The organism is Dechloromonas agitata is5 (assembly GCF_000519045.1).
Classification (GTDB): domain Bacteria; phylum Pseudomonadota; class Gammaproteobacteria; order Burkholderiales; family Rhodocyclaceae; genus Azonexus; species Azonexus agitatus.
Genome location: NZ_KI912532.1, coordinates 957,922 through 1,414,544, shown reverse-complemented (window position 1 = coordinate 1,414,544; position 456,623 = coordinate 957,922). Strand labels below are relative to the sequence as shown.

437 protein-coding genes, 2 tRNA genes, 3 other RNA genes, 4 pseudogenes and 4 riboswitches (2 of these 450 only partly in view) are annotated in these 456,623 nt (G+C 64.0%); of the genes and pseudogenes, 205 read left to right on the top strand and 241 right to left on the bottom strand.

Annotation, left to right across the window (positions count from 1 at the left end):
• A protein-coding gene (locus K420_RS0106980; protein WP_232422743.1) for a cytochrome c crosses the window boundary here: on the bottom strand, positions 1–148 show its 5' portion. The gene continues 179 nt to the left of window position 1, outside the view; the window shows 148 of its 327 coding nt (coding positions 1–148); the start codon lies at positions 146–148; its stop codon lies beyond the left edge, outside the window.
• An 11-nt stretch (positions 149–159) separates the two neighbouring features.
• Positions 160–1,173: an MBL fold metallo-hydrolase gene (locus K420_RS0106975; protein ID WP_027457442.1), complete on the bottom strand. Its 1,014-nt coding sequence runs from the start codon at positions 1,171–1,173 to the stop codon at positions 160–162.
• A gap of 125 nt (positions 1,174–1,298) precedes the next feature.
• Between K420_RS0106975 and K420_RS0106970 the strand changes: the two genes are divergently transcribed.
• On the top strand, positions 1,299–1,907 hold the full coding sequence (locus tag K420_RS0106970; RefSeq protein WP_084019586.1) for a c-type cytochrome: 609 nt from the start codon (positions 1,299–1,301) through the stop codon (positions 1,905–1,907).
• A 13-nt stretch (positions 1,908–1,920) separates the two neighbouring features.
• Here the strand turns inward: K420_RS0106970 and K420_RS0106965 are convergent, their stop codons facing one another.
• The 3 genes from K420_RS0106965 to K420_RS0106955 form a co-directional block, all read right to left on the bottom strand.
• Positions 1,921–4,674, bottom strand: a complete 2,754-nt coding sequence (locus K420_RS0106965) for a PAS domain S-box protein (RefSeq protein WP_157275039.1) — start codon at positions 4,672–4,674, stop codon at positions 1,921–1,923.
• Between the two features lie 346 nt (positions 4,675–5,020).
• Entirely contained in the window at positions 5,021–6,298 is a 1,278-nt protein-coding gene (locus K420_RS0106960; protein ID WP_084019585.1) for an NAD(P)/FAD-dependent oxidoreductase, read from the bottom strand.
• Positions 6,299–6,308: 10 nt separating this feature from the next.
• Positions 6,309–6,614 (bottom strand): c-type cytochrome, encoded by a 306-nt coding sequence (locus K420_RS0106955; RefSeq protein ID WP_027457438.1) that lies wholly within the window; start codon positions 6,612–6,614, stop codon positions 6,309–6,311.
• 192 nt (positions 6,615–6,806) lie between these two features.
• Between K420_RS0106955 and K420_RS0106950 the strand changes: the two genes are divergently transcribed.
• The 9 genes from K420_RS0106950 to K420_RS0106910 all read left to right on the top strand — a co-directional run bounded on the left by K420_RS0106950 (position 6,807) and on the right by K420_RS0106910 (position 14,323).
• Positions 6,807–7,142, top strand: a complete 336-nt coding sequence (locus K420_RS0106950) for an ArsR/SmtB family transcription factor (protein ID WP_027457437.1) — start codon at positions 6,807–6,809, stop codon at positions 7,140–7,142.
• 25 nt (positions 7,143–7,167) lie between these two features.
• Positions 7,168–8,514, top strand: a complete 1,347-nt coding sequence (gene soxC, locus K420_RS0106945; RefSeq protein WP_027457436.1) for a sulfite dehydrogenase — start codon at positions 7,168–7,170, stop codon at positions 8,512–8,514.
• Entirely contained in the window at positions 8,498–9,544 is a 1,047-nt protein-coding gene (locus tag K420_RS0106940) for a c-type cytochrome (RefSeq protein ID WP_027457435.1), read from the top strand. Before soxC ends, K420_RS0106940 begins: the two co-directional genes overlap by 17 nt.
• A gap of 25 nt (positions 9,545–9,569) precedes the next feature.
• The gene (gene soxY / locus K420_RS0106935; protein ID WP_027457434.1) at positions 9,570–10,037 is read left to right on the top strand and encodes a thiosulfate oxidation carrier protein SoxY; all 468 of its coding nucleotides are present in this window, start codon (positions 9,570–9,572) and stop codon (positions 10,035–10,037) included.
• Between the two features lie 27 nt (positions 10,038–10,064).
• Positions 10,065–10,376, top strand: a complete 312-nt coding sequence (gene soxZ, locus K420_RS0106930) for a thiosulfate oxidation carrier complex protein SoxZ (RefSeq protein ID WP_027457433.1) — start codon at positions 10,065–10,067, stop codon at positions 10,374–10,376.
• Positions 10,377–10,451: 75 nt separating this feature from the next.
• Positions 10,452–11,267, top strand: a complete 816-nt coding sequence (gene soxA / locus K420_RS0106925) for a sulfur oxidation c-type cytochrome SoxA (protein WP_027457432.1) — start codon at positions 10,452–10,454, stop codon at positions 11,265–11,267.
• 13 nt (positions 11,268–11,280) lie between these two features.
• On the top strand, positions 11,281–11,928 hold the full coding sequence (soxX, locus tag K420_RS0106920) for a sulfur oxidation c-type cytochrome SoxX (RefSeq protein WP_027457431.1): 648 nt from the start codon (positions 11,281–11,283) through the stop codon (positions 11,926–11,928).
• A 56-nt stretch (positions 11,929–11,984) separates the two neighbouring features.
• Positions 11,985–13,706, top strand: a complete 1,722-nt coding sequence (gene soxB, locus K420_RS0106915; RefSeq protein WP_027457430.1) for a thiosulfohydrolase SoxB — start codon at positions 11,985–11,987, stop codon at positions 13,704–13,706.
• Between the two features lie 2 nt (positions 13,707–13,708).
• On the top strand, positions 13,709–14,323 hold the full coding sequence (locus K420_RS0106910; protein ID WP_027457429.1) for a rhodanese-like domain-containing protein: 615 nt from the start codon (positions 13,709–13,711) through the stop codon (positions 14,321–14,323).
• 102 nt (positions 14,324–14,425) lie between these two features.
• On the opposite strand, the gene K420_RS18375 is transcribed toward K420_RS0106910, so the two are convergent.
• Positions 14,426–14,605: a hypothetical protein gene (locus K420_RS18375; RefSeq protein ID WP_035854577.1), complete on the bottom strand. Its 180-nt coding sequence runs from the start codon at positions 14,603–14,605 to the stop codon at positions 14,426–14,428.
• 267 nt (positions 14,606–14,872) lie between these two features.
• Between K420_RS18375 and K420_RS21040 the strand changes: the two genes are divergently transcribed.
• Both K420_RS21040 and K420_RS18370 read left to right on the top strand, forming a co-directional pair.
• Positions 14,873–15,982 (top strand): methyl-accepting chemotaxis protein, encoded by a 1,110-nt coding sequence (locus tag K420_RS21040; protein ID WP_027457428.1) that lies wholly within the window; start codon positions 14,873–14,875, stop codon positions 15,980–15,982.
• Positions 15,979–18,189: a putative bifunctional diguanylate cyclase/phosphodiesterase gene (locus tag K420_RS18370; RefSeq protein ID WP_232422742.1), complete on the top strand. Its 2,211-nt coding sequence runs from the start codon at positions 15,979–15,981 to the stop codon at positions 18,187–18,189. Before K420_RS21040 ends, K420_RS18370 begins: the two co-directional genes overlap by 4 nt.
• A 28-nt stretch (positions 18,190–18,217) precedes the next feature.
• Here the strand turns inward: K420_RS18370 and K420_RS19665 are convergent, their stop codons facing one another.
• Positions 18,218–20,815, bottom strand: a complete 2,598-nt coding sequence (locus K420_RS19665) for a PAS domain S-box protein (RefSeq protein ID WP_051452999.1) — start codon at positions 20,813–20,815, stop codon at positions 18,218–18,220.
• Positions 20,816–21,126: 311 nt separating this feature from the next.
• Here K420_RS19665 and K420_RS0106885 point away from each other — a divergent pair, with 311 nt between their 5' ends.
• From K420_RS0106885 to K420_RS0106875, 3 genes are read left to right on the top strand one after another with little or no spacing between them, the layout of a single operon-like run.
• The gene (locus K420_RS0106885; protein ID WP_027457427.1) at positions 21,127–21,570 is read left to right on the top strand and encodes a FecR family protein; all 444 of its coding nucleotides are present in this window, start codon (positions 21,127–21,129) and stop codon (positions 21,568–21,570) included.
• Between the two features lie 2 nt (positions 21,571–21,572).
• Entirely contained in the window at positions 21,573–22,211 is a 639-nt protein-coding gene (locus K420_RS0106880; RefSeq protein WP_051452998.1) for an OmpA family protein, read from the top strand.
• Between the two features lie 19 nt (positions 22,212–22,230).
• A complete protein-coding gene (locus K420_RS0106875; protein ID WP_027457425.1) occupies positions 22,231–24,237 on the top strand; it encodes a CHASE2 domain-containing protein in 2,007 nt (668 codons plus the stop codon).
• Between the two features lie 20 nt (positions 24,238–24,257).
• Here the strand turns inward: K420_RS0106875 and K420_RS0106870 are convergent, their stop codons facing one another.
• Genes K420_RS0106870 through K420_RS0106850 form a run of 5 tightly spaced genes read right to left on the bottom strand, consistent with a single transcriptional unit; the run spans position 24,258 to position 26,836 of the window.
• The gene (locus K420_RS0106870) at positions 24,258–24,638 is read right to left on the bottom strand and encodes a diacylglycerol kinase (RefSeq protein ID WP_027457424.1); all 381 of its coding nucleotides are present in this window, start codon (positions 24,636–24,638) and stop codon (positions 24,258–24,260) included.
• Positions 24,638–25,168, bottom strand: coding sequence for a phosphatase PAP2 family protein (locus K420_RS19660; protein ID WP_157275038.1), 531 nt, complete (start codon positions 25,166–25,168; stop codon positions 24,638–24,640). Before K420_RS19660 ends, K420_RS0106870 begins: the two co-directional genes overlap by 1 nt.
• Positions 25,155–26,114 (bottom strand): TerC family protein, encoded by a 960-nt coding sequence (locus tag K420_RS0106860; protein ID WP_027457423.1) that lies wholly within the window; start codon positions 26,112–26,114, stop codon positions 25,155–25,157. The genes K420_RS19660 and K420_RS0106860 overlap by 14 nt, the downstream gene beginning before the upstream one ends.
• Before the next feature lie 25 nt (positions 26,115–26,139).
• Complete coding sequence (locus K420_RS0106855) at positions 26,140–26,625, bottom strand: TerB family tellurite resistance protein (RefSeq protein WP_157275037.1); 486 nt, start codon at positions 26,623–26,625, stop codon at positions 26,140–26,142.
• Between the two features lie 10 nt (positions 26,626–26,635).
• The gene (locus tag K420_RS0106850; protein ID WP_157275036.1) at positions 26,636–26,836 is read right to left on the bottom strand and encodes a hypothetical protein; all 201 of its coding nucleotides are present in this window, start codon (positions 26,834–26,836) and stop codon (positions 26,636–26,638) included.
• Between the two features lie 123 nt (positions 26,837–26,959).
• On the opposite strand from K420_RS0106850, the gene K420_RS0106845 reads away from it, so the two are divergent.
• From K420_RS0106845 to K420_RS0106820, 6 genes are all read left to right on the top strand, one after another.
• Complete coding sequence (locus tag K420_RS0106845) at positions 26,960–27,862, top strand: LysR family transcriptional regulator (protein ID WP_027457420.1); 903 nt, start codon at positions 26,960–26,962, stop codon at positions 27,860–27,862.
• A gap of 218 nt (positions 27,863–28,080) precedes the next feature.
• Entirely contained in the window at positions 28,081–28,554 is a 474-nt protein-coding gene (locus K420_RS0106840) for a hypothetical protein (protein WP_035854574.1), read from the top strand.
• Positions 28,551–29,888: a GAF domain-containing protein gene (locus K420_RS0106835; RefSeq protein ID WP_027457418.1), complete on the top strand. Its 1,338-nt coding sequence runs from the start codon at positions 28,551–28,553 to the stop codon at positions 29,886–29,888. Before K420_RS0106840 ends, K420_RS0106835 begins: the two co-directional genes overlap by 4 nt.
• Positions 29,889–30,022: 134 nt before the next feature.
• Positions 30,023–30,985 carry a thiamine pyrophosphate-dependent dehydrogenase E1 component subunit alpha gene (locus K420_RS0106830; RefSeq protein ID WP_027457417.1) on the top strand — a complete coding sequence of 321 codons (963 nt, stop codon included), beginning with the start codon at positions 30,023–30,025 and terminating at the stop codon, positions 30,983–30,985.
• A 7-nt stretch (positions 30,986–30,992) separates the two neighbouring features.
• Entirely contained in the window at positions 30,993–32,006 is a 1,014-nt protein-coding gene (locus K420_RS18355) for an alpha-ketoacid dehydrogenase subunit beta (protein WP_051453270.1), read from the top strand.
• The gene (locus K420_RS0106820) at positions 31,988–32,539 is read left to right on the top strand and encodes a c-type cytochrome (RefSeq protein ID WP_027457416.1); all 552 of its coding nucleotides are present in this window, start codon (positions 31,988–31,990) and stop codon (positions 32,537–32,539) included. Before K420_RS18355 ends, K420_RS0106820 begins: the two co-directional genes overlap by 19 nt.
• Before the next feature lie 483 nt (positions 32,540–33,022).
• On the opposite strand, the gene ccoG is transcribed toward K420_RS0106820, so the two are convergent.
• Positions 33,023–34,429 carry a cytochrome c oxidase accessory protein CcoG gene (gene ccoG / locus K420_RS0106815; RefSeq protein ID WP_027457415.1) on the bottom strand — a complete coding sequence of 469 codons (1,407 nt, stop codon included), beginning with the start codon at positions 34,427–34,429 and terminating at the stop codon, positions 33,023–33,025.
• A gap of 127 nt (positions 34,430–34,556) precedes the next feature.
• Here ccoG and K420_RS18350 point away from each other — a divergent pair, with 127 nt between their 5' ends.
• The gene (locus tag K420_RS18350; protein WP_051452996.1) at positions 34,557–35,018 is read left to right on the top strand and encodes an RrF2 family transcriptional regulator; all 462 of its coding nucleotides are present in this window, start codon (positions 34,557–34,559) and stop codon (positions 35,016–35,018) included.
• Positions 35,019–35,042: 24 nt separating this feature from the next.
• Here K420_RS18350 and K420_RS0106805 read toward each other — a convergent pair whose 3' ends face one another.
• The 3 genes from K420_RS0106805 to mltA all read right to left on the bottom strand — a co-directional run bounded on the left by K420_RS0106805 (position 35,043) and on the right by mltA (position 38,966).
• Positions 35,043–35,837, bottom strand: coding sequence for a metallophosphoesterase (locus K420_RS0106805; RefSeq protein ID WP_027457414.1), 795 nt, complete (start codon positions 35,835–35,837; stop codon positions 35,043–35,045).
• Positions 35,838–36,381: 544 nt separating this feature from the next.
• Positions 36,382–37,584, bottom strand: coding sequence for an ammonium transporter (locus tag K420_RS0106795; protein ID WP_027457413.1), 1,203 nt, complete (start codon positions 37,582–37,584; stop codon positions 36,382–36,384).
• Positions 37,585–37,742: 158 nt separating this feature from the next.
• Positions 37,743–38,966: a murein transglycosylase A gene (mltA, locus tag K420_RS0106790; RefSeq protein WP_027457412.1), complete on the bottom strand. Its 1,224-nt coding sequence runs from the start codon at positions 38,964–38,966 to the stop codon at positions 37,743–37,745.
• 45 nt (positions 38,967–39,011) lie between these two features.
• Between mltA and K420_RS0106785 the strand changes: the two genes are divergently transcribed.
• Together K420_RS0106785 and K420_RS0106780 are read left to right on the top strand one after the other, a co-directional pair.
• Positions 39,012–39,902 carry an ATP-binding protein gene (locus tag K420_RS0106785; protein ID WP_027457411.1) on the top strand — a complete coding sequence of 297 codons (891 nt, stop codon included), beginning with the start codon at positions 39,012–39,014 and terminating at the stop codon, positions 39,900–39,902.
• Positions 39,899–40,843 (top strand): Nudix family hydrolase, encoded by a 945-nt coding sequence (locus K420_RS0106780; protein WP_027457410.1) that lies wholly within the window; start codon positions 39,899–39,901, stop codon positions 40,841–40,843. Before K420_RS0106785 ends, K420_RS0106780 begins: the two co-directional genes overlap by 4 nt.
• A 9-nt stretch (positions 40,844–40,852) precedes the next feature.
• On the opposite strand, the gene K420_RS0106775 is transcribed toward K420_RS0106780, so the two are convergent.
• From K420_RS0106775 to K420_RS0106755, 5 genes are all read right to left on the bottom strand, one after another.
• Entirely contained in the window at positions 40,853–41,062 is a 210-nt protein-coding gene (locus K420_RS0106775) for a DNA gyrase inhibitor YacG (protein ID WP_027457409.1), read from the bottom strand.
• Positions 41,062–41,820: a cell division protein ZapD gene (gene zapD, locus K420_RS0106770; protein ID WP_027457408.1), complete on the bottom strand. Its 759-nt coding sequence runs from the start codon at positions 41,818–41,820 to the stop codon at positions 41,062–41,064. Before zapD ends, K420_RS0106775 begins: the two co-directional genes overlap by 1 nt.
• Before the next feature lie 61 nt (positions 41,821–41,881).
• Positions 41,882–42,505 carry a dephospho-CoA kinase gene (gene coaE, locus K420_RS0106765; protein WP_027457407.1) on the bottom strand — a complete coding sequence of 208 codons (624 nt, stop codon included), beginning with the start codon at positions 42,503–42,505 and terminating at the stop codon, positions 41,882–41,884.
• A complete protein-coding gene (locus K420_RS0106760) occupies positions 42,502–43,287 on the bottom strand; it encodes an SPOR domain-containing protein (RefSeq protein ID WP_027457406.1) in 786 nt (261 codons plus the stop codon). Before K420_RS0106760 ends, coaE begins: the two co-directional genes overlap by 4 nt.
• A gap of 4 nt (positions 43,288–43,291) precedes the next feature.
• Complete coding sequence (locus K420_RS0106755; RefSeq protein WP_027457405.1) at positions 43,292–44,656, bottom strand: TrpB-like pyridoxal phosphate-dependent enzyme; 1,365 nt, start codon at positions 44,654–44,656, stop codon at positions 43,292–43,294.
• 107 nt (positions 44,657–44,763) lie between these two features.
• Here K420_RS0106755 and K420_RS0106750 point away from each other — a divergent pair, with 107 nt between their 5' ends.
• The 3 genes from K420_RS0106750 to K420_RS18345 are packed head-to-tail and all read left to right on the top strand — an operon-like array spanning position 44,764 to position 48,157.
• Complete coding sequence (locus K420_RS0106750) at positions 44,764–45,321, top strand: DOMON-like domain-containing protein (RefSeq protein WP_027457404.1); 558 nt, start codon at positions 44,764–44,766, stop codon at positions 45,319–45,321.
• Entirely contained in the window at positions 45,318–46,535 is a 1,218-nt protein-coding gene (locus K420_RS0106745; protein WP_027457403.1) for an exo-beta-N-acetylmuramidase NamZ family protein, read from the top strand. The genes K420_RS0106750 and K420_RS0106745 overlap by 4 nt, the downstream gene beginning before the upstream one ends.
• A gap of 53 nt (positions 46,536–46,588) precedes the next feature.
• On the top strand, positions 46,589–48,157 hold the full coding sequence (locus tag K420_RS18345) for an ATP-binding protein (protein WP_232422741.1): 1,569 nt from the start codon (positions 46,589–46,591) through the stop codon (positions 48,155–48,157).
• 11 nt (positions 48,158–48,168) lie between these two features.
• Here K420_RS18345 and K420_RS0106735 read toward each other — a convergent pair whose 3' ends face one another.
• From K420_RS0106735 to ftsY, 4 genes are all read right to left on the bottom strand, one after another.
• A complete protein-coding gene (locus K420_RS0106735; RefSeq protein WP_027457402.1) occupies positions 48,169–49,758 on the bottom strand; it encodes an NAD(P)-binding protein in 1,590 nt (529 codons plus the stop codon).
• On the bottom strand, positions 49,751–50,650 hold the full coding sequence (gene ftsX / locus K420_RS0106730) for a permease-like cell division protein FtsX (protein ID WP_027457401.1): 900 nt from the start codon (positions 50,648–50,650) through the stop codon (positions 49,751–49,753). The genes K420_RS0106735 and ftsX overlap by 8 nt, the downstream gene beginning before the upstream one ends.
• A complete protein-coding gene (locus K420_RS0106725; RefSeq protein ID WP_027457400.1) occupies positions 50,650–51,300 on the bottom strand; it encodes a cell division ATP-binding protein FtsE in 651 nt (216 codons plus the stop codon). The genes ftsX and K420_RS0106725 overlap by 1 nt, the downstream gene beginning before the upstream one ends.
• Positions 51,301–51,407: 107 nt before the next feature.
• The gene (gene ftsY / locus K420_RS0106720; RefSeq protein WP_027457399.1) at positions 51,408–52,397 is read right to left on the bottom strand and encodes a signal recognition particle-docking protein FtsY; all 990 of its coding nucleotides are present in this window, start codon (positions 52,395–52,397) and stop codon (positions 51,408–51,410) included.
• A 109-nt stretch (positions 52,398–52,506) separates the two neighbouring features.
• On the opposite strand from ftsY, the gene K420_RS0106715 reads away from it, so the two are divergent.
• The 5 genes from K420_RS0106715 to K420_RS0106695 are packed head-to-tail and all read left to right on the top strand — an operon-like array spanning position 52,507 to position 56,471.
• On the top strand, positions 52,507–53,865 hold the full coding sequence (locus K420_RS0106715) for a M16 family metallopeptidase (RefSeq protein ID WP_027457398.1): 1,359 nt from the start codon (positions 52,507–52,509) through the stop codon (positions 53,863–53,865).
• 11 nt (positions 53,866–53,876) lie between these two features.
• Entirely contained in the window at positions 53,877–55,166 is a 1,290-nt protein-coding gene (locus tag K420_RS0106710; RefSeq protein ID WP_088177867.1) for a M16 family metallopeptidase, read from the top strand.
• Positions 55,163–55,705, top strand: a complete 543-nt coding sequence (gene rsmD / locus K420_RS0106705; protein WP_027457396.1) for a 16S rRNA (guanine(966)-N(2))-methyltransferase RsmD — start codon at positions 55,163–55,165, stop codon at positions 55,703–55,705. The genes K420_RS0106710 and rsmD overlap by 4 nt, the downstream gene beginning before the upstream one ends.
• A gap of 5 nt (positions 55,706–55,710) precedes the next feature.
• Positions 55,711–56,196 carry a pantetheine-phosphate adenylyltransferase gene (gene coaD / locus K420_RS0106700; protein ID WP_027457395.1) on the top strand — a complete coding sequence of 162 codons (486 nt, stop codon included), beginning with the start codon at positions 55,711–55,713 and terminating at the stop codon, positions 56,194–56,196.
• A 17-nt stretch (positions 56,197–56,213) separates the two neighbouring features.
• A complete protein-coding gene (locus K420_RS0106695) occupies positions 56,214–56,471 on the top strand; it encodes a YfhL family 4Fe-4S dicluster ferredoxin (protein WP_027457394.1) in 258 nt (85 codons plus the stop codon).
• Between the two features lie 70 nt (positions 56,472–56,541).
• On the opposite strand, the gene K420_RS0106690 is transcribed toward K420_RS0106695, so the two are convergent.
• Together K420_RS0106690 and mutM are read right to left on the bottom strand one after the other, a co-directional pair.
• Positions 56,542–58,491 carry a dynamin family protein gene (locus K420_RS0106690; RefSeq protein ID WP_027457393.1) on the bottom strand — a complete coding sequence of 650 codons (1,950 nt, stop codon included), beginning with the start codon at positions 58,489–58,491 and terminating at the stop codon, positions 56,542–56,544.
• Between the two features lie 67 nt (positions 58,492–58,558).
• Positions 58,559–59,392 (bottom strand): bifunctional DNA-formamidopyrimidine glycosylase/DNA-(apurinic or apyrimidinic site) lyase, encoded by an 834-nt coding sequence (gene mutM / locus K420_RS0106685; RefSeq protein ID WP_027457392.1) that lies wholly within the window; start codon positions 59,390–59,392, stop codon positions 58,559–58,561.
• 99 nt (positions 59,393–59,491) lie between these two features.
• On the opposite strand from mutM, the gene K420_RS0106680 reads away from it, so the two are divergent.
• The 8 genes from K420_RS0106680 (at position 59,492) to ychF (ending at position 66,242) form a co-directional block, all read left to right on the top strand.
• Positions 59,492–61,207, top strand: coding sequence for a tetratricopeptide repeat protein (locus tag K420_RS0106680; RefSeq protein ID WP_051452995.1), 1,716 nt, complete (start codon positions 59,492–59,494; stop codon positions 61,205–61,207).
• The gene (lolB, locus tag K420_RS18340) at positions 61,204–61,782 is read left to right on the top strand and encodes a lipoprotein insertase outer membrane protein LolB (protein ID WP_051452994.1); all 579 of its coding nucleotides are present in this window, start codon (positions 61,204–61,206) and stop codon (positions 61,780–61,782) included. The genes K420_RS0106680 and lolB overlap by 4 nt, the downstream gene beginning before the upstream one ends.
• A complete protein-coding gene (gene ispE / locus K420_RS0106670) occupies positions 61,764–62,627 on the top strand; it encodes a 4-(cytidine 5'-diphospho)-2-C-methyl-D-erythritol kinase (RefSeq protein WP_051452993.1) in 864 nt (287 codons plus the stop codon). The genes lolB and ispE overlap by 19 nt, the downstream gene beginning before the upstream one ends.
• A gap of 75 nt (positions 62,628–62,702) precedes the next feature.
• Positions 62,703–62,779 (top strand) — tRNA-Gln (locus K420_RS0106665).
• Between the two features lie 90 nt (positions 62,780–62,869).
• The gene (locus tag K420_RS0106660; RefSeq protein WP_027457389.1) at positions 62,870–63,820 is read left to right on the top strand and encodes a ribose-phosphate pyrophosphokinase; all 951 of its coding nucleotides are present in this window, start codon (positions 62,870–62,872) and stop codon (positions 63,818–63,820) included.
• Positions 63,821–63,876: 56 nt separating this feature from the next.
• A complete protein-coding gene (locus K420_RS0106655; protein ID WP_027457388.1) occupies positions 63,877–64,479 on the top strand; it encodes a 50S ribosomal protein L25/general stress protein Ctc in 603 nt (200 codons plus the stop codon).
• Positions 64,480–64,548: 69 nt separating this feature from the next.
• Positions 64,549–65,127, top strand: coding sequence for an aminoacyl-tRNA hydrolase (gene pth, locus K420_RS0106650; protein WP_027457387.1), 579 nt, complete (start codon positions 64,549–64,551; stop codon positions 65,125–65,127).
• Between the two features lie 23 nt (positions 65,128–65,150).
• On the top strand, positions 65,151–66,242 hold the full coding sequence (gene ychF / locus K420_RS0106645; protein WP_027457386.1) for a redox-regulated ATPase YchF: 1,092 nt from the start codon (positions 65,151–65,153) through the stop codon (positions 66,240–66,242).
• A 13-nt stretch (positions 66,243–66,255) separates the two neighbouring features.
• Here the strand turns inward: ychF and K420_RS0106640 are convergent, their stop codons facing one another.
• Positions 66,256–67,755 carry a polyamine aminopropyltransferase gene (locus K420_RS0106640; protein ID WP_027457385.1) on the bottom strand — a complete coding sequence of 500 codons (1,500 nt, stop codon included), beginning with the start codon at positions 67,753–67,755 and terminating at the stop codon, positions 66,256–66,258.
• A gap of 83 nt (positions 67,756–67,838) precedes the next feature.
• Here K420_RS0106640 and K420_RS0106635 point away from each other — a divergent pair, with 83 nt between their 5' ends.
• From K420_RS0106635 to K420_RS0106605, 7 genes are all read left to right on the top strand, one after another.
• Positions 67,839–68,399: a YceI family protein gene (locus K420_RS0106635; RefSeq protein WP_027457384.1), complete on the top strand. Its 561-nt coding sequence runs from the start codon at positions 67,839–67,841 to the stop codon at positions 68,397–68,399.
• A gap of 87 nt (positions 68,400–68,486) precedes the next feature.
• Positions 68,487–69,596 (top strand): bifunctional 3,4-dihydroxy-2-butanone-4-phosphate synthase/GTP cyclohydrolase II, encoded by a 1,110-nt coding sequence (gene ribBA / locus K420_RS0106630; protein ID WP_027457383.1) that lies wholly within the window; start codon positions 68,487–68,489, stop codon positions 69,594–69,596.
• Between the two features lie 3 nt (positions 69,597–69,599).
• Positions 69,600–70,073: a 6,7-dimethyl-8-ribityllumazine synthase gene (gene ribH, locus K420_RS0106625; RefSeq protein ID WP_027457382.1), complete on the top strand. Its 474-nt coding sequence runs from the start codon at positions 69,600–69,602 to the stop codon at positions 70,071–70,073.
• Positions 70,070–70,561 carry a transcription antitermination factor NusB gene (gene nusB, locus K420_RS0106620; RefSeq protein ID WP_084019583.1) on the top strand — a complete coding sequence of 164 codons (492 nt, stop codon included), beginning with the start codon at positions 70,070–70,072 and terminating at the stop codon, positions 70,559–70,561. Before ribH ends, nusB begins: the two co-directional genes overlap by 4 nt.
• Before the next feature lie 4 nt (positions 70,562–70,565).
• Positions 70,566–71,549 carry a thiamine-phosphate kinase gene (gene thiL / locus K420_RS0106615; protein WP_027457380.1) on the top strand — a complete coding sequence of 328 codons (984 nt, stop codon included), beginning with the start codon at positions 70,566–70,568 and terminating at the stop codon, positions 71,547–71,549.
• On the top strand, positions 71,539–72,024 hold the full coding sequence (locus tag K420_RS0106610) for a phosphatidylglycerophosphatase A family protein (RefSeq protein WP_198293813.1): 486 nt from the start codon (positions 71,539–71,541) through the stop codon (positions 72,022–72,024). Before thiL ends, K420_RS0106610 begins: the two co-directional genes overlap by 11 nt.
• A 55-nt stretch (positions 72,025–72,079) precedes the next feature.
• Positions 72,080–72,358: a type II toxin-antitoxin system HicA family toxin gene (locus K420_RS0106605; RefSeq protein WP_027457378.1), complete on the top strand. Its 279-nt coding sequence runs from the start codon at positions 72,080–72,082 to the stop codon at positions 72,356–72,358.
• Positions 72,359–72,377: 19 nt separating this feature from the next.
• Here the strand turns inward: K420_RS0106605 and galE are convergent, their stop codons facing one another.
• Positions 72,378–73,415: a UDP-glucose 4-epimerase GalE gene (galE, locus tag K420_RS0106600; protein ID WP_408605864.1), complete on the bottom strand. Its 1,038-nt coding sequence runs from the start codon at positions 73,413–73,415 to the stop codon at positions 72,378–72,380.
• 303 nt (positions 73,416–73,718) lie between these two features.
• Here galE and K420_RS0106595 point away from each other — a divergent pair, with 303 nt between their 5' ends.
• Together K420_RS0106595 and K420_RS18335 are read left to right on the top strand one after the other, a co-directional pair.
• Positions 73,719–74,666 (top strand): sensor domain-containing diguanylate cyclase, encoded by a 948-nt coding sequence (locus K420_RS0106595; protein ID WP_027457376.1) that lies wholly within the window; start codon positions 73,719–73,721, stop codon positions 74,664–74,666.
• Positions 74,667–74,674: 8 nt separating this feature from the next.
• Positions 74,675–75,670, top strand: a complete 996-nt coding sequence (locus K420_RS18335) for a GGDEF domain-containing protein (protein ID WP_051452992.1) — start codon at positions 74,675–74,677, stop codon at positions 75,668–75,670.
• A 111-nt stretch (positions 75,671–75,781) separates the two neighbouring features.
• Here the strand turns inward: K420_RS18335 and K420_RS0106585 are convergent.
• Positions 75,782–75,858: transfer RNA gene (locus K420_RS0106585), tRNA-Arg, on the bottom strand.
• Between the two features lie 80 nt (positions 75,859–75,938).
• Positions 75,939–76,439, bottom strand: a complete 501-nt coding sequence (locus tag K420_RS0106580) for a C40 family peptidase (protein WP_027457375.1) — start codon at positions 76,437–76,439, stop codon at positions 75,939–75,941.
• A 63-nt stretch (positions 76,440–76,502) separates the two neighbouring features.
• Between K420_RS0106580 and K420_RS0106575 the strand changes: the two genes are divergently transcribed.
• The gene (locus tag K420_RS0106575; protein WP_027457374.1) at positions 76,503–77,957 is read left to right on the top strand and encodes an NAD-dependent succinate-semialdehyde dehydrogenase; all 1,455 of its coding nucleotides are present in this window, start codon (positions 76,503–76,505) and stop codon (positions 77,955–77,957) included.
• A complete protein-coding gene (locus tag K420_RS20430) occupies positions 77,954–78,124 on the top strand; it encodes a hypothetical protein (protein WP_157275035.1) in 171 nt (56 codons plus the stop codon). The genes K420_RS0106575 and K420_RS20430 overlap by 4 nt, the downstream gene beginning before the upstream one ends.
• A 17-nt stretch (positions 78,125–78,141) precedes the next feature.
• Here the strand turns inward: K420_RS20430 and K420_RS19655 are convergent, their stop codons facing one another.
• From K420_RS19655 to glnL, 12 genes are all read right to left on the bottom strand, one after another.
• A complete protein-coding gene (locus K420_RS19655; protein ID WP_051452991.1) occupies positions 78,142–80,178 on the bottom strand; it encodes a diguanylate cyclase in 2,037 nt (678 codons plus the stop codon).
• 39 nt (positions 80,179–80,217) lie between these two features.
• Complete coding sequence (locus K420_RS20425; protein ID WP_157275034.1) at positions 80,218–80,361, bottom strand: hypothetical protein; 144 nt, start codon at positions 80,359–80,361, stop codon at positions 80,218–80,220.
• Complete coding sequence (locus K420_RS0106555; protein WP_157275033.1) at positions 80,361–82,289, bottom strand: DUF4178 domain-containing protein; 1,929 nt, start codon at positions 82,287–82,289, stop codon at positions 80,361–80,363. The genes K420_RS20425 and K420_RS0106555 overlap by 1 nt, the downstream gene beginning before the upstream one ends.
• A gap of 10 nt (positions 82,290–82,299) precedes the next feature.
• A complete protein-coding gene (locus tag K420_RS0106550) occupies positions 82,300–83,334 on the bottom strand; it encodes an SPFH domain-containing protein (RefSeq protein ID WP_027457372.1) in 1,035 nt (344 codons plus the stop codon).
• Between the two features lie 18 nt (positions 83,335–83,352).
• On the bottom strand, positions 83,353–83,754 hold the full coding sequence (locus K420_RS0106545) for a DUF350 domain-containing protein (RefSeq protein ID WP_027457371.1): 402 nt from the start codon (positions 83,752–83,754) through the stop codon (positions 83,353–83,355).
• Between the two features lie 57 nt (positions 83,755–83,811).
• A complete protein-coding gene (locus tag K420_RS18325) occupies positions 83,812–85,497 on the bottom strand; it encodes a putative bifunctional diguanylate cyclase/phosphodiesterase (protein ID WP_157275032.1) in 1,686 nt (561 codons plus the stop codon).
• On the bottom strand, positions 85,478–86,779 hold the full coding sequence (locus K420_RS0106535; protein ID WP_027457370.1) for an HD-GYP domain-containing protein: 1,302 nt from the start codon (positions 86,777–86,779) through the stop codon (positions 85,478–85,480). The genes K420_RS18325 and K420_RS0106535 overlap by 20 nt, the downstream gene beginning before the upstream one ends.
• A gap of 295 nt (positions 86,780–87,074) precedes the next feature.
• Entirely contained in the window at positions 87,075–87,875 is an 801-nt protein-coding gene (locus K420_RS18320) for a peptidylprolyl isomerase (RefSeq protein WP_051452989.1), read from the bottom strand.
• 202 nt (positions 87,876–88,077) lie between these two features.
• Positions 88,078–88,791, bottom strand: a complete 714-nt coding sequence (locus tag K420_RS0106525) for a type III pantothenate kinase (protein WP_027457369.1) — start codon at positions 88,789–88,791, stop codon at positions 88,078–88,080.
• Positions 88,788–89,600, bottom strand: a complete 813-nt coding sequence (locus tag K420_RS0106520) for a biotin--[acetyl-CoA-carboxylase] ligase (RefSeq protein WP_035854569.1) — start codon at positions 89,598–89,600, stop codon at positions 88,788–88,790. Before K420_RS0106520 ends, K420_RS0106525 begins: the two co-directional genes overlap by 4 nt.
• Before the next feature lie 10 nt (positions 89,601–89,610).
• Positions 89,611–91,023: a nitrogen regulation protein NR(I) gene (ntrC, locus tag K420_RS0106515; RefSeq protein WP_027457367.1), complete on the bottom strand. Its 1,413-nt coding sequence runs from the start codon at positions 91,021–91,023 to the stop codon at positions 89,611–89,613.
• A gap of 49 nt (positions 91,024–91,072) precedes the next feature.
• Positions 91,073–92,134: a nitrogen regulation protein NR(II) gene (gene glnL / locus K420_RS0106510; RefSeq protein WP_027457366.1), complete on the bottom strand. Its 1,062-nt coding sequence runs from the start codon at positions 92,132–92,134 to the stop codon at positions 91,073–91,075.
• A gap of 100 nt (positions 92,135–92,234) precedes the next feature.
• Between glnL and K420_RS0106505 the strand changes: the two genes are divergently transcribed.
• On the top strand, positions 92,235–93,326 hold the full coding sequence (locus K420_RS0106505; protein ID WP_027457365.1) for an efflux RND transporter periplasmic adaptor subunit: 1,092 nt from the start codon (positions 92,235–92,237) through the stop codon (positions 93,324–93,326).
• Positions 93,327–93,329: 3 nt separating this feature from the next.
• Positions 93,330–96,473: an efflux RND transporter permease subunit gene (locus K420_RS0106500; RefSeq protein ID WP_027457364.1), complete on the top strand. Its 3,144-nt coding sequence runs from the start codon at positions 93,330–93,332 to the stop codon at positions 96,471–96,473.
• A 78-nt stretch (positions 96,474–96,551) separates the two neighbouring features.
• On the opposite strand, the gene K420_RS0106495 is transcribed toward K420_RS0106500, so the two are convergent.
• The 4 genes from K420_RS0106495 to K420_RS0106475 form a co-directional block, all read right to left on the bottom strand.
• Complete coding sequence (locus K420_RS0106495) at positions 96,552–97,010, bottom strand: DUF4124 domain-containing protein (RefSeq protein WP_027457363.1); 459 nt, start codon at positions 97,008–97,010, stop codon at positions 96,552–96,554.
• 521 nt (positions 97,011–97,531) lie between these two features.
• Positions 97,532–98,050, bottom strand: coding sequence for a helix-turn-helix transcriptional regulator (locus K420_RS20420; RefSeq protein ID WP_157275031.1), 519 nt, complete (start codon positions 98,048–98,050; stop codon positions 97,532–97,534).
• 61 nt (positions 98,051–98,111) lie between these two features.
• Entirely contained in the window at positions 98,112–98,375 is a 264-nt protein-coding gene (locus K420_RS0106480) for a hypothetical protein (RefSeq protein WP_027457362.1), read from the bottom strand.
• Entirely contained in the window at positions 98,368–98,646 is a 279-nt protein-coding gene (locus K420_RS0106475) for a hypothetical protein (protein WP_027457361.1), read from the bottom strand. Before K420_RS0106475 ends, K420_RS0106480 begins: the two co-directional genes overlap by 8 nt.
• Positions 98,647–98,878: 232 nt before the next feature.
• Here K420_RS0106475 and K420_RS0106470 point away from each other — a divergent pair, with 232 nt between their 5' ends.
• Together K420_RS0106470 and K420_RS0106465 are read left to right on the top strand one after the other, a co-directional pair.
• Positions 98,879–99,097: a hypothetical protein gene (locus K420_RS0106470; protein WP_027457360.1), complete on the top strand. Its 219-nt coding sequence runs from the start codon at positions 98,879–98,881 to the stop codon at positions 99,095–99,097.
• Positions 99,094–99,459, top strand: coding sequence for a hypothetical protein (locus K420_RS0106465; RefSeq protein ID WP_027457359.1), 366 nt, complete (start codon positions 99,094–99,096; stop codon positions 99,457–99,459). Before K420_RS0106470 ends, K420_RS0106465 begins: the two co-directional genes overlap by 4 nt.
• 370 nt (positions 99,460–99,829) lie before the next feature.
• Here the strand turns inward: K420_RS0106465 and K420_RS18310 are convergent, their stop codons facing one another.
• The 15 genes and pseudogenes from K420_RS18310 to K420_RS0106400 form a co-directional block, all read right to left on the bottom strand.
• Positions 99,830–100,426 (bottom strand): hypothetical protein, encoded by a 597-nt coding sequence (locus tag K420_RS18310; protein ID WP_051452986.1) that lies wholly within the window; start codon positions 100,424–100,426, stop codon positions 99,830–99,832.
• Positions 100,423–101,193 carry a DUF2213 domain-containing protein gene (locus K420_RS18305; protein ID WP_051452985.1) on the bottom strand — a complete coding sequence of 257 codons (771 nt, stop codon included), beginning with the start codon at positions 101,191–101,193 and terminating at the stop codon, positions 100,423–100,425. Before K420_RS18305 ends, K420_RS18310 begins: the two co-directional genes overlap by 4 nt.
• A gap of 98 nt (positions 101,194–101,291) precedes the next feature.
• Complete coding sequence (locus K420_RS18300) at positions 101,292–102,269, bottom strand: phage head morphogenesis protein (RefSeq protein ID WP_051452984.1); 978 nt, start codon at positions 102,267–102,269, stop codon at positions 101,292–101,294.
• Entirely contained in the window at positions 102,269–102,958 is a 690-nt protein-coding gene (locus tag K420_RS0106445) for a phage baseplate protein (RefSeq protein WP_157275030.1), read from the bottom strand. Before K420_RS0106445 ends, K420_RS18300 begins: the two co-directional genes overlap by 1 nt.
• A gap of 5 nt (positions 102,959–102,963) precedes the next feature.
• Entirely contained in the window at positions 102,964–103,623 is a 660-nt protein-coding gene (locus K420_RS0106440; RefSeq protein WP_027457357.1) for a hypothetical protein, read from the bottom strand.
• Entirely contained in the window at positions 103,620–104,099 is a 480-nt protein-coding gene (locus K420_RS0106435) for a hypothetical protein (protein ID WP_027457356.1), read from the bottom strand. The genes K420_RS0106440 and K420_RS0106435 overlap by 4 nt, the downstream gene beginning before the upstream one ends.
• Positions 104,096–105,496, bottom strand: a complete 1,401-nt coding sequence (gene dnaB, locus K420_RS0106430) for a replicative DNA helicase (RefSeq protein WP_027457355.1) — start codon at positions 105,494–105,496, stop codon at positions 104,096–104,098. Before dnaB ends, K420_RS0106435 begins: the two co-directional genes overlap by 4 nt.
• Positions 105,493–105,819 carry a hypothetical protein gene (locus K420_RS20845; RefSeq protein WP_232422740.1) on the bottom strand — a complete coding sequence of 109 codons (327 nt, stop codon included), beginning with the start codon at positions 105,817–105,819 and terminating at the stop codon, positions 105,493–105,495. Before K420_RS20845 ends, dnaB begins: the two co-directional genes overlap by 4 nt.
• A 261-nt stretch (positions 105,820–106,080) precedes the next feature.
• A pseudogene (locus tag K420_RS21150) lies at positions 106,081–106,269 on the bottom strand (helix-turn-helix domain-containing protein); the annotation flags it as partial.
• Position 106,270: 1 nt separating this feature from the next.
• Positions 106,271–106,420: a hypothetical protein gene (locus tag K420_RS20415; protein WP_157275028.1), complete on the bottom strand. Its 150-nt coding sequence runs from the start codon at positions 106,418–106,420 to the stop codon at positions 106,271–106,273.
• A 12-nt stretch (positions 106,421–106,432) separates the two neighbouring features.
• Positions 106,433–106,597 (bottom strand): helix-turn-helix domain-containing protein, encoded by a 165-nt coding sequence (locus K420_RS20060; protein ID WP_198293811.1) that lies wholly within the window; start codon positions 106,595–106,597, stop codon positions 106,433–106,435.
• A 251-nt stretch (positions 106,598–106,848) separates the two neighbouring features.
• Positions 106,849–107,535, bottom strand: a complete 687-nt coding sequence (locus tag K420_RS19645) for a hypothetical protein (protein ID WP_157275026.1) — start codon at positions 107,533–107,535, stop codon at positions 106,849–106,851.
• Positions 107,536–107,636: 101 nt separating this feature from the next.
• Positions 107,637–108,905 carry a tyrosine-type recombinase/integrase gene (locus tag K420_RS0106410; RefSeq protein ID WP_027457353.1) on the bottom strand — a complete coding sequence of 423 codons (1,269 nt, stop codon included), beginning with the start codon at positions 108,903–108,905 and terminating at the stop codon, positions 107,637–107,639.
• 235 nt (positions 108,906–109,140) lie between these two features.
• Positions 109,141–110,556 carry a type I glutamate--ammonia ligase gene (gene glnA, locus K420_RS0106405; protein WP_027457352.1) on the bottom strand — a complete coding sequence of 472 codons (1,416 nt, stop codon included), beginning with the start codon at positions 110,554–110,556 and terminating at the stop codon, positions 109,141–109,143.
• Positions 110,557–110,744: 188 nt separating this feature from the next.
• Positions 110,745–111,914 (bottom strand): cation diffusion facilitator family transporter, encoded by a 1,170-nt coding sequence (locus K420_RS0106400; RefSeq protein WP_027457351.1) that lies wholly within the window; start codon positions 111,912–111,914, stop codon positions 110,745–110,747.
• A 47-nt stretch (positions 111,915–111,961) separates the two neighbouring features.
• On the opposite strand from K420_RS0106400, the gene K420_RS0106395 reads away from it, so the two are divergent.
• The 11 genes from K420_RS0106395 (at position 111,962) to clsB (ending at position 128,124) form a co-directional block, all read left to right on the top strand.
• On the top strand, positions 111,962–112,414 hold the full coding sequence (locus tag K420_RS0106395; protein ID WP_027457350.1) for a rhodanese-like domain-containing protein: 453 nt from the start codon (positions 111,962–111,964) through the stop codon (positions 112,412–112,414).
• Positions 112,415–112,454: 40 nt separating this feature from the next.
• The gene (gene nadA, locus K420_RS0106390) at positions 112,455–113,552 is read left to right on the top strand and encodes a quinolinate synthase NadA (RefSeq protein ID WP_027457349.1); all 1,098 of its coding nucleotides are present in this window, start codon (positions 112,455–112,457) and stop codon (positions 113,550–113,552) included.
• 113 nt (positions 113,553–113,665) lie between these two features.
• A complete protein-coding gene (locus K420_RS0106385; protein WP_198293810.1) occupies positions 113,666–116,455 on the top strand; it encodes a bifunctional glycoside hydrolase 114/ polysaccharide deacetylase family protein in 2,790 nt (929 codons plus the stop codon).
• Positions 116,415–120,236: a tetratricopeptide repeat protein gene (locus K420_RS0106380; protein WP_027457347.1), complete on the top strand. Its 3,822-nt coding sequence runs from the start codon at positions 116,415–116,417 to the stop codon at positions 120,234–120,236. The genes K420_RS0106385 and K420_RS0106380 overlap by 41 nt, the downstream gene beginning before the upstream one ends.
• Before the next feature lie 27 nt (positions 120,237–120,263).
• Positions 120,264–120,818 (top strand): hypothetical protein, encoded by a 555-nt coding sequence (locus K420_RS0106375; RefSeq protein ID WP_027457346.1) that lies wholly within the window; start codon positions 120,264–120,266, stop codon positions 120,816–120,818.
• Positions 120,819–120,830: 12 nt separating this feature from the next.
• Positions 120,831–122,237: a PelD GGDEF domain-containing protein gene (locus K420_RS18290; protein WP_198293809.1), complete on the top strand. Its 1,407-nt coding sequence runs from the start codon at positions 120,831–120,833 to the stop codon at positions 122,235–122,237.
• The gene (locus tag K420_RS0106365) at positions 122,230–123,225 is read left to right on the top strand and encodes a tetratricopeptide repeat protein (RefSeq protein WP_027457345.1); all 996 of its coding nucleotides are present in this window, start codon (positions 122,230–122,232) and stop codon (positions 123,223–123,225) included. The genes K420_RS18290 and K420_RS0106365 overlap by 8 nt, the downstream gene beginning before the upstream one ends.
• Entirely contained in the window at positions 123,222–124,754 is a 1,533-nt protein-coding gene (pelF, locus tag K420_RS0106360; RefSeq protein ID WP_027457344.1) for a GT4 family glycosyltransferase PelF, read from the top strand. The genes K420_RS0106365 and pelF overlap by 4 nt, the downstream gene beginning before the upstream one ends.
• Positions 124,754–126,127 (top strand): exopolysaccharide Pel transporter PelG, encoded by a 1,374-nt coding sequence (pelG, locus tag K420_RS0106355; RefSeq protein ID WP_027457343.1) that lies wholly within the window; start codon positions 124,754–124,756, stop codon positions 126,125–126,127. The genes pelF and pelG overlap by 1 nt, the downstream gene beginning before the upstream one ends.
• A 58-nt stretch (positions 126,128–126,185) precedes the next feature.
• Positions 126,186–126,944 carry an endonuclease/exonuclease/phosphatase family protein gene (locus tag K420_RS0106350; protein WP_027457342.1) on the top strand — a complete coding sequence of 253 codons (759 nt, stop codon included), beginning with the start codon at positions 126,186–126,188 and terminating at the stop codon, positions 126,942–126,944.
• Positions 126,934–128,124, top strand: coding sequence for a cardiolipin synthase ClsB (gene clsB, locus K420_RS0106345; protein ID WP_027457341.1), 1,191 nt, complete (start codon positions 126,934–126,936; stop codon positions 128,122–128,124). The genes K420_RS0106350 and clsB overlap by 11 nt, the downstream gene beginning before the upstream one ends.
• A 35-nt stretch (positions 128,125–128,159) precedes the next feature.
• On the opposite strand, the gene gluQRS is transcribed toward clsB, so the two are convergent.
• Positions 128,160–129,077: a tRNA glutamyl-Q(34) synthetase GluQRS gene (gene gluQRS, locus K420_RS0106340; protein WP_027457340.1), complete on the bottom strand. Its 918-nt coding sequence runs from the start codon at positions 129,075–129,077 to the stop codon at positions 128,160–128,162.
• A gap of 21 nt (positions 129,078–129,098) precedes the next feature.
• Positions 129,099–129,845, bottom strand: a complete 747-nt coding sequence (gene modA / locus K420_RS0106335; RefSeq protein ID WP_027457339.1) for a molybdate ABC transporter substrate-binding protein — start codon at positions 129,843–129,845, stop codon at positions 129,099–129,101.
• Positions 129,846–129,993: 148 nt separating this feature from the next.
• Here modA and K420_RS0106330 point away from each other — a divergent pair, with 148 nt between their 5' ends.
• Positions 129,994–131,790: a sensor histidine kinase gene (locus K420_RS0106330; RefSeq protein WP_051452980.1), complete on the top strand. Its 1,797-nt coding sequence runs from the start codon at positions 129,994–129,996 to the stop codon at positions 131,788–131,790.
• A complete protein-coding gene (locus K420_RS0106325; RefSeq protein ID WP_027457337.1) occupies positions 131,774–132,406 on the top strand; it encodes a response regulator transcription factor in 633 nt (210 codons plus the stop codon). The genes K420_RS0106330 and K420_RS0106325 overlap by 17 nt, the downstream gene beginning before the upstream one ends.
• An 11-nt stretch (positions 132,407–132,417) precedes the next feature.
• Here the strand turns inward: K420_RS0106325 and K420_RS0106320 are convergent, their stop codons facing one another.
• The 5 genes from K420_RS0106320 to K420_RS18285 all read right to left on the bottom strand — a co-directional run bounded on the left by K420_RS0106320 (position 132,418) and on the right by K420_RS18285 (position 138,753).
• The gene (locus K420_RS0106320; protein WP_027457336.1) at positions 132,418–135,504 is read right to left on the bottom strand and encodes a molybdopterin dinucleotide binding domain-containing protein; all 3,087 of its coding nucleotides are present in this window, start codon (positions 135,502–135,504) and stop codon (positions 132,418–132,420) included.
• Between the two features lie 11 nt (positions 135,505–135,515).
• Complete coding sequence (nrfD, locus tag K420_RS0106315) at positions 135,516–136,586, bottom strand: NrfD/PsrC family molybdoenzyme membrane anchor subunit (RefSeq protein WP_232422739.1); 1,071 nt, start codon at positions 136,584–136,586, stop codon at positions 135,516–135,518.
• Positions 136,587–136,588: 2 nt separating this feature from the next.
• The gene (gene dsrO / locus K420_RS0106310) at positions 136,589–137,314 is read right to left on the bottom strand and encodes a sulfate reduction electron transfer complex DsrMKJOP subunit DsrO (protein WP_027457334.1); all 726 of its coding nucleotides are present in this window, start codon (positions 137,312–137,314) and stop codon (positions 136,589–136,591) included.
• A gap of 181 nt (positions 137,315–137,495) precedes the next feature.
• Positions 137,496–138,257: a sulfite exporter TauE/SafE family protein gene (locus K420_RS0106305; protein ID WP_027457333.1), complete on the bottom strand. Its 762-nt coding sequence runs from the start codon at positions 138,255–138,257 to the stop codon at positions 137,496–137,498.
• Positions 138,247–138,753, bottom strand: a complete 507-nt coding sequence (locus K420_RS18285; RefSeq protein WP_084019575.1) for a response regulator transcription factor — start codon at positions 138,751–138,753, stop codon at positions 138,247–138,249. Before K420_RS18285 ends, K420_RS0106305 begins: the two co-directional genes overlap by 11 nt.
• A gap of 130 nt (positions 138,754–138,883) precedes the next feature.
• Here K420_RS18285 and K420_RS0106295 point away from each other — a divergent pair, with 130 nt between their 5' ends.
• Entirely contained in the window at positions 138,884–139,690 is an 807-nt protein-coding gene (locus tag K420_RS0106295; protein ID WP_027457332.1) for an AraC family transcriptional regulator, read from the top strand.
• Between the two features lie 103 nt (positions 139,691–139,793).
• On the opposite strand, the gene K420_RS0106290 is transcribed toward K420_RS0106295, so the two are convergent.
• A complete protein-coding gene (locus K420_RS0106290) occupies positions 139,794–140,480 on the bottom strand; it encodes a PepSY-associated TM helix domain-containing protein (protein ID WP_027457331.1) in 687 nt (228 codons plus the stop codon).
• A 120-nt stretch (positions 140,481–140,600) separates the two neighbouring features.
• On the bottom strand, positions 140,601–142,730 hold the full coding sequence (locus K420_RS0106285; protein WP_027457330.1) for a TonB-dependent receptor: 2,130 nt from the start codon (positions 142,728–142,730) through the stop codon (positions 140,601–140,603).
• A 352-nt stretch (positions 142,731–143,082) separates the two neighbouring features.
• Between K420_RS0106285 and rpoH the strand changes: the two genes are divergently transcribed.
• The gene (gene rpoH, locus K420_RS0106280) at positions 143,083–143,943 is read left to right on the top strand and encodes an RNA polymerase sigma factor RpoH (protein WP_027457329.1); all 861 of its coding nucleotides are present in this window, start codon (positions 143,083–143,085) and stop codon (positions 143,941–143,943) included.
• A gap of 74 nt (positions 143,944–144,017) precedes the next feature.
• Here rpoH and napH read toward each other — a convergent pair whose 3' ends face one another.
• The 9 genes from napH to K420_RS0106235 form a co-directional block, all read right to left on the bottom strand.
• Entirely contained in the window at positions 144,018–144,923 is a 906-nt protein-coding gene (gene napH, locus K420_RS18280; protein ID WP_088177832.1) for a quinol dehydrogenase ferredoxin subunit NapH, read from the bottom strand.
• Complete coding sequence (gene napG, locus K420_RS0106270) at positions 144,920–145,792, bottom strand: ferredoxin-type protein NapG (RefSeq protein ID WP_027457328.1); 873 nt, start codon at positions 145,790–145,792, stop codon at positions 144,920–144,922. Before napG ends, napH begins: the two co-directional genes overlap by 4 nt.
• Before the next feature lie 195 nt (positions 145,793–145,987).
• Positions 145,988–146,770 carry a TatD family hydrolase gene (locus K420_RS0106265; protein ID WP_027457327.1) on the bottom strand — a complete coding sequence of 261 codons (783 nt, stop codon included), beginning with the start codon at positions 146,768–146,770 and terminating at the stop codon, positions 145,988–145,990.
• Positions 146,764–148,017, bottom strand: a complete 1,254-nt coding sequence (locus K420_RS0106260) for a D-amino acid dehydrogenase (protein ID WP_027457326.1) — start codon at positions 148,015–148,017, stop codon at positions 146,764–146,766. The genes K420_RS0106265 and K420_RS0106260 overlap by 7 nt, the downstream gene beginning before the upstream one ends.
• A complete protein-coding gene (locus K420_RS0106255) occupies positions 148,014–150,167 on the bottom strand; it encodes a RelA/SpoT family protein (protein ID WP_027457325.1) in 2,154 nt (717 codons plus the stop codon). Before K420_RS0106255 ends, K420_RS0106260 begins: the two co-directional genes overlap by 4 nt.
• Before the next feature lie 21 nt (positions 150,168–150,188).
• Complete coding sequence (rpoZ, locus tag K420_RS0106250; RefSeq protein ID WP_027457324.1) at positions 150,189–150,395, bottom strand: DNA-directed RNA polymerase subunit omega; 207 nt, start codon at positions 150,393–150,395, stop codon at positions 150,189–150,191.
• A 15-nt stretch (positions 150,396–150,410) separates the two neighbouring features.
• Entirely contained in the window at positions 150,411–151,019 is a 609-nt protein-coding gene (gmk, locus tag K420_RS0106245; RefSeq protein ID WP_027457323.1) for a guanylate kinase, read from the bottom strand.
• A gap of 39 nt (positions 151,020–151,058) precedes the next feature.
• Positions 151,059–153,644 (bottom strand): response regulator, encoded by a 2,586-nt coding sequence (locus tag K420_RS19640; RefSeq protein WP_051452978.1) that lies wholly within the window; start codon positions 153,642–153,644, stop codon positions 151,059–151,061.
• A 10-nt stretch (positions 153,645–153,654) separates the two neighbouring features.
• Positions 153,655–154,521, bottom strand: coding sequence for a YicC/YloC family endoribonuclease (locus K420_RS0106235; protein ID WP_027457322.1), 867 nt, complete (start codon positions 154,519–154,521; stop codon positions 153,655–153,657).
• Positions 154,522–154,598: 77 nt separating this feature from the next.
• Here K420_RS0106235 and K420_RS0106230 point away from each other — a divergent pair, with 77 nt between their 5' ends.
• The 5 genes from K420_RS0106230 to hemW are packed head-to-tail and all read left to right on the top strand — an operon-like array spanning position 154,599 to position 159,019.
• Positions 154,599–155,546: a serine/threonine protein kinase gene (locus K420_RS0106230; RefSeq protein ID WP_027457321.1), complete on the top strand. Its 948-nt coding sequence runs from the start codon at positions 154,599–154,601 to the stop codon at positions 155,544–155,546.
• On the top strand, positions 155,543–156,460 hold the full coding sequence (locus tag K420_RS0106225) for a PP2C family protein-serine/threonine phosphatase (RefSeq protein WP_027457320.1): 918 nt from the start codon (positions 155,543–155,545) through the stop codon (positions 156,458–156,460). The genes K420_RS0106230 and K420_RS0106225 overlap by 4 nt, the downstream gene beginning before the upstream one ends.
• A gap of 8 nt (positions 156,461–156,468) precedes the next feature.
• Positions 156,469–157,185 carry a ribonuclease PH gene (rph, locus tag K420_RS0106220; RefSeq protein WP_027457319.1) on the top strand — a complete coding sequence of 239 codons (717 nt, stop codon included), beginning with the start codon at positions 156,469–156,471 and terminating at the stop codon, positions 157,183–157,185.
• Positions 157,179–157,769 (top strand): RdgB/HAM1 family non-canonical purine NTP pyrophosphatase, encoded by a 591-nt coding sequence (gene rdgB, locus K420_RS0106215; RefSeq protein WP_035855425.1) that lies wholly within the window; start codon positions 157,179–157,181, stop codon positions 157,767–157,769. Before rph ends, rdgB begins: the two co-directional genes overlap by 7 nt.
• A gap of 47 nt (positions 157,770–157,816) precedes the next feature.
• Positions 157,817–159,019, top strand: coding sequence for a radical SAM family heme chaperone HemW (gene hemW, locus K420_RS0106210; RefSeq protein WP_232422825.1), 1,203 nt, complete (start codon positions 157,817–157,819; stop codon positions 159,017–159,019).
• A 10-nt stretch (positions 159,020–159,029) separates the two neighbouring features.
• Here hemW and K420_RS0106205 read toward each other — a convergent pair whose 3' ends face one another.
• Positions 159,030–159,437, bottom strand: a complete 408-nt coding sequence (locus K420_RS0106205; protein WP_027457316.1) for a YidB family protein — start codon at positions 159,435–159,437, stop codon at positions 159,030–159,032.
• Positions 159,438–159,506: 69 nt separating this feature from the next.
• Positions 159,507–160,172 carry an OmpA family protein gene (locus K420_RS0106200; protein ID WP_027457315.1) on the bottom strand — a complete coding sequence of 222 codons (666 nt, stop codon included), beginning with the start codon at positions 160,170–160,172 and terminating at the stop codon, positions 159,507–159,509.
• A 155-nt stretch (positions 160,173–160,327) separates the two neighbouring features.
• Between K420_RS0106200 and K420_RS18270 the strand changes: the two genes are divergently transcribed.
• Positions 160,328–160,741, top strand: coding sequence for a hypothetical protein (locus K420_RS18270; RefSeq protein WP_051452977.1), 414 nt, complete (start codon positions 160,328–160,330; stop codon positions 160,739–160,741).
• Here K420_RS18270 and K420_RS0106190 read toward each other — a convergent pair.
• The 3 genes from K420_RS0106190 to K420_RS19635 all read right to left on the bottom strand — a co-directional run bounded on the left by K420_RS0106190 (position 160,717) and on the right by K420_RS19635 (position 162,548).
• Complete coding sequence (locus K420_RS0106190; RefSeq protein ID WP_027457314.1) at positions 160,717–161,100, bottom strand: YchJ family protein; 384 nt, start codon at positions 161,098–161,100, stop codon at positions 160,717–160,719. The genes K420_RS18270 and K420_RS0106190 overlap by 25 nt on opposite strands.
• A complete protein-coding gene (locus K420_RS0106185; protein ID WP_027457313.1) occupies positions 161,097–162,059 on the bottom strand; it encodes a recombination-associated protein RdgC in 963 nt (320 codons plus the stop codon). Before K420_RS0106185 ends, K420_RS0106190 begins: the two co-directional genes overlap by 4 nt.
• A 66-nt stretch (positions 162,060–162,125) precedes the next feature.
• Positions 162,126–162,548, bottom strand: coding sequence for a bacteriohemerythrin (locus K420_RS19635; RefSeq protein ID WP_051452976.1), 423 nt, complete (start codon positions 162,546–162,548; stop codon positions 162,126–162,128).
• Between the two features lie 85 nt (positions 162,549–162,633).
• Here K420_RS19635 and K420_RS19630 point away from each other — a divergent pair, with 85 nt between their 5' ends.
• Positions 162,634–165,363 (top strand): EAL domain-containing protein, encoded by a 2,730-nt coding sequence (locus K420_RS19630; RefSeq protein WP_051452975.1) that lies wholly within the window; start codon positions 162,634–162,636, stop codon positions 165,361–165,363.
• On the opposite strand, the gene trmB is transcribed toward K420_RS19630, so the two are convergent.
• The 9 genes from trmB to K420_RS0106130 all read right to left on the bottom strand — a co-directional run bounded on the left by trmB (position 165,350) and on the right by K420_RS0106130 (position 173,149).
• Positions 165,350–166,144: a tRNA (guanosine(46)-N7)-methyltransferase TrmB gene (gene trmB / locus K420_RS0106170; RefSeq protein WP_027457312.1), complete on the bottom strand. Its 795-nt coding sequence runs from the start codon at positions 166,142–166,144 to the stop codon at positions 165,350–165,352. The two genes, K420_RS19630 and trmB, sit on opposite strands and share 14 nt — an antisense overlap.
• Entirely contained in the window at positions 166,141–166,923 is a 783-nt protein-coding gene (locus K420_RS0106165) for a thiazole synthase (RefSeq protein ID WP_027457311.1), read from the bottom strand. The genes trmB and K420_RS0106165 overlap by 4 nt, the downstream gene beginning before the upstream one ends.
• A 95-nt stretch (positions 166,924–167,018) precedes the next feature.
• Positions 167,019–167,222 carry a sulfur carrier protein ThiS gene (gene thiS / locus K420_RS0106160; RefSeq protein ID WP_027457310.1) on the bottom strand — a complete coding sequence of 68 codons (204 nt, stop codon included), beginning with the start codon at positions 167,220–167,222 and terminating at the stop codon, positions 167,019–167,021.
• Positions 167,223–167,226: 4 nt separating this feature from the next.
• Positions 167,227–167,991: an SDR family oxidoreductase gene (locus K420_RS0106155; RefSeq protein ID WP_027457309.1), complete on the bottom strand. Its 765-nt coding sequence runs from the start codon at positions 167,989–167,991 to the stop codon at positions 167,227–167,229.
• A gap of 6 nt (positions 167,992–167,997) precedes the next feature.
• Positions 167,998–168,642 carry a thiol:disulfide interchange protein DsbA/DsbL gene (locus tag K420_RS0106150; RefSeq protein ID WP_027457308.1) on the bottom strand — a complete coding sequence of 215 codons (645 nt, stop codon included), beginning with the start codon at positions 168,640–168,642 and terminating at the stop codon, positions 167,998–168,000.
• A gap of 9 nt (positions 168,643–168,651) precedes the next feature.
• A complete protein-coding gene (locus K420_RS0106145; protein WP_232422738.1) occupies positions 168,652–169,266 on the bottom strand; it encodes an SPOR domain-containing protein in 615 nt (204 codons plus the stop codon).
• A gap of 21 nt (positions 169,267–169,287) precedes the next feature.
• Complete coding sequence (gene argS, locus K420_RS0106140) at positions 169,288–171,051, bottom strand: arginine--tRNA ligase (RefSeq protein ID WP_027457306.1); 1,764 nt, start codon at positions 171,049–171,051, stop codon at positions 169,288–169,290.
• Positions 171,052–171,103: 52 nt separating this feature from the next.
• Positions 171,104–171,604: a DNA-deoxyinosine glycosylase gene (locus K420_RS0106135; protein ID WP_027457305.1), complete on the bottom strand. Its 501-nt coding sequence runs from the start codon at positions 171,602–171,604 to the stop codon at positions 171,104–171,106.
• Positions 171,605–171,616: 12 nt separating this feature from the next.
• Entirely contained in the window at positions 171,617–173,149 is a 1,533-nt protein-coding gene (locus K420_RS0106130) for a GGDEF domain-containing protein (RefSeq protein WP_027457304.1), read from the bottom strand.
• A gap of 176 nt (positions 173,150–173,325) precedes the next feature.
• On the opposite strand from K420_RS0106130, the gene ubiB reads away from it, so the two are divergent.
• From ubiB to K420_RS18255, 3 genes are all read left to right on the top strand, one after another.
• Positions 173,326–174,843, top strand: a complete 1,518-nt coding sequence (gene ubiB, locus K420_RS0106125) for a ubiquinone biosynthesis regulatory protein kinase UbiB (RefSeq protein WP_027457303.1) — start codon at positions 173,326–173,328, stop codon at positions 174,841–174,843.
• Between the two features lie 6 nt (positions 174,844–174,849).
• Positions 174,850–178,125, top strand: coding sequence for a DEAD/DEAH box helicase (locus K420_RS0106120; protein WP_027457302.1), 3,276 nt, complete (start codon positions 174,850–174,852; stop codon positions 178,123–178,125).
• A 79-nt stretch (positions 178,126–178,204) separates the two neighbouring features.
• Positions 178,205–178,645 carry a DUF302 domain-containing protein gene (locus K420_RS18255; RefSeq protein ID WP_035854565.1) on the top strand — a complete coding sequence of 147 codons (441 nt, stop codon included), beginning with the start codon at positions 178,205–178,207 and terminating at the stop codon, positions 178,643–178,645.
• A 16-nt stretch (positions 178,646–178,661) separates the two neighbouring features.
• Here K420_RS18255 and K420_RS18250 read toward each other — a convergent pair whose 3' ends face one another.
• The 3 genes from K420_RS18250 to K420_RS0106100 all read right to left on the bottom strand — a co-directional run bounded on the left by K420_RS18250 (position 178,662) and on the right by K420_RS0106100 (position 182,928).
• Positions 178,662–181,217, bottom strand: coding sequence for a PAS domain S-box protein (locus K420_RS18250; RefSeq protein WP_051452974.1), 2,556 nt, complete (start codon positions 181,215–181,217; stop codon positions 178,662–178,664).
• Positions 181,214–182,356 (bottom strand): FIST signal transduction protein, encoded by a 1,143-nt coding sequence (locus tag K420_RS0106105; protein ID WP_027457301.1) that lies wholly within the window; start codon positions 182,354–182,356, stop codon positions 181,214–181,216. The genes K420_RS18250 and K420_RS0106105 overlap by 4 nt, the downstream gene beginning before the upstream one ends.
• Positions 182,357–182,424: 68 nt before the next feature.
• A complete protein-coding gene (locus K420_RS0106100) occupies positions 182,425–182,928 on the bottom strand; it encodes a CinA family protein (RefSeq protein ID WP_027457300.1) in 504 nt (167 codons plus the stop codon).
• A gap of 261 nt (positions 182,929–183,189) precedes the next feature.
• Here K420_RS0106100 and K420_RS0106095 point away from each other — a divergent pair, with 261 nt between their 5' ends.
• On the top strand, positions 183,190–183,633 hold the full coding sequence (locus K420_RS0106095) for a c-type cytochrome (RefSeq protein WP_027457299.1): 444 nt from the start codon (positions 183,190–183,192) through the stop codon (positions 183,631–183,633).
• An 81-nt stretch (positions 183,634–183,714) separates the two neighbouring features.
• On the opposite strand, the gene K420_RS0106090 is transcribed toward K420_RS0106095, so the two are convergent.
• The 5 genes from K420_RS0106090 to K420_RS0106070 all read right to left on the bottom strand — a co-directional run bounded on the left by K420_RS0106090 (position 183,715) and on the right by K420_RS0106070 (position 189,102).
• Positions 183,715–185,706 (bottom strand): UvrD-helicase domain-containing protein, encoded by a 1,992-nt coding sequence (locus K420_RS0106090; protein WP_027457298.1) that lies wholly within the window; start codon positions 185,704–185,706, stop codon positions 183,715–183,717.
• Positions 185,707–185,816: 110 nt separating this feature from the next.
• Positions 185,817–186,137, bottom strand: a complete 321-nt coding sequence (locus K420_RS0106085; protein WP_027457297.1) for a hypothetical protein — start codon at positions 186,135–186,137, stop codon at positions 185,817–185,819.
• 45 nt (positions 186,138–186,182) lie between these two features.
• On the bottom strand, positions 186,183–186,869 hold the full coding sequence (locus K420_RS0106080; protein WP_027457296.1) for a DUF4197 domain-containing protein: 687 nt from the start codon (positions 186,867–186,869) through the stop codon (positions 186,183–186,185).
• 18 nt (positions 186,870–186,887) lie between these two features.
• A complete protein-coding gene (locus K420_RS0106075) occupies positions 186,888–188,024 on the bottom strand; it encodes a PilT/PilU family type 4a pilus ATPase (protein ID WP_027457295.1) in 1,137 nt (378 codons plus the stop codon).
• Between the two features lie 34 nt (positions 188,025–188,058).
• Positions 188,059–189,102 carry a type IV pilus twitching motility protein PilT gene (locus K420_RS0106070; protein ID WP_027457294.1) on the bottom strand — a complete coding sequence of 348 codons (1,044 nt, stop codon included), beginning with the start codon at positions 189,100–189,102 and terminating at the stop codon, positions 188,059–188,061.
• 57 nt (positions 189,103–189,159) lie between these two features.
• Here K420_RS0106070 and K420_RS0106065 point away from each other — a divergent pair, with 57 nt between their 5' ends.
• From K420_RS0106065 to K420_RS0106050, 4 genes are read left to right on the top strand one after another with little or no spacing between them, the layout of a single operon-like run.
• Positions 189,160–189,849, top strand: coding sequence for a YggS family pyridoxal phosphate-dependent enzyme (locus tag K420_RS0106065; protein WP_027457293.1), 690 nt, complete (start codon positions 189,160–189,162; stop codon positions 189,847–189,849).
• A complete protein-coding gene (gene proC, locus K420_RS0106060; protein WP_027457292.1) occupies positions 189,846–190,658 on the top strand; it encodes a pyrroline-5-carboxylate reductase in 813 nt (270 codons plus the stop codon). Before K420_RS0106065 ends, proC begins: the two co-directional genes overlap by 4 nt.
• On the top strand, positions 190,658–191,191 hold the full coding sequence (locus K420_RS0106055; protein WP_027457291.1) for a YggT family protein: 534 nt from the start codon (positions 190,658–190,660) through the stop codon (positions 191,189–191,191). The genes proC and K420_RS0106055 overlap by 1 nt, the downstream gene beginning before the upstream one ends.
• Positions 191,188–191,478, top strand: a complete 291-nt coding sequence (locus K420_RS0106050; protein WP_027457290.1) for a DUF167 domain-containing protein — start codon at positions 191,188–191,190, stop codon at positions 191,476–191,478. The genes K420_RS0106055 and K420_RS0106050 overlap by 4 nt, the downstream gene beginning before the upstream one ends.
• Positions 191,479–191,530: 52 nt before the next feature.
• On the opposite strand, the gene K420_RS0106045 is transcribed toward K420_RS0106050, so the two are convergent.
• From K420_RS0106045 to K420_RS0106020, 6 genes are all read right to left on the bottom strand, one after another.
• On the bottom strand, positions 191,531–191,812 hold the full coding sequence (locus K420_RS0106045) for a ComEA family DNA-binding protein (RefSeq protein ID WP_035854563.1): 282 nt from the start codon (positions 191,810–191,812) through the stop codon (positions 191,531–191,533).
• Positions 191,813–191,926: 114 nt separating this feature from the next.
• Positions 191,927–193,183: a dihydroorotase gene (locus tag K420_RS0106040; protein WP_027457288.1), complete on the bottom strand. Its 1,257-nt coding sequence runs from the start codon at positions 193,181–193,183 to the stop codon at positions 191,927–191,929.
• A gap of 2 nt (positions 193,184–193,185) precedes the next feature.
• Positions 193,186–194,145 (bottom strand): aspartate carbamoyltransferase catalytic subunit, encoded by a 960-nt coding sequence (locus tag K420_RS0106035; protein WP_027457287.1) that lies wholly within the window; start codon positions 194,143–194,145, stop codon positions 193,186–193,188.
• On the bottom strand, positions 194,138–194,647 hold the full coding sequence (gene pyrR / locus K420_RS0106030) for a bifunctional pyr operon transcriptional regulator/uracil phosphoribosyltransferase PyrR (protein ID WP_027457286.1): 510 nt from the start codon (positions 194,645–194,647) through the stop codon (positions 194,138–194,140). The genes K420_RS0106035 and pyrR overlap by 8 nt, the downstream gene beginning before the upstream one ends.
• A complete protein-coding gene (gene ruvX, locus K420_RS0106025; RefSeq protein ID WP_027457285.1) occupies positions 194,619–195,071 on the bottom strand; it encodes a Holliday junction resolvase RuvX in 453 nt (150 codons plus the stop codon). Before ruvX ends, pyrR begins: the two co-directional genes overlap by 29 nt.
• Positions 195,064–195,624: a YqgE/AlgH family protein gene (locus K420_RS0106020; RefSeq protein WP_027457284.1), complete on the bottom strand. Its 561-nt coding sequence runs from the start codon at positions 195,622–195,624 to the stop codon at positions 195,064–195,066. The genes ruvX and K420_RS0106020 overlap by 8 nt, the downstream gene beginning before the upstream one ends.
• Positions 195,625–195,662: 38 nt before the next feature.
• On the opposite strand from K420_RS0106020, the gene K420_RS0106015 reads away from it, so the two are divergent.
• A complete protein-coding gene (locus K420_RS0106015) occupies positions 195,663–197,075 on the top strand; it encodes a cryptochrome/photolyase family protein (protein ID WP_027457283.1) in 1,413 nt (470 codons plus the stop codon).
• Positions 197,076–197,129: 54 nt separating this feature from the next.
• Here the strand turns inward: K420_RS0106015 and K420_RS0106010 are convergent, their stop codons facing one another.
• The 5 genes from K420_RS0106010 to K420_RS0105990 are packed head-to-tail and all read right to left on the bottom strand — an operon-like array spanning position 197,130 to position 206,222.
• Positions 197,130–202,778 (bottom strand): hybrid sensor histidine kinase/response regulator, encoded by a 5,649-nt coding sequence (locus K420_RS0106010; protein WP_027457282.1) that lies wholly within the window; start codon positions 202,776–202,778, stop codon positions 197,130–197,132.
• 18 nt (positions 202,779–202,796) lie between these two features.
• Positions 202,797–204,911, bottom strand: a complete 2,115-nt coding sequence (locus K420_RS0106005; protein WP_027457281.1) for a methyl-accepting chemotaxis protein — start codon at positions 204,909–204,911, stop codon at positions 202,797–202,799.
• Between the two features lie 37 nt (positions 204,912–204,948).
• Positions 204,949–205,461 (bottom strand): chemotaxis protein CheW, encoded by a 513-nt coding sequence (locus K420_RS0106000; RefSeq protein ID WP_027457280.1) that lies wholly within the window; start codon positions 205,459–205,461, stop codon positions 204,949–204,951.
• A 3-nt stretch (positions 205,462–205,464) separates the two neighbouring features.
• Positions 205,465–205,830 carry a response regulator transcription factor gene (locus tag K420_RS0105995; protein ID WP_027457279.1) on the bottom strand — a complete coding sequence of 122 codons (366 nt, stop codon included), beginning with the start codon at positions 205,828–205,830 and terminating at the stop codon, positions 205,465–205,467.
• A 17-nt stretch (positions 205,831–205,847) separates the two neighbouring features.
• Positions 205,848–206,222: a response regulator gene (locus K420_RS0105990; protein ID WP_051452973.1), complete on the bottom strand. Its 375-nt coding sequence runs from the start codon at positions 206,220–206,222 to the stop codon at positions 205,848–205,850.
• Positions 206,223–206,451: 229 nt separating this feature from the next.
• On the opposite strand from K420_RS0105990, the gene thiD reads away from it, so the two are divergent.
• The 4 genes from thiD to sugE are packed head-to-tail and all read left to right on the top strand — an operon-like array spanning position 206,452 to position 209,549.
• A complete protein-coding gene (gene thiD, locus K420_RS0105985) occupies positions 206,452–207,312 on the top strand; it encodes a bifunctional hydroxymethylpyrimidine kinase/phosphomethylpyrimidine kinase (protein WP_027457277.1) in 861 nt (286 codons plus the stop codon).
• Positions 207,299–207,928 carry a thiamine phosphate synthase gene (gene thiE / locus K420_RS0105980; RefSeq protein WP_027457276.1) on the top strand — a complete coding sequence of 210 codons (630 nt, stop codon included), beginning with the start codon at positions 207,299–207,301 and terminating at the stop codon, positions 207,926–207,928. Before thiD ends, thiE begins: the two co-directional genes overlap by 14 nt.
• A 2-nt stretch (positions 207,929–207,930) precedes the next feature.
• Positions 207,931–209,214 (top strand): glutamate-1-semialdehyde 2,1-aminomutase, encoded by a 1,284-nt coding sequence (gene hemL / locus K420_RS0105975; RefSeq protein WP_027457275.1) that lies wholly within the window; start codon positions 207,931–207,933, stop codon positions 209,212–209,214.
• Positions 209,211–209,549: a quaternary ammonium compound efflux SMR transporter SugE gene (gene sugE, locus K420_RS0105970; protein WP_088177831.1), complete on the top strand. Its 339-nt coding sequence runs from the start codon at positions 209,211–209,213 to the stop codon at positions 209,547–209,549. The genes hemL and sugE overlap by 4 nt, the downstream gene beginning before the upstream one ends.
• Here the strand turns inward: sugE and mgtE are convergent.
• From mgtE to thiC, 11 genes are all read right to left on the bottom strand, one after another.
• The gene (gene mgtE / locus K420_RS0105965; RefSeq protein WP_027457273.1) at positions 209,541–210,983 is read right to left on the bottom strand and encodes a magnesium transporter; all 1,443 of its coding nucleotides are present in this window, start codon (positions 210,981–210,983) and stop codon (positions 209,541–209,543) included. The two genes, sugE and mgtE, sit on opposite strands and share 9 nt — an antisense overlap.
• A 94-nt stretch (positions 210,984–211,077) precedes the next feature.
• Positions 211,078–211,773, bottom strand: a complete 696-nt coding sequence (gene mtgA, locus K420_RS0105960; protein ID WP_027457272.1) for a monofunctional biosynthetic peptidoglycan transglycosylase — start codon at positions 211,771–211,773, stop codon at positions 211,078–211,080.
• Positions 211,770–212,594 (bottom strand): shikimate dehydrogenase, encoded by an 825-nt coding sequence (gene aroE / locus K420_RS0105955; RefSeq protein ID WP_027457271.1) that lies wholly within the window; start codon positions 212,592–212,594, stop codon positions 211,770–211,772. Before aroE ends, mtgA begins: the two co-directional genes overlap by 4 nt.
• Positions 212,595–212,655: 61 nt before the next feature.
• On the bottom strand, positions 212,656–213,549 hold the full coding sequence (locus K420_RS0105950) for a TonB family protein (protein ID WP_198293807.1): 894 nt from the start codon (positions 213,547–213,549) through the stop codon (positions 212,656–212,658).
• A complete protein-coding gene (locus tag K420_RS0105945) occupies positions 213,546–215,447 on the bottom strand; it encodes a ribonuclease catalytic domain-containing protein (protein ID WP_027457269.1) in 1,902 nt (633 codons plus the stop codon). The genes K420_RS0105950 and K420_RS0105945 overlap by 4 nt, the downstream gene beginning before the upstream one ends.
• Before the next feature lie 7 nt (positions 215,448–215,454).
• A complete protein-coding gene (locus K420_RS0105940; protein WP_198293806.1) occupies positions 215,455–216,024 on the bottom strand; it encodes a YqiA/YcfP family alpha/beta fold hydrolase in 570 nt (189 codons plus the stop codon).
• Positions 216,009–216,833 (bottom strand): undecaprenyl-diphosphate phosphatase, encoded by an 825-nt coding sequence (locus K420_RS0105935; protein ID WP_027457267.1) that lies wholly within the window; start codon positions 216,831–216,833, stop codon positions 216,009–216,011. The genes K420_RS0105940 and K420_RS0105935 overlap by 16 nt, the downstream gene beginning before the upstream one ends.
• 33 nt (positions 216,834–216,866) lie before the next feature.
• Positions 216,867–217,106, bottom strand: coding sequence for a hypothetical protein (locus K420_RS20055; protein ID WP_084019574.1), 240 nt, complete (start codon positions 217,104–217,106; stop codon positions 216,867–216,869).
• Between the two features lies 1 nt (position 217,107).
• Positions 217,108–217,569 carry an RES family NAD+ phosphorylase gene (locus K420_RS0105930; protein ID WP_027457266.1) on the bottom strand — a complete coding sequence of 154 codons (462 nt, stop codon included), beginning with the start codon at positions 217,567–217,569 and terminating at the stop codon, positions 217,108–217,110.
• Complete coding sequence (locus K420_RS19625; RefSeq protein WP_051452972.1) at positions 217,569–218,072, bottom strand: antitoxin Xre/MbcA/ParS toxin-binding domain-containing protein; 504 nt, start codon at positions 218,070–218,072, stop codon at positions 217,569–217,571. The genes K420_RS0105930 and K420_RS19625 overlap by 1 nt, the downstream gene beginning before the upstream one ends.
• Positions 218,073–218,243: 171 nt before the next feature.
• A complete protein-coding gene (gene thiC, locus K420_RS0105920; RefSeq protein WP_027457265.1) occupies positions 218,244–220,160 on the bottom strand; it encodes a phosphomethylpyrimidine synthase ThiC in 1,917 nt (638 codons plus the stop codon).
• A gap of 54 nt (positions 220,161–220,214) precedes the next feature.
• A riboswitch (TPP riboswitch) is annotated at positions 220,215–220,311 on the bottom strand.
• 120 nt (positions 220,312–220,431) lie between these two features.
• Between thiC and K420_RS0105915 the strand changes: the two genes are divergently transcribed.
• From K420_RS0105915 to K420_RS0105895, 5 genes are read left to right on the top strand one after another with little or no spacing between them, the layout of a single operon-like run.
• The gene (locus tag K420_RS0105915) at positions 220,432–221,871 is read left to right on the top strand and encodes a carbonic anhydrase (RefSeq protein WP_027457264.1); all 1,440 of its coding nucleotides are present in this window, start codon (positions 220,432–220,434) and stop codon (positions 221,869–221,871) included.
• 53 nt (positions 221,872–221,924) lie between these two features.
• Positions 221,925–222,572: a TetR/AcrR family transcriptional regulator gene (locus K420_RS0105910; RefSeq protein WP_027457263.1), complete on the top strand. Its 648-nt coding sequence runs from the start codon at positions 221,925–221,927 to the stop codon at positions 222,570–222,572.
• Positions 222,573–222,632: 60 nt separating this feature from the next.
• Positions 222,633–223,286, top strand: a complete 654-nt coding sequence (locus tag K420_RS0105905; protein ID WP_027457262.1) for a protein-L-isoaspartate O-methyltransferase family protein — start codon at positions 222,633–222,635, stop codon at positions 223,284–223,286.
• The gene (locus tag K420_RS0105900) at positions 223,286–223,609 is read left to right on the top strand and encodes a rhodanese-like domain-containing protein (RefSeq protein ID WP_027457261.1); all 324 of its coding nucleotides are present in this window, start codon (positions 223,286–223,288) and stop codon (positions 223,607–223,609) included. Before K420_RS0105905 ends, K420_RS0105900 begins: the two co-directional genes overlap by 1 nt.
• 7 nt (positions 223,610–223,616) lie before the next feature.
• Entirely contained in the window at positions 223,617–224,942 is a 1,326-nt protein-coding gene (locus K420_RS0105895) for a TolC family outer membrane protein (protein WP_027457260.1), read from the top strand.
• Here K420_RS0105895 and waaA read toward each other — a convergent pair.
• Both waaA and waaC read right to left on the bottom strand, forming a co-directional pair.
• Entirely contained in the window at positions 224,908–226,170 is a 1,263-nt protein-coding gene (gene waaA, locus K420_RS0105890) for a lipid IV(A) 3-deoxy-D-manno-octulosonic acid transferase (RefSeq protein ID WP_198293887.1), read from the bottom strand. The two genes, K420_RS0105895 and waaA, sit on opposite strands and share 35 nt — an antisense overlap.
• Entirely contained in the window at positions 226,167–227,105 is a 939-nt protein-coding gene (gene waaC / locus K420_RS0105885; RefSeq protein WP_232422737.1) for a lipopolysaccharide heptosyltransferase I, read from the bottom strand. The genes waaA and waaC overlap by 4 nt, the downstream gene beginning before the upstream one ends.
• Positions 227,106–227,159: 54 nt before the next feature.
• Between waaC and K420_RS0105880 the strand changes: the two genes are divergently transcribed.
• Genes K420_RS0105880 through K420_RS0105865 form a run of 4 tightly spaced genes read left to right on the top strand, consistent with a single transcriptional unit; the run spans position 227,160 to position 231,635 of the window.
• Positions 227,160–227,930: a glycosyltransferase family 2 protein gene (locus K420_RS0105880; protein ID WP_027457257.1), complete on the top strand. Its 771-nt coding sequence runs from the start codon at positions 227,160–227,162 to the stop codon at positions 227,928–227,930.
• A 33-nt stretch (positions 227,931–227,963) separates the two neighbouring features.
• Entirely contained in the window at positions 227,964–228,971 is a 1,008-nt protein-coding gene (locus tag K420_RS0105875) for an NAD-dependent epimerase (protein ID WP_027457256.1), read from the top strand.
• A gap of 9 nt (positions 228,972–228,980) precedes the next feature.
• Positions 228,981–230,804, top strand: coding sequence for a glutamine--fructose-6-phosphate transaminase (isomerizing) (gene glmS / locus K420_RS0105870; protein ID WP_027457255.1), 1,824 nt, complete (start codon positions 228,981–228,983; stop codon positions 230,802–230,804).
• Positions 230,805–231,635: a symmetrical bis(5'-nucleosyl)-tetraphosphatase gene (locus K420_RS0105865; RefSeq protein WP_027457254.1), complete on the top strand. Its 831-nt coding sequence runs from the start codon at positions 230,805–230,807 to the stop codon at positions 231,633–231,635.
• 190 nt (positions 231,636–231,825) lie between these two features.
• Here the strand turns inward: K420_RS0105865 and K420_RS20840 are convergent.
• From K420_RS20840 to K420_RS0105820, 9 genes and pseudogenes are all read right to left on the bottom strand, one after another.
• Positions 231,826–232,143 (bottom strand): annotated as a pseudogene (locus K420_RS20840) (lysophospholipid acyltransferase family protein); the annotation flags it as partial.
• A gap of 203 nt (positions 232,144–232,346) precedes the next feature.
• The gene (locus tag K420_RS0105855) at positions 232,347–233,108 is read right to left on the bottom strand and encodes a GNAT family N-acetyltransferase (RefSeq protein WP_035854561.1); all 762 of its coding nucleotides are present in this window, start codon (positions 233,106–233,108) and stop codon (positions 232,347–232,349) included.
• Positions 233,109–233,199: 91 nt separating this feature from the next.
• Complete coding sequence (locus tag K420_RS0105850) at positions 233,200–234,132, bottom strand: carbohydrate kinase family protein (RefSeq protein WP_027457251.1); 933 nt, start codon at positions 234,130–234,132, stop codon at positions 233,200–233,202.
• A 6-nt stretch (positions 234,133–234,138) separates the two neighbouring features.
• A complete protein-coding gene (locus K420_RS0105845) occupies positions 234,139–235,296 on the bottom strand; it encodes a DUF3426 domain-containing protein (protein ID WP_027457250.1) in 1,158 nt (385 codons plus the stop codon).
• Positions 235,272–236,162 carry a 50S ribosomal protein L11 methyltransferase gene (gene prmA, locus K420_RS0105840; RefSeq protein WP_027457249.1) on the bottom strand — a complete coding sequence of 297 codons (891 nt, stop codon included), beginning with the start codon at positions 236,160–236,162 and terminating at the stop codon, positions 235,272–235,274. Before prmA ends, K420_RS0105845 begins: the two co-directional genes overlap by 25 nt.
• 3 nt (positions 236,163–236,165) lie before the next feature.
• A complete protein-coding gene (gene accC / locus K420_RS0105835) occupies positions 236,166–237,524 on the bottom strand; it encodes an acetyl-CoA carboxylase biotin carboxylase subunit (RefSeq protein WP_027457248.1) in 1,359 nt (452 codons plus the stop codon).
• Positions 237,525–237,534: 10 nt separating this feature from the next.
• Entirely contained in the window at positions 237,535–237,993 is a 459-nt protein-coding gene (gene accB, locus K420_RS0105830) for an acetyl-CoA carboxylase biotin carboxyl carrier protein (RefSeq protein WP_027457247.1), read from the bottom strand.
• A gap of 55 nt (positions 237,994–238,048) precedes the next feature.
• On the bottom strand, positions 238,049–238,528 hold the full coding sequence (aroQ, locus tag K420_RS0105825; RefSeq protein ID WP_027457246.1) for a type II 3-dehydroquinate dehydratase: 480 nt from the start codon (positions 238,526–238,528) through the stop codon (positions 238,049–238,051).
• A gap of 39 nt (positions 238,529–238,567) precedes the next feature.
• Positions 238,568–239,158: a hypothetical protein gene (locus K420_RS0105820; RefSeq protein ID WP_027457245.1), complete on the bottom strand. Its 591-nt coding sequence runs from the start codon at positions 239,156–239,158 to the stop codon at positions 238,568–238,570.
• Between the two features lie 50 nt (positions 239,159–239,208).
• Between K420_RS0105820 and mpl the strand changes: the two genes are divergently transcribed.
• Positions 239,209–240,555, top strand: a complete 1,347-nt coding sequence (gene mpl, locus K420_RS0105815) for a UDP-N-acetylmuramate:L-alanyl-gamma-D-glutamyl-meso-diaminopimelate ligase (RefSeq protein ID WP_027457244.1) — start codon at positions 239,209–239,211, stop codon at positions 240,553–240,555.
• Positions 240,556–240,637: 82 nt separating this feature from the next.
• On the opposite strand, the gene K420_RS0105810 is transcribed toward mpl, so the two are convergent.
• The 5 genes from K420_RS0105810 to nikR all read right to left on the bottom strand — a co-directional run bounded on the left by K420_RS0105810 (position 240,638) and on the right by nikR (position 247,906).
• A complete protein-coding gene (locus tag K420_RS0105810) occupies positions 240,638–242,914 on the bottom strand; it encodes an NADP-dependent malic enzyme (protein WP_027457243.1) in 2,277 nt (758 codons plus the stop codon).
• Between the two features lie 159 nt (positions 242,915–243,073).
• Complete coding sequence (locus tag K420_RS0105805; RefSeq protein ID WP_027457242.1) at positions 243,074–245,143, bottom strand: TonB-dependent receptor; 2,070 nt, start codon at positions 245,141–245,143, stop codon at positions 243,074–243,076.
• A gap of 40 nt (positions 245,144–245,183) precedes the next feature.
• On the bottom strand, positions 245,184–245,993 hold the full coding sequence (locus K420_RS0105800) for a HoxN/HupN/NixA family nickel/cobalt transporter (protein ID WP_027457241.1): 810 nt from the start codon (positions 245,991–245,993) through the stop codon (positions 245,184–245,186).
• Positions 245,994–246,108: 115 nt separating this feature from the next.
• Entirely contained in the window at positions 246,109–247,467 is a 1,359-nt protein-coding gene (locus tag K420_RS0105795) for a PAS domain-containing sensor histidine kinase (RefSeq protein ID WP_027457240.1), read from the bottom strand.
• The gene (nikR, locus tag K420_RS0105790; protein ID WP_027457239.1) at positions 247,442–247,906 is read right to left on the bottom strand and encodes a nickel-responsive transcriptional regulator NikR; all 465 of its coding nucleotides are present in this window, start codon (positions 247,904–247,906) and stop codon (positions 247,442–247,444) included. Before nikR ends, K420_RS0105795 begins: the two co-directional genes overlap by 26 nt.
• Positions 247,907–247,997: 91 nt before the next feature.
• Between nikR and K420_RS0105785 the strand changes: the two genes are divergently transcribed.
• From K420_RS0105785 to K420_RS0105775, 3 genes are read left to right on the top strand one after another with little or no spacing between them, the layout of a single operon-like run.
• A complete protein-coding gene (locus K420_RS0105785; protein ID WP_027457238.1) occupies positions 247,998–248,324 on the top strand; it encodes a metal-sulfur cluster assembly factor in 327 nt (108 codons plus the stop codon).
• A 3-nt stretch (positions 248,325–248,327) separates the two neighbouring features.
• Complete coding sequence (locus tag K420_RS0105780) at positions 248,328–249,395, top strand: hypothetical protein (protein WP_027457237.1); 1,068 nt, start codon at positions 248,328–248,330, stop codon at positions 249,393–249,395.
• Positions 249,392–249,787 carry a hemerythrin domain-containing protein gene (locus tag K420_RS0105775; RefSeq protein ID WP_027457236.1) on the top strand — a complete coding sequence of 132 codons (396 nt, stop codon included), beginning with the start codon at positions 249,392–249,394 and terminating at the stop codon, positions 249,785–249,787. Before K420_RS0105780 ends, K420_RS0105775 begins: the two co-directional genes overlap by 4 nt.
• A gap of 24 nt (positions 249,788–249,811) precedes the next feature.
• On the opposite strand, the gene K420_RS0105770 is transcribed toward K420_RS0105775, so the two are convergent.
• Both K420_RS0105770 and K420_RS0105765 read right to left on the bottom strand, forming a co-directional pair.
• Positions 249,812–250,150 carry a hypothetical protein gene (locus tag K420_RS0105770; RefSeq protein ID WP_027457235.1) on the bottom strand — a complete coding sequence of 113 codons (339 nt, stop codon included), beginning with the start codon at positions 250,148–250,150 and terminating at the stop codon, positions 249,812–249,814.
• Positions 250,147–250,926: a DnaJ domain-containing protein gene (locus tag K420_RS0105765; RefSeq protein ID WP_027457234.1), complete on the bottom strand. Its 780-nt coding sequence runs from the start codon at positions 250,924–250,926 to the stop codon at positions 250,147–250,149. The genes K420_RS0105770 and K420_RS0105765 overlap by 4 nt, the downstream gene beginning before the upstream one ends.
• Before the next feature lie 121 nt (positions 250,927–251,047).
• Between K420_RS0105765 and K420_RS0105760 the strand changes: the two genes are divergently transcribed.
• From K420_RS0105760 to K420_RS19620, 4 genes are read left to right on the top strand one after another with little or no spacing between them, the layout of a single operon-like run.
• Entirely contained in the window at positions 251,048–251,707 is a 660-nt protein-coding gene (locus K420_RS0105760) for a cobalamin B12-binding domain-containing protein (RefSeq protein ID WP_051452971.1), read from the top strand.
• A complete protein-coding gene (locus K420_RS0105755) occupies positions 251,704–252,717 on the top strand; it encodes a uroporphyrinogen decarboxylase family protein (RefSeq protein WP_027457232.1) in 1,014 nt (337 codons plus the stop codon). The genes K420_RS0105760 and K420_RS0105755 overlap by 4 nt, the downstream gene beginning before the upstream one ends.
• Before the next feature lie 5 nt (positions 252,718–252,722).
• Positions 252,723–254,318, top strand: coding sequence for an ASKHA domain-containing protein (locus K420_RS0105750; protein ID WP_035854556.1), 1,596 nt, complete (start codon positions 252,723–252,725; stop codon positions 254,316–254,318).
• 3 nt (positions 254,319–254,321) lie between these two features.
• Positions 254,322–255,803: an HD-GYP domain-containing protein gene (locus tag K420_RS19620; RefSeq protein ID WP_051452970.1), complete on the top strand. Its 1,482-nt coding sequence runs from the start codon at positions 254,322–254,324 to the stop codon at positions 255,801–255,803.
• Between the two features lie 16 nt (positions 255,804–255,819).
• Here the strand turns inward: K420_RS19620 and K420_RS0105740 are convergent, their stop codons facing one another.
• From K420_RS0105740 to K420_RS0105725, 4 genes are read right to left on the bottom strand one after another with little or no spacing between them, the layout of a single operon-like run.
• Positions 255,820–257,238 (bottom strand): nickel-dependent hydrogenase large subunit, encoded by a 1,419-nt coding sequence (locus K420_RS0105740; protein WP_027457230.1) that lies wholly within the window; start codon positions 257,236–257,238, stop codon positions 255,820–255,822.
• On the bottom strand, positions 257,235–258,236 hold the full coding sequence (locus tag K420_RS0105735; RefSeq protein ID WP_027457229.1) for an NADH-quinone oxidoreductase subunit B family protein: 1,002 nt from the start codon (positions 258,234–258,236) through the stop codon (positions 257,235–257,237). The genes K420_RS0105740 and K420_RS0105735 overlap by 4 nt, the downstream gene beginning before the upstream one ends.
• Positions 258,233–259,708, bottom strand: a complete 1,476-nt coding sequence (locus K420_RS0105730; RefSeq protein WP_198293805.1) for a sigma-54-dependent transcriptional regulator — start codon at positions 259,706–259,708, stop codon at positions 258,233–258,235. Before K420_RS0105730 ends, K420_RS0105735 begins: the two co-directional genes overlap by 4 nt.
• Complete coding sequence (locus K420_RS0105725; protein ID WP_035854554.1) at positions 259,705–261,381, bottom strand: hydrogenase maturation protein; 1,677 nt, start codon at positions 261,379–261,381, stop codon at positions 259,705–259,707. The genes K420_RS0105730 and K420_RS0105725 overlap by 4 nt, the downstream gene beginning before the upstream one ends.
• Positions 261,382–261,549: 168 nt before the next feature.
• Between K420_RS0105725 and K420_RS20410 the strand changes: the two genes are divergently transcribed.
• Entirely contained in the window at positions 261,550–261,756 is a 207-nt protein-coding gene (locus K420_RS20410; RefSeq protein WP_157275024.1) for a hypothetical protein, read from the top strand.
• A gap of 4 nt (positions 261,757–261,760) precedes the next feature.
• Here the strand turns inward: K420_RS20410 and hypE are convergent, their stop codons facing one another.
• The 11 genes from hypE to hypF all read right to left on the bottom strand — a co-directional run bounded on the left by hypE (position 261,761) and on the right by hypF (position 273,338).
• Complete coding sequence (hypE, locus tag K420_RS0105715) at positions 261,761–262,813, bottom strand: hydrogenase expression/formation protein HypE (RefSeq protein ID WP_027457225.1); 1,053 nt, start codon at positions 262,811–262,813, stop codon at positions 261,761–261,763.
• 134 nt (positions 262,814–262,947) lie between these two features.
• A complete protein-coding gene (gene hypD / locus K420_RS0105710) occupies positions 262,948–264,075 on the bottom strand; it encodes a hydrogenase formation protein HypD (RefSeq protein ID WP_027457224.1) in 1,128 nt (375 codons plus the stop codon).
• Positions 264,075–264,320, bottom strand: coding sequence for a HypC/HybG/HupF family hydrogenase formation chaperone (locus tag K420_RS0105705; RefSeq protein ID WP_027457223.1), 246 nt, complete (start codon positions 264,318–264,320; stop codon positions 264,075–264,077). Before K420_RS0105705 ends, hypD begins: the two co-directional genes overlap by 1 nt.
• A 25-nt stretch (positions 264,321–264,345) precedes the next feature.
• Complete coding sequence (gene hybE, locus K420_RS19615) at positions 264,346–264,903, bottom strand: [NiFe]-hydrogenase assembly chaperone HybE (protein ID WP_051452969.1); 558 nt, start codon at positions 264,901–264,903, stop codon at positions 264,346–264,348.
• Positions 264,896–265,186, bottom strand: a complete 291-nt coding sequence (locus K420_RS0105695) for a HypC/HybG/HupF family hydrogenase formation chaperone (RefSeq protein WP_027457222.1) — start codon at positions 265,184–265,186, stop codon at positions 264,896–264,898. The genes hybE and K420_RS0105695 overlap by 8 nt, the downstream gene beginning before the upstream one ends.
• Entirely contained in the window at positions 265,186–265,665 is a 480-nt protein-coding gene (locus K420_RS0105690; protein ID WP_027457221.1) for a HyaD/HybD family hydrogenase maturation endopeptidase, read from the bottom strand. Before K420_RS0105690 ends, K420_RS0105695 begins: the two co-directional genes overlap by 1 nt.
• 67 nt (positions 265,666–265,732) lie before the next feature.
• Positions 265,733–267,445: a nickel-dependent hydrogenase large subunit gene (locus K420_RS0105685; RefSeq protein WP_027457220.1), complete on the bottom strand. Its 1,713-nt coding sequence runs from the start codon at positions 267,443–267,445 to the stop codon at positions 265,733–265,735.
• 21 nt (positions 267,446–267,466) lie between these two features.
• Complete coding sequence (hybB, locus tag K420_RS0105680; RefSeq protein WP_027457219.1) at positions 267,467–268,627, bottom strand: Ni/Fe-hydrogenase cytochrome b subunit; 1,161 nt, start codon at positions 268,625–268,627, stop codon at positions 267,467–267,469.
• Positions 268,624–269,649, bottom strand: coding sequence for a hydrogenase 2 operon protein HybA (hybA, locus tag K420_RS0105675; RefSeq protein WP_027457218.1), 1,026 nt, complete (start codon positions 269,647–269,649; stop codon positions 268,624–268,626). Before hybA ends, hybB begins: the two co-directional genes overlap by 4 nt.
• 1 nt (position 269,650) lies before the next feature.
• Entirely contained in the window at positions 269,651–270,823 is a 1,173-nt protein-coding gene (locus K420_RS0105670) for a hydrogenase small subunit (RefSeq protein ID WP_084019572.1), read from the bottom strand.
• A gap of 223 nt (positions 270,824–271,046) precedes the next feature.
• The gene (gene hypF / locus K420_RS0105665) at positions 271,047–273,338 is read right to left on the bottom strand and encodes a carbamoyltransferase HypF (protein ID WP_035855358.1); all 2,292 of its coding nucleotides are present in this window, start codon (positions 273,336–273,338) and stop codon (positions 271,047–271,049) included.
• 264 nt (positions 273,339–273,602) lie between these two features.
• Here hypF and K420_RS0105660 point away from each other — a divergent pair, with 264 nt between their 5' ends.
• The 8 genes from K420_RS0105660 to K420_RS0105625 all read left to right on the top strand — a co-directional run bounded on the left by K420_RS0105660 (position 273,603) and on the right by K420_RS0105625 (position 285,943).
• Complete coding sequence (locus K420_RS0105660; RefSeq protein WP_027457215.1) at positions 273,603–274,868, top strand: MFS transporter; 1,266 nt, start codon at positions 273,603–273,605, stop codon at positions 274,866–274,868.
• Positions 274,869–274,890: 22 nt separating this feature from the next.
• A complete protein-coding gene (locus K420_RS0105655) occupies positions 274,891–276,543 on the top strand; it encodes an MFS transporter (RefSeq protein ID WP_027457214.1) in 1,653 nt (550 codons plus the stop codon).
• A 65-nt stretch (positions 276,544–276,608) separates the two neighbouring features.
• Positions 276,609–280,361 (top strand): nitrate reductase subunit alpha, encoded by a 3,753-nt coding sequence (locus K420_RS0105650; RefSeq protein WP_027457213.1) that lies wholly within the window; start codon positions 276,609–276,611, stop codon positions 280,359–280,361.
• A gap of 33 nt (positions 280,362–280,394) precedes the next feature.
• Complete coding sequence (gene narH / locus K420_RS0105645; protein WP_027457212.1) at positions 280,395–281,948, top strand: nitrate reductase subunit beta; 1,554 nt, start codon at positions 280,395–280,397, stop codon at positions 281,946–281,948.
• 10 nt (positions 281,949–281,958) lie between these two features.
• The gene (gene narJ, locus K420_RS0105640) at positions 281,959–282,513 is read left to right on the top strand and encodes a nitrate reductase molybdenum cofactor assembly chaperone (RefSeq protein WP_027457211.1); all 555 of its coding nucleotides are present in this window, start codon (positions 281,959–281,961) and stop codon (positions 282,511–282,513) included.
• 13 nt (positions 282,514–282,526) lie between these two features.
• Positions 282,527–283,216 carry a respiratory nitrate reductase subunit gamma gene (narI, locus tag K420_RS0105635; protein WP_027457210.1) on the top strand — a complete coding sequence of 230 codons (690 nt, stop codon included), beginning with the start codon at positions 282,527–282,529 and terminating at the stop codon, positions 283,214–283,216.
• An 86-nt stretch (positions 283,217–283,302) separates the two neighbouring features.
• The gene (locus K420_RS0105630; protein ID WP_084019571.1) at positions 283,303–285,249 is read left to right on the top strand and encodes a histidine kinase; all 1,947 of its coding nucleotides are present in this window, start codon (positions 283,303–283,305) and stop codon (positions 285,247–285,249) included.
• A 28-nt stretch (positions 285,250–285,277) separates the two neighbouring features.
• Complete coding sequence (locus K420_RS0105625; RefSeq protein ID WP_027457208.1) at positions 285,278–285,943, top strand: response regulator; 666 nt, start codon at positions 285,278–285,280, stop codon at positions 285,941–285,943.
• Between the two features lie 98 nt (positions 285,944–286,041).
• On the opposite strand, the gene hypB is transcribed toward K420_RS0105625, so the two are convergent.
• Genes hypB through K420_RS0105610 form a run of 3 tightly spaced genes read right to left on the bottom strand, consistent with a single transcriptional unit; the run spans position 286,042 to position 288,372 of the window.
• Positions 286,042–287,115 (bottom strand): hydrogenase nickel incorporation protein HypB, encoded by a 1,074-nt coding sequence (gene hypB / locus K420_RS0105620; protein WP_027457207.1) that lies wholly within the window; start codon positions 287,113–287,115, stop codon positions 286,042–286,044.
• An 11-nt stretch (positions 287,116–287,126) separates the two neighbouring features.
• A complete protein-coding gene (gene hypA / locus K420_RS0105615) occupies positions 287,127–287,468 on the bottom strand; it encodes a hydrogenase maturation nickel metallochaperone HypA (protein WP_027457206.1) in 342 nt (113 codons plus the stop codon).
• Complete coding sequence (locus K420_RS0105610) at positions 287,461–288,372, bottom strand: hypothetical protein (protein ID WP_027457205.1); 912 nt, start codon at positions 288,370–288,372, stop codon at positions 287,461–287,463. Before K420_RS0105610 ends, hypA begins: the two co-directional genes overlap by 8 nt.
• 390 nt (positions 288,373–288,762) lie before the next feature.
• Here K420_RS0105610 and K420_RS20045 point away from each other — a divergent pair, with 390 nt between their 5' ends.
• Complete coding sequence (locus K420_RS20045) at positions 288,763–293,769, top strand: EAL domain-containing protein (RefSeq protein ID WP_157275023.1); 5,007 nt, start codon at positions 288,763–288,765, stop codon at positions 293,767–293,769.
• Here K420_RS20045 and K420_RS0105595 read toward each other — a convergent pair.
• Entirely contained in the window at positions 293,751–294,656 is a 906-nt protein-coding gene (locus tag K420_RS0105595; protein ID WP_027457203.1) for a hydrogen peroxide-inducible genes activator, read from the bottom strand. The genes K420_RS20045 and K420_RS0105595 overlap by 19 nt on opposite strands.
• A 155-nt stretch (positions 294,657–294,811) precedes the next feature.
• Between K420_RS0105595 and K420_RS18225 the strand changes: the two are divergent.
• From K420_RS18225 to napF, 11 genes and pseudogenes are all read left to right on the top strand, one after another.
• Positions 294,812–295,825, top strand: a pseudogene (locus K420_RS18225) (cytochrome-c peroxidase).
• A gap of 130 nt (positions 295,826–295,955) precedes the next feature.
• Positions 295,956–296,570: a cytochrome c biogenesis heme-transporting ATPase CcmA gene (gene ccmA / locus K420_RS0105585; RefSeq protein WP_027457202.1), complete on the top strand. Its 615-nt coding sequence runs from the start codon at positions 295,956–295,958 to the stop codon at positions 296,568–296,570.
• A gap of 7 nt (positions 296,571–296,577) precedes the next feature.
• A complete protein-coding gene (ccmB, locus tag K420_RS0105580; protein WP_027457201.1) occupies positions 296,578–297,246 on the top strand; it encodes a heme exporter protein CcmB in 669 nt (222 codons plus the stop codon).
• The gene (ccmC, locus tag K420_RS0105575) at positions 297,243–297,989 is read left to right on the top strand and encodes a heme ABC transporter permease CcmC (protein WP_027457200.1); all 747 of its coding nucleotides are present in this window, start codon (positions 297,243–297,245) and stop codon (positions 297,987–297,989) included. Before ccmB ends, ccmC begins: the two co-directional genes overlap by 4 nt.
• Positions 297,986–298,174, top strand: coding sequence for a heme exporter protein CcmD (gene ccmD / locus K420_RS0105570; protein WP_035854550.1), 189 nt, complete (start codon positions 297,986–297,988; stop codon positions 298,172–298,174). The genes ccmC and ccmD overlap by 4 nt, the downstream gene beginning before the upstream one ends.
• Complete coding sequence (gene ccmE / locus K420_RS0105565; RefSeq protein ID WP_027457198.1) at positions 298,171–298,656, top strand: cytochrome c maturation protein CcmE; 486 nt, start codon at positions 298,171–298,173, stop codon at positions 298,654–298,656. The genes ccmD and ccmE overlap by 4 nt, the downstream gene beginning before the upstream one ends.
• 2 nt (positions 298,657–298,658) lie before the next feature.
• Entirely contained in the window at positions 298,659–300,647 is a 1,989-nt protein-coding gene (locus K420_RS0105560) for a heme lyase CcmF/NrfE family subunit (protein WP_027457197.1), read from the top strand.
• The gene (locus K420_RS0105555; protein ID WP_027457196.1) at positions 300,644–301,228 is read left to right on the top strand and encodes a DsbE family thiol:disulfide interchange protein; all 585 of its coding nucleotides are present in this window, start codon (positions 300,644–300,646) and stop codon (positions 301,226–301,228) included. Before K420_RS0105560 ends, K420_RS0105555 begins: the two co-directional genes overlap by 4 nt.
• Complete coding sequence (locus K420_RS0105550) at positions 301,225–301,707, top strand: cytochrome c-type biogenesis protein (RefSeq protein WP_027457195.1); 483 nt, start codon at positions 301,225–301,227, stop codon at positions 301,705–301,707. Before K420_RS0105555 ends, K420_RS0105550 begins: the two co-directional genes overlap by 4 nt.
• Positions 301,704–302,543, top strand: coding sequence for a c-type cytochrome biogenesis protein CcmI (gene ccmI / locus K420_RS0105545; protein WP_027457194.1), 840 nt, complete (start codon positions 301,704–301,706; stop codon positions 302,541–302,543). The genes K420_RS0105550 and ccmI overlap by 4 nt, the downstream gene beginning before the upstream one ends.
• A gap of 10 nt (positions 302,544–302,553) precedes the next feature.
• On the top strand, positions 302,554–303,045 hold the full coding sequence (gene napF / locus K420_RS0105540; protein WP_027457193.1) for a ferredoxin-type protein NapF: 492 nt from the start codon (positions 302,554–302,556) through the stop codon (positions 303,043–303,045).
• On the opposite strand, the gene K420_RS0105535 is transcribed toward napF, so the two are convergent.
• Positions 303,023–303,286, bottom strand: a complete 264-nt coding sequence (locus K420_RS0105535) for a hypothetical protein (RefSeq protein WP_027457192.1) — start codon at positions 303,284–303,286, stop codon at positions 303,023–303,025. The genes napF and K420_RS0105535 overlap by 23 nt on opposite strands.
• Before the next feature lie 29 nt (positions 303,287–303,315).
• Here K420_RS0105535 and K420_RS0105530 point away from each other — a divergent pair, with 29 nt between their 5' ends.
• Entirely contained in the window at positions 303,316–304,851 is a 1,536-nt protein-coding gene (locus K420_RS0105530) for a hypothetical protein (protein WP_157275021.1), read from the top strand.
• A gap of 62 nt (positions 304,852–304,913) precedes the next feature.
• Here K420_RS0105530 and accC (K420_RS0105525) read toward each other — a convergent pair whose 3' ends face one another.
• Genes accC (K420_RS0105525) through scpA form a run of 4 tightly spaced genes read right to left on the bottom strand, consistent with a single transcriptional unit; the run spans position 304,914 to position 311,668 of the window.
• Entirely contained in the window at positions 304,914–306,917 is a 2,004-nt protein-coding gene (accC, locus tag K420_RS0105525; RefSeq protein WP_027457190.1) for an acetyl-CoA carboxylase biotin carboxylase subunit, read from the bottom strand.
• Positions 306,918–306,938: 21 nt separating this feature from the next.
• Positions 306,939–308,474, bottom strand: coding sequence for an acyl-CoA carboxylase subunit beta (locus K420_RS0105520; protein ID WP_027457189.1), 1,536 nt, complete (start codon positions 308,472–308,474; stop codon positions 306,939–306,941).
• 23 nt (positions 308,475–308,497) lie between these two features.
• A complete protein-coding gene (gene meaB / locus K420_RS0105515) occupies positions 308,498–309,511 on the bottom strand; it encodes a methylmalonyl Co-A mutase-associated GTPase MeaB (protein ID WP_051452968.1) in 1,014 nt (337 codons plus the stop codon).
• 6 nt (positions 309,512–309,517) lie between these two features.
• The gene (scpA, locus tag K420_RS0105510) at positions 309,518–311,668 is read right to left on the bottom strand and encodes a methylmalonyl-CoA mutase (protein ID WP_027457187.1); all 2,151 of its coding nucleotides are present in this window, start codon (positions 311,666–311,668) and stop codon (positions 309,518–309,520) included.
• Positions 311,669–311,806: 138 nt separating this feature from the next.
• Between scpA and K420_RS0105505 the strand changes: the two genes are divergently transcribed.
• Entirely contained in the window at positions 311,807–312,499 is a 693-nt protein-coding gene (locus K420_RS0105505; protein ID WP_408605861.1) for a GntR family transcriptional regulator, read from the top strand.
• 6 nt (positions 312,500–312,505) lie between these two features.
• Here K420_RS0105505 and K420_RS0105500 read toward each other — a convergent pair whose 3' ends face one another.
• From K420_RS0105500 to K420_RS0105485, 4 genes are all read right to left on the bottom strand, one after another.
• The gene (locus tag K420_RS0105500) at positions 312,506–313,792 is read right to left on the bottom strand and encodes a methyl-accepting chemotaxis protein (protein WP_027457185.1); all 1,287 of its coding nucleotides are present in this window, start codon (positions 313,790–313,792) and stop codon (positions 312,506–312,508) included.
• Positions 313,767–314,285 (bottom strand): PAS domain-containing protein, encoded by a 519-nt coding sequence (locus K420_RS0105495; RefSeq protein ID WP_027457184.1) that lies wholly within the window; start codon positions 314,283–314,285, stop codon positions 313,767–313,769. Before K420_RS0105495 ends, K420_RS0105500 begins: the two co-directional genes overlap by 26 nt.
• A gap of 170 nt (positions 314,286–314,455) precedes the next feature.
• Positions 314,456–316,120, bottom strand: coding sequence for a cation acetate symporter (locus tag K420_RS0105490; RefSeq protein ID WP_027457183.1), 1,665 nt, complete (start codon positions 316,118–316,120; stop codon positions 314,456–314,458).
• Positions 316,120–316,440, bottom strand: coding sequence for a DUF485 domain-containing protein (locus tag K420_RS0105485; RefSeq protein ID WP_198293804.1), 321 nt, complete (start codon positions 316,438–316,440; stop codon positions 316,120–316,122). Before K420_RS0105485 ends, K420_RS0105490 begins: the two co-directional genes overlap by 1 nt.
• Positions 316,441–316,658: 218 nt before the next feature.
• Between K420_RS0105485 and K420_RS0105480 the strand changes: the two genes are divergently transcribed.
• The gene (locus K420_RS0105480; RefSeq protein ID WP_027457181.1) at positions 316,659–317,435 is read left to right on the top strand and encodes an enoyl-CoA hydratase/isomerase family protein; all 777 of its coding nucleotides are present in this window, start codon (positions 316,659–316,661) and stop codon (positions 317,433–317,435) included.
• Here the strand turns inward: K420_RS0105480 and K420_RS0105475 are convergent, their stop codons facing one another.
• From K420_RS0105475 to K420_RS0105460, 5 genes are all read right to left on the bottom strand, one after another.
• Positions 317,436–318,242, bottom strand: coding sequence for a sulfite exporter TauE/SafE family protein (locus K420_RS0105475; protein ID WP_027457180.1), 807 nt, complete (start codon positions 318,240–318,242; stop codon positions 317,436–317,438).
• A 4-nt stretch (positions 318,243–318,246) separates the two neighbouring features.
• On the bottom strand, positions 318,247–318,705 hold the full coding sequence (locus K420_RS0105470) for an EVE domain-containing protein (protein ID WP_232422736.1): 459 nt from the start codon (positions 318,703–318,705) through the stop codon (positions 318,247–318,249).
• Between the two features lie 71 nt (positions 318,706–318,776).
• Positions 318,777–318,957: non-coding RNA, 6S RNA (ssrS, locus tag K420_RS20040), on the bottom strand.
• Between the two features lie 32 nt (positions 318,958–318,989).
• The gene (locus K420_RS0105465) at positions 318,990–319,325 is read right to left on the bottom strand and encodes a cell division protein ZapA (protein ID WP_027457178.1); all 336 of its coding nucleotides are present in this window, start codon (positions 319,323–319,325) and stop codon (positions 318,990–318,992) included.
• 1 nt (position 319,326) lies between these two features.
• Positions 319,327–319,524: a hypothetical protein gene (locus K420_RS0105460; RefSeq protein ID WP_027457177.1), complete on the bottom strand. Its 198-nt coding sequence runs from the start codon at positions 319,522–319,524 to the stop codon at positions 319,327–319,329.
• A gap of 115 nt (positions 319,525–319,639) precedes the next feature.
• Positions 319,640–319,847: riboswitch (cobalamin riboswitch) on the top strand.
• A gap of 104 nt (positions 319,848–319,951) precedes the next feature.
• Between K420_RS0105460 and K420_RS0105455 the strand changes: the two genes are divergently transcribed.
• The 21 genes from K420_RS0105455 (at position 319,952) to K420_RS0105355 (ending at position 340,229) form a co-directional block, all read left to right on the top strand.
• Positions 319,952–322,111, top strand: a complete 2,160-nt coding sequence (locus K420_RS0105455) for a TonB-dependent receptor (RefSeq protein ID WP_027457176.1) — start codon at positions 319,952–319,954, stop codon at positions 322,109–322,111.
• 41 nt (positions 322,112–322,152) lie between these two features.
• A riboswitch (cobalamin riboswitch) is annotated at positions 322,153–322,360 on the top strand.
• A 91-nt stretch (positions 322,361–322,451) separates the two neighbouring features.
• A complete protein-coding gene (locus K420_RS0105450) occupies positions 322,452–324,419 on the top strand; it encodes a TonB-dependent receptor (RefSeq protein ID WP_027457175.1) in 1,968 nt (655 codons plus the stop codon).
• Positions 324,420–325,397, top strand: coding sequence for a FecCD family ABC transporter permease (locus tag K420_RS0105445; RefSeq protein ID WP_027457174.1), 978 nt, complete (start codon positions 324,420–324,422; stop codon positions 325,395–325,397). It begins immediately after the preceding gene.
• The gene (locus K420_RS0105440; protein ID WP_027457173.1) at positions 325,394–326,167 is read left to right on the top strand and encodes an ABC transporter ATP-binding protein; all 774 of its coding nucleotides are present in this window, start codon (positions 325,394–325,396) and stop codon (positions 326,165–326,167) included. The genes K420_RS0105445 and K420_RS0105440 overlap by 4 nt, the downstream gene beginning before the upstream one ends.
• A gap of 3 nt (positions 326,168–326,170) precedes the next feature.
• Entirely contained in the window at positions 326,171–326,761 is a 591-nt protein-coding gene (gene cobO, locus K420_RS0105435; RefSeq protein ID WP_027457172.1) for a cob(I)yrinic acid a,c-diamide adenosyltransferase, read from the top strand.
• Between the two features lie 26 nt (positions 326,762–326,787).
• Positions 326,788–326,991, top strand: a riboswitch (cobalamin riboswitch).
• 127 nt (positions 326,992–327,118) lie between these two features.
• Positions 327,119–327,796 (top strand): energy-coupling factor ABC transporter permease, encoded by a 678-nt coding sequence (locus K420_RS0105430; RefSeq protein ID WP_027457171.1) that lies wholly within the window; start codon positions 327,119–327,121, stop codon positions 327,794–327,796.
• On the top strand, positions 327,793–328,146 hold the full coding sequence (locus K420_RS0105425) for an energy-coupling factor ABC transporter substrate-binding protein (protein WP_027457170.1): 354 nt from the start codon (positions 327,793–327,795) through the stop codon (positions 328,144–328,146). The genes K420_RS0105430 and K420_RS0105425 overlap by 4 nt, the downstream gene beginning before the upstream one ends.
• Positions 328,136–328,867, top strand: coding sequence for a cobalt ECF transporter T component CbiQ (cbiQ, locus tag K420_RS0105420; RefSeq protein ID WP_027457169.1), 732 nt, complete (start codon positions 328,136–328,138; stop codon positions 328,865–328,867). Before K420_RS0105425 ends, cbiQ begins: the two co-directional genes overlap by 11 nt.
• A complete protein-coding gene (locus tag K420_RS0105415) occupies positions 328,864–329,697 on the top strand; it encodes an energy-coupling factor ABC transporter ATP-binding protein (protein WP_027457168.1) in 834 nt (277 codons plus the stop codon). The genes cbiQ and K420_RS0105415 overlap by 4 nt, the downstream gene beginning before the upstream one ends.
• Before the next feature lie 3 nt (positions 329,698–329,700).
• The gene (gene cobM, locus K420_RS0105410) at positions 329,701–330,519 is read left to right on the top strand and encodes a precorrin-4 C(11)-methyltransferase (protein WP_027457167.1); all 819 of its coding nucleotides are present in this window, start codon (positions 329,701–329,703) and stop codon (positions 330,517–330,519) included.
• Positions 330,512–331,438 carry a sirohydrochlorin chelatase gene (locus tag K420_RS18220; RefSeq protein ID WP_035854545.1) on the top strand — a complete coding sequence of 309 codons (927 nt, stop codon included), beginning with the start codon at positions 330,512–330,514 and terminating at the stop codon, positions 331,436–331,438. Before cobM ends, K420_RS18220 begins: the two co-directional genes overlap by 8 nt.
• Positions 331,439–331,453: 15 nt before the next feature.
• Positions 331,454–332,140 carry a precorrin-8X methylmutase gene (locus K420_RS0105400; protein WP_198293803.1) on the top strand — a complete coding sequence of 229 codons (687 nt, stop codon included), beginning with the start codon at positions 331,454–331,456 and terminating at the stop codon, positions 332,138–332,140.
• Positions 332,137–333,300 carry a cobalt-precorrin-5B (C(1))-methyltransferase gene (locus K420_RS0105395; protein WP_027457165.1) on the top strand — a complete coding sequence of 388 codons (1,164 nt, stop codon included), beginning with the start codon at positions 332,137–332,139 and terminating at the stop codon, positions 333,298–333,300. Before K420_RS0105400 ends, K420_RS0105395 begins: the two co-directional genes overlap by 4 nt.
• 50 nt (positions 333,301–333,350) lie before the next feature.
• Positions 333,351–334,643: a bifunctional cobalt-precorrin-7 (C(5))-methyltransferase/cobalt-precorrin-6B (C(15))-methyltransferase gene (locus K420_RS0105390; protein ID WP_027457164.1), complete on the top strand. Its 1,293-nt coding sequence runs from the start codon at positions 333,351–333,353 to the stop codon at positions 334,641–334,643.
• Positions 334,640–335,446 (top strand): precorrin-2 C(20)-methyltransferase, encoded by an 807-nt coding sequence (cobI, locus tag K420_RS0105385; RefSeq protein WP_027457163.1) that lies wholly within the window; start codon positions 334,640–334,642, stop codon positions 335,444–335,446. Before K420_RS0105390 ends, cobI begins: the two co-directional genes overlap by 4 nt.
• A 45-nt stretch (positions 335,447–335,491) precedes the next feature.
• A complete protein-coding gene (locus K420_RS0105380; protein WP_027457162.1) occupies positions 335,492–336,223 on the top strand; it encodes a cobalamin biosynthesis central domain-containing protein in 732 nt (243 codons plus the stop codon).
• Positions 336,220–336,615, top strand: a complete 396-nt coding sequence (locus K420_RS0105375; RefSeq protein WP_027457161.1) for a cobalamin biosynthesis protein — start codon at positions 336,220–336,222, stop codon at positions 336,613–336,615. The genes K420_RS0105380 and K420_RS0105375 overlap by 4 nt, the downstream gene beginning before the upstream one ends.
• Positions 336,612–337,607: a precorrin-3B C(17)-methyltransferase gene (gene cobJ, locus K420_RS18215; RefSeq protein ID WP_084019569.1), complete on the top strand. Its 996-nt coding sequence runs from the start codon at positions 336,612–336,614 to the stop codon at positions 337,605–337,607. The genes K420_RS0105375 and cobJ overlap by 4 nt, the downstream gene beginning before the upstream one ends.
• Before the next feature lie 62 nt (positions 337,608–337,669).
• Entirely contained in the window at positions 337,670–338,947 is a 1,278-nt protein-coding gene (locus tag K420_RS0105365) for a cobyrinate a,c-diamide synthase (protein WP_035854542.1), read from the top strand.
• Positions 338,948–339,050: 103 nt separating this feature from the next.
• Positions 339,051–339,914 carry a Tim44 domain-containing protein gene (locus tag K420_RS0105360; RefSeq protein WP_027457159.1) on the top strand — a complete coding sequence of 288 codons (864 nt, stop codon included), beginning with the start codon at positions 339,051–339,053 and terminating at the stop codon, positions 339,912–339,914.
• 96 nt (positions 339,915–340,010) lie between these two features.
• Entirely contained in the window at positions 340,011–340,229 is a 219-nt protein-coding gene (locus K420_RS0105355; RefSeq protein WP_027457158.1) for a hypothetical protein, read from the top strand.
• Between the two features lie 33 nt (positions 340,230–340,262).
• On the opposite strand, the gene K420_RS0105350 is transcribed toward K420_RS0105355, so the two are convergent.
• The 20 genes from K420_RS0105350 to K420_RS0105255 all read right to left on the bottom strand — a co-directional run bounded on the left by K420_RS0105350 (position 340,263) and on the right by K420_RS0105255 (position 356,446).
• Positions 340,263–341,366 carry a YeeE/YedE family protein gene (locus K420_RS0105350; protein ID WP_027457157.1) on the bottom strand — a complete coding sequence of 368 codons (1,104 nt, stop codon included), beginning with the start codon at positions 341,364–341,366 and terminating at the stop codon, positions 340,263–340,265.
• A gap of 2 nt (positions 341,367–341,368) precedes the next feature.
• Complete coding sequence (queC, locus tag K420_RS0105345; protein ID WP_027457156.1) at positions 341,369–342,046, bottom strand: 7-cyano-7-deazaguanine synthase QueC; 678 nt, start codon at positions 342,044–342,046, stop codon at positions 341,369–341,371.
• A gap of 86 nt (positions 342,047–342,132) precedes the next feature.
• On the bottom strand, positions 342,133–344,334 hold the full coding sequence (locus tag K420_RS18210) for a putative bifunctional diguanylate cyclase/phosphodiesterase (protein WP_084019568.1): 2,202 nt from the start codon (positions 344,332–344,334) through the stop codon (positions 342,133–342,135).
• A gap of 164 nt (positions 344,335–344,498) precedes the next feature.
• On the bottom strand, positions 344,499–344,861 hold the full coding sequence (locus K420_RS0105335) for a PilZ domain-containing protein (RefSeq protein WP_027457155.1): 363 nt from the start codon (positions 344,859–344,861) through the stop codon (positions 344,499–344,501).
• A gap of 13 nt (positions 344,862–344,874) precedes the next feature.
• Entirely contained in the window at positions 344,875–345,513 is a 639-nt protein-coding gene (queE, locus tag K420_RS0105330) for a 7-carboxy-7-deazaguanine synthase QueE (RefSeq protein WP_027457154.1), read from the bottom strand.
• On the bottom strand, positions 345,514–346,260 hold the full coding sequence (gene ybgF / locus K420_RS0105325; protein ID WP_027457153.1) for a tol-pal system protein YbgF: 747 nt from the start codon (positions 346,258–346,260) through the stop codon (positions 345,514–345,516).
• Positions 346,261–346,263: 3 nt separating this feature from the next.
• Positions 346,264–346,806, bottom strand: coding sequence for a peptidoglycan-associated lipoprotein Pal (pal, locus tag K420_RS0105320; protein WP_027457152.1), 543 nt, complete (start codon positions 346,804–346,806; stop codon positions 346,264–346,266).
• 19 nt (positions 346,807–346,825) lie between these two features.
• A complete protein-coding gene (tolB, locus tag K420_RS0105315; protein ID WP_198293802.1) occupies positions 346,826–348,106 on the bottom strand; it encodes a Tol-Pal system beta propeller repeat protein TolB in 1,281 nt (426 codons plus the stop codon).
• A 21-nt stretch (positions 348,107–348,127) separates the two neighbouring features.
• On the bottom strand, positions 348,128–348,931 hold the full coding sequence (locus tag K420_RS0105310; protein WP_027457150.1) for an energy transducer TonB: 804 nt from the start codon (positions 348,929–348,931) through the stop codon (positions 348,128–348,130).
• A gap of 3 nt (positions 348,932–348,934) precedes the next feature.
• Complete coding sequence (locus K420_RS0105305) at positions 348,935–349,336, bottom strand: ExbD/TolR family protein (protein WP_027457149.1); 402 nt, start codon at positions 349,334–349,336, stop codon at positions 348,935–348,937.
• A 6-nt stretch (positions 349,337–349,342) separates the two neighbouring features.
• Entirely contained in the window at positions 349,343–350,020 is a 678-nt protein-coding gene (gene tolQ / locus K420_RS0105300; protein WP_027457148.1) for a protein TolQ, read from the bottom strand.
• A complete protein-coding gene (ybgC, locus tag K420_RS0105295; RefSeq protein WP_027457147.1) occupies positions 350,017–350,439 on the bottom strand; it encodes a tol-pal system-associated acyl-CoA thioesterase in 423 nt (140 codons plus the stop codon). The genes tolQ and ybgC overlap by 4 nt, the downstream gene beginning before the upstream one ends.
• Positions 350,440–350,538: 99 nt before the next feature.
• Positions 350,539–351,597: a Holliday junction branch migration DNA helicase RuvB gene (ruvB, locus tag K420_RS0105290; RefSeq protein ID WP_027457146.1), complete on the bottom strand. Its 1,059-nt coding sequence runs from the start codon at positions 351,595–351,597 to the stop codon at positions 350,539–350,541.
• A complete protein-coding gene (locus K420_RS0105285; RefSeq protein WP_027457145.1) occupies positions 351,594–352,649 on the bottom strand; it encodes an AI-2E family transporter in 1,056 nt (351 codons plus the stop codon). Before K420_RS0105285 ends, ruvB begins: the two co-directional genes overlap by 4 nt.
• Complete coding sequence (gene ruvA, locus K420_RS0105280; RefSeq protein WP_027457144.1) at positions 352,649–353,227, bottom strand: Holliday junction branch migration protein RuvA; 579 nt, start codon at positions 353,225–353,227, stop codon at positions 352,649–352,651. The genes K420_RS0105285 and ruvA overlap by 1 nt, the downstream gene beginning before the upstream one ends.
• A 33-nt stretch (positions 353,228–353,260) precedes the next feature.
• Positions 353,261–353,794: a crossover junction endodeoxyribonuclease RuvC gene (gene ruvC / locus K420_RS0105275; protein ID WP_027457143.1), complete on the bottom strand. Its 534-nt coding sequence runs from the start codon at positions 353,792–353,794 to the stop codon at positions 353,261–353,263.
• Positions 353,791–354,645 carry a DMT family transporter gene (locus K420_RS0105270; protein WP_027457142.1) on the bottom strand — a complete coding sequence of 285 codons (855 nt, stop codon included), beginning with the start codon at positions 354,643–354,645 and terminating at the stop codon, positions 353,791–353,793. The genes ruvC and K420_RS0105270 overlap by 4 nt, the downstream gene beginning before the upstream one ends.
• Positions 354,646–354,648: 3 nt before the next feature.
• Complete coding sequence (locus K420_RS0105265; protein WP_027457141.1) at positions 354,649–355,155, bottom strand: 3'-5' exonuclease; 507 nt, start codon at positions 355,153–355,155, stop codon at positions 354,649–354,651.
• Between the two features lie 16 nt (positions 355,156–355,171).
• Positions 355,172–355,645 carry a hypothetical protein gene (locus K420_RS0105260; RefSeq protein WP_051452966.1) on the bottom strand — a complete coding sequence of 158 codons (474 nt, stop codon included), beginning with the start codon at positions 355,643–355,645 and terminating at the stop codon, positions 355,172–355,174.
• A 75-nt stretch (positions 355,646–355,720) separates the two neighbouring features.
• Complete coding sequence (locus tag K420_RS0105255) at positions 355,721–356,446, bottom strand: YebC/PmpR family DNA-binding transcriptional regulator (protein ID WP_027457139.1); 726 nt, start codon at positions 356,444–356,446, stop codon at positions 355,721–355,723.
• A 147-nt stretch (positions 356,447–356,593) separates the two neighbouring features.
• Here K420_RS0105255 and K420_RS0105250 point away from each other — a divergent pair, with 147 nt between their 5' ends.
• From K420_RS0105250 to K420_RS0105235, 5 genes are all read left to right on the top strand, one after another.
• A complete protein-coding gene (locus tag K420_RS0105250) occupies positions 356,594–358,207 on the top strand; it encodes a helicase HerA-like domain-containing protein (protein ID WP_027457138.1) in 1,614 nt (537 codons plus the stop codon).
• A 29-nt stretch (positions 358,208–358,236) separates the two neighbouring features.
• On the top strand, positions 358,237–358,467 hold the full coding sequence (locus K420_RS20035; RefSeq protein WP_084019567.1) for a hypothetical protein: 231 nt from the start codon (positions 358,237–358,239) through the stop codon (positions 358,465–358,467).
• Between the two features lie 45 nt (positions 358,468–358,512).
• Positions 358,513–359,394: a LysR substrate-binding domain-containing protein gene (locus tag K420_RS0105245; protein ID WP_027457137.1), complete on the top strand. Its 882-nt coding sequence runs from the start codon at positions 358,513–358,515 to the stop codon at positions 359,392–359,394.
• A 221-nt stretch (positions 359,395–359,615) separates the two neighbouring features.
• Entirely contained in the window at positions 359,616–360,533 is a 918-nt protein-coding gene (locus K420_RS0105240; protein WP_027457136.1) for a branched-chain amino acid transaminase, read from the top strand.
• 52 nt (positions 360,534–360,585) lie between these two features.
• Positions 360,586–360,816, top strand: a complete 231-nt coding sequence (locus K420_RS0105235) for a hypothetical protein (protein WP_027457135.1) — start codon at positions 360,586–360,588, stop codon at positions 360,814–360,816.
• Here the strand turns inward: K420_RS0105235 and K420_RS0105230 are convergent.
• Positions 360,813–361,697: a LysR family transcriptional regulator gene (locus tag K420_RS0105230; protein ID WP_027457134.1), complete on the bottom strand. Its 885-nt coding sequence runs from the start codon at positions 361,695–361,697 to the stop codon at positions 360,813–360,815. The two genes, K420_RS0105235 and K420_RS0105230, sit on opposite strands and share 4 nt — an antisense overlap.
• Before the next feature lie 98 nt (positions 361,698–361,795).
• Here K420_RS0105230 and K420_RS0105225 point away from each other — a divergent pair, with 98 nt between their 5' ends.
• From K420_RS0105225 to ptsP, 5 genes are read left to right on the top strand one after another with little or no spacing between them, the layout of a single operon-like run.
• A complete protein-coding gene (locus K420_RS0105225) occupies positions 361,796–362,995 on the top strand; it encodes an MFS transporter (protein ID WP_232422735.1) in 1,200 nt (399 codons plus the stop codon).
• Between the two features lie 5 nt (positions 362,996–363,000).
• On the top strand, positions 363,001–363,882 hold the full coding sequence (locus K420_RS0105220; RefSeq protein WP_027457132.1) for a DMT family transporter: 882 nt from the start codon (positions 363,001–363,003) through the stop codon (positions 363,880–363,882).
• A 22-nt stretch (positions 363,883–363,904) separates the two neighbouring features.
• Positions 363,905–364,294, top strand: a complete 390-nt coding sequence (locus tag K420_RS0105215) for a PTS sugar transporter subunit IIA (protein ID WP_027457131.1) — start codon at positions 363,905–363,907, stop codon at positions 364,292–364,294.
• A 3-nt stretch (positions 364,295–364,297) separates the two neighbouring features.
• The gene (locus K420_RS0105210) at positions 364,298–364,567 is read left to right on the top strand and encodes an HPr family phosphocarrier protein (RefSeq protein WP_027457130.1); all 270 of its coding nucleotides are present in this window, start codon (positions 364,298–364,300) and stop codon (positions 364,565–364,567) included.
• Between the two features lie 5 nt (positions 364,568–364,572).
• Positions 364,573–366,315 carry a phosphoenolpyruvate--protein phosphotransferase gene (ptsP, locus tag K420_RS0105205; RefSeq protein ID WP_027457129.1) on the top strand — a complete coding sequence of 581 codons (1,743 nt, stop codon included), beginning with the start codon at positions 364,573–364,575 and terminating at the stop codon, positions 366,313–366,315.
• A 92-nt stretch (positions 366,316–366,407) separates the two neighbouring features.
• Here ptsP and K420_RS18205 read toward each other — a convergent pair whose 3' ends face one another.
• Positions 366,408–366,887 (bottom strand): tetratricopeptide repeat protein, encoded by a 480-nt coding sequence (locus tag K420_RS18205; protein ID WP_198293801.1) that lies wholly within the window; start codon positions 366,885–366,887, stop codon positions 366,408–366,410.
• 236 nt (positions 366,888–367,123) lie between these two features.
• Between K420_RS18205 and K420_RS0105195 the strand changes: the two genes are divergently transcribed.
• Entirely contained in the window at positions 367,124–369,436 is a 2,313-nt protein-coding gene (locus K420_RS0105195) for a TonB-dependent receptor plug domain-containing protein (protein ID WP_027457128.1), read from the top strand.
• A 115-nt stretch (positions 369,437–369,551) separates the two neighbouring features.
• On the opposite strand, the gene K420_RS0105190 is transcribed toward K420_RS0105195, so the two are convergent.
• From K420_RS0105190 to K420_RS0105180, 3 genes are all read right to left on the bottom strand, one after another.
• The gene (locus K420_RS0105190) at positions 369,552–370,013 is read right to left on the bottom strand and encodes a TlpA family protein disulfide reductase (RefSeq protein WP_027457127.1); all 462 of its coding nucleotides are present in this window, start codon (positions 370,011–370,013) and stop codon (positions 369,552–369,554) included.
• Positions 370,010–371,170, bottom strand: coding sequence for a sialidase family protein (locus K420_RS0105185; RefSeq protein WP_088177829.1), 1,161 nt, complete (start codon positions 371,168–371,170; stop codon positions 370,010–370,012). Before K420_RS0105185 ends, K420_RS0105190 begins: the two co-directional genes overlap by 4 nt.
• Positions 371,171–371,279: 109 nt before the next feature.
• Complete coding sequence (locus tag K420_RS0105180) at positions 371,280–371,972, bottom strand: TonB-dependent receptor domain-containing protein (protein ID WP_027457125.1); 693 nt, start codon at positions 371,970–371,972, stop codon at positions 371,280–371,282.
• Positions 371,973–371,975: 3 nt separating this feature from the next.
• Here K420_RS0105180 and K420_RS0105175 point away from each other — a divergent pair, with 3 nt between their 5' ends.
• The gene (locus tag K420_RS0105175) at positions 371,976–373,526 is read left to right on the top strand and encodes a transposase (protein WP_027456290.1); all 1,551 of its coding nucleotides are present in this window, start codon (positions 371,976–371,978) and stop codon (positions 373,524–373,526) included.
• A 9-nt stretch (positions 373,527–373,535) separates the two neighbouring features.
• On the opposite strand, the gene K420_RS18200 is transcribed toward K420_RS0105175, so the two are convergent.
• The 4 genes from K420_RS18200 to K420_RS0105155 are packed head-to-tail and all read right to left on the bottom strand — an operon-like array spanning position 373,536 to position 377,248.
• On the bottom strand, positions 373,536–375,341 hold the full coding sequence (locus tag K420_RS18200; protein WP_051452963.1) for a TonB-dependent receptor: 1,806 nt from the start codon (positions 375,339–375,341) through the stop codon (positions 373,536–373,538).
• A gap of 48 nt (positions 375,342–375,389) precedes the next feature.
• The gene (locus tag K420_RS0105165; protein ID WP_027457124.1) at positions 375,390–375,800 is read right to left on the bottom strand and encodes an ExbD/TolR family protein; all 411 of its coding nucleotides are present in this window, start codon (positions 375,798–375,800) and stop codon (positions 375,390–375,392) included.
• 2 nt (positions 375,801–375,802) lie between these two features.
• Positions 375,803–376,537: a MotA/TolQ/ExbB proton channel family protein gene (locus K420_RS21035; protein WP_027457123.1), complete on the bottom strand. Its 735-nt coding sequence runs from the start codon at positions 376,535–376,537 to the stop codon at positions 375,803–375,805.
• A gap of 18 nt (positions 376,538–376,555) precedes the next feature.
• Positions 376,556–377,248, bottom strand: coding sequence for an energy transducer TonB (locus K420_RS0105155; protein WP_051452962.1), 693 nt, complete (start codon positions 377,246–377,248; stop codon positions 376,556–376,558).
• Between the two features lie 121 nt (positions 377,249–377,369).
• Between K420_RS0105155 and K420_RS21030 the strand changes: the two genes are divergently transcribed.
• Complete coding sequence (locus K420_RS21030; protein ID WP_269746422.1) at positions 377,370–378,056, top strand: energy transducer TonB; 687 nt, start codon at positions 377,370–377,372, stop codon at positions 378,054–378,056.
• Positions 378,057–378,073: 17 nt separating this feature from the next.
• Here the strand turns inward: K420_RS21030 and ssrA (K420_RS20030) are convergent.
• Positions 378,074–378,390: a transfer-messenger RNA gene (gene ssrA, locus K420_RS20030) on the bottom strand.
• 20 nt (positions 378,391–378,410) lie between these two features.
• Between ssrA (K420_RS20030) and ssrA (K420_RS20025) the strand changes: the two genes are divergently transcribed.
• The 3 genes from ssrA (K420_RS20025) (at position 378,411) to acuI (ending at position 380,875) form a co-directional block, all read left to right on the top strand.
• Positions 378,411–378,799: a transfer-messenger RNA gene (gene ssrA / locus K420_RS20025) on the top strand.
• 403 nt (positions 378,800–379,202) lie between these two features.
• The gene (gene acuR / locus K420_RS0105145) at positions 379,203–379,841 is read left to right on the top strand and encodes an acrylate utilization transcriptional regulator AcuR (protein ID WP_027457120.1); all 639 of its coding nucleotides are present in this window, start codon (positions 379,203–379,205) and stop codon (positions 379,839–379,841) included.
• A gap of 50 nt (positions 379,842–379,891) precedes the next feature.
• The gene (gene acuI / locus K420_RS0105140; protein WP_027457119.1) at positions 379,892–380,875 is read left to right on the top strand and encodes an acrylyl-CoA reductase (NADPH); all 984 of its coding nucleotides are present in this window, start codon (positions 379,892–379,894) and stop codon (positions 380,873–380,875) included.
• Positions 380,876–381,295: 420 nt separating this feature from the next.
• Here the strand turns inward: acuI and K420_RS20405 are convergent, their stop codons facing one another.
• The 9 genes from K420_RS20405 to K420_RS0105100 form a co-directional block, all read right to left on the bottom strand.
• Positions 381,296–381,613, bottom strand: a complete 318-nt coding sequence (locus K420_RS20405) for a hypothetical protein (RefSeq protein ID WP_157275017.1) — start codon at positions 381,611–381,613, stop codon at positions 381,296–381,298.
• Positions 381,614–382,148: 535 nt separating this feature from the next.
• Complete coding sequence (locus tag K420_RS18195; RefSeq protein WP_198293800.1) at positions 382,149–382,427, bottom strand: hypothetical protein; 279 nt, start codon at positions 382,425–382,427, stop codon at positions 382,149–382,151.
• A gap of 569 nt (positions 382,428–382,996) precedes the next feature.
• Complete coding sequence (locus K420_RS0105130; protein ID WP_027457118.1) at positions 382,997–385,096, bottom strand: AAA family ATPase; 2,100 nt, start codon at positions 385,094–385,096, stop codon at positions 382,997–382,999.
• Positions 385,089–385,535, bottom strand: coding sequence for a DUF6262 family protein (locus K420_RS0105125; RefSeq protein ID WP_027457117.1), 447 nt, complete (start codon positions 385,533–385,535; stop codon positions 385,089–385,091). The genes K420_RS0105130 and K420_RS0105125 overlap by 8 nt, the downstream gene beginning before the upstream one ends.
• The gene (locus tag K420_RS0105120; protein ID WP_157275015.1) at positions 385,532–385,966 is read right to left on the bottom strand and encodes a hypothetical protein; all 435 of its coding nucleotides are present in this window, start codon (positions 385,964–385,966) and stop codon (positions 385,532–385,534) included. The genes K420_RS0105125 and K420_RS0105120 overlap by 4 nt, the downstream gene beginning before the upstream one ends.
• A 206-nt stretch (positions 385,967–386,172) precedes the next feature.
• Entirely contained in the window at positions 386,173–389,661 is a 3,489-nt protein-coding gene (locus K420_RS0105115; RefSeq protein ID WP_198293799.1) for a site-specific integrase, read from the bottom strand.
• A complete protein-coding gene (locus K420_RS0105110; RefSeq protein ID WP_027457114.1) occupies positions 389,658–391,184 on the bottom strand; it encodes a tyrosine-type recombinase/integrase in 1,527 nt (508 codons plus the stop codon). The genes K420_RS0105115 and K420_RS0105110 overlap by 4 nt, the downstream gene beginning before the upstream one ends.
• Positions 391,185–391,381: 197 nt before the next feature.
• Entirely contained in the window at positions 391,382–391,906 is a 525-nt protein-coding gene (locus tag K420_RS0105105) for a hypothetical protein (RefSeq protein WP_027457113.1), read from the bottom strand.
• 9 nt (positions 391,907–391,915) lie between these two features.
• Positions 391,916–392,509 carry a riboflavin synthase gene (locus K420_RS0105100; protein ID WP_027457112.1) on the bottom strand — a complete coding sequence of 198 codons (594 nt, stop codon included), beginning with the start codon at positions 392,507–392,509 and terminating at the stop codon, positions 391,916–391,918.
• Between the two features lie 128 nt (positions 392,510–392,637).
• On the opposite strand from K420_RS0105100, the gene K420_RS0105095 reads away from it, so the two are divergent.
• The 5 genes and pseudogenes from K420_RS0105095 to K420_RS0105080 all read left to right on the top strand — a co-directional run bounded on the left by K420_RS0105095 (position 392,638) and on the right by K420_RS0105080 (position 398,704).
• Entirely contained in the window at positions 392,638–393,777 is a 1,140-nt protein-coding gene (locus K420_RS0105095) for an ABC transporter substrate-binding protein (RefSeq protein ID WP_027457111.1), read from the top strand.
• Between the two features lie 78 nt (positions 393,778–393,855).
• Positions 393,856–394,998, top strand: coding sequence for an ABC transporter substrate-binding protein (locus K420_RS0105090; protein ID WP_408605859.1), 1,143 nt, complete (start codon positions 393,856–393,858; stop codon positions 394,996–394,998).
• A gap of 95 nt (positions 394,999–395,093) precedes the next feature.
• Positions 395,094–396,128: pseudogene (locus K420_RS20820) on the top strand (branched-chain amino acid ABC transporter permease); the annotation flags it as partial.
• A 72-nt stretch (positions 396,129–396,200) separates the two neighbouring features.
• On the top strand, positions 396,201–397,949 hold the full coding sequence (locus tag K420_RS20815; protein WP_232422821.1) for a branched-chain amino acid ABC transporter ATP-binding protein/permease: 1,749 nt from the start codon (positions 396,201–396,203) through the stop codon (positions 397,947–397,949).
• Positions 397,949–398,704 (top strand): ABC transporter ATP-binding protein, encoded by a 756-nt coding sequence (locus K420_RS0105080; RefSeq protein ID WP_027457108.1) that lies wholly within the window; start codon positions 397,949–397,951, stop codon positions 398,702–398,704. The genes K420_RS20815 and K420_RS0105080 overlap by 1 nt, the downstream gene beginning before the upstream one ends.
• A gap of 102 nt (positions 398,705–398,806) precedes the next feature.
• Here the strand turns inward: K420_RS0105080 and K420_RS0105075 are convergent, their stop codons facing one another.
• Positions 398,807–400,519 (bottom strand): response regulator, encoded by a 1,713-nt coding sequence (locus K420_RS0105075; protein ID WP_027457107.1) that lies wholly within the window; start codon positions 400,517–400,519, stop codon positions 398,807–398,809.
• Positions 400,520–400,648: 129 nt separating this feature from the next.
• Between K420_RS0105075 and mnmG the strand changes: the two genes are divergently transcribed.
• The 13 genes from mnmG to K420_RS0105010 all read left to right on the top strand — a co-directional run bounded on the left by mnmG (position 400,649) and on the right by K420_RS0105010 (position 411,770).
• Positions 400,649–402,535 (top strand): tRNA uridine-5-carboxymethylaminomethyl(34) synthesis enzyme MnmG, encoded by a 1,887-nt coding sequence (gene mnmG, locus K420_RS0105070; RefSeq protein WP_027457106.1) that lies wholly within the window; start codon positions 400,649–400,651, stop codon positions 402,533–402,535.
• Positions 402,532–403,149 carry a 16S rRNA (guanine(527)-N(7))-methyltransferase RsmG gene (gene rsmG / locus K420_RS0105065; RefSeq protein WP_027457105.1) on the top strand — a complete coding sequence of 206 codons (618 nt, stop codon included), beginning with the start codon at positions 402,532–402,534 and terminating at the stop codon, positions 403,147–403,149. Before mnmG ends, rsmG begins: the two co-directional genes overlap by 4 nt.
• Positions 403,146–403,907 (top strand): ParA family protein, encoded by a 762-nt coding sequence (locus K420_RS0105060; RefSeq protein WP_027457104.1) that lies wholly within the window; start codon positions 403,146–403,148, stop codon positions 403,905–403,907. Before rsmG ends, K420_RS0105060 begins: the two co-directional genes overlap by 4 nt.
• Positions 403,904–404,755: a ParB/RepB/Spo0J family partition protein gene (locus K420_RS0105055; RefSeq protein ID WP_027457103.1), complete on the top strand. Its 852-nt coding sequence runs from the start codon at positions 403,904–403,906 to the stop codon at positions 404,753–404,755. Before K420_RS0105060 ends, K420_RS0105055 begins: the two co-directional genes overlap by 4 nt.
• A gap of 119 nt (positions 404,756–404,874) precedes the next feature.
• Positions 404,875–405,216, top strand: coding sequence for an ATP synthase subunit I (locus K420_RS20020; RefSeq protein WP_157275009.1), 342 nt, complete (start codon positions 404,875–404,877; stop codon positions 405,214–405,216).
• A gap of 2 nt (positions 405,217–405,218) precedes the next feature.
• The gene (atpB, locus tag K420_RS0105045) at positions 405,219–406,085 is read left to right on the top strand and encodes a F0F1 ATP synthase subunit A (RefSeq protein ID WP_027457101.1); all 867 of its coding nucleotides are present in this window, start codon (positions 405,219–405,221) and stop codon (positions 406,083–406,085) included.
• 67 nt (positions 406,086–406,152) lie between these two features.
• Positions 406,153–406,401 carry a F0F1 ATP synthase subunit C gene (atpE, locus tag K420_RS0105040; RefSeq protein WP_027457100.1) on the top strand — a complete coding sequence of 83 codons (249 nt, stop codon included), beginning with the start codon at positions 406,153–406,155 and terminating at the stop codon, positions 406,399–406,401.
• Between the two features lie 41 nt (positions 406,402–406,442).
• Positions 406,443–406,913, top strand: a complete 471-nt coding sequence (locus K420_RS0105035) for a F0F1 ATP synthase subunit B (protein ID WP_027457099.1) — start codon at positions 406,443–406,445, stop codon at positions 406,911–406,913.
• Between the two features lie 5 nt (positions 406,914–406,918).
• Positions 406,919–407,452 carry a F0F1 ATP synthase subunit delta gene (locus tag K420_RS0105030; RefSeq protein ID WP_027457098.1) on the top strand — a complete coding sequence of 178 codons (534 nt, stop codon included), beginning with the start codon at positions 406,919–406,921 and terminating at the stop codon, positions 407,450–407,452.
• Between the two features lie 9 nt (positions 407,453–407,461).
• Positions 407,462–409,000, top strand: a complete 1,539-nt coding sequence (gene atpA, locus K420_RS0105025) for a F0F1 ATP synthase subunit alpha (protein WP_027457097.1) — start codon at positions 407,462–407,464, stop codon at positions 408,998–409,000.
• 15 nt (positions 409,001–409,015) lie between these two features.
• Positions 409,016–409,879 (top strand): F0F1 ATP synthase subunit gamma, encoded by an 864-nt coding sequence (atpG, locus tag K420_RS0105020; RefSeq protein ID WP_027457096.1) that lies wholly within the window; start codon positions 409,016–409,018, stop codon positions 409,877–409,879.
• Between the two features lie 36 nt (positions 409,880–409,915).
• Positions 409,916–411,319 (top strand): F0F1 ATP synthase subunit beta, encoded by a 1,404-nt coding sequence (gene atpD, locus K420_RS0105015; RefSeq protein WP_027457095.1) that lies wholly within the window; start codon positions 409,916–409,918, stop codon positions 411,317–411,319.
• Between the two features lie 25 nt (positions 411,320–411,344).
• The gene (locus tag K420_RS0105010; protein ID WP_027457094.1) at positions 411,345–411,770 is read left to right on the top strand and encodes a F0F1 ATP synthase subunit epsilon; all 426 of its coding nucleotides are present in this window, start codon (positions 411,345–411,347) and stop codon (positions 411,768–411,770) included.
• Positions 411,771–411,857: 87 nt separating this feature from the next.
• Here K420_RS0105010 and K420_RS0105005 read toward each other — a convergent pair whose 3' ends face one another.
• The 6 genes from K420_RS0105005 to K420_RS0104980 form a co-directional block, all read right to left on the bottom strand.
• Positions 411,858–412,433, bottom strand: a complete 576-nt coding sequence (locus K420_RS0105005; RefSeq protein ID WP_051452960.1) for a ubiquinone biosynthesis accessory factor UbiJ — start codon at positions 412,431–412,433, stop codon at positions 411,858–411,860.
• 11 nt (positions 412,434–412,444) lie between these two features.
• Positions 412,445–413,182 (bottom strand): bifunctional demethylmenaquinone methyltransferase/2-methoxy-6-polyprenyl-1,4-benzoquinol methylase UbiE, encoded by a 738-nt coding sequence (gene ubiE / locus K420_RS0105000; protein ID WP_027457092.1) that lies wholly within the window; start codon positions 413,180–413,182, stop codon positions 412,445–412,447.
• A 4-nt stretch (positions 413,183–413,186) separates the two neighbouring features.
• Positions 413,187–413,609 carry a gamma-butyrobetaine hydroxylase-like domain-containing protein gene (locus K420_RS0104995; protein ID WP_027457091.1) on the bottom strand — a complete coding sequence of 141 codons (423 nt, stop codon included), beginning with the start codon at positions 413,607–413,609 and terminating at the stop codon, positions 413,187–413,189.
• Between the two features lie 63 nt (positions 413,610–413,672).
• Positions 413,673–415,280: a hypothetical protein gene (locus tag K420_RS0104990; RefSeq protein ID WP_157275007.1), complete on the bottom strand. Its 1,608-nt coding sequence runs from the start codon at positions 415,278–415,280 to the stop codon at positions 413,673–413,675.
• 18 nt (positions 415,281–415,298) lie between these two features.
• The gene (locus K420_RS0104985) at positions 415,299–415,724 is read right to left on the bottom strand and encodes an HIT family protein (RefSeq protein WP_027457089.1); all 426 of its coding nucleotides are present in this window, start codon (positions 415,722–415,724) and stop codon (positions 415,299–415,301) included.
• Between the two features lie 115 nt (positions 415,725–415,839).
• On the bottom strand, positions 415,840–419,715 hold the full coding sequence (locus K420_RS0104980) for a DUF3683 domain-containing protein (protein WP_027457088.1): 3,876 nt from the start codon (positions 419,713–419,715) through the stop codon (positions 415,840–415,842).
• A gap of 171 nt (positions 419,716–419,886) precedes the next feature.
• On the opposite strand from K420_RS0104980, the gene K420_RS0104975 reads away from it, so the two are divergent.
• Entirely contained in the window at positions 419,887–420,813 is a 927-nt protein-coding gene (locus tag K420_RS0104975; protein WP_027457087.1) for a bestrophin family protein, read from the top strand.
• Positions 420,814–420,837: 24 nt separating this feature from the next.
• On the opposite strand, the gene K420_RS0104970 is transcribed toward K420_RS0104975, so the two are convergent.
• Complete coding sequence (locus K420_RS0104970; RefSeq protein ID WP_027457086.1) at positions 420,838–421,263, bottom strand: YqaA family protein; 426 nt, start codon at positions 421,261–421,263, stop codon at positions 420,838–420,840.
• Between the two features lie 38 nt (positions 421,264–421,301).
• Here K420_RS0104970 and ilvA point away from each other — a divergent pair, with 38 nt between their 5' ends.
• Entirely contained in the window at positions 421,302–422,834 is a 1,533-nt protein-coding gene (ilvA, locus tag K420_RS0104965) for a threonine ammonia-lyase, biosynthetic (RefSeq protein WP_027457085.1), read from the top strand.
• Between the two features lie 286 nt (positions 422,835–423,120).
• On the opposite strand, the gene K420_RS0104955 is transcribed toward ilvA, so the two are convergent.
• From K420_RS0104955 to K420_RS0104945, 3 genes are read right to left on the bottom strand one after another with little or no spacing between them, the layout of a single operon-like run.
• Positions 423,121–423,447 (bottom strand): AzlD domain-containing protein, encoded by a 327-nt coding sequence (locus K420_RS0104955; RefSeq protein ID WP_027457083.1) that lies wholly within the window; start codon positions 423,445–423,447, stop codon positions 423,121–423,123.
• Positions 423,444–424,139 carry an AzlC family ABC transporter permease gene (locus tag K420_RS0104950; protein ID WP_051452959.1) on the bottom strand — a complete coding sequence of 232 codons (696 nt, stop codon included), beginning with the start codon at positions 424,137–424,139 and terminating at the stop codon, positions 423,444–423,446. Before K420_RS0104950 ends, K420_RS0104955 begins: the two co-directional genes overlap by 4 nt.
• 4 nt (positions 424,140–424,143) lie before the next feature.
• A complete protein-coding gene (locus tag K420_RS0104945) occupies positions 424,144–424,467 on the bottom strand; it encodes a YnfA family protein (RefSeq protein WP_027457081.1) in 324 nt (107 codons plus the stop codon).
• A gap of 31 nt (positions 424,468–424,498) precedes the next feature.
• Between K420_RS0104945 and K420_RS0104940 the strand changes: the two genes are divergently transcribed.
• Positions 424,499–427,471 carry a class I SAM-dependent DNA methyltransferase gene (locus tag K420_RS0104940; protein ID WP_232422734.1) on the top strand — a complete coding sequence of 991 codons (2,973 nt, stop codon included), beginning with the start codon at positions 424,499–424,501 and terminating at the stop codon, positions 427,469–427,471.
• Between the two features lie 200 nt (positions 427,472–427,671).
• The gene (locus K420_RS19610; RefSeq protein ID WP_051452958.1) at positions 427,672–429,546 is read left to right on the top strand and encodes a WSC domain-containing protein; all 1,875 of its coding nucleotides are present in this window, start codon (positions 427,672–427,674) and stop codon (positions 429,544–429,546) included.
• 210 nt (positions 429,547–429,756) lie between these two features.
• Here K420_RS19610 and K420_RS0104930 read toward each other — a convergent pair whose 3' ends face one another.
• From K420_RS0104930 to K420_RS0104915, 4 genes are all read right to left on the bottom strand, one after another.
• Positions 429,757–430,761 (bottom strand): Fic family protein, encoded by a 1,005-nt coding sequence (locus tag K420_RS0104930; RefSeq protein ID WP_198293798.1) that lies wholly within the window; start codon positions 430,759–430,761, stop codon positions 429,757–429,759.
• Between the two features lie 313 nt (positions 430,762–431,074).
• Positions 431,075–431,518, bottom strand: a complete 444-nt coding sequence (locus K420_RS0104925; RefSeq protein ID WP_027457078.1) for a nucleoside deaminase — start codon at positions 431,516–431,518, stop codon at positions 431,075–431,077.
• Positions 431,519–431,568: 50 nt separating this feature from the next.
• On the bottom strand, positions 431,569–431,793 hold the full coding sequence (locus tag K420_RS0104920) for a hypothetical protein (protein WP_027457077.1): 225 nt from the start codon (positions 431,791–431,793) through the stop codon (positions 431,569–431,571).
• An 87-nt stretch (positions 431,794–431,880) separates the two neighbouring features.
• On the bottom strand, positions 431,881–432,954 hold the full coding sequence (locus K420_RS0104915) for a carboxysome shell carbonic anhydrase domain-containg protein (RefSeq protein ID WP_027457076.1): 1,074 nt from the start codon (positions 432,952–432,954) through the stop codon (positions 431,881–431,883).
• Positions 432,955–433,145: 191 nt separating this feature from the next.
• Between K420_RS0104915 and K420_RS0104910 the strand changes: the two genes are divergently transcribed.
• Genes K420_RS0104910 through K420_RS0104890 form a run of 5 tightly spaced genes read left to right on the top strand, consistent with a single transcriptional unit; the run spans position 433,146 to position 437,320 of the window.
• Positions 433,146–434,138, top strand: a complete 993-nt coding sequence (locus K420_RS0104910) for a sulfate ABC transporter substrate-binding protein (RefSeq protein WP_027457075.1) — start codon at positions 433,146–433,148, stop codon at positions 434,136–434,138.
• An 8-nt stretch (positions 434,139–434,146) separates the two neighbouring features.
• On the top strand, positions 434,147–434,959 hold the full coding sequence (locus K420_RS18185) for an EAL domain-containing protein (protein WP_051452957.1): 813 nt from the start codon (positions 434,147–434,149) through the stop codon (positions 434,957–434,959).
• Complete coding sequence (cysK, locus tag K420_RS0104900) at positions 434,956–435,888, top strand: cysteine synthase A (protein WP_027457074.1); 933 nt, start codon at positions 434,956–434,958, stop codon at positions 435,886–435,888. Before K420_RS18185 ends, cysK begins: the two co-directional genes overlap by 4 nt.
• On the top strand, positions 435,885–437,015 hold the full coding sequence (locus K420_RS0104895; protein ID WP_027457073.1) for a MalY/PatB family protein: 1,131 nt from the start codon (positions 435,885–435,887) through the stop codon (positions 437,013–437,015). The genes cysK and K420_RS0104895 overlap by 4 nt, the downstream gene beginning before the upstream one ends.
• 8 nt (positions 437,016–437,023) lie before the next feature.
• Positions 437,024–437,320 carry a hypothetical protein gene (locus K420_RS0104890; protein ID WP_157275005.1) on the top strand — a complete coding sequence of 99 codons (297 nt, stop codon included), beginning with the start codon at positions 437,024–437,026 and terminating at the stop codon, positions 437,318–437,320.
• A gap of 6 nt (positions 437,321–437,326) precedes the next feature.
• On the opposite strand, the gene K420_RS0104885 is transcribed toward K420_RS0104890, so the two are convergent.
• Positions 437,327–437,902 carry a 5-formyltetrahydrofolate cyclo-ligase gene (locus tag K420_RS0104885; protein WP_027457071.1) on the bottom strand — a complete coding sequence of 192 codons (576 nt, stop codon included), beginning with the start codon at positions 437,900–437,902 and terminating at the stop codon, positions 437,327–437,329.
• Positions 437,903–437,916: 14 nt separating this feature from the next.
• Between K420_RS0104885 and K420_RS0104880 the strand changes: the two genes are divergently transcribed.
• The 4 genes from K420_RS0104880 (at position 437,917) to K420_RS0104865 (ending at position 444,338) form a co-directional block, all read left to right on the top strand.
• Positions 437,917–439,842, top strand: a complete 1,926-nt coding sequence (locus K420_RS0104880) for a lytic transglycosylase domain-containing protein (protein ID WP_027457070.1) — start codon at positions 437,917–437,919, stop codon at positions 439,840–439,842.
• 6 nt (positions 439,843–439,848) lie between these two features.
• Positions 439,849–441,915: a DUF1631 family protein gene (locus K420_RS0104875; protein ID WP_027457069.1), complete on the top strand. Its 2,067-nt coding sequence runs from the start codon at positions 439,849–439,851 to the stop codon at positions 441,913–441,915.
• A 204-nt stretch (positions 441,916–442,119) separates the two neighbouring features.
• Positions 442,120–443,082: a complex I NDUFA9 subunit family protein gene (locus tag K420_RS0104870; protein WP_027457068.1), complete on the top strand. Its 963-nt coding sequence runs from the start codon at positions 442,120–442,122 to the stop codon at positions 443,080–443,082.
• A 17-nt stretch (positions 443,083–443,099) separates the two neighbouring features.
• Complete coding sequence (locus K420_RS0104865; RefSeq protein WP_027457067.1) at positions 443,100–444,338, top strand: multifunctional CCA addition/repair protein; 1,239 nt, start codon at positions 443,100–443,102, stop codon at positions 444,336–444,338.
• Here the strand turns inward: K420_RS0104865 and K420_RS0104860 are convergent.
• Complete coding sequence (locus tag K420_RS0104860; RefSeq protein ID WP_027457066.1) at positions 444,303–444,500, bottom strand: DUF2905 domain-containing protein; 198 nt, start codon at positions 444,498–444,500, stop codon at positions 444,303–444,305. The genes K420_RS0104865 and K420_RS0104860 overlap by 36 nt on opposite strands.
• A gap of 52 nt (positions 444,501–444,552) precedes the next feature.
• Between K420_RS0104860 and K420_RS0104855 the strand changes: the two genes are divergently transcribed.
• Complete coding sequence (locus K420_RS0104855) at positions 444,553–445,359, top strand: alpha/beta hydrolase (RefSeq protein WP_027457065.1); 807 nt, start codon at positions 444,553–444,555, stop codon at positions 445,357–445,359.
• On the opposite strand, the gene K420_RS0104850 is transcribed toward K420_RS0104855, so the two are convergent.
• The gene (locus K420_RS0104850; protein WP_232422733.1) at positions 445,349–445,567 is read right to left on the bottom strand and encodes a YjfB family protein; all 219 of its coding nucleotides are present in this window, start codon (positions 445,565–445,567) and stop codon (positions 445,349–445,351) included. The two genes, K420_RS0104855 and K420_RS0104850, sit on opposite strands and share 11 nt — an antisense overlap.
• Before the next feature lie 36 nt (positions 445,568–445,603).
• Here K420_RS0104850 and K420_RS0104845 point away from each other — a divergent pair, with 36 nt between their 5' ends.
• The gene (locus K420_RS0104845) at positions 445,604–446,575 is read left to right on the top strand and encodes a hypothetical protein (protein WP_027457063.1); all 972 of its coding nucleotides are present in this window, start codon (positions 445,604–445,606) and stop codon (positions 446,573–446,575) included.
• 15 nt (positions 446,576–446,590) lie between these two features.
• Here the strand turns inward: K420_RS0104845 and K420_RS0104840 are convergent, their stop codons facing one another.
• A complete protein-coding gene (locus tag K420_RS0104840; protein ID WP_027457062.1) occupies positions 446,591–447,751 on the bottom strand; it encodes a class I SAM-dependent methyltransferase in 1,161 nt (386 codons plus the stop codon).
• 222 nt (positions 447,752–447,973) lie between these two features.
• Here K420_RS0104840 and ttcA point away from each other — a divergent pair, with 222 nt between their 5' ends.
• Positions 447,974–448,837, top strand: coding sequence for a tRNA 2-thiocytidine(32) synthetase TtcA (gene ttcA, locus K420_RS0104835; protein WP_027457061.1), 864 nt, complete (start codon positions 447,974–447,976; stop codon positions 448,835–448,837).
• 71 nt (positions 448,838–448,908) lie between these two features.
• Positions 448,909–449,802, top strand: coding sequence for an adenylate/guanylate cyclase domain-containing protein (locus tag K420_RS0104830; protein WP_027457060.1), 894 nt, complete (start codon positions 448,909–448,911; stop codon positions 449,800–449,802).
• 48 nt (positions 449,803–449,850) lie between these two features.
• Here K420_RS0104830 and K420_RS0104825 read toward each other — a convergent pair whose 3' ends face one another.
• From K420_RS0104825 to recA, 8 genes are read right to left on the bottom strand one after another with little or no spacing between them, the layout of a single operon-like run.
• On the bottom strand, positions 449,851–450,111 hold the full coding sequence (locus K420_RS0104825; RefSeq protein ID WP_027457059.1) for a PsiF family protein: 261 nt from the start codon (positions 450,109–450,111) through the stop codon (positions 449,851–449,853).
• A gap of 45 nt (positions 450,112–450,156) precedes the next feature.
• Positions 450,157–451,092 (bottom strand): HPr(Ser) kinase/phosphatase, encoded by a 936-nt coding sequence (gene hprK, locus K420_RS0104820; protein ID WP_027457058.1) that lies wholly within the window; start codon positions 451,090–451,092, stop codon positions 450,157–450,159.
• Between the two features lie 9 nt (positions 451,093–451,101).
• On the bottom strand, positions 451,102–451,548 hold the full coding sequence (ptsN, locus tag K420_RS18180; protein ID WP_035854533.1) for a PTS IIA-like nitrogen regulatory protein PtsN: 447 nt from the start codon (positions 451,546–451,548) through the stop codon (positions 451,102–451,104).
• 52 nt (positions 451,549–451,600) lie between these two features.
• Positions 451,601–451,924 (bottom strand): ribosome hibernation-promoting factor, HPF/YfiA family, encoded by a 324-nt coding sequence (gene hpf / locus K420_RS0104810; protein WP_027457057.1) that lies wholly within the window; start codon positions 451,922–451,924, stop codon positions 451,601–451,603.
• 15 nt (positions 451,925–451,939) lie between these two features.
• Positions 451,940–453,397 carry an RNA polymerase factor sigma-54 gene (locus K420_RS0104805; protein WP_027457056.1) on the bottom strand — a complete coding sequence of 486 codons (1,458 nt, stop codon included), beginning with the start codon at positions 453,395–453,397 and terminating at the stop codon, positions 451,940–451,942.
• Positions 453,398–453,420: 23 nt separating this feature from the next.
• Complete coding sequence (lptB, locus tag K420_RS0104800) at positions 453,421–454,155, bottom strand: LPS export ABC transporter ATP-binding protein (protein ID WP_035854532.1); 735 nt, start codon at positions 454,153–454,155, stop codon at positions 453,421–453,423.
• A complete protein-coding gene (gene recX, locus K420_RS0104795) occupies positions 454,152–454,583 on the bottom strand; it encodes a recombination regulator RecX (RefSeq protein WP_027457054.1) in 432 nt (143 codons plus the stop codon). The genes lptB and recX overlap by 4 nt, the downstream gene beginning before the upstream one ends.
• 5 nt (positions 454,584–454,588) lie before the next feature.
• Positions 454,589–455,614 carry a recombinase RecA gene (recA, locus tag K420_RS0104790; protein WP_027457053.1) on the bottom strand — a complete coding sequence of 342 codons (1,026 nt, stop codon included), beginning with the start codon at positions 455,612–455,614 and terminating at the stop codon, positions 454,589–454,591.
• Positions 455,615–455,795: 181 nt separating this feature from the next.
• On the opposite strand from recA, the gene K420_RS0104785 reads away from it, so the two are divergent.
• Positions 455,796–455,993: a hypothetical protein gene (locus K420_RS0104785; protein WP_027457052.1), complete on the top strand. Its 198-nt coding sequence runs from the start codon at positions 455,796–455,798 to the stop codon at positions 455,991–455,993.
• Positions 455,990–456,623: the 5' portion of an RluA family pseudouridine synthase gene (locus tag K420_RS0104780; protein WP_051452956.1), read on the top strand. The gene runs 20 nt beyond the window's last position; the window shows 634 of its 654 coding nt (coding positions 1–634); its start codon is at positions 455,990–455,992; its stop codon lies off the right edge, out of view. The genes K420_RS0104785 and K420_RS0104780 overlap by 4 nt, the downstream gene beginning before the upstream one ends.

Sequence of the window (456,623 nt, the reverse complement as noted above, 5' to 3'; positions counted from 1 at the left end):
TCCGGGCATGACAGGCAACACACGCCTTCTGATGCAGTTCGGGCGCTGCCTGAAGGTCGACATGCCCCCACGGCGCCTCGGCCCGGACCAGGGACGCAAGCAGGAAGAGCGGCACAATGCGGAAAATCTTCATGGCTAACCTTTGCATGATCCGGTGATTCAGAAGCCGGCGGCCTCGGCCTCCAGGTAGGCCAGGCTGACGTACTTGCCAATATTCGTTTCGAAACCCTTGGTCTCCCTGGCCCGCGAGGCAACCCGCGGATCGCGGAGCACCAGCGCCTTGGCCTCTTCCAGCGGCAGACCATCCTTGATCGCCTGTTCACAGGGACGGTAGATGCCCTCGAACAGTTCCCGGTTCCACTGCAGCACACCGCCCCCCGGCTCGCCGTGGCCGGGCAGCCAGATGCGGCTGGCCGTGCGCTGTTCGAGCTGGGTATAAGCCGCCAGGGTGCCGAGATAGGAGCCGTCGTCCATGTTGGCAATACGCCGGTCCATCGCCACGTCGCCAACACAGGTCAGCTTGTCCTCGACCACCTCGACGCACAGATCGTACGGCGTATGCGCCTTGCCGAAATGGTGCAGGCGCAGGGTCACGTCGGCGAAGCGGAGGATGGCGCCATCCTCCAGCGGCAAACGCGGAGGGACGACGCGGGTGCCCATCGTCGCCTGGTTGGTCCATTGCTCGAGCAGGGTCTGCCACAGCCGGCCCTGCACCCCCGCGATTTCGCGGATGGTACCGGGATGCGCGTAGATCGGCAGGTCGGCGCCATAGGCATCGACGAAGGCGTGATTACCGAGCCAGTGATCGCCGTGGTAATGCGTATTGATGATCGCCACCACCGGCTTCTGCCACTGCTTCCTGATCTGGCGGATGGCCATTTCGCCGATCTGCACCGAGGCGCCGGAATCGACGACGACGAGGCCCTGGGCCGTATCGATGAAGGTCAGGTTGCACATCATTCCCTGGTTTTCCGGGGTCGGGAAGCCGTCCGGCGAAAAAATCATCCAGACGTGCGGCGAAACCTGGCGCAAGGGATGGTCGCGCACGGCCGGGCCGCGCACAAAATCGTCCACCTCCCGGGCAAAGGCGGCGACGGCCTGCCAGGGCGCGAACTCGACGGCGCTTAGGGCGCCCAGCGCAGCGGCAGCACGGAAAAACTGTCGGCGATGCATCGTTGTCTCCTCGCTCGGCGAAAGCACCCGACGCGATGGCCAGGCGGTTTCTTTATCGTTTGAAAGGTCAGTGTAAGCGAATTATTATTTTATGATACAGATCAATGAAAACGAGGGGAAACCACTTGAAACGCACACTTCGCCATCTTCTGAGCATCGGCCTGCTTGGCCTCTCCCTGTCGGCCGGCAGCCAGGCGGCCGACCAGGCCCGCGCCGAGGAAATCGTCGGCGGTCGCTGCTTTCTCTGCCACGGCCTGAAGGGCGAATCCGCCAGCGCCGTCTTTCCGCGCCTGGCCGGCCAGCACGCCGAGTACATCGCCAAGCAGCTGGCCGATTTCAAGTCCGGCAAGCGAGCCAGCGAAACCATGAAACCGCAGGTCGAAGACCTGACACCGGCTGAAATGAAAGCCCTCGGCCAGTTCTTCGAAGCCAAGGTGGTCGGCCCGCGCAAGGCGCGCGATGCCGAACTGCTCTCCGTCGGCAAGTACATCTTCGAGCGGGGCAACCAGTTCAGCGGCCTGGCCGCCTGTGCCTCCTGCCATGGACCGAAGGGACTGGGCACGCCGCAGTTGCCGCGCCTGGCCGGCCAGCACCCGCGCTACATCGAGGACCAGCTCAAGCAGTTCAACAAGCGCGAGCGGACCAACGACAATGCGGTGATGCACACCATCGCCTCGAAGCTGACCGAACTGGAAACGCACGCCGTCGCCGAGTACATCGCGACGCTCGACTGAGCCAGTCCGGCAACTAGCCGGCGGGTCTGGCGGCCTGTACGGCGGCCAGCAACAGCTGCCGGGCCGTTTCGAAATCGTAGCCAGCCATCGCCTCGCTGAAGGCAAGACCGTTCGGGCCGAGGATGGCGGACAGGGCGCCGGGGTCGCGTTCCCACGCGGCTTTCGCCTCCAGATCCCCCACTTCCAGCTGGGCCAGCAGGCCGTCGAGATCGATGGCCGGCTGGTCGCTCGCCATCGGGAGTACAGTTGCCGGCGGCTGGCGGCTTTCGCGTGACAGCAACGGCACGGTAAACCAGAAAACGCTGCCCTGCCCCTCCACCGACGAGAAGCCGATCGTGCCGGCCATCCGTTCGGCGAGACGCTTGCAGAGCTGCAGGCCGAGCCCGGTGCCGCCGAAGCGCCGGGTGGACGAAGCGTCGATCTGGTTGAACAACTGGAAGAGACTGCCGTGCCGGTCGGCGGGAATACCGATCCCCTGGTCCTCGACTGCGAAGCGCAGCATGGGCGGCACCGTCTCGGCGATGTCCACGCGCACGGTGATGCAGCCGCGCTCCGAGAACTTGACCGCATTGCCGAGCAAATGGCCAAGCACCTGCGCCAGGCGCACCGGATCGCCCCGCACGATGCCGGGGACGCCGGCTGCCACCGCGTGCTGCAGGATCAACCCCTTGCTGACGGCGATTGCCCGATGCGCCTGCTCGACCTGGCGGAGCAGGCTGGCCAGCTCGAAATCGACCGTTTCGATGGCCAACTGGTCAGCCTCCAGGCGGGAATAATCGAGGATATCGTTGATCATCCCGAGCAGCGTATCGGTCGACGCCCGCAGCTTGTCGAGGCGTTCCTTGCCGCGCGGCGTCTCGACATCGCGGGCAAGCAACGCGGCAAAACCGGCAATGTGGTTGAGGGGCGTGCGCAGTTCATGGCTCATGCTGCTCAGGAAAGCGCTTTTGGCGCGATTGGCACTCTCCGCCCGGTCACGCGCCTCGGCCAGCTCATGGGTACGTTCGAGGACGAGCTCTTCGAGTTGCAGACGGTGCCGCTCCAGCTCCGCCTCGGCCCGCTTGCGTTCGGTCACATCGACGACGAGGCCGAGCACGGCCGGCTGCCCGTCGTATTCCAGAGTACTGCCGAAGACCTCGACCTCGATGCGCCCGCCATCCTTGCGCAAGCCGGTGAACCCGTAGCTGATCCGGGCGATCTCGCCACTCAGGCGGCGACGCAGGTTCTCGGCGACCAGCGCCCGGCTTTCCGGCGCGACCAGATCACCAACCCGGGTGCTGGCGATGCACTCCTCGGCGCTGGCATAGCCGAACATGCGCGCCATTTGCGGGTTGATGTACAACCACTCGCCCCCGCGGATCATGTAAACGCCGACCAGCGACTGCTCGACCAGGGCCGTGAACTTGCGCTCGGCCTCGCGCAGCGCCGCCTCGTTCCGCTTGCGGCCGGTGATATCGCGGATGAAGGCGACAACCTGGCCGCCCCCCTGTGGCTGAAAGGTAGCGCTGGCCTCGATCGGCCACAGCGAGCCATCCTTGCGCCGATGCACATCCTCGAACTGCAGGTGACCGGTTTCGATAATCTGCTGCTGCCGCTGCGCCGCCTCGGCGGCGCTGGCCTCGGCAAGCAGTGCCGAGACATGCATGCCGATCAACTCGTCGACCGGATAGCCCGACATTCGGGCGTAGGTTTCATTGGCATCCAGCAGATAGCCCTCGCGGCTCACCTTCCAGAAGCCGTCGAGCGAGGTCGTCAGGATGCTGCGCAGGCACGCATCGTTGTCGCGCAACGAAGCCTCGCGCGCCTCGATGCCCTCGATCAGGGAATTGAAGCCTGCGATGAACTGGCCGATTTCGTCCGGGCGGCCAACCGGCAGCGGCACCAGGGGCTGCCCCGGTTGGCGCATCGCAGCCAGATGGTGCAGGCTGCTTTCCAGTGGTCGGAACTGACGACGCAGGAACCACCAGGCGAGCACTGCGGCGAGCAGGCTAAGCAAGGCGGTCGCCCCCAGCAGGTGCTGCTTCATCGCCGTGATCGGCGCGAAGGCCTCGCGTGTCGGCGTCGTCACGCTGATGATCCAGCCTGCCGAGCGGATGACACGGTCGGCGACCAGCACTTCCTCGCCAAGCGGATTGACCAGTACGGCAGTCCCCTCGTAGCCCGCCAGGAAGCGGTCGATCAGCGGATTAACCCCCGGCCCGGGCAGCTTTTCCATGACCCGGCGCTTGTCGGTGGCCATGATGATCTGCCGCTCATCCCGATCAATGAGCAGGAAACCGCCGGATTTACCGAACGGCGTCGTCATCGCCTCAGTCATGAAATTGCGCAGGCCGAGTTCGATCTCGCCGACGATAATGCCGAGCACACCCCCATGCTCGTCGCGGATTGGCGCCGCCATCGAGAACGAGGGGGCATCAAAGCGATCGCCGAGATAGGCCTTGCCGATCGTGGCATGGCCCCGGCCGATGGCCTGCTCGATCAGCACGGCATCGCGCAGGTAGGTGCCGGCCCGTGCGTGGCCGACCGGGTAGCTGGCCACCGCCAGCGCGTCCGCGTTGTAAACCACCAGGCCGCCATTGAACAACGCATGCAACAACGGGCGCGCCTCGATATGAGCCTGCATCGCCGTCTCGCCACCCCGCATCGCCTGATCGGCGCCGAGCGCGACCCGCTCCAGCGCATCGAGACGGCTGGCGACGGCGTACTCCATCTCCTTGGCGAGCAGCGTCGCCAGGGAATATTGCTGGTCGCTCAACAGGCGCGTCATGTCCCGCTCGAGAAGGCGGCCGACGAGCAAGGCCAGCGTCCAGCTGCCGACCAGGAAAATGCCGACCGTGATGAGCGTGATACGCGTCTTCAGCGAATGGCTGTCGATCAGAATACGTGTCCCCTCCCGTCATGAAGCCCTCGGAACGAACCCCGGGCTCACGAATGACGTGTCTGTTTATCGCCAAAACCCACATGCCAATATACACCCATATATGACAAAACGTACACGAATCAACAATAACAACATAAGTTTTTAAAGCATCATTCCCTCCCTCCACCTCAAGCGCCCGCCCATAGAAAAAGCCGCCCACAGGCGGCTTTTTGCATACCGTTCAACCCGGCGTTCAGGCGAGCATGTCGGCCCAGATATTCTTGGCCCAGCCGAGGGCTGCCTTGCCTTCCAGTTCGTTGCGCGCCACCGACACGCCGCCGGCGCCCTTGACCGGTTGCACGGTCTTGGTCGCAGCGTCGTACTGGTGCACCGAGGCGACGTGAATGGCGTTCTTGCCATCGACAAAGCTGTAGCAGGTGTTCATCACCACCGGCTCCGGGTTCGGCGCCTGGCCGGAGAGCAGGTTGAGGATGGCGGCGGCAGCCAGCTTGCCGTGCTGGTTGGCCATGTGGCCGGACTTGGGCATGGTCGGCGCCGGGAAGATGGCGTCGCCCAACACATGGATGCCCGGCGTGCTGGTCGATTCCATGCTCTGCCAGTTGATGTCCACCCAGCGGTTGTTGACCAGCTTGATGCCCGATTTGTGCGCGATGTCACCGGCGCGGTGCGGCGGGATGACGTTGAGCACATCAGCCTTGAACTTGTCGAATTCCAGCACCGCGGTATTGGTCGCCACCTCGACGTCCTTGACCTCGCTGTTGTTGCGGTACTCGATGATGCCCTTGTAGAGGTCGCTCCAGGCCTTGGTGAACAGCCCCTTCTTGGACATCACGTCCTCGTTGGCGTCGAGGATGATGACCTTGGACTTCGGCTTGCTCTGCTTGAAATAGTTGGCGACCAGGCAGGCGCGCTCGTACGGTCCGGGCGGGCAGCGGTACGGAGCCTTGGGGATGGAGATGGCATAGACGCCGCCATCCTTCATGGCCTCCAGCTGCTGGCGCAGGGCAACGGTCTGCGGGCCGGCCTTCCAGGCGTGCAGGATCTTGTTCTGGGCCTCGGCACTCTTCAGGCCGGGGATTTCGTCCCACATGAAATCGACACCCGGCGACAGCACCAGGCGGTCGTAGCTCAGCGCGCTGCCGCCCTTGAGCGACACGGTCTTCTTGGCGGCATCGACGGCGACCACGTCGTCCTGGATGACGCGCACGCCCCACTTGCTGCGCAGACCTTCGTAACTGATGGTGATGTCTTCCATCACCTTGGTGCCACCGATCACCAGGTTGGAGATCGGGCAGGAGATGAAGGTGGGATTGCGTTCGATCAGCGTCACTTGCACGCCGCCCTCGCTCCACATGCGCAGGTACTTGGCCACCGTCGCGCCACCGTAGCCGCCGCCAACCACCACGACATGGCCACTGGCCTTGCCGCCGCCAGCACAGCCGTAGAGGGAAGCCATCGCGCCGGCTGCTGCGCCGGCTTTCAGGAAATCACGTCTTTTCATCAGCATCATGGCGGTCTCCTTATTTCTGGCCGGCAAAGTAGGTGGCGATCAGGTCGAGCTGCGCCTCGGTATAGCCCTTGGCAATCTGATGCATGATCGACGCGGGCTTGTCGCCGCTCTTGTAGTCGGCCAGCTTCTGCAGGATCTTGGCCTTTTCCATGCCGGCCAGCGCATCCATGCCGGAGCCCTTGACGGCATGGCCGTTGGTGCCATGACAGTTGGCGCAGGTGGCCGCGAGGTTGCGGCCGAGGTTGGGATCAGCGGCATGCGCGGCGCTGGCAGTCGCCAGCAGGCAGGCTGTGGCGAGGGGTACGAACAATTTCATCGGGACATCTCCTTCCTCATCATGATGTTGTTTGTCATATAGCCAATTCGGCGTTATCAGCTGCAATCCGCATCCTACAAAGGTTCTAGGCACTTAGACCAGAGGGATGCTGCAACGCAACAATATTAGTAGTTGACTATATAAGTACGCAGTTATACATTGAATATTGATTGAAATCAAAAATAGAACAGCATGGACGAGACAACAAGGGTTTTCGAACAGGTTGCACAGTACTTCGGATTGCTGGCTGATCCGACACGGCTGCGTATTCTCTCCTGTTTGTGTGCCGAAGAGCGCCCCGTCCACGAAGTCGTGGAAAAGATTGGCCTGACGCAAGCCAACATCTCACGACACCTGAACATCCTGTACCGCGCTGGCGTAGTTGACCGGCGCCGGGAGGGAAGTTCAGTGATGTACAAGGTTATCGATCCGAATTTCGTCGACATCTGCCGAACGGTCAGCGTCACGGTCGCCAGCCGTGATCTGGGGGACGAGTTGGGTGTCACGGAAACCGATCGCAATCGTTGAAGCCTACAACAGAGGGATGTAACACATGGGTGATTTTTCGAATCAACCGGGACGTTTGCGGCCCGCGCCGGAAAACTTCCTGTCGCATGAACAGGTCAAGGCCGTTGGCGCGGGGCGACGCGACTTCCTGCGCAAGAGTTTCCTGGCCGCTGGCGCGGCCATGGCGGCACCGCTCGCCGCCCGCGCCAGCGAGGGGGACCCGGATATCCTGAACCTGCCGAGCTGGACGACCACGCTCGGCCAGCCGGTCGCGGTCAATCCGTACGGCATGCCGTCGAAATACGAAAGCCAGCTGGTGCGCCGCGAATCGCCCGGCCTGACCCGCGTCGGCGGCGCTTCGGTGTCCTTCTGCCCGCTGCAGGGCCTGTTCGGCATCATCACGCCGTCCGGCCTGCATTTCGAGCGCCACCACCAGGGCTGGCAGGATGTCGACCCGGCCCGCCATCGCCTGATGATCAATGGTTCCGACCCGGCCTTCCTGAAAAAGCCGAAGGTCTACACCATGGACGAGCTGATGCGCCTGCCCTCCGTGTCGCGCATCCACTTCATCGAGTGCGGTGCCAACACCGGCCTCGAATGGGGCAACGTCGCGGTGCCGACCGTGCAATACACGCACGGCATGCTGTCCTGCTCGGAATTCACCGGCGTGCCGCTCAAGCTGCTGCTGGAAGATTGCGGCGTCGATTACAAGAAGGCCCGCTACGTGCTGGCCGAAGGGGCCGATGGTTCCTCGATGACGCGCACCATCCCGATGGAAATGGTCGAATCCGGCGAAGTGTTCGTCGCCTATGGCCAGAACGGCGAAATGCTGCGCCCGGAAAACGGCTACCCGCTGCGCCTCGTCGTGCCGGGCGTGCAGGGCGTGTCGTGGGTCAAGTGGCTGCGCCGCATCGAAGTCGGCGACAAACCCTGGGCGACCAAGGACGAGGCCGTGCATTACATCGACCTCATGCCGGATGGCCTGCATCGCCAATACACCTCGATCCAGGAGTGCAAGTCGGTCATCACCACCCCCTCCGGGGGCCAGACCCTGCTCACCCCGGGCTTCTACAACGTTTCCGGCCTGGCCTGGTCGGGGCGCGGCCGGATCAAGCAGGTCGACGTTTCCTTCGACGGCGGCATCAACTGGCAGACCGCCCGGATTGAAGGGCCGGTGCAGAACAAGGCGCTGACCCGCTTCAACATCGGTTGGGTGTGGGACGGCAAGCCGGCCATCCTGCAGTCGCGCGCCATCGACGAGACCGGTTACGTGCAGCCGACCTACGGCCAGTTGCGCAAGGTGCGCGGCACCAAGTCGATCTATCACAACAACGCGATCCAGTCCTGGAAGGTCGTCGAAAGCGGGGAGGTCACCAATGTCCAGGTTCTCTAAATCGGTTCTCGTCCTGGCCCTGGCGGCTGCCTCCAGCACGGCCTTCGCCTTCGACAACTACAAGGGCATCGGCCGCGATGCCAAGCCGGCCGAAGTGGCGGCCTGGGATATCGACGTCCGCCCCGACTTCAAGGGCCTGCCCAAGGGCTCGGGCAACGTCGAGCGCGGCCAGGAACTGTTCGAGGAAAAGTGCGCCTCCTGCCACGGCTCCTTCGGCGAGTCGAACGAAGTGTTCACGCCGCTGATCGGCGGCACGACCGCCGAGGACATCAAGAACGGGCGCGTCGGCGGTTTCGTCAAGGGCGATATCCCGCAGCGCACGACCTTCACCAAGGTGGCCACCATCTCGACGGTCTGGGACTACATCTACCGCGCCATGCCGTGGACCGCCCCGAAATCGCTGAAGCCGGACGACGTTTACGCCATCCTCGCCTACTTCCTCAACCTCGCCGAGATCGTGCCCGGCGACTTCACGCTGTCCGACAGGAACATCGCCGAAGTCCAGGCCAAGATGCCCAACCGCAACGGCATGACGACCGACCACGGCATGTGGCCGGGCGCCCCGGCCAAAAAGGGGGGTATCGGCAACGGCGGCATTCCGGACGTGAAGAACGTCGCCTGCATGAAGAACTGCAAGCCGGAAGCGCTGATCGGTTCCACCCTGCCCGAGTACGCCCGTACCGCCCACGGCGAACTGGCCGACCAGAACCGCAGCTTCGGCCCGGTGCGCGGCACCCGCACGCTCGGCCCGGAAGCGGCCAAGAAGGCCGCCGATGCGAGCACACTGGACCTGGCGACGAAGAGCGGCTGCATGGCCTGCCATGGCATGAAGAACAAGATCGTCGGCCCGGGCTACAACGAGATCGTCGCCCGCTATCAGGGCCAGCCCGATGCGGAAGCCCGCCTCGTCGCCAAGGTCAAGGCCGGCGGTCAGGGCACCTGGGGTTCGGTCCCGATGCCGCCCAACGCACACGTCAAGGACGAAGACGTCGTCACGCTCGTGAAGTGGATCCTGAACGGTTCCAAGTAATACCCATTTCAACAGAGGAGAAGTCATGAACAATCAACGTCGCACCGTACTCAAATCCGGCTCCGGCGCCGCCCTGCTCGGCATGCTGGCCGCCGCCGGCCTCATCATCCCGGGCATGGCCCTGGCCGACTGGAACAAGGCCGCCTTCGACGCCAAGAGCATGGCCGATGCGCTGAAGGCACTCGGCGCAGCCTCGCCGGCTGATAGCAAGGACGTTCAGGTCACCGGCCCGGATATCGCCGAAAACGGCGCCGTCGTGCCGGTTGGCGTGGCCTCCAGCCTGCCCAACGTCAGCATGGTGGCCATCCTGATCGAAAAGAACCCGAACGCCCTGGCCGCCTCCTTCGTGCTGCCGGAAGGCACCGAAGCCAACGTCCAGACCCGCGTCAAGATGGGCCAGACCTCGAACATCTACGCCCTGGTCAAGTCGGGCGACAAGTTCTTCATGGCGACCAAGGAAATCAAGGTCACCCTGGGCGGCTGCGGCGGCTAATCGAAACGAATTCAAGGAGATAGAAACATGGGCAATCCGATGAAAATCCGCGCCGCCAACAAGGACGGCGTGACCGAAGTGAAGGTGCTGGTCAGCCACGAAATGGAAACCGGCCAGCGCAAGGATGCCGCCGGCGCCATCGTGCCGGCCTGGTTCATCACCGAACTGGTCGCCAAGCACGGCGACAAGACCGTGCTGAGCTGCGAATTCGGGCCGTCCGTGTCCAAGAACCCCTACCTCGCCTTCAAGTTCAAGGGCGGCGCCAAGGGTGAAAAGGTCACGGTCAGCTGGAAGGACAACAAGGGCGACAGCCGTACCGACGAAGCCACCATCGGCTAAATCGTTCTGCTTTACGGCAGCGAGGCGGCACAGACCGCCGCTGCCGGTCAAAACTTCCCCTGGAGGAGTATCCGTATGGTTCAACGCATGTTGAAAACCGTGGTCGGTGTCGCCCTGGCTGGTGCATTCGGTGGCATGGCCATCGCGCAGGACAGCAAGGTCGCCGACGAACTGGCCAAGTACCGCGAGGCGCTGGCCGATGGCAATCCGGCCGATTTGCTCGAAGTGAAGGGCGAAAGCCTGTGGTCCGAGAAGCGCGGCCCGAAGAACGCCTCGCTCGAACAATGCGACCTGGGCCTCGGCCCCGGCAAGCTGGAAGGCGCTTATGCCAGCCTGCCCAAGTATTTCAAGGACACCAACAAGGTGATGGACGTCGAGTCCCGCCTGGTGCATTGCATGGTCACGCTGCAGGGCTTTACGCCGGCCGAAGCGACCAGGCAGTGGTATTCCAAACCGGGCAAGGAATCCGACATCGAAGCCCTGGTCACCTTCATTGGTGCCAAGTCGAACGGCATGAAGATCAACGTGCCGGCGACCCACCCGGAAGAGGCCAAGATGGCCAAGATGGGCGAGTACATCTTCTACCGCCGTTCGGGCCCGCAGGATTTTTCCTGCTCGATCTGCCACGGCCAGGAAGGCAAGCGCATCCGCCTGCAGGAACTCGGCAACCTGACGACCCAGCAAGGCGCCGGCTTCGCGATGAAGACCTGGCCGTCCTACCGCGTCTCGCAAGGCGCCGTGTGGACCATGCAGCGCCGCCTGATCGACTGCATGCGCCAGGCCCGCTGGCCCGAGCCGAACTATCTGGCCGATTCGATCATCGCGCTGGAAACCTACCTGCAAAAGAATGCCACCGGCACCGTGATGGAAACGCCGGGCATCAAGCGCTAAAGGGGAGATCAACATGAAACTGAAACTTGCCCTTTTCGGCGCCCTGAGTCTCGCCCTGGCCGCACCGGCCCTCGCCCAGAAAGCCGTCGAGGTACCGGGCGGCAAGTACGCCAAGGAAGCCGAGCAGATGTTCCGCGGTTCCTTCCGCGCCGACAATCCGAGCTACTGGATGACGCGCCTGGAGCAGGACGAAACGATGAAGACCTGCCAGCAGTACCGCGACAACCCGCCGCGCAAGATCGGCGAGAAGCTGGAAAAACTGAATGCCGCCACCATCCGCTACCCGGTGGACGGCAAGCTGATCGGCGACTGGAAGGAAGGCGAGAAGCTCGCCGCAGTCGGTACCGGCGGCCACATCGGCTTCATCCAGCCGGACCCGCCGGGCCGCGTGCGCGGCGGCAACTGCTACGCCTGCCACGAGCTGGCCAAGAAGGAAGTCGCCTACGGCACCATCGGCCCCAGCCTGCACCATTTCGGCAAGCTGCGCGGCAATTCGGACGACATCGTCAAGTACGCCTACGACAAGATCTACAACTCCAACGCCTTCTCGGCCTGCACCAACATGCCGCGCTTCGGCCTGCACAACTGGCTGACCCCGGAGCAGATCACCCACATCGTGGCCTTCCTGATCGATCCGGAATCGCCGGTCAATAAAGATTAACTTGCGTGATTAACCCGGCGCGGGCAACCCGCCGGGTCTTTTTTGAAGGACAAGCAATGAGCATGAATCGCCGCGAATTCCTCCAGGTCATGGCCGTCGCCGCTGCCGGCGGCATGAGCCTGCACAGCGACCTGGCGCTGGCCGAGAAGGGCGCCGCCAAACTCTACGACCTGCCGAAGTTCGGCAATGTCAGCCTGCTGCACATCACCGACTGCCACGCCCAACTGCTGCCCATCTACTTCCGCGAACCGAACGTCAACCTCGGTTTCGGCGACCAGTTCGGCAAGGTGCCGCACCTCGTCGGCGATCACCTGCTCAAGCATTTCGGCTTCAAGCCGAACACCATCGAGGCGCACGCCTACACCTATCTGAATTTTGAAAAAGCCGCCCAGACCTACGGCAAGGTCGGCGGTTTCGCCCACCTCGCCACCCTGGTCAAGCGCATGAAGGCGACCCGCCCGGGCGCCCTGCTGCTCGATGGCGGCGACACCTGGCAAGGCTCCGGCACGGCGCTCTGGACCAACGCCCAGGACATGGTCGACGCGTGCAAGGCGCTCGGCGTCAATGTCATGACCCTGCACTGGGAATCGACCTACGGCGAGGCCCGGGTCAAGGAAATCGAGGAAAAGGACTTCGCCGGCCACATCGACATCGTCGCCCAGAACGTCAAGACTGCCGACTTCGGCGATGCCGTCTTCAAGCCCTTCGTGATGAAGAACATGAACGGCGTGCCGGTCGCCATCATCGGCCAGGCCTTCCCCTACACGCCGATTGCCAATCCGCGCTGGCAGACCCCGAACTGGAGCTTCGGCATCCAGGAAGAGAACATGCAGAAGACGGTCGATGAGGCCCGCGCCGCCGGCGCCCAGGTCGTCGTCGTGCTGTCGCACAACGGCATGGACGTCGACCTCAAGATGGCGTCGCGCGTGCGCGGCATCGACGCCATCCTCGGCGGCCACACCCATGACGGCATGCCGGCCCCGGTCGTCGTCAAGAACGGCGGCGGCCAGACCCTGGTCACCAATGCCGGCTCGAACGGCAAGTACCTCGGCGTGCTCGATTTCGACGTCAAGAACGGCAAGATCGCCGACTTCCGCTACAAGCTGCTGCCCGTCTTCGCCAACCTGCTGCCCGCCGACCGCGACATGCAGGCCCTGATCGACAAGGTGCGCGCGCCCTACCTGTCGAAATTGAACGAGAAGCTGGCCATCTCGGAAGGCACGCTGTATCGCCGCGGCAACTTCAACGGCACCTTCGACCAGGTCATCCTCGATGCGCTGATGAAAGTGAAGGATGCCGAAATCGCCTTCTCGCCCGGCTTCCGCTGGGGCACCTCGCTGCTCCCGGGGCAGCCCATCCTGATGGAGCACGTGCTCGACCAAACGGCAATCACCTACCCGTGGACGACGGTGACCAATATGAGCGGCGAGATGATCAAGACCGTGCTCGAAGACGTCTGCGACAACCTGTTCAACCCGGACCCCTACTACCAGCAAGGCGGCGACATGGTGCGCGTCGGCGGCCTGCAATGGACCTGCGACCCGACCGCCAAAATGGGCCAGCGCATCCAGAACATGATGCTCAAGGGTCAGCCGATCGACCCGGCCAAGACCTACAAGGTGGCCGGCTGGGCGCCGGTTTCCGAAGAGGCGAAAAATGCCGGCGAGCCGATCTGGGATGTCGTCGCCACTTACCTGCGCGACATCAAGACCGTCAAGCCGGTCAAACTCAATTTGCCGACGCTGAAGGGCGCCGCCAACAATCCGGGGATTGCCTGACCATGAACACGCTACTCAAGAACCTGCTGGTCGCCGCCTGCATCGCCACGGCCGGCGGCGCCTGGGCAGCCGACTGGGCGCCGGGCACTGCGACCTGGGAGCAACTGCCTGAGATCAAGCGCACCAAGCTTGGTCTCTACCTGACGCCGCAGCAGGCCTACGACATGAAGAAGGCCAACCCGAAGGGCGTGGCGCTGTTCGACGTGCGCACCCGGGCCGAAGCCATGTATGTCGGCTGGCCCAGCGACGCCGACGCGCTGGTACCCTTCGTCGAACACCCCGAACTGATGACCGAGTGGGACGACAAGCGGCACATGTACAAGCTGGAGCCGAACCAGGACTTCGTGCCTGAGCTGGAACGCCGCCTGAAGGACATGGGCCTTGGCAAGGACGCCCCCATCATCCTGATCTGCCGCTCCGGCGACCGCAGTTCCAAGGCCGCCGACCGCCTGCAGATGGCGGGTTACAGCAAGGTCTACAGCGTCACCGAAGGAGTCGAGGGCGACACCGCCAAGGATGGCGCCAAAGCCGGGCAGCGCGTCGTCAACGGCTGGAAGAATGCCAACCTGCCGTGGACCTACAAACTCGACAAGGCGCGCATGTACTTCCCGAAATAAGCGCCCCAGCGGTTCGCTACCTGAACATACGAAACCCCGGCCAGACCGGGGTTTCTGCTTATTGCCGGCTCCCGCCCTACCGCGCCGCGTGTGCGGTGACGCTCAATCCTGCTCGACCAGCACCCGGGCCGGCATGTGGGCCAGCCATTCCGAAAAAGGAATTTCCCGCACTTCCGGCACCCGGCGCTCCACCGTCTTGCGGCGATCACGCCAGCCTTCCGGCGGCCCCAATTCCCGTTCCCGCCGATCGTATCCCGAGCGCTTGTCGTTCTTGCCGTGCATTTTGCTTTCCTGCCACCTGTTCCATCCGTACGGCTACAGCGTACCGAAGCCTGGAAATGGCCTCAGTGAAATAAATCACGGCCGGGAAAAACGGGACGGGCGGTTCACCGTCGAGCGTGAATTCCGTCACGCCAGCGGGGTTATTTTCCCAATAATTCCAAAGACATAGATAAAAACAGCGGGCCAGGGATTTTGATTCGCATCAAAACGCGACAGCCAATTCCCGAGTAAATTACTCAACTTTACCGGGTCACCGCAGGAGGCATCATGTTTGGCAACAAGGCAAAACGCGCACTGGCAGCAGCGCAGGCGGAGAACGCCCAGCTCAAGGCAAGAGCCGATATCCTGCAGGGCGAACTCGCCACCACCCAGGCACGTCTCGCCCAACTGGAGACCCAGGCACAGCAAAGCGCCATGCGCCAGATGCTGCTCGATGGCGTGGTCGGCAACCTGCCCCGCTTCGGTGAATCGCTCTCCGGCTTCCGCCTGTCCTTTTCCGGATTGTCCGAACAACTGAGCGACGACGCGGCGATGGTGCATACCGCGGCCAGCGAGTCGGATGCCAACCGCGCCGCCTTCGAGAAGATCGCGGGCAACCTGCATGCGATGTTCGAGCGGATCAGCGTCGCCGGCAACAGCGTCGAAGGCTTGTCGCGCAGCGCCGGGGAAATCGGTGGCATCGTGCAGCTCATCAAGGAAATTGCGGAACAGACCAATCTGCTGGCGCTCAATGCGGCCATCGAAGCCGCCCGCGCCGGCGAGGCGGGCCGCGGCTTCGCGGTGGTGGCGGACGAGGTCCGCAAGCTGGCGGAGCGCACGGCGAAGGCGACAACGGAAATCAGCGCCCTGGTCGGCCGCATTCAGGAAGAAACCGGCCACGCCAAATCGATCATGGATATCGGGGCCGGCGATGCAGCCAGCCACAGTGCGGAAAGCGAAGGCGCGATGCGCAGCATGCAGCACCTGCTGACCCTGTCGCAGCAGATGCAACAGAGCATTTCCTCCTCCGCCCGCCTGGCCAATGCCGAACTGGCGAACATCGAGGAGCTGACCCTCAAGCTCGAAGTCTACAAGGTGTTGCTCGGCCTCTCCGACCTGCAACCGAACGATCTGCCGGACGAAACCCAGTGCCGCCTGGGCCGCTGGTACTACGTCGGCGAAGGCAAGACCGAATACTCCGGCCTGCCTGGCTTCCGGGAAATGGAAGTCCCCCACCGGGCGGTCCACGACCAAGCCCGGCGCGCCGTCGAACGCTACCGCAGTAACGACTTCACCGGAGCCCTGGAAGCCCTGACCCGGATGGAAGAGGCCAACCTGACGGTGATGGCGGGCATGGAACGCATCCTGACGGCGGGCACCGAACGGGGCGGCCGATGAGCTGCACAGCCCACCGGCCGGCCGCTGCGAGCGAGGTCGATGGCATCGCCGCCGAAATGGGCATCGATGCGGACGAGATCGAAGCCCGCAAGGCTTTCCTCGAACTCGGCGAAGCCGATGCCGAGCAGCTGAGGGCCATCCGCAGCCAGCTGGCCGCCGCCCAGAACGGTTTTGCCGACGGCTTCTACGAGTACCTGCGCCGGCTGCCCGAACTGGCCGCGCTGCTGCCCGACGAGGCAACCGTCAGCCGGCTGAAGGAGGCGCACGGGCGCTATTTCGCCAGCCTGACCGCCGGCGATTACGGCGCCGCCTATGTCGCCGGCCGGCTGCGCGTCGGCATGACGCATGCCCGCATCGGGCTGACGCCGAAATGGTATGTCGGTGCCTTCCGCAAGTATCTTTCCGACATGCTGCAGGCAACCTGGACCGCGGCGGAGGGCGATTTCGACACCTTCCGCCCGGCCTTCGATGCGCTGCTCAAGGTCGTCATGCTCGACCTCGGCCTGACCCTCGACACCTACATCCATGCCGACAAGCGGGCCATCGCGCTGCGCGACCGGGCCATCGAATCGAGCGTCAATGGCGTCTTCATCGCCGCCGCAACGCCCCCCAGCTACCCGCTGACCTATGTCAACGCCGCCTTCGCCCGCATCCTCGGCCGACCGCGCGAAGCCATCCTCGGCCAGCCCTGCCTGTGCACCGGCGACGACGACGGTTTCGACATCATCCGCACCGCCATCGCGGAGGGCCGGGACGGCTACACGACGCTCGCCCGGCCGCGGCCCGACGGTTCGCAGCAGTGGCTCGAACTCTTCCTCGCCCCGGTGCATGGCGAATCCGGCACCCTCACCTGCTACGTCGGGGTCATCAACGACGTCACGGCCCGCAAGGCGGCCGAAGCCCAGCTCGCCTACCTCGCCCACCACGACGCGCTGACCGGGCTGCCCAACCGCGTGCGCTTCGACCGCCGCCTGCGCGAAGTCTTCGCGCGCAGCGAAACGGGCCGGGGCTTCGCCCTGTGCTTCATCGACCTCGACCGTTTCAAGCTGATCAACGACAGTCTGGGCCATGGCGCGGGCGATGCCGTCCTCGTCGACGTGGCGCGCCGCCTTCGCGGCGTCTGCCGCAGCGAGGACACGCTGGCCCGCCTGGCCGGCGACGAATTCGTCCTCCTCCTCGAAGGCACGGCGGACGCCACCGCCGCTACCAGCGCCGCGACGCGGGTGCTCGATGCGCTGTCGCCGCCGGTCGCTTTCGGTGGGCGCGAAATCGATGTCGGCGCCAGCCTGGGGCTGGCCCTATACCCCGCCGACGGCAACGACATCGAATCCCTGCTGCGCAACGCCGATGCCGCGATGTATGCCGCCAAGGCAGCCGGGCGCAACACCTTCCGTTTCTACGACGAAGCGATGAACCGGCGCGCCATGCAGCGCCTGGCCCTGGAGAGCGACCTGCGCCGGGCGCTCGGGCGCAATCAGCTCGAACTGTTCTACCAGCCGCAGATCCGCGCCGCCGACAACGGCCTGGCCGGTGCCGAGGCGCTGCTCCGCTGGCGCCATCCGGAGCGCGGGCTCGTGTCGCCGGTCGAATTCATCCCGGTCGCCGAGGAACTCGGCATCATCGCCGAGCTGGGCGACTGGGCCCTGCAGGAAGCCACCCGCCAGATGGTGGTGTGGCGCCAGCACGGTTTGCCGGTGCCGCGCGTCGCGGTGAACCTGTCGCCCCGCCAGTTCGACGACCCCGACCTGGCCGATCGCATCGAGGGCATCATCACCGCCGCCGGCGCCGACAAGGCCTGGCTGGAGCTGGAAATCACCGAATCCGCCGCCATGCAGCAGCCGGAGCGGGCCATCCAGATCTTGCGCCAGTTGCGCCAACGGGGCCTGCACGTCGCGATGGACGATTTCGGCACCGGCCATTCCTCGCTCGCCATGTTGTGCACCCTGCCCTTGAACGTTCTCAAGCTGGACCGCAGCTTCGTCCAGCACTTGCCGGACTCCGAAACCGATGCCGCCGTAGCCGGCGCCGTCGTCTCGCTGGCCCGCCAGCTACGCCTGGCGGTCGTCGCCGAAGGCGTCGAAACACCCGGCCAGCAACAATTTTTGGCCGATCTGGGGTGCGACCTGCTGCAGGGCTACCTGTACGCCCGACCGCTGCCGGCCGGGGAATTCGAGGCCTGGGTCCGGCAAAGGGAAATCGCTGCGTAAGAGTAAGAAAACGGTTGCGGCCAGCCGGTCAGGCCGGTCCGCTGCCCAGCCAGCTCAGCAGCCGCTGATACAGGAAATCCGGATCGACCGGCTTGGCGATGAAGTCGTTCATGCCCGCCGCGAGACAGCGTGCCCTGTCCTCGGCGAAAGCATTCGCCGTCATCGCCAGGATCGGCGTCGCTGAATACCCGCGGAGTTGCCGGATCTGGCGGGTGGCTTCGAGGCCGTCGAGATCCGGCATCTGCATGTCCATCAGGATCAGGTCATAAGCATGGGCGCTTGCCCGGTCGATTGCCTCCCGGCCATCCGCCGCGACATCGACGCGGAGTCCGACATCTTCCAGCAGGGTCTGGGCAATCTCCCGATTGACCGGTTCATCCTCGGCGAGCAGCACACGCTTGCCGGCATGCTGGCGCAGGATTGCCCGGTCAGCCGCCTCGTCGGCCGCCACGGCGGGGGCTTCGGGCACGTGCTCGGTCTGGGCGAGAACAGCGGTAAACCAGAAAGTGCTCCCCTGGCCCTCGACGCTGCTCACACCGACCTGACCGTTCATCAGCTCGGCAATCTTTTTGGTGATCGCCAGTCCCAGGCCGGTCCCGCCGTAGCGGCGCGTCGTCGAGTTATCGGCCTGTTCGAAGGTCGCGAACAGCTTGGGCAGGATGCCGGGCGCAATGCCGACCCCGGTGTCCTCCACTTCGAAGCGCAGGGTCACGCCGTCCCGGCTTCGCGCCTCTTCGCGGACGCGCAGGGTGATCCGCCCGCGTTCGGTGAACTTCAGGGCATTGCCGGCATAGTTGAGCAGGGCTTGCTGGAGCCGGGTTGCATCGCCCAGGAGAGAGCGGGCGCCCACACTGTTTTCGGTGTGAATGGCAATCCCTTTGGCCCGGGCGCTGGGCGCCAGCATGGCGGCCGTACTTTCCAGCAAGGCGCCGACGTTAACGGGAACCGCCTCCAGGGTGAATTTGCCGGCTTCGATCTTGGACAGATCGAGGATGGCGTTGATGATTTCAAGCAAATGCCGGCCAGCCGCTTCAATCCGGTCCAGCTTGCCGGCCTGCGCTGGCGTCAGACCCGAACGGCGCAGGAGATGCGTCATGCCGTTGATGGCATGGAGCGGCGTCCGGATTTCATGGCTCATGTTGGCCAGGAAGGCGCTCTTCGCGATGTTCGCCGTTTCGGCCGCCTCCTTGGCCTGGCGCAACTCCTGCGTCCGGACATCGACCAGGTGCTCGAGGTGCCGGCGATGCTGCGCCAACTCCTCCTGGGTGGCCTTGATGGCGGAAATATCGGTGTGCGTGCCGCACATGCGCAGCGGTTTGCCATCCGCGTCGCGCTCCATCACGCTGGCCTGGTCGAGAATCCAGACCAGGCTGCCATCCTTGCGCAACATGCGGTATTCGAGTCGGTGCATGTTGGACTGGCCAGCCAGCACCGCGGCAATCGAATCCCAGGCTCGCGCCCGGTCCTCGGGGACAATGAAGTCGGTCCACTGTTGCGTCGTGTGCTGGATTTCCTCATGGCTATAGCCCAGCATGGTGGCCCATCGCTCGTTGCGATCAACCGTGCCCGCCGCGATATCCCAGTCCCAGAAGCCGAGTTCCGAACCTTCGAGCACGAAACGCAATTGCTTTTCGCTGTTTTCCAGCGCCCGCGAGGCCATGTGTTGCTGCGTGGTGTCGCTACCGATGCCGAGAACCCCGATCAGCCGGCCATTTTCGTCGTGCATCGGGATCTTGGTGGTTTTCAGCATCTCGCGATGGCCGTCGATGGCGAAGGTGATTTCTTCCTCATTGACCGATGGCGCGCGCTTTTCCATGGCGACGCGATCGTTTTCCCGGAAGAAATCAGCCAGGGCCGGGCTGACGAAGTCATAGTCGGTCTTGCCGACGATCTCGCGCTCGCTCGCCCCGAAATACTGCTCGAATCGCGGATTGCAGGCCAGATAGACGCCCTTCGGATCCTTCAGCCAGACCAGATCGGGAAGCGTGTCGATCAAGGTGCGCAGCATGGAGCGCTCGCGCATGGCTGCCTCCTGCGCCGCTCGCAAGGCCTGCTGCTGTTCGAGGCGCTGCTCCTGATCGCGAAAGATCAGGCAAAGCAGCATGGTCGCTGGCGGGTAGCACAACAGGAGAACCCACCACGCCTGTTCGATGAAGGGATAGCCCGCCCGGTCGGGTAGCTGGCTGAATGCGGCCAGCTGCATCAACTGGACAACTACGCCCAAGGCCAGATAGTGCTGTGCAGAGGGCGTCGTTTCTCGCCGCGACCACCACGCACGGGCCAACACCCCCAACAAGGCGGCGGCCAGGGCGACCATGACCCCGACCGTCGCCCCGATGCCGCCCAGTTGGTAACGATAGATCGCCGCCATCCCCGCCGCCAGTGCCGCAGCGCCCCCACCTCCGACGACGCCCGCGACCGAGAGCACGATGGATCGACCGTCAAAAATGACTCCGGGCGCAAAGGTCACCGGGTTCAGCATGCCGAGCAGGGCCACGCCGCCAAACAACAGGCCCAGCAAGACCTGGCGATTCAGCGCATCGTGTCGAAAACGCTTGAGGACAATCAACCCGGCCGCCACCAGGGCGACCAGGAACGCGATGTTGTTGATCAGGTTGATCAGCATGCGATCGAATTCAGCAACGAAGCCCCCTCACAACACGGGGTCGATATCTGTCGATTTGCCAGGCAGCCTGGCGGAGGGGACGCACGATACAACATCGGAAATTCTCTGGGTTTGAATCACTGTTTGAACGGGTGACGCATGATGGTACAGCCGGCCTTGCCGGTCTGCATGGGATCGATACTACCCGAATCGCCGCCATCGCATTCCGCTGTCGCCCTCCGACGGGGGAGGATGAACGGCATGTCGGACTAGGGCGAGTCTGCTAAAGTGAGTTGTACCGCTTGCACCACTGTGGAGAGGAGTAGGCTGCCATGAAAACCGTCGCGCGTTGGCTCTTCATCGGCCTGATGCCCTGGACCTCGGCCCTGGCCGAGCCGTCTGAAACGATCGGGCATATTCAAACACTGCAAGGAGACGCTTACGTCCAGCGCGCCGGCGTTGATCAGCCGGCAGCAGTCGGCACCGAGCTGCGCCAGAACGACCGGATCCGTACCGGCAAGCCCGCTGCCGTTGGCATCGTCCTCACCGACGACACGACCATTTCGCTGGGCTCGAACAGCGAACTGGCGCTCAATGACTACGCCTTCGAACCGAAACAAGGCCGGTTCGCGCTGGTCCTCAGGATGGTGAAGGGCACCTTCTCCTACATCACCGGCCAGATCGGCAAACTCGCCCCGGAGTCAGCCCGCGTGCAAACGCCGGATGCCACCATCGCAGTACGCGGCACGAAACTGCTGGTCGAGATCAAGGAGTAGCCATGGCGCAACATGACCCCACCCGGCTGGCCGGGATCTTCCGCAGCACGCTGCAGCGTACCGCCTGGCTGGCCGCCTGGCCGCTGCTGCTGGCGGCCTGCGGCGGGCAATCCATCATCCTGGTTGCCGACCCGAGCGGCCATGTCGGCCAGGCCGAGGTTGCCACGGCCGCCGGCATGCAGCGCCTGGAAAAATCCGGCGACATGACGCAGACCCGCGGTGCAAGCAAGCCGCCCTCAGCCGTCACAACCGCCGACCCACGCTCCATCGCGACGACCTTTGCCGAGGCGCTGGCCATCGAACCGCCCCCGCCGCTCGTCTTCACGCTGATGTTCGAAAGCGGCACGACCCAGCTGACCGCCGCCTCGCTCGACCAGGTCGCGGAAATCGTCGCCGCCAGCCAGAAGCGCCCGGCGATCCGCATCCGGATCAGCGGCCATACCGATGCGACCGGCTCGGACAAGATCAACGATGCGCTGTCCCTGGAGCGTGCCACGCAAGTCCGCAACCTGCTGGAGCAAAAGGGCATCCCGGCCCGGTTGATGTCGGTCACTTCGCACGGCAAGGGCAACCCGGCCATCCCGACGCCCGACGGCGTGGCCGAACCGCGTAACCGGCGCGTCGTGGTCATCGTGCACTAGGCTCACGCGGCACCCGGCCATGGCGGACAGCCCGATTCTCCCTGCCGCCCCCGATCGCTGGATGGAGGGCAAATGGGCCATCCTGCTCACGGGCTTGGCGCTGACGGCACTGGTCACGCTGATCTCGCTGTTTCAGCCGAACTTCCTGCACAAGGCCGATCTCTTCGTCTACGACCAGTTGCTGGCCAGTCGGGCCGTTCCTGCGCAATCGGCCGATCCGGTACTGGTCGCCATCGACGAGGCCAGCCTGGCAGCCTACGGTCAATGGCCGTGGCCGCGCTACCGGCTGGCCATGCTGGTCGAACGCCTGCACGCCCAAGGCGCCCGGGTGATCGCGCTGGATTTCCTGATGCCGGAACCCGATCGCACCTCGCCCGAGGTGATCCTGCGGGAACGACTGCGGGACCAGGTCGATGCGCCCACGTTGCCGGCCACCGGCAACGCGGACAGCAATTCGCAGCGCCTTGCCGCAGCCCTGGCCAAAGGGCCGAGCATCCTCGGCTATTTCCTCCATTTCACCGACCGTCCGACGGGCGACCAGCCGCCCAATCCTCCCACCCCGCCGGACGGCCTGGTGGTTACCCGCCTGGCCGGTTATCCCGAGCTGCCGGCGATGCCGAGCGCCCCCCTGCGCAGCCTGCCGCAACTGACCGGCGCCGCCCGCGGGGAGGGATTCACCAATGCCCCGGAAGACCTCGATGGCACGCTGCGGCGGGTGCCGCTCCTGCTGACGGTGGACGGCAAGGACTATCCCTCGCTGGCCTTCGCCGCACTGCTCGCCGCCTCGCCCGACCGGCACATCCAGTTGGCCAGGGAAGATAGCGAAAACATCCTGCGCTGGGCCGGTCGAAACATTCCGCTCGACGCCAGCGGCCACCTGCTGCTCGACTATCGCCGGCCGCCACCCGCGGCAATCTCCGCCCTGGCCGTACTGCAGGATCAGCTACCCGCCGACCGCCTGCGCAATCGCATCGTGCTGCTCGGCGCCCAGGCCACCGGGCTCGGCGACCTGCATCGCACCCCGCTCGGCAAGCCGCTCAGCGGCCTGGCCATCCACGCCACGCTGATCGACAACATCCTGGCCGACACCTTTGTCCGGCGCCCCGGCTGGGCACGCGGCGCCGAACTGGCGCTGACGCTGCTCACCGGCCTCCTCGCCACCGTGCTCCTCAGCCGCACCGGCTTTCTCGTTTCATCGCTGCTCGTCACCGGAGGCACGCTCGCCTGCTATGCGGCCAGCCAGGCCCTGATGAGCAGCCGGGGCATCCATCTTTCCCCCCTGCTCCCGATGCTGACCCTGGTGCTGTCGGGCAGCGTGCTCAGCCTGTTGAAGTACGGCATCACGGCCCGCAAGCTGCGCCTGCGCACCCGCGACCTGCTCGACGCCCAGGACGACATCATCATCAGCATGTCCGTGCTGGCCGAAGCGCGCGACAAGGAAACCGGCGGCCATATCCGCCGCACCCGGCGCTATGTCGAAATCCTCGCCAATCAACTGGCCCGCACGCCCCGCTATGCCCACCTGAGCCGCTTCGATATCGAACTGCTGGCCAAATCGGCCCCTCTGCACGACATCGGCAAGATTGGCATCCCCGATGCCATCCTGCAGAAACCCGGCAAGCTGACCGACGCCGAATACGCGATCATGCAGTCGCACACCCTGATCGGCGCCGCCGCCCTGAGCCGCATCGTCAGCGACAGCGGTCATCCGGAAAAACAGACCTTCCTCGACTACGCCCGCCAAATGACCGAATCCCATCACGAACACTGGAACGGCCAGGGCTACCCCCACCACCTGCAGGGCGATGCCATTCCCCTCGCCGGCCGCCTGATGGCACTGGCCGATGTCTACGACGCCCTGATCAGCCGCCGCGTGTACAAAAAACCCTACACCCACGCCGAGGTCTGCCAGTTCATCACCGAAAAATCCGGCAGCCAGTTCGATCCGGACATCGTGGCCGCGTTCATGGCAAGGAACGACGAGTTCTGGCGGGTTGCCGAGGCTTTCGCCGATCCGGTCGAGTAAACCCAAAAGCCGCCCGGCGGTCAGGTGTACAGGTAACGCCCCAACTCGACGCCGATGACGACCATCCAGGCGAACAGGGTGATCCCGACCGCTGCCGCGGCCATGTCCTTGATGATCTTGATCTTCTCGTTGTGGCGCTCCTCGACGAAGTCGCACAGCGCCTCGATCGCGCTGTTGACGATCTCGGCGAACACCACCAGGGCGGTGACCACCAGGATGAGCAGGAAATCCACCCAGGCGCGCAGCATGAAGGCCCCGACCAGTACGCTGGCGGACAGCACGAGCTTGTAGGTCACCGACCAGTCATAAAGGACGGCATAACGCAGCCCTGAAAACACCGTCCTGATCTTGTGCCAGGGGTGATAGCCCGGTTCGCCGATGCCCAGGAACTTGTGGCGCATCACCCCCTCCGCCATACGGGCAGACGACCGAGCAGCCCGACCCAGAGGAGGCCGCCGAAGATGCCGAAGAGCACGTCGCTCGGGAAGTGCACCTGCAGGTAGAGCCTTGAGAAACCGACGGCCGTCACCACCAGCAATCCGGCGAGCACCGGCCCCACCCGCCGCACGCTGCCGCTCGCCACCAGCCAGGCGGCGACGAAGGCGGTGACCTGCATGGCGTGGGCACTGGGAAAACTGGCATCCGCCGGCATGGCAACCAGGCTCGGGAAGAGATCGGGCCGCTCCCGGTCGACGGTCCACTTGAGGAGGTGGGCGATGCCAGCCGCCCCGAGAACGGCGGCCGGGAGAAACAGACTCATGCGCCGGTGACGGCTCCCGTTGCCCCACCCGCCGATGGCCAGCGCCAGCGGCAACAGCACGAGCAGCGAACCCAGCCAGGTGACGAAACCCATCCCGGCAGTCAGCGCCGGGTGGCGCCAGTCGTTGAGCCAGACGAGGAGCGCGCCGTCCATCAACTCAAACGCGTTCACGTTCCTGCTTTTCCTTGCGCAGCGACAGGCCGATCGAGATGCCGATGAAGGTCGCCACGACAGCCAGCGAGAAGCCGACGGGAATCTTGTAGAGGTCGATCAGCATCATCTTCAGGCCGATGAAGACGAGCACCGCCGCCAGACCGTACTTGAGCAGCGAGAAGCGGCTGGCCATGTCGGCGAGCAGAAAGTACATGGCACGCAGGCCGAGGATGGCGAAGACGTTCGAGGTCAGGACGATGAAGGGGTCGCTGGTGATCGCGAAAATGGCCGGAATCGAATCGACGGCGAAGATCAGGTCGGAGATTTCCACCAGGACCAGGGCGAAGAAAAGCGGCGTGGCATGGCGCACACCATCCTGCATGACGAAGAAGCGCTCGCCACGCAGGCTGTCGGTAACCTTCATGTGACCGCGCAACCATCTGAGGACCGGGTTGTTCGCGAGGTCCGGCTTGGCATCGGCGAACCACCACATCTTGATGCCGGTGACCAGCAGGAAGGCGCCGAAAAGGTAGAGGATCCAGTGGAACTGGGTGATCAGCCAGGCGCCAGCGAAGATCATGATCGTCCGCATGACGATGGCGCCAAGCACACCGAACACCAGGACCCGTTTCTGCAGTTCGAGCGGTATGCCGAAGAAGGAGAACAGCATCAGCCAGACGAAGACGTTGTCGACCGCCAGCGATTTCTCGATCAGGTATCCGGTGACGAACTCCAGCGACTTCTGATTGGCGATCGCGCGCCCGGCGCTGCCTTCCAGATACCACCAGAGGGCGGCCGCAAACAGCAGGGAGACCATGACCCAGACGACCGACCAGGTCGCCGCCTCGCGGAAAGACACGCGATGCTCCTTGCCGCCGCCGACGACAAACAGGTCGATGGCCAACATCACCAGGACCACCGTCGCGAAGGCCCCCCACAGTTCCGGACTGCCGATACTCTCCATGTCATCCTCCCCTGATACCTGTCACTCAACCGGTCCGCAGGTCGCCACCAGGCGTTCGCCTGCCGCCTTCGCGCCGGGGCTGCCAGTGTTCGATCGTACTGCAGATCAGGTTTCGCTCGGCCACGCTCAGATGGCCATCGCTGTCGATCACCGCCAGCATGTGCCGCAGCAGTTTCTTGCGCACCGTCCGGTCCGATACTTCATCCAGCATGCCGCCCAATGCCTTGGCGGTGATCTGGTAGCCGTCACCGTTCACCGGCAACTGGCCGGCCACATCGCTGCAGAAATCGGCAAGCACTTCGCCAAAGGCCGAGCGGGCGATGCCCAGATCGGCGAGGATACCTTGCCGGTCAAGGGTGTCGATTTCGCGCTCGTCGAGCCGGCCATCGGCCAGCAAGGCGAGCACCACCAGCCTGGCCTGGGCGCGCGGGCTGTTGGTCGCGTAGGCGCGCAGGGGGTGCCGGAAGCCGAAGACCGCAGGCAGGGATTCGCGGGTTTGCAGGCGCATCATGTCGTTCTCCTCAGGCTGCACGGCGGAAGCCGGGTTGCCCATCCCCGGAAGGCAGCGGGCGGGTTGGTACGACCGGAACCGCAGCCCCCGTCATCATCTCGTGGGCCTGGGCGTAAGCCTGAACCATGCCCAGTTGTTCGCGGCGGGCCAGCTCGCGGACCCAGCCCGGATCGGCATCGCAAAATGCTTCGCAGTCACTGATGGTGATCATGGTCTTCTCCTCGGTCAGGGCACCGCGGGAATCCGCAGCGCACGGACGCACTGTAGGTGTTCAAAACAAACCAATAAACAGAACATTTGCGATAATGAATTTCCAATTTATGGAACAATAAAAATGAAACCCGACGACCTGAACTATCGGCATCTCCTGTATTTCTGGGCCGTGGCCAAGGAAGGCAGCATCACGCGCGCGGCGGAACGGCTTGGCCTGTCGGTGCAAACCATCAGCACCCAGCTCGGCCTGCTCGAGCGTCAACTCGGCCAGGCCCTGTTCGCCCCGCAGGGAAGATCGCTGATCCTGACCGAAGCCGGGCGCACCGCGCTGGGCTATGCGGAGCAGATTTTCCAGATCGGCGGCAAGCTCCGCGAGGCCCTGGCCGAAGGTACGCACACCCGGCCCCGCTTTGCGGTTGGCGTCACCGATGCGGTGCCCAAGCTGATCTCGTTCCGCTTGCTGGAAAGCCTGCTACGGCCTCCGCACAAGTTCCGCCTGGCGTGCATCGAGGGCGATTTCGAACACCTGCTCGGGGAACTGGCGCTCAACCGTCTCGATCTCGTCGTCGCTGACCGTTCCGCACCGCAACGAGCCAACCTGAAGCTCGACTCCCACTTGCTGGGCAACGTCGGCATCGCGCTTTTCGGGAGCGCCGATCTGTGCGCACGTTACGGGCCGGCATTTCCGAGGCAGCTCGACGGCGCCCCCCTGCTCCTCCCGGCACGCAGCGACCCCTTGCGCGGCGCCATCGATGCCTGGTTCGAAGCCCACGACATCCGGCCCGAAATCGTCGGGGAATTCAGCGACAGCGCCCTGCTCAAAACCTTCGGGCGCGCCGGCCTCGGACTCTTCCCGGCGCCGGCCGCCATGCACGCCGACATCCTGGCGCAGTTCCAGGCCCATCCACTCGGCGCGCTGCATGGGGTCGGCGAGAGCTGGTATGCCATCTCCACCCATAAGCGCCTCCCCCACCCCGCAATCGCCATCATCCAGGATGCGGGAGGCGAACGCCTCGTCGGATGATTGGCACGCGAAAGTGATCTGCCGGCCAAGGCCGCGTAGCGCAAACCGAAAACTGCCCCCGGTACGCCTTGGGCGTTCCTGAACTATCGATGGCCGATTGGCTCAAATGCGGTAACAGGCGACAAGCCGTCAGGCCATGCCATTCGCCCGCCTCCCCCTGCCCGCACCCGGCATAGGACATTGCGATATCATCTGCGGCCCGATCAGGAAACCCGCTCATGCTCGATCACGACATCGTTGCCTTCATCCAGTCCGGCGTCAGCATCACGCTGGCTGCTTGCGCACCGGGGCGGTTGCCGAGCATGAGCCGCGGTTTTGCCTGCAAGCCGGTCGATGGTGAGGCCATCGGGATCATCCTGCCCCGTACGCAGGCCGCCGAAGCGCTCGACAACATTCGCCTGACCGGGCGTGTCGCGGTGGCATTCACTCAGCCGACCACCAACCGGACCACCCAGCTCAAGGGCACCGATGCCCGCATCACCACCTTCGACCCGGCCGACGAGCCTCTCATCCGCAAACACATCGAGGAGTTCGTGCCCGAGGTCGTTGCACTGGGTACACCGGAGGAGTTGGTCCACGCCCTGCTCTCCTACCAGCCTGAGGATCTGGTGATGGTCGTATTCACGCCAAGCAGCGGCTTCGACCAGACGCCGGGACCGAAGGCGGGCCAACCCTTGCCAGCCACGCTATGACGCCCCGCCTCGATACCCTGCGCGACTGCCTGGAAGGCGTCATTCCCGGCCACATCGTCACCTGCGATCCGGCGGGAGTGCCCAATGTCGCTTTCCTGTCGCAGGCGGAGTATGTCGATAACGAGCACCTTGCGCTTTCCTACCAGTTCTTCAACACCACCCGGCGCAACGTGCTGGCGGGCTCGCCGGTTCGCCTGCTACTGACCAGCCATCTGACGGCCCGGCAGTACCGCCTCTCGTTGCAATACCTGCGTACCGAAACGGCCGGCCCGCTGTTCGAGCGGATGAAGGCCAAGCTCGCCGGCATTGCGGCGCATAGCGGAATGACCGGCATCTTTCGCCTGCTCGGCGCCGACATCTACCGTGTGCTGGATATCGTGCCGGTTCCGGGCGGTTGCATCAGCCCGCCCCCACCGGCCGTCAACTGCCTGAATGCCCTGCGCCGCTCCACCGAACGCCTGAGCGGCTGCGCCAACCTCGAGTGCCTGCTCGAAAAGGCCGTGGACTGCCTGGAGAAAGAATTCGGCTTCAGCCATCTCATGCTGCTGATGCACGACGAGGCGCGCGGCTGCCTGTTCACGCTCGCCAGTCGCGGCTACGCGCAATCGGGCATCGGCTCGGAGATTCCGGTCGGCTCCGGCCTGATCGGTATCTGCGCCCGCGAACGCTCGCCGATCCGTATCGGCTTCATGACCAGCGAGTACGCCTACGGCCGCACCGTGCGTGACGGGCTGGCTGCCGAGGGGCAACTCGACGCGCTGGAAACCGCCATCCCGTTGCCCGGCCTGCCCAATGCCGCCAGCCAGATGGCGATCCCCATCGTCGCTGGCGACCGGCTGCTCGGCGTGATCTACGTCGAAAGCCTGGCCGACCTGCATTTCGACTACGACGAGGAAGATGCGCTGGTCGTCTTCGCCGCCCAGCTTGGCCTGGCCATGCAGCACCACCAGATGACGGACGATGCGCCGGACGAAACGCCAGTCGCCGAACGCCCCGCCATGCCGCCCGAGGGTGCTCCGCTGACCGTGCGTTACTTTGCCGCCAACGACAGCATCTTTGTCGACGACGACTACCTGATCAAGGGTGTGGCCGGCGCCATTCTCTGGGCGCTGCTCAACGACTTCACCCAACGCGGCCGGACCACCTTCACCAACAAGGGCCTGCGGGTCGATTCCCGCATCCGCCTGCCCGGCGCCAGCGACAACCTGGAAGCCCGCCTCGTGCTGCTGCAACGCCGGCTGGCCGAGCGCAATGCCGGCATCGCCATCGGCAAGACCGGGCGCGGTCGTTTCACGCTCACCGTCGAGCGCCCCTTGACGCTGGTCGAAAGCTGATTTTTCCGGCCCGGCAGCGGTCTTTCTTAAATCTTCATTCAGCATTTCTTAAATGATTCGTAAGCGGGCGCCGCGCCCCTTGTCCGCCATTTTTGGCCGCCTAGACTTCCGTCATCCCCATGACAGGAGTCGCCATGAACGAATTCCCAACCGCCGCCGATCCGCTCCGGCTGTATGAACAGCTGCTGCTGATCCGCGCTTACGAAAACGCCATCGTCCAGGGCAGCACCGACGGGCGCATTCCCGGCACCTGCACCTCGGTCGGCCAGGAAGCCGCCGCGGTCGGCGCCATCAACGCCCTCACTGCCGACGATCTGATCCTGACCAACCACCGCAGCGCCGGCCATCTGCTGGCACGCGGCGCCGACCCCGGTCGCCTGCTGGCTGAAGTGATGGGTCGGCGCGACGGCTACTGCAAGGGCCGGAGCGGATCGCTGCACATTTCCGTCAAGGAACTCGGGGTCGTGCTGACCACCACCATCGTCGGTGGCGAACTCTCGCTCGCCCCCGGCGTCGCCCTGGCCCAGACGATGCAGGGACGGCCCGGCATCGTCGCCTGCTTCTTTGGCGATGGTGCCGCCTGCGAAGGCAGCTTCCATGAATCGCTCAATCTTGCCGCCCTGTGGAACCTGCCGGTGCTCTACATCTGCGAGAACAATCAGTGGCAGGCCTTCGTCCATCGCCGCGAAGCGATGAGCCGCGAACACGTCTCCGACTGGGGGGCCGGCTACGGTATTCCGGTACAAACCGTCGATGGCAACGATGTTTTCGCCGTACTCGAAGCCACCCGCAACGCTGCCACACAGGTGCGCGACACCCGCCGACCGGTGCTGCTCGAAGTGCTGACCTACCGCACACGCGGCCATTTCGAGCCAGACGATCAGGGCTACGTCGACAAGGCAGAACTCGCCGCCTGGCTGGCCCGCGACCCGATCGCCCTCTGCCGCGATCGCCTGATCGGCGCCGGACAGCTCTCCCTGACCGCCGACGCCGAGCTGATTGCCCGGGTCGATGCCCGCATTGCCACCGCGGTGGCCTTTGCCAGCGCCTCTCCCTTCCCATCCATCGAGGAACTCACCCTCGATGTTTACGCCTGAGGCCGCCATGCCCACACTCCCCCTGAACGACGCCATCGGCCTGGCCCTGGCCGAGGAAATGCGCCGCGATAACAAGGTCATCGCCTTCGGCGAAGGTATTGCCACCAAGCGCCATGAACTCGTCACCGAATTCGGTGCCCTGCGCGTCCGCAACACGCCACTGGCCGAGGGCATCATCGCCGGCACGGCAGTCGGTGCCGCCGCGGGCGGCCTGCGCCCGGTCGCCGACCTGCTCTTTGCGCCCTTCCTCTGCTACGCCATGGACGAGCTGGTCAACAGCGCCGGCAAGCTACGCTACATGTCGGGCGGCCAATTCAGCTTCCCGCTGGTCGCGCTGGCCATGACCGGTGCCGGCTGGGGCGTTGGTGCCCAGCACAACCACAACGTCGAGGCCTGGTTCGTGCATAGCCCCGGCCTCAAGGTCGTCATGCCAAGCAACCCGGCCGACGCCCGCGCACTGCTCAAGGCAGCCATCCGCGACGACAACCCGGTCGTCTTCCTGCTCGACATCGGCCTGCTCTACCAACCCGGCGAGGTGCCCACCGACGCCGTGCCGATACCCCTCGGCCAGGCATCCACCGTTCGTGCCGGTACGGATGTCAGTCTCATTTCCTACGGCAAGACCGTGCATCACTGCGCGCAGGCCGCCGAAAGCCTGGCGGCCGAGGGCATCGCTGCCGAAGTCATCGACTTGCGCAGCCTGAAGCCACTCGATGAAGCCGCCATCCTCGCCACCGCCCGCAAGACGGGGCGGGTCGTCGTCGTCCATGAAGCCAACCGCCTATGCGGCGTCGGTGCAGAAATCGCCGCACTGATCGCCGAGCAGGCCTTTGCCTGCCTCAAGACGCCCGTTGTCCGCCTCGGCGGCCCGGATGCCCCGGTGCCATCCAGCTTCCCGCTCGAACAGGCCACCGTGCCACAAGCCGATGCCATTGCTGCCGCAGCAAGGCAGCTTTGCGCCTCGCATCGACCCTTGACCTATCCCCCAATGGAGAACTCAAAATGCGCATTGCCACACTGACTTCCACGTTCATTGCTCTAGGCTTGATTACTGGCACAACCTTCGCCGGCGAAGCCGACGCAGCCCGCGTCAAGCGCGGCGCCCAGCTGGCCGCCTACGGTGGTTGCGTCGATTGCCACACCCCATTCAAGATCGGTCCGAACGGCCCGGAAAAGGATATGGCGCGGGGCCTCTCCGGCCACCCGGCCGAACTTGTCCTGCCAGCCCCACCCAAGCTCGACGGCCCATGGAACTGGGGCGGTGCCGGCAGCATGACCGCCTTCGTCGGCCCTTGGGGTATTTCCTACGCCAGCAACCTGACGCCCGATCGGGAAACAGGTATCGGCGCCTGGAGCGAAAACGATTTCATCCAGACCATGCGTAAAGGCAAGCACCTCGGCGTCGGCCGCCCGATCATGCCGCCAATGCCCTGGCAATCGGTCGGCTCACTGCCAGACCAAGATCTGCGTGCGCTCTTCGCCTATCTCAAGGCGCAACCATCGGTAAAAAACAAGGTGCCGGAATACGTGCCACCGGTGGCCAGCAACCGGTGATGGGCATTCACCCGAGTTTCCACGAACTGACCCTGGAAGGGGTGCGGCCCGCCATGTCCCGCAGACAAGCCGCTCTCACCCCCCGCTTCCGATGCCTTCCGCATCGTCGGTGAGGCCATCGTGATTCAGAACCGGATACGGCCAAGCAAAAGCCCAAGCGTTTGAATGCTTGGGCTTCGTCAATCCTTGGCTCCGTAGAAATTGACCGGAGCATTACGGCTTTCGCCGTTTGGGGCACTACGCAATCATCTTGAACTGCGGCGGACTTTCAACCATGTTGCCTCCAGTCACGTTGTTGATCTCCAGGACCGACTGACTTCTCTTCGGCCTTCAACTACAGACTACGCTTTTGGGCGAGAAAATCCAGTCTTGCGCCGTTCGGGCTTCCGGCGTCAAATGGAAAGTTGATCGCGTCACAATGTTCGCGGTGCGGTGCAACAGGGCGACCCTGCTCGCCGCTGGGCTCCCCGCGTTGCAAACGATTCAGGGCATCCAGAATTTCGTGCGTTCGGTGACGGCGACAGTCGCATCTGCGATGTCCGCCACATCGAACGTGATCGCGGTGGCACCACTGCCTGTCGCTCCGGCATCGGCCCTGACAACTGCGGTATGCGTGCCAATTTCGCCGCCCGCGATGGTGAGCTCATCCTCACCGGCCAGGCGGATACCGTCAATGCCGCCAAGCGTGATGCGGAAAGTGCGCGTCTGGTCGCCGGTGTTCATGATTTGCAAGCGATAGATGTTCTCGATCGAACCGTCATCAGCCTCCCGCGACAGGACATTGCGGTCCTTCAGGATATTGACCTTCAGGGGTATGCGGGTGGCGAGCGACCAGGCGGTGGCAACCGTGAGCAGCGTCAGGATGGCCGTGTAGATGATGACCCGGGGTCGGGCGGCGCGACGCAATATCTCCAGCGGCGTGTAGCGCATGCTGACTGCGTTTTCCGTGGAGTAGCGGATCAGGCCGCGCGGATAGTTCATCTTGTCCATGACCTGGTCGCATGCATCGATACAGGCTGCGCAGCCGATGCACTCGTTCTGTAGGCCGTTTCGGATATCGATCCCGGTCGGGCAGACCTGGACGCAGATGCCGCAATCCACGCAATCGCCGAGGCCGAGTGCGCGCGGATCGCTGCCCTTGGCGCGCGTCCCCCGCGCTTCGCCACGCACCGTGTCGTAAGCGATGATCAGCGTGTCCGGATCGAGCATCACGAACTGAAAACGGGCATACGGACAAATCTGGCGACACATCTGTTCGCGCAGGAAGCCGGCATTGCCATAGGTGGCGAAGGCGTAGAACACCATCCAGAAAGCCGACCAGGCGCCGAGCGACAGGCTTGCCAGGTCGTGCATCAGTTCGCGGATCGGCACGAAATAGCCAACGAAGGTAATCCCCGTCCACAGCGAGAAGAGTCCCCAGGTCGCATGCTTCGCACTCTTGAGGGCCAGTTTGCGCGCGGACCACGGGGCCGCATCGAGCTTGATCCGTTGCGGCCGATCGCCTTCGATGTGTTTCTCAAACCACAGGAAAATTTCCGTGTAGACGGTTTGCGGACAGGCGTAGCCGCACCACAGACGTCCGGCAATGGCGGTGAACAGGAAGAGGGCGAGCGCCCCGAGAATCATCAGCAGGACGAGATAGATGGTGTCCTGCGGCCACAGCACGAGATCGAAAAAGTAGAACTTGCGATTGTCGATATCGAACAACACCGCCTGCCGACCGTGCCAGGGCAGCCAGCACAGGCCGTAGAAAACAATTTGGGTCAGCCAGACGAAAACCCAACGCCAGCGCGTGTAGGGCCCGCTGATCGAGCGCGGGTAAACCTTGGCATCCGGATCGGCGACCGGTTTGATTTCGATGACTTTTCTGGAGCTGGGCGGCTTGGACATGGGGGCGATCATGACGGCTGGCGCTGATTGCAGCGGCTATTTGCCGTAGGGTATAAACGGTAGGGACCTTGATCCTAGCAAGCGCCTGCGCTATAAGCAATATATTAAATGTATCTTATGAATCCTCATGCGTTTAAGCACGTTTTCTGACTATAGCCTGCGTCTCCTGATGTACCTGGGCGCACAACCGGACCGCCTGGCCACGATTGCCGAGATCGCTGCCGGCCACGGCATTTCCGAAAGCCACCTGATGAAGGTCGCTCATCAGCTGGGGCGCGGCGGTTTCATCGAGACAGTTCGCGGCAAGGGCGGAGGACTACGGCTGGCCATGGCAGCGAATGAAATTGTGCTGGGCGAGGTGATCCGCCATACGGAAAGCGATTTCAACCTGGTTGAATGCTTTGCCAGCAACGCAAGCTGTCGAATTCAGGGGGCATGCTGCCTGAACAGCATTCTTGACCAAGCGGTGAAAGCCCTCTTCCAGGTCCTGGACCGCTATACGCTGGCGGATCTTTTGGTCAATCCACAAGGGCTCATTCCGCTGCAAGCGGCTACCGCTCACGATCCCGGAAGGCTGAGCGGCGGTTAAACCACGGATTCCCGGCCGGTCGCTCTAAATTTCCAGCACCAGCCGGCTGTCGAATGCGGCGTTCTCCCGGCGCAGGTCAGCGGGCGTTGAGGCAGCCTTGATCCCCCGGCAATAGCCCATGGGGTTCGCTACCACACGGGTTTGCTTAACCATATAGTCGAAAGCGTCGTGGGTATGGCCGTGGATGTGCAGGTCAGCGATACCCAGACACGCTTCCAGGTCGGACACAAAGGCTGCGCTGCTAAGGTCATCGGCGTACAGAGGGGCAATGCTGTTTCGGTGTGGGCCATGATGGGTTACGACCACCGTTTTGCCCGTAAAGGGGTCCGCCAGGCGGTCCTGCAGCCATTGACGCTGAACGCGATGCAGGGCCAGAGCGTCCGCCGGCAGGAACGGGCCGCCGCCCCCTTTGCGGATGGAAGTGTGGTCGACGATTTTTTCCGCGCATACCGCCATGGCGGCGGCCTTGTGCTCGGCACCGAAAACCGCGTAATCGGTCCAGAGTGTGCAGCCGATGAAACGGACGTTGCCATGTACCCACGCCCCCGGCGCCAGTATTTTTACGTTGGGGAAATCACCCGCCCGACGCTCCAGGTCGGCGAGAACTGCTGCCATTTCGCCGCCATAGAATTCGTGATTGCCGGGCACATACACGACGGGACATGGCCAGTCACCAAACAAGTCGAGCGCTCGACTGCCCTTTGCAATATCGCCTGCCAGCACAAGAACGTCCGCGTCGCCGGGCTCTACGCCACGAAAGGTCGGAAATTTCCATTCCAGGTGCTCAAGGTGGAGATCAGAAGCGATCTGTATGCGCATAGTGCTTGGCAGCATTACCTCAACGTCCGTTTCAGCGCCAGGAACGCTTCATCTACGGGACGACGATCGAGGGACAGAGGGGTGCTCATGGCCGATGGCTGGCGCTGCGCTACATCCACCAGGGGTCTGCCCCCGTATCTTCATCGTCATCCCCTTCGATCTCTGCTTCGCGTTCCTCATGAACAGGATCACCGACATTCGGGAGATGAGGATGCGTTTCTCCGGACGTGACCTTGTCGGACTCAGTGGGCAGGTAGCTGGTTAGTTTCGGCATCGGCAGTCGTTAGCGCGAAGGATAGGTGCTGTTAGTCCGCTATCCGTTCGCAAGGTTTCATCCCGGCCCCTGCAGTCCAACAGAGCGGCCGCCCTCAGCGACAGTTGAAAGCCGACCTGATGACGGGCTAGCGCCAACGGCTGCGGGACGTTAAATACCTGCTGCGTATCCGCACAGGCTGCCCATCGGGATTTCAAAAAAAGAGGCCCGGCAATCGCCGGGCCTCTTTGGTGCCCATTGTCTGACAGACTTTATTGTTTCCGATCATCGCTACCAGTTCGGCTCGCGCTCCGGCGTCGCGGTAATTTTGTGGATGCTGAGGTCGGCGCCGTTGTATTCCTCCTCCTGGTCGAGACGCAGGCCGAGGAGCCACTTGAGGGAGCCGTAAACTGCCGCACCACCAGCCAGGGCAACCACGATGGCCAGGCCGGTCATGATCAGTTGCGGCATGAAGGCGATGCCGCCGGCGCCGCCCAGGGCCTTGCTGCCGAAGATGCCGGCCGCAATGCCGCCCCAGGCGCCACACAGGCCATGCAGCGGCCAGACGCCGAGGACGTCGTCGATCTTCCAGCGGTTCTGGGTCAGCGTGAACATCACGACGAACAGGCCACCCGCCACGCCGCCGACGACCAGCGCACCGATCGGGTGCATCAGGTCCGATCCGGCGCAGACGGCGACCAGGCCGGCCAGCGGGCCGTTGTGCAGGAAGCCCGGGTCGTTCTTGCCGAGGAGCAGGGCAACCAGCGTGCCACCGACCATGGCCATCAGGGAATTGAGGGCGACCAGGCCGGAAACCTTGTCGAGGGTCTGCGCACTCATCACGTTGAAGCCGAACCAGCCAACGGTCAGGATCCAGGCGCCAAGGGCCAGGAAGGGAATCGAAGAGGGCGGATGGGCCGACATCCGGCCATCCTTGGTGTAGCGGCCGTAGCGGGCGCCGAGCAGGAGCACGGCCGGCAGCGCGATCCAGCCGCCCATGGCATGCACCACCACGGAGCCGGCGAAATCGTGGAACTCCTCGCCGAAACTGGCCTTCAGCCAGGCCTGGAGGCCGAAGTGCTGGTTCCAGGCGATGCCCTCGAAGAAGGGATAGACGAACCCGACGAGCAGGAAGGTGGCGATCAGTTGCGGGTGAAACTTCGCCCGCTCGGCGATGCCGCCGGAAATGATGGCCGGGATGGCAGCGGCGAAGGTGAGCAGGAAGAAGAACTTGGTCAGCTCAAAACCGTTCCGGTCCATCAACGTGTCGACGCCGGAAAAGAAATGGACGCCGTAGGCGATGCCGTAGCCGACGAAGAAATAGGCAATCGTCGATACGCCGAAGTCGCTCAGGATCTTGACCAGGGCGTTGACCTGGTTCTTCTTACGCACCGTGCCAACTTCGAGGAAGGCGAACCCTGCGTGCATGGCCAGCACCATGATGGCACCGAGCAGGATGAACAACACGTTGCTGCCGGACTGTAGTGTTTCCATGGAACCCCCGTCGAAAAGATGGGGGTTCCAAAAGCAAGCACTATTCCAGTGCGTAAATTGTGTTACAAATCAGTGCGTTGCCAATCGCATCCACACGTCGTTCGCACCCGATTGGTGCGGGAATTGCATCAGACGCCCGCTCGCGGTGCGCGCCCGCCCTATTTTGGCGCCAGCTCGGCGGGCAGGAGTACCCACATCCGCCCGGCCTGCTTCATGCGCCCGGCCTGCTCGCCGGCTTCCTTGCCGAAGCCCCAGAAAAAGTCGGCACGCACCGCGCCCTTGATGGCACCGCCGGTATCCTGTGCCATGACCAGGCGATTCAGCGGCTGGCTGGTGTTGGGCCGCGTCGTCGCCAGGAAGACCGGCGCGCCGAGCGGCACCGAGCGCGGGTCGACAGCGATGCTGCGTTCGGCGGTGAGCGGCACGCCGAGCGCACCGACCGGACCGCCCTCGGAACTCGGCATTTCGCGGAAGAAGACATAGCTCGGATTGGTGTTGAGCAGCGCATCGAGGCGCGCCGGGTTGTTGCGCGCCCAGGCCTGGATGCCCTGCATCGAGGCTTCTTCCAGCTTCAACTCGCCCCGCTCGACCAGCACCCGGCCGATCGACTGGTAGGGATGGCCGTTCTGGTCGGCATAATTGACCCGCACCAGGCTGCCGTCGGCCAGTCTGACCCGCCCGGAACCCTGCACCTGCAGGAAGAACAACTCGACAGCATCATCAACGTAGAGCAGCGTCTTGCCCGGCAGCTTGTCGCCCCGGGCCACGATCTCGGCGCGCGACCAGTAGGGCACGACCTTGTTGCCCTCCAGCCGGCCGCGCACCCGCTTGTCCTTGAGTTCGGGGAAGACGGCCGACAGGTCAATGGTCAGCAGGTCGTCCGGCACGCCGCGCAGCGGCTGTTCAAAGCCCTTCGCCTTCACCCGGCTGCCGCGCAGCAGTGGCTCGTAATAGCCGGTGACCAGGCCATCGACAGCCCCGTCGCCATTGGCGATGGCGTAAGGCTTGAGGTGCTGCTCGAAGAAGCGGCGGGCATCGAAGCCCGGCTTGCCATCGACCGCCCGGGCCTGGTCGCAGACGCGTTTCCAGGCGGCGCCATTGCCCTTGCTGCCGACACCGCGACAGGAAAGCAGGAAGGCCGGCCAGGCAGCACCGACATCGTCTTCGGCCCAACCCGGCAGGTCGGCCCAAGCCGCCGGCAGGAAGGTACGGGAGAAGGCGGGCACGGGTGGCGGCGCCGTCGGCGGACAGACCGGGCAGGCGGGGCACGGCGCACAGGCGGCCGGCGCCGGGCTGCCAGCCGGCAGGGTGGCTGGCGGCACGGTGGAACAGGCGGCCAGCAGGCCAAGGAGGGTCAGGGCAAGGGTTTGGATTTTTTTCATGGCTTCGCTAGAGTGCGTCGTTTGCCGCGAAGTATACCCGCCACCATGACCGACATCCCGACTCTGGAACGCCTGCTCGCCCGCGCCGAGGCCGTTCTCGGCCGCCTCGAAGCCAGCCTGCCCCTACCGCCGACGCCGCCCGACTGGGCAGCCGCCGTCGCCTTCCGCTGGCGCAAAAGCAACGGCCGGGGCTGGCTGCAGGCCGTCCGCCACCCGCACCCGATCCGCCTGGCCGACCTCGAAACCATCGACGACCAGAAGGATCGCATGGTCGCCAACACCCGCCAGTTCGTCGCCGGCAAGCCGGCCAACAACGTGCTGCTCACCGGCTCGCGCGGCTCCGGCAAGTCCTCGCTGGTCAAGGCCGTGCTCAATGAATTCGCCGGCCAGGGCCTGCGCCTGATCGAGGTGGACAAGGACGACCTGATCGACCTGGCCGACATCCTCGACCTCCTCGAAGGCCGCCCGGAACGTTTCATCATCTTCTGCGACGATCTCTCCTTCGAAGCCGGCGAAACGGCCTACAAGGCGCTGAAGTCGGTGCTCGACGGCTCGGTCGCCGCGCCGCCGGACAACGTGCTGATCTACGCCACCTCCAACCGCCGCCACCTGATGCCCGAGTACTTTTCGGAAAACCTGGAGTCGCACACCGTTGACGGCGAAATTCACCCCGGCGAAACAATCGAGGAAAAAGTCTCACTCTCCGACCGCTTCGGGCTGTGGCTTTCCTTCTACCCCTTCAGCCAGGACGACTATCTCGCCGTCTATCGCCACTGGGCGCACGAACTGGGCGTCGCCGAGGCCGTCATCGAGGCCAGCGAACGCGAGGCGCTGAACTGGTCGCTCGGCCGCGGCTCCCGCTCCGGCCGCACCGCCTGGCAATTCGCCAGGGATCTGGCCGGTCGCCAGAAGCCGGCACGGAAAAAACGCCCATGACCGCCATCGTCGAAGTCGCCGCCGCCGTCATGCTGCGCACCGAAGGCCGCGAATTCCTGCTCGCCCAGCGTCCGGAGGGCAAGGTCTACGCCGGCTACTGGGAGTTTCCCGGCGGCAAGGTGGAACCCGGCGAAACCGTGCGCCAGGCGTTGATCCGCGAACTGCAGGAAGAGCTGGGCATCACCGTCACTGCCTGTTCGCCCTGGCTGACCCGCGTTTTCACCTACCCGCACGCCACGGTGCGCCTCAATTTCTGGCGCGTCACGGCCTGGGAAGGGGAAATCGGCATCACCGCGCCGCTCGAACACTCGGCCGTCGCCTGGCAGGGCATCGGCCAGCCGGCCAGCGTAGCGCCCATCCTGCCGGCCAACGACCCGATCCTCAAGGCCCTGGCGCTACCGACGACGATGGCCATCACCAATGCCGAGGTAGAAGGGACCGAACGTCAGCTCGAACGGCTGGAGGAAGCCCTGCTCGCCGGCCTGCGCCTGATCCAGGTACGCGACAAGGGTTGGCCGGCGGCCCAGCGCCTGTGGTTCGCCGAGGCGGTCACCCGCCTGGCACACAGCCATGGCGCACGGGTCGTCATCAACGACGATGCCGACATCGCCCGCCGGGTCGGTGCCGACGGCCTGCACCTGTCGGCAACCCGCCTCGCCCGGCAGGCCGAGCGGCCCGATTTCACCTGGGTAGGCGCCTCCTGCCACACCGCCGAGGAAATCCGCCGGGCCGGCGAGATCGGCCTCGACTACGCCCTGCTCGGCCCGGTCCTGCCGACGCCGACCCATCCGGAAGCGACCGGCCTCGGCTGGATGGCATTCAGTCGCCTGGCCGCCGGCAATACCCTGCCGGTCTTCGCACTGGGCGGCATGCGACCGGCCATGCTGGGAGAGGCCCAGGCGCACGGCGCCCACGGCATCGCACTGATGCGCGGCTGGTAAGCGGGAAACTCAGCGGGTCGGCGTGTCGGGAAATTCGAGGCCCGGCGCGCCGGCCTCGTCGTCGCTGACCTGGCCGGCAACGCGGTACGACTCGCTGGCCCAGGCCCCGAGATCGATCTGCTTGCAGCGCTCGGAACAGAACGGCCGCCACGGGTTCTCGGGCGCCCACAGGGCATCTTTGCCGCATTGCGGACAACGGACCTGGCGCGGCTTGCTCATCAGAGATTGCAGAAGGTGAGATCGAAGGCGACATCGCGCTCGCAGCAGCGGGCCTTGATTTCGCCGGCCGGCGGCTTGGTGAAGCGGATGTTCAGGAAATACTTGTTGGCGCTCACTTCGGGAATCGCCGGCTCTTCCGTGGCGACGGAAATCCGTACCATCTGGGCGGCCGAACCGCCGAGGTTGAGCTGGAACTGGCCGAGGGTGGCCGTGTAGTTCTTCGGCCGGCCGCTGGAACGCAGCAGGCGCAGCACGATGGCCGCCGAGTCGCGCAAGGGCAGCAGGGGCCGTGTCCAGCCTTCGATCGCCTCGCGGCGCACGTCGACCGGGCGATGCAGCCACCAATGATAGGAGGGCAGGTCGAACTCGCAGACGCCACCGGGAATCGCGGCGCGGCTCTTGATGCTCATCAGCCAGTCGTTCTCGCGCAGGTATTGGCCAATCTTGCCGTGCATGGCGAGCAGCGCCGCCGACGACTGTTCGATTTCGTAAAGCGCACCGGACAGCGCCTCTTCGGAAATCTCCGGATTGTTGCGGAAGGCGAGCAGGGTCTGGCGCTGGCGTTCGAGTTCCTGAATCAGGTCCATCTTGAGGTCGGCTCGGCTGGAGACCTCAAGGATTTCGAACAGGGAAACCAGGGCGGCATGATGTTCGAGCGCTCCGTCTTCCTGGGCGAAATGCGCGGTTTTTTCGAACAAGTCCTCCAGGCGCAGCAGCGTGCGGATGCGCTCGTTGAAGGGATATTCGTAGGTGATCACGCGAAGATGGGCCCGAAATTACGGAAAATTTTGTTTATTCTGAGCCATTTGCAAGCAAATCTCAACAGCTCGCTTTAACTTTTTCAGCGGAAAGTACTAGATACTTCCGGTGCAGCGCGGCAACCTGATCGTGCACTTTGGCTCGTTCGCCGTCATTGACCACGACATCGTCAGCCACGGCCAGGCGTTCAGCACGGCTGGCCTGGGCCGCCATGATTGCCAGCACCTCGTCGCGCGGCAGGCCGTTGCGCGCCATGACCCGCGCGATCTGCAGGTCTTCCGGGCAGTCGACAACGACAATCCGGTCGCAGCGTTCGCGGTAGGTGCCGGACTCGACGAGCAGCGGAACCGCCAGGATCACGTAGGGGGCCGTGCTCGTCTGGCACCGCTCGCTCGACAGCTGGCGAATGAGCGGATGCAGGATGGCCTCCAGGCAGGCCTTGGCCGAGGCATCGGCAAAAACCAGACGCCGCATGGCGGCCCGGTCGAGCGCGCCGTCCGGACGCAGCACGCCGGCACCGAAAGCCTCGGCCAGCGCGGGCATCGCTGCCCCGCCCGGCCCGGTCAGCTCGTGGGCAATGGCATCGGTATCGACCAAGGCCGCCCCCTGTGCGACGAACAGGTCGGCCACCAGGCTCTTGCCGCTACCGATACCCCCGGTCAGGCCGACGACGTAGCCGCTCACTTGCAGGCCAGCGCTTCGTTCTTCTGGATGGCGCCGGCCACGGCAGCGATGACGGCCGCCTTCTTGTCGGCCGGTCCCTTGGCCTGCAGCGCGACCAGCGTGTCCTTGCCCGGTCGCGGCCCGACGACGGCGGAACGCACCCCCTTGCCCTTCAGTTCAGCAAGCCTTTCGCCGGCTCCCTTGTCGCTGCTGAAGATGCCAAGCGAGATGGCATGCCGGGTTGCGCCCTCCTGCACGATAAAGAAATCGGTGACGCCCAGGTTGCGCAGTTCGCCGGCCTTGCGCTCGGCGTCGGCCTTGCTGGGCAGGGCCGGTATGTAGACCCACCAGCCGTTGCTTTCGCTGGCCACCGTCTTGCGACTCACCTTGAAATCGGCAAAGCGCTTGCCGAGCAGGGTGGAGACCTGATCGGCCTCGGCCACCGTCAACTGCCGCCAGGCGAGACAGATCGGTTCGGCAGGCTTCGTGTCATCCGGAGCGGATTCCTTCCCGGCTGCATTCTCCTTCGGCGACTCAACCGCCACGGGTGCTTCAGCCGCCCCGTTCCCGGCTTTTCCCGCCGTCGCCGCCGGCTCGGCAGCAGCCTCGGGCAGCGGCGTCGGCGCACCAGCCTTGGCCGGCACGGCCGGTGCCTCGCCACGCGAGACGATGCGCAGGCGATCCGGTGCGACCTGCTGCTCGATGCGCCCGGCATCCGGGTTGTCCGGCCGGCCGAAGTAGCCAGCCGTGAAGGCGTAGAACAGCAGATTGCCGAGAACGAGCAGGAAGACCAGGAGCTTCACGGAATCAGCCCACCTTCGGCAGGTGCTTCAGCGACTCGACGATGGCCTCGGCCGGATACTCGTAGTTTTCCAGCTGGCCGGCGAAGTACTTGTCGTAGGAAGCCATGTCGAAGTGGCCGTGGCCGGTCAGGCAGAACAGGATGGTCTTGGCCTCGCCGGTCGCCTTGCAGCGCAGGGCCTCGTCGATCGCGGCGCGAATCCCGTGGCAGGACTCCGGCGCCGGGATGATGCCTTCGGCGCGGGCGAACTGGACGCCGGCCTCAAAGGTCGCGACCTGCGGCACGGCCACCGCCTCGAGCAGCTTTTCATGGAAGAGCTGCGAGACCAGCGGCGAATCGCCATGGTAGCGCAGACCGCCGGCGTGGATGCCGGGGGGCATGAAGTCGTGGCCCAGGGTGTACATCTTCATGATCGGCGTGTAGCCGGAGGCATCGCCGTAGTCGTAGGTGTAGACACCCTTGGTCAGGGTCGGGCAGGAGGTCGGCTCGACCGCGACGCAGCGCAGGTTGGCGGCCCGCTTGTCGCCGGCTGCCTTGTCGGCCAGGAAGGGGAAGGCGATGCCGCCAAAGCTGGAACCGCCGCCGCAGGGCCCGAAGATCACGTCCGGGTAGAGGCCGATCTTGTCGAACTGCTTCTTGGCCTCCAGGCCGATGACGGTCTGGTGCAACAGCACGTGGTTGAGCACCGAGCCGAGCGTGTAGCAGGTGTTCGGATCGGCCGCCGCCTCCTCGACCGCTTCGGAAATTGCCAGGCCGAGCGAGCCTTGGCAATCCGGATCGGCGGCCAGCGCGGTGCGGCCGGCGTTGGTCAGGTTGGTCGGCGACGCGAAGACTTCAGCCCCCCAGGTTTGCATCATCGAACGGCGGAAAGGCTTTTGCTGGTAGCTGACATTAACCATGAAGACGCGCACCGGCAGGCCGAACATCTGGCCAGCGTAGGCGATGGAGGAACCCCACTGGCCGGCGCCGGTTTCGGTGGTCAGCTTCTTCGTCCCGGCCAGCTTGTTGTAGTAGGCCTGCGGCACGGCGGAGTTCGGCTTGTGCGAACCGGCCGGCGAGACGCCTTCATACTTGAAGAAAATCTTGGCCGGCGTACCGAGCATCTGCTCCAGGCGCAAGGCGCGGCAGAGCGGCGCCGGGCGCCATTGGGCGTAGATCTGGCGGACATCCTCGGGAATCGGAATCCAGCGCTCGGCCGACATTTCCTGCTCCAGGATCGGCCCCGGGAAAATAGCGCCCATCGCTTCCGGCGGCACCGGGTTGCCGTCCGGTCCGAGCGGCGGGGCCGGCGGGTTGGGCATGTCGGCGACGACGTTGTACCAGTGGGTGGGGATTTCTTCTTGTTCGAGGTTGATGCGCAGCGGTGTCATTATTTCTCTCTCCCTGCGGCCGGGCCGCAAAGGCGCTAAATTACTCCAAAAGCCCGCCCCGACCAAGGGTTGAGCGGGTAAAGTAACGCCTCCGCCGAAGCCCGAAAATGTCCGATTTACCCGCCCTTCACCCCCTGCTGCCGCATGCCGCCCTCCCCGCCCTGGCCGGCCTGAAACTGGCTGCCGGTTTCACTTGGCAAACCGACGGCGGCCTGCGCCTGCACTACCGATTGCAGGGCGCCCTCGATGGCCTGCGCCTCCCGCCCCCCGCCAGACCGGAGCAGACCGACGGCCTGTGGCAGCACACCTGCTGCGAGGCCTTCATCACCGAAGGGGCCGGTAGCGCCTACCACGAATTCAACCTGGCTCCTTCCGGCGCCTGGGCAGCGTATCGCTTCACCGACTATCGCCAGCGCGACACCGCCTGGCAACCGGCCGCCGCGCCGCACATCAGCTGCCGTCGCGATGAGGACAGCCTGTGGCTCGTCGCCGACCTGCCCGCCCCACTGCTGCCCGCCGCGCCGGCCACCGCTTCGCGCCTCGGCCTGACGGCGGTGATCGAAAGCCGGGCCGGTGAGCGCAGCTACTGGGCGCTACAGCACGCCGCGCCACAAGCCGATTTCCACCTTTCCGCCAGCTTCACGCTGCCCCTGAACCGACCATGACTTCACCGATCCAGTTCGGCATTGACCGCCTGCTCGCCCACCCTGACCTGCGCCGCCCACTGGCCGGCCGCCGCCTCGCCCTGCTCGCCCACCCGGCTTCGGTCACCGCCGACCTGACGCACAGCCTCGACGCCCTGGCCGCCTGCCCGGACCTCAAACTCTCCGCCGCCTTCGGCCCGCAGCACGGCATCAAGGGCGACAAGCAGGACAACATGGTCGAATCGCCGGATTTCATCGACCCGCAGCACGGCATTCCCATTTTCAGCCTGTACGGCGAGGTGCGCCGGCCAACCGACGCGATGATGGACAGTTTCGACGTGCTGCTCGTCGACCTGCAGGATCTTGGCTGCCGCATCTACACCTTCATCACCACACTGCGTTACGTCCTCGAAGCGGCGGCGAAGCACGGCAAGTCGGTCTGGGTGCTCGACCGCCCGAACCCGGCCGGCCGCCCGGTCGAGGGACTGACCCTGCGCGATGGCTGGGAGAGCTTCGTCGGGGCCGGCCCGATACCGATGCGCCACGGGCTGACCCTGGGCGAACTCGGCCAATGGTTCATCGATCAATTGCAGCTCGACGTCGATTACCGCGTGATCGAAATGCAAGGCTGGCAGCCCGACGTCGCGCCCGGCTACGGCTGGCCGCTCGGCGAGCGGACCTGGATCAACCCCAGTCCGAACGCCCCCAACCTGTGGATGGCCCGCGCCTACGCCGGTACCGTCATGCTCGAAGGCACGACCCTGAGCGAAGGGCGCGGCACGACCCGGCCGCTGGAAATCTTCGGGGCGCCGGAGATCGACGCCCAGGCGATCATCGCCGACATGCAGGCCCTCGCCCCGCACTGGCTGAAGGGCTGCAAACTGCGCGAAATCTGGTTCGAACCCACCTTCCACAAGCACGCGGGCCAGCTCAACCACGGCGTGCAGATCCATTGCGAAGGGCCGTATTACGACCATGCCGCCTTCCAGCCCTGGCGTGTCCAGGCACTGGCCTTCAAGGCCATCCGCCGCCGCTATCCGGACTACCCGCTGTGGCGCGACTTCGGCTACGAATACGAATTCGACCGCCTGGCTATCGACCTGATCAACGGCTCGCCCCTGTTGCGTGAATGGGTGGACGATCCAGCCGCCCAGCCGGCCGATCTCGACGCCCTGGCCCAGCCCGACGAGGCCGCCTGGCAGGAAGCGCGACGCCGCTTCCTGCTGTATCGATAGCGCGGCCGGCAAAGCTTCCTATAATGCCCCGTCCCCCTTCAATGCAGAGCACAATGGAAGCCCACGTCACGCCGGTCAGCGGCCGCACCGTTCCCCGTTTCATCCGCCAGCGGCGGTGGTGGGCCGTGCTCCTCGTGCTCTGGGCGGTTGCCGTCGGCCTCTACACCCACCTGCACCTGGCGCAGTTGCGGGAACAGATGACCCAGGTGGCCCTGGCCGGGGCGCGCAACATGTTCCGCATGGTCATCCTGACCCGCAACTGGAACGCCAGCCACGGAGGCATCTACGTGCCCGTCAACCGGCGCGTCGAGCCCAATCCCTACCTCGATCACCCGCAGCGCGACCTGACGACCACCGACGGCATCAAGCTGACCATGGTCAATCCGGCCTACATGACGCGCCTCATCGCCGAGATGGCGGAATCGTCATCCGGCGCCATTTTCCGTCTGACCAGCCTGAAGCCGATCCGCCCGGGCAACAAGCCGGACGCCTGGGAAGGGCAGTCGCTGCACGCCTTCGAAAACGGCGCCAAGGAAACCTTCGCCGTCGCCGAAGGGCAGGACGGCATGATGCTGCGCTACATGGCGCCGCTGCCGGTCGAGGAAAGCTGCCTCGACTGCCACCGCAGGCAGGGTTACCAGGTGGGCGACATCCGCGGCGGCATCAGCGTTTCGCAGCGCTACGAACCCATCGAGAACGCCATGCGCAACCATACGCGCGACGTTCTGCTCGCTTCCAGCATCAGCTTCGTGCTGGCCACGCTGCTCGGCTGGCTGCTCCTCGAATTGCTCCGCCGGCGCTGGCTGGAACTGGCCAGCAAGGTGCATGAACTGGAGGAAACGCAGAGCCAGCTGCTGCAGTCGGAGAAGATGGCGGCCATCGGCCAGCTGGCCGCCGGCGTGGCACACGAGATCAACAACCCGATCGGTTTCGTGAACTCCAACCTGGGATCGCTGAAGAATTACACCGGCCAGCTGATCGACCTGCTCGAACGCAGCCGCAAGGGCGAGGCGAGCGAGGCCGACTTCGTCGCCGCCGATTTCGACTACCTGAAGCGCGACATCGACGATCTGCTACACGAATCGCGCGACGGCCTGGAGCGGGTCAAGAAGATCGTCGCCGACCTCAAGGACTTCTCCCACGTCGACCAATCGGAATGGCAGGAAGCCGATCTCAATGCCGGCATCGAAAGCACGCTGAACGTCGTCTGGAACGAACTGAAATACAAGGCCGAGGTCGTTCGCGAATTCGGTGATCTGCCCCGGATACCCTGCGTCGCCGCACAGATCAACCAGGTGGTCATGAATCTGCTGGTCAACGCGGCGCACGCCATCGACGGGCGCGGCACCATTACCGTGCGTACCGGCCACGATACCCGGGAAGCCTGGATCGAAATCGCCGACACCGGGCGCGGCATACCGGCCGACGTCATGCAACGCATCTTCGAGCCCTTCTACACCACCAAGCCGGTCGGCAAGGGCACGGGCCTCGGCCTCTCCCTGTCCTACGACATCGTCAAGAAACACGGCGGACGCATCGAGGTCAGCAGCCAGGTCGGCATCGGCACGACCTTCCGCGTCACGCTGCCGCTGCACGGCCTGCCCTCCGGCCCGTCGGCCTGAGCGGGCACCGCTTACCCGAGACAGGCCTGCGCCGCGAGCACGCCGCGGTACTGCGCCTCCTCGAACAGCGAAAACCCGGACAGGTCGGCATGCGCCAGTTTGAGGCGCGGATGCCGAAAACCGGCCAGCAACGCCCGCCCGCCGCCGAACAGACTGCCCGGGACTGGTCGGCGCATGGCGTGACCATTACGGAAGACATCGAGCCGCGTCACCCGTTGCCGGATGTCGGGATGCACCCGCTCCAGTTCGCTCAGGATGCCCTCTGCCCAGGCCATGCGCGGCGTATCGCGGAGCAGGCGGCGCCCCTCGGCCGGCGTCACGTCATGCAGGGCGCGGTAGTAGGTGAACACGGTACCCGGCAGATGGCGGCGGATCAGTTGATGCGTCGCCGTCACATAGCCGAGACCGGGGCTGTCGTAGAACACGTTGTCCCACGCGGGCGGCGCGCCGTAGCGTTCCTCCGGCCAGCCGGCGAGATGCAGGTTGGCGGTCAGCCAGGGTGCGTAATCGCCGGCCAGGGCCGCCGTCCGCAGTTCGCCCGGCATCGCGGCCCACACCCGGGGCAGCACGAAGAGCGGCGCTGCCCAGACCAGTTGCCAAGCCTCGTAACGCACCACGCGCTCGCCGATCAGTACGTCGGCGGTGATCGCGGCCTTGCTCTCCTCAAGGCGCCCGACCAGCGCCCCGCAGACGATCCGCTCGCCGGCCGCGGCGGCCAGCCCGCGCGCCAGCCAGGCGTTGCCGTCGGGGGCTGTGAGCACCGTATCGGGCGCCGCGTTGGCTGCCTCGCCCTGGCGGCTGGCGAAGTAATGCAGGCCGGCCCAGGCTGAGGTCTGCGCGTAATCGGTCCCGTAGTCGTCGCGACAGGCGTAATTGGCCAGCCAGTGCAGGGTCGGCGCGGTGAAGCCGTTGTCGAGCAGCCACTGACGGAAGGAAAGACGATCCAGGGCCCGCCAGGTCGCATCCCGGCTCGACAAGGCCATCGGGATGGCGAATAGGCGCCGGCCGTCGCCCCCCCGGGCCTGCTTCAGTTCGGCCATGCGGGCATGGAAGCGTTGTTGCTGCCCGCGTTCCTCGACCGACAGGCCGCGCTGCGGCAACAAGCCCTCTTCCCACAGGCCGTTGCGATAGATGCGCTCTTGCGGCATGGCGCACAGATAACGCTCGTCGTAGGTTGGGCGCAGTGCAGCCGGGTCGCCCTGCAGCACGCCCAGTTCGGCCAGCAGCGCCCGCACGTATTCCGCCTCTCTCCCGGGGAGCAGCAGGTAGTGCGCCCCCCACGGATAGGCAACCAGCGGCGATTGCCCGCCGCGCGAATTGCCGCCCGGCTCGACCTCCATCTCCAGTATCGTGAAATCGTCGCGGCCTTGCCGGGCCAGCCACCAGCCCGCTGCCAGGCCGGAAATGCCGCCGCCAACGATCAGCACGCCGGTCCGCCGGGTTTCGCTGGCCGGCGGCAGGCCGCCATCGCGCAGGCGGTGGCCGAGGGTGTGGTTCATGCCGAGCAGTTCGCCCGGCGGCAGTGCCGCTTTGCCGGCTGGCGCGCAGCCGGCCAGGGCGGCCGCCCCGACCGTGGCCAGGAAGGCTCGCCGGCTAGTCAAACTTCCGCAGCGACAGGCTGACCGACAACTGCGCGCCGAGCCAGCCGAGGAAGGCGCCCAGGCCAGCCATGGCCGCAATCTCGCCGAGCGCCGGCTGGCGCAGCACGAACGTGCTGCCATAGAGCGCCGCCAGTTCGCCGACCGGCGTGGCCAGCAGACGGAGGGCCGCGAGGATCAGCCCGGCGGCGAGCAAGCCGCCGAGGAGGCCCTGCAGGGCACCAAAATAATAGAAGGGGCGCCGAATGAAGCCATCGGTGGCACCGATCATCCGCGCCACTTCGATTTCCGCCGCATGGGCCATGACCTGCAGGCGAATGGTGTTGAAGGTGACGGCGACCAGACCGGCCCCGAACAGGCCGGCCAACATCCACAAGGCCAGCTTGCCGAGCCGCAGGAAGGCGTCGAAACGCTTGACCCAGGCCGAATCGAGCTGAACGTGGGCGACCCTGGGCCAGCCGGCGATTTCCTTGCGCATGATCTCCAGCGCTTCCGGCTCAGTATTCTTCGGCTCAACGATGAAGGCGTCAGGTAGCGGGTTGCGCGGCAGGCTGGCGACGATCTCGGCCATCCCCTCGTTCGCCTGCATGCGCTTCAGGGCCTCGTCGCGCGGCACGAAGCGCCACTGGCCGGCGGCGGCCGCACGCAGGCGGTTCTCGATTTCCGCGACATCCTTTTTGCTCGCGTCCAGGTTCATGAACAGGCTGATCTGCTGCACGCCGGTCGCATTGCGGCCGAGATCGCGCAGGTTGTCGAGGGCGAGGTAACCGAAGGCCGGCAGGGTCAGCGCGATGCCGATAACGAGCAGCGAGAGCAGGGTATTGAGCGGCGAAGCGAGCAGGCGGAGGAAGGCGAGGACCAGCGCGGCGCGATGCTGGGAGAACCAGACAGCCATCAGACAACCCTCCCATGATCCAGGCGCAGCACGTTCGGGTGGTAACGCTCGATCCAGGTCTGGTCGTGCGTGGCGACAACCACGGTGACGCCGACACGATGAAAATCGGCGAAGAGATCGAGGATTTCGGTGGCCGATTCGGCATCCAGATTGCCGGTCGGCTCGTCGGCGATCAGCACGGTCGGCCGGTTGACCACGGCGCGGGCGATGGCCAGGCGTTGCTGCTCGCCGCCGGACAGCGCAATCGGGTTCGCTTTCTCGCGCGCCAGCAGGCCGACCTTGTCGAGCGCCGCCTGCGCCCGGCGCACCGCCTCGCGATGCGGCAGGCCGGCAATTTGCAGCGGCAACAGCACGTTATGCAGCGCACTGCGGTCGAACAACAGCTTCTGGTCCTGGAAAACCAGGCCGAAGTGCCGACGCACATGCGGCAGGGCACTGCGGCGCAGGGCGGTCAGGTTCTGGCCATTGACCACCAGGCTGCCGGAGGTCGGCTTCTCGATGGTCGAGATCAGCTTGACCAGCGTCGTCTTGCCGGCGCCGGAATGGCCGGTGATCAGCACCATCTGCCCGGCATCGATGCGGAAGCTGGCATCCTTGACGGCCTCCAGGCCGCCTGGATAGCGCTTGGTCAGGTTGCTGGCTTCGATCATTTCTTGGTTGTTAGTCGCGCGTTGTTCGTTGCGAATAGGGAGCTGGGGCGGTTGGAGATCGCGATGGTTCTGGCTGGCAACTCAAACCGACGGGCTACTCGCAACGCTCATTCAAACATGGCGTCCACAAAATCCCTGGCGACGAAGGGACGCAGGTCGTCGATCTGCTCGCCGACGCCGATGAAACGGATCGGCTTCGGGCACTGGCGGGCGATGGCGGTAACGACGCCGCCCTTGGCCGTGCCGTCGAGCTTGGTCAAGACAAGGCCGGTGACGTTGATCGCCTTGTCGAAGGCCTTGACCTGAGCCAGCGCGTTCTGCCCGATGTTGGCATCGAGGACGAGCAGCGTTTCGTGTGGACCTTCCGGCTCGATCTTCTGGATCACGCGGCGCACCTTGGCAATTTCCTCCATCAGGTGCAACTGGGTTGGCAGGCGGCCGGCGGTGTCGGCCAGCACGATGTCGATGCCGCGCGCCTTGGCAGCCGAGATGGCGTCGTAGATCACGGCGGCCGGGTCGCCCGACTCCTGGGCGATGACCGTCACGTTGTTGCGCTCGCCCCAGGTCTGCAGTTGCTCGCGGGCCGCGGCGCGGAAGGTGTCGCCGGCGGCGAGCAGCACGCTCTTGCCCTGGGTCTGGAAATACTTGGCCAGCTTGCCGATCGAGGTCGTCTTGCCGGCCCCGTTCACCCCGGCGATCATGATCACGTAGGGTTTGTGGGTGTTGATGTCGAGCGGCTGCTCGAGCGGGCCCAGCGTTTCGAGCAGCGCGTCGGCCAGCGCCTTCTGGATCGCTTCCGGCGTATCGAGCTTGTCGCGCTTGGCCGCCTTCTTCAACTCGTCGAGCAGGTGGGTCGTCGCCTCGATGCCGCAATCACTGGTCAGCAGCAGGGTTTCCAGTTCCTCGAGCAGTTCGTCGTCGACCTTGCCGCGCGAGAAGATGGATTTGAGCTTGCCGCCCCATTGGGCGCGGGTCTTGGCCAGGCCCTTGAACAGGCGCTCGCGCCAGGAGAGCTTGGGCGCTTCAGGGGTTTCGGCCGCTTCTGCAGCAGGAGCCGCGGCCGGCTCCGGCTTGTTTTTTTTCAGGAAACTGAACATGGGATATAAGGTCTCAAGCCTTGCTGACAGGCGGACGGCGAGCCGTTAAGATGCCGTCCGGTTCGATGCAAAATCAGCCGTGAATTCTAGCAGAAAGCCCTACTCCCCCATGCGTCTCAAATACCTGCTCACTCTCCTGCTGGCAGCCGGGCTCGCTTCCGTCGCCACCGCCAACCCCTACGAAACCACGCTCAAGAACGGCCTGCGCATCATCGTCAAGGAAGACCACCGCGCCCCGACCGCCGTGCAGATGGTCTGGTACCGCATCGGCAGCATGGACGAGGTCGATGGTGCCTCGGGCGTCGCCCACGTGCTGGAACACATGATGTTCAAGGGCACGCCGAGCGTCGGCCCGGGCGAGTTCAACAAGCGGGTCGCCGCTGCCGGCGGCCGGGATAACGCCTTCACCAGCCGCGACTACACAGCCTATTTCCAGCAGATCCCGAAGGAAAAGCTGGCCGACATGATGCAACTCGAAGCCGACCGCATGCGCCACCTGAACGTCGATGCCAAGGAATTCGAGCAGGAGATCAAGGTCGTCATGGAGGAGCGTCGCATGCGCACCGACGACAACCCGCAGGCCAAGCTGTTCGAGCAGATGAATGCCGTCGCCTTCCAGGCCCATCCCTACCGCCGCCCGATCATCGGCTGGATGAACGACCTGGAAAACATGACCGCCGCCGACGCCAAGGCCTGGTACGACACCTGGTACGTCCCCAACAACGCCTATGTCGTGATCACCGGCGACGTCGATCACAAGACGGTTTTCGCACTGGCCGAGCGCTACTACGGCCCGCTCGAAGGCCGCGCCCTGCCGCCGCGCCGCCAGCAGATCGAGCCGAAGCAGGAGGGCAGCCGCCGCGTCACCGTCAAGGCGCCAGCCGAACTGCCCGTGCTGATCATGGGCTACAAGGCGCCCATCCTGCGCGACGTGGACAAGGACAGTGACCCGTACGCGCTGGAAATGCTGGCCGCCATCCTCGACGGCCACGATGCCGCCCGCTTCAACAAGAAATTGGTGCGCGAGGACAAGATCGCCCTGACCGCCGGCATCGACTACGACAACACGGCGCGCGGCCCGGGCATGCTCTACTTGCACGGCACGCCGTCGGAAGGAAAAACCGTCGCCGACCTGGAGGCCGCTCTGCGCGCCGAAATCGCCCGCGTCCAGCAGGAAGGCGTCAGCGAGGTCGAACTGAAACGGGCCAAGGCGCAACTGATTGCCGGCGAGGTATACAAGAAGGATTCGATGTTCGGCCAGGCCATGGAAATCGGCCAGATCGAGGCGGTCGGCCTGCCCTATGGGAAAATCGACCGCATGCTGGACAAGTTGCAGCAGGTCACCGCAGCGCAAGTCCAGGCCGTCGCCCAAAAGTATTTCAACGACGACGCCCTGACCGTCGGCGTCCTCGATCCGCAACCGCTCGACGGCAAGCCGCGCCGCCCGGCCGTCGCCACCCGTCACTGATGAAAGCAACCATGAAACGATTGATTGCCGCCGTCTTCGCCCTCCTGCTCACCCAGGCCGCCCTGGCTGGCGTCAAGATCGAGCACTGGGTCTCGTCCTCCGGCGCCCGCGTCTATTTCGTCGAAAGCCGCGTCCTGCCCATGCTCGACGTGCAAGTCGATTTTGCCGCCGGTTCCCTGTTCGATCCGGCAGGCAAATCCGGCCTTGCCGCCCTGACCCGCGCCACCCTCGACAACGGCGCCGGCCAGCTGGATGAAACCGCCATCGCCGAACGACTGGCCGACATCGGCGCCAACCTCGGAGGGGGCGCCGACACCGACCGCGCCAGCGTCGCGCTGCGTACGCTGGCCGCCCGTGACAAGCGCGAACCAGCCCTCGACATCCTGAAGACGGTCATCCAGGCCCCGCGGTTCGATGCCGCCATCTTCGAGCGCGAGAAGGCCCGCACCATCGCCGGCCTCAAGGAGGCGATGACACGGCCGGACAGCATCGCCGGCAAAGCTTTCTGGGAGGCGCTCTATCCCGACCATCCCTACGGCCGGCAAGCCACGCCGGAGAGTGTCGCGGCCCTGAACCGCGACGATCTCGCCGCCTTCCACGCCCGCTACTACACGGCCGCCAACGCCACGATCACCCTGGTCGGCGACCTGTCCCGCCAGGAGGCCGAAGGCATTGTCGAGAAGCTGCTCGCCGGCTTGCCGCGCGGCACCGTCACCCCCTTGCCCGCCCCCCCCGGCCTGCCGAAGGGTGGTCTAACCCAGCTCGCCCATCCGGCCAGCCAGGCCCACATTTACCTCGGCCTGCCGGCCATCGAACGCGGCAATCCGGATTTCTTCCCGCTCCTCGTCGGCAACTACACGCTGGGCGGCGGCGGCTTCGTCTCCCGCCTGATGAAGGAAGTACGTGACAAGCGCGGCTACGCCTACAGTGTGTATTCCTACTTCGCTCCGATGCGGCAGACCGGTCCCTTCCAGATTGGTCTGCAAACCAAGCGCAGCCAGGCGAAGGACGCCATCAAGGTCGCGCGCGACGTGCTGGACGGCTTCCTGAAGGATGGCCCAAGCGATGAGGAACTGGCAGCCGCCAAGGCCAACCTGACCGGCAGTTTCCCGCTGCGCCTGGACAGCAACAAGAAGATTCTCGACAACGTCGCGGTCATCGGCTTCTACGGCCTGCCGCTCGACTATCTCGACCAGTACCAGGCCAAAGTGCAGGCCGTGACGGCCGACGATGTCCGGCAAGCCTTCGCGCGCCGGGTCAAGCCGGAAAACCTGATCACCGTCACGGTGGCGGCGGATTGAACGCGGTCCGCATCGTCGGCGGCGAGTTCCGCCGCCGCGTCCTGCGCTTTCCCGACAGCATCGGCCTGCGTCCGACGCCGGACCGGGTACGCGAAACGCTGTTCAACTGGCTCGGCCAGGATCTCGACGGCTGGCACTGCCTCGACCTCTTCGCTGGCAGCGGGGCGCTCGGCTTCGAAGCGGCCTCACGCGGCGCGGCGCGTGTCGTCATGGTCGAACAGGCCCCCAGAGTGCTCGCTGCGTTGCATGAAAACCACGAATTGCTGCATAAACCAGCCGCTGTGGAGATCATTCGTTCGGATGCGCTACAATATTTGGTCTCGACGCAGGCGAAATTCGACCTGATCTTCCTCGATCCTCCCTACAAAAAAGGCTGGATTGCCCGCCTGGAACCACTACTTCCCGGCGCCCTGAACGAAGACGCAGCGATCTACGTCGAAGCGGAGCACGAAATCGAATCGCTTGGCGAATGGCGCACGGTGCGCCAGGGCAAGGCGGGGGAAGTTCACTTTCACTTGTTGCGGCGGCAAACCACTTGAACAAACTGAATCATCGCATCGCGATCTATCCGGGCACCTTTGACCCGATCACCCGGGGTCACGAAGACCTGGTACGGCGCGCCGCCTCGCTGTTCGACAAGCTGATCCTGGCGATTGCTGAAAGTCCGGCCAAGCAGCCGCGCTTTTCGCTGGCCGACCGCGTCGAGATGGCGAGCGAGATCCTCCACGACCTGCCGAATGTCGAGGTCCTCGGTTTCAATTCGCTGCTCATGAACTTCGTGCATGAGAAGGGCGCCAAGGTGGTCGTGCGCGGTCTGCGCGCCGTATCCGACTTCGAATACGAATTCCAGATGGCGGGCATGAACCGCAGCGTCTACCCGGAAGTCGAAACCGTGTTTCTGACCCCCGGCGAGCAATATATGTTCATCTCCGCTACCATGGTGCGTGAAATCGCCCGACTGGGCGGCGATGTCAGCAAATTTGTGCAACCTTGTGTAGAAAAGCGCCTGCGGGCGAAAATCACTGCTTAACCGAGAGAGGAACAGCTATGTCTCTGATTATTACCGACGAGTGCATCAACTGCGACGTGTGCGAACCGGAGTGCCCGAATGAGGCGATCTCCCAGGGCGAGGAAATCTACGTCATCGACCCGAACAAGTGCACCGAGTGCGTCGGCCATTACGATGAACCGCAGTGCGTCCAGGTCTGCCCCGTCGATTGCATCCCCAAGGATCCCAACCATGTGGAAACCGAGGATCAACTGTGGGCCAAGTACGAAAAACTCACCGGCAACAAGCGCGCCTGAGCTTTTCCCGCTCCCAATAAAAAACCCGCGATCGTCGCGGGTTTTTTATTGGCCGGTCGGGGCGTCTCCGTCAGGCAGCCTGCAAAACCCGGTCAGCCTGCGGCACCAGCATTTCCTGGACGCGGCCGACAATTTCCTCGAGGGCGTCGATCTGCTGGCGGAGGCCCTTCTCGACGCTCTCGAGTTCGGCGATGCGGTCTTCCAGCGTATCGGTCGCCTGATGGATGCGCTTGATGCTCTCCAGGCGACGTTTCAACTGGATCTGGTGCTCGCGAACCTGCGTTTCCATCGGTGCCATCACGGCGCGTAGCCAGACTTCGGCGTCACGGTTGGCATGCTCGAAGGCACGGCGCACCTGTACCGCGACCTCCTCGAAGAATTTCTGCGTGATGTTCTTCTTGTCGTGCGTCAGCAGGCTGAGCATGGTGTTCAGATGATCATCGCACCACGCCTGCAGGCGATCCAGTTCCTTTTCATAGCGCAATAGCGAGAAGCTCGTTGGCGAACCCAGCTTCAGGCCGTGCTCAACGGCGAATTTCTTGTAGACCGCCTCCATCATGGCCAGGATCTCGTTGATTTCGCCACTCGACTTGCTCAGCGCCTGCCGCGCCTGGGCGAAGAAATTCGCCATCGCATCCGACAAGGTCTTGGAGAAGGCCGCCTCCTCCATCACCGTGCGCGTCTCATGGGTCAACTGGCGCAGGACATCGAGGCCAAGGTGGCCGAACAGGTTGTTGGTCAGCGTCGAGAAGACGCTGCGCACCGCGTAGTAGCGCTGCAGGCCGGACTCGAATTCCTCCTTCTCGGCCCGCACCTTGCCCATCATGTATTCGACGACACCCTTGTTTTTGCCGCGCAGCTCGGTCAATTCGGTCAATTGCTCGCGCAAGCCGGTCAACCGCGACTCGAGCAGGCCGCGCACGCGCCGGCTGACATCACCGAACTCACTTTCCGTGCTTTCACAAACGATGTCGCGCTTGGCCGGGATCAGTTCGCTGGACAGCGCCGCTTCCAGCAGCGGCAGGCGGCTCTTGTCGAGCAGGGCGGCATCGCCGGTGATCTTGGCGACCAAGCCCTTCTGGGCCGACACCGGGAAGACCTGGCTGGCCGGCAGATCCAGCGTGTTGGCACTGGATTCGACCTGGCGGCGGATTTCGGCATCGATCTCTTCCGGCGTCTTCAACTCGTCCCACTGGCCGTCAATCTTGTTCAGGACGACCATGCGGCCGCGCTTGGCGACGCCGCCGTTGCAGATGTGCTCGCGCCAGATGGCCATGTCCGACTGGGTGACGCCGGTATCGGCTGCCAGGATGAAGAGCACGGCATGAGCGTTAGGTAACAGGGAGAGGGTCAGTTCCGGCTCGGCGCCGATGGCGTTGAGGCCCGGTGTATCCAGGATGACCAGGCCCTGCTTGAGCAGGGGATGCGGAAAATTGATCATCGCGTGGCGCCAGCGCGGCACCTCGACCAGGCCGTCCTCACCGACGCTGTACAACTCGACCTGGCCTTCGCCGACCTCGAAACCAAGGCGGGCCGCCTCTTCCGGCGTGACGCGGGTCGTCTGGCTGACATGGCGCAGCGCATCCTGCATCGCATCCGGCGAGTCGGTGTCGAGCGGCATGCGTGACCACTCATCCGGAAAACGCTTGTATTCGCTGACGCTGGAATTGGACGAACGCGTCTGGATGGGCAGCAACTCGATGCTCGGCGCCTTGTTGCTGTCGAACAGCAACTCGGTCGGACACATGGTGGTCCGCCCCGCCGACGAGGGCAGCATGCGGTTGCCGTAATCGGCAAAGAAGATGGCGTTGATCAGTTCCGACTTGCCACGCGAGAACTCGGCGACGAAAGCGACGTTGAGTCGGTCTTCGCGCAAGCGCTCGAGCAGTTGCGCCAGGCGCAGGTCGCTCTGGGCATCTGACAGTTCGTTCTGCCCCAGCCAGTGCTGCAGTTCGCCGATATGAGCGGCGAGACGGGAACGCCAGGCGGAGTAGGCGGCAAATTGATCGGCCAGTGACATAGATTTCTTCCCGAAGACGGACGGAATATGCAATCTAGCATAAAAAACAGGGGCTTGCAGGGGCTTTTCAATGCTGGCAGCCCGCGCAGTAATAGGTGCTGCGCCCCGCCTGGCGAATTTGTCTGACCACGCCATCACAACGCAGGCACGACTCGCCGGCCCGGTCGTACACCCCGGCCTGAATCTGGAAGCAACCGGCCCCGCCGTCGCTGTGCACGTAATCGCGGATGCTGCTGCCGCCAGCGGCGATGGCATCGGCCAGCGTCTCGCGAATCGCCGGAACAAGGATTTCGTAGCGCGCCCGACTGATCCGGTTCGCCGCCCGCAATGGCGAGATACCGGCGCGGAAAAGGCTTTCCGAAGCATAGATGTTGCCGATGCCGACCACCAGATGGCTGTCCATCAGGATCGGCTTGATCGGCCCGCTGCGCCGGGCGAGCGCGGCATGCAGCCAGCCTGGCGAGAAACCGTCGGACAGTGGCTCGATGCCCTGACTGGCCAGCAGCGGGTGGCGCTCAGCCTGTTCCGGCGGTCCGGCCTGCCAGAGCACGACGCCGAAGCGGCGGGGGTCGGCGAAGCGCAGGATCTGCGTCGGCAGAAGCAGATCGACGTGATCGTGCTTCTCCGGCGGCAAGCCGGGCGGCACGAAACGCAGGTTGCCTGACATCCCGAGATGAATGATCAGTGTTCCCTCAACGCCCGCCCGCCGGCAATCGATCAGCAGATACTTGCCGCGCCGGCGCACCGCGACGATCCGGCAGCCGGGCAGCAGGTCGACCAGTTCGGGCGAAATCGGCTGGCGCAGGCGGAGCGCCCGCAGCGTCACACCAACCACCGTCTGCCCGGCCAGTTCCGGCTCGATCCCCCGCCGACAGACTTCCACCTCCGGCAATTCCGGCATCGCTTGTCCCTCCGCACAATCCCAAATAACATCGCAAACTAATCGGATTTTATGCGTTCAAATGCACATTGCCTGCCCCTCTTCGATCGAAAGCCGTCCATGCAACCGAAGTTTCTCGCCGCCGCCATCACCCTTGCCCTGGGCCTGACCCACGGGGGAACCACCCTGGCCGCCGGCGAAAAGCCGTCCCGCCCCGCCGCCAAGCGCGCGGCGGCGCAACCGGTCGGTGAAGACCTCCTGGCCCGCACCGTTTTCCAGGCCCTGGTCGGCGAATTTGCCTTGCAGCGCGGCGACGCCAAACTCGGCTCCGATGCCTGGGCCGACCTCGCGGTGCGCACCCGCGACCCGAAAGTCATCGCCCGTGCCACCGAGATCGCCGGCTTCGCACGTCAGTACGACCGCGCGCTGGAGCTCTCCCGCCTGTGGCTCGAAGTCGAGCCGGACTCGACCCGCGCCCGCCAGACCCAGTCGTCGCTCCTGGTCATGGCCAACCGCATCGATGAACTGGCCCCTCAAATGGCCGCCCTCCTTGCCCAGGACAAGGCCAATGTCGGCAACAACCTGCTGCACCTGAACCGCATGCTGGGCCGAATCACGGACAAGAAGGCCGTTCAGGGCCTGATCGACAGGCTGGCCACGCCCTACAACACGCTCCCCGAGGCGCATTTCGCCATGGCCCAGGCCGCCGCCGCGGCCGGGGACAACCTGCGCGCCCTGACCGAAACCGAAAAATCATTGCAGCTGCGCCCGAACTGGGAAACCGCCGCCATTGCCCGCGCCCAGCTGCAGGCCCGCCTCTCGGCGAAAACCGCCATTGACAGCCTGGACGATTTCGTCGGCCACAACCCGGCCGCCAACGAGGCTCGCCTGACGCTGGCCCGCCTGCTGATCAGCGAGAAACGCTACGAGGAATCGCGCCGGCACTTCGACCGCCTGGTCAAGGACCACCCGGACAATCCGGAAGTGATCTACCCGGTCGCCATGCTCGCCCTGCAGCAGGGCGATACCACGACCGGGCGCAGCCAGCTCGAAAACCTGCTGAAAACCGACTTCCCCGACAAGAGCACGATCCACTTCTTCCTCGGCCAGCTCGAACAGGAGCAGAAGCAGCCGGATGCCGCGCTCGCCCACTACCGGCAGGTCACCGGCGGCGAACAGTTCGTTCCCGCCCGTTCGCGCGCCGCCCAGATCCTGATGCAACAGGGCAAGAACGCCGAAGCACGCGAATTGCTGGCCAACACCCGGGCCGGCACGCCGGCCGAGCGCATCCAGCTGACCCTCGCCGAATCCCAGCTGCTGCGAGAAGCCGGCCGGCACAACGAAGCCTACATCGTGCTCGACCGTGCGCTGGCAGCGCAGCCCAACGACAGCGAACTGCTCTACGAAGCGGCCCTGACCGCCGAGCGCATCGGCAAGCCGGAAATCCTCGAGATGCACCTCAAGCATCTGCTCGCCCTGAAACCCGACCACGCTCACGCTCTCAACGCCCTTGGCTACTCATTGGCCGAACGCAACCAGCGCCTGCCGGAGGCCCACGACCTGATCGCCAGGGCGCTCAGCCTGGCACCAGAAGACCCCTTCATCATGGACAGCATGGGCTGGGTGCTCTTCCGCCTGGGCAAGCTGCCGGAAGCCCTCCAGACCCTGGAAAAAGCCTTCCGCATCAAGGCCGACCCGGAAATCGCCGCCCATCTCGGTGAAGTGCTGTGGACCCTGGAGCGCAAGGACGAAGCCCGCCGCATCCTGCAGGACGCCTACAAGGCACATCCGGAAAACGAAGCGCTGGCTGCCACCGTCAAGAAACTGCTGCCTTGATCGCCCGTTTTACTGCGGCCACAGCCCTGGCGCTCGGCCTGCTCGCCGGCTGCGCCACGCTCCCCCCCCCCACCCTGCCGGCACGCGACGCCATGCGCGACTTCGTGCTGGAAAGCCGTTTCGCCCTGCGCGCCACACCGCCCGGGCAGGCCGCGCAGAGCTCCGGCGGACGCCTGACCTGGTCGCATCGCGACCGCCATGATCGCATCCTGCTCGCCAACCCGCTCGGTTACGGCGTGGCCGAAATTGACAGCGCCCCGAACGGCGCACGCTTGCGCACGGCAGACGGCCAGGAGCACACCTCGCCCGACCCGGATGCCCTGATCGAGGCAGTGACCGGCCTGCGCCTGCCGGTCGCCCGCCTGCCCGCCTGGTTGCTCGGCCGCTCCGGCGGCAACGCCCGCATCCTGTCCGACGCCCAGGGCCGCCCCGGCCAGTTGCATGAAGCCGGCTGGCGCATCGACTACGTGTATGACGATGGACGGCCGGACGCGCTGCCCGCCCGCCTGACCATCAGCCGCCCCGGCGAGATCGAACTCAAGCTGCGCATCGAAGAATGGAAGGAACACCCGTGACCCGCTGGACCTGGGACAGCTCCTGGCCCGCCCCGGCCAAGCTCAACCTCTTCCTGCACGTCGTCGGCCGCCGGCCCGATGGCTATCACCTGCTACAAACGGTCTTTCGCTTCATCGACCGCGCCGATACCCTGCATTTCGCACCGCGCCAAGACAGCCACATCGTGCTCGCCACACCCATTCCCGGCGTGCCAGCCGACAGCGACCTGACCGTGTGCGCCGCCCGCCTGCTGCAACAGGCTACCGGCTGCCGCCAAGGCGCAACGATTCACCTCACCAAGCACCTGCCGATGGGCGGTGGCCTGGGGGGCGGCTCGTCCGATGCCGCCACCGTGCTGCTCGCCCTCAACCACCTGTGGCAGACCGGCCTCAGCCGAACCGAGCTGGAACGGCTCGGCCTGACGCTGGGTGCCGACGTGCCAGTCTTCGTGCATGGCCGCAACACCTTCGCCGAAGGCATTGGCGAAGCCTTCACCGATGTCGACCTGCCGGCGGAAAGCTATCTGGTCCTCCAACCCGAAGCCCATGTCCCCACCGCCGCCATCTTCGGCGCACCCGAACTGAAGCGCGACACCCCGGCTATCCGTCCGGGGGAATGGCAACACGGCGACGGTCACAACGATCTGGAAACCGTGGCCTCTGCCAAATTTCCAGCCGTCGCCGCAGCATTGGCCTGGCTGAAGACACAGGCCCCGCAGGCCATGATGACCGGCTCCGGCGCCTGTGTTTTCGCCGGGTTTGCCGAGCGCCGCGCGGCCGAAGCTGCCCTGGCGCACTTGCCGGCAAGCCTGCGCGGCTGGGTCGCCGACGGCCTGGCAGAACATCCGCTCGCAAAAATTCAGTAAAAGGGCTGGATTTTCGCAATCGCCTCCTGTATTATTCGCGCCTCGCTTGAACGCGAACCCGTTCGAGCAACCCGCTGGGGAGTCGCCAAGTTGGTCAAGGCACCGGATTTTGATTCCGGCATTCGAAGGTTCGAATCCTTCCTCCTCAGCCAAGCTTCCTTCGGGCAGGTCACAAGCCTGCCCGATTTTCATTGTGGCGGGCGAATGCAGTGCGCATGCAAATAGTCCGGAGGAATGTGGAAATGGCTTACAACAGCCTGATGGTCTTCACCGGCAACGCCAACCCGAAGCTGGCCGCCGATGTCGCTCAACAGCTCAACGTCGACCTGGGTCGCGCCAATGTCGGCCGCTTCTCGGATGGCGAAGTTTCCGTCGAACTGCAGGAACATGTTCGCGGTCGCGATATCTTCGTACTGCAATCCACCTGCGCCCCGACCAACGACAACCTGATGGAAATGCTGGTCATGGTCGACGCCCTGAAGCGCGCCTCGGCCGGTCGCATCACCGCTGCCATCCCGTATTTCGGCTACGCCCGCCAGGACCGTCGTTCGCGCTCTTCGCGCGTGCCCATCGCCGCCAAGCTGGTCGCCAACATGCTCGTCGCCTCCGGCGTCGACCGCGTGCTGACCATGGACCTGCACGCCGAACAGATCCAGGGCTTCTTCGACATTCCGGTCGATAACATCTACGCTCTGCCCATCCTGCTCGACGACATCCGTAAGCAGAATTACGAAAACCCGCTGGTCGTCTCGCCGGATCACGGCGGTGTCGTCCGCGCCCGCTCGCTGGCCAAGCGCCTCGAATGCGACCTGGCGATCATCGACAAGCGCCGCCCGAAGGCCAACGTCTCCGAAGTGATGAACATCATCGGCGAGGTCGATGGCCGCACCTGCATCATCATGGACGACATGGTCGACACCGCCGGCACGCTGTGTAAGGCCGCCACGGCCCTCAAGGCCAACGGTGCCAAGAAGGTCGTCGCCTACTGCACCCACCCGGTGCTGTCCGGCCCGGCCGTCGAGCGCGTCAATTCGTCCGACCTCGACGCCCTGGTTGTTACCGACACCATTCCGCTGCGCGACGATGCCGCCGCTTCGCCGCGCATCCGCCAGTTGTCGGTCGCCGAGATCATGGCCGAAACCATTCGCCGCATCAGCAACGACGACTCCGTGTCGTCGCTGTTCATCGATTAAGTTTTTTAAACCTTCCCGCTCTGGTCGCGGACCGGGAAACACTCTGGAGTATCAACATGCAATTCGAAGTTATCGCCAATGCGCGTTCGTTGCAGGGAACGGGTGCGAGCCGCCGCCTGCGTCGCGCCGGCACGGTGCCTGGCATCGTTTACGGTGGTGAGGCCGCTCCGGTCGCCATCGAAACCAACCACAACGACCTGCTGCTGAAGATGAAGAAGGAAGCCTTCTACTCTTCGATCATCAACCTGGTCATCGATGGCAAGAAAGAACAAGTCCTGCTGCGCGACTACCAGACGCACGCCTACAAGCAACTGATCCTGCACGTCGATTTCCAGCGCGTCGATGCCACCCACGAATTGCATATCAAGGTGCCGCTGCACTTCGTCAACGAAGAAGCCGGCCCGGGCGTCAAGCTGAATGGCGGCCTGGTGAACCACGTCACCACCGAACTGGACATCCACTGCCTGGCCAAGGATCTGCCGGAGTTCATCGAAGTCGACCTCGGCGCCCTGAACGTCGGTGACAACATCCACGCCTCCCAGGTCAAGCTGCCGGCCGGTGTTGCCCTGGTCAAGCACGGCGACGAAGACCCGATCGTGGTCAGCATCGTCGGCAAGGGCGGCGCCCAGGCTGCCGAAGGCGAAGCTGCCGCCGAGTAATCCGCGCGCTCCGCTATACTCTGGCCGCCGCAGGCATAACGCCCCGGCGGCCTTTTCACGACTGCACGCATGACCGCTCCCCGCCTCATCGTCGGCCTCGGCAACCCCGGGCCGGAATACGAAGCCACCCGCCACAACGTCGGGTTCTGGTTCGTCGACCAACTGGCCGACAAGCTGAGGGTTTCGCTCGCCCCGCAGGGCAAGTTTTTCGGCAAGGCCGGTCGTGAAGGCGACGTCTGGCTGCTGCAACCGACCACCTACATGAACCGCTCCGGCCAGGCGGTCGCGGCGCTGGCTCATTTCTACAAGATCACCCCGGCCGAGGTGCTGGTCATCCATGACGACCTCGACCTGCCGCCCGGCGGCATCCGCCTCAAACAGGGTGGCGGCAATGGCGGCCATAACGGCCTGAAAGACATCCAGGCCAAGCTCGGCACCCCGGACTTCTGGCGCCTGCGCATCGGCATCGGCCACCCGCGCACCCTCGGCCTGGCGCAACCGGTGGCCGACTTCGTGCTGCACCAACCGCGCAAGGAAGAACTACCGGACATCGAGCACGCCCTGGCCCGCTGCCTGCACACCTGGCCCCAACTCTCAGCCGGCGACTACGCCGGCGCCCAAAGACACCTGCACGGCAAAGCCGTCTAATCGGTCATTCCAAAGGAAAAACCATGTCCCTGAAATGCGGTATCGTCGGCCTGCCCAACGTCGGCAAATCCACCCTGTTCAATGCCCTGACCAAGGCGGGCATCGAAGCGGCCAACTACCCCTTCTGCACCATCGAACCGAACGTCGGCATCGTCGAGGTCCCCGATCCGCGCCTCGCCCAGTTGTCCGAGATCGTCAAGCCGCAGCGCATCCAGCCGGCCATCGTCGAATTCGTCGACATCGCCGGCCTGGTCGCCGGCGCCTCGAAGGGCGAAGGCCTGGGCAACCAGTTCCTGGCCAACATCCGCGAAACCGATGCCATCGTGCATGTCGTCCGCTGCTTCGATGATCCGAACGTGATCCACGTTTCCGGTAGCGTCGACCCGATCCGCGACATCGAGGTCATCGACACCGAACTGGCGCTGGCCGACATGGCGACGGTCGAAAAGGCCCTCAACCGCTACAAGCGCCCCGCCAACTCAGGTGATAAGGAAGCCAAGATCCTGGTCGCTGTGCTGGAAAAGTGCTTTGCCCAGCTTGACCAGGGCAAGGCCGTACGCGGCCTCGACCTGTCCAAGGAGGAATGGGCCAGCCTCAAGCCCTTCTGCCTGATCACCGCCAAGCCGGTGCTCTACGCGGCCAACGTGGCCGAAGACGGCTTCACCGACAACCCGCTGCTCGCCAAGGTCGAAGCCCACGCCGCCGAGGAAGGCTCGCAAGTCGTCGCGCTGTGCGCCTCGATCGAAGCCGAGATCGCCGACCTCGACGAGGCCGACAAGCTGGACTTCCTGGAGTCGATGGGCCTGCATGAAGCCGGCCTCGACCGCCTGATCCGCGCTGGCTACAAGCTGCTCGGCCTGCAGACCTACTTCACGGCCGGCGTCAAGGAAGTGCGCGCCTGGACCATCCATGCCGGTGACACCGCCCCGCAGGCAGCTGGCGTCATCCACACCGACTTCGAACGCGGCTTCATCCGCGCCCAGACCATCGCCTTCGACGACTTCATCGCCTACAAGGGCGAGGCGGGCGCCAAGGAAGCCGGCAAGATGCGCGCCGAAGGCAAGGAATATGTCGTCAAGGATGGCGACGTGCTGAACTTCCTGTTCAACGTCTGACGCCCCGGGGGCGCTAGCGAATGACCTTGCGCCATTCGCTTTCGAAATAGCGCACCAGCACCTGGTTGTTGAGCTGATTGATCTCGGCCGGTATGCGTCCCATGTCGGCCGGGAAGGCGAACAGCCCGGGAAGCGTTTCCGGCGTCAGGTAGCGGGTTTTCGTCGCATCGATGGTGGCCGGCGTGAACGCCTGCCGGCCGGCGATGATGTAGCCCCATTCGCCGAAGGACGGCACCTGCGCATGGTAGGGCGCCGTCTTGAAGCCGACACTCTCCAGCGTCGTCACGACGCACCAGAACGATTGCCGGGCGTAGAGCGGCGAGGTCGATTGCACGACGAGCAGGCCGTTGGCCGATAGCCGCTTTTCGATCAGACGGTAGAACGCCGCGCTGTACAACTTGCCCAGTGCAAAGTTGGAGGGATCGGGAAAGTCGATGACGATGAAATCGAAATAGTCCCGGCTTTCCTCCAGCCATTGCAGCGCATCGGCATTGACCACCTTGACCCGTTCCGAGCCGAGCGCCCCCTGGTTCAACGCGACCAGGGCCGGCGCCGTCGAGAACAGATTCGTCATCGCCGGATCAAGATCGACCAGCGTGATCGACTCAACCTGTGGGTACTTGAGGATTTCCCGGACCGCCAGTCCATCGCCGCCGCCCAGCACCAGCACACGCTGGGCGCCCGGTAGCGCAGCCAGGCCAGGGTGCACCAGGGCTTCGTGGTAGCGGTATTCGTCGTGCGATGAAAACTGCAGGTTGCCGTTGAGGAACAGGCGCAGATCGTCACGCCAGCGGGTGACGACAATGCGCTGGTAAGGTGTGCTTTCGGCATGAACGATCTCGTCCGCATAGAGATGCGTTTCGGCCAGGCTCGTCAGTTGTCCGGCTCCGGCAAAACCAGCGGTGAGCACCCCGAAGACGGTCCAGCTTTGCAGCAACAGGCTGCGCCGGGCCGGCAGTTGTTCGCGGAACAAATGTACCGCCCACAGCGCGACCGCCACATTCAGCAGGCCGAACAACAGGCCGGTGCGCACCATGCCAAGATACGGCGCCAGGATCAGCGGGAAGAGAATGGAGACGGCCAGTGCGCCGAGATAGTCGAACGTGAGCACTTGCGACACCAGATCCTTGAAGGCCAGTTCGCGCTTCAGGATGCGCATGACGAGCGGGATCTCCAGGCCGACCAGCACGCCAACCCCGAACACCACCAGATAGAGCACCAGCTTGAATGGCGCCGACAACCAGATAAAAACCATGAACAGGCCGACTGCCGAAAAGCCACCGAGCAGACCAACCATCAGTTCGATCTGGATAAAACGACCAATCAGGTCGCGCGTGATGTATTTCGACAACCACGACCCGGCGCCCATCGCGAACAGGTAGGTGCCGATCACCGTCGAGAACTGCATCACCGAATCGCCCAGCAGGTAGGACGACAACGCCCCGGCGATCAATTCGTAAGCCAGGCCGCAGGAGGCGATGACAAAGACGGAAAAGAGGAGGGCATGACGCATGGGCAGCGATGCTACCCCGAAATACGGGGAACGGCCCAGTGGCCATGTTGTCCGAACGGCATCGTCCCACCGTGCCTCCCGCCATGTTCCGTTTGCTGATTGCCCCGCTGCTGGCCTTCACGCTGCCCAGCGTCCAGGCCACCGAATACGTCATCGACCCGACACACACCTACGCCAGCTTCGAAATCGATCACCTCGGCTTTTCGACCCAGCGCGGCCAGTTCAACCGGAGCAGCGGCAGCATCGAATTCGACCCCGTGCAGCAAAGCGGGCGGATCGATATCCGTATCGATGCTACCTCGCTCGATACCGGGTTCGCCCTGCGCGACGACGTGCTGCGCGGCGACGCGTGGTTTGACACCCAGTCTTTCCCCGACATCCTGTTCCGCAGCGACAAGCTCATCTTCCGCGACGACACACTGAGCGCCGTCGACGGCACCCTCGTCATGCGCGGCGCAATGCGACCGCTGCGCCTCGAGGTGACGCGCTTCAAGTGCGGACTCAATCTGGCCAACCGCAAACGCGGCTGCGGGGCGGATGCCGTGGCCAGCCTGAAACGTTCTGATTTCGGCTTGAACAATGGCCTGCCTTTCATTGGCGACGAGGTACGGCTGCGTATCCAGGTCGAGGCCTACCTACCCTAGCGGACACGCTCCACGGTCACTAAAGTCATGTGCTAACGCGCTGTTTCTGCGAAAATAGCACCCCCTTTGCTGTTCCCGGACACCCCCATGCCCCCCCATCCCGCCATTGCCAGCACCGCCGAAATCGTCGCCGAACTCAAAGCCGGCCGCATGGTCGTGCTGGTCGATGAAGAAGACCGCGAAAACGAGGGCGACCTCGTCATGGCCGCCGAACACATCACGCCGGAAGCCATCAATTTCATGGCCAAGTACGGCCGTGGCCTGATCTGCCTGACCCTGACCGCCGAACGCTGCAAGCGCCTGGGCCTGACCCAGATGGCACGCAACAACGGCACCGTCTATGGCACAGCCTTCACCGTCTCGATCGAAGCCGCCGAGGGCGTCACCACCGGCATTTCCGCCGCCGACCGCGCCCGGACCATTCAGGTGGCCGTGGCCAAGAACGCCGTTGCCGACGACATCGTGCAGCCCGGCCACGTTTTCCCGATCACCGCCCGCGAAGGCGGCGTGCTGGTTCGTGCCGGCCACACCGAAGCCGGTTGCGACCTGGCCGGCATGGCTGGCCTGGAGCCCGCCTCGGTCATCTGCGAAATCATGAACGACGACGGCACGATGGCCCGTCTGCCCGAGCTGATCGAGTTCGCCAAGGAACACGGCATCAAGATCGGTACCATCGCCGACCTGATCCACTACCGCGCCTCGTCGGAAACCCTGATCAAGCGCGTCACCAGCAAGACCATCGACACCGCGCACGGCGAATTCACGCTGCACGCTTTCGTCGATCAGGCGAGCGGCGCCACCCATCTGGCCCTGGTCAAGGGCACGATCCCGGCCGGTGGCGAAACGCTGGTCCGCGTCCATGAGCCGCTCTCGGTTCTCGACTTCCTCGACCCGGCCAGCAAGCGCCAGGCCTTCTCGATCGACCAGGCGCAAGCCGCGCTGGCCAAGCACGGCCACGGCGTCATCGTGCTGATGCACCGTCCGGAAGACGGCGAGGCCATCCTCACCCGCCTGACCGGCACCGCCCCGAGCGCCCCGGCCAAGTGGGACCCGCGCAGCTACGGCATCGGCGCCCAGATCCTGCGCGACCTTGGCGTCACCAAGATGCGCCTGCTCTCCAGCCCGCGCAAGATGCCCTCCATGGCCGGCTTCGACCTCGAAGTCACCGGCTTCGTTTCCTCTCCTGCGGAGCTCTGAATCATGTCTCGCTTCGACAACGTTTTCGAATACGACAGCAACCTGAACGGTGCCGGCCTCAAGGTCGGCGTCGTGATGTGTCGCTTCAACCTGCCGGTCTGCGAAGGCCTGCTGTCCTCCTGCATCGCCGAATTGAAGCGCCTCGGCGTCGCCGATGCCGACATGACCATCGCCACCGTTCCCGGTGCCCTGGAAGCCCCGCTGGTGCTGCAGACCATGGCGCAGAGCGGCAGCTTCGATGCGCTGGTCGCCCTCGGCGCCGTCATCCGTGGCGACACCTACCACTTCGAAGTAGTGTCCAACGACGCCTGCCGCGCCATCATGGAAGTCCAGCTGGATACCGGCGTGCCCATCGCCAACGGCATCCTGACCTGCGACACCGACGAACAGGCCGAAGTCCGCATGCAGCCGAAGGGTGCCGATTGCGCCCAGGCTGCCGTCGAAATGGCCAATCTGCAAAAGGCGCTGAACCAATGACTACCTTCATGAGCGACAGCGAGCATCCCCAAGAGGTCAAGGCGCCGCCGAAATCGGCCCGCCGCCGGGCACGCGAATTCGTGCTACAGGGCCTCTACCAGTGGCGTGTCGGCGGCGCCGACGAGGCTGCCATCGAAGCCTACGCCCCCGAAATGGAAGGCTTCGCCAAGGCCGATCGCGAGTTCTTCGTCGGCACCCTGCGCGGCGTGATTGGCCAGCAGGCCGCGCTGACCGAGCGCATCGCCGCCCACATCGACCGCCCGTTCAACGAGCTGTCGCCGGTCGAAGCCTGCGTGATGATGCTCGGCACCTTCGAGATGCAGAACCATCCCGAAACCCCCTACCGCGTGATCATCAACGAGGCCATCGAGTTGACCAAGGCCTTCGGCGGCACCGACGGCCACAAGTACGTCAATGGCGTGCTCGACAAGGTTGCAGCCATCCTGCGCCCGGACGAAGTCGCAGCCCGCAAGCAAGCCAAAAAATAAGCCGATGGCCGGCGAGTTTGCCCTGATCGACAAGTACTTCGCCCGGCCTACCCCATCGGCCGTTCTCGGCCCGGGTGATGACTGCGCCCTGGTTCAGCCGACGCCGGGCAAGCAGCTGGCGGTGACCACCGACATGCTGGTCGCCGGCACCCACTTCCTGCCCGACACCGACCCGAAGAACCTCGGCTGGAAAGCGCTCGCCGTCAACCTGTCCGACCTCGCCGCGATGGGCGCCACACCACGCTGGGTGACGCTGGCCGGCGCCCTGCCGGCGGTCGATGAAGCGTGGATCGCTGCCTTTGCCGATGGCTTCTTCGCCTGCGCCAAAGAATACGGCGTCGACGTGATCGGCGGCGACACCACCAAGGGGCCGCTCAACGTCTGCATCACCGCCATGGGCGAAGTCGAACCCGGCCAGGCCCTGCGCCGCGACCGCGCCCAAGTCGGCGACCAGATCTGGGTTTCCGGCCGCCCTGGCCTGGCCGCGCTAGGCCTCGCCCACCTCCAGGGCAGGGTCAAATTACCCGAACCCTGGCCGCGCCTATGCGTTGCCGCCCTGGAAAAACCGCGCCCCCGCGTTGCGCTCGGCCAGGCACTGCTCGGCATCGCGACGGCGGCCATCGACGTCTCGGACGGCCTGCTGGCCGACCTCGGCCATATCTGCGAACGCTCCCACTGCGCCGCCGCCATCCAACTGGTGCAACTGCCGCACCTGCGGGACGTGGCGGGTAGCGGCGAACGCTACGATGCCGACCTGCGCCGCTTCGCACTCGAATGCCAGTTGGCCGGCGGTGATGACTACGAATTGTGTTTCACCGCCCCCGGCCCGCTCAGCCTGACCATCGCCCAGATCGCCGCCCGCCTGGAGCTGCCGCTCTGGCACATCGGCGAGATCGTCGCTGGCCCGGCCGGCGACGTCACGGTCTACGATCCGGACAGCAAGCCGGTCAGCTTCGCGCGCAAGGGATACGATCACTTTGCCGCGTAAGCCGACTTTTGCCTTCCTGCTCGCCCACCCGGCGCATTTCTTCGCGCTCGGTTGCGGCAGCGGGCTGGCACCGAAAGCGCCGGGGACCTTCGGCACCTTGTTCGCCTGGCTCAGCTTCGCGCTGTTCCGGCCCGCCTTCGAGGAACTGCCACTGCTCGGCCTGCTCGTTGTCGCCTACCTGGCCGGGATCTGGTTCATCGAGGTCACCGGCAAGGCGCTGGGCGACCCGGATCACGGCAGCATCGTCTGGGACGAGATCGTGCCCTTCTGGCTCGTCCTGCTGATGACGCCGGACAGCTTCCTCTGGCAACTCACCGCCTTTGGCCTCTTTCGCTTTTTCGACATCACCAAGCCGCAACCGGCGCGTTATTTTGACGCGCACGTCAAGAACGGCTTTGGGGTGATGGCCGATGATCTTGTTGCGGCCGGGTACACTTTGCTCACGCTGGCCCTGCTGAAGGTGGTTTTGGCCTGACGCCGGCGTGCCGAAGGCATAAAATCGGGAGCACCAATCAGCTTGGAGCTTCATCATGAGTCACAAGCACGCCCACCTGATGCGCAGCATCTTCCAGGACCCACCGTCGGCCAACATCCACTGGCGGGAAATTGAATCCCTGCTCCATCACCTCGGGGCCGAAATCGAGCCCTCGCATGGTGCACGCTTCAAGATCACCCTGAATAAGGTCGAAGCCTTCCTGCACCACCCGCACAACAGCAGTACCTGTAGCAAGAACGACATCAAGGCGATCCGCGAGGTGCTGACCCATGCCGGTGTGACGCTCGCCGCCTACGAGGCCGGCAACACTTGAAACCCGGAGTCGCCGGCGGCTAGGCGTAGCCCTGCGGATTGCCGCTCTGCCAGCGCCAGCCATCAACGCACATCGCGTCGACCCCGCGTTCTGCCTTCCAGCCGAGCAGCCGCTCGGCCAGCGCCGGGTCGGCATAACAACTGGCAATATCCCCCGGCCGCCGGGGTGCGATGCGATAGGGCACCGGCCGGCCACTTGCCTGGGCGAATGCCGCCACCATTTCCAGCACGCTGTAGCCGCGCCCGGTTCCGAGATTGATGGCAACGCAGTCGGCATGCTCGCGCAGGTAATCGAGCGCCGCCAGGTGGCCGAGGGCGAGATCGACGACATGGATGTAGTCGCGCACACCGGTTCCGTCCGGCGTGTCGTAATCGTCGCCCCAGACATTCAGGTATTCGCGTCGCCCGATTGCGACCTGTGCGACAAAAGGCATCAGGTTGTTGGGAATTCCCTGCGGATCCTCGCCGATCAGGCCGCTCGGATGCGCGCCGACCGGGTTGAAATAGCGCAGGATCCCGAAGCGCCAGGCCGGATCGGCCCGATAGGCGTCGCGCAGGATCTCCTCGACCATCAACTTGCTCCGCCCGTAGGGATTGGTCGCCGACAGCGGATGATCCTCGGTCAGCGGCAAGCGCAGCGGATCGCCATAGACCGTGGCCGAGGAACTGAAAACCAGCGAACGCACCCCGGTTTCGCGCATCGCCTCGAGCAGGCGCAGCGTGCCGACCACGTTGTTGTCGTAATAGGCCAGCGGCTGCTCGACGGATTCGCCGACCGCCTTCAGGCCGGCGAAATGAATCACCGCCTCCGCCCGGCTTGACTGCAGGGCCCTCACCAGCGCCGTACGATCGCGCACATCGCCGCGCACCAACGTAACCTCGCGGCCGGCAATCCGCCCGACCCGGGCCAGGCTCTCGGGATGGCTGTTGCAAAAATTGTCGAACACCGTTACCGCATGCCCTGCAGCCAGCAATTCCACACAGGTATGCGAACCGATGTAGCCGGCCCCGCCCGTCACCAGAATATTCACCCGCTTCTCCCTTGCCTGATCTCGCATGCCGACAGACCCCGTCTGCCGATCCCTATTGGAATACCACATCATAAATGACCGGGGTATGACAGGCGATCCGAAGATAATCGCCGTTGCGTGAGGAGCAGGCGCCAGAAGGTCATATCGGCAAAACCGGAAACCAAACCGGCGTTCCCGCGTCAACGCCACCCAAGGCGACAAAGCGGTGAGAACTGGAAATCCAGCGATGACCTGAGCCATACTGCAGTCCGGCAGTTGAGGCAGATTTCAGCGCGACTCCCGGGCCCCGTTTATGTCCAACGCAACAAGCCAATCAAGGGAATCCCCCACATGTCCGATGTCAGCGACCTGAGCAGCGAGAGTGCCGTTTACAAGACCCTGCTGGAATCGACCAAGGCCATCCCCTGGAAAATTGACTGGCAGACAATGACCTTTGCCTATATCGGCCCTCAGATCGAGCCGCTACTGGGTTGGAGCCAGGCAAGCTGGCAGTCGGCAAACGACTGGGCGATGCGCATCCATCCGGAAGATCGAGAGCACGTGGTGAATTTCTGCGTCGCCCAGTCGAAGGCCGGGGTCGATCACGAAGCTGACTACCGGGCGCTGACCAAGGATAACGGTTATGTCTGGATACGGGATGTCGTTCACGTCGTGCGCAATGCCCAGGGCGATGTTGAGTCGCTGATCGGTTTCATGTTCGACATCAGCGAACGCAAGAAAAACGAAGAAAAGCTGTTGTCGCTACAAAAGGAACTGGAAGCACTGTCGTTCAAGGATGGGCTGACGGGTATCGCCAATCGACGGCAGTTTGACTCCAGCCTGGAGCGGGAGTGGGACGGCGCGAGCAGAAGCCGGCTGCCGCTGTCATTACTGCTCCTGGATGTTGATTTCTTCAAGCAGTACAACGATTTGTACGGACATATTCAGGGCGATCAATGCCTGACGGAAATTGCGCGTACGCTGAATCTCGCGGCCGTTCGCCCTCGCGATCTTGTGGCACGCTTCGGCGGTGAGGAGTTTGTGATTCTACTGCCTGAAACGGACCGTCTTGGTGCGGAGCGAGTCGCCCAACGCTGTCAGCGCTTGATCGGTAAACTCGCGATCGTTCACGCCCGATCCGCACACGATCAGCGGGTCACAGTCAGCATCGGCGCCGGAACCGTTATCCCGACGGAAGGCATGACGGCCATCGAATTCATTCAAACCGTCGATCAACTGCTGTATCGGGCTAAACAAACGGGCAGGAATCGGATTGAGATGATGCACGGAAAGGAATAGACAGGACCATGCAACCACCGCTGTTACCGGCTGACGAGACGAAACGCCTTGAGTCCCTCCGGCGTATGCAACTGCTGTACACCCCGGATGAGGGTGCGCTGGATAGTGTGACGCGCACGGCAAAGTTGATTTTTCAGACCCCCATCGTCTTGATCTCCCTGGTCGATCACAACCGCCAATGGTTCAAGAGCTGTCTCGGCTTGCCGCTGCGTGAAACCCCCCGCGATATTTCGTTATGTGGCCATGCGATTCTCGGCGATGAGATTTTTGTCATCGAGGACACCACCCAGGATGAACGGTTTGCCGACAACCCTCTCGTGCTTGGCGAACCAGGGATTCGCTTCTATGCCGGACGGCCGCTGAAAAACCGGGAAGGATTCAATATCGGCACACTTTGTCTTATCGACCGGATTCCTCGGCTGCTGGCCCCGTCAGAGCTGCAAGCCCTCGACGATTTGGGGAAATGGGCCGAACTCGCACTCATGGCCAGGGAATTGAGCGATACGCAGGCAGGCCTCGTCGCGAACCACGATGACGAAGCTCGCCGTGCAATGCTCGATGCCAAACTCAATCTATGGAATTCGGAAACTACGCGCGAATTACTGGAGCGCGAGACCATCCGCGCTTTTCATCAACAAACCCCGTTGACCGTTCTGGTCGCAGAAATCGCTGGTTTTGACGCCATTCAGGATCGATACGGATCGCTGGCGGCAGATACGCTGCTCGCTGAACTTTCCAGGACGATGGGAAGTGTCATTCGCACCTACGACACCCTCGGGCGCCACGGCAACACGCAGTTCCTGATGGCCCTGCCCGGCGTGGATGAAGAGAAGGCAAGGCAGGTCGTTTCCAAACTCAGGAGAGCGTGTTCGCTGATCATGTTCATGCCGGAGGATAGCGTCGTGGATATCCATGTTCTGCTTGGCAGCGCCAGTGCCGACTTCCGAACCAGAACACCGGAGCCGATCCTCCTGATTGAACAAGCCATACGCAATATGGCTTAGATCAGTCGCTCAGCGCATGGCAGTGCAATGCCCGGCCTTCCCACAAATGCCGTATCAAGCAAAAGAGCCACCGCAACGGGTGGCTCTTTTGCTTGATTACAGCAGATATTCTGGCGCGCCCAGCGCGATTCGAACGCACGACCCCTGCCTTCGGAGGGCAGTACTCTATCCAGCTGAGCTATGGGCGCTTGGGAGGGGTGCATTCTACTCTGCGTGGCGGCGCGCGTCCATGCCGAAAAAACGGCTTGCTCGGGGCGGGGCAACGCAATCAATCGAAGAAGGTGCGTGCCGCCTCGTAGCGTTGTGCATAGTAGCGATCGCTCAGGCGGTCGATGCGCACCTTGCCGTTGGACGACGGGGCGTGGATGAAGCGGGAATCACCGATGTAGATGCCGACGTGCGACAGTGAGCGGTTGAGGGTATTGAAGAAAACGAGGTCGCCCGGACGCAACGCGTTGCGCTCGACAGGCCGGCTGTTGCGGGCGATGTCGGCCGCGCTGCCCTGTACCTTGAGACCGGCAGCCTGACCATAGATGTAGCTGACCATGCCGCTGCAATCGAGCCCGGCCTCCGGGTTCTTGCCACCGAAGCGATAGCCGGTGTCGATCAGGCCGAGGGCGTAGAGGACGATCTCGTTGCCCTTCTCGCTGACCGGGCGGGAGGCTTGCGCTATAGTCTCCGTCGAAGCGGAAGGGCGCGGCCCGGGGCTGCCGCACGCCGCGAGCAGTAATGCGGCCAGGCCGGCGGACAATAAGAAGGGAAGACGCATCAAGCTAAAGTCTTTTCTTGGAACAGCCCATAACTTAGCGTTTTTACAGGAATTTTCAAGACCATGAATCTCCAGAACATGCAATTGCTGCAAACCGGCAACCTGATCGGCGGCACCTGGGTCGGGGCTGACAGCGGCGAACGATTGAACGTGATCAACCCGGCCAGCGGCGAAAAGCTGGCCAACGTCCCACTGTGTGGTGCCGACGAGACGCGCCGGGCCATCGAAGCCGCCAACGCTGCCTGGCCAGCCTGGCGCGCCCTGACGGCCCGCCGCCGTTCGCAGATCCTGCAAGCCTGGAACCGTCTGATTCTCGACAACGCCGAAGACCTGGCGCAGATCGTCACCGCCGAGTGCGGCAAGCCGCTGGCGGAAGCCAGGGGCGAAGTGATCTACGGTGCCTCCTTCGTCGAATGGTTTGCCGAGGAAGGCAAGCGCACCTACGGCGAGAGCATCCCCAGCCCGGCCTCGACCACACGCCTGCTCGTCATCAAGCAGCCGATCGGCGTCTGCGCAGCGATCACGCCATGGAATTTTCCACTCGCCATGATCACCCGCAAGGTTGCCCCTGCGCTGGCTGCCGGCTGCCCGGTGGTGGTCAAACCGGCCGAAGCGACGCCGCTCACTGCCCTGGCGCTGGCCGTACTGGCCGAACAGGCCGGTTTCCCGGCCGGCGTGTTCAACGTGGTCACAGGCCAGCCAGCAGCCATCGGCGGCGAACTGTGTGCCAATCCCATCGTCCGCAAGCTGTCGTTCACCGGCTCCACCGCCGTCGGCCGCCTGCTCATGGCGCAATGTGCGCCGACCATCAAGAAACTGTCGCTGGAACTGGGCGGCAACGCGCCGTTCATCGTCTTCGACGATGCCGATGTCGATGCCGCCGTCGCCGGTGCGATCGCCGCCAAGTACCGCAATACCGGCCAGACCTGCGTCTGTGCCAACCGGCTGCTGGTGCAGAGTGGCGTCTATGAGGAATTCGCCGCCAAGTTCGCCGCCAAGGTCAGCCAGTTGCAGGTCGGCGCCGGCACCGAGGCGGGTGTGGCGCAAGGGCCGCTGATCAATGCTGCCGGCCTGGGCAAGGTCGAGTCGCATGTCGCCGACGCCGTCGCCCACGGTGCACGCGTGCTGTGCGGTGGGGCGCGCCACGAACGCGGCGGCAACTTCTTCCAGCCGACCGTGCTGGCCGACGTGACGACCGCCATGAAGGTCGCCCGCGAGGAAACCTTCGGCCCGGTCGCCCCGCTCTTCCGGTTCACAACCGAGGGCGAAGCCATCGCCATGGCCAACGACACCGAGTTCGGTCTGGCCGCCTACTTCTTTACCCGCGACGTCGCCCGCTGCTGGCGCGTCGGCGAGGCGCTGGAGTACGGCATGGTCGGCATCAATACCGGCAGCATCTCCAACGAGGTGGCGCCCTTTGGCGGCGTCAAGCAGTCCGGTCTCGGACGCGAAGGCTCGAAGTACGGGATCGAGGACTACCTCGAAATCAAGTACCTCTGCTTCGACGTGCAGGCATGAAGTTCCTGATCGCCGGCCTCCTGCTCGCCGGCGCCTTCCTGCTCTGGCAGCGCTGGCGCCGGTCGGCCGGAGATCGCCACGGTGGCGACCGTCTCGGCTGCAATAGCGACAGCGATGTCTGCAGCGGGGATACCGGCGATGGCGGAGGAGACGGGGGAGGCGACTAGCCGAACAGTCCTGGGCTTCAGCCCATTTCCGGCGTGTATTCGACGACCCGGTTACGCCCGATGTTCTTGGCGATGTAAAGCGCCGTGTCGGCCGCGTGGGTCAGTTCATCGGGGGTCTTGCCGTGATCGGGGTAGGCCGCCACACCGGCCGAGGCAGTATAGGTGACCCTGAAATTGCCGAAGTCGATGCCAATGTCGGCGATCTGGCGGCGCCAGCCTTCGGCCCGTTCGACGGCCTTGTCGAGCGGCATGCGCGGCATCAGGACGACGAATTCCTCACCGCCGTAGCGGCACAGTACGTCTTCCTGACGGATATCGGCGCGCAGGGTTTCAGCCAGCACGACCAGGGCGCGGTCGCCGGCCAGATGGCCGTAGGTGTCGTTGATCCGCTTGAAGAAATCGAGGTCGAGGATGACCAGTGCCAGCGGATAGCCCTCGCGGCGCGAGCGCGACAATTCGCGCTCCAGGGTTTCGTCGAGATAGCGGCGGTTGAAGCAGCCGGTCAGGCTGTCCCGGATGGTCTGCTCCTTGAGTGCGACCTGCAGTTGCTCGATCTCGACCAGTTGCCGGCGCAGTTGCTCGTTGGCCGCGCGCAATTCGTTCTCGGCCCGCCGACGCTCCGAAACATCGCGGGAAATGCCGAGCAGCGCATAGGGCCGGCCAGCCGCGTCGAGCAGGAAACTGCCGACCACTTCGGCATGGATGAGGCTGCCATCCTTGTGCGGCTGTTCGATCTCGCAGGTCGCCGACAGGGCGCTCAGGTCGCCGGCCGCGATGCGGTGCAAATGGTCGTCCATGATCGCCTGCACCCTGGCATAGGAGGCTGGCGTCATTGCATCGGCCACGCTCTGGGCAGTCGCCTCCTCGACAGTCAGACCGCGTACCTTCTCGATGGCCGGGCTGACGTAGGTGAAACGCATGCTCTTCAGGTCCAGCGTCCAGATCACGTCCTTGCTGAACTCGGCCAGTTGCCGGTAGCGCTCCTCGCTGGTCCGCAGGGCGCATTCGAATACTTCCCGCGACGCGACCTCACGCTGCAGGCGATGGTTCAGACGGGCAAAATAGAGCGCCGCGCCGCCGACCAGCAGGATCAACAGGCCGCCGCCGGCCAGCGCGAAGCCGATCCAGGCCGGCAGCTTGCTGGCCTCCGCCTCGAAGATCAGGCCATCGATGGCCGGCCGGGGCGGCAGCATGCCCAATTCGGCGTAGGTTTCGGCAATTTGCTGCCAGCGGCTGGCTGACTGCTGGCCGATCTCGACCAGGTCGGGCTGCATCAGGCGCTTCAGTTCGTTGGCCTCGAACAGCAGGTGGTCACGTTCATGGCGCCGCGAGTAACGGACCAGGATGAGATCGGTGATTGCCTCCGGATTAGCCAGGGCATAGGCCCAGCCCCGCACGACAGCCTGCCGAAAGGCCCGGACACGATCCGGCGAGGCCTTGACGCGCTGCTCCGAGGTGAACAGTGTGTCGCCATAGAAATTGATGCCCACCGCCGCCGGATTGAAGATCTGGTAAGGAAAGCCGACCTTGCGCAGCAGGTAGGGCTCGTCCGTGGCGTACCCCGACATCGCCTCAACCCGCCCTTCGATCAGGTCACGGGTGTCGAAGGTGTGCGGCACGGTGGTGAATTGCCGGATCTCCTCGCGCCGGAGATAGGCGAACAGCTCGGTTTCATGCGGCGCCAGCATGATGCGGCTGCCCTCCAGGCTATCGATATCGCCGATCTTGCGCCGGTTGACCAGCAGGATCAGCGGCGAATGCTGGACGATGGCCGCCAGCGCGACGACCGGCTTGCCCTGTACCCGGTGCCAGGCCAGCTCCGACGCGGCGACGCCAAAATCCGCCTCCCCGTTGAGCACGATCTCAACCGGATTCCCGCCACTGGGCAACTCGCGCAAGCTGACGTCGAAGCCTGCCTCGCGGAAATAGCCCTGCTCGATTGCGGCGTAATAGCCGGCAAACTGGAACTGGTGCTTCCAGTTCAGTTGCAACACGACATGCTCCAGCGCCCAGGCCGGGGCAACAGCCAAGCATGACAACAGGAAAAAGGCCATTCGCATGCCGCGATTATGCCGGCATTTCAGGGGATTCCCTTATTTATGATAACTGCGACTGCTGCCCGACCCCCCATGGCTGGAACTGGCTTCGTTCTCGAACAGGTTCCAGCCCTGTTGCTGGACGAAGGCGAAGAGCAACAGGGCACAGATGCCAGCGGCCAGGTTGAACTTGTCGAACATCAGTCGTCTCCGTCGGAATCGTCGCTGCTCACCGGTGCATGATCGCTTTCCGCCCAGCGCTGCGTCTCGAAGGCCGATTTGCGCAGCGAGGCGAAGACCGGGAAGGCCGCCAGGAAGATCAGCACGATCACGAAATTGGACCACCCGGTGCGCGGCGTAACCACCTCCAGACGATCACGCACTGCGACACCCTTGTTCGGCGACATTTCCGGGTCAAGCGTCAGGTAGTAGGTACCCGCCGGGATGTTGCGGAACACCACCTCGTCGTCGCGGCTGCCTTCCGTCCACCGGCCATCGTCGTAACCCCAGTAGTAGGAAATCTCGCGCGCCGCCGGCCAGGCCTGGCCGGTGCTCTTGTTGACCAGCAGCAGATCGACGCCGAGCCAGTTGTTGTCGAGCGAGGTCGCCTGGCGCACGACGATCTTGCGCTGCTGGGCGGCCAGCGTGAATTCACGGCTTTGCACCTCACTGGCAAAACCCGGTTCGAAACTGAAATCCTGGCGCAGCAGCAGCTTTTCGCTTGAAATGAACAAAAAGAACACCTGCACCAGCAGGGCCACCAGTGCCAGCTTGGCGAACAAGCCCCAACTCCGGCGCACGGCGGCAGACCACGGGTTGGGCTGGTTGGCATAGACGCCAATGGCTGCAGGCAGTTTGCCGGCCTGGCCGAACGCCTCGGCAATGACGTCCGGGGCAACATAGCGGCCGAGCGACCAGTTCAGGTCGTTGTTGCTGGTCTCCTTGGACAGCATGCGGGGCGGTGCGACGTAATCGACGACGCGGTTGGTCTCGCCGTACTTGACCCGCCAGGTGAATTCGCCATCGATCTGCACCACCTCGGCGAGCGGGGTGGTCGAGAAATGCTTGAACAGCTCGCCGTCGTAACGCAGGCTGTCCACCTCGATGACGCTGTTGCTCGTTGGCGGCCGCGACAGCACATCGACCACGTTCCAGTGACCGTTGTACTCGGTCAACCAGCGGTAGGTGCCGTGCTCGGCGGCGAGCAGGTATTCCGACCACAGGTAGGCGATGCCCTCGATCCGCGCCCGGCGCACCAGATGGCCGATGACTTCGACCGGCTTGCCATCCAGGTTTCCCTTGCTGCCCAATGGCAGGCGGAGCTTGCGGATTTCGTCGCGGCGGCGCATGACGCGCGACAGGATCTTGTAGCTGGGGTCGGCCGCATCGACCACCGTGCCGCAGCTGGCACAGGCAACGGCCAGGATGTCCGGTGAGCGGGCCTGCATCGGCGAAGCGCAGGACGGGCAGCGGAAGACCTGCGCCTGGACGCTGACCTCACGCTCCGCCCGGCCCTCGCGCAGGTTGTTCAGGCGTAGCGACCGGAAATCGACCGCTTCGCCAACAAAGAGCAGGGGCGGCGTTTCGGAGTAGTCGAGGGTGGCGAAATGGCGCTCGTTGCGCAGGTCAGCCGCCGCCACCGGATAGCCGGCGCCGACCTTGAACGGCAGCTCGCCCTCGCCGGCGACGCACCCCGCGTTTTCGAGATTGCTGACGGTCCATACCTGGCTGGCCACCTGCAGACGCTGGCCTATCCTGAGTCCCGAAAAGGCCGGCAACGGCTCGTTCACCTGGCGCATGAAGGTGAGCACATACTCACCGCCCGCCTCCGACAGCCAGCCCGTACGCATGTCGTCGAACAAGAGGTGCCACTCGTTCCAGATGCCCTGACTGTACTTGATCTGGATGCGCCCGATCAGCGCGAAATGGACGCCCTCGTAGCTACCCTCGGCCCCCAGCTGGAGCGGCGAGCGGTCCTCGACCAGGGGCGCCATCTTGCCGATGTCCTCCAGATTCTGGTCGTGACGGACAAGCGTACTCTGACAATACGCACAGACGGCGAAGACCGACGAGTTGGATTTGAACTCAACGGGCGCGCCGCAGGACGGGCAGGAGGCAGTGAGCGCCACGCGGGGCCGATCAGGTCAGCTTCTTGAGCAGTTCCGCCTTCTTGGCATCGAACTCGGCCTGGCTCAGGATGCCTTTCTCGACCAGACCGTGCAGTTTTTCCAGCGTGGCAACGACCTCATCGGGCGAAAGGCTGCCAGCCGTCGCTGCCGGAGCGGTTGCCGCCGGAGCCGCCCCGCCCTGCGGCAGGGCCGCGGCCATCGCCTGCCCGACCACCTGGCCGAAACCGACGCCGGCGCCCAGGCCAACCCCCATCGCCGCCATGCCGCCCTCGTTCTTCGCCGCATCGGGGATGCTGTTGGCGACCTGGTACTGCGTGTAGCGCTGCATGTCGCCAATCATGTTCATGCCGATCTTCTGGTCAAGAATCTTCTGCAACTCCTCGGGCAGCGACACGTTCTGGACGACCAGCGAATCCAGCGCCAGGCCGTATTCGGCGAACACCGGCTGCATCTTGGCGAACATCGCCCGACCGAATTCTTCCTGGTTGGCCGCCATGTCGATGAAGGGCACACCCGACTCGGCAAACAGGTCGGTCATGCCGGCAACCAGGGTGTTGCGCAACTGGCCGGCCAGTTCCTCGCGATCGTAACGGTCGCGAGTACCGGAAATCTTCTGGTAGAAGGCCTTGGGTTCGACCAGGTGGTAGGCATAGATGCCGAAGGCGCGCAGCCGGACAATGCCGAATTCCTTGTCGCGGATGGTGATCGGGTTCGGCGTGCCCCACTTCTGATCGAGCTGGGTACGGGTCGAGAAGAAGTAAACATCGCTCTTGAACGGGGATTCGAACAGCTTGTCCCAGTTCTTCAGGTAGGTCAGCACCGGCAGGGTCTGCGTCGTCAGCTTGTACATGCCCGGCTGGAAGACGTCGGCCACCTTGCCTTCGTTGACGAACATCGCCACCTGCGACTCGCGCACGGTCAGGCTGGCGCCGTTCTGGATCTCCATTTCCGCCATCGGGAATCGCCAGGCCAGCGTGCCGTCGCCATCCTCGGTCCATTGCAGGATGTCGATAAACTGTTTCTTGATGAAGTCCATCAGAGCCATGAAAGTCTCCTTGAGTGATCAGGCGATGCAGCCGGCGTTGAGGATGCCGATGCCGAGGGAAAGCGAAGCGAGGAAAACGCCGGAAGCGACCTTGCCCTGCGGGATGGCACGGTTGATCTGGGGCAGGGCGAGGCGGGCGATGACATAGACCATCAGCTGGACCAGACAGGCGACGACGCCCCAGCCGATCATCGCCATGATGTTGTGGCTGACCGCCACCGACACCGCGATCGGCAGCGCATAGCCGACCACCGCGCCGCCCAGGCTGACGGCCGCCGCCGTGTTGCCCTCGCGGATCAGGGCCAGCTCGTTATAGGGCGTGACAAAGACGTAGAGCAGGGCGAATACCGCCAGCAAGGCGAGCGCCGTGGCGAAATAGCCGGCGAAGGCAGGCAGGCTGCTGATGACTGGATCGAACATGGAATCTCCCGCAGTGGGCGAAATGACAGCGGATTGTCACCGCAAGGGAGTGTTTGTTCAAGTCGGGAAGGCGCGGTACCAGGCGATGAATTCCGCCATCGGCATCGGCTTGGCGTACAGGTAGCCTTGAATCTGCGTACAGCCCAGCGCGAAGAGCTGGTCGCGCTGCATGATGTCTTCGACACCTTCGGCCAGCGATTTCATGCCGAGGTCGTGCGTCAGATCGATGATGGTGCGGACGATCCGCAGGTTATCCACCGAGGAGAACATGCCGACGACAAACGAGCGGTCGATCTTGATTTCATTGAGCGGTAAGGTCGCCAGATAGCTCAGCGAGGAGAAACCGGTACCAAAATCGTCCAGCGCCAGGCGAACCCCCATGGCACGCAGACGGGTCATCACCTCCAGGCCACGTTCGCGATCCCGCATCAGGGCCGTTTCGGTCAGTTCCAAAGTAAAGCGCTCGGCCGGCAGGCGCCAGGATTCCAGGCATTGCCCGACGATTTCCGGCAGGTCGGTATCCAGCAGATCACCCGCCGTCAGATTCAGCGAAAGGCTGATGCCGATGCCTTCCGTATCGAGCGCGGCTGCCTGGTGCATGGCTGCGCGAACCAGCCAACTGGTGAACTGAGCCCGCCAACCATATTCCTCGATCAATTCCACGATGAGCGGCGGCGGCACCCAGTCACCGTTGTCGCGTCGCCAACGCAGCAGCAGTTCCGCACCAAAGCAGGTACGGGAGTCGCTGTTGACCTGGGGTTGCAGGTACAGCATCAGGCGATCCTTGCGCAGCGCCTCTCGCAACTCCTCCGACAACTGTTGCCGATGCTGCCAACGCTGTCGCATCGAATCATCGAAGATGGCAAAGGACTCCCGGCTCACCTGCAGGCTGGCCCGCGCCAGACGGGCTGCCTGGATGACCTCGTCGGCCTCGTTGCCGTGTTCGGGGAACATGGCGATCCCGATCGACGCATCGAGCAAGATGCCCCGTCCGCCCAGCAAGCGCACCGGATGGTCGAAAACCCGATGAATCTGCGATGCCGCCAGCGCCGGCTGGGCCATCGAGGTCACGTCGGCGAGGAGCAGCAACCATTCCCCCTCGTGTCCGGTGAAGGCCTTGTCCTGAGGGCGCAAGAGACTCGACAACTGCCCGGACAGAAGCCCTGGCAGGCTCTGCAATTCGCTGGCCGTCAGGTTCGACAAAGCCTGCCGATTGACCATGGAGACGGAGAGAACGGCAACCCGCTGGCCACCTTCCCCCATTTCCCGCAAGGTACGCATCGCCATCCATTCGCCCGGCAAGCCCGCTTCGGTATCGCGCGCCTCCTCACCCAGTTCGATGGCACAACTGATGGCCGCTACCACGCTGCGCCGCAGGATACCGAACAGTTCAAGCTGAAGGCGCCCGATCTGGGGCTGGCCACCGAACAAGTCGGCCTCCGCGATGGCCGTCGCTCGATTAAAAAAACCGAACATGTCGGCGAGGGAAAACCCCCTCCCGCTCAGCTTGTGCCAGGCGTGCATCCAGCTGCGTTGCCAGAGATTTTCATTGATCCGCAGCGGCAACTCGCCCGTCCGCGCCACGAACTCGTCCAGCAAATGCGTCGTACCGTAGGGCGCCGCCGCCTTGGCCACCGCGGTGCGCCAGACGGCATCCAGGGCGCGTAGCGACGGCAGGTCGTCCTCACTGACGCCGAATGCGGCATAGTCGATGAAACCGGTGCTATCCAAGGTAGTAGTCATTCGCCGCCAGACCGTAAGCGTTGTAGGGCAGAGCCTTGGCAACCCGCAAGCGGGCGTGGGCCGGTTCGCGCAAATCGATGACGCGGTAACTGCTGACCTGCTGCTTGTCGGCATCCAGCATCACGACGACCCGCGGCCGGGAGCGCTGCACCCGGTTCTGCAGGATGACCACACCAACCTCCCCATTGCTCAGTTCAACCAGCGTCCCGATTGGGTAGAGGCCGACGCACTGAACGAACTGCTCCATCAGGGTGGGGTTGAACTTCTTGCCGCGCAGGTTGTGCAACTCCTCCAGCGCCTCCTGATGCCCGAGGGCGCTGCGATAGGGCTTGTCCTTCTGCATGGCACAGAAAGAATCGGCGATCCCGGCAATCTCGGCCGCCATGCCGATCTGCTCGAACTTCAGGCCACGCGGGTAGCCACTCCCGTCCCATCTCTCATGGTGGCGCGCCACGGCCAATACAACATCATTCGACAACGTGGAATGTGCCATCAGGATTTCCATGGAACTGGCCACATGCGAATGTACCAGCCGACGCTCCGCTTCGGTCAGGTCAGTCTTCTTCCGCAGGAGTTCGAGCGGCAGTTCGATCTTGCCAATATCCTGCAACAGGCCGGTCATGCCGAGATCGAGCAGGCGCATGTCACGCCAGCCGATATGCGTTCCGACCAGCAACATGTTGACCGCAACATCCATGGCATGATCGAAACTGTATTCATCGCGCTGCTTCAGGCGCAACAGCCACATCACCGCATCCGGATTGCGTTGCAGGCTGGCAGAAATGTCACGCAGCCCCTCGCGGACAGTGAGCAAATCAACATCCCGGCCCTCGGAAAGTGTCTCGAAGGCATGCTGCAAGGCCGTAGTCAGTTGATCATAGCGGGGTTCGACGTCAGCCAGTTCTCGAGAGAGCTGGCAGGCCTGCTCATTGTCGTCCTGCGAATGCAGGAAATCGAGAAAGCGGCGCCGGCGCAGATTTCGCCTTTCTTTCTCGTTGGCGGAGAAGAGCTCCCCCTTGCCGGAACTTTCCTCGATACGCTGGCCTGTTATCGGTGCGGCGTGCAAGGGCAGATCGCGTTCATGGCGCGGGGCTGCATAGTGCTCATTCAGGGAACGCGAGCGGTCGATCGATACGAAACGGCATTTCTGCCGGAAGAGCGCGATCTGTTCGGACGAAGTGACGACGAATCCCTGAAAGATGAAGGGAAATGCCGTCCACGGACAATCCGGTTCGGCGACGAACATGCCGATTTTCAGATCGCTGACCGAAATGATTTCCATAGTGAGCCCGCTGCTTCAACGCGTCGCAAGCGCGATTTGTTTTAATCCCTCAAGTGCTAGATTCTGCGGGAGTTGAAGCAGGATCACAAGGCGCGGCGAAAGTTGATCGGCATAACCCGACGGCAAAAAGTGGAATCGCTGCACACCCAGTTGCGCGAATCCGGCTAGGATGCGCACTGCGGTCGGCCCAACGCATCGGTGCCCGGTTGCTTGAGTCACTTTTGGGCAGTTCAGCGTGGTCGAAAAGCCCGGCCAGTGCGCCTGGCCGGGGTCGCGTCGGTTTCGTCCGCCAGGCTTACTCGGCCGGCAGGCCCGGCCCGGCCGGTTGCTGTTTCTGGTCGCTCAGATCGACCCCGCGGATGTCTGACTGTTCGATCAGGCGGGCCAGGTACTCCTGGTGCTTGCGCTGCTCGATCAACTGGGCCAGAAAGACGCGGATGCGCGCCTCCACTGCCTCGAAAGGCAGGTCCTGGCCCAACGCCACCCGGTCCACCTGCACCACGTGATGCCCGAAGCGCGACTCCACCAGCTGCGGTAACAGGCCGGTCTTGCCAAACGCAGTGAGTGCCGACCAGAACTCGGGCACCACCGCCCCCTCCGAAATCTGGCCGAGTTGACCGCCGGTCTTGCTGCTCGAACAGATCGATTCCTCGCGGGCCACCCGCTCGAACGAGGCCGGGTCGTTCTTGAGGTGGAACAGGGCCCGCTCGGCCTTCTTCAGCACCTCGGGGTCGCTGTCCCCCGCCTTGGTATCGAACAGGATGTGACGCACCTCGAACAGGTCACCGCTGCGGAATTTCTTGCGATTTCCGTCGAAATAGCGCCGGATTTCCTCATCGGACACCGGCGGCATCTCGACCTCGCGCTCCAGCACTTTTTCCAGCGCAGCCTCTTCGGTTTCCGCCTCGATCTGCAGCGCTACCGCCCGCTGCCGCAACAGGGTGCGGACCACCAGCGAACGCACCGCCGCCTCGCGCGGCTTGGGTGCATCGGCGTAGTCGATCATCGCCTCGGCGATCGCCGCCTCGGGGATCTGCTCGCCATTGATCACCACGTTGGGCGGTCCCTTGCGATAAAACTGGACGACGGTATTCATGCGTGTATTTCCCGGATTCAGAATGCCAAAAAGAAAACCCCGCGGGCGGCAAGGCCAAGCGGGGTTCACCATGCGGTCAGGGCTGGCGGACCGTAGGAATGTCGCAACGCACTATCCAGTCCTTGAGCGTACGATTCTAGCTGCCCCGCCCCTGAGCCGCAACGAAGGGGGATTTTCCCGGTATCGCCCGGCACATGCCGGCTCAATCCACCGCCAACTGCCGCAAGCCCTCGAGGGGCAGGTTGGGGACCAGCCGGAACGGTATCGACAAGCATTCGGCGATTTCCCCGGCATGGCCACCGGAGATCAGACAGATCCGGTCCGGCCCGGCCAGGCGGGCGAAAATGCGCTCAACGGCGCCGGCCTGCGCCTCGAGGATGCCGGACACAATGGCGTCCTCGGTACAGCGCGGCAACGGTTCGTAGCGCCCGGTCGCCAGTGGCAAGGCGGCCGTCCCCTGGGCCAGCGAACGTCGCATCAGGCCGATGCCGGGCAGGATGTCGCCGCCTGCAAAGCTGCCATCGGCCGCCAGCGTGTCGATGGTCGTCGCCGTACCTGCCATCACCACCAGGGCCGCCCCGGCGTGCAAGGCGCGGGCGCCGACCAGGGCACACCAGCGGTCGACACCGAGCCGCTCCGGAAAGCGGTAGAGATTTTTCACGCCGCCGGCCCATGCGCTCGACCGGACTTCCTGCAGGCAAGGCTGCCAGGGTGCCAACCGCTCGGCGATACGACACGCCACGTCCGGACCGGCTACATTGGCCAGCATCACTTTGTCGGGCCGCGGCCACTCACCCGGCAGACCGGCCAGTTGCGCGATATCGGCCTGCGCCACCGCCCCCTGCGCCCGCCAGGCCGTGCCATCGTGCACGCCCCACTTGATGCGGGTGTTGCCGCTGTCGAGGCAGACGATCATGCGTGGCTCGTCCCGTCACCGCCTGCCGTGCGCCGCAAACTAACATCGCCGGAGAAGATGCGTTCGATGCCCTTGCCGGTTTCGAGCAGCAGGGCGCCATCCGGATCGGCGCCCAGGCAGCGCCCGGCCAGATCGGCTTCCTCGCCCTGGATGCGTACCGATTCGCCCTGCCAGGCATGCAGCGCCTGCCAGTCGTCGCGCAGCCCGGCGAAGCCTAGGGCGGCAAAGGTATCGAGGGCAGCGGCCAACTCGGCCAGGATGGCGGCCAGGATGTCGTGGCGCTCGACGCGGACCCCGGCGGCGCTCAGGCCGCTGGCCGGTTGCGGCAGATCGCCGGTTGGCGGCAGCAGGTTGAGGCCGATGCCGATGATGGCCTGCGTGCCGCGCCGGTCGGAAGCCAGTTCGACCAGGATGCCGGCCAGCTTGGCAAAATCGCCGTTCGTGGCAAGCAATACGTCGTTCGGCCATTTCAGGCGGACGCCGGGTGCGCCGAGGCCACCGAGCGCCCGGGCCAGACCGACACCGACGGCAAGCGACAGGCCGCTCAAGCGGGTCGGGCTGCCGGGAAAACGCCAGAGCAGCGAAAAGGTCAGGCTGGCTTCCGGCGAAGACAGCCAGCTCCGCCCGCGCCGGCCGCGCCCGGCACGCTGCCGGTCGGCGACGATGACCGTGCCGGCAGGCGCGCCGCGGTCGGCGCGACGCATCAGTTCGCTGTTTGTCGAGTCGCATTCGTCCAGCGCGTCGACGTCGAAACGCCCGGCCAGTGCGCCGAGCCGGGGCTTGAGCAATACGGGGTCGATCAGTGCCATGCGACGGATTCTACTCCGCCGCATGCTCCTTGCCGCCGTCGATGCCGAGTTCGGCGATCTTGCGCGTGATGGTGTTGCGGCCGATGCCCAGCGCCTGCGCCGCCTCGATGCGACGGCCGCCGGTATGGGCCAGGGCCCGGGTGATCAGGATGCGTTCGAAAACCTGGGCCAGCACGCCATGCACATCCGGCACGCCCCGCGCCAGCAGGCGGTCGACCTCGCCTTCCAGTGCGCCTTCCCAGTCAGTCACCTGCAGCGCCGGGCTGGCCTCGCGCAGCTCGACCGGCAGGTCGCCGACCTCGACCTGCTGACCGGGCGCCATTACCGTCAGCCAGTGGCAGAGGTTTTCCAATTGCCGCACGTTGCCCTGGAAATCGAGCCCGGTCAGATATTTCAGCGCCCCTTCCGACAGCCGCTTGGTTTCGACCCCCAGTTCCCGGGCGCTCTTCTGCAGGAAATGGCGGGTGAGCAGCGGGATGTCCTCGCGCCGCTCACGCAGGGCCGGCAGGCGGATGCGGATGACGTTCAGTCGGTGGAACAAATCCTCGCGGAACAGGCCATCCTTGACCCGCGTTTCCAGGTGCTGGTGCGTCGCCGCGATGACGCGGACGTTGGCCTTGATCGGCGAGTGGCCACCGACGCGATAGAAATGGCCGTCGGACAGCACACGCAGCAGCCGGGTCTGCAGTTCGGACGGCATGTCGCCGATTTCGTCGAGGAACAGCGTCCCCCCCTCGGCCTGCTCGAAACGGCCACGGCGCTGGGCCTGCGCGCCGGTAAAGGCGCCACGCTCATGACCGAACAGTTCCGATTCCAGCAGATCCTTCGGAATGGCCGCCGTGTTGATGGCGATGAAGGGCTTGTCGGCGCGTGGGCTATGCCGGTGCAGGGCGCGGGCGACCAGCTCCTTGCCCGAGCCGGATTCACCGGTGATCAGCACTGTGGCGTGCGACAGGGCCAGCCGGCCGATGGCGCGGAAGACTTCCTGCATGGCCGGCGCCTGGCCGAGAATCTCCGGCACCAGGCCCTCTTCATCGGACGCACCGCTTTGGTGCATTGACTCGTCAATCGCCCGGCGGATCAACTCGACCGCCTGGTCCACGTCGAAGGGCTTCGGCAGGTATTCGAAGGCGCCGCCCTGGAAGGCCGCCACGGCGCTTTCCAGGTCGGAATAAGCGGTCATGATGATGACCGGCACCGACGGAAAACGCGTCTTCACCTCCTGCAGCAATTCCAGCCCGGACTGGCCCGGCATGCGGATATCGGACATCAGCACCTGCGGCGGCTCGATGCCTTGTTCGAGCTGCGAAATGGCCTCGCTGGCCGAAGCATAGCTCTTGAACGGGATGCCCTCGCGGGACAGGGTTTTCTCCAGCACCCAGCGGATGGAACGATCGTCGTCTACGATCCAGACCGGTTTCATAATCTCTTGGCTCATTTTGTAGTCAGAATGGCCATAACCGAAGCAAGACTCAGGCCTGCTCGATGGGCAGGCGCAAGGTAAAGACGGTGCTACCCGGCCGGCTGGCACAATCGATCGTGCCGTGGTGGTGCTGGATGAAATTCTGGGCGATGGTCAGCCCCAGGCCATTACCGCCTTCCCGGCCGGAAACCAGTGGGTAGAACATGCGCTCGCGGATGTCGTCGGGGATGCCCGGACCGTTGTCGATGACCTTGATCTCCATGGCCAGGCGGTAGCGCTTCTTGGCCAGCGTCACCTGGCGCAGCGAACGCGTCCGGAGCACGATCTCGCCCTCGCCCCCCATCGCCTGCGCGGCGTTGCGGGCGATATTCAAGACCGCCTGGATCAGCTGCTCGCGATCGCCGACCAGCTCCGGCAGGCTGGTGTCGTAGTCGCGGCGCACGGCGAGCGAACCAGGGAATTCGGCGGTCAGCAGGCTGCGCACCCGTTCGAGGATTTCGTGGATATTCACCGTCGCCGGCAGCATCGGCCGGTGCGGCGTCAGCAGGCGCTGCATCAGGTCCTGCAGGCGGTCGGCTTCCTTGATGATGACCTGGGTGTATTCCTTGAGCGACGGGTTGCCCAGTTCGTGTTCGAGCAACTGTGCCGCGCCGCGGATGCCGCCGAGCGGGTTCTTGATCTCGTGCGCCAGGTTGCGGATCAGCTCGCGGTTGGCCTGCTGCTGCTCGATCAGGCGCTCTTCGCGCGTTGCCGACAGATGGTGCTCGATAGGCTGCAGTTCGAGCAACAGCCGCACACCCGGCGCGACATCCGGGCGCAGCGGCGTGACGGTGCAATTGATATGCAGCGCCTCGCCGTCGGCCCGCCGCAACTCGATGTTCTGCCCGGTGTAGCCCCAGTTGTTCTGGAGGCCGTTGTCGAGCGCCGCCTGCAGGGTGGCCGAACAGGTGCAGACGGCCGCCAGCGTCTTGCCGACCGCCGAGCGGCTGCTCACCGCCAGCAGGTTTTCGCCGGCGGCATTGATATAGCGGATGATCTGCCCGTCATCGATGAGCAACACGGCCGAAGCCAGCAGATCAAGGCCGGCGAAGGAAGCATGGGTCACGTTCATGACGGCATTGTAGCCGCGCCGCGTCATGGCCTGATGACAACTTGCGTTACTGACCAAACGTTCATTATCATCGCCAGCTTCTCCAAATCACGCTGCGACGATGCCCACGCTCCCCGCCCACCCCACGCTTCTGCTGCTCGTCGCCAGCGCGCTGCTGGGCGCCTGCCGCAACGGCGAAACCCCGCCCCCGCCGACGCCCGTTGTCCTTGTCCAGCCGGCTGTCCCGGCAACCAAGGGCGGCAGCGTTTATACCGGCGAAATCCGCGCCCGGCATGAAGTCGACCTCGCCTTCCGTGTCGGCGGCAAGATCGCTGCCCGCCTGGTCGATGCCGGCGCCGAGATCAAACCCGGCCAGCCGCTCGCCCGCCTCGACCCGACCGACCTGCAACTGGCGGCGAACAGCGCCCGCGCCCAGTTGGCCGCCGCCGAGAGCGATCTGGCCACCACGCGCGCCGAACGCGAGCGCTATGCCGGCCTGCTCGCCCAGAAATTTGTCAGCCAGGCGGCCTTCGATGCCAAGGACAATCTCTACAACAGCAGCCGCGCCCGACTCGAACAGGCCCGCGCCCAGAACGAGATCAGCGGCAACCAGGCAGCCTACGGTACGCTGAGCAGCGAAACGCCGGCCGTCGTCACCGCCGTGCTGGCCGATGTCGGCCAGGTCGTCGCCGCAGGCCAGCCGGTGCTGCGCGTCGCTCGCCCGGAAGAAAAGGAAATCGCCATCGCCGTGCCGGAAAGCCGCGTCGAGGAACTGCGCCGCGCCCGGCATCTCACGATCAGCCTGTGGGCCGCGCCGGAAACGACGCTGCGCGGTGTATTGCGCGAACTGGCTCCAGCCGCCGACCCGGCGACCCGCACCTACGCCGCCCGCATTCGCCTGCTCGACCCGCCCCCCGCCGTGCGCCTCGGCATGACCGCCCGCGCCCAGGTCGGCGAGGCAGCCGCCGGCAGCACCCTGCTGGTACCGCTCAGCGCCGTGCTCGACACCGGCCAGGGCCCCTTCGTCCGCATCGTCCGGGATGGCATGGTCGCCTCGCACCCGGTGACGGTCGCCCGCTTCCGCGAGGACGGCGCCGAGCTCAGTGGCGGCCTGTCGGCAGGCGAGTCGGTGATCATCAGCGGCGGCCTGAAGCTGGTCGATGGCCAGGCCGTTCAGCCCCGCGCGGCGACGCCGCCGGCCCGGCAGCGTTAAGCCGTGAGCCAGCGCTTCAACCTCTCCGACTGGACGCTGCACCACCGCACGCTGGTCGGTTATTTCCTGCTCGCCATTGCGCTGATGGGCATCGTCGCCTACGGCCGCCTGAGCCAGGCGGAAGATCCGCCCTTCACCTTCAAGATCATGGTCATCCGGACCCTGTGGCCGGGTGCCACGGCGCGCCAGGTCGAACAGCAGGTGACCGACAAGATCGAGAAGAAATTGCAGGAAACGCCGTTCATCGACCGCGTTTCGAGCTTCTCGCGGCCCGGCGAATCGACCGTGATGTTCTTCGTCAAGGACAGCACGCCCCCGGGCAACGTGCCAGACGTCTTCTACCAGGTGCGCAAGAAGGTCGGCGACATTCGCCACACGCTGCCGAGCGGCGTCCAAGGCCCCTTCTTCAACGACGAATTCGGCGATGTCTTCGGCAACATCTACGCCCTGACCGGCGACGGCCTCGCTTATCCGCAACTGAAGGATCAGGCCGAGCGCATCCGCGATGAGCTGCTACGCATCCCGAACGTCGGCAAGGTGGAAATCTTCGGCATCCAGGACGAGAAGATTTTCGTCGACCTGGCCAATGCCAAGCTGGCGACGCTGGGTATCGAGCAGGCCACCATCGTGCAGGCGCTGGCCCAGCAGAACGCCGTGGCCGGTAGCGGTTTCTTCGAGACCGAACGCGAGCGCATCCAGATCCGCCCGGGCGGCGCCTTCGACAATGTACAGGCGGTGGCCGACACGCTGATCCGCGCCGGCAACCGCAGCTTCCGGCTGGGCGACATCGCCCGCGTCCATCGCGGCACCGTCGAACCACCGGCCACCCAGGTCCGTTTCGGCGGCAAGCGGGCGCTGGCCATCGGCGTCGCGATGGCCAAGGGCGGCGACATCATCCAGCTCGGCAAGGATCTGAACCAGCGCATCGCCACCCTGCAGGCCGCCCTGCCGGTCGGCATCACGATCGACGAAGCGGCCAGCCAGCCGGCGGCGGTCAAGCGTTCGGTGCAGGCCTTCGTCCAGGCCCTGGCCGAAGCGGTGCTGGTCGTCATGCTGGTCACCTTCCTCAGCCTCGGCATCCGCACCGGCCTGGTCGTCGCCATTTCCATCCCGCTCGTGCTGGCCGCCACCTTCCTCGGCATGGCGCTGTTCAACGTCGGCCTGCACAAGGTGTCGCTCGGCGCCCTGGTGCTGGCCCTCGGCCTGCTGGTCGACGACGCGATCATCGCTGTCGAGATGATGTGGGTGAAGATGGAGCAGGGCTGGGAGCGCACCCGTGCCGCTTCCTTCGCCTACACCAGCACGGCGGGGCCGATGCTGTCCGGCACGCTGGTCACCGTGGCCGGCTTCATCCCCATCGCGCTGGCCAAGTCGGCGACCGGCGAATACGCCTTCGCCTTCTTCCAGATCAACGCCGTCGCTTTGCTCATTTCCTGGCTCGCCGCGGTCGTCGCCATTCCCTGGTTGGGCTACAAGCTGCTGCCCGACCCGCGCGCCGCCAAAACCACCGCAGCCTGGGAGCGCAAGGCGCCCCGCCTGGCCCGGCTGGTCGACAAGCTCGGCCTGAACGGCCCGGGCCACGCCGAGGACCATGACGTCTACGGCACGCCCTTCTATGTTCGCTTCCGGCAACTGGTCGCCTGGTGCGTGCGCCGCCGCTGGCTGGTCATCGGCATCACCATCGCTCTGTTCGCGCTCTCCATCGCCGGCATGGGCAAGGTGCAGAAGCAGTTCTTCCCGAATTCGACCCGCCTCGAACTGAACGTCGAGCTGCGCCTGCCGGAAGGCGCCTCGCTCACCGCCATCGACGCCGAAACGCGGCGGCTCGAGGACTGGCTGGAGAAGGACAATGCCGAATTCGACCAGTTCGAGCATTACATCGCCTACATCGGTGCCGGCTCACCGCGTTACTACCTCGGCCTCGACCAGCAGCTGGGCGCCAGCAACGTCAGCCAGTTCGTCATCGTGACGCGCGGCATCGAGGCGCGCGAAGCCCTGCGCGAGCGCCTGATCCGGCTCTACGACAGCGAGGCCTTCGGGGCGCGGGCAACAATCACCCGCATCGAGAACGGCCCGCCGGTCGGCTACCCGGTGCAGTACCGCATTTCCGGCGAGGACACGGAGTTGCTGCGCCGGACGGCCGGCGAGATCGCCGACGTGATGCGTCGCGCCCCTGAACTGAGCAACATCAATCTCGACTGGAGCGAACTGTCGAAGACTGTCGAGATCGAGATCGATCAGGACAAGGCCCGCCTGCTCGGCGTTTCCAGCCAGGATGTCGCCGCCCTGCTCAACATGTCGTTGAACGGCTACACGGTGAGCAGTTTCCGCGAGGGGGAGAAGACCATCGACGTCGTGCTGCGCGGCGACCGCGAGGAGCGCAGCCGCCTTTCCGCCCTCGCCGACCTGGCGGTGCCGACACGCAGCGGCAAGAGCGTGCCACTCGGCCAGATCGGCCGCCTCAAGCACAGTTTCGAGCCTGGCCTGATCTGGCGCCGCGACCGGCTGCCGACGATCACCGTACGCGGCAACCTGTATGGCAAGACGCAGCCGGCTACCATCGTCGATCGCCTGAAGCCGGAAATCGATGCCATCCAGGCCGCCCTGCCGGCCGGTTACCGGATCGCCACCGGCGGCTCGGTCGAGGAGTCGGCCAAGGGCTCGGGTTCGGTGATGGCCGGCATCCCGCTCTTCGTGCTGGCTGTCGTCACCATCCTGATGACCCAGTTGCAGAGCGTGTCGCGCGTCGTCATGGTGCTGCTCACCGCGCCGCTCGGCATCATCGGCATCGCCTTGTTCCTGCTCGTCTTCAACCAGCCCTTTGGCTTCATGGCACTGCTTGGCACCATTGCGCTGTTCGGCATGGTGATGCGCAATTCGGTGATCCTGGTCGACCAGATCGAGCAGGACCTGGCGGCCGGCAAGGCGCGCTCCGAAGCCATCGTCGAATCGACCGTGCGCCGCTTCCGGCCCATCGTGCTGACGGCTGCAGCAGCGGTGCTCGCCATGATCCCGCTGTCGCGCAACGACTTCTTCGGGCCGATGGCCGTCGCCATCATGGGCGGCCTGATCGTCGCCACAGCCCTCACCCTGCTCTTTCTGCCGGCGCTGTACGCCGCCTGGTACAAGGTGAAAAGCAGTAGTTAATCGCAGGTAGCCCGTTTTCAGCATAAGCAAGGGGCGCCTCGGCGCCCCCAAAATTCGCTCACACCTGATGACTGGCAACTACCGCAGGTTGCCCAGTTCCTTCTGGATCGCCTGGATATTGCGCTCGTGCTGGCCGACCCGGTCGCGGTAAGGCGCCGTGCGGTCACTCTGGCCGCCGCGCAGGGCTTCCTGCTCGGCGAGTTCCTTCTTGGCCTGCTCCAGGCTGCGCTGTTCACCGGCCAGTTCCTGCTCGAGAATGTGGCGCCGGTCGTTGTCACGTGACTTTTGGGTATCCTCCCCCACGCGCGGGAAACCCGCCGGGGTTGGATTGGCCGCGGCGCCGGTCGCCACCCGGGGCTTGTTGGGCAACGGTGGCAGTGAATTCTCCGGGCCGCTGGCGATGGCCTTGCAGTTCTTGTCCAGCTTGGCATTGGTGTAGGTCGTGCTGCCATTGGCGTCGACGCACTTGTAAATGGTCTGCGCCGAAACCGACAGGGGCAACGCAATAATCAGCAGGGCAAGCGTACAGCGTGTCATCGTCATTGATCCTCTCAACTTTTTCAGTGTACCGGACTTAACGGCAAGGCTACGAAAAAGTGGACAAAAAAAGGGCGGGAATCCCCGCCCTTTTTTCCTGGAACCGGCGCCGCTTGCAGCTGTAGTACAGGTCAATGCAGTCTGGCGTTGCCACGCGATGATCTCAAGTCATAGCAGCCACACAGGCTACCCAAAGGACTACCCAAAACCACTCCTCTAGGCATCGAAACTGAGCGAACCAAGGGCTGGGACATGGTGCCTTTCAATCGAAATACGCACCAATTCGGTGCAAAAATTCCAGATTGGTGCAGACACATTCGCCCCCCTCCGTGACCGTATTTTTCGCACGGGCAGACCCCCTGCTGACCATATAACCTGTATTAACGGGCAGCCCCCCCTCGGACCTCATTTTCATTCAGCAAGTTTTTCAGCAAAGCCGGCTTGCCCGAGGCGCTGGGTTGCACAATCCAGGCTGTCGTTACTGGGTGTCCTTCGCCCGAACGCAACACGTCGAGGCAGAGCTACACATCACGGACAGCAATTTGCTGCTGAATCCATGCTTCCACCTCAGCCCTCACCCAGAGCGAGACAAAACCCATCTTGATTTGCTTCGGAAACTTCCCTTCCTTCATCCACTTGTAAATTGTCGTGGTCCTCACACGTACAGCCTCTTCAACCTCCACCAAGCGCATCAGCGTACCATCAGGCGAATCGCTCCGGGATCGCCCACTAGCTGGCCTCGCCTCCTCGGCAGTACGGGTCGCCTTCTGCACCACCACTTTCTGCATCTGGCCCTGATGCTGCGCTCGAGATGCAAGCACTTGGTCGATGTCGCCAATCGGTATCAAGCCGCAGTCGTTAAGCCTGAGCTTCTTGCTGCTCATCATCTTCATCAACAAGTCCATGGGAATGCCGAGCATTTCGGCAGCCTGGCCGAGAGTGACATGCAGCGGACGCGGATGCGTTTCGGCGTAAAGGCGAACAGCCTGAAATGCGACGGCCAGCATATCGTCCTGGCCGATGGTCTTGGCTTGCTCCATTTTTACCTCATCGAATATGGAAAACCTCCGGGGTGCGACCGAAGCTTGGCGCGATTTCTGGCTAGAGCGCCTCGGCATGCAGTTCCTCGAACACCGCCTCCATCATGTCGGAGAGCGCCAGAGCGCCGGACAGCATGGCCTCAACCTCGATCGACGAAAGGCGCTGCGCCTGGACACCGCCGGAGTTCGAGCGCAGATGGTGGTCGGCAACCATGTTCAGTGTGTTCCTGACACTGCGCATCGCCCGGTAAATGGCGCCGGCCTGCCCCGCCGGGATGGTGACCGGATGCTCGAAATCCTGCCAGTGCTGGATCGTCTCAGCCATGGTTAACCTCCACCATGGCTTTCTGGGTAAGCAGGGTCCGCACATTCTCGTAGTGCCCCAGAGAGAGCGGCAGCGTTGCCTCGTGACGCAGTGTTTCGAGGTGAACAATCAGCCGAGACGCCGTATCCATCACCTTTGCCGTCTCGGGGAAAGCGTTTGCAACCTGAGCCAGCAGCTCTCTGACCTCCCTGCTGGAAATACTCGCCCCCTCTACCCTGGGCATGACATTCACGGGATGGCCGCTGCTTTCAATGGGCCGAATTTGTGCCATAGCTGATTCTCCGAAGTGACAAGTTGCCAGGCACTCGCGGCGGCCTGATCGCCGTCAAAGCCCCCTGTGTCCATCTGCTGCGGCCAGGTGCCGATTGCTGCGGGCTTTGATTGCTTCCAAATTTTTAATGAGCTGTCGATACTGCGATGACGACTATTCTACATATCTGTGCAGCAATAGCAATACTTATGTGCAGTGTATAATACTGCCACCACCCAACGGAGCGATTGTCATGACCAAGAGCAAGACCCAGCAAGCCCTCGACCTGATGCAACAGAACCCTGGCATGACCGCCTACGAGGCCGCCGCGGCCGTCGGCGTCGGCAATGCTGCCGTGTATCAGGCCCTGCGCCGGACCAAGGGAAAGACCATCTGCCCATGCTGCAAGCAGGTGGTGCGCGAAGGTTTCGAGATTGACCGCTCAGCCGTGAAGGATGCGGAGCAGCAATGAGGGGGCTTCTTTCCAGCATCCCGCTCCTTCTCGTCGGTGCCCTGGCGGCGACCGCGTATTCCGTCTATCTCGACTGGGGAACAGCCTCCTGGGTGTGGTTTCAACGGTCGGGCTCGCTTCTGGCGCTGGCCGGCGCCGTGCTGGGCTTCCGTAGCATCGTTCGGCTCGGGGTGAATGGCGTTGGGGGTGCAAGCCCGACCGTAGTCAAGGCCACCCTCGTCTCCATCGACGATTCAGGTCCGAGGAGAATGGCCAAGGTCTCCTACGACGAGGAGACGCGCTTGATGCTTCACCAAGCCGCGATTGACCGGATCGCCGGCTATGTCGGCGCATACATGATGGTCGCCGGCACCATCCTTTGAGCGGCTGCCGCCCCCTAGCATTGAGCTGGGGCGGCTTCCCAGCGGGGAGACCGGATAACCAGCCGGGTAAGATTCCCCGCCCCCGCGCGGCACGCTGATTCGAATCAACGTCATCCGGCCGGAATGCTGGTTATGGCCCATAACAACGCCACACCGCCGCCTTGGCTGCGCCGACTACACTTCGCCGCGGAACTCCAGCTTCCGCAGGAAATCTCGAACCAAGCGCGCATCCTCCACTGCCGCCCGACTTCTGAATCCGTGCTTGATGGCGTTCGCCGAACTGGCGGCCTTGCCGAGTGCGCTCCGCGGCCCGGTTGATCGGCTCCAGGGTTTCCAAGAGCGGATCATCGCCGCTTGGCGCTCTCTCCGCTCAGGCGTCCATCCGTTCGCCATTTCCCACCCCCAATAGTTCGTTTGCTTCGTTCCGCGTTTCCTCGCGCGCGTGCGCGACGCCAGGGCCGTTATTGACCTGCTGATGCCCTTGGGAAATGTTCGCTTGCTGAGCCTTCACAAAGGCTACTGGCCGCGGATTCTTGATCTCGGCCAGTGTCTGCAGCGTGCTTCGGCACTGGGCTTGTGCCTTGAAGGCGAGGCGAAGATAAGTATCCGTGGCGCCCAGATACTCACCCATGTTCAGCGCTGCCCGCCTAGCCATCTCGTTGAATATCGAGTCCAATGCGCAGGCCTGCGCCGTCAGTGTTGCCTCGACTGAGGACATGTCGCCCGCATTGACCCGTGAGACCTTTTCAAGCACCGCGGCCAGCACATCGGTGAAGGCCTGGTTACCGAATGAGCCTTGGGCAAAAGCTGATACCGTGCAGGCATTGGCCACCGAAGGCGAAAGGGCCGCCTCGGCCATTCTCCGACCCCGACTCTGATTGTCTTTGCCGGCGACGTCGATCTCCTTCTGCCCCTGAGGCAACGTCGGCGCCTTGGCAGTCCTGTCCGATTGCTTTCTGGGGCTCATGCCTCGCCCCCTTCCTGGCCATTCCACCCATTGGCTTGGCGTTCGATGAAGGCAGCCCGCCCTGTCGTCATGCCATGTCGCCTTCTATCGCCGGCGGATACCACCGCCCCCGGCGCTGGCTCGGCATTTTCCACCCCACAGCGCCAGGCCTGCGCCTGTCTGGCGGCGAACGCATCGCGCCCCAGCAACTGCACCGGCGCGCCCACGGGCAAGGCATCACCGAGGCGGCATGCAGAGCCGCAACGGGCTGCCTCCACCAGGGCCACATGGTTGCCCCTGATCTGCCGCTGAACGCCGTCATACTCCTCCCCGTCGGGAGTCCGGCCGGCGGTCATGTCCAGCTTGAAGCTGTACCCATTCGACAGCTCGACGGTGCCGGCCTCAACGGCATCGATCGCGCTCCTGGCCTTGATGATGACCTTGCCGGACAGCATGTCGCCGGTGCGCCGAATCTCGATCACTTCACCCATAGCCAAGCCGCTCCAGTTCGTCGAGGTGACCGGTTCATCGGGATGGCCGAGCGTCACCGGCTTCCCCTCGAAGCTGGCCATGCTGGCCGCGTCGAAAACCTCCTCGGGCGGCCGGTGCAGCCGGATGACCTTCATCGGGTCCATGCCGTCGGCGTCGAGGCCGAGTTCGTAGCCCCGGTATTCCTGCACGCCGGTGCGGGCGATGTTGCTCGGGACAATCAGGTAGCCCTCTTCCGTCACCGTCCGGGCCGTCAGCCCGATGCGGTCGCATACCTGCAGTGTTTTTTCGTGTTCCATTTCTTCAGTCCTTTTCGTGTTCCATTATTCGTTCCGGAGGGGGCGGTATGGCCCGGCCTTCCCGCCCCCAGCCTGCGTTCCAGGCGTTTTCCCGCTGCTCACCGCCCGCCCCCGGCACCTGGTGCGCGGCTATCACCGGCGAAACTGTCAAACATGGCGCCGATGCCCGCAGCCACCGCGGCGGCCATTGCGATGCCGCCGACTGACCACCCTGACGAGCCCGCATCGACGTCACCATCGAGATCCAGAACCGGTATTGCGACGCATCGGCAATTCACCGCCTCGCCAGGATGGCCGGTCGCCGGCGCCTTGTCCCATCGGAACGTTTCGCCGTCATTGGCCGCGTGGTCGTCCCGCACTCGCTCGTCGCCGGAGGTCTGCCACTGGTACTTGTCGATGCCCAGCGACAGCTGCCGGATTTGATTGAAGGCGCCGTTCATCTTGCTTGTCTGGTCCCGGGCGATCAGCTTGGCGCGGCTCTCGGTCACGTCGCCGATGCGCTCGATCTCCTTGGCCAAGTCCTCGAAGCGCATGCCGCGCTCCATGTTCTTGCCGACGGCATCGCCCAGCTTCTCGAAATATTGCTCGGGGATCGACTTGATCAGCCTGACATTGGCCAGCCTCGCCGCTTCGGATACCTGCTGAATAGGCCCGCTGCGAGTGAGAAAGCCGCTGATGTCGATTTCGATGGACGCCTTCATGGAGGCGGTTAAGCCCCCATCCACGGTCTGCAGGCTGCGCCTCGTCGCCGCCTCGGCTAAGCGCCGTGCAACTCCTTCGATACCGCCGAAGCGGCGCTTCAGATCAGCGATCCTGGAGGTGACGATTGGCGAAAAGGCCGTAATGCCATCTTTCGCGATGGCATCCGAGGTTTTTGCATACAACGGCTCCAGCCGACGAAGCTCTGGCAGCAGTTCCTCCTGGGCGACCTTGCGGAGCTTGGCCACGACGGCGAGCAGCTGCTGCTTGTACCAGAGCTCCACCTTGTGGGAGGGCTTGACCGGCTTGAGCAGCCGTCCGCGCCGCTTCCGCAGGCGGGCGCTATGAGGGGTGGCCTGAATCAGATTGCGCAACATCACCGCCCCCCTACGCCGAAAAATTTCTGGAGGCCGAGAGCATGCGCCGCTGATTCTCTCAGCTTCTTTTTCTTGGACTCGTCCGTCACCTCCTTGCCCTGCTGCTCGCCTTTGTGCTTCTTCGGACCAGCCTGCCGCTTGGTGGCTCCGGGCTTTCTGGGTGGATACTTCACCGTCTCGGTATTGACGATGAGCACCTCGCGCAGCGACGCCGTGAAGAACAAAGCGCCGGAGGTGTCCTTGTCCTGGCTTGTTCGGATCGACGTGATGACCATGTTCTCGTAGAGCTTGAGGCCGGTTTGCACGGCGAACGGCTCCGCCCGCCTCTGCAGTTCGGTCAGCAGCTCGAAGGCGCGCCGGGAGCGGCCGGCATCCGATGCGAACGGGTCGCTTGGTGCATTCCGCGCCCAGAAGTCCTTTCCTTCGCCGCTACCGCCGCCGACCAGCGCCCCCTGGCTGACCTGATAACCGCCACCCCAACCCTTCAGCGGGGTGTCGGAGACGCCAGCGGAAATAGAGAGCCTGAGGGGCTTCATGAAGGCGTGGTCGCTGACGACGACCCCCGTCTCCACCGGGTTGTCGGTAACCTCCAGGTCGGCCTCGTGCGTCTCTTCGAATACCGCGTCGAACACGAAGGAGCCCATCGACCGGATAACGGCGACGTGCTGTCGGTTGATCGGTTCGGCCATGATGGTCACACCTCGATCTCAATGCCGGCAGCCTGCAGCTTGGCCAGCAGCCGTTCGGCCTGGGGCGCGGCCTTTTCCTCGGCCAAGGTCAGGAACCGGATGCAGAATTGTTCCGGAAGGCGCCGGCCGCGATTGATGTTCAGGCCGTCGAGGTAAAAGCCCTTCATGATCTCCCGCAGGTTCGAGAAGCCCATGAAGCGTTTCGCCACGGAATTGCACGCCATCATCCTGGTCACAGCCGCGTGAAGCGCTTCGGCAGCTTCGGCGTACGCCGCTTCCGCCGCCTCGAACTCTTTCTCGCACTCGGCATAGGCCACCCTGCTCTGTTGAGAGCGCAGGCGTGCCAGGTCCAGTTCCGCGGCCTCCAGACGCTCCTGCAGCACCTCCTTGGCGCCTTCCGCCCCCGCCGCGGTGTCGGCAGCGCTGGCAGCCGCCTTCTCAGCCCCCTTGATGAGCTTGTCGACTTCGCTGGTGTCCGCCTCCTTGCCGACCATGAAGGCAGCCGTCAGGGTTTCCTTGCGCTGCTGCTTCAGCGCTGCCAGCGCTGCCTTGGTTTCGGCGACAGCTGCAATGCAGGTCTCGCAGCGATCGAGTTCCGACTTGATGCCCGCGATCTCCTCGCGCTTGGTGCGGATGGCTTGGGCGGCCTGGGTAATTTCGTTCATGCTTCCTGTCCTTTCGATAGTTGGTTGGGTTGCCCGCTCACGGCGACTGTTTGGCGGCTGAGGCCAAGGCGTCCTTTTCCTTCTTCCTCACGGGCTGGCTCCGTTTGCCCACGGTGGCCTGGGGTGATGACGGATCGTTCATCCGTTCGATGCACCAGTTCTTCGGCGAACAGACGATCGGCCCGCCGAACGGTGCGAAGCTTCCAGACGAGGCCGAGTGCTTCGGCCGGCGTCATGCTGAAGTGCTTGAAGGCCTCGATTGCGGCCTCCTCCGGGCTCCGGCCGCCGGCCAGGTAGCAGAACGGCGGCACCTCCTCGGGCATAGCCGATTTGGCCTTCACCTTGGCCTTTAGCCGCCCTCCGAGGGCCTGCTCCCTGGCTTCCTCAGCGGCACGCTGTTCCCGCCTGAGTGCTGCCCCAATTTGTCCCCGCCTGATGGCAGCAAGCTTTTCCGGAGTGAGCTGCTCGGTCGTCATTCGAACCCCCTTCGTACAGAGCGCGCCGCCCGTGCTTCCGCCGCCCGCGCCGCGGCCTCGGCAAACTCGCGCTGGTCGGCATCACAGAAGCGGGAAAATTCGCCCTGGAACACGAGGCGCACGTCGCCCAGCGGGCCAAGGCGCTGCTTGCGGATCAGGATTTCGGCGAATCCCTTGAAAGGGCTGTCCGGGCGGTAGTAGTCGTCGCGGTAGCACATCAGCACGACGTCGGCATCCTGCTCGATGCTTCCCGAGTCGCGCAGGTCGGACATCAGCGGTCGCTTGTCGGTCCGCTCCTCGACCTTCCGGGACAGCTGGGACAGCAGGATGATCGGGCAGGCCTGCTCCCGCGCCAGCAGCTTCAGGGCGCGGGTGATGTTGCCCAGTTCCTCGTTCCGCGTGCTGCCCTCGCCGCGCATCAGCTGCAGGTAGTCGATGACGATCAGATCGAGCTCGCCGTGGCGCTGCCGGACCTTCCGCGCCGCAAGGCGGATGCGGGCGACGTGCGACAGAGTCGGATCGTCGGCGATGACCAGGCGCTTCCCGGAGAGCCGAGCCAGCGAATCCGAAACGCGCCGGAATCCCTCGTCATCCAGGTCACCAGATCGCAGCGCCTGGGTGCTGATGTTGCCGAAGCGGGCCATGCTGCGCTCCACGAGCTGAGATGCGCCCATTTCCAGGGAGACCACGAATGCGCAGCCGCCGGCGACGGCGACGTTCTCGGCGACATTCACGGCCATCGTGGTTTTGCCCATGCTCGGGCGGCCGGCAACGATGATGAGGTCGCCGGGGTGAAGGCCGCAGGTCATCCGGTCCAGATCCCGGAAGCCGGTAGATAGCCCCGAAACCTGCCCCCGCTTCTCAGTGCGCGACTCCAGTGCCTCCAGGACGTCAGGCAGAAGGTCGTCGATCACCATGGGCTCGCGGCCTGCGTGTCGGGTGTCGGCCAAGCCCATCGCCAAGCCGGTGACCTGCTCTACAAGCTCGGCTGTGTCGCTGCCGGCGGTCGCGGCCAGTTCGGTCACCCGATGCCCCATGGCCAGCACGTCGCGCCGGATGCGGCGCTCTCGCACGATTTCGGCATAGCGCCGGATGTTGGCGGCGCTGGGGGTGTTGGCGGCCAGTTCTCCGAGGTAGGCCAGGCCGCCGGTCGCCTCTGATTCGTTGGTGTCGTCCAGGCTCTCGGCCACCGTCACCACGTCGGCAGGCTGCCCGCGGTCGAGCATGGTGGCGATGTGGCGGAAAATGCGCCGGTGCTCGTCCCGGTAGAAATCGGCGTCGCTCACCAGGCCGGCGATCCGCTCCCAGGCGTTGTTGTCGAGCAGCAGGCCGCCGATGACGGATTGCTCGGCCTCGATCGAGTGCGGCGGCAGGTACAGTTCGTGAGGTGCGTTCATGCTGCCGCCCTCCTGGCCTGCTCGCCGGCCGTGGTCCAGGCCGCCACCTGCCCCTCAGCCAGAAACCAGAGCTTGTACCAGTTGCGCCGGACGGCATTCCGGAAGGTTTGGCGCCAGTCCTTGTAGCGCTTGCTGGTGGGCAGATAGGCGGCCTTGAATTCCGCCCACGCAACGGCCAGCATTTCGTTGGTGATGCCGACCTTCTCGGCGTACTCCATGACCGGGTCGTCCTCGGGGATGGCCTTCTCCCCTGATGTCTTGCAGTTCTCCAGGAACTGGGCGAGGGTGATTTCCTCGCTTCTCGATCGCCGAGACGATGCCAAGCGCGCCTGCGCGCCCCCTTTGACGGTTAATGACGGTTCACTGACGGTTTGGGTCGCACCCATGCGGCCCGTCTCTGCGCATCCATGCGACCCGTCTTGTGTATCGGCGCTACCCGTCGCATGCGCGCTACCCGTCGCACCCATGCGGCCCGTAGGGGTAGCACCCATGCGGCCACTCAGGCTCGAAAGGACGATGCGGTACTGACGTGTCGCCCCCGGTGCGCCCCCGAACTCGTTCCCGACCACTTGGAGGTGGCCGCCGTCGATCAGGCCATGGACAACGCGCTGGGCTTGCGAACGCGAGAGTCGCGTCTTGGCGGCGATGGCTGACATAGACGGGAAGCAGCGCCCTTCGTCATCGCTCCAGTCCGCCAGCGCCAGAAGGGCCAACAGGTCCGAGCCTCCCCCGTCGAAGCCATCCCATACCCTGGCCAATACTCGCACCGACATATCACTCCTCCCGCAATGCCCGGCGCACAGTGATGAGAAAGGCGCGGATCATCTGCTGCTTGTCGGGACCGCGGAACAGCGGAATGGCTGCGGCAAGTCGGTGAGCACGTGGCCACAGCGGGCCGGTGCGGCGATTGCGATGGGTGCGCATGGTCGCCATCGCTCAGGCCCTGGCTGCCGTCTCAAGATACTCAGCCAGGCTATCGCCAATAATCCGAGTACAACGCGAGGAGAGTTTCACCGCCCGGATTTTCTTTTCGCGAATCCAGCGGTGAATGGTGAATTCAGAGACGGAAAGCTCTTCTGCGCATTTCTGCGGCGGAATCATGCGATTCCGGAATCTATCGAAGCCCATGCTTGGCTACTCCTACCAGTGAGGCGTTCCAGCAACCATTGCTCGGAACTGCATGGGATCGATTAGAAGATTATGACTGCATGCTTAATAGCTGGGCGGGTTCAGAAAACCCATGCCAGAAAAGTGGGGGAGGGGTGGGTAGGTTTCCCCGGTAAGGGGTGGGTAGGTTTCGAGTAGCGCCAACCGTGAAGCCCGTATTGGCGCGACTCCTATGGGTGGGTGGGTTATTCCCCCGGGGTCTTAGGTGCGCCGCCGCCTGGCTGCCAGTTCGCCACCTTGGCGACTTCCTCTACACCCGTTTCATTGGGCTTCCCCTCTTCATCGGCAAGCCCAAACTTTGCCGCATTCTCCCTGATCCACTTCGACAGCGCCTGCTTTGGATGCTTACCATTGGGGTCTGTAACAGCTTGCCAAGCCCGAACGGCTGCAGCCAACTTGGGCGCATAGCGTGGGCTCCTGGTATCAAGGTAATCAGCCGATTCCTGCTTCTCGGGGAAGAAAAAGGCCGGCCGGGCACCACGGGAAAGCAGCCAGGCTTTCAGGTCCTCCAGGGCGATCGACGAGGTAACCCAATTCGGCTCCCTGGTGATGACGAGCTCGCCCAAGTTCTCATGTTCAATCAGTTGAACCTCTTCACCCTCGAAGTGAGCTCGATCCCGCAGGTTGTCCAAACCCGCAACAAATCGCGGCTCAGCATCGAACCGGAGTGATGCTTTCAGCTTGCCGGCCCTGATCGCGTTCATCAGTGCCGACTCGGCCGGATACAGCCGGGAGAACCGCTCCTCATGGTTGGTGTCGCTCATGCAGCGTTCTACGACGCCGGGGTCATACCCGGCGATCAACGCAGCCGCCTGGTGCAATGACAGCTCATCGTGCAAATGCCACAGCGGATCGATATTGAATTCCTCCATCAAGCGCCCCTTTCACGCTTTGCCCTTGTGATCTTGATTGCTGCGCCGGCCGGGCAAGGGTTCCCGGTTTTCGCCCCGTCGGGCTAGGCACAGCAAACTCGTCAGGCTGCGCTCGGCAGCTTGATAACCTTCGCCCCCTCCTTGCCGCTCTCCAGGTCGTTCAGGAAAGACAGCCAGAGGTCGGCGGCCGCCCGTCGGTGCTCGACGTAATCGGCCTTGTCATAGATCGCATCCATCCCCTCCAGCGAATGATCGAGGTAACGCTGGCGCGTCTCGTAATCCACCCGGAGCTCCGACAGGCAGCTCTTGCATGTCGATCGCAGATCGTGCGGGGTGATGCGCCGCCAAGCCTTCCCGCGGCCATCCATCCGATCCAGCCAATCGCCGATGGTCGTGCGCTTCGAGAGTGGATTTCGTTTGTCGCTATGGCGCCGGGATTCCACCGGCAGTAGGAAGGCGCTGTTGTCGGCCAGTAGGATCAATTCGCGCACCCACTCGACGGCCGCCGGCGGAAGCGGAATCACGAATGGCCCAGTGGTGTGCCGCCGGTTCTTCCGGCGTCCGTGTGGCACCCGCCACAAGCCCGCATCGAGATCGAATTCCTCCACCTCGGCCTCGGTCAAGGTTCCCACTCGGACGCCAGTCAGCAGGAGCAGGCGGATAGCGAGGGCGTACTGCCTTGGGATCGTCGCCAGCGCTGGCAGGAATGCGGCCAGCTCGATTGCTGTGAGCGCCGTACGCTGTTTCGGCGCATCCGGCTTGCCGACGATGGCGGACAGCTTCAGATCCCGGCACGGATTCGATTCCCTGATGGCGTTCCCCACCGCATGGGCGAATATCTGGCTGCAGTGGATCAAGGTGATGGTGGGCAGCGTCTTCCCACCCTCCAGGCTCTTCTTCACCACTCCGACAATCTGCGCCGGCGTGACGCTGTCCGCCCGGAATTGCCCGATGACCGGAGAGACGAACCGGTCATGAATGCTGCGACGTTGCTTGTAGGTGTGCGGGTGCATCTCCTGCTCGGCCTTCACAAAATAGGCCCTGGCCAGCTCATCCACGGTAACTGCAGTCGCCGCTTCCTGCTTGCGGCGCTGTTTCTCAAGCGCCACATCCACGCCATCATCGACGGCCCGGCGCAGCTCCTTGGCCTTCTCCCTGGCATCGGCAATCCCCCACGTCGGGTACTGGCCGATGGTTGCCTCCTTGCGCTTGCCATGGACGTAGTAGCGCAGCACCCAAGAGGCGGCGCCAGTCTTCGAGGCGCCGATGGTGAGGCCGGGCACCGTGCCATCAGCCTGGGTGATCGTTCGCCCTTCACTCTTGGCCCTGCTGATGATGCTCCGGACTTCCTTGTCTGTGATTCCTGCCATGCTTCCCCCTCGCGGGTAGTCCGCTGGCCTCTGAACTCATTGCTGAGACTGGATCACACGAGCCGGCGGGTAGCTTTTCACCTAATGTTGGGTAGCCCGCACCTGCCAGGCTACCCATTCAGTATGCACAGCAACGACAACCAATGCAAACCATAGGTAATAAAAAAGCCCGGGAGTACCGGGCTTTTCTTGATCCTGTCAGCACCGTTGCTAGGCACTGACAACCACTCAATTTTCAGCAGCTGTAGTACAGATCGAATTCCACCGGGTGGGTGGTCATGCGAACGCGGTTCACTTCTTCCATCTTCAGGGCCAGGTAGGCATCGATCCAGTCGTTGGAGAAGACGCCACCCTTGGTCAGGAAGTCACGATCCTTGTCCAGCGCAGCCAGGGCTTCTTCCAGCGAAGCGCAGACGGTCGGGATCTGTGCGTCCTCTTCCGGCGGCAGGTCGTACAGGTTCTTGGAAGCCGGATCGCCCGGGTGGATCTTGTTCTGGATGCCGTCCAGGCCAGCCATCAGCAGGGCGGCGAAGCACAGGTACGGGTTGGCGATCGGATCCGGGAAGCGGGCTTCGATGCGACGGGCCTTGGTCGAGGCGACGAACGGGATGCGGATCGAGGCAGAACGGTTCTTGGCGGAGTAGGCCAGCTTGACCGGAGCTTCGTAGTGCGGGACCAGACGCTTGTAGGAGTTGGTACCCGGGTTGGTGATCGCGTTCAGGGCCTTGGCGTGCTTGATGATGCCGCCGATGTAGTAGAGGGCCAGTTCGGACAGGCCGGCGTAGCCGTCACCGGCGAACAGGTTCTTGCCGTCCTTCCAGATCGACTGGTGGACGTGCATGCCCGAGCCGTTGTCGCCGACGATCGGCTTCGGCATAAAGGTGGCGGTCTTGCCGTACTGGTGGGCAACGTTATGCACCACGTACTTGAGAACCTGGGTCTGGTCGGCGCGCTTGACCAGGGTGTTGAACACGGTGCCGATTTCGCACTGACCAGCGGTGGCCACTTCGTGGTGGTGCACTTCGACCGGGCAGCCCAGGGCTTCCAGGGTCAGCACCATGGCGGAGCGGATGTCGTGCAGGCTGTCGACCGGCGGAACCGGGAAGTAGCCGCCCTTGACGGTCGGACGGTGGCCGGTGGCGCCGCTGCCGTCGTTCTTCTCACCCGAACCCCAGGCGGCTTCGGCCGAGTGGATCTTCAGGGCGCAGCCGGACATGTCGACATTCCATTCGACGCCGTCGAAGATGAAGAATTCGGGTTCCGGACCGAAGTAGGCGGTGTCGCCGATGCCGGAGGACTTCAGGTAGGCCTCGGCGCGCTTGGCGATCGAGCGCGGGTCGCGGTCGTAGCCACGGCCGTCGGCGGGATCGACGACGTCACAGGACAGGACGACGGTGGTTTCGTCGAAGAACGGATCGACATAGGCGGTGTCGGGATCCGGCATCAGCAGCATGTCGGAAGCCTGGATGCCCTTCCAGCCGGCGATCGAGGAGCCATCGAAAGCGTGGCCGTTTTCGAACTTGTCTTCGTCGAAGGCGGAAACCGGCACGGTGACGTGCTGTTCCTTGCCACGGGTGTCGGTGAAACGGAAATCGACGAACTTGGCGTCGTTTTCCTTGACCATCTTCATCACGTCTTGCGGGGTTGCCATAAGAATCAGTCTCCTAAGAAAACAAGGTGCCGGTCGGTCCGGCCACAATCAATCAATAACGACCCGGGAGTATTAGCAGAAAGCATGCCAAGGACCAGGCGGCATTCTTTCCATTCTGCCACAACGAGATAAGCACGATAAGCAAAGTATCGACGCACCAATATTGTGCCGAATAGCCAAATAGCGCACTAACTTGGTGCAATCATGCAGTTCAGCGAAATGCAACGCACCACGGTATGCATTTTCAAACGCTCTGCCAACTCGTGCTCGGCCCGCTTCAAGGCCTCGCCATTCTCGAAAAAGGCGTGCCCGAGGAAGACCTCGACCTCGACCTTGCCGTTCAGGTAATGCAGCACGATCTTTTCCGGCGGCGGCAGGCCGGCCAGCAGCGGACGCAACTCGGCGAGCAGGACATCGCGCGATGGCAAGCGGGAAACGTACAGATCCGGATCTCCTTCGTCTTCCGGATCGATATGGATCAGCACGTCGAGCACCTCCGGATGCTCGCCGAGCACCCGGGCCCGCGCCGATTCGGCGATGCGATGCCCCTCGGTGACACTGATCCGCGAATCGACCTGGATGTGCGTATCGACCAGCGCCTGGTGCGCCATGCGCCGCGTACGCAGTTCATGCAGGCCGCGCACGCCGGGCGTCTCGAGCAGGGTCTGGCGGATGGCTGCGACTTGCGCTTCGTCCAGGCCGGTGTCGATCAGCTCCTTGATCGCCCCCCAGGCCAGTTCGCCGCCCATGCGCAGGATCATGAAACCCATCAGCGCCGCCGCCAGCAGGTCGAGAAACGACCAGCCCATCAGCGCGCCGCCGATGCCGACCACGACGACCAGGGCCGACGCCGCATCGGCCCTGGTATGCAGCGCGTTGGCGGTGAGCAGCTGCGAGCGCTGACGCTCGGCGACGCGGATCAGGTAGCGATACAGACCCTCCTTGGAAATCACCGTGGCGATGGCAATCCACAATGCGGAGAGTTCGACCACCGGCAAGGCCTCGATGTGCTGCAGGCGCATACCCGATTCCCACAGGATGCCGCCGCCGATCAGGGCCAGCGAAATGCCGAGCACCAGCGTCGCCGCCGTTTCCATGCGGGCATGGCCGTAGGGGTGGGCGTCGTCGGCCGGATGGGCACTCTGCCGGCTGGCGTAGATGACCAGAAAATCCGACAGCAGATCGGAGAAGGAATGCAGGCCGTGCGCGACAAGCGACTGCGAATGCGCCAGCCAGCCGACGACCAGCTGGGCGACCGTCATCAGCAGGTTGACGGCGACGCTGACCCAGGTCGCCTTTTGTGCCTCGGCGGCGCGCTCCGCCGCTGCTGTTCCGTTGCGCTGCTCGCCGTCTGCCATGTGCTCTGCCCTATACTATCGGCTTGCGATTCTAGCAGTTGGACACCATGGGAAAGTTAACCGACCTCCTCAACCTCGCCCACGAACGCGGCCGGGCGCTCGAACGCCCCTATCAGGGCGAACTGACGCCGCAGGAAGCCTACGACCTGCTGCACCTGGCGCCCAGCGCCCGGCTCGTCGATGTGCGCACCCGTGCCGAGTGGGACTGGGTCGGTCGTGTGCCGAATGCCGTCGAGATCGAGTGGAACCAGTACCCGGGCGGGGTGCGCAACCCGAACTTCCTGGCCGAACTGAAGCGCCAGGTCGATCCGGAAGCCCTGGTCATGTTCCTCTGTCGCAGCGGCGTACGCTCGATCGGGGCGGCTGCGGCCGCCGCGGCCGCCGGCTACAACAACTGCTACAACGTCCTCGAAGGCTTCGAGGGCGACAAGGATGCCAACGGGCATCGCGGCAACATCGGCGGCTGGCGCAAGGCCGGCCTGCCGTGGATTCAGGGATAATTCGCCGGCCGCACCATAGCGGCCGCCTCAGGAAATCAGCATGCAGACAGCCACCATCGCCTTCGACCCATTCAATGCCCTGTCCGACAAGGACTGCCATGAGCGCATCCGCGCCGCCCGCGCCAAGCTGGGCAAACGCGCCGTCATCCTCTGCCATCACTACCAGCGGGCCGACGTTTACCAGTACGCCGACCTGACCGGCGATTCGCTCAAGCTGTCGCGCCTCGCCTCGCAGACCGACTCCGAATTCGTCGTCTTCTGCGGTGTGCATTTCATGGCCGAAGTCGCCGACATCATGACGGCGCCGAACCAGATCGCCATCCTGCCCGACCTCGCCGCCGGCTGCTCGATGGCCGACATGGCCAACCTGGCCAAGGTCGAGCGCTGCTGGCGCGAGCTGGCCGACGTGCTCGACGTCGAGAACGAGGTCACCCCGGTCACCTACATCAACTCGGCGGCCGATCTGAAAGCCTTCTGCGGCGAGCATGGCGGCATCGTATGCACCTCGTCGAACGCCGGCACCATTGCCAAGTGGGCCTTCGAGCGCCGCCCCAAGGTGCTGTTCTTCCCCGACCAGCATCTCGGCCGGTGGACCGGCCACAACATGGGCTTCGCGATGGACGAAATGGTCGTCTGGGACCCCGATCTCGAACTCGGCGGCCTGACCCCGGCCCAGATCAGGAAAGCGCGCATCCTGCTGTGGAAGGGCCACTGCTCGGTACACCAGATGTTCCAGAAGCCGCAGATCGACGCCTTCCGCGCCAAGTACCCGGAAGGCAAGGTGATTGCCCACCCGGAATGCAATTTCGAGGTGTGCTCCGCCGCCGATTACGTTGGTTCGACCGAATACATCGTCAAGACCATCAAGGAAGCGCCGGGCGGGACGCGCTGGCTGGTCGGCACCGAACTGAACCTGGTCGACCGCCTGGCCGAGGAGGTCAAGCCGCAGAACAAGATCGTGCAATTCATGGCGACCACCATCTGCATGTGCTCGACGATGCAGCGCATCGACCCGCAGCACTTGGCGTGGACACTGGAGAACCTAGCCGAGGGCAAGGTGGTCAACCAGATCAAGGTGCCGGAGCACGAGGCCAAACTCGCCAAGCTGGCGCTCGACCGGATGCTCGACATCTCCTGAACCCGGACTCATTGGCGCGAAGCGTGATCGATTTTACAAATCTGCGCAAAGAACTCTTTAAATTCTAAGGCCTATTGCAGTTAAATGTCGCCTCATTGCGACAATTGACTACCTTGAGCCTTTTTCGAGTCTTTTTCATCTTTTTCTTATGGACCGCAAGCGCTGTTGCCCAGACAGCGCCTGCGGTTGCGCTCTATTACGGCCATGCGATTCCGCTCAAGGAATTCCGCGTTTTCGACATCGTCGTCGTCGAACCCGGTCACGGCCATGACCCGCAGCGGCAGGCCCCGGGCGACAGCCAGCTTTTCGCCTATGTTTCCGTGGCCGAAGTGCAGCCGACGCGCCCTTATTTCCGGGATATCCCCGAGCCATGGAAGCTGGCACGCAACGGCGACTGGAACTCGGTCGTCATTGACCAGACGCCGGCCGACTGGCCGGCCTTCTTCGCCGACCGTGTCGTCGGACCGCTCTGGGAAAAGGGTTATCGCGGCTTTTTTCTCGACACCCTCGACTCCTACCGGCTGGCCCGGCAATTCGACGAAGCCGCGCAACAAGCCGGCCTGATCCGGGTCATCGAGACCCTGCATGCCCGCTATCCGGGAATCAAACTGATCCTGAACCGCGGATTCGAGATCATCCCCCGGGTCCGCGACAAGGTCTTCATGGTCGCCGCCGAATCCCTGTTTCAGGGCTGGAATGCCGGTGCCAGGCGCTACGAGCAGGTCAAGGCAGCCGATCGGGAATGGCTGCTCGGCCAACTCAAGACTATCCGCGAACGCGACCGCCTGCCCATCCTGGCCATCGACTACGTCGCCCCGCACGACCGCCGCCTGACCCGCGACACCGCCCGCCGAATCCGGGAGCTCGGCTTCACCCCCTGGGTGACCGATGCCCAGCTGGACAGCATCGGCATCGGCACCATCGAAGTGCAGCCACGACGGGTGCTTGTCATGTACGACAGCCGCGAGGCCGCTTCGCTCAACTATGCGAACGCCCATCGCTACCTGCAGATGCCGCTCAACCACCTGGGTTACGTGGTCGATTACGCCGATGTTCGCCAAGCGCTGCCCAGTGCCATCTATGGTGACCGTTATGCCGGCATCGCCAGCTGGTTTTCGGGCAGCATCGCCGACCCCTTCAGCCGCCCCTACGCCCGCTGGCTGCAGCAGCGCATCGAACAGCAGCTACCGGTCGCCGTCATCGGCAATTTCGGTTTCCTGCCCGAGCGGAGCGTCGCCCAGCGTCTCGCCTTGCAGTTGAGCACTGCCGCTACGCCACGCCAGCTGAGCATCACCCGCCAGCACGCGATGCTCGGCTTCGAGACGCCGCCGCTCCCCAGCCGGGGCGACCCGCCCGTCTTTCAAGCGGCGCTCGGCACCAGCGAGCCGTTGATCGAACTGCGCGACCAGGCCAACAACCCCTACCTGGGCGGCGCCATCATGCCGTGGGGCGGCTTCATCCTCGACCCCTTCGCCCTGGTCGAGGTCCCCAACACCGAACAGGCGCGCTGGGTGGTCGATCCCTTCGCTTTCCTGCAACGCGCGCTACGCCTGCCGGAAATTCCCATTCCCGACGTCACCACCGAAAACGGCCGCCGCCTTTTCTTCTCCCATATCGATGGCGACGGCTTCCCGTCCCTCGCCGAGTTGCCGGGCAGTCCGCCGGCCGCGGAAGTCCTGCTGCGGGAGATCCTCGAAAAATACCGCACGCCGACCACGGTCTCGGTGATCGAGGCCGAAGTCGCGCCGCACGGCCTGCACCCCCAGCTCAGCCCGCGGCTGGAAGCCATCGCCCGACAGATGTTCCGGCTGCCGCACGTCGAAATCGCCAGCCACACCTATGCCCACCCCTTCGTCTGGGATCCCGACCTCTGGGCCGGCAAGGCCGGAGAAACCAAGAACAAGAACATTGCCGAGGGCAACTACCACCTCGACGTACCGGGCTATCGTTTCGATCTGACGCGTGAAATCGTCGGCTCGACGGATTACATCCGCAGCCGGCTCGCACCGCCGGACAAGCCGGTGCGCATCCTCCTCTGGTCGGGCGACACCGCGCCCGGCGCGGCGGCCCTGCGCATCGCCGAACAGGCTGGCTTGCTGAACATGAATGGCGGCGATACCGCGATCACCCGCGACAACCCCTCGCTCACCGCCGTCGGCGCCCACGGCATCGAGAAGGCAGGCTTCCTGCAGGTCTACGCGCCGATCACCAACGAAAACATCTACACCAACCTGTGGCGCGGCCCCTATTACGGCTACGAGCGGGTCATCGAGAGCTTCGAGATGACCGAGTCGCCTCGCCGCCTGAAGCCGGTGGACATTTACTACCACGCCTACTCCGCCAGCAAGCGCGCCGGGCTGAACGCCGTGCACAAAGCCTTCTCCTGGACAAGGACACAGGCCCTTCACCCGGTCTTTGCGTCGGACTACATCCGCAAGGTGCGCGACTTCCACGACCTGGCCCTTGCCCGCGACAACGACGGCTGGCGCATTCGCGGCGATGGCGAGCTGCGCACCTTCCGTCTGCCGGCCGGCCTGCCGCGCCTGGCCGACGCCCGTGGCGTGGCCGGCTTCACGGCCGGTCGGGAAGGCCGCTACCTGCATCTGACCGGCGGCGCTGCCTGGTTCGCATCGGAAAAAACCGCTCACCCTGACACGCCCCGCCTGGTCGACGCCAATGCCCGCCTCGACGACTGGCAACGCAGCGATCGCTCGCTCAGTTTCCGGCTCAAGGGCTACGTGCCGCTGGAATTCAGCCTGGCCGGCCTCCAGCACTGCACGGTGAGCGCCGACGGCCAGCCGCTGACGGCCACCCGCCAGACCCGCCAGGATGAGGCCGTCATCCAGCACTATCGTCACGCCCATGCTGCCGCACAGATCCAGATCCGCTGCCTCGGCCGCTGAGCGGCCCTTCCTGGCCCCTGGATGGCTCATCGCACTGCTCGCGGCAATCGTCGGGCTGGTGCTCTTCCTGCTCTATCCACGCACCGACCTCGAACGGCGCCTGGCCGCCATGCCGGATACCGCCCTGTCCGCTGCCTACCTCGCCAACCTGCTGCGCAGCGACCCGGACAACCCCCGCCTGCGTCTGCTGCTGGCCCGCCGGCAACTGCAGATGAACAAGCTGGATGCCGCACGTGCGACCCTGCAACCGGCGCTCGACACCCGCGACGAGGCGACGCGCCGTGCTGCCTGGTGGATCCTGTTCGAGATCAGCGAAGCCGACTACCGGCGCCTGCCCGCCTCGGCTACGGCCGAACGCACCGCGCTGCAACGCGACATGCTGCGCCAGATGCAGCAACTGGCCGAACAGGCGCCGAGCCTCGAACAGCAGATCGAACTGGCCGGCAAGGCCTACCAATACAACGCACCGAGCCTTGGCCAGGCCCTGTTCAAGGCGCTTGCCAACCGCCTCGACGATCCGGCACAGGCCAGCGCCCTGTTTGCGCGGGCCGCCCGCGACGCCCTGGCCAATGGCGACTACCGCGGCTGCGCCGAGCTTTATCTGCTGGCCCGCAGCAGCAGCCCCGATGCGCAGCAGGCACGGCGCCATTTCCACGCCGCGCTGCGGGCACTGCAGTCCGGCAACCAGCCGCTGGCCGCCCTGGAACTCGGCGAGCGTGAACTGGGCGATCTGGCAGAGGACCCCGACACCCTGCTCCTGCTCACCCAGCTCAGCCGTGCCGCCGGCCGCCCGGAAGTCGCCGACCGCTACATCCGCCGCCTGCTCAAGCTCTCTCTGCGCCAGCAATGGCAGGCGCTGCAGGTCGCCCGCGCCTGGGGCGAGGGAGCATTCCATCATGTCTCGGAAAAAGGCACGCCGCGCGGCCCGGGCATTGCCTTCGACGACCGGATATTCACCCTCGGCTACGAGGTGTTTCTCGAAAACCGCAAACTCGAAGATGCCTGGCAGGTGGCCAGTGCCGCTGTCCGTCAGGCACCTGACGACCTCGCCTGGCGCGCGCGGCTGGCCCGCGTTGCCGAATGGACAGCCCGGCCACAGGTCGCCCTCGACAACTGGCTGAAAATCGCCCGGGCAACGGGCCAGGACGAAGCCTGGCAGGCCGTGCTGCGTCTGGCCCCAGGCCTGTTCGACGATACCGCCCTGATTCCCGCCCTGCACTACCAGATCGCCCGCCAGCCGCAGGACATCCGCCTGATCCGCGAACTGGTGGCGGCGCAGGAACGCCTGGGCGAACCCCGCCCGGCCATCGCCTATCTCGAACGGCTGAGCCAGCGCCAGCCACGCCCGGAAGTCCTCGAACTGCTCGCCGAACTCGCCGAACGGGCCGGCGAAACCGATACCGCCCTGCAGGCCTGGCAGCGCCTGTTCGCCGACCCGGCACAACTGACCGCTGGCCGGGCCCTGCGCGTTGCCGTGATGCTGCTGCTCAAGGGGCGCAGCCATGAGGCGCTGGCCTGGCTCGACAAAGCCCGGCCCGGCGCCGGCCTGAACGATGCCGGCGATGTCGACTACTGGCGCCTGAGCGGCCAACTGGCCGAAATGCAGCAACGCGACGCCCAGGCGATCGACGCCTTCCGCCGCCTGATCGAGGCCGACAAGGCCGAAGCGGGCGATTACGACGCCCTGCTCCGCCTGCTCAACCTCACCGCGCCGGCCGAAGCCGCCCCCATCGCGGCCCGGGCCTGGCGGCAACTCGACGAGCCCCGCTACCTGATCCAGGCGCTGACCCTGTACGCCAACCGCAATCGCTGGCGCGAGATCGGCGCGCTGCTGCGCGAGCTGGACCCGGCGCCCAACGCGTCGCGCCGCGCCCTGCGCCGGCTGCAGAGCATGCCGGAATTCCTGCGCCTGGCCGGTACCTACCAGCAGAACACCGGCCGCTTGGCCGAAGCGCGTCGCAGTTTCGAAGCCGCCCTGCGCCTGGCACCGGACTCCACCGATCTTCAGCAGGCCCTGCTCTGGCTGTTCATCGACAGCAACGACGCGGCCGCCCTGCGCCGGACACTGGCCAGCCACGAACTGACCTGGCGTGCCAACCCGGCCCTGCACGATGCCCTGGCGGCCAGTCACCAGGCCCTGTCGCAACCCCAGGTCGCCCTCCAGCGCTATCTCAACCCGCGGGTTGCAGCCCACCAGGACGACTTCCTGTGGCTGATGAACTACGCCGACGCGCTGGACCAGAACCAGCAGTCCGACCGTGCCTGGCGCCTGCGCCGGCACCTGCTGTCCGCCGAGTGGCAGGCCGCCCGCGGCGGGCGCACGCTACACGCAGCGCGCCAGCGCTGGCTGACCGAGGAAGGCCTGGACGAAACGCGACGCCTCGCCCGGGCCCGCCTGCTGCTGACCCAGCGCCCGGGTGACGCCGGCCTCGACGCCCTGCGCGAACTGCTGCGCCTCGACAGCGGCGGGCATGGGCGCTATTCCAATGCTGCCGCCGAAACCGCCATCGGCTGGCTGCAGGACCGCGCCGAATACAGCGCCGAGCGCGCCTTCCTCTGGCAGCAATATGCCCGTAGCCGGAGCAGCCCGTCCAAGCGCCCGCTCTGGGCCGAAATCACCGTCGCCCTGGCCGAACAGGACAAGGCCGCCAGCGGGCAATTGCTCGAGCGCTTCGACGATAGCCTGCCACGCTACGACCGGGTCAATGCCGCGCGCCTGGTGGACGACCTGCGCCTGGCGCAAAGCGCCGCCTTCGAGACGCAGAGCGAACAGACCGACGACGATCCGACCCATCAGCAACTGACCGAAACCCTGCTCGCCTTCAGCCACCATGCCGGCATCGACATCACGCAGCGCCAGCTGGGCAGCATCGATGAACGGGCCAGCACGGCACGCCATCACCTGGCGATCACCCCGCGCCTGGGATTCGCTGTCGAATGGGGACGCATCGCCCGCACGGTGCGCGACAACAACGTTTTTGCCGCCGCCCCCGACGAGGAAATGGCCAGCGCCCGCCTGCTCTGGCGGCAAGCCAACGGCGAGACGCTGTTCCGCATCGAACGACGGGAGAGCTTGGACAACTACACCCCGCTGCAGCTCAGTCAGCGCCTGCGCCTCGACGACCGGCTCAGCCTCGATCTCGCCATCGGCCGTAACCTGCCCAGCCTGGAGAGCGTCGCCCTGCGCCTGGCCGGCATGAAGGACCAGCAGGCAGTCAGCCTGAACTACGCGCCAACCCGGCTCGACCAGATCCAGCTCGAACACCGCCGGGAAGACTACCGGATGCAGAACGGCGAAGCACTGGGCAACGGCAGGCACACCGGCATCAGCTACAGCCACAGCCTGCGCCTGGACACGCCCGACCTGCAGGTCAGTGCCTTCTGGTCGACCCTTCGCTTCGACCGTGAAGCCCTTTCCGACAGTGGACAGGCGGCACGCTATTACCGCGACCTCCTGGGCTCGCCTCAGAAAGACCTCTATGCCAGCGTGACGGCGCTGCCGGCCAACACCTTCGTTCCCGACAGCTTCCGCTTCTACGGCCTGCGCCTGTCCTCCAACCTGCGCTACGCCCAGGAATACACCCGCGCCTGGCAGCCCTTCGGCAGCCTGGGCCTGACCCATCACTCCGAACTCGGCACCGGCTACGACCTGCGCTTCGGCCTTGCCGGCAGCCTGTTCGGCGCGGATCATCTCGCCCTGAGCGGTGGACTGGCCAAATCCGGCCTGCAGACCGGCGGCCAGGTACGTGAACTGCAGATCACCTACCGAATCCATTACTGAATCCCGTTCTTTCGACAGGAAACCATCATGATCCCTCGTCCCTCCCTCCTTCTCCGCCTGCGCGGCCTGCTCCTCGTCGGACTCGCCCTGCTGGCCACCGCCTGCTCGACCCTCGACCGCGGCCAGCCGCCCGTTCTGGAACGCCAGGCCAGCTGGACCGTCCTGCCCTTCACCAACCACACCGAGACGCCACTGGCCGGCAGCCGGGCCGAGGCGATCGCCGAATCGCTGCTCGGCGGCCAGGGCGTCGGCCGCGTCCGCCACTACCCGGGGGCCAAGGCACAGGAAGCGCTGTTCGACGGCGCCGGCGAGCGCGAACAACGCCAGGCGGCCCTCGCCTGGGCGCAGGAACAAGGTATCCGCTACGCCCTGGCCGGCACCGTCGAGGAATGGCGCTACAAGGTCGGTGTCGACGGCGAACCGGCCGTCGGCGTGACCCTGCAGATTGTCGACATGGCGACCGGCGACACGCTGTGGAGCGGCGCCGGTGGCAAGAGTGGCTGGAGCCGCGAGGCCCTCGCCGCCGTTGCCCAGCAATTGATCCGCGACCTGCTGCAAGCCGGCCTGGCCGGCCGCCGCTAAGGCCCGCCCCCCGTGCCCAACCGCCATCCCGCCGGACTGGAAAAATCGCGCCGCCGCATGCGGGGCAGTCTCGACCTGAGCGCCCTGGCCAGCCGCCTGTTCGGCCTGCGCGGTCCGGTCCTCGGCCACCTGACCTCGACCAGCGTGCGGCCGGCCGCCGTGCTCGGCGAGGTCATCTTCCTGCCGCTGATCGCCGTCGGGCTCGGCCTCTGGCTGAACCCGGCCGATCCGCTGTGGATCGAGGCCGCCTTCCCGTGGCCCTGGTTCGCCCCGCTGATTCTCGCCCTGCGCTATGGCCCGCTACCCGGGCTGGCCGGCTCCGGCCTGTTGCTTGCCGCCTGGCTGCTGCTCAATGTCGGTCAGGCTGACAATTTCCCCAAGCTGTTCTTCCTCGGTGGCCTGATCCTGATCATGCTGGCCGGCGAGTTCTCCAGCTTGTGGCTGGCCCGCACCCGGCGGGCGGAAACCGTCCAGCTTTATCTCGACCAGCGCCTGGAAAACCTGACCCGCCAGTACTACCTGCTGCGCCTGTCGCACGACCGCCTGGAGCAGGACCTGATCAGCCGGCCGATCTCGATGCGCGACGCCCTGCTCAAACTGCGCGGGCTGAACGAGCCGGGCGACGACCCTGCAACCGGCGCCGAGACGCTGCTCCGTCTGCTTGCCCAGTATTGCCAGCTCGAATCGGCCGCCCTGCACGAACTGGACGAAAGCGGCCAGGTCGTTCGACCGCTGGCCAGCATCGGTACGGTCTCGGCGCTCGCCACCGATGACCCGCTGGTCCGCCAGGCGCTCGGCAGCCGCCGTCTCTGCCACGTCCGCCAGGCAGTCGCCCAAAACGACGCCACCACGCGCTATCTGATCGTGGCACCGCTGACCAACCTGAACGGTGCCCTCTACGGCCTGCTGACCGTCGAAGAAATGCCCTTCTTCTCGCTGCAGGAAGAGGCCCTGCAAACCATCAACCTGCTGCTCGGTTACTACACCGACGGCCTGGCGACACAGGAACTGGCGACGCCGATCCTGGCCGAGCTGCCCGCCTGCCCGGCCAGCTTTGCCTTCGAAGCGCAACGCCTGGCGCACCTCAGCCAGGTCACCGGCATCCCCAGTGTCGTCGTTGCCCTCGAAATCCTGCCGCGCGCCGTGGCCGACGACATCTCCCTGCAGCTGGCCCGGATGAAACGCGGCCTCGATGAAAACTGGCTGGTCATCGGCGCCGAAAAGCAGGTTCTCGCGACCCTGATGCCGCTCGGTGACTACTCGACGGCCGAGGGCTACATTGCCCGCCTGGAAACCTGGGCGCAGCAAAAGAGTGGCTTGTCGCTGGCCGAACTGGGCCTCTTCCCGCACACCCTGCTCCTCGACGCCACCCCGCCGGGCAGCCTGCTCAAGCGTATCCAGCAACTGGCCCATGCTTAATGCCAAGCTCGGCCTGTCGGCCGCCCTGCTCGAAATCAATGCCTGGAGCGGCCCGCTGCTCTTCGAGAGCAACTCCGATCTCGTGCTGCTCTGGTATCTCGGCGGGCATGCCCTGGCCAGCCTGCTGCTCGCCGCCTTCGTCCAGGGACTTCTGCCGGCGGCCCGCGTCCGGCCGCGCTGGGCGACCCTGCTGCTCCTTGCCGGCTTCAGCTATGCCGTACCGATTGCCGGCTTTGTCTGCGTGCTGGCCGGCGCCCTGCTCCTGCGCTTCTACAAGCTGCCCCCGGCCAGCGGCGGTTTCGAATCCCTGCAACTGCCCGATTTCGATCCGCATCTGCGCTCACAAGGCGTGTTTCGCCAAGCCGGGCTGCGCTCCATCCTGAACAACAGCCAGGTTCCGATGCACACCCGCCTGGGAGCCATGGTCGCCCTGCAATACGTCCCGGGGCGCGTTGCCTCGCCGCTGTTGCGCGACGTGCTGAGCGACCCGGCCGAAGACATCCGCCTGCTCGCCTACGGCATGCTCGACAACCAGGAGAAGCGCATCAACCGGGCGATCGACGACGAACTGCAGCAGTTCGGCCAGGCCACGACCGATACCGCCCGACTGGCAGCGGCACAGCGCCTGTCCGACCTCTACTGGGAACTGGTTTACCAGCGCCTGGCCCTGGGCGATCTGCGCCAGTACGCCATTGACGAATCGCTGCGCTATTGCGAACAGGTGCTCGCCCAACATCCCGCCTCGGCCGCCATGATCCTGCGACGCGGCCGTCTGCGCCACGAACAGGGCGACTACGTGGCGGCCGAAGCGGACTACCGCCAGGCCCAGGCGCTCGGCCTGCCGGCTACCCGCGTCCTGCCCTACCTGGCCGAGGCGCGTTTCGAACAGCGCGATTTCGCTGGCGCCAGCCGCCTGGTTCAGGAATTGTCCGCCTGGAACTCCCTGCCCCGCCTGCGCCCGATCGTCGATTACTGGACCCGCGCATGACATTCCCCACCGCCGACCGTGCCGACATCGCCCTGCTGCTGGAAGGAACGTTTCCCTACGTCAGCGGCGGCGTCTCGAGCTGGGTCAACCAGATCATCCGGGCCTTTCCGGAATACCGCTTTGCCATCGTCTTCCTCGGCAGCCGGCGCGAAGACTACGGCGACCCCAAGTACCCGCTGCCCGACAACGTCGTGCATTTCGAAGCGCATTACCTCTACGACGACCTGACCAGCCGCGCCGAGCCAGCCAGCCGGCCGGGCGACGACGCGGCCTACGCGCTGATCGAGCAGATGCATGAGCACTTCGCTCCCGGCCAGCCGGTCGCCAGCGCTCTCCAGGAATTCCGGGCCGTTGCCCGGCAGATGCTGCCGGGCGGCCGGCTGACCGCCGACGATTTCCTGTACAGCGAAGCTTCCTGGGACATGATCTGCGACCACTACCGGCGCTTCTGCACCGACCCGTCCTTCGTCGATTATTTCTGGACCGTGCGGATCATGCATACGCCGCTCTGGAAACTCGCCCGGGTCGCCAAGGAATTGCTGCCGGTACGCGTTCTGCACTCGGTATCGACCGGCTATGCCGGTTTCCTCGGCGCCCTGCTGCACCAGACCCGGGACGTGCCGCTGGTCCTCTCCGAGCACGGCATCTACACCAAGGAACGCAAGATCGATCTGTTCAAGAGCGAATGGATCCGCGACAACCGCAATGTCTTCCAGCGTGACCCGACCGAACTTTCCTACTTCCGGCAGATGTGGATCGGTTTCTTCGAGTGGCTGGGGCGCTTCTGCTACGACGCCGCCGATCCCATCATCGCCCTCTACGAGGCCAACCGCCTGCGCCAGGTAGCCGACGGGGCGCCGGACGGTCGCACCCAGAACATCCCCAACGGCATCGCGCTGGCCCGCTTCGCCCCGCTGCGCGCCTTGCGCCCGGCCGAGCCACCGCCGGTGCTCTGCCTGATCGGCCGCGTCGTGCCGATCAAGGACGTCAAGACCTTCATCCGCGCCATGCGCCGGGTGGTCAACCGGATGCCCACTGCGGAAGGCTGGATCGCCGGACCGGAAGATGAGGACAAGGCCTACGCCGCCGAGTGCCACGCCCTGGTGCGCAGCCTGGGCCTGGAGAACCATGTCCGTTTCCTCGGCTTCCAGAAGGTCGAAGACCTGATGCCGAAGATCGGCCTGACCATCCTGTCGTCGATCAGCGAAGCGCTGCCGCTGGTCATCCTCGAGGGCTACGCGGCCGGCGTGCCGACTGTCTCGACCGATGTCGGCTCCTGCCGGCAACTGGTCGAAGGGCTGGACGAGGCCGACCGGGCGATCGGCCCTTCCGGCGCCATCGTCAACATCGCCGACCCGCAGGCCCTGGCCGATGCTGCCGTCGCCCTGCTCGCCGACAGCGAGGCCTGGCAGGCCGCCAGCCAGGCGGGGATCGCCCGCGTCGAACGCTACTACACCGACCGCATGATGTTCGACCGCTACCGGCAGGTCTATGACGGCGCCTTCGCGCGCTGCCCGGAGGCGCGCTGATGGCCGGCATCGGTTTCGAACTGCGCCGCCTGCTGCGCAAGAACACCCTGATCGGCCTGGTCGAGGCCTACGCCTACGCCGGCATCATCGGCTCCGGCCCGTGGGTCTTCTCCATCGTCGGCATCCTGCTGGTCGGCCTGTTCAGCGCCAGCCTGGTGGTGCCCAGCTTCCTGGTCACGCAGTTCCAGACCTCGGTGACCTACCTGGTGGCCGGCAGCCTGATCCTGACCGGCCTGGTCCAACTCGCCTTCACCCGCTTCGTCTCGGACCGCCTGTTCGAGAAGAAGCGCGACCAGGTACTGCCCAACCTGCACGGCCTGCTGCTCATCGTCATCCTCGGCGCCAGCCTGCTCGGCAGCCTGCTCCTCTTTCTCGCCCTGCCCGGCCTCGGCGTGGCCTACCGGCTGCTGATGCTGGCAGGTTTTGTCATCATGTGCGCAGTGTGGGTGCTCACCGTCCTGCTCTCCGGCATGAAGCGCTACCAGGCCATCGTGCTGCTGTTCGGCGGCTCCTATGCGCTGATCGTCGTCCTCTCCCTCCTCCTGCGCCCGCTCGGACTGGAAGGCCTGCTCGGCGGATTCGTCTTCGGCAACCTGGTCCTGCTCGGCGGCATGTGGCTGCTGACCGTGCATGACTTCGCCGGCCCCGGCCCCTTCCTGCGCTTCGACTTCCTGCGCCCGGAACTGGCCTACCCGACACTGATGGCCATCGGCTTTCTGTACAACCTCGCGGTGTGGGCCGACAAGTTCATGTTCTGGTACTTCCCGCCGACCTCCGAGCCGATCATCGGCAGCTTCCGCGCCTCGCTGATCTACGACCTGCCGGTCTTCCTCTCCTACCTGTCGATCATCCCCGGCATGGCGGTCTTCCTGGTCCGCATCGAGACCGATTTCGTCGAGTACTACAACAAGTTCTACGACGCGGTGCGCGGCGGCGGCTCGCTCGAATTCATCGAGAGCATGCGTGACGAAATGGTCTATTCCATCCAGCAGGGGCTGAGCGAAATCGGCAAGATCCAGACCCTGGCGATCCTCACCACCTTCGTCGCCGGCCCGGCCCTGCTCGACGCCCTCGGCATTTCCCAGCTCTACCTGCCGCTGCTCCACGTGCAGGTCATCGGCGCCGGGCTGCAGGTCGCGCTGATGGCCGTGCTCAACGTCTTCTTCTATCTCGACCAGCGGCGCATCGTGCTCTTCCTGTGCCTCGAATTCCTGCTCCTCAACGTGCTGTTCACCGCCGGCACGCTGTGGTTCGGTGCCGCGCTCTACGGCTACGGCTTCACGCTCGCCGCGCTACTGACGCTGGCCAGCGGGCTCATGCTGCTCTCCCGCCAGCTGAATCGCCTGGAATACGAGACGTTCATGCTGCAATGAGGCCCCAACCTTGGTAATCTGCCAACGGGGCGCCCGCCCCGCTTCGGAGATTTCCACCGTGTCCGCGCCAACCCTTCACATCACGACGTTCAACATCCACAAGGGCTTTTCGCAATTCAACCGGCGGATGATGGTGCATGAGTTGCGCGAGCGGCTGCGCCACCTGAATCCGGACATCGTCTTCCTGCAGGAAGTGCAGGGGCTGCACCTCGGCCACGCCGAGAACCACGACAACTGGCCGGACTCGCCGCAGCACGAGTTCCTCGCCGAGGATGTCTGGGAAGCCTCGGCCTATGGCCGCAACATGATTTACGACCACGGCCACCACGGTAACGCCATCCTGTCGCGCTTCCCCATCCTGCATGCACACAACCAGGACATCACCCACCTGCAGTTCGAAAAGCGGGGCCTGCTGCATTGCCAGATCAAGCTGCCGGAAGGCCCGGCGGCGCATTGCGTGTGCGCCCACCTGTCGCTGTTCGGCTATTCGCGCCGCAAGCAGATGGATGCGCTGGCAGACTATCTGGAAAAGCAGGCCGACCCCGCCACCCCGCTGATCATCGCCGGCGATTTCAACGACTGGCGCAACCGGGCCGGCGACCATCTCGCCCGACGCCTCGGCCTGCGCGAGGTGTTCAGCGGCCCGAAGGGCACCCCGGCCCGCAGCTTCCCGGCGGCGATGCCGATGTTCCGGCTCGACCGCATCTACGTCCGCGGCTTCGACATCCGGCGTACCGAAGTGCACCACGGCCAGCCGTGGGCCAGCATTTCCGACCATGCCGCGCTGTCGGCCCACCTGACGCGGCATGGCCGCTGAATTCAAGCCGGGCAACCGGCTGACCCTGCTCGACTCCGGCACCGATTACTTCCCTGCCCTGCTGACGGCGATCGCCGAAGCACGCATCGAGATCTACCTCGAAAGCTACATCTTCGCCGCCGACGAAATCGGCCACGCGGTGGCCGCCGCCTTGTGCCAGGCTGCCGGGCGCGGCGTGCAGGTGAATGTGACGGTGGACGGCTTCGGCGGCCGCAATTTCGCCGCCGATTTCCTGCCCCAGCTGACGGCAGCCGGCGTGCGCGCCATGTACTACCGGCCGGAAATCGGACGCTTCCACCTCAAGCGCCACCGCCTGCGCCGCCTGCATCGCAAGCTGGTCGTCGTCGATGCGCGGATCGCCTTCGTCGGGGGCATCAACATCATCAGCGACGACAACGCGCCGCCCGAACTGCGCCCGCACTACGACTACGCGGTGCGCGTCGAAGGCCCCATCCTCGCCGACATCCACCACGCCGTCCGCCGGATGTGGGAAATCGTCGCCTGGGCCAACTTCAAGCGGCGCTTCCGTCTCGCGCCGGTCAGCCGGCCGTGCTGCGACATCGTTGGCGAGCAGCGGGCCGCCTTCCTGATCCGCGACAACATCCGCCACCGCAACGACATCCTCAACGCCTACCTCGACGCGATCGACGCGGCGCGCGAGGAAATCATCATCGCCAACGCCTATTTCCTGCCCGGCGTGCGTTTCGGCCGCGCCCTCTATGCCGCCGCCCAGCGCGGCGTGCGCATCATCGTGCTGCTCCAGGGCAAGACCGACCACCAGCTGCTGCGCTACGCGACACAGGCGCTCTACGCCACCGCCCTGCAGGCCGGCATCCGCGTCTTCGAGTACGAAAGGAGCTTCATGCATGCCAAGGTGGCGGTCATCGACGGCCACTGGGCGACGGTCGGCTCGTCCAACATCGACCCCTTCAGCCTGCTCCTCGCCAAGGAAGCCAATGTCGTGGTGCGCGACGACGGCTTCGGTGGCGAACTACGGAGCAGCCTGCTGGCCGCCATCGCCCACGGCGCACGCGAACTGCCGCTGGAAGAGCAGAGCCGCCTACCCTGGCACGCCCGCCTGACGCGCTGGCTGGCCTACGGCCTGGTACGGGCGATGGTCGGCATCGCCGGCTACGGCCAGCGCCACTGGAACAGTCGGGAAGTCACGCCGAAGGACTGATTCCGGAAAAGGCTGTCGAGAAGCGGCGTTCGCGTTCAACCAGCGCTGTCCAGCTTGATGCGCGGCTGCCGGGGAATGGCGGCGAACGACCAGTGCGCCAGCGCCCAGGCCCAGACCTCGGCGAGCGGCGCCCGGCAAAGCGCCGCCGGTACGGCCTGCCCCAGGAAGGACAGGGCCTGGACGAGCAGCGCCGGAGCCTGCGCGACATCCAGCGCCGCCGCCCGCGTCTGTTTCGAGAGCTTTTCCCCGGCCGGGTTGGCCGCCACCGGCAGATGGGCGTAGCGCGGCGTCGGATAGCCGAGGCAGCGCTGCAGGCAGATCTGGCGCGGTGTCGAGGCGAGCAGGTCGGCCCCGCGCACGATATCGGTCATGCCCTGCCAGGCATCATCGACCACCACCGCCAGTTGGTAGGCGAACAGGCCATCCGCCCGGCGCAGCACGAAATCGCCGACATCGTGCGCCAGATGCTGCGCGATGCGCCCCTGCAGGCGGTCGTCGAAGGCGATTTCCCGGTCATCGACGCGCAGCCGCCAGGCCCGCGCCTCGCGCCCGGCCGGCAGGCCGCCCCGGCACAGGCCGGGATAAGCCAGGCCGCCATCGATCGCGGCATGCGTCGCGGAATCGGCAATCTCCTTGCGCGAGCAGGCGCAGCCATAGACCTGGCCGCTGCGCTTCAAGGTTTCCAGCACCTCGCCATACGCCGCCAAGCGCGCGCTCTGCCAGAGCACCGGGCCATCCCAGGCAAAACCGAAAGCCTCCAGCGTGCGCAGGATGTCGTCGGCCGCACCGGGCTGGTTGCGCGGCGTATCGACATCCTCCATGCGCACCAGCCATTCCCCGCCCTGCGTGCGGGCATCCAGATAGCTGCCGACGGCGGCAACCAGCGAGCCGAAATGCAGGGGGCCGGTCGGCGAAGGCGCGAAGCGGCCGCGATAGGCCGTCGGTTCGGACATGCTCAAGCCATGCCTCCGCCCTCAGGGCAGCTCATAGCCGAAGGATTTGATGACCCCCTGCGCCTTGTCGCCCTTCAGATAGTCGAACAAGGCCCGGGCCGCCGGGTTGTTCCTGCCCCGGACCAGCAATACCGCATCCTGACGGATCGGATCGTGCAGGCTGGCCGGCACCAGCCAGCCGGAACCGGAACCGATCTGACCGTTCCGAATGACCTGGGAATACGCGACGAACCCCAACTCGGCATTGCCGCTACTGACGAACTGATGCGTCTGGGCGATGTTCTCGCCCTGCACGAACAGCGGCCGGAGCGTATCGAAGACACCCAGTCCGCGCATCGTCTGTACGGCGGCCGCTCCGTAAGGGGCTGTTTTTGGGTTGGCGACGGCGATATGCCGGAAACCACCCCGCTTCAGCACCTCGCCCTTGCCGTCCACCAACCGGGGGTCGGGCGACCACAACACCACTCGTCCGACGGCGTAGGTGAAGACGCTGCCGGCAACGCCCAACCCCTCGCCAAGCAGGCGGGCGGGCGTCTCGTCATCGGCGGCCAGCAGCACCTCGAATGGGGCGCCATGCGCGATCTGGGCGTAGAACTTGCCGGTTCCGCCATAGGCAGGAACGATCCGGTGCCCGGTGTCGCGCTCGAAAAGCGGGGCAATCACCTGGATCGGACCGGTGAAATTGGCCGCAACCGCAACGCTGACCTCTGCCGCCTGAACGACAGAAATCGCAGCAATCGCAAGGAGCAAGGCAGAAAAGCGTTTCAAGGGGGTGTCTCCAGACAAACCGAGAGAATTGCGCCAATCGGCCGATTTGGCAAGGCAAAGCGGCCCGCGGGACTAGCCAAGCCTCTCTTCCGCGCGCGAACTCGCCGGAAGAGCAGTCTGCCCGACACTGATCTCGTATACTTTGGCCATGCTCAGCCCGCCCGCCCTGTCGTTGATTTCTCGCTCCCGAATCTGTGTTTCAGCGCTCTTCCTGCTGGGCAGCAGCCTCGCGTGCGCCGGCGAAGTAGCCATCGGCGTCTTTGCCTATCAGGGCGAAAAAGTGGCCAACGCAGACTGGACTCCGGTCATCCGCTATCTCAACCAGGCCATCCCCGGGCAGCAATTCCGGCTGGAAAATCACGATGCGCAAAGCCTGCGCGCCGCCATTGCCGAACGCCGGGTGGACCTGGTGATCACCAATCCCGGCTACTACATCACCATGGAGGCCGAGTTCGGCCTGAGCCGGATCGCCACCCTGGAGTCACCGGATACGCCGGCCGCCAAAACGCTGGGCTCGGTCGTCTTCACCAGGGCCAACCGCGACGATCTGCGCGTGATCGGCGATCTGGCAGGCAAGCGGGTGGCTGCCGTCGATCCGGATGCATTTGGCGGCTACCTGCTGGCCGCCCGCGAAATGCTGCGCCAGGGCATCGACCCGGAGAACGATCTCAAGGAACTGCGCTTTGTCGGCTTGCCGATGAACCGCATCATCGATGCCGTCAGGAACGGCGAGGTCGATGCCGGTATCGTGCGCGCCTGCCTGCCGGAACAACTGGCCCGCCAGGGCGAGCTTCGGCTGGCCGAATTCCGGGTGCTGTCGCATCGCCAGGATGAAGGCCTGCCCTGCGCCCTGTCGACGCCGCTCTACCCGAACTGGCCAATCGCCGTGACGCGCCATACCGACATCGCGCTGGCCAAGGAGGTGGCCCACGCCCTGCTGTCGATGCCGGCCGGCAGCGAAGGGCCGACCTGGACCGTGCCGGCGGACTACCAGCCGGTCCATGACCTGTATCGCGAACTGCGTATCGGCCCCTACGCCTACCTGCGCGACATCACGCCGGAAGGACTGGTCCGCCGCTTCTGGCCGTGGCTGCTCGCCACCCTGCTCGCGCTGCTCGGCTGGATCGTGCATACCGTGCGCGTCGAACACCTGGTGCACCGGCGCACCAGCGAGTTGCGTGATTCGCTGGCCGCCCGCGAGCGCGCCGAAGCCTGCATGCGGGACAGCCAGGAGCAGATGGAACACCTCTCCCGACTGTCCGTGCTCGGCGAGCTGTCGAGCAACCTGGCCCACGAGTTGAACCAGCCGCTGACCACCATCGGCACCTACGCGCGCACCGTGCTGCGCCGCCAGGAGAGCGGCAAGCTGACGCCGGAAGCGGTCAGCGAAGCGTGCACCGAAATCGCCAGCGAAGCCGAACGCGCCGCCGGCATTGTCCAGCGCATTCGCCATTTCGCCCGCAAGCGCAGCGCCGTTCGCGAGCCGGTCGACCTTGCCGGCCTGGCCGGCGAGGCCCGGCACCTGCTGGTCGGCATGCTGGCCAATCCGCCCGCCATCGACATTGATAATCGCCTGCAGTCCGCCTGCCAGGTCCTGGCCGATGGCCCGCAGATCCAGCAAGTGCTGCTCAACCTGATCAAGAATGCCATCGATGCCGGGCGCAGCCTGCCGGCCGAGCGGCGGAGCATCCACATCATGATCGAGGCCGCCGACAACCGGGCCCAGCTGACCGTGACCGACCACGGGGTCGGGCTCGATGCTGCACAACTGGCCCGCCTCTTCGAACCCTTCTTCACCACCAAGCCGGACGGCCTGGGCCTCGGACTGCCGATCTGCAAGACCATCATCGAAGCCCACGGCGGCCGCCTGTGGGCTGAACCGAACCCGGATGGCCCAGGCATGCGCTTCTCCTTCTCACTACCCTGCCATGAACCATCAGCCTGAAGACTGTATCGTCCATGTCGTTGACGACGACGCCGGCCTGCGCCGTTCGCTCCGTTTCCTGCTCGACTCGGTCGGCTGGAGCGTCCGCCTGTACGCCTCGGCGGAAGAGTTCCTCGATGTCGTCGCGCCCACTGACCGCCCGACCTGCCTGTTGCTCGACATCCGCATGCCAGCGATGAGTGGCCTGGAGTTGCAGCAGGTCTTGCGGGAAAGGGGAATCGACCTGCCCATCCTGTTCATGACCGGCCATGCCGATGTCTCGATGGCGGTGCAAGCCATGAAGTCGGGCGCCAGCGACTTCATCGAGAAGCCGTTCAAGGATCAGGTCGTGCTGGATTCGGTGGCGGCCGCCATCCGGCGCAGCGCCGAATCCCTGGACGAGGCACAACGGCGCACGGCGGCGCAGAAGCTGCTGGCCAGCTTCTCACCACGGGAAAAGGAAGCAGCCCGGCTGATCGCGTTGGGGCAGCCCAACAAGCTGATTGCCACGGCCCTCGGCATCAGCGAAAAGACGGTGCACATCCACCGTCAGCATGTCATGGAAAAAGCGGGAATATCCTCGGCCGCCGAATTGGCCCGCCTGATGCTGCGGGCCGATCCGGCGGCGCTGGACTGAACCGCCGGGCGTCAGGCCCGGCTGATCCTGGCCGGCAGGCCGTTGCGCACCGCCGCGCCGGACACGGAGTCCACCCACGGCGCCTTGTCCGGCCGGGTTGGATCGATCAGGCCGACATCGTTCAGATTGACGCCGGCTGCCAGGTGCTTGTTTTCCGGCTGCTGCGCCTTGCCGATGCGATGCGCCCGCGCCCCGAGTTCGCGGTGGCCGAAGCCGTGCTCGACGGCCGCCACGCCCGGCGTCACGCCGGCATGCACCATCACGCGGGCCTTGAGGCTGCCCGTCGGCGTGCTGATCTCGGCCAGATCGCCCATTTCCAGCCCCAGGCGCTGCGCGTCGGCGGGATGGATGAGCACCGGGTTTTCCGGATGCAGGCTGAGCAGGCGGGTGGCACCGATCGAATACGGGTTCTGCAAGGCCGACTTGTAGCTGACCAGTTGCAGCGGCCACTGTGCGGCCGGGTAGATCTTGCCGACCGGCGTGCCGTCGGCGAACGAGGGCTCCACCCAGGTGGCGCAACCGGTGAAGCGCTTGCCGGTCAGGCTGTTTTTCGCCGCCCCCAGGTTTTCGTTCCACAGATGGGCCATCGCCTTCATCGGATTACGCATCCACTCGGGGTTTTCCTCGTCGTAGGCGTCCTTGCCCGGCTGGTAGCGGCCGCCGCGGGTGAGCAGGAAAGCCACCTTGGCGACCTCTTCCGGCTTCAAGGTCTTCTCAAGCAACGGCCGGATGCGTTCGACGCCGGAGAGGATGATGTCCTCGGCGGTGGCATCGGCGACCGGCTCCTTGCCCAGCCACGCGATGTTGGCACCGCCGCGCAGGTACCAGTCTTCCGGCGTGTTAAGCGGGTAGGTCTGGCCTTCCGGGTCGCTGATCGCCCCGGCGCCGAAGCCGGGCAGCTGCATGGCCTTGGCCAGGGCGATGAAGAAGGTCTCCATGCCGATGGCCTGGCCGTCCGGGGTCTTGTCCGCCTTCGGCTCGATGACCGGCCAGCGGGCGCTCATCGCCTTGGTCGGCACGCCGTTCCACGCCGCCACCCAGCCCCAGCTTTCGTACATCAGCGAATCGGGCACGATGTAGTCGGCGTAGGCATTGCTCTCGTTGATGAAGGGATCGACCGAGATGATCAGCGGCAGCTTCTTCGGATCGGCCAGATCCTTGGCGATCTTGTTGCGCAGGCCGGTCACGCCGTAGAGCGGATTCGACGACCAGAGGACAAGCGCCTTCAGCGCATAGGGATAACCACTGATGCCGCCCGGCAGCAGTTCGGTGGTCAGGCCCGGGGCGTTCGGGAACCACGGGGCGCTGGCCGGATAGGGCTTGTCGGCGGCCTTCTTGGCAGCGAATTCGGCGGTCTTTTCGTACGGCACGTTGCGGCCGAGCGGGGTACCGGCGGGCTTGACCATGCCGGGGAAGGAATCGAGGTTGTAGCGCGGCCCCTCGCCGTTGTCCTTGAAACCGCCGCCGTTGGCGACGAAGCCACCCTTCCAGTTGATGTTACCGAGCAGCGCGTTGATGCTCATCAGCGCATAGGCATTGTAGAAGCCACTGCCGCTCATCATGCCGCCGTGGGCGATGACCGAGGCGCGCTTGCCGTGCGCGGCGAGTTCCTGAGCCAGGGCAGCCAGCGTGTCGGCCGGAATGCCGCAGGCCGCGGCATAGGCCGGCAGGTCGAGACGCATCGCCTCTTCCTGCAGCAGTTTCAGCGCCGACTTGACGCGAACTTCCTTACCACCGACGGTCAGTACGCTATCCACCAGCAACTGGCAGGCGCCCTTGGCCTGGTTGCTGAACACCGGCTGGCCCGCCTCGTCGAGGCAGACGAAGGCGTCGCCTTCCTTGTAGCGCTGTTCCTCGGGCAGTTCGAAGCCCAGATCGGAAGCGCGCAGGAAGCGGCGTTCGCGCGGGTGCTTCGGCTCGACGACCACCAGATGGGTGGCGTTGGAGAAGGACGGTTCGCCGTTTTGCCGCGCCAGTTCGGCATTCGGAAAACTGAGGAAATGGCGGTCGATACGATCGGTTTCGAACAACTGGCGAATGATCGCCATGGCCAGGGCGCCGTCGGTGCCCGGGCGAATCGGCAGCCAGCGACCACGGTCGCCACTGGCCACGTTGTCGGCATGGGTCAGCACCGGATCGACCACGACGTAGGACAGCTTGCCTTCGCTCCGCGCCTTGGCGACCAGCGTGCCCTGGCGCTTGAACGGATTGCCGGCCTGCCCCGGGGCGGTGCCGACGAAGAGCACGAATTCAGCATTGCTGAAGTCCGGCTTGCAATGCGGCATCGCCTTCATGTCGCCGAACAACGCGCCGGAGCCGGAGCGGTAGGAGCCGCCGCAATAGGAGCCGTGGCCGATGAAGTTGATCGTGCCGTAGGCCTTCTGGAAGAAGCGGCGGGCGAAGTTCTCGCGGCCGTCGTTGACGCTGGACAGCACGGCCACTTGGTTGACCACGGAGCCGAGCGCCGGCTGCTGCGGGTCGATCGGGGTCTTCAGGTCGCGCAGGGCGGCCAAACCGTCAACCGGCCCTTCGCCGAACAGGTTGCCGCCATGGACCACTTCCTTGACCAGCTGTTCGAAGGAGATCGGCTCCCACTGCCCGCTGTTGCGTGGCCCGATCCGCTTGAGCGGCGTCAGGACGCGATACGGCGAATCGATCTGCTGGGCCACGGCATTGCCGCGTCCGCAGGCCGTCGAGCGGCCATCCAGCCCCTTGCCCTTGTAGCCGGAAATGGCGACGAAACTGTCGCGCACACTGGCCTTCATCGGCAGATGCGGATCAGTCGACAACGGGCTGTAGGGATTGCCCGCCACCCGCAACACCTTGCCGCTGGTGCGGTCGATACGCACCCGGACGCCGCACATGGTGGTGCAGCCGAGGCAGGTGGTGTAGCTGACCTGCTGGGCCGGATTGACCTCCAGGTTGCCCTTGCGGTCGATGCGGAACTCCGGCTCCGGCGCATCGCCGGCCGTCTTGTGCTTAGGGGCATCCTTGCCGAGCAGCTTGCCGACCATGCGGCCCGCAGTTTCCGAATAACCGGCCGCGAAGGCGGCGAGACCGCCGAGGGCGAGAACTTGACGACGCTTGCTGATTTTCATGATCGAACTCCTCAGGCTTCCGCCCGATCATCCCAAGGGATGATGCTGGTCAGGATGATATAAACGGTAAGGCACAGGCCGGCCATGCCGACGATGCCGAGCACGCTGTCCGGGCTCAGGGACAAGGCATAAATGTGAGTGCTGGCGCCCATCTTGGGCATGTTCTGGCCGCCCATGAAGACCATCCAGCGCACCAGCCAGGCGCCATGCAGGGCGAGCAGCGCCGGCCAGAGCAAGACATCGCGGCGGCTACGAGCCAGCCACAGGGTCAGGGCGGTCGTGCCCAGCAACCAGGCCGCACTGAGCAGCCAGCCGAGCGAACCGCGCATCGCGGCCAGGGCATCGGCCGGGCTGGCAGCCAGGCCGGAAACGGCCAGCAGCAGCCAGGCGGCGAGCAGGCCGAGGGTGAGCCACTGGCTGCGTTCCTGCCAGCGATTGATCAACGGAGCGGCCGCACCCTGCCCGATCAGGGCCTCGAACAGACCGACCATGCCCAGGCCGCCACTCACCGCGCTGACGGCGAAGAGCAGCGGAAGCAGCGGCGTATGCCACAACGGCCGGGCCTCGACCACCATCACTTCCATGCCGGTGTAGAGCAGGATGAGCAGGGCGCCGAGCGCACCGACCACCGCCGCGGCACGGATGGCGCCCGGGCTGTCATGGCCGCCATAGGCCAGCCGGCGGTAAAGGGCAGACAGCTGGCCGCCGCGTTCAGCCAGGGCCGCCAGTTGTGGTCTCAGGCACAACCAGGCGTAGAGCAGCAGGCCGATCAGGTAGAGCGGGATGAAGAACGATCCCCAGGCCATCCACGAGCCGAGGTTCGGATGCAGATAGAAGTTGAGGAAACGTCCCGGCTGGTGCAGGTCGGCCAGCAACGCGACCGGCGCGGTCAGGCCGCAGACCAGGGCGGCCAGCAAGGCGCGACGGCCGATACCCTGCCAGGCCGGCAGGCGCCAGACCAGGCCGGGCAACGACAGGAAGAAGGCGGCGGTGGAGATGCCGATCAGGAAGAAATACTGCACGGCCCACGGGAGCCACGCCGCTTCACGGGCAAAACCCAATATCTCGACAGGGTGGTTCATGTTCATCCTCCTTGGTGGCCCGGACGCCACATCATGTCGGCGGCCGACACGCCATCGACACGACCGGACAACTGGTCATCGAGGCCAATATAGAAAACGTGGGGATTCGTGCCGGCTTCCGGCTTCAGCACCCGCGTCTTGCCTTCGGCGGCTTTCAGGCGCTGGCTGATGTCGCTTTGCGGATCGTTGACGTCGCCGAAGATGCGCGCGCCGCCGACGCAGGTTTCGACGCAGGCCGGCAACAGCCCGGCTTCGACGCGATGGCTGCAGAAGGTGCACTTGTCGGCCTTGCCGGTGTGGTGATTGACGAAGCGGGCGTCGTAGGGGCAGGCCTGGACGCAGTAGGCACACCCGACGCAGCGTTCGCCATCGACCAGCACGATGCCGTCCTCCCGCTTGAAGGTAGCGCCGACCGGGCAGACCGGAATGCACGGCGGCTGTTCGCAGTGGTTGCACAGGCGGGGCAACACCGCGAGGCCGGTCTTGCCCTCCTGCGTGCTGACCGCATAGGTGGCGACGACGGTGCGGAATTCGCCCTCCGGCGACGCGTTTTCCATCGAACAGGCCATGGTGCAGGCCTGGCAGGCGATGCATCGCCGCGTATCGACCAGCATCGACCAGTGGGGTTTGCTGTCTTCCGCCGCCTGGGCTGGAACGGCCAGCCCGGCAGTCACAGCCGGCAGCGCCGTGAAGAAGGCGCGCCGCGAAAGATCGGGATGAGAACTCATGCCAAGCTCCGTTATTTGATGACGGGCCTAGCTTAGGAGATGCCACGAAACGCGATAATTGGAAAAAGTATCGACCCGGATAGGGAAAAATACCTAGTGCCGGGCTATGCGCTGGCCCCGCAGGCCCCTCTCACGGGGCCTTCCCCCACCCGAGCGCGCGGTCCGATGCCGTTGCCGTGGATCAGCCCCGGGCAAAGAACAAGACGGTCATGGTCAAACCGGTGAGCACAATGCCCCCCCGCAACACGGGGGCCGGTATCCGCCGGGCGACACGCGCCCCCAGGTAACCGCCGGCGGTCGCCGCGAGCATCATCAGCAGCGCGTGCGGCCAGGACACGACGCCCCCCCAGGCATAGATCGCCACCGCGATGGCGGTCAGCAAGGCCGAGACCAGATTCTTGGCGCCGTTCATCGCGTTCAAGCGGGTTTGGCCCAGCAGGCCGAACAGGGCCAGCAGGAGAATCCCCAGCCCCCCGTTGAAGTAGCCCCCATAGATCGAAACGGCCAGCATCCCCGTTGCCGATTTAGCCGGCGAGGCGTGGCCGCCCTGGCTGCCGCGGGCGCTACGCAACAAGCGCGGCCCCAGGGCAAAGAGCAGGGTCGCCAACAGCAACAGCCAGGGGACGATCTTGTTGAAGGTACGATCCTCGGTCACCAGCAGCAAGGTGGCGCCCATTGCGCCACCGGCCAAGCTGAGCAGGATCAGCGTCGGCATGGACAAGCCCGGTGGCGCTTCCAGGTCTTCACGAAATCCGAAAACACCCGAAACATATCCGGGAAGCAGGGCAACGGTGCCGGTCGCATTGGCTGCGACGGGCGGCATGCCGGTGAAGACGAGTGCGGGCAGCGTCAGGAAACTGCCGCCGCCCGCCACGGCATTGAGGGCGCCGGCCAGGAAAGCCGCTCCGAGCAAGAGGGCGATGAGCGATGGGTCATTCCACATGTTGCAACTGGCTCCGGAATGCAGTCGAAGGAGACGCCAAGGCTGGTCGCACATGGCGCCAACCATCCGGCGATGGTGCGTAGGGATGGCGCTGCCAGGGCACCGCCCGGCCCGTCCGGATGGCCGCGACGAGGCGATTGACCCGAGCGATCAGCCGCGAGCGATCCGGCCCCTTGCGCAGAAAGTCGAGCGCACCGTTCTGCATGGCTGTGACGGCACTGGCGACATCCGCCGACGACGCCATGAAGATCAGCGGCAGCGAAATTTGCCGCTGGTTGAGACAACGCTGCAAGGCCAGTCCGCTCATGCCCGGCAGATGCAATTCCAGGAGCAGGCACCCGGCCTGAACGCGATCGTGGTTTTCGAGGAAGGCTTCGGCACTTTCGAAGGCGCGGACCGTCAAGCCATCCGTCTGAAGCTGGCCGGCCAGGGAACAACGGCAATCGGCGTCACCATCCACCACGTAGACTGTGCACTCACGGCAAGAGAAGCCCATGCTGAATCCTTTCACTATTGGACGAACGATCGCCCGCGCGCTCAAGACACCGGGCAGAGGGCCAGCCGGCGGCTTGCATTGGCGATGACGGGCAAGTTAGCATCGCCGCAACATGCCTGCTAACGCCAAAATGCCAACGAATATCGCCAAACGGACAGCACGGGGGCTATCCGAAAGGCAGCTGTCGGCCCTCAAGACATTGCCAAGAGCGCTTTATGGCCAGGCTGAAACACTGCCTAACCAAGCCCTGCGCCATCGTCACAGCCATCCCTGGGGACAACTGGCCTACGCCGCGGAAGGGGTCATCGAGGTGCATACCGATGCCGGGCGCTTCGTCGCGCCGCCCCAGCGCGCGATATGGATACCGCCCGGCATCGCGCACCGGGTGACCTGCGGCCCGGCAACCTGTATCCGCAGCCTCTACATTCAAGCCGACATCGCCGGCTGGGCGAGCGATCGTTGCCGGGTGATCGTGGTCAGCCCCCTGTTGCGTGAAATGATTCGGCATTTCAGCCAGTTGCCAGTCGAATATGCCGAGCAGGGGCCGGACGGACGCTTCGCAACTGTATTGCTGGAGACGATCGGCCAGGCTGACGAGGTCGAACTCATGTTGCCCTTGCCGCGCAGTCCGCTCCTTCAAGAGCTGTGTCGCAGCCTGCACAAGCGTCCTGAAGAAAAGCACCGGCTGGCCGAGTGGGCCGATCGCGCCGGCGTTTCAGAAAAAACCCTGAGCCGCCTGTTCGTCAGGGAAACCGGCCTGAGCTTCCGCCACTGGCGCCAGCGCATGCGCCTGCTTGGGGCCCTGCCGGCGCTGGAGCGCGGCGACAGCGTCACCGATGTCGCGCTGGCTTGCGGCTACGACTCGCTTTCGGCGTTCATCGCCGCTTTCAAGAAACAATTCAACTGCACGCCCGGCAATTTCCCGCAATCGGGCTGACGGCCCCATGCAGCGGGCAATCGCCAGGCGATCACCTGGGCGACGGCAGGGCTCATCGCACGGAGGAATGCCGACCGCCGCCGACAAACGGACGATGCAAACTTCACATCGACCACATAAACCATGTCGCCGCGAGCAATGCCCCGAGACTGGTGGTGACCGCAACGGTGTGCATGGCGCGAAGTTGTGTCCACAGCAGGAGTCCGGTGATCGACAACAGCATCAGACTGCCGGCGATGGTGTCCGCCAGCAGCACCCAGAAGGCATTGACGCCGACCGACATGTGCAGGCGGATCAAGGTACCGATCGGGGTGGCGTCGGTATGGTCGAGCTTGACGAAGCGGTTGCCGGCGAAATACTCCGCCGACACACTGCGTTGCGGCGTCTGCAGGCTGACGCTCCAGCGTTCTGGCTGTAGAACCTCGCGATCGTCCCACACGACCGTCTTGGCTGGTTGCTTCTTGACTTGCACAACCTGTTCCGGCGTGAACTTCAGCTCGCCCTGAAGCCAGGCTGCCAGTTCTTCCGGCGTCCCCGGCCTCTGTTCCGGCAAAGCCAGTTGCACGGTTTTCTGGACGCTTTTCTCGACCGGAATCTTCAGGATCGCGCGGTGGTTGAGCAGGATTCCCGTGGCACCGAAGAGCAGGCCAAGAATCGCTCCCCACAGGCCAACGTAGAGGTGAATCTTGCGCACCCAGGTGAGAAAGACCGCCCGTCGGCCACGGCGGCGCGGCAGTGGGTTGGCCTGGGTGGCCTCCCCGGCGCTGACGGAAAGGTTGGCGCGGTCCATGCTCAATCGGTTCCTTGTCGGGGCGGCACGGCCAGGCCGGGAGCGGCGCCCACGGCAAGCAACAGGCCGCAGGCAAGCGCGGCGGTAATGATCTTCCTGCAAGGTTGCATGGCGGGTTCCTCAGAAAGCGTAACGCAGGGTCAGCTGCACCGAACGGGGCGCCCCGGGCAGATTGAGGTTCGGGCTGCTGCCGTGGCCGGAGACAATGTATTGGCGATCGAACAGGTTCATCACGTTGAGCTGTACGTCGAAACCGTTCGTCCGGTAATAACCCATCGCGTCGACGGTGGTGTAGCCCGGCAGGATAACCGTGTTGCCCGGGTTGGCGAAACGCTCGCCAACGTAATTGAGGCCGGCGCCGGCGCCGAAACCCTGGCCCAGGGCCTTGGTCAGCCACAGGTTGGCGCTCTGCTTGGGCGTCAGGGTCGGACGCTTGCCCTGTACCGGCTGGCCGGCGTCGATAGCGACCGAGGAGACCATTTCGGCATCGAGCCAGGCGTAGCCAGACCAGATCTGCCAGCCGTGGGTCAGATCGCCGGTGAAGCTCAGCTCGGCCCCCTGGGTGCGTTGCACACCGAGCGGCACCAGGGTGTTGGTAGCCGGGTTGGTGGTCTTGATGTTGGTGCGCTCGACCCGGAAGAGCGAGGCCGTGGCGGAGGCCATGCCATCGAGGAAATCGAACTTGGCGCCGACTTCGTGGTTGGTGGTTTCCTCGGGCGCGATCTGGGCATTGTTGGCAGCCAGCGCGAAGCCTTCGGCCGAGGGCTGGAAGGACTTGCTGTACGAGACGTAGTAGGACTGGCTCAGGTTTGGCTGGAAGACCAGGCCGGCGCGCGGGCTCCACGCCGAGTCGGTGCGTTCGACGTCGCGCTGGCCGGGGCGGCGCTCACGGGTTTCCTGCTCGAAGCGGTCGTAGCGCATGCCGATCAACGCCTTCCAGTGCTCGGACAGCGTGGCGAGATCCTGCACATAGCCGCTGGTCACGGTCATGATGCCCCGGTTGTCGGTGGACGGCGCCGCGGTGACGCGCAAGGGTAGTACCGGTAGAACCGGGTTGAACAGCGACACCGTCGCGATATTGTTCTGCGTGCGGAACACCTGATCCTTGTTCTGCTTGCCGATTTCGATGCCGTACAGCAACTGATGCTGCATGCCGGCCAGAGTCACCTTCTGGGTCAGTTCGGTCTGGTTGAAATAACCGTCCTCCTGGCGCCGAACATTGCTGCGGTTGAGTGAAGCGGTGCGCGCCGCTTCATTGACCGAGCCGACCAGCGTGTTGTTGCGGTCGAGGCTGTAGTCATAGGCGCGGAAGGCGTTACGGAACGACCATTCGCTGTTGAAGCGGTGGTCCAGGGTGAAGCCGAAGGCGGAAACATCGGCCTGGCTGTAATCGACCTCACGGGCGTTGGCGGCACCGAAATAGGTGCCGGGAGCGACATCGACCGGCCGGCCGCGGTAGGCCGGGATGCCGAAGTCGGTGACGCGGCGGTCGGAGAGGTATTCGCCCTGGATCAGCAGGCGGGTGTCGTCGCCGAGTTTGATGGCCACGGAGGGGGCCAGGGCTTCGCGCTCGAGAAACTGCTGGTCACGGTAGCCGTCGGCGCGTTCCACGGCGCCAGTGAGGCGGATGGCGAGGCTCTTGTCGTTGAAGGTGTGGGCCAGATCGAATTCGCCGCGCCGCTGGTTCCAGCTGCCGACCTGCAGGGTCACTTCGTTACGGTCGATCCCGGGCTTCTTGGTGATGCGGTTGATCAGGCCGCCCGACGAGCCGCGCCCGTAGAGCACCGAGGCCGGTCCTTTGACCACTTCGACCTGCTCGATGTTGGAGAGGTCGCGGAAATACAGCGCATCGTCGCGCAGGCCGTCGATGAACTGGTCGCTGATCGCCGAAAAGCTGCGGATGGTGACCTGGTCGCGCTGGCCATCGCCATGCGACAGGCCGACCCCCGGAATCGCCTTCATGACGTCCTGCATGGAGCGGGCACCCTGGTCGCGCAGCACGCTTTGCGGCACGACATTGACCGTCTGCGGTATGTCGCGCAGGGGGGCTTCGATCTTGGTCGCGCTGCGGGCAACGGACGGATTGTAGGTCGGCGTCGCTTCCCGTGCCGTCGTCACGGTCATGGCAGGCAGTTCGGTCGCCGCATTTGCGGACGAGCCCGCACTGGAGACAGCCGGTTCGGCATAAGAGTAGGGACAAAGTCCCAGGGAAAAACCGATCGCCAAGGCGAGGGGAGTTTTGCGCAGCACAGCGTGTTCCTTTCGTGTTGAGGCACGGGCTGGCGACGGCTGGCTGGTGCAATGACTCGGTTTACTTCAGGCCGGCGGGTTTCACCGCGAGAAGCTGGCAAGTGTAACGAAAGTGTTTCATAATGTAAATAACAACCACTCTCATTTACATTAACTGCACATCCGGGCAGTGAACACATAATGGAGAGCAATGCGTTCGAAACTCGGGGAGAACCGACAGCGGCGCCGACCATTCCTGCCCCCATGAGAACCGGCAGGTCATAACGCACCAGCCTGAAACTTTCCACCCCGTTAGCACTCATAGGCAGCGAGTGCTAATATACAGGTGAACCCTGAAGGAGGATTTAACGCTATGACACATGCCTTGGCTCTTCCCATCCCCTCGACCGTCGGCAACCTCGACGCCTATATTCAGGCGGCGAACCGGTATCCGATGCTGTCCGAGGCCGAGGAGACCCGGCTGGCCGAGCGTTTCCACAACGAAGGCGATGTGGAGGCGGCGCGGCAGCTGGTGCTCTCCCACCTGCGCCTTGTCATCTCGATTGCCCGCGGTTACCTCGGTTACGGCCTGCCGCACGCCGACCTGATCCAGGAAGGCAACATCGGCCTGATGAAGGCCGTCAAGCGCTTCGACCCGGCTCGGGGTGTGCGCTTGGTGTCCTTCGCCATGCACTGGATCAAGGCCGAGATTCACGAATACATCCTGAAGAACTGGCGCCTGGTCAAGGTGGCGACCACCAAGGCGCAGCGCAAGCTGTTTTTCAACCTGCGCAGCCTGAAAGCCGATTACGAAGGCGTCGATACGCTGTCCGGCAGCCAGGCCGCCGAAGTCGCGGCCCGTCTCGGCGTCAAGCAGGACGAAGTGGTCGAGATGGAAACCCGCCTCTCCGGTCGCGACCTGGCACTGGAGGGTAACCCGGAGGACGGCGAGGACGCTTTCGCGCCGATCGACTATCTGGCCGACAGCCGTTACGAGCCGACCCGCGTGCTCGAAAACAAGGCCCTGGCCTACCAGCAGGGCGAAGGTCTGCATGCCGCGCTGGAGGGTCTCGATCCGCGTAGCCGTCGCATCATCGAGGCGCGTTGGCTGCACGACGGCGAGGCGGCCACGCTGCACGAACTGGCTGCCGAGTTCGACGTGTCGGCCGAGCGCATCCGCCAGATCGAAGCGAAGGCGCTGCAAAAGATGCGCGGCCTGCTCACCGCCGCCTGACCGGGCTGCAACGACACAAACAAGAAGGGCACCGCACGGTGCCCTTCTTCATTTCCAGCCATCCGGTTAGCCGCTCAGCGCTTGGCTCCCTGAGCAACGATGGCGATGGTCGAGGCCGGATTGTTGGTGCGCAGCCCGAAGCGGAAGACATCCTTCGAACAGACATCGATGCAACGACCGCAATTGGTGCAGTTCGGCGCCAGGATGACCGGACCGACTCCCTTGCCCTCGCCTTTCAGCGCGGGGCGGATGACCTGCGGTTCGGGACAGACCTCGAAGCAGTCCATGCAGTCGTTACAAGCCGAACGCAGGCTGGCCGAGACGCGCACCGGGCTCCAGCGGCCGACCAGGCTGTAGAAGGCGCCGACCGGGCAGAGACGGCCGCACCAGCCACGGTTCATCACGAACAGGTCGAACAGGAAAATGGCCAGCACCACCATCCAGGCGGCCCCGACACCGAAGATCAGGCCGCGATGCAGCATCGACACCGGGTTGATCAGTTCCCACAGCACGACACCGGTCACCGCCGAGCCGACCAGCGTCATGCCGAGAACCCAGTAGCGGGTCTTGGCCGACAGGCTGCTCGCCCCCTTGATGCCCAGGCGGTCGCGCAGCCAGCCGGCGGCATCAGTCACCATGTTGATCGGGCAAACCCAGCTGCAATACACGCGCCCCCCGACCAGGAAGTAGAAGAGCAGCACGATGCCGACGCCGATCAGCCCGAGCGTTTCCGGGACCTTGCCGGCGAGCAGGGATTGCAGCGCGACGTAGGGATCGGTCAGCGGCAGGACGTTCAGCGTGTAGCTGTAGTTCAGGTTGCCCTTGACGATCCAGATGCCGGCCAGCGGGCCGAGCAGGAACAGGGTCAGGATCGACAACTGCGACAGGCGGCGCAGGATCAGCCATTTGTGGGCGCCGAACCAGCCCTTTGTCTCGACGGCCTCGGCACCGATGCGCTGCTTGTTGGACATCTGGCTCATGGCTTGCCTCCCAGCCCCGGCGGCAGGCTCGGGATGACACCGGCCTCGCTACCGGCCATGCCGCGCATCGCTTCGGTGTGGCCAGAAGCCGGGTCATAGTGACCGGGCAGGACGGCACCTTCGGGCAGCCGGTCGGGCAGGTCGAGCATCTTGGATTCGTCGATCAGCGAACCGCCGGCCTTCTTCTGCTCCTCCCAGCCGACCCGGTAATGCTTGCCGAGCGAGCCCTGGGCCAGCTTGGGCGGCAGGATGCGGATGGCCGATTCCTCGAGGACGCAGGATTTCTCGCATTTGCCGCAACCGGTGCAATGCTCGGAATGCACGGTGGGCAGGAACATGGCGTGGCGACCGGTGCGCTGGTTGGGCTGCAGGTCGAGGGTGATCGCCTTGTCGATGACCGGGCAAACACGGTAACAGACGTCGCAGCGCAGGCCGAGGAAATTGAGACAGGTCTCGTGGTCGATCAGCACCGCGATGCCCATCTTGGCCTTGTTGATGTCGGTCAGCCCATGATCGAGCGCCTTGGTCGGGCAGGCCTTGACGCACGGAATGTCATCGCACATCTCGCACGGGATGTTGCGCGCCGTGAAGAAGGGCGTGCCGGTCGTCACCGGGTCTTCCGGCTTGGCGAGGACCAGCGTGTTGTATGGACAATCGCGGACGCACAGGCCACAGCGGATGCAGGCACCGAGGAAATCGTCTTCCGGCAGGGCGCCGGGCGGGCGCAGGGCGAGGGCCGGCAAGGCCTTCGACTGCTTGGCGTAGAGGCCGAGCCCCAGTCCCAGCATGCCGACGCCGCAGACCATCTTGGCGGAGTCGAAAATGAACTGGCGGCGGGCCGCAGCGCTTTTCGGGGTTTTTTCAGTCATGATTCATCTACTCGACAGTTCAGCCAGCGCCGGATGGGCCCCTTCCCCATCCGGTACCGGCACTCCCTGATTTATTCGGGTCATTCCACCGGGCATTCGCCGCATTGGCCCGTCCTCACACGAGCCCCGGCAACACCGACAGCCAATCTACGCCCATAAGCAATTGCTGCTTTAGCGCAGATCAAAGCCCGGCGATTATCCGCAGAATGTGTGAGGAAATAGATCGGGCAGGACCCGACGCGCGTTCGCCGCGCTCAGCGCCGCCAGCGCCTCGCCGGACAGGCCGCGCAACGCGGCGAGCGACGCGGCGATGCGGGGCAGCTCGGCGGGTGTGTTGCGGCCGCCGTTCAGCCAGGCGGGCGGGATGTCCGGCGCATCGGTTTCGAGGACGATCGCATCAGCCGGCAGCGCAGCCGCCACGGCACGGATGCGCGTCGAGCCGCTGAAAGTCATCGCACCGCCGAAACCCAGCGCGAAGCCAAGCTTGATGAATTCATCGGCCTGCTGCCGGCTGCCGTTGAAAGCATGGGCAATGCCACCCCGCACGCGGTAACGGCGCAACTGCTTGAGGATGGGATCGATCGCCCGCCGGACATGGAGCAGGACAGGCAGATCGAATTCCCGCGCCAGCTTGAGCTGCTCGGTGAAGAAGAAGGTCTGGCGCGCCACGTCGGCATCCGGAACATACAGGTCGAGGCCGATTTCGCCGACCGCCACCGGCCGCTCACGGGCCAGCCACTGACGCAGGACGGCCAGGTCCTCTTCTGCCGCCTGTCCGACATACAGCGGGTGGATGCCGTAGGCGGCGACACACCCCGGGTAGCGGGCGACGGTTTGCCGGGTCTTGGCAAAGCTGGCTGCCTCGACGGCCGGCACGACGATACACCCGACCCCAGCCGCCCGGGCAGCCGCCTGCACCACGTCGCGGTCGGCATCGAACTCGGCCGCGTCGAGGTGGCAGTGCGTGTCGATCAACATGTGAGAAAGGGAAAGTCCGGGTCGGGGCGCGTGCCGCTGATCATTTCGGCCAGGGCCGCAGCGGAGCCGCAGGACATCGTCCAGCCCAGCGTGCCGTGGCCGGTGTTCAGCCACAGGTTGCTCAGGCGGCTGCGGCCGATGAGCGGCACGTTGGACGGTGTGGCCGGGCGCAAGCCACACCAGAGGGCCGGTTCGCCGACGGTCTGCAGGCGCGGGAAGAGCTGGCGGGTACGTTCGATCAGCGACTGGCAACGCACCGGGTTGAGATCGAGGTTGTAGCCGGTGAATTCGGCGGTGCCGGCAATGCGCAGCCGGTTGCCGAGGCGGGAGAAAACCAGCTTGCGCTCATCGTCGGTCAGGCTGACGCTGGGTGCCCCGCTCGCCTCGGCCAGGGGCAGCGTCACCGAATAGCCCTTGGCCGGGAAGACCGGGATGTCGAGGCCGATCGGCCGCAGGAGCAGCGACGAATAGCTGCCGAGTGCGACAACGTAGGCATCCGCCGTCAGCAGTTCCGGCTCCTTGCCGTTATGGACGACCACACCGGCCACTTTGCTACCCGCGGCGGCGAGCCGTTCAATGGTCGTTCCATAGCGGAAATCGACCCCGGCTGCCCGGGCATGTTCGGCCAGGGCGCGGGTGAATTGGTGGGCATCGCCCGATTCGTCGGAGCGGGTGTAATCGCCGCCGACCAGCAGGTGCCGGGCGTCGGCCAAAGCCGGCTCCAGTTCGAGGCAGCGGTCGACATCGACGGTGTCGCGATCGAGCCCGAACTGGCGCATCAGACGCGCGGCTTGCTCGGCTTGGGCGAGCTCCTTCGGATCGGTGTAGAGGTGCAGGATGCCGCGTTCGAGATGGTCGTAATGCAGGTTCAACTCGGTGCGCAGCGCCTGCAGGCAGCGTCGGCTGTAGAGGGCGAGGGAGATGATGGCAGCGATGTTGCGCCGCGTCCGGCCGGGCAGGCATTCGACCAGAAAGCGCAGGCCCCAGGCAAGTTGTGCCGGGTCGGCCCGCCAGCGCCAGAGCAGTGGCGCATCCTCGCGCCCCAGCCATTTCAGCACACGGGGCAGGACGTGGGGATTGGCCCAGGGTTCCGCATGCGAGACGGAAATCTGCCCGCCGTTGGCAAAACTGGTTTCATTGCCGGCCACTGGCTGGCGGTCCACGACCGTCACCTGATGCCCGGCGCGGGCGAGATACCATGCACTCGTCGTGCCGACGACGCCGGCACCCAGCACGAGGACTCTCAAGCCTCGCCTCCCCTTTCACGGGCAATCCGGGTCACTTCCGGAATGTGGCGCAGGCCGCGCATCACCGCCGCCAGATGATTGCGGTGGGCGACCTGGATGGTGAAACGCAGCGTGGTGAACAGCCGCTCGGGGTCGGCATCCATCGCCACATGCTCGATATTCGAACCCGCCTCGGCAATGGCGGCGGCGACCTGGGCCAGCACACCGCGTGCGTTCTTGACCTCGACGTTGATGTGGATGTCGAACAACTTGCCCTCGACCGGCTCCCATTCGACATCAATCCACTTCTGCGGCTCGCTCGAACGCGACTTGCGGATGCTCGGGCAGTCGTGGGTATGAATGACCAGGCCGCTGCCCTTCCTGATCGAGCCGATGATCGGATCGCCCGGAATCGGCTGGCAGCAGCGGGCGAGCTGGATCGCCATGCCCTCGGTCCCGTGGATGGCGAGGGTCATGTTGCTCGGCGAATCGGCCGACAGATCCTCGCGCGCCAGCAGGCGGCGGGCAACGACGGACGGCAGGCGCTTGCCCAAGCCGATTTCGGTGTAGACCTCCTCCATCGACTTCTGGCCGCCCGACTTGACCAGGGCATCCCAGGCCTCGGCCGGGATCGAAATCGGCACGACGCCCAGCGAGAGCAGTTCCTGCCGCAGCAGGCGCTCGCCAAGGCGGGCCGACTCCTCGTTCTGCATGGTGCGCAGGAAATGACGGATCTTGCTGCGCGCCCGGCCGGTCTTGACGTAGGTCAGCCACACCGGGTTGGGGCTGGCCTGCGGCGAGGTGATGATCTCGACCAGGTCGCCGTTCTTCAGTTCGGTGCGCAACGGCGCCAGTTCATGATTGACCCGCGCCGACGAGCAATGATGGCCGACATCGGTATGCACGGCGTAGGCGAAATCGACCACCGTCGCCCCGCTCGGCATGGCGAGAATCTTGCCCTTCGGCGTGAAGACATAGACCTCGTCGGGGAAGAGGTCGATCTTGACGTTCTCGAAGAATTCCGACGAATCGGAAGTCTGCATTTCGAGCAGCGACTGCAACCATTTGTGCGTCTTGATCTGCAGGTCGGCGCCCGATTCCTCGGTGTCCTTGTACAGCCAGTGGGCGGCAACGCCTTCCTGGGCAACATGATGCATCTCGCGGGTGCGGATCTGCACCTCGACCGGGGTGCCGTAGGGGCCGATCAGCGTGGTGTGCAGCGACTGGTAGCCGTTGGCCTTGGGGATGGCGATGTAGTCCTTGAACTTGCCGGGCACCGGCTTGAACAGGCTGTGCAGCGCACCGAGCGCCAGGTAGCAGGTCGGCACGTTGTCGACCACGACGCGGAAGCCGTAGATGTCGAGCACCTGCGAGAAGGACAGGTGCTTGTCCTTCATCTTGCGGAAAATCGAATACAGGCTCTTCTCGCGGCCGAAGACATCGGCCCGCAGGCCGGCATGCGCCAGCTTGTCGCGGATGCCGTCGAGGATGCGGGTGAGCAGCTCCTTGCGGTTGCCGCGTGCGGCGCGCAGGGCCTTGGCCAGCACCTCGGCGCGATGCGGATGGATCAGCGTGAAGCACAGATCCTGCAACTCGCGGTACAGCTTGTTGAGCCCCAGACGCAGTGCGATCGGGGCGTAGATTTCCAGCGTTTCGCGGGCGATGCGGGCGCGCTTGTCGGCGCGCATGGCCGACATGGTCTGCAGGTTGTGCTGGCGGTCGGCCAGCTTGATGAGCACAACGCGCAAATCGCGCGCCATGGCCATCAGCATCTTGCGGAAATTCTCGGCCTGCGCCTCCTGGTAGGAGGCAAACTCCATCTTGTCGAGCTTGGACAGGCCATCAACCAGCTCGGCGACTTCCTTGCCGAACTTCTCGGCCAGTTCGTGCTTGGTCGTCCCCGTGTCTTCGAGGACGTCGTGCATCAGCGCCGCACAGATGGCGTCAGCATCCATGCGCCAATCGACAACGGCACCGGCGACGGACAGCGGATGGGTGATGTAGGGCTCGCCGGACATGCGCTTCTGATGCGCATGCGCCTCGGCCGCGAAAGCGTACGCGGCCTTGATACGTTCTACGTCGGCGGGCGGGAGATAGTCGAGACTATCGATGAAGACCCGGTAAGCGGGCTCCACACTGGCGGGCGGCGGGGATGACGGCGCAGGATCCATCAAGCGTCACCGCCCCGGAAATCAGGCCTGGCCGCGGTTCAGCACTTCCAGACCGACCTTGCCTGCCCCCATTTCCTTCAGCGCGACGACGGTCGGCTTGTGCTTCTCGGCATCGACCAGCGGGGTGGCGCCGTTCGCCAGCTGGCGGGCGCGATGGGCAGCGGCCAGGGTCATCTGGAAACGGTTCGGGATCTTCTTCAGGCAATCATCAACGGTAACGCGGGCCATGCTCAACCTCTAATTTCAGATCAATCTTTCGAACAGGGCGGCGTGACGGACACGTTGCGCCCCGAAGCTCAGGCGGGAAGCCCGCACGACGGCGAGAAGCTCTTCCAGGGCCTGTGCCAACTGGTCGTTAATAATAACATAGTCGAATTCCCCGACATGGCGCATCTCGGCCTGTGCCGCGGCCAGACGCCGGGCGATGACGTCGGCGCTGTCGGTGCCGCGTCCGGTCAGCCGGCGGGTCAACTCCTCCATCGACGGCGGCAGGATGAAGATACCGATCGCCTGCGGGAAAAGCTTGCGCACCTGCTGGGCGCCCTGCCAGTCGATTTCGAGCAGCACGTCATGGCCGGCGGCCAGCTGGTCGGCGATCCACTTCTGCGACGTGCCGTAGAAATTGCCGTGCACCTCGGCCCATTCGAGAAACTCATGGCGGGCGATCATGGCCTGGAACGCCACGGTATCGACGAAATGGTACTCCCGCCCGTCCTGCTCACCCGGCCGCGGACTGCGGGTCGTGTAGGAGATCGACAGATGAACGCTGGCCTCCCTTTCGAGCAGCAGGCGGACAAGGGTGGTCTTGCCCGCCCCGGAGGGTGCGGCGACGACGAAAAGATTTCCCGACATTGGTGTTTCCCGACAGACTGGCGCCCGGCGCCAAAGCGGTCATTGTAACGGCTGCGGCAGCCAGCGCTGCAGCACGGCGCGCAGGCGATCCGGATCGACCGGTTTGGGCAGGTGGTCGTTCATGCCGGCCGCCAGGCAGCGCTGGCGATCTTCGGCGAAAGCATTGGCCGTCATCGCGACGATCGGCGTCGTTGTGTAGCCCGGCAACTGGCGAATGCGGCGAGTGACCTCGAGGCCGTCGATGCCGGGCATCAGCAGATCCATCAGGATCAGGTCGTAGCGGGCTTGCTGCACCTTGGCCAAGGCCTGCTCGCCATCGACGGCGATATCGAGCGGCAAGCCGGCGATTTCACGGATCAACTCAGTCGCCACTTCGCGATTGAGCGGTTCGTCCTCGACCAGCAGGATGCGCACGCCCCCGGCATCGGCTGCTCGTTCGCCAGGGGCGGGCTGCGCTGCCGGCTGACCGGCGGGCGAAGCGTCTTCGGCGACCGGCCGGCCAAGGCGCACCGTCAGCCAGAAGGTGCTCCCCCGCCCCGGCTCGCTGTCGACGCCCGCCTCTCCGCCCATTAGTTCGGCCAGGTGGCGCGTGATGGCGAGACCGAGACCAGTGCCACCGTACTTGCGGGTCGTCGAGTTGTCGGCCTGTTCGAACGGGCTGAACAGGCGGGCCAGCACGTCGGGGGCGATACCGATGCCACTGTCTTCGACCTCGAAACGCACGAGCAATGAACGAGCATCCTCTTCGAGCACTGCGGCGCGCAGGACGATGCTGCCGGAATCGGTGAACTTGATGGCATTGCTGACGTAGTTGAGCAAGGCCTGGCTGAGCCGGGTACGGTCGCCCACCAGCACCGGCGGCAGGCAGGCGACCTGGGTACGGAAGCTGAGCCCCTTGGCCGAGGCCTTGTCGGCATTCAGGCAAACGAGACGCTCGATCACGTCGACAACGCGGAAGGGGGCTGCTTCGAGGGCCAGGTGCCCGGATTCGATCTTCGAAATATCCAGCACATCGTTGATGATCGACAACAGGTGCTCGGCCGAACCGAGCATCTTGTCCAGACGGTCGGCCTGCCGTGTCGTCGGATTGTCGCGGCGCAACAGGTGGGCGAGTCCGACGATGGCGTTCATCGGCGTGCGGATTTCGTGGCTCATGTTGGCCAGGAAGGCACTCTTCGCCCGGTTGGCCGCCTCCGCTGCCACCTTGGCCTGCTCCAGTTGCTGCGTGCGTTCCTGCACCCGTTGTTCGAGACGCTGGCGATAGACCTCGAGTTCCCGGGCGTTGCGCCGGGATTCATCGACATCGGCGATCAGGCCAACCAGGCCGACGAAGTGGCCCGCCTCGTCAAGCAAGCGGCGCCCGCACAAAAGCCCCCAGAAAGCCTTCCCGTCCTCGCGGATGTATTCGCGCTCGACCCGGACGAAGGGAATCTCGCTGGCCATCAGCTTGAGCATCTTCTCGCGACCGATTTCGCGCTCGTCGGGATGGATCAGGGCAACGTACTCGCGGCCGATCAACTGCTCGAGGGGCAGGCCCCACATGCTCGCCATGCGTTCGTTGGCGAAAACGATGACACCCCGCGGATCGACCAGGAAGATCGCCCCATCCGAAGTATCGAGGATGGTACGCAGGACCCGCTCGCGCTCGCCGAGACGGCCAGCATAGCGGTGCAGCATGAAAACGGCGCCGCCGCTCAACGCAACGAAGATGGCGAGCAGACTAAGGATGCCGCGCCGCTGCCGGTGCCAGGGTTCCAGATAGGCATCCTCGGAAACGCCGACATTGATATAGAAGCGGTACTCCGGGTTGAAGCGATAGACATGCAGGCGGCGAACACCATCCAGGCTGGTCACGCCGGAAACATAGCTACCAGCCTGCGGGTTGGCGGCGAGCGCTTCCCGGAAGTCGTCGGAAAGCCGTGTCGCGCCGGGTTCGCCCACCGCTTCGTTCCAGGGCGCCCGCGCCAGCAGGGCCAGGTCGGCATCGCGCATGGCGACCGAACCGGACGGTCCGGTACGTAGCCCGGCGAACTGCTGCTGGAAGAAATCCAGCCCGATGCTGGCCAAGGCGATACCGGCGAAGCGGCCATCGATGTCGGGCAGGCGACGGGCCACAACGATGGCCCACTTGCCGCTGATCTTGCCGCGCACCGGTTTCGAGGTGATGCGCTCGAGCAACGGATCGTCCCGCAGACGCTGGAAATATTCCCGGTCATGGACCAGCGCGCTCGCCCCGGAACTGCCATCAAGGCCGACAACCACCTCGCCGGTGGCATTGGTGATACGAATCGCGACCAGGGGTTTCTGCCGCTCGCGCTGACGGGCAAGGAAGCGGTCGAGTGCCGCGACATCGAGATTGCCCAGGCGCAGGTGTTCGGCGTAATGGTCGATGGCATCGCGCAGCAGGAGATCGATCTTCTCCAGCGAATTGGCCACGTCCCGCTCGACGAGGAGCGCCAGGTTCTCGGTTTCCAGCAGGGTGCGCTGCCGCTGCTGTTCCTGCGCATTTTCCAGCAGGTAGAGGCTGAGGGAGACAGCCAGCAGGACGAGCAACAGCCAGCTCAAAATGAAGCGCCGGGCCAGAACGGTCGAGGAAAGCGGGGAGAACTGGCCGGCCGGGTGCATGGCGTTCGAGCTACTCCAGGTTCTGTATCTGTTCGCGCATTTGCTCGATGAGCAGCTTGAGATCCATCGAGGCCTGCGACACGTCGGTGATCGCCGACTTGGAACCGAGCGTGTTGGCCTCGCGGTTCAGTTCCTGCATCAGGAAATCGAGCCGTTTGCCGCAGGCGCCGCCCTGTTTCAGCACCCGTTCGACCTCGTCGAGGTGAGTGGTCAGCCGGCTCAGTTCTTCGGCGACGTCGATGCGCGTCGCGAAGACGGCCACCTCCTGCAGGATGCGGTCGTCGCTGGCGTTACCCAGTGCCTCGACCAGGCGCTGGCGCAGTTTGTCGGTGAACAGGGCCTGCGCTTCCGGAATGCGCGGTGCGACGCGCCCGACGATGTCGCGCATGGCCTTGACGCGATCGAGGATCATCGCCGCCAGCTTGTCGCCCTCGCGACCACGGCTGGCCGTGAAATCGTCGAGCGCCTCGCGGGCGAGGGCCAGAACTTCCGGGCCGAGGGCCGCGAAATCGACCCCCTGGTCACCGAACATGCCCGGCCAGCGCAGCACCTCATTGACTGACAGCGGCGCGGCGTCGGGCATGCCGGTACGCACCTGGTCGCTCAGGGACTGCAGGGTAGCGAGCAGTTCGCCGTTGAGCTGCAACTGCTCGGCGCGGGCGGCGGCCGGATTGAAGGACAGCCGGCACTCGACCTTGCCGCGCGACAGGCGGGCCGAGAGCAGCTCGCGCAGCGGCATTTCCAGTGCGCGCAGGTCTTCGGCAACGCGAAAATGGAAATCGAGATAACGGGAATTGACGCTTTTTAGTTCGATTTGCAGCGAGCCGCGCTCAACATCGCGGTTTTTCACGGCATATCCGGTCATACTACAGATCATTGTCAGGGAATCTCCAGCTTTACAGGCCGGACGACACGCCCGAAAATGCCTGAAATTGCATCATAACCGCGAGCTCCATGGCGCAACAAGCCAATCAGCCGTTACCCAACGGTCACCAACTTGAGGAATACACGATAGACCGCCAGCTCTCGCTTGGCGGTTTTTCCATCGTGTACCTGGCGACCGATCCCGAGGGGCGGCAAGTCGCCATCAAGGAGTACCTGCCGAACAGCCTGGCCCTGCGTAGCCGCGGGGAAATCAAGCCAGTCATCACGTCCGACCACCTCGGTGCCTTTCGCTATGGCATGAAGTGCTTCTTCGAGGAAGGCCGGGCACTGGCCCGCTTGTCGCACCCGAACGTAATCCGCGTGCTGAACTTCTTCCGAGCCAACGACACGGTTTACATGGTCATGGAGTACGAACATGGCCGTACGCTTCAGGAGTTCATCCAGAAGCACCAGGGGCACATTTCCGAACGCTTCATTCGCGGCGTCTTCACCCGCATGCTGAATGGCCTGCGCGAGGTGCATTCCAACAAACTGCTGCACCTCGACCTGAAGCCGTCGAACATCTATCTGCGCAGCGACAACACGCCGGTGCTGATCGACTTCGGCGCCGCTCGCCAAACGCTGGTCAACGATCAACCCATGCTCAAGCCGATGTACACCCCGGGCTTCGCCTCGCCGGAACATTACGGCACGCGCAGGGATCTGGGGCCGTGGAGCGACATCTACAGCGTCGGGGCCTCGATGTATGCCTGCCTGGCCGGTAGCGCGCCGCAAGCCGCCGACGCCCGGCTGAAGAAGGATACGCTGTCGCCGGCCATGATGCGCTGGGATGGCCAGTATTCCGACCGCCTGCTCGAAATCATCGACTGGTGCCTCAACCTCAATCATCTCTACCGGCCGCAGAGCGTCTTTGCGCTGCAGAAGGCGCTAGTTGAGACCGTCACGCCGCCCAGTCCGAAAGCAGCTCCGAACTGGCTGGGTCGCTTCGTCGAAAAATTCAGGAATCCGATCCGATGAGATTCACCATCTACCAGGAAAGCCGCGTCGGCGGCCGCGCCAACAACGAAGACCGGACGACTTACTGCTACTCGCGCGACGCGCTGCTGATGGTCGTCGCCGATGGCATGGGCGGCCACCATTACGGCGAGATCGCCGCGCAGATCGCCGTCCAGACGCTGGCCGATTCCTTCCAGCGCGAGGCCCGGCCGCTGCTCGCCGATCCCTTCCGCTTCCTGCAGAAGGGCATGACCAACGCTCACCACGCCATCCTCGACTACACCGCCCGCCATGCCCTGCGCGACACGCCTCGCACCACCTGCGTCGCCTGCATCGTCCAGGACAACGTCGCCTACTGGGCGCACGCCGGTGATTCGCGCCTCTTCCTGATGCGCGACGGCAAGGTCATCGCGCAGACCAAGGATCATTCACGCATCCGCCTGCTGGTCGAGGAAGGCATGATCTCCGAGGCGCAGGCCGCCTTCCACCCGGATCGCAACAAGATCTACAGCTGCCTGGGCAGCCCGACACCGCCCGAGATCGAGTTCTCGCGCAAAACACCTCTTAATCATGGCGACATCCTGCTGCTCTGCTCGGACGGCCTGTGGGGGGAGATTTCCGGCGACATGATGGCGGTGGCACTGAAAGGCACCAACCTGCTGCAGGCCGTGCCGATGATCCTCAACCAGGCCGACGTCAAGGGCGGTCCGCATCGCGACAACCTGTCGGTGGTTGCCGTGCGCTGGGAGGATGCCTACGTCGAGGAAGCGAGCAGCGCCATCTCGACGCAGACCATGAGCCAGGACGAAGTGACGACCCGCCTTGAGGAATTCGGCCGCAACCCGACTTACAAGAGCGAGCTCAGCGATGACGAGATCGAAAAGGCGATCGACGAAATCCGCTCCGCCATCGAGAAATACAACCCGAAGAAATAAGGAAACCCATGCGTCCCAGCCAGCGCCAGCCGGATCAGCTCCGCACCGTCCAGATCACCCGCAACTTCACCCGCCACGCCGAAGGCTCGGTCCTGATCGAGATGGGCGATACCCACGTGCTGTGCACCGCCTCGGTCGAGGAAAACGTGCCGCCCTTCCTGCGCGGCAAGGGCCAGGGCTGGGTGACGGCCGAATACGGCATGCTGCCGCGTTCGACCCACACACGGAGCGCCCGCGAGGCGGCGAAGGGTAAGCAGACCGGCCGTACCCAGGAAATCCAGCGTCTGATCGGCCGCAGCCTGCGTGCCGTGACCGACCTCAAGGCCCTCGGCGAACGCCAGATCACCCTCGACTGCGACGTGCTGCAGGCTGACGGCGGCACCCGTTGCGCCTCGATCACCGGCGCCTGGATCGCCCTCTACGAAGCCTGCGACAAGCTGGTACAGGCCGGCAAGCTGCCGGCCAACCCGGTCAAGGACCATGTCGCGGCGATTTCCGTCGGCATCTTCGAAGGGAGCCCGGTGCTCGACCTCGACTACCCGGAAGATTCGAACTGCGACACCGACATGAACGTCATCATGACCGGCCAGGGCGGCATCGTCGAAGTGCAGGGCACGGCCGAAGGCGAACCCTTCACCCGCGAACAGATGAACGTGCTGATGGACCTCGCCACCCTGGGCATCCGCCAGCTGGTCGCCGCCCAGGAAAGCGCGCTGGCATCATGAAAAAACTCGTTCTCGCCTCCAACAACGCCAAGAAGATGAAGGAGCTGAACGCGCTGCTGGCGCCGCTCGGCTTCGAAGTGATCCCGCAGGGCCAACTGGGCATTCCGGAAGCCGAGGAACCGCACTGCACTTTCGTCGAAAACGCCCTGGCCAAGGCCCGCCACGCGGCGCAGCACAGCGGCCTGCCGGCACTGGCCGACGACTCCGGCCTCTGCGTCGAGGCACTGCATGGCGCTCCCGGCGTGCTGTCGGCCCGCTATGCCGGCGATCCGAAGTCGGACGCCCGCAATAACGAGAAACTGCTCACCCACCTGAAGGGGCACACCAACCGCAAGGCCCATTTCTATTGCGTCCTGGTGCTGGTACGTGCCGCCAACGACCCGCAACCGATCATCGCCGAGGGTGAATGGCCAGGTGAAATCCTGCCGGAGCAGCAGGGGGAAGGTGGCTTCGGCTACGACCCGCTGTTCTTCGTGCCGGAATTTGGCCAGACCGCTGCCGAAATGGATGCCGAGACCAAGAACCAGGTGTCGCATCGTGGCCGGGCGATGCAGAAATTGATCGAACGGTTGCCGACCCTGTAGGTCTATCGGCACTTCCCTTGCTGCACGGGCGGGACCACCGCCTCTCCATCACCATGGCCAGAACCATTCCGATCTTCCCCGCCAGCCCGGCAGCACCGAGCGCCGAACTGGAATTCCGCGTTTCTCCGCCGCTCGCGCTCTACGTCCATGTGCCATGGTGCGTGCAGAAGTGCCCCTACTGCGACTTCAACTCGCATGAGGCCGGCGAGACGATTCCCGAGCGCGCCTACGTAGACGCCCTGATTGCCGACCTGCAATCGGCCCTGCCCTTGATCTGGGGCCGGCCGGTGGTCAGCGTCTTCTTTGGCGGCGGCACGCCCAGCCTGCTGTCGCCAGCCGCCATCGACGAACTGCTCGCCGCCTTCCGCGCCCTGGCCATGCTGGCGCCGGATGCCGAAATCACCCTGGAAGCCAACCCCGGAACGGTCGAGGCCGGGAAATTCGCCGGCTTCCGCGCCGCCGGCGTGAACCGCCTGTCGCTCGGCATCCAGAGCTTCAACGATGCGCATCTGCAAGCCCTCGGCCGCATCCACGATGCCGAGGAGGCGAAGCGCGCCGCCCGACTGGCCAGCCAGCATTTCGACACCTTCAACCTCGACCTGATGTACGGCCTGCCCGGCCAGACGCAGGCGCAAGCACTGGCCGACATCGAAACGGCACTGAGCCTCTCCCCGACGCACCTCTCCTGCTATCAACTGACGCTGGAGCCGAATACCCGTTTTGCTGCCTTCCCACCGGAACTGCCCGAAGGCGACGTCTGCGCCGACATGCAGGAGGCCATCGAGGCCCGCCTCGCCGTCGCCGGTTTCAGCAATTACGAAACCTCGGCCTTCGCGCTGCCCAACCGGCAGTGCAAGCACAACCTGAACTACTGGTTCTTCGGCGACTACCTCGGCATCGGTGCCGGCGCCCATTCGAAGCTGACCCTGCACGACCGCGTGCTCCGCCAGATGCGCCACAAGCACCCCAAGGCCTATCTCGATAACATCCGCAGTGGCAACGCGGTTCAGGAGCACAACGAAGTCGCTCCGGCCAGCCTGCCCTTCGAGTTCCTGATGAATGCTCTGCGCCTGGCCGACGGCTTTCACCCCTCGCTGTTCGAGGCGCGCACCGCGCAGCCGCTCGGCCGCATCCTGCCGCAACTGAAGGCCGCCGAAGCCGCAGGCCTGCTCGCGGTCGGCCCGGAAAAGATTGCGCCGACCGCGAAGGGCCGGCGCTTCCTGAACGTGCTGCTCGAAAAATTCCTCTAACCCGCCCGGCCTAACCGAACAAACCGCCCTTCTTCAGCAGATCCATTCCTTGGGCCAGCAGGTCGCCACCTTGCGGCAACTGGCCGTTCGGCGTCAGTTGGTCGACGACCTGCGGCAGCAGGTCAGCCAGGCTGCCCGCCACCTGGTCGGGAGACAACCCCAGTTGGGCCGCCATGCCCTGCAAGGGCCCACTGCCCAGCACGGAAGCCAGTTGCTGACCTGAAACGGGCAGGTTCTGGCCAGTGGACACCCAGGAATTGACGATCTCGGCCAAACCGCCCTGCTGGAAGGATTGCACCAATCCGGCCAGACCGCCCGGCTGATTCTGGATCAACTGCATCACGGCTTCGAGCAGGCCCGTGCCGCCAGGGGTATTGCCTGCCGTCAGCGAACCGACGACGGAATCGAGAAGTCCCATGTTCATGTCCTCCGGAAGTCAGAGCCTGCGATGCGACAGCATGACGGCCCCGTGAAATAGGGCAACGGTTCAGCGCGACGCTTCGGCGACGAAAATCTCGACGCGCCGGTTCTTCGCCTTGCCCGCCGCCGTGGCGTTGTCGGCAATCGGCTCGCGCGCGCCACGCCCGTCAATGGCGATGCGGTTGCTGGCCACGCCGCGCGACACCAGGTAATCGCGGGTCGCCGCCGCCCGATTGACCGACAGCGGATTATTCACCGCATCGCTGCCGACATTGTCGGTGTGGCCGACGATGCGCACGGTGGTGACCGGATTCTGGTTCAGGGTCGTGGCGAAGCGGTCGAGTACGGCATGCAGCGCCGGCTTGATGTCGTAGCGGCCGGAATCGAAGGACAGGTCGCTCGGGATATCCAGCTTGAGCTGGTTGTCGGCCGTCTGCGTGACGCCGATGCCGGTGCCCTGCGTTGCCTGCTCCATGGCAGCCTTCTGCTCCTGCATGTGGCGCGACCACAGGTAGCCACCGCCCGCCCCCAGCGCCGCACCGATCGCCGCGCCAGTGGCTGCACTCTTCGTCTTGTTGCCGCCGGCCGTCACCCCGCCGAGCAGGGCGCCGGCCACGGCGCCGACCGCCGCACCGGTCGCTGTCGTGCGCTGTGTTTCGTCCATATTGGCGCAACCGGCCATCTGGCTGGCCAGGAAAAGGGCGGCTAGCAGGCCGCTGATAGCTTGCTTCATGTCGATCTCCATTGCTCGGGATTACTGTTTCAGCCTAGGCCAGCCGGAGAGCCAGCGCAAGGCGCGGGAGCCACCGATCCGGCTGGCCAACGGTATGATGCACACTTTCCCCGGCGGTTCCCGCCCGACATCAGCCAAGCTCCCCTCGCCTGCCCATGACTGCCCTGTTCCGTCTTCTCGCCCTGCTCCTCGGCACCGCCATGACCCTGGCGCCGGCTGTCCTGCTCCTGTTCAGCCATGGCTCGGGCCAACTGCCGAGCGGTGACCGGCTGTTCAATCTGCTTGCCCCGCTACTGGTCATTGGCCTGGCTTTCGGGCTGGGCCCGCTGCTTATCGCCCTGCCCCGACTGGTCGCCGGCCAGCGCAACCCGGGTGCCCGCCTGGCCGCCGCACTCCTGCTGCTGCTTTCGGCCGGCGGCCTGGTGCTGTTCGGAATGGGCGGCATGGCCAGCCTGCTGCCAGCCGTGCTCGGACTGCTGGCCGAGGGCCTGCTGTTCGCGGTCTTTGTCTGGCCGGCGCGATCCTTCAGCACGCCGCCGGGCGATCAGGACAACTCGCCGTCGATGTAGAACCAACGGCCATCTTCGCGCACGAAACGGCTCAGTTCGTGCAGGCGATGGCCACGCCCGGCGATCCGGTAGCGGGCGACGAATTCGACCGTTGCCTGGTCTTCGCCCTGCACCGCGTGCCGCTTCACTTCCAGGCCCAGCCACTTGCTGTCGTCAGCCGCCAGGTCGAGTTCGCTTGGCCGCGTTGAAGGGTGCCAGGTAGCCAGCAAGTACGTCGCCAGTTTGAGGACGTAGGCGCTGTAGCGCGAGCGCATCAGCGCCTCGGCACTGGCGGCAGGCCGCTCCCCGGCATGCAACGGCCGGCAGCAGAGGGCGTAGCACTGGCCGCTGCCGCAGGGGCACGGTTCGCCGGGCTTCATGCCTCCCAGGGCGGCACTGCACCGCCACCCGGCTGCGCCGGGCTGGCCGCCGCCTCGACCTTTTCGCCACCGAGGGCTTCGATCAGCACCGGCAGGAAGCGGGTCAGCTCGCCGGTCATCAGCGCAAAATCGGCATCGAACTGCTCGTCGGCATGTTCGGCGTTCTTCTCGGCCTCCTCCTTGAGCAGGTCGAGGAAGGCAAGGCGCTTGACCTCCATCTTCTCGCCGAGCACGAAGGAAATCCGGTCGTCCCAGGTCAGGGCCAGCTTGGTCGGCAGTTTGCCGGCCGCAAGATGGGCCTTGATCTCGGCATGCACCTCGTCGCCCAGCGGGTGGCGGACATAGCGGACGGCCGACTTCTCCTCGCCAACCGCTTTCAGCTCGCAGTCGCGGTCGATGGTGAAACCGTGCGGGGCCTCGCCGCCGGCCAGCCAGTCGGCCATCGCCGACTGCGGCGACAACTGGGTGTGCAAGGGCTGGAGCGGGAAATCGTCGAGGCAGAAGCGCAGGTGTTCGATGACCTCCTCAGCCTTGCCCTGGCTGCCGGCATCGACCACGAACCAGCCGTTCTGCGGGTCGATCCAGACAAAGGTCGTGCGCTTCCTGGTGAAGGCGCGCGGCATCAATTCCTCGGTGACGCGTTCCTTGAGTTCGCGGAGCGCCTTGCGGCCCGGCGCGTAGCCCTGTTCCTCGGTCAGCTTCTCGGCCCGCTCGCGGACTTCGTCGTTGACCACCGACGAGGGCAGCAGGCGCTGCTCGACCGCCAGCGCGATCAGCCACTGGCGATTGTTGGCGTAAATCAGCCCCGCATCCTTGCGCGGCGAAACCCAGCCGCGCGAAATCGGCTCATGGCTGGCGCAGCGGGCGAAGGTGCCGCGATTGAGTTGCTCGTCGAGCTTGGCGAGGTCGATGACCCACGGCGTGGGCAGGCGATAGATCTGGAGATTCTTGAACCACATGGGATTGTTCCGGGATTGTTCTGGTGCGAGCGGGGCGCCGTACCCGGCGCCGAAAGGGGGTGTAGTTTAGCGCGTCGACGCGAGCCGATCAGCAGCTGCGTGCTGGTTCAGTGCCAGGACCAGACGGCGGTCGCTGACCAGGATATGTTCGCGCAGCCACTGGGTCAGATACTCGGCCAGGCGGGCGACGGTCTCGGCCGGGCAGCTCCGGGCCTGTTCGCGGACAGCCGCCATCTGCGCGATGAAATGGCGATGTTCGTCGCGGTGCGCGGCGAGCCATTCGGGTTGGTGCAGACTGCGCATCAGGCTTTCTTCGGTGCTGAAGTGGAACAGGACATAGGCGTCGAGCCGGCGCAACACATCGGCCAGGAGCGGGCCATCTCCGGCCACAGCACCATCCAGCTCATTGAGCAGGTTGATCAGCTCCTCATGCTGACCATCGATGACACGGTGCCCCAACAGCAGGTCCGGTCCCCAGGTAATACGCATGCATCCCCCTTCGATTCAGACATAAATCATAGCTGCAATATCGAAATTGCGTTAACTTGGAGAAATCCCATTTGTCCCAAAGCGCATGTCAACTCTCCAGAACCCCGACAAGGATGCCCTCCTGCGCTTCCGGCGCCATGTCGCCTGGGCCTTGATGGCGTTCCTCGTCGCCCTGACGGTACTCGCCTTGCGCAATGTGAGCGAGCGCAACGGAACGCTGGAGAGTGCCCGGAATTTCCGGCTCTGGGCGACGGCCAGCGAGGATATCAGCCGGCTGGTGCATGAACTGCAACGCGAACGGGGCATGTCGAGCGGCTACATCGCTTCGGGTGGCAAGAGTTTCAGCCATGCCCTGGCCGACCAGCGCGCCCGCACCGACAGTGCGTGGGCAGCGCTCGCGCCGCAGCTCGACCAATTGCCCCTGGCCGAACGGCATTTCGAGCGGATCAGCCAGTCGCTGGCCGGTCTGCCGATACTGCGTGGACAGATCCAGGCGATGCAGTTCTCACGGGAGTATGTCGTCGACAGCTACACGCAGCTGATCGAACAACTGTTCGACCTGCAACTGGCAAGCTTCGGCAGCACGACGGACTCCGGCCTGATGCGGCAGCAGATCGCCTTCATGCTCTTCGTCCAAAGCAAGGAAAGGAGCGGCCTGGAACGTGCCCTGATCGCCAGCATGCTGGCCGACGGCAATTTCAGTGCCGGACGCATTGCCCTCTGGCAGAGCATTCGCGCTGTCGAAGCCGCCCACCTGGCCTCCTTCCGCCAACTGGCCGACCCCACCTCGGTGCACGCCCTGGATGAGATCGAGCATGCGCCGGACAGCCAGCCGCTCACCCGCATCCGTCAGCAGGTGCAGGCCCGGGGTCTGCGGGCGACGAGTGACGGCCTGGTGGACAGCACCAGCCTACCCCCGGTCGAGCGCTGGTTCGCCCTGTCAAGCAGCCGCATCGACGCGATGAAGGCCCTCGAGGACGCGCTGAGCCGGAAGATTCTCGACAGCGCCCGGCAGCAGGAGGAAGTGGCGCGGGAATCCTTTTTCCTGACCTTCTGCCTGGCTCTGCTCGCCTTCACGCTGGCCCTGCTGCTGGCACTCCAGATGCGGCGCAGCCGGCAGGTGGCCGACTGGCACCTGAACCTGGCCGAGTCGGTGATCGCGAACAGCGTCGAGGCGATCATGGTGACCGACACCCGCTCGCACATCATCGACGTCAATCCGGCCTTCGAGAGAATCACCGGTTTCAGCCGGGCCGAGGCACTTGGCCAGACGCCGCGCCTCCTGCGCTCGGGCCGTCACGACAGCACGTTCTACGAAACCCTCTGGCAGCGCCTGACCAGCGAAGGCGCCTGGCAGGGCGATATCTGGAACCGGCGCAAGAACGGTGAAATTTTCCCCGGCCTGCTCTCCATCGCCGCCGTGCGTGACCAGCATGGCGAGGTAGTCAATTACACCGGCATGCTCTTCGATCTCAGCCAGCAGCAGCGCGTCGCCCGCCTGATCGACGAACTGCGCACCTTCGACGGCCTGACCGGCCTGCCCAACCGGGAAGCCTGGCTGTCGGCCGTCAGCCAGACGGTGGCCAACGCCCAGCGCAGCGGCAGCCACATTGGCATCGTCGAATTCGACATCGACCGCTTCAAGCTGCTCAACGACACGCTGGGCCATGCCGTGGGCGACCAGGTCCTGATCGAGTTGGCCGACCGCATCAAGAACGCGCTGCGCCGCCACGACATCGTCGCCCGGGCCAGCGGCAACCGCTTCTCCATCCTGCTCACCGAAATCGCCGCCCCGCAGGACATCGGGATCATCTGCGAAAAGCTGATGGGCGTCATGGCGCGCCCATTCGAACTCGGCGGCAGTTCAACCCACCTGACGGCGAGCATGGGCGCCGCGATCTTCCCCGAGGACGGTGACAGCGCCAAGACGCTGATGATGGCGGCCGAATCGGCCCTCTACAGCGCCAAGGCCGAAGGCCGGGCCTCGTACAAGTTCTACGCCCGGGAAATGAACGAACTCGGCGCCCAGTTGTTCCGCATCGAGCGCATGCTGCGCCAGGCGCTGGCGGCGAATGAATTTTCGCTGGTTTATCAGCCGCAAATCGCCGCCGCCGATGGGCGCCTGATCGGCGTGGAAGTCCTGCTGCGCTGGCAGAATCCGGAGCTGGGCAATATCTCGCCGGTACAGTTCATCCCGATCGCCGAGGAAACCGGACTCATCGTTCCGATCGGGGAATGGGTGATGCGCCAGGCCTGCCGTCAGGCCAAGGCATGGCACACAGAGTTCGCTGCCGAATTGCCGGTGGCGGTGAACCTGTCGGCCCGCCAGTTCGGCCGCAACGACCTGCTCGCCTCGGTCTGGCAGATCCTGGAGGAAACCGGCCTGCCACCCCGCCTGCTCGAACTGGAAATCACCGAGGGGCTGCTTATCGCCGACCCGGCGGCCGCCGCCGACCTGATCCGCGGCCTGCATTTCGCCAGCATCAAGACGGCACTCGACGATTTCGGCACCGGCTACTCGTCGCTCTCCTACCTGAAGACCTTCCCACTCAACCGCCTGAAGATCGACCGCAGCTTCGTCCGCGACCTGCCCAACAACGCCAGCGACCGGGCCATCGCCAACACCATCATCACACTCGGCCACCAGTTGTCGATGGAAGTTCTGGCCGAAGGCGTGGAAACCGAGGCGCAGGCGCAATTCCTGCGCGACTCGGGCTGCCACGCCTTCCAGGGCTACCTGTTTGCCAAGCCGATGCCGGCCGAAGCCCTCACCGCAGCCATCCGGCGCGGCGAGTTCCGCCTCACCGTTTCGTGAAGACGATATCCCAGACGCCGTGGCCAAGACGCAGGCCGCGGTTCTCGAACTTGGTCAGCGGCCGGTAGTCGGGGCGCGGCGCGAAGCCGGCCAGGCCGGCCGCACTGTCAGTCTCCAGCGCCGCAGCGAGGGCCTCCGGCGTCGGCCCGGGGACGCTGTTCTGCAGGCTGGGCTCACGGCCCAGCACATCCAGCATCTGCAGCGCGTAGTTTTCCCAGTCGGTCGCGCAGTGGAAATACCCCCCCGGTTTCAGGCGCGAGGCAAGTAGCGCGACGAAGGGCGGCTGAATCAAGCGGCGCTTCTTGTGGCGCGTCTTGTGCCATGGATCGGGGAAGAAGACGTGGATGCCGGACAACGCGCCCTCCGGCAGCATGTCGCGTACCACCTCGACCGCGTCGTGGTTGCCGATCCGCAGGTTGGACAGGTTCTTCTCGGCGATCAGCTTGCACAGCGCGCCGACGCCGGGCACGTGCACTTCCAGCCCGAAGTAGTCGTTCTGCGGATTGGCCTCGGCGATACGCGCCGTCGTCTCGCCCATGCCGCAGCCAATTTCGAGAATTTTCGGATTGTCGCGGCCGAACACGGCATTCAGGTCGATGGGCGACGGCTGATAGGCGATGCCGATCTTCGGCATCATCTCGTCAAAATAGCGGTGCTGGGCGTCCGACATGCGACCGGCACGGCGCACGAAGCTCTTGATGTGACCGTGGCCTTCACGACCCTCGGTATAGACGCCATCCTCACGTTCGGCGTCGCTGTGAATCAGCGGGGCTTTGCTCATGAGCCGATCAATCCGGTGGTCGGCGACGAGGGGTCGGCCGAGTAGTATTTGCGGGCCATGCGGCCAGCCAGGAAGGCTTCGCGGCCGGCTTCGATGCCCTTCTTCATGGCCGAAGCCATCAGTACCGGATCCTTGGCGTGGGCGATGGCGGTGTTCATCAGCACGCCGTCGCAGCCGAGTTCCATCGCGATCGTCGCGTCCGACGCCGTACCAACACCGGCATCGACGATGATCGGCACCTGGGCATTGTCGATGATCAGGCGCAGGTTCCACGGATTGACGATGCCCATGCCGGAACCGATCAGTGAAGCGAGCGGCATGACGGCGACGCAGCCGATGTCTTCCAGCATCTTGCACTGGATGGGGTCATCGGCGCAGTAGACCATGACCTGGAAACCGTCCTTGACCAAGGTCTCCGCCGCCTTCAGGGTTTCCGGCATGTTGGGGAACAGGTTGGTCGGGTCGCCCAGCACTTCCAGCTTGCACAACGGGTGACCGTCGAGCAGTTCGCGCGCCAGGCGCAGGGTACGCACGGCATCGTCGGCGGTATAGCAGCCGGCGGTATTGGGCAGGATGGTGAACTGCGACGGCGGGATGGCGTCGAGCAGGCTGGGCTGGCTGGCATCCTGGCCAATGTTCACGCGACGCACCGCGACGGTGACGATCTCGGCCCCCGAGGCGTCGATGGCGGCGCGCGTTTCGGCGAAATCCTTGTACTTGCCGGTGCCGACCAGCAAACGGGAACGGTAGGTTTTTCCGGCTAAGGTCAGTTGATGCATGTGTGATCCAGTCATGGGTTGTCAGTTACCAGTCATTAGCAATCCGCCGCGGGTTGCCTGGCCTTTGCCCCCAACCCGCGCCCCGCAACGAACAACTAGCCCCCCCCAACGGCGACGACGATTTCAAGCTGGTCGCCGCTCGCCAGTTCAGTGTTGGCGTGCTGGCTTTTCGGCACGATTTCACCATTGCGTTCGACGGCTATGCGCTTACCGGCGTAGCCGAGTTGTTCGATCAGGCCGGCAACGGTCAGCGGGGCGGAAAACTGGCGGCTTTCGCCATTGATCTTGAGGGTAAGCATGCGGCTATTTTAGCAAGCCGCGCGGCTTCCTCGGCGCGCCGGTGAACAGGCGGTCGTACAGCCAGTTGGGCAGCAGGCGCAGGACCTTGGCGACGACGCCCATCGGCCAGGGAATGACGGTGTAGGAAGTGCCACGCTCGATGGCCTTGGCAAAGCGCGTGGCAGCTTTGTCGACCGGCAGCAGGAAAGGCATCTTGTACGGATTGATCGCCGTCATCGGCGTCTCGATATAGCCCGGTGCGATGGTGACCACCGGCATACCGTAAGGCCGCATTTCCAGGCGCAGGCTTTCGAGGTAGGCGATGGCGGCTGCCTTGGAGGCGGAATAAGCCTCGGCCCCGGGCAGGCCGCGAATGCCGGCAACCGAAGCGATGCCGACCAGCCGGCGCCCGCCGCCAGCCGCCCGCATCGCCGGGATGAACGGGGCGAACGTGGCCGCCATGCCGTAAACGTTGGTATCCATCACCCGCTTGAAAACGGCAAGGTCCTCCTCGCATTCGGTCAGTGTGCCAGCCGACACGCCGGCGTTGGCGATGACGATGTGCGGCGCACCGAAACGCTGCATGAAGTCGGTCGCCGCATCATGCAGGGCCGACGCATCGGTCACGTCGAGCGGGTAGCAGGCATGGCCACCGCCCAAGCGGGCATTGAGGCCATGCAGGAAATCGGCCCGCCGCGCCACGAGGCCCAGCGTCGCACCCTGTGCGGCGTAGTAAACGGCAAGCGCCTCGCCGATACCCGACGAGGCGCCCGTGATGAAGACCTTCAAGGGTAATTACTTCTTGGCCGAACCCTTGCCCGCCTTCTCGCTGCGCGCCTTGGCGATCAGGCTGTCGGCGATGGCCAGGGTGTCGTTGAAATCCTTGCCACCGACCAGGAACTTGCCCTCGACCGCCAGGGCCGGCACGCCCTGGATCTTGTAGGCCTGCGCCATCTGGTCGCCGCGCTTGACCTTGCTCATCACGCCGAAGGAACTGAAGGTCTCGCTGAATTTCTTGGCATCGACGCCTTTCTTGACGACCCACTCGGTGAGCGCCTTTTCCTCGAACAGGTTTTGGCGCTCGACATGGATGGCCTTGAAAACGTCACTTTCCAGGCGCTGCAGATCGCCGGTGATTTCCAGCGTGTAGTACAGCTTCGCGATATTGGCCCAGGCGGCGCGGCCGAAGGTGATCGGAACCTTCTTGATCACGACATCGCCCGGCAGCTTGGCGGCCCAAGCGTGCAGCAACGGATTGAAGTCGGCACAGTGCGGGCAGCCGTAGCTGAAGAACTCGAGCACTTCGATCTTGCTGGCATCCTCGGTCGGCTGGGCCGGGCTGATCGGTGTGTAGGGGGCGTTCTGCGCGAAGGCGGGCATGGCAAAAGCCGCCCCCAGAGCGAAAGCGGCGGCAACGAAACTGCGGCGATCAAACTTCATTCACGACTCCTATTTGGCAAGCTGGGCTTCGATGCCGGATTTGGCAAGCTCGGCACGCACTTTGTTCAATTCATCGATCTTCGTGTAGGGACCGACACGAACGCGGTAGAAGGTCTTGTCCTGGATCATCACCTGCTGGACGACCGCCTCCACCCCCATAAACGCCAGTTTGGCCTTTTGGTTGTCAGCATCCTGCGCCGTGCTGAAGGAACCCGCCTGCAGGAAGAGCGGCGTCTTCGATTCCTTGACCTCTTCCTTCTTCTCTTCCTTTTTGTCTTCCTTCTTCGCCTCGGCCGGCTTTTCGTCGGGTTTCGGCGCCTTGTCCGGCACCGCGTCAGCCTTGCCCGGCAGGATGTCGTAGAACTGGAAACGCTTCTCCGGCACCGGGTCACCCGGCTTGCCCGGCAGGGCCAGCGGCTGGCCGGGCTGGGCAGTCGGCTGGCCGTTCTTGCCATTCGTTTCGGTGCGCGGCGGCGCCTTGTCCACGAAAGGCAGCGGTGACTTGTTGAGATACCAGACCACCCCGGCCGCCAGGCCGACGCCGAGGACGAGGCCGATGAACATGCCGATCAGCGTGCCACCACCGGATTTCTTCTTCGCCGGCTGGCTCTTGCGGGGTTTCATGTCGCGACTCATGGGGTTTCCTTACATCGATTCCGGGCAGCTGACGCCGAGGATGGCCATGCCGTTGCGGATGGTCTGGCGCACCGCGGCGGCCAGAGCGACGCGAGCATCGCGCAGCGCGGCATCGTCGACCAGCATGCGTTCGGCGTTGTACCAGCCGTGGAACTCGCCGGCCAGGTCCTTCAGGTAGAAGGCGATCATGTGCGGCGCCAGGTCGCGGGCCGCCGTTTCGATCACTTCACGGAACTGGGCCAACTGGTTGGCGATGGCCAGCTCGCGCGGATTGCTGAGCAGGGCCAGATCGGCCTCGGCCAGCGCCGACAGGTCGCCGGCCCACTGGTTGATCACCGAGCAGACGCGGGCATGGGCGTACTGGATGTAATAGACCGGGTTCTCGTTGGTCTGGCTCTTTGCCAGATCAAGGTCGAAATCGAGGTGCTGGTCGGACTTGCGCAGCGCATAGAAGAAACGGCAGGCGTCGTTGCCGACCTCACGGCGCAGTTCGCGCAGCGTGACGAATTCGCCGGAGCGGGTGGACATCGAGGCCTTCTGGCCGTTGCGGTAGAGTACGGCGAACTGGACCAGGGCGACGTGCAGCTTGTCGCTGTCGAGGTCGAGTGCCTTGATCGCCCCCGTAACGCGCGGGATGTAGCCGTGGTGGTCGGCGCCCCAGATGTTGATGACCTTGTCGAAACCGCGCTCGAACTTGTTCAGGTGGTAGGCGATGTCGGACGCGAAGTAGGTGTAGAGGCCGTTCTCGCGCTGGACGACGCGGTCCTTCTCGTCGCCGAAGGCGGTGGATTTGAACCACTTGGCGCCGTTCTGCAGGTAGATGTGGCCCTTCTCCTCGAGCAGGGCGACGCAGCGGGCGACCAGCCCGGTGTCGTAGAGCGACTTTTCGGAATACCAGACCTCGAATTCGACGCCGAATTCCTTGAGGTCGTCGCGGCAGTCCTCGAGCTGTTCGTTGAGCGCATGCTGATGCACGTAGTGCCAGTCGCCGCCGAGCAGTTCCTTGGCCTTGGCGATCAGCGCGTCGAGATGCAGTTCGCGTTGCTGTTTGGCTTCGTCGTCGGCGCGGCCGGCTTCCGGCAAGCCCGGCGTGCCGGCAACTACGTCGGCGGCGGCACGGACGAACTTGGCGCCATGGGCGACCGTCATCTGCTTGGCCATTTCGCGCACGTAGTCACCCTGGTAGGCGTTGGGCGGGAATTGCACGGTCTGACCATGCTGGTCGAGATAGCGCAGCCAGGTCGACAGGCCGAGGATGTCCATCTGCCGTCCAGCGTCATTGACGTAATACTCGCGGGTCACGTCCCAGCCGGCGAAGGAGAGCAAGCTGGACAGCGAAGCGCCGTAGGCCGCGCCGCGGCCATGGCCGACGTGCAGCGGGCCGGTCGGGTTGGCCGAGACGAACTCGACCTGCACCTTCTGCTGGCCGCCGGCCGTCGAGCGGCCGAAAGCCGCGCCTTCGGTCAGCACGGCGCGTACGACATTGATCTTGGCCCGAGCATCAAGGGTGAAATTGATGAAGCCGGCACCGGCCACTTCCGCCTTGGCAACCAAAATCGAAACCGGCAGCTCGGCCAGCAACTGATTGGCGATTTCGCGCGGATTTTTCTTCAGCGCCTTGGCCAGTTGCATGGCCAGGTTGGTCGACCAGTCGCCATGCGTCGGGTCACGCGGACGCTCAAGCTGGATGGGGGTTTCGGTTGCGGTCGGAGCAACGCTGGCCAGGGCCTGTTGCAACAAGGTGGTCAGCTGGGATTTGACGTCGTGGGCCATTGATTCGCGGCTAAAAAAGGCAAAACGGCGATTATACGCTGCCGTTGCCTCTTTATTTGGCAACGATCACCGACCAGGCCGCCAGCTTTTCGGCATAGCCGCGCGCGGCATGGGCCGGGCTGGTCGATGGCAGGCGGTGTAGTTCGCGCGGCACCCCGTCCAGCCTGGGCAGGACGTGCCGGCGAAAGAGGTTTTCCGCGGCCGTGCCGTTGAAGAAAATCTGCTCGATGCCCGGATGCTCGGCGAAGAAATGCCGGAAATTGTTGGCCTGCACGCTCTCCCGGACGATGGCGGCATCCAGGCTACCGCGGCGCTCGCAATCGGCCACCACGTCCCACAAGGCGATGCCGGCCGCCGTCAGGCGCGCCAGGCGTGCCGGATAAGGCAGGGCCGGCCCCGCGCCGAGCAGGTCGCCCATGATGCGCCAGAAGGCGTTGCGCGGATGGGCGTAATACTGGCCGGCGCTGAGCGACGCCTCGCCCGGCATGCTGCCCAGGATGAGCCGCCGCGCATCGGGCGCCGCCACGGGCGGGAAACTCCGGATCGTCACCATCGACCGGCCGGATCAGCCGCCGAATACCCGGTTCTTGCCCGCCCGCTTGGCCAGGTACATGGCCTGGTCGGCCCGCCGCAGCGCATCGCCGCTTCCTTCATCCAGCCCGACCTGGGCGACACCGGCGCTGAAAGTGATGAGCACCCGCTCGTTGCCTGACAGGTAGATCGCCTTGGTCAGCTCGCGCTGCAGGCGGGTGATCACCTCGACCCCTTCGTCGAGCGTGGTGTCCGGCATCAGGATGACGAATTCCTCGCCGCCGTAGCGGGCCAACGTGTCGCTCGGCCGGATGTGGCGACGCGCCACGTTGGCCAGATGAATCAGGGCGCCGTCACCGGCCTCATGGCCCAGGCTGTCGTTGAGGCGCTTGAAATTGTCGATATCGAGCATGCTCACCGTCAGCGCTGCCGCCTTGCGTCGCATGCTCGACATTTCCCGCAGCAGCGCCTCGTCGAGCCCCTTGCGGTTCAGGGCATCGGTCAATGGGTCGTGGCGCGCCTGCGCGCTGGCGTTGTCGAGCTCCTTGTGCAACTGGATCAGCTCGGCCTCGGTGGTCTCGACCCGCTGGCGCAGCGACTGCAACTGTTCGCGGGAATGGGCCGACTCCTCGGCCATGGCGTGCGTTGCCGCCATGACGCCGGACAACAGGGGCCTGAGTTCTTCCGGCGAGGTGACGCGCTCCAGTTCCCGGGCGGTTTCCTCGATGCACGCCTCAAACGTGCTGCTCGACTGGCTCATGGCAGCCAGGCTGTCGATGAAGGTGGTCAGCATGCTGCGCATTTCCTGCTGCGCCTCGACCGAGCGCGCCCGGGCGCAACCCTGCTTGTCGAGCACGTCGCGCATCCGCCGCTCCATCTCGTCGAGATGGCGCAGGGTCAGGGGCGGCGTCACGCAGGCCAGCAAGCCGTCGATCTGCCCCTTCAACCACTGGTCGTCGATGCTCAACTGGCCAATGTTCTCGATGATCAGGTGGAGCAGTTTGAGTAGCGATTCGCGGATTTCCAGCTGCTCCTCGACCGCCGAACGGACGTGGCAGAGCAATTGATCCAGCACGCCGCGCGCCAGGGAAGCCTCGACCGCCGGCTGTCTGAGCAGTGCCACCAGCTCGTCCGCCAAGGCCACGGCACGCGGGCTGTCGCTGCCGAAAAAAGGCCGCAGGCCGTCGATGACGCGGCCCAGGCTGCCGGCAAAATCGACCGGCAGCACGGCCAGCGGCACAGCCGGCACGGCGGCTTCGCCAAGCGACCGCTCGCTGCCGGCCCGGACGAAACCGTTCAGGGCATCGGTAACGCCCTGCCAGCTGCGCCGCGTAATGGCCTGGAGCAACGCATCGACCTCCTTCTTCTGCCCCTCGTTGCGCGGCACGAGTCCGTCGGCCAACTGGCGGAGCGGCCTGTCGGGAAAGGGCGGAATATCCGGCAGGCCGGCGATTTCGTTATAGCAGACCTGGAAATTGGCCGGCGTCGGCGGCAAATGCCGGATGGCCAGGCGCTTGAGCGCTTCCCGTGCGATATGGGTCGGATTTTTTGATTCGTTGGCGGACACGACGACGGCCCCGGGACGGAATAGTGGAGAGTACCAGCGGATTTCAGTAGGCCAGTTTATCCCATCGACCGCGGGAGCAGGCAGGCATCATCGATGCCGAACGCCAAATCGCGGGGCCGCAAGCCACGTCGGCATGTTAGGATGCTCGTTTGACTTTGCCGGCCTTTTACCGCCCCATGCGCCTCTTCCGTCTGCTCAAGATCGCCTCCGTCGCCAGCCGTTTCGGCCTCGACGAAATGGTGCTCGAACACGAGCCGAGCGGCCGCCTGGTGCGTCTGGCCAATGCCCTGCAGTTCTGGCGCAACCTGTCGGCGCCACGTGCCGAGCGCCTGCGCCTGGCCCTCGAATCGCTCGGCCCCATCTTCGTCAAGTTCGGCCAGGTGCTGTCCACCCGGCGCGACCTGATGCCGCCCGATATCGCCGACGAGCTGGCCCGCCTGCAGGATCGCGTCCCCCCCTTCGATTCGGCGCAGGCCCTCCGGGAAATCGAGCGGGCCTACGGCCGCCCGGCGCACGAAGTATTTGCCGAATTCGACCCGGTTCCGGTCGCTTCGGCCTCCATCGCCCAGGTCCATTTCGCCAAGCTGCGCGAGGAAGACGGCGGCCACGAGGTGGCGGTCAAGATCCTGCGCCCCAACATGCACGACGTGATCGAGCATGACCTGGCCCTGATGGACAGCCTGGCCCTACTGCTCGAAAAACTGTGGTCGGACGGCAAGCGCCTGAAGCCGCGCGAGGTGGTGGCCGAGTTCGCCAAGTACCTGCGCGACGAACTCGACCTGATGCGCGAGGCCGCCAATGCCTCGCAACTGCGCCGCAACTTCACGGATTCGAAGCTCCTCATCGTACCGGAAGTGCATTGGGATTTCTGCACGTCCACGGTCATGGTCATGGAGCGCATGAAAGGGGTGCCGATCTCGCAGATCGACCGTCTGCGCAGCGAAGGCATCGACCTCAAGAAGCTCTCGGAAGCCGGCGTCGAAATCTTCTTCACCCAGGTCTTCCGCGACGGCTTCTTCCATGCCGACATGCACCCCGGCAACATTTTCGTCGCCCCCGACGGCCGCTACATTGCACTCGATTTCGGCATCGTCGGCACACTGACCGATTCCGACAAGAACTACCTGGCGCAGAACTTCCTCGCCTTCTTCCGCCGCGACTACAAGCGCGTCGCCGAGGCGCATATCGAATCCGGCTGGGCCCCCAAGGATACCCGCGTCGATGAATTCGAAGCCGCCATCCGCGCTGTCTGCGAGCCCATCTTCGACCGGCCGCTGAAGGACATCTCGTTCGGCAAGGTGCTGCTCCGCCTGTTCCAGACCTCGCGCCGCTTCAATGTCGAAATCCAGCCGCAACTGGTCATGCTGCAGAAGACCCTGCTCAACATCGAGGGCCTCGGCCGCCAGCTCGACCCCGAACTCGATCTGTGGAAGACCGCCAAGCCCTTCCTCGAACGCTGGATGAGCGAGCAGATCGGCTGGCGCGGCCTGCTCAAGACCTTCAAGCAGGAAGCGCCCTACCTGGCGCGCACCATTCCGCAGCTACCGCGCCTGGTGCATCAGACACTGGCCACCCCGCGCCCCGATCTGCAGCCGCAACTCGCCGCCCTGATCGCCGCCCAGCGCCAGCAGAACCGCTGGCTGGCCATCATCGCCCTGCTGCTCGCCCTGCTCGTCGGCGCCCTGTTCGCCTGACCGACGATGGCCGTCACGCTCGCCACCTTCACCGAGGACGATGTCGCCGACTGGTTCGCCACCCGCGAGATCAACAAGGCGAAGCCCTACGTCGATCTGGTACGCGACCTGGAGATTCACGGCAACCAGCTGAGCGCCGTGGTTCCCGGCTCGGCGCCGCAGCCCTATGTCGTGCAGGCCTACCTGAGCCAGTCGCAGAGCGGCGAGACGATGGTCGTCAGCCGCTGCAGTTGCCCAGTCGGCCGCCAGTGCAAGCACGTCATCGCCGTGCTGCTGCGCGCCATCCAGGACCGCAACCCGACCGAGCGGGTGAGCAACAGCGTCCTGTCCTGGGTGGACGACCTGCGCCGCACCTCGCTGGCCGTGGCCAAGAAAAAGGCCCGGCCGGCCAGTGCCCGGCAGCAATTGTTCTACATCCTGAAATGGACACCGGACAAGCGCCAGTTCGGCATCGAGATCCGCAAGGGCAAGTACCCGGAAAGCGCCGAGGAATGGTGGAAGGTCGACCGTGCCCTGGTTACCCCGCCGCAGTTCGTCAATGAGGAAGACCTCGGCATCCTGCGCCTGATCTGGGCCGACCGCGGCCAGGAAACCCGGCTGCGCGCCTTCGCCCTCGGCCCGGCGCACGGCGCCGAGATCCTGCAGCGCATGGCCGCCAGCCACCGGCTTTATCCCGAAGACGACCTCGGCCTGCCCCTCGCCGCCGGCGCGACGCGTCCGGCCAGCATCGGCTGGCACATTGACGGCATGGGCTTCCAGCACCCCTACCTCAAGCCGGAGCCGTCGGCCGAACTGGTCATCGCGGTCGATCCGCCGTGGTACGTCGATCTGGCGGAAGGCGAAACCGGGCCGCTGGAAGTTGCCGGCAACCCGGACGTGGTCAATCGCCTGTTCTCCCTGCCGCCCCTGTCGGCCAAGGAAGCCGCCCTGGTCGCCGAGGCCCTCTCCGAACTGGCCCCCGACCTGCCCCTGCCCGGCAACGATGCCGGTGCCCGCCTGCGCCTGGTCGATGCACCACTGATCCCCATCCTCCAGCTGGAAACCCTGCACACCCACGGCCACCGGGCCTGGCGAGCCTACCCGCAGAATTTCGGCGGCGGCGAGTTCGATGTCGCCAAGGTCGTCTTTCGTTATGGCGATGCCGATATTCGGCCGGATCAGCGCAGCGAGTTCATCACCCTGCCGGAAGGCGAAACGGTGCGCCTCAAACGGCGCCCCGAGGCGGAAGAAGCGGCGCTGGCCGCTTTGGTCGAGAGCGGCCTGCAGAAAATCCCGAGCCACACCCTGCACACCTTCGGCAGCCCGCCGGAGGGCATCTACGGCCTGGCCGACGAGAGCCTGTGGGTGCCCTTCATGCAGGATGGCGCCCAGCGCCTGAAGGAAGCCGGCTGGCAAATCGAGTTCCCGGAGGATTTCCGCCACCACGTCATCGAGGTGGACAGCTGGGATGCCGAGCTCTACGAATCGGACAACGGCTGGTTCAACCTCGACATGGGCATCCTGGTCGAAGGCGAACGCCTGCCACTCGCCCCGCTGCTCGCCGAGTTGTTCCGCAGCGACCCGCGCTGGCTGGAAGCCAACGAACTGGAGCGCATCCCGGACGATGAAGGCATCGATCTGTACACGGCCCGCGGCAAGCGCCTGCGCGTCCCGGCTGGCCGCCTGAAACCACTCGCCGCCACGCTGATCGACCTGTTCGACGGCTTCTCCGGCGGCGACGTGCTGCGCCTGTCGCGCTTCGATGCGCCACGCCTGGCCGAACTGTCCGATGTCAGCCGCTGGCAGTTCCGCGGCCAGAGCGACATCATGGCACTGGCCGAACGCCTGCTCGCCGCGCAGGGCATTTCCGACATCGAGCCGCCGCAAGGCTTCCGCCTCGACTTGCGCCCCTACCAGCGCGAAGGTCTGGCCTGGCTGCAATTCCTCCGTGCCAACGACCTCTCCGGCATCCTGGCCGACGACATGGGCCTCGGCAAGACCGCCCAGACGCTCGCCCACCTGCTGCTCGAAAAGGAGGCCGGCCGCCTCGACAAGCCAGCCCTGGTCATCCTGCCCACCTCGCTGATCTTCAACTGGAAGAACGAGGCGGCCCGCTTCGCCCCCGACCTCAAGGTGCTGTCGCTGCACGGCCCGGAGCGGAAGAGCCGTTTTGCCGAGATCGCCGAGCACGACGTGGTGCTGACCACCTACCCGCTGCTCTGGCGCGATGCCGAGGACCTGATGCAGCACAGCTACCACCTGCTCATCCTCGACGAAGCGCAGACGGTGAAGAATGCGCAAAGCCAGAGCGCCGAAGCGGTGCGCAAGATGGACGCCCGCCACCGCCTGTGCCTGACCGGTACCCCGCTCGAAAACCACCTCGGTGAACTGTGGAGCCAGTTCGATTTCCTGCTTCCCGGTTTCCTCGGCACCAGCAAGCAATTCAACCGCCACTGGCGGACGCCGATCGAGAAGCAGGGCGACGTCGCCCGGCGCAGCCTGCTCGCCCGCCGCATCCGGCCCTTCATCCTGCGCCGCAAGAAGGAAGACGTGGCAACCGAACTGCCGCCGAAAACGGTCATCGTGCGCAGCGTCGAGCTCGAAGGCGCCCAGCGCGACCTCTACGAGACAGTACGCGCTGCGATGGACGCCAAGGTGCGCGACGAAATTGCCCGCATGGGCTTCGCGCGCAGCCAGATCGTCATTCTTGACGCGCTGCTCAAGCTGCGTCAGGTCTGCTGCGACCCGCGCCTGGTCAAGTCCGGTAGCGCCCGCAAGGTGCCGGAACGCGCCAAGCTCGATCTGCTGATGGCGATGCTGCCGGAACTGGTCGATGAAGGCCGGCGCGTCCTGCTCTTTTCGCAATTCACCAGCATGCTGTCCCTGATCGAACATGAACTGGACAAGGCCGGCCTGTCCTACGTCACGCTGACCGGCGACACCAACGACCGTGAGACGCCGATCCGCCGCTTCCAGGACGGCGAAGTGCCGATCTTCCTGATCAGTCTGAAGGCCGGTGGCGTCGGTCTCAACCTGACGGCGGCCGATACGGTGATCCACTACGATCCGTGGTGGAACCCGGCCGTCGAAAACCAGGCCACCGACCGCGCCCACCGCCTCGGTCAGGACAAGCCGGTGTTCGTCTACAAGCTGATCGTCTCGGGCAGCATCGAGGAAAAAATCCTCGCCCTGCAGGAACGCAAGGCGGAATTGGCCGCCGGCATCCTGTCCGAGGACCACCAGGTCGACGTCAAGTTTGGCAGCGATGACCTGGCCGCACTGTTCGAGCCCCTACCGGAGTGATCGCCGGCAGAAGCATGGCTCTGTGGTGAAATAACGGGCAACGTCCGGTATCCATCCACCTTCCGCCCAGAGGTTCGCCATGCGCCTGCTCGCCCCCCTGTTCTGCCTCACCTTCCTGACCCACTCGGCCCAAGCCGACAGCGACATCGTGACGCGCCAGCTGGCCGCTGGGTTTACCGACACCCGCGAAGCGCTCACCCTGGCTATCGAGAACCGGGGTTTGGTCATCAACTACGTCTCGCACATCGGCGACATGCTGGCACGCACCGGTGCCGACATCGGCGCCACCCGGCAAATCTACGGCCAGGCGGAAATCGTCGAGTTCTGTTCCGCCGCCCTGTCACGGCAGATCATGGAAAGCGACCCGCACACCATCGTGCAGTGCCCCTTCGCCATTGCCGTTTATACATTGCCCGGCGAAGACGGCAAGACCTGGCTCGCCTATCGCCGGCCGGTCGGTGCGGCAGCCAGCCTGGTGACACCGCTGCTGCAGGCCATCGTCGACGACGCGGCCGAGTAAGGCCGGCCGCAGCGGCTTATCGCCCGGCCTTGCCGAGCCAGCGCAGAATCGTTGCGTAAAGCAGTTCCGGCTGGACCGGCTTGCTGACGAAATCGTTCATGCCGGCCGCCAGACAGTTGTCGCGATCCTCAGCGAAGGCATTGGCAGTCATCGCCAGGATCGGTAACGCATCGCGCGTGCCAAGCTGCCGAATGCAGCGTGTCGCCTCCAGGCCATCCATGCGCGGCATCTGCATGTCCATCAGGACCAGGGTGTAGTGCCCGTTGCCCACCTTGTCCACCGCCTCGATGCCATCCACCGCCACATCGACCACCAAGCCGACATCCTCCAGCAACATCTGCGCCACCTCCCGGTTGATGAGGTCGTCTTCGACCAGCAGGACGCGGCTGCCACCATAGCGTCGGCGCAGTTCAGCCTCCGCCTCTTCGGTCTTGATCCGGGGCGTATCCGGCGGCTGCCGCTGGTCCGGCATGCACTTCAGGTGTGCGGTAATCCAGAAAACACTGCCCTGCCCCGGCACGCTCGTGGCGCCGGCATCACCGCCCATGAGCCGCGCCAGCTGGCGGGTGATGGCCAGGCCAAGGCCGGTGCCGCCGTACTTCCGGGTGGTCGACGGATCGGCCTGCTCGAAGGGAGAAAACAAGCGGGCCAGGGCCTCCGGGGTGATACCAATGCCGGTATCCTCGACCTCGAGCCGGAGCAGCACACTCTCCACCGAACGTTCCAACACCTTGCCACGCAAGGTGATGCCGCCGCATTCCGTGAACTTGATGGCATTGTTGGCGTAGTTGAGCAGCGCCTGGCGCAGGCGGGTCACGTCGCCCAGCAGGCCGCCCGGCAAGTCGGCCGCCTCGACGCGCACGGTCAGGCCCTTCTCGGCGGCCCGGCCCTTCAGCATGTCGGCGACCTCGGCCAGCAACTGCGGCAGGGCGAGCGGCATCTCCTCCAGATCGAGCCGGCCGGCCTCGATCTTGGAGAGATCGAGGATATCGTCGATGACAGCCAACAGATGGCGGCCGGAGCTTTCGATGCGGTCGAGCGGCTCGTTCAGCGTGGCATCGTGCAGTGCGCGGCGCATCAGGTAGACCGAACCGAGAATGGCGTTCATCGGCGTCCGTATCTCGTGGCTCATGTTGGCCAGGAAGGCACTCTTGGTGCGGGTGGCCGATTCGGCCTCCTCCTTGGCGGCGCGCAGCAGGCGCTCGGCCTGCTTGCGTTCGGTGATGTCGCTGATGAAGGTGATGTAGCGCGCTGCCTGATTGTCCTTGGGCGGCCGGTAGAAGACATTGAGGCTGACCGGAATCAGGCGACCGTCGCGGTGCATGATTTCCGTATCGAAACTGGCCCGCCCTTGTTCACGAATGCCGGCCATTTTCTCGACGAAGTCATCGCCCCGGAACCGGGGGGCGATATCCGGTACAGTCAGGGCCAGCATTTCCGGCACCGTATAGCCCAGCATCTCGGCCGCCGCCCGGTTCACATACTGGAAACGGCCGTCCTCGCCGACCCAATGGATGCCGATGCCGACCCGGTCCATGGCAAATTGCGTCTGCTCCAGCCGGCCGGTCGCCCGCTCCAGGTCATGCGTTCGCTCATCGACCATCTGCTGCAACAACTGGCGGTGACTGTCCAGATCGGCCTCGCTTTTCCGCAAGGCCTCTTCGACACGCCGCCGCTCGGTGATCTCCCGCGCAATGCCGAGGATGCCGATCGCGTGCCCCTCGGCGTCGTGCATCGGCGTCTTGATGGTTTCGAACAGGCCGCGATAACCGTCCTCGGCGAAGGTGATCCATTCCTCGTTCTTGCTCGGCACTTGCGCGGCGGCAGCCCGTCGATCGTTCTCGCGGAAGGCATCGGCCAGTTCCCGGCTGACGAAATCGTAGTCGGTACGGCCGACGATCTCGTGCTCGCTGGCCCCGAAAAAGCGGCAGAACATCGGGTTGCACGACAAGTAAACACCATTCATGTCCTTCACCCAGACCAGGTCTGGAATCGCGTCGTACAGGCTGTTCAGGAAGGCCCGCTCACGCTCGCTCTGGGCCAGGGCAACCGCCAGTTCGGCGCGGGCATCGTTGCGGTCGGCGGTCAGTGCCTGCTTCATGCGGTCGTTGTTGCAGCACAGGACGACCGCCTTGGCCAGATTGGCCAGCACCGGCTGGAAAACCTGAGTCAGCGGCAGGTCGCCGACCGGCGGCAGCGGCGACAGGAGCAGGATGGTCCGCCCTTCGTCGATCGGCAGGCGGAGCGCAAAACGATAGACATGCTCCTGCGAGAACGGGTGCAACAACGCAGCATCGTCGAGCAGGGCGACCGTGCTGCCGAGCAGGCCGGCCGGCAAATTGACGGGCGAACCGCAGCGTTCGATCAGCCGGTAGTCGCCAAGCACCTTCTCAAGCGTGGCGGAGACGCCGAAATCATTCTCCTGCCGGTCGGCAAGAATGATCGCCACGGGAAAGGAGGTATGGAACAACAGGCGCTGCAGCGTCCTGGTCAGCAGGCTGTCAAGATCGAGGGCACCGCCGATGGTCAGCGACAGGTCATACAGGATGCCGAGTATCCGCTCACGGTTCATTGCGGGCTCCACGGCACGCAGACCAGCGTCGCATTGTGGAACATCGGGTAGCCGCCCCGTACCGTATTGCCAATCTCACCCAGGGAAAGCGCCCCGCCGAGGGGGGTAGCGCCGGTCGCCTCGGCCAGTTGCCGCAGTTCATCCCGCGCCGCTTCGCCGAGATGCAGGCGGCGCCCGGCACAATAGAATGCCAGCAGGGGCCGGTCAGCCATCGGCCCCTGCACGGCGGCCAGATTTTCCGCAAGATGGCCGATGCACGCATTGCCGCCGGCCGGCGGTGCCTGAAGCAGCACGAGCAGGGCGTTCTCCGGTATCTCGCCGATGCAGTGCAGCGAGCCGTCCGCCTCAAGCGCGACAGGAATGCGCACCACCACGTCGCCATTGGCGCGCAGCAGGCCGAACGGATAATGCACGCCGTACTGGTAGAAATTCTCGGGCGTCAGGTCGATACCGAATTGTGCCTTGATGATCTCCTGATAGACCGTGAAGGCCGGTCGCCAGTCCAGCGTCGCAATGCGGTTGCCCCGCGTCGAGGTCGCCCCCATCGAGTGCTCGGGCTGAACGAATCCATGCGCCAGCAGCGGGGTCATGGCTGGCGGCAGGAGCAGACCGAGCACGCCATCCCCGACCACCCGCGTCGCATCGAACAGGCAGGGCATGGGCAGGAAGCTTTCGCTGCCGGCACTCACCCCGGCGTACTCGACCCGGTTGGCAAGCGCCAGGTAGATGTCGTCCAGGATACTGCTCACGTTCGGCACCATGCTGTCGAAGATCATGAACAGCGTCGGCCTGCCTGCCTCCGGCGTTGATTCGGCCAGTTGCTGGCGCACCGTGCCGAGCAACCGGGCTCCCGCTGGCTCATCGCCCTCGTTGAGTGCCGGCAGCAGGAAATGAGGCGGCATGGTGTCGAAGCAGAGCAGCCAGGCACCGTCGGTCACGAAGCAATCGCCCCGCAGCAGGGCCGGGAAAATGGCTCCCAACAGAGCGATGCCATGCCGGGCAGCCGCTGCCTGCAACAAAGGGACTTGATCCTTCCCGGATTCCGGCAACAGGGCAACGAGACCGGAACGCGACGCAACCGGTCGCCAGTCGCGCAACGCCCCCTCTACCGCTTCGGCAGTCAGCTCAACAAAACGCATGGGGATAACCCGCCAGTTTCACGGGGCTATATTGACTTTGACGATTGTCCAGCAATACCGGAGCAACATCAAGCAATGCCATTCGCATCCTGCAGCCGCGCCAGCAACCCGCGCAATGCATGCCGCACGGATAGCGCCCGAACCTCAGTCCGTCCGCCCGGGAAATGGCAGGTTTGCGCCTCGCAACCGCCCGCCCGCCAGGCCCACGCAAAGCAAACGGTACCGACCGGCTTGTCCGGCGTACCACCGCTTGGGCCGGCAATACCGGTAATCGCCACGGACCAGTCGCCCCGGCTGTGCTCGAGCGCCCCGATTGCCATCGCCCGTGCCGTCGCTTCCGAGACAGCACCATGGCGGTCCAGCGTAGTTTCCGGCACGCCCAGCATGTCACGCTTCGCGGCATTGGAATAGGTGACAAAACCTCGGTCGAACCAACCGGAACTGCCGGCAATCGCCGTCACCATCTGCGCCACCCAGCCGCCGGTGCACGATTCGGCGGTGACCAGCCATTCACCGCGCTCCAGCAGGCGCGCCCCCAGTTGTTCGGACAGTTCTTCCAGTTCGGAATGCATGCTTCATCCTAGCACGAGGCAATTGACCAGCGCGCCCCAGGTCCGGGGGCCGCCGGGGGAACATTCTGTTACAGAAGGCTACGAAAGGACGACAGACGGGCAGGCATCTGCTACCTAGAATGTAATCGTGCATTGAACCCCTCCTCTCGAAATTCCCCCTTTCGAGATTCTTATACCCCGCGACCAGCGGGGTTCTTTTTGCCCACTCGAACTACGTCGTTATAATTAGGGTTTTATATCTTATCCCGTGGAGCCGTCGGCATGGCTGAACAAAACTCTTCCAAGAAAATGATGTGGGCAACGATCGGCGTCGCCGCCGTGTTGATCGCGATCATCTATCCGCTCACCAACAGAACCTACAACTCCGCGGCTGATGCCGCCAAGGGCTCGGACGAATCCGATGTCCGCATCCAGCCCGTCGCCAAATTCGAGCTGGCCAAGGCTGCCGCACCGGCCGCCAGCGGCCCGCGCGATGGCGCCACCATCTACAACACGGTTTGCGGCGCCTGCCACAATACCGGTGCCGCCGGCGCACCGAAAATCGACGACAAGGCCGCCTGGGCTCCCCGTCTGGGCCAGGGCAAGGATGGCCTGATCAAGAGCGTGACCAACGGCAAGGGCGCCATGCCGCCGAAGGGTGGTGCGGCCCTGTCCGACGACGAGATCAAGGGCGTTGTCGATTACGTGCTCAGCAAGGTCAAGTAAGCCGCTGCTCTGACACCGCCAGAGGAAAGGGGACCGGAAGGTCCCCTTTCTGCGTTTACGCCGGACGTCGGAAGTCTGCGTTCAACGCTTGTTGCCGGCGAGCATGGCCTTCATGGCATCCAGCCGGGCGTTGCCGGTCGCCTTGTCCACCGGCTTGGCCTCCTTGCCGCCGGCGAAGCGCACATCGTCGCGCCCCATCTCGTCAATAAAGCGCGACGGTTCGCAGGGAATGAATTCGCGGGCCTGCTTGCGCCGCTCGCAGTAGGAGATGTTCAGGGTGCGCTGGGCACGGGTGATGCCGACGTACATCAGGCGGCGCTCTTCCTCGACCTTGCTCGGCTCGGTCGACTCGCGATGCGGCAGGATCCCTTCCTCGACACCGACCAGGAAGACGTGCGGATACTCCAGACCCTTCGAGGCATGCAGCGTGGACAACTGCACCGCATCAACCTCCTCGTCGTTCTGCTTGTCGAGCATGTTGATCAAGGCGATGCTCTGGGTCAGCTCGATCAGCGTCTTGCCGTCGAGTTCGCCCTTCTTGTTGATCCAGTTGGCGAATTCGCAGACATTGGCCCAGCGCGTTTGCGCGACGCGCTCTTCCTCGTGGTCGTAGAGGTAGGTTTCGTAGTCGATGGCCTTGAGCAGATCCGGCAGGACGAGATTAGCTGACTCCCGCCCGGCCCGCTCCTGCATGCGATTGATGAACTGGCCGAATTCGAGCAAGGGTTCGAACTGGCGCGGCGCGACGCGCTGGGCAAAGCCCTCTTCGAAAGCGGCCGCGAACAGCGAAACGTGCCGCTCGCCGGCGTAGGTGCCGAGTACCTGCAGGGTCGCCGCGCCGATGCCGCGCTTGGGCGTGGTCGCAGCGCGGATGTAGGCCGGGTCGTCGTCCTCGTTGGCCAGTAGGCGCAGGTAGGCGATGATGTCCTTGATCTCGGCCTTGTCGAAGAAGGACTTGCCGCCGGACAGCAGGTAGGGAATGCGGTGGTCGCGCAGGTATTCCTCGAAGATTCGGGCCTGGTGGTTGGAGCGGTAGAGGATGGCGTAATCCTTGAACTGGGTGCGCTGCTCGAAGCGGTGCGCCTGCAGCTTCATCACCACCCCCTCGGCCTCGGCATCGTTGTCGCGGTAGGCCGTGACGCTGATCTGCTCGCCGTGGCCATGCTCCGACCACAGCTTCTTGTCGAACAGCTTTTCGTTGTTGGCGATGACGTTGTTCGCCGCCTTCAGGATACGCACCGTCGAGCGGTAGTTCTGCTCCAGCTTGATGACCTTCAGGGTGGGAAATTCGGCCGGCAGCTTGCGCAGGTTGTCGATGTCGGCGCCGCGCCAACCGTAGATGGCCTGATCGTCGTCACCGACCGCCGTGAACTGGGCACGCACTCCGGTCAGCAGCTTGAGCAGCTGGTACTGGCAGGCATTGGTATCCTGGTATTCATCGACCAGCAGGTAGCGCAAGCGGTTCTGCCATTTGTCAGCGATTTCGGGATGCTCGGTGAACAGCTTGACCGGCAGGCCGATCAAATCGTCGAAATCGACCGCCTGGTAGGCCTTCAGCGTCGCCTCGTAGCTCAGGTAGGCGTGGGCGGCCAGCTTCTGGTGTTCGTCGGTCGCCAGATGACGCGCCGCTTCCGGCGTGACCAGCGCATTCTTCCAGTTGGAGATCAGCGACTGCAGGATGCGTACCGTCGCCTTGTCCACGGTGCCGGCTGCCTCACTCAGGATCCCGGCACAATCAGCCGAATCGAAAATGGAAAACCGCGGCTTGTAGCCGAGCGCCTTGGCCTCCTCGCGCAGGATGCGCACACCAAGCGAGTGGAAGGTGGAGATCTGCAGTTCGCCGGCCAGCGCCGCCGACAAAATCTTGCCGATACGCTCCTGCATTTCCTTGGCTGCCTTGTTGGTGAAAGTGATGGCCGCGATGTTGCGCGGCTGGAAACCACAGTCCTGCACCAAGTAGGCGATTTTCTGCGTGATCACCCGCGTCTTGCCCGAGCCGGCGCCGGCCAGCACGAGCAAGGGCCCGTCAAGGTAGTGGATCGCTTCACGTTGCTGGGGATTGAGACCGGACATGGATCAGGGCAGAAAGACAGCGCCCCGCCGGAAGCGGGGCGCAAAAGATGGGAATCGGCCGATTTTAACCCACTCGGCAGAGCGCCCAGGGAGTCGCCCGAAGCGCCGGCTCAGGCCGAATCGTCCACCTGCGGCACGACCGCCCGGGGCAGGTCATCCGCCTTGATCAGGTCGTCGGCGGCGGCGCCCAGCGCAAGCAGTTGGGCCGCCACCGAACTGGTCTCGCGCAGGATCTCCGCCTGCCCTTCGAAAGGTGCCATGGCCGCTGGTTCGATTTCGTCGAGTTCCTGACGCAAACTACGCTGCCGGTCGCCCTCGATGCCTTCCATCGACTCGACACGCCGTATGCGCTCGTGGGCCACCTGCTGGACGCGCTCGACCGACTCCCGGGTCGGACGTCGCGTGGTCGAGGCGAGGCTGGGCAGTTTCATGCAGGGACTCCTTGTCCCCAATTACGACCGCCGCCGCCAGAAGCTTTAGAGGGCGCCGAACACCTTCTTCAGCAGGTCGCTGCCGGCGCCGACCGGATTGGCGCGCAACTTCTTCTCTTCTTCGGCAATCATCAGGAACAGGCCGTCCATCGCCTTCTGCGTGACATAGCTGTCGATGTCGGCATCCTTCTGCTCGATCAAGCCAGCGCTCGCCGCCTTGCCGGCGAACTTGTTGTACTGTTCCGCCAGTTGCAGCTTGCCGGTTTCCTTCTTGACGATGGGCATGAACTTCGCCGTCAGCTGCTCGGTCGAGGTGCGCTTGAAATACTGGGTCACGCTGTCCTCACCGCCGGTCAGGATACCCTTGGCGTCCTGCACGCTCATTTTCCTGATCGACTCGACGAGCACCGGTTTGGCCACTGCCACGGCATTCTCGGCGGCGTGGTTCATGGTTTCGACCAGTTGGTCGGCCTGCTTGCCCATACCGAACATGCGCAGGGCCGACTCGGCCTTTTGCAGGTACCCGGGCAACGGAATCTTCACCTTGTCGTTGCCCAGGAATCCACCATTCCTGCCCAGCGAGGCCACCGCGTAATCCGCGCCCTTGTTGAGCGCCTCCTTGACACCGGCCGACGCATCGCCAGTCGAAATGGCATCGAGCGCCCCGGCCTGGACCAGCGTGGTGGCCAGGCTCAGGACAAGAACGAAGACAGGCTGCAACAGGCGACGCATGGCGGTCTCCCTCAAAAATCAGACGATATCGAGATGGCCGATACCCGTGGTCAGATCACGGTCCTTGGACTCCTTGCCGTGCAGCTTGATCTGCAGGCGCAGGTCGTTCAGCGAATCGGCGTTGCGCAGGGCGTCCTCGTAGGTGATCTTGCCCGCCTCGTAGAGGTCGAACAGCGCCTGGTCGAACGTCTGCATGCCGAGCTCACGCGATTTCTTCATGATTTCCTTGATCTCGTGCACCTCGCCCTTGAAGATCAGGTCGGAAATCAGCGGCGAGTTGAGCATCACTTCAATGGCCGCGATCCGGCCCTTGCCGTCCTTCTTCGGAATCAGGCGCTGCGAAACCATGGCACGCAGGTTGAGCGACAGGTCCATCAGCAACTGCTGGCGACGCTCTTCCGGGAAGAAGTTGATGATGCGGTCGATCGCCTGGTTGGCACTGTTGGCGTGCAGCGTGGCCAGCGCCAGGTGGCCGGTTTCGGCGAAGGCGATGGCGTAGTCCATGGTGTCGCGGTCGCGGATTTCGCCCATCAGGATGACGTCCGGCGCCTGGCGCAGCGTGTTCTTCAGGGCCGGCCCCCAGTCGTCGGTATCGACCCCGACTTCGCGCTGCGTGACGATGCAGTTCTTGTGCTCGTGCACGTACTCGATCGGGTCTTCGATGGTGATGATGTGGCCGTAGGAGTTCTCGTTGCGGTAATCGACCAGCGCCGCCAGCGAGGTCGTCTTGCCGGTGCCGGTACCGCCGACGAAGATGATCAGGCCGCGCTTGGTCATCGCCAGATCTTTCAGGACCGGCGGTAGCAGCAGCTCGTCGAGGGTCGGGATGGTCATGTTGATGGTCCGGCAGACGACGCCGACGCGCCCTTGCTGAACCAACGTATTGACCCGGAAGCGGCCGATGCCGGCCGGCGAAATGGCGAAGTTGCACTCCTTGGTCGCTTCGAATTCGGCCGCCTGGCGGTCATTCATGATCGACCGCGCCAGTTCCGCGGTGTGCTGCGAACTCAGCACCTGGTTCGAGACCGGCGTGATCTTGCCGTCGATCTTGATCGCCGGCGGGAAGCCCGCGGTGATGAAGAGGTCAGAGCCTTTCTTCTGGGCCATCAGGCGCAGAAGATCGTGCATGAATTTCATTGCCTGATCGCGTTCCATGGTTTCCCCTCGTTTGTTCTGTCAACTCCCCGGATCAAGCCGGGAAGGCATCCTTGTTGGCCGCCTTGTAGCGCGCCTCGGCACTCGACACGACATTGCGGCGGACCAGGTCGATCAGGTTCTGGTCGAGCGTCTGCATGCCGAAGTTCTGGCCGGTCTGGATGGCCGAGTACATCTGCGCGATCTTGTTCTCGCGAATCAGGTTGCGGATAGCCGGCGTGCCGATCATGATTTCATGCGCCGCGACCCGACCGTTGCCATCCTTGGTCTTCAACAGGGTCTGCGAGATGACGGCGCGCAGCGACTCCGACAGCATGGCGCGCACCATTTCCTTTTCCGCCGCCGGGAAGACGTCGACCACGCGGTCCACCGTCTTGGCCGCCGACGAGGTGTGCAAGGTGCCGAACACCAAGTGGCCGGTTTCGGCTGCCGTCAGCGCGAGGCGGATGGTCTCCAGGTCGCGCATTTCGCCGACCAGGATGACATCCGGGTCTTCGCGCAGCGCCGAGCGCAAGGCGTTGGCGAAGGACAGCGTATGCGGGCCGACTTCGCGCTGGTTGATCAGGCACTTCTTCGACTCATGGACGAACTCGATCGGGTCTTCGACCGTCAGGATGTGACCGTATTCGTTCTCATTGATGTGATTGACCATGCCGGCCAGCGTCGTCGACTTGCCGGAACCGGTCGGCCCGGTGACCAGCACGATGCCGCGCGGGTATTCGGAAATTTCCTTGAAGATCTTCGGCGCATTCAACTCCTCCAGGGTCAGCACCTTGGACGGAATGGTCCGGAAAACAGCAGCAGCACCGCGCTGCTGGTTGAAGGCATTAACCCGGAAGCGCGCCAGGTTCGGAATTTCGAAGGAAAAGTCGCACTCCAGCGTCTCTTCGTATACCTTGCGCTGACCGTCGTTCATGATGTCGTACACCATGCCGTGCACATCCTTGTGCTCCATCGCCGGCAGGTTGATGCGGCGAACGTCGCCATGGACACGAATCATCGGCGGCAGGCCGGAAGACAGGTGAAGATCGGAGGCCTTGTTCTTGACACTGAAGGCCAGCAGTTCGGTGATGTCCATGCGGATCGTCCTCGGCGCGCGTGTATACTTTGAATTGTTGTTAATTCCTAATGGATTATGAGCGCAATCGCCGACAACCTGCAAGCCGTCCAGGCCCGGATTTCCCATGCAGCAGCGGCTGTCGGCCGTTCCCCCGATGCCGTCCGTCTGCTGGCCGTCAGCAAGACCTGGCCGCTGGCCTGCGTGCTCGATGCAGCCGATGCCGGCCAGCGTGCTTTCGGTGAGAATTACGTGCAGGAAGGCATCGACAAGATCGCCGCCGTCACCGGCCGACATCTGGAGTGGCATTTCATCGGCCCGCTGCAGAGCAACAAGACCAAACCGGTCGCCGAACACTTTGACTGGGTGCACTCCATCGACCGCCTGAAAATCGCCGAACGGCTGTCGGCGCAGCGCCCGACCTACCTGTCGCCACTGCAGGTCTGCGTGCAGGTCAATGTGTCCGGTGAGGCGAGCAAGAGCGGCTGCGCTCCGGACGAAGCGCTCGCTCTGTGCCGTGCCGTCGCCGCCCTGCCCGGCCTGCAGTTGCGGGGCCTGATGGCGATTCCCGAGCCAACCGACGACCCGCAGGCACAGCACATCCCCTTCCGCAAACTGCGCGAACTGAGCGAGCAGATTTGCGCCGCCGGCCTGCCGCTCGATACCCTTTCCATGGGCATGTCCCACGATCTCGAAGCTGCCGTCGCCGAAGGCGCGACCATCGTCCGCATCGGCACGGCCATTTTTGGTGAAAGAAACTACAGATGAAAATTGTTTTCCTCGGCGGCGGCAACATGGCCAACGCCCTGATCGGCGGCATGGTCAAGCAGGGCTTCACGGCCAGCGACATCGACGTGATCGACCTCGGCGCCGAAGCGCGCGCCAAGCTGAGCGCCAGCTATGGCGTGACCTGCCACGCCAGCGCTGTAACCGCGCCCACCGCGCCGGATATCCTGGTGCTGGCTGTCAAGCCGCAGCAGATGAAGGAAGCCGTCGCCCCACTCGTCGGCAAACTCGGCAACGCGCTGGTCATCAGCATCGCCGCCGGACTCGACATGGCAGCCCTCTCGCGCTGGCTGGGCGGCCATCGCACCATCGTCCGCTGCATGCCGAACACACCGGCCCTGATCGGTGCCGGCATCACCGGCCTGTGCGCCTTGCCGGAAGTAACGGCCGAGCAGCGCGCTGCCGCTGACCGCGTGTTGAAGGCTGTCGGCACCACGGTATGGATCGACGATGAAGCCAAGATCGACGGCGTGACTGCCCTTTCCGGCAGCGGCCCGGCCTATGTCTTCCTGTTCATCGAGGCTCTGCAGCAGGCGGCTGCCGAACTCGGCTTCACGCCGGAACAGGGCCGCCAACTGGCCATCGAAACCGTGCAGGGTGCTGCTGCGCTGGCTGCGCAATCGAGCGAGCCGGCTTCGATCCTGCGCGAGCGCGTCACCTCCAAGGGCGGCACGACCGAAGCCGCACTCAAGGTGATGGCCGAACGCGGCGTCAAGGAAGGCATCGTCGCTGGCTGCAAGGCGGCCGAGGCACGTGGCCAGGAACTTGGCAAGCTGCTCGGAGCCGGCTGATGCAGGCCATCACCTTCCTGCTCGATGCCGTCGCCAGTTTTTTCTGCACGCTCTTCCTGCTGCGTTTCCTGATGCAGGCGATGCGCGTGTCGTTTGCCGGGCAGATCGGTGACTTCGTCGTCAAGTTGACCAACTGGGCGATCAAGCCGCTGCGTCGTTTCATCCCCGGCCTGGGCGGCTTCGACTGGGCCAGCCTGATTGCGGCGCTTGGCGTGCAGCTGGCGTTTTCCGGCATCCTGCTCGGCCTGGCCGGCCCATCCATCAACACTGATGGCGGCACGCTGGCCCTGATGGTGCTGTGGTTTGCCCTCCGCGCCCTGCTCCGCCTGGCTGTCTATATTTTCATCGGCGCCTTGATCCTGCAGGCCGTCCTGTCGTGGATCAACCCGTATTCGCCGCTCACCGCGCCGGCTTACCAACTCACCCGGCCCGTCCTTGACCCGATTCGCCGCATCATTCCGACCATTTCGGGCATCGACCTGTCGCCGCTGGTCGCCATCCTGCTGCTGCAAGTGGTCCTGATGTTCCTGTGAGCGACTGGTACCGTGCGGCGGGCGACGGCCGCATCACGCTGACCCTGCACATCCAGCCCGGCGCGAAGAAAACCGAATTCGCCGGGCTGCATGGCGAGGCGCTGAAAATCCGTCTTGCCGCCCCCCCGGTGGACGGCAAGGCGAACGAGGCGCTGATCCGCTTCATTGCCGACACCCTGGCGCTACCCAAATCGGCTGTCTGCCTGAAGAGCGGCCAAACCTCGCGGCGCAAGGTACTGGAAGTTACCGGTGCGCTCCCCGAGCAGGTTGCCGGACTGGCCGGCTAGAACAACAGCGGCTGCCGAAGCAGCCGCTTTTCCTGCCACCCCCGAAGCGGGCTTATTTTTTCGCTGCCCCCTTGGCGCCGCCTTCGCCGACGGTCAGTTCGCCACGCAAGCGCGCCACGCTCTTCTCCCCGAATCCCTTGACGCCCTTCAGATCATCCACCGATTTGAAAGGACCATTCTTGCTGCGGTAATCAACAATGGCCTTGGCCTTGCTCGGGCCAATCCCCTTGACGCCGTCCAATTCCTCGACGGTGGCGGTATTCAGGTTGACTGTGGCATAGGCCAGGCTGATGCTGGAAAACAGGACAAGAATCAGGCTCAACAGACGTTTCATCGGGTGCTCCTCCTCAATGGAAAATTATCGGTTTGCAAAAGACAGCGGCCTCGCCGGACAGGCCGGCGAGGCCGCTTCATTTTAATGCAAACGGAATAAATTATTCCATGTGGATTATTGCTGTGCCTGGTAGACCATCCGTCCACCGACCAGCGTCGCCCTGACCTGGCCGCTCATCATGTAACCCTGCCAGGGGGAGTTCTTGCCGCGACTCTTCAGGGCCTCCGGTGCCAGTTGCCAGGTCGCCGCCGGATCGAAGACGCAAATATCGGCATTCGTGCCGACCGCCAGGCTGCCTGCCGACGAACCGAGAACCCGGGCAGGCATGGCGGTGATGCGGGCCAGCGCGGTCGGCAGGTCGACCTGTGCTGCCTCGGCCCATTTCAGGGTTAGCGGCAACAGCACCTCAAGGCCGGTGGCGCCCGGCTTGGCTTCGCCAAAAGGCAGCAGCTTGTCGTCGGCACCAACCGGCGTGTGGTCGGAGCAGATGGCAGCCCAGCCGGCGGCAACGGAATCCGACAAGGCCTGACGATCTTCCTGGGCACGCAGCGGCGGGCAGAAACGGGCGTGCGGATTGAAGTATCCGATATCGTTTTCGGTGAGCAGCAGGTGATGCACGCCAACGTCGCAGGTGATCGGCAGCCCGTCGTGCTGGGCGCGATGCACCAGTTGCATGCCGGCGGCCGACGAGATGCGGGTCAGATGCACGCGACAGCCGGTGATCCGCACCAACTGGATGATGGTGCCGATGGCAATGGTTTCGGCGGCAACCGGGATGCCGGCCAGACCAAGACGGCTGGCCACTTCGCCCTCGTGCGCGATGCCGTTGCGTGACAGCCAGTAATCCTGCGGCTGCAGCCAGACGGCAAAATCAAAAGTGGCGGCGTATTCCATGGCGCGCAGCAGCGCTTCAGTATCGACCACCGGCTTGTTGGCCTGCGAAAAGGCCACGCAGCCGGCCTTCTTCAAGCCGGCCAGTTCGGCCAGACGCTCGCCCTTGAGGCCGAGCGTCAGGGCGCCGAGCGGCAACACGCGGGCCTTGCCGATTTCATCGCCGCGATGTACCAGGCGGTCGGCCAACTCCGGTTCGTCGAGCGGGGGATCGGCATCCGGCGGCACGACGACGGAAGTCACGCCGCCGGCAACAGCCGCCGCCAGCTCGGCTTCGATGGAATTGAGGCGGGCGCCGAGGTCGATCAGGCCGGGGCAGACGACACAGCCGGTCGCATCGATGGTCTGATCGGCGACAAAGCCGGCCGGCGTCGCCCCCATGCCGATGACCGTGCCTTCGGCCACGAACAGGGAGGTGTGGTGCTGGTCGACCCCGTGCTTCGGATCAATGACGCGGCCGTTCTTGATTTCGATATTCATGTTCAGTTCCCCGCAACGATGCTCATGACGGCCATGCGAACCGCAATGCCGAAGGTGACCTGCGGCAGGATCACCGCTTGCGCGCCATCGGCCACGGCGGAATGGATTTCGACCCCCCGGTTCATCGGCCCCGGGTGCATCACGATGGCGTCCGGCTTGGCCAGCGCCAGTTTTTGCGGCGTCAGGCCGTAGTGGCGGAAGTATTCGCCGGCCGAGGGCAGCAGGGCGCCGTTCATGCGCTCGTTCTGCAGGCGCAGCATGATGATCACGTCGCAATCCTTGAGGCCTTCGTTCATGTCGTGGAAGACATGCACGCCGAGCTTGTCCATGTACTTCGGCAACAGCGTTTCCGGGCCGATGGCGCGCACTTCCGGGACGCCGAGCGTGGTCAGCGCATGGATGTCGGAGCGGGCGACGCGGGAGTGCAGGATGTCACCGACAATGGCCACCCGCAGTTGCGTGAAGTCCTTCTTGTAGTGACGGATGGTGTACATGTCGAGCAGGCCCTGCGTCGGGTGGGCGTGCCGGCCATCGCCGGCATTGACGACGTGGATGTCGTCGCGGCCGGTACGCTGCAGGTGCTCGGCGATCAGGTAGGGCGCCCCGCTCGACGCATGGCGCACAACGAACAGGTTGGCGTGCATGGCGCACAGGTTGTCGATGGTATCGAGCAAGGTCTCGCCCTTGGCCGTCGACGACTTGTTGATGTCGAGATTGATGACATCGGCGCTCAGCCGCTTGGCGGCGATTTCGAAGGTGGTGCGGGTGCGCGTCGAGTTCTCGAAAAACAGGTTGAAGACGCTCTTGCCGCGCAGCAGCGGCACCTTCTTGACCTCGCGCGCCGAGACTTCCATGAAGGACTCGGCGGTATCGAGAATCTGGTTCAGGATGGCCTTGGGCAGGCCTTCGATGGACAGCAGATGGGCGAGTTCGCCGTGCTTGTTCAACTGCGGGTTATGCATGTTCCAGCCTCCAGGCGAGTTGAGCGTCATCCTTGCGTTCGAGTACCAGGCTCTGGCCGTCGTCAAGCGTTACATCCCAGATGCCGTAGGTCGCCGCCACCGGCAGTTCGCGCCCGCCACGGTCGGCCAGCACGGCCAGTTCGACCGCAGCCGGGCGACCATAGTCGAACAGTTCGTTGATCGCCGCCCGCGTCGTGCGGCCGGTGTAGAGCACGTCATCGACCAGGATGATGTGGCGGCCTTCAACATCGAAGGGAATCACGGTCGGCCGGCACTGCGGATGCAAGCCCTTCTCGGAAAAATCGTCCCGGTAGAAGGAAACATCGATCAGGCCGACCTCCTCGGTCAGGCCGAGCAGGTCCTTCAGGCGCTCGGCAATCCAGGCGCCGCCGCTGTAGATGCCGACCAGCGCCGGGTTCTTCGAGAGTTGCCGGCGAATCAGGTCGGCCAGCTGGCGACACTGCGCCTCGGCATCAGGCAGAGGATTGGGTAGGGGTGACATGCTGCGCGCTTTCGAACCAGGTTTGAAGGATGAGTTGCGCCGCCACCGCATCAAGCAGCGGTTTGGCGGATTTGCTGTTGCGACCGGTTTCCCGCAGGCGGGCCTCGGCGTCGAGCGAGGTCAGGCGTTCGTCGGCGTAGGAAACCGGCAGATTGAAACGTCGAACCAGGCGCTCGCCGAACTTGCTGGCCAGGCGGGTCATTTCGTGGGGTGTGCCATCGGCGTGGGTCGGCAGGCCGACGACCAGGCGTTCCGGCTGCCATTCGTCAATCAGCTTGCCGATGGCCGCAAAGCGGTCGTCGTTCGACTCGGCGTGGATAACGGTCAGCGGATGAGCGCTGCCGAGCAGGGTTTCGCCGGTGGCAACGCCAATGCGCTTTTCGCCAAAGTCGAAGGCTAGGACCGTACCCACGGGGTCAGGCATGCCCCGCGACGTCGGAGAGCTGGGTGAAGCTGACGCCCAGCTTCTGCATGGCCGCCGGCAGGCGCTCTTCCGGCGGCAATTCGAAGAGGATGCTGGCCTTGGCCGGCACCGTCAGCCAGGAATTCTGGGCCAGTTCCTCTTCCAGCTGGCCGGCGTCCCAGCCGGCGTAGCCGAGCGAGACGATGATTTCGGAAGGCAGGCCCTCCTTGCCGACCGAAGCCAGCACATCACGCGAGCTGGTCAGCCCGACATCGCCATTGATCGCCAGTGTCGATTGCCAGTGACCCACCGGCCGATGCAGCACAAAGCCGCGGTCGAGCTGGATCGGGCCGCCGAAATAGACGGGCAGGTCGGCCAGTTGCCCGGCCTCCAGCTTGATGTCGATCTTTTCAAGCAAGCCGGCCAGGTTCAGGTCGATCGGCCGATTGACGATGATGCCCAAGGCCCCGTTCTCGTTGTGCTCGCAAATATAGACGAGCGCATTCGAGAAATAGGGGTCTTCCAGGGTCGGCATGGCAATCAGGAAGTGGTCGGTCAGGTTGACGTTGTCCATGGGGCGAATTTTAATCGCCGGGGAGGTACAAACCAACCATGAACCCAGAAAAAGCCCTCGTCTGGTTCCGCCGCGACCTGCGCGACCACGACCACGCCGCCCTCAGCGCGGCACTCAGCAACGCCGGCCAGGTTTACTGCGCTTTCGTCTTCGATACCGACATCCTGGATGCGCTACCCAGCCGCCAGGACCGGCGGGTGCATTTCATCCGCGAATCGCTGGCCGAGCTCGATACGGCACTGCGCGCCCGGGGCGGCGGTCTGATCGTCCGCCTCGGCCGGGCCGGCGAGGTGATTCCCGGGCTTGCGCGCGAGCTCGGGGTGGCCAGCGTCTACGCCAATCGCGACTACGAACCCGCCGCCAAGACCCGCGATATCGCCGTGGCCGAGAGCTTGCGGGCGCAGGGCATCGCCTTCCACACGCGGAAGGACCAGGCCATTTTCGATGGCGATGAGGTGCTGACCCAGGCCGGCAAGCCGTTTTCCGTCTTCACGCCTTACAAGAACGCCTGGCTGAAGCGCCTGACTGCCACCGACACCGCCGAATGGCAATGCCAGGGAGCCTTCGCACCCGGCCCTGCCGAAGGCATCCCGCCCCTGGAACAAATCGGCTTCATGCCGACCGACCTCGACACAATCGGCATCCAGCCCGGCATGTCCGGCGCCCGAGCGCTATGGGACGCATTCCGAGCCGGACGCCTGGCCCGCTATGCCGCCCTGCGCGACTATCCGGCCATCAAGGGCGTCTCTTACCTGTCCGTTCATCTGCGATTCGGGACGATTTCGATCCGCGAGCTGGCCCGTGCCGCACTGGCCGATGAGTCGCACGCCTGGCTGAACGAGCTGATCTGGCGCGATTTCTACTTCATGATTCTCGACCATTTCCCTCGGGTCGTCGGCCATGCCTTTAAGCCGGAATACGATGCCATCCGCTGGGCCGAACGCCCCGACTGGCTGGCCGCCTGGCAGCAAGGGCGCACCGGCTACCCGCTGGTCGATGCGGCGATGCGCCAGCTCAACTACAGCGGCTGGATGCACAACCGCCTGCGCATGGTTGTCGCTAGTTTCCTGACCAAGGATCTCGGCCTCGACTGGCGCCTCGGCGAGCGCTACTTTGCCGACCAGCTGAACGATTTCGACCTGTCGGCCAACAACGGCGGCTGGCAGTGGGCATCTTCCAGCGGTTGTGATGCACAGCCCTATTTCCGCATTTTCAACCCGATCACCCAGTCGGAAAAATTCGACCCGGACGGCAAGTTCATCCGCCGCTATGTGCCCGAACTGGCGGCCGTGCCGAACAAGTACATCCATGCCCCGTGGCTGATGGGGCGCCTCGAACAGGAGGCGATCGGCGTCGTCATCGGCCGCGACTATCCGGGGCCCATCGTCGATCATACCCAGGCCAGGGAGGAAACCCTGGCCCGTTACGCGGTGGTCAAGAAAACCGGCTGACCGTCAACGGACAATCCCGCCGCAGCGGGATTGTCCGGGAGGCAGACAACGCGCTCAATGCGCCTGACGATGCCGGGTGTAACCGCTGACCAGTTCAAGTAGTTCGACTTCGTCGTACGGCTTGCCAAGGTAGTGATTGGCACCGATCTCCAGCGCGTAGTTGCGGTGCTTGTCGGCTGTCCGCGACGTGATCATGATGATCGGCAAGCCACGCAGGCGCTCGTCGGCGCGAATGTTGCGCACCAGGTCGAAGCCATCCATGCGCGGCATTTCGATATCGGACAGGATGACGTCCGGCATCACCTCGCTCAACTGCTCCAGCGCATCGACGCCATCCTTGGCCAGCACGACCTGATAGCCCTCGCGCATCAGCAGGCGGCTGGTGATCTTGCGCACGGTCAGCGAATCGTCGACCACCATCACCGTCGGCAGGTTTTCCATTTCGCTTGCCACCGGCTCCGGTGCCACCGGAATCGCCGACTGCACGCTGACGCTGACCACTGGCGCCCGACTGGCCAGGGCCACCGGGTTGAGGATCAGCACCACCTTGCCGTCACCGAGTACGGTTGCCCCGGCTATACCGACCACCCGCGACATCTGGGCGCCGATATTCTTGACGACGACTTCCTGGTTTCCTTTCAGTTCGTCGACCAGCACGGCGACCCGTTGCGAGCCGGAGCGGAGCAACAGGACCCAGTACTGGCGATGGGCTTCAGGCAGTGCCTCGGCGTCGCCGAGCAGGTGCGGCAGGAAGTGGAAGGGGTAGCGATTGCCCTGCCACTCGACCTCGCCCTTGTCGCGGATCGCGGCCAGCGCCTTATCCTTCATCTCCATGACCTGTTCGATCATGGCTGACGGAATGGCGTATACCGAACTACCGACACGAGTCAGCAGGGTCTGCGTCACAGCCAGGGTGAGTGGCAGGTAGAGGCGGAACGTGGTGCCCCTGCCGGCTTCGGAAACGATTTCGATACGGCCGCCGAGTTCGCCGACTTCCGTCTTCACCACGTCCATACCGACACCGCGTCCGGCGAGTTGGGTCAGTTCGGTGGCCGTCGAGAAACCGGGCTGGAAGATGAAATCGAAGAGCGCCGCCTCGTCGATCGTCTGCCCCGGCTGCAACAGCCCCATGGCTTCGGCCCGGGCCCGGATACGCCCGGCGTCGAGACCCTTACCGTCGTCGGACATCGACAGAATGATTTCATTGCCTTCCTGGACCAGCCTGACGGTGATTTCACCGACTTCCGGCTTGCCCATCGCGACACGGTAGTCACGATCCTCGATACCGTGTGCCACGGCATTGCGCAGCATGTGCTCGATCGGGGCCAGCATCTTGTCGAGCACCGAACGGTCGATATCGACCTGGCCGCCGATGATGTCGAGGTTGGCCCGCTTGCCCAGTTCCTTGGCTGTCTGGCGGACGATACGATACAGGCGCTCGGTCTGGCTGGCGAAGGGCAGCATGCGCACCCCCATCAGCTCCTGTTGCAGACTACGGTTCAGGCGAGACTGGGCAAGGATCGCCGCATTGGCATCATCCAGGCTCTTCAACAGGTTCTGCTGCACCGTCGCCACGTCGTTCACCGACTCGGCCATGAAACGGGTCAGTTCCTGGAAGCGGGTGAAGCGATCCAGTTCCAGCGGGTCGAAATCCACTTCGCCGCCCGGCGTGTGCGCCACCTTGGCCTGGATTTGCGTTTCAGCCTGAATTTCGATTTCGCGCAATTGGCGGCGCAGACGAATGACGTTCTCGGTCAGTTCGAGCAGCGAGCCCTTCAGGCTGCGCATTTCACCTTCGATCCGCGTCCGGGCGATGGACAACTCGCCGGCCTCATTGACCAGGCGGTCAATCAGATCGGCTCGTACCCGCAGCGTCGCCCGCTGGCCGGCCGCATCGCTTTCCGCCTCGGGCTCGGTCGCCGCCGGCTGGGCAGTTGGTACGGCACCCGGGGCAGGAGTTTCTGGCACGGTCAGCGCAACGGCCGGCTCAGCAACAGCCAGCTCCTGCGGCCCCTCGCGCAAGCGCTCGACGGCCTGGGCCAGCATGTCGCAACCGGACTCGATCTCCTCGATAAAACCGGTCGATGCCGAACCGGCACGCATGGCTTCCTCGACGCGCGCTTCCAGCAGGTGGGTCGCTTCGCCCAGGTTCATAGCACCGGCCATCCGTGCGCTGCCCTTGAAGGTGTGCAACAGGCGGGCAATGGCCTGCGCTGCCGCGCCACTCGACGGATCGCCGCGCCAGGCGCGGAGCTGGATGGTCAGGTCGCGCGTCAGGTCGGCCGCTTCTTCGAGGAAGATAGGCAGCAGTTGCTCGTCGAGTTCGTCGGTCAGTTGCGGCAGGGCCGGCGCCGAGGCAGCCGGAGCAGCGGGCGCAGCCACCGGCTCGGGCGGCTCGGCGCTGGCGACTGCAACACCCGGCAAGGGGATGATTTCGGCACTGATCGGCGGCAACACCTCCTCTATAACCGGGGCCGGCGGGAAGACATCATCCAGGGCGGCGATCAGTTGCATCTGCTCGACCGGGGCTTCCTGACGAGCCAGGCAGTCGAACATATCCTCAAGCGTGATGATGCTCTGGCGAACGGTCTCGATCCCCTCGATGCTCGCTGGCTGAGCCGAGCCATCCCGGCGCAGCAGGGCATGTTCGAGCGCCAGGGCGAGATGATGGATCGGCATCAGGCCGACGGTCGCGGCAATTCCGGCCAGCGTGTGGGCAGCCCGCGTCATGGCGAAGGTGGTCGGCCCGCTCGGGTCGGCTTCCAGCACGCCATAGCTCTCGACCAGGGTCTGCAGATGGCCACGCGCCTCTTCGCGGAAAATATCGTACAGCGTCGGCGAGGCGGTAACGCTCGGCGGCACTGCAAGTTCCAACGATTCGTCAGCGGGCGCAACGGCTTCCACAGCCTCAACAACCTCGAGCGCTTCCTCTTGGGCCGGCATCGGCTCCTCTGCCTCTGCCTCTGCCTCTGCCTCTGCCTCTGCCTCTGCCTCTGCCTCTGCCTCGGGTTCGGGTTCGGGTTCGGGTTCGGGTTCGACAACCGGCTCGGCAGTCAATGCCAACGGCTGATCAGGGAAGGAGAGTTCAATGTCGTCGATGCCGGGCAGTGCGGTCTCGACGGCCGGCTTCTCAGTTCTGACGGATGCAATGGCATCGGGCACCAGCGGCTCGGCCAGCGTGATCTCTTCCAGAAACGGTTCGCCAACCGGCTCGATGGCGGGAACGGGCGGTTCGCTCAACACCGGGGCTGGCACAGCAGCGACCGGCGCGACTAACGGTTCGACACCCCGCAGGCGTCCGGCCAGGGCAATGATGGCCGATGCGTCCGGCACCAGTCCCTGACCGCTTTCGAGATGATGCACCCAGGCCGAGAACAAAGTGTGCTCGTCCTCGATCAACTGCATCAACTCCGGCGTAGCCCACTGGTCCTGGCGCAACCACAGGTTGAGGGTCTGTTCCAGTTCCCAGGCAGTCTCCCCGAGTTCAGTCAGGCCGACCATGCGGCCGCTACCTTTCAGGGTATGGGTGTTGCGACGAATGGTGGTGAGCGCCTCGACATTGTGCGGATCGGCCTCCAGTACCGCCAGTTGTTCGCCCATGGTGTCCAGTACCTCGTGGGCTTCTTCGAGGAAGATGGCAAGCAGTTCCGCGTCGATCTCTTCGTGCGAAGCCTCGGCCAGTTGCTGGGTTTCAGCGGAAGGTTGCGGGACTTCCGGCTCCTGCGGCTTGAGGGCGGCAAGGGTGGCATCGATCTGTTCCGCCCCCATATCGCCGGCCTTCAGGGCTTCGAGTGCGGCCTTGGCGCTTTGTCCGAGTTCATGGTTAGCGACCAGATCGGCATCCTGCTGGATGGCCTTGAGGTTCTGCTTGAGTTCTTCCTGCAGGCGCTCATCCTGCGGTGCTTCCTTAAGGGCTTCGACCAGCGCCTGGGTATCGCGCGCCTGACGGGCCAGTTCGCTCTCGACACTGAGTGCCGACTCCTGGGCGGTCAGTCCTTCCTCGGTTGCCGCTTCCAAATTCTGGCCTTGCAAGCGGGCAACAAAGGCGTCGAAATCGGATTCACCGCTGGGTAAGGCGTCAACGAAGAAACCCAGGGTAGACAACTGGTTGGCGATTTCCTCGAAAGCTTCCGGTGTATGAGTTGCGCCGGGTTGGGCCAACTGATGGATACGTTCAGTGCAGGCGTTGACGCTGGATACGGCGCCGAGGTGGCCCAACATGGCGAGGGCGCCCGCCGTTTGCTTCAGCGGGCCATCGAGTACGGATAGATCATGTTCCCCGGCCGGTTCGCGGAAATAGGCGTCAAGCACCTGCTCGACCTGAGCCAGATTGTTCTGGATCTCCCGGGCTACCTGGCTGATCAGCAGTTTTTCCTGGGCCCGACGGGTCATCTCGTCGAGCAAGGGCACGGCAGCGTCAACAGCTGGCTTGCCGGCGATACAGGCATACAGGCGGGCTACCATGTGATCCACCTGCTGCGCGAAATCGGTACCCAGACGCTTGAAACCCTCCTGGGCGTTCTGCAGCAGCAGAATGGCGGTCGCCACCTCCATCGCGACCGTATCGCCAAAGCGGGCGGCATCCTCAACCAACCAGTTGACGATGGCAGCCAGCCCCTGCCCCAATCGCTTGAGGTCGGTCTGGCCGATTTCCTCGGTCATTGCGGCAATCGCGCGCGCCTGCTCGGCAAACACGGACAAAGCTGCCGTGCTACCGGACGAGCAGATACGGTTCCATTGATCCTCGACGCTGGCCAGCGCTTCACGCAGGCGACGCAGCACGGCATCCTGCGGCAGCACGCTGGCGACGGTCTCGTTTGCCGGCAACTGGGCAGACAGTCCAAAAGTTGATTTGACCTGCGCCACCACGCCACCCGCGTCGGAACTAGCCTGGGCAACGTGATACAGGGCCTCGCGCATCAGGCGCTCGGTCAGACTGCTCGAACCTTCGAGCAAACGGCGAATCTGCTGATCGATGCGGGCACTGACCTGGCGGACTGAACCGTCGGCATTGACCGCCGGGTCTTTCAGGGCCTCGATGAAGGCCAGCGCTGTCCACCAGAAAGAGCGGGCAGCAGGCGACTCCTGGGTAGCCTCAATGCCGGTCAGTGCATCGCGCATCAGCTGCCAGCCGGTTTCTGCCTGCTCCGGCTTGGTCAGCCAGAGCAGGAGGCCTTTCTGGTAACGGGCACGTTCACTTTTGAGCACCTGGCGCAACGCGTCAGAACTCAGACGGGGGGCGGCAGTAGCCCGCTTGGGCGGGCGCAGGGTGAGATCCGGGAAGAAGAGGTCGCTCGCCCTTGCCGTCGAGATGCCGCGCACCCTGGCCAGTTCAAGATAGACCGGCATCAACCGCAAGGGCTGATTGGGCTCGCCAGCCATCAGTTCATCGAGGTAGCTCCGGACCCCGGCCATGGTATGCCGAACGGCTGCAACGACATCATCATCGACTGCCGTACGCCCTTCTTCGAGAGCGCCCAGCAGGGCCTCGAGCGATTCGGTAACCTGGGTAATGCCATCCAGGCTGACAATGGACAGCGCGCCATGCACCTGATGCACATGGGTGCGGCAAAACTTGAGCCGGGTGAGATCGGCCTCGGCGACATACTGGCCAAAAGCCTCTTCCGCCCGCTCCAGTGCCTGGTCAATCTCGCCCTTGACCCAGGTCAGGGGGCCCAAATCGAATTCGGTTGCCGCGTTCATAGTCTCTCGCGTTATGCGTCAATCCACCTTGAAGCCGGCGACGGAACCTTTCAGTTCGGAAGCCAGTGCGGTCAGTTCATCGACAGCCTCGGCGGTACGCTGCGTACCGGCTGTGGTTTGTTCGGTAACGTGCAGGATGTCCTGCATCAGATGCGCCACCTGGCTGGCCGAATCGGCCTGGCTCTGCGTCGAATTGGAAATATCCTGAATCAGGTCGGCCAGATCGCGCGACACCTGGCCAATCTCGGACAGCGCCTGGCCGGCGGCGTCGGAGAGCTTGGCTCCCTCGACCACCCCGCGGGTCGATTGCTCCATGGCGGACACCGCATCCTGCGTGTCGGTCTGAATGGTCTTCACAATCGCTGCGATCTGCTTCGTTGCTTCCGCCGAACGTTCAGCCAGTCGCTGCACTTCCTCGGCCACCACCGTGAAGCCGCGCCCTGCGTCACCCGCCGAGGCCGCCTGGATGGCGGCGTTCAGGGCGAGAACGTTGGTCTGCTCGGTAATGTCCGAAATCAGTTCCACAATTTCACCGATCTCCTGCGAACTCTCACCGAGGCGCTTGATTCGCTTCGAGGTTTCCTGGATCTGGTTACGGATTTCGTTCATGCCCTTGATCGAGTCCTCCACGGCCTGCGCACCCTTTTCGGCAGCCATCAGGGACTGGCGGGCAACCTGGGCGGACTGCGTGGCGTTGCTCGACACTTCGGTCATCGAGCGGGCCATATCAAGCGCGGATTGGCCGGCTTCCTTGATCTCGGCCGACTGGCGCTCGGCAGCCTCAAGCAGTTGCGCGGAGTTCAGGCGGGCGATTTCAGTCGCCGTGGTCACCCGGTTCGCCGCATCGTTGATCCGGCCGACCAGCACGCGGAGTTCTTCAATGGTGTAGTTGATCGAGTCGGCGATGGCACCAGTAATGTTTTCGCTCACGGTGGCCGTCACCGTCAGGTCGCCGTCGGCGAGGTCGCCCAGTTCATTCATCAGACGCAAAATGGCGTCCTGGTTGTCGCGGTTGGTCTGGTCGGCCGCCTGGCGCTGATCTTCGGCAGCCCGGGCGCGGCGCGCGGTATCGTCAAGGTAGATCTTGGCAAGCAGGGCCAGCGTCGCGACGGCGGCAACGACCAGCACGACGAGAAGAACGATGAAGACGCCACGCCCGGCGCCGCCCTCCTGATAAGCCTGCGCCAGGCTGTCGGTGGCCTTGAGCAAGTCCTCGCTACCACGGAAGATGCGTGAACCGGCCTGCTTGGAAAGAACCAGCGGCTGCATGTTGCCCAGAATGCTCGAAATGGCGCCCTGATACTCCTTGAAGGCCCCCTCCAGCTCTTCCAGCTTGGCTCGCGTATCGGCATCGCCGCCTGCCTTGCTCAGGCCGGACAGGATGTCGCGGAAGGCGTTGGTGTCCTTGCCGAGCAGGAAGGCCACTTCCGGATTGATTTCGTCGCCGACCAACAGGGCCGAGGCATTTTTGGCGATCCGCTGCGTCAGCATCACGAGCTGGTTGGCATTGGCGATATCGCGGGCGCTGGCGCCGGTCTGAAGCTTCAAGGTGGCGACCTGCTCGGTCAATTCGAGCATGGCGGCGTTGTTGTTGTCGATGGTCGCGACGTTCTTGCCCAGCGCGATCAGGTTCTTCTCCTGGCCGATCACCGTTTCGGCATTCTTGTCGGTCGGCTCCCACAGCTTGGTCAGTTCGTCGAGCTGCGGGCGCACGCCGTCCGGCGAGGCCGGCACGCTGGCACCACCGACTTCGCCGCCTTCGCTCAGGGTCTGCAACAATTTGCCGAAAGTTTCCCGCGAATCCTTCAACTGCGCGAAGGCAGCCGGGTTACCCTGCACGGCCAGCGAGGAGGCTTTGGCCAGACGCTGGGAAAGCATTCGCATCTCGCCTGAGGCGGCGACATAGGCCGTGTTGTTGGCCGATTCGCGGTTGTCGCTGAAGACGAGGACAGCGATGAGCAGCAGGAGGACGACGAAGATGCCGCCCAAGGTCTTCATCTGCTGGACAACCGGCTGCCCGGACAGGAAAGAAGGCAAGGCCTGCTTGGCCGGCGCCATGTCGGCGGAAACGGTCATCGGGGCGCCGGTGTTGTCGGCGCCGCCCACTTTCGGAAACTTGAAGCTAAAAGCCATGGAACTCCTCCGCGAGGGGTGGGGCTGGCACCCTCGATCAAACCCCGATATTCATGAAATCCTGGTCGGCCAGCAATTCGCGGACCGACAACTTGCGCCAAATTTTCCCCTGCGTATCGGCAAAACGCTGCTGCCCCCAAAGCGGCATCACGCCGTCAGGAGTTTCCGGCGTGAAATCTTCCGGCCGCTTCAGGCCAAGCATGCGCGAGACGAGCAGGGCGGCGTTGGTGCCATAACGGGAGCCAATCAGCAACAGGCGCGAATTGGCATTCTGGACAATGGGCTGGCCACCACGGAAAACCGAAAAATCGGTAACGGCATACAGATTGCCGCGAATGTTGGCGACCCCGACAAACCATGGGCGGGTCAAGGGGACCGGCGTCAACTGCGTAGTCTGGACGACCTCGCCCCCATCGGACAGATCGACCAGCCAGGCCTCACCGCCTGCCTCGACACCGAGCCAGGAGGCAGCCCCCTTGCCCATCGCCGCCTGGCTGAGGCGGGCCGCCAGGTACTCCTGGAAATCGCGCAGACTGGTCTTGCGGGCCATGTGCTATGGCAGCGCCGCAATGCGTTGCAACAACTCCTCCGGATTCAGGGGCTTGACCAGATAATCGATAGCCCCCTGGCGCAAGCCCCAGATCTTGTCGGTTTCCTGCCCCTTGGAGGTGCAGACGATGATCGGGATGGACTTGGTCTCCTCGTCGCGGGTCAGGGTTCGCGTCGCCTGGTAGCCATTCAGGCCGGGCATCACGACATCCATCAGGATCAGATCGGGCTTGGTGGCCTTGGCCTTGGCGATGCCTTCCTCACCGCTTTCAGCCGTGGTGACCAGATAGCCAGCCTTGGTCAGCAGGTCCACGGTAAAAAAACGTTCAGTGGGCGAATCATCAACGACGAGAATGTTCTTGACGGGCATTTCTGTTGTTTCCTGAGCTACGAATTGGCTGCCGTTTCAGCCGGCAGCGCGAAGGCGGCCACCGTTTGCAGCAGACTGTCTTTGGTGAAGGGTTTGGTGAGGTACTGGTCGGAACCGACCATGCGACCGCGCGCCCGGTCGAACAGGCCGTCCTTGGAGGACAACATGATGACCGGCGTGGACTTGAAGCGGGCGTTCTTCTTGATTAGGGAGCAGGTCTGGTAGCCGTCGAGGCGCGGCATCATGATGTCGCAGAAGATGACGTTCGGCTGATGATCGGCAATCTTGGCCAGCGCATCGAAACCGTCTTCGGCCAGCACAACCTGGCAGCCGGCCTGGACGAGAAAAATCTCGGCGCTGCGCCGTATCGTGTTGCTGTCGTCAATAACCATTACCTTGACGCCACGCAGTCTCGACAAATCAGTCAATTTACCTGTCCCCTCGGCCTCTTCGGGAGGCGCTCAAACTATCGCCGCATCATACTACGGAAGTAAGGCCGGGAATCAAATGCGGCAACACTGTCATAGCAATCCGCGGACGGCTTCGGCAACCAGCAGATTCGGATAAAATCCGGGCCATCTTACCCAATTCCATTCGCGTCCGCCAAGGATGCGAAACGCAATGAACAGCACCCCCAACCCGCCCTGCCCGCCCCTGGTCCTCGTCTTTGCTGCCAGCGACCCGTCATCCGGTGCCGGCGTCCAGGCCGACCTGCTGACCCTGGCCAGCCTGGGCTGCCACCCGCTCACCGCGATCACCGCCATCACCGTGCAGGACACCGTTGGCGTGCAGAGCATCCAGGCGCTCAGCGCCGAACTGGTCGAACAGCAGGCACGCACCATCCTCGAGGACATGCCGGTCGCCGCCTTCAAGATCGGGGTACTGGGCAGCGTCGAGAACGTGCTGGCGGTGGCCGAGATTGTCTCCGACTACCCGGACATTCCGCTCATTCTCGACCCGGTGCTCGCCTCCGGTCGCGGCGACGAGTTGTCGGGCGAGGAGATCATCTCCGCCATGCGCGAGATGCTGCTGCCGCAAACCACGCTGATCGTCCCGAATGCTCCCGAGGCCCGCCGGCTGGCCGAAAGCGACGAGGATGAAAGCGAACCGTCGATCGACGTCTGTGCCCAGCGCCTGATCGAGATGGGTGCCCAGTACGTGCTGATCACCGGCACGCACGAAAGCACACCGCAAGTTATCAACACGCTGTACGGCCCGGAGGGCGTGCTGCGCCGCGACGAGTGGGAACGCCTGCCGGGCAGCTACCACGGCTCCGGCTGCACCTTGGCCTCCGCCATCACCGGCTGCATTGCTGGCGGCGCGAATGTTGATGACGCGGTGCGCGATGCCCAGGACTACACCTGGCAGACCCTGAAGAATGGCTTCCGGGCCGGTATGGGGCAATTCATCCCCGACCGTTTCTTCTGGGCCCGCAACGACGACGAAAGCAGCGAGGACAAGGCAGCCGATGGCAAGGAATGATCTGCGCGGCCTCTACGCCATCACGCCTGACTGCGCCGATGGCGAACGCCTGCTGGCCGACGTCGGCGCGGCACTGGCCGGCGGTTGCCGCATCGTGCAATACCGCGACAAGATCAGCCCGAAACCGGAGCAGGTGCGCCGCGCCAGCGCCTTGCGCGCCCTGACCAGGCAATATGGCGCCCGCTTGCTGATCAACGACGACCTTGCGCTGACCACCTTGGTCGACGCCGACGGGGTCCATCTCGGCCAGGACGACGGCAATCTGCTCGCCGCCCGTGCCATCCTCGGCCCGGAACGGATTCTCGGCGCCTCGTGCTATGCCGATTTATCGCTGGCCCACGCCGCCCAAGCGGCGGGCGCCGACTATGTCGCTTTTGGTGCGGTATATCCGTCACCCACCAAGCCGCATGCCGCCCGCGCCGAACCCGGGCTGTTCGCCGAGGCCCGGCAGGAACTCGGCGTAGCGACCTGCGCCATCGGCGGCATCACGCTCGACAACGCACCACCGCTGATTGCCGCCGGTGCCGACCTGCTCGCCGTCATCACCGACCTTTTTTCGGCGCCCGACATCGCTGCCCGCGCCGCTGCCTACCAACGCCTTTTCGAGAAAGCCTGACCATGACTTCACGTAACGAAGAACTCTTTGCCCGCGCCCAGAAACACATCCCGGGCGGCGTCAATTCGCCGGTGCGCGCCTTCCGCTCGGTCGGCGGCACGCCGCTGTTCTTCCAGAAGGGCGTTGGCGCCAAGGTGCAGGATGCTGACGGCAAGTGGTACACCGACTACGTCGGCTCCTGGGGGCCGATGATCCTCGGCCACGCCCACCCCGAGGTGATTGCCGCCGTGCAGGCGGCCGTGGTCGACGGCCTGTCGTTCGGCGCGCCGACCGAGCGCGAGGTTGAAATCGCCGATCTGCTGTGCGACATGGTGCCATCGCTGGACATGGTGCGCCTGGTCTCCTCCGGCACCGAGGCGACAATGAGTGCCATCCGCCTGGCCCGCGGTTACACGGGGCGTGACATCCTGGTCAAGTTCGAAGGCTGCTACCACGGCCACGCCGACAGCCTGCTGGTCAAGGCGGGTTCCGGCCTGCTCACCTTCGGCAACCCGTCGTCCGGCGGCGTCCCGGCCGGCACCGCCGAAACGACCATGGTGCTGACCTACAACGATCCACAGGGCTTGGCCGAGGCGTTCAAGACGCACGGCGACAAGATCGCCGCCGTGATCGTCGAGCCGGTCGTCGGTAACATGAACCTGATCGCTCCAACCGCCGAATTCCTCAAGGCCATGCGCGACCTGACGGCACAATATGGCGCCGTGCTGATTTTCGACGAAGTGATGACCGGCTTCCGCGTCGGCCTGCAGAGCGCCCAGGGCCTGTTCGGCATCACCCCCGACCTGTCCACCTTCGGCAAGGTGGTGGGCGGCGGTATGCCGATGGGGGCCTTCGGCGGCAAGCGCGCGATCATGGAAAAGATCGCCCCGCTCGGCCCGGTCTATCAGGCCGGCACCCTGTCCGGCAACCCGATCGCCACCGCCGCCGGCCTCGCTACGCTGAAGCTGATTCAGGCCCCCGGCTTCTACGAGTCGCTGACCGCGAAGACCAAGGCGCTGTGCGATGGCCTGGTCGGCGCCGCGAAAAAGCACGGCGTCCTCTTCTCGGCCCAGAACATCGGAGGCATGTTCGGCCTCTACTTCGCCGAAGCCTGCCCGTCTACCTACGATGCCGTACTGGCTTGCGACAAGGAAGCCTTCAACCGCTTCTTCCACGCCATGATCGCCGCCGGCCACTATTTTGCGCCTTCCGCTTTCGAGGCTGGTTTCGTCTCGGCCGCCCATACGGAGGCGGACATCGCCGGCACCATCGCCGCGGCTGATGCCTGGTTTGCGGCGCAAAAATGAGTAGCGGACTGGCCTGGCTGATCCTGTTCATCGCCGGCCTGTGCGAGGTCGGCTGGGCGGTCGGCCTCAAATACACCGAGGGCTTCAGCCGCCTGCTGCCCTCGGCGCTGACGCTGGCCGCCATGGCACTCAGCGTCGTGTTGCTCGGCTGGTCACTGAAGGTACTGCCACTGGGCACCGCCTACGCGGTATGGACGGGTATCGGCGCCGTCGGTACGGCGATTCTCGGCATCTTCCTGTTCGGCGAATCGCGCGAGGCGCTACGTTTCGTCTGCATCGGCCTGATCGTGGCCGGCATCGTCGGGCTCAAGCTGGTGACGCCCGACTCACATTAGGAACAGCGTCGCCAGGCCGAGGAAGATGAAGAAACCACCGGAGTCGGTCAGCGCGGTGATCATGACCGAGCCGCCGACGGCGGGGTCGGCACCGAACTTCTGACGGAGCAGCGGAATGCCGACGCCGGCCGAGGCGGCCAGCAGGAGATTGAGGGTCATCGCCGCCGTCATCACCACACCCAGCGCGACACTGCCGTAGAGCCACCAGGCGGCAATGCCGAGCAGGCCGCCCCAGATCACGCCATTGATGCTGGCCACACCGAGTTCTTTGCGCAACAGGCGGCGCATCGCATCCGGCTGGACCTGGCCCATGGCGATGGCACGCACGATCATCGTGATGGTCTGATTGCCGGAATTGCCGCCGATGCCGGCGACGATAGGCATCAGCGCGGCGAGGGCGACCAGCTTTTCGATGGAATCCTCGAAGGCACCGATGACGCGGGATGCGACGAAGGCGGTGATCAGGTTGATCGCCAGCCAGGACCAGCGGTTCTTCACCGAATCCCAGACCGAGGCGAAGATGTCTTCCTCCTCGCGCAGACCGGCGTTGGCCAACTGCTCATGCTCGGCCTCTTCGCGGATGTAGTCGACCACCTCGTTAACGGTCACGCGGCCGACCAGCTTGCCCTCCGGATCGACCACCGGCGCCGACACCAGGTCGTAGCGCTCGAAGGCCTTGGCAGCTTCTTCGGCCAGGTCGTCGGGCTCCAGCTCGACGAAATCGGTCTGCATCAGGCTGCCGACCTCGACGTCCACTTCGTTGACCAGCAGAATGTTGAGCGGCAACACCCCCTTCAGGTGCTCGTCGCGATCCACCACAAACAACTGGTCGGTATGGTCAGGCAATTCATCGAAGCGGCGCAGGTAGCGCAACACGACTTCGAGTGTGACATCCTCGCGCACGGTGACCATGTCGAAGTCCATGATCGAGCCGACCGAATCCTCGGGATAGGACATCGCTGCGCGCAACTGCTCGCGCTCATCAACCGACAGGCCGCGAAACACGTCGTCGATAACCCCCTGCGGCAAGTCGGGGGCCAGGTCGGCCAGCTCGTCGGCATCGAGCGTTTCGGCGGCGGCGACCAGCTCGGTGCGCTCCATCGACTCGATGAGGCTCTCGCGGACGGCATCGGAAACCTCAAGCAGCACCTCGCCTTCGAGTTCCGGATTGACCAGCCCCCAGACGATCAGGCGCTCGTCGGTCGGCAGGGCCTCCAGCACATAGGCGATGTCGGCCGGGTGCATCGGGTCCAGCTTGTCGCGCAGCTCGTGCAGATGCTGCTTGTGCACGACCTCTTCGACGAGGTCGTGGCGGGGCCCTTCCTGCCGGTGGACCAGCTCTTCGACCAGCTTGTGCCGGGCGAGCAGGGTCTGCACCTCGGCGAGGCGCTCCTGCAAGTCTTCGGTATCGGTCAGCTGGGCTTCTTCGCTCATGGTGCAGCGCCGCAAAAGGTGTGCCATTTTAGCACTGCCCCCCTGACCGGAATCCTACAAAATCACTGCGGAAAACCCCTAGGCGAGGGAAATTTCACGGCACCTCGGCACTCGGCATGCGGCCGAGAATGATCGCCGTCTTGCGCCCCAAGCCGGGGGCATTGCGATGCCGGTCGTAGTAGCGCGGATTGGGCACCATGCCGGCCAGTCGGGCCGCCTGCTCGGGGCCAAGCTGGGCAGCACTGGTGTTGTAATAGTGGCGCGCAGCCGCTTCGGCGCCAAACACGCCATTACCCCACTCGATCACATTCAGGTAAACCTCGAAAATGCGCCGCTTGCTCCACAGGTTCTCCAGCATCAGCGTAATGATCGCCTCCTCCACCTTGCGGACATAGGACCGGGTTGGCGTCAGGAAGAGGTTCTTGGCGAGCTGCTGGCTGATGGTCGACCCGCCGGCGACGGCACGCCCCTTCTTCTGGTTCTTTTCGAGCGCCTTCTGCATGCCTTCCCAGTCGAAGCCTTCATGATCGACGAACTTGGCGTCTTCCGCCGCGATGATCGCCCGCTTCAGGTGGATCGAAATACGCTCATAGGGCACCCACTGCTGCTGCCATTCGGCCTGCGGGTTCTTCTGACGCAACTCGGCCAGCCGGATTTCCATGAACCGGGTCTGACCGGGATTGACCCAGCTCCACAGCAGCACCCAACCGAGCAGCCACAGCTGCCAGAGCAGGAAGAGCCCGGCGACGGCCAGCACGACCCATTTGAGCCAGTGGCCCAGCTGCTTCATACCGCCAGTTGGGCGCGCAAGCCGGCGAGTACCGCCCCGGTCGCCGGACGCACGCCGCGCCAGACGAAGAAGGCCTCGGCCGCCTGCTCTACCAGCATGCCGAGCCCGTCGGCACAACGCGCCGCGCCCTGCTCGCGGGCCAGTCGCAGGAAGGGCGTTTCGCCCTTGCCGTACATCATGTCGTAGGCCAGGCTGTCGGGGGCGAACAAGCCGGCCGGCAGGGGCAGGCTGGCGCCGGAGAGACTGGCCGAGGTGGCATTGATCACCACGTCGTAGGAGAGGCCGGCGAAATCTGCGAAGCAGCCGGCACGAAGACCCGCCAGATCGCCGAATACCGCCGCCAGTTCGGCCGCCTTGCTCGCCGTGCGGTTGGCGATATCGAGACAGGCCGGCTCTTCGGCCAGAATCGGCGCGATGACGCCGCGCGCCGCACCGCCCGCTCCGAGCAGCAGGGTGCGCTTGCCGGCGAGCGAGAGCCCAAGATTGCGGGTCATGTCGCCGACCAATCCGGCGCCATCGGTGTTGTCGCCGACAATTTCACCGCCGGCAAAGCTCAGCGTATTGACCGCCCCGGCCCGTGCCGCACGCTCCGACAGGCGACTGGCCAGACGACAGGCTTCTTCCTTGAAGGGCACGGTCACGTTTGCCCCCTTGCCACCCAGCCGGATGAATTCAGCCACCGCGCCGGCAAAATCGTCGAGTGGCGCCAGCCGGGCTTCGTAGATCAGATCCTGCCCGGTGGCAGCGGCGAAGGCGGCATGAATGGCCGGCGACTTGGAGTGGGCGATCGGGTTGCCGAAAACGGCGTACAGGTCGGACATGGCTGGGCTGCGTGGAGAGGTGGGCAAAACGGCACCAAGGCTAGCACGGCGGAGCCGAGGCCTATTTGCTGATACCGGTGTTCAGGGCATCGCCCTGCGTGAAATACCAGGTGCGGGCAAAAGACAGGACGGTAGCGCCGCCCAGCCCGGCTGCCGGGATCGGGCCGAAGGGGGCCGACATGCGCAGGATGCGCAGGGCCGCCTGATCAAGCACCTTGTGGCCGGACGACTTTGAAATCTCGGCGTTGTACAGGCTGCCGTCCTCGGCCCGCAGTTCGACGAACAGGACGACGGCGCCATACAGTTTGCCCCGCGCCTCTTCCGGGTAATTGAGGGTGCCGATGCGCTCGATCTTCTGCTTCCAGGCATCGAGATAGGCGGCGAGGGCGTACTCCTCAGTGCGCGCCCCGACAAACTTCTTGCGCGGCTTCTTGCTGTATTCGTCAGCCGTCTTGGCGATCTCGCCCTCCAGACGGGCCATCGCACGAGCCGTTTCGGCGAGGTCGAAACCGCTGACGCTGGGCACTGGCGCCGGCTGCTCGCTCTGCGTCGTGTCGGAGGCGACGTGGCGCAGGCTCTTGGCCTGGGTCAGCAGTTTCTGCTGGGCCGACTCGAGTTCCTGCACCCGGCGCTGCATCTGCTGCACATCGTTGCCTTCGGTCTGGCGCTGGGTTGGCGGCAAGGGGGTCTTGGCACGGCGATTTTCATCGACATTGCCCCCCCCATCAAGGTTGGCCTGCGCCAGGGCCTGCGCGTCGTGCGGCTTGCGCGCCGATTTGGCATTGACCAGGATGATGTCGAGCGCCCGCTCTCGCATCACCTGCGAGGCATCTGGAAAAGTGAAGTGCAGCATCAGCAGCAAGCCGTGGAACAGCACGGACGCGGCAATAGCCAACCACAGCCGGCGATCCTGCTCGGCGGCTCGCAACTGGCGCGGGCTGGCAGCGTGCGTCACGCCTCGTCCTCCTCCACGGCCTCCGCCGGATTGGCCTCACCCAGCAATCGGACGAATCGGCAGGTCAGCTCGGGGGCCAGCAGGTCGATGCTGTCGATCGCCAAATGCACGCGCTGCCCCGGCGGCAGGTCGCCCGGCAAGGACGGCACGCGCAGCAGAAGCGGCAGATGGTCGAGCTTGACCAGCTGCTCGCGGCGCACGGTGGCATCGATCTCGCTCACCCCGTGCTGCTGCAGCCAGCGCAGGCACCAGTAGCGCTCCATCAGGCGCTGGAAGTCGGCGTAGGCACCGTAGGTGATCTCGAAATCGCGCATCGCGGCAAACAGTTCGGCCGATTTCTGCGCAAAGGACGGTGTTTCGCCGCGCAGGCAGGCGATCAACTGCCATTGGTTGACCAGGTCGCAGTAACGGCGGAGCGGCGAGGTCATCCAGGCGTATTGCGGCACGCCGAGCCCCTCGTGCGGCAACGGCGAGGTGGTCATGCGCACCTTGCCCTGCGTCTGAGCCCGGTACAGGCAGGCGATGTTCTTCTCGGCAAGCAGGCCGCCCCAGGTCGAATTGGCGACGATCATCAACTCGGCAACCAGCTTGTCGAGCGGGCTGCCGCGCTTGCGCTCGCTGATTTCGACAGTGCACGCTTCCGGGTCGGCCAGGTCGCCGATGATGGCGAAGTTGTAGTCGTTCACGCCCTGCACGGCGGAGGGCTTGCCGCGCCGGCCTTCGCAGGCATTGGCGAAATGCCACAGGTGGAGCAGCTCGCGGGCGAAGGGCTGGTCGGGCAGCACGCCGCCAACGGTCTGCTCGTTGAACCAGGGCTCGACTTCGTGATGCCGCAGGTTGGCGGCGATATGCACCCGCTCCAGCCGCGACTCGTGGCCGAGGATCTCGAGCGAGTCACTGACCGTCAGGTAGATCGACACAGCCGGGCAATCGACGCCGCCGGCCAGCGTGTAGTTCTGCACCACGGCATCGGGCAGCATGGTGATCTTGTTGCCCGGCATGTAAACGGTGGACAGGCGGGCCCGCGCGACGCCGTCGAGCGGCGAGCCGTGCGCGATAGCCAGGCCGGGCGCCGCAATGTGGATGCCGATGCGGCTGCCGATGCCGGGCAGCCAGGTGACCGACAGGGCATCGTCAATTTCGGTGGTGTGCGCATCGTCGATCGAGAAGGCGCGAACCTCGGCCTTCGGCAGATCCGCCGGCAGCCCGGGCGTTTCCACAGCGGGGAAGCCGACCCCCTTGGGAAATTGTTCGTGCAGGAAGCGCTTGTAGTGCAGGTGGTAGGCCGACTTGATGGCGCCGCACTTGAAGAGCAACTGGGCGGCGGTCAGGCCGGTTTCGGCACAGGCCGTCTCGAAGGCCTTGGTTTCCGGCTTGTTGCGGTCCGGCGCGTAGAGCAGGGCATCGGTCAGCGCACCGATTTCCGGCGGCAGGCGGAATTCCCTGAGTTCGCTTATCCAGCCCTCGATGGCGAGCGCTTGCTGACGCTTCTTTTCAAGACTGGCCAGAGCAGCTGCGAGAATGTCGGCAGGCGCCTTGCGGAAGCGGCCCTTGCCTTTGCGGTGGAAATAGACGGGGGCGGCATGCAGGGCAAGCAGCACCGCCGTCGCTTCGACCGGGGCGGGGTCGTGTCCGTAGTAATCACGGGCAAAATCCAGAAACGAAAATTCGCCATCGCTGACACACTCCCACAGGAAATCCGCCTCGATCTCTTCGGCCAGTGGCGTCGCCTGCTCGAGCAGGGTGCCGGCCGAAGGTTTCTCGAAACGCAACAACACAGTTGCGGACTTGATCTTGCTGCGCTTGCCGGAAGGCATTTCGACCTGCAACGAGCTGTCGTTGTCGGCCATGATGCTGCCTGCCTTGAAGCCGCCATCTTCTTCAAACAATACGTTCATCGGCGGATTATAGCCCGGCAAATTCAATGAGTTGCGCTACGAATTCTGGAAATTGCGTGAAGCTGTGATCGCCGCCGGGCAGCACGGTTTGCCGACAGCCGGCGTAGAAGTCGAGCGCCTGCCGGTAATCGAGCACCTCGTCGCCCGCTTCGAGCATCAGCCAGTAGCGATCCGGCGTGGGCCGGCGTACCTGCGCCTGGAGTTGCGCGGCATGGGCGGCCGTGAAGGTGAAGTGTTCGCCGGTATGAAAATTGGTGTGGTCGCCGACAAACAGGCCGAGATCGAGCGCCGCGACGATCGCCGGGTTGATCAGCGCCGCCCGCAGATCGTGCTTTTCGGCCAAATGGTTGGCGTAATGCCCGCCGAGCGACGAGCCAACCAGCACGACCGGCCCGCTTGCCTGCCCGATCAGGTCCTCAACACAGGCCACCGCCTCATCCGGCACCGGCGACAGGGGCGGGCAGACGAACTGCACCCCCAGGCCGCGCCGCGCCATCTCTTCAGCCAGCAGCCGGGATTTCCAGGACGCGGGCGAAGAGCAGAAGCCGTGCAGGTAGACGATCAGTGGGCGGTCCATTGCACCCAGCCGAAATGCGCGGTGGTCAGCACGACGATGCCGAAGACGATGCGATACCAGGCGAAGGGTACGAAATCATGGCTGGAAATGAAGCGCAACAGCCAGCGCACGCACAGGAAAGCCGAAATGAAGGCCGAGACGAAGCCGACAGCCCACATGCCGATATCATCGACACTGAGCAGCGCCCGCTCCTTGTAGAGCTGATACACGGTCGCCACCCCCAGCGTCGGAATGGCGAGGAAGAAGGAAAACTCGGTGGCCGCCTTGCGCGACAGGCCGAACAGCAGGCCGCCGATGATCGTCGCGCCGGAACGCGAGGTCCCGGGGATCAACGCAAACGCCTGCGCGATACCGAGCTTCAGCGCATCGACAATATTCATCTCTTCGACCGTCTGGATGCGAATCTTGTGCTCGCGCCGCTCCGCCCACAGGATGACCAAGGCACCGACGATAAAGGTTGTCGCCACGGCAATCGGGTTGAACAGGTTGGCCTTGATCGCCTTGCCGAAGGCCAGGCCAAGGATGGCGAGCGGTAGGAAGGCGACGAACAGGTTGAGGATGAATTTCTGCGCCGCCGGATCGCTCGTCGCGCCGCGTGCCACCTTGAGCAGGCGCTCACGATATTCCCAGACGACGGCCAGGATGGCACCCGACTGGATGACGATCTCGAACAGCTTGCCGCGATCGTCGTTGAAATCGAGCAGATCGCCGGCCAGGATCAGGTGGCCGGTCGACGAAATGGGCAGGAATTCAGTCAGCCCCTCGACGATGCCGAGAATGAGCGCCTTGAGCAGGAGTATCGGGTCCATGGAATGCGGCCAGGTTGGGGAGGCCGCATTCTACTATCCCGGCCGGGTAAGCGCTTCGAGCGCGCCCAGCCAGTGCAACGCCGCCTCCCGGGTGCTACCGCACATGTCGGGTGCCGGCTGCAAGCCGGAGCAGCAGGCCGGGCGCTCCGGACGGCCGAACAGGCGGCAACGCAAATCCGCATCGAGATGCCGGCAAGGCACCCCGGCCGGCTTGTCCAGCGAAGAAATCGAGGGGGCAATGCAACAGGCGCCACAACCCGGACGACACTCCATATCAGTTCTCCTGGCGCAGCCGGGCATCGAAGGCAAACGGCCGCTCGACAGCCATCGTCACCTCGGCAAAGCGCGGGTGCAGCGGATTGATGACCAGATTGCGCGCCTCCGGCACCACCGCCGAGGGCACGATCAACGCCAGACCGCGCTGTTCGCGCAGGAAAGCCCCGCCAAAGGCGACCGATGCGGCACCGGGTGGCGTATCGGCCCAATTCGGCACACGCGCCGGATCGAGGTGCTCGTACAGCCTTGGATCATCCGGCAAATCGAGCCGAACCAGTTGCAGGTCGGGCGGCAGGATGCGGCCAGTATGTACCAGCTTTTCCAGCGCGCAGATTTCCACCGACAAACCGGCATAAATCACCGGCATGCCCAGCGGGTGCCAGCGGCCGGCATCGACCAGGCCGCCCGCCCCGCTACGATCCAGCGCAAAACGGGCGCGGGCAATGCGCCAGGCACGCATCAGGCCGCGCCACCGTAGGCGATCGCATGCAGCACGCGCGATACTTCTCGGCAGCCGATTTCAGTGTCGAGCAGGGACAGCGGCGCCACGCCCCCCAGCCCGACATTGACCGCCTGCAGCCACTCGGCAGCCAGAGCCGGGTCGCCAAAAGTCTCTTCAGCCAGCTTTTCGATACCGCCAAGTCGAACAAGGCGTTCGGTTACCAGCGGATCGAGCACCTCGTTCCCCGCCACCTTCCGCTTGGCCGTGGACACGGAGAGGCCGACCAGTTCGTAAACCCGCTCACGCGGCAAACGCAGCGCCTCTGCTGCACCCAGCAGGTTGCCGGCCGGCGCCCCGCGGCGAATGGCCTCGATCTGCACCGCTGCCGGACTGCCCAGAAAGGCATCGCGATAATCAACCCATGCGCTGCCCGAGCGGGCCCCGCCGGGAATGGCATACAGCGCAGCCGGTTGATCGGCGGTCAGGCGGGTAGCCTTCGGAGTTTGCGCTTGACCTGCCATGATTTGCACCCACGAATACCAAATGATACTAAACGATAGCCCAAATGAGCCAAACCCGCAAACCCCACGACTCCCCGATCAAGCGGATGCCTACAACGACTCCTCTGGCCCCCAAAACAAAAGGCGGCCGTATCAGCCGCCTTTTCATGGCCGTGCCGGCCTTCAGCAAACTCAAACCTTGCGATAAACCTCCGCCCCGGTCTTCACGAACTCGACCGCCTTCGCTTCCATGCCCTTCTCCAGCGCCTCGGCTTCGTTCAGGCCCTGCTGCGCGGCGAAGTCGCGCACATCCTGGGTGATTTTCATCGAGCAGAAGTGCGGGCCGCACATCGAGCAGAAGTGGGCGACCTTGGCCGACTCCTTGGGCAGGGTCTCGTCGTGGAATTCGCGCGCCTTGTCCGGGTCGAGGCCGAGGTTGAACTGGTCGTCCCAGCGGAACTCGTAGCGCGCCTTGGACAGTGCGTTGTCGCGGATCTGCGCGCCGGGGTGGCCCTTGGCCAGATCGGCGGCGTGGGCGGCCAGCTTGTAGGTGATGATGCCTTCCTTGACGTCGTCCTTGTCGGGCAGGCCGAGGTGTTCCTTCGGCGTCACGTAGCAGAGCATGGCGGTGCCGTACCAGCCGATCATCGCGGCGCCGATGCCGCTGGTGATGTGGTCGTAGCCCGGCGCGATGTCGGTGGTCAGCGGGCCGAGGGTGTAGAACGGGGCTTCTTTGCAGTATTCGAGCTGCAGGTCCATGTTCTCCTTGATCAGGTGCATCGGCACGTGGCCCGGGCCTTCGATGATGGTCTGCACGTCATGCTTCCAGGCGATCTCGGTGAGTTCGCCAAGGGTTTTCAACTCGCCGAGCTGCGCTTCGTCGTTGGCGTCGTAGATCGAGCCCGGACGCAGGCCGTCGCCGAGGCTGAAGGCGACGTCGTAGGCCTTCATGATTTCGCAGATTTCCTCGAAGTGCGTGTAGAGGAAGCTTTCCTTATGGTGCGCCAGGCACCACTTGGCCATGATCGAACCGCCGCGGGAAACAATCCCGGTCATGCGGTTGGCGGTCATCGGGATATAGCGCAGCAGCACGCCGGCGTGGATGGTGAAGTAATCGACGCCCTGCTCGGCCTGCTCGATCAGCGTGTCACGGAAGATCTCCCAGGTCAGGTCCTCGGCCTTACCGTTGACCTTTTCCAGTGCCTGATAGATCGGCACCGTGCCGATCGGCACCGGCGAGTTGCGGATGATCCACTCGCGGGTTTCGTGGATGTTCTTGCCGGTGGACAGGTCCATGACGGTGTCGCCGCCCCAGCGGATGGACCAGGTCATCTTCTCGACTTCTTCCTGGATGGAGGAGCCGAGCGCCGAGTTGCCGATGTTGGCGTTGATCTTGGTGAGGAAGTTGCGACCGATGATCATCGGTTCGCTTTCCGGGTGGTTGATGTTGTTGGGGATAATGGCGCGGCCACGGGCGATTTCGCTGCGCACGAATTCGGGGGTGATCTCGACCGGGATCGCAGCGCCAAAGCTCTGACCAGGGTGCTGGCGGGTGAGCAGGGCGGCCATTTTCTCGCCGGTCGGCCCGGTGGCTTTCAGGGATTCGATGTAGGCGGCACGATTGAGGTTTTCGCGGAGGGCGACGTATTCCATCTCGGGGGTGATGATGCCTTTGCGCGCATAGTGCATCTGCGAGACGTTGGCACCGGCCTTGGCGCGGCGCGGCTTGCGGTGCAGGCCGGGGAAGCGCAGTTCGTCGAGGGCCTGGTCGGCGGCGCGCTGGCGGCCGAATTCGGAACTCAGGTCAGGGAGTTCCTCGGTGTCGCCACGCTCGGCGATCCATTGGGCGCGCAGTGCAGGCAGGCCGGAGCGGATGTCGATTTTCGCAGCCGGGTCGGAGTAGGGGCCGGAGCAGTCGTAAACGAAGATAGGCGGATTCTTTTCGCCACCGAAGGCGGTCGGCGTGTCGGCCTGGCTGATTTCGCGCATCGGCACCTGGATGTCCGGGCGCGAACCCTCAATGTAAACCTTGCGGGAATTCGGCAGCGGCTGGATGGCGGCCTCGTCGACGTGGGCGGTGGCGGCGAGGAAGGTGTCTTTGGCGTTCATGGGGGCTCCGTGCGTGATTACAGCCGGATAAGACGGGCAAGGAGCGCGCTGGTTCCAGCCCAGCATTCGTTTCCCTACGACGGCATGACCCGGTCAGGTTCGAAGGGTATTTCTCAGTCATCCGTCACCGGCGACACCCCTAACGAGAGGCTGCAAGTTACTGGAAACACAGGCAAAATGCAAGGAATGACAAATCCCGCTCAAGATTTCGAGAAAGCAGCCGAAATATCTTCGACAAGACGCGGAATCTAAAGAAAAACGAGGACCCACCATGCGCCATCTGATCATCGCCAGCCTGCTGGCCTCGCTCCCGTGGAGCCTCTCTGCCGCCCCGACCTGGCAGGTCATCTCCTCCGAGCCCGGCAAGCGCATCGAGATCGACCGCACCAACCTCAAGCGCGAAGGCACCATCGTCCAGGCACAGGGCCGGGTCGTCCTTGAAAAAGAGTTGATCGACGGCCGCTCCGGCGCCGGCTACCGCGTCATCGAAGCGATCACCCGTTACGATTGCACGACACGCAACGCCACCACCATCAAGCGCATCTTCAAGAAGAACGAAACCGACATCGTGCGCGAGGAAGACATCAAGGGCGCCGAACTGCCAGTACGCTCCGGCACGCTGGACGACAAGGTGCTGCGTGAAGTCTGCCGCCCACCCCGGGAAAATCAGGCCGAACTGGCAAAGAAGGCCAACGAAGCTGGCAACGACCTGAAGGCGGCGAACGACGCGATGCTCAAGAAGGGCCTGGCCAAAGCGGAAAAACCGGCCGCCCTCAAGGCCAGCGAGACACCGGCCAAGGAAGACGCGATACCGGTTCCATCGATTCGCCCCAACCTGAAGGCCGCTGCCGATGCGGCCAGAGAAGCAAGCCCCACGTCACCGCCCTCTCCAGCAGCCAAACCTGTCGCCCCGCCGCCGGCCAAGGCACAGACCTACATCATTCATGCCGCACCGGCGGCCAAGCCAAAGAAGGCGAGTCGGCCCGAGGGCTACATGCTGGAGCTGACCCAAAGCGAGCCGGCTGTCCAGCATGCTCACATCCATTGGGGCTACGAAGGTGCTGGCGCCCCGGAAAACTGGAGCAAGCTCGATCCGCAGAACAAGGCCTGCGCCATCGGCGAACGCCAGTCGCCGATCGACATCAAGGACGGCATCAAGGTCGATCTCGAACCGATCAAGTTCAACTACCAGCCGTCGACCTTCCGCATCGTCGATAACGGCCACACCGTCCAAGTCCAGGTCGGCGAAGGATCGATTTCCCTGACTGGCAAATCCTACGAGCTGGTCCAGTTCCATTTCCATCGCCCGTCGGAAGAGAAGATCAACGGGCAGCGCTTCGACATGGTCGTCCATCTCGTACACAAAGCCGATGACGGCCAGCTGGCGGTGGTCGCCGTGCTGCTCGAACGCGGCAACGAGAATCCCTTCATCCAGACGCTGTGGAACTACATGCCACTGGAAAAGAACATGCCGGTTTCGCCGCCCAACGCGATCGTCGACCTGAACACCCTGCTACCGACTTCGCGCAACTATTACACCTACATGGGTTCGCTGACCACGCCGCCTTGCTCCGAGGGTGTGCTGTGGCTGGTGATGAAGCAGCCCGTCCAGGTATCGCCGGAACAGATCAACATCTTCAGCCGCCTGTACCGCAACAACGCCCGCCCCATCCAGCCCTCCAGCGGCCGCCTGATCAAGGAAGGCCGTTGACCTGAAGGAAAACGCGGTGGTAATTTAATGACCGATCAGTCATTAAATTACCCATGCCGCCGCCCCCATCCACTCCGCGCAAGCGCCGCAAGGAAGCCCGCCCCTCGGAGCTTCTCGCCGCAGCGCTAGATTTATTCGTCGAGCGAGGCTTTGCCGCCACCCGCCTGGAAGATGTCGCGCGCCGGGCCGGCGTATCGAAGGGCACGCTGTATCTGTATTACGAGAACAAGGAAGCCCTGTTCAAGGCGGTGATCCAGGAAGGCATCGTGCCGGTCATCGCCGAGAACGAGGCCATCGCCGCCCAGCACACCGGCAGCAGTTTCGACCTGATGGAAATACTGCTCGCCAACTGGTGGACCAAGATCGGCCAGACCGCCTTCGCCGGCATCCCCAAGCTGATGGTCGCCGAGGCGCGGAATTTCCCCGAACTCGGCCGCTACTACGTCGAAAACGTCATCAACCGCGGCCGCGCCCTGGTCGGCAGCGCCCTGCGGCGCGGCATGGCAAGCGGCGAGTTTCGCGAGATGGATGTCGAAACGACCATCGACGTCGTCATCGCCCCCCTGCTGATGCTGCTGATCTGGCGTTTTTCGATGAGCTGCTGTGCCGGCGACGACAGCGATCCGCAGCTTTACCTGCAGATTCACATGAACATCCTGCGCCAAGGTTTGCGCCAGAACGCCGGGGAGAGTCGGGTATAATTTTGATTTGTCGGAATCAATATATTAGCTTGTGCTAATATTATGCCTGCGGAGACCCACATGAACATCGAGCAAGCCCGCTTCAACATGATCGAACAGCAGATCCGGCCCTGGGAGGTTCTGGATCAGGAGGTTCTCGACCTGCTTTTCGTCGTCAAGCGCGAGGACTTCACCCCGGCTGCCTATCGCAACCTGGCTTTCGCCGACATGGAAATTCCGCTGGGCAGCGGCCAGGTCATGCTGGCGCCAAAGATTGAAGCAAAGCTGATGCAGGAACTCGGCATCAAGAAAACCGACAAGGTTCTCGAGATCGGCACCGGCAGCGGCTATATGGCCGCCCTGCTGGCCTCCCGCGCCGAACATGTGGTCAGCATCGAAATCCGCCCGGAAATCGCTGCCGCCGCGCAGGCTAACCTGCAACGCGCCGGCATCTCCAACGTCACCGTCGAAGTCGGCGACGGCATCGATGGCTGGTCGCATCGCGGCCCGTACGATGCCATTGTCCTCTCCGGCTCCGTTCCCGTCGTTCCACCCGCCCTGCTCAAGCAACTGCGCGTTGGCGGCCGCCTGGCCATCATCGTTGGCGAGGCGCCCGTCATGGAAGCCCAGCTGATCACGCGTACGGCCGAGAACGCCTACAACACTGTCAACCTGTTCGAGACCGTCATTCCGGCGCTCGACGGCGCTGGCGCCAAGGACCAATTCTCCTTCTGATGCAACAGATTCGCGCACGACAACTCGCTGAATGGCTGGCCGACGACAACCGTCCCGACCCTGTCCTGCTTGATGTGCGCGAACCCTGGGAAGTGGACCTCTGCCAACTGGCGGGAACCCAGCACATCCCGATGCATCTGGTCCCGGTACGCTGCGACGACATCGACCCGAACCGCGACGTGGTGGTGATCTGCCACCACGGCGGTCGCAGCATGCAGGTCGCGATGTTTCTCGAGCGCAAGGGCTTCCGCTCGGTGCACAACCTGATGGGTGGCGTCGAGGCCTGGGCCGCAGAGGTCGATCCCACTATGCGTCGTTACTGAGGATGGCATGAAAAAACTCGCTTGGCTGCTCGTCTCCCCCTTGCTCGCATCCCCGCTTTGCGCCGCCGACCTGATGCAGGTCTATCGCGAGGCGCAAGCCAACGACGCGACCTTCGCTGCCGCCCGGGCCACGCTGGAAGCCGGCCAGGAGAAGCAGCCGCAGGCGCGCGCCGGTCTATTGCCCAGCCTGAATCTCTCGGGGAACACGGTGTGGAACAAGAACGAAATTTCTGCCCAGGGCAGTCCGACGTTTTCCCCAAACTACAACTCGAACGGCTACCAGTTGACCCTGTCGCAGCCGCTCTTCCGCTGGCAGAACTGGATCGCCTATGACCAGTCGAAAATGCAGGTGGCCCAAGCCGAAGCGAATTTCGGTCTGGCCCGCCAGGATCTGATCCTGCGCGTCGCCCAAGCCTATTTTGACGTGCTCTACGCGCAGGAAAATGTCGCGGCGGTCAAGGCGAACAAACAAGCCATTGCCCAGCAACTCGAACTGGCCAAGAAGAGTTTCGAGGTCGGCACCTCGACCATCACCGACACCCACGAAGCGCAGGCCCGCTTCGATCTGGCCAGCGCTCAGGAAATCGCAGCCGAAAGCGATCTGGACGTCAAGCTGCGCGCCCTGCAGGCCATCATCGGCCAGGAGCCCGGCGCACTCGCCCAGTTGCGCAAGTCGGCCGAACTAACCCCGCCGCAACCGAGCAGCATGAACGACTGGGTCGCCGCCGCCGAAAGCGGCAGCCTGAACGTGCAGGTCCAGCAATACAACGCCAGCATTGCCGCCCGCGAAGTCGACAAGCAACGGGCCGGGCATTACCCGACCCTCGACGTCGTGGCCAACTATGGCCATTCCAAGGCCTACAACAGCTTCTCGCGCAGCAGCGTGGATACCGACTACCAGAATGCCGGCCTGCAACTGAACATTCCCCTCTTTTCCGGTGGCCTGACGGCCTCCCGCCAGCGCGAAGCGAGTGCCAACCGGGCTGCCGCCGAATCGGGACTGGAAACCGCCAAGCGCAATGCCGCCCTGGGTGCCCGTCAATATTACCTCGGCGTGGTCAATGGCCTGGCCCAGGTCAAGGCACTGAAAGCGGCACTGGTGTCCTCGCAGTCGGCACTCGAGTCGAACAAGCTGGGTTATGAAGTCGGCGTGCGGATCAATATCGATGTGCTGAATGCCGAAAACCAGGTTTACGTCACCCGCCGCGACCTCGCCAAAGCCACCTTCGACACGCTGATGGCGCAATTGCGCCTGAAGGCTTCGACCGGTGCACTGAGCGACGACGACGTGGCCCAGATCAACGCTCTGCTCGATCCGTCCACCGTTCGATAAGGTCCAGCATGCGCCCCGCCGCCCCCTGATGGGCGCGGGCGAACTCCCCGGCCGACCGGCGCATGGCAGCCAAGCGGCCGCTATCCCCCAGCAAGGCATCGACCTGACGACCCAGTTCATCGGCATCAGCCACGCGCTGCGCCGCCCCCGCCGCAATCGCATCCTCGGTGGCCTGCAGGAAATTGAAGGTGTGAGGCCCGACCAGCACCGGACATTCGCAGGCCGCCGCCTCGATCAGGTTCTGCCCGCCCAGCGGCAGCAGGCTGCCGCCGACGAAGGCGAGATCGGCCAGACTGTAGTAAGCCGCCATTTCGCCCATACTGTCGCCCAGCCAGACTACCGTGTCCTCGCCCGGCATCGCCTGGCTACGGCGCGTGGCCGGCAGCCCCGCCTGTTGCAGCAAAGACGTTACCTCGTCAAAGCGCTGCGGATGGCGCGGCACGAGAACGAGCAGGGCACGCGGCACGTTTACCTGGCGCCAGGCCGAAAGAATCAGCGCCTCCTCGCCTTCGCGGGTGCTCGCTGCCAGCCAGACCGGGCGGGACCCGACCGCCTGCCGCCACTGCCGGCCTAGTTCAATTTTTTCAGCTGACGGCTGAACATCAAATTTCAGGTTGCCGCAGACGGCGACGGGGCTCGCTCCCAGGCCGGCCAGGCGTTCAGCATCGTCGGCTGTCTGCGCGGCCACGCCGGACAGGGCGGCAAAGGCCGGGCCGAGCAAACCACTGAAGCGCCCGTAGCCACGCGCCGAGCGAGCCGACAGGCGGGCATTGGCCAGCATCACCGGCACACCGGCCCGGCGGGCGCCATGCAACAGGTTGGGCCAGATCTCGGTTTCCATCAGCACACCAAAAGCGGGCCGGAAATGGCGGAAGAAACGCGCCACTGCACCGGGATAGTCGTAGGGCAGATAGGCCTGGATCACGCGATCGCCATAGACTTCGCGTCCCGCTGCCCGGCCGGTCGGCGTCATGCCGGTGAGCAGGATGCGATGCGCCGGCCAGCGGGTGAGCAAGCCCTCAATGAGCGGTTGGGCGGCGCGGGTTTCGCCGACCGATACGGCATGCACCCAGATCAGTTTTTCTGGCACCCTTGGCGGGTAGAAACCGTAACGCTCTCCCAGGTTGTGCAAATACTCCGGCTGCTTGCGGCCGCGCCACAGCAGGCGCAATCCGATCAGCGGCGTGATCAGGTAAAGCAGCAGGGAATAGGCCAAACGCGCCATCAGGCGAGCACCGCCTGTAATTCGCCGAGCACGGCGTCCGGCGCCGGTACCTGAGCCTTGCCGCCCAGATTGCAGAAGAAGCCAGGGCCCAGCACACCGGTCAGCCCCGGATCGGTTGCCGTATAGAGTGCCACCGTCGGAAGGCCAAGTGCCACAGCCAGATGGGTCAGGCCGGTATCGACACCAACGGCAGCCCGGGCACCGGCCAGCAGCGAAGCCAGGTCGGCGATGCCCATCGGCGGTGCCGCGACGGCCCCCGGGATCGCTGCCGCGAGGCGCGCCGCCCGCTCGCGCTCGACCGCGCTCCCCCCCGGCAGCACGACGCTGAAACCAAGACTGTTAAGGCGCTCACCGAGGAACAGCCAGTACGATTCCGGCCACAGCTTGTCGTCACGGCTGGTCGCGGTCAGAAAAACGACATACGGACGATGCGGCAGCCAGCTGAAGGTGCCTGGGGATGCCGTTATACCGTAGTCCACCGCGTTCTCCGCCGCATACCCCAGGGCGTCAGCAGCCAGCCGACGATTACGCAGGACGGCATGCAGGTCGCGGGCGACGTGACAATGGCGGTCGTAGAACCGTGCCGCGAGCGGCTCGCGCGCCGAATCGGCGGCGTAACCAAAATGCAGGCCACGAGCCTGCCGGGCAAGCAGGGCGCTTTTCAGCAGCCCCTGGGTGTCGATCACCGCATCGTACTGGACGGCGGCAATCTGCCGGCGAAAGGCGGCGATTTCCCGCCAGGTTGCGCCCCGCAGCAGCTTCTTGCGCCAGCGCCGAATGGCGACCGGAATGACCTGCCGCACCGCCGGATGCAGCCGGGGAATGGCGACAAAGCTCTCTTCGACACACCAGTCGATCTCGGCATCGGGAAAATGGCGCCGGATATCGCTGACCACCGGCAGGTTGTGGATGACATCGCCGAGCGAGGAAGTTTTCACGAGCAAGATGCGCATCGGCGGATAAAATCACGGCTTTCGAAGCCGCAATTATAAATGCCCGCCACGCGCCAACCGCTCTCCGTCGCGATCATCACCCTCAACGCCGCTGCGCAACTGGAAGCTTGCCTGCGGAGTGTGCATTTCGCCGATGAAATCGTCGTTGTCGATTCGGGCAGTACGGACGGCACGCAGGAACTGGCCGAGCGCTGCGGCGCCCGAGTCATCGCACAGCCCTGGCTCGGCTTCGGCCCTCAGAAACAGTTTGCCGTGGAGGCAGCCAAACACGACTGGGTGTTGTGCCTGGACGCCGACGAGCGCGTTTCGCCCGAGTTGCAGGCCGCCATCGAAAGCACCCTGCAACAGCCGGCGACCGGCGCCTATCGCTTCGCCCGCTGCAACCGCTTCCTCGGCCGCTACCTGAAGTACGGCGAAGGCTATCCGGATTGGTCGCTGCGCCTGTTCGACCGGCGACAGGCGCGCTGGTCGGACGATGCCGTGCATGAAAAGGTTGTCAGCCAAGCCAGCGTCGGCACCCTGCCGGGTGACCTGCTGCACGACTCGGCAGAAACCCTCGCTGCCTACCTGACCAAGCAGAACCGCTACACCTCGCTGGCCGCCGATATGGCCTGGGAGGCCGGCAAACGCAGCTCGTTCGGGCGCCTCGTCTTCAGCCCCATCGTCCGCTTCATCAAGTTCTACCTGCTCCGGCAAGGCTTCCGTGATGGCCTGCCGGGCCTGATCCATATTGCCATCGGCTGCATGAACAGCTTCCTGAAATATGCCAAGATGCTGGAGCGGCAGCGTACCGATAGTGCACTGCGGTAGAATCCCGTTAACCTTCACCCCGAGAGAAAACCCTTGAAAATTCTCGTTACCGGCGCCGCCGGCTTCATCGGCATGACCACCTCCCTTCGCCTGCTGGCCCGGGGTGACGAAGTGGTTGGCCTCGACAACCTGAACGACTACTACGAAGTCAGCCTCAAGGAAGCGCGTCTCGCCAGGCTGACCGGCCATGCCAACTTCCGCTTCGTCAAGCTCGATGTCGGCGACCGCGCCGGCATGGAAGCCCTGTTCGCCGCCGAGCAATTCGACAAGGTCATCCACCTGGCCGCCCAGGCCGGCGTTCGCTACTCGATCCAGAACCCGCACGCCTACGTCGACAGCAACCTGGTCGGCTTCATCCACATCCTCGAAGGTTGCCGTCACCACCGGGTCCAGCACTTGGTCTATGCCTCCAGTTCCAGCGTCTACGGTGGCAACACCCGGATGCCCTTCTCCGAGCACGATAGCGTCGACCACCCGGTCAGCCTGTATGCCGCGACGAAGAAGGCCAACGAGCTGATGGCCCATACCTACAGCCACCTCTACGGTCTGCCGACGACCGGCCTGCGCTTTTTCACCGTCTATGGCCCGTGGGGCCGGCCGGACATGGCGCTCTTCCTGTTCACCAAGGCCATCCTAGAAGGCCGACCGATCGACGTCTTCAACCACGGCAACATGCAGCGCGACTTCACCTACGTGGACGACATCGTCGAAGGCGTCATCCGCGTGCTCGACCGCAATGCGGCCGCCAACCCGGCGTACGACCCGGTTACGGCCGATCCGGCGACCAGCAATGCCCCCTACCGGGTATTCAATATCGGCAACAACAATCCGGTACAACTCCTCGACTTCATCGGCGCGATTGAATCCGCACTTGGCAGGAAGGCGGAAAAACGCCTGCTGCCACTGCAAGATGGCGACGTACCGGCAACCTACGCCAACACCGACCTGCTCAACGACTGGGTCGGTTTCGTCCCCGGCACGACCGTACAGGACGGCGTCACGCGTTTCATCGCCTGGTATCGCGATTACTACAAGGTATAAGGAACAGCTATGTGCGGCATCGTCGCGGCAGCAGCCGGCAGCAACATCGTCCCCGTCCTGGTTGAAGGACTGAAAAAGCTCGAATATCGCGGTTACGACTCGGCTGGCCTGGCGGTCATTGGCCAGAATGGCATCGAACGGGTTCGTTCCGTCGGCCGGGTCGCCGAACTGGAATCCGCCTCGGCCGCCACCCACTCACCGACCGGCATCGCCCACACCCGCTGGGCCACCCACGGCATCCCTTGCGAACGCAATGCCCACCCACACGTATCCGGCGCTATCGCGGTCGTCCATAACGGCATCATCGAAAACTACGAAAGCCTGCGCCAGGAACTGAGCGCCCAAGGCTACGTCTTCACGTCGGACACCGACACCGAGAGCATCGCCCATCTCGTCCAGGCCACGCTCCAGGACGAACCCGACCTGTTCCAGGCTGTCCGTCTCGCCTGCCAGCGTCTGGTTGGCGCCTACGCCATTGCCGTGATTGACCACAGCCAACCCGGCCGAATCGTCGTCGCCCGCGAAGGCTCGCCCCTGTTGCTCGGTGTGTCCGACACCGGCAACTACGCGGCGTCCGATGCGTCCGCCCTGCTCCAGGTGACCCGCAACATGGTCTATCTGGAAAACGGTGACGTCGCCGAACTGACTGCCGACAAGGTGCGTATCGCTCGCCTTGACGGCACGCCGGTCGAGCGCCCGATCCATGTTTCGCAACTTTCGGCCGCGGCTGTCGAGCTCGGCACCTTCCGCCACTACATGCAGAAGGAAATCTTCGAGCAACCCGACGCCCTGGCCAACACGCTGGAAATCGTCGGCGGCAGCAAGACCATCCAGCCGGGCATTTTCGGCGCCGATGCCGGCCAGTTGCTGGCCGGTGTCGACTCGATCCTGATCCTCGCCTGTGGCACCAGCGCCCATTCGGGCTATACCGCCCGCTATTGGCTGGAGGCCATAGCCGGCGTGCCGTGCGCCGTCGAGATCGCCAGCGAATACCGCTATCGGGTCTCGGTGCCCAATCCGCGCCAGCTGATCGTCGCCATCTCGCAATCCGGCGAAACCGCCGACACCCTGGCCGCCCTGCGCCACGCCAAGGAACTGGGCCAGCCAAAGACCCTGGCCATCTGCAACGTGCCGGAATCGGCCATCGTCCGTGAATCTGCACTGCGCTTCATCACCCGGGCGGGCCCGGAAATCGGCGTCGCCTCGACCAAGGCCTTCACCACCCAGCTCGCCGCCCTCTTCCTGCTCACCTTGGTCATGGCCAAGGTCAAGGGTCGCCTGGCGCCGGAACAGGAAAGCACCTTCATCGACCAGTTGCGCCACCTGCCAGTCGCGGTCAACAAGGTGCTGGAACTGGAAGACGCCATCGAAGTCTGGGCCAAGCGCTTTGCCGACAAGCACCACGCGCTCTTCCTCGGTCGCGGCCGGCACTACCCGATCGCCCTCGAAGGTGCGCTGAAGCTCAAGGAAATCTCCTACATCCACGCCGAAGCCTACCCGGCCGGCGAACTGAAGCACGGCCCGCTCGCCTTGGTCGACGCCAACATGCCGGTCATCTCGGTGGCCCCCAACGACCAGTTGCTCGACAAGCTGAAATCCAACCTCAAGGAAGTCCAGGCGCGGGGCGGCGAACTGTATGTCTTTGCCGATGCGGATTCGGAAATCCCCGAGTCGGAAGGCGTGCATATCCTGCGCCTGCCCGAGCACTACGGCGAGCTGTCGCCCATCCTGCACGTCATTCCGCTTCAGTTGCTGTCTTACCACGCTGCCCTGGTCAAGGGCACCGATGTGGACAAGCCGCGCAACCTGGCCAAATCGGTGACGGTAGAGTAAGTGGCCACTTACGCGATCGGCGACATCCAGGGCTGCTACGACTCGCTGCAGCGGCTCCTGGAGAAATGCGCCTTCGATCCCGCCCAAGATCGCCTGTGGCTGGTCGGCGACCTGGTCAATCGCGGTCCGAAGTCGCTGGAAACGCTGCGCCTGATCAAATCCTTCGGCCGCTCAGCGCTGACCGTGCTCGGCAACCACGATCTCTATCTGCTGATGGTGGCCGAGGGCGGTGCGAAGTTTCGCGGCAAGGACGATACGCTGCAGGATATTTTCGACGCACCCGATTGTGCCGAATTGCTCGACTGGCTGCGCCATCAGCCCCTCTGTCACACCGAGGGCGAGTACTGCCTGGTTCATGCCGGCCTCTTGCCGCAATGGACAGCGGCACGCGCCCGCGAACTCGCACGGGAAGTGGAAACTGCGTTGCAGGGACCGGATTTCCGCGCATTCGTCCAGAATCTCTGGGGCAGCGAACCGGCGGCCTGGTCGGATGAACTCAGCGGTTGGCCTCGCCTGCGGGTCATCGTCAATGCGATGACCCGGATGCGCTTCTGTACACTGGATGGCACCATGGAGTTCAAGGCCAAAGGCAAGCTGTCGAACGCCCCGCGGGGTCACCTGCCGTGGTTCGAACTCCCCAACCGGCAGTACGCCGATTCGGTCCTCGTCACCGGGCACTGGTCGGCGCTCGGCCTCAAGATCACGCCGAAATTGCTGGCGCTCGACTCGGGTTGTCTGTGGGGTGGCCACCTGACGGCGGTTCGCCTGGAAGATCGCCAGGTGTTCCAGGTGGATTGCTCACCAACGGAAGCCCTGCCGCTAAAGCGATAGCCTCGCGGGCCTGCGCCGCGACGATGCGCCGGTCTTCATCCGCCGTACCCCGCAACGGGGTGGTCACCAGCCGGGCAATCAACCGCCGGCGCTGCAGGATGGTACGCGTGCATTGACCCAGCGAAATATCCCCGTCGTAGCGCGGCGCCAGGCTGCGTTGACCGTCGAGTTCCCAATAGGAGAGCGCCACCGGCAGCACCGGCCGGCCGGCCGCCAGCGCCGGTTGTAACAGCGCGGCGTGGAAGTGCAGCAGGCAACGGCCATCGCTCGTCGTCCCTTCCGGAAAGACCGCCACATGCTTGCCCTGGGCGAGTATCCCGGCAATCTGTTCGTTGATGATTCGGGCGTGGCCCCGGCTGCCACGGCGCAGAAAGACCGTGTCGTTCTTGGCGGCCAGCCAGCCGATCACCGGCCAGCGCCGCACCTCTTCCTTCGACACGAAAGCCGACGGCAGTGCGGCATTGATGACGAAGATATCCACCCATGAGATGTGGTTGGCAACCAGCAAGGCACCGGGTACGGCGTGTGTCAGGTCGGCTTCCAGCTCGATCCCCAGCGCATCGAGGATCGCGGCCGACCAGGTCTGCTTGAGCAACAGGCGCCGCCGGTCGCCGCAAATGCGGAACAGCGTCAAGGCGACGATGGCCCCGCAGAGGATCAGCAGGGCCAGTCGCAGGCAACGGAAGGCGCGAACGAGGAAGTAGGTCTGGTTCAGGCTTCTTGTCCGAGATAGTGCTTGGCGTAACGACCGGAAACCTTGGCCATCGGCATCAGGATGGGCAGGTCGGCCGTGTTGAAATCGGGATCCCAGGCTGGTTCGCCGCAAATCCAGGCCCCGGCGCGCAGGTAACCCTTGATCAGCGGCGGCACTTCGGCCGGGCGATCCTGCTGCAGGGCAGCCAGCGGCAGCGGACAACGCGGAAAGACGCGATACTCCTGCGGCCCCAGGTGATCGGCAGCCAGGCGATTATACAGACTGGCCGCGGCATGGCCGCCGTCCGCCATGCTGATCGAGGCACAGCCCATCAGGTAGTCGTAGCCGCGCTCCGTCATGTATTGCGCCAGGCCGGACCAGAGCAGGGTGATCGTGCCGCCCGTGCGGTAATCGGGATGAACGCAGGAACGGCCGATTTCGACCAGTCGGGAACGCAGGTGCTGCAAACGGGTGAGGTCGAACTCGTTTTCCGAGTAATAGCCGATCTGGCGGGCATTTTCCGGCGGCAGGATGCGATAGGTCCCGACAATCTCGCCGCTTTGCGTGTCACGCACCACCAGATGCTCGCAATAGGGATCGTAGATGTCGTGATCGACACCCGGCGTCCGGCTCGGCAGGTTGGCGCCCATTTCGCCGGCGAAAACGCGGTAACGCAGGCGCTGGGCATCCAGAATATCGCCCGGGCTGCGGGCAAGACCAACCGCCAGGCTCTTCTTTTCCGGGCGGCTCCGCCCGGCAATCTTCTCGACTTGTTCCATCTTGTTCTCCTTGGATTCCTGGAGAACAAGTCTGGAGCAGCGTTGTTACACGTCAGTTGCCTGCAGATGACACCTGTATTTCACGCCGAGCCTACCAAGGCAGCACCCCGAAGGCCTGGCGGTAGCGCTCGCCGATCTCTTCCCGGCTCGGCTGGTGATTCTGGCCCCCCCGGCAGGCAATCTTGATGGCGCCCATCACGGCGGCCAGACGGCCCGTCCTCTCCCAGTCGTAGCCGCTAGCGATGCCATAGAGCAAGCCTGCCCGGTAGGCATCGCCACAGCCGGTCGGGTCAACGATCTGCTCGGCCTGGACACAGGGAATGTCGTAACGCCGACCATCGGCGTGAATCTGCGACCCCTCGCCACCGCGCGTGACGATCAGTGCTTTCACTTCAACGGCCAGTTGTTCGAGGCTGCGGCCGGTACGGTCGCAGAGCAGTTTGGCTTCGTAATCGTTGAAGCAGGCGTAGTCGGCCAGGCGCATGAAATCGAGCAGTTCGTCGCCGTTGAACATCGGCATGCCCTGGCCCGGATCGAAGATGAAGGGCACGCCGGCCGCGGCAAAATCGCGGGCGTGCTGCATCATGCCCTCGCGGCCGTCGGGCGCGACGATGCCGAGACGGGCATTGGCCGTTTCCACTTTATTGAGGTGCGAAAAGCTCATCGCACCCGGGTGGAACGCGGTGATCTGGTTGTCGTCAAGATCGGTGGTGATGAAGGCCTGAGCGGTGAAACTGCCCGGCACCTGGCGGACATGGCTGCGGGTCAGGCCCAGTTTGTCCAGGCGATCCAGATAGGGGCCGGCGTCATCGCCAACGGTCGCCATGATCGTCGCATTCCCCCCGAGCAACATCAGGTTGTACGCGATATTGCCGGCACAGCCACCGAACTCGCGGCGCATTTCCGGTACCAGGAAGGCGACGTTCAGGATGTGGATCTGCTCGGGCAGGATGTGATTCTTGAAACGGTCGGCGAAGACCATGATGTTGTCGTAGGCCAGCGAGCCGCAAATGAGCGTAGTCATGATGATTCAGGGATAGAAAATGTAGAGGCGGTAACCCGAGGCCCCGAGCCCCTTCGCCTCGATCCACAGGCGGACGGCGACATCGACATTGGGCGGGAAGGCATCGGACGTGGTGCCGGGTGGCAGGTACTCAGCCGCGTACATGACGCGACGGGCGACGACGGCATCGTTGGTGTCCGTCAGACTCAACTCCAGTGCTGGCCAGGCCTGGGCATGGGCAGCGCGGTTCTTCAGCGTCGCCTGTAGCACGAACAGGCCGCGCGCCGTGTCAGATTGCAGGTCGGAGGTCTCGATCGACACCAAGGCCGGGTTTCTCGGCAAGGGAAGGTCGATGCCCAGCGCTTCATAAGTCGCCGCCAGCGACGGCAGGCGGAGAACGATGTCGGTACGGAAATGCAGCAGGATCTGAGCCACCAGCGCCAGGAGGAGCAAGACGGCGACGAGCACGAAAGGCCAGCGCGCCCGACGCGACTCCTCGCCATCGAACACGCCACGACCATCGCTGGCCAGGGTGCCGGCCGCCCAACGGTTGTAGGCCGCCGTGTCAGCCAGTTCGCGCGCCGCGACCAAACCGGCTTCGCGAGCGGCCTGGGCGGACTGCTCGGGTGTTTCATCGGCGCCCGGCGGATTTTCGACTGCAGCAGGCAGTTGCCCGGTGTAGGGCTGAACATCCGGGCGGGGTGCGGCAATCAAGGTCTCGGCGGCGTCGAAGCGAGCCTCTGGCAGTTGAGCGTCCATTTCCCGCGCCTCGGCCGACGGCCGCGCAGCCGGCTCCAGCGGGAAAGCACCGGCCTCGTCCGGTGCTGGCGCAGCGACGGCGGGGAGCGCCTCAAGCAGATCTTCCTGCGGGAAACTCTCCGGGCTGGCCACAATGGTGGCCGCCGGGTCGAATTCGATGGCAGCGATTTCCGGGGAATCTGGCATGCCAGACACCTCGAACGGAAGCGGTTCCGGCAGTGCGGATTCGTCAGCCAGCGGCGTGACGACCGGCGGGCTCTCTTCACGGCTCTCAGCCTGCCAGTGATCGAAAGCGTTGAAAACGGCCTGGCAATGGCCGCAACGCACCTTGCCGGCCTTGCGCCGCAGTTGTTCGGAGGTCACCCGGAATACGGTGGCGCATTCCGGGCAACGGGTACGCATCAGGGCCGGGTTCCCGCCAGACATACCCAATCCTCGCGCACGTCAGCCACCTGCAGCGGCAACCACTGGGCGTAGATGGCGATGATTTCTTCCGCCTGCTCGCGCAGGATGCCGGACAACGCCAGCCGGCCGCCCGGGCGGACATGGGCGCAGATGGCCGGCGCCAGCACGCGTAGCGGGTTGGAAAGAATGTTGGCGACGACAACATCGTACTCACCGGCAACCGGCGCCGCCGAATCGGCGAACTGCGCCACGACACCATTCCGTTCGGCATTGGCATTGGCCGCCTCGACGGCCTGCGGGTCGATATCGACCCCGGCCACCCGGCCGGCCCCCAGCTTCGCCGCGGCGATGGCCAGGATGCCGGAACCACAGCCGTAATCGAGCACCGAGCAACCGGCGCTGACGTTGCGCTCCAGCCATTCGAGGCAGAGGCGTGTCGTTGGATGCGAGCCGGTGCCAAAAGCCATGCCCGGATCGAGAATCAGATTGATCGCCGACGGATCGGGCGATTCATGCCAGGACGGGACGATCCACAGGCGCTCTGAAATACGGATCGGATCGAATTGCGACTGGGTCAGCTGGACCCAGTTCTGTTCGGCCACCGCCTCGACGGTGTAGGCCGGCATGGCGGACAGACCGATGGCCTGCATTGCTTCGCCCAGCACCGCATCGATATCGGCATCCGGCTCGAGCAGCACGACGACCCGGGAATGCGTCCAGCCCGGCGTATTGACCGAGCCCGGCTCACCGAACTGCGGCTGCTCGTCGGGCGTGCCGGCATCGGCATCCTCGATGCACGCCGACAGCGCACCGGCTTCGAGCAGGGCGTCGCACAGCGGCTCGGCGTGCGACGCGTCGGTCAGGAAACAGACATTACGCCAGGCCATGGCTTACGCCTTGACCTCGCTCTTGTCTGCCAGCTTGTGCTCCAGGTAATGGATGCTGGTGCCGCCCTCGATGAAGCGGGCATCCTGCATCAGTTCCTGGTGCAGCGGGATGTTGGTCTTGATGCCCTGGATGCTCATTTCGGACAGCGCGATGCGCATGCGACGGATGGCCTGCTCGCGGGTATCGCCGTAGGAAATAACCTTGGCGACCATCGAGTCGTAATGCGGTGGCACGCGGTAGCCCTGGTAAATGTGCGAATCGACCCGGATGCCAGGGCCGCCCGGCGGGTGATAGAACTCGATATTGCCGGGAGATGGGACGAACGTGAAGGGATCTTCGGCGTTGATGCGGCATTCGATGGCATGGCCGCGGAAGACGATGTCCTTCTGCTTGTAGCGCAGCTTCTCGCCGGCAGCGACACGGATCTGCTCCTGCACGATATCGACACCGGTGATCATTTCGGAAACCGGATGTTCGACCTGAACGCGGGTGTTCATTTCGATGAAGTAGAACTCGCCGTTTTCGTACAGGAATTCAAACGTACCGGCGCCGCGGTAGCCGATCTTGCGGCAGGCTTCGGCACAACGTTCGCCGATGCGCGAGATCAGGCGGGCCGGAATGTGCGGCGCCGGTGCTTCCTCGATCACCTTCTGGTGACGGCGCTGCATGGAGCAATCGCGCTCGCCGAGGTAGATGGCATTCTTGTATTCGTCGGCCAGCACCTGGATCTCCACGTGACGCGGGTTTTCCAGGAATTTTTCCATGTAAACAGCCGGATTGCCGAAGAACTGGCCGGCTTCCTGACGGGTCATCGCCACGGCATTGACCAGCGCCGCCTCGGTATGCACGACGCGCATGCCGCGACCACCGCCACCGCCAGCCGCCTTGATGATCACCGGGTAACCGACGGCTCGGGCGATCTTGACGATTTCCTTGGGGTCTTCCGGCAACGCACCATCGGACCCGGGCACACAGGGCACGCCGGCCGCCTTCATGGCATCCTTGGCCGACACCTTGTCACCCATCAGACGGATGGTTTCGGCCTTCGGGCCGATGAAGACAAAGCCCGAGGTCTCGACGCGCTCGGCGAAGTCGGCATTTTCGGACAGGAAACCGTAGCCCGGGTGGATAGCCTGGGCATCGGTCACTTCGGCCGCCGAAATGATTGCCGGGATGTTCAGGTAGCTTTGCGCCGAGGCGGCCGGGCCAATACAGACCGATTCGTCGGCCAGCTTGACGTACTTGGCTTCGCGATCGGCCTCGGAGTGCACGACGACCGTCTTGATGCCCAGTTCGCGGCAGGCGCGCTGGACGCGGAGAGCGATCTCTCCTCGATTTGCAATAAGGACTTTTTCAAACATGACGGGCTACTCAGCCGATCACGAACAGCGGTTCGCCGAATTCGACCGGCTCGCCGTTCTCGACAAGGATGGCCTTGACGACGCCGGAGGCATCGGCTTCGATTTCGTTCAGCAGCTTCATGGCCTCGATGATGCACAGGGTTTCGCCCTGCTTGACCGCTTGGCCGACCTGCACGAACGCTTCGGCACCGGGCGACGGTGCGCGGTAGAACGTGCCGACCATCGGCGATTTGACGACATGACCTTCCGGCAGTTCGTCCTCGTCCTCCAGGTTGACCGAGGAAGCCGCCGGAGCGCCACCGGCGGCCGGCATCGGAGCGGGCACCATGTATTGCTGCATCGGCGCCGCGCCGACAGCACCGTAATGCTTGGCGATGCGGACCTTCTCCTCGCCTTCGGTCACTTCCAGTTCGGAGATGCCGGATTCCTGAACGAGGTCGATCAGTTTCTTCAGTTTACGCAGATCCATGAAAAACTCCTTTTCTTTGCACCCGTTGGGTGCAAGCGCGCCGGCCGCAGCCGGGCTAGTCAATATTAAGCTGGTTAAGCAGGTATTCGAGGGCCAGCAGATAGCCCTGATGACCCAGCCCGCAAATGACGCCGACGGCCAGGTCCGAAAAATAGGAGTGATGCCGGAAAGCTTCCCGGGCATGCACATTGGAGAGGTGAACCTCGACGAAGGGAATGGCCACCGCCGCCAGCGCATCGCGCAAGGCGACACTGGTGTGCGTATAGGCGGCCGGATTGATGATGATCGCGCTCACGCCCTGTTCGCGGGCAGCGTGGATACGCTCGATCAGGGCACCCTCGTGATTGCTCTGGAACGCTTCCAGTTCGACACTCGCAGCTTCAGCCATCCGGGCCAGCGCCATGTTGATGTCGGACAGCGTGACGCGGCCGTAGTGCTCCGGCTCGCGCGTTCCCAACAGGTTCAGGTTGGGACCGTGCAGAACCAGGAAACGTGGCTTTTCGACTGGGCTCGACGTGGATTTTCGCTTCGTCATGGCAGCAAGTTTGCCGCAAATCGGCGCATTTTGTCCAGTTTACTCGGCAAGCAGGAGGCGCAGGGCATCGGCGCGGATGCGTTCGCGCGGGCGGCCGTCGCGGAACTTGAGGGCGACTCTTTCGAGATGGGGCGGCATGATAACAAGATTGGCATCTGCCGTGTCCGTTTCCATAACGAGGACAGCTTCGACCCGTTCGCTACGTGGCTCGGCATGCTCGACATCGATGCCGCGATTGAGCAGGAATATTTCGACCTCCTTGGCGCTGTCGGCAAACAGCAGGATGTCGATACGCGAGTGCTCGCCCGCCGTGCCGTCGAGCACCGAGCCAGTCAGGTAGGGATTGAACGGCGCCAGCAGTTCCAACAGGTCGAGGGCCGTCTGGCGCAAGGCGAGCAGCATCTCGGCATGGTCTTCACCCTGGTAGAGGCTGCGGTAGGCGCGCAGCTCGGCCTCGACCTCGGCATTGTCCGGGAAGGCGGTATGTTCGGGCAGCCCCAGCTGGCGGGCAGCCTTGCGCTTGGCAAGATGAAAGTCGGTAATGCCGTCCTCGGCCATCAGGCGGGCGGCGGCGCTGGCGATACTGGCCCGGATGCCGAAGCCCGGGCGTTGCCTTTCATGACGGGTCATGGGGACGCGATCAAGGTAGAATCGCCCCCATTCTAACGGGTCTCTGTGACATGCACATTCACATTCTGGGCATCTGCGGCACCTTCATGGGCGGCATTGCACAACTGGCCGTCGCTGCCGGCCACAAGGTCACCGGTTGCGATGCCAACGTCTATCCACCGATGAGCGACCAATTACGCGGCGCCGGCATCGAACTGATCGAAGGTTTCGCCGCCGACCAGACCGCGCTGCAACCGGACATCTACGTCATCGGCAACGCCATTTCGCGCGGCAATCCGCTGCTCGAAGCCATCCTCGACCAGGGCCTGCCCTACGTTTCCGGCCCGCAATGGCTGGCCGAGAACGTCCTGCAAGGGCGTTGGGTGCTGGGCGTGGCCGGCACCCATGGCAAGACGACCACCAGCGCGATGCTGGCCTGGATTCTGGAAGATGCCAACATGGCCCCCGGTTTCCTGATCGGTGGCGTACCAATGAATTTCGGCGTCTCGGCGCGTCTTGGCGACACCCCCTTCTTCGTCATCGAGGCCGACGAATACGACACCGCTTTCTGCGACAAGCGCTCCAAGTTTGTTCATTACCGGCCGCGGACCGTCATCCTGAACAACCTGGAATTCGATCACGCCGACATCTTCAGCGATCTCGCTGCCATCGAAACACAATTCCACCACTTGGTGCGCACCCTGCCCCAATCCGGCCTGATCGTCACCAATGCCGCCGAAAGCAGCCTGGAGCGGGTATTGCAGCGCGGCTGCTGGACCCCGGTCGAGCGCTTCAATGACCCGGCCGGCTACCGGACAAGCGGCGACGATGCGCGCGGCGAACTCGCCCTGCACGGACCGGACGGCGTGATCGGCCGCACCCGCTGGCAACTGACCGGCGAGCACAACCGGGCCAACGCCTGCGCCGCCCTGCTCGCCGCCCGTCATGTCGGCGTGCCGCTGGCTCAGGGCCTGGATGCCTTGTCGCGCTTCGAAAACGTCAAACGGCGCATGGAAGTACGCGGCATGGTGCGCGGCATCACCGTCTATGACGATTTTGCCCATCACCCGACCGCCATCGCCACCACCGTCGCCGGCCTGCGCCGCAAGGTGGGCCAGGGGCGCATTCTGGCCGTGCTCGAACCGCGTTCCAATACCATGAAGCTGGGCACGATGAAGGCGCAACTGCCGGACAGCCTGCGCGAGGCCGATACGGCCTTCTGCTATGCCGCCAACCTCGGCTGGGACGCCCGCGAAGCCCTCGCCCCGATGGGCGCGCGGGCCATTGTCGACGACGATCTGGACCGCCTGGTTGACCAGGTTGCCTTGGCGGCAAGACCGGGCGACCATATCCTGGTCATGAGCAATGGCGGCTTCGGCGGCATCCACGGCAAGCTGCTGAACGCGCTGGCCGACTGATTCCCGCACGCGCCGACATAAAAAAGCCGCCGAGGATTTCGGCGGCTTTTTGTTGGCCGGATCACGGCAGGATCACCGTAGATCAGCGCTCCATCGACTCCACGACCGCCAGGGCCGTCATGTTAACCAGGCGGCGAACGGTCGCCGTTGCGGTCAGCACATGCACTGGGCGAGCCGCACCGAGCAGGATGGGACCAATGGTGACGCCTTCGCCACCGGTCATCTTGATCAGGTTGTAGGAAATGTTGGCGGCGTCGATGTTCGGCATGACCATCAGGTTGGCTTCACCCTTGAGCGGCGAATCCGGATTGGCCTCGCGGCGAATCTCCTCGTTCAGTGCCGAGTCGCCGTGCATTTCGCCATCGACTTCCAACTCGCCGGCCGACAGTGCACTGACCAGGCCGGCCGCCGCCGCCATCTTGCGGGCGGACTCGGAAGAGCTCGAACCGAAGTTGGAATGGGACAGCAGCGCGACCTTCGGCTGCAGGCCGAAACGCTTGACCTGCTCGGCGGCCATCAGCGTCATTTCGGCGATTTGCTGCGCATCCGGGTTCTCATTGACGTGCGTGTCGCAGATGAACATCGAACGGCCGGGCAGCATCAGGTAGTTCATCGCCGCCATCGTATTGACGCCGTTGCGCTTGCCGATGATGTTCTGGATGACGCCAAGGTGGTGGCTGTACTGGCCGCTCAGGCCGCAGATCAGGCCATCGGCGTAGCCGAGCTTGAGGAGCATGGCACCGATCACCGTCGGTTTGCGGCGCAGCGCATCCTTGGCGATGGCCGGGGTGACGCCGCGGCGCACCATCAGCTTGTGGTAAGCCTGCCAGCATTCGCGGTAGCGCTCATCGGATTCCGGATTGACGATATCGAAATCGACCCCCGGCTTGATACGCAAGTTGGCCTTTTCCAGGCGGCGCTCGATGATGTCCGGACGGCCGATCAGGATCGGACGGGCGAATTTCTCTTCGACGACGACCTGAACGGCACGCAGGACGCGCTCCTCCTCACCCTCGGCGTAGATGATGCGCTTGCCCTGGGCCTGGCGGGCAGCCTGGAAAATGGCGCGCATGCCGATACCGGTGTGGTAAACGAACTCCGACAGCTTGGCGCGATAGGCGTCCCAGTCGGTGATCGGCCGGGTGGCGACACCCGAATCCATCGCCGCCCGGGCGACGGCCGGGGCAATCTTGACGATCAGACGCGGATCGAAGGGCTTCGGAATCAGGTATTCCGGACCGAAGGAGAGCACGTGGCCCGGATAGGCCATGGCCACTTCGTCGGTAACTTCGGACTCGGCCAACTCGGCGATGGCGCGCACCGAGGCGAGCTTCATCTCTTCGGTGATACGCGTCGCGCCGACATCGAGCGCACCGCGGAAGATGAAGGGGAAGCACAGCACGTTGTTGACCTGGTTCACGTAGTCGGAGCGACCGGTGGCGATGATCGCCTCCGGGCAGACCTCCTTGACCAGTTCCGGCATGATTTCCGGCGTCGGGTTGGCCAGCGCGAAAATCATCGGCTTGGCTGCCATGGTCTTGACCATGTCCTGCTTGACGACACCTGCCGTGGACAGGCCGAGGAAAACGTCGGCGCCGACCATGGCGTCAGCCAGCGTGCGCTTGTCGGTTTCCCGGGCGTAGCGCGCCTTGGTGGCGTCCATGCCACCCGGGCGGCCGACGTAAATGACGCCCTTGGAGTCGCAAACGGTGATGTTCTCGCGTTTGACACCAAGGTCGCACCACAAGTTGAGGCAGGAAATGGCGGCGGCGCCGGCGCCCGAGCAGACGACCTTGATCTCGTCGATCTTCTTGCCGACCACCTTCAGGCCGTTGAGCATGGCAGCAGCGGAAATGATCGCGGTACCGTGCTGATCGTCGTGGAAGACGGGGATGTTCATCCGTTCCTTGAGCTTCTCCTCGATGTAGAAGCACTCCGGGGCCTTAATGTCTTCCAGGTTGATGCCGCCGAGCGTCGGCTCCATGGCGGCGATCATGTCGATCAGCTTGTCCGGGTCGTTCTCGGCCAGTTCGATGTCGAAGACGTCGATGCCGGCGAATTTCTTGAACAGGCAGCCCTTGCCCTCCATCACCGGCTTGGCGGCGAGCGGGCCGATATTGCCGAGGCCGAGCACGGCGGTACCGTTGGTGACGACGCCGACCAGGTTGGCACGGGACGTATACAGCGCGGCCGTCGCTTCATCCTCGACGATTGCATCGCAGGCTGCGGCTACGCCCGGGGAATAGGCCAGCGCGAGGTCGCGCTGGTTGGTCAGGCCCTTGGTCGGGCGGACGGAAATCTTGCCGGGGGTGGGCCAGCGATGGTATTCGAGTGCGGCTTCGCGCAAATCCTTTTCCACGAAATCTCCTTGGCGTTCGGGTATAGGGAAAACCCTGTAGATTACTCCAAAGGTTTAGCCTCGGGAAGCGTAATTATGAATTACAGCGAACTCTACGTGTAATCCGTAAATGGGGGGTGGCCGCGGGCGGCTGCCGCCAGCGAACGCCCGACCCGCCTTTCAGAACCGATGCGAAAGAGTCAGCCGCAAGGTACGCGGTTCAGTCGGGTGGACATGCCGGTCGAAGCTGGCCGCCGTCTCGCCGCGCAGCTGCGAGTCATACCAGTACTCGATGTCGTTTGCCTGGCGGTCGAACAGGTTGTAGACGTCGAGGGCCAGTTGGGTCCGCTGGTCGATCTTGTAGCCGACCCGCAGGTTAGTCAGCGCCGACGCCCGGGAGCGCACCGAGTCGTCCTCGACCAGGGGACGCGGACCAAAGTAGCGCAAGCGCAGCGCGCCGAACCATGGCCCGAGATGATCGAGCGTCAGGCCAATATTGGCCGTTGTCGTCACCGCCCCCGGGATATGGTCGCCGACAACCGGGTTGTGGTCGCGGAAACGGGCATGCGACCAGGCGAGATCGGCGTCGATCGCCAACCAGTCGGCCAGGACGTAAAGGTTCGTCCATTCGACACCACGACGGCGCGAGGGGCGGGAGGCTTCCGTGGTCCCGGCATCGCCGACGAAAAGCAATTCGGAAGCGGCATCGAGCTGCCACAGGGAGACCGTGGATCGCCAGCCAGGGAGCGGTTCGCTGCGCAAACCGATCTCGTATCCACGGGTACGGACCAGCGGCTTGACACGCTGCACCGGCGTCGTGCCATCGGCCGGATCGACCGTGATCGTCGTCCCCCGCGCATCGTTCGAATGAAAGCCATGACCGTAGTTCAGATAAAGCTCAGTCTTTTGCCACGGGCCCCAGATCAGCGCCAGCTTGGGGGTCACCATCTGGTCGCTGGCCCGGCCGGAATTGCTGGCCAGGCTGGCATCGATGTCGAAGTCGTAGGCATCGGCACGCAAGCCATGGATCGAACGGAACCAACTGGTCCATCGCGTTTCGTTCTGCGCCCAGAACCCGAGACTACGCTGGGTGACCCTGTCCTCGCGGACCGTACCGACCGTCTGCCGCCCCGCGGTGGCGTACAGGCCGACCGGGTACAGGCGGTCGATCCGCCCCTGCAGGCCGATACGGTTCTCGACCTCGAAAGCCCCCCAGCGGTCGAATACGGTGTGCGACAGGGCGAAGCCGCCGGCTTGCCGGCGCTCACCCTGCTTGAACTGGTCGCCGGTATCGCAGGTGCCGCTCCGGGCGTAGTCGTTCAGGCAATACTGGAAATTGGACCACAGGTCGAGACTGGACTTGAGCCACCAGACGTTGGCCTTGGTCTGCGCGCTGGCCCAGCGTTTGGCCCACTCCCCGGACAGGCTGAAGCGGCTGGTTTCGCCGCCGGTCGTCGGATCGAGCGTGCCGAAGCGGCCGACCAGCCCGCTGTCGATAGCGCGCTGGGCAATCTGGTCAGTGGACGTCCATTGGCCCCGGTAGGCCATGCCGGTCAGCGAAAAACCGTCATTGCGCGTCCCCTGGCTGTAACGCAGCACGCCGCTGAACTTGCGGTAGTTCTCGGGCACCGCCCACGGTCCGTCGTTATGGAAGAGTTCCAGGCCATACAGCAGATTGCCGCCCCCCACTTCCGGCGAGCCGGCCAGCAGGCTGCGCGCATAGCCCTTCTCGCCCAGCGTGATCTGCGCCAGCGAGGCATCCATCCGGCGGAAATAGTCGATATGCGCGGCGCCGGCCGACGCGAAATCGCCCTCTTCCGCAAAGTAGGGCCCCTTGCGGAAGGCGATGCGGTCGACCAGTTCGGGAATCAGGAAATTGAGATCGGTGTAGCCCTGGCCGTGGGCATGCGTCGGCATGTTGACCGGCACGCCACCGACAAAAGTGGCGAAATCGGTCCCGTGGTCCAGATTGAAACCGCGCAGGAAATACTGGTTGGCCTTGCCGTCCCCGGCGTGCTGCGTGACGATCAGGCCGGGCACCATTTCGAGCGCCTCGCCGGGGCGCAGGATGGGCACGGCGGCCAGCCGCTGACTGGAGACCACACCCTCACTGCCGGCGGCGGCGATGCCCTCGAGATTTTCAGCCCTGGCTCGCACTTCGACGGCGGACAATTCGGTCGACTCATGAGCGCCGACGCTGGCGGTTGCCAGCAGCAGATAGGAACAAATAAATTTTTTTCTTAATTGCATTATTTAAAAAGCCGGTTGCCCGGCTATCCCTCCGCAAAACCTAGGCTGGCACCACCCGGCGCGTCAGGCGCACCGCGGCGAGAAAACTGACGGCGATGATCACCACCAGCAGAAAACCGAAGAGGAGTTCCTTGCCGTCGCTCCACGCATCGACCGCCGGCGACAGCATCTTGGCGGCGCCGAAGGCGGCGACCAGCAGGCTGACGCCGGAGACGACCAGGCCCATGACGCGTGAGGCGACCAGCGCCACCTGGTCGGCGCGCGCAATCAGGCGGGCGATCCACAAGCCGTTGATGCCGTCGGTGAGCAGCATGCCGAGCATGAACAGCACAGCGAGGAGCAGCGCGTGCTGCCAGCCGCCGAACTGGGTGGCGGTCAGTGCGAAGAAGGCGGCTTGCGACAGGGTGTCGAAGGACAGTGCGAACAGCGACCCGACCAGGGCAATCAGGCCGGGGTGTGAAACATGGCGCAGATTGCCGAGCAGCCGGCCCTTGAGGCCGATCGGCTGGACGATCTCATGCGGTTCGGCGCGCAGCACGGCCGACAGGTTCAGGCTGCCCAGGACGACGAGGAAGGCAATGGAGATGACGCCGCCCAAGGTGCCGAACCACTCCGGCACCGCCCACTGCCCGGCCAGAACGGAAACCCCCAGCGCGATGGCCATCACCACGGCACCATGGCCGAGCGAGAACAGGGTGCCGCAGTAACGGGCCAACCCGGGCTGGCAGCGGGCGTTGTAGCGGGTCAGGCCGTCGATGGTGGCCAGGTGGTCGGCATCGAAGCCATGCTTCATGCCGAGCACAAAAGTCAGGATCAGCAGGGACAGCCAGTCAGTGGGCAGCGCTTCCATGGGCATCTCGTATGAAGGTTTCCTGCATCTTCATACAAGGAGCGTGCCAGATCAATAAGTCCTTGTTTGGCTTGATTTCATGCGCCAAGCCATTCCGCAACAGCGCGAAAACTGATCAGCGGCTTTCCACCGGAAGTGACAATTCGAATTCCGCCCCGCCTTGCGGCCGGTTGCGCGCCCTCAGCTTGCCACCGTGCCGCTCGACGATGCCATAGCTGATCGACAGGCCGAGCCCGGTGCCCTGGCCGACGGGCTTGGTGGTGAAGAAGGGTTCGAACAGGCGGCCCAGGTTTTCCTCGGCGATCCCCGGGCCGTTATCGGTGAAGCGCAGCACAACCATGTCCCCGGCGTAGCCCCCGCTCACCGTCAGGCGGGCATCCGGCTGGCGAGCCGTGGCGTCGCAGGCATTCTGCACGAGGTTCATCATGACCTGCTGCAACTGGCCGGAAGAGCCGGAGCAGACCAGGCCGGGCGGCAGGTCGACATCGGCGGCGAACTTTGCCGAGGCACTCTGCACCACCCAGCGCACCGAGCGCTCAACCACCTCGTTCAGGTTGACCTGCTCGGGCGTCATCTTGTCCACCGCCGAGAAGCGCTTGAGGGCGTCGACGATGTCGCGCGTCCGCTCGGCCCCCTCGATCATGCCGTCGATCAGGTGCGGCATGTCGGCCAGGATGCGGTCGATGCGCAACTCCTCGCGCATGGCCTGCAGGGCGCCGTCATCGGCCGCCGCGCTGGCGTGCACCGCGCCGAGGTAGCTCTCCAGCCGACTGGCGTAGCGCTTCAGGGACAATACATTGCCCAGCACGAAGCTGATCGGGTTGTTCAGTTCGTGCGCCACACCGGCCACCAAGCGGCCGAGCGACACCATCTTCTCGGCGTGCAGCAACTGGCCCTGGGTCCGCTTGAGGTCTTCGTGCGCCTGGCGCAGCGCCGAATAGGCCCGGCGCAGTTCGCCGACCGGCCGGCCGGTGACCACCATGCCCATCAGCTTGCCGGTCTGCGACAGGCGCGGCGTGCAGTTCATCGACACCGGCACCGTCGAGCCGTCGCCGGCACGCAGGAAGAATTCGCAATCGTGCACGCCCTGCCGGCCCTGGCGGGTGAAGACGTCGCGCGCCCGGGCCCGCTCGCCCTCATCGGCGAACAGGTCGAAGATCGGCTTGTGGGTGAGTTCATCGGCAGTCTTGCCGGCGATGTGGCGGAGCGAGGGATTGACCTCCTCGATATTGCCGTTGCGGTCGCAGACGATCAGGATGTCCGACATCGAGGCGAGCACACTCTCGATGAACTGGTGCGACTCCTCCAGCGCGGCGTTTTTCTCTTCCAGCGCGACTTCGTACTGCAAGAGGTCGTTGTAGACCTCGTCCATCTTCTGGATGACCTCGATCCACGCCGTTTCGCCACCCGGCGGCAGCGGTGAATCGGGTGTCAGGTCGGGCGGTGCGTCAGCGGGCGGGACGGTAGTGGACATGGGCTTCGCCGTGCGCGTCGTGGGCATGGTGATGCTCGGCTTCCAGCGCAATGACATTGAGCTTGCCGTGGCGCACGCCCCGCTCGGCCATCAGCGCATCGGCGAAGTGCCGGACATCGGCCGCTGCGCCCTTGAGGATGACGGTCTCCAGGCAATTGTCGTGATCAAGATGGGTGTGCATGGCGGCCACCGTCAGGTCGTGGTGGTCGTGCTGCAAGCCGGTCAGGCGCTCGGCCAGTTCGCGCTCGTGGTGGTTGTAAACGTAGGACAGGTTGGCGACGCAGTGGCCGGCCGGCGTCTCACGTTGCCGGTCGCCCTCGATGGCGCCGCGGATCAGGTCGCGCACTGCTTCGGAACGGTTGCTGTAGCCACGCCCGGCGATCAGTTGGTCGAACTGCCGGGCGAGCGACTCATCGAGCGAAATGGTGAAACGTTCCATGCAAATTTGCTCCTTGCTAAATACGTACGGCTTCAGCGCTGCTAGGATGACCTGATCGCATTCTAACGTTTCCCGTCCGGATACCGCCCCGATGAGCCCCCCGCCCGACATCGAATCCATCCGTGCCGCCTTGCGCCACGTGGCCGATCCCGAGATCGGCGCCAACATCGTCGACCTCGGCTTGGTGTACAGCATCGCCTTCGACGACAAGTTGCTGCGGGTGGAAATGACCATGACCTCGCCGGCCTGCCCGATGGGCGACATGATCCTCGACGATGCCTACGCCGAACTGGCACGTGTGCTGCCGGCCGACTACGAGGCCGACATCCGCGTCGTCTGGAATCCGCCCTGGGAGCCATCGATGATGAGCGAACAGTGCCGCATGCGCCTGGGCTGGAGCGAGCATGATGCTGGCTGAGCCATGGCCGATGTGAAGCCCGGCGGGCGCCTTCCCCTGCTCTTCTTCGGCATGCTGTCGCTGCTCGGCGGCGTGCTGGCCGGTCTCGCCCGCCTCGACTGGCACGTACCGACCCCGGCCGCGCAAGCGGCGGGAGTGCATGGCCCGCTGATGATCGCTGCCTTCTTCGGTACGGTAATCAGCCTCGAACGGGCGGTCGCCATCAGCCAGCGCTGGGCCTATCTGGCACCGCTTGCCGCCGGGGCCAGCGGGGTGATGCTGCTGGCCGGCGCCCCGCTGCTCGCCGGGCAAGTGTTCGGCAGCCTGGCCGCCCTCGGCCTGATCGCCGCCAGCCTCGTTGCCTGGCAACGCCAGAAGGCGGTGTTCACCGTCGTCCTCGCTCTCGGCGCTGCCTGCTGGCTGGTCGGCAACCTGGCCTGGCTGTTGGGTGGCGATGTCGGCGGCGCCGTACCCTGGTGGCTGCTCTTCCTGGTCCTGACCATCGCCGGCGAACGCCTCGAGCTGACCCGCTTCCTGCCGACACCGCCAGCGGCCCGCCGGATTTTCATCGCCCTCGTCGGCCTGTTGCTGTTCGCCGCGGCGCTCGGCAGCGACCGCCTGCTGGCCGCCGGCCTGATCGCCCTGGCCGGCTGGCTGCTGCGCTACGACATCGCGCGGCGCAACATCGGCACCACGGGGCTGACCCGCTTCATCGCCGCCTGCCTGCTTTCCGGCTATGTCTGGCTGGCCATCGCCGGCCTGCTCGGGCTGGCTGGCGCCCTCACCCCCGGCCATCCGTGGCGCGATGCCGCGCTGCACGCCATCGGCCTCGGCTTTGTCTTCGCGATGGTCTTCGGCCATGCGCCGATCATCTTTCCGGCCGTCACCCGGATCCGGATTCCGTATCACCCGGCCCTCTACCTGCCGCTGGCGTTGCTGCATCTGACGCTGGCCGGACGCATCCTGGGCGGCCTGGGCAACCATTTTGCGCTGCGTCAGTACGCAGCACTCACTAACGGGCTCGTGCTGATCGTCTTCATCGCCACGATGGTGACGCTGGTTCGCAGCAAGGCCCCGGGAGGTCCCTCATGAAACGTCACGCTGCCCTGCTCCAACACTCGCGCGAACACCACCACTCCCTCAAGCTGGCCCGCCTGGCCAGCTTTGCTGCCGACTCCGGCTCGCCCGAAGCGATTGCCCAGGCGGCGGCAACCATCCTCGAAGAATGCCCGGAAACCATCGAAGCGCATTTTCGCGGAGAGGAAGAGGGCATCCTGCAACAGATGGAAGCCATCGGCCAGCATGAACTGGTCGCCCGCACACTCGCCGAGCATGCCCGGCTACGCGAACTGTGCCAACACATGCGCCAGCCGGATGCGGCGACGCTGGCCGAATTCGGCAACCTGCTGCGCGATCATGTACGCTTCGAGGAGCGCGAGTTGTTCGAGGTGGCGCAGGATCTTCTCTACCCGGTTTCCGCCTGACGGCCGGGCACCGGACATGGCGCCCTAGCGCAGACGCCGGAAGACGGTGGTCGCACCGTCGCGTTCGCGCACGCTGAACATATCCCGTTCAACGGCCAGTACCGGCGTCGGGTCGTCGATCACCCGCTCTCCCTGACGCACGCTCCACACGAGGGTTTTACCTTCGACCCGCCAGAGGCCATATTGCAGCACCGACCCATCGGCCTGGCGCAATTCCCACTCGCCATTGGCGGCCAGATGCAGCGGCGTCACCGCCCGGGCGGATTGCCAGTCGCCGACAAAATCGCGTTCACTGATCCGCTGGCAGGCGGCCAGGCCGAGCAACGCCAACAGCACCAGGCTGCGCCGAGCGCGCTGCTTCATTCGTCGCCCGACATCGGGCGCGAGCGGAAACGGGCGATCTCGGCTTCGCGCTTCATCTGCTCGGCCTCCCGCTGCCGCCGCTCCTGCTCCTCCTTGCGGCGCTCGGCATCCTCCCGCGCCCGCCGGGCCTCTTCTTCGGCCCACTGGTTGGCAGCCGTGACCTGTGCGCCGAGACGGCGCGACTCTTCCTCAAAACGGCGCTGGGCACGCTCCTGTTCCTCGACCTGGCGCTGGCGTTCCGACGCCTCGCGGTCGGCGGATTCCTTGCGCTTGAGGTCGGCAATCAGCAATTCCGCCTCCTCGCGGCTGGCCGCCCGGATGCCGTAGGTCTGGTAGACGTCCTGCAGGTAGGCCTTCTCGGCAACCGGCGCTGCCGCATCGACAGCGCCCGTGTCATTGACCCGCTGGTAGGCGTTGAACATCACGCCAACCTGCAACACGAGGCCGACGATCATCAGCGTGGCAATGACCGTGAGCAGGATGCGCACCGGGTTGCGCCGCGAACTGCCGAGCGCAACCTCGACCTGCAGGGGCGCCTCGGCGCGGAAGGTGAGATTGCTCTGCCCGTTCAGCCCGGCATCGTAGGCCGCCCGGCGCTCGGCATCGGACAGCACGTCGAAGGCCTGCTTGAGCAGCTTGGCGCGCAGCTTGAGCTCGGCGTCGTCCGCCTGGCCAGCCGCCACTTCCCGCACGCGGCGCAGGTAAGCGGCGCTGATCGCGTCCAGGTCAGCCTCGGGGGCGATTCCCAGCAGATCGTAATAGGTCGTTTTCGGCATCGCGAAGTCGTTCCGGTCATCCAGCCGGCAAGGATACCAAAGGGCGGCCGCCACCGCCTTGCCCGGGCCTGGCCCCGGGTCTATATTGGAGTCCTGACCGACTCGTGTTTCGCAGGGCCCCATGGCTGGCACATCCGCCGTACCCGACGCGCTCCGGGCACTGATTGACGCACTGCTCGACGGCGATCACGCCGCTGCGCTGGCCGAAACCCGCCGCCTTCGGCAGGCCGGCTTGCCGGCGGAAACCATCGTCACCGCCGGGCTGGAAACGGCCATGTCCCGGCTGGACGACAAATGCACGGTCGAAAGCTTCAACCTGCTCGAAATCATGCTGGTCGGCCGCGCCGTTTCCGCCGTCGTGCGCGAACTCTACCCGGAAGGCCTGCCGCGCGACGACCGCCGCGGCACGCTGGTCGTCGCGACGCTGGAAGGCGATGTGCATGACCTGGGCAAGAACATCGTCAAGATGGTGCTGATCGGCAAGGGTTACCGCGTGGTCGACCTCGGCCGCGATTGCCCGATCGACACCCTGGTGGCCGCCACGGCGCGGGAAGGGGCGCGCGGCGTGCTGATCAGCGGCCTGATCAGCACCATCGTCCCGCAGGTCCGCCGGGTGCGCACGGCGCTGCGTGCCCATGGGCTGGATGCGGTCTGGGTGGTGGCCGGCGGCGCCGCGCTGAAACAGTTCGCAGCGGCAGAACTCGATGTCGATTACGTCGCCGAGAACGCCTTCGACGGGGCGCGCTACATCGAACGACGCCTCGAGGGTGAGGTGCCATGAACGGCTACGAACGCCTGCTGGCGACAATTCGCGGCCAGGCGGCCGACCGGACGCCGGTCGCCCCGCAATTGTTCGGCCACGCCGCCCACCTGTGCAACGTCAGCCTGCGCGATTACGAGCAGAGCGGCGCCCTGATGGCCGACTGCCAACTGCGCATGCAGGCGCATTACCGGAGCGACGCGGTTTTCGCCTTCATGGATTTCTGCGTCGAGAGCGAGGCGCTCGGCTCGCGCGTCCGCTTTTACGACACGCAATACCCGGAAATCGTCGATTACGTGCTGCCGGCGCAGGCCGACGCCGGCGCGCTGCGCCTGCCCGACCCCATGGCCGACGGCCGCCTGCCGGAAATGCTGCGCGGTATCGCAGCCCTGCGCGCTGGCCTCGGCGACCGCGTGCTGCTCACCGGCTGTCTGCTCGGCCCGATGACGCTGGCCGCCCAGCTGTACGGTATCGAGAACGCCCTCTTCCTGGCGGCCGATATGCCGGAGCGCTACGAAACCGCCCTTGATTTCGCCACCGCGTGCGCCATCCGCTATGGCCAGGCCCAACTCGCCGCCGGCGCCCATCTGGTCACCGTATTCGACCCGGCCGCCTCGCCGGCCGTCGTGCCACCGGCCTTTTTCCGGCAATTGCTGCTGCCCCGCCTGCAACGCCTGCTCGCCGCCCTGCGCCGGGCCGGCGCGCTGGCCACCTGGCTCAACATCGCCGGACCGACGGCGCCCATCCTCGCCAGCTACCCGGCGGCCGGCGCCGACATCGCCACTTTCGACTACGAGGTCAGCGTTGCCGAAGCCTGCCGGCTGCTGCCCGACAGCTGCCTGGTCGGCAACCTGAAGGCGCTTGATTTCCTCGATGCCCACCCGGAACGCATCACGCTGGCCGCCCGGCAACTGGTCGACGCCTGCCGCGAGCGGGGCCGGTTCATCCTCTCCTCTGGCTGCGAGATTCCACCCGAATCGGCCCCGGCCAACATCGCGGCGCTGCTCGCCGCCTGCGACGCCGGGGGATAGGGGCCATGCCGCGCCTGACCGTCCTGGTGCAAGGCAAGCCGCATGTGCTCAGTTTCCGGCCCGGTGCCTCCTTACGCGAGATTCTCGACCGCAGCGACTACCGGGTACGCTCCGCCTGCCTGGGCCACGGCGCCTGCGGCCTGTGCCAGGTTCGCCTGCTGAGCGGCGAGGGCGGGCCGCACCAGCCGGCCGAGCAGTTCCAGCTCAGCGCAAGCGACCTGACCGAGGGCAAGCGCCTCGCCTGCCAGATGCGCCCGACCACCGACCTGACGGTGGAGATCCTCAACCCGCCGCCGCCTTCCGGCTGGCGCACGCCGCCGGAAGGGCTGACCTACGCCCCGGCCGGCTTCGCTGCCGACCGGCCGCCACCGCCCGGCGTGTCCCATCCGGTCGGCGCGGCAGTGGATCTCGGCACCACCCACCTCTCCATCGCCGTCCATAGCCTGGCCAGCGGCCAGCGCCTGGCCGAGCGCTGGGGCAAGAATCCGCAAGGCCGCTTCGGGTCCGATGTGGTGACCCGCCTGATGGCGGCGCAACGGCCCGAGGTGGCCGAGGCGCTGGCCTTTGCCGCCCGCCATGCGATCGGCGAGGCGATCGCGGATGTCGCCCGGCGCGAGGGGCTGGACTGCCGCGCCTTCAGCCGGGTCACCGTCGTCGGCAACACCGCCATGCTCGCCCTGCTGGCCGATCGGAATCACCACCTGCTGCTGCAGCCGGCCTACTGGATGGCACCGTTGGAATGCACCACGATCGACGGCGCAGCCTGGGCACAGGCCTGGGGCATCGCCCGCCAGGCGCAGATCGAACTGGTGCCGCCCCTCGGCGGCTTCGTCGGCTCCGACCTGATCGCCGGGCTGGTCGCCTGCCGGCTGACCGAAGGCAGCGCCCCGGCCCTCTTCATCGACTTCGGCACCAATTCCGAAATCGCGCTATGGACCGGCAGTGACCTCTGGGTGACGGCGACGGCCGGCGGCCCGGCCTTCGAAAGCGGCGCCGGCAGCTGCGGTACGCCGGCCGAGGCGGGCGCCGTGTTCCGCGTCGCCGAGACGGCGGACGGCGGGCTCGCCTTCCGGGTGCTCGACGACGATTGCGCCCACGGCCTGTGCGGTTCCGGCCTGGTCGACCTCGTCGCCTGCCTGCGCCGCCGTCAGCGGCTCGATGCGAAGGGCAGGTTCGCCGAGGGTGCCAAAAACTTCGCCTTCGCCGTCGGCGAGCGGGAATTCAGCCTCGGCCTGCGCGACATTGATGCCTTGCAGCGCGCCAAGGCGGCCGTCGGCGCCGGCATCGCCGCCCTGAGCGCAGTCGCCGGATTGCCGCTCGCTGCGCTGCAGCGCGTCGTCGTCGCCGGCCTGTTCGGGCGCTATCTGGATATCGCCAATGCCCAGGCAATCGGCCTGCTGCCCAGCGTGCCGGTCTCACACATCGAACTGGTTGGCAACACGGCGGCGGCCGGCGCGACGGCCCTCCTGCTGTCGACCCAGGCGCAGGCCATGGCCAACCGCTTGCGCCAGCAGGCCCAACTGATCAACCTGGCCCACCGGCCCGAATTCGAGGACGCCTTCCTCGAACACCTCTACCTGCGGCCGACGGAAGCGAGCTGAACCATGAACGAAAGACGCCTGCCCCCCGACGCGGCCCTCGCCGCCATCGTCAAATCGGCGCAATACCTCGGCGGCATGGTGTCGCACCAGGAAATCTGGCTGCAACTGGGCCGCCTGATCCGCCGCTTTTTTGCCATCGACCTCGCTGCCTTCGCCAGCCGCAACCCGGACGGCTCGATCCGCCTGCTGCACTGCGACGCGGCCGATCCGGCACTCTGCGGGCAACTGGCAAGCACCGGTGCCGACAGCATCGCCACTGTCTTCGACAGCGGCTTCCTGCTCACCGCCAACCTCGCCCTGCCCGCCCGCTACACGCTGGCTTTTCTGCCACTCGGTGCCGGGCGCCGCCATACCGAATACGTCATGGTGCTCGGTCTGAGCGGCGAGGAGCCGCTGACCAAGGACAGCCTGGGCCTCTACCTCGGCTTGGCCGGGCTGATCGAAACGACCCTTGATCGCCTGACCTCGCAGCAACGCTTCCTGAGCATGGCCGACAACGTGCCGGAACTGCTCTTCGAAATCGAACAGCAGCCGGACGGCGCGCTGCGCCTGACCTACGCCAGCCGGGGCAGCCGCGAAGTGCTCGGCGTTTCGCCCGATACCCTGCTGGAAAACGCCGAAATCCTCTTCGCCGGTTTCCCCGTCCGCGAGCGCCAAGCGCTCGAGGACGGCCTCCGCGCCGCGGCAGCAAGTGGCGAACGCCTGCACCTGACCCTGCACTGGCGGGGACCGGACCAGGCCGAACGGCACCTCCTGTTCAACGCCAAACCGGCCACCGGCGAGGAAGGCAACCCGGCCTGGGACGGTGCGATCCAGGATGTCAGCGAGCGGGAGCGCCTGCAGGAGGAAAGCCGCCGCAATCTGACCCGCCTGAACCAGAGCATGGAAAACGCCATCCAGGCGATTGCGGCAACCATCGAAATGCGCGACCCGTACACCGCCGGCCATCAGCGTCGGGTGTCCGAACTGGCGACACACCTGGCCCGCGCGCTCGGCCTGTCGGACGACGCGGTGCATGGCATCCGGCTGGCCGCCGCCATCCACGACATCGGCAAGATCCATGTGCCGGCGGAAATCCTCAGCTACCCGGGGCGCCTGCCCGAGATCGAATTCGCGCTGATCAAGGCCCATCCGCGCATCGGCTACGACATCCTGAAGAATGTCGATTTCCCGTGGCCAGTGGCCGAGATGGTCTACCAGCACCACGAACTCCTCGACGGTTCAGGCTACCCGCGCGGCCTGCAGGGCGAGGCCATCATGCTTGGCGCCCGCATCATCACCGTCGCCGACGTCGTCGAAGCCATCGATCTCTACCGCCCCTACCGCCCCGGCCTCGGCATCGACGCCGCGCTGGACGAAATCACCGCCTACCGCGGCCAGCGCTACGATGATCAGATCGTCGCCTGCTGCCTTCGCCTGTTCCGCGAGGAAGGGTTCACTTTCGCCGACGTTAACGACATGAACATCTGGAAGGTGAAGTCCTGAAGCGGGGCGAAGGGAGTCAATGCACCGTGCACACCATGCACGGGTCAAACGAGCGCACGACGTGTTGCACCGTGGGCGGCGCATCCGGGCCAGCCGGAACGCCGCGTAGCGCCTGTTCGAGCGGGCCGGGCTGGCCGGCGCTGTCGCGGGGGGAGAAGTTCCAGGTGGTTGGCGCGACGATCTGGTAACGCTCGATACGGCCACGGCGGATGCTCAGCCAGTGGCCGAGGCTGCCACGGGCGGCTTCGACGAGGCCGACGCCGCTGGCTTCGTCGGGCATTTCGCCAGCCGTGCAGAAGGGTTCGCCGGGCTGCAGCGCCTGGACCCAGGCTTCCATGGCCGGTACGACCCGCGCCAGTTCGAGCAGGCGGGCGACGACGCGGGCCATGACGCTGCCGCCCTGGCGGGCGATCATGTCGCCGATCAGCGGATGGCCGGCCATGAGCTGGCGAGCCAGCGCGCCGACCTCGAAGGGCTGGCCGGCATAGCGCGGCGCCTTGCACCAGGTGTAGGCCCCGGCCTTGTCGGCATCGACGATCGTTTCGCCCTGCGCCGGATGGCGGGGCGGCGCTTCGACCAGCCAGGTGCGGCCGGTATCTTCGGTGATGGCCAGCGGATCGAAGGGGATCGTCACGCCCCCCTGCCAGGTACCGCTCGGGTACAGGCCGTAGGCGCCGTGCGACAGGAAGGCGTCGCCGGCGCGGCCGATCCGGTCCAGGCCCAGATCGCTGGCCGCCGCCAGAAAAGCGGGGAAATCGCCGGCTCGCCCGGCGGCCCAGGCGAGCAGTTGATCCTGGCTGGCCAGGGCGGCGACGGCGGGCAGCGCATCGCCGAACAGGCGCTTCTCCAGGAAGCTGCGAAACTCGCGCAGCAGGGCGAGCAGGCGCACCCGCTCGCCGGCCGTGATGGCACGGGTGCTGCCGCCCGGCTGGATGGCCAGCGTGTGCGGCCAGCGGCCAGCCAGGAAACCCATCAGCTTGAGGAAATTGGCGCGAGCCGGCAGCACCTCGGCCGCTGCCTCGCCCTGCACGGCGGCGAAGCGCCGTGTCATCGCCGCATGCCAGGGCCGGCTGGCATACGCCGGGCGGGTGAAATCAGGCATGAAGAACAGGTAGAAGTGCGTCAGGTGGTCGGCCACGTTTTCCGTGGCCTGGATCAGGTGCCGGGCGAGTTGGCCGTTCGGTGGCGGGGTCAGGCCCATCGCCTCGGCCAGCGCCGAGGCGGCAGCGGCCGACTGCGCGACCGAGCAGATGCCGCAGATGCGCGGTACGATGGCCAGCGCGTCGAGCGGGGCACGTCCCAGCAGGATTTGTTCGAACCCACGAAACAGCGGCGAATTGACATAGGCGGCCTGCACCCGGCCATCGGCCAGGTCGAGGCTGAGTTCAAGGTCACCTTCGACGCGGTTGAACGGCCCGAGGACGATGCGCGTCACTTGCTCGTCCCTTTCTTGCGCACGGCGGGCAGCACGACCGGGTGATCGGCCACCGCGTTGCTGCGCACCCGCTTCGGCGTGGCCGACTTGGAGAGGGCAGCAAGCGCGACGAACCAGGCCTTCGGCATGTCGGTCGGCAGGCCGACGGGAATGCCGGCCAGCTTGGGCGTTTCCTGGAAGGCATGGCCGGGCGACTCAAAACCCGGCTCGGTACAGGCGATACAGGCGAAGCCACCGCGCAGGCAGGAACCGGCGCCATTCCACGGCCGGATGTTGCAGTCGGCGTGGGCCTGCGTTCCCTTGCAGCCGAGGTTCTCCATCAGGCAGCCGAGGTCGGACGGCTTTTGCGCGCTGGCCTTGAATTCGTAGTATTCGTTGCGGTGACAGCCATGGTGCACCAAACCGCCGGCATAGAGCAGCGGGCGCCCGAATTCGTCGAGGTCAGCCGGTTGCAGACCTTCCAGGGCGGCTTTTTCCAGCGTATCGATGATCCATCCCGGATGCGTCGGACAGCCGGCGATGTTGACCACCGGCAGGCCCTCCGGCGTGCGAAAAGTGGCCCCCAGCAGACCGCCCGGCGTCTGCTCGTCGTACTGCAGGCCGCAGGCTTCGAGGGGATTGCCCGGTGTATTGGCCGAAAAACCGCCGTAGGCCGTACAGGAACCGATGGCAAATACCCAGCGGGCACGCCGGGCGAGGCGCGCAACCCATTCGGTCAGTGGCCGGCCGCTGCCGGCCAGCAGGTGAAAGCGGCCGGTGCCGTTCGGACCGCGCAACATGGCCCCCTCGACGCACAAGGCGTCGAAGGCCAGGCGCCCCTCGGCGCAATCCTCCAGGATGGCCAGCGCTTCCTCGCCGCTTTCCAGAGACAGGCCGGGGTGCCACAGGAATTCGATGCCGGCATCGCGCCATTCGTCGAACAGGGGTCGCGACTCGCCGCAGAGCAGCGATTGGGTACACCCGCCGCAGCCGCCGCTCTGCAGCCAGAGCACTTTCATTCCGCCTGCTCCAGCCCGTAGCGGACCAGTTTGGCGCGCAAACCGACGCGCGACAGGCCGAGTTCGCGCGCCGCCTTCGATTTGTTCCAGCGCAGGCGGATCATCGCCTCCTTCAGCACGTGCATTTCCAGCTGTTCCATGCGCTCCTTGAGGCCGCCGGTCAGGCCATCGGCCCAGGCGAAATCGGCCGCCGGTGTTTCGCCGACCGGCGTGCGCAAGACGCGTGGCGACAGCAGATCGGCACCGAGTACCGGTGTCGTTGCCAGCGCCACCATGCGCAGGATTTCGTTCTGCAACTCACGTACATTGCCCGGCCAACGGTAGGCAGCGATGCAGGCCATCGCCTCCTTCGAGAAGCCGTCGACCGATTTGCCCAGTGCCGCGCAGCTCGAATCGAGCAGGCGGCGGGCGAGCAGCGGCAAGTCCATGGTCCGCTCGCGCAGCGGCGGCACGTGCAGCGAGATGGTGGCCAGCCGGTAGTAGAGGTCTTCGCGGAAGCGGCCGGTGCGCACGTCGTCCTCCAGATCGCGGTTGGTCGCCGCGATGACACGCACGTCCACCGTCACCGGGCGGTTGCTGCCGAGCGGCCGGAACTCGCCCTCCTGCAGGACGCGCAGCAGCTTGACCTGGAAGGCCGGGCTGGTTTCGCCGATTTCATCGAGGAACAGCGTGCCGCCGTCGGCCTGCTGGAAGAGGCCGACCCGGTCATCGACCGCGCCGGTGAAGGCGCCCCGCTTGTAGCCGAACAACTCGGATTCGAGCAGGGTGTCGGGCAGCGCGCCGCAGTTCTCGGTAATGAAGGCCTTGTTGCCCCGCCGGCTTTCGTAATGGATGGCGCGGGCGACCATTTCCTTGCCGGTGCCGGATTCGCCGGTCACCATCACCGACAGGTCGTAAGGCGCGACACGTTGCACCATGTCGCACACTGCATTGATCGGGCTGCCCGGGGCGCGGATCACGGCCGACAGGCCGAAACTGCTTTTCGCCTTTTCCTGCTTGCTGACGACATGGCGCTTGAGCACCGGCTCGGCGGTGCGCAAGTCGAGGCTCAGGCGCTGGTTTTCCTGCTGCAGGCGCCAGACTTCAGCGGCGCGCTGCAGGGTCAACAGCAGTTGCTCGGGTTGCCAGGGCTTGAGCAGGTATTGCCAGATGCCCGCTTCGTTGACCCCGCTGATGATGTCCTCGGCGTCGGTATAGCCGGAGAGGATGATGCGCACGATATCCGGCCAGCGGCTGCGCACCTCCGTCAGAAACTGGACGCCGGTCGTGCCCGGCATGCGCTGGTCGCAGAGCACGATGCGGATGCCGGAACTGAGCTGCTCGCGTTCGAGGATGGCCAAGCCCTCGTCCGCCCCCGAGGCGCAAAAGACATCGAAATCCTCCTCCAGCGTGCGGCGCAACGCTTCCTGCGAACGCACTTCGTCGTCGATGACGAGGATGGCGGGCAATTTGCGCAACGACGTCAGGCTCATTCCGGAATCTTCCAGTCGAGGTCGCGATGCCGGGCCAGGTGGCGCGGCGTCCACGAATGTGGCGAACGGGAGACGAAATGATAGCGCGCGACGTGGTACGAGGGGTCGAAGCCGTAGAAGTTGCGGCGCATTTCGGCCAGCTCTGCCGCGCGGTAGGCAGCCAGCGGCTTTACCGCCTCATCGGCGGCGCGCCGGGCGGCCTTGGCGGCCAGCTGCTGCGCGATATCCGGTGCGGCCGCCAGTTCGGCGGCACGCCGCGCGACATCGACGTTGAATCCCGGACCAGGCAGACAGATATCGTAGAAGCCCCGTCGGACGGCCTCCGGCCCGGTCATCGGCAGGCGATGGCGCATGATGTCCCGGGCGCCCTCGTCGCCGACACGCGGCGGCAGCAGGTAGGTCCAGAATTCCGAGCCGAACAGGTTGCCCATGTTCTTGTAATGCGGGTTGAGCATGACGCCATCGCGCACCCAAACGTGATCGGCGGCCCGCGCCAGGAAGCAGCCGCCGGCTCCGGTGTTGCCGCCCACCGCCGCCACGGTCAGCTGGCTTTCACAGCGCAGGATGGCCTCCGCCAGATCGTCGATGGCGTTGATGTTGGCCCAGGATTCGTCGGCAGGGCTTTCCGCCGCCTCGATGGTGTTCAGGTGAATGCCGTTCGACCAGAAATCGCTGCCGCCGCGCAGGACAATCACGGTGGTTGGCTGCGTCGTCGCCCAACGGAAGGCCTCGGTCAGGCGGCGGCACTGCGCCGTGCTCATCGCGCCGTTGTAGAACTCGAAACTCAGGAAGCCAACGCCAGCCGCCTCTTCGTAGGCGATGTCCTGCCAGGTCGGCACCGGGGCTTTCCACCAGCCGTCGAGCGGCAACTCGGGCAATTCGGCCGCTTCGGGAAAGGCTCGTGTCGCCGGCAGCTTGATGCCGCCCGGGCGCTTGACGTGGCCGACCCAGACCGCACCATCAGCCGTTGCCCGCAGGATGGCCGTTTCCCGGCGGCCGATCAGGCTGCCGGGCTGCCCCTTCAGGGTCGCCTCCGGCCAGGCGTCGAACAGGTGACAGGGCTGACCGAACAGTTCGTCGGCCACGCCGGGGAAACCATCGGCGGCATTCAGCTTGGCCAGCACGACGGCACTCGATTCGTGCGCCCAGTCGATGCGGCGGTCGCCTTGCTGCATCAGCGCATGCGCCGCGCCGGGGACACGCTCCGGCGTGAATTGACCGGACTCGACCCGCTCCACCGCCAACAACACGGCACGAACCGCCGCTTCGGTCACCCGATTGCGGTACAGCGAGGCCTTGCGTGTCGGCACCATCGGGAAGCTCGCCGAAGCCCAGACCGGGCCGGCATCCATTTCGGCTTCGGCCTGCAGGACGGTCACACCCCATTCCTTGAGCCCCCTCTGGATCGCCCAATCAAGCGCCGACGGGCCCCGGTCGCCCGGTACGCCCGGATGCACGATCAAGCAGAGATGCCGCGACCAGACGCTTTCCGGAATGGCGCGCTTCAGGAAGGGCGCTAGTAGCAGGTCCGGCTTGAACAGGGCAACGGCCTCCTCGGTGACCGAGTCGGAAATATCGAACTCGATACTGACCTGGTGGCCCAGTGCCGTCAGTTCGCAATAGAGGCGCTGCGCCAGGCTGTTGAAGCTGTGGGTCAGGAACAGGATTCTCACGATTTACATTTCTTTACAAAACATGTCATTGGCATGGACCTTGTAAAATCGCGGCTTCGGAAGCCATTGTTTTTCAAGGCGCATCGCCCTTATGACTTTGGCGATATTTGTTCTGTAACTCGCCTTGTCTAGGATGCCCTGCATCTGCCCCGCTAATCGAGACTGACGATGCAAGCCCAACGCAAACCCGCCAAACCCCGCGCAACCCGCACCACACGCGCGCCGCGCCCGGAATACATCGCCGCCGTCCGCTATCCGGAAGGTCATAGCGAAATATTCCATATCCGTAATGCCGACAGCTTCGCGGATGCCCGTGAATTGGTTATCTCCGAGGTTGGCGATGTACTTTCCGTCATGATCGCGCTGCGCCACTGATCGATCAGCAAATCCGCGGCAACTGCTCGCCGCTCAACCAGTCCACAATGCGCCGCCCGCCAAAGGCCGTGGTCATCTGCACGAAGTGGTGATCGTCGGCATGAACGCTGCCAATGATCGCTGCATCCCCCCCCAGCGGGTGCGCCTGCATCGCGGCCAATAAGCTTTCCGCATCCGCTTCGGCACAAATCGCCACCAGCTTGCCCTCGTTGGCGACATAAAGCGGGTCCAGCCCCAGAAATTCACAGGCCGCCTCGACCGCCGGCTTCACCGGCAGTGCCTTTTCCTGCAGCATCATGCCGACGCCGGATTGCTTGGCGATCTCATTGAGCGTCGTCGCCAGACCGCCCCGCGTCGGATCGCGCAGCACGCGGATCGCGGCACCACTGGCCCGCATCGCGGCAATCAGGCCATGCAGTGCGGCACTGTCCGACATAATCGGCGACTCGAATCCGAGGCTCTCGCGCTCGGCCATGATCGCCATGCCGTGGTCGCCGAGCGTGCCGGACACCAGGATCACATCCCCCGGCTGCGCATTGCGCCCCGACAGTTCGTTACCCGGCCGCACGACGCCGACGCCGGTCGTCGTGATGAATACCCCGTCCCCCTTGCCGCGCTCGACCACCTTGGTATCGCCCGTCACCACCGGCACCCCGGCCGCCTTGGCCGCTTCGGCCATACTTTGCACGATGCGCGCCAGATCGACGAACTTGAACCCTTCTTCAATGATGAACCCTGCCGATAGATAGAGCGGCTCCGCGCCCATCACCGCAACGTCATTGATCGTGCCATGAACGGACAAGCAGCCGATGTCGCCGCCCGGGAAAAAGAGCGGGGAAACCACATGCGAGTCAGTCGCCATGACCAGCCGGCCTTCGCCGGGATGCGGCAGCAACGCACCGTCATCGCCCTGGGCAAGGTATTCGTTGCCGAGGTGTTTGGCGAACAGTTCCTCGATCAACTGCGCCATCGCCCGGCCCCCTGAGCCATGGGCCATGTCGATCTGGCCGGTTTTGAGGTCGAGGGGGCGGATGTAGGTTTTGCGGGTTTGGGTCATGGTGTGATCACGTTTTTGAAATGTTGTTTTTCGCGCTTGAGGCGCGCCGCAAGCGCGAAAACTCGGGGCCGAACGAGCGACAACTCAAAACGGGGGTCCGGCCCCAATTACCCGGAAATGGCAGACTGCCGCAATCAGGCCACATCCTTATACCGCCCATAGGTGTAATGCGCCGCACATGCCCCCTCCGACGACACCATGCACGAGCCCACCGGATTCTCCGGCGTACAGACCGTCCCGAAGATCTTGCAGTCCTGCGGCCGCTTGACCCCACGCAGGATCGCCCCGCATTCGCAGGCCTTGTGGTCCGGCACCGAGGCATAGCCCAGCGGAAAGCGCTTTTCGGCATCAAATTCGGCGAACGTACCGCGAATGCGCAGTGCGGAGTAGGGCAAAACCCGCAAACCACGCCACTCGAAGGTCTTGCGCATTTCGAACACTTCGGCGACCAGCTCCTGCGCCTTGAGGTTGCCTTCGCGGCTGACGGCGCGGGCGAATTCGTTCTCAACCTCGGCGCGCCCCTCGTTGACCTGACGGATCAGCATCTTGATCGCCTGCATCACGTCGAGCGGCTCGAAGCCGGCGATGACCACCGGCTTGCGGTATTCCTCGGCGAAGAATTCATAGGGCCGGCTACCGATGATGGTCGACACATGCGCCGGGCCGATGAAACCATCCAGCGGCACGGTGCCCCACTGACGGACTTCCGGCGACTCGAGGATGCTGGAGATGGCCGACGGCGTCAGCACGTGGCAGCACAACACCGAGAAGTTCTTCAGCCCCAGCGCCGCCGCCTGCTTGATGGCCACCGCCGTCGGCGGTGTCGTCGTCTCGAAGCCGATGGCGAAGAAGACAACCTGCTTGTCCGGGTTCTTCTGCGCCAGCGCCACGGCATCGGCGCTCGAATAGACCATGCGGATGTCGCCGCCGCGCGCCTTGGCCTTCATCAGCGACAGGCCGTTGGAGGCCGGCACGCGCAGGCAGTCGCCGTAGGTGCACAACGTGACGCCCTGCTCCAGCGCCAGGCGGATGGCCTGGTCGACGCGGCCGATGGGCAGCACGCAGACCGGGCAGCCCGGGCCGTGGATCATCTTGACGTTGGCCGGTAGCAGGTCGGCAACGCCGTAGCGGGAAATGGCGTGGGTGTGGCCGCCGCAGAACTCCATGAAATGGTAGCTGCGCGCTGGATCGGCCTCGGCGCGAATGGCGGCGGCGATGGTTTGCGCGACCTCGCCATCACGGTATTCGTCGATGTACTTCATCAGTGCAAGGTCGGATTGCCGTCGGCCGGGAGTTCTCCCATTTCGGCAAACAGCTTCAGGGTCTTCTCCGCCTCTTCCGGGTCGAGCTTGTTCAGGGCGTAGCCGACATGGACGATCACGTAATCGCCCACGGCCACGCCATCGACCAAGGCGAGCGAGACTTCCTTCTTGACCCCGGCCAGGTCGACCAGGGCGTTGTCGTCAGGGCGCAATTCGACGACCTGAGCGGGAATCGCAAGACACATCCGCCATACTCCTCTGTTGTCGTGATCAGGAACGTTTGCCGGCCAGGCGGCGGAAGAAGCCGCGCCGGCTGACTTCGGGGGTTTCCGCCCGGGTTTCGGGCAATTCAACCGGCTCCGGTTCGGGCGGTGCTGGCGGGCAGAACACCGTCTTGACCGCATCGGCCGCCACGAAGCGCGCCGTGGCCATGTCGGGCAGCTTGTCGACCGGCGCGATCAACGGGCAATACTGGTAGGGGCCGATGTCCGGATCGTCGTCGGCGATGAACTGCATCGTACCGCACGGCAGGTTCAGGTAGCGCCGCTCGCCGGCCGGGATGTCGCCCCACAGCTCGCCCCCGCCATAGACCAGCACCAGATTGAGGAACCACGGCGTGATCATCACGCCCAGCCAGTCACCGTTCAGGCGCTGAAAGCCGACCGCCTCGACAGTGAGGGCCGGATTGACGAAGGGCAGGTCGCGCATCCGGGTTTCCCAGACATGGCGATAATGCGCTTCGAGCCAGGCCGCCGGGTCTTCACCGCGCGGCACAGCCGGGCGGATGGGGGGCGGTTGCAGGGCGGGCTGGCGGATACGTTCAGTCATGCGGGCGGTTGAGATCCTGAAAATGCTGGCTCGGGTCGAAATCGCCTTCCAGCGATGCTGCCAGGGCAGCCAGCGCGTCCTCGATCAGTTGCCGCTGCTCGTCCTCGACCACTTCCTTGGCCAGGCCGAGCGAGGTGAGCACCCAACTGCCCACCGGCTGCGGGCCGATCAGCATCATGTTGATGCGCTCGCGTTGGCCGTCGCGTTCGACCCAGGCGAAATCACCGGCATTGTCGCCGCTGCCTTCCCATTCGACAACGCGCTTCGGGATCGACAGGCACATCAGCCGCGCGCCTCCGCCTGGATGCCCAAGGCCGCCAGTTCGGCCAGCGTCATGGCGACCAACTGCGGCACCTGCGCTGCCACTTCCGGCGACAGTTCCATGCCCAGGCTCATCGACACCGGCTGCATGCCGACGATGGCGATCGCCTTCGGCGCACGGTCGGTGAATTCCAGGCTGGCCAGCACGTCGGACAGGCTGACCTGATGCGGCGACAGCTTGGTCTTGAAAAAGACCGGCACGTCGTCGCCCTTGAGCAGGATGGGTGTGGCCGGCGGCTGATTGGCCCGTACGCAATCGACGACGATCAGCCCATCGAGGTTTTCCAGCTGCTCCAGCATTTCCATGCCGCAGGTGCCGCCGTCGATCACCTCGACTTCCGGCGGCAACACGTAGTCGCGTTCCAGCGCCTCGATGACGCGAACGCCGACCCCCTCATCCGTCAGCAGGATGTTGCCAATTCCCAATACGACGATACGCATGCTCAATTCCAAAAAAACGGGGCGCGAGCATTGTCGCGCCCCCAACGCAGAGTTGATTTGTTGTCGATCAAACGGCCTTGACGGTCACCACCGGGTTGTTCTCCTGATCGACGACATGCACGGCACAGGCCAGGCAGGGGTCGAAGGAATGCACCGTGCGCAGCACTTCCAGCGGTTTCTCGGGATCGGCCACCGGGTTGTCGATCAGGCAGGCCTCGTAGGCGCCCGGCTGATCCTTCTCGTTGCGCGGTGCGGCGTTCCAGGTGGTCGGCACGACGCACTGGTAGTTCTTGATCTTGCCGGAGTCGATGACCACCCAGTGCGACAACACGCCGCGCGGGGCTTCGTGGAAGCCGACGCCCATCTGCTCGCCTTTCGGGAAGACCGGCTTGTTGAAGGTCTTGAGGTCGCCCTTGCCCATGTTGGCGAGCAGCAGATCCCACTGGTTGAGCAATTCATCGACCTGTACCGCGCAGCCGACCGCCCGTGCCGCATGGCGGCCGATGGTCGAATGCAGCGCCTCGACGCCCACCTTGGCACCAGCGACCTTGGACACCAGGTCGAGCGCGGCGGTGGCGTACTTCTTGGTCGGCTCATGGCCGGCGGCCAGCATGTTCAGCACGCGTGGCAGTGGGCCCACCTGCATCGGCTTGCCGTAGAAGGTCGGCGACTTCAACCAGCTGTATTTGCCGTCGTCCTGGAAGTCGGTGTAGTTCGGCGTCGTTTCGCCCTTGTATGGATGCAGCGATTTGTCGTTGCCGGCGCTGTAGTTGTACCAGGAGTGCTTGATCGCTTCCGAGACGCCCTCGGTGAAGTACTTGTCGTTGAAGCTGGTGATCGCCTTGAAGCTCTCCAGCTTGCCGTCGGCGATGTAGCCGCCGGGCAGCGCAAATTTTTCACCCTTGCCGTCGAGCGGGATGTCCGGCACGCACAGGTAATCGGTGATGCCGCGCCCATACTTCGTCCAGTCAGCATAGAAACCGCCGATGGCGCCGACGTCGACCAGATAGACGTTCTTGACGAAGTCTTCCAGCTTCAGCATCCATTCCTTGATCGCCAGCAGGCGCTCGATGGTCAGCACCGACTGCGAGTCGACCGACAGCGGGTTGGCCACGCCACCGACCGCGACGTTCTGGATATGCGGCGACTTCGAGCCGAGAACGGCGACGATCTTGCTGGCAAAACGCTGGATTTCTAGCGCCTGCAGGTAGTGACTGACGGCCAGCAGGTTTACTTCCGGCGTCAGCTTCATCGCCGGGTGACCCCAGTAGCCATTGGTGAAGATGCCGAGCTGGCCGGTGCCGACGAAGCCCTTCAGGCGTTCCTGCACCTTGACGAACTCGGCCTTCGAGTTGCCGCTCCAGTTGGAGAGGCTTTCCGCCAGGCTGGCTGTCTTGGCCGGGTCGGCCTTCAGCGCCGAGGTCACGTCGACCCAATCGAGCGCGGACAGGTGGTAGAAATGCACGATGTGATCATGCACGGCGTGGGCCAGCATGATCATGTTGCGGATGTACTGCGCATTGACCGGGATTTCCAGCTGCAGCGCATTCTCGACGGCGCGTACCGAGGCGATGGCATGCACCGTGGTGCATACGCCGCAGATGCGCTGGGTGATCGCCCAGGCATCGCGCGGGTCGCGGCCGATCAGGATGTTCTCGACACCCCGCCACATCTGGCCGGAGGCCCAGGCCTTCTTGACGCGGCCGCCATCCACTTCGACGTCGACGCGCAGGTGACCCTCGATACGGGTGACCGGGTCGATGGTGACACGTTTGTTCATGTTGTTCTCCTATCCCTGGATTCAGTGGGCCGCTGCGCTGCGCGGCAGCACGGGGAAGCGGCGGGTAATGATGATGTAGCCGAGCACTTCGAGCGCGAACATGCCGATAGTGACCAGCATTTCGGCGATGCTCGGGAAATAGTTCCAACCGTGGTCGACGCCGAGGCCGGTGTCGTAGCCGATCAGGAAGCCATTGACGCGCAACAGCACGCCGCCGAGCATGATCGCCACGCCAGCCAGGAACAGGCGGGCCGGATTGCGCCGGGCGCCGGCGGTGCCGACCAGCAGGTAAGGCAGGACGAAGCAGGCGGTTTCCAACCAGAAGAAGAACGCTTCCAGCGTCGGCTGCAGGGCGTGACCGAATGCGTTGCGCACGACCAGATCACCGAAACGGACGATCAGGAAGACGCTGAGCATGCCGAGCATGACCTTGGCCAGCGGCTGCAGCAGGTGCATCTCGATTTCCATGCGGTAGGCCGACGAGGCGACGCAGGACTCGAAGAGCACCACGCCGTAACCGATGGTGATGGCGGAGAGCAGGAAAAGCAGCGGCACGACCGGCGTCTGCCACAGCGGATTGACCTGCGGCCCCATGACGACGAGCAGCGTGCCGAGCGAGGACTGGTGCATCATCGGCAGCAGGGTGCCCAAAGCGATGAAGAAGAACAGCACCTTCTCCAGCTTCTTCTTCTGCACCTTCATGCCCCACTTTTCCATGAAGACCGGCGAGAACTCGATCCACATCACGATGATGTAGCAGGAGATGCACAGGGCCACCTCGAACATCACCGAATTGGGATTGGCATAGCCCGGCCACAGGATGTGCCAGAAGTTCCACCAGCGACCGAGGTCGAACAGCACCCCGACCCCGGCCAGCGTATAGCCGAACAGGCTGGCCAGCAAGGCCGGACGGACCAGCGGGTGGTACTCGCCGCGATTGAAGATGTACACCAGCATGGCGACCGAGAAACCGCCGCAGGCGAAGGCCGAGCCGATGACGACGTCGAAGACGACCCAGATGCCCCACGGGTAGCCGTCGTTCAAGTTGGTCACGGCACCCAGTCCGAAGATGAAACGGACGAAGAGCACGGCGACCATGGCGGCGATCAGCAGGCTGCAGATCATCACCGGCAGGTTGAACAGCTTGCCGCCGACCGGAGCGGCGGGATGATGGGCACTCATTGCTTGCCTCCCTTCTGGTCATCGTCTTCCGGCACGACATTGCGCTTGGCGACCCAGGTCAGGCCGGCCAATACGGCGATCGGCATGATCATGCCGCCGTACAGCGTGTGCTGGATGGTTTCCGAAGTCGCCGCCGAGGACTTGGGCGGCAGGTCGGGCAGGCCGGCCTTCTGGAAATTGACGGCCGACAGCTTGAGCACCTGCGTGCCGCCGTATTCCTTCTCGCCATAGACGTGCTGCAGATAGGTGCCGGCCACCGCTTCGTAGCTCTGATCGACCAGGCCCTTCCACCGGGCGGCTTCCTCGGCCGTTTCGCCCGGCTTGGGCAGGCGGCCGCGCGGCACGACCAGCTTCTCGCCCGGCTTGGCGGCCAGGCGGCGCTTGGCTTCGGCCAGCAAATCCTCGGTCCGGCCGAACAGCGTGGCACCGGTCGGGCAGACCTCGGCACAGGCCGAGTAATGGCCGTCCTTGTGGCGATGACGGCACAGCTCACACTTGCCGATCTTGCCGGTCGGCGAGTCGTACTGGTACTTGGGAATGCCGAACGGGCAGGCGGCGACGCAGTAGCGGCAGCCGATGCAGGCATCGGCGTCGTAACCGACGATGCCGGTGACCGGGTCCTTGGTCATCGCCGACACCGGGCAGGCCGAGACGCAGGACGGGTCGGCACAGTGCATGCACGAAGTCTTCATGAAGGCGAAGCCGTTTTCCTCGGCGTCCTTCGTTTCCATCGTGCCGTTGCGATACATCTTGATCAGGTTGAAGGTATGGCCGCTGGTATCGAGCGGGCTGTCCCACAACTTGTCCATGGCGGAAAACTCGGCCGGGTTGCCGTTGGCCTGCTTGCAGGCGGCGACGCAGGCCTGACAACCGACGCACAGGGTCGCGTCGTAGAGCAGGCCAAGCCCCTCGGGCGGCCGCTGCAGCGTGTCGCGGGCGCAGGCCGTCTCGGGCAGCACGGCCGAAGCCGCTGCTGCGCCGCCGGCCAGGCAGCCGCGGAGAAAATCGCGTCTACTGGTCATCTCAGACCTCCGCTTTGGCGTCGGATTTCTTGGCTTCTTCCATCTGCTCGGCCTTGTGCGACAGGCCGAGATTCTTGGCGACCATCGCCCCGGCGCCCGCGGCGGCACCGGCCACGGCCGCCAGCACGGCAGCCGAGCCGAGCGACGCACCAACACCCTTTTCCTCGACGATGCGCGGCAGGAAGGCGGATGGCTCGATGTTCTTCAGCTTGGCTACGGCATGGATCGGCTTCTCGAAGCCGACACCCTGCTCCGTACAGCCGATGCACGGATGGCCGCAACCGACCGGCCAGGTGCCGGCGCCGGCATCGCCGAACTGGATGGTCGGGCAGTTGGCGTAGGTTTCCGGCCCCTTGCAGCCCAGCTTGTACAGGCAATAGCCCTTGCGGTGGCCGTCGTCGCCGAAATCCATCGCGAAGCGACCGGCATCGAAGTGGGCGCGGCGCTCGCAGTTTTCATGCACCAGGCGGGAATAGGCGAATTTCGGCCGGCCGAGGTGGTCAACCGCCGGCAGCGAACCGAAGGTCAGGAAATGCACGACGGTCGACAGGAAGTTGTACGGGTTGGGCGGGCAGCCGGGAATGGTCACGACCGGCTTGCCGAGCACCTTGTCCACGCCCATGGCACCGGTCGGGTTCGGGTCGGTCGAGGGCATGCCGCCCCACGAGGCACAGGAGCCGATGGCGATCACCGCCGCCGCGTCGGCCGCACATTCCTTGAGCAGTTCGATGGCGGTCTTGCCGCCGACCTTGCAGTAAATGCCGCCGTCGCGCGTCGGAATGGCGCCTTCGACGACCAGCAGGTATTTGCCCTTGTTTTCGGTCATCGCCGTCTTGCGGGCAGCTTCGACCTGATGGCCGGCGGCCGCGAACAGCGTCTCGTGGTAGTCGAGCGAGATGACGTCGAGAATCAGCTTCTCCAGCGTCGGATGCTCGGCACGCAGCATGGATTCGGTACAGCCGGTGCACTCCTGGAAGTGCAGCCAGATCACGCTCGGCCGCTTGTTGGCGGCAACCGCTTCAGCGACGGCTGCGTCAGCGCCCTGCGGCAAGCCCAGCGTCGTCGCCATCGCGGCGCAGAATTGCAGGAACTCGCGCCGGCCCATCTGCAGACGGCGCGCCGCCGCCTCGATGCGGTCATCCTGTTCCAGCGAAATCAAATTTTGGTTGGCCATGGATCTCCCCTTGTTATGGTTTCCCGATGCCGCTCGATGAACGGCACCTTCTCTCTGCTGGGGGAGCTGGCTTTTATCGAATATTTTCGACCACTTGTAGCAACTGCCGGGCCAGGTCGAAAAACTCCGTCAATACAGTGCCTTGCCGAAAGTGATAAGTGAACTGACAGCGGAAAACCACCCTTTGCTTTCCACTCCCGGAAGCAAATTGATCAGCGACTTGTCAGACCAATTGACTAGCCCGCCGGGCCAACCAGGCCTGACCCAGTGCCAGACCACCATCGTTGGGGGGAGCCTGGCGCGCTTCGAGCAGCGTGATTCCGGCCGGTTCGAGGCGGGCCCGCAGGGCCGCCATCAACACAGCGTTCATCGCACAGCCACCGCCAACGGCCAGCCGCCCGCCCGGCAAGCCACCAGGCACAGCCAGCGCCCAGTCGGCCAGGCCGGCGGCCAGCGTGGCATGGAAGAGAGCCGCACCGTGCGCCGCATCGTGACGGCCATCCAGCAAGGCGGCCAGCAGGGGCGACAGGTCGAGTTCTCGCCCTCCTGCGCGCACGACGTAACCGGACGCGAGGGGCGTTAGCGGGCCATGGTGGGTCGCCAGCCCTTCCAGCTCCATCGCCGCCTGGCCCTCGAAGGCCATTACGTCGCGCACACCGAGCAGGGCGGCCGCCGCATCGAACCAGCGGCCGAGGCTGGTTGTCGGCGGGCAGCGCAAGTCGCGGGCGAGCAGGGTAAGCAAAGGCCCGGCATCGCGGCCCGGCCAGGTTCGCCCCAGCCAGTCGGCGAGGCGTTCGCCCAGCCCGCCATCGTGGAGGGCCGCAACCGCCATGCGCCAGGGCTCGCGCGCCGCCCGGTCGCCGCCCGGCAGGCGGAGGGGCCGGAGATGGCCGAGGCGAGCGCAATCGGCGCCATCCAGCCGCAACAACTCGCCCCCCCAGGCGCCACCATCCGGGCCAAGGCCGACGCCATCCAGCGCCAGACCGACCAGCGGCACATCGACCCCGTGCTCGGCGGCGATGGCGGCCAGGTGCGCCGCATGGTGGCCGACCGCCTGCGCCGGAACGTGGAAGCGTTCGGCCAGGTGCACGGCGAGATGGGTGGAGGGAAAGTCCGGATGCAGGTCGTGCGCGACGATCTCCGGCTTCACGTCCAGGATGGCCAGCAGGTGTTCGACGGTTTCCTCGAGGAAGCCGATGGCCGCCGCGTTGTCCAAGCCGCCGACGTGCTGCGACAGGAAGGCCTCGCGGCCCTTCATCACGCACACCGTGTTCTTCAGGTAACCGCCCAGAGCCAGCACCGTCGGCCCATCCTCGGCCAGGGCGACCGGCACCGGCACATAGCCCCGGGCGCGGCGGATGAAGGCCGGCCCCTGCGGCGTGGCCCGCACCACCGAGTCGTCGCAGCGGATGACGATGTCGCGGTCGTGCAGCAGGAAGGCGTCGGCGATGCCGGCCAGGCGCACCAGCGCCTCGTCGTTGGCGATGACCAGCGGCTCGCCATGCGGGTTGGCGCTGGTCATCACGAGCAGCAGGTCGCTCGGCTGCTTGAGCCAATCGGTGCCGGCCGGCCGGCCAGCCGCCTCATGCCAGAGCAGCAGGTGCAGCGGCGTCGCCGGCAGCATCGCACCAAGCCAGGCCAGGCCGGGCGCGATGCCGGGCAGTTCGAGTTCGCCTTTCGGACACAACACGACGGGGGCAGCCACGCTGTGCAGCAAGGCCGATTCCGCCTTGCCGATGCGCGCCAGGCCGGACAGCGAGGCGACATTCAGGCCCATCACCGCGAACGGTTTGGCCTCGCGTTGCTTGCGCTCGCGCAGCCCGGCCACGGCAGCCGCATGGCGCGCATCGCAGGCCAGATGGAAGCCGCCGAGGCCCTTGATGGCGACGATGCGACCGTCGCGCAGCAGGCGCAGGGTTTCGGCAATCGGATCGCCGACCAGCGCCTGTCCCGCCTCATCCAGCAAGCTCAGTTGCGGCCCGCACGCCGGGCAGCAGGTCGTTTCGGCATGGAAACGGCGGTCGGCCGGCGCGCTGTATTCCACAGCGCACGGCGTACAGAGCGGAAAGCCGGCCAGGCTGGTCGACGCCCGGTCGTAGGGAATTTGCCGGCTGACCGTGTAACGCGGCCCGCAATGCGTGCAGGTGGTAAAGGCATAGCGCCAGCGGCGGTTGGCCGGATCGCAGAGATCGGCGATGCAGGCGGGACAGATCGCCGCATCCGGCCCGATGGCGGTCGCCACCTCGCCCGACGCGCTCGCCAGGATGACGAAGCCCTCGCCGGACACCTCGGCCGGTGTACAGTCGATGGCATCGATGCGCGCCAGGCGCGGTGCCTCGCGCTGCAAGCGGCGGGCAAATTCCTGCCAGTTTTCGCCGCCCACGGCAGCCACCACCCCGGCCCCGTCATTGCGCACCCAGCCCGTCAAACCGAGTTCGTTCGCCAGCCGCCAGACGAAGGGCCGGAAGCCGACCCCCTGAACGAGGCCGCGAATGCGGAACAGCCGACCGGTCATGCCCATCCCTCGAGGAAAAGCCGGAAGCTTACGCCGAGCCGCTCTTTCGCGCATTACGCGGCCAGGCGACTGGCCAACGCCGGCTGCTCGGACTACACCTTTAGGCTCGCCCACCCACCCCGCCGGGCTGATTGAACTAGGCGCGGCCTGGCCTGCCTCGTACCTCTGGTTTCCTACGCATCTACCAAGAGCGAATGTTCCCCCCTGCGGGCGTCACGTATCGTCCGCCGGTTGAAATAAAAGCCTGACCGAGGGGAGGGAAACGTGGCAAGCCAGAAATCCAAGCAGATTTCCGTGCTGATCATGAGCACGGTCGCATTCACCGTTTGTTTCATGGTCTGGATGATATTTGCGGTGATCGGTATTCCGATCAAGGAGCAGCTGGGCCTCAATGAAACCCAGTTCGGCATCCTGGCAGCCATGCCGGTGCTGACCGGATCGCTGGTTCGTCTGCCGCTGGGCATGATGACGGACAAGTTCGGCGGCCGCCCTGTCTTTTTCACGATCATGCTGATCACGGTCATCCCGATCTACCTGATCGGCCAGGCAACCGAATACTGGCAGCTGCTGGTCGCCGGCCTGTTCGTCGGCATTGCCGGCGGTGCCTTCTCGGTCGGCATCGCCTACTGCGCCCGCTGGTTCGACAAGAAGAACCAGGGTTTTGCGATGGGGGTCTTCGGTGCCGGCAACGCCGGCGCTGCGCTGACCAAGCTGATCGCCCCATCGATCGTCGTCGCCTGGGGCTGGACCATGGTGCCGACCATTTTCTCGGTGCTGATGCTGGTCACCGCCCTGGCCTTCTTCTTCTTCACCTACAGCGACCCGTCGCACCGGGTCGAATCGCACGTCACGGTCGGCCACCAGTTGAAGGCCCTGAAGGACCCGAACGTCTGGAAGATCTGCCAGTACTACTCCATCGTCTTCGGCGGCTATGTCGCCCTGGCCCTGTGGATGACCAAGTACTACGTGCAGGAATACGGCTTCGACCTGAAGAGCGCCGCCTTCCTGGCCGCCTGCTTCTCCCTGCCCGGCGGCGTGCTGCGCGCCCTGGGCGGCTGGTTCTCCGACAAGTACGGCGCCCACAAGGTGACCTGGTCGGTGCTCTGGGTCTGCTGGGTCTGCCTGTTCATCCTTTCCTACCCGCAGACCGAATTCACGGTCAAGACGGTCACCGGCCCGCAGACCTATCACATCTACCTCAATGAATACGTCTTCACCGCGCTGATGTTCACCGTCGGCGTCGCCATGGCGGTCGGCAAGGCCTCGGTCTTCAAGTACATCTCCGACGATTACCCCAGCAACATCGGTGTCATCTCCGGCATCGTCGGCCTGGCCGGCGGCCTCGGCGGCTTCCTGCTGCCCATCATGTTCGGCGCCCTGGTCGACCTGACCGGCATCCGCTCCTCCTGCTTCATGTTGATGTACGGCGTGGTCTGGGTCTCCCTGATCTGGATGTACTGGACCGAGGTACGCGATGCCGACGTGATGCGCGGCAAGCACGAGCTGGTCGCCGCCGACAACCTCGAATGATTTTCACCACTTAGGAATTGCAATGAGTTCGAACAACACCGCGCCACAGGTGACGAGCAGCGTCGACTTGGTCGACTGGCGCCCGGAGGACAAAGCGTTCTGGGAATCCACCGGCAAGCGCATCGCCAACCGCAACCTGTGGATTTCCATTCCCAGCCTGCTGTGCGGCTTCGCCGTCTGGCTGATGTGGGGCATCATTACCGTGCAGATGGCCAACGCCGGCTTCCCGTTCAAGCCGGACGAACTGTTCTCGATTGCCGCCATCGCCGGCCTTTCCGGCGCCACCACCCGCATTCCCGCCTCGTTCTTCATCCGCATGTGCGGCGGACGCAACACGGTCTGGCTGACCACCGCCCTGCTGATGCTGCCGGCGCTGGGAACCGGCATCGCCCTGCAGGACAAGAGCACCCCGCTGTGGGTCTTTCAGCTGATGGCCCTGCTCTCCGGCATGGGGGGCGGCAACTTCGCCTGCTCGATGTCCAACATCAGCACCTTCTTCCCCAAGAGCCAGCAAGGCACGGCACTCGGCCTCAACGCCGGTCTGGGCAACTTCGGCGTCACCACCTCGCAGCTCCTCATCCCGGCCGTCATGACCATCGCCATCCTGGGCGGCCTGGGGGGTGATCCGATGCCGCTGGTCAAGGACTCCGCGACGCTGATCGGCAAGATCCCGGCCGGCACGCTGTCATACGTCCAGAACGCCGGTTTCGTCTGGCTCTTCCTGCTGGTGCCGCTGGCGGTCATCGGCTGGTTCGGCATGAACAACATCAGCGCCGTTTCCCCGGGCATCGGCTCCACCGCCGCCGCACTCGGCCGCATCATCCTGTTCTACGGCCTGGCACTGGTCATCTCGGCCATCGGCCTCTACCTCTACCTGCCGGCGCCCACCGGCAGCGGCCTGCTGTCCGGCAACGGCATGTGGGTCGTCCTGCCGCTGGTCTGCTTCGGCACCCTGTTCGCCATGAAGGCCGTCGCCACCGGCGAAATGAAGGAAAACCTCAACAAGCAGTTTTCCATCTTCAGCAACAAGCACACGTGGTCGATGACCGCGCTGTACGTGGTGACCTTCGGCTCCTTCATCGGCTTCTCGATGGCCCTGCCGCTGTCGATCACCGTCATCTTCGGCAACACCCATGTGCTCGACCCGGCGACCAACGCCTGGGTCCATACCAAGAACCCCAATGCCCCGTCGGCCCTCATGTATGCCTGGATCGGCCCCTTCGTCGGCGCCCTGATCCGTCCGATCGGCGGCTGGATTTCCGACAAGGTCGGCGGCTCCATCGTGACCCAGTGGATTTCCATCGTGCTCGTGGTCGCTTCCGCGGTGACCGGCTACGTGATGTTCCTCGCCTATCACTCTGCCACGCCGGAACAGTACTTCTTCCTGTTCATGGGCATGTTCGTGCTGCTCTTCGCCGCCTCCGGCCTGGGCAACGGTTCGACCTTCCGTACCGTCGGCTACGTGTTCGATCAGAACCAGCGCGGCCCGGTTCTCGGCTGGACCTCGGCGGTGGCCGCCTATGGTTCCTTCATCGCGCCGGTCGTCATCGGCGGACAGATCAAGGCTGGCACACCGGAATACGCCATGTACGGCTTTGCCGTCTTCTACGCCGTCTGCGTGGGGGTGAACTGGTGGTTCTACCTGCGCAAGAACGCCTACATCCAAAACCCTTAATCAAGGCCAACCTCGGAAATAACCAACGCGGTAATCACGCGCTACCGCATCACTAGGAGCAAACAATGAGTCATTTTCTTGACCGCCTGAAATTCCTCAGCAAGGTGCAAAGCACCTTCGCCGATGGTCATGGCATCGTGACCAATGAAGATCGCAAGTGGGAGGACGCCTACCGCAACCGCTGGCGCCACGACAAGGTGGTGCGCTCGACGCACGGCGTCAACTGTACCGGCGGCTGCTCCTGGAAGATTTTCGTCAAGAACGGCCTGGTTGCCTTCGAAATGCAGCAGACCGACTACCCGCGCACCCGCGACGATCTGCCCAACCACGAGCCGCGCGGCTGCCAGCGCGGCGCCTCGTTCTCCTGGTATCTCTACTCGCCGCACCGCATCAAGCATCCGATGATCCGCGGCCGCCTGCTCGATCTCTACCGCGCCGAACGCCAGTCCGGCAAGGACCCGGTCGAAGCCTGGGAAGCCATTCAGGCCGATAACGCCAAGCGCGACAAGTACGTTCGCGTGCGCGGCCTGGGCGGCTTCGTCCGCACGACCTGGGACGAGGTCAACGAGATCATGGCCGCCGCCAACATCTACACCATCAAGAAGTGGGGCCCGGACCGCATCTACGGCTTCTCGCCAATCCCGGCCATGTCGCAGATCTCCTACGCCTCCGGCGCCCGCTACCTGTCCCTCATCGGCGGTGCCTGCGGCTCCTTCTACGACTGGTACTGCGACCTGCCGGCCGCCTCGCCGCAGACCTGGGGCGAGCAGACCGACGTGCCGGAAGCCGCCGACTGGTACAACTCGACCTACCTGATCATCACCGGCGCCAACCTGCCGATGACCCGCACCCCGGATGCCCACTTCGCCACCGAAGTGCGCTACAAGGGCGCCAAGATCGTATCCATGGCCCCGGACTACGCCGAGTACGTCAAGTTCGCCGACCTCTGGATGCCGGTCCGCCAGGGTACCGACACCGCCGCCTTCCTGGCCATGGGCCACGTCGCGCTGAAAGAGTTCTACATCGACAAGCAGGATCCGTACTTCCAGGAATACGCCCGCAAGTACACCGACTTCCCGATGCAGGTCATGCTGCGCAAGCATGGCGACGGCTACGTCACCGACCGCAACCTGCGCGCCTCCGACTTCGACGGCAACCTCGGCGAGTCGAACAACCCGGAATGGAAGACCGTCGTCTTCGACAAGAAGAGCCAGTCCTTCGTCGCCCCCAACGGCTCCATCGGCTTCCGCTGGGGCGAGGACGGCAAGTGGAACCTGCTCGAGAAGGCCGGCTCCGGCGCCGAGATCGAAGCCGAACTGTCCTGCATCGGCAGCAAGGACGACGTGGTCTCCGTTGGTTTCCCGCACTACAACGAAGGCGAACCCGACCTCCTCTTCCGCAACGTGCCGGTCCGCAAGCTGAAGCTGGCCAGCGGCGAGGAAGCCTTGGTCGCCTCCGTCTTCGACCTGCAGATCGCCCAGTACGGTATCGACCGCGGCCTCGGCGGCGCCAATGTCGCCAAGTCCTATAACGACGCCGATGTCGCCTACACCCCGGCCTGGGCCGCCAAGGTCACCGGCGTCAAGGCCGCCGACATCGAGCGTACCGGCCGTGAATTCGCCGACAACGCCGCCAAGACCAAGGGCAAGTCCATGGTCATCATGGGCGCCGCGATCAACCACTGGTACCACAACGACATGACCTACCGTTCGGTCATGAACCTGCTGCACATGTGCGGCTGCGTCGGCCAGAGTGGCGGCGGCTGGGGTCACTACGTCGGCCAGGAAAAGCTGCGCCCGCAGGCCGGCTGGGCGCCCATCGCCTTCGGCCTCGACTGGTCGCGTCCGCCCCGCCACATGAACTCCACCTCCTACTGGTACTTCCACACCGACCAGTGGCGCTACGAGACGGTGGACGCCGACGCCCTGCTGTCGCCCGCCGGCAAGAACAAGTACAAGGGCTACACCCTGGCCGACTACAACGTCGATGCCGCCCGCATGGGCTGGCTGCCGAGTGCGCCCAACTTCAACCGCAACCCGATCGAACTGCTGGCTGAAGCCGAGAAGGCCGGCGCCACCGATGAAGCGGCCGTCGGCAAGTACGTCGCCCAGCAGTTGAAGGAAGGCAAGCTGGATGTGGCCATCGCTGATCCGGACAACCCGATCAACTGGCCGCGCAACCTGTTCGTCTGGCGCTCCAACCTGATCGGCACCTCCGCGAAGGGGCACGAGTACTTCCTCAAGCACCTGCTCGGCGCCCAGAACGGCGTGATGCAGGAAGGCACCGCCGGCGCCGCCTGTAGCCAGGTCAAGTACCTGGAAGAAGGCCCGACCGGCAAGCTGGACCTGATGGTGGACATCAACTTCCGCCTCAACTCCACCGGCGCCTACTCCGACATCATCCTGCCGACCGCCACGTGGTACGAGAAGAACGACCTCAACACCACCGACATGCACCCCTTCATCCACCCGCTGGGCGAAGCGGTCACCCCGGGCTGGGAGTCCAAGTCCGACTGGCAGATCTTCCGCACCCTGGCCAAGACCTTCTCCGGCCTCGCTGCCAAGCACCTGGGCACCAAGAAGGATCTGGTATCCCTGCCGATGCAGCACGACTCCGCCATGGAACTCGCCCAGCCCTTCGGCCAGGTCCAGAACTGGAAGCGCGGCGAGTGCGAGCCGATCCCGGGCAAGACGATGGCCGCCATCAAGGTTGTCGAGCGCGACTTCACCCAGATCTACAACAAGTACATCGCGCTGGGCCCCTTGATGACCAAGGTCGGCAACAACGTCAAGGGCATCGACTGGAACACCGAGCAGGAATACCAGGAACTGGCCTCGCTCAACGGCACCGTCAAGGAAGAAGGCGTGTCCAAGGGCATGCCGTCCCTCGAGGAAGACATCTACGTCTGCGACTCGGTCATGCGCATGGCGCCGGAAACCAATGGCGAGGTGGCCCACAAGTCGTGGACCGCGCTGTCCAAGAAAACCGGCATCGACCACCACCACCTCTATGCCGGCCGTCACGAGGACAAGATCACCTTCCGCGACATCGTCGCCCAGCCACGCAAGATCATCACCGCGCCCACCTGGTCCGGCATCGAGTCCGAGCATGTCTCCTACACCGCCGGTTACACCAACGTCCATGAGCACATCCCCTTCCGGACGCTGACTGGCCGTGCCCACTTCTACCAGGATCACGAGTGGTTCCTCGACTTCGGCGAAGGCTTCTGCGTCTTCAAGGCGCCGGTGGACCTCAAGGCCCACGAACAGGTGCCGGACAGCGTGCGCCGCAAGCCGCACCTGACCCTGTCGTGGATCACGCCGCACTCCAAGTGGGGCATCCACTCCAGCTACCAGGACAACCTGCGGATGCTGACCCTGTTCCGCGGCGGCCCGTACGTCTGGATCTCCGAGGATGACGCCCAGTCCATCGGCATCGCCGACAACGACTGGGTGGAGGCCATCAACGGCAACGGCGCCACCATGGCCCGCGCCGTGGTCTCCCAGCGCGTTCCCCGCGGCATGGCCCTCATGTACCACGCCCAGGAAAAGAACGTGAACGTCCCGGGCAGCCCGTCGTCCGGCAAGCGCGGCGGCATCCTCAACTCGGTGACCCGCGTTGTCGTGAAGCCCACCAACATGGTCGGCGGCTACGCCCAATTGGCCTACAGCTTCAACTACTACGGCACCGTCGGTTGCAACCGCGACGAGCAGGTCGTCCTGCACAAGGTCGAGGACAAGGATATCGACTGGCTGGAACGTCCGCTGACGCCGGAGCGCGAAGCACAGCGCAACCCGGCCGGCATTGGCAAGAAGTAATCGCGAACCGACACGCAATTTAGGAGAAACGAAATGAAAATTCGCGCGCAATTCGCGATGGTCTTCAACCTCGACAAGTGCATCGGCTGCCACACCTGCTCGGTCACCTGCAAGAACGTCTGGACCAACCGCAAGGGCGTCGAGTACGCCTGGTTCAACAACGTCGAGTCCAAGCCCGGCATCGGTTACCCGAAGAACTGGGAAAACCAGGAGAAGTGGCTGGGTGGCTGGACCAAGGTCAACGGCAAGCTGGAACTGAAGGCCGGCGGCAAGTTGAAGAAGATCGTGCAGATCTTCGCCAACCCCAACATGCCGCAGATCGACGATTACTACGAGCCCTTCACCTACGACTACGCCCGCCTGCAGAACGCGCCGCTGTCGGAAGCCGCGCCCACCGCCCGCCCCGTCTCCCAGATCACCGGCGAGAAGATGGAAAAGATCACCTGGGGCCCGAACTGGGAAGACGACCTGGCCGGCGAGTTCGAGAAGCGTTCGAAGGACGCCAACTTCTCCAACATGGAGAAGGAGATGTACAAGCAGTTCGAGAACACCTTCCACCTCTACCTGCCCCGCATCTGCAACCACTGCATCAACCCGGCCTGTGTCGCTTCCTGCCCCTCCGGCGCGCTCTACAAGCGGGAAGAGGACGGTATCGTCCTCGCCGACCAGGACCGTTGCCGCGGCTGGCGGATGTGCATCTCCGGCTGCCCGTACAAGAAGGTCTTCTTCAACTGGGAATCCTCCAAGGCTGAGAAGTGCATCGGCTGCTACCCGCGTGTCGAATCCGGCCTGCCCACGGTCTGTTCCGAGTCCTGCGTCGGCCGTATCCGCTACAACGGCATCATCCTCTACGATGCCGACCGGATCCTCGACGCCGCCAGCACCGACAACGAGCAGGACATCTACAAGGCCCACCTCGACCTCTTCGTCGACCCCCATGATCCGAAGATCATCGCCCAGGCCCTGGCCGATGGCATTCCCCAGTCGTGGATCGACGCCGCCCAGAAGTCGCCCATCTACAAGATGGCCGTCGAATGGAAGATCGCCTTCCCGCTGCATCCGGAATTCCGCACCCTGCCGATGATCTGGTACGTGCCGCCGCTCTCGCCGGTCCAGTCCCAGATCGACCAGAAGAAGCTGCCGACGGAATCCGACGGCTGCATTCCGAAGGCCGAGGCCATGCGCCTGCCGGTGAAGTACCTGGCCAACCTGCTGACGGCGGGCAAGGAGGAGTACATCGTGTCGGCGCTGAACCGCCTGATCGCCATGCGCTCCTACATGCGCTCCATCCACGTCGAAGGCACCCCGGATACCCGCGCCCTGGTCAACGCCGGCATCAGCGAGGAAACCGCCAAGAGCATGTACCGCTACCTGGCCATCGCCAACTACGAGGATCGCTTCGTCATCCCGACCTCCCACCAGGAGATCCAGATCGACGACTACCACGCCTTCCAGGGCCAGAACGGTTTCAGCTTCGGCAACGATACCTCCAGCGGCATGTCCACCCTCTCGCTGTTCCCGGATCGCCGCAAGGAATCCATGGAGCCGCGCGAACCGGCCCCCGCTGCCGCCCCCCGTGGCAAGTAAGGAGACCGCCATGCGCCTGTTCAAACTGCTCTCGGTCCTCCTGGACTACCCCTCCGACGCGCTTCTGGCGGAACTGCGCCAGGCCGTCGCCGAGGCCGGCCCGGGCGGGGCCCGGGACCTGGTGTTCGATCTCGACCGGCAGCAGGTTTTCAGCCAGGAGGAGCGGCTCGCCATCGCCCTCTTCCTGGAAGACCTGCTGGCCCAGGAGGCGACCGAGCTGCAAGCCCGTTACGTGCAGACCTTCGACCTGACGGCCGAGCACAGCCTGCACCTAACCCATCACATCTTCGGCGAGGAGAAGACCCGCGGCCCAGCCCTGATCGACCTCACCGAGCACCTCAAGACCTACGGCTACAGTCACGACGAGAAGGAACTGCCGGACTACCTGCCGCTGCTCCTGGAGTTCGTTTCCGAACTGGGCGAGGACGAATCCAAGGTCTTCCTCGGCGACGCCGGGAAGGTGCTCAAGGTCATTGCTGCAAATCTGGAGAAGTCGGGCAGCCACTACGCCCAGCTCATCCGCATCGTCGACAACCATGGCTCCCTGGTGAAACTGGCAGCCTAACGAGAGAACGATCATGAACCTGCAAAAACTCATCTTCGCGGTCTACCCGTACATCGCCCTGACCGTGTTCGTCATCGGCAGCTGGATCCGCTACGACAGCGAGCAATACACTTGGAAAACCGACTCCTCGCAGTTGCTTTCCAACAAGGGCATGCTGCTCGCCAGCAACTTCTTCCACATCGGCATCCTCTCCATCTTCGGCGGCCATTTCGCCGGCCTCGTCCTGCCGCACGGCCTGTGGCTGGCGCTCGGCGTGACCGACATGCAGCACCAATGGCTGGCCATCATGGCCGGCTCGGTGTTCGGCGTGATGTGCCTGATCGGCGGCGGCATCCTGTGGCTGCGCCGCATGTTCAACACGCGCGTCCGGGCAAGCAGCCGCGCCTCCGACATCTTCATCCTGTCCTGGCTGATGGTGACGCTGGTGCTCGGCCTGTCGACGCTGCCGGTCTCAGTCGGCCACGCCAACCACGGCGACGCGACGGTGATGCTGGCCCTGTCGGCCTGGGTGCAGAGCATCCTGACGCTGAACCCGCAGCCCGAACTGCTGGATGGCGTCGATCCGATTTTCAAGCTCCACATGTTCTTCGGTCTGACCGTTTTCCTGGTCTTCCCGTTCACCCGGTTGGTCCATGTGCTGACGGCCCCCCTGAATTACGTCGCCCGCTCCTACCAGATCGTCCGTGCCAAGCGGACCAGCTGATCTGGCTGGACACAGGCCGCATCGCCATCCTGCCCCCGGTACCGGGGCTGGATGGCTTTTTTAACAGGTTCATGGGATAAACAATCATGATGAAAAACGCCATCATTGATACCGACCGTGAATCCTCCCTGGAAAGCCCTGAAAGACTCGCCAGCAAGATCACCGGGCTGCTGATCCTGTTCTTCTTTGTCGCCGTCGCCGCCATCAGCACGACGCTCTACGTGTCATGGCACCTCGAGGGCAGCGCGGCGGCCATCAACGATGCCGGAAGCCAGCGCATGCGCGCCTATCTGATCGGCTATCTGATGACCGGTGGCGACAACGGCCAGGACCGGGCGACGTACGCCGAACTCCAGTCGGAACTGGACAGATTCGACGAAATTTTGAAGGACCTCGAATGTGGCGACCCGGCCCGACCGTTGGCTGCGCCGCATGATGCGGAAACGCTGGCCGAGATACAGACACTCCACAGGGAGTGGAAACTGCACGGCCGACAACTGATCACGCAGTATCTTCGCGCTTATGGCAATGCCGACGCCAGCCAGTTCGCGGATGCCTATCGCCAATGGGTCGGCGGGTTCGTGGGCCAGATCAACAATCTGGTCACGCGCATGGAGCATAACTACACGTACAGCACCAACCTGTTGCGCGTCATCCAGATCACCCTGCTGGCACTCGCCTTGCTCGGCACCCTGATCCTGATTCGCTTCTTTTTCATCCACGTGATCCGGCCCCTGGACCAGATTCACACCGGGATCCAGCACATGACCCAGAGCGACTTCGGGGCCCGGCTGCCGGTCAGGACGCGCGATGAATTCGGGGCTGTCGCGGCCGGCTTCAACCTGATGGCGGCCCACCTCCAGCAGTTCTATGGCAACCTGGAAAACCTGGTCGCCTCCAAAACCTCCTCCCTCGAGGAGCGCAACGCGCAACTGGCCTTGATGTACGGTGTCACAGCCATCATCAATGAGGCCAACGATCTCGATACCTTGTGCGCCAGTTTCATCAGTCATGTGACCCAAGCCATCGGCGCCGATGCGGGCTCGGTCCGGCTGACCAGTGAAACCAACGGCGACATGTACATGGTGGCGCACACCGGACTGCCGGTCGATTTCCTTTCCCGTGAAATGGCCATCCGCTGTGGTGAATGCATTTGCGGTGACGCGGCAGAGAAAGGCCTGCCAGTCATCGTCGATCCGACCAGCGATGCCGATACGTCCCCCAAGCTATGCTCCAACATGGGTTTTCGTACCGTCAGCGCCTTCATGATCAATCACGATGCCTTTGTGATCGGCATTTTCAACCTGTTCTTCAAATCTGAACGAGTGTTCTCGCCGTCAGAACAATCGATGCTCGAAACCCTGGGGCGGCATTTGGGCGTGGCGGTCGAATTTCAGCGCCTGCGCTCAAGGGACAGGGAACACGCGATTGCCGAAGAACGCAACTTGCTGGCCCAGGAACTCCACGACTCGATTGCGCAAGCGCTGTCCTTCCTGAATATTCAGGTCAAGCTGTTGCAGGGTGCCATGGATAACGGCCGCCCGGAACAGGCACAAAAGGCGCTCGATCAGATTCGCCAGGGGGTCAAGGAGAGTTATGAAGATGTCCGCGAGCTGCTGCTGCACTTCCGGACGCAAGCCGGGGCGGGGCACGATCTCGATGCGGCGATCCGGACCGCCGTCGACCGCTTTGAATTGCAGACGGAAATTCCGGTCAGCTTCCTGTCCGCCGGTAAACGCGCACCACTTGAGCCTGACAAACAGCTGCAGGTACTGCACATTGTTCAGGAATCCCTGTCCAACATCCGCAAGCATGCGCAAGCGACCCAGGTCGACATCCGCGTCGAACGCAATGCCGACAAGACAATCATCACTGTCAGCGATAACGGCGTCGGTTTCGACCCGGAGGACGTCATCGAAAAAGGGGGGCACGTCGGGCTGAAGATCATGAAGGAACGCGCCTCACGGGTCGGTGCACGATGCGGCATAGAATCCCGTCCCGGGCAAGGTACAACGGTCATACTGGAAGTGTGACCAGGCAGGAATCTTGATGGAAAACAGAATGGCCATGGAAAAGATCAGGGTATTGATTGTCGACGATCATCTGCTGTTCAGCAGTGGCGTCAGGGTCCTGCTTGAGCAAAGCGATCAATTTATCGTGCTGGGCGAGGTGGCAGATGGCCTGGAAGGCGTCAAGCGAACCGAATCGCTGAAGCCGGACATCGTCCTGATGGACATCCACATGCCCGGCATTTCCGGTCGCGAAGCGCTCAGGCTGATCGGGGAGTCCGCGCCTGAGGCGAAAGTCGTGATGCTGACCGTCTCGGAAGATGCGAACGATCTGATTGAGTGCCTGAGGGAAGGCGCCGCCGGGTATATCCTGAAAAACATCGCGGCGGACACGCTGGTCGATGCCTTGCTGAAGATCCATCGCGGCGAATCGATCATTTCGCCGAAAATGACTTCTCGATTAGTTCGACATCTTCAGGCACAACAACCGGATGAGGTCGTGATCGAGGCGCAACGCGAAGAAATGTCGCCCCGCGAAAAGGAGGTCCTGCGCGGCCTGGCACGCGGCCAGACCAACCGGGAACTCGCCGCCGCACTGGGCGTGGCGGAAAGTACCGTGAAGATTCACATCCAGAACATCTTCAAGAAAACCTGCCTGCGCAGCCGGGTGCAGGCCGCACTCTACGCGGTGGAACACGGCTACGCGGACAAGCCTTGAATCGACGGCCTGAGTTGCCCTGAGCGAGGCGGCAGAAACCGCATCGCACGGGGCAAGCGACCAGCATTCATCCGGGTATCGTTGGTGGCTGGCCGCCCTTACCTGGCCGCCAGTTGTCGCTCCAGTTCGGCAATCCGCGCCTTCAGCGCATCGATGCTCTCGCCGTGCCTGGCTCGTTGCGCCTCCAGCCCGGCTTCGATCCAGTCCAGCCAGGCAGAGAGGCCATCGCCGCTGGTCGCCGAAACGCGGAAAATGGCCAGGTGCGGATTGACGCGGCGGGCGTTGGCTTCGGCCAGGTCGGCGTCGAAGCTCAGATAGGGTAGCAGGTCGACCTTGTTGAGCAGCATGACATCGGCCGCGGCGAACATGTCCGGGTACTTGAGCGGCTTGTCCTCGCCTTCGGTCACCGACAGGATCGCCACCTTGTGATGCTCGCCGAGATCGAAAGCGGCCGGGCAGACGAGGTTGCCGACGTTCTCGATCAGGAACAGCGACCCATCCTTCGGCTGCAGGCGTTGCATGGCGTGGCCGACCATGTGACCGTCGAGGTGACAGCCCTTGCCGGTGTTGATCTGCAGCGCCGGCACGCCGGTGGCGCGGATGCGCTCGGCGTCGTTGGCGGTCTGCTGGTCGCCTTCGACGACATTGATCGCCACCTTGTTCTTGAGCAGCTCGATGGTCTTGCAGAGCAGGGTCGTCTTGCCGGAACCGGGGCTGGACACCAGGTTCAGCGCGAAGATGCCGCGCTCGTCGAACCAGACTCGGTTGGCGGCGGCGTAGGTGTTGTTCTTGGACAGGATGTCCTGCTCGATCTGCACCATGCGCGCCTGGCTCATGCCCGGCACATGGGCGCGGGCCGGACCGGTGCCGTAGTCGAGGTCGCCGCCGACGGCATGCTCGTGGTGGTGATGATCGTGGCTGTGTTCATGGCCGTGATCGTGGTCATGCTCCCCCTGATGCACGTGCTCATGGACATGCGTCGTGCCATCGGCGTGCGTGTGCGGATGGGCATGGGCACCGGTCAGCCCGGCGGCATCATGGCTGTGCGCATGCTCGTGCTCATGACCGTGGCTGTGCGTATGCACCGTACCGTCTTCATGGACGTGGGTGTGCTCGTGCGCCCCGCCTTCGATCTTCACTTCACCTGCCCCGCAGCCGCAAACCGTACACATCCTCGTCTCCTTTATTCGATTTCGATTTCCTTGACCCGCATCTCCGTACCGCCGGTCGGCTGCACCTGGTGACTGCCGCAGGTCGGGCAGGCGCCGTAGAGCTCCTGCATCGGTACCGTCGCCATGCATTGCAGGCACCAGCCGCTGCCCGGCACATCGACGATATCCAGCGTCGTCCCGTCGGCCATGCTGCCCCGGGTCACGGCATCGAAGCAAAAGCGCAGCGCATCCGGTTGCACCGAGGACAGACGGCCGATTTCCAGCACGACCAGCTTGATGCGCCGGGCGTTTTCGCGCCGGGCCGTCTCTTCGACGATTTGCAGCACGCCCTCGGCGAGCGACATTTCATGCATCGTGAACTTCCAGCGTGTAGGGCAGACAGGGATCAAGCGCCAGTATCGCCTGTTCGAGTGCCTGACGGGCTTGATCCAGGCCAACGAATCGGCGATTGGCAAGCAGCGCGGCGAGCGCCGTCGCGTCGGCGAAGAACCCGTCGGTCGGCGCCTGGACCCGGTAGCGCGCCACCCGGCCCTCGACGACATGCACGGCATGGGTCAGGCGGCCGCGCGCTGTCAGCGTCTGGCCGACACCCCAGCCGGCACTGCCGGCCCGCGCGATCGGGAAGGGCAGCCCATCGGCCAACGCCGTCACGGCAGCCTCGACCTCGGCCTGACGGGCGAGATAGGCAGCCAGGACGGAGGCCGGCACGGGCAAGGGCGGTGGTTCGGCAACCTCCCCCCGCCAGTAGGCCAGCCAGGCTTCGGCATCGAGGCGGGAGTCAGGGGCCGGCGTGATCGCAGCCATATCGCCGGTCGCCGCCGCCAGGCGCTCACGGCATGCCGCGACCAGGGGACGCAGGGTCTGTTCGATCAGGTCACGGGTCTGCGCGACACAGCCCGCATCCTGCCGAAGCGCCCGCCAGGCGATGAAAGCCTCGCGCGCCGGGGGCAAGCCGACCGCAACCGGCCAGTCGAGCAGCAGGCGCCACAGGTTCTCATGCAACACCTCAAGCCACAGGGCTTCCTGCTCCGGCGGGCGCGGCGTTTCGCCGAGCGCCGCATTGACCGCCGCCTGCGCCGCCGCCCGCTGGGCATGCGAACACAGGGTAAACAGGTAGGGCACAGTCTTGATGACGACGTCCGGCAACTGGCCGATGAAGAGGCGCGCCACAGACGGCCGCTGCAGGTCGACCGTCAGGTCGTCGATCTGACAGTCGGCAAAACGGGCGCTGACGCGCAATTGGCCTGCCGTGGTCATGCCGCCACCATCGCAAGTAAGGCTGGGGTTTGCATGGGCGCGAAGCTTAGGCTTGTCGGCCGCCGCTGTCGAGACATGCTTGTTGCGCTGCGATGCCCCGGCGGGCAAGGCGGTGTCGATGAGGTGATCGGAGTCATTTTTCTGTATGCCGCCCCGCTGGTGCAAGGCATGTGCCACAGTACCGGCAGGCGCCGACAAACCTTACGGATCAAGCCTCTGGCAGCCCGTGACGAAGGGGATGGCGAGCGACAGAGTATGAATTTCCGGAAAGTCAGCTGCCAGGCTGCAAGGATCGATTCCACCCCGCCCCAAGAGGCCGGCGTATACATTTGATGGCCATCAGCATTTGCCAGCAAAATTCATTCTAGAATCAAGGCACAGGAGGGGTCTGTGCCCAAAATAGTCGAGCTGATCACAAGCCGCAGCGACCGTGTTACACCCGCCACCCGACTCCGGGAGGTGGCCGCGCACATGCTGGCGACCAGCGTCTCGTCGGTCATCGTCGTCGATGCCGACCGGGCCGTGGGCATCATCACCGAACGCGACATCCTGCGCCTCGTGCAGCGCCGCGGCTCCCCCGAGCAGCGCGCCGGCGATGCGATGTCCAGCCCGGTGCATGCCGTCTCGGCCGACACCGACTTCCGCCAAGCCTATCGCGAGGCGGCGAGGCTTGGCATCCGGCGCATCGTGGTCGTCGCCCCGGACGGCCAGCCGCTCGGCATCGTCAACGAATCCGACTTCCGCAAGCACCTCGGCCCCGATTTTTTCATGCACCTGAACGCGGTCGACACGCTGATGGAGCAAACCTTCCCTCGGCTGCCGGGGGACGCCGGACTCGACGCGGCGGTGAATGCGATGGCCGCTGTGCGCGGCAGTTGCGCTGTCGTGGTCGATGGCAGCCAAGCGCTCGGTGTCGTCACCGAACACGATGTCGTCCGCTTTTTCCTGAACGGTGAGCAGAACCCGCCACTGGCCCGGGTCATGAGCCGCCCGGCCATCACCATCGTCAACGACCGTCCGCTGGCCGAAGCCGCCCGGCTGATGTTGACGCATGGCATCCGCCACCTGCCGGTGGTCGATACCGCCGGGCAACTGGTCGGCCTGCTCTCCGAACACGCCCTGATGAGCCCGCTCAAGCTCGATCTGCTCGACCGGATGATCAACGAACGGAAATCCATCGCCGATTCGCGCGACCAGCTGCAGGGCGAAGCCGCCCGCCAGGCCCGCTACCAACGCGCCCTGCTCGACAATTTCCCTTTCCCGGTCTGGCTGAAGGACACCGAGTCGCGCTTCCTGACAGCCAACAAGGCCATGGCCGACGTCGCCGGCCTGGCCGTCGACACCCTGATCGGCAAATCCGATCTCGACATCTGGCCCGCCGAACTGGCCGACCGCTATCGCACCGATGACCGGATGGTGATGGATAGCCGCCGCAACAGGGTGATCACCGAACCCATCGTTGTAGACGAACATGCCGTCTGGCACGAAACCTACAAGGCGCCAGTCGTCGACGAGGACGGCGAACTGCTCGGCATGGTGGGTTTCTCCCAGGACATCTCGCATCGCCAGCGTGCCACCGACGCCATGCGCCTGCGCAACACCGCCCTCGCAGCGCTGATTGGCGGCCAGCCGCTGGCCGAGGTGCTGGACCTGATCGCCCGCTCTTTCGAGGCCGAGATGCCTGGCTGGCGCTGCGCCATCCTGCTCGCCGACGACAGTGGCCGGCATCTGCATCCGGGTGCTGCACCCAGCCTGCCGCCGGGCTTCAGCAAGGCGGTGGACGGCATGCTCATCGCCCCCGGTGTTGCCTCCTCCGGCGCAGCCGCCGCCCTGCGCCAGCGCATCATCGTCGGCAATGTCTTCGAACACCCGAACTGGGTCGATTATCGTGAACTGGCCCACCAAGGCGATTTCTCGGCCTGCTGGTCGGAACCAGTGCTCGGCGCACGCGGCCAGCTGCTCGGCACCTTCACCGCCTACTACCGGACGCCGGCCCGGCCGCATGAGGATTATCTCGACCTCGTCACCCAGGGCGCCCAGCTCACCGCGCTGGTCGTCGAACACCAGCGCAATGCCCAGGAATTGAACAGCAGCCTGAGCACCTTCCGCGGTATTTTCGACAGTGTCGGGGAAGCCCTCTTCATCCTCGGAGCCGATCATCGCTTCCTGTTCGCCAACACCAGCGCCGAGCAGCTGTTCGGCTTGCCGCGCGACCAGTTGATCGGCCGGAGCCACGACCTGTTCCTGCTCCCCGGCCGGTGCGAGCCGGAAACAGTCGACCGGCACATCGGCTTGGCCCTCGCCGGCACGCCGCAAACCCTTGAAGCCCTGGTTCGCGATGCCAGAGAACAGGTCTTCCCGGTCGAAGTCCGGCTGCACGACGCCGACTATTTCGGCCAGCCGGTGCTGATCGCCTCCGCGGTCAATATCGCCGAGCGCCGGAATGTCGCCCTGCGGCTGGAAATCGAGCACGACCTAGCGCAATGCCTGGCCACAGATGCTGACCGGGAGGCGCTCCTTGCCGCCCTGCTCAAGGCCACGCTGCGCTTTCCCGAACTGGACGCCGGCGGCATCTACCGGCGCCTGGCCGACGACAGCTACGGCCTGTTCACCGAGCGGGGACTGTCGCCTGAATTCATCGACCAGGCCCGTCTCTTCCCGGCCGACACCGCCTTCGCCCAACTGGCCAACCAGGGCCAACCGGTGTGCATGCCGGCGACCAGCGAGGAAGCGTCGGAAGAAAGCACACCGCTCGACGCCGCCACCCTGCGCGCCGAGGGTTTGCGCTGCCTGATGCAGTTGCCAGTCCGCCTCGGCTCCCGGACCGAACTCTGCCTGCTCCTCGCCGGCCGCCAGAGTTCGCAGGTCGCACCGTCGACCCGGCAGGCGCTGGAAGCGCTGGGCAGCTATTTCGGCCAAACCCTGCAACGCCTTGAGCACCAGGAAGAAACCCGCCGCCTGCAGCAGAACCTGAGCGGCATTTTCGATACGCTGGCCGACTTCATCTTCGTCCTCGATCTCGATAACCACATCCTGCACTACAACCGTGCCGTCGCCGAGACACTGGGCTACGGCACCGCTGCGCTGCGCTGCCAGCCGATTCTCGCCATCCATCCCGAGAACCTGCGCGATATCGCCGAGCGCAGCCTGGCCGATGTCATTGCCGGACGCAGCGTCAGCTGCCCGCTGCCCATGCTGCGCGCCGACGGCACGGAAATTCAGGTCGAAACCCGGATCGCCAGTGGCTATTGGGACGGCAAGCCGGCACTGATCGCCATCGCCCAGGACATCAGCGAGCGGCTGATCGCCGAGGAGCGGCAACGCCTGGCGGCCAGCGTTTTCGACAACGCCCACGAAGGGATCATGATCACCGACCCGGCCGGGCACATCGTCGAAGTGAACAGCACCTTCACCGAACTCACCGGCTACACGCGCGACGAAGCCCTCGGCAAGACCCCCGACCTGCTCAAGTCCGGTCACCACGAGCCGGCCTTCTATCACGAGATGTGGGCGAAGATTGCCGCAGACGGTTTCTGGCGCGGCGAAGTCTGGAACCGCAAGAAAACCGGCGAAATCTTCGTCGAACAACTGACCATCTCGACCGTGCGTAACCGACGGGGTGCCATTACGCATTACGTCGCCATCTTCACCGACATCACGCTGATCAAGCAGCACCAGCAACGTCTCGAACACCTGGCCCATTTCGATGCCCTGACCCAGTTGCCCAACCGCATGCTGCTCGGCGACCGCCTGCAACAGGCCAAGGCGCAAGCCGAGCGCAGCGGCAAGATGCTGGCGGTCTGCTACCTCGACCTCGACAATTTCAAGCCGATCAATGACGAGTTTGGCCACGCCGTCGGCGACTATCTGCTGGTCGACGTCGCCCAGCGCCTGAAGACCAGCGTCCGGGGCGGCGACACGGTGGCTCGCCTGGGCGGTGACGAATTCGTGCTGCTCATCGGCAACCTGGGGAATCTCGGCGAATGCGACCACGCGATGGCCCGCGTCGTCAACGCCATCGCCCAGCCCTTCCGGGTTTCGCAGCGCCAGGTCAACGTTTCGGCCAGTATCGGTGTCACCCTCTACCCGAACGACAGCGCCGACTCCGACACCCTGCTGCGCCATGCCGACCAGGCGATGTACGCCGCCAAGCAGGCCGGCCGCAACCGCTACCACCTGTTCGACCCGGAAAACGACCGCCGCGCCCGGGCCCGGCGCGACGAGTTGGGCCGTATCCGCGCCGGCCTGGCCAAGGGCGAATTCCACCTCCACTACCAACCCAAGGTGGATATGCGCAAGGGCGTGGTGATCGGCGCCGAGGCGCTGATCCGCTGGCAGCATCCGGAACGCGGCCTGCTGCCGCCGCGCGATTTCCTGCCGGCGGTCGAGGATTCGGAAGCTGCGATCGAACTCGGCGAGTGGGTGATCAACGAAGCATTGCGCCAGATCGATGCCTGGCAACGCGACCACGGCCTGAAACTGGCGGTGAGCATCAACATCGCCGGCAACCACCTGCAGCACCCCGGCTTCTCCCAGCGGCTCGGCGAGTTGCTGGCGCACTACCCGGCTGTTTCACCCCGCCAGATCGAACTCGAGGTGCTTGAAACCGCGGCGCTGGAAGATGTCGGCACGACCGCCGCGCTGTTCGCCGAATGCCGCAACCTGGGCGTCAGCTTCGCGCTCGATGACTTCGGCACGGGTTACTCGTCACTCACTTATTTCCGCCGCCTGCCGGCCGACCTGCTCAAAATCGACCAGTCCTTCGTTCGCGACATGCTCGACAACCCGGACGACCTGGCCATCGTCGAAGGCGTCATCGGCCTGACCCAGGCCTTCCGCCGCGCCGTCATCGCTGAAGGCGTCGAAACGGTCGAACACGGCCTGGTCCTCCTGCTGCTCGGCTGCGACATGGCACAGGGCTATGGCATCGCCCGTCCCATGCCGCCGGAGGCCCTGCCCGACTGGATCGCCAACTTCCAGCCCGACGAACTCTGGAATCTGGCCACCGCCTTCAACTGGTCGCGCGACGACCTGCCGATGTTGATCGCCGAAGTCGACCACAAACGCTGGATGCGCGCCTTGCACGCCAGCCTGGACGACGCCAGCGGGAGCACCGAGCCGCCGCCCCTCGACCCGCATGCCTGCCGTTTCTCGCACTGGCTGGACGGCGCCGATAGCCGGCGTTATGTCGGCATCCCGGCCAGCCACGAGATTCACGGCCTGCATGCCCGGGTGCACGACATCGGCCGCCGCCTGGTCGCCCAGCACCAGGCCGACGACCAGGCCAGCGTTGCGACGCTGCGCGAGGAATTGCGACAAACCAGCGAACAACTGGCCGCAGCGATCCAGACCATCCAGACCGAAACCCTGATTGGCGCTCAGCGAATCAGGCGATAGGCCGGCGAATCGAGCTGGCGCACGGCCGTCAGCAGGGCATCGATGGCCTTGGGCCGGACAAAGCCGGTCCGCCAGGCGAGCGCCACGCGCCGGGCCGGCGCCGGTTCACTGAACGGGATGACGCTGATCATGTCGTTGCTGTAGGGGTGCTGCAGGGCGCTGTCCGGCAGCACCGAAACCCCCAAGCCGGAAGCCACCATGCACCGGATGGTGCCAATCGAATGCCCAAGCCGCACATCGGTATCCGGGCTGCTCACTTCGGGGCAGGCGCCCAGCACCTGATCACGGAAGCAGTTGCCGGCCTTGAGCAGCAGCACCTCGTCACCGGCCACCTCCTCCGGTGCGATGTACGCCTTCTTTTCCCAGGGGTGGCCGCGTGGAACGACCACCTTGAAGGACTCGTCGTAGAGCGCCCGGGTCAGCACGCCCGGCACGTCGAAGGGTAGCGCGATGATCACGACGTCCACCTCGTTGCCGTGCAGCATGTCGGCCAGGTTGGCTGTCATGTTTTCCTCGATGGCCAGCGGCATGTGGGGGGCAACCCGCTTCAGTGCGTGAATCAGTTGCGGCAGCAGGTAGGGGCCGATGGTGTGGATGACGCCCAGGCGGAGTGGGCCATCCAGCTGGTCCCGCCCCTGCATGGCCACCTGACGGACTTTTTCTGCCTCGCGCAAGGCCTGCTGGGCCTGCTCAACCACCCGCGCGCCGACCGCGCTGGGCGAGACGAAACCCTTGCCGCGCTCGAACAACTGCACGCCGAGTTCATCCTCCAAGCGGGCGATGGCGACGCTGAGCGTCGGCTGGCTGACCGAACAGGATTCGGCTGCCCGGCTGAAATTACCCTCCTGGGCGAGGGCCACGATGTAGCGCAATTCCGTCAAGGTCACTTCTACTCTCCTGCAAACGAGGCCAATGCCCCCGTGGCTTATAGGGAAAACCTATAGCCTTTATTATGAAAACCCATAAAAATCATTGATTTATATCAATAATACAACGATCTTGGCCACGAAAATGGGCAGACCATTTGTTCTATCAAGGGAGAATGATTATGAAACGCAGCATTATTTCCGCGGCACTCGTCGTACTCACGGGCAGCCTGGCCGCTCAGGCCATCCACGCCGCCAGCCAGGAACCGATCCGGCCGATCCAGCCGGCCAAGGTCACCAACCCGGCCCTGGTCGAACTGGGCAAGAAGCTCTACTTTGACCCGCGCCTCTCCAAGTCCGGCTTCATCTCCTGCAACTCCTGCCACAACCTGTCGATGGGCGGCACCGACAACATCCCGACCTCGATCGGTGACAAATGACAGCAAGGTCCGATCAACGCCCCGACCGTGCTGAATTCCAGCCTGAACCTCGCCCAGTTCTGGGACGGGCGTGCCGCCGACCTCAAGGAGCAGGCAGGCGGCCCGATCGCCAACCCGGGTGAAATGGCCTTCTCGCACACTCTGGCTGTCGATGTGCTGCAATCCATCCCCGGCTACGTCGCCGAGTTCAAGAAGGCCTTCGGTTCCGACAAGGTCGATATCGAGAAGGTCACCAAGGCTATCGCCGCTTTCGAGGAAACCCTGGTCACCCCGAATTCCCGCTTCGACAAGTGGCTGAAAGGCGACAGGAAAGCGCTGAGCAAGACCGAACGGGAAGGTTACCAACTCTTCAAGGACAGTGGCTGCGTGGCCTGCCACAATGGCCCGGCCGTCGGCGGCAACTCGTTCCAGAAGATGGGCCTGGTCGAGCCGTACCAGGCTTCCAGCCCGGCCGAGGGCCGCTCCGCCGTGACCGGCAAGGATGCCGACCGCTTCAATTTCAAGGTGCCGACCCTGCGCAACGTCGAAATGACCTATCCGTATTTCCATGACGGCGCCGCCAACACCCTGAAGGAAGCCGTGGACATCATGGGCCGCCTGCAGTTGGGCAAGAAATTCACTGATGACGAAAACGCCAAGATCGTCGCCTTCCTGAAAACCCTGACCGGCGACCAGCCGAGCTTCAAGCTGCCGATCCTGCCGCCGTCGTCCGACGCCACGCCGCGCCCGACGCCGTTCGAGAAGAAGTAGGCGCCAGGCTGCCATCGACGGGGGCTGCGGCCCCCGTTTTTACCGGTCTCTTTTTGTTTGATGATCATCAATCTGCCGGTACACTTGCGCGTCCATAATTCTCGACTGATTTATTTCGGTTTTTCCCCTGATGCTCGAAGCTGACAATCTGGAATGCGTGCGCGGCGAGCGCCGCCTGTTCGCAGGCCTCGGCTTCAAGCTGGAAGCAGGGGAACTGCTTTACCTGCAGGGTCGCAACGGTGCCGGCAAGACCAGCCTGCTACGCATGATCATCGGCCTCTTGCCGCCGGAGGCCGGCGAAATCCGCTGGAAGGGCCAGTCGATCCGCCGCAACAGCGAGGACTTCCGCGCCGACCTGTGCTACCTCGGCCACCTGAACGCTATCAAGGAAGAGCTGACCCCGCTCGAAAACCTGCTCGCCTCGGCCCACCTGGCCGACGAAGCCTTGTCGGAAGACGACGCGCTTGATGCACTGGAGCAGGTTGGCCTAGCCGGCCGCGAGGATCTCGCCTGCAAATACCTGTCGCAAGGCCAGAAGCGCCGTGTTGCGCTGGCCCGCCTGGTCAAGGAACGGCGCCCGCTCTGGGTGCTCGACGAACCCTTCGTCGCCCTCGACGTTGCCGCCGTCGACTGGCTGGCCGGCATCATCTCGGGCCACCTGCAGCGCGGCGGACTGGCCGTGATGACCACCCACCAGCTGGTCGCCATCCCGGCCGGCACGGTGCGCGAACTGAAGCTGAGCTGAGGACGCGATGCTGAAAATCATCTTCGCCGTCATCGGCCGCGACCTCAAGCTGGCCATGCGCCGCCAGGCCGATATCGTCTCGGCGCTGTTCTTCTTCGTCATCGTGGTCAGCCTGTTCCCGCTCGGCATCGGCCCGGAGCCGGACCTGCTGCGCAAGCTGGCCCCCGGCGTGCTGTGGGTCGCCGCCCTGCTCGCCACCATGCTGTCCCTGCCTCGCCTGTTCGCCGACGACCATCGCGACGGCACGCTCGAACAACTGGCGCTCGCCCCGCACCCGCTCGGCCTGGTGGTTACCGGGAAAGTGATCGCTCACTGGCTGGTTTCCGGCCTGCCGCTGGCCCTGATCGCGCCGGTACTGGGCGTGCAATTCGACCTGACCGGTGACGGCCTGTTCGTCCTGACGGCCGCCATCCTGCTCGGCACCCCGGCCCTGTCCGGCATCGGTGCCATCGGTGCCGCACTCACCCTCGGCCTGCGCGGCGGCGGCGTGCTGCTCTCGCTGCTGGTTCTGCCCTTGTACATCCCGGTGCTAATATTCGGCGCTGGCGCGGTTGACGCGACAGTGTCCGGGCTCGGGGGGGAAGGACACCTGTCTCTGCTGGCCGCCATGACTTTCGCTTCACTTGGCTTCGCCCCCTGGGCATCGGCCGCCGCCTTGAAGATCGCCCTCGAATGAAAGATCGCTTCAATCTCTACCGATTTGCTTCGCCCGCCACTTTCTATCCGTTGGCCGGCACGCTGATTCCCTACTTTGCGGCCATCGCCGTTCTGTTCGGCATCGCCGGACTCTACCTCGGCATGCTGGTGGCGCCGACCGATTTCCAGCAGGGCGAGGGCTACCGCATCATCTTCATCCACGTCCCGGCTTCCTGGATGTCGATGTTCATCTACCTGGTGATGGCCTTCTGGGCTGCCATCGGCCTCGCCTTCAACACCCGCCTGTCGGGGATGATGGCGCAGGCCCTGGCGCCGACCGGCGCGCTGATGGCCTTCCTGTCGCTGTGGACCGGTGCCCTGTGGGGCAAGCCGATGTGGGGGACGTGGTGGGTATGGGACGCCCGCCTGACTTCGGAACTGATCCTGCTCTTCCTGTACATCGGCTACATGGCGCTGACCGCCGCCATCGACGATCCGCGCCGGGCCGACAAGGCCGGCGGCCTGTTGCTGCTGGTCGGCGTGGTCAACATCCCGATCATCTATTTCTCGGTCAAGTGGTGGAATACCCTGCACCAGGGCTCCAGCGTCAACCTCACCAAATCGTCGATGGCCACCACCATGCTCTACGGCATGCTGCTGATGGCCATGTGCTTCTGGATGTATTCCATCGCCGTCGCCCTGATGCGGGTGCGTACCATCATGCTCGAACGCGAACGCAACGCCGACTGGGTCAAGGCCGAACTGGCAGGAGACGTTCAATGATCTACTGGAACAGCTTCGCCGACTTCCTCCACATGGGCGGCTACGGTTTCTACGTCTGGGGATCCTTCGGCGTCACCGCATTGATCATGGCCGTGGAACCGATCCTCGTCGCCCGCAATCGAAAGACCACCATCGCCCGTCTGAAGCGCCAGCTTCGCGCAGAAAGCAGGACACCCACCGAATGAAGACCCGTCACAAGAAACTCGCCCTGATCGGCGGCGCCCTGGCCATCATCGGCATCATCGCCGCCCTCGTCCTCAACGCGCTGAACAGTAACATCGCGCTGTACATCACGCCGACGGAGGTCGCTGCCGGCAAGGCGCCACAAGGCAAGCTGTTCCGCATCGGCGGACTGGTCAAGGAAGGCAGCATCCAGCGGCAGGCCGACGGCGTGACGATCAGCTTCGTCATCACCGATACCGCCAAGGACATCCCGGTCGCCTACAAGGGCATCCTTCCCGACCTGTTCAAGGAAGGCAAGGGCGCCGTCGCGCAGGGCAAACTGGATGGCGCCGGCACCTTCGTCGCGACCGAAGTGCTGGCCAAGCACGACGAGAACTACATGCCGCCGGAAGCCGCCAAGGCGGTCAGTGATGCGCAGGCCGGCATGAGCGCCAACCAGCACGTCTCGCCCTCTTCGGCCGAAGCCGCCAAGACAGGTAACTGAGCATGATTCCCGAACTCGGCCATTTCGCCCTCATCCTCGCCGCGCTGGTTTCGCTGATCCTCGGCACCCTGCCGATGATCGGCGCCCACACCAACCGCCAGGCCTGGATCGCCGTCGCCCGCCCTGCCGCCACTGCGCTGGCGATGCTGGTCACCTTCTCCTTCGCCTGCCTGACGCAGGCCTTCGTCGCCAACGATTTCTCGGTGGTGTACGTCGCCCAGCATTCCAATTCGCTGCTCCCCATCGAATACCGCGTCGCCGGTGTCTGGGGCGGTCATGAAGGTTCGCTGCTACTGTGGATTCTGATGCTGACCTGGTGGGCCTTCCTGGTCGCGGTTTTCTCGCGCGAACTCCCCGACACGATGGTCGCCCGGGTGCTCGCCACGCTCGGCTTGGTCGGTTTCGGCTTCCTGCTCTTCATCCTGCTCACCTCCAACCCCTTCGAGCGCCTGCTGCCTGGCGCCGCCGAGGGGCGCGACCTCAACCCGCTGCTCCAGGACCCTGGCCTGGTCATCCACCCACCGCTGCTCTACATGGGCTACGTCGGTTTCTCAGTCGCCTATGCCTTTGCCATCGCCGCTCTGTTGTCGGGCAAGCTCGACGCGGCCTGGGCCCGCTGGTCACGACCGTGGACCATGGCCGCCTGGATCTTCCTGACGCTCGGCATCGCGATGGGCTCGTGGTGGGCCTACTACGAACTAGGCTGGGGCGGCTGGTGGTTCTGGGATCCGGTCGAGAACGCCTCGTTCATGCCCTGGCTGATCGGGACGGCACTGATCCATTCGCTGGCCGTCACCGAAAAACGCGGCAGTTTCAAGAACTGGACGGTGCTGCTCGCCATCTCCGCCTTCTCGCTGTCGCTGCTCGGCACCTTCCTCGTCCGTTCCGGCGTGCTGACTTCGGTACACGCCTTTGCCACCGATCCACGGCGCGGCATCTTCATCCTGATCTTCCTGGTCGCCGTGATCGGGGCCTCGCTCACCCTGTTTGCAGCGCGTGCCCCCAAGGTCGGCCTCGGCGGCCGCTTCGGCCTGATCTCGCGCGAGTCGCTGCTGCTCACCAACAACGTACTGCTCGTCGTCGCCTGCGCCACCGTACTGCTCGGTACGCTCTACCCATTGCTGATCGACGCACTCGGCGTTGGCAAGATCTCGGTCGGCCCGCCGTACTTCAATGCGGTCTTCGTGCCGGTGATGAGTCCCATCCTCTTCCTGATGGGTGTCGGCCCCTTCGCCCGCTGGAAGGAGGCGTCCATCCCGGAAATCGCCAAGGCCGTCAAGTGGGCGCTCGCCGTCGGTGTCATCGTCGCCATCGCCCTGCCGTTGCTGTACGGCCAGTGGTATGCCATGACTGCCCTCGGCATCTTCTTCGCCACCTGGATCGTCGTCACGGCCTTGCTCAATTTCATTGAGCGGGTGCAGCACACGCGGGCTGGCCGTGGTTTCCTGGCCACTGCCGCCAGCCAGCCACGCAGTTTCGTCGGCATGCATCTGGCACACATCGGAGTCGCCGTTTTCGTGGTCGGCGTGACGATGGTCGGCAGCTATCAGGATGAAAAGGACGTCAAGATGGCCCCCGGCGAATCGGTCGACGTTGCCGGCTACCACTTCACCTTCAACGGGGTGAAGGCCGTAGAAGGGCCGAACTACGTGGCTGCCCAGGGCGATTTCGATCTGGCGGTCAATGGCCAGTTCGTCCGCAAGATGAATCCGGAGAAACGCAACTACCACTCCTCGGCCATGCCAATGACCGAAGCCTCGATCGACGCCGGTCTGCTGCGCGACGTCTATGTCTCGCTCGGCGAGCCGATCGACCGCGACAAACCGGAGGGTGAGTGGGCCGTCCGTGTCTATTACAAGCCTTTCGTCGACTGGATCTGGGGCGGTTGCGTACTGATGTCGGTCGGCGGCCTGATCGCCATGCTCGACCGCCGCTACCGCGTCAAGGCACGCGCTGCCGCCAATCTCCCTGCCGGAACCCAAGAAGCATGAACCGTTATTACTGGATCCTCGGCGCTTTCGCCGCCCTCGTCGCCCTGCTCGCCGTCGGGCTGAACCTCAACCCGCGCGAGGTCCCCTCCCCGCTGGTCGGCAAGCCGGCCCCGGCCTTCACGCTGGCCCAGTTGGCCGAGCCGGACAAGACTCTGTCGCCCAAGGACATGCAGGGCAAGGTCTGGCTGTTCAACGTCTGGTCCTCGTGGTGCGTCTCCTGCCGCCAGGAACACCCGGTCCTCGTCGAGTTTTCGAAGAAGGTGGACGTGCCGCTGATCGGCCTCAACTACAAGGAAGTCCGTGGTGACGGCGGCTTCGACATGGGCAAGATGTCGGCCGAAGACGAGAAGAAGCTGGCCTGGGAACGCGCCAATAGCTGGCTGTCACAGCACGGCAACCCGTACAAGCTGACCGTGATGGACCTCGATGGCCGCGTCGGCATCGACTACGGCGTCTATGGCGTGCCGGAAACCTACGTCATCGACAAGGCCGGCATCATCCGCATGAAGCACACCGGCCCGATCACGCCGGAAATCCTGAGCAAGAAGATCATGCCGCTGCTCGCGGAGCTGAACAAATGAGGCGTCTGCTTGCCGTCCTGCTGCTCGGCATGGCGCTGAATTTGCCCTCGGCGTTCGCTTCGAGCGCCACCGAAGCCGCCATTGCCGCCGACCCGGTCACCGAAAAACGTCTGCAGAAGCTGTCCGAAGAGCTGCGCTGCCTGGTCTGCCAGAACCAGAACATTGCCGACTCCAACGCGGAACTGGCACAGGACCTGCGCCGGGAAGTCCGGACCATGATCAAGGATGGCAAGAGCGACAAGGAAATCATCGATTTCATGGTTACCCGCTACGGCGATTTCGTTCTTTACCGGCCCCCGGTGCAGGGTAACACCCTGTTGCTCTGGGGCGGACCGCTCGTTCTGCTCATCGTCGGCATCATCGCTCTGGTCCGCTACCAGCGCCGCCGCGCCGAACGCGTCGCCGCCGAGGACAAGCCACTCTCCGCCGATGAAGCCAGCCGCGCCGAAGCGCTGCTCAAGGAACTCGACAACAAATGACCCAGTTTTCCATTTTCGCCGTCCTGCTTGTTCTGGCCACCGCCGCTTTCATCCTGCCGCCACTCTGGCTCGGCCTGCGTGCCCCCAAGGAACGGGCCGACCGCAAGACGGCCAACCTCGCCATCTTCCGTGACCAGCTGGCCGAGCTGGAGCGGGAGAAGGCGGAAGGCTCGCTGGCCGAAGCCGATTTCGAACAGGCCCGTCGCGAGTTGCAACGCCGCCTGCTCGAAGAAGTCGAGCCAGCCGTCGAAGAAACCACCCCGGCTTCGCATGCCCCCACCCGCAAGACTGCTGTTGCCATTCTGCTGCTGCTCCCCATCCTGGGCGTGCTCGGCTATGTCACCCTCGGCAACCCGCGGGCCCTCGACCCGCAGCAGGCAGCCGCCCAGCCGCAGATGACGCCGGAGCAGATCAACGAGATGGTCGCCAAGCTGGCCGAGCGCATGAAAGCCAACCCGGACGACCCCAAGGGCTGGCTGATGCTGGCCCGTTCGTACAAGTCGATGGGGCGCTATGCAGACGCGGTCGAGGCCTTCAGCCACGTCGAGACGGTCATCGACGGCGAACCCGATCTGCTGGCCGCCTACGCCGAAACCATCGCCATGGCCGAAGGCAAGGGCCTGTCCGGCAAGCCGACCCAGTTGATCGAGAAAGCCCTGAAGCTCGATCCCAAGCATGGTCACAGCCTTTTCCTGGCGGGTGCCGCCGCCATGGATCGCGGCGACGCCAAGCAGGGCATCGCCTACTGGGAAGCGCTTTTGCCACAGATCGAACCGGGCTCCGAGATCGACCAGATGCTGCGCAGTGGCATCGAGAAGATGAAGGCCGCCAAGTAGGGACCGACGCGTGGTCGACCATTCCCGCCGCGCCTTCTTTCGCGGCCGACCAAGGCCGCGGGTTGAGAAACGGCCGCCTTGGGCCTTGCCCGAAAATGACTTCATCGAGCGCTGCACGCGCTGCGACGCCTGCCTGGCGACCTGCCCAACCCGCATCCTGATCGCTGGCGACGGCGGTTATCCGACCGTCGATTTTGCTGCCGGGGAATGCACCTTTTGCGGCGACTGCGTCGCGGTCTGCCAGCCAAAGGCACTGCACCGTGCCGAGGAGCAGCCGGCCTGGTCCTACAAAGCCATCATCGGTGAGGACTGCCTGCCCCACCAGGGTGTCGAATGCCGCGTCTGCGGCGATTTTTGCGACCCCCGTGCCATCCGGTTCCTGCCCCGCCTGGGAGGCAGCCCCCTGCCGGAAATCGATCCGGAAAAATGCACCGGTTGCGGCGCCTGCGTCGCGCCCTGCCCAACCGCGGCGATCACGATCACGCCACCGGCACAGCGGTAGTCGTCAAGGGTGGCGGGGTAAAGCCGAGTGCGATCATTTCGGCTTCCAGCTTGATACGCAGGATCAGCAATCCCTGCAGTGATTCACGGGCCTTGTCCTCGGCCCAGGTATCGTGATGCTGGTTCAGGCAGGCATCGATTTCGTGGCGATTGGCCAGATTCACTCCACAGATCGCGGCATAGCGATGAATTTCCTTGTCCAGATCCCGTAATTCGCGATCATAATGTTCGAATCCGCTCATTTTTTTCGGCTACCCCGGAGATTGTTTCCATGCAATGGTTAACGCTGCCCGAGCCCCGTAGCGACGTCAAGCCGGCATTCCATGACCTGCCCTCAGCCAGGGCCTGGTTGGCGACCCAGCCGCAAACCCAGCCGCTGCACATGCTGAATGCCATCGGCGGCCAGATCGAGGCCATCGAAGCGGCGATGCTCTCCCCCGGATTGACCCTCGAACTACTCAACCTGCTGCGCTCGGCAGCGCTACCCGGCCAAATTGCCATCGAATCCCGCTACGTCCGGAAGCCGCTACCCATGCCGCCCGAGGACGAGCGCGCCTTCGAACTGGCGCAGAAGCTGTGGCGGCGCCTGGGCGTTGCCTATCTGCGCCTGGTGCCCCATTTTCCACCGGCCGGGAAGTGCTTGCCGCTGCACCGTGCCGCCACTGCCTTCCGGATGGCCCAGTATTGCCACTTTCTGGCTGCCCGCGACTGCCCGCCGGTGCTCGACCGATTGCTCTTCGCCGTCCTCGCCCAGGCGGAAAACAGCGCCATCCTGAGTCTGCCGATCGGGGATCCGGATTTCCGGAATTTCGGAGAATCCCATATTGGTGGCCACCTGGCTTGGGCCTTCCTGCTCCGGCTGGCCGATCCCTATCGCCTGTCTGCCGCACAGCTGGCCGTCGCCAACCGGGCAATCAGCCGCTGGCGGGAACTGGCTGTCTTCCGCCAGACACCGGATGATGATCCCCGCGCGCACTCCATCGATCTCTCACCCTTGTTCGACGGCCCGCTGCCGGAAGGTTTGCCGCGCTGGCTGGAGGTCCGCAAGGTTGTGCGCAAGATCGATCAGCGCATTCTGGCCTTGCAGGCCGGCGAGAGCCCGGAATCGCTCAAGATGGGCCGCGAGTTGTCTGGCAGTGCCTGCATCCGCCTGCTGCATGACCTGGAATCCAGCCTGGAGAGCCACGTCGAGGCACCATCGACCGAAATCGGTGAGATCGAGCTCGCCTTCGGCCCCGAGCACTGTTTCAACGTGCTGACCGGCGAAGCACTCAACCCAGGGAGCGGGCTCGATGCCGGCAGTGCCTCGCTGGCTCATCAGCGCGTTGCGCTGTTCGGTTTCGATCGGGTGTCAACCATGCCAACCAGCGTGAAGAAGCTGACCGTACCCAGCGAGACCTGGACACTGGTCGACGGCAAGGCGGTACGCCCACCAGATGCCGAAGGCTCCCGCCGCCTTGCCCCCGGCCTCGTCGCCACCGTGCGCGACGACCAGCCGCAACTGGGCGTCCTGCTTGGCTTGCGCACCCTGGATAGCGGGGCACTCAGCGCCGATCTGAAATGGTATCCCGGCCCGCTCGAAGCGGGCCGCCTGGTGCGCTCGCCGGCGCAGGAGCGCAACCAGCCGCTCACGCCCGCCTTTCTGCTGCACGATGGTGACCACTATTCGCTGATCGTTCCGGCCGCCGCCGGTTTACGGCTCGATACCCGGCTGAGTTTCCAGGGCAGCACACTGTGCCATTTGCTGCCGACCGAAGTGCTGGAACGTGGCGTCGATTTCGTCCGCTATGCGGTGAACTGGCAGTAAAAAGCCCGCCATGTGGCGGGCCCGGTCAGGCATGGGCCGCACAAGGCGGCCCCGGCCGAGGATCACTCGAATTCGATGATGATCTGGTCGACCGACAAGCTTTCGCCGACAGCGGCGGAGATTTTCTTGACCTTACAGTCCTGCTCGGCCTTGAGGATATTTTCCATCTTCATGGCCTCGATGACCGCCAGCTTCTCGCCCGCCTTCACTTCCTGACCGACCTGGACGGCGATTTCGCGCAGCAGGCCCGGCATCGGGGAGAGCAGGAACTTGGAGAGGTCAGGCGCCGGCTTCTCAGGCATCAGGGCGAGCAGTTCGGCAGCGCGGGCCGACATGACCATGAAATCGGCACGCGTGCCCCAGTGGAACAGGCTGTACTTGGTCTTGTGGCGCTCGACCTGCAGCGTGAATTCCTCACCGTTGCAGGTGCCGTTGAACAGCGACTCACCCAGTTTCCAGTCGGACAGGATTTCGTACTGTTCGCCCTTGTACTCGACGTGATAGCCGCCCGGGATCGGACGAGCCGTCACTTCGTGATGCTCGTTGCCTTCCTTGTTCAGGCGAACGACCATCCACTGGTCGCCGACGATGCGCTCGTGCCCTTGCAACTGACCGCTCACCGAAGCCGAACGGTCGGTGTAGGCGCGGTAGACGTAGGCGGCGACGGAAACCAGCAGGGCCGGATCGTCATGCGGCACCATCGAGGCATCAAAGCCGGTCGGATAATGCTTGGGGATGAAACCGGTGTCGAAGATGCCGGAATGGAAGACCGGGTGCTGCATCAGCGCGGCCTGGAACGGGATGTTCGAGGAGATGCCGCGGATGACAAAACCGTTCAACGCATCGCGCATGCGGGCGATGGCCTGCTCACGGGTGGCACCGTGCACGATCAGCTTGGCGATCATCGAGTCGTAGAACATCGAGATCTCGCCGCCGTCGTAGACACCGGTATCGACGCGGACCTGACCCGGGATTTCCTTCGGCGGCTGGAACTTGACCAGGCGGCCGGTGGAAGGCAGGAAACCGCGGAAAGGGTCTTCGGCGTTGATCCGGCACTCCATGGCCCAGCCGTTGATCTGCACATCGGCCTGGGTCAGCGGCAGCTTTTCGCCGTAGGCAACACGGATCATCTGCTCGACCAGGTCGAGGCCGGTGATCAGTTCGGTGACCGGGTGTTCGACCTGCAGGCGGGTGTTCATTTCCAGGAAGTAGAACTCCTTGGTCGCACCGGAAACGACGAACTCGACCGTGCCGGCCGATTCGTAATTCACGGCACGGGCCAGGGCCACGGCCTGTTCGCCCATCGCCTTGCGCATTTCCGGATCGACGAAGGGGCTCGGTGCCTCTTCGATGACCTTCTGGTGTCGGCGCTGGATCGAGCAGTCACGCTCGTTCAGGTACACGTAGTTGCCGTGCGAATCGCCGAGCACCTGGATTTCGATGTGGCGCGGTTCCAGCACGTACTTTTCGATGAAGACGCGGTCGTCACCGAAAGAGTTGCGGGCTTCGTTGACGCAGGAGGAGAAGCCTTCGAAGGCTTCGGCATCGTTGTAGGCGACGCGCAGACCCTTGCCGCCGCCGCCGGCGGAAGCCTTGATCATGACCGGGTAACCGATCTTCTTGGCGATCTCGACCGCTTCGGCCGGGCCGGCGATGGCATCGTTGTAGCCGGGAATGGTGTTAACCTTGGCTTCGATGGCCAGCTTCTTGGACTCGATCTTGTCGCCCATCTTGGCCACGGAGTAGTGCTTCGGACCAATGAACTTGATGCCTTCCTCTTCCAGGCGACGCGAGAACTCGGCGTTCTCGGACAGGAAGCCGTAACCCGGGTGAACCGCCTCGGCGCCGGTCTGCTTGCAGGCGGCGATGATCTTGTCCATGACCAGGTAGGACTCTTTCGAGGCAGCCGGGCCGATACAGACGGCTTCGTCCGCCAGATCGACGTGCAGGGCGTCCTTGTCGGCCTCGGAATAGACGGCGACGGTCGCGATGCCCATCTTGCGGGCGGTCTTGATGACGCGGCAGGCAATTTCACCGCGATTGGCAATCAGAATCTTCTTGAACATTTATCTAATCCTCCCTGACGCTTACAGCGGGATGTTGCCGTGCTTGCGCCACGGATTGTCGAGTTTCTTGTCGCGCAGCATGGCCAGCGAACGGGCGATCCGCTTGCGGGTGGCATGTGGCATGATGACGTCGTCGATGAAGCCGCGGGCACCGGCCACGAACGGGTTGGCAAACTTTTCCTTGTACTCGGCTTCGCGCTCGGCCAGCTTTTCCGGGTTGCTCTTTTCTTCGCGGAAGATGATTTCCACGGCGCCCTTCGGGCCCATGACGGCGATTTCCGCCGACGGCCAGGCCAGGTTGACGTCACCGCGCAGGTGCTTGGACGACATCACGTCATACGCGCCGCCGTAGGCCTTGCGGGTAATCACGGTGACCTTGGGGACAGTGCATTCGGCGTAGGCGTAGAGCAGCTTGGCGCCGTGCTTGATGATGCCGCCGTATTCCTGGGCGGTACCCGGCATGAAGCCCGGCACGTCGACGAAGGTGACGACCGGGATATTGAAGGCGTCGCAGAAGCGGACGAAGCGGGCGGCCTTGATCGAGGACTTGATGTCCAGACAGCCGGCCAGCACCAGCGGCTGGTTGGCGACGATGCCGACCGGATGGCCGTCCATGCGGCCGAAACCGATGATGATGTTCTTGGCGTAGTCGGCCTGCAGTTCGAAGAAGTCGCTGTCATCGACGACCTTGATGATCAGCTCCTTCATGTCGTACGGCTTGTTGGCGTTGTCCGGGACCAGCGTGTCGAGCGAATAGTCGAAACGGTCGACCGGATCGTTGGTCGGCGTGACCGGCGGCTTTTCCTTGTTGTTGGACGGCACGAAGTTCATGAAGCGGCGCAGCATCGACAGCGCCTCGACGTCGTTCTCGAAGGCCAGGTCGGCGACACCGGACTTGCTGGTGTGGGTCACCGCACCGCCCAGTTCCTCGGCGGTGACGTCCTCGTGGGTCACCGTCTTGACCACTTCCGGACCGGTCACGAACATGTAGGACGAATCCTTGACCATGAAGATGAAATCGGTCATCGACGGGCTATACACCGCGCCGCCGGCGCAGGGGCCCATGATCATCGAGATCTGCGGCACGACGCCGGAGGCCATCACGTTGCGCTGGAACACGTCGGCGTAACCGCCGAGCGAGGCGACACCTTCCTGGATACGGGCGCCGCCCGAATCGTTCAGGCCGATGACCGGGGCGCCGACCTTCATCGCCTGATCCATCACCTTGCAGATCTTCTCGGCGTGGGTTTCCGACAGCGAGCCGCCGAAAACGGTGAAATCCTGCGAGAAAACGAAGACCAGACGGCCATTGATGGTGCCATAACCGACGACAACGCCATCGCCCGGGGTCTTTTCCGCCTGGTCCATGCCGAAGTCGACGCAGCGGTGTTCCTTGAACATGTCCCATTCTTCGAACGAACCCGGATCGAGCAGCAGTTCGATACGCTCGCGGGCGGTCAGCTTGCCCTTCTTGTGCTGGCTGTCGATACGCTTCTGGCCACCGCCGAGGCGGGCCAGTTCACGCTTTTTTTCCAGCTGGCGGATGATGTCGTGCATAAAAAACTCCCTCTGAGTTACGACTATTGGTGTTTCAGGTAGTCGAGCAGCGCATACGCGGCGGCAGCCGGGGTCGTATGCCCTTCCTCGACGGATCGGGTGAGTGCAGGCAGGTTCTCCTGCACGCGGGGATGCTGACGGAAATGCTGGCGCAGGCCGGAGTCGATCAACTGCCACATCCAGGCCAATGACTGGTGCTGGCGCTTGGCGGCGAATTCACCCGTCGGCTTCAGGGCGGACTGGTATTTCTCGACCTGTTCCCAGAAATCGACGATGCCCTCCTTGTGCAAGGCCGACAACGCGATGACCGGCGGGGACCAGTTCTTCGATGCCGGACGCAGCATGTGCAGCGCGTTGCGCCACTGGGCACGGACCACGGCCGTCGCCTGCTTGTCGATATCTGCCTTGTTGATGACGACCAGGTCGGCGATCTCGACGATACCCTTCTTGATCGCCTGCAGGTCGTCCCCGGCATTCGGCAACTGCAGCAGGCAGAACATGTCGACCATGCCGGCTACCGTCGTCTCCGACTGGCCAACGCCGACCGTCTCGATGATGATCACATCGTAGCCGGCCGCCTCGCAGAGCAGCATGGCTTCCCGCGTCTTCTCGGCGACGCCGCCCAGCGAACCGGCGGACGGGCTGGGGCGGATGAACGCCTCTTCGCGCTGACTCAGCAATTCCATGCGCGTCTTGTCGCCGAGGATGGAGCCGCCAGTGACCGATGACGATGGGTCGATGGCCAGCACGGCCAGCTTCTTGCCCTGCTCGATCAGCCAGACGCCGAGTGCTTCAATGAACGTGGACTTGCCCGCCCCCGGCACACCGGAAATACCGATACGAATCGCGTTGCCGGTCTTGGGCAACAGCGCGGTCAGCACCTGCTGCGCGCGCTGCTGATGATCGGCCCGCGTGGACTCGATCAGCGTGATGGCCTTGGCCAGCGACCGGCGCTGGCCGGCCAATACGCCGTCGACCAGTTGCCGGTCAGCCTCGGACAGGAGATTGGCGCGCACCGGAGCGTCGTCCAGCTTCATCCGGTTTTAGCCACGCGCCTTCTTGATTTCTTCCAGCACCTTACGGGCGGAATCCTCGATGCGGGTGCCCGGGCCGAAGATGGCCTTGGCGCCCGCCGCATACAGGGCATCGTAATCCTGTGCCGGAATGACGCCACCGGCGAAGACGATGATATCGTCGGCGCCCTGCTCCTTCAGGCACTGGATGATCTGCGGTACCAGGGTCTTGTGGCCGGCCGCCAGCGACGAACAACCGATGGCATGGACGTCGTTCTCGATGGCCTGACGGGCAGCTTCTTCCGGGGTCTGGAAGAGCGGGCCCATGTCGATGTCGAAACCGAGGTCGGCGTAAGCGGTTGCGACCACCTTGGCCCCCCGGTCATGGCCATCCTGACCCAGCTTGGCAATCATGATGCGCGGACGGCGGCCTTCTTCTTCGGCGAACTTGGCAACAGCAGCCTTGATCTCTTCCCAGCTTTCCTGACCTTCCACGACGCCTCCGTAAACACCCGAAATGGTCTGGTTGTTGGCGCGGAAGCGGCCGAAGATCTTTTCCAGCGCATCCGACACCTCGCCGACCGTGGCGCGCAGGCGAATCGCCTTGACGGTCAGGTCGAGCAGGTTGCCTTCGCCGGTCTCGGCAGCCTTGGTCAGCGCGTCGAGTGCAGCGTTGACGGCAGCCGTGTCACGCGTGGCGCGGATGTTCTTCAGGCGGGCGATCTGGGCTTCGCGGACTGCGTGGTTGTCGATGTCGAGAATCTCGATCGGATCTTCCTTGGCCAACTTGTACTTGTTGACGCCGACGATGACGTCCTTGCCCGAGTCGATGCGCGCCTGCTTGTCGGCGGCACAAGTCTCGACCTGCATCTTGGCCCAGCCGGACTCGACCGCCTTGGTCATGCCGCCCATCGCTTCGATTTCCTGGATGATGCCCCAGGCCTTGTCGGCCATGTCCTGGGTCAGCTTTTCCATCATGTAGGAGCCGGCCCACGGATCGATCACGTTGGTGATGTGGGTTTCTTCCTGAATGATCAGTTGGGTGTTGCGGGCGATGCGGGCCGAGAACTCGGTCGGCAGCGCGATGGCCTCGTCGAGCGCGTTGGTGTGCAGCGACTGGGTGCCGCCGAAAACGGCCGCCATCGCTTCGATGGTGGTACGCACGACGTTGTTGTACGGATCCTGCTCGGTCAGCGACCAGCCCGAGGTCTGCGAGTGGGTGCGCAGCATCATCGACTTGGCGTTCTTGGCGCCGAAACCGGACATGATGCGGTGCCACAGGAGGCGGGCGGCGCGCATCTTGGCAATTTCGAGATAGAAGTTCATGCCCACCGCCCAGAAGAAGGACAGGCGGCCGGCGAAGGTGTCGACGTCCATGCCGGAAGCGATGCCGGTGCGCACATATTCCATGCCGTCGGCCAGCGTGAAGGCCAGTTCGATGGCCTGGTTGGCACCGGCTTCCTGGATGTGATAACCCGAAATCGAGATCGAGTTGAACTTCGGCATGTTCTGTGCCGTGTAGCTGAAGATGTCGGCAATGATCTTCATCGACGGCTTGGGCGGATAAATATAGGTGTTCCGCACCATGAACTCTTTGAGGATGTCGTTCTGGATCGTGCCGGACAACTGCTCCTGCTTCACGCCCTGCTCTTCGGCAGCAACGATGTAGCCGGCGAGGATCGGCAGCACGGCGCCGTTCATGGTCATCGAGACGGAGATCTTGTCGAGCGGGATGCCATCGAACAGGATCTTCATGTCCTCAACCGAGTCGATCGCCACGCCGGCCTTGCCGACGTCACCGACGACACGGGGATTGTCGGAGTCATAGCCACGGTGCGTCGCCAGGTCGAAGGCAACCGACACGCCCTGGCCGCCGGCGGCCAGCGCCTTGCGGTAGAAGGCATTGGAGGCTTCGGCGGTGGAGAAGCCGGCATACTGGCGGATGGTCCACGGCTTGACGGCGTACATGGTCGGCTGCGGCCCGCGCAAATATGGAGCAACACCGGGCAGGGTATCGGCGAACGCGAGATTCTCGACATCCTTCTTTGTATACAGCGCCTTGACGGCCAGGCCTTCCGGGGTGTTCCAGACCAGATTGTTGACATCGCCACCCGGGGATTGCTTGGCCGCGACCTTTTCCCAGGCATCCAGGTTATTGGAATCAAAGAACTTTTCAGACATGACACACCCCTCGACAATTCGATTTTTTGCGGCCGATGATGCAGAATTCAAAATTCTACGCTTTTGGACCGAGCTTGACATACCAAGCCCTACATAATACTTTATCCATAATTATGGAGGCAAGTCAGCAAAGAACTGATGCCTCGCCACACCAAGAACGAGACCATGAACCGCATTGCACCCACCGCGCTTTACCAGGAAGTCGCCGAGCGACTCCGGCAACGCATCTTCGCGCATGAACTGCCCCCGGGCACCTGGATCGACGAACAAAAGCTCGCCGAACAGTACGGCATTTCGCGGACTCCGCTACGCGAAGCCCTGAAGGTACTCGCCTCCGAAGGACTGGTCGAACTGCGACCACGCCGCGGTTGCTACGTCACGGAAATTTCGCGCCAGGACCTCGACGACATCTTCCCACTGATGGCCATGCTGGAAGGCCGCTGCGCCGCCGAGGCGGTGAAGAATGCCAAGCCTGCCGACATCGTCGCCCTGCAAGACATCCACGGCCGCCTTGAAGCGGCAGCACGCGATGGACGGATCGATGCCTTCTTCGAGGCGAACCAGGAATTCCACAAGAAGATCCAGGAGTTGTCGGGCAACCGTTGGCTGCTGTCGGTCATCCAGGATCTGCGCAAGGTACTCAAGCTGTCACGCCTGCACTCCCTGTCGCTCGAGGGCCGTCTGCAGCAATCGCTCGACGAGCACCGCCTGATCATGGCCGCCCTGGCCACCAGCGATGCTGGCAAGGCCGAAAAGCTGATGCATGACCACCTGCTGTCCGGCCGCGAGGCCCTCGCCAGGATGGACGCCAAGGCGGCCAAGGCCGCCTGACGCCGCTCAGCGCATCTGGCTTTCGATATTGGCGAAGAGCCGGTCGTAAATCGCCACCAGGGCCTCGCGGTCGGCACTGCCTTTGACCCATTTGCGCGAGCGCGCAATGCGGGCCGCCTCCTGCTCCATATCCGACAAGGACGAGACGTTGATGTTCTCGCCGTGCAGGATCGCGGTCACATCGGCCCGCGCCCGTTGCGCGGTGGAAACCAGTTGCATCGAGGCATCCATCGATTGAGCCCCGTTTTCGATGGTCGATACCAACTCGCACACCTGGCTGGCCGACGTGGCCGAACTGGCCAATTCGCCGCTGAACTCTCCGGCGGTCTGGCGGGCGGCAGCCACTGACGCCTTCAATTCCTGCATCTGTCCGGTGGCCGACACCAGCGAACCACCGATCGCCGACACGGCAGCTGCGATCTCCTCGGCTGAGCGTTGTGCCTGATCTGCCAGTTTGCGCACCTCGTCGGCGACCACGGCAAAACCGCGGCCAGCCTCACCGGCCCGTGCCGCCTCAATGGCGGCATTGAGGGCGAGCAGGTTGGTCTGCTTGGCGACCCCGTCGATCCGGCTGGTCAGGGCACGAATATCGGCAGCTTTGGCATCGAGGTCGGCCATGGCATGCACCCCGCCCTCAGCCGCCAGTTCCGCCCCCCCCAGGGCTTCGGACATGCGCTGCGCCGCATCCGACATCGTGCTCGCCGAGGTCCCGAACGCGCTGGCCAGTTCGCGCGACACGCGCGAACTGCTGCCGACATCGCCGAGTGCGTGTTGGACATGTTCGATTGCCATCGACAGACCGCGCTCGGAACGCAGGAATATGCGCGACAACAATGCCTCCCGGGCGACCGACTCCTGGGCTTCGGCCAAGCGATCGAGAATCAGCTGCATGCGCTCGAGAACCGTGCGGAAAGTACCGTGCAACCCGGGCAGCTGAAGGCGACGCTCGGTATTACCTTCCGTCGACGCTTGCAGGCCACCGAGAATTTCCCGAAAAGCCGTTTCGGTCTGGTCGAGAACCGAATTCAGGTTCACCCGGATCGACTCCAGGGTCGGATCTCGCATGGCTTGCGGCAGACGACTGACCAGTTGACCGGCCCCCGTCTGCTGCAGCAGGGCGTCCACCCGGGCCAACTCGCTGCTCGATCGAGACACCGGCCAGAACAGGAGAAGGAGAGCCCCCCCAACGGCAAGCATCACACCCCAGGGTGCAACAAAGGCCAGGCCGGCTGCGGCCGCCAGCAACAGGGCGAGCAACAGTTTGCGGCTAAAGGGCAAAGACGAGTTGTTCATAGCTCATTTCCGACTTTTTCAGGACATCGACCAGGACGGCAGTGCCCGCCTCGATCGCCGAACGCGCCCCGGCCGCATGCTCGGCAGCCAGCATGGCCTGGTAAACCGGCTCGATCTTGGCAATGGCTCCCCCCTTCGGACAACGACGAACGGAGGTATAGCCGACGATCTGGCCAGCCGTGTCGAAGTCGGGGGTAATGTGGGTGAAAACCCAGTAGAAGCCACCATCCTTCGACATGTTCTTGATGTAGCCGAAGAATTCCTTTCCCGACTGGATGGTGTCCCAGGCCAGCTTGAAGGCAGCACGCGGCATGTCCGGATGACGGATGATGTTGTGTTGCGAACCGAGCAATTCTTCCTCGGCATAACCGGAAAACTCGATGAAGATCGGGTTGCCGTAGGTGATGATGCCCTTGGGATTGGTCTTGGAGACGATGAAATCGTCCTCCCGCATCCTGCGTTCGACCCGGGTTGGCTGGATCGCTCTTTTCATAAATACCTCCGAAGCCGGACAAATTTACTACAAATAGTATTTATTCAAAACCGGACGGATGCCTTTGTCGGCCAGTAAATAAAAATCCCCGCCCGGCGTAAGGCGGGGCGGGGATTGCAGCGTGCTTCCGGCGAACCCCGATTACCGGGATTCGCCGGGGTAGACAGCGATCAGTGATTGCTGGCCGAAGCAGCGCCGTAACCCGTCTGGGCGCGGACGTACTGGTCGTCGAAAGCCTCGATTTCCTGGCTGGCTGCGACGCTCGAGTCGCTCTTCGACATGATGTAGGCGAGCAGGAAGGCAACCGGCATGGCGAACAGGGCCGGCTGGGTGTAGGGGAAGAGCGGCGCGGCATTGCCCAGCACGTCCACCCACACCGACTTCGAGAAGAGCACGAACAATACGGCGGAAATCAGGCCACCGTAACCGCCCCACAGAGCGCCCTTGGTGGTCAGCCCCTTCCAGTACATCGAGAGGATCAGAACCGGGAAGTTGGCGGCCGCGGCGACACCGAAAGCCAGGCCGACCATGAAGGCGATGTTCTGCTTCTCGAAGAGGATGCCGAGCACGATGGCGACGGCGCCGAGACAGATGGTGGCAATCTTGGAAACACGGATTTCAGCCGCTTCCGAAGCCTGCCCCTTCATGATGACGCGGGCGTAGAGGTCGTGCGAGATGGCAGAAGCACCTGCCAGCGCCAGACCCGACACGACGGCCAGGATGGTGGCGAACGCCACGGCAGCCAGGAAGCCGAGCAGCATGTTACCGCCGACCGCCTTGGCCAGGTGCATGGCGACCATGTTGCCACCACCGATCAGCTTGGCACCAACAGTGCCCCCTTCGAAGAACTCCGGGTTCTGGCCGACGATCAGGATGCCGGCAAGGCCCATCAGGAAGATCACGTTGAAGAAGTAGGCAACGAAACCGGAAGCGTAAAGCACCGACTTGCGGGCTTCCTTGGCGTCGGTCACGGTAAAGAAGCGCATCAGGATGTGCGGCAGACCCGCCGTGCCGAACATCAGGCCGAGGCCGAGGGAGATCGCGGTGACCGGATCCTTGAGCAGGGCGCCCGGATACATCAGCTTGTCGCCCAGCTTATGAACGGCCGTGGCCTTTTCCAGCAAATTGGCGAAGGAGAAACCGAACTCGCTCATCGCCAGCACCATGACCAGCGTACCCCCCGACAGCAGCATGCAGGCCTTGATAATCTGCACCCAAGTCGTGGCGACCATGCCGCCGAAGGTCACGTACACCATCATCAGAATGCCGACGGCGAAGATGGCGACGTTGTACTCCAGGCCGAAAAGCAGCTTGATCAGCTGGCCGGCACCAACCATCTGGGCGATCAGGTAGAAGCAGACGACGGTCAGCGAGGAGATCGCAGCCATCGTGCGCACCTTGCCCTGGTCGAGGCGATAGGCGGTGATGTCGGAGAAGGTGAACTTGCCCAGGTTGCGCAAGCGTTCGGCCATCAGGAACAGGATGATCGGCCAGCCGGCAAAGAAGCACAGCATGTAGATGTAACCATCGTAGCCCTGGGTATACACCATGGCGGTCAGCCCGAGCAGGGTGGCGGCAGACATGTAGTCACCCGCAATGGCGAGGCCGTTCTGAAAACCGGTGATACCACCACCGGCGGTGTAGAAATCAGCCGTCGACTTGGTGCGGCTGGCCGCCCAGTACGTGATCCCCATGGTCAGCGCCACGAAGATGCAGAACATGATGATGGCGTGCCAGTTGGTCGCCTGCTTCTCCGTCTGGGCGACGGCATCGGCCGCGAAGGCCAGGGCGCTGAAGCCGAGGAGGCCCAGCGAGGTAATCAGCTTGCGCAGCATTATTTGTTCTCCTTCCAGGCTTCCTTGACGATTTCCTGGGTCAGGGCATCGAATTCACCGTTGGCGCGCTTGACGTAAACCGCCGTCAGCGCCCAGAAGAAGATGAACATGAAAAGTTCGACGGCCACGCCGACCGTCAACCTCGATCCTTCGCTCACCGGCTGGCCGAGCGACTGCGGATTGAAGGCGACCACCATCACGAAACCGTAGAACATGGTCAGAACAATGGCCGCCAAGGTCCAGGCAAACCGGCCGCGACGAGCCACCAGCTCCTGAAACTTCGGATTGGCCCGCATTCGCTTATACATCGCGCTGCTCATGGCTATTCTCCCCTAATTAATAATTACGAATACAGCATTCAATATTATATCTTATATAAGACGTCGGGACACGGATTTCGCATTCGTAAATTGCCTATCCGCCCAGCCCCCTTCAAGCCATGGGATGTCTCTGGAAAAGCAGCGATTTGCAAGGCCCCGTCGGCCAATCACTGCTAATTTCCAGGATAATTCCGTTTTTTTACATGACGGACTTACCGATGGCCACGGTCGACTGCAGCACCAATGGGGAAATCGCCACCCTGACCCTGAACAACCCGGACAAGCTCAACGCCATCGACCTCGCGATGTGGCAGCAACTGGCAGCCAGCATGCAGCGCCTGGCCAAAGACGATGCGATTCGCTGCGTCGTCATCCGCGGTGCCGGCGACGCGGCATTTGCCGCCGGCGGCGATCTGGAGGAATTCGTCACCGCACGGGCAACGCTGGACCAGGCACTGCACTACCACGGCGAAGTCGCCAGGGCGCTCAACGCCATCGCCGACTGCCCGCACCCGACGGTTGCCCTGATCAAGGGCGCCTGCATTGGCGGCGGCCTGGAGATTGCCGGCGTCTGCGACCTGCGCATCGCCGGCGAAAGCACCCGCTTCGGCGCACCGATCAACAAGCTCGGCTTTTCGATGTACCCCGGCGAGATGGAAGGCCTCTTGCGCCTGGCCGGGCCGGCGGTGATCAAGGAGATCCTGCTCGAAGGGCGCATCCTGAACGCCCGCGAGGCCTACGAAAAGGGCCTCCTGACCCGCGTCGTCGGGGACGAACAGGTCGAAGACGAAGCCTACGCCACGGCTCGGCGCATCTGCAGCGGCGCGCCGCTGGTCGCCGGCTGGCACAAGCAGTGGATACGCCGCCTGCTCGACGGGCGGCCGCTGAGCGAACAGGAAAGGGCCGACTCCTTCGCCTTCCTTGACACCGAGGACTACAAGGAAGGACTGAGCGCCTTCCTGGAGAAGCGCAAACCGGTATTCAAGGCACGCTGATCAACTGCCAAACACCGTATGCAGCATCTTCGCCGAGAGCAGGATCAAGACCCCGGCGAAGATTTTTTTCAGGGTCGCGACCGGCAGGCGATGCGCCAACCGGGCACCGAGCGGCGCGGTAAAGAAGGAAACCACACTGATCAAAACGAGAGCCGGCACGAAGACATAGCCCAGTGACCCGTCCGGCAAACCGGCACTGCCCCAGCCATTGATCAGGTAGCCGGCGGCGCCGGCCAGCGCGATCGGCAGACCGATGGCGGCGGAGGTGCCGATCGCGTTCTGCATCCTGACGTTGCACCAGGTCATGAAGGGCACCGACAGCGAGCCGCCCCCGATCGCGACCAGCGCCGAAATCACGCCGATCCCTGCCCCGACGCCGGCCAGCCCCCCGGCGCCGGGCAATTCGCGCGAAGGCTTCGGCTTGACGTTGAGGATCATCTGCACCGACACATAGGCCATGAAGCAGCCAAAGAAAATGGCCAACGGCCGGGTCGGGGCCGAGGCGGCGATGAAGGTACCGGCAAAGGTTCCGAACAGCACGCCCGGCGCGATGCCCTTGACGATATCCCAGCGCACGGCGCCATGCGCATGATGGGCGCGCAGGCTGGAAATCGAGGTCAGCACGATGGCCGCCATCGACGTACCGAGGGCCAGATGCACCATTTGCTCGCGCGGAAAACCCTGTGCCGCGAACATCGTCGTCAGGACCGGCACCATGATGCCGCCGCCGCCCACGCCGAGCAGCCCGGCGAAGAACCCGACGAAGGCGCCCAGCACCAGGTAGGCCAGCAACCACTCAAAACCCATCGTCTTACCTCTCGAAATCGTCGATGCCGAGCAGTTGCCCGGCGATGAAAGCCCACTCCCCGGGCGTTACCGGCGTAATCGACAAGCGGTTGCCGGGCGCCAGGAGGCGCATGGTAGCAAGTTCAGAATGGCGACGCAGTTCACCCAGCGGCAGGAAAGGCGTTTTCCGCACGAAGCGGACGTCGCGCAGCAGCCAGCGGGGCTTGTCCGGCAGCGATTTCGGGTCGTGATAGGGACTGGCCGGCTCGAACTGGGTTGCATCGGGATAAGGTTCGGAGCAGACCGCGCATATCCCGGCGATACCCGGCGTGGCGCAGCCGGAATGATAGAAGAAGGCCAGATCGCCAACCTGCATCGCATCGCGCATGAAATTGCGCGCCTGGTAGTTGCGCACGCCGAACCATGGCACCGCGCCCTGTCTTTCGAGGTCATCGATCGACACCTCGTCCGGCTCCGATTTCATCAACCAGTATTGCATTGACCGCCTCGCCAAAAAAGGAAACGGGCGGCAGACGAATCTGCCACCCGTTGAGTTTGGTCCCCGCGAGTGCCGTCAGGCCGGCATCCTGAACCGAGGTTCAGAGTGGCTGCTTTCCTCCCGCATCAGGCATGCTCGACAAGGAGCACGCACAACAGCGGTTTCAACGGTCCGCAACCGATGCCAATCAGCATTGGTTCAAGGAATGTATGGCCTTAACAAACACCGCAGGGAACACTGGTCGGGCCAGGCCACCCAACAACTTCCGGTTAGATATCCAGTTGCTGCTGAGGGGCCAGCACGGCATCCAGCCGCGCTCCCATGTCACCGATTCTACGCTTCGTTTCGGAAGTATCAACCGCCTCGACGAACTCTTTTTGCGGCGCATTGCCGGCGGCCGACAGATGCTCGTGAGCAATGTTCAGCGCGGCCATCACGGCAACCCGCTCGGCAATGGTGTTCTTGGTGCGCTGGGCAATTTCGCGCATCTTGCCGTCGACCAGGTCGACGGCAGCCACCAGCGCGTCGCGCTCTTCCGGCGAACAGGCCACGCGGTATTCGCGACCCATGATCTTGACGTCGAGGAAATTCGGCTCGGCGCTCATCTCAGGCATCCTCGGGAATCTTGTCCATCAGGCCTTCGAGACGCTCGCGGGCGGCCGTCATCGTCTGGCGCAGATGCAGCCGCTCGGCCTCGGCCGCGACCATCTGGTTTCTCAAAACCTCGTTCTCGGCACGCAACTGCTGAATCAGCGCGACCGCCTGTTCGATCTTGGTTTCAAGGGCTTCGAGTTCGACATTCATGGGGCGCACTATAGTGGCAAAAATGCCGCATGGTCAAGGACTAAGCCTTTATTCTGAAAGTGGTTTATAGCACTTGTCCAATGCCTGCCTGATGCAGTGCAGCATGTTTACCTGTAGAATGCGCGCCGTCTCAGGTGCTGCGTACGGATTCTCCAAGCGCAGTTAAACGGGAAAGCGGTGCGTCTGCCCCACAGACCATTCCGCTGCTGCCCCCGCAACGGTAAGCAAGTGCGGGCGTATCACACAGCCACTGGGTGACAACCTGGGAAGGCGATACGTCAAGACTTGCAAGCCCGGATACCGGCCTGGAACGCAAAGTGGAAGTGCCACGGGGTGGTGGCGCCGGTTCCAGCGACCAGCCCCTCCCTCGCACATCCTTTTCGATGCATTCCGGCATGCGGGGACGCCTGCCAGGAGGGGAAAATCAATGAAAATCCATCTACGGCCCATCACCCTGGGCCTGATCGCCGCTGTCGGTCAGCCGATGGCGGCTCTTGGCCAGCAAACACTGGAACCCGTCGTCGTCACCGCCAACCGAGGCCCCTTGCTGCTCGAACACGCAACCGGGGAAACGGTCGTCATCGGCCGCAAGGAAATCGAGGCACGACAAACCGACCGCCTGACCGACATCGTCAACAGTACTGCCGGTGTTTTCGTCGCCCCCGGCAAGGGTCCGTTGCAAACTGCGCCAGGCTTAGCGCTGCGCGGCATTCCCAGCGATCGCCGCGCCCTCGTTTTGCTCGACGGCATCCCGATGACCGACGGCTACGCCGGCAGCGTGCTGCTCGGCGGCATCCCGACCGAATCGATCCAGCAGGCGGAAATCCTGTTCGGCCCGATGTCTTCGCTGTACGGTGGCAATGCGATGGGTGGTGTGGTCAATTTCGTCACCCGCATGCCAACCCGCAGCGAATTCGGCTTCAGTGTCGGCTATGGCGAGGCCTTCGAATCGGGCAAGGCGCCGGCCGATGTGCAGAAAGCCTACGTCCATGCCGGCACCCGCCTGGAAAACGGCTTGGCCATCCGCTTCACCGGAAACTGGGCGCAAACCAACGGCTACCGCAGCGAATGGGTCACCGGCAGCCGCCCGGCCAACTCCAACGGCGCCATTCCGATCAGCACGGAGTTGGGCGCCGGCACCTTCCTGCTCGGCCAGAAGGGCGACAACACCTGGCGCGAGCACGGTGCCTCGCTGAAGCTGGAACAGCGGATCAGCACCGACACCACCTGGCGCGCCGGCTGGCTGCTGCAGGACTACCACTACGGTTACGCGGCACCGCAATCCTTCGTACGCAACAACACCACCGGCGCCCTGGTCTATAGCGCTTCCTTCGCCGGCGGCGACAGCAACTACAGCCGCCAGTTGTTCCATGCCGGTTTCGACACCAAGCTGGGCCTCGGCCAGTTGAACGTACTGGCCAGCCACACCGAGGTGACGACCAACTCCTTCATCATCGCCACCACCGGCACAGCCTTTGGCGGCCCGGGCCGGATCAGCGACAGCCCATCGGAATCGACCACCTTCGACACCTACTGGAACGCCTCGCTCGGCACCCATGACCTGACCATCGGCTACGCCTACCGTCAGGACTCGGCCGACACCAAGGACTACACCCTGAGCAACTGGGGCAACCCGGAATCGAAAACCGGCCTGTATTCCACCGCCTCCGGCAAAATGTCCCTGCATGGCGCCTACCTGCAGGATAACTGGCAGATCACACCGCGCCTGACCGTGCAGGGCGGCCTGCGCTACGACCACTGGCTCAACGCCAATGGCCAGAGCACAGACCCGTCGGGCATCTACAGCCATGCCGAACGCACGGCAGCGGCCTGGAGCCCCAAGCTTGGGGCCTCGTGGCGCGTGACTGATGCCTTCACGCTACGCACTTCGGCCGGCAAGGCTTTCCACGCCCCGACGGTGTATGACCTGTATCGCAGTTCGTCTTTATCCACCTACAACATCAGCGCCAACCCGACACTGGAACCGGAAACCGTCAAATCCTGGGAAGTCGGCGCCGACTGGCGCGCCTGGAATGGCGGCGAAATCCGCACCACCTATTTCCATAACGAAATCGACAATCTGATCTACCTCGGCCCGCGCAAACCCGGCCCCGGCGGCAAGGATGTCCGCCTGCGCATCAACGCCGGCAAGGCACGGACCAACGGAGTCACGCTCAGCGTCACGCACCGCTTTGATGCCGACAACCGCGTCTTCGCCAACCTGACCTACACGCACAGTGAAATGCTGGAGAACAGTGCCTCTCCCACATCAGTCGGCAAGCGCCTGACCGGTCTGCCGGAAAAGCAGGCCAGCGTTGGCTTCGAAACACGCCAAGGCAACTGGCTGCTATCCACCAGTGGGCGCTATGCCAGCAAGCAGTATTCCGACGATACCAATGCCGATGGCGCCATCGGTGTCTACAAGGCCTACGACGCCTATTTCGTCGTCGACAGCAAGCTGAGCTACCGCTTCGACAAGACCCTGACCGCCTCACTGGCCGTCAGCAACCTGCTCGACCGGGAGTACTTCTCGTACTACGCCGCCCCGGGCCGCGCCTGGTTCGCTTCGCTGGCCTACAACTACTGACAGGAAAGCTATCTCACTGTTATTCAAGCATTCCGCCAGGTAAAATGGCGGTCGTTACAGGTGCTGCGTGCGGGTTCTCCAAACGCAGTTAAACGGGAAAGCGGTGCGTCTCCGACGAGATCATTCCGCTGCTGCCCCCGCAACGGTAAGCGAGTGCGGGCGTATCACATAGCCACTGGGTCACCACCTGGGAAGGCGATACGTCAAAGACTTGCGAGCCCGGATACCGGCCTGGAACACCACTGGAAGTGCCGCGACAACAATTTCATGAATCGCTGCGCGACGGCACTTCTTCTCAACGTATTCCGGTAGCGGGGACGCCTGCCGGGAAAGGAAGAAAATGTATCCACGTTTCAAGCCAATGGCACTGTTGCCTGCCTTTGCCATTTCGGCCGCCATCGCGCAGCCGATTAGCCAGCTCGACACCGTTGTCGTCAGCGCAACGCGTTTTGCCGAAAAATCGCCGGCCGTCGCCGGTAACATCAGCATCATTTCCCGGGAAGACATCCGCAATTCGGCTGCCCGCAGCATTCCGGATTTACTGAAGAGCAGTGCCGGTGTTTCAGTAACGCCCCTTTACGGCAACATGGGGATCGATGCCACCGTAGATCTGCGCGGCTTCGGCGAAGTCGCTGGCCACAACACCCTGATCCTGATTGACGGTCAGCGCATGAATCCTATCGATATGAGTGCCATCGACTGGTCGATCATTCCGCTGTCGAGCATCGAGCGTATCGAAATCATGCGCGGGGCCGGCACCGTGCTTTACGGTGACCGGGCGACCGGCGGCGTGATCAACATCGTGACCGACAAATCGGCGCGCAATGCGGCCTCGGCCGCTGTCGGCTTCGGTAGCTTCAACTCCCAGACGGTGGATGGCGAAATTTCCGTCGGCGGCAACGAAGGCTACGCCAACCTGAAAGCCCATTATGGGAACACCGACGGCTGGCGAAAGAACAGCCAGGCCGACCAGAAATCGCTGGCCGGTCGTCTGGGGTGGGCCTTTTCCCGGGCCGATGTGTTCACCGATTTTGCCATCTATACTGAAAGTTCCGGCGCCCCGGGTTCGATTGCCGAACGCATCTACCGGACCGATCCGAAACAGGCCCGCAACCCGCTCGACACCCAGCGCAAGGACGGTTACCGCGTGCGTCCGGGCGTTGCCGTTCAGTTCAGCGACAGCCTGCGTTTCGAGGCCGAGGTTTCAGTCGACCATGCCGACCAGCATTTCGAGAATTTTTCCTTTGGCAGCGTTGCTGACCGGCAACGCGACATGGTATCGCTGACCCCCCGTCTGCGTTGGGCCCACGGCCTCGTCGGACTGAAGAGTGAAACCGTGCTGGGTGCCGACTACTACACCGGTACAGTGACCAACACCTACTCTTCGTATGCCAACAATCGCGCCGAACAGGACAGCACGGCGGCCTACGTGCAAAACACGACGGGACTGACCGAACGTCTGGCCTTAACCCTTGGCGCACGCACTCAGCGCATGAAACAGCGCGCCGACCAGGAGGCCTACCCGACCTATTTCATGCCGGCGATGACCGGTAGCAGCGAACAATCGCGCAGCGCCTGGGATGCCGGCCTGGCCTACAGCGATACCGGCTGGCGCGTCTACGGCAAGCTGGGCACCACCTTCCGCTTCGCCAACACCGACGAGTTGTTCGGCTATGACGCACTGACCGGCAACACCGTCTATGCCGGGAATCTGAAACCGCAACATGGCACCGTCCGCGAGGTCGGCGGCAGTATCGTACGTGGCCCCGTTTCGCTACAGGCCTCGGCCTACCAGATTGATCTCGAGGACGAGATCGGCTATGACGGGGCACGGGGAGCCAACGTCAATTTCGACCCGACCCGTCGGCGCGGCCTGGAAACGGAAATGACCTGGCGCATGACCCCGACGCTGAAATCCCGCCTGGCCTACACCTACGCTCAGGCCGAGTTCCGCGAAGGGCGCTACCAGGGCAAGGCGGTACCCATGGTTCCGAACAACAAGGCCTCCCTGCTGATCAATTGGGATGGTGGCCGGATCGGCCGCTACGGCATTTCGACCAATTACGTCGGCGACCGCCATTTCAGCGGCGACTACGCCAACGAACGTAAGATCCTGTCCGGCTACACCACAGTGGATCTGCTGGCCGACTGGAAGACCGGGCCTGTCACCATTTCAGCCCGCGTCCTCAATGCCACCAACCGGCACTACGCGCCATACGCCCTGTATTCGACAGCGCGCAGCGACTATTTCTACTACCCCGGCGACAAGCGCAGCTTCTTTGTCAGCCTCCGCTACGACTTCAAGTAAATGCCCACCCGCCGTCGCGCCATCCTGATTCTTTCCGCCCTCTGCCTGCTGGCCGTGGGCAGTTTCATGCTGGCGTTGACGGTAGGCAGCTTCAAGGTGGCCTACGCCGATGTTTTTGCCGCCCTGCTGGGCCGCGAGGGCGGCGGCGGTGACGTTGTCCTGCAGTTGCGTCTGCCGCGCGCCATCGCCGGTTTTGCCTGCGGCGGGCTGCTCGCCCTGGCCGGTGCCCTGATGCAGGTGCTGTTGCGGAATCCACTGGCCGATCCTTACGTGCTGGGTATTTCCGGCGGGGCCGGGGTAGGGGCGATGTTTGCCATCCTGATCGGTCTGCCGGTGCTCGGCATCGACGGATTGGCCTTTGCCGGCGCGCTCGGCGCGATGTTCATCGTCTTCGGCCTGGCGCATGGCGACGGCAGCTGGACGCAGACCCGGCTGCTGCTCACCGGCGTCATCGTCGCCGCCGGCTGCGGCGCGCTGGTTGCCTTGATGCTGGCCATCGCGGAGGAACACAAGCTGCGGGGCATGCTGTTCTGGCTGATGGGCGACCTCGGTCAAAGCTCGCAGTGGTGGCCGCCCTTGGCGGCCCTGGTCGTGGCGCTGACACTGGCCATGCCGTTCGCCCGCGAACTGAACCTGCTGTCGCGCGGCATGATGCAGGCGCAGGCCCTGGGCGTCGCCGTCGATCGCCTGCGCTACGCCATCTACCTGCTCGCTTCGCTGGCCACCGCCGCTTCGGTGACGACGGCCGGTTCGATCGGTTTCGTCGGCCTGGTCGTGCCCCACCTGGTGCGGCTGGCCACCGGCAACGACCAGCGCCTGCTGCTGCCGGCCTCGGTGCTCGCCGGCGGCTCGCTGCTGGTGCTGGCCGACACGCTGGCCCGCACGCTGATCGCCCCGCAGCAGTTGCCGGTCGGCGTGCTGACCGCGCTGATCGGCGTGCCGGTCTTCCTCTTCCTGCTGTCGAGGCAGCCGAAATGAACCAGCCGCTGATCGAAGCCCGCCAGTTGCGCGTCACCATCGGCGACAAGGCCATCATCGACCGCCTCAACCTCGGCGTGGCGAGCGGTGAGCGGCTGGCCATCCTGGGCCGCAACGGGGCGGGCAAGTCGACCCTGCTGTCCACCCTGGCCGGCCTGCGCAAACCGGCCAGCGGGGCCGTGCTGCTTGAGGGCGAGGACGCCGCCCTGCTGCATCCGCGGCAGGCTGCGCTGCGTCGTGCCTGGCTCGGTCAGTTCCAGAACGATCCGTTCGGGTCGACAGTGCTCGAAACGGCCCTCACCGGACGCCACCCACACCTCGGCCGTTGGGACTGGGAATCGACGCGCGACGCCGAACTGGCCCGCGGCGCCCTGCGTGCGGTGGGCCTGGCCGGCATGGAAGAGCGGCAGATCCACACCCTGTCGGGCGGCGAACGCCAGCGCCTGGCCATCGCCACGCTGCTCACCCAGGCGGCCCCGCTCTACCTGCTCGACGAACCCTTGTCGCACCTCGACCTCAACCACCAGATGGCGGTGCTCGAACTGTTCGCCGGCACCGCCCGCGACTGCGGCGCCGGCGTCATCATGGTCCTGCACGACCCGGCGCTGGCCCATCGCTTCTGCGACCGGGCGCTGCTGGTTTATGGCGACGGCCAGACCCGCCTGGGGCCGGTCGACGACATCCTGACGGCGGCAACGCTGTCCGAACTCTACGGCTATGGCCTGCGGCAGATCGAAGACCGCGGCCATCGCTGCTTCATTCCGGAATAGAAAATGAACGTTACGCACGAACAACGCATGCAGAAGAAGAAGGCCGTCGTCGACGGCAAGATCGCCGCCGCCCAGGAAGAACGCGGCGTGCTGGTGGTCAATACCGGCAACGGCAAGGGTAAGTCGAGCGCCGCCTTCGGCGTCGTCGCCCGCGCCCTCGGCCACGGCCTGCAGGTCGGCGTCGTGCAGTTCGTCAAGGGCCGCTCGGATACCGGCGAAGAAGCCTTTTTCCGCCGTCAGCCCGGCGTGCACTGGCACGTCGGTGGCGAAGGCTTTACCTGGGAAACCCAGGACAAGGATCGCGACGCCCGCGCCGCCCAGGCCGCCTGGGATGTGGCCTGCGGCCACCTGAGCGACCCGGCCATTGGCCTCGTCGTGCTCGACGAAATGACCTACGCCTTCAAGTACGGCTGGCTGGACCTCGACACCGTCATCGCCAAGCTACTGTCGCGCCCCTTGATGCAGCACGTCATCATCACCGGCCGCGCCGCCCCCGAGGCGCTGCGCGAGGTGGCCGACACGGTGAGCGACATCGGCATGGAAAAGCACGCCTTCCAGAGCGGCATCAAGGCCATGCCGGGACTGGAGTTCTGAACATAGCCTATTCATTCATTTTTCATTAGAATTCACATTTTTCGGGTGCCCGCGCTTGTTATGCAAGCAAGGGTGAAACGGGAAGCCGGTGACCTCGCGCAAGCGGGCATTCCGGCGCAGCCCCCGCTGCTGTAAGCCTGACGACTCCGCATCCGCCACTGTGTTCGCACGGGAAGGCGCGGGGAAGGACGACGGCGAGCCAGAAGACCGGCCCGAAAACGTTGTAGTGCCATTCTCCGGGGTGATGAGAACGGTTCTGAAGCGATGCCCGGCCCGGTCTCTCCTTGATTCCCGCCCCCGGCCTCTCCTCCGATCCGCATCTTCCCCCGGTGGTTTTTGTAGCTTCGGGGAGAAGTCATGCACATCATGGAAGGTTTTCTTCCAGTCGAGCACGCGCTCGGCTGGAGCATCGCGTCGGCGCCCTTCGTCGCCCTCGGCCTGCGTTCGGTACGCCGGCAATTGAATGAACGCCCGGAGCAGCGGATGCTGCTCGGTGTCGCCGCCGCCTTTTCCTTCGTCCTCTCGGCACTCAAGCTGCCGTCCGTGACTGGCAGTTGCTCGCACCCGACCGGTGTTGGCCTCGGTGCCCTGCTCTTCGGACCGCTAGCCATGGTGCCGGTCGGCCTTGTCGTGCTGCTGTTCCAGGCGCTGCTCCTCGCCCACGGCGGCCTGACCACGCTGGGCGCCAATCTCTTTTCGATGGCCATCGTCGGCCCGCTGGTTGCCGCTGGGCTGTTCCGCCTTGGCCGCCGCCTCGGGCTGCCACTCGCCGCCTGCGTCTTCGCTGCCGCCAGCCTGGGCGACCTGGCCACCTACCTGACGACCAGCCTCCAGCTCGCCTGGGCCTTTCCCGACCCGGCCGGCGGCTTTGCCGCATCGCTGCTCAAATTTGGTGGCATCTTCGCCATCACGCAGATTCCACTCGCCATCAGTGAAGGCTTGCTCACCGTGCTGGTGGTCAATGCACTGACCCGCTTCAACGCCGAGGAATTGCGCCACCTGCCGCTGTTCGCCCCGCAGGGGAAGCAGGCATGAAGAAGCAGAACTGGCTGCTAATCATCGCCGTCATCCTGCTCAGCGCCTTGCCGTTGTGGTTCGCGCCGCAACCCGCCCCCGGCCCCGACGGCCAGCCCGGTGAGGCCTTTGGCGGTGCAGACGGACGCGCCCAGCAGGCCATCGGCCAGGTAGCGCCGGGCTACGAACCGTGGTTCACACCGTTGATCGAACCGGCCAGCGGTGAAATCGCCTCGCTCCTTTTCGCCCTGCAGGCCGCGCTCGGGGCCGGGGTGATCGGCTACTGGCTGGGCTGTGTCGTCACCCGCGACCGTTGGCGCCGGAAAACCGAAGGCCAGACGAAGAACGAGGAGAAGCCCCGTGCTGATTGAGCAGGCGGCTTACGGCAACCGCTGGCGACGCGTCAGCCCGGCGGCCAAGGGCACCTTAGCCCTGGGCGGCTTGATTGCCGCCTTCGCCGCACCGACGCCGGCGGCAGCGCTGCTCGTCGCCGTGCTGCTGGCCGGGGTGGCCTGCCTGGGAGCTCGCGTCGCGCCAGCTCTCTATGGACGCGCCGCCGCACCGGCCATCGGTTTTCTCGCCCTCTCCGGCTTGACGCTGCTCGTCGCCATCGACGCCGATTTCTCCTGGCGCTGGGCACCCGAAGCCTGGCCGCGCGTAGCTTCACTGACCGCCCGCTCGCTGGCCGCACTGGCCGCCCTGCTCGGCCTGGTGCTGACCACGCCGCTGCCCGACCTGATTAGCCTGCTGCGCCGCCTGCGCTGCCCGGAACTGCTGCTCGACCTGATGGTGCTGTGCTACCGCATGCTGTTCGTTTTCTCCGCCGCGTTGCAGGACACGGCCACCGCTCAACGCGCCCGCCTGGGCTATGCCTCGACCCGGCTGACCCGCCGCTCGCTTGGCCTGCTCGCCGCCAACCTGACGCTCCAGGTCTGGCAACGCGCCCAAGGCCTGCACCGCGCGGCGCAGGCCCGCAACGGCAACGGCGCGCTGCGCCTGCTCAGCCCGGAATTCGACCACGCCCGGCGCGACACGGCCTATGCCGCATTCGCCGGAGTGCTGCTCATCCTGCTGGCGAGACTGGCCGTATGAGCCCGTTACTCGAAGCCTGCGCCCTCAGCCACGTTTATCCCGACGGGAGCGTCGGCCTCGACGGCTGCTCGCTGACCATCCGCAGCGGCAGCCGCAATGCGCTGCTCGGCAGCAACGGCTCGGGCAAAACCTCCCTGCTGCAGCACTTCAACGCCCTGCTGCGGCCGACCGCCGGCGGCGTGCGCTTTGCCGGCCAGCCGGTCGAATACAGCCGCGGGGGCCTGAATGCGCTGCGCCGCCGGGTCGGGCTGGTTTTCCAGAACCCGGATCGCCAGCTGTTCTCGGCCAGCGTGATCGAGGATGTTTCCTTCGGCCCGCTCAATCTCGGGCTGGACGAAGCGACGGTGCGCCGCCGGGTGGATGACGCGCTGGCCGCCGTCGGCCTGCGCGAGTTGGCCGACAAGCCGGTGCACCATCTGAGCTTCGGCCAGAAAAAGCGCGTCTGCATTGCCGGTGTGCTGGCCATGCAGCCCGACGTGCTGCTGCTCGACGAGCCGATGGCCGGGCTGGATGCGACGATGCAGGTCGAACTGCAGGCCCTGCTCGATACGCTGACCGGACGCGGCATCACCATCGTGCTATCCACGCACGATGTCGATTTCGCCTACCGCTGGGCCGACGACGTCCACCTGCTCGCCGCCGGGCGCTGCCTGGCCTCGTTTGCCGCCGCCGATCTCCCGCAACACGTGCTCTCGCTGCGCGCCGCCGGCCAGCCTCTGCCGGCCGTCGTCGAACTGCACCGGGCGCTGGCAGCACACGGACTGGCCGGCGAGGCACCGCGCAGCCTGGATGCCCTGCATCTCCAACTTGCCGCCTGGAAAGGAATCTGAATCGTGACTTCCCCCCACCCCGCATCGCAGCCCGGCACCGTGTGGTTTGTCGGTGCCGGCCCCGGCGATCCGGACCTGATCACCGTCAAGGGCCGCCGGTTGCTGGAGCAGGCCGGCGCCATCCTGTTCGCCGGTTCGCTGGTCGATCAGGCAGCAACGCTGTACGCCCCGGCCGGCTGCGAGATCCGCGACTCCAAGGACATGACGCTGGAGGAGATGACGGACTGGCTGACTGCCGCCGCCCGCAAACATGCGACAGTGGTCCGCCTGCAGACCGGCGACCCCGGCCTGTACGGCGCGCTGATCGAGATGACCCGGCCGCTGACTGCCGCCGGCATCGACTGGGCCGTGGTGCCCGGCGTGTCGTCGGCCATGGCCTCAATGGCCGCCGCCGGCGAAACACTGACCCTGCCGGAAATCACCCAGACCGTGATCCTCACCCGCGTCGCCGGCCGCACGCCGATGCCGCCGGGCGAGGAGCTCGAAGCCCTCGCCGCGCACAAGACCACGCTGTGCATCTATCTGTCCATCACGCTGCTGCACAAGGTGCAGGAAGCGTTGATCAAAGCCGGCTGGAGCGAGGATGCGCCGATCCTGGTGGTGCAGAAGGCCAGCTGGCCGGGCGAGGAAAAGATCGTGCGCGGCACGCTCCGCGACATCAAGCGCAAATGCCAGGAAGAGAAGATCGCCAGCCAGGCCATGATCGTCGCCAGCCCAACGCTGGGTGCCGCCGACTGGCCGGACCTGATCCGCTCCAAGCTCTACGACCCCACGTTTGCGCACCGCTTCCGCAAGGCTACGGAGAACCCCACGCATGAATGACACCACCCTCCTGCTCGTCGGCCACGGTTCACGCGGCCGCCAGGGCAACAAGGAAACGATCAATTTCGCTGCCCAGTGGCGCGAGCGCCACCCGGACTGGCGCATCGAGGTCTGTTTCATCGAGCATGCCGAGGTGCTGCTCGACGAGGGCCTGGATCGCGCCGCCCGGGGAGCGAAGCAGGTACTCGTTCTGCCCTTCATCCTGAATGCCGCCGGCCACGTCAAGATGGAGCTGCCGCACGCGCTGGAAGACGCCCGCCAGCGCCATCCCGGCGTCGAATTCGCCGTCACCCGTCACCTCGGCATGGGGCGCGACATTTTTGCCGTGCTGCAGGGCCAGCTGGAGCGGCTGATGAAGCAGCTGGCCATGCCCGACCCGATGAGCACTGGCGTCATCCTGCTCGGTCGCGGCTCGTCGGATGCCGGCGCCAACGGCGAATTAGCCAAGATGGCGCGCTGGATTTTCGAGGCCAACGACCATGAACTGGTCGACCTGGCCTTTACCGGCGTCACCTGGCCGCGCCTGGAAACGGTTGTCCAGCGGCAGGTCCGGCTGGGTGCGATGCAGATTGCCATCGTCCCGGTTTATCTGTTCACCGGCGTGCTGATCGAACGTATCCAGGAGCAGGTGGCCCGCCTGAAGCAGCAGTACCCGCAGGTCGCCTTCGCGCTCGGCACCCATTTCGGCTTCGATCCGGGCATTTTTGCGCTGCTCGACGCCAAGGTGCTCGGCGAGCCCCTTCCCGAGGGGCGCATGCTCGAATGCGACGGCTGCAAATACCGCGCCGACGCCGAAGAAGAACATCTGCACGACCACAGCCATACCGCCATCGCAGGCCAGGTCGGCGGCTGCGGCCATCGTCACGGGCCAAATCACGACCACCCCCCTCATCACGGCTGCGCCCACCCACACGACTGATTCGCGAGGAAATCCATGACCATCTCCACCGCCAGCAACACCGTTACCGAACAGCTGACCGAAGCCGGCCGCGCCATCGAGCATGACTCCTTCGCCATCATCGACGCCGAGGCCGGCCCGCACGGCTACACCGCCGAGCAATGGCCCCTCGTCCGCCGGATGATCCACGCCAACGCCGATTTCGAGTTCAACGGCCTGACCGCCTTCCACCCGGATGCCATGCAGGACGGCATGAACGCGGTGCTGAAGGGCGGCACGCCCATCGTCGCCGATGTCGAGATGATCTGCGTCGGCCTCTCGCAGCCGCGTCTCCGGCACTTCGGCCTGAGCACCCATCACTACATTTCCGACGCCGACGTGATCGAAGCCGCCAAGGCCGCCAACAGCACGCGCGCCGTACAGGCCATGCGCAAGGCGCAACGGCTCGGCAAGCTCGACGGCGCCATTGTCGGCATCGGCAACGCCCCCACCGCGCTGATCGAACTCGTCCGCCTGATCCGCGAGGAAGGCGTGCGCCCGGCCCTGGTCATCGGCATGCCGGTCGGCTTTGTTTCCGCCGCCGAATCGAAGGATCTGCTGATGACGGTAAACGAAGTGCCGTGGGTGGCCATCCAGGGCCGCAAGGGCGGTTCGACATTGGTGGTCGCTGCCATCCACGCCATGCTGTCGCTGGCCGAAGCCGAGCAGAAAAAGGCGGCATGAGCACGCCCGAAAACGCGGGCGAGGCCCCGGCCAAGGTCCGCAAGGGCGACGCCCGCCGCGAACGCGGCAACCGCACCGGTTTCACAACCGGTGCCTGTGCGGCGGCAGCGGCCCGCGCGGCGACGCTCGGCCTGTTGCTCAGCGAGGTACCGACGAGCATCGTCTGCCGCCTGCCCAATGGCCAGGCGGTGAGCTTCGCCGTACACGATGGCAGCGTCGAGGAAACCGCCGGGCTCGCCCATGCCGTCATCGTCAAGGATGCCGGCGACGATCCGGATGCCACGCACGGCGCCCACCTGACAGCCGACGTCCGCCTGCTGCCGCACCACGCCGGCGAGGTCGTGCTCAAAGGCGGGCCGGGGGTCGGCCTGGTCACCAAGGCGGGCCTCGGCCTGGAGGTTGGCGGGCCGGCGATCAACCCGGTCCCGCGCCGCAACATCGTCGACAATGTGCGCGCCGTGGCTGGCGAATTGCTCGACCACGATGGTCTGGAAGTCACCATCTCGGTGCCCGGCGGCGACGAAATGGCCAAGAAGACGCTGAACGCGCGGCTCGGCATCCTCGGCGGCATTTCCATCCTCGGCACCACCGGCATCGTCCGCCCCTATTCGACGGCCGCCTTCCGCGCCAGCGTCGTCCAGGCCGTCGATGTCGCGGTCAATCAGGGGCAGGAGCACCTGGTCTTCACCACCGGCGGACGCACCGAGAAATTCGCCATGCACCAGCTGCCGGAACTCGATGAATCCTGCTTCGTTCAGATGGGCGACTTCGTCAAGGCGGCCTTCACCAGCGCCATCAAGCGCGGCGTGCCGAACATCACGGTCGGCGCCATGGTCGGCAAGCTGACCAAGATGTGCCAGGGGCTGGCCGTCACCCACGCCTGGAAGGCCGAGGTGGACCGCGACATCCTGGCCGACTCGGCCCGCGAGGTTGGCGCACCGCCCGACCTGATCGAGGAAATCCGCGCCGCAGAAACCGCCCGTTTCGCCGCCGAACGGCTGGCCAACCTTGGACTCACCGAAGCCTTCCATCGCCGACTGGCGATCAAGGCCATCCGCAGCCTGACCACCCACTACCCCGGCGACTATCGCCTGACCGTGCTGGTCTGCGATTTCGAGGGGCGGTTCATTTGCCGTGTCGAGCAAGAGGAGTCGCTGTGACCACCGAATCCGCCGTCGGCATCGAAGCGTGCCTGGATGCTGAAAAAATCATGAACCACGAAACAGACATTCACCCCACCACTCTCCTCGGCATCCTCGACGATGGCTGGACCGGCTTGTCGGATCCTGCACGCCAGCGGCTGGCGGCAGCTGGCGTGGTCATCGGCGCCGGGCGCACGCTCGATCTGGTGCGCCCTTATCTCGCGCCCGAAGCCGAGGTGCACGACATGGATGGCCGGCTCGGCCAGGTACCGGGCTGGATTGCGGCGGCGCGCGAGGCTGGACGCAGCGTCATCGTGCTGGCCACCGGCGACCCGTTGTGCCACGGCATCGCCTCGTGGCTGACCGGCAAGCTGGGACCGGAAAGTTTCGAGATCATCCCGGCCGTATCGACACTGCAGCTCGCCTTTGCCCGCTTCAAGACGGCCTGGCAGGACATCAAGATTGCCACCTGCCACACCGCCGATGCCGGCGAATGGTTCGTCGGCGCCCCGCCCTCGCACGGCCTGTACAAACTGATGCGCAGCATTGCCCGGCACCCTCGCGTGGCGCTGTTCACCGGGCCGGAGAACACGCCGGCCCGCCTGGCCCGGGCGCTGATTCTGGCCGGCTATGAGCAGGAGGCCCGGCTATCGGTCGCCTGCCGCCTGTTGCTGCCGGATGAGGCCATCTACCGCGACCTCCTCTTGGCCGAGACGGCCGGAATGGCGTTTCCGCAGCCCAATGTCGTCCTCGTCGAACGCACGCCCCAGGCCAGCCCCGCCTTTGGACTGGAAGATGCCGAGTACATCCAGCGTTCGCCCGAGAAGGGACTGATCACCAAGCAGGAGGCGCGCGCCCTGTCGCTGGCCAAGCTGCGCCTGAAGCCGGATGCACTGGTCTGGGACATCGGTGCCGGTTCCGGTTCGGTAGGCCTGGAAGCGGCCCGCCTGGCACCCGAAGGACATGTCTGGGCCATCGAGAAGAATGCCGGCGATGCTGAAAATGCCCGCGCCAACGCCGCTCGTTTCCGGGTCGGCAATTACACGCTGGTCGAAGGCAAGGCGCCGCAGCACCTCGACACCTGGCCCGACCCGGACGCCGTGTTCATCGGCGGCTCGGGCGGCGAACTGGCCGCCCTGATCCAGCTGATCCTCGGCCGGCTGAAGCCCGGCGGCCGGCTGGTGATGAACTTCGTCACGCTGGAAAACCTGGCGACCGCCACCGACGCGCTGCAGGATAACGGAGCCGCCTGGGAGGTTGTGCAACTGCAGGCCAGCCGCAGCCAGCCGATTCTCGGCATGCACCGGTTGGCGGCGCAGAACCCGGTGTGGATTGTGACTGCAAGCAAGGAAAACACATGACTGGACAGAAACGTGAAGGGCCGAAATTCGGCAAACTGATCGGCGCCTCCCTCGGCCCCGGCGACCCGGACCTGATCACCCGCCGCGCCTGGGCCGCCCTGCAATCCGGCGCCCGCTGGCTGTACCCGGTGAAAAAGGCCGAAGAATCCTCCTACGCGCTATCCATCGTCGAACGCGGCGGCGTCCCCGTGCCGGCCGATGCCGTCGAACTGGTCTTTCCGATGACCCGCGACGCCGACATCCTGGCCAAGGCCTGGGCGCGGGCTGCCGAGCAGACGGTGGAACTGCTCGGCGAAGGTCGCGACCTGGTTTTCCTGGTCGAAGGCGACGCCTCCACCTTCGCCACCTTCGGCCACCTCGCCCGCGTCGTGCGCGAGTTGCTACCACAGGTCGAGGTCGAGACCATCCCCGGCGTTTCCTCCTTCGCCGCCGCCGCAGCCGCGGCCGGCGTGACCCTGGCCGAGGAGGACGAAACCTTCGCCATCATCCCCGCCGCCTATGGCGTTGAAGTCATCGACCACCTGCTCGACGAGTTCGACACCCTGGCCTTGCTCAAGGTCAAGCCGATGGTCGACGAGGTCGTCGACCTGCTCGAACAACGCGACCTGCTCACCACCTCGGTCTTCATCGAAAAGGTCGGTTCGCCGGACGAGCGCATCGTGCGCGACGTCGCCAATCTGAAGGGAGAGAAGGTCAATTACCTGTCGCTCATGCTGGTGCAGAACCCCAAGCGCGTGCGCGGCGAGTTGCGCCGCGGCTGCCGCAAGCGCAAGGAAGCCGTCGATGCCTCCGCGTCGACCTAAACCTGGTAACCCCATAAAAACCAACCCCAACAGAGAGACCATCCCATGAAAATCGCCGTCGTCTCGATTACCAAACACGGCATCGCGCTAGCCGGCAAGGTCGTCGCCGCCTTGCCGGGCACGCAACTGTTCTGCCCCGAGAAATTCCGTGCCGCAGGCGAGACCGCCGCCCCAAACGCTGTGCATTGCTACGAAGGCAAGGTCGGCGACCAGGTGCCGGCGATGTTCGCCACCTTCGACGGCATCATCTGCATCGTCTCGCTCGGTGCCGTTGTCCGCCTGATCGCACCGCACCTAAAAAACAAGGAAACCGACCCGGCCGTCGTCGTCATCGACGAAGCCGGCCGTTTCGTCATTCCGGTGCTCTCCGGCCACCTCGGCGGCGCCAACCGGCTGGCCGGCCATCTCGCCACCGCGCTCGGCGCCCAGGCCGTGCTGACCACCGCCTCGGATGCCCGCGAAACCCTCGCCGTCGACCTGCTCGGCCGCGAACTCGGCTGGGCCTTCGAGGCCAGCCACGACGAAATCGTTCGCTGCAGCGCCGCGATGGTGAACGACGAGCCGGTGGCGCTGGTCCAGGAAGCCGGCAGCACCGACTGGTGGGCCAACCATGCCAACGGGCGCACGGGGCCGCTACCGGCCAACGTGACGCGCTTCGAGCGGCTGGAAGACATGCCGCTCGACCGCTTCGCGGCCGTGCTGTGGATCAGCCGGCGGGAGATGCCGGGCGATATTGCCGCGCAGCTGGCCGGACGTCGGGTCGTGTATCGCCCATGAACATCGCCCTCGGCCTCGGTTGCGACCGCGGCACACCGGCCACCACCATCGCCCGGTGCATCGCCGAGGCACTGACGCAGGCAGGGGCTACGCTGGCCGATGTGCAAGCCGTCGCCTCCATCGACCTCAAGGCCGACGAAATCGGCCTCACCGAAGTCGCCCTAGCCAATGGCTGGACGATCCGCTTCTACCCGGCTACCGAACTGGCACTGATCGCCGTACCGAATCCCTCCGAAACTGTCCGCAAATACACCGGTACGCCGTCCGTCTCCGAGGCGGCAGCAATCCTCGTCGCCGGCGCCGACCAGACGCACCTGATCATCGAAAAACACAAGCTGCGTGGCCCGGACGGCCGCAACGCCACCGTTTCCATTGCAAGGATTCCTCAATGAGCACACCACTCAACACCCCTGAAAACCTCACCGCCAAGCCCGGCAAGATCATGCTCGTCGGCCTTGGCCCAGGCAGCAACGACCACCTGACCGCCCGCGCCCGGGCGGCGATTGCCGAGGCCGACACGATCATCGGCTATGTCACCTACATCCGCCTGGTCGCCGACCTGGTTGCCGGCAAGGAGGTGATCAAGAAGTCGATGACCGAGGAACTCGACCGCGCCATCGAAGCACTGGAGCGCGCCCGCCAGGGCAAGAAGGTGGCGCTGATATCCTCCGGTGACGCCGGGGTGTACGGCATGGCCGGGCCGACTTTCGAGGTGCTGTTCCAGGCCGGGTGGACGCCCGATTCAGCCATCGAGGTCGAGATCGTGCCCGGCGCGTCGGCACTGAACACCTGCGCCGCCCTGGTCGGCGCGCCGCTGACCCACGACTTCTGCGCCATTTCGCTGTCTGACCTGCTGACGCCGTGGCCGACCATCGCCCGTCGTCTGGATGCCGTGGCCTACGCCGATTTCGTCGTCGCGCTATACAACCCGAAGAGCGGCCGCCGCACGCAGCAGATCGTCGAAGCGCAGCGCCTTTTCCTGCGCCACCGCGATCCGCAGACGCCGGTCGCCATCGTCAAGTCGGGCTATCGCCCCAAGCAGCGCATCGAACTGACCACGCTGGAAAAAATGAATGAGGCCGAGATCGGCATGTTGTCGACGGTGCTGATCGGCAACTCCAACACCTTCATCCAGCACGGCCTGATGGTCACACCGCGCGGCTATGCCAACAAGTACGCCGTCGAGGACGGCGAACGCAACACCCATGCCGGCGAGCAGGCCGGTCGCTCGCTATCCACCGGCCTCAACGGCTGGATGGCCGCCATCCAGCAGAGCGGCCGGAGCGCCGCCGAGCTGGCCGCCGAATACCGCCTGCCGGAAGACTACATTGCCGCGGTGCTGCAGGCCGAGTTGCCAGCAGAAGACGAAGCAGCATGCGAATAAGGCAGCAGGCAAACGCCCCCTCCTTTAAACTTTTCGCCCCAATCAGAACAATCGACATCGACATGCCCGCCTGCCCCGCCCTCCTCATCGCCGCCCCCGCCTCCGGCCAGGGCAAAACCACCGTCACCGCCGCCCTGGCCCGCCTGCATGCCCGCCAAGGCCGGCGCGTTACCGTCTTCAAGTGCGGCCCGGACTTCCTCGACCCGCAGATCCACGCCTTTGCGTCCGGCCGGCCCTGCCAGAACCTCGATCTCGGCATGTGCGGCGAGGCCGATGCCCGCTGGCGCCTGGCCCGCGCTGCCGCCGATTCCGACCTGATCCTGATCGAGGGGGTCATGGGCCTTTTCGACGGCGAGCCCTCGGCGGCCGACATCGCCATCCGCTTCAACGTCCCGGTCATGGCCCTGATCGACGCCGGGGCCATGGCCCAGACCTTCGGCGCCGTCGCCCACGGCCTGGCCACCTACCGCCCCGGCCTGCCGTTTGCCGGCGTGCTCGCCAACCGCGTCGCCAGCCCCCGCCACGCCGAATTCCTGCGCGGCAGCTTGCCAGCCGGCATGGGCTGGTTCGGCGCCCTGCCGAAAAGCAGCGACAGCCTGCCGGAACGTCACCTCGGCCTGCTCCAGGCGGCCGAAATCGCCGATCTCGGCGAACGACTCGACCGCCTGGCGGATGCGCTGGCGGGCAGTGCCAGCGTCGACCTGCCGCCGCCGGTGACCTTTGTCGATGCGGCAGAACCGGCCATGGCCCCGCTGCTCGCCGGCCAGACCATCGCCATCGCCCGCGATGCGGCTTACGGCTTCATCTATCCGGCCAACGTGGAAACCCTGCAGCAACTCGGTGCCGAACTGCGCTTTTTCTCGCCGGTCGCCGGCGACGCATTGCCCGATTGCGATGCCGTCTGGCTGCCTGGCGGCTATCCAGAACTGCATGCCCAGGCCATCGGGGCCAATGCGCTCCTGTGGCAGCAACTGCACACCCACGTCGCGGCCGACAAGCCACTGCTGGCCGAATGCGGCGGCATGATGAGCCTGTTCGAGGAAGTCGTGGACAAGGCCGGCGTCGCGCATCGCTTTGGCGGCCTGCTGCCCGGCCGCTCGGTCATGCAGCAGCGCCTGGCGGCACTCGGCACCCAGTTCGTCGACCTCCCGGAAGGCCGGCTGGCCGGGCATACCTTCCATTATTCGAAGAGCGATACGTCGTTGTCGCCATTGACCCGGGCTACCACGGCCGATGGTCGGGAGGGGGAAGCGGTTTATCGGCACCAGCGCCTGACCGCCTCCTATGTGCATTTCTATTTCCCGTCCAATCCCGCCGCGGTCGCCGCACTGTTCCGTTGATACTTCGTAAATATCGAAGATTCATCACTGATATATCTTGTTATTTTCAGCCAGCACAGCGGGTACACTACGCCGGTCAATTCCCCAAGACAGGAGACACAGGATGAAAAACTTCGTAATGATGGCCGCGGCGCTGGTGCTCGGCTTCACGCTACAAATCAACGACGCCGAAGCCAAGCGTATCGGCGGCGGTGGTTCGACCGGCATGCAGCGCCAGTCGGTCGCTCCGAGCAATACCCAGCAAGCCGCACCGCGTCAGGCGACACCGCCAGCCGCCGCCGCCCAGCCCGCCGCCCAGCCGAAGCGTTCGTGGATGGGCCCGCTCGCCGGCCTCGCCGCCGGTATCGGTCTGGCTGCACTGGCTTCGCACTTCGGTTTCGGTGAAGAACTTGCCAGCTTCATGATGATGGCCCTGCTCGCCATGGTGGTGATCGGCGTGATCGGCTTCTTCATGCGCAAGAAGGCTGCCGCCCAAGGCAATCAAGGCATGCAGTACGCCGGGGCCGGGGCGCCATTCGGGGGCAATACGCCGCAGCGCGAATTCACCCCGGCCGGCGGTTCTGCCGCACCGGCGGTAGCCAGTTCCGGCAGCATCCCGGCCGGGTTTGACGCCGAGGGCTTCGTGCGCAATGCCAAGGTGAATTTCATTCGCCTGCAGGCGGCCAACGATGCCGGTAACTTGGACGACATCCGCGAATTCACCGCACCGGAAATGTTCGCCGAGATCAAGATGGACATCGACGAGCGCAAGGGCGCCAAGCAGACGACTGACGTCGTCCAGCTGGATGCCGAAGTGCTCGACGTGACCGAAGAAGCCAACCGCTACATCGTCAGCGTCCATTTCAACGGCCTGATCCGCGAGGAAGACGGCGCGGCTGCCCAGCCTTTCGCCGAGGTCTGGCACATGACCAAGCCGCGCGACGGCAGCCGTGGCTGGGTGCTGGCCGGGATCCAGCAAGTCCAGTAATCCCGCCTGCTGCACGCGGCAAACGGCAGATGCTCCGGCATCTGCCGTTTTCATTTGTGAAGCCGGCCAGCGGCCTGCCTGGGCTACACTTCCGCCATGCGTCGCTATCCTGCCTCCTTCCTTATCCTCACTGTGCTTGGCCTGCTCTGCGCAATCACCGGCGCGATCAGCCTGGCCGGCTTCGGCAACGTCCTGCACCCGGTGCTCGACGACCCGATGGCCGGCCTCGCCTTCATCGTTTCCGCCATCGCCCTGATCGGCTCCGGCGCCTTTCCGCTGGTTATCGAGAAGCTGAAGGAAAACGAGGGCGCCTGAGCGCCCTCGTTGCAGTCAATCTGGCGGGCCCGGTCAGGCCTCGCGCATCAGCCGCCAGTACTGGAACTTGAGGGTGGCGGCGGCCGCCGTCACGATCGCCCCGAAGGTGACGATGGAACCGAGCGCGAGGGTCGAGAAGCCGGTGATGCCCTGGCCGACCGTGCACCCCATGGCGACGACGCCGCCGAAACCCATCAGCGCCGCGCCAATCAGGTGGCTGGCCGTATCCTCGACGCTGACGAAGCCCTCCCAGCGGAAGTTGCGGGTCAGCAGGCTCCAGGCGAAGGAACCGGCGATCACGCCCAGCACCGTGGCGATGGCGAATGTCATCGTGCGGCTGGTATCCGACCACAACATCAGCAGTTCCAGCGTGTAGGCCTGGGGCGCGACGAAGGTCAGCGACTCCATGCGACCGCTGTTGGTGGCGATGAAGGCTTCCTCCAGCGTTTCGGGATGCTCGGCGACATAGCCGATGTGCCCGCTGACGTACCAGGCGGCGACCACCATCAGGCCGGTGCCGAGGCCGCCCAGCAGGTTGTCCAACGTCCAGAAATCGCGCTTGAGCAGGCAGAAGGCGGTCAAACCGCCGCCGATACCGAGCACGGCCAGCCAGAATGCCATCTGCGGATCGAGGCCGGCCGCCGAAAGCAGGGCCGGCACATCCTGCCCACCGGGGAAAGTAATGGCGGCTTTTTCCAGGACATTGACGCGAAATACGCCGAACACGCCGCGCATGGTCATGTAGGCGACCAGGCCGAGGGTCAGGAAGACGACCAGCGACTTCAGGTTACCGCCACCGATGCGGATCAGCGTCTTCGAACCGCAGCCGGAGGCTAGCACCATGCCGATGCCGAAACAGGCACCGCCGAGCAGATAGGATAGCCAGGTGAACGTTGGCGTACGGTAGATGGATTTACCGAGGTCGATCTGGCCGCTGGCGTGCAACGCGCCGGCACCGAGAATGGCGACGCCGATGGCGAGCAGCCACATGCGCATGCGGCTCCAGTCGCCCATGTTGACGATGTCGGACACGGCACCCATGGTGCAGAAATGGGTTTTCTGGCCAATGGCGCCGAACACGAAGGCAACCGCGAAGGCCAGCCAGAGCACGGAGGCCGGAGCAATGATGTTTTCCATGATCAGCCGCGATAGAGGGTGGGATCGGCCAGGCCGGCCGCGGCAAAGCCTTCGGCGCGCAGGCGGCAGGAATCACAGGCACCGCAGGCCCGTCCCTGCTCGTCGGCCTGGTAACAGGAGACGGTCAACCCGTAATCGACGCCAAGCGCGGTGCCGGCACGGATGATGTCGGCCTTGGACAGTGCAATCAACGGGGCGTGGATGGATAGCTTGTGGCCCTCGACCCCGGCCCGGGTCGCCAGATTGGCCATTTTTTCGAAGGCGGCGATGTACTCGGGCCGGCAATCCGGGTAACCGGAATAGTCGACGGCATTGACACCAACGAAGATGTCCATGCTGCCCAGCACCTCGGCCCAGGCCAGGGCCAGCGACAGCATGATGGTGTTGCGGGCCGGCACATAGGTCACCGGAATGCCGGACTGGATACCTTCGGTCGGCACGGCGATCGAGGTATCGGTCAGCGCCGAGCCGCCGAACTGGGCGAGGCCCAGGTTGAGCACGCGGTGCTCCTTGGCGCCCAGCGCCTGGACGACGCGTTCGGCCGCCTTCAGCTCGGCATTGTGGCGCTGGCCGTAGTCAAAGGACAGGCAATAACAATCGAACCCCTGGCTGCGGGCGATGGCGAGACAGGTGGCGGAATCGAGACCACCGGAAAGGAGGACGACGGCTGGCTTCATCATGGGGCGCGAATATACCCGAAATTGGCCGTAGACCGCGACGGTATCTGCTTGTTCCGGCACCGGAATTTGTGGCGCCGGGGCGGCGCTCAGCTGACTTGATCGCCCACCGCCAAGGGCGGCAGCACGTCCCGATTTCCGCTCAGCATGCGGCGGAAATCGGCGAGGGGCATCGGCTTGCCGAACAGGTAGCCCTGGAAGAAGGTGCAGCCATGCCGGGCCAGGTAGGCGTGCTGCTCGGCATCCTCGACCCCCTCGGCCACCACGTTGAGGCGCAAGGTGTTGCCCATGGCGATGATGGCGCGAACGATACCGGCATCATCGCTGTTGCGCATGATGTCGCGGATGAAGGAGCGGTCGACCTTCAACTGCTCGAACGGAAAACGCTTCAGATAGGACAGCGAGGCAAAGCCGGTGCCGAAATCGTCGAGCGAGAAACGGACACCCAGCCGGCGCAGGGCCTGCATTTTCTCCACGACATCCTCGACGTTGTCCAGCAACAGGCTCTCCGTCAGTTCCAGCTTGAGCCGGCCGGGATCGACTTCATAACGCGCCAGGGCGTCGCTAACCTGCATCACGAAATCGGGCTGGCGAAATTGCCGGGCACTGACGTTGACCGCCAGGTATAGCCGGGCGGTTTGCGGATCACTGGCCCAGCGCCGCAGTTCGGCACAAGCCTGGTCGAGCACCCAGAGCCCGATCGGTACGATCAGGCCGGTTTCCTCGGCCAACGGGATGAAATCGCCGGGCAGGACCATCCCGCGCTCCGCGGCCTGCCAGCGTAGCAGCACTTCGGCGCCGATCACGCGGGATTCGGTATCAACCAGCGGCTGGGCGTAGAGCAGGAATTCATCGCGCGCCAGGGCGCGCCGCAAGCCAGCCTCCAGCGCTGCCCGTTCGTCGAGTGCCGTCTGCATCGCGTCGTCGAAGAAGCGGATGGTGTTGCGCCCGACGTCCTTTGCCCGATACAGGGCGATATCGGCCTGCTTGAGCAAGACGTCGGCCGTCTTGTCGTGTTCGTGGAACAGGCTGATGCCGATGCTGGCCGAGCGGAAATACTCCGTATCGCCGCTCAGCAGGTACGGGCGGGCCAGAGCGAAACGGATATTCTCGGCGACGATTTCCGCCTTTACCCCGGCAGCCGCGGCGTTCTGCCCCAGGTTCTCGAGCATCACGACAAACTCGTCGCCCCCCAAGCGAGCCGCCGTATCGCCTTCGCGGATGCAGCCGGCGAGGCGGGAAGCTACTTCAACCAGCAAGCGGTCGCCGACAGCGTGACCCAGCGTATCGTTCAGTGTCTTGAAATGATCGATATCGATGATCAGCAAGGCACCGTACTGGCCGCTCCGCTTACTGGCCGAACAGGCCTTCTCCAGGCGGTTGAGCAGCAGACGCCGATTGGGCATGGCGGTCAACGGATCGTAGAAGGCCAGGTGATGGATTTCCGATTCGGCCACCTTCAGGTCACTGATGTCGGAAAACGTGCTGACATAGTGCGTCAGCTGACCGCTAGCGTCGCGTATGCGGTTGATCGTCAGCCATTCGGGAAAACTCTCTCCGTTCTTCCGGCGATTCCAGATTTCGCCCTGCCAGCGCCCGGTGGCATTCAATTCACGCCACATCGCGGCATAGAAGGCCGCATCCTGCCGGCCCGACTTGAGGAGACTCGGTGTCCGGCCAATGGCCTCCTCCGCCGAATAGCCGGTCAGCCGGGTAAACGCATCGTTGACCTGCAGGATGCGCTGCTGGGCGTCAGTCACCATGATCGCCGCCTGCGACTCGAAGGCGATGGCGGCAATGCGGAGATCCTGCTCGAGCTTGCGCCGCTTTGAAATGTCGGAAGCGATGGCAAGATAGCCCTGAATCGCGCCGGCCGCATCGCGCATCTGGCTGATGGTCAAGCTGACCGGCACGGTCGAGCCGTCTTTGCGCACATAGGTCCAGTCTGCCTCGACGGCCGGGCAATCGGGGCCCAAGCCAGCAATGAGAACCGAAAAATCCGCCGTCCCGCTCACCCCGAGGAAATGCGCCTTCTCAGCGAGCTCGTCGGGCAAGTGGAAGAGCAGCGGTGTCACCCGACCGACCACCTCCTCCCACGCATAGCCCAGCATCCGCTGGGCGGCCGGGTTGAAATAGACGAGCCGGCCAGCAGTATCGGTGACCAGGATGGCGCGCCCGGCATTCTCCAGGATGCCGTTTTGCAGCGCACAGAGCGCAGGAGGCGTAACGGCGAGGGGCTGCCGGAATTGCTCCAGACAACAAACAGATGAAGGATCGGAATCGTGAATCATGGTACGAAAGCAAGGCAGGCAACGGCAGGCATGGCTCCGGCGACGCCAGGGCAGACCCCTACGGCCAGCAGCCTAGTCAATGGCATGATTGCGCAGAAACAGGCTACCGGGAGGCAGACACCAGCCCTGTCCTTCAGCAGGAATTGCGTGAATCGGTTGGAGGTTCAGGCGCTCGCCAGCAGGGCGAATTCCCGGTCGGCAAGCGCCTCATCGCCCAGGTTCAGCTGGACCAGGCGGCGCAGGTGCGTCACGCTGTCGAGGTCGATTTCACGGCACGCCAGGCCATAGTGATCGGCGACGTGATGAACGACGGCGACCTCCATGCGGATGCTGCTCCCCATGTCGTCGAGACTGATCTTCAGCGTGCCGTTGGTGCCGACCGTGACGTACATCGCCCCCTTCGGGTGGATCAGGGCGCCCTGCAACGAAAGGTCAAGGACTTCGACTGCATGTTCGCCATCCGGCAGGAACAAGCGGGCTTCCGTCTTGAATGGGATGCGTGAAAATTTGCGACGATTCTGGTTCAACGTTGTCCCCCCTCTATTTTCCCTGCATGTTACCCCAAAGCAGCTTGTGCAGTTGCAGCTGGAAGCGGACGTTGAGGCCATCTTCGAGTATCCAGTCGGCCAGCGACCGGGCTTCGATCAGACCCTGGGCAGGAGAAAGGAGGACGGGGGATATGGCGTCGATGCGGCGCTGGCGAATGACATCGCGCGCCCATTCATAATCGCCGCGCGAGGCGACGACGATCTTGATCTCGTCGCGGCCGGTCAGGCAATCGAGGTTGGCCCACAGGTTGCGCCCGGCCTCGCCGGAATCCGGCGCCTTGAGATCCATGATGCGCGAGACGCGTGGATCGACTCCGGAAACATCAAGCGCCCCGGAGGTTTCCAGCGACACATCGTAGCCGGCGTCGCACAACGCCGTCAGCAGGGGCAGGCATTCCTTCTGCGACAGCGGTTCGCCACCGGTGACGCAGACCTGGCGGGCCGGGTACTTCGCCACTTCGGCCAGCACCGATTGGCTGGTGGCCGGCTCGCCGCCGGTGAAGCTGTAGGTCGTGTCGCACCACGTACAGCGCAACGGGCAACCGGTCAGGCGGACGAACACGGTGGGCAGGCCGACCCGCGTCGCCTCGCCCTGCAGCGAGTAGAAAATTTCGGTAATGCGCAGGGCCAATTACTTCTTCTTCAGCCGTTCGCGGGCGGTTTCGGCCGCCGGCACGTTGGGATATTTGGCGACCAGGGTTTCCAGCGAGCGCTTGGCAGCGCCGGCGCTGCCCATTTCCTGTTGGCAGGTCGCCATCGCCAGCCAGGCATCGGGCGCCTTCGGGCTGTCAGCGTACTTGGTGGTGACGACGCTCTGCGCCTCGATGGCACGCTTGCAGTCACGCTGGGCATACCAGGCATTGCCCAGCCAGTACTGGGCATTGGGTGCCAACTGGCTGTCCGGATGCTTTTGCACGAAGGCCGCGAAGCCAGTCGCAGCATCCTTGTACTTGCCGGCCTTGAACTGGTTGAGCGCGGCTTCGTATTCCTGTGCCTCGCGCGCCGGGTCGCCGGCCGGTTTGGCCTGGGCTGCGGTGGCAGCCGGGTCGGCGCCGTCGGCAGCCGACGCAGCCGGCGCCTCGAATTTGCGCAGGCGCGTATCGAGGTCGAGATAGAAATCCTGCTGACGCTTCTTGGCCGTTTCCAGCTCATAGGTCAGCGTTTCGATCTGCCCGCGCAGGCGGGCGATCTCTTCGGCCTGTTGCTGGATCTGGTTGGCCAGATCCAGCTGGGCCTTGGCCTGCTGGTCGAATCGCGCCTCCGTCTTGATGCGGTGGTCGGCGATCTGGCGACGCGCCTCGTCGTCGTCGAAGACACCGGCCTGGGCCTGCGCGGCACCCAGGGCGGCAATCAACAGGGCGATTCGAACCGGGCGCATGACTTAGAACTCGCCGCGGCCGTCCGGGGCCTTGTACAGGATGTCGGCGCGACGGTTCTCGGCCCAGGCGGTTTCGTCGTGACCCGGGTTCTTCGGCTTTTCCTCGCCCAGGCTGACGGATTCGATCTGGTCATCCTTGACGCCGAGCAGGGCCAGCGAACGCTTGACGGCTTCGGCACGCTTCTGGCCGAGCGACAGGTTGTATTCGCGGCTGCCGCGCTCGTCGGTATTGCCCTGAATCAGCACCTTGAAGCCCTTGTTGGTGCTCAGGTACTTGGCGTGGGCGGCAACCAGATCCTTGTACTCATCCTTGACTTCGTACTTGTCGAGATCGAAGTAGATGCTGCGCTGCGACAGCTTGCTCTTCGGATCGGTCAGCTCGCGCGGCAGGCCGCTGGCATCAAGGCCGCCGGCGGTCACCGGGGTGACGCCGGTGCTGGCGCCGCTACGCGACTCGACCGGGGCGCCGCCGTCTTCCGGCAGGGGGGTGGTGGAACAGGCAGCCAGCAGGGCCGACAGCAGGGCGGGGATGAGCAGTTTCTTCACGACATGACTCCGGTGCGGATTATTGATAGTAAGGGCCCCAGGCCGGTTCGCGGACATCGCCGGCAGCGACCGTGAGGCGTTGTTTGATCCTGCCATCGCTGGAAACAGCGGATAGGACGCCGCGCCCGCCAATTTCCGTGGCGATCAGGATCATGCGGCTATTCGGGGCGAAACTCGGGGATTCGTCCTTGTTCGAATCACTCAACACCTGCACCTGGCGACTGGCCAGATCCATCACGGCGAGCTGGAAGCGGCCTTCGCGGCGGGTGATGAAGGCGAGGCTCTTGCCATCCGGCGAGGGGCGCGGCGAGACGTTGTAGGAACCTTCGAAAGTGACGCGGCGCGCCTCGCCGCCACCGGCCCCGACCTGATAGATCTGCGGGCTGCCGCCGCGGTCGGAGGTGAAGTAAATGCTGCCGCCGTCGGCCGCGTAGCGCGGCTCGGTATCGATGCCGGACGACTGGGTGATACGTTGCAGGCCGCTGCCATCGGCATTGACCGTATACAACTGGGAATTGCCGTCCTTGGAGAGCACGATGGCGAGCTTGCGACCATCCGGCGACCAGGCTGGCGCCGAGTTGGAGCCCTTGAAATTGGCAACAATGATGCGCTGGCCGGAGGCCAGGGAATGCACGTAGATGACCGGCTTCTTCTTCTCGAAGGAAACGTAGGCCAGCTTGCTGCCGTCCGGCGACCAGGCCGGGGAAATGATCGGTTCGGCCGAAGTCAGCGCCGTCGCGGCGTTCTGGCCATCGGAATCGGCGATCTGCAGCAGGAACTGACCGCGGGATTTGACGACATAGGCGATGCGCGTCGAGAAGACACCCTTCTCGCCGGTCAGCTTTTCGTAGATGTAATCGGCGATGCGATGGCCGGCGGCGCGCAACTGGGTATTGCTGGTGACGTAGGCGGCACCGCCCAGGGACACACCTTTTTGCGAATCGTAGAGGCGGAAACGGGCTTCCATGCGACCATCGGCACTGCGCCCGATACTGCCCGCCGCCATCGCGTCAGCACCGCGTGCCTTCCAGTCGGCGTGATTGATCGGCGCATTTTCATCGAAAGCCAGGCCCCCATGATCGACCAGCTTGAACAGGCCGCTGCGCTCCAGATCACTGCGCACCGTGGCGGTGATGACGCGGGAAGCGGCCGGATCGCCAGGAAAATCGACGATGGCGACCGGAATGCGATTGGCACCGGCGCCGGTGATCTCGATGGACAGTTGGGCCTGGGCCAGGCCGGCGCTGAACAGCGCAACGGCGAGGAAAGCGCGGCGGGAAAGTCGGGACATTGCGTTCATTTTCAAAAGTTTCGCGCGATTTTACTCTTCAAACGGGCGGTATTTGATTTCCAGCGTCCGCTCGAACAGCGAGGGATCGTCCGGCTTGGGCAACGGTGACGACTTGCGGATCGCAGTCTCGATTGCCCGGTCGAGCACACCATTGCCGCTGGAACGCTTGAGCCTGACATCGAGCACTTCGCCGGTCGGCAGTTGTTCGACCATGAACACGGCTTCCGGATTGCCCTGGATGCTCGGCGGCAAGACGATGTTGCCACGCACCTTGCCGCGTATCTTGTTGGCGTAGTCCGCCTTGCCACGCTTGTTGGCCGACGCGCGCTGCTCGGCCTCGGCAGCGGCTGCATGAGCCATCTGCTGTGCCGTCGCGGCACTCTTGGCCGAGGATTTCAGTTGCGAGGCTTCGCTGGCCAGTTCCTTGCTGAAATCGAACTTCGGCTGCGGCTTGGCCTCCAGCTTCGGCGGTTCCGGCTTTTTGGGCTCGGGCTTGGGCGGCTCCGGTTTCTTGGGTTCCGGCTTGGGCGGCTCGGGCTTCTTTTTTTCTTCCTTGATCGCGATATCCGGTTTTTTCGGCGGCGGCTCGACCTTCGGTTCCGGCTTGGGCTCGGGTTTCGGCGGCGGCTTCACTTCCGGTGGAGGCGGCGGTGGCGCGACGACCTGGGTTGCCGGGCGCGGTGTCGGCGACCACAACTCGACCTCATAGACTTCCGGTTTACTGCGCTTCCACTGCACGCCAAAGAACAGGAAGGCCGCCAGCAGCAGATGCACCAGCACGGTCAGTGCCAGCGCATATTTCTTGCCGGGTTCTTCGGGACGCTCGAGGATCATTGCTTACTTGCTGCTGGTTTCCAGGCCGACGCGCTCGAAATGCATTTTCTTCACTTCATCGAGTACTTCGATCACGTTTTTGTACTGCGTTTCCTTGTCGCCAGCGACCAGCACGGCCATCTTGTCGTCGTCGCCCTTGAGGGGCAGCAGGGTGTCCTTGAGATTCTTCAGACCCTTGACCTTGGTCGGCTTGCCGTCGGCGTCGAAAACAGTCAGCGCACCATCCTGCTCAACCTGCACCTTCAGGTATTTGTCCGGCTTTTGCGGTGCCGTACCGGAAGTCGGCAAATCGACCGAACCGGTCGTCATCATCGGTGTCGCCACCATGAAGATGACAAGCAGCACCAGCATCACGTCGATGTAGGGGACGACGTTGATTTCGTTCTTGAGGCGACGTTGGCGCATTTCGCCTTACCTCATCTGGCGCTGGATGATGTTCGAGAACTCTTCCATGAAGCTCTCATAGCGCACGGCGAGGCGGTCGATGTCGTGCGAGAAGCGGTTGTAGGCGAGGACCGCCGGAATGGCGGCGAACAGGCCGATGGCGGTGGCGACCAGCGCCTCGGCGATGCCGGGCGCGACGGAAGCGAGCGTCGCCTGGCCAACGTTGGACAGGCCGCGGAAGGCATGCATGATGCCCCAAACGGTACCGAACAAACCGATGTACGGCGAGACGGAGCCGACCGAGGCGAGGAAGGCGAGGTGGGATTCGAGGGCATCCATCTCGCGTTGGTAGGTAGCGCGCATGGCGCGGCGGGCGCCATCGACGATGTCCTTCGGATCGAGATTCTTCTGGCCGCGCAGCTTGGTGAATTCGCGGAAGCCGGCCTCGAAGATGCGCTCCATCGAACCGGCGTGATGGCGGTCATTCACGGCGCTGTTGTACAGGTTGTTGAGGTCGCCGCCGGACCAGAAATCGCGCTCGAAGTTTTCCGTCTTCTCGCGCGCCTGTTTGACGGCAAACAGCTTCATGAAAATGTAGTACCACGACATCAGCGAGACGCCGGCGAGCAGGGCCATGACGACCTGGACGACGGCGCTGGCCTGCAGGATGAGGTGGAGGATGGACAGATCCTGGGTGACGTTCATTTCAGCGTTTCCAGCTTGGCATAGAGAAAATCGGGAATCGGGGCAGGCTTCATGCTCGCCATGTCCACGCAGGCGATCTCGACCGTGCCGGTGACCAGTTCTTCGTCGCCGCGCCGCACATGCTGGCGAAAAACGACACGGACGCGGGTCAGCTTTTCGACTTCGAGACCGACGGTCAGTTGATCGTCGAGATGGGCCGGGCGGAGGTAGTCGCAATTGGCCTTGCGGGCGACGAAGCCGATACCGGCATCGAGCGCCAGCTGGCGCTGGTCATGGCCCGCCGAACGCATCCACTCGGTACGGCAACGCTCGAAGAATTTCAGGTAGTTGGCGTAGTAGACGACGCCGCCGGCATCGGTGTCTTCGTAATAGACGCGTACCGGAATGGTGAAGGCATTGGCGTTGGGCGCAAATTTCATCTTGCGATTTTACCTTGCGCCGCAACATTCATTTGTAACGGTCTGTTTCAACGAGCATTGCTGCGCGGGCAAAGGCCGAAACGGGCATCCGCCGGACGGTCACTCGTCGGCCAGCAGGTCGCGCACGACGGCACTGGGCGGCTCGGCCAGACCAAGGTGGCGGTAGATGGCGGGCGTTGCAATACGGCCGCGCAGGGTGCGCTGCAGGTAGCCCTGCTGGATCAGGTAGGGTTCCAGCACATCCTCGATGGTGTCGCGCGCCTCGCCGATGGCCGCCGCCAGGTTGTCGACACCGACCGGACCGCCGCCAAACTTGTCGATCACGGCGTGCAGCAGCTTGCGATCCATCAGGTCGAGACCGGCCGGGTCGACATCGAGCATGTGCAGGGCCTTGTCGGCGACGCCGCGCGTGATGTTGCCATCGGCCTTCACTTCGGCGTAGTCGCGCACGCGGCGCAGCAGGCGGTTGGCGATGCGCGGCGTACCGCGCGAACGCCGGGCGATTTCCAGCGCGCCTTCCGGGTCGATGGGGGCGTTGAGCAACGTGGCCGAGCGGCTGACGATGCTCTGCAATTCCTGGGCGTTGTAGAACTCCAGCCGGGCGACGATACCGAAGCGGTCGCGCAGCGGGTTGGTCAGCATGCCGGCCCGGGTCGTCGCGCCGACCAGCGTGAAGGGCGGCAAATCGAGCTTCACCGAGCGGGCAGCCGGGCCTTCGCCAATCATGATGTCGATCTGGAAATCCTCCAGCGCCGGGTAGAGGATTTCCTCGACGACCGGGCTCAGACGATGGATTTCGTCGATGAACAGTACGTCATGCGGTTCGAGGTTGGTCAGGATGGCGGCCAGGTCGCCGGCCCGCTCCAGCACCGGGCCCGAGGTCTGGCGCAAATTGACGCCCATTTCAGCGGCGACGATGTGGGCCAGCGTCGTCTTGCCGAGGCCGGGAGGGCCGAAGAGCAGCACGTGGTCGAGCGAATCGCCGCGCCGTTTGGCGGCCTCGATGAAGATCTCTAGCTGTTCGCGGATTTTCTGCTGGCCGGTGTAGTCGGCCAGCCGCTTCGGGCGCAGAGCGCGCTCCAGCGCCTCTTCCTGCGCCGACTTGCTCTGCGGCGCGATGATGCGGTCGGCGGCGACCAGCTTGTCGGTTTCGATCATGCGGATGGTTCCTCGCGCAGCCAGCGGTTCAGCAGCATGTGGCCCAGGGCGAGCAGGACCGGCCCGAGGAAGATGCCGATGAAACCGAAAACCAGAACGCCGCCCAAGACGCCGAGGGCGATGAGCAGGATGGAGAGCCCGGCACCGCGGGCGATCAGGATGGGTTTGACGAAGTTGTCGATGCTGCTGATGACGAAGACACCGTAGAGGACCAGGAAAATGGCCCAGCCGGTCTGCCCTTCGCCGTACAGCCAGGCCGCGGCACCACCCCAGATCAATGGCGGACCGACCGGAATCATCGACAGGAAGAACGTGGCGAAACCGAGCAGCACGGCAGCCGGTACATCGGCGATCAGGAAGCCGAGCATCGCCACCGTGCCCTGGGCCGCCGCCGTGCCGACAATGCCGAGCATGACGCCGACCACCGTACCGCGCGCCTTATCGAGCATGTTCTCGCCCAGTTCGCCGCCCAGCTTGCGAGCGCCGATATAGAGCGCATTGCTGATCGCCGCGCCGTCGCGGTACAGGAAGAAGGTGACGAACAGGACCAGGGCCAGCTGCAGCAAGCCGTTGGCGGCAATGCCGCCGAGCGCCAAGGCCAGTTGGCGGGCCGGGGCAATCAGTTGCTTGATCGCGGCATTCAGCTCAGTACGGTCACCAGCCAGGCGGTGCCAGTTGCTGTCGATCTCGCTGCCGACGAAAGGTAGGGCGCTCAGCCAGTCCGGCGGACTGGCAGGCAGCCCCTGGTCGATGTAGGGCTTGATGAAATCGATCAACTTGTCTGCCCCATTGGCCAGCGAACCGGCCAGGAACAGGGTGGGCAACAGCATGACCAGCACCAGGGCCAGCGTCATCAGCGAAGCGCCCAGCGTGTCGCGGCCACCGAGCCGGGGCAGCAGCTTCTCGGCATAGAAAGGCCAGGTGCAGATCCAGACCACGAAGGCGAACAGCACGGCGCCGACGAAGGGCAGCAGCACGGTGATGCAGCCGATGATGAGCAGCACCACCAGCGCGATCTGCGCCAGTCGCTTGGGATCGTGTTCCTGGATCATCAGACCTTGGACAGCAGCTTGAGGGCCTGCCGGATGCCATCCGACGTGCCAATATCGGCCGGCAATTGCTTCATCGCCGCCGCCGCTTCCTTCTCGTTGTAACCGAGGGCGATCAGGGCGTTGGCGATGTCCTGCCGGGCGTCATCGACCGCCGCATGCAGCGACACGCCGGTGGCGTCGGCCAGCTTGCCCTTCAGTTCGAGCAGCAGGCGTTCGGCCGTCTTCTTGCCAATGCCGGGAATCTTGATCAGGCGCCCCAGCTCCTGCTGCGCCACGGCCGCCGACAGGTCATTGACCGACATGCCGGAGAGCACCGACAAGGCCGTGCGCGCCCCGATGCCCGACACCTTCAATAGCTGACGGAAGGCGAAACGCTCGGCTTCGGTGAGGAAGCCGTAGAGGAAATGGCCATCCTCGCGTACCGCGAAATGCGTCAGCAGCTTCGTTTTCTCCCCTGCCGCCGGCAGGTTGTAGAAGGTGCTCATCGGCACGTCGAGCTCGTAGCCGACGCCGTTCACATCGAGCACGATCTGCGGGGGATTTTTTTCGGCGAGGATACCGGTCAGGCGTCCGATCATGGGCTATCGCAATACTGTATGTTCAAACAGTCATCATCCTATCAGGCGGCCGCCGCGAACGCGATAGCCGGCCGTCGCCAAGGCCCCCAGGCCCTGCCCACCGTGGGCGTGAGCAATGGCACAGGCCAGGGCATCGGCCGCATCGGCTGCCGGTGCGCCGGCCAGTGACAGCAGCCTGACCACCATGTGCTGCACCTGCTCCTTGGCCGCCTTGCCGTGGCCGACCACCGCCTGCTTGACCTGCAGCGCCGTATATTCCGCCACCGGCAGCCCGCCATGCACCAGCGCACTGATCGCCGCCCCGCGCGCCTGGCCGAGCAGCAGGGTGGATTGCGGATTGACGTTGACAAAGACCTTTTCCACCGCCGCCTGATCCGGCCGGTAGGTGGCGATCACCTCGCTGATCCCGGCGAACAGTGTGGCGATACGCTCCGGCAGCGATTGCTTGTCGTTCGACTTGATACAGCCGCTGGCGACGTAGACCAATTGGCTGCCATGCTGCTCGATCACGCCAAAACCAGTCACCCGCAAGCCGGGGTCGATACCGAGAATCCGTTGCCCGCTCATTTCGCCGGCCTCCCCACCAGATAGACGCCACTCACCGCCAGCCCCATGCCCAGCATGGCCAGCCAGCTCAGCGTTTCGTCGAACAGGGCGTAGGCGATCAGCGCCGTCGACAGCGGCGTCAGGTAGAACAGGCTGGCCACGTTGACCGCGCTGCCGCTGCGAATGAGCAGGTTGAGCAGACTGATCGCGCCGATCGACAGGATGAGTACCAGCCAAGTCAGCGCGAAGATGAAATCGCCGGTCCACACGACATGGAATCCCTCAAACAACAGGATGACGGGCAGCGTCGCCAGCGCGGTCGGCACGAACTGGATAACCGAACCGGTGCGCAGATCGAAGCGGGCGCAGAAGCGCTTCTGGTACAGCGTGCCGCAGGTGATGCCGAGCAGGGCGCAGAAGGCCGGCACGAGCATGGGCCCGGCCGCCACCCCGCCCAACTTGCCGGAAACGACGAGCGCGACGCCGACAAATCCGAGCGCCAGGCCCAGCCACTGACGGCCAACGACCCGCTCGCCGAGCAACCAGCCTGCGCCGAGCGCGGTGAGCAGGGGCTGCATGCCGACGACCAGCGCCGTGACCCCGGCCGGCAACCCCTGCTTGATGGCGATGAACACGCCGCCGAGATAGACGGCATGGACGAGCAGGCCGGAAACACCGATATGCACCCACTGCATCGGCGCCTTCGGCCACGGTGCGCGGGTGAGCAGGGCGATCGCCGTCATCAGCGCGATCACCGCCAGATAGCGGACGAACAGGAAAGAAAGCGGCTCGGCGTAGGGCAGACCATACTTGGCACCAATGAAACCGGTGCTCCACAGGAAGACGAAGAGCAGGGGATAGACGCGCTGCATCGCCTAGCTTGCCCAATCCGCAGCGCAGCGCTTGCGGGCTTCGATCAGCGTTTCGAACAGCGTCCGGGCGTCACCGCTGGCGCGGTGGCGGCGCAACTGCAGACGCACCTCGACCGCCGCCCGGGTCGCATGCCACAGCGTCTGTTCGCATTCGCCCAGCAGTTCGCGGAGATCCTTCAGGTGAAAGGCCGGGACCATGTCGGCGGCCTCGAACAGGCAATTGAGCCAAGTGTAGTCATAGGCCCAGGCGTCGCAATAGATGAACTGGCCGTCCAGCTGCCGATTCAGGTCACGACAGACCTCGACCGCCGGCCGCCCCCTGGCGAGCAGGAGATCGCGACGGATGCCGTGCACCGATTCGGCAGCGACATCCCAATGCACCCAACCGGGTGCGGGTTGAATCAGCGTGCAATAGGCCCGGCCATCCGGCAGGTAGTAGCCGATCTCGATCGGATAGCTGCCGCGCCCGAAACCCGAGGCTTCGATGTCGATGATGGCCGGCTGGATCATTCAGCCGCCCGGCGGCTCAATCGCAAGTGGCCCGGCAGGCAGCGGCATTGGCGGCGCAGGCCTTGTCGTCATCGACCTTGCAGGCGCCCTTGGTGCGCAGGGTAAAGCGAATGCCGTTCGGATAGCTGCAGACCAGCTTGGTGATCGTTCCCTGCTTCTCGACCTTCATGCCGGTCGCCTTCATGGCCTGCAGCTTGGCCTTGGGCAGATCACAGGACACATAACCATCGAAGGCGCCGTCGGCCGACTCCCACAGGGCGTTGTTCTTCATTGCCCGGTAATCAGCGTAACGCATGCAGTTGTCGGTTTCCCCGCCATAGACCTTCTTGTCGTCGCTGCAGAAACCGCTGTAGGTATGCTTCAACTCCTCCTCGGTCGGGCAGGCGTTGACCTGCTTGGCGACAGCCAGGTCCGGACAGGCATGTTGCGCGGCGAAGGCGGAAAGGCTCAGGCCGGCAAGAAGCAGGGCGGAAAGGAGTAGGCGTTTCACGATGATTCCTTGATGGAGCGAACAGCGGTTAAAACAGCGCGTTCCCGGCCATAAAACCGGGAACATCGTCGAAAATCAGTCTTCGATGACAGCCGTCGTGTAGATTTCCTGAACGTCGTCCAGGCTTTCCAGCGCATCGAGCAGCTTCTGCATCTTGACCGCGTCGTCGCCGGCAAAGACGTTCTCGCCTTCCGGCTTCATCGTCACCTCGGCGAATTCCGGCTTGAAGCCGGCCGCTTCCAGCGCATCCTTGACGGCGATGAACTCGGTCGGCGCAGTGATCACTTCGATCGAGCCGTCGTCGTTGGTATTCACGTCCTCGGCGCCGGCCTCAATGGCGGCATCCATCAGCGCGGCTTCGTCAGTGCCCGGGGCGAAGATCATCTGGCCGCAGTGCTTGAACTGGAAAGCCACGCAGCCGTCGGTCCCCATGTTGCCGCCGTGCTTGGAGAAGGCATGGCGCACTTCGGCCACGGTACGGGTCTTGTTGTCGGTCAGGCAGTCCACCATGATCGCCGCGCCGCCGATACCGTAGCCCTCATAACGGATTTCGACATAATCGACGCCTTCCAGTTCGCCGGTACCCTTCTTGATCGCGGTGTCGATCTTGTCCTTGGGCATGTTGACGGCCTTGGCCTTGTCCACCGCGACGCGCAGGCGCGGGTTGAAGCTCACATCGCCGCCACCCATCTTGGCAGCCACGGTGATTTCCTTGGCGAGCTTGGAGAAGGCCGCACCACGCTTTTCGTCCTGGCGACCCTTACGGTGCTGAATATTGGCCCATTTGGAATGACCAGCCATGATGTTTTCCCACTGCAAATAACGAAGAAGGCGAGATTTTACCCGCCGGAATGCTTCTCGTCAGTTCGGCGAACTGACGCTATTTCACAAAGCCCGAAGCGCACGGCGCTAGAATGATTGGATAACTTTCTCGAGGAGCCTGCCGCCATGTCCGACCCCCTGTACCTCGCCAAATCCGAAGACGGTTATCCCGCCCTGCTGCCGCAGATGGCCAACCGCCACGGCCTGATCACCGGCGCGACGGGCACGGGCAAGACAGTGACCCTGCAATCGATGGCCGAGCGCCTGTCCTACGCCGGGGTACCGGTCTTCATGGCCGACGTGAAGGGCGACCTCTCGGGCATGGGCGCCGCCGGCAATCCGTCGGAAAAGCTGTTGAAGCGCATTGCCGACCTCGGCCTCGAAGGCTTCCAGCCCTACGCCAACTCCGTCGCCTTCTGGGATGTCTTCGGCGAAGGCGGCATACCGGTGCGCGCCACCATTTCCGACATGGGCCCGCTGCTGCTCGCCCGCCTGCTCAACCTGAACGACACCCAGGCCGGCGTGCTGCAACTGGTCTTCAAGATCGCCGACGACCAGGGCCTGCTGCTGCTCGACCTGAAGGACCTGCGCGCCATGGTCCAGAACGTCGGCGACAACGCCAAGGAATTCACCACCGAATACGGCAACATCGCGTCCGCCTCCATCGGCGCCATCCAGCGCGGCTTGCTGACCCTGGAAGAGCAGGGCGGCGACTTCTTCTTCGGCGAACCGATGCTCAACATCGCCGATCTGATGCAGATCGACGCCAACGGGCGCGGCGTCATCAACGTGCTGGCCGCCGAGAAACTGATCCACGCCCCGGCGCTCTACTCCACCTTCCTGCTCTGGCTGCTCTCCGAACTATTCGAGCAACTGCCGGAAGCCGGCGATCTCGACAAGCCGAAACTGGTCTTCTTCTTCGACGAAGCCCACCTGCTGTTCAGCGATGCTCCCCAAGCGCTGGTCGACAAGGTCGAACAGGTCGTCCGACTGATCCGCTCCAAGGGCGTCGGCGTCTATTTCGTCACGCAGAACCCGCTCGACGTCCCGGAAAAGATCCTCGGCCAGCTCGGCAACCGCGTCCAGCACGCCCTGCGCGCCTTCACCCCGCGCGACCAGAAGGCCGTCCAGGCCGCCGCCGAAACCATGCGCGCCAACCCCAAGTTCGACGCCGCGGCCGCGATCACCGAACTCGGCGTCGGCGAAGCGCTGGTTTCCTTCCTCGATGAAAAGGGCCGGCCGAACATCGTCGAACGTGCCTTCATCTTCCCGCCCGCCTCGCGCCTCGGCCCGCTGACGACAGAAGAACGCCAGGCCATCATCCAGGCCAGCCCGCTGCTCGCCGCCTACGGCCAGGCCATCGACCGCGAATCCGCCTACGAACTGCTCAAGGGCAAACCAGCGGCCAATCCCCCGGCCGCCCCCGGCGCGATCCCGGCTCCGGCCGGCGACCCCAACGCCTGGGGCAACCATGCCGGCCAACCGCAGCCACGCTACGAGCAAGCCCCGCAACGGCAAAGCGCCCCCGCCCCCCAGCCTGAAAGCAGCGGCGGCGGTATCCTCGGCGGCTTCGGCGACATCCTGATGGGTAGTACCGGGCCGCGCGGCGGCAAACGCGAAGGGGTACTCGAAAGCGCCGCCAAGAGCGCCGCGCGTGGCGTGGCTGGGACGGTTGGCCGGGAACTCGGCAAGCAGATTTTGCGCGGCGTGCTGGGGTCGATTTTGGGAGGCCGGCGCTAACAGACACACGTCAAAGGGATCGTGCTGAGATGAATCGCGACGATTACGAACGCTTAGCCAAACTCAGCGATCAAGAGCTTTTCGATTTCGTTACTGAGCAAGACTCCTCTCAACGCAAATGGGTAGCTATGCATTTGTTAGAGGTTCGACGTAACAAATGCATCGCTAGTTCTGCCAAATGGTCTGCTGTTGCTGCCTGGATCGGAGCCGCAGTCGCTGGTATTTCTGCTTTCTTAGCGTATTTGTCTTCGCCGAAATAATCATACGTGCACTCAACGGCTGATAACTGAGCAAATAAGACAAAATTGAACGACCTCCCGCCCCTTCACACCTTGCCCGCCTTCGAAGCCGCTGCTCGTCTCGGCAGCTTTCTGGCGGCGGCGGAGGCCTTGCATCTGACGCCGTCGGCGATCAGTCATCGCATCAAGCAACTGGAGGAACACCTCGGCCAGCCGCTGTTCGAGCGGCGGCATCGGGCGGTGGTGCTGACGGCGGCGGGGCGGCGTTATCTGGCGGTAGTGCGCGAGGCGCTGTTGCGGCTGGATGAGGCGAGCGCGGTGCTGCGTGCGCCGAGGCGCGAGCGGCTGCGCATTTCGGCCGCGCCGGCCTTGGGCAGCAAGTGGCTGGTGGCGCAGGTGGCTGAATACCAGCAGGGCCATCCCGATCTCGAATTCACCCTTGGCACAGCGACCGGTCTCCGGCCGCTGCTCAACGGCGAAGCCGACATCGGCCTGCGTTACGGCGAGGAGGAATGGCCGGGGCTGCTGGCCTGGAAGCTCTTTGAGGAGCGCGTCTTCCCGGTCTGTTCGCCGACGCTGGCGGCGAACTTGCAGACGCCGACCGATCTCGACGGCGTGCGTTTGCTGCGCCATCCCTTGCTCTCGTGGTCGCGCTGGTTTGCCGCCGCTGGGCTGCGTCGACCGGAACCAGCGAGCGGGCCGACTTACGAGGATGCCTTGCTGATGCTCGAAGCCGCCGTCGCGGGGCACGGCGTGGCGCTGATGGCGGCGACGCTGGCCCAGCCTTACCTCGACGAGGGCCGGCTGGTTCGTCCCTTCGCCGAAGATTGCCCGGATCGCAGCTTCTACATCGTCGCGCCGCCGGCCGTGCAGGAAAAGCCGGCGATCATGGACTTCATCCGCTGGCTGCTACGGTGCACACGGCAAAACGGGCAAAAACCGAGTTAGCTGCCCAGCCCTTCACCGGACCGCTCACATTAATTTAGTTCATCTGAATCGCGCTCAATTCGTTTGAGCGCATTCATTGGGCGCGGCATTCTCTCCTCACCGCGCCTTGGCGTTACCCGGCCCACCTACCCGGCATCGGCCGTCCGACGCACCCGCCGCTCACCCCTCGCGGCTTCGTTCGCTGCCCATGCAGCGCATCGCCATTTTTCGAGGAGAACCCCATGCAAGACCGCAACAGTCTCATCTGGCTGGACGGGCAATGGCTGCCGGCGTCCGAGGCCAAGGTTTCCGTGCTCACCCACACGCTGCATTACGGCTACGGCTGCTTCGAGGGCATCCGCGCCTACGAGACGGCGGCTGGCCCGGCGCTCTTTCGCCTGCCCGAGCATCTGCGTCGGTTAGAGGATTCGGCGCGCATCCTAGCCATCGATATGCCGTTCGATCGGAGCACGCTGACCGAGGCCTGCCGCGAAGTCGTGGCGCGCAATGGGCTGAACAGCGCCTACGTACGGCCGCTGGTTTTTCTTGGCGACGAGAAACTGGGTGTCGACCCGGCCGGCGCCAAGACGCATGTGATGGTCGCCGCCTGGCCTTGGGGCACCTACCTCGGCGGCGCAGCGCTACAGACCGGCATCCGCGTCCGCGTGTCGTCCTACGCCCGCCATCACCCGAACGTTCAGATGTGCCGGGCCAAGGCCATCTCGGCCTACGCCAATTCCATCCTTTCGGTGCGCGAGGCACGGCGCGACGGCTACGACGAAGCAATCCTGCTCGACACCGAGGGCTACGTGGCGGAAGGCTCTAGCGAAAATCTCTTTATCGTGCGCGACGGTGAGCTGCTGGAGCCAGAAACAACCTCGGCGCTCGACGGCATCACCCGCCGCACCGCCTCCACGCTGGCCCGCGAGGCCGGCCTGAGCGTGCGCGCCAAGCGGCTGACGCGCGACGAGGTCTATTGCGCCGACGAAGTCTTCTTCACCGGCACGGCGGCGGAAATCACGCCAGTGGTGGAAGTGGACGCCCGGCGCATCGGCAACGGCCAGCCCGGCCCGATCACCCGCCGCTTGCAACAGGCCTATTTCGCGGCCGTGCGCGGCGAGGATGAACGACATGACGACTGGCTGACACCGGCAACATGACGTACGGAAAAACAGGGGCGGCATTAGCGTTTTCTGATTTACCGAAACCGCCATGAAACCCCTGCTCACCACCGCCCTGCCGACTTTTGCCCAAGACCTCGGTTCGCTGACCGCAGAATCGAAGAAGGCCGTACTGCCGGTCGTGCCCAAGGTAGTCAGCGCCCTGCAGGAAGCCGTCACCGAGAAGGGCGCGGCCGGGGCGATTCCGGTATGCAAGGAAGAGGCGCCGGAACTGATCAAGGCCAAGCCCCAGGAAACAGGCGGCCGCACCCACCCCGCCTAAGCGCTTCCCATACCCGCCAGATGTTCCAGCAAGGCCAACGCGGCGGCCGGCAGGGCGGGGCGCGAACGGACACAGAGTTGTAAATCGCGCGGGGCCCAGGGGTCGGTGATCTCGATGAGCCTGACGGCATCGGCCGCCCCCACCGCCGAACGCGGCACCATGCCGATACCGACGCCGGCGGCCACCATGCGGCAGACGGCGTTGAAGCTGCGGACCTGGATGCGCACGTCGAGCCGACCGCCGAGTTGCGCAGCGTGGTTCATCATGAAGGTGTGGATGGCGCTGCCGGCGTGCAGGCAGACGAAGGGTTCGGCCAGAACGCGGGCGAAGGCGACGGCGGGTTCGCCGGCCAGCGGGTGGGCAGGCGGCACGATCAGGACCAGCCGGTCGCGCCGGTAGGGCAAGGTTTCCAGGCCGGCCAGGTTGCCTTCGTCGGCAACCACACCAATCTCGACCTGCCCGGCGGCGACGGCGCGGACGATGGCCGGGCTGGGCTGCTCTTCCAGACTGACCCGCACCTGTGGATGGTCGCGCAGGAAATCGCCCAGGTCTTCCGGCAGGAAGCAGTTGATCGCGTTGGTATTGGCGAAGACAGTGACCTGGCTGTGCAGGCCGCTGGCGTAGGGCGCCAGGTCGGCGTGCATCTGTTCGAGCTGGGCAAAAACCTGGCGGGCGTGGCGGAGCAGCGATTCGCCGGCCGGCGTGGGGGTCAGGCCACGTGATCGGCGTTCGAAAAGCGCCATACCGAGCGCTGCTTCCAGCTGTGTCAGGCGATGGCTGGCGGAGGAGGGTGCGAGATGGATTCGCTCTGCCGCACGGGTCAAGCTGCCGCAGTCGGCAATCGCGGCGACGAGCCGCAGGTCGGGTAGGTCGTAATGCATGGTTTCGTCTGTTTCGAATGCTTGCTTGGGATAATACCAATTGCCAGCGGCGCCGGCCGGGGTTTCAATCGCATCCCACCACCACCACTTTAGCCCCCTTGCCCACGCCAGCCGCCCCCCCTCCTGCTGCCCACGACGATACCCGGCGTATCACGCTGGCCCTGTGCCTGGCCGGATTTTCCTGCTTCCTGCTGCTCTACGGCACGCAGCCGCTGCTGCCGCAACTGAGCGAGACTTTCGGGATTTCGGCGGGCACGGTCAGCCTGAGCGTGACGGCCGGCACCGGCACGATGGCGCTGCTGTTGATTCCCTTCAGCCTGGTGGCCGACCGCTGGGGCCGCGAGCGCCTGATGCGCTTCGGTTTGCTCGGCGCGGCACTCTGCGCCCTGGCCTCGGCCTGGGCGCCGGGCTTTGCACTGCTCGTCCTGGCCCGGGCGTTGCTCGGCGCCTGTATCGCCGGCGTGCCGGCCGCTGCCATGGCCCACCTGGGCGAAGAACTGCCGGGCCACGTGCGAGCCCGCGTCATGGGGCTCTACATCGCGGCCAACGCCCTGGGGGGCATGGCCGGCCGCTTGCTCTCGGCCGTGGTGACCGACTTTTCCGGTTCATGGCAGATCGGCCTGGCCGCGCTGGGCAGTATCGGCCTGCTGGTCGCCATCGTCTTCTGGCGCCTGCTACCGCCGGCCCGCCATTTCGAGCCGCGCTCGCTGCAACCCGGCCTGCTGATGGCCGACATCCGCCGCATCTACGCCGACCCCGGCCTGCCCTGGCTGTTCACCACCGCCTTCCTGAGCATGGGCGCCTTCGTCGGGCTCTACAACTACCTGCCCTTCCGGCTGGTGCAACCGCCTTACGGTTTCGGGCCGGCAGCGATCGGCAGCATCTTCCTGCTCTATGCCGTCGGCAGCTATTCCTCGGCCTGGGCGGGACGCCAGGTTGCCCGCCACGGTCGGCAACGCATCCTGTTTGGCATGGCGCTGCTCGCGGCACTCGGCATCGGCGCGACGCTGGCCGATGCGCTGTGGCTGATCGTCGCTGGGCTGGGCATTTTCACCTTCGGCTTCTTCGCCGTGCATTCGGTGGCCAGCGCCTGGGTCGGCCATCGCGCCGGGCCACGACGCGGGCTGGTTTCGGCGCTCTATCTGTCGAGCTACTACCTCGGCGGCAGCCTGCTCGGCACCGCAGCCGGCTGGGCCTGGAGCCACGGCGGCTGGCCGGGGGTGCTGGCGGCGCTGCTCGCCTGTGCCGGGCTGGTGATCGGCATCGCGCTGCGCCTGCGGCGGCTGGCCGGGGATTGAGCCGCATGCCGAAACCCGCCTCCTGGGGCCTCCTGCTCGCCTTGCTGGCCGCTTTCGGCTTCTCGCTGAAGGCCATCTTCATCAAGCTGGCCTACCCGTATGGCGTCGACGCCATCACGCTGCTCGCCCTGCGCATGGGCTTCGCGCTGCCGGTCTTCCTGTGGGTTGGCCTGGCCGAACACAAGGCCGGTGCCGCCCTGAGCCGGCAGGACTGGGGCAAGCTGCTCGCCCTCGGCTGCCTGGGCTATTACGGCGCCAGCATTCTCGACTTCTGGGGGCTGGAGTACATCTCGGCCGGCCTGGAGCGGCTGATCCTGTTCACCTATCCGACGCTGACCATCCTGATCGGCGTGCTGTTCCAGGGCAAGCCCTTCACGCGTCGCGAGGGCATCGCCATCGTACTGTGCTACACCGGCATCGGCTTCGCCTTCCTGCATGACCTCAACCTCGGCGAGCCCCGCAGCGTGCTGATCGGCGGGGCGCTGGTCTTCGCGTCCAGCGTGTCGTATGCGCTCTACCTGGCGGGCAGCGCACCGATGATCGGCCGCTTGGGCGCCATGCGCTTCGCAGCCCTGGCCATGCTCTTTTCGACGGCGGTGACGCTGGGGCACTTCATGGCGGCCCAGCCCTTCACGGCCTTCATTCAGCCCTTGCCGGTCTATGGCTGGGCGCTGGCCATGGCGCTGTTCGCCACGGTAATTCCGGTTTTTGCGCTATCGGCCGCCATTCGCCGCATCGGTGCCGGGCAGGCTTCGCTGTTCGGCATGGTCGGGCCGATCCTGACCATCGGCTTCGGCTGGTGGCTGCTCGGCGAGCCGATTTCAGCCGAGCAAAGCATCGGGGCCATCTTTGTCGTTGTGGGGATATTGATCGTCAGCCGCCGGTAAAAGCTCAGTTAGAATCCTGAGCATGATCGGCATCCTTCTCATCACGCATGGAAGCTACGGTGAGGCGCTCGTCCAGAACGCCTGCCATGTGCTGAACAAGCGGCCGCCGCAACTCAACCAGCTCGGCCTCTCGGCCCAGGACGACCCACTGGACCTGTTGCCGCTTGCCCACCAGCTGCTGGGCCTTGTCGACGCGGGCGAAGGGGCGCTGATCATGACGGATCTCTTCGGCGCGACGCCCGCCAACCTGGCGCTCAAGCTGCTCGAGCCCGGCCGCGTCGAGGGCCTGACCGGTGTCAATCTCCCCATGCTGCTGCGCGCCCTGAACTATCGCGACAAGGGCATGGCCACTCTTCTCGTCCGCGCCCGCGATGGCGGCCGTGACGGCATTCTCAACATGTTGGACCGTTAAATCATGCTGACCCAGGAAACCGAAATCATCAACAAGCTCGGCCTGCACGCCCGCGCTTCCGCCAAACTCACCCAGACGGCCGGCAAGTTCCAGTGCGAGGTGTGGATGAGCAAGGGCGAACGCCGCATCAACGCCAAGAGCATCATGGGTGTCATGATGCTCGCTGCCGGCAAGGGCTCCCGGGTCAAGCTGGAAACCAACGGCCCGGACGAAGCCGAGGCGATGGCTGCGCTACTCGCCCTGATCGGCGATTACTTCGGCGAAGGGGAATAAGCCAGATGAGTTTCACGCTGCACGGCCTGGGGGTTTCCGGCGGCATCGCCATCGGACGGGCGATGCTGATGTCGCATGCGACGCTGGAGGTATCGCACCTGACCATCGCGCCGCGCATGGTGGACAAGGAAATCGAGCGTTTCGACGCAGCCGTCAAAGCGGTCAAGGAAGAACTGATCCTGATGAAGGAGAACACCGAGCACGCGCCGGCCGAGCTCAATGCCTTCATCGACATCCACACCATGTTTCTGGAAGACCCGGAACTGGCCGAGAAGCCGCGGGAAATCATCCGTGAGCGGCGCTGCAACGCGGAATGGGCGCTGGTTCAGCAGATGGAACACCTGGTCGAACAGTTCGAGCAGTTCGACGATGCCTATCTGCGCGAACGCAAGTTCGACGTCGTGCAGGTGGTCGAACGCGTCGTCAAGGAACTGCTCGGCCACCCCGGCCGGGCGGCGCTGAAGAATGCCAAGAAATCGAAGGAAGAAAGCCTGATCGTCGTCGCCCACGACTTGTCGCCGGCCGACACCATCGCCTTCAAGGAACACCGCTTCGCTTCCTTCATCACCGATGTCGGCGGCGCCACCTCGCACACCGCCATCCTCGCCCGCGGCATGGCCATTCCGGCCGTGCTCGGCCTGGAAAACGCGCGCGGCCTGATCCGCGATGGCGAGTTGCTGATCGTCGACGGCATGCGCGGCGTGGTCATCGTCAATCCCGACCAGCGCATCCTGGACGAGTACCAGTTGCGCAAGGAAAAGATCGAGCTGGAGAAATCCAAGCTCAAGCACCTGAAAACTGCCAAATCGGAAACGATCGACGGCATCGAGGTGCAATTGTTCGCCAACATCGAGCTGCCCGGCGACGTACCGACGGCCCTGGAGTGCGGCGCCGAAGGCGTCGGCCTGTTCCGTACCGAATTCCTCTTCCTCGACCGCGGCGACATGCCGGACGAGCAGGAGCAGTACGAGGCCTACAAAAAGGTGGTCAAGGGCATGGCCGGGCGCCCGGTCACCATCCGCACCTTCGATCTGGGGGCCGACAAGGATCTCAATCCGCAGGCCAGCGCCGGCGACCGCGTCAAGACCAACCCGGCTCTCGGGCGGCGGGCCATCCGCCTGTCACTGGCCGAGCCCAAGATGTTCCACACCCAGCTCCGGGCCATCCTGCGCGCCTCGAAGCACGGGCCGGTCAAGCTGCTCATCCCGATGCTGGCGCACGCCCACGAAATTGACCTGACGCTGGCCGCCATCGAGCAAGCCAAGTCGAGCCTGCGTGGCGAGAAGGTGGCCTTCGACGAGAACATCGCCGTCGGCGGCATGATCGAGATCCCCGCCGCCGCGCTGGCCGTTGGCCTCTTCCTGCGCCGGCTCGATTTCCTGTCGATCGGCACCAACGACCTGATCCAGTACACCCTGGCCATCGACCGCGCCGACGAACAGGTCGCCGCACTCTACGATCCGCTGCACCCAGCGGTGCTGATGCTGATCGCCCATACCCTGGCCAGCGCTGAAAAGGTCGGGGTGCCGGTCTCGGTGTGCGGTGAAATGGCCGGCGACCCGGCACTGACCCGCCTACTCCTCGGCATGGGCCTGCGCATCTTCTCGATGCACCCGGCGCAGATTCTCAAGGTCAAGCAGAAGGTGCTGAAATCGGACATCGCCGAGCTGGCCCCCACCGTGCGCAAGATGCTGCGCCTGGACGAACCGGGCAAGCTGCGCGAGGCCTTGGAAAAACTGAACGGCTGAGCGATTCGCCCGCTCCGCTTGCCGGGCAGTCGAACGTGCGGCGAGCGGAGCAGCGCGTCAAGCAGGAATGAACCGGGTCCGCGCCCCGCCCCTCAGCGGGTCGCGCCCGGTGCCGGCACAACAGCCGCCAGGGTCGGCATCTGGTCACGCCGGGCCGCCATCTGCAACTCGTGGCCATGATGATGCAGATGCTCGCGGCGATGCATCGTGAACCAGCGGTGCGCTGCTGCCGCATCGACTGCCACCCCCTGTCCTGTCTGGTACATCAGGCCGATCTGGAATTGTGAGGCTTTGTCCCCGCGCTCCGCAGCCTGCCGATACCAATGCAACGCCCTGGCGTAATCGACCGCCACGCCATCGCCGTGCTGGTGAATGACGGCCAGGTTATATGCCGCATCCACCTCGCCCTTCGCCGCCCAGAACTGCCAGATCGCCACGGCCCGGGCCGTTTCACCCTTGCGGTGGAGCTTGGCAGCCTCGCGCAAATCGTCGTCCACGCCCGCTGCCGTGACCAACGAGCAGGAGAAGACAAGAGCCAAACCAACGACACCGCGATGAATCGAGAATGACATGGTGAATCCTCCATACAGGGCTCCCGTGCCGGAATGCATTTGGGAAAAGCATCATGGGAGGTGGGCGGCACGGGAACGGGCACATCCTATTGGCATTTTCGTACCTTGGGAATCGGACAAATTGCCGCGCGGCAAAACGCCGCACCACCGCCCTGCGACAATTTGCCGCATTCCTCAGCCACCCCGGGAGAAGGAAAATTCGCGCGCACTAATATACTTTTAATCAGGGAGAACGCATGGGATACCGTATCCACCCCTTGGTGGCAGCAATGGCTGTCGCCTTTTCGTCACTGGCCTGCCAACAGGCCACGGCTCAAACGACCTTGAACGAGGTCGTGGTCAATGCCGGCAAGATCCGTGACGCCGCTACGCCGCAGCAAATCGGTGCGGCCGAGATCGCCGCCCAGCACGCCATCACCCGAGACGCCGCCGCGCTGCTGCGCGACGTACCCGGCGTCAGCCTCTATGGTGCCGGCGGCGTCTCCAGCCTGCCGGTGATCCACGGCCTGGCCGATGATCGCCTGCGCATCACGGTGGATGGCATGGATTTCATCGCCTCCTGCCCCAACCACATGAATCCGCCGATGTCCTATCTTGACCCGACCAACGTCGCCAAGATCAAGGTCTTCGCCGGCATCACCCCGGTCAGCGTCGGCGGTGACAGCATCGGTGGCACCATCGTTGCCGAAACCGCCGCGCCGCAGTTCGCCGCGCCGGGCCAGGGCACACTGGCCAAGGGCGAAATCGGCGCCTTCTTCCACAGCAACAACAATGCCCGGGGCGGCAACCTGTCGGCCACGCTGGCCACCGAGAACATCAGCGTCACCTACACCGGCGCCCTGGCCAAGGCGGACAACTACAAGGCCGGTGGCGATTTCAAACGGTGGACATCAACCGGCCGTATCGGTCATACGATGGCCCTCGATGAAGTCGGCTCCACGGCCTATGAAAGCCGCACCCATACCCTCGGCTTCGCCGTGCGCGGCGGCAACCATCTGGTCGAGGCCAAGTTCGGCTATCAGGACGTGCCTTACCAGCTCTACCCCAACCAGCGCATGGACATGCTCGACAACGAGCAAAAGCGCATCAACCTGCGCTATCTCGGCCAGTACGACTGGGGCATGTTCGAGGCACGCGCCTACCATGAACAAGTTGATCACTTCATGGATTTTGGGGCTGACAAGCGGTTTTGGTATGGGAACGGCGCACCTCCGACCGGGTCCGGTGGCAGCAACGCGGAAAATGGCTTCCCTTGTTCGCCGGTTGGAACATCCACCTGTGCAGCTGGCATGCCCATGTATTCGGCCAGCAAGACAACCGGTGTCAACTTGAAAGCGGATGTCGATCTGGGTGCCAACGATCTGCTGCGCGTCGGGGCGCTCTATCAGCATTACACCCTGCACGACTGGTGGCCGGCCTCGGGCGGCGGGATGATGCCGGGAACCTTCGAGAACATCAATGACGGCAAGCGCGACCGTCTGGGTGCCTTTGCCGAATGGGAGCGACGTATCGGCAAGCAATGGACGACGTTGGTCGGCGCCCGCTACGAGCGCGTTGAAACAGATGCCGGAATAGTTCGTGGATACAACCCCTCGACTAACGGCAGCGCACCGATGTGGAATAACCAACAAATCGATGCCGCCGCCTACAACACTCGCGACCGCAACCGTGTCGACAACAACATTGACCTGACGGCCCTCGCCCGCTACACCCCGAACAACATGACCGACGTCGAATTCGGCCTGGCCCGCAAGGTGCGCTCGCCGAACCTCTACGAACGCTACACGTGGTCGACCTGGGGCATGGCAGCGCTGATGAACAACTTCGTCGGCGATGGCAACGGCTACGTCGGCAACATGGATCTGAAGCCGGAGAAGGCCTACACCGCTTCCTTTACCTTCGACTGGCATGCCACTGACCGTAGCTGGGAGTTGAAGGCAACCCCCTATTACACCCATGTTGATGACTACATCGATGCTGTTCGTTGCAACAATTCGACGACCTGTGCATCGCCCAACGCAACGGCCAACAATCGCTTTGTCACCCTGCAGTACGCCAACCAGTCGGCCCGTCTCTACGGCCTCGACCTCTCTGGCCGCATGCCGCTGGCCAAGACGGGCCTGGGCGAATTCGGCCTGCGCGGCTTGATGAACTATACCAAGGGTGAGAACCGCGATACGGGTGGCAATCTTTACAACATCATGCCGCTCAACGGCAAAGTAGCACTGACTCATCAGTACGGTAGCTGGAGCAATGCCGTCGAACTGGTTGGCGTAGCCGGCAAGAACGACACCTCCTCGGTACGTAACGAAGTGCACACGGCAGGCTACAGCCTGACGCATCTGCGTACCAGCTACACCTGGAAGAATGTTCGTGTGGACTTCGGCGTTGAAAACCTGTTCGACCGCTTCTACTACCTGCCGCTGGGCGGTGCTTACACCGGCCAGGGGACGACGATGAGCGCCACCGGCACCTATTCGCCAGCCTACGGCATCGCCGTTCCGGGCATGGGCCGCTCGATCTACGCCGGGGTGAATGTGAAGTTCTGAACCAGCCCTCTTTCAACAATCTTCCGACCCCGGCGCAAGCCGGGGTTTTTCTTTCAGGCAGTGAGGCATCTGCGCTGCCATACCGGAGAAAGCCGATTCGCCCGGCACAAGCGCTTCAGCGCAAACCGGTTGCCCGCTCGATGTCGATGGCGCTGAGTACGCCCGAAACCTTGCGCTGCCCCCCTTTGCCATCGTACAAAAAGGTTCGCGGCAGCTCCCCCGCCCAGCCAGAGTCGAGGGCATAGGCCAGGGACTCCGGGCTGTCGTTGCCATAGGCGTAGGCAGGGCCGGACAACGCAAAACGCGTCAGTAGCGGCTGATGTTCGGCGGTTGCCACTTCAGCGGCAACCGTCAGCACACGCAAACGCCGGTGCTTTTTCGCCAGGTCAGACAGTATTTGCAGATTCTTCTTGCAATGGCTGCAGTCGAGGGACCACAGCGCAACAACGGTTGGTTGCCGATGCCGGGCAGGGTCCGCCAATTGACTCGCCATCGAACGATCCAGGGGCGTGGGCTCGGCAGCCTGAACGACAGCCGCAAAAATTAGTGCCGGCAAGGCGAGCAGTGCTGGCTTCATGGCTGGGCGAAGACGCGAAAGCTTTCGGCAGCGGTGCGCCAGAAGACGAAGAGCCTGGCCTGGTGCCGAATGACCCGGGGTTGATCGGAAGCGCCATCCGTCGCTGCCAGCGTCCTTTCGACAAAGCTCTTGCCGCCATCCCCGGAGAACAGTGTCCGCAACTGGGTACCCTCGCCATCGAACTCCTTCCAGGCAATCAATACCTTGTCCGCAGCCACCGCCAGATCGGCATGTGCTGCACGAGAGCCGCCCACGGTGCGCTGCCCTTCAATCCGTATTTCATCCCCCGGTAGCCAGCGACCGTAGTGGACACGGCCCTCGCCGTCCTTCTGGTTGAACCAAACAGCGTGACGCACCCCGTGCTCATCGACTGCCAGGGACGGACCGTGGTGCGGGCAGCCATCGACCTTCCAGCGCTCGAAAGTAGCGCGCTGAATGCTATCCACGCTGCCATCCGACTTCAGGCGGGCCAAGGCGTGGTCGCGCTCGTTCGGTTCGAAGACGTGGCGCCACATGAAGAGTGGTGCGCCGTCGCGATCACGCGCGCTGGTCACCCGGCAGCATTCACAGGAATGGTCTGCCAGCTTGTATTCGGGCTGAAAGCTGCGGCCGCCGTCGGTCGACACGGCCGCATAGATTCCGGCACCCCGCCAAGCATTTTTGTTGGCCTTGGCTGCTTCCAGGTCCCGTTTGTCGATCCAGGCCAGAATTACCCGGTTGTCGGGCAGGGGTAGCAGGGATTCGAAGCGGTGGGTAATTTCGGCAGGATCCCGATGGACGGTTTGCGGTGCCGAGAAATTCTGGCCGTCGTCCGCTCTGGCCAAGCGGATGGCGCCCGTATTCGGCTTCGGAAAGGGATGCGTCCATGACACCAGTAACCCACCATCGGCAGCAAATGCGATCTTCGGGCGATTCTCACCATCGGCAGAAATTGCTTCCGGCTGGGCGTTGACAACAGCGGGAGGCGACCATGTCCGCCCCTCGTCGGAGCTACGGTAAATCATCACATGCTCGCCCTGTTTGGCAACCGCCAGCAGGCTGCCATCGGGAGCGAAGATAGCCGAGCTGCCCAACTCCGGACGTGTCGCCTTGGCTACCCGCATGGCGGGCATGACATCGGCCGCCTGCCCGACGGGCACCACCGATGCCAGCACCATGACAGATACCAGGGAGCCTGCTCGGGGCAGGCACTGCCTGACGACATCAATCATCCGCAATAGCCCTGCTGCCAGCCTATGGTTGTTCATCGTGACGCCCCGCTATGCATCAAAGGTCAAACTTTATGCCAGCAAAGAAGGTGCGCTGGGCATAGGGATAAAGTGTGTAGTACTTGGCGTTGGTGATGTTGTCGATCCCCAGCGAAGCCGACCACTGCCTGGCCAACCGGTAAACCACCTTTGCATCGAACACGCTGAAACTGCTGCGCCCGCCATAGACACCAGGATTCGGATCGGTGTATCGCTGGGCGGTCGTATCGTAGAGTGCGCTGTGCTGGCTAGCGCTATAACGCCAGCCCAGGCTGTACGACAGCGCATCGGAAGCATGGTACACGCCGAGTAATGAAGCGCGCCAGGCCGGCACCAACGGGATTTCAGTACCCTCCAGGCCGCGATTGGCCCGGTCTTCCGTGATGCGTGCATGAATGTAGCCAACGCTACCCGAGATATCGAGGCCAGAAATCAGGAAATCGTTCGCCTGCAGCGAGGTCTCGATACCATAGGTGCGAACCTTATCGACGTTCTGGACACTGCTGATGCTGTAGCCCGGAATGGTCGTCAAGTCTGTTTGGGAAATCAGGGCATCGCGTTTTTCTTCGCCGAACAGCGAGGTACGCCAGACGCCCTGCGCCAGGAAACGCTCAACCGTGAACTCCCATGAACCTAAAAATCTCAGTTGGTGATGTGCAGCTTGCTCGAACCGCTGGCAGGCTATGGGTTTGCTGTTGATCGAGGGAGTCACCCGATGGGTGAGTCGAAATTGAAGCGTCTGGACGCCGAGGAAATGCTTTTGTCGTGTGCGGGGGTGCAGACGGCGGGCGGTCGCGTGCGTGTTCGCTGGGAAGCAGATGGCGCGGCCACGCCGATGGGGCAACTGGCGTACTTCATCGAGTTCCTGACCCTGACGGGGCTGTGGTCGGGCTGGCAGGATCGCTGCCCGCTGTCGTACTCGAGCCCGAACGCACCGACCAGGGCCGATGTGCTCGGCACCTGGATGCTGTCGATTCTGTCGGGGCACCGGCGCTACTCGCACGTCACGACGATTCGCTGTGACGGGGTCAATCCGGGGCTGCTGGGGATGAACAAGGTGATCAGCGAGGATGCGCTGCGCCGGGCGCTGGTGGCGATTCCCGAAGACAAAGGGGTGAGCTGGCTCGACGACCACCTGCGCGAGAGCACCGCGCCCTTGCTCGATGTGCCCTGGATTCTGGACATCGACACAACGATCAAGCCGCTGTACGGCAAGCAGGAGGGGGCGGTCGTGTCGTACAACCCGAAGAAGCCGGGGCGGCCTTCGCACAGTTACCACACCTACCTGATGGCCGGGCTGCGCCTGGTGATGGGGGTCGAGGTCAAGGCGGGCAACGAGCACTCGGGCAGTCACACCTTGCCCGGTCTGCTCAGGATCCTCGATGAACTGCCCGCCCATCAGCGGCCCAAAATCGTGCGCGGCGATTGCGGTTTCGGGTCGGACGGCATCATGCGCGAGCTCGAAGCGCGCGCGCAGCCCTATCTGTTCAAGCTGCGCCTGTCGAAGAACGTCAAGCGCCACATCGAGCGTCTGTTCCGGGTCTCGGGCTGGTGCGATGCCGGTCAGGGCTGGGAAGGGATCGACAGCACGCTGGCACTCACCGGCTGGGAGGACAAGCGCCGCGTGGTCGTGCTGCGTCGCGCCTTGAAGGGCGAGATGCTCGTCGCCCAGGAGGACAACGGTCAGCAATTGCTGGGCTTCATCGAGGCCGACCGCAAGGGCGCAAAGCGCATCACCGGCTACGAGTACGCCGTGCTGGTCACGAATCTGGACCACGAAATCCTCTCGCTCGGCCAGCTCTACCGTGACCGGGCCGACGCGGAGAACGCCTTCGACGAGCTCAAGAACCAGTGGGGCTGGGGTGGCTTCACCACGCACGATCTGCATCGCTGCCAACTGTCCGCGCGTGCCGTGGCGCTGATCTACAACTGGTGGAGTCTGTTCGTGCGCCTGGCCAACCCCGAAGCCCGACTCGAGGCCATCACCAGCCGGCCCTGGTTGATGTCCTCGGTCGGTCGGCGCACCGAGCATGCCGGCCAGACCACGATCACGCTCACTGGCCAGCATGCCTACTTCGACAAGGCCCGGCAGGTGCTCGTGCGCGTGTCCAGCCAGCTTCAAGCCTGGATGAGCGAAGCTGCGGAGCAGTTCACCGCCCCATCGGTCTGGCTGCGCTGTTGCGACCATCTCAAGCGCACCATCGCGGCCATCGGGCCACCGGCACCCCTTCGTTTGCTGACCGATCATGCAAACCGGGTGGGGTAACTGAGGTTTTTAGGATGAATCAGCCGTCTCGGGCTTCAGATTCGGGTTGTTGGTCAGCGCTACATTGTAGGGTGCTGGAAAGGCCGCAATTTCAGCGGGTGTCGGGGTCGCACCGCCAACCGTCTTGATGCCGACGTTCTTGAACAACTCCCCCACGGTCGGAAAGCGGACGCCACGACCGTACGAACCTCGCAACATCCAGTCATCGGACGCCTGGTAGGAGAGCGAAGCCTTCGGTGAAAACGCGCTCACGCGCTTGTCCTGGTAGGTGACATTGGTGCCGTTAGCGTAGTTGCTGCCCTTTGATGCCTCCCAGTACTCCTGACGGCCGCCCATAACCAGTTTCCATTTCGGCGAGAACTGCCAAGCATCCTGAATATAGAGCGCATTCGTCGAGGTCTCGCCGCGCGAATTGGCGTTCAAGGTCGCAGGCGCGCTCGATTGCCAGCTTCCGGCAGCAAGGTCGTATTTGTCGGACTTCGTCGTATAGGTGTCACTATGGAAACCAAAGCTGACCTGATGCTCGCTGCTGATGCCGCCATCCGGACGCCAGATACCGCGCAGGTCGACATTGTGCCAGCCGGTTCCGTCGCCAAAAGTAATTGAACCGGCCGTTGCGGCTGAACTCGGCGTTGTGCCGTAGTTGCCGGACGACGCACGAACGACATCCTTGTTCTGGTTGAAATAGCTGGCCACCAGCTCCCAGGCCCAGGTTCCGCCACTATCCGACTTGAGCGATAGCCCGTGCATCAGGTACTCACTCTCCGTATAGCTGGCACTCGGTGCAGTGACCGTATAGTCTTGGCCGTTGATGCGTACATAACGATAGGGATTGACCCCCGACTTGGTGCCATAAATCGTGTTCCCGGCCGCATCACGCAAATAGCTATCGACCGTCTTGTCTGACGTGTTCTGCCAGATGTTGAACGTGTAGGTTGCTCGCACGGAGGGCGTGAAGTCATACGCAACCTTGATGGTCGCATCATCCTTCACGGTGTGGTCAATACTGGTCGCCGCTGTGATGACCCGCTGGTTGTTGGCAATGTCACGGTCGAATACTGCACCGTTGACCACGGTGTATTGTCCCGCGACTGCCGGCCCCCCAGATTTGGCCGTCGCCGAGCTGAAATCCGTCGGATGACTGCGATTGTCCAGCCGATCCACGCTCAACCAGAATGACCAGTCACCGATCTTGTTGCCCAGCGTGGCTGCAGCGTGTTGGCCGTTGAAATTGTCGTCGGTGCCGTACAGCTTGAAATTCTGAGTGAAGACATCCAGTTGGGCATGCGCCTCGAACTTGCTCGGCATGTGTGTGCTCATCAACACCACGCCACCGACCGAGTTACCCGGATAGAGCGCAGAGAAGGGACCGTAGATGACGTCAACCCGGTCGATCGAATGCTGAGACACCAGCCCCCAGCGTGGCCCGGGACAACAGCTATTGGTCAGAAAGTTCGACAGCAGCAGGCCGTCGGCATAGACGATGGTCTGGGCGCTGGAATTGACACCATACATCCGCATGGCCAAACCCCCGTTGACGTCGCCGATAAAACGTTCGCGCACATGAACGCTGGGCAGATACATCAACGCTCCGGATGATGAAACGGAGTTGACGCTCTCGGCGATCTGCTTGGCTGTCACGCTTTCCGTACTGGCCGGCACGTTGGCTGGCAGTGCGCTTTTGTCGCTTTTGACGACCATCTCACCGAGATGCTTGTCTTCGCTCTGGTCTGCTGCCAAAGCCCCTTGACCTGGCAGAAACGCCGCTGCAACGGCGAGCGCAATCGCCTTCACTCCGAAAATATGCTTGTCCAACGCCACCCCCTCAAAAAAGCGCTCCCCCTGAAGGAGCGGAAATCGCGGCTACCGCGCCGGTTCCGTCACGAAAGCAATCTTCACGACCCCCGCCCGCTGGGCGGCCGCCATCACGTCAGCCACTTTTTCATAAGCCACCTTGCGGTCAGCGCGCAGGTGTAGTTCTGGCTGGCGGGGGCTGGCCGCGGCGAAGCGGTTATCCAGCGCATCGCGATGGATGGCTTCGCCATTCCAGAAAAGCAGGCCATCGCCATCGACGGCCAGCTGGATCACCTCGGGCTTGTCATCAAGCTTGGTCGCCGATACCTGCGGCAGGTCGATCGGCACCGCCTGCTGGAAGAGCGGGGCGGTGATGATGAAAATGACCAACAGGACGAGCATCACGTCGACCAACGGCGTGGTGTTGATCTCGGCCATCGGCTGGCCGGAGCCCCCTTCGTCAAAGCTGCCGAATGCCATGATCAGGCCTGCCGGCTGGCCCGGACGGCACCGAGCTCGACCAGGTTGGGATTGCTGCCGACCCTTGCCCCCGTCGTCAGGTAGGCATGCAGGTCATGGGCAAAGCCGTCGAGCTGGACGGAAACCAGGCGATTGGCCCGGGTGAAGGCGTTGTAGGCGAGGACGGCCGGGATGGCGACGAAAAGGCCGGCTGCCGTCATGATCAGTGCCTCGCCGACCGGGCCGGCCACCTTGTCGAGCACGACCTGCGTCGCACCGGACAAGCCGACTAGGGCGTGATAGATGCCCCACACCGTCCCGAACAGGCCGATGAAAGGCGCCGTCGAGCCGACCGAGGCGAGCAGGGTCAGGCCGCGCTCATTGCGGGCCTGGGTATTGACGATGTGCGAACGCATCGAACGCGTGATGAACTCGCTGGCATTGACCCCCGCCCCGATGCCGCGCGTCGCATTCTGCTGGTGCGACTGGGCAGCGTGGGCACCGGTCAGCGCGAGACCGGAGAAAATGCCGGACGGGTCATCCTTGCGCAGGCCTTCGAGCGCTTCGGGCAGCGAATTGGCATGCCAGAAGCCAGTCAGCGCGCGGTCCTGCGAACGCGAAGCCCGCCAGGTGGACAACAGCTTGCTGATGATCACCGACCAGGAGGCAAGGGAAAGCAGGGCTAGGATGGCCGCTGTCGTGTGAGTGACCAGGTCGCCCTGGCTCCAGAAATGGGCGAGGCCCAGTTGCGATTGCATGCTTGCTTCCTCCGGAAATCAATCAAGGGCAAAGGTGATCGGAACGACCACCGACGAATCGACCGCTTCCTCGCCCCGCCGGGCAGGAACGAAGCGCCAGCGGCTGACTGCGTCGGTCGCTGCGGCATCGAGCCGCGGAAAGCCGCTCGATTTCGAAACGGCGACATCCAGGGCTGTTCCCTGGGCGCTGACACGGACCTTCAGCAGCACCTTGCCCTCTTCGTTCAAGCGGCGGGACAAGGCGGGATAGACGGGTTTGGGGTTATGCAGGTAATCGGCATCGAAGCGGGCCGCTACGATCGCCACCGGAGCAGGTGCCGGGTCCGGGGCCGCTGCTATCGGAGACGGGGGGGGCGCAGGCGGCTGCGGCGCCACGACAAAGCTGCTCGGGGCAGCCGAATTGGTCGCGGCGAGCACCGGCTGCGGCTGAACAACAGGTTGCTTGCGCACCGGTGCCTTGCTTGGCGGCGGCGGAACCGGTTTGGCCTCGACGACAGGCGCCTCGACCATGGGCAAAAGACGGACGCTAATACTGGACGGCAGGGAGATCAGGTCATTCCTGACCGAAACCACGAGCAGGGCATAGATCAGGGCGAAATGGAGCAGGCAGACGACGAGCAGATTGACCACTTGCTCGCGGCGCGAACGAGGGTTCTCCCCGGTATCGAGCGGCGGCAACCCGGCCAGGCAGGCCCCATCTGTTTGCCCCATTTGAAAACTCATGTTTCGACACCGACTTGGAAGAGTGCGGATTGTAGGAAAAGGCGGGGGGATTGCCGATGTGGCAAATTGCCGCACCTCCCGGGCGCCTATAATGCGAGGCATGTGCGCCATGCCCGCCCCGCAGCCGCCGCGCCAGCCCGAGTGGCAACACAGCGGCCCCTATCTGCTGCTTGCCATCCTGCTCCATGTCAGCATGCTGTTCTACCCGCTCAGCCGGGCCAGCCGCCAGCTCGACATCCCGGAACCCGGCCCGGTTTTCGTCAGGCTTGCCGAACAGCCGGTGCAAGCACGGCCGGTCGCTCCGCCCCCCCCCTCGCCCAGTCCGCCCGCCAAGCCACAGCCCAGCGCCCCCCGGCCAACTCCGGCGCCGACACCGCGCCCGGTCATCGCCATCCCCGCCGAATCGGCCCCCGCCCCGGCGACCTTCAGCGTCCCGGCACCGCCTCCCGCCCCACCCCCGGCCGTGACATCCGGAGCGCCAGCCAGCGTTGCAGGTCATGCGCCGATCACCGTCAGTGCGGCGCGGTTCGATGCCGCCTATCTGCAAAATCCACGGCCGACCTATCCCCCCATTTCCCGCCGGCTCGGTGAAGAAGGCAAAGTACTGCTCAAGGTGCGGGTCACGGCGGACGGCACGGCGGCCACGGTGGATCTGGAAAAGACCAGCGGCTTCGAGCGCCTGGATGCAGCTGCCCGGGACACGGTCGCCCGCTGGCGCTTCGTTCCGGCCAAACGGGGGGACGAGGCGATCGAGGCAGCGGTCATCGTGCCGATCGTATTTCGCCTGGACGATTGAAACCGGAAAGGTGGACGTGACGACGGGGACCGAAGTCCCCGCCGGCTGTCTTGGGTAATAAGGCTTCAGCGGCCCCAGCTAGCCGTTTTTAGGCGGCGATAGCGAATTGCTCATCATTGGCAATTATGGATTTGTGCGGATTACGTCCGTCACCTCTCGGGTTGCCTGCGCACCTTTGCCCGCCCTGTCGAAGCCAGTACACCCCCAACCAAACACACTCAGCCGAATGCCCTTGGGTGGAGGTGAGGGGAATCGAACTCTTATCTAAGGAAAAAGTTTGAATTTTGACTGTGTGTGTTAGTACAATGCCCCGCAGAATAGTCTATACTAAATCATGCACCACCGTGCACTATTGCAAAAAGCAGTCGTTGTTACACTTAGTGACAACCTGACAGTGGTGAGCAGTTGTTTTTTGGGGTGACCGACCCCATAATCAGGTTATGGCTGTTATTCCGGTGACTCGGAAACGCTCTGGACAGGGGTTCGATTCCCCTCACCTCCACCTAAGCCCATAGGGGTACAGGCTGGGAACATACCAAGCTGTTGGCTTAGGTGGGGGTGTACTGGTTTCGACAGGGTGGAAGAAGAGAAGCAGGCAGCTCGAGAGGCGACGGACGTAATCCGCGCAAATCCATAATTGCCAACGATGAGCAATTCGCTATTGCCGCCTAAAAACGGCTAGCCGGGGCTGCTAGAGCCTTGTTACCAAAGATAGCCGGCGGGGACTTCGGTCCCCGTCGTCACGTCTAAGTTATGCGCTTCCACGAGCGTATTTAACGGTTGCCTGATGCCACCTGGCTGACGTATTAAAGGACAGCCACCGACCCATTTCGGCCTGTCGGCTTTCTCCTAAGCAGCCATTCGGCCAAAGGCAGTCTCTTTGAACTGGGGGGCTACAAAGCGGCCGCTGGCAGCTTCACCCTACCGGCCACAACCCGCCGCCCATCTTTTCGCCACAGCGGACATTCATGTGTCGTCTCCGTTCCAAAACCTGCCTGATGACTTACTTAAACGCTCGGAAAGCCTCGTCAATCGGGGAATAGAGTTCGGTTTCTGCGGCAAAGTGAGCTAACGGCTCCAACGCCAAGGACTGGTCTACTTAAAAGCCACTTGATTTAAAGAGACGGTCGGTCTAATATAAAAAGCATGGAAACTCAGCTTTCAACTCCCCGTAGGCGTGGCCGCCCCCCCAAACCCAGAGAGTCTTTGGTTGAAACACGTGATTTGCTGCTGCGCGCCGGCTTGGAAGTTCTGACCGAGAAAGGTTTCTCGGCCACTGGCATTGACGAAATCTTGCACCGTGTCAGCGTTCCGAAAGGGTCTTTCTATCATTACTTTGAAAGCAAAGAGGCCTTCGGTGCAGCGTTAATTGCGCAATACGCTCATTTTTATGCTCGCAAAATTGACCGTTATCTCAGCGACAAAACACTCTCTCCGCTCACGCGTTTACGCGCTTTCGTCACCGGCGCCCAAGCTGGCATGGCACGCCACGATTTTCGGCGGGGCTGCCTCATCGGAAATCTTGGGCAGGAAATGGGCTCCCTTCCAGAAAGCTTCCGCAGGCAGTTGCAAGCGGTTTTCGACGATTGGCAGGCAAGATTTGCGCGTTGCCTGATGGCAGCTCAAGAAGCAGGCGAGCTTTCACGGCAAGCCGATTGTGAACAACTGGCTGCTTTTTTCTGGATTGGCTGGGAGGGTGCGGTGCTGAGGGCGAAGTTGGAACAAAGCGCAGAGCCGCTTGAAGTTTTTGCACGAGGTTTTTTTGCTGGGTTACCCCCCGGCTAATTTTTTTGCCTTTTACTAGACGTTCGGTCTAAATTACCAAGGAGACTCATATGTTCAAAGGGATTTTGATTGAGAAGGACGAATCCGGTTACCGCGCCGGACTGAAAGACATCGACGAATCACAATTGCCTGATGGCGACGTGACCGTTCGCGTCAGCCATTCGACACTGAATTACAAGGATGGCCTGGCAATTACCGGCAAAGGCCCCGTTGTCCGCAAATTCCCGATGGTCCCCGGCATTGACCTGGTCGGTACCGTTGAAGCGTCTTCGCATCACGGATACAAGCCCGGTGATGCGGTGCTGCTCAATGGCTGGGGCGTCGGCGAAGGTCATTGGGGTGGCTTGGCGCAAAAAGCGCGGTTAAACGGAAATTGGCTGGTACCCCTGCCGGCCAGTTTTACGCCGCAGCAGGCCATGTCTATCGGTACGGCGGGCTATACCGCCATGCTCTGTGTGCTGGCGCTCGAACGCCACGGTGTAAAGCCGTCAGATGGTGAAATTCTGGTGACCGGTGCGGCAGGTGGCGTCGGCAGTGTCGCCACGGCCGTGCTGACCAAACTTGGCTACACGGTGGTTGCTGTGAGCGGTCGGCCAGCGGAAGCAGACTATCTGAAAGGCTTGGGCGCCAAAGAAGTGCTCGACCGTGCGCAATTCTCGTCGCCTGGCAAGCCCTTGGGTAAAGAGCGATGGGCCGGTGCGGTCGATGTCGTGGGTAGCCATACCTTGGCCAATGTCTGCGCCACGACCAAATACCGTGGTGTCGTAACCGCCTGCGGGCTGGCCGGCGGCATGGATTTTCCGTCGTCAGTCGCACCTTTCATTCTACGTGGCGTGACCTTGGTTGGTATCGACAGCGTCATGTGTCCGACACCTGACCGGCTTGAGGCATGGCGACGTTTGGGCTGTGACCTGGACATCGAGAAGCTGGGCGTTATCAGCCGCGAAATCGGTCTTAGCGAGGTCATGCCATTTGCCACCAAATTGCTGAATGGTGAAGTTAAAGGGCGTGTTGTTGTCGATGTGAATCGCTAACACTTGAGCAGGTACAGAAAGCCTCGCAGGAACTATGCGGGGCTTTCTGAAAGCTATTGTTGCGCGCTATTGGCATTGGCGGGTGACGGCTCCGCACCGTTACCTGACATCACGGATGTTTGCTCACCGAGCGTCGGCTGTGGGTCGGGACGCGAACTACATCTCTTCAGGTTCGTCGCCGTAAAGCTGCCGTTGGAGTTTCGCTTCCCGGTAGTAGCCCTTGGTCACTGAGTGCAGACGACCCAAAACGGACATAGGCCGGTTGAAAAAGCGGACACTCAGGAACGTGAAGGTGAGGGGCGCCGGGCCGGCCCCGCCGGCACGGTGTCCCAGCGGCAAAGCCGCGCATCGACCGTAGTGTTTGGTGCGGACTGGCGTGGAAGTCCGGGGTGACTGCCGATTGAGATAGCGAGCAGGAAATTAGGTATAGGTGCGCCACAAAACGTGAAGCACAGGCATGCCGGCGACTACTGACAGAAATAATGCCCCGCGACGCGACGGCGCGAAGGATGGCATGCCGTTCTTGATGAAAAACAAAAAAACAATGAACGGCCAAAAGAGACAAAGTGCAACTACGACCTCAATGTCTTTACCGAGTGGTGGCGTAATGCCAAACACGAGATATGCCGCGGCGATGGCGAAATAGACGACAGCTGATGCCAGAACGACCAAGCCCTGTGGTGTGTAAACAAGTGGCCCACGAAGGAGTGCGATAACCGGCTGGTGTGTATAGTCCACGAAGCACCTAACGTAGAGGTGGCCGGCGCTGCGCGGCTTTATCGCGCAGCGTCCAGAGAGCGAAGCGAACGGGGTTGAGCGCCGGGTTAGCGCTGTGTAGATTGGTTGTTACCATGTGTGTTCATCGGTGTGATTTGAAATAACTTTTCCGTTCTGGGAATATATCTCGCAGGAGAAAGCATTCGCCAGAAACCCGGAAAACCAAGCCTGGTGATGCACCAAACCATTCTTAGGCTCCCAGGACGCGAGACTGGCCTTCGCGGTCTCTGCCTTGACTGAGAGAGATTGAATCGATTCGCCCACGATAATTGAGTTGCAGAAAGTTTCGGCGTTTTGTTTTGCTGAAGCATCCAGTTGCTTGGGCACAACCAATAGAAAAAGAACTAACCCCACCACTAGGGCACAAGCAGCCCATATTATTTTTACCGATGCATTCACTATGTCCACGGTGCGGCGCTAACGTAGAGGTGACCGGCGCTGCGCGGTTTTATCGCGCAGCGTCCAGTGACCGAAGGGAACGGGGGCGACCGCCGGGTTATGCATTGGTGTCCCCATTCGAGAGGGTGGTTTTCGAGCGCCCAGTGCGAGACCAAACAAGCCACCAGACAAACACTGCACCGGCCAATGCAAATGGCGGCACGACCATGAATAGGAGAATGCCAAACCCCAGGTCGTCACCCAACTCGGCCCGAGAGTTCATGCCCGTCGAGAGCATTTCGTAGTAGGCAGCAAGCTCAGCCGCAAGCCATGCAAAAGCAGGCAAGCTGACAAAAGCAGCAGTTGATGCCAGAAGTACGCGCAGACCTTTATGCATAACTTTGTTAACCGGAGACAGTTTTGCTGCATAACTCCGGCGGCTGCTCCCTAATTGTGTAATGGCATATCCCTGTAAAGCATTGCAGTTAAAGGCTTTCCAAAGATATTGCTTGAAGATTATGGCTGCTAAAAAATCGAGAAAAGCGGCGCTTCAATACGTTAGCATAAACCAACGCGCCTTGAATGGCTGCTATGGGCAAAAACCGCGAGCGACGGCTCATGGCCGGTTTGCGAAATTCCTACCTTCAAATTGCTCGCCGAAAACCGGCCGTTCGGCTCCGCTCGACGCGACCAATTCAAACGTAACAGGCAACGGCAGGTAATGGCCGGTTGCTGCCTCAATACTTAGTTCACGACAATGCAATTATCTGGTCGGCGCCACCGTAATGAGAAAGCTGTTTGCATAATGGCCCTCACCTGCCGCACTCCGCTGCGCTCGCTTGCCTCCTGGCTCGTTCGGCTACGCCGAGCCAAGCCCAGGTTGCTCTCTATTGGAAACCCGATTTATCAAAATTTCGAATGAGCAAACCATTGAGTTTTAGCTGGTAGTTTTACCGAGAATACACATTAGAGGACGAATGCCACTTCTCTTTGGTGGGCTAAAGCCGGCTTGCGAACGGCTTCCTCAAAAGTTGGCTTGCTTCCCAGAAACACAACTTGCTCAATGCCACGAGTGAGCCCCGTGTAAATCAACGAATGGTCTAGAATGCGGGACTTCGACACCACGGCGGCTACGCGCCGGAACTGGCTACCCTGTGCTTTATGCACCGAAATCGCATGTGCCAGCGTAAGTCGGTCGGCCACTTCTGCAACAGGAATGAAGTGCGTCACACCCTCGAAATCAATATGCAGCCCTACTGTGCACTCGTTGGTCACCGCGGTAATACGGCCCAGTGTTCCATTCATCAGCCCTCGGTCATAGTCATTGACTAGATGGATAACCGGCTCGCCGACACCAAACTGAAACCCAGTCAGGCATTCGGTGCTGCATGCCTCGTGAAACTGGAAATTGATGGCTTCGATGCCGCAGGGACCATCTTTGATGGCACCAAGCATCTGGAAGTCGTCGCCAGACCAATCGGCGGCTAACCGCTGCAAATGGCCCTGCACTTCCTCCGGCACGCACTCGATGAAGCTGACCCCAGGCGCCCGGCCACGGTAGGCGTCAAGGTCAGGCACCTCGTGGTCGCGAATGCTCGCCGCAATTCCCGGGATGCCGGTTGCAGCAGCCTGGCGATGCACCTCCGTCAATTCCACCAGCGGAACCAAGGGGCTTTGAACCAAGCGGTGGAATACCAGGCCGAAGCCGATGGGTGGCAGTTGTGCCGGGTCGCCGACCAGCAGTAGTCGCGCGCCTTCGGGTAAAAATCGCAGGAGCCGGAAAGCCGTCGGCAAATCGAGCATCGAGGCCTCATCGACGATGACCAGCGTATCCGGCGTGACTTCAAGCATCCCTTCCTTGACTTGATGCAGGAAGCGCGCAATGGTCATCGCCTCGTGGTCAGTTGCCTCGCTCATCCGCTTAGCTGCGCGCCCGGCCAAGGCCATTTGCAGCACCTTCAGATTGAGCCGCTTGGCGATGTCGATGACGATACGCAACACGGTGGTTTTTCCCACACCTGCACCACCGGTCAGCACCGAGAACGGCTCCGTAGCCGCAAGCAGTACCGCCTCGCGCTGCTGGGCATTCAATTCAAAGCCTTGAGCAGCTTCATTTTCGGCAATGGCGCCTGCCAGCCAATCCATGCCCACCTCGGCGTTAAACAGCATCGATTGCCTTGGTGCCTCCCCAGCCACCATCGCCCGGATACGCTCTGCGATACCAGATTCCAGGGCAGCAGCACCCAGGGGCTGATAACCCTCAACTGCATTTCCAACGATGGCGCCTTCTTGCCATGCCAGGTCGATGGCCGACCTGGCATGGTGGGCATCCAGGGAGAGAAGTTTGGCAACCCGCTCCACAAGCCTCCCCGCCGGCGTCAGCGTGTGGGCGTCCTGTAGACGTTCATACAGCGCAGCTTCCACCGCACCAACGAGGCGGCGCGCATCACCCTTGACGACACCGAGCTTCCCCGCCGCAGAATCCGTCACCTTCCAGCTAGCAAAAGCCAGCATGTAGTAGGGATTCAGCTCGAGCATCTCGATAGCATCGCCACCCCAGACCCGGCGTAGTTTGTTGGCAATCCGGACATCAAAGCCATACTTATCCAGGAAGGCGACTACTGCGCCCTCGGCACGCTTTTCTGCCCAGACTTCGACGAGCCGGTCGGCCATTGAAGTCGTCAGAACGCTCCACAACGCTTCCGCATCGCCGGCATCCAGGAGTGAGACCAGCCCATCACCGAAAGTGGCATAGAGGGCAGCTGCCTTGCCTTCACCAATGCCAGCGAAATCTGGATGGCTGGCCAGGTAATTGATGACGAGGCGCCCTTTAGGGACAGCGTAGCTGCACTGTTTGGCGTACAGCTGCCGTCCATATTTCGGGTGCTCGCGGAAGTCACCCGTAACCTCCCAAGCCTCGCCAATCGCGGGGTGGCGAGGCAGGCAGCGCGGTCCCGCTACAACTCGTATACGGGTGCCTTCGGCATTGAGCCCCGAGAAGATTGCCGAACCATTGCTGGCAAGGTGCGTGAGGACCCCGACCGTGATGGTGATTGTTTCAGGCATGGCGCTCCGGAGGCGCTGGAATTCGCCGCCCCGTTTCAATCATCATGTCCTCACGAGCAGTTTGTAGCCTCAGCGCTTTCAGCTGACGGCGTAGCTCCGCATTTTCGGCCACCAAGGCAGCATTTTGCTGTTCTAGTTGATGAACGCGTCTTTCCAGAACCTTCGCTTTTGCGTCAAGCCCACCCTCGCTACGCACACGGCGACTATCCGATGTAGCGCCCTCTTGAAATGCCTTAACTGGCGAGTCAACCTTGACGTCAGCCAGAAGCGCTTTCAGTTGAGGATTCTTGTAAAACGACTGTCGTGGTATTCCAGAGGCCTCTGCAATGGCACTGATGCTGAGCGCCCCATCTTCGTTGCGAGGCAGCACATCAACAGATTCCAGATAGGTCCGAAACGTCTGTACGTACTCGGCACCAACCACCTTCCCGCTTTTCATGCCTTCCTCCCAAGCTTTCCTTCCTGCTCAAGAAGGGTGCGATATGCCTGCAAAAATGCCCGAGCACGTTGCCCACTCACGATGACTTGGCGACCAACTGGAGCCGCTAGGTCACGTATTTCCTCTTTTTCAAAATCGACCTGGATAACCTCAAATTCAGCATTGATTCTTTCCAGTATCAGCTTGAGAGCCATGACTGTATTACTGAAGTCGACATGCGGGCTTGCCCCCCCTGAAGAAACCGCATGCTCTTCTTCAGTCAACGCTACCGTTGATGCCGATAGCCTATTTTCCAAGGCGGCAACGCGGCCCCTGAGAGTTTTTGCTTCTAGTCGTGCATCGAAGAGCTTTGCCTTCAGCAACTCAGGCGTCGCGTCATCATCACCAACCAAGGCGCTTGCGCCGGGCTGAGAGGCTAGATGGTTCAGCATAAGGCGCTTGTAAGCGGAATTGCGACACAAAGTAGTTCGATGGACACCTGTCCGCTCGGCCACCTCGGCAGCCAGAGGCTGCAACCCCTCAAATCGCAGCTTTCGCTTCCGTAGAATACTCAGAGCATCTTCAATGAGTCGCAAATTGCTACTTAGCTGGGCTTCTCGATACCCGGAGAAATTATCAGTTCCTTTCGGGGCCCCCATTAACGGATTCTCCCGAGCAGACTAGGTCCGGATACGACCCCAAGTTCGTTTCGTTTGCCGCCTGACAGCATTTCGGCAACAGCAGGAATTCCGACCCCCTTGGCATCGGCCATTGGCTTGATGAGGCTCGCAAAAGCTGCCAATTCGCTGTAGGGCTCGAGGTCAAGAAGCGCGGCATCATCTTCGCGGCCGGCGCGGGCCATGATGATTTGCACATACTTGGTTGCGCGAGCTCTGACCTCGGGAGATTCCAGCGATGGGTAGGCGTTCGAGTCCGCAATCCGCTGAAGGAAGAACTCTGCCGTAGTCGAGTCTCGAGTTATAAGTTGAAGGTGGCGTTTCACCATTTCTGGTTGGTCTGCATGATAGCCCTCATGATGGGGCCCCATACTTTGCATCTTGTCATGCAAAATCTGGGAAGATAGTTGCCAGCCTATAAGCTCTTTTGCATCCAGACTTTGGGTGCGGTGCAATGCATCTTTCTGACTTTGCGTCGCACCTTTTCGGGTTGCCAAGGCTTGGATTTGAAGAGCAGTCATCCGAATACGCTCCTTTAACTCATTTTTCTTGGCTGCGATGGCCGGCAAATGGTCGATACACTTAACCGCGAGGGGGCACAGGCCACAGCGTTGCAATCCCCCTGTCCTAACTATTATTTCCGAGGGACACTGATTGCCCACCGGGCAGACATGGGTCGGGTGCCAACGAATAACACTGGATGGACTCCGGCGCAGCAATTCAATGCTGCTTTCTTCATCGGAGGTTAGGTCATTTAAGGACCACAGTGCGACCCCGGGCATAAAGCCGAATTCCTGAATCGCCTTATCACGGTCAATTGAAAATGCCGTGCGTACAGAGCTATCCGCGCCTTCGTTATCGATGTACCCCGCACCACTACCGTCGACGTCATAGGCTACATCTTTCAGCCTAGCCTCAATTCTCTCCAACTTACCGACAATCCTGGCTTTAGAGGGAACTTGGTAGTGGTTGGTGGTTACCGTTTGGGTATGCCCTAACTGTTCGGCGATTTCGGAAACCTCGAGGTCTCCGTCCTTCAAGGTTGCATAGGTGGACCGCGTCGCATGCGGCGTATGTACCGTGACAAACTTTACCTTACAGAATTGAAGTGCATCCTTGTCGCGAGTGGTATCCAAAAATGAGCCGCTTGCATCAACAGCGGGCTCAATCGTAACCAAACCAAGCTTCTCCCGGTAACCATCTACGCCCTGGAAAGCATTGTTATAGAAATCCTCAAACCCTGTCAGTAACTGTAGCCACCTCGCGCTGTAGGTGTTGTCGCCAAATGGCATCATGCCTTTATATGAGCGAAACAACGGTACAATCGGGTCGAATCTGGAGTTTTTCCTACCTTCATACAGAACCGCCTCATCTACATCCAAATCGGCAACTCCTGCCTGAAAATAGGATTCAGCGAGAAGGCTACGCCGCACCCGCCACGAGACATACGTTGTCCAAGGTTCATCACGAGATTTGTCGGTATTGACCAGAAGAAGGGTGAAGCTCTCAGGCGGCTCCCATGTATGTAAAAGACCTATTCGCGTATCCACTCTACTTACTGAATCCCAGGCAAACCTATCTAGCCACTGTACATTCTGTCCGCGGAGCCCTGTCTCCACCATGGTGAGAAGCATCCGAACGATGGTGAGATGTGGCATATTCAGCACCATCACCCGATTTTCGCCATAATTCAGCCGGCATCCCTTCACATAGATACCGGCAAGCCCTTTTGGATTCGCCCGAATTGAGCGTCTGGCTACCGGATAAATGCTCGGAATCCAACGAACTGGTAGCACCTCCCCTCGGTAGCGCACGTACGGAACATACCCCCAGGCAGCAGTGTTATAGCCATACACCTCCCCAAAGGGCAAATTCTTAAATCTATCGGTGCTATAGGCACTTTGTTGCAGGTATTCACCAAAAGCTTCTAGGGCTTGGCAATAGAACACCAAGAGCGGGAACACATCCTCTGCAAAAGGAGTTTTATTGGTTTTGGTTCTTGCTGAGGACTTAACACGGTCAAAGTCGAGGCGAATTGGGTTCACCATCTTCTTTCCAGCAATCAGGTCGTTATCCTCAAATGCGGTGATAACAAACTGAAAGAAGCGCTGCCAATGCCCAAGCATGATGTTTTTCCCATCAGGCAGTGGCCGACGTAAATGCAGTAACTCAACCAGGGTTTTGGGCAGCACCGCATCAAGGCCGCCTTGCTCACTGTGAAAAACCGTTCGCGACACGAAAAGGTATCGAGCAAATTGCTTAGGCGCCGATGGCAACTCAACGGAATTTTCTATGTGAGTTTCATTCCACCAAGGCAAATACATCAGCACATAATCAACCAACATGTGCAGACTCATTCGGACCTCTTTATCGGTCTCGTAATTGGCTTCTCGGTGCGCAATCCAAGCATTCATGGCCGCAAACCATAACCGGCCCATTTCTTGAATTCGGATGTGCTCACGGCCTGGGTAGGTAGTTGGAGTTTGTAGCCAATTTTCTTTACGAAAATCGGTGGTACGACTCCCCGCCAATGACTCAAAGTAGCGCTCCGGAGCATCAGAGTCTCCGCTAGCTGCGATTTCCCGCAAATTCAAGATGAACGGCGGCTCACCCCGGTTTGCTCTTCGATTTTGGGCCATCTGATTGTTCTTTTGCCGCCGTATCGCAATCAGTTCCGGAGTCTCAACTCGCTCCCGTTTATGTCCATGTACTCGCATCCCGGCAAAGTTTTTCGGGTCACGCCTAAATTCATCAAACGGCATCAGTAAAAACTGCGAAGAAGCTTGCCACATCATGAACTGATGCCGTAGCTCCCGGGACAGAAGGTTCGGTGCCAATGACTCAAGAGCATATAGGAATGGCAACACAGCCAACGCACTTCCCGTTGCAGCGAGTTCCGGGGCATGCCGGACAACTGATTGGGTTACTCGCGCCAAGTCATCAATGGAAACATCGCTCACATCCCTCCAATCCGTAGCAGAAACCAAGGAGGCGATTCGCCGGGAGCCTCGTTCCGGTAAATCTGGGTCGTCGCGAAGAGCCTTGTATGCTTGCAAGACTAGGGGCCGCACTCGAACTGCCTGGAATTCAGGAAACTCTTCTTTGGAATAGTCTTGATGTGCCGGCAGCAATATTGCTGCGTTGTAGGACAAATCTAGTAACGCAAGATTAACTGCTTCGCGTATCCGTGCCCATTCTCGATAATTTGTTGTATGCGGGAACCCAAGAGTTGCTGCCAGCGCGAACAAGTCCTCAGAGGGGTTAAATATGGCCTTCTTAACCTTACCCCAAACCAACCCCTGTACATCTATTAACTGGCTTTCCAAGGAGCACAGCGGTTGTGGCTGCGGCCATGATGGATATGCCGAGAGGGCCATTTCAGAGGCTGCTGCGCGTAATGCAGACGTAGCCAATGGAAAAAACTTCTCGGGCTTAATAGCTAGTTGAATTTCACTCGATTCGTTTATCACCGGCGCGCTCTCGATGTGATTTGACCATCCGTAAGCAACCGGGATGCGATTGCCGGCGGCAACCCTGTCATCGAATCTTGATGCGCCATCATTGCTTGGTCATGTCGAACAAGCTTTTCCATGAGCTTAGCTGGTCTTGGACGAGCGTATTTTCTTGTTGAATTGATGTCTTCATGGCCCATCAAAAGTTGCACTTCAGCCTCAGTCAAGCCAGGCATAAGCTGACCAGGTACATTGAAATCGTTCAGCATATGCATCCCGTAGGCATGTCGAAGGGAGTGCACTGTCATGACATGTTCAGGGGCAAATGGAGGCCCCTTGATTCCGGCACGAATAACTGCCGCCGTAAAAGCTTCATTCAGAGTTGAATCAGCCGCCTCGCGCAACGGCTTTCCCGCATGCTGGCCACGAAGATACTGGAACACAAAATTATTCCCATCCACTGGCAACACATATTCTTGCTGTCGGTATTGCAGCAAAAACTCGAAGAACCAACTACGATAGGGCTGCCGAAGGTAGGTCCAAGAAACTACGCGGCCCTTGAACCTTGAGAATCTCTCGTCTTCAGGCAAATCTCGGCCATATCGCGTGTAATCTGGGTCGAGCACGTAAACCGTTTCGTTCTCAAAATCGATGTGCTCCCACTCGAGATTGAGTGCCTCCGAGCGACGTATGCCGCTAGCGGCCAACAACGTCCACAAGGCCTTATCTCGCCAAGAGAAGGTCGCCTCCAGAAGCTTAGGAAACTGCGCCATCGGAAACTCAAGCAGCTCGAGGTCCGCCTGCTTTTTCCGCTTGCGCCCGCCCGACAATCCTCTTGGGCGCGACAATTCACTTCCTCTAAAACGAATTACACCGCCTAACATTGACGATTGCTTGATGTGTTGAACCTCGGCTCGAGACAGCATTGATGCGCCGTCAATGGCTTCAAGCAAGGGGGTGTAATCGAGTGTGCTGGCCTCGACCAGCTCTTTGGTCACACCACCGCGCAGCATCGCGATTTCGCGGGCTTCGTTTTCCAGCATGGCACATAACCGCAAGAAGCGATTAAGGGCAGCCAAGGTGTTGTCCCAACTGCCGGGCTGGAGCGCACGAATCTCCAATCGATTAGCGACTCGCTTCAGTGCGGCTTCTCGTTGCCTAAGCTCGTCTGCCACGCCCGTTACATCCCGCTCGATAGCAGTGGCCCCCAGAGAGATGTTCTCTCCATGCGAAAGGAGCAGAAGGTAGTAGTCGATGGCCTGGTTGACTGCACTTCGCGTCACAGGCCCCTTGCCGAGAATTTCAACCTCGTAGAGGTAGTCTATAAACCTGGAGACAACAATGGCATAACGCCGTCTTGTTGCAAAGGCATCGCCTGCTATCGAGCGACAAAACTCGTCAAAGACGGGAACAGGAAACCCATCACAATCCGTGAGGCGCCAGCTTACTTTGCCGACGACGACAACCTCTTCCCTTTTTACATTCTTTAAAGACATAAACGCTCCCTTGTGCACCGTTATCTTACGCAGATAAAGATGCACAAGGCAAGCGCCTTAAAAACTTAGCAAAATCTAGGTAGTTATCCGCCCTTCGGTCGGATTAAAAGTGCACAAAACACACCCTTAGATAAGAACCCCTGTCCAGAACGCCTCCAGATTGCCGGAATTACAACCATGCTCCGGATTATGGGGGTGGGGTGGGGGATTTTCAAGGGTGGTTTTGTAACCGCCCGCACTCGTCAGTGGCTGCACCACATGCGACGGTCGCCACCGCCGAAAACGTTTCTCGAACGCTCGGTCGCCGTCAGCGTCGAGCGGACGCGCATCGCGGTGGCATCGAACAGCACATTGAAACGGGCCGGCTCGTTCCAGTCGTCGCAATAGCGCCATTCCCAGACCAGTTCGTCACGCGCCTTGAAATAGACGGTCCACGCCGGAACCGGCGGCCCCAGCGTACGCAGTACGTCGTCGGTCGTCATGCCGGCCTGGATGCGGGCGAAGTGACGCATGTCCAGCACATTTTCCCGGCTAACGAGGTAGCCCATCGCGTCGCCGCGCACGAAGAAGGTGTGATAGCCCATCGGGCCGCGCGGATAGACCAGCGTCTGCCCACCATCGGCCTCCGTCCAGCGCATGGCGGGGACGCCCATCAACTGCTCGACATCCTCGATCCGGCTGCCCGGCTGCAGTCCGAAGCCGTCGTAGGCAGCACAACCGGCGAGCAGGCTGACGATCAGCAGAATGACGGGGAAGCGACGGACCATGGTTCGCTCTTAGGCCCGCTCGGCACTCAGCAAACGCTCACAGTAGCGGGCGATCAGATCCACTTCGAGATTGACCTTGCTACCCGGCTTGAGGCGGTTCAGCGTGGTGTTTTCCAAGGTATGGGGAATCAGGTTGATGGTGAAATCGCGGCCCTTGACCTCGTTGGTCGTCAGGCTGGTGCCATCGACGACGATTGAGCCCTTGCGCGCGATGAACTTGGCGATGTCCTGCGGAGCCCGGATTTCGAGCAGGCGGTTGTCGCCGACTGCGTCAAAGCGCAACACCTCGCCGACACCATCGACGTGGCCGGACACTAGGTGGCCGCCGATCACGTCGTTGAGGCGCAAGGCCTTTTCCAGGTTGACCGGCCCCGGCTCGGAGAGGCCGACCGTGCAGGAAAGGGTTTCTGGCGAAACGTCGACAGCGAAGCTGTTGCCTTCCTTGGCGACGACCGTCAGGCAGACGCCGTTGTGGGCGATGGAGTCACCGAGTGCGACCTCCGAGATATCCAGTTTCCCGGCATCGACATGCAGGCGGCAGCCGACTTCGCGCGGGGTGATTTCGGTTATGCGGCCGACTGCCGCGATGATTCCAGAGAACATGGCAAAACCTGTCGAAAGCAAAGAAATGAACTTTATCACGCCCGGTTGACCGCCTGGCTTGCACGAAAGGGCGTTTGGCCCTAGCTTTTCACCTTTGCGTAACTGATTTACCCAGAGGAGACAAAACAATGAAAAAGACCGTGCTTGCCGCCTTGCTGGCAACCCTTGCCACGACGGCCATGGCGGACATCAACGTCGGGGTGACCCTGTCCGCCACCGGCCCGGCCGCCTCGCTCGGCATTCCGGAAAAGAACACCATCGACCTGCTGCCGAAGACCATCGCCGGCCAGAAGGTGAATTACATCGTGCTCGACGACGCCTCGGACACGACCACTGCTGTCAAGAATGCGAAGAAGCTGATCAGCGAAAGCAACGTCGACCTGATCATCGGCTCGACCACGACCCCCAATTCGCTGGCCATGGTCGACGTTGCGGCCGAGGCCGAAACCCCGATGATCGCCATGGCCGCCTCGGCGCGCATCGTCGAGCCGATGGACGCCAAGCGCAAGTGGGTGTTCAAGACACCGCAGAACGATGCCCAGATGTCGACCGCCATCGTCGAGCACATGACCAACAACAACGTGAAGACGGTGGCCTATATCGGCTTCTCGGATGCCTATGGCGAAGGCTGGTGGAATGAATTTTCCAAGCTGGCCGAGGTGCGCAAGATCAAGGTCGTCGCCAACGAGCGCTTCAATCGCGTCGATACCTCGGTCACCGGCCAGGTGCTCAAGGTGATGGCCGCCAAGCCGGACGCCATCCTGATCGGCGGCGCTGGCACGCCGGCCGCCCTGCCGCAGAAGTCGCTGAAGGAGAAGGGCTACAAGGGCATCATTTACCAGACGCACGGCGTCGCCAACAACGACTTCCTGCGCGTCTGCGGCAAGGATTGCGAGGACACCGTGCTGCCCACCGGCCCGGTCCTGGTTGCCGCCCAGTTGCCGACCGACAATCCGGTCAAGAAGTCGGCCATGGAATACGTCGAGAAATATGAAGGCGTGCACGGCAAGGGCAGTGTCAATGCCTTTGGCGGCTATGCCTGGGATGCCGGCACCCTGCTCGCTCATGCTACGCCTGTCGCATTGAAGAAAGCGCAGCCGGGCAGCAAGGAATTCCGTGCCGCGCTGCGCGATGCGCTGGAAGCGACGAAGAATGTGGCCGGCGCCCACGGTGTGTACAACATGAGCGCCAACGACCACCTCGGCCTCGACCAACGCGCCCGCGTCATGGTCACCATCAAGGACGGCACCTGGAAGCTGGCCAAGTAAGGCTTGAACCGACGGGTCCGGTCCGGAAACGGGCGGACCCTGCGTGGTAAACTTAACCTTTTCCTTTTCCGGAATGAAATGATGATCAAAAAACTGACCCTTGCCGTTCTGGCCACCCTGTCCACTGCTGCGCTGGCCGACATCAACGTCGGCGTCTCGGTTGCCGCCACCGGCCCGGCCGCCTCGCTCGGCATTCCGGAAAAGAACACCTTCGCGTTGCTGCCGACCACCATCGGCGGCGAGAAGGTGAACTACATCGTGCTCGACGATGCCACCGACCCGACCGCGGCGACCAAGAACATCAAGAAGCTGATCAGCGAGAACAAGGTCGACGTCGTCGTCGGCTCCTCGACCACGCCGAGTTCGCTGGCCATGATGGACGTCGCCGTCGAGAACGAAACGCCGCTGATCTCGATGGCCGGCTCTGCCATCGTCGTCGAACCGATGGACGACAAGCGCAAGTGGGTGTTCAAGACGGCCCAGAACGACGCCCACATGGCGACTGCGCTGGTCCAGCACATGACGGACAAGAACGTCCAGACCGTCGCCTTCATCGGTTTTGCCGATGCCTACGGTGAAGGCTGGTACAAGGAATTTGCCAAAATCGCCGAGGCCCGCAAGCTGAAGATCGTCGCCAGCGAGCGCTATCAGCGCAACGACACCTCGGTGACCGGCCAGATCCTGAAGATCATGGCCGCCAAGCCGGATGCCGTGCTGGTCGGTGGCGCCGGCACCCCGGCTGCCCTGCCGCAGAAGGCGTTGAAGGAAAAGGGCTACAAGGGCCTGATCTACCAGACCCACGGCGTCGCCAACAACGACTTCCTGCGCGTCGGCGGCAAGGATGTCGAAGGCGCTTTCCTGCCGGTTGGCCCGATGGTCGTCGCCGCCCAGCTGCCGGCCGACAACCCGGTGCGCAAGTCGGCCCTGGAATACGTCACCAAGTACGAAGCCGCCCACGGCAAGGGCAGCGTCAGCTCCTTCGGCGGCCACGCCTGGGATGCCGGCGTACTGCTCCAGAACGCCATCCCGGTCGCGCTGAAGAAGGGCAAACCGGGCACTGTCGAGTTCCGCCGTGCCCTGCGCGATGCGCTGGAAAACACCAAGAACGTCGCCGGCGCCCACGGCATCTTCAACCTGACGCCCAACGACCACCAGGGTTTCGACCAGCGCGCCCGCGTCATGGTAACTATCGAAAACAACACCTGGAAATTGCTCAAGTAACACGGTGTTACGGGCGCCGCTCATCCGGCGCTACCGACCCTGGACTCCCGCTGCGGCGGGAGTGCCTTTTTTAGCCATTACCGCCCCAAGGTCACATGGACCTCCAGATTCTTCTCCTTCTCGGCCAGGACGGCATCACCAACGGCGCCATTTACGCGCTGCTCGCCCTCGCGCTGGTTCTCGTCTTCGCCGTCACACGCGTCATCTTCATTCCGCAAGGCGAATTCGTCGCCTTCGGGGCGCTGACCCTGGCCTCGCTGCAGGCCGGCAAAGTGCCCGGCACGGTCTGGCTGCTGCTCGGCCTGGGTACCACCGTCGCGCTGCTCGACGGCTACCGGCTGGTGCGCGAAGGGCGCTACGCCAAGCTGCCGACCCTGCTCATCACCCACGTCGGCGTACCGTTGATCGCCGCTGCCGGGCTGTTCGCCATGCCGCCCAGCCAGTTGCCGCTGTGGGCCCAGGTCGTCCTCGCCATGTTGCTCGTCGTGCCGCTCGGCCCGATGATCTACCGGATTGCCTTCCAGCCGCTGGCCAGCGCACCGGTCCTCGTCCTGCTCATTGTCTCGGTCGCCGTGCACCTGGCGCTGATCGGCCTCGGCCTGCTCTTCTTCGGTGCCGAGGGATGGCGCACACCGGCCTTCACCGACATCAGCTTCGAACTGGCCGGTGCGCCGCTGCAGGGGCAGACCATCCTGGTCGTCGTCGCCTCGGCCCTGCTCATCATCGGCCTCTATTTCTTCTTTGAACGGACCATCTACGGCAAGGCCCTGCGCGCCACCGCGATGAACCGCACCGGCGCCCGCCTGATGGGCATTCCCCCCATCCTCGCCGGCAAGTTGTGCTTTACGCTGGCTGCCGCCATCGGCGCCTTCTCCGGCATCCTGATCGCGCCGATCACCACGATCTACTACGACTCCGGTTTCCTGATCGGCCTCAAGGGCTTCGTTGGGGCCATCATCGGCGGTCTCGCGTCCTACCCGTTGGCTGCCCTGGGCGCCATCCTGGTCGGCCTGCTCGAATCCTATTCGTCGTTCTACGCCAGCGCCTTCAAGGAAGTGATCGTCTTCACCCTGATCATTCCCGTCCTGCTCTGGCGCTCGCTGACCTCGCACCACATCGAGGAGGAAGAGGAGAAGAGTGATGACGTCGCCAGCAGCGGGACACCCGGCAAGACCGCCAGACAGAATCCGCTACGCCGCCACCTGCCGTTGCTCGCCTTCATCGGCGTGCTTGCCGTTGCACCGCAGTTGTTGCCCGAGTTTTCGGTCACCCTGCTCAACTACATCGGCCTCTACGCCATCGTCGCGGTCGGCCTCGTGCTATTGACCGGCGTTGGTGGCCTGACTTCCTTCGGCCAGGCGGCCTTCGTCGGCCTCGGCGCCTACACCACGGCCTGGCTGACCACCGTGTACGGCATGTCGCCATGGATCACGCTGTTCATCGGCATGGCGCTGACCGCCGCCGTCGCGCTGTCGCTTGGCTTCATCACGCTGCGCATGGGCGGCCACTACCTGCCGCTGGGCACCATCGCCTGGGGCATCAGCCTGTATTTCCTCTTCGGTAACGTCGAATTCCTCGGCGGCCATACCGGCATCACCGGTATCCCGGCCGTGTCGCTGGCCGGCTGGGAACTGAAGTCGGGACGGGAATTCTTCTACCTGATCTGGCTGGTCGTCCTGCTCGCCATCGTCAGCATCCGCAACCTCCTCGACTCCCGCGTCGGCCGCGCCATCCGGGCACTCAAGGGCGGTACCGTGATGGCCGAGGCGATGGGCGTCAACACGGCGCGCGAAAAGATCGTCATCTTCCTGATCGCCGCCCTGCTGGCCAGCGTTTCCGGCTGGCTGTACGCCCACCTGCAGCGCTTCGTGAACCCGACGCCGTTCGCACTGAATCAGGGTATCGAATACCTGTTCATGGCGGTGGTCGGCGGCATCGGCCACGTCTGGGGCGCCGTACTCGGTGCCGGGGTGATCACCATCCTGAAGCAGTGGCTGCAGGACTGGTTGCCGCAGCTGCTCGGCCAAAGCGGCAATTTCGAGATCATCTTCTTCGGCCTGGCCATGGTGCTGGTGCTGCAGAAAGCACGCGCCGGCCTGTGGCCGGTCATCCTGCGCCTGCTGCCGGCCCGCACCGTGGTGCGCGCGGTACCGCAGGCCGAACCGCTGCCGCGCCGCCAGCCGACGACGAGTGGCAGCGTACTGCTCGAAGCCAGTGAAGTGACCAAGCGTTTCGGCGGCCTGGTCGCCAACAACAATATGTCGCTCAACGTGAAGGCGGGCGAGGTCATGGCCCTGATCGGCCCGAACGGGGCCGGCAAGAGCACCATGTTCAACTGCATTTCGGCGGTCAATCCGGCCACCGAGGGCAAGATCGCCTTCCTCGGCGAATCAACGGCCAGCCTGCAGGCTCGCGACATCGCCCGGCGCGGCATGAGCCGCACCTTCCAGCATGTCCGCCTGCTCGGCAACATGAGCGTGCTGGAAAACGTCGCCATCGGTGCCCATCTGCGCGGCAACAAGGGCGTGGTTTCCGCCGCGCTGCGCCTCGACCGCGCCGAGGAAAACCGCCTGCTCGCCGAAGCCGCCCGCCAGATCGAGCGGGTCGGCCTGGCCGAGCACATGTTCGAGCCGGCCGGCAGCCTGGCCCTAGGCCAGCAGCGTATCGTCGAAATTGCCCGCGCCCTGGCTTCCGACCCCTGCCTGCTGCTCCTCGACGAACCGGCCGCCGGCCTGCGCTACAAGGAAAAACAGGCGCTGGCCGAACTGCTGACCAAACTGCGCGCCGAAGGCATGGGCATCCTGCTCGTCGAGCACGACATGGATTTCGTGATGGGCCTGGCCGACCGTATCGTGGTCATGGAATTCGGCGAGAAGATCGCCGAAGGCCTGCCGGAAGAAGTCCAGAAAAATCCGAAAGTGCTCGAAGCCTACCTGGGAGGGGTCGAATAATGAGCATGACCCACCTGCACGACAACGAGGTCATCCTCGACGTCAAGAACCTGCGCGTCGCCTATGGCAAGGTCGAGGCCTTGCACGAGGTCAGCCTGACCATTCGCCGTGGCGAAATCGTTACCGTCATCGGCCCCAACGGTGCCGGCAAGACCACGCTGCTCTCGGCCCTGATGGGCCTGCTGCCGTCAAATGGCGACATCGTCTACATGGGCCAGTTGCAGAAGCACGAACGCTCGGTGGAGCACCTGGTCCGCCATGGCATGACGCTGGTCCCGGAGAAGCGCGAACTGTTCGCCGAAATGAGCGTCGAGGACAACCTGCTGCTTGGCGCCTTCGACCGCTACCGCACCGGCCATCGCGACGAGATGGAAACGATGGACGAAGTCTTCGAGCTCTTCCCTCGCCTCGAAGAGCGCCGCGCCCAACTGGCCGGCACCTTGTCCGGCGGCGAGCGGCAGATGCTGGCCATGGGCCGTGCCCTGATGGCCAAGCCCAAGCTGCTGATGCTCGACGAGCCCAGCCTTGGCCTGGCGCCGCTGATCATCAAGGAAATCTTCCGCACCATCTCGGCATTGAAGGAAACCGGCGTCGCCATCCTGCTCGTCGAGCAGAATGCCCGCGCTGCGCTGCAGATTTCCGATTACGGCTACGTGCTGGAAACCGGCGAGATCAAGCTGAGCGGGCCGAGCGCCGAACTGGCTGCCGACCCGCGCGTCATCGAAGCCTACCTCGGCCTCGGCCACAAGCACTGAGCCGCCCCGCCGGATCGACCAGAGGCCCGGAACCGGGCTACCTGATGAACAAACGGGGTTCAACGCGGCTCGCATCCTCGCCGCACCGTGAGGGCAAAGCCTTCAGTTGTCCTCAGTGGCGATGCCGTATTTCCGGGCAACCGTGACGTAAAGCTGGCGCGCCGAGGCCACCTTGGGGCTCTTGCGATCCTTGCGCTGCGCCCGCTGCAGGTAATCCACCGCCCGCCCGGCCAGTTCGGCGTCCCAACCCTTCTGGTCGAGCAGGGTGAAGATGGCCTTCGCAGCATTGACCAGGAATTGCAGGTTGGGCACCTGCTCGGCAGCCTGGATCAGCAACCGCACCGCTCCTTCGAGATCGCCGTTGCGCGCCGCGATGACACCGCGGTTGTTGAGTTCGACGATTTCGCGGCCGACCTGATCGAGGATGGCCTGACCAGCATCGGCCTGTCCGGTGCGCTGGAAAACACGCGTGATCTGGCCGATCAGGTGCTGGTCCTCATGGTTTTCGGCAGCCACCTGGCGCATCAGCCGGGCGCCTTCGTCGGCCTGACCGGCCGCGTAGCAGGCATGGGCCAGATCGACGGCCAGGCGCTGTGAAACAGGCCGGCCTTTTTCCGCCGCTTCATCGCGTACCTGGCGCTGCATTTCCAGCGCCTTGTCGATCAGGGCCTTCGCCTTGTCCCCGGCTCCCTCGGCATGCAGGCACAAACTCTCGTTCACCAGGGCCGCCAGCTCGGCCTGTTTGTCGCCGCGCCACTCGCGCTTCATGTCGGCCACGATCTTGCGCGAGGCGTCGACCTGCCCCCGCTCGACCAGCACGCGCGACAGGTTGGCGAAATCATCCACCGTCCGCAGGCTGGACCCCCTGCTGCGCTCGATGACCTTGCCGTAGGCCTTCTCGGCCACCAGCAGGTCGTGGTTGCGGGCTGCCACGTCACCCACCAGGCGCTGGCGCACCGTGTTGTGCGGCGATGCGTCGGCGGCCCGCTGCAGCGCCTGCTGGGCCTCTTCCAGCCGTCCCTGCGCCTCATGCACCGAGGCCAGGAAATCATAGGCGGCCAGGAAATCGGGCGCTTCCTGCGTCACCTGCTCCGCCAGCTGCTCGGCTTCGTCGAGTGCCCCGCGGTCACGCAGTGCCATGGCCAGGCCCATCCTGGCCCAAGGCACCACCCGCCCCTCGAGCACCCGCCGGAACACCGCTTCCGCCTCGGCTGTGCGACCCAACTGATGCAGCAACTCGCCCTTGAAGCGCAGCGCATCGTACATGTAGGCCGGCTGCTGCTGGATCACCCGGTCGCAGGCGGCAATCGCCTCGTCCAGGGCGCCCCGCTCGATCTGCTCGTAGATATGGCGCAGCACATGCTTCTTGTAGATCACCCGGACCAAGCGGCTTTGCAATTGCTCGGCGGTAAACGGCTTGATCAGGTAGTCGTCCGGCGCCAGCTCGGCCAGCGCCACGACGTTGGTGTAGCTGCGCTCGCTGGTGATGATCATGTACACCGTGGCGAGCGGGATCAGGTGGGCATGGCGCAGCTCTTCCAGCAACTGCTGGCCGTCGCGCCCATCATCAAGCACGAAATCGGACAGGATGATGTCGAAACGGTTGCCCTTGACCTGGCGGATCACCTCGGCCGAATTGCCTGCGCCATGCACCGCCGTCACCCCCAGTGCCCCGAGCATCAGGCGCAGGGAATCACGGGCCGGTGGATGTCGGTCGACGATCAGGACGCGCTTCTTGGACAAGGATTGCTGCAGAACGAGCAGCATCTCGTCGTTGTCGAGCGGACTGGTGGCCTTGGCTGGGGACGCATTCATCGTCGGAAACTTACTGCACTTCGTCCGGGCCGGCAAGAAAGCGGCAGAGTCAGGGCAGAAACCTTCGAGTTTTCAGCGACCTGAAGTAAAATCGGCAGCCCGATACCGCACTGCAGCAAGCCCATTCCGATGCTCTATCCCACCCGTTTCGATGTCATCGTCGTCGGCGGCGGTCACGCCGGCACCGAGGCCGCGCTTGCCGCGGCGCGGGCGGGTGCGAACACGCTGCTGCTGACCCACAACCTCGATACGCTCGGGGCGATGAGCTGCAACCCGTCGATCGGCGGCATCGGCAAGGGCCACCTGGTCCGCGAGGTCGATGCGCTGGGCGGGGCGATGGCGGCGGCGACCGACGAATCCGGCATCCAGTTCCGCATCCTCAATGCCTCAAAAGGCCCGGCCGTACGCGCCACCCGCGCCCAGGCCGACCGGGTGCTGTACAAGCAGGCGATCCGCTCCCGGCTGGAAAACCAGCCCAACCTGACCATCTTTGCCCAGGCCTGTGACGACCTGATCGTCGACGGCGACAAGGTCGGCGGCGCGATCACCCAGCTCGGCATCCGTTTCCTGGCCGACGCGGTCGTACTGACCGCCGGTACCTTCCTCAACGGCAAGATCCACGTCGGCCTCGAGAACTATACCGGCGGACGCATGGGCGATCCGCCCTCGGTCTCGCTCGCCGCCCGCCTGAAGGAACTGAACCTGCCACAAGGTCGCCTGAAGACCGGCACGCCGCCGCGCCTGGACGGCAAGACCATCGACTTCTCGGTCATGGAGGAGCAGCACTCGGACGATCCGCTGCCGGTCTTCTCCTTTCTCGGCAACGCCGGCCAGCACCCGAGACAGCTGCCGTGCTGGATCACCGAGACCAACGAACGCACGCACGACATCATCCGCAGTGGCCTGGACCGTTCGCCGATGTACACCGGCGTCATCGAAGGCGTCGGACCGCGCTACTGCCCGTCGATCGAGGACAAGATCCACCGCTTCGCCGACAAGGACCGCCACAACGTCTTCCTTGAACCGGAAGGCCTGACCACCCACGAGATCTACCCGAACGGCGTGTCCACTAGCCTGCCCTTCGACATCCAGCTGGCGCTGGTGCGCTCGATCCGCGGCATGGAAAACGTGCACATCCTGCGCCCCGGCTACGCCATCGAATACGACTTCTACGACCCGCGCGGCCTGAAGGACACGCTGGAAACCAAGGCCATCCACGGCCTCTTTTTCGCCGGCCAGATCAACGGCACGACCGGCTACGAAGAAGCTGCCGCCCAAGGCCTGTTGGCCGGCATCAACGCCGTGCGCTATATCAGAGGCGAGCCGGGCTGGTGCCCGAAGCGCAACGAGGCCTATCTCGGCGTGCTGGTCGACGACCTCATCACGCGCGGCGTTTCCGATCCCTACCGGATGTTCACCAGCCGCGCCGAATACCGCCTGAGCCTGCGCGAGGACAATGCTGACCTGCGCCTGACCGAGCAGGGGCGCGAACTCGGCCTGGTCGACGACGCCCGCTGGGAGGCCTTCTGCCGCAAACGCGACGCCATCGCCGCCGAGCAGGAACGCCTGAAGACCACCTGGGTCAATCCGAAGATCACCCCGGCCGAAGACTGCATACGTGTCCTCGGCAAGGCCATCGACCACGAATACAACCTGTTCGAACTGCTGCGCCGCCCCGAAGTCAGCTACACCAGCCTGCTGACCCTGCCCGGCGCCGGCGAGGCCCAGACCGACCCGCTGGTCGTCGAGCAACTCGAGATTTCAGCCAAGTACCAGGGCTACATCGACCGCCAGGCCGAGGAGGTCGCCAAGTCGGCCAGCTACGAAAACACCGTGCTCCCGGCCGATCTCGATTACGCCACGGTCCCCGGCCTGTCCAACGAGGTCAAGCAGAAGCTCAACCTGCACAAACCGCAGACCATCGGCCAGGCCTCGCGCATCCAGGGCATCACGCCGGCCGCCATTTCGCTGCTGCTCATCCACCTCAAGCGGCACAAGCTGTCGGAAGCCGCATGAGCGCGACCCGCCTCGCCGCAGGCCTGACCCGGCTCGGCATCGAACTCACCACCGAGCAGAACGAGAAGTTGCTCGCCTTCCGCGACCTGCTGCTCAAGTGGAACAAGACTTACAACCTGACCGCCCTGCGCGACCCGGAACAGGCGATCTCGCACCACTTGCTCGACTCGCTGGCCATCCTGCCGCATGTTGGCAATGGCCCCCTGCTCGACGTCGGCTCCGGCGGTGGCCTGCCCGGCATCCCGCTGGCCATCGCCCGCCCCGAACTCTCGGTCAGCATGGTCGATACCGTGCAGAAGAAGGCCACCTTCCTGCAACAAGCAGCCATCCAGCTCGGGCTGAAGAATGTCACGGTGCATCACGCCCGCGTCGAACAACTGGCTGGTCAATATGCCCAGATCAGTTCGCGCGCCTTTGCCGAAATCGGCCTGTTCACCAGCCTGACCCGCCATCTGCTGGCCCCCGGCGGCCGCTGGCTAGCCATGAAAGGCATCCGTCCGGATGACGAAATCGCTACCCTGCCGGCCGATATCGTCGTCGACCAGATCATTCCGCTGCACGTTCCCGGCCTCGACGCCGAACGCCACCTCATCATCCTGAAAGCGGGCTCATGAAAGTACTCGCCATCACCAACCAGAAGGGTGGCGTCGGCAAGACCACCACCGCCGTCAACCTCGCCGCCTCGCTCGGCGCCGAGGGCAAGCGCGTCCTGCTCATCGACATGGATCCACAGGGCAATGCCACGACCGGCGCCGGCATCACCAAGAAAGAAGCCCTGCCGACGGTGTATCAGTTGCTGATCGGCGCCGCCAGCCTGGTCGAGGTCTGCATCAAGACCGACTTCGCTTTCGACATCCTGCCCGCCAACCGCGAACTGGCCGGCGCCGAGGTCGAGCTGATCGAACTGGAGCGGCGCGAATTCCGCCTCAAGCAGGCCCTGCAACAGAACCAGAGCGACTACGATTTCGTACTGATCGACTGCCCGCCCGCCCTCAACATGCTGACGGTCAATGCCCTGGTTGCCGCCGATTCGGTGCTGATCCCGATGCAGTGCGAGTATTACGCGCTGGAAGGCCTCTCCGACCTCGTCGAAACTCTGCGCAAGGTACGCCATGGCCTGAACTCCCGGCTGGAAATCGAAGGCCTGCTGCGCACCATGTACAACGGCCAGAGCACGCTGACCCAGCAGGTATCGAACGAACTGGAAACCCACTTCGGCAGCAAGGTCTACCAGACCATCGTGCCGCGCAACGTCCGCCTGGCCGAGGCGCCGTCCTACGGCAAACCGGTCATTGCCTTCGACAGGAACTCGAAGGGCGCCCAGGCCTACACGGCGCTAGCCAGGGAAATCCTCGAAAGGACTCCAGCATGATCAAGATGAAAGGACTCGGCCGCGGCCTTGACGCCCTGCTCGCCAGTGGCGACGAGAAGCGGAACGACGAGCAGCGCAACCTGCCCATCGAACGCCTGAAACCTGGCAAATACCAGCCGCGCACCCAGATGGACCCGGAGTCACTGGCCGAACTGACGGCTTCGATCAAGGCCCAGGGCATCATGCAACCCATCCTGGTGCGCGCCATCGACAAGACACCTGGCGCCGAACGCTACGAGATCGTCGCCGGCGAACGCCGTTGGCGGGCCGCCCAACAGGCCAACCTGGCCGAAGTACCGGTTCTCGTCCGCGACATTCCGGATGAGCAGGCGCTGGCCATGGCGCTGATCGAGAACATCCAGCGCGAAAACCTCAATCCGCTGGAAGAAGCCCAGGGGCTGCAACGGCTGATCGACGAATTCGGCCTGACCCACCAGCAGGCAGCCGACGCCGTCGGCCGCTCACGGCCGGCCGCCTCCAACCTGCTGCGCCTGCTGCAACTGTCGACACCGGTACAGACCTTGCTGATGTCCGGCAAGCTCGACATGGGCCATGCCCGCGCTCTGCTGCCGCTGGCGGCCACCCAGCAAATCGCCGTCGCCCAGCGCATCGTGCAGAAGGGACTCTCGGTGCGCGAAGCCGAGCAACTCGTCCAGCAAATCCTCAACCCACCCGCCAAAACGACCGAAAAACCGGTCGACCGCGATTTGCTGCGTCTTCAGGAAGAGCTTTCCGACACGCTCGGCGCTGCCGTCGCCATCCGCAGCAACCGGAAGGGGGCCGGCAAGATCACCATCGAATTCTCCGGCCTCGACCAATTGGAGGGAATTCTCGGGAAACTGCGCTAAGTCGTTGACCGCTTTGGACATCTACGGGAAAACCCCTAGTATTCATTGACGTAGCGCCGATTAGTCTTCTATAATTTAAGTCTGTGTGGCAAAGCCGGTCAACGAGCGCAAGGCACCAAATGTACAAGGCAATTCTTCTGCAATTTGGTGCAGCTGTGATAACAGCGCTCGGGGCAGGTGCAGTCATAGGAACGCGGGGGCTCGTTTCGGTTGGGTTCGCGGCAATGGCCGCCATACTTCCCAACCTTTTCTTTGCCATCCGTTTGTCGATGGTAAATAGTCGCCCAGGCGCATCGTACGCGGCGAACTTCTTCATCGGCGAGTTCCTCAAGATCGCGGCCACGATAGGAATTTTGGCAATCGCCATCAAGGGGTACCCCGAGATGCACTGGCCCAGCTTGCTGATTGGGCTTGCGGTTGTGTTACATGCTGGTTTTTTAGCGTTTTGGAAGAAATCCTGACCATGTCTACAGCAGGCCACGAAGCAGCAGCGAACGCGCCGACCGCCGGCGAATATATCGTTCACCACCTCACCCATTTCAACACCACCGGCCATGCCCAGAAGGACATCATCGACTTCAGCGTCCTGAACGTCGACACCCTGTTCTTCTCGATCCTCATGGGCGTTCTCGGTCTGTTCGTCATGTGGCGCGTCGCCAAGAGCGTCACTTCCGGCGTGCCGGGCCGCATGCAGGCTGCCGTTGAAATCGTTCTCGAAATGGTCAATGAACAAGCCAAGGGCATCGTGCATAGCGCCGAATCCCGCAAGGCCGTCGGCCCGCTGGCCCTGACCGTCTTCATCTGGATCTTCCTGATGAACTCGATGGATTTCCTGCCGCTCGACGTTCTGCCGAATCTCTGGCAAGCCGTCACCGGCGACCACCATGCCTACCTGCGCGTCGTGCCCACCGCCGACCTGAATGGCACCCTCGGCATGTCCGTTGGCGTTCTGCTCGTCTGTCTTTACTACAACGTCAAGATCAAGGGCTTCGGCGGCTGGATGCATGAACTGTTCACCGCCCCGTTCGGTAGCCATCCGCTGCTTTATCCGATCAACTTCGCCATGCAGATGATCGAATTCCTAGCCAAGACCGTTTCCCACGGCATGCGACTGTTCGGCAATATGTACGCTGGTGAATTGGTGTTCATGCTGATCGCGCTGATGGGCGCCGCCTGGGCCGGCACCGCCACCGGCGTCTTCCTGTTTGCCGGCCACGTCATTGCCGGCTCGATCTGGGCGATCTTCCACATCCTGATCGTTGCCCTGCAAGCTTTCATCTTCATGATGCTGACGCTGGTATATATCGGCCAGGCCCACGAAGCACACTAAGCAGTACCCGGTTTCTTTTTGTAGTTTCTTTTTGTTTTACCTACTTTAACCTTAGCAAGGAGTTGTCATGGAACACGTTCTCGGTTTTGTTGCTCTGGCTGCCGGCCTGATCATTGGTCTGGGCGCTATCGGTGCCTGTATCGGTATCGGTCTGATGGGTGGCAAGTACATCGAAGCTTCCGCCCGCCAACCTGAACTGATGAACGCCCTGCAGACCAAGATGTTCCTGCTGGCCGGTCTGATCGACGCCGCCTTCCTGATCGGTGTTGGTATCGCCATGATGTTCGCCTTCGCCAACCCGTTCAAGCTGGTCTAATCGATCCTCTTCCCATCAACCTTTTAGAAGAGGAATAGACCGTGAATCTGAACGCAACGCTGTTCGCACAGCTGGTTGTGTTCTTCATTCTGGCGTGGTTCACGATGCAATTCGTGTGGCCGCCCATTGTGAAGGCGCTCGACGAGCGTGCGAAGAAGATCGCGGATGGTCTGGCTGCTGCCGAGCGTGGCAAGCAGGATCTCGAACTGGCCACCAAGCGCTCCACGGAAGCTCTCCGTGAAGGCAAGGAAAAGGCCGCCGAACTGATCGGCAATGCTGAAAAGCGCGCTGCTCAACTGATCGAAGAAGCCAAGGTTAACGCCAAGGCCGAAGCCGACCGCATCGTTGCCGGTGCCAAGGCTGAAATCGAACAGGAAGCCGTCCGCGCCAAGGAGCAACTGCGCGAACAAGTGGCGACTCTGGTCGTTTCCGGTGCAGAAAAGATTCTGCGTCGCGAGATCAATGCCCAGGCACATGCCGACATTCTGGCTACGATCAAACAGGATCTGTAAAGCTTATGGCTGAATCCGTCACCATCGCTCGCCCCTACGCCGAAGCCATCTATCGTGTGGCCCAGGAATCCGGGGCGCAGGGCATCTGGTCGCAGCGCCTGCAAAAGCTGGCGTTGATCGCCCAGAATGGGGACATGGCTTCGGTCATGGGCAATCCCCAGCTCTCCGCTGAGCAGGTTGCCGCACTCGTTATCTCGCTGTGCGAAGACAACGATGCCGTACTCGGCAACTTCGTTCGTACCCTCGCAGAAAACCGGCGTCTCGCACTCCTGCCGGAGATTTCCCGGCTTTTCGAACTGGCCAAGAGCCAGGAAGAAGGGGTCAAGGAGGCGGTGGTGCATTCCGCATTTCCCATTGACGATACCCAAGTAGCAGCCCTGCTCAATGAGCTGCAAACCCACTTCGGTACCCGCCTGACCGCTCGCGTCGAAGTCGACCCGAGCCTGATCGGCGGTGTGCGTATCGCCATCGGTGACCAGGTGCTGGATGCTTCAGTCCGCGGCAAACTCGATGCCATGGCCGTGGCACTGAACAACTAGGAGAATTTCATGCAGTTGAATCCTTCCGAAATTTCTGAACTGATCAAGAGCAAGATCCAGAACCTGCAGGGCGCGTCGGAAGTGCGCACGCAGGGCACCGTGGTTTCCGTCACCGACGGTATCTGCCGCGTGCATGGCTTGCAGGACGTCATGCAAGGCGAAATGCTCGAATTCCCGGGCAACACCTTCGGCATGGCGCTCAACCTCGAACGCGATTCCGTCGGCGCTGTGGTTCTCGGTGAATACGAGCACATCTCCGAAGGCGACACCGTCAAGACCACCGGCCGCATTCTCGAAGTGCCGGTCGGCCCGGAACTGCTCGGCCGCGTCGTCAACTCCCTGGGCCAGCCGATCGACGGCAAGGGTCCGATCAACGCCAAGCTGACCGACAAGATCGAAAAGGTTGCCCCGGGCGTTATTTGGCGCCAGTCCGTATCCCAGCCGGTCCAGACCGGTCTGAAGTGCGTTGACTCCATGGTTCCGGTCGGTCGTGGCCAGCGCGAACTGATCATTGGTGACCGTCAGACCGGTAAGACCGCCGTCGCTGTCGACGCCATCATCAACCAGAAGGGCAAGAACCTCTTCTGTATCTACGTTGCGGTCGGCCAGAAGGCTTCCACCATCGCCAACGTCGTTCGCAAGCTCGAAGAGCATGGCGCGATGGAATACACCATCGTCGTCGCCGCTTCCGCTTCCGAATCCGCTGCGCTGCAGTACCTGGCTCCGTACGCCGGCTGCACGATGGGTGAGTACTTCCGTGACCGTGGCGAAGACGCCCTGATCATTTACGACGATTTGACCAAGCAAGCTTGGGGCTATCGTCAGGTTTCCCTGCTGCTGCGCCGTCCGCCGGGCCGCGAAGCCTATCCGGGTGACGTGTTCTATCTCCACTCCCGCCTGCTGGAGCGCGCCGCTCGCGTTTCCTCTGCCTGGGTTGAGAAGCTGACCAACGGGGAAATCAAGGGTAAGACTGGCTCGCTGACCGCTCTGCCGGTTATCGAAACTCAGGCCGGTGACGTTTCCGCCTTCGTTCCGACCAACGTGATCTCCATCACCGACGGCCAGATCTTCCTGGAAACCGACCTCTTCAACGCGGGTATCCGCCCCGCGATCAACGCCGGTATCTCGGTGTCCCGCGTGGGTGGCGCCGCCCAGACCAAGCTGATCAAGAAGCTCGGTGGCGGTGTCCGTCTGGCCCTGGCCCAGTATCGCGAACTTGCTGCCTTCGCCCAGTTTGCTTCCGATCTCGACGAAGCGACCCGCAAGCAGCTGGAACGTGGCCGTCTGGTGACCGAGCTGATGAAGCAGCCCCAGTACGCTCCGATGAGCATCTCCGAAATGGCCGTCACCCTTTACGCAGCCGACAAGGGCTACTTCGACGACGTCGAGGTCAAGCGCGCGCTGGAATGCGAAAAGGCGATGATCAGCTACCTCAAGGCCAACTGCGCCGATGTCATGAACACCATGGAATCGACCGCCGACCTGAGCGCTGACACCGAAAAGGCATTGGCCGCCGGCATCCAGGCTTTCAAGAACACCTGGGCCTGATCTTAGGAGAACGCCATGCCTAGCGGCAAGGAAATTCGCAACAAGATCAAGAGCGTAGAGAATACGCGCAAGATCACCAAGGCCATGGAGATGGTGGCCGCATCCAAAATGCGCAAGGCGCAGGACCGGATGCGGGCTGCCCGTCCCTATGGCGAAAAGATCCGGCGCGTCGCAGCAAATCTCTCCAACGCTCTGACCGAGTACAAGCATCCGTTCCTCGACAAGCGTGAGCCGAAGTCGGTTGGTCTGGTACTGGTCACCTCGGACAAGGGTCTGTGCGGCGGCCTCAACTCCAACGTCCTGCGTCTTGTCGTCAGCAAGATGAAGGAACTGGAAGGCCAAGGCAAGAAACTCCAGGCGACCTGTATTGGCAACAAGGGCTTCGGCTTCATGCAACGTTCAGGTGCGAAGATCGTTTCGCATGTCGTCGGTCTCGGCGACACCCCGCACCTGGAAAAGCTGATCGGTCCGGTCAAGGTTCAACTCGACGCCTACATGAAGGGCGAAATCGACGCGCTTTATATTGGCTATACCCGCTTCATCAACACGATGAAGCAGGAGCCGGTTTTCGAACAACTCCTGCCGCTCGCCGACGAGACCGTCAAATCGTCTCACCAGGCTGGCTGGGATTATGTTTATGAACCGGATGCCAAGGCCGTTATCGACGATCTGCTGATTCGCTACGTCGAAGCGTTGATCTACCAAGCAGTGGCTGAAAACATGGCTTCCGAGCAGTCGGCTCGTATGGTCGCCATGAAGTCCGCTTCCGACAACGCCAAGAACGTCATCGGCGAACTCAAGCTGGTCTATAACAAGGCCCGTCAGGCTGCGATTACGAAGGAACTTTCGGAAATCGTGAGCGGCGCCGCCGCTGTCTGACGACAGCGCGAAGATTTTATTTTTGGGGATTTGAATATGAGTCAAGGTTCAATCGTTCAGTGCATCGGCGCCGTTGTGGACATCCAGTTCCCGCGCGACGCGATGCCGAAGGTTTACGACGCGCTCAAGCTCGACGCTTCTGAAGAAAACGGCATGGTGGAAACCGGTCTGACCTTCGAAGTTCAGCAGCAGCTGGGTGACGGCGTGGTCCGTACCATTGCCATGGGTTCTTCCGATGGCCTGCGTCGCGGCATGAAGATCAACAACACCGGCGCCGGCATCTCCGTGCCGGTCGGCATGGGTACCCTGGGTCGCATCATGGACGTGCTGGGTCGCCCGATCGACGAAGCGGGTCCGATCGATTCCAACGAGCTGCGCGTGATTCACCAGCCGGCTCCGAAGTTCGACGAACTGTCTTCCTCCGTCGATCTGCTGGAAACCGGCATCAAGGTTATCGACTTGATCTGCCCGTTCGCCAAGGGTGGTAAGGTCGGTCTGTTCGGTGGCGCCGGCGTCGGCAAGACCGTCAACATGATGGAACTGATCAACAACATCGCGAAGCAGCACTCCGGTCTGTCCGTGTTTGCTGGCGTGGGCGAGCGTACCCGTGAAGGGAACGACTTCTACCACGAAATGAAGGACTCCAACGTTCTCGACAAGGTGGCGATGGTGTTCGGTCAGATGAACGAGCCGCCGGGTAACCGTCTGCGCGTCGCCCTGACCGGCCTGACCATGGCTGAGCGTTTCCGTGACGACGGCCGTGACATCCTGTTCTTCGTCGACAACATCTACCGTTACACCCTGGCCGGTACCGAAGTGTCCGCACTGCTCGGCCGCATGCCTTCCGCCGTGGGCTACCAGCCGACGCTGGCTGAAGAAATGGGCCGTCTGCAGGAGCGCATCACCTCCACCAAGGTCGGTTCGATCACCTCCATCCAGGCCGTTTACGTGCCTGCCGATGACTTGACCGACCCGTCGCCTGCCACCACCTTCCTGCACCTCGACTCCACGGTCGTGCTGTCGCGTGACATCGCCTCGCTGGGTATCTATCCGGCCGTCGATCCACTCGACTCCACCTCCCGCCAGCTCGACCCGCAGATCGTCGGCGAAGAGCACTACGCCGTTGCCCGTGCCGTGCAGATGACCCTGCAGCGCTACAAGGAACTGCGTGACATCATCGCGATTCTGGGTATGGACGAACTGTCGCCGGAAGACAAGCTGGCCGTGTCCCGTGCTCGTAAGATTCAGCGCTTCCTGTCGCAGCCGTTCCACGTTGCTGAAGTCTTCACCGGCTCCCCGGGCAAGTTCGTTCCGCTCAAGGAAACCATCAAGGGCTTCAAGGGCATTTGTGCTGGCGAATACGATCACCTGCCGGAACAAGCGTTCTACATGGTCGGCGGTATCGAGGAAGTCATCGAAAAGGCCAAGACCCTGCAGTAATGCAGAGTCTGCATAGGAGCCCGTAATGGTTATGACCGTTCATTGTGATGTCGTCAGCGCCGAAGAATCGATCTTCTCCGGCCTGGTCGAGATCGCGGTGTTCCCCGGCGAAGCCGGGGAACTGGGCATCCTGCCGAAGCACACCCCGCTGCTGACTCGCATCAAGCCGGGCACCATTCGTTTGAAGGTGCCCGACCAAGCCGAGTTCGAGCTGGTCTATGTGTCCGGTGGCATGCTCGAAGTTCAGCCTGACATGATCACCGTGTTGGCTGATACCGCGATTCGCGCCCATGATCTGGACGAAGCCAAGGCACTGGAAGCCAAGAAGCGCGCCGAGGAAGCTCTCGCTAACCGGCAAGCCGAAATGGATTACGCCGCTGCCGAGGTCGAACTGGCGCAAGCCATCGCCCAGCTGCAAGCAATTCAGCGTCTGCGCAAGCATACGCACTGATCGGAACCTTCCGATACAAAAAAGGCAGCCTCGGCTGCCTTTTTCACTTTCTGGGCCCGCCCCGGGCCACCGCCTCAGCAGAGCTGGTCATAGCCTCGCCAAGCGCTTTTCCAGACGGGCCACGTCGTCCCGCAGGCGATTGACCGATTCTGCAAAACTCGCGAATTCGCCGGGCCCGATCAGCATAGCCGCCTCATCGACGGCGTATTCGCGGGCGTTCTCCACGACATTGTGTACGCCGCTGCGCAGACTGCGCGCCAGGGCCTGGCCGATGATCGCCAGGCGATGTGCCGGAATGTCACCGATCACCCCGGCGAGGTCGCCTTCGGCATCCCAGCGAAGATTGCGGAAGACAAAACCCAGGCTCTCTGCGACATCCACCGAGCCGCCAAGTTTTACGGCAGCGAACAACTTGCTGTTGTCCATCAAGGCCAGCGGCAACACCTCCGGCGGACAGGTCAAGGTGACATCCGGCTGAGAGGCGCTGTCGGACGTCAACTGGAACAAGCCATGCGAATCGATCGCGAGGCGTATCGTGAACGGACCGACTTCAACCCGGAGTTGTGCGCCGGCATGGCGCAGCAGACGTTGCTGCGCCCAGGATTCGCTGCGAACGAGGTGGTTCAGGCCACGAATGCCGAGTTTCTTGACGCTGTCGATCACGCCGTTGCGCCCTAGAACTTGTAACCCCGATGCAGCGCCACGACGCCCAAGGCGAGGTTGAAGTACTCGACCTTCTCGAGGCCCGCCTGTTCCATCATCGCCTTCAGTTCCTCCTGACCCGGGTGAACCCGGATCGATTCGGAAAGATAGCGATAGCTGTCGGAATCGTTGGTGACCAGCTTGCCGATGCGCGGAATGACCTGGAAGGAATAGAAGTCGTAGACGGGAGCCAGCGGCTTCCAGATTTGCGAGAATTCGAGGACCAGCAGTCGGCCGCCCGGCCGCAGCACGCGGCGCATTTCGGCCAGTGCGGCATCCTTGTGCGTCATGTTGCGCAGGCCGAAGGCAACGGTAACGCAATCAAACCAGTCGTCGGGGAACGGCAGTTTTTCGGCATCGCACTGGGCGACCGGCAGGATGTAGCCCTTGTTCAGCAGACGATCACGACCATGCGCGAGCATCGAGTTGTTGATGTCGGTCAGCCACACCTGACCACTCTTGCCGACCTTCTTGGCGAACGCCAGCGACAGGTCGCCGGTGCCGCCAGCCACGTCAAGGACGCGCGAACCTTCGCGGACGCCGCTGCGCTGGATGGTGAACGCCTTCCAAAGGCGGTGCAGGCCGCCCGACATCAGGTCGTTCATCAAGTCGTAACGGCTGGCCACCGAATCGAAAACGTCGGCGACCCGCCGGGCCTTTTCCTGCTCGGCGACGGTCTCGTAGCCGAAATGTGTTTTTTCGTTGCTCATGATTTCAATGGTGGGCGCCGCAACTGCCACCGGTCGCCGGGCGTGAAGTGGTATCGATATCGCGGGACAGGCCTTGCTTCTCGATTTGTTCAAGATACTCGGCCCAGAGCTGGTCGTGGTGCTTGCCGAGGTTGTATAGCATGTCCCAGGAGTACAGGCCGCTGTCGTGACCGTCCGAAAAAACCAGACGTAGCGCGTAGGTGCCAACCGGCTCGATACGCTCGATCACGACATTACGCTTGCCGGTCTGCAGCGTTTCCTGACCCGGCCCGTGGCCACGGGCCTCGGCGGACGGGGTGTAGACGCGCAGGTACTCGAAGTCGAGGGTATAGGCCTCGCCCCCTTCGTAAATCAGTTCCAGGCGCCGGGATTTCTGGTGCAGCTTGATTTCGCTCGGTATCGGCGTATCGCGATCTATGCCCGCCATGGTGTCCTCCGGAGTTGAGGGCGTTAGTTTAGCGCACTCGCCCCGGAAGGGCGCCAAGATAGGTCAAAGTCGCTGGTAGCTGATACGATCGAAGTCGGTACCGCGCTGCAGGATATGATTCATGCGCAGCTTGCCTGGCGCCTCGCCGGCCCGGAAAAACTCCAGGATGCGGCTGGCCTGGTACAGGCCGGAGGGGATGACGACCGAGGCCTCCTCGCCGATGGCCGGAACCGGCGGCAGCATAAAGGCACGGATGTAGCGTTCGTTGTTGCCCGCCCCCTCGGTTGCCATCCGGATGCCGATGCCCGTCGGCATGCCGGGCAGGGTAGCGACACCGACGACCAGCCCGCCGTTTTCCTCCTGCATCAGCCAGCTTGCCTGGGTAAGCAGGAAATGCTCGCCGTCATGCGGCCGGACGACCATCAGCTGCCCGTGCTGGATGCGCTGGCCAGCACAACTGCGCGCCAGGCGGAAGCCGTTGGCCGAGTGATTGATGACGCTCCACTCATCCACCGGAAAGTTGGCCTGCGGCTTGATGCTCAAGGCCTGGCCGGGCTCGGCCCGGTCGCGGAAAGTGAACAGTTCGTCGAACTCACCGCGCGAATAAGTGGCTGCCGTATCGGGCTGGGTGAATTCCTGGCCAGTGATGCAGTGATGCATGGCTTCAAAACCAACCGCAACGAGGGCTATCCCTTCGCTGGCAAACCGCCGGAAGCGGCGCGGCGAGGCGGCCTGACTCCATGGCCGCATCAGGTGTTCCAGCAGGCCAATGACATGGCCCGAGGTTTCCTCACCCAGCCCCAGCTGTGACGGCGTGATGCGCTGGCGTAACTGACTGAGCATGTGGCTGATCTGCAAGGCCAGGCGCGACGTGTCGAGGCGCCGGGAATCCTTGGTCGGTTCGTCGGTATAGGCCGACGGATGGAGCGGCAGGTCCTTCATCAGTTCGATGATGTACGGTGGCACCTCCAGCTCGTCGGTCAGCCGGTGGATCGAGACGAGCGGTGCCCAGGCGCCGGCCCAACGACGGATCAGATTCAGGTTGCGCACGCTGTTGCTGTACGGACTGGCAATCTCGATCAGCAACAGGGTGACATAGGCCGCCGCGCAGTGCGTTGCCTGGAGACTGCTCTCCAGGACATCCTCGACCGGTGTGTAGGCGATGCCCCATTCCTCGGCGGTTTCGTAGTAACCGTGAAATTCCAGCCAGATCCCGGGCGGCAGTTCGCGACGCGCGCGGTAGTGTTCGAGGATGATCATCCCCGTGTAGTACAGGCAGCGATGCAGGATGGTCGCCATCAGGGCCACATACTGCGGATTTTCCGTGTCCGGCTGCTCCAGGCGGGCGCACAGGGCGTAGGCCTTGGCCATCTTGCGCCAGGCGGCAACCACCATCTGGAAGTAGCTCTCCTCCTCATCGGCGAGCGGCAGGGCCCGATTGTGGTAGCGGCGGGCCATTTCCTCCTCGACGAAGCAGAGCGGCGTACGCGCCTGTTCGAGCAGGGCATACAGGGGGCCGGGTTCAGGCGGTTCCCCGAGCAGGGCATCCAGGAAGCGCATCAACTGCCGTTCGGCGGTCACCGGATTGGCCAGCGACAGCTGGGCGAGATAATCCATTCCGCTTCGCAGGTCGGCGATCTGCAGCGGGCAGTCCATGTCGGTCGAGTTCATTGTTGTTGGCCTCGTTCGTTAGTCCCCAAGGGCAAGGCGCAGGGCCTGTGCCAGTTCGCTATCGCTGACCTGCGGGCGCGACCCGCCCCCTTCGCGTTGAACCTTCCCCCAGACCGGCTCAGGAAAGTGCCGGTCATCCTGCCAGCGCGGAATGATGTGCCAATGCACATGGGGCACCATGTTGCCAAAGCTGGCCAGGTTGATCTTGTGGGGGGAGAAAAGCTGGCGAACGACCGCTTCGACGGCAAAAACGACCTGCATCAGGTGGTTTCTGGCGGCGGGATCGAGATCAGTCATTTCGCGAACGTGATCGTTCCAGATTACGCGGCAAAAACCGGGGTAATGCGGGTCAGTGACCCGAATGACGCGACAGGCAGCGGATTGCCAGAGGAGGGTTCCGCCCGGCTGGGCGCACAGTTCGCAACTTGGACTGCCGATTTCCACGTTCTCGCGCTCCGGTGAGCAAAAGGAATACACCAGAGTGTAAATACCACCCGCCGCCACCGCAAACAAAAGAACTATTTCACGGTTGGCGGCCGGTGGCCGCAGGAATCAGCGCTTAGAGCAGGACCCGCTCGATGCCGCCGCTATTGGCCTTGCCGACATAATCGGCCATCCAGTTGTCGCCGAGCAGGTGCTTGGCCATCTCGACCACGATGTAGTCGGCCTGGGTGTCGGCATCGTCGTCGTAGCGCGACAGGCCCTGCAGACAGGCCGGGCAGGAAGTAAGGATCTTCACGTCACCCTTGAAGCCGTCAGCACGTAGTTTCTCGGCCTGCTGCTCGATGTCCTGCTGTTTGCGGAATTTCACCTGGGTGGCGATGTCCGGCCGCGAGTAGGCGAAGGAGCCCGAGTCGCCGCAGCAGCGGTCGGTCAGCGGTACGTTCTGGCCCATCAGCTTGTTGGTCACCGCCAGCGGGTTGTAGGCCTTCATCGGCGTGTGGCAGGGGTCGTGGTACATGTAGCGCGTCCCCTCGACGCCTTCCAGCTTGACGCCCTTTTCCATCAGGTATTCGTGGATGTCGAGCAGGCGGCAGCCCGGGAAGATCTTCTCGAACTGGTATTTCTGCAGCTGATCCATGCAGGTGCCACAAGAGACGATCACCGTCTTGATGTCGAGATAGTTCAGCGTATTGGCGACACGATGGAAGAGCACCCGGTTGTCGGTGGTGATCTGCTGCCCCTTGTCGTCGTCGCCGGAGGCGGTCTGCGGATAACCGCAGCACAGGTAGCCCGGCGGCAGCACGGTGGTGGCGCCGATTTCGTAGAGCATGGCTTGGGTGGCCAGGCCAACCTGCGAGAACAGGCGTTCGGAACCGCAGCCCGGGAAGTAGAAGACGGCGTCGGAATCCTCGGTCGTTTTCTGCGGGTTGCGGATGACCGGGATGACCTTGTCGTCCTCGATATCCAGCAAGGCACGCGAGGTACGCTTGGGCAGGTTGCCCGGCATCGGCCGGTTCATGAAGTGGATGATCTGCGTCTTGACCGACGGCGCGCCGACCGAAGCGGGCGGGTGGGCGCGGGTATCCTTGATCAGGCCGACCGCCTTCACCGCCTTGTGCGCCAGGCGCTGTGCCTTGAAGCCGAAGTCCATCATCACGCTGCGCATCAGCTTGACGGTGGACGGATCCTTCAGGCTCAGGAAGGCCATCGACGCCGCCGTGCCGGGGCTGAAACGCTTCTTGTCCTGCTTGCGCAGGAAGTTGCGCATGGCGACGGAGACGTCGCCGAAATCGATATCGACCGGGCAGGGCTTCAGGCAACGGTGGCAGACCGTGCAATGGTCGGCGATGTCGTTGAACTCGGCGAAATGGTCGAGCGAAATGCCGCGCCGGGTCTGCTCTTCATACAGGAAGGCCTCAACCAGCAGCGAGGTGCCGAGAATCTTGTTGCGCGGGCTATACAGCAGGTTGGCGCGCGGCACGTGGGTCGAGCACACCGGCTTGCACTTGCCGCAACGCAGGCAGTTCTTGATCATGTCCGAAATCTTGCCGATCTCGGACTGCTCCATGATCAGCGATTCGGTGCCGAGCAGGCTGAACGACGGCGTATAGGCATTGCCCATGTCGCCGCCCGGCATCAGCTTGCCCTTGTTGAAGCGGCCTTCCGGGTCGACCTTCTGCTTGTAAGCGCGGAAGGGGCCGATTTCCTCGTCGGACAGGAATTCCAGTTTGGTAATGCCGATGCCGTGCTCGCCGGAAATGACGCCATCCAGGCCACGCGCGATGTGCATGATGCGCTCGACGGCCTTGTGCGCCGTTTGCAGCATCTCGTAATTGTCGGAGTTGACCGGGATGTTGGTATGCACGTTGCCGTCGCCGGCGTGCATGTGCAGCGCGACGAAAACGCGGCCGCGCAGGGTTTCCTTGTGGATGCCCTCGATGCGCTCGATGATCGGGCGATACACCGTGCCGTCGAAAATCTTGGTCAGGCGGGCCTTCAGTTCCTGCTTCCACGAGGTGCGGACCGAATAGTCCTGCAGGCGGTGGAAGAGCACCGGGTTAGCCGCCTTGTTGGTCAACTCGCCGGCCACCACGCCGTATTCGGCGAACTGCGCCTCGGCCTCGGCCAGCGGCATGTCCAGATTGGCCAGCAGCCAGGCCCAGCGACGGCGAACGGAGGCCACGTAGTCAAGGGCGGCCTGCCGGCGGTCGCCGATCAGCACATCCTTGTCGACATTGGCGTCGCCGGCGTGCAGCGGCAGCTCGCCCTGCAGGAATTCGCTCAAGGCATCGCACAGGGCCAGCTTGTTCTGCGTGGACAGCTCGATGTTGATGCGCTCGATGCCGTCGCAGTACTCGCCCATGCGCGGCAGCGGGATGACGACGTCTTCGTTCACCTTGAAGGCGTTGGTGTGGCGCGAGATGGCGGCGGTGCGGGAGCGATCGAGCCAGAATTTCTTGCGCGTCTCGGCGTCAACGGCGATGAAGCCTTCGGCGGCGCGCAGGTTGCACATGCGGACCACTTCCGAGGCAGCAGCCATCACGGCCTTTTCGTCGTGACCGACGATATCGCCGATCAGCACCATCTTCGGACGACCGTGGCGCTTGGCCTTGGTGGCGTAGCCGACGGCCTTCACATAACGCTCGTCGAGGTGCTCCAGACCCGCCAGCTGAACACCAGCTGCGTGACCGGCACCGCCCGGCTTGAAATAGTCGGTGATCTCGACGATGGCCGGCACGGCTTCACGGACCTGACCGAAGAATTCGAGGCAGACGGTGCGCGAGATCGGCGGCATCTTGTGCAGCACCCAGCGCGCCGCGACGATGATGCCGTCGGTGCCTTCCTTCTGCACGCCCGGCACGCCGCCGAGGAACTTGTCGGTGACGTCCTTGCCCAGGCCGACCTTGCGGCAGGCGGCGCCCGGCATGCTCAGGATTTCTTCCTTGAGCAGCTTCTTGCCACTCGGGTCGAAGTGCTTGAGGCGGAATTCGACCAGTTCCTGCTCGTGGATCTTGCCGAAATTGTGGTTCAGGCGCTCGACTTCCAGCCAGTTGCCGTCCGGATCGACCATCTTCCACCAGGCCAGGTTGTCGAGCGCGGTGCCCCACAGCACGGCCTTCTTGCCGCCGGCGTTCATGGCGATGTTGCCGCCGATGCAGGAAGCCGAAGCCGAGGTCGGGTCGACAGCGAAGACGCGGCCGGCCAGCGAAGCGGCTTCGGAAACGCGGTCGGTAACGACGCCGGCACCGGTGCGGATGGTGGCATAGGGTTCGCTATGGCCGGGCAGGACGATTTCCTCGACCGGGCTCATGTCGATCAGTTTTTCGGTGTTGATCACCGCCGAATACGGCGTCAACGGCACGGCGCCGCCGGTGTAGCCGGTACCGCCGCCGCGCGGGATGATGGTCAGGCCGGCTTCGAAGCAGCCGCGCACGAGGTGGCCGATTTCCTCCTCGGTGTCCGGGTAGAGGACGACGAAGGGGTATTCGACGCGCCAGTCGGTGGCGTCGGTGACGTGCGAGACACGGGCCAAACCGTCGAAGGCGATGTTGTCCTTACGCGTGTGCTTGCCAAGAATCTTCTGTACCTTGCGGCGCAGGTCATAGGTCTCGGAGAAACGGGCGGCGAAGCGGTCGACGGCTGCCTGAGCCGCCTCGACCAGACGCTTGACCTTGGCCGACCGTTCCGGGTCTTCACTCTCGCTCTCGGCGCGGCGCTTTTCGACTTCCTTCAGGCGATGATGCAGGGCGTTGACCAGCGCATTGCGGCGCTCCTGGTTGTCGAGCAGATCGTCTTCCAGGTAGGGGTTGCGCTGCACGACCCAGATATCGCCCAACACCTCGTAGAGCATGCGCGCCGAGCGGCCGGTGACGCGCTCGCTGCGCAGTTCGTCGAGCACCGCCCAGTTGTCGGCGCCGAGCAGACGGATGACGATTTCGCGGTCGGAAAACGAGGTGTAGTTGTAGGGGATTTCGCGCAGGCGGGCAGTCATGGAAGCAGCCAGGGTCTATCAAAAAGTGGATTTTACCGTATTGCGTTGCAACGGGCGGCCACGGTAGACCGGAAAAGCGCCCTTCGGTTCAGTTCGCGCCAACGATTTGAGCAAACGTATCAACTGCCTTAATCTGCTCCCCCCGCCGATTCCCACCTTCCCCGCCCGATCATGATTGTCCGCCCCCGCCATCACTGGTTCCGTCTGCTCTTTGTCTGGTATGGCTCGGTCCTGCCGCAGATTTTCGGGCGGTTGACGCTCATCTTCACTGTTTCCCTGCTCAGTGTGCTGTGCAGCAACTGGTGGTTGCAGCATTTTCCCGATTCGGCCCTGAGCATTCCCCCATTTACGCTGATGGGCGTGGCACTCGCCATCTTCCTCGGCTTCCGTAATTCGGCGAGCTATGAGCGCTTCTGGGAGGCGCGCCGGCAGTGGGGCATCCTACTCATCGAAACCCGGGGGCTGGTCAGCAAGCTGCTCAGCAGCTTGCCTGGCGAAGCGCACGCCGCCCTCCATGAACGGACGACGCGCGCCCTGTCCGCCTTTGTCTACGCGTTGAAGCACCAATTGCGCGACACCGACGCCACCGCCGACCTGAAACGGTGGCTCACCCCGGAGATGCAAGCCGAAGTCGTCGGCAAGCGCTTCCCTACCCAACTGATCCTGCTCGACATCAGCCGGACATTGGTCGCCGAACGACAGGCTGGCCGCCTGGCCGACATGGAATGGCTGGCCATGAGCCGCAACCTGGACCGCTTGGGCGAAGCATCAGGTGCCTGCGAGCGGATTGCCAATACGCCCATCCCCTACACCTACTGGGTCCTGATGAACCGGACCGTAGTCATCTATTGCCTGTTGCTGCCCATTGGCATCACGACAACCCTGGGCTGGCTGACGCCGCTGATCGCCACCTTCGTCGCATACACCTTCCTGGCGCTGGAGATGGTTGGTGAGCAACTCGAAGAACCCTTCGGCACCGAAGCCAACGACCTGGCGCTGGACGCCATTTGCCACACCATCGAGTGCGCAACCTGCGAACTGGCCGGGCTGCCGGTGCTGGGCGAAGCGCCCGTCGTGCGCGATTACGTGCTGACCTGAGCACGCTGATCCGGTCGTTCCGGCTTACCCCGCCAATGCCGTCTGCGCCACCAGCCAGTAACGGACGCACTTGCCGACCGCCATGAACAGGCAACACGGCAGCCAGTGCAAACGCAGCCAGCCGGCGGCGACGCACAGCGCATCGCCGATCAGCGGCGCCCAGGCGAGAAGCAGGACCGGGCTGCCCCAGCGTTCGAGCTTGTCCTTGTGCGGCAGGCTTGCCAGCCGTTGCCAGCGCGGCAGGAAGCGGCCGCACCACCACGAGGTCATGCCGCCGGCCGTGTTGCCGAGCGTCGCCAGCAGCAGGGCCGGCCACGATTCGCCGGGATGCAGTTTGAGAAAGCCCCAAAGCAGGGCTTCCGAGCCGCCGGGCAGCACCGTCGCCGACAGGAAACTGGCCGCCAGCAGCCCCCACAAGCCGCTTTCCGCCGTGACGTTTAGCCACTCCACCCGTAGAATCTCCCTTTTGCTTGAATGAGTTGCGCCCAATGCACCCGGATTATCTCGAAAAAGTCCTCAACGCTCAGGTTTACGACATCGCTGTCGAAACCCCGCTTGAACTGGCCACCAACCTGTCGTCCCGGGCCGGCAACAAGATTCTGCTCAAGCGCGAGGACATGCAGCCGGTGTTTTCCTTCAAGCTGCGCGGTGCCTACAACAAGATCGCCAGCCTGTCGCCGGAGAAACTCAAGCGCGGCGTGATCTGCGCCTCGGCCGGCAACCACGCGCAGGGGGTGGCGATGTCGGCAGCCAAGCTTGGCTGCCGGGCGGTCATCGTCATGCCGGAATCGACGCCGGGCATCAAGGTCGATGCCGTCAAGCGGCGCGGCGGCGAGGTGGTGCTCGCCGGTTCCTCCTACGACGACGCCTACGCCAAGGCGCTGGAACTGGAAAAAGCCGAGAAGCTGACCTTCGTGCACCCCTTCGACGACCCCGACGTGATCGCCGGCCAGGGCACCATCGGTCTGGAGATCCTGCGCCAGCATTCGCGCCACAACGGGCCGATCCACGCCGTGTTCTGCGCCATCGGCGGCGGCGGCCTGGCGGCGGGAGTGGCCGCTTACATCAAGCGCTTGCGGCCGGAGGTCAAGGTCATCGGCGTCGAAACCTTCGATGCCGATGCGATGAAGCAATCGCTGGCTGCCGGCAAGCGCGTCCGCCTCAATCAGGTCGGCCTGTTCGCCGACGGTACCGCCGTCAAGTTCGTCGGCGAGGAAACCTTCCGCCTGTGCAAGGAATACCTCGACGACGTGATCCTGGTCGACACCGACGCCATCTGCGCCGCCATCAAGGATGTCTTCGAGGATACCCGCTCCATCCTCGAACCGTCCGGCGCGCTGGCCGTCGCCGGCGCCAAGGAATACGCCCGGCAGCACAAGCTCAAGGACAAGAACCTGGTCGCCATCACCTCCGGCGCCAACATGAATTTCGACCGCCTGCGCTTCGTCTCCGAGCGTGCCGAATTCGGCGAGCGCCGCGAGGCCGTCTTCGCCGTCACGCTGCCTGAGAAGCCCGGCGCCTACAAGAAATTCCTGGCCCTGATCGGCAACCGCAACGTCACCGAGTTCAACTACCGCTACCACACGGCCAGCGAGGCGCACGTCTACGTCGGCGTACAGGTTGCCGACCGCAAGGAATCGCTCAAGCTGGTGGAAAGCCTGCAAAAGCACGGCTACCCGACGCTCGACCTGACCGAAGACGAAATGGCCAAGAACCATGTCCGCCACATGGTCGGCGGCCATGCCCCGGCGGTTTGCGACAAGGGCCTCAAGGAACTGATCTACCGCTTCGAATTCCCCGAGCGGCCGGGTGCCCTGATGAACTTCCTGACCCAGATGAGCGCCGGCTGGAACATCAGCCTGTTCCACTACCGCAATCACGGCGCCGACTACGGCCGCGTGCTGGTCGGCATGCAGGTGCCGCCCAGCGAAATGAGTGCATTCAAGGACTTCCTGAAGAATCTCGGCTACGCCCATTGGGACGAGAGCGAGAACCCGGCTTACAAGCTGTTCCTGGGCTGACCCTACTCAAAGCCGTTGGGTAAATAACCTACAGCCAGCCTTGCTGACCCCATGAAATTCAGTTTTTTGGGGTGGACCGCGCTATCGTCTGCATGAACTCGCTTTCCGCACCCAATACGCGGAACTTCTCAATAACACGCTCGGCGGCGGGCCTTGCATTCCCGTCTACCTGCCGCAACCCGCACCCGGCGCAATCAGCGAAGCTGTCCACCCACTGCTTGCCGACCTGAGCGCGCATCCTGAAGCACGCGATACGCTGGCCGATTGTCTCGCGGCCTGAACCGGCTCACCCCAAACCCGCCTGCACCATCCACAGCGCCACCATCCCCGCTGCAATCGTCGCCAGCACGCTACGGGTCAGGCGGGCGACGAGCAGGGCGGCCAGTGCCGCCCACAGGCGGGGGTTGTCCGGGGCGAGGCTGACGCTGCCGTTCAGCGCAAAGATTTCCGGCGCGATCAGCGCACCGAGGATGGCCGGCGGCACGTAGCGCAGGGCCGCCGTGAAGCGCGGGTCGTTCGGCAGATGGTGGCCGAAGGCGATGAACGACAGGCGGATCAGGAAAGTCGCCAAGCCGCAGGCCGCCATGCTGAGCAGCAGAACGCCCGTGCTCATGCCGCCCCCCGCTCATAACGGCGCAGCCACAGGCCGGCCGCGATGCCCCCCCCCGCCGCGACCAGCAGTCCCAGCTTGTGCGGCAGAACCAGCGCCGGCAGCACGACCACGGCTGCCACCAGCGCCGCCCCCGCCTCGCTACGCCGATGCACCGACAGCACCAGTAGCGCCATGAAGGTCAGGGCAATCGAGAAATCCAGCGACCAGCCAGCCGGGATCGCCGCCCCGAGCAATACGCCAGCCAGCGTCGACACCTGCCAGCCGGCCCACAACGTCAAGCCGGTACCGAGCAGGAAGCCGTGCCGCTGCGGCGTCGCCGGGCCGTCGCGCAGGCGGGGCAGGGCCGCGGCGAAAGCCTCGTCGGTCAGCAGGTAGGCGAGCAACAATTTCCAGCGCCAGGGCAGGGCCCGCAGGTATTCGGCCACCGCTGCGCTGTACAGCAGGTGGCGCAAATTCACCACGCCCACCGTGGCCACCGACACCACCGGCGGCGCCCCCGCTCCCCACAACTGCGCGAAAACCACTTGCGAAGAGCCGCCGAAGATCAGCGATGAACTGAGCACTACGGCCCAGCCCGGCAGCCCCGCCGCCAGGCCGAGCACCCCGAAGATCATGCCGAAGGGCACGACACCGAGCAGCAACGGCAACTCGGCACGCACGCCGGCCAGGAATTCCTCGCGCAAGCCAGCCATCGCCTCAGCTCCCCCGCGGCGCAAAGATGATGATCGCCATGCCGGCCAGCGCCACCGCCGACCCCAGCGCATCCCACGCCGTCGGCCGGATACCATCCACCGCCCACAGCCAGAGGATCGCCACGCCGATATACACCCCGCCATACGCCGCATAGACCCGCCCGGCAGCCACCGGATGCAGTGACAACAGCCAGGCGAACAGCGCCAGGCTGGCTGCCGCCGGCAGCAGCAACCACGCACTGCGCCCCTCGCGCAGCCACAGGTAAGGCAGGTAGCAGCCGACAATCTCGGCCACGGCAGTCAGCAGGTACAACGACAGGGTTTTCACGGCGTATCCGGGTCAATCACGGCAAGCCGCCATGCTAGCCCGGAAACGGCCCCTCCGCCGCCTTCCCACCGCCGTCCGCCATTTCCCCAATCCCATCGGCATCGCTACACTGCAGCCTTTCCCCGCCGCCCGCCGCGCCATGACCCCCGAACAATTCATCGCCACCTGGAAGAACAACCCGCTCACCGAACGCGCCGGCGCCCAGGCCCATTTCGACGACCTCTGCGATCTGCTCGGCGTGGCCAAACCGCGCGACCCCGACAACTACTGCTTCGAGCGCGGCGCCAAGAAGGCCAATGGCGGCGACGGCTGGGCCGATGTCTGGAAGCGCGGCCACTTCGGCTGGGAGAACAAGAAACCCGGCCGCGACCTCAACGCCGCTCTCAAGCAGCTCACTGACTACGCCCTGCAACTCGACAACCCGCCGCTGCTCGTCGTTTGCGACCGCGAGCGCATCGTCATCCACACCGCCTTCACCGGCTACCCCGACGAACCGCGCGAAATCCGTATCGACGACCTCGTCGAGCCGGAAAAACGCCAGCTCCTCGCCTGGGTCTTCACCGACCCCGAAAAGCTGCGCCCCGAGAAATCCACCGCCGCCATCACCGCCCAGGCCGCCGGCCAGTTCGCCCAGCTCGCCGCCGCCATGCGCGAGCGCGGCTGCAGCGGCGATGCCGTCGCGCACTTCCTCGTCCAGTGCCTGTTCTGCATGTTCGCCGAAGACGAACAACTGCTCCCCGCCGGCATCTTCACCGACCTGCTCAAAAACGCCGGCAGCGACACCGACAAAGCCGCCCGCCGCATCGAAAAACTGTTCACCGCCATGCAGCAAAAAGGCGGCGACTACGGCGACCACGACATCGCCTGGTTCAACGGCGGCCTGTTCAAAACCATCGCCGTTCCCCCGCTCACCGCCGCCGACCTGCAACAACTCAACCGCGCCGCCAGCGACATGGACTGGCGCGCCATCGACCCCACCATCTTCGGCACCCTCTTCGAACGCGGCCTCGACCCCGCCGCCCGCGCCCCGCTCGGCGCCCACTACACCGACACTGGCACCATCCAGAAACTCATCCAACCGCTGATCAGCGAGCCGCTCGCCGCTGAATGGGCAACCGTCCGAAACGCCCTACTGGCGGGCGTTTCCGGCGGCCAGAAAAGCAGGCAGGGCAAGGCTTCCCGGGCGGCCTACCAAGGCTTCCTGCTCCGCCTCAACCACTACCGCGTCCTCGACCCGGCCTGTGGCAGCGGCAACTTCCTCTACCTCGCCCTCAAAGCCCTGCGCGACATCGAAAAACGCGCCCACATCGACGCCCAGGAACTCGGCCTGCAACCCGAACTCACCATGCAGACCGGCCCCCACAACATCCTCGGCCTCGAAATCAACGAATTCGCCGCCGAGCTGGCGCGCGTCACCGTCTGGATCGGCGACATCCAGTGGTGCCGCCGCAACGGCTACCCGCACGCCCTCAACCCCATTCTCAAACCGCTCGACGGCATCGAACACCGTGACGCCCTGCTCAACCCGGACGGCAGTGAAGCCGAATGGCCGGCCGCCGATGTCATCGTCGGCAACCCGCCGTTTCTGGGCGACAAGGTCATGCGCAGCGAACTCGGCGCCAGCTACGTCGAAACGCTGCGCAAAACCTACGACGGCCGCGTGCCGGGCGGCGCCGACCTCGTCACCTACTGGTTCGAAAAAGCCCGCGCCCAGATTGAAGCTGGCAAGCTGCAAGCCGCCGGCCTCGTTTCAACCAACTCCATCCGCGGCGGCGCCAACCGCAAGGTGCTGGAACGCATCGTCGACACCACGCGCATTTTCGAGGCGTGGAGCGATGAGGAATGGGTGAATGACGGCGCCGCCGTGCGGGTTTCGCTGGTGGGATTCGGGCCGCTTTTGCCGGTTGCCCGGGGAAGTCGGCTGGATGGGGCTGCGGTGGGAGACATTCACGCCGATCTAAGCGCCGGCGATGGCCTCAACCTGACAACGGCAGTAACACTGCCCGAAAATCGCGGCGTATCTTTCATTGGCGGCATGAAAAAGGGTTCGTTCGACTTACCCGGCGAAACAGGCCGCAGTTGGCTGGGAATGGGCGGAAACCCCAATGGCCGGCCCAATTCCGACGTTCTTCGGCCATGGGTTAATGGGCTGGACATTACTCGCCGACCTATGGATGCATGGATCGTCGATTTTGGCGTGGATATGGCGCTCCCTGATGCCAGCCTCTATGAGCAGCCATTCAGCCACGTTCAAACAAACGTGAAACCCGCTCGCGATGCAGTAAACAATCCGCTTGAACGCGAACGCTGGTGGCTGCACGCCCGTTCTGCACCCGACTTACGCAAAGCCACAAAAGGCTTGGCGCGCTTTATCGGAACGGCACGCGTCGCCAAGCACCGGCTTTTTGTCTGGATCAAGCCTCCGGTAATTTGCGATGGCCAAGTCGTCGTCATCGCCCGTGCCGACGACCTCACCTTTGGCATCCTGCATTCCCGCTTCCACGAACTCTGGTCGCTGCGCCTCGGCACCTCGCTCGAAGACCGGCCGCGCTACACCCCGACCACCACCTTCGAAACCTTCCCCTTCCCGGCCGGCATGACCCCGCGCGACACCGTCCCCAAGACCGGGCAGGCCACGCCGCCCTGCATGGCCGGCGACATCCTGGCCGAAAACATCGCCGCCGCCGCCCGCCGCCTCAACGAACTGCGCGAAGCCTGGCTCAACCCGCCGGAGTGGGTCGATTGGGTCATCACCCCGGAAGAGGAAAAAGCCGGCTTCCCCAAGCGCCCCGTCGCCAAGCCCGGCCACGAAGCCGACCTGAAAAAGCGTACCCTGACCAACCTCTACAACGCCCGCCCCGCCTGGCTCGACATAGCCCACAAAGCCCTCGACAGAGCCGTCGCCGCCGCCTACGGCTGGACGGACTACACCCCCGAGATGTCCGACGAAGAAATCCTCCGCCGCTTGCTGGCACTGAATCTGGAGCGGGCAAACCCAGTCTGACAGCAGCGGGCACGACGTGCCACTGGAGAGCCTGCGGCAGCCCCAACAAGCCATTGACAATATTCCATTGGCAACCTATCAAGAATAAAGGGGTTAGACGCACGATTAGCGCGGCTTGCCCGGTTTGATGCTTGCCAACAGAGCGAATGCTCGATAACGCGATTCCGGTTTTCCGGTAAATGGCGAAAAGGGGAGGTTTTATGACGACACTGACCCGTGTTTTCAAGGGCGGCTTGCTTGCGGCGGCACTTGCCTGTTCATGCCAGGTTTGGGCCGGCACACCGCCCGGCGGCTGGGTGTCGCGCACATCGCCTACCACCCAGGATTTGAATGGCATCGTATTCGGGAACGGCACGTTTGTTGCCGTCGGCAACAACGGCGCGGTGCTGACTTCGTCGGACGGCATTAGCTGGGCGCAGCGCGCGTCTGGCACATCGCGCCATCTCGCGGCGGTGGCCTTCGGCGCCAGTTCGCTGAATTTCACGGCGGTGGGCAGTTACGGAACGATCATTTTTTCCGACAACAAGGGTGCCAGTTGGGCGGCCAACAACGTCGATCCCTCTTATAACCTGTTGGGGGTCGCCAGCAAGGTCGGCGTGGGTGAGCGTTGGGTCGTGGTCGGCAATCCGAACAAGCTGCTCACCGCGACGCATCCGGCTGTTCCCTGGGGACAGGCGTCCTGGCCAAGCGGTTCTTCACCCAATGCGCTGGCCGTTGCGGGGCAAAACGCCAGCGGCACCTCGCGCTTTGTGGTCACTGGCCGCGCCGGCCAGGTGGCCACTTCGACCGACGGCAATACCTGGCAGGTGCTTTCCTGCGGGTTCAGCGACGCTATTTCCCCGGTTTCCGTCGCGGCTGACATGGGCAATATCTTCCTGGCGGCCGGTTTCGATTCGCGCAATTATTTCCTGAACCTGATCAGCATTACCGACACCAGCTGCTCGACCAAGGCGACGACGACGCGCGACCCGCTGAGCGGCATGGCCTACGGCAACGGCTATGTGGTGGGCGTGATCAACAAGCGCATCGGTTATTACGACACCGCCGGCTCCAGCGGTAATTGGACGGCGGTCAACACGCCGAATAACGCCTCGCTGAATGCGGTGGCTTACGGCAACGGCACCTTCGTCGCCGTGGGGGCTGGCGGGGCAATCGTTCAGTCTTCGCCCGCCAGCCCGTCGAGCTACGTCGGCTGCTTCAAGGACGACGAGGCCCGCGCCTTGCCGGTTCAACTGATGAGCCAGGGCGCCACGGTGGCAAGTTGTATCGCGGCTGCCAAGGCCGCCGGCTATGCCTACGCCGGCCTGCAGTACGGCGGGACTTGCTTTGCCGGGAATACGCCGGGTTACCAGCAGCTTGCGGTGGCGGATGAAAAGCAGTTTTGCAACATGCCTTGCACCGCCGCCAACGGCGATACCTGCGGCGGCAGCTGGTATAGCAGCATCCACAAGACGGGGCTCAGTGCGCCGGCGGTGGCTGAGCCAAAGTACGAGGGCTGCTATTCGGATGCGGCGAATCGCGCCCTGCCGGTGGTTCTCTCGCAATCCGGCGCGACCAAGAAGAGTTGCGTGGCCGCCGCCCGTGCCCGCGGCCTGCTCTACGCTGGCCTGCAATACGGCGGGCAGTGCTTTGCCGGCAACACCCTCGGCTATCAAAAGGCCAAACCTGAGGAAGAAGGCAGATCGTGCGGCATGAGGTGTTCGGCTGATTCGAATCAGTACTGCGGCGGCATCTGGTTCAACACGGTGTATAGCACCGGGCTGACCTTAGGCAGCCAGCCGCCGGCCGGCGCCTACCAGGGCTGTTTCGAAGACAAGGAAAACCGCGCCCTGCCGGTGGTGCTGATGCCTTCCGGCGCCACGGCGGCCTCGTGCTACAACGCCGCCAAGAATGCCGGGTATCTGTATGCCGGCCTGCAATGGCAAGGCCAATGCTACGCCGGCAATACCCTGGGCTACGCCAAGGTGCCGCAGCAGGACGAGCATAAACCAGGGAAGTGCGATACGCGCTGCACGGCCAATCAGAGCGACTGGTGCGGCGGCGGTTGGCATAACAGCATCTACAAGACCCGCTAGGCATGCCTTAACCAAGGCTACCGGGCGTTATGGCGGAATCAGGGCAGGACCGATGATTCCGCCGCGGCGCCCGGCCCTGGCCAAAAATGACCGCCATAGCCCCAGGGACAACCCAAAAAATGGATCCTGCATCCCGCAAACCGTAAACCGGGGTCAGCCCCCGCATTCCTCTTTTTCCGGTTGGCCGAGGGAAGCCTCTCGCGCGGCTTTTCAGGCGTGGGCCGATTTGATGGCTGGGTGAATGAAGCCTTCCGCTTCCAGCGCATGAATGACATTGCGCAGCAGGTAGCTGTTGGTGAAGCTGATGGTGTAGGTTCTGCTGCCTTCGGCAACCGGGCGGATCATGTGCTGGTTGACCAGTTTGGTGATCAGGTAGGTGCGTTGCCGCTGGGTCAGCGCGGGTAGTACGGCATCGACATCGGCAGCACGGAAGGTGCCTTTGGCGATGGCCATGCTGAGGACTGCTTCTTCCTGCTCGGTGAATTGCCGGCGCGCTTTGCCGTAGGCCAGCGCCGGCCGCAGGATTTTTTCCTGCAGGTAGCTGTACTGGGTGATGCGGTCGACTTTTTCAAGTTCGTTGCGGATGCCGCCGAGGACGTAGAGACACCATTTCTCCAGCCCTTCGTCGGTCCCCGCATCAGCTTCGGAGAGCATGGCGTAGTAGGCGTTGCGATCATTACAGAAGACGGCTGTGGGGTTGAGCACGCGGCCGCCGGCCTGCACGTTGAAGCCGTATTTGATGAGCATGGCGTAGCTCAAGAGACGGACGGTTCGGCCATTGCCGTTGCCGAACGGGTGTATCCAGCAAAAACGATGGTGCACGATGGCCATCTTGAGCAGGTCGTACTTGGGCGGGTCGTCATGGTTGATGAAGTAGGCAAGTTCCTGCATCAGCATGGGCACCAGTGCTGCATCGGGCGGCAGGTGGTCGGCCCCGCCGATTTGCACATTGCCGGATCGATATTGCCCCGGCGTGCTGTCGCCTTCGCGAATCAGGCCGCGCACGGTTAGCTGGTGCAGTTCGCGAATGAACATTTCGGAGATGTGGCCGTTCGCCTGGATTGCTGCCTCGACGTAATCCATCGCGCCCTCGATGTTTGTGACCTCCTGAATTTGGTCACTGGGCGTGGCGGGTGACTCGATTTTGCTTTCGATGTAATCGGCCAGGGTGGTGTGGTTGCCTTCGATCCTCGCCGAGCCGAGGCTTTCCAGCATATGGAAGATGTCTTTCAACTGGTGAAAGACAGCGGCTGGAGTGTCGCCAGCAAGCCTCAAGCGCCTGAGATGATCCAGCGCGATAACGATATCCGTTAGCGGGGAGTCAAAGCTGGGCGAAATGATGCGGAGTTTGGAATCGACAAAGCGTGGTGACATGTAATTACAAAAACAGACTGTTTATTTATACACATTCTGTTTAATTCGCCATTGAATTGCAAAGATTTTTTATAGAAAACCGAATTTTCCTAAATACAAAAATGGTAGCCCGCACTTACAACACCGGCGGACAGGAAAAGACAACTCACCTTGCTTACATGCTTTCGCCGATATCTTCGTTCCAGAGCGCCGGGTTGCGGGCGATGAATTCCTGCATCAGGGCGGTGCAAGCCGGGTCCTGGAGAACGACCACCTCGACGCCGCGCGAGCGCAACAGCGCTTCTTCGCCGAGAAACGTGGTGTGCTCGCCGACGATCACTTTCGGAATGCCGTAGAGCAGGATGGCCCCGCTGCACATCGCACACGGTGACAGCGTGGTGTACAGCACCGAAGCCTGATAGACCTCTGCCGGCTGCCGGCCGGCGTTTTCCAGGGCATCCATTTCGCCGTGGCGAATGACGCTGCCCTGCTGGATCCGCCGATTGTGCCCGCGGCCGATGATCTGTCCGCGATGGACGATGACCGACCCGATGGGAATGCCGCCTTCGGCCAGACCCTGCCGAGCCTCGTCGATGGCAGCTTGCATGAATTTGTCCATGGCCTTTCCTCGCAGCATGATTGCGGCACCGGGCGGAGAGGCCGCGCTGTTCAATCCCGCACGCGGTCGAACACCTGCGCGGCGGCATCGAGCTGGTAATCGCTGTTGGTCAGCTTGGCCACGCTGCCGAACAACTTTATGAAGTCGTCGGCGGACAACTCAACCTCGCCCGCCACCGGCAGTCGGCGCTCAGCATGTTTGCGCCGCTCGGTACAGCCGGCGGGTGGCCCATAGTCCCGAAGTCGACGATCAGCAAGGTTGCGACGGTTTTCCATTGCAGATCCGCAGGTTGTTCCAATGACCGAATCATAGGCCAGACGACATGAAGATCAAGCTCTGGCCACCGACACACTCCGCTCCCGTCACGCCGCCAGCAATTCCAGCTGCCGCGCATGCCAGTCGAGGACTGCGGTGCGCTGGGTCATGCATGCGGCGAGTTCGGGGAAATCCTCGGCGATGACGTCGGCGGCGAAGCGGGAGAGGAAACGGGCCTTGAGTTCGGCGCGCGCCCGGTCGACGCCGATTTCGTCGTAGGGCACGGAGGCGAAGAGCAGGAAGCCGTCAGCCGGAATGCGTCCGGCCTGCATGTTGCTCTTGATGATGCCGGCCGCCTTGCGCACCGGCTCGGCGAGGTTGGGGCTATAAGGGCCGATGATCAGGGCCTGGTTGGGGGTATGCAGGAAGTCGAAGCCGCGGCCGATGCAGATGGTCCATTCGCGGTGCTCGATGTCGAGCTGGCGCTCACGACGGGCGATCTGGGCCCGGATGTCGGCAATGTGCGCGAGGTTACCGGCAAGCAGGGGCAGCAGGTCGGCCCGCATTTGGGCGGGCAGGTCGGGGAGCAGGGCAGCGAGGCGGGGTTCGAGGGTGGGCTGGTCGTCGGCGCCGAGCGTTGACAGGTCGAGGCTGGCGCCGTCGTTGCCGTGCAGGGTGAGCGATTCTTCGTCGGTTTCGAAGCCGCAGACGAGCGGATAAACGGTGGCATGGCCGTGCCCGAAGATGTGCTCCATCTGCTGGCGGATCTGCTGGGTGTGGACGATGGCCGCGGCAGTGTCGTAGCCGAAGCCGGCGCAGCCGCGCCGGGGGTTGCCGCGCGACCAGTGGTAGGTGATCAGGAAGAGGATGCGCCGACCATCGCCGACCATGCGCTCGACGTGGTGGGCGACGACTTCGCCGAGGTGCGGCCAGCCGAGGTCGAACATGCCGCCGAGGTTGCGGAAGGGCATGACGATGCCAGCCGGCATGCGGGTGGCGACGGGAATGTTGATGCGCCCGTCCATGCACTTCATGACGGCGATGGCGGTGGGATGCTCGGCGAGATAACGCTGCCGTGCCAGCCAGGCATCCGGGCTGCGGAAGGCTTCGCCGTGCCGGCGGGCGAGGTCGAACAGCCAGGCAATGCGCTCAGCGATGGGCCGGTCGGGAATCGGGTTCATGTCTCCTCCGTTTGCTCTGCCGGGCGGTTTGCCCGGTGGCGGGTTGTGTCGCCATTTAACGCCGGGGGCCAGCACTTGCCAAGCAGCCCGGAAATTGTTTTGGTTATATATATGTGAAAAACAATTCTTTTTGGATATAACGCAGCCCCCTAGACTCTGCTCATCCCTTAGCGATTCGACTGGAGCCCATCATGCTGCGCAAGATCACCCTGCTCGCCACCCTAAGCTTGGGCATCGGCTTTGCCCAGGCGCAAACCACGCTGCTCAATGTGTCCTATGACCCAACGCGCGAGTTGTACAAGGATTTCAATGCCGCCTTCGCCAAACACTGGCAGGGCAAGACCGGGCAGGCCGTCCATATCCGCCAGTCGCACGGCGGCTCGGGCAAGCAGGCCTTGTCGGTGCGTGACGGCCTGGAGGCCGATGTGGTCACGCTGGCCCTGGGTTACGACATCGACGCGCTGGCCGATAAAAAACTGATCCCAGCCAACTGGCAGACGCGCTTTCCGCACAATTCCTCGCCCTACACCTCGACGGTCGTTTTCCTGGTGCGCAAGGGCAACCCGAAGGGCATCAAGGACTGGGGCGATCTGGCCCGGCCGGGGGTGGCCGTCATCACCCCGAACCCGAAGACCTCCGGCGGTGCCCGCTGGAACTACCTGGCGGCCTGGGCCTGGGCGCTGAAGCAGCCGGGCGGCGACGAGCAGAAGGCGAAGGCGTTCGTGACCGCCGTCTTCCGGAACGTGCCGGTGCTCGATTCCGGTGCGCGCGGGGCGACCACCACCTTCGTCGAGCGCGGCCTGGGCGATGTACTGATCGCCTGGGAAAACGAAGCGCAACTGGCGGTCAACGAGGTCGGCCGCGACCGCTTCGAGATCGTCGCCCCCAGCCTGTCGATCCTGGCCGAGCCGCCGGTGGCGGTGGTGGACAAGGTGGTCGAGAAGCGCGGTACCCGGCTGACCGCGCAGGCTTACCTGGATTACCTGTACTCGGAGGAGGGCCAGAACATCGTCGCCCGCCACTACTACCGGCCGCGTGACGCCAAGGTGGCGGCGAAATATGCGGCGCAGTTTCCGAAACTGAAGCTGGTCACCATCGACGAAAGCTTCGGCGGCTGGCAGAAGGCCCAGAAGACCCACTTCGCCGATGGCGGCACCTTCGACCAGATTTACCTGAAGAAGTAGGTCCTGCCATGCCCGTCGAAGACCTGATCCGCTACTTCAACGCCGCCGACGCGGCCGGCGAAAGCACCTTGTACGAGGCCGGCGACCGCGTCGAGGCCTGGCACGGCGGCCTGCACCTGGGCTCGCTGTTCCAACCCATCGTCGATCTGCGCCGCGAGCGGGTGATCGGCCACCAGGCCAGCCTCACCGTGCGCCGGACCGATGGCCGGGCACTGCCGGCCGACACCGTGTTCGCCGCCAGCCCGGACGGTCCGGGGGTGGTGCACGTCGACCGCCTGGTGCGTACCCTGCATGCCCTGAACTTCCTCGCCCAGCGCCGGCATGCCGGCGGCTATCTGCAGGTCGCGGTGCATCCGCGCCATCTGCAGGCGGTCAGCAACCAGCACGGCCTGGTATACGAAGCGATCCTGAAGCGTTGCGGCCTGGGGCCGGCCGATATCGTGCTCGCCATCGACGCCAGCGCAATCGACCCGCACGGCCCCGGTACGCAGGCCCTGGCCAACTATCGCCAGCGCGGCTACCGGCTGGCCTTGCCGGCACCGGAAGCCGCCCTCGGCCTGCCCGAGGCGCTTGCCCTGCAACCGGACATCCTGCAGGTCACCGCCGCCGACCCGACGCTGTGCGCCACGGTGCGGGCGGCCGGCGCCCTGGTCGAAGCGCGCGGCATCGATGACGGCGCGGCCTTCCGTTCCGCCCTGGCCAGCGGCGCCGACCTCGGCCTCGGGTGCCTGTTCGGCGAGCCCGCCGCTGCCTGCCATCCCACCCACGCGGCGCAGCGAGTCGCCTACAATTCCCCCTCTTCGTTTGGAGCCCACCCATGAAAATCGCCAACAACGTCACCGAACTGGTCGGCAACACCCCCCTCGTCAAGCTCAACCGCATCACCGCCGGGGCCGGCGCCACCGTCGTTACCAAGCTGGAGTTCTTCAACCCCGGGCACAGCGTCAAGGACCGCATCGCCGTCGCCATGCTCGACGCAGCCCAGGCGGCTGGCCGGATCGGCCCGGATACCGTGGTGCTGGAGCCAACGTCGGGCAACACCGGCATCGGCTTGGCCATGGTCTGCGCGGCACGGGGCATCCAGTGCGCTTTCGTGATGCCAGAGACGATGAGCCGTGAGCGCAAGCTGCTGTTGAAAGCCTACGGTGCCGAGCTGATCCTGACACCGGGAGCGGAAGGCATTGGCGGCGCCATCGCCAAGGCCAAGGCACTGGCCGAAAGCGATCCAAAATATTTCATCCCGCAGCAGTTCGATAACCCGGCCAACCCGGAAATCCATCGCCAGACGACGGCCGAGGAAATCTGGCGGGATACCGATGGGCAGGTGGATATCGTCGTGTCCGGGGTCGGCACCGGCGGCACGATCACCGGCATCGGCGAGGTGCTGAAGGCGAGAAAGCCCGGCGTCAAGATGGTGGCCGTCGAGCCGGATTCTTCGCCGGTGCTGTCCGGCGGCGAGAAAGGGCCGCACCTGATCCAGGGTCTCGGCGCCGGTTTCGTGCCGAACGTGCTGAATACCGCCATCTACGACGAAGTCATCCGCGTCAAGAACGACGATGCCTTCGCCACCGCCCGTCAGATGGCAACCGAGGAAGGCCTGCTGGTCGGCATCTCGTCCGGCGCCGCCACCTGGGCTGCGCTGCAACTGGCCAAGCGCCCGGAAAATGCCGGCAAGCTGATCGTCGTGATTATTCCGTCCTTCGGCGAGCGTTATCTGTCGACGGCGCTCTACCAGCACCTCGACGTGTGAGCTCCTTAGACACGCCCGTCGACCGGCGCGGCTCCGACTCCTTCAAGTGGGGCAAGTACGCCGGTCGCGACATCCTGCCGCTGTGGGTTGCCGATATGGATTTCGCGGCGCCCCCGGCGGTGCTGGCCGCCCTGCACCGGCGCATCGAACACGGCGTGTTCGGCTATGGCGGGCCGTGGCCTTCGCTCACGGCGTCCGTGCTCGCTCACCTGCAGGACGAGTACGGCTGGACAATCGAGCCGGAATGGCTGGTCTGGCTGCCGGGCCTGGTCACCGGCCTGAACGTCGCCTGCCGGGCGGTGGATGGCGCGGTGCTGACGGCAACACCGATCTACCCGCCCTTCCTCAGTGCGCCGCACTTTTCCGGCCGAAAGCTGAATCGCGTCGAACTGGCGCGCGATGACAATCGCTGGCACTGGGACATGGCTGCCATGCAGCAGGCGACGACGGCCGCCACGCGGCTGTTCCTGCTTTGCCACCCGCACAACCCGGTCGGCCGCTGCTGGTCGCGCGACGAACTGCTGGCCCTGGCCGACTACGCCGAGCGCCACGACCTGGTCGTCTGCTCCGACGAAATCCACTGCGGCCTGATCCTCGACCCAGACAAGCGCCACATCCCGTTCGCCAGCCTGTCGCCGGAGATCGCCCAACGCAGCATCACGCTGATGGCGCCGTCCAAGACCTTCAACATTCCCGGCCTCGGCTGCGCCTTCGCCGTAATTCCCAACCCGGCGCTGCGCCGGCAGTTCGAACGGGCCATGCACGGCATCGTGCCGCATGTGAATGTGCTCGGCCTGGCCGCCTGCGAGGCGGCCTTCCGCGACGGTGGTGACTGGCACCGCGACCTGATCACCTATTTGCGGGGCAACCGCGACCGGGTAAGCGCAAGCATCGGCAGCCTGCCCGGCCTGCGGATGGCGCCGGTCGAGGCGACCTACCTGGCGTGGATTGATGTGCGCGATTTGTGTCTGGCCAACCCGGCCGCCCATTTCGAGGCGCATGGCATCGGCCTGTCGGATGGCGCCGACTTCGGCGCCCCCGGCTGGCTGCGCCTCAATTTCGGCTGCCCGCGTGCGACGCTGGACGAAGCACTGGCCCGTTTCGAGCGGGCGGTCCGGGCGGCATAATGCCGACCATGGACGCCTACACCCTGAACCTCGTCTTCCTGTTCATCGCGCTGCTCTGCCAGGTGCTGGTCAGCGGTACCAGCGTCGAATGCTGGCTGCGCCGCGACCTGCCCCGCCAGCAACGTTTCGCCTGGCTCGCCCTGTCGCTGGCCGGACTGTTCCTCGCCTTGCACCATGGCTACGCCCTGGAACTGGCGGTACGCACCGGTCTCTACGATTTCCGTCAGGCGACGCTGACCCTGCTGGCCGGCCTGCTCGCTGCCTTCGCCGTGCATCGCTTCCGGCGGCTGGCGGAGCAGGGCTGAGGTCGCTCAGCCGATTCTGACCGCGCCAGCTTCGGTCACCAGCCAGTCCAGACGCTGGTCATGGCTTTCCGGGCGGATGGTTGGCAGACGGTTGATCTCGAAGCCGACCCCGACGGCCAGCGGGCGAGGACACAGCGCGGCCAGCGTGCGGTCGAAGTAGCCACCACCGTAGCCCAGCCGATAGCCTTCGCCGTCGAAGCCGTTGAGCGGCAGCAGGATCAGGTCGGGAATCAGCCATTCGCCGGCCATGGGCGTCGGAATGCCGTAGCGGTCGGGTTCGAGCGGCGTTTCCGGCGCCCAGTGACGGAAGGCGAGCGGAGCGCCTTCCTGCACGACGACGGGCAGCGCGGCCCGCGTGCCGTGCCTGGCCCAGCGTGGCACGATGGCCCGGACGTCCGGCTCGTGCTTGATCGGCCAGCAGAAGGCGACGACCTGCGGCGCGGGCAGGGCGGCCGCCAGATGGGCGACGATGCGCGCCGACAGCGCGTCGTGCTCGACATCGCTCAATGCCGCCCGGCGGGACACCATGTCGCGCCGCAATGCCCGGCGCCAGGCCGTGTTATCCTCGTTCGCTTCCTGCATCGCCGTAATCTAGCATGAAGTTTCGCACCCACCTCGCTCCCTTCCTGTTCGCCGTCTCGCTCGCTGTTTTTGCCCAGGATGGCGACAGTGCCTTCATCGCTGCGCGCGAGGCCTTCCGCGCCGGCAAGATCGAGCGGCTCGAGCAGGCCATTGGCCAGCTCGGCAATCATGAACTGGCCGCCTATGCCGAGAACTATCGGCTGCGCATGTGGATGGACAAGGGCGAACCGGACGGTATCCGCGACTTCCTGCAGCGCAACGAGGGCAGCTACGTCGCCGAAAAGCTGCGTGCCGACTGGATCCGCTGGCTCGGCAAGCGCGCCCTGTGGCGCGAGGTCGATGCCGAATACCCCAAGCTGCTCGCCCCCGAGCCGGATGTCACCTGCTACAGCCTGCAGGCCCGCACCGACCGCAACGGCGTACTGGCCGAGGCCGAAAAGCTCTGGCTGACCATGCTGGAGCCGCCGGAAGCCTGCCGGCCGGTGCTCGATGCGCTGGTCGCCAGCCAGGCCAAGACGGCCGACGATGTCTGGTTGCGCGCCCGCCGCCAGGTCGAGGCCAACCGCCCGGGCCAGGCCAGGACGACGCTGAATTACCTGCCGGACAGTCAGATGCCGGACAGCCGCGCCTTCGATAGCGCAGTCAACAGCGCCATGGGCTACCTGGTCAAGCAGGGTGCCGGCAACGGCAGCCGCGCCGGACGCGAGCTGGCCGCCTTCGCCATCGCCCGCCTGGCGGCCAACGACCCGCGCCAGGCCGCCGACGAACTGGAGCGCCTGAAGAACCGCCTGCAGGATGGCGAGCGCCAGTGGGCCTGGAGCCAGATCGGCCTGCAGGCCGCCAAGAAGCACCTGCCGGAAGCTGTCGACTGGTACGCCCGGGCCGGCAAGGCGCCGCTTTCCGACGAAGGCCACCAATGGAAGGTGCGTGCCGCGCTGCGCGCCCAGGAATGGGGCATCGTGCACGACAGCATCCAGGCCATGCCGGCCGAACTCGCCGCCAGGCCAGAGTGGACCTACTGGCTGGGCCGCGCGCTGCAGGCCGGCGGCCGGACCAGCGATGCCGACGCGCAATTCGGCAAGATCGCCGGCCAGCCGAATTTCTACGGCAACCTGGCCGACGAGGAACTGGGCCGTACCGTGTTGCCACCGCCCAAGGCGGCCTCCGTGACAAGCGAGGAGCAACGTGCCGCCCGCGACAACCCGGGCATCCGGCGTGCCCTGGCCTTCTTCCGCAACGACATGCGGACCGAGGCGGTGCGCGAGTGGAACTGGGCGCTGCGCGGCATGGACGACCGCCAGTTGCTGGCCGCCGCCGACCTCGCCAGGCGCAACCAGATCTGGGACCGCGCCATCAACACGGCCGACCGCACGAAAAACGAGCACGACTACACGCTGCGCTTCCTCGCCCCCTATGGCGAAACGGTGCGCCCGGCCGCCCAGAACCAGTCGCTCGACGACGCCTGGGTGTATGGCCTGATGCGTCAGGAGAGCCGCTTCATCACCAACGCCAAGTCGAACGTCGGCGCCTCCGGGCTAATGCAACTGATGCCGGCCACCGCCAAGTGGGTCGCCAAGAAGATCGGCCTGCGCGATTTCAGCCACGGCCGCGTCAACGACACCGAGACCAACGTGCTGCTCGGCACCAGCTATATGCGCCTGGTCATGGAAAACCTCGACAACCACCCGGTGCTTGCCTCGGCCGCCTACAACGCCGGCCCCGGCCGAGCCAAGAAGTGGCGTGCCGACCGGCCGCTGGAAGGCGCCATCTACGCCGAGACCATCCCGTTCAGCGAAACCCGCGACTACGTCAAGAAAGTAATGAGCAATGCGGTTTATTATTCCGCCCTGTTCAACGGCAAGCCCGATTCGTTGAAGTCCCGCCTCGGCACGGTTGGCGCCCGCACCGCTGATGCCCCCAAGGACGCCGACCTACCCTGACCGACCATGTCCATCCACGCTGACGCCTTCGACACGCTACGCAACTGTCGCAGCCTCTTCCTCAAGCATCTCGGCGCCCTGCTGCAGGATAGCCACCTGATTTCCGGCCATGCCATCGCTGCGATCCAGCAAGGCGCCGGCGCCTATTTCGACGAGGTGATCGCCAGCGACCAGCGGGTCAGCTTTGCCGAGGAAGCCCACGGCCTGACTGCCTCGCGCATCACGCTGCTCGCCGAGGACGACCTCGAACTGGGCATCCGCCTGGACAACATGACCGCCCGCCTCTTCGAGCGGACCGGTGACCTGTTGTGGAAGCTGCACCTGCGTTTCGTCACGCTGCTGCGCCGCCCGGACCTGCCGAAGAGCGACAACCCGGTCGGCCCGAAGAGCATCTGCCGGGGGCTGGACGCAATGTTCTCCGCCGCCGGTGCCAGCACCCTCGACCAGAAGCTGGAACTGCTCGACCGCATCGAGACCTACCTCGGCCAGAACCTGCCGGCCCTCTACGCCGAACTGAACGACCTGCTCGAGCGAGCGGGCGTCAATGCCGCCCAGCCGGCGATCATCACGTCGCCGGACAGCCCGACGGCGGCGCGGGAAACTGCGCCTCCCCTCTCCAGCAACGCGCTGCAGGCCCTGCAGCAGGCGCTCGCCGCCAACCTGGCGCCCGCCGCAGGCCTGGCACCGGCCGGCAGTGGTGCGGCCGCCAGCCTGCTCAGCCAGTCAGCCCTCGAACAACTGATGTTCCGCCTCGAAGCCCTGGAACGCATGGGGCGTTTCGGCCCGCCGGTCATCCCCGGCAGCCAGGCGCCGGGCGAACCGATGATGCCGGACCTCTTTGCAGAGAACCCGGCGCCGAGCGCACCGAAGATCATCCGGTCGGCCGAGTTGGGCATACCGAAGACGGCCAGCGAAAGCCTGGCCATCGACACGCTGGCCATGATCTTCGAGGCCATCCTCGATGATCCCGAGTTGCCCGATGCGCTGAAGGGCGCCATTGCCAGCCTACAGATCAAGCTGCTCAAGGTGGCAATGAAGGACAGCTCGCTGTTCACCGATGCCGGGCATCCGGCCCGCCGGGTCATCGATCGCATGGCCGAAGCGGCGCTCGGCCTGCCGCTCGACGTGCCGACCCGCCATCCGGTGTGTGCCCGCCTGCTCGAACTGGCCTCCGCACTGCGCAGCGAACCGGGCAGCGATCCGGCTGACTTCACCCCAACCATCACCGCCCTCGATGTGCTGATCGATGACCGTCGGCAACGAATGCTCGCCGGTGCCGCGCCTTACCGGCCGCTCCTCGAAACGCTCGACCGTCGTGACCGGCTTGCCGGCCAGCTGGCGGTGGTCATCGAGCGCTGTTTTGATGCGCAACCACCCGCCGCCATCGGCCGCTTCATCGACCAGACCTGGCGCCGGGTCCTGCGTGAGATCGGCCAGGAGCACGGCCCGGACAGCCGGGCCTGGCAGGAATACGTTGCCGCCATCGACGGGCTGATCTGGTCCGTCCAGCCGAAGAGCGATGCCGAGGAACGCAAGCAGCTGGCCCAGCGCGTCCCCAGCATCCTCAAGGTGCTGCGGGCAGGCATGGCACGGGTTGGCCTGACGGCGGCGGAACAGGAAGATTTTCTTGACACCTGTTTCGAATTGCAAACCCAGGCACTGCGTGCCGGCCCGCTGCCGGACGGCTCGGCCCCGGAAGCATTCATCCGCCCGGCCCCGCGCCTGCCCGAGGCGGCGGTCGCCGGCCAGCTTGCCGATGGCAACCTTGCCCTTGCCACCTTCGATTACCCCGAACATCGCCCGCCCCCCAGCCGGGCACCGGCCTGGTGTGAGGGCGACTGGCTCGCCTTCCGTATGGCGGACGGCACGCCACAAATCGCCCGGCTCTGCGCCACCAGCCCGGGCGGCCAGCGCCTGCTGCTGCTCAACCCGGAGCAGACCGTTGCCCTGGCCATGCATCCGGCCATTCTCGACAGCCAGCTGCGTGAGGGCATCGCCGCCATCCGTTCCGGCCAGTCGCTGTTTGACCACGCGGCCGGCCGGGCGCTGGGGAAAACCGGGAAATTGCCGTAAACCCAGATTGGCCGTCAGGGCCAGCACACAGGATAGCAGCCATTCTTGGGCGCCTTGCCACGGTTGCTTCGCGTCCATGGGAACCGCCATGGGCTTGGCCTGCCCGCGACAATCCGCTCACCAATCACCGCGCCAGGATCGCACGCCCGAATGGGCGATCCGGGTTAAAATCCGCGTTTTACGAAACGAATTTCCGGGGTTCACATGGCCATCAAGAAAGTCTTGCTGCTGGGGGGTAGCGGTTTCGTCGGTACCTACATCGTCAATCGCCTGTCGCAACGCGGCATCGAGGTCACCGTCCCGACCCGTCGTCGCGAACGCACCAAGGCACTGATCATCCAGCCGGGTGTCACCATGCCGGAAGCCGACGTCCGCTGCGAAAAGACCCTGACCGAGCTGATGCGTGGCCATGATGCCGTGATCAATCTGGTCGGCATCCTGCATAGCCGCGACGTTTCCCTGCCCTACAGCCGCGATTTCGCAGAGGCCCATGTCGAGCTGCCCAAGAAAATCGTCGCCGCCTGCAAGGCAACCGGTGTCCGCCGTCTGGTGCACATGAGCGCCCTCAACGCCGACGCCAAGGGCCCATCCGAATACCTGCGCTCGAAGGGCGACGGCGAAGCCATCGTACTGGCAGCCCAGGGCGAACTGGACGTGACCGTCTTCCGTCCGTCGGTCATCTTTGGTCTGGGCGACTCCTTCCTGTCCATGTTCGCCACCGTGCTCAAGAAGGTTCCCTTCTTCCCGCTCGGTTTCGGCCACGCCCGCTTCCAACCGGTGTGGGCGGCCGACGTGGCGGACGCCTTTGTCGATAGCCTGGACGATGTGAACACCTACGGCCAGGCCTACGAACTGGTCGGCCCGAAGGTCTACACACTGCGCGAACTGGTCGAGTACGCCAAGGAACTAACCGGCAGCACGGCCACCGTGATCCCGCTGTCCGAAGGCTGGGCCTATCTACAGGCCGGCCTGATGTGGCTGGCCCCGAATCCGATGCTGTCGCCGGACAACCTGCGCTCCATGGAAAAGGACAGCGTCGGCACGCCGGGCGCCGTAGCCCCGGCCGACTGGCAGCCGACCGCACTGGAATCCATTGCCCCGTCGTACATCGCGCTGAACACGCCGAAGGGCAAGCTCGACAGCTTCCGCTTCCGCGCCGGCCGCTGATCCCGCAGTTTCCGGCCGTGCAGACCTACGTCGTCGGCGGCGCCGTCCGCGATGAACTGCTCGGCCGGCCGAATGCCGACCGCGACTACGTCATCGTCGGCGCCACCCCGGAAGCCATGCTGGCACAGGGCTTCCGGCCGGTCGGCAAGGATTTCCCGGTCTTCCTGCACCCGGAAACCCATGAGGAATACGCGCTGGCCCGCACCGAGCGCAAGACGGGCCGGGGCTACCACGGCTTCGCCTTCCACGCCGCACCCGACGTTACCCTCGAAGACGATCTCGCCCGCCGCGACCTGACCATCAACGCGATGGCCAAGGCTGCCGATGGCCGCCTGATCGACCCCTTCGACGGCCAGCGCGACCTGCAGGCCAGGGTGCTGCGCCATGTCGGCCCGGCCTTTGCCGAAGATCCGGTACGCATCCTGCGCCTGGCCCGCTTTGCCGCCCGTTTCAGCGATTTCAGCGTCGCCCCGGAAACCTTGGCGCTGATGCGCGGCATGGTCGCCGACGGCGAAGTCGACCATCTGGTTGCCGAGCGCGTCTGGCAGGAACTGGCCAAAGGCCTGATGGAAGACAAGCCGTCGCGGATGATCGAGGTACTACGCGATTGTGGCGCCCTGGCCCGCCTGCTGCCCGAGGTGGACAAGCTGTTCGGTGTACCGCAACGCGCCGACTACCACCCGGAAGTCGACACCGGCATCCACACGCTGATGGTCGTCGACCAGTCGGCCCGGCGTGGTTTCGTGCTGCCGGTCCGCTTCTCGGCGCTGACGCACGATCTCGGCAAGGCGGAAACGCCGGCCGACATCCTGCCCCGCCACCTTGGCCACGAGGAACGCAGCGTCCGTCTGACCGAACAGCTGTGCGCCCGCCTGCGCGTGCCCAACGACTGCCGCGACCTCGCGCTATTGATGGCACGCTACCACGGCAATGTGCACCGCGCCGGCGACCTGAAGGCGAGCACCCTCGTCATGCTGTTCGAGAAAACCGACGCCCTGCGCCGGCCGGAGCGCTTCCGGCAGTTGCTTGAGGCCTGCCTGTGCGATTACACCGGCCGCCTGGGCTGGGAAGACCGCGCCTACGACAGTCCGCAGCGCCTGCTTGCCGCGTTGGCCGCGGTCAATGCCGTACCGGCCGGCGAGATCGCCGCCGCCTGCAGCGACAAGGGCAAGATCCCCGAGCGCATCCACGCCGCCCGTGTCCGGGCCGTCAAGCACGCCTTAAATGAGCCGGGAGAGCAGCCAGAGCAGCAGTGAGAAGATGAGGGTGGTCGCGACCGGGAACTGATAGATCCGGCCGCGAAAGCGAAAAGCAAAATCCCCCGGCAACTGGCCGAAGCGAATGAAGCGCGCCAGGTGCGGCGCGATGATGCCGAGCAGGAAAATCGCCACCACCAGCGTCAATAACCACTTCAGCATCTTGCCCGCTTCCTCCGAAAAACCGCATTAGAACACGCCCCCACCCCAGCCCATGCTAAAAACCCATCTCGTCGACGGTATCGAAGTCTTTTCCTGCCTGCCCGGCCGCAAGAACGGCAAACCGCCCCTCCTCTTCGTGCATGGCGCTTTCGCCGGCGGCTGGATGTGGACGGAAACCATCATGCCCACCCTGGCCCGGGCCGGCTACCCCTGCTACGCACTGTCGCTGCGCGGCCACGGTGGCAGCGCCGGGCGCGAGGAGATCAACTGGCACTCGGTCGCCGACTATGTCGATGACGTGAAGGCCGTCGTCGACTGGCTTGCTGCGTCACCCGTGCTGATTGGTCATTCGATGGGTGGTTTCATCGTGCAGAAATACCTGGAACATCGGCCGGCCGCCGGCGCCGCGCTGATCTGCTCGGTACCGCCGCAGGGCCTGATCGCCTCGCAGTTCCACCTGCTGTTCAGCAAACCGCACCTCTTCCTCGAACTGAACCGCATCCTGAGCGGTGAATACACCGACACCGACACCCTGCGCGAAGCGCTGTTCGCCGGCGAGGTGGACGAGGCGATGCTCGGTGCCTGGCTGACCCGCATGCAGAACGAATCGCAGCGCGCCATCCTCGACATGACGATGTTCAACCTGCCCAACCTGTTCGCCATGCACCGGCCGCCGATGCTGATCCTCGGCGCCGAGGAGGACGTGCTGGTGCCGGCCTTCCTGGTCCAGACGACGGCCCACACCTACGGCCAGAAGGCCCACATCTTCCGCCACATGGGCCACGCCGTGACCCATGAAAAGGAATGGCCGCTCGTGGCGGCCGCCCTGCAAGACTGGCTGGAAGACATCAGGCCCTGACGTCGACCGAATTGCCCAGGTTGGATGGATTGTTGTACTGCGGCGGCAAGGCCTGCAGCAGTTGCAGCGCAGACTGCTCCTGAATGTCCATCGCCTTCTTGAGGACCGAGATGCCGACCGCGTCGCCCAGCTGGGCTTGCGACAGGGCCGTGCTGAGGCTGGCCAGTGCGGTGATATCCATCTTGCGCTCGCTCCGTTTAGGACACATTATTGTTTCAGTGTAATCGACGCCGCCGAATATTCAATGAGTGACTCCGACAAGAGCAAGCAGCTTTCCGCCATCAGCGAGGCCATCCGCGCCAAGCGGGAGCGCAAGGGATCGGCGCTGCGGGATGACATCGAGGCGCTTGAAGCATCGCTGATCGCCGATATCGAGGCGTTCGACCTCGATGCGGCGGAACGCCGGGCGCGCCGTGAATACCTGGCCAACTCCGGGGCCGGCATGGTCGACCCGGAGTTGGTCTTTCCGGAGATCGTACCGCAGCGGGCTGCCGTTTCGCTCCCGCCGGGCCCGGCAACGACACCCGCCGACGAATCTGCCGCCGCCCCGCAACCCGCGGCCAGCGGTGCCAGCCTGCTCGATCAGTTGCGCCGGCAAGCCGAATTGCGCCAGCGCGAAATGCACAGTGCGCTGGCCGAACGCACGGCGATCAACGAAGCCATCGACCAGGCACTCAAGCACGTATTTTTCTTCCTGCACGAGCTGGTGCAGCAGCTGAACATCGTCAAGCCGGGGATTCCACGGGATTACCCGCTGATCGAGAAGCACCTGCTCAACAATCTGGACTGGCAGGAGGGCTTCGCCGATTACCGGACGCAGAGCCAGAGCGCCGGCGCCCTGGTCGAACTGGTGACGTTCTCCTACCACCTGAAGGGCAAGGGCTCGCTGCTCATCGAGCGCGACGGCACGGCTGTCGAGCGCTTCCGCACGACCCTGTTCGATTTCGGGCTGCCCTTCACCTGCAAGGAATTCAAGAACGAGCGCCGCTACGTCGAGCGGGCCGAATTCGACATCAGCCACGATGTCAGCGTCAGCGCCCGCTGGCGGGCCGATTTCAACCAGGGACTGATCATCCTCGAAGCGCGCAATCTCGAACGCCTGGGCAGCATGCGCTACACGCTGCGCCCGGCCGCTATCGACCAGGCCCTGCTCGACGACTTCGGTCGCCTCGTGCTCGGCCAGCCCAACCGTTTCCGGGAACTCGCCAAGCGCTGAAGCGTAGTGCGTCGCCTACAAGCGCCAGCCCTGGTCGCCGCGGGCAAAGCCGACCAATGGCTCATCGATGCCGCGTCCCACGGCGATCACCTTGAACAATTCGCCCATCTCGTGTGGTATGAGTAGGGTATTGACCGCGCCGGTGGCGCGGATGTACTCCGGCGTACCGTTGGGCAGCGCGGCCAGCAGGTCGAGAATACCGCAGTTGAGCAGGAACTGCCCCTGGCTGGTGTAGCCGAGCAGGTCAAGGCCGGCACCGTGGGCGGCGGCGATGACTGCCGTGAAATCGACATGCACCGTGACGTCCTGCAGGCCCGGTCGGTAGAACGGATCGGGATGTGCGTGGTGCCGGTAGTGGCACATCAAGGTACCGCGGCCGCGTTGCTGGTGGTAGAACTCGCGACGCGGAAAGCCGTAGTCGATGAGGAGCAGAGCACCCCGCTCCAGGCGATGCCCCCATTCCGCGGCCCAGGCCCGCACCGCCAGGCTGATTTCACTCTCGTAGCCCGGCGGCAGTTGGCATTGCTCGGCCAGTTCCTCGGCCGCCGCCAGCAAGGCACCGCTCGCCGGCCGCTCCTGCCAAATGAATTCACCGGCCGGGTCGAGGCCGACACCGCGCTCGACGACGCCTGCCTCCCGCCAGGCGACAACGTGGGCCGGCAGGGCATCGAGTAGTTCGTTGGCGACGACGGCACCGGAGAACCGTGCCGGCAGGCAATCCCGCCATTCGACGCGGGACAGCAGGTGGGGCGCCAGGGCGGCGATGGTCTGCTGCTGCCGTTCGCGCAGGTCGGCCGACAAATCGAGGATGGCATAGCGCGCCGGCAAGCAGCCCAGGCGCTCCAGTTCGAGCAGCAGGTCTGCCGCCAGTCGGCCCGAACCGGCGCCGACTTCGAGCACTTCGGGAGCCGAGGCAGCCAGCACTTGTGCCACCTGGCGGGCCAGCGCCTGGCCGAAGAGGCCGGTAATCTCCGGAGCGGTGACGAAGTCGCCAGCCGCACCAAACTTGCGTGCTCCGGCCGCGTAATAGCCCAGGGCCGGCCGATACAACGCCTGCTCCATGAAGCGGGCAAAGGAAATCCAGCCGCCGGCCGCGACGATGTCGTCGGCAATCGCCTGTTTCAGGGCCTGGCTATGGGCAAGCGCCTCGGGCGCCGGAACGGGGAGGTTATCCATCGCAAGTTCAAAAAAGGAGCGATTTTACGACCAAGGCGCTGCAAGCAGCGCGGCATGTGCTTTTTCTGGTCGGCCACACTACCTGGGGTTGCCGATGCCTGCCTCGTCAGGCAGACGCGAACTACCTGATTAAACGTCAAAAATTCCCTGTTTCGGGGGTGTCACACAGGGTAAACTCACGGGTTTTCCAATTCACGGGCCGTGAATTCCCCGGCAAGGACCATGAACACCTCCAACACCCTGCAGAAACTTCGCAAATCCCTCGAGAGCCGTACCGGCAAGGCGATCATCGACTACAACATGATCGAGGACGGCGACACGGTGCTGGTCTGTGTTTCCGGCGGCAAGGATTCCTACACCCTGCTCGCCATGCTGATGGCGCTGCAGCAGCGCGCCCCGATCAAGTTCAAGCTGATCGCGATGAACCTCGACCAGAAGCAGCCCGGCTTTCCGGCCGAAATCCTGCCCAACTACTTCGCATCGATCGGCATCGAGTACCGCATCGTCGAATCCGATACCTACTCCATCGTCAAGGACAAGATTCCCGAAGGCAAGACGACCTGCTCGCTGTGCTCCCGCCTGCGCCGCGGCATCATCTACCGCACCGCCAAGGAACTGGGCGCCAACAAGATCGCCCTCGGCCATCACCGCGACGACATGGTGCACACCCTGTTCCTCAACCTGCTGTTCGGCGGCAAGGTCAAGGCCATGCCGCCCAAGCTGGTCACCGACGACAAGTCCCATATCGTCATCCGCCCGCTGGCCTACTGCGCCGAGGCCGACATCGCCAAGTTCGCACGCGGCATGGAATTCCCGATCATCCCGTGCAACCTGTGTGGCTCGCAGGAAAACATGCAGCGCCAGAAGATCCGCGAAATGATGCAGGACTGGGACAAGCGTTATCCAGGCCGCACCGAATCGGTCTTCACCGCCATGCAAAACGTCGTGCCCTCCCACCTGGCCGACCTCGATCTGTTTGATTTCCGTGGCCTGACGCTGGATACGCCGGTCGACGAAGGCGACATCGCTTTCGACAGCCCGGAACTGCCGATGACCGGCAGCATCCCGCTAACCCTTTCGGCATAATGCATTATCCGCAGGGGTCAGCATATAATTAGGTTCGAATACTTTTTCCACTTTCCGATTCCAGCCAGCCGATGAGCGCCCAACGCAAACAGACGGTCATGTTCGCCGACGTTTCCGGCAGTACAGCGCTTTTCGAAAAACTTGGCGACCGGGAAGCGATGCACGCCGTCGAGCGCTGCCTGAAGCGCATGAAGCGCTCGATCGACGGTTACAAGGGCCGCACCATCCAGATCGTCGGCGACGAGTTGCTCGCCGCCTTCGACAACGCCGAGGAAGCATGCCAGGCCGCCATCGACATGCAGCAGCGTATTGCCGACCTGCCGCCGGTCTCCGGCCTCAAGCTGACCATCCGTATCGGTCTCCATTCCGGCGTGGTGGTGGAAAGCGCCGAAAAACTGAGCGGTCCGGCCGTGGCTACCGCTGCGCGCATCGCCGGCATCGCCCGGCGTGACCAGATCCTGTGCAGTTCGGAACTGGTCAAGGATCTGCCGCAGCCCGGCATCATCACCGTCGACCCGATGCCCAAGCTGGGCACCGTGGCGGAGAATGGCACCGATCTGGAGCTCTACCAGATCCACTGGCCGAGCTATCAAGGCGGTTCCTATCCGCCGTCCACCTTCGGGCCGCACAGCCATCTGCCAGTCGAACGCCTGTGCATCCGCTTTCGCGGCAAGGCCTTTCTGGTGGACGAAAAAACGCCGGTTCTCACCATCGGCCGCGATCTCGCTTGCAAGCTGGCTATCGACGACCGCAAGGCCTCCCGCCAGCACGCCCGGGTCGAACGGCGCAACGACGGTTTCTACCTGATCGATACCAGCACCAACGGCACCTTCGTCACCCTGACCGGCCGCCAGGAGGTCATGGTGCGACGTAATGAAATGGCGCTCGACGGGAAGGGCAAGATCGCCTTTGGCGCATCCGCCAACGATCCGCAATCCGATCTCGCCGATTTCGAACACCTGTAAACGGCAACCGGCCATCCGCAGATGGCCGGCGTGCTACTGAATGCAGACTTACTTGGCGGCCGCAGCGTCAGCGACGCATTTCTTCATGAAGCTGTTCTTGGCCGCGCCGGCCAGCTTCTTCTCCTTGGCTCGGGCAGCGCACTCGGCGTTCCCCGGCGCGACCGCGGCATCGGCCTGGCACTTCTTCATGAAGCTGTTCTTGGCGGCACCGGCCAGCTTCTTCTCGGCAGCCCGCGCGGCACAGTCATCCGCGGCATAAACGGCGCTCGTGGACAATGCGACGAGCAGCAGAGCAATCAGTTTCTTCATGGCGTGGTCCCCTTGGTGGTTGAATGCCGAATCACTATCAGCCATTCATGCACCCCCGTCAAGCATCATGCGCTGCTGACGATCCATGAAGTCCTGCAAGCTGTCGATACCGCGCAGTTGCAGGATGGTATTGCGGACGGCGGCCTCTAGGAGAACCGCCAGGTTGCGCCCGGCCGCCACCGGAATGACCACCTTGCGCACCGGTACGCCAAGGATTTCCTGGGTCTGAGCGTCGAGCGGCAAACGGGGAGCATCGACGGTAGCAGCCGTCTTTTGCAGGTGCACGATCAGTTTGAGCTTCATCTTCCGGCGCGAGGCGGTTTCGCCGAAGATGGTGCGGATGTTGAGCAGACCGAGGCCGCGTACTTCCAGGAAATCACGCAGCATGCCGGGGCAACGCCCTTCGATGGTGGCCGGCGCGATGCGGGCCAGTTCGACCACATCGTCCGCCACCAGGCCGTGGCCACGGGAAATCAGTTCGAGGGCCAGTTCGGACTTCCCGACACCCGAATCGCCGGTAATCAGCACGCCCATGCCAAGCACGTCCATGAACACGCCATGCATGCTGACCGTATCGGCCAGACGAGCCGACAGGTAGATGCGCAGCAGGTCGATGATCGCCGAGCAGGGCTTGGGCGAGAAAATCAACGGTGTATTGGTTTGCGTGCAGGCCTCGATGACGGCCGGCGGCGGCGTCAAGCCGTCAGCGACGATGACAGCCGGCGGCTGGGCAGAGAGCAGGTCAGCGAACATCTGGCCGAAGCGGCGCTCACCGATCCGCATGGCCCAGTCGTGCTCGGCCATGCCGAGCACCTGCAGGCGCTCCGGATGTATGATGTTGATGTGGCCGACGAGATCGGCGCCGTAGCTGTTCGAGCCCTTGATCTCGATACGCCGATCGGCATTCTGGCCGATATGCCAGTTGAGCAGCAGCTTCTCGCGGTTATCCTCGTACAGCTGTACCAGGTTGACGTGGCGCACGCGGCTGCCTCAGGACTGGAAGAGGGCGACGACGGCAGCCGGATCGGCGGCGGTTTGCAGCTTTTCACGGAACGCCCGGTCCGAGAAGCGTTGGGCGAGTTCGGACAGGATCTGCAAATGTTGCTCGGTGGCCTGTTCGGGCACGAGCAGGACGAACAGCAGGTCGACCGGTCGGCCATCCGGTGAGTCGAAGGGAACCGGCGTTGCCAGACGCAGGAAGGCACCAGCAGCCTGCTTGAGTCCCTTGATGCGGCCGTGCGGAATGGCCACGCCCTGGCCGAGGCCGGTCGAGCCGAGCTTCTCGCGGGCGAAGAGGCTGTCGAAAATGATCGAGCGGGCCAGTCCGAGACGGCCTTCGAAAAGGATCCCAGCTTGCTCGAAGACGCGTTTCTTGCTGCTGGCATCCAGGTTGAGCATCACCTGGTCGGCGCTCAGAAGATTGTTGAGAGGGTTCATAGAAGGGGAAAAAACAAGGCCGCAGCAAACGCTGCGGCCAGTCGGTCAACGCTTATTCAGCGTCCTGCATCCCGGGCTTTTCACCGCGATGGTGATCCTGGATCTTCTGCTTGTACTTCTGGACCTGGCGGTCGAGCTTGTCGAACATCGCATCGATGGCAGCGTACAGATCGTCGCCGGATTCCTCGACGTGCATGTCCTTGCCCGGCACATGAATGGTAACTTCGGCCTTCTGCTTCAGCTTTTCGACGGACAGGACGACATTGACGCCGGTCACTTTGTCGAAATGGCGAACGACCGGATCCAGCTTGTTCTCGACATACTCGCGCAGGGCGGGGGTAACTTCGATGTGGTGACCACTGATCTGCAGATTCACTTTTTTCTCCTCTCTCTACAGGGTCTTGCGTAAATTGACCGGCGGGATGTTGAGCGACTCGCGGTATTTGGCTACCGTGCGTCGGGCAACCACGATTCCCTGCTGGCCTAGTATTTCGGATAATTGGCTATCCGACAAGGGCTTCTTGCCATCCTCGGCCCCGATCAGCTGCTTGATCAGGGCGCGGATGGCCGTAGCAGAACAGGCACCACCGGTATCGGTGGCGACATGGCTGCCGAAGAAGTATTTCAGTTCAAAGATGCCGCGTGGCGTCGCCATGTATTTCTGGCTGGTGACGCGCGACACGGTCGATTCGTGCAGGCCGAGGATGTCGGCGATCTCGCGCAGGACGAGCGGCCGCATGGCGACTTCACCGTGCTCGAAGAACTGGCGCTGGCGGTCAACGATGGCCTGCGTGACACGATGGATGGTGTCGAAACGCTGCTGGACGTTCTTGATCAGCCAGCGGGCTTCCTGCAACTGGGTGGTCAGGTTGCCGTTGCCACGCCGCTGCTTGGCGAGAATCTCGGCATACAGGCGGTTGATGCGCAGGCGGGGATAAGCATCTGGATTGATGTAGGCCGTCCACTTGCCCTTCAGCTTCTTCACGATCACGTCAGGTGTGATGTAGCGGGCTTCAACTTGGGCATAGCCGGCGGCCGGGCGCGGGTTGAGGCTGGTGATCAGCACCTGGGCGGCCTTGATGTCTTCGTCGTCATAGCCGGTGACGCGGCGCAGCTTGGCAAAATCGCGGGCAGCCAACAGTTCCAGGTGTTTCTCGACGATGAGCAGCGCAACGTTGCGGTCGTGCTCGTCGGGCAGGGCGCGGAGTTGCAGGCTGAGGCACTCCTGCAGGTTGCGCGCCCCAATGCCGGTCGGGTCGAAGTTCTGGATGTAGCGCAGGGCGATTTCGAGTTCTTCCAGCTCGATTTCGTATTCCGGCGGCAGGGTTTCCCACAACTCCTGCAAGGGCGCCGACAGGTAGCCATCGTCGTCGAGCGCCTCGATCAGGAAGCGGACCAGGCTGCGGTCGCGCTCATTCAGCTGGGTCATCCCCAGTTGCCAGCCGAGATGTTCGCGCAGGCTGACATTGGCAGCATGGATGTCCTGCGCGTCGCTGTCATCGTCCTCGTCGCGGCCGGCGCCGGAGAAGGTGCCAGCATCGGAGGTCCAGCGGTCGTCATCGACTTCGGAGGGCGAGGCCGGCGGCTCGCTGTCGCGTTCTTCACGCGGCTCGCGTTCCTCGCTGCCTTCGCTGCGTGTTTCCTCGTTGCGCGGCGAGTCGAACTGCTGCGCACCGGCGAAGGACTCCGGCGTCTCGTCGTCGCGCTCCAGCATCGGGTTTTCGAGCAGGTAACGCTCGATTTCCTGCTGCATCTCGATCGTCGACAACTGCAACAGCTTGATCGACTGCTGCAATTGCGGCGTCAGCGCCAGATGCTGGGAAAGTTTGAGTTGGAGTGCCGGCTTCATCGGTGGACTCGTGTGCTAGTCGGTCAGAGCTTGAAGTGCTCGCCGAGATAGACCTTGCGCACGCTTTCATTCTCCACGATTTCGGCCGGCCGTCCAGCCGCCAAGACATGGCCGGCGTTGATGATGTAGGCGTGGTCGCAGATACCCAGCGTTTCGCGTACGTTGTGATCGGTGATCAGCACGCCGATGCCGCGCTCCTTCAGGAAGCGGATGATTTTCTGGATTTCCAGCACGGCGATCGGGTCCACCCCGGCAAACGGCTCGTCGAGCAGGATGAAGCGCGGATTGGTCGCCAGGGCACGGGCGATCTCGACCCGGCGGCGCTCGCCGCCGGAGAGGGCGGCCGCATTGACGTGACGCACGTGGTCGACATGCAGCTCCTTGAGGAGGCCTTCCAGGCGGTCGTTCAGTTCTGCGGCGGGCAGTTTTTGCAATTCGAGGACGGCCCGGATGTTTTCCTCGACATTGAGTTTGCGGAAGACCGAGGCTTCCTGCGGCAGATAGGACAGGCCGAGGCGGGCCCGGCTGTGCATCGGCGCGTGGGTCAGGCGGTTGTCGTCGATGTAGACCTCGCCGCCATCGGCCGCGACAAGGCCGACGATCATGTAGAAGCAGGTGGTCTTGCCGGCGCCGTTCGGACCGAGCAGGCCGACGACCTCGCCCGACTTGACCTCGAAGGAAACGTCCTCGACCACAGTCCGCGCCTTGTAGCGCTTCTTGAGGTTATGGGCGGTCAGTTTGGCAGCGCTGTGGGTCATTGCTCGACACCGCGCAAGACGCGGCGGATGGCTTCACTGGAAAAACCGCGATATTGCAGGAAACGCTGCTGTTTGGCACGTGCTTCAGGCGACTGCGGCAGTTCGCCGAACTTGCGCTGCCAGACGCTGCGGCAGCGTTCGGCCTCGTCGCCGCCTTCCGGCAGGGCAGCCGCAATTTCCTCGTCAGCCACGCCCTTTTGTCGCAACTCCTGCTTCAGGCGGGCGTTGCCATAACGCCCGGCGCGCGCCACGACGCGCTGGGCGGCGTAGCGGGCATCGGAAAGCAGGCGTTCGCTTTGCAGGGTATCGAGCACGGCGTCGAGTTCTTCCTCGGATTCGGCATGCGGTGCGAGCTTGCCTTTCAATTCGGCCCGGCTGTAGTCGCGCCGGGTCAGCAGTTGCAGGGCTCGCACGCGCAGGTCAGGCATGAGAATCAGGCATCCGCCTTGGCCTTGCTCGGCTTGATGACGGTAGTACTCGCCGCCTCGCGGATGCCGGCCTCGACCTCCTGGGCGATTTCCGGATGGGACTTGAGGAATTCGCGAGCGTTGTCCTTACCCTGGCCGATCTTCTCGCCCTTGTAGGCGTACCACGCACCGGACTTGTCGACCAGCTTGTGAGCAACGCCCATCTCGATGATCTCGCCCTCGCGGGAAATGCCTTCGCCGTACAGGATGTCGAAGATGGCTTCGCGGAAGGGAGGCGAGACCTTGTTCTTGACGACCTTGACCTTGGTTTCGCTGCCGATCACCTCGTCGCCCTTCTTGATCGAGCCGATGCGGCGGATGTCGAGGCGGACGGAGGCGTAGAACTTGAGCGCGTTGCCGCCGGTGGTGGTTTCCGGCGAGCCGAACATGACGCCGATCTTCATGCGGATCTGGTTGATGAAAATGACCAGCGTGTTGGTTTTCTTGATGTTGGCCGTCAGCTTGCGTAGGGCCTGCGACATCAGGCGGGCGTGCAGGCCGACCATCTGGTCGCCCATCTCGCCTTCGATTTCGGCACGCGGGGTCAGCGCGGCGACCGAGTCGACGATGATGATGTCCACCGAGCCGGAACGGACCAGCATGTCGGCGATTTCGAGGGCCTGTTCGCCGGTATCCGGCTGCGAAATGAGCAGCTCGCCGACATTGACGCCGAGCTTCTGGGCATATTGCGGATCGAGCGCGTGTTCGGCGTCGATGAAGGCGGCCGTGCCACCCAGTTTCTGCATTTCAGCGACGACCTGCAGGCAGAGCGTGGTCTTGCCGGACGATTCCGGGCCGTAGATTTCGACGACACGGCCACGCGGCAGGCCGCCGACGCCGAGGGCGATGTCCAGACCGAGCGAGCCGGTCGACACGACCTGGATGCCTTCGTCGATTTCGGCATCGCCCATCTTCATGATGGAGCCCTTGCCAAATTGCTTTTCGATCTGTTGCAGCGCTGCAGCGAGCGCCTTTGCCTTGTTGTCGTCCATGAGTGTGACCTCGAAAATTTGAGCGGATTATGGCACAGGGGCCAAGGATGGAATAGAAATTGCTGGAACGGCTGCAACCGGGCCGGCGCAAACGCGGTATATTTCGCGCCACAGCCCGGTCGAACATACTGTGTATAAATACAGTACATTGACCCACCTTTTTTTGGCAAGCGAAATCTTCATGCTGATCAGACAGTTATCCCTACTCGTCCTGCTGCTCGCCAGCGCTGCCGCCAGCGGCGAGCCGGCGCCCTGGTACTGGTGGGTCAGCCAGCTCGATGGCACGCGGGTGTGCAACCAGACACCGCTCGGCGAGGGCTGGATCCAGGAACCGACGCCTTTCAAGGATGCGCGCTGTCGCATTCCGCTGACCCGATGACCGTCTATCTGCCCCCCCCGCCCGGTGCCTCGCCGGTCGTTTTTGCCGACGACTGGCTGATCATTGCCGAGAAGCCCTGCGGCCTGCTCTCCGTACCCGGGCGCGGCGAACACAAGGCCGACTGCCTGCTCAGCCGCGTCCAGCAGGAATACCCGGATGCGCTGACCGTGCATCGCCTGGACATGTCGACCTCCGGCATCCTGGTGTTCGCGCGCGGCCCGGAGATGCACCGCCGGCTGTCGAAGATGTTCCAGGACCGCCAGGTGGACAAGCTCTACGTCGCAGTGTTGTACGGCCTGCTGCCCTACGACGAGGGCGGCGTTGACCTGCCGCTGATCGTGGACTGGCCAAACCGGCCGAAGCAGAAAGTCGATTTCGACCTCGGCCGGCCGTCGCAGACGCGCTTCCGCGTCCTCGGCCGCGACACCGGGAAGCAGACGACGCGCGTCGCGCTGGAACCGGTCACCGGTCGCTCCCACCAGTTGCGGGTGCACATGATGTCCCTGCAGCATCCCATCCTCGGCGACGACCTGTATGGCGGCCCGGCCGAGAAAATGGCCGACCGCCTGCTGCTGCATGCCATGGATCTCGGCTTCAAACACCCGGAAACCGGCGAGCGCATGGATTTTC

Coding starts and splice junctions, on each gene's coding strand:
- K420_RS0105130 (WP_027457118.1), bottom strand. CDS start 385,096: ATGCCTGAAACAATCACCATCACGGTCGGGGTCCTCACGCACCTTGCC.
- K420_RS0105730 (WP_198293805.1), bottom strand. CDS start 259,708: ATGAGCCTGACGTCGTTGCGCAAATTGCCCGCCATCCTCGTCATCGAC.
- K420_RS18195 (WP_198293800.1), bottom strand. CDS start 382,427: ATGCATAAAGGTCTGCGCGTACTTCTGGCATCAACTGCTGCTTTTGTC.
- K420_RS20020 (WP_157275009.1), top strand. CDS start 404,875: ATGTACAAGGCAATTCTTCTGCAATTTGGTGCAGCTGTGATAACAGCG.
- ilvA (WP_027457085.1), top strand. CDS start 421,302: ATGCACCCGGATTATCTCGAAAAAGTCCTCAACGCTCAGGTTTACGAC.
- hybB (WP_027457219.1), bottom strand. CDS start 268,627: ATGAGTGCCCATCATCCCGCCGCTCCGGTCGGCGGCAAGCTGTTCAAC.
- ruvC (WP_027457143.1), bottom strand. CDS start 353,794: ATGAGCGGGCAACGGATTCTCGGTATCGACCCCGGCTTGCGGGTGACT.
- K420_RS0105880 (WP_027457257.1), top strand. CDS start 227,160: ATGCCCGCCACGCGCCAACCGCTCTCCGTCGCGATCATCACCCTCAAC.
- K420_RS0104925 (WP_027457078.1), bottom strand. CDS start 431,518: ATGGACAAATTCATGCAAGCTGCCATCGACGAGGCTCGGCAGGGTCTG.
- K420_RS0105900 (WP_027457261.1), top strand. CDS start 223,286: ATGCAACAGATTCGCGCACGACAACTCGCTGAATGGCTGGCCGACGAC.
- K420_RS0105820 (WP_027457245.1), bottom strand. CDS start 239,158: ATGACCCGTCATGAAAGGCAACGCCCGGGCTTCGGCATCCGGGCCAGT.
- rph (WP_027457319.1), top strand. CDS start 156,469: ATGCGTCCCAGCCAGCGCCAGCCGGATCAGCTCCGCACCGTCCAGATC.
- K420_RS0106795 (WP_027457413.1), bottom strand. CDS start 37,584: ATGGAAACACTACAGTCCGGCAGCAACGTGTTGTTCATCCTGCTCGGT.
- K420_RS0105705 (WP_027457223.1), bottom strand. CDS start 264,320: ATGTGTCTTGCGATTCCCGCTCAGGTCGTCGAATTGCGCCCTGACGAC.
- K420_RS0106255 (WP_027457325.1), bottom strand. CDS start 150,167: ATGGATCCTGCGCCGTCATCCCCGCCGCCCGCCAGTGTGGAGCCCGCT.
- K420_RS0106290 (WP_027457331.1), bottom strand. CDS start 140,480: ATGGACCGCGCCAACCTTTCCGTCAGCGCCGGGGAGGCCACCCAGGCC.
- galE (WP_408605864.1), bottom strand. CDS start 73,415: ATGCGAGATCAGGCAAGGGAGAAGCGGGTGAATATTCTGGTGACGGGC.
- cobJ (WP_084019569.1), top strand. CDS start 336,612: ATGAGCACACCACTCAACACCCCTGAAAACCTCACCGCCAAGCCCGGC.
- ftsY (WP_027457399.1), bottom strand. CDS start 52,397: ATGTTCAGTTTCCTGAAAAAAAACAAGCCGGAGCCGGCCGCGGCTCCT.
- lptB (WP_035854532.1), bottom strand. CDS start 454,155: ATGACCCACAGCGCTGCCAAACTGACCGCCCATAACCTCAAGAAGCGC.
- K420_RS0104785 (WP_027457052.1), top strand. CDS start 455,796: ATGCTGATCAGACAGTTATCCCTACTCGTCCTGCTGCTCGCCAGCGCT.
- K420_RS0105800 (WP_027457241.1), bottom strand. CDS start 245,993: ATGGAAGCGCTGCCCACTGACTGGCTGTCCCTGCTGATCCTGACTTTT.
- K420_RS0106750 (WP_027457404.1), top strand. CDS start 44,764: ATGTCCGATTTACCCGCCCTTCACCCCCTGCTGCCGCATGCCGCCCTC.
- K420_RS0106230 (WP_027457321.1), top strand. CDS start 154,599: ATGGCGCAACAAGCCAATCAGCCGTTACCCAACGGTCACCAACTTGAG.
- ttcA (WP_027457061.1), top strand. CDS start 447,974: ATGAACACCTCCAACACCCTGCAGAAACTTCGCAAATCCCTCGAGAGC.
- K420_RS0105305 (WP_027457149.1), bottom strand. CDS start 349,336: ATGCGCCAACGTCGCCTCAAGAACGAAATCAACGTCGTCCCCTACATC.
- K420_RS0106595 (WP_027457376.1), top strand. CDS start 73,719: ATGTCCGATGTCAGCGACCTGAGCAGCGAGAGTGCCGTTTACAAGACC.
- K420_RS0106835 (WP_027457418.1), top strand. CDS start 28,551: ATGACGCCCCGCCTCGATACCCTGCGCGACTGCCTGGAAGGCGTCATT.
- K420_RS0105430 (WP_027457171.1), top strand. CDS start 327,119: ATGCACATCATGGAAGGTTTTCTTCCAGTCGAGCACGCGCTCGGCTGG.
- K420_RS0105535 (WP_027457192.1), bottom strand. CDS start 303,286: ATGAGCGGATTCGAACATTATGATCGCGAATTACGGGATCTGGACAAG.
- K420_RS0106045 (WP_035854563.1), bottom strand. CDS start 191,812: ATGAAACGTCTGTTGAGCCTGATTCTTGTCCTGTTTTCCAGCATCAGC.
- K420_RS18375 (WP_035854577.1), bottom strand. CDS start 14,605: ATGCACGGCAAGAACGACAAGCGCTCGGGATACGATCGGCGGGAACGG.
- K420_RS18335 (WP_051452992.1), top strand. CDS start 74,675: ATGCAACCACCGCTGTTACCGGCTGACGAGACGAAACGCCTTGAGTCC.
- K420_RS0106840 (WP_035854574.1), top strand. CDS start 28,081: ATGCTCGATCACGACATCGTTGCCTTCATCCAGTCCGGCGTCAGCATC.
- K420_RS0106710 (WP_088177867.1), top strand. CDS start 53,877: ATGAAACGATTGATTGCCGCCGTCTTCGCCCTCCTGCTCACCCAGGCC.
- K420_RS0105365 (WP_035854542.1), top strand. CDS start 337,670: ATGCCCGCCTGCCCCGCCCTCCTCATCGCCGCCCCCGCCTCCGGCCAG.
- K420_RS0106575 (WP_027457374.1), top strand. CDS start 76,503: ATGAATCTCCAGAACATGCAATTGCTGCAAACCGGCAACCTGATCGGC.
- prmA (WP_027457249.1), bottom strand. CDS start 236,162: ATGGCCTGGCGTAATGTCTGTTTCCTGACCGACGCGTCGCACGCCGAG.
- K420_RS0104840 (WP_027457062.1), bottom strand. CDS start 447,751: ATGGATAACCTCCCCGTTCCGGCGCCCGAGGCGCTTGCCCATAGCCAG.
- mnmG (WP_027457106.1), top strand. CDS start 400,649: ATGCTCTATCCCACCCGTTTCGATGTCATCGTCGTCGGCGGCGGTCAC.
- K420_RS0105465 (WP_027457178.1), bottom strand. CDS start 319,325: ATGAGCGCCGAGCCGAATTTCCTCGACGTCAAGATCATGGGTCGCGAA.
- K420_RS18205 (WP_198293801.1), bottom strand. CDS start 366,887: ATGTCATTCTCGATTCATCGCGGTGTCGTTGGTTTGGCTCTTGTCTTC.
- dsrO (WP_027457334.1), bottom strand. CDS start 137,314: ATGAGTTCTCATCCCGATCTTTCGCGGCGCGCCTTCTTCACGGCGCTG.
- rpoZ (WP_027457324.1), bottom strand. CDS start 150,395: ATGGCCCGCGTTACCGTTGATGATTGCCTGAAGAAGATCCCGAACCGT.
- K420_RS0105030 (WP_027457098.1), top strand. CDS start 406,919: ATGGCTGAATCCGTCACCATCGCTCGCCCCTACGCCGAAGCCATCTAT.
- K420_RS0106780 (WP_027457410.1), top strand. CDS start 39,899: ATGACCGCCATCGTCGAAGTCGCCGCCGCCGTCATGCTGCGCACCGAA.
- K420_RS0106475 (WP_027457361.1), bottom strand. CDS start 98,646: ATGGCACAAATTCGGCCCATTGAAAGCAGCGGCCATCCCGTGAATGTC.
- nusB (WP_084019583.1), top strand. CDS start 70,070: ATGACTACCTTCATGAGCGACAGCGAGCATCCCCAAGAGGTCAAGGCG.
- K420_RS20055 (WP_084019574.1), bottom strand. CDS start 217,106: ATGGAGTGTCGTCCGGGTTGTGGCGCCTGTTGCATTGCCCCCTCGATT.
- K420_RS0106635 (WP_027457384.1), top strand. CDS start 67,839: ATGTTCCGTTTGCTGATTGCCCCGCTGCTGGCCTTCACGCTGCCCAGC.
- soxY (WP_027457434.1), top strand. CDS start 9,570: ATGAACAATCAACGTCGCACCGTACTCAAATCCGGCTCCGGCGCCGCC.
- K420_RS0104990 (WP_157275007.1), bottom strand. CDS start 415,280: ATGAACTCGACCGACATGGACTGCCCGCTGCAGATCGCCGACCTGCGA.
- K420_RS0106295 (WP_027457332.1), top strand. CDS start 138,884: ATGCCAACGAATATCGCCAAACGGACAGCACGGGGGCTATCCGAAAGG.
- K420_RS0105185 (WP_088177829.1), bottom strand. CDS start 371,170: ATGGTGCTGGCATCGGTGGTGCCCGTCGGGCAGGCGGCCGATGTCATG.
- K420_RS19640 (WP_051452978.1), bottom strand. CDS start 153,644: ATGCACCCGGCCGGCCAGTTCTCCCCGCTTTCCTCGACCGTTCTGGCC.
- K420_RS0105905 (WP_027457262.1), top strand. CDS start 222,633: ATGAACATCGAGCAAGCCCGCTTCAACATGATCGAACAGCAGATCCGG.
- accC (WP_027457190.1), bottom strand. CDS start 306,917: ATGTTCAAGAAGATTCTGATTGCCAATCGCGGTGAAATTGCCTGCCGC.
- K420_RS20035 (WP_084019567.1), top strand. CDS start 358,237: ATGAATCGCGACGATTACGAACGCTTAGCCAAACTCAGCGATCAAGAG.
- K420_RS19630 (WP_051452975.1), top strand. CDS start 162,634: ATGTCAACTCTCCAGAACCCCGACAAGGATGCCCTCCTGCGCTTCCGG.
- K420_RS0106085 (WP_027457297.1), bottom strand. CDS start 186,137: ATGAAACTGCCCAGCCTCGCCTCGACCACGCGACGTCCGACCCGGGAG.
- K420_RS0105695 (WP_027457222.1), bottom strand. CDS start 265,186: ATGTGCCTGTCGATCCCGAAGCGCGTTGTCGAATGGGAAGGCAGCGGC.
- K420_RS0104940 (WP_232422734.1), top strand. CDS start 424,499: ATGCTAGCCCGGAAACGGCCCCTCCGCCGCCTTCCCACCGCCGTCCGC.
- K420_RS0105425 (WP_027457170.1), top strand. CDS start 327,793: ATGAAGAAGCAGAACTGGCTGCTAATCATCGCCGTCATCCTGCTCAGC.
- narH (WP_027457212.1), top strand. CDS start 280,395: ATGAAAATTCGCGCGCAATTCGCGATGGTCTTCAACCTCGACAAGTGC.
- K420_RS18345 (WP_232422741.1), top strand. CDS start 46,589: ATGGAAGCCCACGTCACGCCGGTCAGCGGCCGCACCGTTCCCCGTTTC.
- K420_RS0106095 (WP_027457299.1), top strand. CDS start 183,190: ATGGCTGAACAAAACTCTTCCAAGAAAATGATGTGGGCAACGATCGGC.
- K420_RS0105175 (WP_027456290.1), top strand. CDS start 371,976: ATGGGTGAGTCGAAATTGAAGCGTCTGGACGCCGAGGAAATGCTTTTG.
- K420_RS0106150 (WP_027457308.1), bottom strand. CDS start 168,642: ATGAAGTTTGATCGCCGCAGTTTCGTTGCCGCCGCTTTCGCTCTGGGG.
- K420_RS0106545 (WP_027457371.1), bottom strand. CDS start 83,754: ATGTTCGATCCAGTCATCAGCAGCCTGCCTGCCTTCGCCGGCTATTTC.
- K420_RS0106410 (WP_027457353.1), bottom strand. CDS start 108,905: ATGGCAGGAATCACAGACAAGGAAGTCCGGAGCATCATCAGCAGGGCC.
- accC (WP_027457248.1), bottom strand. CDS start 237,524: ATGTTTGAAAAAGTCCTTATTGCAAATCGAGGAGAGATCGCTCTCCGC.
- K420_RS0104870 (WP_027457068.1), top strand. CDS start 442,120: ATGGCCATCAAGAAAGTCTTGCTGCTGGGGGGTAGCGGTTTCGTCGGT.
- K420_RS0106785 (WP_027457411.1), top strand. CDS start 39,012: ATGACCGACATCCCGACTCTGGAACGCCTGCTCGCCCGCGCCGAGGCC.
- K420_RS0105400 (WP_198293803.1), top strand. CDS start 331,454: ATGACCATCTCCACCGCCAGCAACACCGTTACCGAACAGCTGACCGAA.
- K420_RS0106400 (WP_027457351.1), bottom strand. CDS start 111,914: ATGGCAGACGGCGAGCAGCGCAACGGAACAGCAGCGGCGGAGCGCGCC.
- K420_RS0105560 (WP_027457197.1), top strand. CDS start 298,659: ATGATTCCCGAACTCGGCCATTTCGCCCTCATCCTCGCCGCGCTGGTT.
- K420_RS0105210 (WP_027457130.1), top strand. CDS start 364,298: ATGCTGACCCAGGAAACCGAAATCATCAACAAGCTCGGCCTGCACGCC.
- K420_RS0105915 (WP_027457264.1), top strand. CDS start 220,432: ATGCGCCATCTGATCATCGCCAGCCTGCTGGCCTCGCTCCCGTGGAGC.
- queC (WP_027457156.1), bottom strand. CDS start 342,046: ATGATGAAGCCAGCCGTCGTCCTCCTTTCCGGTGGTCTCGATTCCGCC.
- K420_RS0105440 (WP_027457173.1), top strand. CDS start 325,394: ATGAACCAGCCGCTGATCGAAGCCCGCCAGTTGCGCGTCACCATCGGC.
- K420_RS0105155 (WP_051452962.1), bottom strand. CDS start 377,248: ATGGGGCAAACAGATGGGGCCTGCCTGGCCGGGTTGCCGCCGCTCGAT.
- pelG (WP_027457343.1), top strand. CDS start 124,754: ATGGCCGGCATCGGTTTCGAACTGCGCCGCCTGCTGCGCAAGAACACC.
- ccoG (WP_027457415.1), bottom strand. CDS start 34,429: ATGTCCAAGCCGCCCAGCTCCAGAAAAGTCATCGAAATCAAACCGGTC.
- K420_RS0106940 (WP_027457435.1), top strand. CDS start 8,498: ATGTCCAGGTTCTCTAAATCGGTTCTCGTCCTGGCCCTGGCGGCTGCC.
- trmB (WP_027457312.1), bottom strand. CDS start 166,144: ATGAGCAAAGCCCCGCTGATTCACAGCGACGCCGAACGTGAGGATGGC.
- ruvB (WP_027457146.1), bottom strand. CDS start 351,597: ATGATCGAAACCGACAAGCTGGTCGCCGCCGACCGCATCATCGCGCCG.
- K420_RS0104930 (WP_198293798.1), bottom strand. CDS start 430,761: ATGCTGGAAAGCCTCGGCTCGGCGAGGATCGAAGGCAACCACACCACC.
- K420_RS0106830 (WP_027457417.1), top strand. CDS start 30,023: ATGAACGAATTCCCAACCGCCGCCGATCCGCTCCGGCTGTATGAACAG.
- K420_RS0106330 (WP_051452980.1), top strand. CDS start 129,994: ATGCTCAGCCCGCCCGCCCTGTCGTTGATTTCTCGCTCCCGAATCTGT.
- ybgF (WP_027457153.1), bottom strand. CDS start 346,260: ATGCGCCCGGTTCGAATCGCCCTGTTGATTGCCGCCCTGGGTGCCGCG.
- K420_RS0105490 (WP_027457183.1), bottom strand. CDS start 316,120: ATGCTGCGCAAGCTGATTACCTCGCTGGGCCTCCTCGGCTTCAGCGCC.
- soxX (WP_027457431.1), top strand. CDS start 11,281: ATGAAACTGAAACTTGCCCTTTTCGGCGCCCTGAGTCTCGCCCTGGCC.
- K420_RS0106380 (WP_027457347.1), top strand. CDS start 116,415: ATGCTGCCGCACAGATCCAGATCCGCTGCCTCGGCCGCTGAGCGGCCC.
- K420_RS0105195 (WP_027457128.1), top strand. CDS start 367,124: ATGGGATACCGTATCCACCCCTTGGTGGCAGCAATGGCTGTCGCCTTT.
- atpB (WP_027457101.1), top strand. CDS start 405,219: ATGTCTACAGCAGGCCACGAAGCAGCAGCGAACGCGCCGACCGCCGGC.
- K420_RS18250 (WP_051452974.1), bottom strand. CDS start 181,217: ATGAACCGTGAGCGGATACTCGGCATCCTGTATGACCTGTCGCTGACC.
- mtgA (WP_027457272.1), bottom strand. CDS start 211,773: ATGAAGCAGCTGGGCCACTGGCTCAAATGGGTCGTGCTGGCCGTCGCC.
- ribH (WP_027457382.1), top strand. CDS start 69,600: ATGTCTCGCTTCGACAACGTTTTCGAATACGACAGCAACCTGAACGGT.
- K420_RS0105455 (WP_027457176.1), top strand. CDS start 319,952: ATGAAAATCCATCTACGGCCCATCACCCTGGGCCTGATCGCCGCTGTC.
- K420_RS0104850 (WP_232422733.1), bottom strand. CDS start 445,567: ATGTGTCCTAAACGGAGCGAGCGCAAGATGGATATCACCGCACTGGCC.
- K420_RS0106100 (WP_027457300.1), bottom strand. CDS start 182,928: ATGCATTCCGAACTGGAAGAACTGTCCGAACAACTGGGGGCGCGCCTG.
- ribBA (WP_027457383.1), top strand. CDS start 68,487: ATGCCCCCCCATCCCGCCATTGCCAGCACCGCCGAAATCGTCGCCGAA.
- K420_RS18185 (WP_051452957.1), top strand. CDS start 434,147: ATGCCCGTCGAAGACCTGATCCGCTACTTCAACGCCGCCGACGCGGCC.
- clsB (WP_027457341.1), top strand. CDS start 126,934: ATGGCCGCTGAATTCAAGCCGGGCAACCGGCTGACCCTGCTCGACTCC.
- K420_RS18255 (WP_035854565.1), top strand. CDS start 178,205: ATGCGCCTGCTCGCCCCCCTGTTCTGCCTCACCTTCCTGACCCACTCG.
- K420_RS0106020 (WP_027457284.1), bottom strand. CDS start 195,624: ATGGACAACGTCAACCTGACCGACCACTTCCTGATTGCCATGCCGACC.
- K420_RS0105995 (WP_027457279.1), bottom strand. CDS start 205,830: ATGCCCGTCAAGAACATTCTCGTCGTTGATGATTCGCCCACTGAACGT.
- K420_RS0106660 (WP_027457389.1), top strand. CDS start 62,870: ATGGCTTACAACAGCCTGATGGTCTTCACCGGCAACGCCAACCCGAAG.
- K420_RS18300 (WP_051452984.1), bottom strand. CDS start 102,269: ATGTTGCGCAATCTGATTCAGGCCACCCCTCATAGCGCCCGCCTGCGG.
- K420_RS0106470 (WP_027457360.1), top strand. CDS start 98,879: ATGACCAAGAGCAAGACCCAGCAAGCCCTCGACCTGATGCAACAGAAC.
- nrfD (WP_232422739.1), bottom strand. CDS start 136,586: ATGAACCACCCTGTCGAGATATTGGGTTTTGCCCGTGAAGCGGCGTGG.
- K420_RS0105445 (WP_027457174.1), top strand. CDS start 324,420: ATGCCCACCCGCCGTCGCGCCATCCTGATTCTTTCCGCCCTCTGCCTG.
- K420_RS18270 (WP_051452977.1), top strand. CDS start 160,328: ATGACTGCCCTGTTCCGTCTTCTCGCCCTGCTCCTCGGCACCGCCATG.
- K420_RS0106605 (WP_027457378.1), top strand. CDS start 72,080: ATGAGTCACAAGCACGCCCACCTGATGCGCAGCATCTTCCAGGACCCA.
- thiD (WP_027457277.1), top strand. CDS start 206,452: ATGAACAGCACCCCCAACCCGCCCTGCCCGCCCCTGGTCCTCGTCTTT.
- sugE (WP_088177831.1), top strand. CDS start 209,211: ATGAGTAGCGGACTGGCCTGGCTGATCCTGTTCATCGCCGGCCTGTGC.
- K420_RS0106655 (WP_027457388.1), top strand. CDS start 63,877: ATGCAATTCGAAGTTATCGCCAATGCGCGTTCGTTGCAGGGAACGGGT.
- K420_RS0105075 (WP_027457107.1), bottom strand. CDS start 400,519: ATGAATGCGTCCCCAGCCAAGGCCACCAGTCCGCTCGACAACGACGAG.
- K420_RS0106960 (WP_084019585.1), bottom strand. CDS start 6,298: ATGATGCTGATGAAAAGACGTGATTTCCTGAAAGCCGGCGCAGCAGCC.
- K420_RS0106075 (WP_027457295.1), bottom strand. CDS start 188,024: ATGGAACGCGATCAGGCAATGAAATTCATGCACGATCTTCTGCGCCTG.
- K420_RS0105355 (WP_027457158.1), top strand. CDS start 340,011: ATGCGTCGCTATCCTGCCTCCTTCCTTATCCTCACTGTGCTTGGCCTG.
- K420_RS0104975 (WP_027457087.1), top strand. CDS start 419,887: ATGATTGTCCGCCCCCGCCATCACTGGTTCCGTCTGCTCTTTGTCTGG.
- K420_RS0105255 (WP_027457139.1), bottom strand. CDS start 356,446: ATGGCTGGTCATTCCAAATGGGCCAATATTCAGCACCGTAAGGGTCGC.
- K420_RS0106755 (WP_027457405.1), bottom strand. CDS start 44,656: ATGACACCGCTGCGCATCAACCTCGAACAAGAAGAAATCCCCACCCAC.
- K420_RS0106875 (WP_027457425.1), top strand. CDS start 22,231: ATGGCGGACAGCCCGATTCTCCCTGCCGCCCCCGATCGCTGGATGGAG.
- K420_RS0106725 (WP_027457400.1), bottom strand. CDS start 51,300: ATGATCGAAGCCAGCAACCTGACCAAGCGCTATCCAGGCGGCCTGGAG.
- K420_RS0106480 (WP_027457362.1), bottom strand. CDS start 98,375: ATGGCTGAGACGATCCAGCACTGGCAGGATTTCGAGCATCCGGTCACC.
- K420_RS0105460 (WP_027457177.1), bottom strand. CDS start 319,524: ATGAATGTCGAACTCGAAGCCCTTGAAACCAAGATCGAACAGGCGGTC.
- soxZ (WP_027457433.1), top strand. CDS start 10,065: ATGGGCAATCCGATGAAAATCCGCGCCGCCAACAAGGACGGCGTGACC.
- hypB (WP_027457207.1), bottom strand. CDS start 287,115: ATGTGTACGGTTTGCGGCTGCGGGGCAGGTGAAGTGAAGATCGAAGGC.
- ybgC (WP_027457147.1), bottom strand. CDS start 350,439: ATGAAATTTGCGCCCAACGCCAATGCCTTCACCATTCCGGTACGCGTC.
- K420_RS0106805 (WP_027457414.1), bottom strand. CDS start 35,837: ATGCGCATACAGATCGCTTCTGATCTCCACCTTGAGCACCTGGAATGG.
- K420_RS0106690 (WP_027457393.1), bottom strand. CDS start 58,491: ATGTCACTGGCCGATCAATTTGCCGCCTACTCCGCCTGGCGTTCCCGT.
- K420_RS0105235 (WP_027457135.1), top strand. CDS start 360,586: ATGAAACCCCTGCTCACCACCGCCCTGCCGACTTTTGCCCAAGACCTC.
- ychF (WP_027457386.1), top strand. CDS start 65,151: ATGTCCCTGAAATGCGGTATCGTCGGCCTGCCCAACGTCGGCAAATCC.
- hemL (WP_027457275.1), top strand. CDS start 207,931: ATGACTTCACGTAACGAAGAACTCTTTGCCCGCGCCCAGAAACACATC.
- K420_RS0106950 (WP_027457437.1), top strand. CDS start 6,807: ATGGACGAGACAACAAGGGTTTTCGAACAGGTTGCACAGTACTTCGGA.
- K420_RS0106580 (WP_027457375.1), bottom strand. CDS start 76,439: ATGCGTCTTCCCTTCTTATTGTCCGCCGGCCTGGCCGCATTACTGCTC.
- K420_RS18310 (WP_051452986.1), bottom strand. CDS start 100,426: ATGAGCCCCAGAAAGCAATCGGACAGGACTGCCAAGGCGCCGACGTTG.
- cysK (WP_027457074.1), top strand. CDS start 434,956: ATGAAAATCGCCAACAACGTCACCGAACTGGTCGGCAACACCCCCCTC.
- K420_RS19610 (WP_051452958.1), top strand. CDS start 427,672: ATGACGACACTGACCCGTGTTTTCAAGGGCGGCTTGCTTGCGGCGGCA.
- K420_RS19620 (WP_051452970.1), top strand. CDS start 254,322: ATGAACGAAAGACGCCTGCCCCCCGACGCGGCCCTCGCCGCCATCGTC.
- K420_RS21030 (WP_269746422.1), top strand. CDS start 377,370: ATGCCCGCCCCGCAGCCGCCGCGCCAGCCCGAGTGGCAACACAGCGGC.
- napH (WP_088177832.1), bottom strand. CDS start 144,923: ATGAGCCAGATGTCCAACAAGCAGCGCATCGGTGCCGAGGCCGTCGAG.
- ptsN (WP_035854533.1), bottom strand. CDS start 451,548: ATGAACCCTCTCAACAATCTTCTGAGCGCCGACCAGGTGATGCTCAAC.
- K420_RS0105105 (WP_027457113.1), bottom strand. CDS start 391,906: ATGGTCCGTCGCTTCCCCGTCATTCTGCTGATCGTCAGCCTGCTCGCC.
- K420_RS0106395 (WP_027457350.1), top strand. CDS start 111,962: ATGGGAAAGTTAACCGACCTCCTCAACCTCGCCCACGAACGCGGCCGG.
- K420_RS0106145 (WP_232422738.1), bottom strand. CDS start 169,266: ATGAAACCCCGCAAGAGCCAGCCGGCGAAGAAGAAATCCGGTGGTGGC.
- ntrC (WP_027457367.1), bottom strand. CDS start 91,023: ATGAAACCGGTCTGGATCGTAGACGACGATCGTTCCATCCGCTGGGTG.
- K420_RS0105265 (WP_027457141.1), bottom strand. CDS start 355,155: ATGATCCAGCCGGCCATCATCGACATCGAAGCCTCGGGTTTCGGGCGC.
- K420_RS0105690 (WP_027457221.1), bottom strand. CDS start 265,665: ATGCGTATCGTCGTATTGGGAATTGGCAACATCCTGCTGACGGATGAG.
- K420_RS0105165 (WP_027457124.1), bottom strand. CDS start 375,800: ATGGCATTCGGCAGCTTTGACGAAGGGGGCTCCGGCCAGCCGATGGCC.
- K420_RS0105945 (WP_027457269.1), bottom strand. CDS start 215,447: ATGAACGTATTGTTTGAAGAAGATGGCGGCTTCAAGGCAGGCAGCATC.
- hybE (WP_051452969.1), bottom strand. CDS start 264,903: ATGACTGAACGTATCCGCCAGCCCGCCCTGCAACCGCCCCCCATCCGC.
- accB (WP_027457247.1), bottom strand. CDS start 237,993: ATGGATCTGCGTAAACTGAAGAAACTGATCGACCTCGTTCAGGAATCC.
- K420_RS18320 (WP_051452989.1), bottom strand. CDS start 87,875: ATGAATACCGTCGTCCAGTTTTATCGCAAGGGACCGCCCAACGTGGTG.
- mpl (WP_027457244.1), top strand. CDS start 239,209: ATGCACATTCACATTCTGGGCATCTGCGGCACCTTCATGGGCGGCATT.
- K420_RS0105850 (WP_027457251.1), bottom strand. CDS start 234,132: ATGACTACGCTCATTTGCGGCTCGCTGGCCTACGACAACATCATGGTC.
- hypA (WP_027457206.1), bottom strand. CDS start 287,468: ATGCATGAAATGTCGCTCGCCGAGGGCGTGCTGCAAATCGTCGAAGAG.
- K420_RS0105475 (WP_027457180.1), bottom strand. CDS start 318,242: ATGGGTTTTGAGTGGTTGCTGGCCTACCTGGTGCTGGGCGCCTTCGTC.
- K420_RS0104805 (WP_027457056.1), bottom strand. CDS start 453,397: ATGAAGCCGGCACTCCAACTCAAACTTTCCCAGCATCTGGCGCTGACG.
- napG (WP_027457328.1), bottom strand. CDS start 145,792: ATGACTGAAAAAACCCCGAAAAGCGCTGCGGCCCGCCGCCAGTTCATT.
- K420_RS0105250 (WP_027457138.1), top strand. CDS start 356,594: ATGTCCGACCCCCTGTACCTCGCCAAATCCGAAGACGGTTATCCCGCC.
- K420_RS18370 (WP_232422742.1), top strand. CDS start 15,979: ATGAGCTGCACAGCCCACCGGCCGGCCGCTGCGAGCGAGGTCGATGGC.
- K420_RS0105080 (WP_027457108.1), top strand. CDS start 397,949: ATGAGCATGACCCACCTGCACGACAACGAGGTCATCCTCGACGTCAAG.
- K420_RS0105500 (WP_027457185.1), bottom strand. CDS start 313,792: ATGAACAACTCGTCTTTGCCCTTTAGCCGCAAACTGTTGCTCGCCCTG.
- ccmA (WP_027457202.1), top strand. CDS start 295,956: ATGCTCGAAGCTGACAATCTGGAATGCGTGCGCGGCGAGCGCCGCCTG.
- K420_RS0106165 (WP_027457311.1), bottom strand. CDS start 166,923: ATGCATCAACTGACCTTAGCCGGAAAAACCTACCGTTCCCGTTTGCTG.
- K420_RS0105940 (WP_198293806.1), bottom strand. CDS start 216,024: ATGGACCGCCCACTGATCGTCTACCTGCACGGCTTCTGCTCTTCGCCC.
- K420_RS20060 (WP_198293811.1), bottom strand. CDS start 106,597: ATGATTCCGCCGCAGAAATGCGCAGAAGAGCTTTCCGTCTCTGAATTC.
- K420_RS0105270 (WP_027457142.1), bottom strand. CDS start 354,645: ATGCAGCGCGTCTATCCCCTGCTCTTCGTCTTCCTGTGGAGCACCGGT.
- K420_RS0105230 (WP_027457134.1), bottom strand. CDS start 361,697: ATGCATTACGACCTACCCGACCTGCGGCTCGTCGCCGCGATTGCCGAC.
- K420_RS0106855 (WP_157275037.1), bottom strand. CDS start 26,625: ATGATGCGCCTGCAAACCCGCGAATCCCTGCCTGCGGTCTTCGGCTTC.
- K420_RS0105215 (WP_027457131.1), top strand. CDS start 363,905: ATGATCGGCATCCTTCTCATCACGCATGGAAGCTACGGTGAGGCGCTC.
- K420_RS0105310 (WP_027457150.1), bottom strand. CDS start 348,931: ATGATCCTCGAGCGTCCCGAAGAACCCGGCAAGAAATATGCGCTGGCA.
- K420_RS0106205 (WP_027457316.1), bottom strand. CDS start 159,437: ATGGGACTTCTCGATTCCGTCGTCGGTTCGCTGACGGCAGGCAATACC.
- meaB (WP_051452968.1), bottom strand. CDS start 309,511: ATGAAGCTGGACGACGCTCCGGTGCGCGCCAATCTCCTGTCCGAGGCT.
- K420_RS0106495 (WP_027457363.1), bottom strand. CDS start 97,010: ATGACACGCTGTACGCTTGCCCTGCTGATTATTGCGTTGCCCCTGTCG.
- cobO (WP_027457172.1), top strand. CDS start 326,171: ATGAACGTTACGCACGAACAACGCATGCAGAAGAAGAAGGCCGTCGTC.
- K420_RS0106000 (WP_027457280.1), bottom strand. CDS start 205,461: ATGGCCCGCAAGACCAGTCTGCGCGATTTCCAGGAGTACCTGGCGGCC.
- K420_RS0104955 (WP_027457083.1), bottom strand. CDS start 423,447: ATGAGCACGGGCGTTCTGCTGCTCAGCATGGCGGCCTGCGGCTTGGCG.
- K420_RS21040 (WP_027457428.1), top strand. CDS start 14,873: ATGTTTGGCAACAAGGCAAAACGCGCACTGGCAGCAGCGCAGGCGGAG.
- atpE (WP_027457100.1), top strand. CDS start 406,153: ATGGAACACGTTCTCGGTTTTGTTGCTCTGGCTGCCGGCCTGATCATT.
- ccmC (WP_027457200.1), top strand. CDS start 297,243: ATGAAAGATCGCTTCAATCTCTACCGATTTGCTTCGCCCGCCACTTTC.
- K420_RS0104860 (WP_027457066.1), bottom strand. CDS start 444,500: ATGCTGAAGTGGTTATTGACGCTGGTGGTGGCGATTTTCCTGCTCGGC.
- K420_RS0105610 (WP_027457205.1), bottom strand. CDS start 288,372: ATGACCACGGCAGGCCAATTGCGCGTCAGCGCCCGTTTTGCCGACTGT.
- K420_RS18355 (WP_051453270.1), top strand. CDS start 30,993: ATGCCCACACTCCCCCTGAACGACGCCATCGGCCTGGCCCTGGCCGAG.
- gmk (WP_027457323.1), bottom strand. CDS start 151,019: ATGTCGGGAAATCTTTTCGTCGTCGCCGCACCCTCCGGGGCGGGCAAG.
- K420_RS0104980 (WP_027457088.1), bottom strand. CDS start 419,715: ATGACTGCCCGCCTGCGCGAAATCCCCTACAACTACACCTCGTTTTCC.
- aroQ (WP_027457246.1), bottom strand. CDS start 238,528: ATGACGAAGCGAAAATCCACGTCGAGCCCAGTCGAAAAGCCACGTTTC.
- K420_RS0106955 (WP_027457438.1), bottom strand. CDS start 6,614: ATGAAATTGTTCGTACCCCTCGCCACAGCCTGCCTGCTGGCGACTGCC.
- thiL (WP_027457380.1), top strand. CDS start 70,566: ATGGCCGGCGAGTTTGCCCTGATCGACAAGTACTTCGCCCGGCCTACC.
- K420_RS0105795 (WP_027457240.1), bottom strand. CDS start 247,467: ATGTCCACTACCGTCCCGCCCGCTGACGCACCGCCCGACCTGACACCC.
- ispE (WP_051452993.1), top strand. CDS start 61,764: ATGGAAGGAACACCCGTGACCCGCTGGACCTGGGACAGCTCCTGGCCC.
- K420_RS20430 (WP_157275035.1), top strand. CDS start 77,954: ATGAAGTTCCTGATCGCCGGCCTCCTGCTCGCCGGCGCCTTCCTGCTC.
- K420_RS0105685 (WP_027457220.1), bottom strand. CDS start 267,445: ATGAACAAACGTGTCACCATCGACCCGGTCACCCGTATCGAGGGTCAC.
- K420_RS0106680 (WP_051452995.1), top strand. CDS start 59,492: ATGCAACCGAAGTTTCTCGCCGCCGCCATCACCCTTGCCCTGGGCCTG.
- K420_RS0105895 (WP_027457260.1), top strand. CDS start 223,617: ATGAAAAAACTCGCTTGGCTGCTCGTCTCCCCCTTGCTCGCATCCCCG.
- K420_RS0106080 (WP_027457296.1), bottom strand. CDS start 186,869: ATGCGTCGCCTGTTGCAGCCTGTCTTCGTTCTTGTCCTGAGCCTGGCC.
- thiC (WP_027457265.1), bottom strand. CDS start 220,160: ATGAACGCCAAAGACACCTTCCTCGCCGCCACCGCCCACGTCGACGAG.
- K420_RS0106200 (WP_027457315.1), bottom strand. CDS start 160,172: ATGAAGCAAGCTATCAGCGGCCTGCTAGCCGCCCTTTTCCTGGCCAGC.
- ccmE (WP_027457198.1), top strand. CDS start 298,171: ATGAAGACCCGTCACAAGAAACTCGCCCTGATCGGCGGCGCCCTGGCC.
- acuI (WP_027457119.1), top strand. CDS start 379,892: ATGTTCAAAGGGATTTTGATTGAGAAGGACGAATCCGGTTACCGCGCC.
- K420_RS0105670 (WP_084019572.1), bottom strand. CDS start 270,823: ATGGCCAACCAAAATTTGATTTCGCTGGAACAGGATGACCGCATCGAG.
- K420_RS0106845 (WP_027457420.1), top strand. CDS start 26,960: ATGAAACCCGACGACCTGAACTATCGGCATCTCCTGTATTTCTGGGCC.
- K420_RS0106695 (WP_027457394.1), top strand. CDS start 56,214: ATGTCTCTGATTATTACCGACGAGTGCATCAACTGCGACGTGTGCGAA.
- K420_RS0106550 (WP_027457372.1), bottom strand. CDS start 83,334: ATGGCTCTGATGGACTTCATCAAGAAACAGTTTATCGACATCCTGCAA.
- K420_RS0106265 (WP_027457327.1), bottom strand. CDS start 146,770: ATGTTGATCGACACGCACTGCCACCTCGACGCGGCCGAGTTCGATGCC.
- nikR (WP_027457239.1), bottom strand. CDS start 247,906: ATGGAACGTTTCACCATTTCGCTCGATGAGTCGCTCGCCCGGCAGTTC.
- K420_RS0106325 (WP_027457337.1), top strand. CDS start 131,774: ATGAACCATCAGCCTGAAGACTGTATCGTCCATGTCGTTGACGACGAC.
- K420_RS0105485 (WP_198293804.1), bottom strand. CDS start 316,440: ATGAGCAGCGCGATGTATAAGCGAATGCGGGCCAATCCGAAGTTTCAG.
- argS (WP_027457306.1), bottom strand. CDS start 171,051: ATGGCCCACGACGTCAAATCCCAGCTGACCACCTTGTTGCAACAGGCC.
- K420_RS18305 (WP_051452985.1), bottom strand. CDS start 101,193: ATGGAACACGAAAAAACACTGCAGGTATGCGACCGCATCGGGCTGACG.
- K420_RS0105655 (WP_027457214.1), top strand. CDS start 274,891: ATGAGTTCGAACAACACCGCGCCACAGGTGACGAGCAGCGTCGACTTG.
- scpA (WP_027457187.1), bottom strand. CDS start 311,668: ATGTCTGAAAAGTTCTTTGATTCCAATAACCTGGATGCCTGGGAAAAG.
- K420_RS0105990 (WP_051452973.1), bottom strand. CDS start 206,222: ATGGTTATTGACGACAGCAACACGATACGGCGCAGCGCCGAGATTTTT.
- K420_RS19665 (WP_051452999.1), bottom strand. CDS start 20,815: ATGCTGATCAACCTGATCAACAACATCGCGTTCCTGGTCGCCCTGGTG.
- cobI (WP_027457163.1), top strand. CDS start 334,640: ATGACTGGACAGAAACGTGAAGGGCCGAAATTCGGCAAACTGATCGGC.
- pth (WP_027457387.1), top strand. CDS start 64,549: ATGACCGCTCCCCGCCTCATCGTCGGCCTCGGCAACCCCGGGCCGGAA.
- K420_RS0105190 (WP_027457127.1), bottom strand. CDS start 370,013: ATGAAGCCAGCACTGCTCGCCTTGCCGGCACTAATTTTTGCGGCTGTC.
- recA (WP_027457053.1), bottom strand. CDS start 455,614: ATGGACGACAACAAGGCAAAGGCGCTCGCTGCAGCGCTGCAACAGATC.
- K420_RS0105390 (WP_027457164.1), top strand. CDS start 333,351: ATGAACCACGAAACAGACATTCACCCCACCACTCTCCTCGGCATCCTC.
- K420_RS0106850 (WP_157275036.1), bottom strand. CDS start 26,836: ATGATCACCATCAGTGACTGCGAAGCATTTTGCGATGCCGATCCGGGC.
- K420_RS0106105 (WP_027457301.1), bottom strand. CDS start 182,356: ATGCGTTTTGTTGAGCTGACTGCCGAAGCGGTAGAGGGGGCGTTGCGC.
- K420_RS0105855 (WP_035854561.1), bottom strand. CDS start 233,108: ATGGAACAAGTCGAGAAGATTGCCGGGCGGAGCCGCCCGGAAAAGAAG.
- atpA (WP_027457097.1), top strand. CDS start 407,462: ATGCAGTTGAATCCTTCCGAAATTTCTGAACTGATCAAGAGCAAGATC.
- K420_RS0105530 (WP_157275021.1), top strand. CDS start 303,316: ATGCAATGGTTAACGCTGCCCGAGCCCCGTAGCGACGTCAAGCCGGCA.
- K420_RS0104875 (WP_027457069.1), top strand. CDS start 439,849: ATGTCCATCCACGCTGACGCCTTCGACACGCTACGCAACTGTCGCAGC.
- K420_RS0105380 (WP_027457162.1), top strand. CDS start 335,492: ATGAAAATCGCCGTCGTCTCGATTACCAAACACGGCATCGCGCTAGCC.
- K420_RS0106065 (WP_027457293.1), top strand. CDS start 189,160: ATGAGCGCAATCGCCGACAACCTGCAAGCCGTCCAGGCCCGGATTTCC.
- K420_RS0106190 (WP_027457314.1), bottom strand. CDS start 161,100: ATGAAGCCCGGCGAACCGTGCCCCTGCGGCAGCGGCCAGTGCTACGCC.
- K420_RS18350 (WP_051452996.1), top strand. CDS start 34,557: ATGCGTTTAAGCACGTTTTCTGACTATAGCCTGCGTCTCCTGATGTAC.
- ccmI (WP_027457194.1), top strand. CDS start 301,704: ATGACCCAGTTTTCCATTTTCGCCGTCCTGCTTGTTCTGGCCACCGCC.
- K420_RS21035 (WP_027457123.1), bottom strand. CDS start 376,537: ATGCAATCGCAACTGGGCCTCGCCCATTTCTGGAGCCAGGGCGACCTG.
- K420_RS0106090 (WP_027457298.1), bottom strand. CDS start 185,706: ATGTCCGGTCTCAATCCCCAGCAACGTGAAGCGATCCACTACCTTGAC.
- pelF (WP_027457344.1), top strand. CDS start 123,222: ATGACATTCCCCACCGCCGACCGTGCCGACATCGCCCTGCTGCTGGAA.
- acuR (WP_027457120.1), top strand. CDS start 379,203: ATGGAAACTCAGCTTTCAACTCCCCGTAGGCGTGGCCGCCCCCCCAAA.
- tolQ (WP_027457148.1), bottom strand. CDS start 350,020: ATGAACGTCACCCAGGATCTGTCCATCCTCCACCTCATCCTGCAGGCC.
- K420_RS0105480 (WP_027457181.1), top strand. CDS start 316,659: ATGGCCACGGTCGACTGCAGCACCAATGGGGAAATCGCCACCCTGACC.
- K420_RS0106040 (WP_027457288.1), bottom strand. CDS start 193,183: ATGAATATCGAAATCAAGAACGGCCGCGTCATTGATCCGAAGCACGGG.
- K420_RS0106640 (WP_027457385.1), bottom strand. CDS start 67,755: ATGCGTCATGCCCTCCTCTTTTCCGTCTTTGTCATCGCCTCCTGCGGC.
- K420_RS0105120 (WP_157275015.1), bottom strand. CDS start 385,966: ATGCTGAACCATCTAGCCTCTCAGCCCGGCGCAAGCGCCTTGGTTGGT.
- K420_RS0105845 (WP_027457250.1), bottom strand. CDS start 235,296: ATGTCTGGCGGGAACCCGGCCCTGATGCGTACCCGTTGCCCGGAATGC.
- K420_RS0106035 (WP_027457287.1), bottom strand. CDS start 194,145: ATGCATAACCCGCAGTTGAACAAGCACGGCGAACTCGCCCATCTGCTG.
- ftsX (WP_027457401.1), bottom strand. CDS start 50,650: ATGGCTGTCTGGTTCTCCCAGCATCGCGCCGCGCTGGTCCTCGCCTTC.
- K420_RS0106465 (WP_027457359.1), top strand. CDS start 99,094: ATGAGGGGGCTTCTTTCCAGCATCCCGCTCCTTCTCGTCGGTGCCCTG.
- gluQRS (WP_027457340.1), bottom strand. CDS start 129,077: ATGTCCGAACCGACGGCCTATCGCGGCCGCTTCGCGCCTTCGCCGACC.
- narI (WP_027457210.1), top strand. CDS start 282,527: ATGAACCTGCAAAAACTCATCTTCGCGGTCTACCCGTACATCGCCCTG.
- atpD (WP_027457095.1), top strand. CDS start 409,916: ATGAGTCAAGGTTCAATCGTTCAGTGCATCGGCGCCGTTGTGGACATC.
- K420_RS0106435 (WP_027457356.1), bottom strand. CDS start 104,099: ATGACGACCGAGCAGCTCACTCCGGAAAAGCTTGCTGCCATCAGGCGG.
- K420_RS0106365 (WP_027457345.1), top strand. CDS start 122,230: ATGCTTAATGCCAAGCTCGGCCTGTCGGCCGCCCTGCTCGAAATCAAT.
- K420_RS0104885 (WP_027457071.1), bottom strand. CDS start 437,902: ATGCAGGAAGCGAACGAGGATAACACGGCCTGGCGCCGGGCATTGCGG.
- K420_RS0106745 (WP_027457403.1), top strand. CDS start 45,318: ATGACTTCACCGATCCAGTTCGGCATTGACCGCCTGCTCGCCCACCCT.
- K420_RS0106885 (WP_027457427.1), top strand. CDS start 21,127: ATGAAAACCGTCGCGCGTTGGCTCTTCATCGGCCTGATGCCCTGGACC.
- K420_RS18325 (WP_157275032.1), bottom strand. CDS start 85,497: ATGACTACTACCTTGGATAGCACCGGTTTCATCGACTATGCCGCATTC.
- K420_RS0106010 (WP_027457282.1), bottom strand. CDS start 202,778: ATGAACGCGGCAACCGAATTCGATTTGGGCCCCCTGACCTGGGTCAAG.
- K420_RS0106320 (WP_027457336.1), bottom strand. CDS start 135,504: ATGAAAATCAGCAAGCGTCGTCAAGTTCTCGCCCTCGGCGGTCTCGCC.
- K420_RS0106235 (WP_027457322.1), bottom strand. CDS start 154,521: ATGATCTGTAGTATGACCGGATATGCCGTGAAAAACCGCGATGTTGAG.
- mutM (WP_027457392.1), bottom strand. CDS start 59,392: ATGCCGGAATTGCCGGAGGTGGAAGTCTGTCGGCGGGGGATCGAGCCG.
- K420_RS0106910 (WP_027457429.1), top strand. CDS start 13,709: ATGAACACGCTACTCAAGAACCTGCTGGTCGCCGCCTGCATCGCCACG.
- K420_RS0106120 (WP_027457302.1), top strand. CDS start 174,850: ATGGCCGTCACGCTCGCCACCTTCACCGAGGACGATGTCGCCGACTGG.
- K420_RS0104890 (WP_157275005.1), top strand. CDS start 437,024: ATGGACGCCTACACCCTGAACCTCGTCTTCCTGTTCATCGCGCTGCTC.
- mltA (WP_027457412.1), bottom strand. CDS start 38,966: ATGAAAAAAATCCAAACCCTTGCCCTGACCCTCCTTGGCCTGCTGGCC.
- K420_RS0105520 (WP_027457189.1), bottom strand. CDS start 308,474: ATGCACGACATCATCCGCCAGCTGGAAAAAAAGCGTGAACTGGCCCGC.
- hybA (WP_027457218.1), bottom strand. CDS start 269,649: ATGACCAGTAGACGCGATTTTCTCCGCGGCTGCCTGGCCGGCGGCGCA.
- K420_RS20420 (WP_157275031.1), bottom strand. CDS start 98,050: ATGGAGCAAGCCAAGACCATCGGCCAGGACGATATGCTGGCCGTCGCA.
- glnL (WP_027457366.1), bottom strand. CDS start 92,134: ATGAACGTGACCCATGCTTCCTTCGCCGGCCTTGATCTGCTGGCTTCG.
- glmS (WP_027457255.1), top strand. CDS start 228,981: ATGTGCGGCATCGTCGCGGCAGCAGCCGGCAGCAACATCGTCCCCGTC.
- nadA (WP_027457349.1), top strand. CDS start 112,455: ATGCAGACAGCCACCATCGCCTTCGACCCATTCAATGCCCTGTCCGAC.
- K420_RS0105470 (WP_232422736.1), bottom strand. CDS start 318,705: ATGAAATCGGAGCCGGACGAGGTGTCGATCGATGACCTCGAAAGACAG.
- K420_RS0105095 (WP_027457111.1), top strand. CDS start 392,638: ATGAAAAAGACCGTGCTTGCCGCCTTGCTGGCAACCCTTGCCACGACG.
- K420_RS0104915 (WP_027457076.1), bottom strand. CDS start 432,954: ATGAACCCGATTCCCGACCGGCCCATCGCTGAGCGCATTGCCTGGCTG.
- glnA (WP_027457352.1), bottom strand. CDS start 110,556: ATGGCAACCCCGCAAGACGTGATGAAGATGGTCAAGGAAAACGACGCC.
- K420_RS0106975 (WP_027457442.1), bottom strand. CDS start 1,173: ATGCATCGCCGACAGTTTTTCCGTGCTGCCGCTGCGCTGGGCGCCCTA.
- dnaB (WP_027457355.1), bottom strand. CDS start 105,496: ATGAACGCACCTCACGAACTGTACCTGCCGCCGCACTCGATCGAGGCC.
- atpG (WP_027457096.1), top strand. CDS start 409,016: ATGCCTAGCGGCAAGGAAATTCGCAACAAGATCAAGAGCGTAGAGAAT.
- K420_RS0105805 (WP_027457242.1), bottom strand. CDS start 245,143: ATGCAATTAAGAAAAAAATTTATTTGTTCCTATCTGCTGCTGGCAACC.
- rpoH (WP_027457329.1), top strand. CDS start 143,083: ATGACACATGCCTTGGCTCTTCCCATCCCCTCGACCGTCGGCAACCTC.
- K420_RS0105775 (WP_027457236.1), top strand. CDS start 249,392: ATGAAACGTCACGCTGCCCTGCTCCAACACTCGCGCGAACACCACCAC.
- K420_RS0105360 (WP_027457159.1), top strand. CDS start 339,051: ATGAAAAACTTCGTAATGATGGCCGCGGCGCTGGTGCTCGGCTTCACG.
- ptsP (WP_027457129.1), top strand. CDS start 364,573: ATGAGTTTCACGCTGCACGGCCTGGGGGTTTCCGGCGGCATCGCCATC.
- rsmG (WP_027457105.1), top strand. CDS start 402,532: ATGAGCGCGACCCGCCTCGCCGCAGGCCTGACCCGGCTCGGCATCGAA.
- K420_RS0106185 (WP_027457313.1), bottom strand. CDS start 162,059: ATGTGGTTCAAGAATCTCCAGATCTATCGCCTGCCCACGCCGTGGGTC.
- K420_RS0106525 (WP_027457369.1), bottom strand. CDS start 88,791: ATGATCGTCTGCCTCGACAGCGGCAACACCCGCATCAAGTGGGGCGTG.
- K420_RS0104830 (WP_027457060.1), top strand. CDS start 448,909: ATGAGCGCCCAACGCAAACAGACGGTCATGTTCGCCGACGTTTCCGGC.
- K420_RS0105935 (WP_027457267.1), bottom strand. CDS start 216,833: ATGGACCCGATACTCCTGCTCAAGGCGCTCATTCTCGGCATCGTCGAG.
- K420_RS0105630 (WP_084019571.1), top strand. CDS start 283,303: ATGATGAAAAACGCCATCATTGATACCGACCGTGAATCCTCCCTGGAA.
- K420_RS0105090 (WP_408605859.1), top strand. CDS start 393,856: ATGATGATCAAAAAACTGACCCTTGCCGTTCTGGCCACCCTGTCCACT.
- K420_RS0106520 (WP_035854569.1), bottom strand. CDS start 89,600: ATGGCACTGATCGACCCCGTATTGCTCAAGCCCCGGCTCGGCGCACTG.
- K420_RS0105625 (WP_027457208.1), top strand. CDS start 285,278: ATGGCCATGGAAAAGATCAGGGTATTGATTGTCGACGATCATCTGCTG.
- K420_RS0105395 (WP_027457165.1), top strand. CDS start 332,137: ATGAGCACGCCCGAAAACGCGGGCGAGGCCCCGGCCAAGGTCCGCAAG.
- K420_RS0106505 (WP_027457365.1), top strand. CDS start 92,235: ATGCCCACGCTCCCCGCCCACCCCACGCTTCTGCTGCTCGTCGCCAGC.
- aroE (WP_027457271.1), bottom strand. CDS start 212,594: ATGTCCGACCTGTACGCCGTTTTCGGCAACCCGATCGCCCACTCCAAG.
- K420_RS0104845 (WP_027457063.1), top strand. CDS start 445,604: ATGAGTGACTCCGACAAGAGCAAGCAGCTTTCCGCCATCAGCGAGGCC.
- thiE (WP_027457276.1), top strand. CDS start 207,299: ATGGCAAGGAATGATCTGCGCGGCCTCTACGCCATCACGCCTGACTGC.
- K420_RS0105785 (WP_027457238.1), top strand. CDS start 247,998: ATGAGCCCCCCGCCCGACATCGAATCCATCCGTGCCGCCTTGCGCCAC.
- K420_RS0106860 (WP_027457423.1), bottom strand. CDS start 26,114: ATGGAGAGTATCGGCAGTCCGGAACTGTGGGGGGCCTTCGCGACGGTG.
- K420_RS0105505 (WP_408605861.1), top strand. CDS start 311,807: ATGCCTCGCCACACCAAGAACGAGACCATGAACCGCATTGCACCCACC.
- ubiE (WP_027457092.1), bottom strand. CDS start 413,182: ATGAGCAACGAAAAAACACATTTCGGCTACGAGACCGTCGCCGAGCAG.
- soxA (WP_027457432.1), top strand. CDS start 10,452: ATGGTTCAACGCATGTTGAAAACCGTGGTCGGTGTCGCCCTGGCTGGT.
- ruvA (WP_027457144.1), bottom strand. CDS start 353,227: ATGATCGGACGCCTGACCGGTATCCTCGCCGAAAAAAATCCCCCGCAG.
- K420_RS18285 (WP_084019575.1), bottom strand. CDS start 138,753: ATGGGCTTCTCTTGCCGTGAGTGCACAGTCTACGTGGTGGATGGTGAC.
- K420_RS19645 (WP_157275026.1), bottom strand. CDS start 107,535: ATGGAGGAATTCAATATCGATCCGCTGTGGCATTTGCACGATGAGCTG.
- K420_RS0105010 (WP_027457094.1), top strand. CDS start 411,345: ATGGTTATGACCGTTCATTGTGATGTCGTCAGCGCCGAAGAATCGATC.
- K420_RS18210 (WP_084019568.1), bottom strand. CDS start 344,334: ATGATTCACGATTCCGATCCTTCATCTGTTTGTTGTCTGGAGCAATTC.
- K420_RS0105240 (WP_027457136.1), top strand. CDS start 359,616: ATGCAAGACCGCAACAGTCTCATCTGGCTGGACGGGCAATGGCTGCCG.
- K420_RS0105285 (WP_027457145.1), bottom strand. CDS start 352,649: ATGATCCAGGAACACGATCCCAAGCGACTGGCGCAGATCGCGCTGGTG.
- tolB (WP_198293802.1), bottom strand. CDS start 348,106: ATGAACGCAATGTCCCGACTTTCCCGCCGCGCTTTCCTCGCCGTTGCG.
- K420_RS0104920 (WP_027457077.1), bottom strand. CDS start 431,793: ATGGAAAACCGTCGCAACCTTGCTGATCGTCGACTTCGGGACTATGGG.
- K420_RS0105555 (WP_027457196.1), top strand. CDS start 300,644: ATGAACCGTTATTACTGGATCCTCGGCGCTTTCGCCGCCCTCGTCGCC.
- narJ (WP_027457211.1), top strand. CDS start 281,959: ATGCGCCTGTTCAAACTGCTCTCGGTCCTCCTGGACTACCCCTCCGAC.
- K420_RS0104880 (WP_027457070.1), top strand. CDS start 437,917: ATGAAGTTTCGCACCCACCTCGCTCCCTTCCTGTTCGCCGTCTCGCTC.
- soxB (WP_027457430.1), top strand. CDS start 11,985: ATGAGCATGAATCGCCGCGAATTCCTCCAGGTCATGGCCGTCGCCGCT.
- K420_RS0106775 (WP_027457409.1), bottom strand. CDS start 41,062: ATGAGCAAGCCGCGCCAGGTCCGTTGTCCGCAATGCGGCAAAGATGCC.
- K420_RS0105375 (WP_027457161.1), top strand. CDS start 336,220: ATGAACATCGCCCTCGGCCTCGGTTGCGACCGCGGCACACCGGCCACC.
- K420_RS0106305 (WP_027457333.1), bottom strand. CDS start 138,257: ATGTGGAATGACCCATCGCTCATCGCCCTCTTGCTCGGAGCGGCTTTC.
- K420_RS0106135 (WP_027457305.1), bottom strand. CDS start 171,604: ATGGTGACGATCCGGAGTTTCCCGCCCGTGGCGGCGCCCGATGCGCGG.
- K420_RS0105750 (WP_035854556.1), top strand. CDS start 252,723: ATGCCGCGCCTGACCGTCCTGGTGCAAGGCAAGCCGCATGTGCTCAGT.
- K420_RS0105450 (WP_027457175.1), top strand. CDS start 322,452: ATGTATCCACGTTTCAAGCCAATGGCACTGTTGCCTGCCTTTGCCATT.
- K420_RS0104910 (WP_027457075.1), top strand. CDS start 433,146: ATGCTGCGCAAGATCACCCTGCTCGCCACCCTAAGCTTGGGCATCGGC.
- soxC (WP_027457436.1), top strand. CDS start 7,168: ATGGGTGATTTTTCGAATCAACCGGGACGTTTGCGGCCCGCGCCGGAA.
- K420_RS0105930 (WP_027457266.1), bottom strand. CDS start 217,569: ATGCGTGCCTGGCGCATTGCCCGCGCCCGTTTTGCGCTGGATCGTAGC.
- K420_RS0105550 (WP_027457195.1), top strand. CDS start 301,225: ATGAGGCGTCTGCTTGCCGTCCTGCTGCTCGGCATGGCGCTGAATTTG.
- K420_RS0105415 (WP_027457168.1), top strand. CDS start 328,864: ATGAGCCCGTTACTCGAAGCCTGCGCCCTCAGCCACGTTTATCCCGAC.
- K420_RS0105055 (WP_027457103.1), top strand. CDS start 403,904: ATGATCAAGATGAAAGGACTCGGCCGCGGCCTTGACGCCCTGCTCGCC.
- K420_RS0104855 (WP_027457065.1), top strand. CDS start 444,553: ATGCTAAAAACCCATCTCGTCGACGGTATCGAAGTCTTTTCCTGCCTG.
- K420_RS0106070 (WP_027457294.1), bottom strand. CDS start 189,102: ATGGACATCACCGAACTGCTGGCCTTCAGTGTCAAGAACAAGGCCTCC.
- K420_RS0105650 (WP_027457213.1), top strand. CDS start 276,609: ATGAGTCATTTTCTTGACCGCCTGAAATTCCTCAGCAAGGTGCAAAGC.
- K420_RS0105125 (WP_027457117.1), bottom strand. CDS start 385,535: ATGAAAAGCGGGAAGGTGGTTGGTGCCGAGTACGTACAGACGTTTCGG.
- K420_RS20415 (WP_157275028.1), bottom strand. CDS start 106,420: ATGCGCACCCATCGCAATCGCCGCACCGGCCCGCTGTGGCCACGTGCT.
- K420_RS0105735 (WP_027457229.1), bottom strand. CDS start 258,236: ATGAAAGTGCTCTGGCTGCAGAGCGGCGGCTGCGGCGGGTGTACCCAA.
- K420_RS0104825 (WP_027457059.1), bottom strand. CDS start 450,111: ATGAAGAAACTGATTGCTCTGCTGCTCGTCGCATTGTCCACGAGCGCC.
- K420_RS0105765 (WP_027457234.1), bottom strand. CDS start 250,926: ATGCCGAAAACGACCTATTACGATCTGCTGGGAATCGCCCCCGAGGCT.
- K420_RS0105100 (WP_027457112.1), bottom strand. CDS start 392,509: ATGTTCTCTGGAATCATCGCGGCAGTCGGCCGCATAACCGAAATCACC.
- proC (WP_027457292.1), top strand. CDS start 189,846: ATGAAAATTGTTTTCCTCGGCGGCGGCAACATGGCCAACGCCCTGATC.
- ccmD (WP_035854550.1), top strand. CDS start 297,986: ATGATCTACTGGAACAGCTTCGCCGACTTCCTCCACATGGGCGGCTAC.
- K420_RS0106440 (WP_027457357.1), bottom strand. CDS start 103,623: ATGAACGAAATTACCCAGGCCGCCCAAGCCATCCGCACCAAGCGCGAG.
- K420_RS0106820 (WP_027457416.1), top strand. CDS start 31,988: ATGCGCATTGCCACACTGACTTCCACGTTCATTGCTCTAGGCTTGATT.
- K420_RS0105495 (WP_027457184.1), bottom strand. CDS start 314,285: ATGAAAAGAGCGATCCAGCCAACCCGGGTCGAACGCAGGATGCGGGAG.
- pyrR (WP_027457286.1), bottom strand. CDS start 194,647: ATGTCACCCCTACCCAATCCTCTGCCTGATGCCGAGGCGCAGTGTCGC.
- K420_RS0105780 (WP_027457237.1), top strand. CDS start 248,328: ATGGCCGATGTGAAGCCCGGCGGGCGCCTTCCCCTGCTCTTCTTCGGC.
- ccmB (WP_027457201.1), top strand. CDS start 296,578: ATGCTGAAAATCATCTTCGCCGTCATCGGCCGCGACCTCAAGCTGGCC.
- K420_RS0105770 (WP_027457235.1), bottom strand. CDS start 250,150: ATGAAGCAGCGCGCTCGGCGCAGCCTGGTGCTGTTGGCGTTGCTCGGC.
- K420_RS0106870 (WP_027457424.1), bottom strand. CDS start 24,638: ATGCGCCACAAGTTCCTGGGCATCGGCGAACCGGGCTATCACCCCTGG.
- K420_RS0106015 (WP_027457283.1), top strand. CDS start 195,663: ATGAACCCAGAAAAAGCCCTCGTCTGGTTCCGCCGCGACCTGCGCGAC.
- K420_RS0105760 (WP_051452971.1), top strand. CDS start 251,048: ATGGCTGGCACATCCGCCGTACCCGACGCGCTCCGGGCACTGATTGAC.
- K420_RS0105060 (WP_027457104.1), top strand. CDS start 403,146: ATGAAAGTACTCGCCATCACCAACCAGAAGGGTGGCGTCGGCAAGACC.
- K420_RS0106225 (WP_027457320.1), top strand. CDS start 155,543: ATGAGATTCACCATCTACCAGGAAAGCCGCGTCGGCGGCCGCGCCAAC.
- K420_RS0106375 (WP_027457346.1), top strand. CDS start 120,264: ATGATCCCTCGTCCCTCCCTCCTTCTCCGCCTGCGCGGCCTGCTCCTC.
- K420_RS0106055 (WP_027457291.1), top strand. CDS start 190,658: ATGCAGGCCATCACCTTCCTGCTCGATGCCGTCGCCAGTTTTTTCTGC.
- K420_RS19655 (WP_051452991.1), bottom strand. CDS start 80,178: ATGGCCTTTTTCCTGTTGTCATGCTTGGCTGTTGCCCCGGCCTGGGCG.
- K420_RS0105755 (WP_027457232.1), top strand. CDS start 251,704: ATGAACGGCTACGAACGCCTGCTGGCGACAATTCGCGGCCAGGCGGCC.
- mgtE (WP_027457273.1), bottom strand. CDS start 210,983: ATGAGCGAAGAAGCCCAGCTGACCGATACCGAAGACTTGCAGGAGCGC.
- K420_RS0106715 (WP_027457398.1), top strand. CDS start 52,507: ATGCGTCTCAAATACCTGCTCACTCTCCTGCTGGCAGCCGGGCTCGCT.
- K420_RS19625 (WP_051452972.1), bottom strand. CDS start 218,072: ATGGCAGGTCAAGCGCAAACTCCGAAGGCTACCCGCCTGACCGCCGAT.
- K420_RS20410 (WP_157275024.1), top strand. CDS start 261,550: ATGCAAGCCCAACGCAAACCCGCCAAACCCCGCGCAACCCGCACCACA.
- thiS (WP_027457310.1), bottom strand. CDS start 167,222: ATGCTTACCCTCAAGATCAATGGCGAAAGCCGCCAGTTTTCCGCCCCG.
- K420_RS18220 (WP_035854545.1), top strand. CDS start 330,512: ATGAATGACACCACCCTCCTGCTCGTCGGCCACGGTTCACGCGGCCGC.
- K420_RS0104995 (WP_027457091.1), bottom strand. CDS start 413,609: ATGGCGGGCATAGATCGCGATACGCCGATACCGAGCGAAATCAAGCTG.
- K420_RS0106445 (WP_157275030.1), bottom strand. CDS start 102,958: ATGGCCGAACCGATCAACCGACAGCACGTCGCCGTTATCCGGTCGATG.
- K420_RS0106965 (WP_157275039.1), bottom strand. CDS start 4,674: ATGACGCGCCTGTTGAGCGACCAGCAATATTCCCTGGCGACGCTGCTC.
- ruvX (WP_027457285.1), bottom strand. CDS start 195,071: ATGCCTGACCCCGTGGGTACGGTCCTAGCCTTCGACTTTGGCGAAAAG.
- K420_RS0105910 (WP_027457263.1), top strand. CDS start 221,925: ATGCCGCCGCCCCCATCCACTCCGCGCAAGCGCCGCAAGGAAGCCCGC.
- hypD (WP_027457224.1), bottom strand. CDS start 264,075: ATGAAGTACATCGACGAATACCGTGATGGCGAGGTCGCGCAAACCATC.
- K420_RS0106880 (WP_051452998.1), top strand. CDS start 21,573: ATGGCGCAACATGACCCCACCCGGCTGGCCGGGATCTTCCGCAGCACG.
- K420_RS0106005 (WP_027457281.1), bottom strand. CDS start 204,911: ATGGCTTTTAGCTTCAAGTTTCCGAAAGTGGGCGGCGCCGACAACACC.
- K420_RS19635 (WP_051452976.1), bottom strand. CDS start 162,548: ATGCGTATTACCTGGGGACCGGACCTGCTGTTGGGGCACCGTGTCATC.
- recX (WP_027457054.1), bottom strand. CDS start 454,583: ATGCCTGACCTGCGCGTGCGAGCCCTGCAACTGCTGACCCGGCGCGAC.
- K420_RS0105350 (WP_027457157.1), bottom strand. CDS start 341,366: ATGGAAAACATCATTGCTCCGGCCTCCGTGCTCTGGCTGGCCTTCGCG.
- ubiB (WP_027457303.1), top strand. CDS start 173,326: ATGCGCCTCTTCCGTCTGCTCAAGATCGCCTCCGTCGCCAGCCGTTTC.
- hypE (WP_027457225.1), bottom strand. CDS start 262,813: ATGACCCAAACCCGCAAAACCTACATCCGCCCCCTCGACCTCAAAACC.
- K420_RS0104950 (WP_051452959.1), bottom strand. CDS start 424,139: ATGGCTGGCTTGCGCGAGGAATTCCTGGCCGGCGTGCGTGCCGAGTTG.
- K420_RS0106535 (WP_027457370.1), bottom strand. CDS start 86,779: ATGGAAATCATTTCGGTCAGCGATCTGAAAATCGGCATGTTCGTCGCC.
- hypF (WP_035855358.1), bottom strand. CDS start 273,338: ATGACCGGTCGGCTGTTCCGCATTCGCGGCCTCGTTCAGGGGGTCGGC.
- K420_RS20425 (WP_157275034.1), bottom strand. CDS start 80,361: ATGTTCGACAAGTTCAACCTGGCCGCTGGCATCTGTGCCCTGTTGCTC.
- K420_RS0105220 (WP_027457132.1), top strand. CDS start 363,001: ATGCCGAAACCCGCCTCCTGGGGCCTCCTGCTCGCCTTGCTGGCCGCT.